Raw genomic sequence first — 452,987 nt, 5'->3', positions numbered from 1 at the left:
CGGGCGACGGTCGTGTCTCGGTGACATGGTTCGTTCTGAATATCAGCGACGAGACTCTTAAGCGAACCGTCTAACTATGTTTCGACGCGAGGAGATTGCGGATTGTTCAGTCGGTCCGGGGCCGTCCCGCGCCGCCGCGACGGACGGGGAGTGCCGACCGTCGGCGCTCACTCGTCGTCGAAGAACGCGGTGAGCACTTTCTGCTGGGCCTTCCGGAGGTGGTTGTGGAGCGTGGGCGAGGAGACGCCGATGGAGTCGGCGAGCTCCTCGGCGGTGCTGCCGCGGGGCCACTCGAAGTAGCCCGCGAGGTACGCCGCCCGCAGGACCGACTGCTGTTTCGCGGTGAGGTCGTCTTCGAGCGACTGGCGGAAGCCGTCGGTCGTCTGGACCGGTCGCTCGACCTCCTGTTTCGAGAGGAGCGCCGACTCCCGGAACGACGACTGGAACCCGTTGAACACCGCGCGGACGTCGGTCTCGGTAGTGAACTCGGCGGTGACGCGCTGGGCGCCCTCGTCGACGGCGAACTCGGTGACGTGGCCGCCGAGTTCGGTGAGCGTCGTCGCCGGTTCCTCGCCGCCGACGACGAACTCGACGAGGTAGCTCTCGTCGTAGTCGCGGATCAGCCGGGCGTTCTCGATGCTGTCGACATCTGCGGCGAAGTCGACGACCCGCTCGGGCGAGGTCCCGCGCATGGTCACGAAGTACAGCAGCGACTGCCCCTCGCCGGGGACGATCCCCTGGAGTTCGAACGAGGCTCCGAGGCGGTCGCTGGCCGCGACGAAGAACGCGCGGTCGCTCTCCACCCGGAACCGGAGTTCGATGACGCTGTCGGCGAGGAGGAGGTTCCGGCGCTTGATGTCGGTCATCGCCTGCCCGACCTGCCAGCCGAGCGTCGCGAGCAGGCGCCGCTCGTCGCGTTCGAACGCGCTGTCGGCCGTCGTCCCGAGCGCGAGGAGTCCGTGAGTCGTCTCGCCGTAGGTTATCGGGACGATGGCGACCGACGCCGCCGACAGATCGGCGTCGGGTCCGTCGGCAGACGTCGGGAGGCGTAACTCGCGCCCGTCGTCGGGGAGCACGCGGATGGCCTCGGTGCGGCCGCTCTCCGCGTCGCGCAGGGACTCGTCGCCCGTCGTCGCCTCGGCCAGCCCCTCGGCGGTCGGCTCCTCGATCCCCGCCCACGCCGTCGAGACGACGCCGCGGTCGCCGGTCGTCGTCCCGACCCACGCGAACGAGTACCCCTCGGTCCCGGCCAGGCGGTCGCAGAGCCGCGAGGCGACCTCGGTCCGTTTCGAGGCCGTCCCCAGCACCTCGGTGGCCGCGCCGAGCGCCTCGATCACGCCCGTTACCCGCTCAGACCCGGGTCCGCGAACGGGGGAGGCGTCCGCGGGAGTGGGGTCGTCCGCGGCGAGTCCACCGTCGATCGGGACGAACGCAGCGACGCGACCTGTCGCGTCGGAGCCCCCGCCGACCGGCGCGACGACGCGGACGACCGCTCTGGGCGGTCCGTCGCGCCGGTCGAGTGCGACCTCGCTCGCGCCCACGGCCTCGCGGTGACCGTCGGCGTCGCGCCCGGCGTAGAGCGCGTCGACCGGATCGCCGACGAGGTCCTGGCTCGGGTATCCGGTCAGCGCCGCGACGCCGTCGTTGGCGTACGCGACGGCGCCGTCGGCGTCGGTGACGACCACGCCGAGATCGGACGCAGCGAGCGCGCGGCCGACCTCCGGCGGCCCCCAGGCGGCGCTCGGGCCGGTGAGGGCCGTCCGTTCGAGCGCGTCGACGACCGCGTCCACGTCCACGGGGTCGAGCTGCTGTGCGAGGCTGTCGAGGCCGTTCCAGGGACCGATGGCGAGGACGACCCGGGGGTCGACGCCTTCCTCGTGGACGAGCCGGCGCGCGTAGTACCGACAGAGGTCCCGCGAGGAGACCTCGCGGAGGGCGTCGTCCCCGGCGGTCGCCGCCGCCCGGTCGGCGACCTCGGATATCATCATCTGGACCCGCCGCGGGGTCACGTCGACGACCCGTTCGTCACCTCCGACGCCCTCCTCGTTGACGTACCGCCGGACCGCCGACCTGACGGCCGCGGGGACGTACGCCTCGCGCGCCGACTCCCCGTCGCCGGCGTCGACCGCGAGGAAGTGATGGGTCCCGTTGCGCGTGGTCCGCGTCCGGAAGTCCCCGGGCGTGATACGCGCGATCTCCGGCGGGCGAAGCCCCGCCTCGGCGCAGAGCCGGACGACCAGGTCCTCCCGGTAGGTCTCCGTCGCCTGGCGCAGTCGATCGTACCCTTCCTCCGTCAGTTCGTCCGTCCGGGCACCCACCCCAGTTCGTTCCATCTGCGTCTCGTTTCGTCTGTTTCACTCCTGCGAAATAAATCGTTCGGCGGTCCCCCTCGATCGGCAGTGGCGGAGAGTACTCACTCCCGATTTCCGCCGCTTCGGCAGTTTCCGCCGCAGGTCTGTCGCGCGCGAGAATCACGGGTGACTGTCTCTCACACGGGACTGATATCTCGGCACCTCCGTCCTGGGGTTCCAGACACGTACACGACCTTCGTTTCGGCCAAGGACAAATTCCGAAACGAGGGCGGCGCAGTCACCGCGGTCGATCGGCACGGGCGCCCGCCGAGCCCGTCGGGCTCACTCCCGTTCGAGCGCGGACTCGATCTCGCCGACGATCTCCGGGTTGCGGAGGGCGCTGGTGTCGCCGAACTCGCCGTCGTCGGCGATGTCCTTGAGGAGGCGCCGCATCAGCTTTCCAGAGCGGGTCTTCGGGAGCTCCGGGGTGAAGACGAACCGCTCGGGGACGGCGAACGGGCCGATGGCCCGCTCGACGCTGCCGGTGATGCGGTCGCGCAGTCGCTGTTCGCTCTCGTGGCGGTCGTCGGTGCTGACGAACGCGTAGATGGCGTTGTCGGCGCTGCCGTTGCAGACGTCGACGATGGCCGCCTCGGCGACGCCCTCCACGTCCGCGATCGCGCTCTCTAGCTCCATGGTCCCCAGCCGGTGGTTGCCGACGGTCACCGTGTCGTCCAAGCGACCGAGCACGGTGACGTACCCGTCGTCGTCGATCCGGGCGACGTCCTCGGTGACGTAGCGCCATTCGTCGCCGTCGTCGGTCTCCAGGTCGAGGGGCATCCCCGGCCACGGCCTCGTGACCGCGAGCCGTCCCCCCTCCTCGGCTGTGGTCGGTTCGCCGTCCGGCCCGACGACGGTCACCTCGATACCCGGCAACGGCGGGCCGGCGCTCCCCGGCTTCATCGCGTCGACGCCGGGCAGCGTCGACAGCAGGATGCTGCCCGTCTCGGTCTGCCACCACGTGTCGACGACGGGGCACTCTCCGTTCCCGACGTGGTCGTAGTACCACGACCAGGCGCTGGGGTTGAGCGGTTCGCCGACCGACCCCAGGAGGCGGAGGCTGGAGAGGTCGTGCGACTCCGGGTGCTCGGTGCCCCACTTCATGAACGCGCGAATGGCGGTCGGCGCCGTGTAGAAGACGTCGACGGCGTTGCGTTCGATGAGTTCCCACACCCGGTCCTTCTCGGGGTGGTCGGGCGTCCCCTCGTAGAGGAGCGTCGTCGTTCCCAGCGAGAGCGGGCCGTACACCAGGTACGTGTGGCCGGTGATCCAGCCGATGTCCGCAGAACACCAGTAGGTGTCCGCTGGTTCGAGGTCGAGGACGGCGTGGCTGGTCCACGCGGCGTGGGCGAGGTACCCGCCGGTCGTGTGCCTGACCTCGGTCGGTTCGCCGGTCGTTCCGGACGTGTAGATCAGGAACAGGGGGTCGTTGGCGTCCCGGGAGACGGGGTCGACTTCCGCGCCCCGGTGGCCGGCGATCAGGTCGTCGTAGGCGTGGTCGCCGTCGCCGAGGCGGACGCTCTCGTCGTCCAGTCGCTCGACGACGACGGTGTCGGTCACCTCGTGGGACACCGAGAGGCAGGCGTTGTCGGCCTTGTTCTTCTGGTGGATGGCGTTGCCCCGGCGGTAGTAGCCGTCGCAGGTCACGAGGAACGCCGAGTCGGCCCGCTCCATCCGCTCGGCGAGCGCCGCAGCGGAGAAGCCGGCGAACACCACGTTGTGCGGCGCGCCGATGCGGGCGCAGGCCAGCATCGCTATCGGAAGTTCCGGGATCGCCGGCATGTAGAGCGTGACCACGTCGCCCTCGCCGATACCGAGCGAGCGCAGGCCCGCCGCGAACTCGTTGACCTCGCGGTAGAGGTCGAGGTACGTGTACGTCCGGCGCTCGCCCCGCTTGCCGATCCACTTGATCGCCGCCTGGGTCTTGCGCTCGTCGAGGTGGCGGTCCACGCAGTTGATCGCGGCGTTGACTCGGCCGCCCGGGAACCAGCGGCCGTTCTCCCCCTCCCGGTCGAACACGCGGTCGTACGGACGCTCCCAGTCTATCATCTCGGCCGCTCGCTCCCAGCAGTCGGGCCACGCCTCCGAGAACGCGGCCGCGTCCGCCTCGGTGACGTTCGCCTGCTCGACGAACGCCTCCGGGGGGTCGACCGTCGCTCGGTCGCTCGGGTTCGTCTCGACCCCGTACTGGTCGTCCATCTGTAGGTTATCGCGGTGGAACCGACATAAATGATCCGCGGGCCGCGACGACGGAACCGGTGCTCGACGCCGGAACAGCCCCTCCGCGACCGCAGCGGACCGACCGAAGACCCGGCCCGTCGCCCATCACACCGACTACAGGCACCCGGCCCGGACGGTATCGATCGGCGAAGCGCCAGTGATGAACCGATCACTCGCGCGCTGATCGGCCGCATGCGACGGTGTCTCCGGCGCCACGACGGCGATACCGGACCGTCCGCGAGAAGGTAATTATCTTTCACGATAATATCGGCCGTGAGTTTATGTAGGAATTCGGTGTTTGCCCGCATAGCATGACACGGACCGGACCGGAATCGATACTCCGGCGACTCAGGGAGCGAGTCGGGAGCGACGGGGAGGGACGGCCGGCCGAAACGGACGGCGGTGCGATACTCGACCGCGCCGGCGGCGAATCGCTGGCACACCGGTACGATCCGGATCACAGCGCGCTCGAAGACGTATACGGCGACGCCGGCGCCGCCGCGGTGGGGGACCGGCACGTCCGCGATCTGTTCGACCTCGACGGCGACGACGTGGCCGACCTGGTCGGCGAGTACCGCGCGGCGGGGATGACCGCACCGACGTTCGCCGCGTCGCAGCGGATCGTCTCCGACGCGCTCGTCGACGCCGCGTTCGACCGACTGGAGACGGAACTCGACGCCGACGCGGACGGGGCGCTCGCGGAGGCCAGAGCCGACCTCCGGGAGGGGTTGCGGACGGCGAACGACGTGTTCACGGCCGGCGCCGCGGCGTACGAGCGAGCTGATCGCGAGGAGTCGCCAGACGAGGCGAGCGGTCCCGGCACGGCCGGTCGAGATATCGGCGATGGCGGCCTCGATTACCACGACGTCCTCCACCACATCGGGACCCCGCTGTTCGTCCTGGACCCCCAGGGCGAGATTCTCACGTGGAACGCCCAACTCGAACGGCTGACCGGCGTCTCCGAGGCCGAAGCCATGGAGATGGAGATGGCGAGCATGGCCTTCTACCCCGACGGTCGTCGCGGCAAGACGCTGGCCGACAAGGTGATCGACGCCCCCGAGCGGACCGACGAGGAGTACGACGTACCGAGAGTCGAAGACGCCTCGTTCACCCTCTACCGCGACACGAGCGTGATGCAGGACCAGCACGGCGAGGACGTCCACATCTCCTTCTCGGCCGCGCCGATCTACGACGACAGCGGCGAGTTGCTCGGCGTCGTCGAGATGGTTCAGGACCGGACGACGGACGTGCTCCGACACGAGCACACCGCGAACCTCGTCACGGAACTCGAAGACACGATGCGGGCGATCCAGTCGGGCGACCTCGACGCCCGCGCGTCGTTCGACAACGAGGACGGTCACGTCGACGAGTCGCTGTTGAACGTCGTCGGCGAGCTCAACGAGATGGCGAGCACGCTCGAAGGGCTCATCGAGCGGGTGGACGGGAACGCGGCGGACCTTGCGGCGGCGACCGACGAGTCCGCCGACGCCGCCGCGGGGATCGAGGACGCGGTCGCCGAGCAAAACGAGATCCTGGGGCGAGCCGCCGAGGACATCCAGGACGTCAGCGCGACCATGGAGGAGATCGCGGCCACCTCGAACCAGGTCTCCGCGGCGGCCGACCGGGCCACCGAAGCCGTCGAAGCGGGCGCCAGCGCGGGCGAGGCGGCCCAGGCCGTCACGGACGAACTCACCGACACGAGCGAGGAACTCGTCGACAGCGTCACCGGGCTCGAAGACCGGATGGACGAGGTCGGCGAGGTCATCGAGATCATCGCCGACGTGGCCGAGCAGACCAACATGCTCGCGCTGAACGCGAACATCGAGGCGGCGCGGGCCGGCGAGTCCGGCGAGGGCTTCGCCGTCGTCGCCGACGAGGTCAAGACCCTCGCCACCGAGACCAGCGAGTACGCCGACCGCATCGCCCGGTCGGTCACCGAGATCCAGGACCAGGCGACCGACACCGTCGACACCGTCGAGGCGTCCAACCGCCAGATCCAGCGCGCCGAGGAGGAGATCTCGGAGGCCCTCGACGCGCTCGACGACATCGCCGACGCCGTCGCGGAGACCGCCTCCGGCATCGAGGAAGTCGCCGACGCCAACGACAGCCAGGCCGACGCGATCGAGGGCGTCACGACGACCATCGAAGACGCCCGCAGCCACGCCGAGGACGCCGAGGCCGCCGCCCGCCGGATCGTCGAGACGACCGACTCGCAGACGCGGTCGGTCCGAGCGCTGGTCGACAGCGTGGAACAGCTCAACGGCGACGCGTCCGACCAGTAGCTCGCCCCTACCGTCTTCTGGAGCCGCGATAGAACACCGAGAGACTCCGCTATTCGGCCACGTCAGTGGTCCTGCCGGCCGATCTATGGTCCTCTCAGCATTTGCTGTGAGGCAAGATACACTGACCAGCGAACGGCGGTGTGCCGAGAAAACGAAGGGACGGCCTCTCAGCGGGTCAGCCGTCGCCGTACAGTTCGGCGACGCGTTCGGCCAGCGAGGCGGGGCTCGTCCGGCCGGTCACGACGTCGAGGCGGTCGCCGTCGTCGAAGAAGACGACCGCCGGCGCGGCGTTGACCTCGTGGGTTCGGCAGAAGTCCGGACACTGCTCGCCGTCGAGGCCGCCGACGGCGGCGCCGTCGGGGAGCGCTGCAAGGATCTCATCGAGTTCGGCTTTCATCTCCTCGCAGGGGTCGCAGCCGCGTTTCCACACCGTCACGACCGCGCGGTCGTGGTCGGCGAGGAAGTCGGCGTAGCTGTCGTCGTCGAGTTCGGTCACCCCGTCGGGGACCGGCGAGTCGGGGCCGACCTCGACGACGATCCCGGCCATCTCCGCGAGTTCGCCGGTGTCGTAACCCTCGAGGCGCGCGTACAGCGCCATGTACGTCGCGAACTCCTCGCGGCTGACGTCGAGGCGGTCGATCCGGTCGGCGGCGGCCTCCGTCGAGGGGAGGTCGAACGCGTCGGCGACCGACCGGTGGAACTCCTCCTCGTCGACGTCGAGGTACGTGTCGTAGTAGACGTGGCGGTCCCGCTCGAAGTCGTCGGTGGTCCACACCTCGTCGGTCGCCTCGTCGTGGTCGAGGACGCCCTCGTCGACGAGGGCGTCGACGTGTGCGTCGATCCGTCGTTCGTCCGTAGTTCGTGACATGGATGGATTTAGACGCCGAGGTATCGCTCGCGCGTCTCGTCGTCGGCTCGCAGTTCCTCGGCCGATCCCTCGAAGACGACGCTCCCCTGGTCGACGACGTAACACCGGTCGGCGATCTTCATCGCCGCGACGGCGTTCTGTTCGACCAGCAGGACCGTCGTCCCCTGCTCGCGGATCCGCGCGACGGCGTCTTCCACCGTCTGGATGATCTGCGGCGCGAGCCCCTCGTAGGGCTCGTCGAGCATCAGCAGGTCGGTGCTCTGTTTGAGCGCGCGGGCGATTGCGAGCATCTGCTGTTCGCCGCCCGAGAGCGTCCCGGCGAGCTGGTTCTGCCGCTCGGCGAGCCGGGGGAAGTCCTCGAGGATCTGCTCGATCGACTGGCCCTCGTGTTCGAACTCCAGGTCGCGGCCCCAGGTGTTCGAGCGGTTTTGCACCACGTCCGCGAGGTGGAGGTTCTCCTCGACGGTGAGGTTCCCGAACACCCGGCGCTCCTCGGGCACGTGCGAGATGCCGAGCACCGAGATGTCCTCGGTGTCCATGTCCGTGATGTCGCGGTCCTTGTAGGTGATCCGGCCCGCCCTGACCTCCGGTGGGCGCGCGCCGGCGATGCTGCGCAGCGTCGTCGTCTTGCCGGCGCCGTTGCGGCCGAGCAGGGCGCATATCTCGCCCTCCTCGACGCGCATCGACACGTCGCGGAGGATGTGGCTCTGGTCGTAGTAGCTGTCGACGCCGTCGAGTTCGAGCAGGCTCACAGCTCGACACCTCCCAGGTAGGCTTCCTGGACGCTCGGGTCGCCCTGAACCATACTCGGGGTTCCCTCGGCGATGATGCTACCGCGGTTGAGGACGGCGATGCGGTCGGAGACGCTGAAGACGATCTCCATGTCGTGTTCGACCAGCAGGATGGTCAGGTTCATCTCCTCCTGCAGGTCCTCGATGAGGTCGACGGTCGCCTGGGTCTCCTCCGGCGACATGCCGGCGGTCGGTTCGTCCATCAGGAGCAGCGCCGGTTCGCTCGCCAGCGCGATCCCGATCTCCAGGCGGCGCTTGTCGCCGTAGGGCAGGTCGGCCGCCCGCGCGTCCTTCTGGTCGAGCAGGCCGACGGCTTCGAGCGTGTCGAGCGTCCGCCGTTCGACCTCCGGGTAGCTGTTCCGGTGTTTCAGGAAGTTGAACCGGAACGACCCGTGCTCGGCGCCGAGCGAGGCGATGTTGGCGTTCTCCTCGACGGTGAGTTCCGGGAAGATCGAGGCGGTCTGGAACGACTTCCCGATGCCCCGCTGGACCACCTCGTGGGGTTCGAGGTCGGTGATCGACTCGCCCTCGAAGCGGATGTCGCCCTCGGTCTCCTCCAGCATCCGGGTGATCAGGTTGATCAGCGTCGACTTGCCGGCGCCGTTGGGACCGATGAGCGAGAGGAGTTCGCCCTCCTCGATGGTCAGGTTCACGTGGTCGGTGGCGACGAGGCCGCCGAACTCCTTGACGAGGTCGTCGGTCTCCAGCAGCGCGCTCATCGCCGCTCACCTCCGAACGCGTCGCTGATCAGCCCGCGGAGCACCTCGACGGCGCCCCAGATGCCGCGGGGCATCAGGACGATCACGGCGATGAACACCAGCCCGAGGATCAGGTGCCAGAAGTCGCCGACGACGGGCATCCCGCTGACGACGTTCGCGACGTACATGTAGAGCCCGGCGCCGAATATCGGGCCGAACAGCGACCCGACGCCGCCGAGGACCGTCATGATGACGATCTCGCCGCTGACCTGCCAGTTGAGGGTGTTCTCGATGGGGACGAACGAGCGCTGGATCACGTACAGGCTGCCGGCGACGCCGGCGAAGGCGCCGGAGATGACGAACGCCATCAGCTTGTAGCGCCAGACGTTCAGGCCGACGAACTCGGCTCGCTGTTCGTTCTCCCGGATCGCCCGGAGGACGACGCCGTACGGCGAGTTGAGGATGCGGTTCCCGACGACGATCGCCAGGACGGTCGCGACCCCGACGAGGACGTATAGCCACGTCTTGACCAGCACGTCCGGGACGACGGCGACCTCGGCCCCGAGGGGGAGAAAGCCGAGCAGCGGGTCGACCTGGACCTCGTTGAACCCGTTCTCGCCCCCGGTCAGCCAGCCGAGCGGCGACTGGGCGATGTAGTAGATCATCTGGCCGAACGCGAGCGTCAGGATGGCGAAGTAGATGCCGCCCCGGCGCAGGGAGATCCAGCCGATCACCCAAGCGAGGACGACGGCGGCGGTGGTCCCGACGAAGATCATCGCGAGCGGGCTCCCCGTCACGTTCGCGCTGAAGATGCCCGCAGTGTAGGCCGCGGTGCCCCAGAACATCGCGTGGCCGAACGACAGCAGCCCGGTGAACCCGAGCAGCAGGTCGTACCCGATCGCGAAGATGCCCCAGATCAGGGTGAGGATGACGAGGTTGCGCCACCCGACGTACATGTCCGGGACGCCGAGCTGGTCGGGGACGAAGACGAGGACGAACGGGGCGAGAAAGACCCCGAGGAACGCGAGGACCGCGACGGTCAGTTCGTTCTCGCGGACGGCGAGCCACCGGTCGTACAGCGAGGGCGAGCGGTCGACCTCGCCGGCCTCTGCCTGGCCGACCTCGTCGCTCATGTGCTCACCTCCTCGGAGCCGAGCAGCCCCTGCGGCCGCGTGAGCAGGACGATCACGGCGAGGACGTAAATCCCCACCTGCGACCAGGGAGAGAGGTTCAGCTGGAACCCGCCGATCGGGATGGTCCCGGCGGAGATCAGCGCCACCTGCACCATCCCGATGAGCGTCCCGCCGAGGACGGCGCCGCGGATGGACCCGACGCCGCCGATGACGACCGTCAGGAACGCCGGCACCAGGATCGTCATCCCGATGTCGGGGTTGACGTTCTGGAGCGGCCCGCCGACGACGCCGGCGAGGCCGGCGAGCGCGGCGCCGATGCCGAACATCACGAGGTACGGGCGCGTGATGCGGATGCCGAGCAGCCGCACCATCTCCGGGTCGCGCGTGCCGGCCTTGACGACGAGACCGAAGTCGGTGTACTCGACGACGGCGTAGACGGCGATCACGAGCGCCGCGGTGATCGCGATGACCCAGACCCGCCAGACGTTGATCGTCACCGCCGAGAGCGGGACGGCGACCGGCCCGGATAGCGGCAGGAGTCCGAACGCCTCGCTCGGGATCTCGTAGCTGTACGTCCGGGGGCCAATCAGCGCGTGGATCAGCTCCTGGACGACGATGGCGAGCCCGAACGTGACGAGGATCTGGTCGGTGTCCGGGCGGTCGTAGAACGGCCTCGCGACGAACCGCTCCATGGCGAGGCCGACTACGAAGACGAACAGCGGGACGACCACGAGCGCGGCGAAAAAGCCCCACTCGAGCCCGAGCGTGGGGAAGCCCCACTCGGCGAGCTTCCCGTTCGATATCGTGATCTGCTGGGTGACCAGCAGCCCGACGTACGCGCCGACGACGTACAGCGCGCCGTGGGCGAAGTTGACGAACTTGAGCGTCCCGAGGATGATCGACAGCCCGATCGCCAGCAGGACGTAGATGGCCCCGGTCTGGAGGCCGTTGACCAGCAGGACGATCAGGTCGCCGACGATGCTCACGCCGGGCTCACCCCGGTTGCCGCCCCCCGGCCGCCGTGGCGGTCCGCCGATCGGTTGTGAATGTCACTCATGCTGTTGTGAGAGTCCGTAAATCATGTATATAACTGTGGGACCTAGTCGGGAGCCCGCGGTCACTCGTCGCCGTACTCGCCGAGTTCACACTTGGCGGCCGGCCCCTCGTCGCAGGCGTAGCCGACGTCCTCTCGCGACGTGAGGTCGACGATCTCGAAGTAGTTCCCGTCCTCCTGTTCGGACTCGGGGAGGCCCTTCACGACCGGGATGGCCCGCTGGGCCTGGTGGTCGCACTTGCGCATCTTCTCCTGACCCATTCCGATGTTGTCGTACTCGTAGCCCTCCAGTTCGCGGATGACCTCCGGCGGGTAGAACGTCCCGGCGCGCTCGACGGCCGCGGCGTACTGGAGCGTCCCGGCGTAGGCGAGCTGCGCCGGGCCGGACGGGACCCGCCCGTCGTACTCCTCGCCGAAGACCTTGGTGAACGTGTTCGAGGGGCCGTTGTCCATCTGTGAGTCCCAGGCGATGGTCCCGTAGATGCCCTCGATGGCGCTGCTCGCGCTCTCGGCCATCGGTCGGTTGTAGAGGGGCATGATTATCTGCATGTCCTCGTCGATACCCGCCTCGACGGCCTGACTGAGCGAGTTCGCGCCGTCGAGGCCGTAGTGGTTGAGGAACAGGGCGTCGGCCCCCGAGCTCTGGGCCTCCGAGAGGTACGACGAGAAGTCGCTCGTGTCGAGTGGGGTCGCCACGCTGTCGACCTCGGACCAGCCGGCTTCGCCGAAGAACTTCCGCATCGACTCCTCGACGGTCTTCCCCCAGGAGTAGTCCGCGTACAGCTGGTAGAACGACAGGTCGTCGCCGTACTCCTCGGTGACGACTGGGACCAGCGCCTGGCCGGTCATGTACGCGTTGAACATCTCCCGGAAGCTGTACCGGGCGCAGTCTTTCCCCGTGGTGTCGTTGGAGTGGGTCAGACAGCAGGTGAACATCACCTTCTCGCGCTGGGCGACGCCCTGCTGGGCGATGGCGACCGCGCTCGAAGAGCCACCGGCGAACATGATGACGTCGTCGCGCTGGATCATCCGCGACGCCGACTGCTCGGCCGTCGAGGCGTCCGTCGCCGTGTCGCCCTCCACGAAGTCTACCTCGTAGCCGAGGACGCCGTCGCCCGAGAGGTCGTCCCAGTTGTCGACCCACCCGCCCCCGTTGTTGAGGTGTTTGACGGCGAGCTTGTACGCTCGCAGTTCGTCTTCGCCCTCCGAGGAGTAGGGGCCGGACTTCGGGACGTTGAACCCGAACATCGCCGTGTCCCCCTCGATGGGGTAGTTCCCGAGCGAGGGGTAGTCGGTCCCACCGCCACCGCCGCCGCCGTCACCGCCACCGTCACCGCCGTCACCGCCGCCACCTCCGCCGCCGCCACCGTCGCCGCTCTCTTCCGTACACCCCGCGAGTCCTACCAGGCCGACGGCGCCCGCTGCGCCCGAGTGTTTTAGTAGTTGACGCCGCGACACCGTGTTGTCATCCCGTGACATACAGTCACAGGAGATAGATACCATCATAATAGTTGTGGATAATTATAAAAAGTGATACCCAGACGGCGTGCGGATCGCCGCTCCTCGGCCCGCTCCAGGTGCCGCCGAAACCGCCGGCGTCAGGCCGGCGCCGCGTCGACCCGTCCGTGAAAAACGGCCGACACGTTTATCACGGCCCCGCCGGAGCCTCCGATCAGGCGCGGCCGAGCGCCCGTCAAGCCCTCCAGACCATGCCAGCGATCGAAATTTCGAACCTCACGAAACGGTTTCGCGACGTGACGGCGCTCGACGACATGTCGTTCTCGGTGCCCGAAGGCGAGATATTCGGCTTCCTCGGTCCGAACGGCGCGGGGAAGTCGACCACGATAAACATCCTGCTCGGGTTCACCCAGCCGACCGCCGGGTCGGCCCGCGTGTTCGGCAGCGACGTCCGGACCGAGAGCAAACAGGTCCGCCAGCGGACGGGCGCGCTGCTCGAAGGCTACGGCGTCTACGAGCGGATCACCGCCCGCGAGCACGTCGAACGGGCGATCCGCGCGAAGGACGCCGACGACGACCCGATGGCGATCCTCGAACGGGTCGGCATCCCGGAGGCCGCCGACCGCAAGGCGGGCGGCTTCTCGAAGGGGATGCGCCAGCGCATGGCCATCGGCATGGCGCTGGTCGGCAACCCCGACCTGCTCGTGCTCGACGAGCCCTCGACGGGCCTGGACCCCAACGGCACCCGCGAACTGCGCGAGGTGATCCGCGAGGAGAACCGGCGCGGCGCGACCGTCTTCTTCTCCTCGCACCTCATCGACCAGGTCGAGGCCGTCTGCGACCGGGTCGGCATCCTCAAGAACGGTGAGATGGTCACCGAGGGGAGCGTCACGGACCTCCGGGCGCAACTCGACGCCGCGACGGTCACCGTCACCGTCGAGCGCGCCGCCCCCTCCTCGCTGCTGGCCGATCTACGGGGGATCGACGGCGTCGAGGGAGTCGAGGCGACCGACAACCAGGTTCTCGTCCGCGCACGCGGGGGCGACGCCAAGCTCCGGGCCCTCAACGCGATCGAGCGAGCGGGCGTCGGCTTCGCCGACTTCACGACGGAGGACCCGTCACTGGAGGAGATCTTCGAGGTGGCGACGCTCGGGACGCGGAGCGGCCGCGAGCGCGACGGTCACGCCGAGGCGGCCCCGGAGGGCGAGGCGTGACCTGGAAGACGGTAATGGACGACGACCTGCTGGGCGTGCGGCGGTCGCGCCTCGGGCAGGGCGTCGCCGCGACGACGTTCGTGTTCACCGCGGGGATCGCGATCCTGGTCGCGCTCGCCCACTACTCGAACCCCGGGAGCGAGGCGCCGACGTTCGACTCGATCATGCTCCTGATCGGGGGCATCCTCTCGGTCATCCTCCCCTTCATCGCGATGCTCGGGAGCTACGGCGCGATAATCCAGGAGCGCGAGACGGGGTCGGTCCGCTTCCTGCTCGGGTTTCCCAACTCGCGCCTGGAGGCCTACGTCGGCAAGTACCTCAGTCGGTCGGTGCTGTTCGCCGCCTCGATGGCGCTCGGGCTCGTCGTGGTCGCGGGGGTCGGCTTCGGCGTCCTGCGCCAGCCCGACGTCGTGAGCTTCCTCGCGTTCGTCGTCGCGACGCTCGCGTTCGGCATCGTCTTCGTCGGTATCGGTCTCGCGGCGTCGGCGGTACTGGACTCCGAGACGCAGGCGACCACCGGTATCATCAGCGCCTACGTCCTCTTCCGGGGGGTCTGGCCCGTCATGCAGTGGGGCGGCCTGTGGCTGACGCGGCCGGACGGCGAACTCGGCGCCCGGCCGTACCCCGAGTGGTACTTCTACCTCGGCCGCTTCAACCCCATGAACGCGTACGTCAAGCTAGTGAACGTCATCTTCAACGACGACAGCTTCCTCCCACTGCTGCTGACGAACGCGCAGGGTCCGGAGGCCGGCTTCTTCGCCGTCTCCGAGTGGTACGCGATCGGCTCGCTGCTCGTCTGGCTCGTCGTCGTCCCGGTCCTCGGCTATCTCGTCTTCAAAAACAAGGACGTCCTGTAACGGCCCGGGTCAGTCGGCCGTCCCGATCTGCTCCCGGTAGGTGCCGTAGCGCGCCTCGAACAGGGCCATGATCTCGCCCATCGTCGCGTAGGCCTTGACCGCGTCGACGACGTAGGGCATCACGTTCTCGTCGGCGTCGATGGCCTCCTCCAGCGCGGCGAGCGCCGCTTCGACGGCCTCGTCGTCGCGCTCGGCTTTCACCTCGTCCAGCCGCGACAGCTGGGTCTCCTGGACTTCCTCGTCGACCCTGAGGAGGTCCGGTTCGGTGTCTTCCTCGACGGTGTAGGCGTTGACGCCGACGACCACCTCGTCGCCGTCCTCGACGCGCTGCTGGTACTCGTAGGCCGCGTCCTGGATCTCCCGGTGGAAGTAGCCCTCGTCGATGCCAGTCAGGACGCCCTCGGTCATCGAGCCGTCGCCCATCTCCCGGATGGTCTCGATGTACGCCATCGCCTCGGCCTCGACCTCGTCGGTGAGCGCCTCGACGGCGAAACTGCCGCCCAGCGGGTCGACGATGTCCGCTGCGCCCGACTCCTCGGCGATGATCTGCTGGGTCCGCAGCGCGACCCGTACCGCTTCCTCGCTCGGGAGCGCGAGCGCCTCGTCGAAGCTGTTGGTGTGGAGGCTCTGGGTGCCACCGAGCACGCCCGCGAGGGCCTGGATGGTCACCCGGACGACGTTGTTCAGCGGCTGCTGGGCGGTCAGCGACTGGCCGGCGGTCTGGGTGTGGAACTTCATCGCCCGGGCCTCGTCGCCGGCGTCGTACCACTCGTCCATGAGCCGCGCCCAGACGCGCCGCCCGGCCCGGAACTTCGCGACCTCCTCGAAGATGGAGTTGTGGGAGTTGAAGAAAAAGGAGAGCTGCGGCCCGAACTCGTCGACGTCGAGGCCGCGCTCCTCGCAGGCCTCGACGTAGGCCAGCCCGTCGGCGAGGGTGAACGCGAGTTCCTGGACGGCGGTCGAGCCGGCCTCGCGGATGTGGTACCCCGAGATGGAGATGGGCTTGAACTTGGGCGTCTGGTCGACGGCGAACTCGACGGTGTCGACGACGAGGTCCAGCGACGGCCGGGGCGGGACGACCCACTCCTTCTGCGCGATGAACTCCTTCAGCATGTCGTTCTGGAGGGTGCCCCGTATCTCCTCGCGGGGGACGCCCTGCTGGTCGGCGATGGCGACGTACATCGCGTATATCACCGGCGCACTCGGGTTGATGGTGAACGAGGTGGAGACCTCGCTCACGTCGATGCCGTCGAAGATGATCTCCATGTCTCGCAGGGTGTCGACCGCCACGCCCTCGCGGCCCACCTCGCCGTCGCTCATCGGGTCGTCGGAGTCAAGCCCCATCAGCGACGGCATGTCAAAGGCCGTCGAGAGGCCGGTCTGGCCCTCGTCGATGAGGTAGTGGAACCGCTCGTTGGTCTCCCGCGGCGTCCCGAAGCCCGCGAACTGCCGCATCGTCCACGTGCGCCCGCGGTACATCGTCGGGTACACCCCCCGAGTGTACGGCGGCTCGCCGGGAAATCCCAGGTCCTCCTCGTAGTCGACGTCGGCCACGTCCTCCGGGGTGTAGAGCCGGTCGACCTCGTGGTTCGAGACCGTCGCGAAGCGGTCGTTACGCTCGCCGTACCCGTCGAGGACGGGGCCGAGCGTTTCGGAATCCCACTCCTCGCGGGACTCGCGTATCGCGGCGAGGTCCTCGTCGTCGAACATGCACGCAAATATTGCCGGAGCGCGCATAAGGGTTCGGGCGAGGGCGATCGGCCTGGTCGGTTCGATCTGTGGCACCACACGAGACCGAGTATCCCGGGAGTCGAGAGTCTGACGTGGCTGTCTGTGTCTCAGTAAGCGGCGGCGTTCGCGAGAGACGCCGTCAGGACTCGCGCCACTTGTGGCCGCACTCGACGCAGGTGAACAGCCGAACCTCGTAGGAGCCGCCCGGCTTCGGCATCATCTCGTAGTAGGCCTGGTCGCTGTCGCAGTCGTCCGCCGGACAGGGCTCCTGCATCGTCTCGCCGGAGTCCTGGGTCGCGTCGGCCACGGCGGGTGCCCCGTCGTCCCGCTGTCCGTCCTGGGTCGTCATCGCCGCTTCCGCTCGCGAGTCCCGCGGCGCCCCGTTCTCACAGGAGCGACACACCCACTCGTCGCCCTCCGTGTGCATCATCGAACCGCACTCGTCACAGAATCGCATCGTGAGTCGGAATACACGACCGTCGGATATATGCGTTGACTTCAAATCCGTCGTAGATTTCGGGCGACTGTTCGTGCTGCATACGGCCCTCTACTGAACAGACGGGATCTCCCGGAGAACGGAGGGCCGCGGAGCGTCGCTACTTCAGCCCCTCGGTGGCGAGGTGGTACTCGAAGACGGTCTCCATGCCGTCGACGAGGGCCGCCAGGTCGACGCTGTCGGCCGTCGCGTGGCGCGCGCGGACGTCCTCGTAGATGCGCTGCCAGCGCCGACGGAAGCGGCCTTCCATGCCGCTCGCGCGGATCGCTTCGACGACCGCGTCGGCGTCGTCGGTCGCCGCGACCTCGGTGGGGGAGACGACGCCCTCCTCGATGGCGGCGACGACGATACCCGCGGAGTAGTCGCCCTCGCCGACCTCGCGTTCCCAGGTCGTGAGCCAGTTGCCGATGCGGGCCAACTCCTGGAGGTCCCAGAGGGTGTTCCGGAGCGCACCCAGGTCCGCCGGATCGAACGCCGGGGAGTACATCAGGTCGACGTCCGCGTAGGGGAACATTACCATGTTGTGCGAGTCGTACTGGGTCGCGCCGGTCAGGTTCGCCATGGCGGGGTTGTCGCTGAGCAGCGCGCTGTACTCCATCGCGTCGGCTGTCTGGCTGAAGTCGTAGGCGAAGATGTCCGCGAACTCTTCGCGGCGGGGCGCGTCGGCGAGTCCGTCGGCGAACTCCGTCCAGAGGCGCTCGACGAACGCGAACGTCTCGGCGTCGACGGCGGCCCGCTCGGGGTCGGCGTCGACGACGTCACAGGACAGACGACACGCCTCCCGGAAGGTCCGGCGGTCGCCGCGGTGTTCGATCAGGTCGTCGAGCACCGTGACGTACATCGTGAGGATCGTCTTCTGCTCGCGGACGTGCGCGGCGTGCTCCTCGGCGACCGACGAGAGCGTGAAGGAGGGGAACAGCGAGTAGATCCACCGCCAGAGAAACCGGTCGCGCTCCTCGAAGTGGTCGTCGTACGCGTCGGCCAACCGCTCCACGCGCTCGGGCAGCGTCACCTGCCGGATCCGCCGGAGGTGATCGACTGGTTCGGGCTCCGACTGGACGCTCTGGGTCGACATCCTCACTGGCCCCCCTTGGCGCGCTCGTCGTCGGTAGCGCCCCTGTAGCGGCGTCGCCCCCCACGATCGAACGGACGCGGCGAGGAATCGTTCGGGGCGGACAGCGTCGGTACGGTCGCTGGCTCGCTGGCCGTGGAACGCCCGTGCAAATCGGTCCGGGTCCGGGCGGTAGTCTGTATCATATCCGGGTAAGACAGAGATACGCTCAAAGGAGTTCCTGCGGGTCTATCGACCGGCGCGTGCGATTCCGTGCCGGTTACTCACGGATGGGTGTTCACCGGACGCCGGACGTCCGACCGGATTCGAAGCAGATGCGTCCGCGTCTCCGCGGGAGGCAACCCCTCGTAGCCTGTGATTACCGGCCGTGCGGTCACCGAACGGGCTACCCGCGGCAGCGACCGTCAGTAGTGGCCCATCAGCCCCTGCTGGCGAGCGCGCGTCCCCATCCACTGGAACGCCCCGTACCCGAGTCCGAAGTAGACGACCGCGGTGCCGACGAGCAGGGCGACCTCGCTCGGCGGCAACTCCCAGAGGTGTCGGCCCCGCTGCATGGACACCGCGAGCAGGTAGCTCCCCTGGGAGATGGGGAGCAGGCGGACCCAGAACACGTCCAATGAGGGCGAGGCGATCAGCCCGAGGAAGACGAACTGCAGGACGTTGAAGACGTTCTCGACGCGCTTGTACAAAAGCGCCAGTCCGCCGAAGAAAAATCCCATCCCGATCGCGGGCGCGATGGCCAGGACGGTGACGATCACGATGGTCTCGACGGGGAAGTGGAGCGACTCGCCCGTCAGCGCGAGCATGAACGCGAGGGTGGCGGCGCCCCACCCGAAGCTCTCGACGACGCGGACCGCGATGTGCCCGAGCATCACCCGGCCGTAGCCGAAGGGGGACATGTACAGCTGTTCGAGGGTGCCCCACTGGGACTCGCGGGTGACGCTCCACGCCAGGCCCGAGAAGGCGGTCAGCGCCATGCTCCAGAGGAAGTAGCCGACGATGATGCCGCCGAGGCTGTCGGTGAGCGCCCGACTGGAGAGCGCCCGGCCCCCGAAGAAGACCATGCCGAAAATCAGGAACGTCACCGCGAGGCTCGACAGCGTGTTCAGCGGGTAGCGGTACATCAGCAGCGCCCGCTTCTTGGCGAGCGCCCACAGCAGCGTCCCGTAGCCCCCGGTGGCGCGCTCCCACTCTCGACCGCCTGTCGCGCCGCGCTCCGAGGGTGCCGCCTCGGCGCTCACTGCCGGTCACCTCCGTTCGCCCGATCTGCGGGGGTAGCCCCGTCGCCGTTGGTCAGTTCGAGGAAGACGTCTTCGAGGTCGGGATCGATCGACTCGACCTCGTGGACCGTGAGATCCGCGTCCCGCAGGTCGTCCATGAGGTCGTAGAACCGCTCCGGGTCGCCCAGCGCCACGTCGAACGCCGTCCGCTCGCCGCGGGACTCGAAGGTATCGACGTCGTACGCGTCGCGGAGTCGCTCGCGCGTCTCGTCGTCGACCGCGGTCTCGCTCCCGTCGGCGTCGGTACCGACGACCAGGCGGTACGCGGAGGTGCGGAACACGTCGATCAGGTCGGCGACGGCGTCGTCCGCGATGACTTCGCCGCCGTTCATGATGACGACGCGGTCGCAGACGTCCTGGACCACGTCCATGTCGTGGCTGGAGAGGACGATGGTCATGTCCTCCTGATCGGCCAGCCGACGGATCTCCCGCCGGAGTTCGACCGAGGACTCGACGTCGAGGCCGAGCGTCGGTTCGTCGAGGAACGCGACCTCCACGTCGCGGGCGAGCGCGCAGGCCAGCGACACCTTCTGCTTCTGGCCCCGCGAGAGGTCGTTGACCGGCTCGTCGGCCTTCTCGGCGAGCGAGAGCTGTTCGAGGAGGGCGTCGTGGCGCTCGCGGAGCGCGCCGGGGGACTCGCCGCCGACCGCCGCGAAGAACTCCAGGTTCTCGCGGACGGTGAGTTTCCAGTAGACGTTGCGAGCCCCCTCCAGCATCGCACCGACGCGGGCGTAGGCCGCCCGCGGGTCGTCGTACACGTCGACGCCCGCGACGCGCACGTCCCCCTCGTCGGCGATCACCAGTCCGAGGACCGACTTGATGAGCGTCGTCTTGCCGGCGCCGTTCGGACCGAGCACGCCCACCACCGTCCCGGGCCGGACGTCGAGACTCACATCGTCGACCGCCCGGACCGTCTCCTCGCCATCGCCGAAGGTCTTTGTCAGGTCCCGCACCGAGAGGGCCGCCTCGTCGCCGCTCGCCGCTGGTTTAGCCCGCTCGCCGACCGTCGCCACCTCGTCGGGGACCTGTTCGGGTGCCGTGGTCATCGTGGGACATCGTTGCCGGTGTCAACCCATAACGATTTCCTGCACGGCCGTTCAGTTTGGGGACTGACACGACACAACAGTTTTTCCGGCGGCTGGGCAACGGATCGCATGGTCGAACGCGGTGAATCCCGTGGGGTGGGCAATGGCGACGGTAGTAGCGGTGACAGCGGCCCAGACGACGATCGGGGCGGGCGGACGGCGACCGGTCGCGCCGATCCGACGGCGGTGTTCGAGCTGCTCGCCGACGAGACGCGGTTGGCGATCGTTCGCGAACTCGCCGCGGAGCGCCAGTCGAACTGGCAGTGGGCGGGCGCGACGTTCGCCGAGTTGCGCCGCGCCGTGGGCGTCGAAGACGCCGGCAACTTCAGCTACCACCTCGAGAAGCTCTGCGGGCCGCTGGTCGTCAAGGACGGCGACGAGTATCACCTGCGCAATCGCGGCGTGCAACTTGTCGGTGCGGTCGAGTCGGGGCGGTACACCGGTCCGGGAGACCCGTTTCGCGAGGAGGTCGCGTACGACTGTCCGCACTCCCGCTGTGACCGCTCGCTCGTCGGCGTCTACGACGACCAGTACTTCCGGATCCGCTGCCCGGACCACGACGTCTTCAACGGGACCGCGCTCCCGCCCGTCGCGGCCGACCATCACACCACGGCGGAACTGGTTGAGATAACGATGCTCGACCTGCGCCAGCAGGTCCAGCGAGCCAAGGCGGGCGTCTGTCCGAACTGCTGGGGACCGATCGAGGGGCGACTGCCCGCGACGGACACGTCGCTGTCGTCGCAGATAGACGCCGACATCCCCGAAGACGCTCTGCTCGCCGCGTTCGACTGCCAGCAGTGCGGGATCTCGTTCGACCTCCCGCCGGGCGCGTGCGTCGTCGAACACACCGCCGTCATGGCGTTCTACCAGCACCACGACGAGCCGATCCGGGGCCGCCCCTACGTCGACCTGCCGTTCTGTCACCTCGGTCGTGGCGTCCTCGAGTCCGACGACCCCGTCCGCGTTCGCGTCGACGTCGAACTCGACGGCGACGTGCTCCGGCTGTGGCTCGACGGGGAGACGAACGTCGTCGAGTACGAGCGCGAGTGACGGAGTCGCCGTCCTCAGTCCCGCAGCCGGTGGGTCTTCTGGACCAGCGGGTGGTGGGCGTAGTCGACGACGTCGATGTCGTCGATCGAACTGAGGTTCTCCTTCTCGGCCGTCTTGGCCATCCCGAGGTCGACGGGCTGGGAGAGGACGATGACGTAGGCGTCCATCGACTCGATGTCGAGGCGTGCGGCGGCCTTGACGCGGTGGTGGCCGTCGGCGAGCAACAGGTCGCCGTCGTTGTCGATGACGACGAGCGGTTCCGCCAGACGACGTTCGAGTTCGTAGCGCCGCCCCTCCAGTTCGTCGGCGTAGACCTTCGCCTGCGTCGGCGTCAGGTCCGCGAGCGGCACCTCGCGGCGCTCCTGAGAGACGGCGACGCCGTGGATGTTCTCGAGTGTCTGCATCAGGTTGTCGACCTTTCCGGGCGTCGCGCGTTCGATCTGCGAGCGGATCACGTCGGCGTTGCTGATGATGCCCACGAGGTTGCCGGCGTCGTCGACGACGGGGAGCTTCTGGATGCCCGAGCGCAGGATGACGCGCGCGGCGTCGTCGATGTTCATGTCGGGGTGGGCGACCAGCAGGTCGTCGCTCATCACCTTGAAGATTGGCTCGGCGTCGGGTTCCTGGAGCAGGTCGCGAGCGCTGACGAACCCCTCGACGTGGCGCCCGTCGCACACCGGGAAGCCGCTGTGCTCGGTGCTTCCGGCAATCTTTGCGGCGACGTCGCCGACCGTGTCGTCGGGCGAGACGGTGTCGACCTCGCGGGTCATGTAGTCTTTCACTGACAGCGCGCCCTCCTCGACCATTAGCGGTCAGAGTCGGCGCGCCGCCAAAAACACACCGCCTGAAGCCGACGACCGCCGGGAGGTCGGCGACCGGTCACCGGTCGGGCTCGTCGTCGGACTCTCCGTCGATGTCGCGGTCGTCCCCGAATGGGTCGCCGTCGGGCGTCTCCCCATCATCGGTTCTAAGCCCGCTGGCGGCGATGTCCTCCAGGGACCGCGGCCCTCCGGCGAGCCCGGAGCCGTGGTAGTCATCGGCGTGGAGCCCGGCCATGACGCGGTGGGACCGCGATCCCATCGCGTCGAGGAAGCGATCGGAGACGATGGCGCGGACGACCTCGTTGAGCGACTCGTCGTCGGCGTCGATGGCGTCCAGCAGACCCAGCGAGATCTGCGCTCCGGCCATGTCCGCGTGGCCGCCGGCGCTCCCGATCTGGCCGAACGCGTCCCGGAGCGTCTCGCCCAGGTCGAGGTCCGTGCCGCGGGCGCGCGCCGAGACGTAGATGGTCCCGTCGCTGATGCCGTAGACGAGCGTCGTCGTCACGTCCTCCAGGTCGAGCAGCCGGTCCGCGGCCTGGGCGAGCGCGTCGCGGTCCGTCAGCTCACCGACGCAGCTCAACAGCCCCGACCCGTGGCGCTCGCGGTTGCGGATCGCCCGCGCGATGGTGTCCAGCGTCTCCGCGCTCATGCTCGGCGACTCTATCCGGTCGAGGGTCCCCGCGTCGGCGTGCGGGGCGAGAAAGGCCGACGCTTCGAAGTCCTGCGGATTGACCTCGCGGGTGTACTCGTCGGTGTCGACGCGGATCCCGAACAGCAGGCCCGTCGCGACCTCCCGCGTGGGCGTGATGCCGAGCGTCCGGAAGTAATCGACCAGGAGCGTGCTGGTCGCGCCCACCTCGCTCCGGAGGTCGACGAACCGCGCCTCGACCGGGTACCGCGGCGGGTGGTGGTCGATGACGACGTCGACCGGCGTGTCGTCGGGGAGCCCGTCGTTGACCCCCGGCCGGGAGTGGTCGACCAGCGCCACGCCGTCGTAGTCCGACAGGTCCGCGTCCGGTTCGAGGTTGACGAGGTCGAACTCCAGGACGTTCACGAACGCCCGGTTCTCCTGGTGGGTGATGTCCCCGAAGTAGCAGATGTTGGACTGACAGCCCGCCGCGTCTGCGATCCGGGCGAGCGCGACCGCGCTCCCGATGGCGTCCGGGTCCGGGTTGTCGTGGGTGACGATCGCCAGCCGGCCGTCGACGTCGCGCAGGACGCTCATCAGCTTCCGCGTCCGCAGGCCGTCGTCGCCGACTTTCTCCAGCAACCGCTCGGCTGTCACCGCCCGCGGGTCGACGACTTCGTCGGCCACGACCTCGATGGCCGCTACCTCGTCGTCGGTGGGCCGCTCGCCGACGTAGGCGAGGACGAACGCGCCCGGGAACACCTGCCGGACGGCCCGCGCCGCAGCCACGTTGGTCCCCGGGTCCGTCGTCGCGACGGCGACGGTGTCGGGCCGATCGCGCTCACGTAGTGTCGCCTCTTCCGTGGGGTCGCCGACCTCCGCCGCGACTCCCTCCTCTCTGAGCGTCCGGACCGCGTTCTCGTCGGCGGAGACGACCGAGAGGCGCCCCTCCCGGCCGCTGAGTTCACCGACGAGTGCGCCCGCGAGCGACCCGGTCCCCAGAACGAGGCGGGACGTCATACCCTGTGGTCAGGGAACGGCAGGTAAAAAACCATCACACTCGTTTCGCCCTGCGAATCGACCGGTTCGCGGCCCCTGTCCGCGCCGGTCCGTCACTTCAGTCGTTCCTGGAGGAAGGAAGGGTGAGCGGCGCTGATGCCCGCGACGTCTTTTATCCGGGACTCGATGACGTCGCCGACCGCGTCCCCGTCGGGCGCCCGGACTTCGGCCATCAACATGTGGTCGCCGCTAGAGGTGTAGAGAGACTCGATCTCCTCGATACCCTTGAGTTCGCGGATCGCTTCGACGTAGCGTTCGCTCTCGACGTCCATCCCGACGAGGGCGATCGACTGCCCCGGGAGTTTCTTCGGGTCGACGTCGGCGGAGTAGCCGACGATGACCTCCTCGTCTTCGAGGCGCTGGATGTACTTGCGGACCGTCGGCTTCGATACCTCGACCCGGTCCGCTATCTCGGCGTAGGAGGCCTGGGCGTCCTCCTCCAGGACGGAGAGGATTCGTTCCTCCGTCGATTCGGCGCTCATACACCTTAATTTACCTCGCGACGAAAAATATCTTCCGAAACCACAAACGCCGTTCCGGCGGGTCGATCCGGGTCGGCAGCGTCGCCCGCCGCGGACGGCGGATCGGCGCGAGACGGACAGCGCCGTCTATCGCCGGTCGGTAGGGTTTACGTGTGTTTCTCGATGAGCTGCTCGGCGCAGCGCTCCCACTCGGCGTCCTCGTCGAAGTAGCGCTCGGCCAGCGGCTCCTCGGGCATCTCGCCCGTCGCGCGCTTCTCCTCGCCGTAGGACGGGCGGTCGGGCGCCTTGTAGAAGCGACCGGTCAGCACCTCGCCCTCGTAGAGCTTGGACTCGACCTCGTACATCATCTTGCCGGCCTCCTCCCGGTTCGTGACGTCGAAGTCGTACTCGTCGGACTCCTGCACGTCGGTGTAGGGGACGTACTGGCGGGCGTCCTTGTTCCACGTCGGGCACTGCGTGAGGAAGTCGACGTGGGCGAAGCCGTCGTGCTCGACGGCTTCGGCGATGATGTCGGCCGCCTGGTTCGGGTTGACCGCCGCCGTGCGGGCGATGTAGGAGGCCCCCGAGGCCAGCGACAGCGACAGCGGGCGAACCGGCTGTTTCGCGCTCCCGCTGGGCTGGGTCTTGGACTTGTGGCCCTTCGGGCTCGTCGGCGAGGTCTGGCCCTTGGTGAGGCCGAAGATCTCGTTGTTGAAGACGATGGACACCAGGTCGTGGTTCTCACGAGCCGAGTGCATGAAGTGGTTCCCGCCGATGCCGTAGTTGTCGCCGTCGCCGCCGGCGGCGATGACCTCGACGCCCGGGTTGGCGAGCTTGGCCGCGCGTGCGACCGGGAGCTCGCGCCCGTGGATGGTGTGGAACCCGTAGCTCTCGAAGTAGCTGTTCAGCTTGCCCGAACAGCCGATGCCCGTACAGACCAGCACCTCGTCGGGGTTCTTCCCGAGGCGGGTCATGGCCTTCTTCAGGGCGTTGTTCACCGCGAAGTCGCCACAGCCCGGACACCACGTCGGCTGGGGCTCGATCCCGGGTGTGAACTCGTCCTCCTCAGCCTCTCGCTGTTCGCCGATGGCGCTGAATGCACTCATTGTTAGTCACCTGCCGCTGGTACGTACTTCATATTGCTCACGGCGAGTTCCTCGCCCTCGATGCTGGACTCGAAGCCCTCGACGATCTCCGCCGGTTCGAACGGGTTGCCGTTGTACTTCAGCAGGCTGGAGAGCTTCGGCCCGAAGCGACCGAGTTCCTTCTGGGTGAGCCCGCGGAACTGCGCGGTCGCGTTCATCTCGACGACGAGGCACTCCTCGACGGATTCGAGGAACGCCGAGACCTCCTCCTCGGGGTAGGGCATCAGGTCGCTGACGCCGATGGCCTTGACGGAGTGGCCGGCGTCGTTGAGGCGGTCGACCGCCTCGAAGACGGTGCCCTGGTGGCTGCCCCAGCACATGATCCCGTACTCCGCGTCCTCGGGACCGTGGTGGGTCTGGTTGCCCTTCTCGTCGAGCTCCTCGCGGATGGAGTCGAGCTTGCCGAGTCGACGGTTCATCTGGAGGACGCGGTTGTCGGGGTCCTCGCTGATGTGGCCGGCCTCGTTGTGCTCGTTCCCGGTCGAGAGGAAGCGACCGCCCTTCTGGCCGGGCACCGAGCGGGGGCTGACGCCCTCCTTGCCGCCCTCGGCGTCGTACTGGAAGCGCTTGAACTTGCCCGCGTGGTGCTCGGCGGCCTCGGCGATCTCCTCCTCGGTGATGACCGATCCCGGGTCCGGGTCGGGCTCGCGGTCGAAGAAGCTCGCGTCGACGTTGCGCAGTTCGCCCTGGAGCTTCTGGTCGTACACCAGGATCGTCGGGATCTGGTAGTCGTAGGCGATCTCGAAGGCCGTCCGGATCTGCTCGTAACACTCCTTCTGGTCACCGGGTGCGAGCACGACGCGCGTGGAGTCGCCCTGGCTCGTGTAGAGGACGTGTTCGAGGTCGCCCTGCTCGGGCTTGGTCGGCATCCCCGTCGAGGGCCCTGCGCGCATGGCCTCGATGAGGACGACCGGCGTCTCGGACATCTCCGCGAGTCCGAGCGGTTCGCTCATCAGGGCGAACCCGCCGCCGGAGGAACCGGACATGGCCTTGACGCCGGTGTGGCTGGCACCGAGCGCGAGACACGCCGCGGCGATCTCGTCCTCGACCTGCTCGGAGATCCCGCCGAACTTCGGCAGGTTCTGGGACATGATCGTGAACACGTCGGTCCACGGGGTCATGGGGTAGCCGGCGATGAACCGACAGCCCGCGTCGAGCGCGCCGTAGGCGATGGCGTCGCTGCCGGAGACGAGCGCCTGGGGCTCCTCGGGCTCGTCGTGGTCGGGGATGGAGATGTCGTGGTCCTGGTCGAACTCCTGGGCCCGCTCGTAGCCGTCCTGGATGACGGCGAGGTTGGCTTCCAGGATGTCGTCGTTCCACATCTCCTCCATGATCCCCTCGTACTCGGTCGTGTCCATGTCGAGGAGCGCGGCCGTGACGCCGATCCCGGCGTTGTTGCGCATGATCTCGCGGCCGTGTTCCTTCGCGATGCCGCGCAGGTCGACCGGGTAGACGTGCCAGTCGTTCTCCTCGGCGCGTTCCTCGAGGTTGATCTCCGCGACCTGCTCCTCGTCGATGAGCCCCGAGTCGTAGACGATGATGCCTCCCTCGCGGAGGTCGTCCAAGTTCTCCGTGAGGGGTTTCAGTTCCTCGTTGCCGTAGTAGGCGTCTTCCTGGGGGTTCCGAGCGAAACTGTCACCGAGCGCGAGCAGGAAGTTGTAGCCGTCCCCGCGCGAGCGCGCCTCGTCGGGGGTGGCCCGTACTTCCACGTAGGTGTGACCGCCCCGAATCCGGGACGGGTAGTGTCGGTGTGTGAATACGTCGAGACCCGAGCGCATGAGGGCCTTGGCGAAGTACCGACTGTTGCTGTCGATACCGTCGCCGGAACCACCCGCAATCCGCCATATTAGTTCCTGATCTGTCATGGATACATCGATCGGCCCCGATTCGGGTGCCGTGAACGAAACGAGGACTGGACCCGACTAAAGCGTTTTCACTCTGTCACCGGCTAATAATCGTGAAGGATGGGTACGGAGTCTCTCGCGCCTGAACTCGGGCGAGGGTGACAACTGCACGCACATACGATCGCTGTCGTATATCTCGGTATCCGTTCTCTATTTCAGGAAACCGTTTCCTACAACCGTCACTGAAACGATCGATCGCTCTACGTGGCGGCCTCAATCCCTCTGCGACGGAATATCGTCCGATCGAACAGCCGGCAGTTCCCGGTCGAATCGGCGTCGCGATCGACGGCCGGGTCGCTAGAGGAGCGGTAGTGTCAGGAAAATGCAGGTGCGGCGGTTCGGACGGCCGCCGAAAGCAGTCGTTACTTCGGCGCCTGGTTGTAGATGAGGTTGCGCTGGATGTCGTTCGCGCCCTCGTAGATCACCGGGACGCGCACGTCGCGGTAGACGCGGGCGATCCGGCGGTCGTGGAGGACCGAGCGGCCGCCGTGCAGTTGCATGGCCTTCTGGGCGCAGTCGTTGGCCGTCTCCGTCGACTTGAGCTTCGCCATCGCCGCCCAGAAGCCGGCGTCGTCGTTGCTGGTGACGTGGTCGGCGGCGCGCCAGTTCAGCGCGCGGGCGGCCTCGAACTCCGTCCGCATGTCCGCGAGCTTGTGCTGGACCGCCTGGAACTCGTCGACCGAGCGGCCGAACGCCTCCCGGTCGTGGACGAAGTCCCAGGCCTCCTCGATGGCCGCGGCCGCCATGCCGATGCCGTGACCGCCGACGACGACGCGGCCGTGGTTGAAGAACTCGGCGAGCATGTAGAACCCGGCGCCCTCCACGCCGATCAGGTGGTCTTCGGGGACCCGGCAGTCGTCGAAGGTGATGTGGGCCTGCTTCGACGCGCGGAAGGCCATCTTCTCGGGGATGTGCTCGGCCTCGTAGCCGTCGATGTCCGTGGGGACGACGAACAGCGAGTAGTTGCCGTACCGGTTGTTCTCGTCGTCGCCGGTCTTCGCGTAGACAGTCACCCAGTCGGCCTCGACGCCGTTGCCGATCCAGTACTTCTCGCCGTTCAGGACGTACTCGTCGCCGTCTTGCTCCGCGGTCGTGGTCATCCCGGCCAGGTCGCTCCCGGTGTCGGGCTCGGAGACCGCGAGGCCGGTGATCTGCTCGTTCGTCGCGACTGGCCGGAGGTACTCCTCTTGCAGTTCGTCGTCGCCGTGCTCTTCGAGAATCTCGGCGCCGAAACTCGCCAGTTGCAGCGTGAGCGCGATGCCGGCGTCCGCCCGGTAGAACTCCTCGGCGATGGCGAGCACCTGATGGAGGGAGAAGCCCTTCCCGCCGTACTCCTCGCCGATGTCCTGGGCGACCAGCCCGGCGTCCATCCCCGCGTCGAGGACCTCGTAGGGATACTCGCCCGTCTCGAAGTACTCCTCGGCGTTCGGTGCGATGTGTTCGGCCGCGAACTCGCGGGCCTGCTGTTTGACCTCGCGGGCCTCCTCGGGGACGGGTCGCTCGTCCAGTAGTTCCATGTCCCCCGTAAGGAGCGGGAGGCCCAAATAAACGCTGACACGCCAACAAACGGGTCACTAGTTGATCGTTCACTTCTCGACCGCCGGGACGGACGCCCTGTCCGGTAACCGATCCGACGGTCGAAGCGGCGAGAGCCAGTCAGGCCCCCGGTGCGGCGTCGTCGGGCACGCGCCCTTCGACGAGCGACTCGTCGCCGTACTCCTCGCGCAGCGCCTGTTTGTTGAACTTTCCAGTCGCGGTCTTGGGGACCTCGTCGATGAAGACGACGTTGTCCGGCACCCACCACTCGGGGTACGATTCGAGGACGTGGTCGCGCAGGCTCGCTTCGAGCGCGTCGCGGTCGACCCCCTCGTTCGGGACCACGAGCGCGAGCGGCCGTTCCTGCCAGCGCTCGTGCGGGACGCCGATGACGGCCGCCTCGGCCACGTCGTCGTGGGCCATCAGTTCGTTCTCCAGTTCCTGCGAGGAGATCCACTCCCCGCCGCTCTTGATGACGTCTTTCGCGCGGTCGACGATCTTGATGTAGCCGTCCTCGTCGACCGAGACCACGTCGCCGGTCTTCAGGTAGCCGTCCTCGAACTCCAGGTCGTTGGCCTCCGGGCGCTCGAAGTACTCGGTGGTGACCCACGGCCCCTTGACCCACAGTTCGCCGAAGTCCTCGCCGTTCCACGGGACCTCCTCGCCGTCGTCGTCGACAACTCTGAACTCCAGCCCCGGCGTGATGAGCCCCTGTTTCGACCGCTTTTCGAGTTGCGTCTCGTAGTCGGCGTCGGCGAGGCTACCCTTGAGGTGGGCGGCCGAGCCGACCGGCGACGTCTCCGTCATGCCCCACGCGTGGAGCAGTTCGACGTCGTGATCGTCGAAAAAGCGGATCATCGCCTCGGGCGCCGCACTGCCGCCCACGACCAGTCGGTCGAGCGCCGACAGGTCCACGTCGTTCTCTCTCACGTGCTCCATCAGCCCGAGCCAGACCGTCGGAACCCCCGCGGTGACGGTCACGCCCTCCTCCTCGATCAGGTTCGCGAGGTCTCCGGGTCCGGGCTTGGGGCCGGGGTAGACGTGTTTCGCGCCGCCGGCCGTCGTCGAGAACGGCAGCCCCCACGCGTTGACGTGGAACATCGGGACGACGGGCATCACCACGTCGTCGTCGTCCACCGGGATGCCCTGGGGCTGCTGGAGCGCCATGGTGTGACTCCAGAGCATCCCCTGGGTGTACTCGACCCCTTTCGGCCGGCCGGTCGTCCCGGAGGTGTAACAGAGCCCGGCGGGCCGGTCCTGGTCGTTGTCGGGCCAGTCGTAGCTCGTCGGCTGGTCCCCGACGAACGACTCGTAGGCCACTGCGTCGAGGTCCGTGTCTGGGACCGACTCGCCCATCACGACGTAGCGCTCGACCGATTCGAACGCCGACGGGTCGTCCGCGGCCGCGCCCTCCAGTTTCGGGAGCAGCGAGCGGTCGACGAATATCGTCTCGTCGCGAGCGTTCTCGACGATGTACTGGACGTGCTCGTCGGGCAGCAGCGGGTTGATCGTGTGCAGTTGGGCGCCGATACCCGGCACGCCGAAGTACGTCTCGTAGTGCCGGTGGTGGTTCCAGCAGAACGTGCCGAGTCGCTCGCCGTCGCCGTAGCCGGCCTCCTCGAGCGCGTTGGCGAGCTGGGCCGTCCGGTCGCCGTACTCGTCGTAGTCGTACCTGAAGACCCCGTCGTGCGTCCGCGAGACGATCTCCGTGTCGGGGTACAGCTGTTCGGCGCGCCACGCGAACGGTCGCAGCGTCTGGTCGGATCCACCTGGCATGTGCTAACACACGTATCGACGACGTAAGAACGTTACATAAACTGGAATATGATTTCGGCGGCTTGACGATCGCGTCGACTGGACGGGTCGACAAAACGGGTCGACAAGTGACCGGATTCGCGGCCGTCGCGGTGTCGCTCAGACTTCGATCTGCTGCATCAGCTCGACGAGTTCGTCGAGCTCCGGGAAGGTGTACACCTTCACGTCGACGTTGGAGTCCGGCGCCTGGACGTGCGAGTCGAACATGAGCGCCATGTCGCTCTCGCGGTCGCCGACGAGTTCGTCGACCATGCCGCTCCCGGGGCCGAAGATGAACGAGGGCGGGCCGATGTCGATGGTTGTGTCGAGGACGTTCGCCCAGCCGTCGATGAACCCGCTGGTCATGATGTTGCCGATCTCCTGGATGGCCGACCGCTCCATGTCGGTGAAGCCGTCGGCGGACGGGTCCGTCTCGCCCATGTCGCCGATCATCCCGTGGGAGAGCTCCTTCGCGCTCCCGGCTTCGAGGAGAAAGAGGATGTGGCCGTGCGGGGGCTCGACCATCTCGATGCTGATGCCGATCTGCTCGGCGTGGCCCACGTGCGTCTTGATATCGGGGATGTCGATGAAGTTGATCTTGGTGATCTCCATCTCCGTCTCCATCCCTGTCATCTGGCTCAGATGGCCGGCGACGGTGTTGCCGCCCTCCTTCGCCATCTTGTTGAACAACCCGAGTTTGCGGATATCTATCTTCAGACTCATTGGCGACCCTGCGGGATGGCGACGGGTTTCGACCCGACCCACATAAGCGGTCCCCCCTGATTTTCGCAATCGAGACTGACGACCGCGATAGGTCGGACAGGAGACGCGGACGGCGCCGGTCACGACGGGTCGGCCCGCAGGTCGCCGGTCCTGACGAGCCACGTGGACGGCCACCTGACCCCGTAGGCGTCGGCGCCCGGATCGGGCGCGTCCCAGTCGTCGGTGGTGACGAACGACTGGTCCTCCCGTTCGGTGACGCCGAGCATCGGCAGGTCGTGGGCGTTGTGCCACGCCAGGTCCCGGACGAGTTCCTCCGCCTCGTCGGCGTCGGTCGTCCGTTTCAGTACCTCCAGACGCTCGCGCGGGTCGATGGTCGTCGTCCCGGAACCGGACCGCGCGGGAACGGTCCGGTCCCCCGTCGGGAAGCCGTGGCCGCCGTCGACGACGGGCAGTTCGACCTGGAACCGGGCGGTGTTGTAGGGGAACGCGGCGCCGCTCCCGCCCGGCGTCCAGTAGAACGCGCCCATCGTGAAGTCGCCCTCGGCGTACCGGTCGAACAGGTCGTTCCCGGGAACCACCGCGATCGAGACGTCGAACCCGAACTCGTCGAGCCGGCGGACGATCGCTTGGCTCGCTGGGGTCCAGTCGCTCCAACCGGAAGGCGACAGGAAGTCGGCCGAGATCGGTTCGCCCGACTCGTCCTCCCACGTCCCGTCCGATCGACTGTATCCGGCCGATTCGAGCAGGTCCGCCGCCGCGTCGGTCTGGGAGGCGCCGACGCCGTAGTCCGGATAGGCGGACCGTCCGTCGCCGAGCCACCGCTGCTGGTCGCCGATCGTGATACCACAGGGGATCGGCACACCGGTATTGGTGTTCGGGGCGGCGGCCTCGGCGACCTGCTCGCGGTCGATCACGTGCGCGACGGCCTGGCGGACTTCCCGGGTGCCGAAGTGCTCGTCCGCGTGGTCGAAGACCACGCCGTACCCCCACTTCGCGGGCGTCCGGACTTCCCGCACGTGGTCGGGGAAGTTCTCGACGACCGGCTGCGGCGCGAACACGCCGCTCGCCACGTCGACCTCGTCCGTGATGAGCGCCTGCTGGATCTGCGCGCTCCCGTTCAGGTCCCTGAGTTCGTACCCCGAGAACGTCACCCGGTGAGCGAGGGGGTGGTCGGCGAACCGTTCGAGCTCGAACCGCTGTGCGTCCGCACGCACGAACCGGAACGGCCCGTTGCCGATCGGTTTCCGCTCCTCGAACTGGGCGAGCGACTGCCCGTCTCCCCCCTCGAACTGCGCGTACCTGTCGGGATGGGCGTGTACCCGGTCGGTCAGCAGCGCGTGTTCGAGGACCTTCGGGTGGGTCTCCTCGGCCAGCGCCAGCGCCACCGTCCGCTCGCCGCGAGCGGTCACGCCCGTGACGTGCTCCCAGATCTCGTGTTCCAGCTGCCGTCCGAGGCGGAGCTGGAGCGCGAGGTCGTCCGCCGTCACCGCGCGGCCGTCGTGCCAGACCAGGTCCTCCCGCAGCGTCACCGTCATCTCCGTTGGCGTGACGGACCACTCCGTCGCCGCGTACGGGACGAACTCGCCGCGTTCGTAGTGGTACTTCGCCAGCGGCTCGTAGATCAGTTGCGATGCCGTCTCGGCCACGTGCGAACTCCCGAAGCGGTTGAAGTGCAGGTCCGACGGCGGTCCGGACCGCGCCAGACCGACCAGCGTCACGTCGTGGAGTTCGTGGGCCGGCGTCTCCGTCTCCCCCGGCGTCTCGGTTTCCGTCTCCGTCGGCGTGTCGGTCGGCGTCTCCGTCTCGGTCGACCACGGCGTCGGCGTCGGTGCCTCGGTCGGCGTCGGACTCGGCGTGTCGGTCGCCGTGGGCGTCGGCGAGGGCGTCCCCGTCGGCGTCCCGTCGCTCCCCATCAGTCCGGTACATCCACCCAGTATCGCCGCGATACCCGTTCCACTCCACGTCAGGACCCGGCGTCGGCTCGCCTCCTCCTCAGCCATGGCCGACGTGACAGCCGGCGAATAATAAAACCCACCCGTCTCGATTCAGTGCTCGCGGTGACTCACGGCGACGCCCTCGCCCAGCGGCAGCAGCGTCGTCTCGAAGGCCTCGTCCCCGCGCACAGCTTCGAGGTACTCCGCGATTCCGCGCGACATCCCGTCGAGCGTTCCGCTGTCCCCATCGCCGGCGAAGTAGTCGCGCAGCGCTTCGGCGTCGATGGATCCCCCCGCGACGGCGTTGTCGGCCGCGACGATGCCGCCCGGCGCCACCTTGTCGCGGACGGCCTCGAACGCCTCGGCGTAACGCTCCTTCTGGCAGTCGATCAGCACCACGTCGAACGGGCCGTCGTAGTCCTCGACGGTCTCGATGGCGTCGCCGTGTTCGAACGCCGCGCGCCCGGCGAGGTCGCCGCGGTCGAGGTACTCGCGGGCCTGCTCCAGTTCGCCCTCGTCGATCTCGGTGAGGACGACCTCGCCGTCCTCGGGGAGCTCGCGCGCGAACCAGTACGCCGAGTAGCCGAACCCCGACCCGAACTCGAAGATCCGCTCGGCGTCGGCGAACCGGGCGCACATCGCGAGCCACCCGCCCACCGCTGGCCCGACGTACGGGAAGCCCTCGCGGCGGGCCTGTGCCCCCATCTCCTCGATGATCTCGTCAGACTCGGGGCCGATGACCGTCGCGTACGATTCGAGCAGGTCCGGGAGTTCGTCCGCTGCCATAGAACGGTTGTTCGCTCCCCGTCCGGAAAAAGGGGCCGCGCCCCGGTAGTCCGTGCCGGGATCAGGAGTGAGCGTCGACGTGATCGAGCAACCTGGCTCGGGAGAGTACGATCTGGCGACCGCGAACAGCGTGAAAGCCCCGACCGCCTTCAGTCGCGCGGCTCGCTGCGCGCGCTCACTCCGTTCGCGTGCTTACGTCGCCGTGCTTCCCGAAGGCGACCGCCCCTTTCATTCCCACCCTCACAGCTTGTTCGTCAGTCTATGCGGGTGGGGATGAAAGGGGCCGGGCGCTTTCACGCTGCTCGTGGCAGTTCTCCTCGAAGTGGCTGGTACCACACCGATCCATCTACCACGAACAACAGCCACTCCTAGCCGTCGAGGGATTCAAACCGGTACGGCCGTAACCCCGGACATGTCAGAGACGCCGCCGGGGCCGAAGGGCGAGCCGCTGTTCGGGAGCAGTCGACGCTACGCCCGCGACCCGTTCTCGTTCATCGCGGCGCTGGAGGAGACCTACGACGGCGTGGCGCTGTTCGACATGGGGCCGATGGACACCTACATGGTGACGGACCCCGCCGACGTCGAGCGCGTGCTCGTCTCCGAGGCCGGCGCCTACCGGAAGCCCGACTTCCAGAACGACGCGCTCGGCGACCTGCTGGGCGACGGACTCCTCCTCAGCGAAGGGGAGACCTGGGAGCGCCAGCGCGACCTCGCCAATCCGGCCTTCCGGATGGCCCGTCTCTCGGGGATGGCCGACCGGATCACCGGCCACGCCGAGTCGATGGTCGACGGGTGGTCACCGGGCCAGACCGTCGACGTCGAGAGCGAGATGGCCCGCGTCACCCTGAACGTCATCCTCGACCTGATGATGGGCGTCGAACTCTCCGACGAGCGCGTGAGGACCGTCGAGGAGCAACTGGAACCGCTGGGGCGGCGCTTCGAGCCCGACCCGATCCGGTTCGCGATGCCGGAGTGGGTGCCGATGCCCGGCGACGAGGAGTTCGAGTCCGCCGTCGACACGCTCGACTCGGTGCTGGACGAGATCGTCGAGACGCGCCGCGGGACGGAAGGCGTCGAGGGCGTCGAACGCGTTTCGGCCGACGACGAGGCCGCCAGTGGCGAGCCGCCGATGGACTTCCTCTCGGTCCTGCTTCGGGCCCAGAACCGCGGGGAGCAGTCCCCGGAGCAGCTCCGCGACGAGATGATGACGATGCTGCTGGCGGGTCACGACACGACCGCGCTGACGTTGACCTACACGTGGTTCCTCCTCTCGGAGCACCCGGAGGCCGAGCGCCGCGTCCAGCGGGAAGTCGACGACGTGCTCGCGGGCGACCGGCCGGGGATGGAACACGTCCGCGAGTTCGAGTACCTCGACCGGGTCGTCAACGAGGCGATGCGCCTGTACCCGCCGGTGTTCACCGTCTTCCGCGAGTCGACCGGACCAGTCGAACTCGGCGGGTATCGCGTGCCCACGGGTTCGATCGTCATGCTCCCGCAGTGGGGCGTCCACCGGTCGGAGCGATACTGGGACGAACCCGACTCGTTCGACCCTGACCGATTCAGCCCCGAGCGTCGCGCCGACCGACCGCGCTTCGCCTTCTTCCCGTTCGGCGGCGGCCCCCGCCACTGCATCGGGAAGCACCTCTCCCTGCTGGAGGCGAAGCTCATCCTCGCCACCGTCGTCTCCGAGTACGAACTGGACTTCCAGGGAACGACGCCGCTGGAGTTCATGCCCTCACTGACGATGCATCCCCGCCAGACGATGGAGATGCGCGTCGAGGAGCGGTGACTGACCGCCGCCGGACGCGCTCGCTTCCGCCTATCCGTCGCGGTCCAGCGCGGCCCCTCCCTCGTCGACCCACCACTGCAGATCCTTGTACGCCTCGGGCCAACTGGTCAACAGTCGGTCCTCGGTCGCGGCAAGTTCACCGGGCGTCCAGAAGCGGGCTTCGGCCACCTCGTCGTCCGCCTCGGGCGTCCCCCGCACGTCCGCGGCGTCGACGGCGTAACAGAGACAGGTCTTGTGGGTCGCCTCGAACTTGACGAACGTCCGCGCGTCGAACAGCACCAGATCGGCCGGGTCGACCACCAGCGTCGTCTCCTCTTCGAGTTCGCGGGCGCCGGCGACGTCGGGGTCCTCGCCGGCTTCGACCATCCCGCCGGGCGTCCCCCACAGGTCCCGGTCCGGGATGTCGACTTTCACCAGGAGCACCGCGTCGCCGTCGTGCGGCTTCGCCGCACTGCCCGGGGGACTCCGTCCCCCGCTGTCGAGGACGGCCACGCGCGCCGTCGGAATGGGATTGAAGAACTCGTACTCGCCGCAGTCGGCACAGCGCTGGACGGCCGGCGGGTCGACGGGTTCGAGCCGACCGCCGCAGTCCGGGCAGTAGTCGGGCGGCGTGTTTGGCATTGGCACACTGTCGACGCCGAGTGATAATAAGCGTCTCTGACACGATCGACAGTCCGGATTCGGTCTCCCCTCACGCCCGCCGTATTTTCCCGTCAGTGGGGATACCTTTTTCCGGGGGCCGACTGAAGCGTCGGGGGTACGAATGGACGGGACCGACGGGAGAGACGCCAGCCTCGGTGGAGAGATAGAACACGTCCTCGTGACGAACGACGACGGCATCGACGCACACGGACTCCGGGCGGTCGCGGACAGGCTCTCGAAGGCGGCGGACGTGACGGTCGTTGCGCCGGAGGGAAACGTCAGCGGGATCGGGCGCACGCGCCAGCGGCGGATCTCCTACGAGGAGACCGACACGGGATACGCGGTCGAGGGCATGCCAGCAGACTGCACCGCCTTCGGCCTCCGAGGGCTGGACAGTACCCCCGACGCGGTCGTCTCCGGCTGTAACCACGGCCCGAACGTGGGGTCGTACGTCCTCGGCCAGTCGGGCACCGTCGGCGCCGCCGTCGAGGCGGCGTGGCTCGACGTCCCCGCCATCGCCCTCTCGGCGTACGACCCCGGATCGCTGTTGCCGCGACCGGAAGACGAGTTCTGCTACGCGGGCGCGGCCGACGTCGCCGCCTCGCTACTCCCGGCGCTCGTCGAGAGCCACCGCCGCGAGGGCGGCGCGGATCTGCTGAACGTGAACGTCCCGGTGGGACGGGACGGGGCAGTGACCGACGACGCGCCGATGCGCGCGACCGAACCGCACGACTTCTACGACACCACCGCCAGGGACGACGACGGCGCGGTCCTGTTCGAGAACTACTACGGGCCGCAGAACCGCCTCGCTGAGGGGTCACCTGCGCCGGGCGAACTACCGCCGTCGTCGCTCCCCGCGGACGCCGAACAGGGCGCCCTCCGGGACGGCGCGATCGCGGTCTCGCCGCTCTCGGTCCCGGTCGCACCGGTCGACTGTCCGGTGATCGACAGCGCGGTCGAGGCGCGCAACGAGCGTCGCGAACGATCGGTAGCGTGAGCCGCGTACTGCGATCGTGATTTACCGATTGCGGCTCACCGGGAACTTCACCTGGTCGGGGTTGTCGTTGAACTCGGCGAGGATCCGCTCGTAGATCCGGTTTTTCGTCCGCTGGCCGCGCCGCGGGTGGACGATGTAGCGAACTCGGAGTTTCACCCACGAAGCCTCCTGCGTCACGTTGACGGTCGGACGGGACTGCACTTCGAGTTCGACCGGCGTCTCGGCCAGCCGCTCGCGATAGCGCTCGATGTTGCGCTCCATCTCGTCGCCGACCACCTCGTCAGCGACCCGGATCATCGTCTCCCGGGCGAAGTCCAGGTCGGTCTCGTAGGCCACCTCGACGGCGACCTCGTTCCAGACGTACGGGAACTCCTCCTGGGTGAAGTTCTTCACGTGCGAGGAGAGGACGACGGAGTTCGGGAGCGTGATGATCCGCCCCGAGGGCTGGTTCGAGGAGACGAGTTCGCCGTTGATCTCCCAGAGCGTCGTCACGAGGAAGTTCACCTCCACGACGTCGCCCTTCGACTCCTCGATGGCGACCCGGTCGCCGACCTGGTACGGCCGGTTGACCATGATGTACACCCAGCCGATGAGCGAGAACAGCGGCTGCTGGAGCGCGAACGTCACCGCGAAGCCCACGACCCCGAGCGAGAACAGCACCCCGAGCCACTGCTCGGTGACGACGCCGAGCAGCCCGATCAGGCCGACGAGCCCGAAGGCCAGCCGGAGGACGTTCCGCAGGTCGTGGCGCCGGCGTTTCGAGGCGGCCCGCTCGGTGAGCCACCCGCCGACGACGCGATAGGTGCCGTACGTCGCCAGTACCACAGCCGTCGCGACCAGCGCGGTGACCGCCATCCGTTCGGCCGACAGCCCCCACAGGGTTCGCGGCTCGACGACCTGAGTGACGAGCCGACTCGCGACCGCGGCGACGCCGGCGCCGATCAGTGAGAGGTACCCGACCCGTCGCATCTGCCAGTCCGCTGGGAGCGCCCCCACAAAGTTCTCCCGGCCGAGCGGTCCACCGCCGGCGCGATCGGGTCCCGAGTCGGCAGCCGACCGCGTCGAGAAACGCGTTCGGTAGGAGATTTATTCGGAGGGCGTTCCAACAGACCGGTGATGGTTTCCACAGGCGACTCCGCACCCACGTTCACCGCGACGCTCGGTACCAGCGACCACGAGGACTTCGACCTCGCCGACCGCATCGGCGACGGGCCCGTCGTCCTCGCCTTCTTCCCCGGCGCGTTCACCCCGCCGTGCACGAACGAGATGGTCGCGTTCCAGGACCGCATCGGCGAGTTCGAGGACGCGGGCGCAACGATCCTCGGCGTCAGCGCCGACTCGCCGTTCTCGCAGGGCGCCTTCCGCGAGGAACACGGCATCGAGTTCGACCTCGTCAGCGACATGGACGGCGACGCCATCCGCGAGTACGGTCTGGAGATGGACATCCCCGATCTGGGCCTGTACGGTAACGCGAACCGCGCGGTCTTCGTCATCGACGAGGAGGGCACCGTCGTCTACGACTGGGTCGCCGACGACCCCACCAACGAACCCGACTACGACGAACTGCTCGACGCCGTCGAATCGGCCTGACGAGCGGCTGTCCAAATCCTTATCAGGTAACTTCGACAAGCTTCCAGGGTGTCTCGCAGATTCTCACGCCGAGCGGTACTCCGGAGCGGTGCGCTGTTGACCGGCGCCGCCGTGGCCGGGTGCGCCACCGCACCGGGGAACGACTCGCTGTTCGCCGACGGATTCGAAGAGAGCGACGAACGCTGGTCCCGACAGAGCCACATTGGCCCCGAGGAGCCCAATTCGGAATTCGAGTGGGACATCGCGCTCAGCCAGGAGCAGGCGGCTGGGGGCGACTGGAGCCTCGAAGTCTTCACCGAGGGCGACCACGACGACGGGACGGCCTGGGTGACGGCCGAGATCCCGACCCCCGAGGACCCGTCGACCTTCTCGGTCTCCTTCCAGGCCTGGAGCGAGTCCGAGAGCTTCAACGTCCTCCGCAACGTCGTCGCCTACCTTGGTCCCGAACGACCGAGCGAGGAGGGTGACTTCCCCGACCCCGGCGCGAACTCGACGGCCGTCCCGGACGCCCCGCACGGCGGCCTCCGCGAACCGCTGCACCTCGCCGATGGCTGGCACGAGTACTCGTTCGACTGGGACCCAGACGAGGTCCCGAAGTCGCTGTTCCTGTCGCTCGGCGTCGCCGTCGTCTGGGAATCCGACGCGACGCACTACTTCGACGAGATCGAAGTGACCGCCGAGTAAGTCGCGGTCCGTCTACTCCGTTCACGTCCGCTCGCGAGCGAGCGGTCCGGCGATCGGGAACTCGAAAGCCATCCCGTTGTACGCCGTGAGCATCGCGACGACCCAGACGGCGATCGCGGCCGAGAAATACAGTTCTCCGACGAACCCCGCGACCGGGAAGAGCAGTAGCAGTCCGACGCCCAGGAAGACGCTCTGGAGCGCGTGGAACTCGTCGCGCTCGCCCGGGTCGGTGGCGTACCGGACGACGAGCCCACTCACTGGCATCAGCAGATACGACAGCGCGGCCAGCCGCCGTCTCTGCGCCCGCTCGTCTTCGTCACCCACGATGCATCATTCCTGTCACTGTGAAGTACAGTCTCGCCGGTGTCGGAAAAACTGTCTGGTGTCGTCCGTGGCGACGCCCGTCGTAGCTCGCGCTCACTGTCTCCAACTCAAACCGAAAACCGAAAGCAGCGAAAAGCGTCGGCCGCCGCTCAGCCGAACAGCACGGACGCGGCGTCGAAGGCGCTCGGCGAGAGCAGGCCGAAGGCGGGCAGGAGCGCGAACGTCACGAACGCAGCGATGACGACCGCGGCGTACAGCGAACTCGGGTACGAGTCGACCTCGAAGTCGCCGCTCGGTTCCTCGATCCACATCGCCTTGACGACCCGGCTGTAGTAGAACAGCGACAGGGCGCTGTTGACGATGAGCGAGGCGCCGAGCAGCCACGCGCCGGCCTTGGCGGTCGCGGCCAGCAGGTACAGCTTCGAGATGAACCCGCCGCCGATGGGCAGGCCCGCGAGGCTGAAGAGGAAGACGGTCATGGCGGCGCAGGCCAGCGGCGCCTGCTCCGAGAGACCGTTGAAGTCCTGGAAGGTACGGCCGATGCCCCAGTGTTCGGTGAGGGCGATGAACAGGAACGCGCCCGTGTTCATGAACCCGTAGACGAGCAGGTGCATCATGCTCGCGCCGAGGACGAAGCCCTGGTCGGGCGCGTTCAGCGCGGCGAGCCCGATGAGGACGTAGCCGGCGTGACCGACCGACGAGTAGGCGAGCATTCGCTTGACCTTCTCCTGGGTGGCGGCGGCGAAGTTACCGACGGTCATCGTGACGACCGCCAGCACGGTCACGGCCGTGATCCAGTCGACCATCGGGTCGCCGCCGGTGAGGCCGCCGACCTCGGGGAAGGCCGTCAGGAACACGCGGAACGCGACCACGAACCCTGCGGCCTTCGACGCCGACGACAGGAACGCCGAGATGGGCGCGGGCGCGCCCTCGTAGGCCTCGGGCGCCCAGAAGTGGAACGGGACGCTCGCGGTCTTGTACGCGAACCCGAGTAGGATCATGATGACGCCGATACCGAGGACCCCGGTCGGGACGCCCGACTCGGTGAGCGCCTCGGCGACGGCCCCGAGCTGTAGGCTCCCGGTCGCGGCGTAGACGAGGCTGATCCCGTAGGCGAGCACCGACGACGACAGCGCGCCGATGAGGAAGTACTTCAGGCCGCCCTCCACGCTGCCGCGGTTGGTCTTCAGGAACGCGACCAGCGCGAACGAGGGGAGGCTGGCGAGTTCGAGGCTGACGAAGACCGTCGCGAGGCCGTTGGCCGAGGCCATCAGCGACATCCCCGTCGCCGCGAGCAGGACGAGCGTGTAGTACTCGGCCTGGTAGGACTCGCCCTCCAGGTAGTCGTAGCTCGCCAGCGTGACGAGCGCTGTCACGCTGCCGATGATGACCACGAAGAACAGGCTCATCCCGTCGACGACGAGCTGGCCGTTGAACAGCTCGATGGCGCCGGTCCCGCGCGGTTGGCCGACCCCGAGGACGAGGAAGTACCCCGCGACGAGGAAGGCGGCCAGCGACGCCAGCGTCGAGATGCCGGCGAGGACGGCGTTGGAACTCGTGCCCGGCTGCGGGTCGATGCTGTCGACGACCAACAGCAGGAGCCCCGAGAGGGCGAGCACGAGCGTCGGGACGAGCGCGACCCAGTCGGCGACCGTGACGCCCGCGATCTCGACTACCATAGGCCGACACCTCCGAACATCAGCGGTTCAACAAGTGGGTTCACAGCGTCCTGGATCATCTGGTAGACCAGTCCCGGCCGCACGCCCAGCGCGATGACGAGCGCGAGCAGCACGACCAGCGGGGCCACGTCGTGGACGGGCGCCCGCGAGACATCGTAGTCGGTCGCGAGGCTGTACTCGCCGAACAGCGTCCGTTGCATCGCCCACAGCAGGTAGCCCGCGACGATGACGATGCCGAACATCCCGATCGCGGTCACCAGCGGCGCCGCCGGGATGACCGTCGACGAGAAGGCGCCCTGGAAGATCAGGTACTCCGCGGCGAAGCCGGCCATCAGCGGCAGGCCCATGTACCCGAACGCGGCGGCGACGAAGATGCCGACGGTCCAGGGCATCCGGTCGGCGATACCGGAGATGTCGCCGACCATCCGCGTGTGCGTCTCGTTGTAGATGACGCCGACCGTCATGAACATCAGCCCCGAGATGAGCCCGTGGGCGACCATCTGGAAGGTCGCGCCGCCGAAGCCGTGGGGCGTGAAGGCGATCAGCCCGACGATGACGTACCCCATCGACGAGATGGACGAGTAGGCGACGATGCGCTTGAGGTCCTGCTGGGCCAGCGCGAGCATCGCCCCGTAGATGATGCTCAGGACGCCGAAGGCGACGATGATTCCCGCGTTTGCCTGCGCGACCTCACGGAGCATCGTGAAGTTGAACCGCAGCAGCGCGTAGGTCCCCATCTTCAGGAGGACGCCCGCCAGCATGACCGACACCGGCGTGGGCGCCTCGACGTGGGCGTCGGGCAGCCACGTGTGGACCGGGAAGACGGGCACCTTCACCGCGAACCCGGCGAACATGAGGGTGAAGGCGATCAGCGTGAGGCTCCGGGGTTGGATGCCGGCGACGGCCGAGAGGTTGCCTCCCTCCCGGAGCGCCTGGGTGATCTCGGGCATCCCGAACGTCGAGATGGAGTCGCCGAGCCCGAACACGAGCGCCATGAAGCCCACGAACATGACCAGCGTCGCCACGTTCGTGTAGACGAAGAACTTGATGGCGGCGTACTTCCGGCGCGGGCCGCCCCAGACGCCGATGAGGAAGTACATCGGGATGAGCACGGCCTCCCAGAACACCAGCCACAGGAAGAAATCGAGCGCGGTGAACACGCCGATGAGGCTGGCCTCCATCAGGAGCATCAGCCCGTAGAACTGCGACTCGCGCTCGTCGATGGGCGTCCACGAACTGACCAGCGCGAGCGTCGTCAGCACGGTCGCCAGCAGGAGCAGCGGCATGCTGATCCCGTCGAGACCGACCTGCCACGCGATGTCGTAGCGGCCGAGGCTGACCCAGCCGAGGTTCGACTCGAACGCGAGCGTGCCTCCGAGCAGCGCGTTGCCCGCGCCGTCGAAGACCGAGTACATCCAGAGGGTGATCGCGACGGGCACGAGGCTCACCGCGGTGGCGAGCTTGCCCGCCCACTCGTCCGGCGCGAGGAAGACGAGGAAGGCGCCGACGAGCGTCACGCCGAGCAGCGCCTCGATGGGGCCTGCGATCGCCATCAGGCGACACCTCCCAGCACGACGAAGACGACGAGCAGCAACACGAGCGAGAGCGTCATCAGCGCCGCGTAGTTCGAGACGACGCCCGACTGGATGCGCCGGAAGCGCGAGCCGGTGAACAGGCTCACGCTACTGACGCCGTTGACGACGCCGTCGACGACGCCCTGGTCGAACTTGTCCGCCGCTCGCGCGAGCGGTACCGTCACGCCCTGTGCCAGCCAGACCTGATACTCGTCCTGGTAGTAGTTGTGCATGAGCAGCGTCTTCGCACCTCCCAGCTTGTCCGTGTGCTCGACCGGGTCGCGGACGTTGTACAGCGACCACGCGAGCCCGAGCCCGGCGAGCGCCAGCAGCAGCGAGATCGCACCGGGGATGAGCGGCGACAGGTGCGCCGCCTCGACGTGTGCGACGTGGTGGAGCAGCCCCTCCGAGCCGGTGTAGTGGTGGACCGACGTCGCGCCGATGTTGCCGTCGAGCCACTGGTGGAGGAACTCGATCTCCAGGTGGAACGTCTCCGCGACCGGCGTCATGTTGATGAACCCGACCGTCGCGGCGCCGATACCGAGCACCGCGAGCGGGAGCTTCACGTTCCAGCGCACGCCGTGGGGGTCACGGGCCGTCTCGGTCCGTGCGTCCCCGTGGAACGTCAGGAAGACCATCCGGAACGTGTAGAACGCCGTGAAGAACACGGCCAGCAGGCCCATCGCGTAGGCCAGCAGGTAGAGGTTCCCGAGGATGCCCTCGGTGCCGAGGCCGTGGACGATGGCCTCGAACAGGACCTCGTCCTTGGACCAGAAGCCGGCGAACGGGAAGATGCCCGCGAGCGCGAGCGACCCCGAGACGAACGTCCAGTAGGTGACGGGCATCCGCTCTTTGAGCCCGCCCATGTCCCACATGTTCTCGTTGTGGTGCATCGCGATGATGACCGACCCGGCGCCGAGGAACAGCAGCGCCTTGAAGATCGCGTGGGTGGTCAGGTGGAACACGGCGGCCGTGTACCCGCCCACGCCCAGCGCGAGCATCATGTAGCCGTACTGGCTGATGGTCGAGTACGCGAGCACCTGCTTGAGTTCCTGTTTGACGACCCCCATCGTCGCCGCGAACAGGGCGGTGAACCCACCGACCAGGGCGATGACCGCGAGCGCCGTCGGGCTGAGCAGGTAGAAGCCGTACATCCTGGCGACGAGGTAGACGCCCGCCGCGACCATCGTCGCCGCGTGGATGAGCGCCGAGACCGGCGTCGGGCCTTCCATCGCGTCGGGCAGCCACGTGTGCAGCGGGAACTGCGCCGACTTGCCGACGACGCCGCCCAGCACGAGCAGCCCGAGGACGGTGAACCACGTCCCCGCGCCGTAGCCGAAGTAGCTCTCGCCCTCTTCGAGGGCGTGCTCGGCCATCTGCGGGAAGCTCTCGGCGACCACCGAGCCGCCCTCGGTGATCGGGGCGAACAGGCCCGTGCCGAAGGTGGCGAAGATGCCGACCACGCCGATGAGGAAGAAGTAGTCACCGAAGCGGGTGACCAGGAACGCCTTCTTCGCGGCCGACGGCGGGCCGTCCTCGCGGAACCAGAAGCCGATGAGCAGGAACGAGCAGAGCCCGACCAGCTCGAAGAACATGAACGCCATCAGGATGTTGTTCGAGAAGACGAACGCGAGCATGCTCGCCGTGAACAGGCCGAGACCGGCGTAGTACCGGGGCAGGCCCGTCTCGCCCTCGTCGTTCATGTACCCCAGCGAGAAGATGTGGACGAGCAGGGCGATGAGCGAGACGATGATAAGCATGAGCGCCGTCAGCGGGTCGACGAGCACGCCCAGACGGAGCGTGACGGCGTTGTCGGCCACGCCGGCGACCCACGTGTAGAGGTTCTCGTTGTAGGTCGTCGCCGAACCCGTGATCCCGGCGACGGTCAGCGCCGTCCAGATCGACAGGACCAGGGAGCCTGCGGTCGCGACGATGCCGGCCTCGGCACCGCGCTTCGGCAAGTACTGCCCGGCGAACAGAGCGATTATGAACGCCAGGAACGGGAGCGCTGCGATCGCGGGAACGAAGTCGAATGCACCTGCCATCTTACCACCTCATCGTAGCCGCTTTCGTGACGTCGACGTCCTCGAAGTTGCGATACAGGACGAGGATGATGCCGATGCCGACCGCCACCTCGGCGGCGGCCAGCGCCATCGTGAACAGCGAGAACACCTGCCCCGTCAGGTTCCCGTGGTAGAACGAGAACGCGACGAGGTTGATGTTCGCCGCGTTGAGCATCAGCTCCACGGACATCAGGAACAGCAGCGCGTTGCGCCGCGTGAGGATGCCGTAGACGCCGATGCAGAAGATCGCCGCCGACAGCAGGAGGTAGTACTCCGGCAGCACCGCCATCAGTGGTCACCCCCGTCCGCGGCGTCGGTCGACTCGGTCGTGCGGTCGCGGTCGCCGCCGCGGCCCGCGATCCGGCGGCCCCCGTCGGCGAGCGCCGAGACGACGCTCTCGTCGTCCTCGCGACGAGCGAGCATGACCGCGCCGACTAGCGCGGCGACGAGCACGATGTCGATGATCTCGAAGGCGACCAGGAAGCTCTCGGCCTCGAAGGCTCCCTGGTCGAGCATGTCGAACATCGCGTAGCCGATGCTGGCGGTGATGCTGCCCTCGCCGAACCCGACCGGCCGCCCGAGCTGGCTCGTCATGAAGACGTAGGCGAAGACGGCGAACAGGGCCAGCGCGGCCAGTCCGTTGACGTAGTTGACGTCGGTCGCCAGCCGCGGACGCGAGGTCATGTTGCCACCTCGTCGGGCTGGGAATCTGTCTCGGTGAGCATGACGGCGAACGTGATGAGGACGAGCACCCCACCGACGTACACCAGTATTTGCATCGCGGCGATGAACTCGGCCTGAAGCATGACGTAGTGCACTGCGACCGACAGCAGTGCGACGCCGAGCATCAGCGCCGAGTGCCAGACGTCGCGCACCAGCACGACGCCCAGGCTGCTCCCCACTGTCACGAGGGCGAACAGCGCAAACGCGATTGACTCGAGCAATGCCATCGTTGTCTCGAATCTCCTACCGGACGCCCTTTGAAGATTTCTGTATCGTCCCGCGCGTGGCCGCTCACGCGCCCGAAACCGTTAGCGATTCGACGCAATCGCCCCCTTGGCCCCCCACGACCCCCCGGGCGACACCTGACGTGTTCGGCCGCAGGTCCCTCTCGGGGCTCTCCCGGCGCCCGGAACCCCCTCGCGCGCCTCGCGCGCGCTCGACTACCCCGAGCCGAGATGGTCCGGCCCGGGTCGAAATGGTCGGGCTCGACCGCTGGCGCTCACCAGCTTCTCGACACTGACACTCGACGACCGGGTCGCCCCTGCGATGGGGCCCTATTCGACCCGGTCGTCGTCGAACTGCGAGACGTACCGGACAGCAAGCAAGAGGACGCCCAACACGACGCCGACCGTGACGACGCCGAACGTCGCCATCCCGAGCGGCGTCGGCGGGAGGTCGACGAGGAAGAACAGCTCCGGGTCCATGCCCTCCGGGTTGACGTAGCCGAGCAGCGCGCCCATCGCGCCGGCGACGCCCAGCACCGCGAGGTACACCGTGATCACGACGCGCGGTCCCGCGACCCGCTCGGCCAGCGGCGGGCTGTCGGTGTTCGCTGTCACAGTCGGAGTTCGACCCACAGGTGGTTAGCCTTTTCACATCACGCCCGTTAGCTCGGGTATGAGCGACTTCGACGACGACTCCGGCTTCTCGGAGAAAGAACTACTCCTGTTCGTCCTCACCGCCATCGCTGTCCTCATGGCGGTCTCCGCCTTCGTGCTCGTCATCGGGGGGTAACCGCTCGCTTCCGGTCGCTCTCGCAGAACCGCGAGCGGCCGCTCGGCCAGTTTTCGTCGCCGGTCACCGGACAGCGGCGACACCGGAGAGTAGACGTGTGGGTACAGCGAGAAACGCGTCGGAATCGGGCCGGGGTCGTCAGTCGTCCGAGCGCTCGGTGGCGTCGGCGTCGTCGACGACTTCGCCGCCGTCCGCGAGCGCGGTCTCGGTGCGGCGCTCGTGCCACTGGAACTCGCGGCCGTGCTGGCCGGTGTCCTTGAGGTCCCACGGGTCGGGGTCCTCGACCTTCGGGGCGTCGAGCCACGAGGTGACGAGGTTCCAGACCAGGATGACCTGGCCGACCAGCAGGAGGATGGCGCCGAGCGAGGCCGCCTGGTGGGTGAGCGTCACCATGTCCAGCGGGGCGATGGCCTCGTTGAAATCGTAGGTCGCGTAGCGGCGGGGCATGCCCAGGTAGCCCAGGAACAGCATCGCGAAGAAGGTGATGTTGGTCCCGACCATCGACAGCCAGAAGTGCGCCTTCCCCAGCGTGCGCTGGTACATCCGGCCCGTGAAGATGGGGAACCAGTAGTAGAGGCCGGCGAAGACGGCGAAGCCGATGGCGCCCATCACGATGTAGTGGAAGTGGCCGACGACGTAGTAGGTGTCGTGGAGGACCTGGTCGACGGGGACCGAGGCGAGGAAGACGCCGGTCACGCCGCCGATGATGAAGTTCGAGATGAAGCCGATACAGAACAGCATCGGCGTCGTCAGGCGCAGGCGCCCGTTCCACATCGTCGTGATCCAGTTGAACGTCTTGACGGCCGAGGGTATCGCGATCGCCAGCGAGACCGCCATGAACGAGGCGCGCAGCCGCGGGTCGATGCCGGTCGTGAACATGTGATGGGCCCAGACGCCGAAGCTCAGGACGCCGATCGCCAGCGTCGAGTAGACGACGAACTTGAACCCGAACAGCTTCCGGCCGGCGAACCGCGGCAGGATGTAGCTCACCAGTCCCATCGGCGGGAGCACGAGGATGTACACTTCGGGGTGGCCGAAGAACCAGAACAGGTGCTGCCAGAGGATGGGGCCGCCGCCCTCGGTGACGAAGAACGTCGTGCCGAGGTTGCGGTCGAGCAGGAGCATGACGAGCGCGCTACCCAGCAGCGGGAACGCGAAGAGGATGAGCGCCGACTGGGTGAGGATGGTCCACGAGAAGATGTCGAGGTTCGCCCAGGTCACGTCGTCGTCACGCTCGGTGAAGATGGTCGCGATGAAGTTGATCGCACCCATCGTCGCGGAGACGCCGGTCAGGTGCAGACCGAGCAGCATGAGGTCGACGCCGCCGTTGGTCTGTTCGGCCGACAGCGGCGTGTACATCGTCCAGGCGGTCTGGGCGCCTTCCAGGCCCGGAACGAAGAACCCGGCCCAGATGAGCAGGGCGCCCGGCGGGAGCAGCCAGAACGCGATGGCGTTGATCCGCGGGAACGCCATGTCGTCGGCGCCGATCAGCAGCGGGATGAAGTAGTTCGAGAACGCCGCGATGATGGGCGTCCCGAACAGGAACAGCATCGTGATCCCGTGGCTGGTCATGATGGCGTTGTAGAAGCTGTTGCCGACGATGGCGCCGGTCGGCACGACGAGTTGCATCCGGATGAGGAAGGCCATGATGCCGCCGACGGCGAACGCGATGACGCCGAAGGTGCCGTAGAGGATGCCGATGTCCTTGTGGTCGACCGTCGTCAACCAGCGGATGATACCTGCCGGTTTCTCGCGGTGGACGTGGCCGCCGGCCTCGCCGTAGCCGCCGCCACCGCTCGCCAGCGGTGTGTACGTGCGCCAGTCTTCGACACGAGAGAGGAAAGCGGCGATGCCGACGAGGAAGACCCCCATCAACACCGTTAGCACGAGCTGCCCTGATGCCATACTCGAACCTCGGGACTGGGACCATATGAATGGTTAGGAAACCCTTCCGCCGAATCCGTTCGCGTCACCGTGTCAAGGGGAGAAGATCGTGAGGATCAAACGCACGATTTCGCCGCCGCTGGCGCGAGTCCCGAGCGGTAAGCACTGAGCGTCTCGGACGGGTGTCACTGGAGTGTCGAACAGGTAGCGCTGGGGCGTTCCAGTCAGTTAGCGCGGAGATCAGACGGCGGGGACGGAGAGTGGAGATGAGCGGACTGAGAAACCGGCTGGAATCGGCGAAGACGAGACGTCGTCGGTCAGGGCTATTCGGCGTCGTGACCGTGGTCGGCTTCCATCTCCATCTCGGCGGTCGAGATCGCCTTGCCGGCGTAGTAGGTCAGGATGATGAGCAGGACGGCGGTGCCGCCGACGATGGTGAACTGGAGGCTCGAAATGAGCGGATCGACGCCCCACGGGGCGAACAGGGCGAACGCGCCGATGAAGAAGATCAGGATTCCGAGCGGGATGAAGTTGACCGTCAGGTCGAGCAGGGTCTCGCGGTCGAAGACCTTCTCTGTCATACGTAAGGGGTTCGGCGACGCGGATAAATAGATTGGTGATTCGCGCCGGCGAGCGCCGACCTCGCGGGCGGATCTCGGCGGGGCGGGTCTCGCGCGCGGTCAGATACCGTGGTTTCGTCCGACCGCCTGGCTGACGCCGCCCGCGACGACCAGCATGACTCCCGCGACGGCGACCGCCATGCCCCGACCGGTGATGCCGGTCGGGTCGGCGATGATGCCCAGGATGTCGACCGACGAGGGCGACACCTGCGTCGCGACGACGACCGCTCCCAGGGCGGTGAAGGCGAGTCCGAGCGCGGCGAGCGTGCGCCAGGGCCGCCGCGCGTAGCCCGACTCCGCGAGGATGCCGGCGACGCTGGCACCGAGCAGGAGGACTCCGCCGACCGCGACGGGGAACACGCCGAGGAAGACGCCCACCTCCGAGAGGGCGAACCCAACGGCCACGAGGAGCGGCCACGGACTGGCCGTCCGATACTGGTCAGACAGTCCCGGTTGCTCTTCCATGCCCCGGCGTTGGGCCCGACGGGTGAAATGCACACCGGACTCGTCGTGGGCGTCGGGCAGTCGTCGGGTCCCTCTCGCTCGCCGGCCGTGGGCGCAAAGTATTTGGTTCGCATGGGGCTTGTCGTAGACAATGACCACGCGCGCTGTGGAGCAGTTCGACGAGTGGGAGTCGTCGCCGTTCCGGGACGGGTATCGCGGCCTGCACGACCTCGCCGAGGGGGAGTTCTCGGGGATCGTCGAGGCCGGCGGTGCGAAACTCTGTATGCTCAACGGAACGGTCGTCGGGATCCTCGACGGCGATATCGACTCGTTCGAGGACGCGACCGGCACCGCCTACGAGGCCCCGTCGCCGGCGCTCCCGCTGTTGGCGCTCATGCAGGAACGCAACGACGAGGTCCGCGCAAAGTACTACTCGGAAGACACGCCGCTCACGGAGGTCGACGACACGCTCGCCGACGGGGGGTTCACCGGCTTCGTCGAGCTGTCCGAGAACGTACTCAGCGGCGACTACTACGTCGTCTACCACCGCGGCCGCTCGATGGCCGTCGCGTGGGTCGGCAACTCCAGCCAACTGCTCACCGACGACGAGGCGTTCGACCGCGCCGACGACGAGGTGGGCATCTTCGAGGTCCGACCCGCGGAGATCGAACCCGTCGAGATCCCGGAGGTCGAGTCCGAGGACGCGGTCGAACCGGACGCGACCGCCGGGGACGCGACCGCCGGGGGCGCGGCCGCGAGCGGTGCGACGGAACCCGCGACGGACGAGAGCGACGACGCGGACGCGACGGCAAGCGCCGAGGGGGGCGCCGCGACGGCGGACGACGCGGCCGGCGCGGACCCGGCGGGAACCGCGGACGCGGACGGGTCCAGTGCGGCTGACGGCGAGGCCGAGACGCAGTCGACCGGCGCGAGCGCGTCCGCGGAGATGGCCGAGAGCGCGTCGTCGGAGGCCGGATCGTCGAGCGCGGCGTCGTCGGTGACGGATTCGGCCGGAGAGTCAGCGGATACGACGGCGGGGAGCACCGCGGACGAAGAACCGACGGAGGCGAGCGCGCGTGGCGTCGACGATGCGACCGACCGAGACACCGGTCGCGATCCCGCTCGTACCGACGACCGCGGCGCGGCCGACGACGCGCCGGCCGGCCCGACGGAGAGCGGTTCGGACGCGCGCGAGGGAGAGCCGGCCGAACCGTCGACCGGCCGCCAGGACGAGCCCGCCGGGTCGGGCCGGCGGCGCGACCACGAGGAGCCGAGTGGACCCGAGACGGCCCGCGACGAGCGCCCTCGGAGCGAGGAGCGAGCGAGTCGAACGCGCGAGTCGGAGCTGTCCAGCCGATCCGGGGACGGGGCGTCGAGCGAGCGGACCGACCGAACGGCGGAACCGAGCCGTACCGAGCGGACGACCGAAGCGGACGGCACCGACCGGACGGCGGAATCCGAGCGGCCCCGCTCCGACCGAAGCGAGTCCCGCAGCGCGTCGCGGTCGACGGAGTCGCACCGAGAGGCGGGCAGGGAACGGACCGACTCGTCCGGCGGGTCGTCGAGCCGGACGCCGGCGTCGACCGGGCGGGCCGACGAGTCGACCGCGTCGGCCCCGAGCCCAGACACCAGCGCCTCGGGAACGGGGTCCGCCGGAACGCCGGAGCAACTGGCCACGCACTCGATCCCGTCGCTCGATCCGGCCCGGACGACCTCGCGCGGGTCCGAATCGGAGTCGTCGCCCTCGCCCGCGCCGACGGCCGAAGAGCCGCCCGCGACCGACGCTTCGACCGCCACGACGGCGTCGGCGGAGGAGCGACCCGCCGGCTCCGCGAACGGACCGACCGAGCCCGCGACCGGGCGGCAGAACGGCCGGTCCACCCGTCGCGACCAGCCCGCGGGCGCCGAACGGACGGACGCTCGCCAGGAGCGGGCGGCCGAAGAGCCGCAACCGGCAGATGCCGGAACCCAGCCGTCCAGCGACCGGGTAGCCGACCTGGAGGCGGAACTGGAGGAGCGCGAAGCGGAGATAGAACGGCTCGAAGCGGACCTGGCGGCCGCCGAGACCGAGCGCGACGACCTCCGGGCCGAACTCGAATCGGTGCGGAGCGAGCGCGACGACCTCCGGTCGCGGCTCGACCCGCTCGAATCCGAGCGCGACCAGCTAGAGGCCGAACGCGACGACCTCGCCGGGGAGGTCGACGAACTCGAAGCGGAGGTCGAGCGACTCGAATCGCAGCTGCAGGAGATCGAGGCCGAGTTCGGCGACGCGGTGGACGCCGAGCGCCGGATGAGCCCGGGCGAGGCGCTCGACCAGACGAACCTGTTCGTCCGCTACGAGTCGAAGGGGAAGGCGACCCTGGAGACGGCCCACGCGGGCGACGCGAGCCGGGAGAAGGTAGGGGAGAACCTGGGTCTGGAGTACCACACGCAGTTCGACCGCGACAACGTCTCCGTGGGCGGGCTCCCCTTCGACGAGTTCCTCCGCGAGACCATCCAGTTCCAGTTCGTCACCTGGGTCATCAACGACCTGCTCTACGAGATCCGCGACACCGGGAAGGTCGCCGAGCTACAGGCGCTGTACGACGCCATCCCGAAGATCGACCGCGCGGAGCTCAACGGGACCGTCTCCACGGAGTACACCGAGGACGGCCAGGAGCGCCGCAGCCAGGAGTCGTTCGACGTGGTGATGCGCGACCGGATGGGCAACCCGCTGCTGACCGCGAACATGAACGACTCCCGGCAGGCCGCGAGCGAGAGCATGATGTCCGCGCTGGTCACCGCCTCCTCGCACGTCGGCGAGTCGACGGAGACGCTCGGGGCGTCGTTCCTCGTGACGTCGAGCTTCTTCGAGCCGGAAGCGCTGGAGACGGCCGCGGAGGCGACCAGCGGCGGACTGCTCAGCCGCGACAAGCGCGAGAGCTTCGTGAAGCTCTCCCGGAAACAGGGGTATCACCTCTGTCTCGTCGAGGCGCGCGAAGACAAGTTCCACCTGGCCGTCCCGGAACTGTGAGGCCAGAAGCGTAAATCGCCGGTCGCAGAATCAGTTCTCGACTTCGGCCGCTTCCTCGATCTTCATCCCTTCGAGCTTCTCGATGATGTGGTCGATCTTGCCGTCGAGGTCCTCGACGAACTCCCCCGTCTGCTCCGTCGTGATGGCCCCCTGGCTGGACGGCTCGATCAGGTTCTCCTCTTCGAGGACGCGCAGCGAGTAGCGCACCTTGTGGTGCGGGTAGCCCGTCTCGTTGGACATCTTCACGATCCCGATCGGCTCGTTCTGTATCACCATCCGCAACACCTGCAGATGGCGCTCCAGCATGTCTACTTCCTTCTCAAGTCTGTCTATCATGGCAATTGTTAACTTGTGTTTGAGGGTTTTAAAGGTTGCTGTCGAAAGGGGGATCGACGGACGACAAACCGCCGCCGTCAAGCGGTATTCCGTTCGGACCGCGGCCGGATCGATGACGATCCGGACGTTCTCCGTGGTAGCAGTTAACGATTCCGATGACGCGTGCGCGTGATTGCGCGGACGAGTGCGGGGTGAATCAGGTATCGGGAGGCGGGCGGTGGCCGGCGGACGACGGGCGGTCGGGCGATGGACCGTAATCGGTTTACCCCGGTGGGCGAAATCTCGGGTGTATGACCGTCACCATCGTCGGTTCGCAGCTCGGCGACGAGGGGAAGGGTGGCATCGTCGACGTCTTCGGCGACGACGCCGACGTCGTCGTTCGCTACCAGGGCGGCGACAACGCCGGCCACACCGTCGTCCACGAGGGCGAGGAGTACAAGCTCTCGCTCGTCCCGAGCGGCGCGATCCGCGGCAAGGTCAACGTCCTCGGCAACGGCTGCGTCGTCAACCCGCGAACGCTCTTCGAGGAGCTCGACACCCTCCGCGAGCGCGGCCTCGACCCCGACGTGCGCGTCGCCGAACGCGCCCACGTCATCCTGCCGTACCACCGCCTGCTCGACGGCATCGAGGAGGAAGTCAAGAGCGAAGACGACGACGAGATCGGGACCACCGGCCGCGGCATCGGCCCGACCTACGAGGACAAGGCCGGCCGCCGCGGCGTCCGCGTCGGCGACCTGCTCGACCCCGACGTCCTCCGCGAGCGCCTGGAGTACGCCGTCCCGCAGAAGCGCGCCCTCGTCGAGGACGTCTTCGGCCTCGACGTCGCCGACCTGGACGACCCCGACGCACTCGACGTCGACGCCCTCTACGACGAGTTCTCGGAGTACGGCGAGCGACTCGCCGAAGAAGGCATGACAGTCAACGCCGGCAGCTTCCTCGCCGACAGGATGGCCGACGGCGCCAACGTCATGCTGGAGGGCGCCCAGGGGACCATCCTCGACATCGACCACGGCAACTACCCCTACGTCACCTCCTCGAACCCGACGGCGGGCGGCGCCTGCACCGGGACCGGCCTCGCGCCGGGCGTCGTCGGCGACGGCGAAGTGATCGGCATCGTCAAGGCCTACCTCTCGCGGGTCGGTAGCGGCCCGATGCCGACTGAACTCGGCGGCGTCCCCGGTGACACCCCGGGCTACGACGGCGACCCCGAGAACCCCCGGACCGAACGCGAAGAACTGGCCGTGTACATCCGCGACGAAGGCCACGAGTACGGCACCGTCACCGGTCGCCCCCGCCGCGTCGGCTGGCTCGACGTGCCGATGCTCCGGCATGCCGCGCGCGCCAACGGGTTCACCGGGCTGGCGGTCAACCACGTCGACACCCTGGCCGGGCTGGACGAAGTGAAGGTCGGCCACACCTACACGCTCGACGGCGAGGAACTGCGCACGATGCCCGCCACGACCGAGCAGTGGGGCGAGTGCGAGGCGAACCTGCGGACCTTCGACGGCTGGGAAGACGCCGACTGGGCCGCGGTCGCCGAGGAGGGCTACGAGGCCCTGCCCGAGAACGCCCGCACCTACCTCGAATACCTCGAAGACGAACTCGGCGCCCCGGTCTACGCCGTCGGCGTCGGCCCCGGCCGCTCGGAGACCGTCGTCCGCGAGAACCCCTTCTGATCCGTCGATCCGAGCGCTCGTCGGCGCTCGCAAATATCTCGCTCCGCGAAACACTCTTAGTGGTCTCGCCGCGTATGCGAATGTGTGACAATGGCGCGATAGAGCGTCTCGGTCCGGTGCACCGGCAGTGCGAGGAGTCCGTAACACAGCGAGGTCACAGTGTCAGCACACGACTCAGAGCCGATACGGCGGAGCATCGAGGTCGAATACTGGGTGATCGACGGCGACGGGCGGCTGGTCGAGCCCGGGTCGCTCGTCGAGGCGTCCGCGGGCGCCGAGCGCGAGTTCGTCGAGCCGCTGCTGGAGATCAAGACCACGCCGTGCGAGTCGACAGCGGCGCTCAGGCGGGAGCTATACCGGCGGATCGAATCGGTGCTAGACCGTGCCGATGAGGTCGGAAAGGGACTCGTTCCGCTGGCGACGCCAACGCCGGTGAGATCGCCGAACTACCGACCGAGCGGACGCGGGTGCAGAACAGGGTCGTCGGCGAGGACTTCGAGTACGTGCGCCGCTGCGCGGGGACACACGTCCACGTCGAGCAACAGCCCGGGCTGGCGGTCGACCAGCTGAACGCGTTCGTCGCGCTCGACCCCGCGCTCGCGCTGGTCAACTCCTCGCCGTACTTTCGCGGTGGGCGCCTCGCCGCGGGCGCGCGCTCGAAGCTCTACCGCTGGATGGCCTACGACGACGTCCCCCACCAGGGGCGGCTGTGGTCGTACATCGACGACGCCGAGGAGTGGACGCGGCGGATAGAACGCCGGTACGAGGCGTTCGAGACGGCCGCGATGGAAGCCGGCGTGAATCGGCGGCTCGTCGCGTCGAACTTCGACCCCGAGAGCGCCGTGTGGACTCCCGTCCAGTTCCGGGAGACCTTCTCGACCGTCGAGTGGCGCTCGCCCGACACCGCCCTCCCGAGCGAGGTGGTGCGGCTCGCGGACCGACTCGCCGCCCTCGTCGCCCACCTCGAGGACGCCGAGGTCCGCATCGAGGGCGAGGAGGGACGGATCACCGACGAGGAGGTCGTGCTCCCGGAGTTCGACGCGGTCATCGAGTACGTCAACGAGGCGATCCGCGACGGGCTCTCCTCCGGGCGGGTCCGCTCGTACCTCGACCGGATGGGCTTCGACGTCGAGGCGTACGACCCGGTCTCCCACGAGATCGACGGCGCGGCACCGGTCTCTCGGGACCGGGCGCGCGAGATCCGGCTGGACCACGCCGCGCGGCTCGAGGCGGACGTCCGCCGCTCGAAGGCGGTCGCCGACGATTGAGACGGCGTCGCGTCCGGGGAGACGGTCGTTCGCGTCAGAACTGGCCCGCGTCGGACCGTCGGCCGTCCGTCCGGCACGCTTTTTTGCCACCGTTCCGGAGTGAGAGCCATGAAGGAGGACCTGATGGACATCATCTGCTGCCCGCTCGACAAGCACGACCTCGAACTCGACGTGACCGAGCGCGACGACGAGGAGATCATCGAGGGGACGCTCACCTGCACCGAGTGCGGCGAGGTGTACCCCATCGAGGACGGCATCCCGAACCTGCTGCCGCCGGACATGCGCGAGGAAGCGCCCGCCTGAAGCGGTTCCGGCCCCGTCGCCGAACAGCCGTCCCGCCGGCGCCGCGCGTCCCAGTCGTCGGCGAAGCGCCGGCGTCGCGCCGCCGAGCGGTCGATCGGCCTGAACCTTTTTCTACCGTCCACGACGACTGACTGACGTGCCCGAGGAACCGTTGCCCGTCCACGTCAACCGGGAGCAGCTCCACGCCGTGGAGGTGCCCGACCGGTTCGAGACGGACGGGTCGTTCGACATCGCCGTGATCAACCACGGTCAGTCGGTCCACGTCCATCTCCACCTCGACGACGGCCTCTCGGAGATAGCCACCATCGAGGCCAGCAACCACTTCGTCGACGGCGAGAGCCAGCGGGCCGTCCGGGTCACCGTCGACGGCGAGGGCGAGGCCACCGGAACCCTCAAGATCGCCGCCGCCTACGGTGCGGAGACGCGCTACGTCACCGTCCGGATCACCGAACCCGAGGAGACCCAGCAGACCGTCGAGGTCGACGAGTCGCTCTCCAAGCCCCAGCCCAGAGAGCCGGAGTCCGGGGGCGAGGGGTCGGGGCTCGCCTCGGTCGTCGAGCGTCCGGAGTTCGTGGTCCTCGTCCTCGGCGTGGTCGCGCTCGCGGCCGCGACGGGGGTCGCACTGCTCGTCGACGACGTGGTGGTCGTCGGCGGCGCGCTGGCCGTGCTCGTCGGCGTCCTCGTCGCCGTCTACATCGTCCTCACGGGCTGAGAAACAGGCGCTGGCCGTCGGCCCGCCGTCAGTCGCTGGCTTCCTCGGTCGCCTCGTCCTCGTCGGCCGTCGACTCCGCGTCCCCGGCGTCTGCGCCCTCGGCGTTCGACGCGTCCGGGTCGGTCGGCACCCCGGAGAGGTTCCCCGCCTCGTCGAAGCGTTTGGCGCGGAGGAAGCGCGCTCGGTAGCGGTTCGCGCCGTCGTAGACGTCCGCCTCCCGGATCTCCTCCGTGCGGCCGTCGGCGACGGCGTCGATGATCTCCTCGACCTGCTCTTTCTCGCTCGGCGTGAGTTCGAACTCGTACGTCCGGGACTGCTCGCCTTCGAGTTTCGTCCAGCGCCGCGCGGCGGAGACGACGACCGAGCAGGGCTCGCGGCAGGGGAACTCGCCGTCGCCGCCGTCGACGTCGAGGTCGGTCTCCTCGTCGTACTGCCACTCGCGGCGCTTGAGACACTGCGAGTCGACGCAGCAGGACTCGGCCACCCAGTTCACGTGTTCGTGGCCCTCGCCGCGGTCCCAGGTCTCGATGACGCCGTAGATTCCGCTCTGGCGCTCCATGGTCTCACGCCAGTGGGAGACGTCGAGGGCCCCCTCGCGCTCGCGGTGCCAGTTGGCGACCGTCGCCGGGTAGAAGCTGTCTATCGTGCGGACGGCCTCCGCGGGGTCCAGATCGGGGAAGCGCCAGCCCGTCCGGAGCGTCGGCGCGGTCTTCAGCGGCCGGAACCGCTCGCGGTCGTCGAGTTTCGCGATCTGGCGGGCGTCCAGCGGGTCCTCGTGGTCGTCCAGCGCGTCGGCGGCGGCGTCGGCGTCGTCCACGTGGCGGATCGCGTACCGGCGCGACCCGGTGTCGTCGACCGTGACCGTCACGTGGAGCTGGCCCCACTCGCGGGTGAGGCCGGCGTCGAGCGCCTCGTACCGCTCGCCGACGCGCCGGTCGTCGGCGCCTTCGAGCCAGCGGAGGAAGCTCCACCGGTCCTCGGCCTGGGGCGCCTCCGCGTGCCAGAAGTACCAGTTCGTGACGTAGGGGGCGTACTCCGCGGCGGCGTCGTCGAGGTTCTCGGCGTGGACCACTCGCTTGGACCCCTCCTCCGTGGCGAGGACGTACCCCTCGCCCTCGGTCTCGGCCGCGAACCCGTCGAACTCGATGCCGTCCGCGGCGGCCTCCGCGAGCGCTTCCACCTGTGCCCGGTCCACCTGCGCGGCGTTCATACCCGGAGCGACGGACTGTATCCGAATAAGTCGTCCGTCTGCGGCAGGCGACTGCGGGACCGCTCGTCGCCGACAGCGGCGTCCTCGTCGTCGCGGAGAACGAACCGGTCTGTCACTACCGCGAGAGAGGCGTCTGACGGCCGAGCGAACCAGCGCAGTCAGTCGTCGGCCGGTTCCGCGCCCCCGGTCTCGGCGCGGACGCGCTCGACGGCCGCCTCCACGTCGGCGCCGGCGTCGGCCGTCCGCTCTAGGACCACGTCGGCCATCAGCGGTTCGGTCCCGACCGCGCCGGAGTACCAGACCCGGTGGCCGTCGACCTCGGCGGGGGTGTCCCAGCCCTCGCGGTAGTCGTCGGTCAGGCCCATGTCCTCGGGGATGTCCTCCTGGGTGTGGTAGCCGTCGGCGATGAACAGGGGGACGACCACGATGTCGTCGCTCTCGAAGAAGTCGGTCACGTCGTCGACCTCGGGGTCCTCGTCCATGAACAGCGCCTTCACCTCATCGAAGCGGCCGGTCTCGCCGATGCGGTCGGCGTGGTACTCGATGGCCTTCGCCGAGTTCTCGTTGCGCTCGGTGCCGTGGCCGACCACGGCGAGGCCGAAGCCCTCGCCCACGTCGGGGTCGCCGGTCACCGACTCGGCGCGCTGGACGATCACGTCGCTCATCGCCTCGTGGGTGCCCACGGGGCCGCAGTAGTGGACCGTCTTGTTCACGTCGGTCGCCCGCAGCGTCGCGTGGGTGGCGCTGGTGCCGTCGGAGTCCCAGGCCTCGGGGTCCCAGTCGTCGAGGCGCAACTCGCGGGGGATGACCTCCTCGGTGAAGTAGCCCTCGGAGATGAACAGGGGGACGACGTACACCTCGTCGCTCTCGACCGTCCGGAGCACCTCGCGGAAGGAGGGCTCCTCCTTCCAGAACGACTCCCGGACCTCGTCGAAGGCGCCGGTCGCGCGGATGGTGTCGGCGTGGTCGAACGTCGGCGCACTCGCGCCGGCGCTGAGATGCGACCCGTGGGCGACGATGACGAGCGCTTCCATACCCTCGGGTAGGGAAAACTCCCCCATAGGGGTGTCGTTGGCCTTCTGCAACCGGCGGCCGCCGTCGGCGATGTCCGCGGCGATCGTCCGGCCGCCGTCTCCCCCGTCCCCTCCGGGAGATTTTTCGCGGCCGGCGTCCATCCGCAGGGTATGACGCTCGCCGCTGACACCCGCGAGGCCGTGCGCCGCCACCCGTTCCTCTTCGACGCGCTCCGGGCCGGCGTGGTCAACTACAGCGCCGCCGCCCGCTTCCTCAACGTCGACGGCGAGACCGACGCGGTGGTCGCCGCCCTCCGCCGCTTCGCCGAGGACCTGCCCGAGTACGAGCGACCGGGCTCGGCCCCGCCGGTGAACATGCAAAGCGGGCTCGGCGAGGGCGACCCCGCCGACGCGCTGCTCGCGGTGGGCGACCTCGCGCTCGTCCCGGACTCCGGGTCGCTGACCGCCATCACGGCGGGCGGGGACGCCGACGCCGCGGCGCTCAGACAGGTGCTCGGCCGGCTCGAAACCGCCGAGGTGCCGGTCGAGGCCGCGGCGTTCGGCGGGGGCTCGCTCGTGGTCGTCGTCGGGCGGCGGAGCGGCCCCGACGCGCTCAGAGCGGTCGAGGACGCGCTCGCGGGGTGACCCTGTCACGCCGCGACGGGTATCCGACGCATTGAAGCGCCGGGCGGCGTAGGTTCCGGTAATGACGCTTCAGGTGACGAACACGCTCACGGGCGAGCGCGAGGCGTTCGAGCCGGTCAACAACGGTGAAGTTCTCCTCTACCTCTGCGGTCTCACCACCTCGGATCCCGCCCACGTCGGCCACGCCCGCACGTGGACGCACACCGACGTGATCCACCGGTGGCTGGAGTACCTCGGCTACGACGTGCGCCACGTCGAGAACTTCACCGACGTGAACGAGAAGATCGTCGCCCGCGTCGGCGAAGTCGGCGACGACGAGGAGGACGTCGCCCGCCACTACACGGAGTCGTTCATCGAGGACATGCGCGCGCTCAACCTCAAGCGCGCCGACGTGTATCCGCGCGTCTCCGAGCACATCGACGACATCGTCGCGATGGTCGAGACGCTGATCAAGGAGGGCTACGCCTACGAGTCCAACGGGTCGGTCTACTTCGACGTGACCGCCGACCCCGACTACGGGAAGCTCTCGAACCAGGAGGTCGACGACTCGGAGGCCCAGGGCGACGAGAGCGAGCGCGCTGAGAAGCGCAACCCCGCCGACTTCGCGCTCTGGAAGGCCGGCGGCGTCGCCCCGGAAGACATCGCGGAGCACCGCCACGACGAGGCCGCGCCCGCCGATCAGGCCGCCGAACAGGCCCAGACCTGGGAGTCGCCGTGGGGCGAGGGCCGGCCCGGCTGGCACATCGAGTGCTCCGCGATGTCGACGACCCACCTCGGCGAAACCTTCGACGTCCACGTCGCCGGCTCGGACCTCGTCTTCCCGCACAACGAGAACGAGATCGCACAGAGCGAGTGCGCCACCGGCCAGCAGTTCGCCAACTACTGGCTCCACACGGGGATGGTTCAGGTGGCCGACGAGAAGATGAGTTCGAGCCTCCAGAACTTCACCACCGCGCGGGCGGCCATCGAGGAGTTCGGCGTCGACGTCCTCCGGACCTTCTTCGTCTCGACGGTCTACTCGGCCGACCCGACGTTCTCCGAGGAGACGCTCGCCGAGGCCGAGGAGCGCTGGGAGCGCCTCGAACGGGGGTACGAGCGCGCGGTCGAGGCCGCCGACAGCGTCGACGCCTACGCGAAGGCGACCGACGAGGAACTCCGCGACGCGGTCGACGCGGCGCGGGCCGACTTCGAGGCGGCCATGAACGACGACTTCAACACCCGTGAGGCGATGGCCGCGCTCCTCGAACTGGCCTCGGCGGTCCACGCCCACGTCGACGAGCGCGACCGGTACGACTTCCCCGCGCTCAAGCGGGCGATCGACGCGTTCGAAGAACTGGGCGGCGACGTCTTCGGGCTCTCGTTCGGCCGCGAGGACGGCGGCGACGTCCGCGTCGCCGAGGACCTGGTCGAACTCGTCCTCGACCTGCGCGAACGGGAGCGAGAGGCCGGCAACTACGAGCGCGCCGACGAGTTGCGCGACGGCCTCGACGAGGCGGGCGTCGAAGTCGAGGACGGCGACGACGGCCCGACCTATCGCTTCGAGTAGCGGGCCGAGAGCGGGAGCGCCGCCGGGTACCGCTTCCGAAGCGGACCGGCGGGCGCTCTCTGCGTTCGGTCCCGTTGCCGGCGGGTTTATCTGCCGGCCCGACCACTCCTCGATATGTCACGACCGCGCGGTCTGGCGATCGCACTCGCCATCGTCCTCGCGCTCGCGGGCGGGGGCTGCGTGGGCTTTCTGACCGGGAGCCAGCCCTACGAGTTCGCCGCGAACGCGACCGAAGTCGACCAGTCGACACTCGAATCGACGGAGTACCGGCTCGCGAGTAGCGAGTCGCCCAACCGCACGCTGAACGTCACCGTCGGCGGGCAGACCCGCCAGGTGAGTCTCTCCAGCGAGGTCCGGAAGTACAACCGCACCGTGACCCTCGCGCCCGGCGTCGAGGGCGAGTTCGCGCGCTTCTCGGTCTACTCGACGCCGGCCGCCACGGTCGCCGGTCAGTCGGTCAACCCCGTCGGCGACTGGTCGACCGACCGGATCGTCCGGCGCCTGGTCAGTTCGACGTCCGGGCTCTCGAACGTGCAGTTCGAATCCAACCGGTCCGTGCAGTTCCTGGGCGCCGAGCGGACGGTCTCGGCGTACGGCGCCAGCCAGTCGATGGGCGGCGTCGAGACGAACGTCACGATCCACCTCTCGATGGTCGAGCACGACGGCGACAACGTGATCGCCGTCGCCGTCCATCCCGAGCGCGTCGACGAGCGGTCCCGCGTGAACGACCTCCTCGCGGGGCTCCGACACCCGCCCGCGGAGAAGTCGCCCTCGTAGCGACGACGGCGAGGACGGCCGAGAGTCCGCTGAGAACCGCTATCCGCCGCCACCGGCGACGCCGGTGCCGATCGCGGCGCCGCAGTCGTCGCAGGCCGCGACGTAGAATCGCTTCGCCGACTTGAACAGCCCGGCCATCTTCGACTCCATGTCGACGAACTCCACGTCGGAGCTGTCGGCGATCTCCGCCTCGCATTCTGGGCAGTGCACCATGGCTGACAGGTCCGGCGGCTGCGGTAAGTGTCTTGTCCCGGGCCAGCGGCGTTCAGGCTCGGCGGAACGGGCGGGGGAGCGTCGCCTACGCTTTTACCCCTCCGGTCCATCCAGCGGGACATGAACGCGCAACTCGCCCTCGGCCTCGGGTTGACCGCGCTCGGTCTCCTCGGCTACGTGGTCGGGATCGAGACGGCCTATCCGGGCCGGTCCTTCGCCGTGACCGCCGTCATGGTCGGGGTCACGATGGCCGCCATCGGCCGGTCGAACGGCCCGGAGGACCAATCGTGACCTCGGCGCTCGTCTACCGGTCCGACGAGGTCACCGAGTACGACGACCTCGCCGAGGCCAGAGCGGCACGGGGGACGACCTGGGTACACGCCGCAGACGCCGACCGTGCGGAGATGGAGCGGATCGCCGAGTGCTTCGACCTGCACCCGCTCGCGATCGAGGACATCTGGAACGACGTCCGCCCGAAGACCGAGGAGTACGACAAGTACACCTTCGTCCTCCTCAAGCGGGCGGTGCTCCGGCGCGGCGAGACAACCTTCGACGAGGAGATCGCCGACTCCCCGATCGGGGTGTTCATCGGCGACGACTGGGTCGTCTCGATGACGCCCGACTCCGCCGAACCGGTCGAGCGCGTCCGCCGCGCCGTCGACACCGGCGACGAACGACTCCTCCACCGCGGCCCCGACTTCACCGCCTACCGCGTCATCGACGTCGTCGTCGACGAGTACTTCGTGCTGCTGGACACCATCGAGGACGACATCGAAGCGGTCGAGGACGACGTGACCACCTCGACCGAGATCGACACGCTCGAAGAGATCAACAGCGTCCGGCGGGAGCTGCTGTCCTTTCGCAAGCTGGCCTGGCCGACCCGCGAGGCCGTCGGCGTCCTCGCGCGCGGCGACCCCAAGCAGATCCAGGAAGACACCGAGAAGTACTACCGCGACGTCTACGACCACCTCGTCCAGCTCGTCGACCTGACCGAGACGTACCGCGACCTGGCCTCCGGCGCCCGCGACATCTACCTCAACACCCTCGCCCAGTCGACCAACGAGGTGATGAAGGTGCTCACCGTCGTCGCGACGATCTTCATCCCGCTCACCTTCGTCGTCGGCGTCTACGGCATGAACTTCGCCGACAGCCCGTTCAACATGCCCGAACTCGGCTGGACGTACGGCTACCCCGCCGTCATGGTCGGGATGCTCGCCGTCGCCCTGATCATGCTCGGGTACTTCCGCCGACAGGGGTACATCTGATGGCGGTCGGCCACCGACGATCGGAGGGGGTTAGAGCACTCAGCTGCAACCCATGGTGTATCAGGTGACCCTGTGACCGACGAGGACCCCGACGGCGTCTCCGGCCACGACATCGTAGACCAGGCACCGGTAGGTATCACGCGGTTCGACGCCTCGCGGGAGGGGTCGCCGGTCGTCTACGCGAACGACCGGTTCCTGGAGATGACGGGCTACGCGGCCGCGGAGGTCGTCGGTCGCGACTGGCTCGCGCTCCGGGGGGAGGAGACGGCCGCGGAGTCCGTCGCGGCGCTCCGCGACGCGGTCGCGGCGAGCGAGCGAGCCACCGTCGAACTCCGGAACTACCGCGCCGACGGGACCCCGTTCTGGAACCGGGTCCGGGTCGCGCCGCTGCGCGACGGCGCCGACGAGGTGACGGAGTTCGTCGCCTTCCACGAGGACGTGACGGCGGAGAAGCGCCACGAGGCGACCCTGGAAGCCCTCCACGCGGTCGCGACGCGGCTCCAGACCGAGGAGACGGTCGACGCCGTCTGCGAGCGGACGGTCGACGCCGCGGCGACGGTCCTCGATTTCGACATGTGCACGATCCTCATCAGGGACGGCGACTGGCTCGTGCCGCGGGCGACCTCCGCGGGCGCGCCGTCGGACGGCAGCCGCCGCATGGGCCTCGACCAGGGGCTCGCCGGGAAGACCTACCGGACCCAGGAACCGCAGGTCGTCGACGACGTCGCGGACGACGAGGACAGCGACCCCGCCAAGGACATCTACCGGTCGGGGATCAGCGTCCCGTTCGGGGAGGGCGGCGTCTTCCAGGCCGTCCAGACGGAGACGGGCGCCTTCGACGAGCGGGACGTCGAACTCACGGAACTGCTGGTGACCCACACCGCCTCGGCGATCGGTCGGATCGAGCGCGAGCAGGAGCTCCAGCGGCAGAACGAGCGCCTCGAAGCGTTCGCGGACGTCGTGAGCCACGACCTCCGCAACCCCCTGACGGTGCTCGGCGGATCGCTCCAGATGGCCGAAGAGACCGGCGAGCGCGAGCACTTCGAGCGGGGGCGGCGAGCGCTCGAACGCATGGAACAGCTGATCGACGACCTGCTGTCGCTGGCCCGAACCGGCGACGCCCAGGCCGAGACGGCGGTCGATCTCGCGACCGCCGCCGCGGAGTCCTGGGACGGCGTCGAGACGGGCGAGGCGCTCGTCAGCATCGAGACGGCCGCGACGATCCGGTGTCGGGAGGGGCGGCTGCGGCAGTTGCTGGAGAACCTGTTTCGGAACGCGGCGGAGCACACGACCGGTGCGGTGACCGTCACCGTCGGCGACCTGCCGGACGGAGCCGGGTTCTTCGTCGAAGACGACGGCCCGGGAATCCCGGCCGAGGACCGGGAGCGAGTGTTCGACAGCGGCTACTCGACGGCCGCTGACGGGACCGGGCTGGGACTGTCGATCGTCAGGGAGATCGCGGAGGCCCACGGCTGGGACGTGGTGCTCACCGAGAGCGAGCGCGGCGGGGCGCGCTTCGAGCTGACCGGCGTCGAGACGCTCACCTGACGGCCGGAGTCCGCGGCGCTGGGACCGTTCAGAAGACGCCGAGGGTGAACCCGAGCAGGCCGAGGACGTAGATCGTCCCGACGACGATGATCCCGATGACGACGAGCCGCCAGGCCATCGACAGCAGGAAGCGACCGATCAGGATGATCGCCGCCAACAGGACGAGGACGCCGAGGATACCGACTGGCTGTGTGAGGATCTCCAGTCCGGACTGGAGGGCCACTGCGCTGAGCATACCGGATACTGGCCGCTCTGTCACCATAAGCTTCCGGGCCAGTTCGACGGGCGTCTGACGGCGAGATCGGCCGCTCCCGCCGCGCCGGTTCTTCGTCGCCCCTCAGTCCTCGTCAGCGGGTCGCGGTGAGAGGTCGCCGGACTCGACCATCGATTCGAGCGGGTTGTCGTCGACGGTGAGCGGGAGGTCGACGCGGCCGCGCTTGCGCGAGGACTCCCAGGCCGCGAATATCACCTCGGTCACCGCGAGCGCCCGGCGGGCGGAGAACTCCGGTTCGACGCCGTCGCGCAGGCAGTCGACGACGTGGTCGATGGCCGGCGGCACGGCCGCCGCAGCGGCGTCGGCGACCAGCGTCTCCCAGTCGCCGCCGTCCCGGCGGACGCGCGCCTGCTCGTCAGCCCAGGGCGTGATCTCGATGACGCCGTCGGTGCCGTGGAGGCGGTGGCGGATGCCCTCGCCGACGCCGTCTTCCCCGTACCCGGTGGTCGCGATGCCCTGAACCCCGTTGCCGTAGGCCCACTGGACGAGGCCCTGGTTCTCGTTGTGGGCACCGTACTTGACGTACTCCTCGCGGTAGTCGATCTGGCCGATGACCCACTCGACCGGCGACTCGCCGGCGTACATGTGTGCGAGGTCGATGTGGTGCGTGCCGTTGTCCAGCAGCGTGCTCGTCGACACCTCCACCCGCCGGAGGTCGCCGATCGCGCCGCTGTCCAGCGCGAGCTTCGGCTCGCGCCACACCGGCGAGAACCTGCGCTGGTGGTTGAAGGTCAGCTGGACGTCCCGGCGGCTCGCCTCCTGGGCCATCAGTCGCGCGTCGCCCCACGTCGTCGCCATCGGCTTCTCGCAGTGGACGGCGTCGGGGACGCCGCTGTGGACGCAGTCCAGTACGATGTCGGCGTGGGTCGGGACGGGCGTGGAGATCGAGACGATGTCCGGCTCGACGACCTCCAGCATCCGCTCGTAGTCCTCGAAGACCCCGTCCTCGGGGATCTGGAACTCGTCGGCGAACGCGGCGACGTTCTCGCGGACGATGTCTGCCGCCGCGACGACGTCGCAGTCGTCGCGGTCGCGGTACCCCTCGGCGTGGCGGTAGGCCATCGCCGCGCTCTCTCCCCACACCGGGTTGTCGGGCTCCGGCCCGGTTCCGATAAACGCGATATCGTATGCCATACACTCGTCTTACGGCGATAGCACAAAAGTCTCGGCCTCCCGGACGGGTGCGCCGGGATCCCAGGCCTCCGGCGGGGTGTCGGGCTCTCGATAGCCCCGGAGAGTCGCGCCCGGATCCGTGGACTAAAAGTCCGCCCGTATGACGTGACGAGTATGGTACGCACTGCCATCAACCTCTACTCGGTCCGGAATCTCGACCTCCCGATGGCCGAGATCCTCGAACGTTGCGCAGACGCAGGCTACGACGGCGTCCAGTTCTCCGGCGAGTTCGGCGGGCTCTCCCCGGACGAGTTAGCGACGAAACTCGACGACCTCGGGCTGGACGTGACGGCCGCTCACGTCGACCTCGACGCGATGGAAACCGACGCCGCCAGCGTCGTCGAGACCCACGAGACCATCGGCTCGGACGGCGCGGTCGTCCCGTGGCTCGGCGCCGAGCACTTCGAGTCCCGCGAGGCCGCCGAGGAGACCGCGACGCGCCTGGAGAACGTCGCCGCGAACCTCGCCGACCACGACTTCTCGCTGCACTACCACAACCACGACCACGAGTTCGTCCCCGTCGACGACACCACCGGTTACGAGGTGTTCGCCGAGGTCTGTAGCCTCCTGCTGGAACCCGACGTGGGCTGGATCGAGACGGCCGGTCACGACCCCGTCGAGTTGCTCGAACGGTACGGCGACCGGATCGAGATCGTCCACATGAAGGACATGGCCGACGGGGACTTCTGCGAGATCGGCGACGGCGACGTGGACATGCAGGCCTGCGCCGACACCGCCCGCGATATCGGCGCGGAGTGGCTCGTCTACGAGCACGACCAGCCCGAGGACCCCGCCGCGTCGATCGACCACGGCGCGCAGTTCCTCGACGGGCTGTAGCCCGCCAGGCCGGATTCGCGGGCCGGACGTTCTCCTGCGGCGAACCGACCGGCGAAGGTGCTGATACTCGGCGCAGAACGATTAAGGGGGGCCGTTTCCCAGTCCGTGGTATGACACGGGCAGGCGGTCGTCGAGTCGTCGTCGCAGCGATCGCGCTCTTCATTCTCGTCGGCACGGTCGCGGGGACCGGCATCGCCGACACCGGAGCCGCGACGCTTTCACCGGCCGATCCCGGCGTTTCGGCCGTCGGATCGGCGGACAACGGCTCGGTCGCCGAACCTCCGCGCTTCGCCTCGGACACGACCGGGCCGGGCGCGCCGCCACAGCGGGTCAGGAAGTCGGTCACCGAGTCGGGCGGATCGGCTTCAGCGGTCGGGACCGACGACGTGTTCGACGCCGCGGCGGCGAACGTCACGGCCACGCAGGAGTTCCGGCTGACGCCGGAGAAGCGCGGCGAGGTCACCGTGGTCCAGCGCTACCAGGTGCCCGACCGCGTGGCGGCGCTGAAGCCCCGGCTCCCCGAGGACGTGACCGTCACCGCGACGAAGGGCTTCTCGCACGCCGAGGGGACCACCTACGAGTGGGACGGCAACACCTCGGCGCCGCAGATCACGTTCACGTTACGGGTCAACGAGACGCGCGACCTCGCCGGTCCCGAGGGCGCACGGGGGCGCTACCTCTTCGTCGACGCCGGCGAGTGGGCCCTGTTCCGGAAGCCGTCGATCCCGACCAGCTGGTCCTGGCGCGGGGCCGAACCGATCGGGATCACCCGCGAGTCGACCACCGCGGGACCGGGCCACGTCGGCGAGTGGATGGCCTACATGGGCACCGTCCAGACCTACGAGCGGCGAGCGCACGGCCAGCGGTTCCAGCTGGTGGTCCCCGACCGCGCGGCGCTGGCGGAGTCGCCCGACTCGATCCTCGACACGTTCGCCGCCTCCGCGGACCAGCTACGAGTCGGCGACCGCGACGACGAGGTGGTCGCGTTCGCGGCGCCGACGACGACCGTCCAGTGGGGCGTGCGCGGGCTGCAGTACGGCGACAGCGACATGTGGATCCGCGACGCAGAGCCGCTCGCGACCGCGGAGAACACCTGGATCCACGAGTACGTCCACACCCGCCAGGACTTCGAGACGGCGTCCTCGGCGAAGTGGACGACCGAGGCGTTCGCCACCTACTACGCCGCCCTGCTGGCGATGGAACAGGGCCACGCGGACTACGACGCGGTCCGCGACGTGTTCCGGCAGGGCACCCGCCAGCCACAGAGCGACGCGGTCCTCACCGACCCGTCGACGTGGACCAACGCCGCCAACTACCTGAAGGGGAGCCTCGTCGCCGCCGACACCGACCGACGGATCCGCCTGGCGACCGACCAGTCGCGGTCGCTCCAGGCCGTCTTCTCGACGCTGAACGCCCACCCGGGACCGGTCGACCAGCGGGCGGTCTTCGAGTCGGTCGGGACCGTCGCCGGCCCGGAGGTCCGCCGTGCGGCCGTCACCTACGCGAGCACGGCCCGGACGCCGGACCTGTGGTCCAGGGCGGCCCACGGCGAGGCGTTCGGTTCGACGCCCGCGCGAGTCGGGATCGGACTCGCCGACGCGCCCGACGCCCTCGCCGTCGGCGGCCCCTATCGAAACGCCAGCCTCGACGGCCCCGACGTCGCGCTGTTCGCCGGCGAGACGCTGACGGTCACCGGTGCGGTCACGAACACGGGCGACGCGGCCGCCGAGTACGAGGCGCGGTTCGTCGTCGACGACCGGGTCGTCGCCACCGAGGCCGGGACGATCCGGCCGGGCGAGCGGGTGACCCACGCCTTCGAGCGGACCTTCACCGAACCCGGCGAGCACACCCTCGCCGTGGGGAGCGACGAGGTGACCGTCGAGGTGCACGACCCCGCGTCGGCGACGGTGACCGACTTCTCGGCGAACCGGACCGCTCTCTCGGCGCCCGGCGCGGTGACGTTCACGGCCACGGTCAGCAACACGCACGACGTCCCCGCACGCGGCAACGTCACTATCCGCGGCCCCAACGGACCGATCATCGACCGGGACGTCGCACTCGGGCCGGGCGAGTCGCGGACGGTCTCGGGCGTCGCTCGCCTGGGTCGCGGCGAGTACGAGTTCACCGTCGGCGACGCCGACGCCCTCACCGTGACCGTCGGACAGACCGTCGGCGACGGAGGGGGCGGAGGCGGCAGTGGCCAGGACGGAGACGGCGGCAGCACCGGCTTCGGTCCCGGATTCGGGCCGGTGACCGCGCTCGTGGCCGTCCTCGCGGCGCTCGCGCTCCTCGGCCGGCGGCGAGCGTGAAAACGACTGCGGGACGGCCGAGCTACTCCTCGCCGGATTCGACGGCTTCGAGCAGCGTCAGCGTCCGGTCGACCAGTGCGTCGGGTTCGCGGGCGAGCACGAAGACGAGGGGCTCGTCGCCGTACGCGCCCCGATCGACGAGCGCCGACGGCGTCCCCTCCACGGAGTCGAAGGCGGCTTCGACGCCGGACTCGACGGTGAATCCCCCGCTGTTCCGGGACGCTTCTCCGGTGTCGTACTCCGCCGCGGGGCCGTCGAGGTCGTCCAGCGCGGCGGCGACCTCGTCGTCGTAGCGGCAGTTCGCGGCGAAGCGGAGCGCGGGGTCGCGTTCCCTGGCCGCGAGCAGCAGGCGGGCGACGTGAGTCGACGCGCCGAAGCGGACCCCGCGGTTGGGCTGGGCGCCCGACAGCGTCCGGGTGATCCGCCCTTCGACGGCCGCGGTCTCGTCCGGCCGTTCGGCGTACGGCGTGGCACCGGCGACGTTGATGCCGACCTCGGGCACCAGCGGCCCGACGTTCCGGTCGACGAACGACTGGACGACGCTCTCGACGGCCTCCGCGGTCGCGTCGCGAGCGGCCCGGTCGCGCAGTTCGACGGCGTGGTGGACGGCGCCGGGGCCCTCGCCCACGTCGAGGTTGTAGCGGACGGCGCGGCCGAGCAGGTCGATGCCCGCCCCCGCGGCGTCCACGAGGTCGTCGCCGTGCGCGAGGCGAGCGGCGATCGCCGAGGAGAGCGTACAGCCCGACCCGTGGGTGGCGTCGGTGTCGACCCGCGGGTGGCGGAACGTCTCGACGCGCTCGCCCGTGACGAGCACGTCCACCACGTCGTCGCCCGGCACGTGCCCGCCCTTGACCAGCGCCGCGTCGGCGCCCGCGTCGACGAGGCGCTCGCCGGCCTCGCGGGCCTCCGCCTCGCTCTCGGGGTTCACACCGGTGAGGACGGCCGCCTCGTCGGCGTTGGGGGTGACCAGCGTCGCCTCCGCGATCAGGCGCTCGTATGCGGATTCCGCTTCGCTGGCGAGCAGGCGGTCGCCCGACGCGGCGACCATCACCGGGTCGATCACGGCCGGCGCGTTGAGGTCGCGGACCTGTTCGGTGACGAGTTCGACCACCTCCGCGGTGGCGAGCATGCCCGTCTTGACGGCGGCCACGTCGAGATCGGTGCAGACCGCCTCGCACTGGGCGTCGATCTCCTCGGTGGGGAGGACGTGCGTGCTCTCGACGCCGGTCGTGTTCTGCGCGGTGACGCTCGTGATCGCCGTCGCGCCGAACGCGCCGCCGGCCTCGATCGTCTTCAGGTCGGCCTGGACGCCGGCGCCGCCGCCCGAGTCGCTCCCGGCGATCGCGAGGACGACTGGCGGCGTGACCGGCGCTTCCTGTCGTGTCATGTGCGGGTGTTTCCGCGCCGACACCAAAGCGGTGGCGAGAGGCGCCGGCCCAGTACGTTCCACGCAGACACGTGGTAACTACACACAAACGCCTGCCGCCCCTGCGTTCGGACATGGAACTGGAACTTGCCGAGGTCGAGGAGTACCTCCACGAGTTCGACTACCCGATCGACCGCGACGAACTGGCCGCCGCCTGCGAGGACGTGACGATACAACTGGCCGAGGGCGAGCGAAACCTCGGGGACCTGATCGCGGAGTCGACCGCCGACGGCTTCGGGTCCGCGGACGACGCCTACACCGCCGTCCAGAACGACCTCCCGCGGGAAGCGGTCGGCGAACCGTACCAGTCGGAAGGCGAGGGATAGCGATCCTGCGGGACGAGGAGTCCTACCGGAAGCGGCGAGTCACGGGAGCGAATGCACCACCGAGACGAGCGTCAGTGGCGCGGCGAAGACCAGAACGTACCACAGCGCCCCTCCGAGGAGGAGCGCATACATCGAGGCGCCGTAGCCGGTCGGGTCCCAGTCGACCCCGGCCCGCGGGAGCGCGACCGCGGCGACGAGCGGGACCGCGACGACCGTAACGCCGCCCTCACCGGCGAGCGCGACCCGTTCCCGCGCCGCCGATCCGCCTTATACTATATAGTGTATGGGGGTGGTACCCACGGTAAAGCTTAACTCACTCAACGACAGCAACTAGAGCGAACTCTACGATGTCCGAGACGCAGCGGCGACCGGAACGCGCGGCGGATCGATGCGGGACCTTCGAGACCATCGACGGCGACCTGGTGCTGTACGACCGGGACAACGCCAACGCCTGGATCCAGGCCAGTTACGCCATCGACTTCGAGGACGTACGCGCGTACGGCCCGACAGAGTAATCGCCGTGGACGCCGGTTCGGCGTCGAGGCGGCTGTCATTTTCCGCCGACGGAAGTCGGCGTCGCGTTTCTCACCCGACAGTGATCAGCGTCACGCCGGCGATGGCGAACGCCGCGGCGACGAGCCGCACGCGGAAGGCGTCCTCGCCGAGGATCACGCCGCCGAGCAGGACGGCGATGACGGCCTGCGTGTTGATGATCGGCGAGGCGAGGCTGGCCGACAGCGTCGAGAACGCCAGCATCACGAAGTGCTCGCCCACCGCGATCAGGAGCCCGACGCCCGCGAACAGGTGCAGGTCGCCCCGGACGCCGTCGGGCAGGCGCCGGGCTGCCAGCGGCGCGAGCGCGAGCGGCACGGCCACGAAGAGTACGAGGTTGAACGTCTCCGGTGGCACCTGCAGTTCCTGCATCAGCACGCGCTTGCCTACGTCGACCACGCCGAAGACGGCCGCGCTGGCGAGGGCGAGCTGGGCCGGTCGGGAGTGGGCGGCCCGAACGAACGGCTCGACGAGTTTCCCCGGTTCGTAGTTGGCGACGTACACCGCGGCCGTCGCGACGAGGACGCCGAAGATCTGGACGGACGAGAGGTGCTCGTGGAGGAAGACCAGTTCGATGGGGAGGACGAAGACGGCGACGAGCTTGCTGATCGGCGCGACGTAGGAGACGTCGCCGACGGCGATCGCCCGGAAGGAGGCGAGGAAGGCCAGGATCGAGCCGCCGACCGTGAGGACGAACATCCCGACGCCGAGGGCACCGAACCCGTCGGGGAGGAACGGGCCGTCGCTCGCCACGGCGGCGATCGGCAGGTACCACACGAACGACGCGGCGAACGTCAGCGTGACGTACACCGTCGACGGGTAGTCGCTGAAGTAGCGCTTGATGCAGAACAGGTAGACGCCGAGGACCAGCGACGCCAGGCCGGCGTAGACCAGTCCGGGTTCCGGGCCGAACACGGCGGACGATTCCCCTGAGCGACCAAGAGCGTTCCCTTCTGCGTCAGATCACGACAGTCAGTCGATACCGGGTCGGCCTACACCCAGGGGACGCCGACCGCCGAGAACACGCCGAGTCCCAGGGGGCCGAGGACGGTGAAGACGACGGCGAGCGTGAGCCAGGCGACGACCGCGATGCCGAGCGCCTCGACCCAGCCGCCCGAGTAGGTCACGTTCAGCACGGCGAGGTACGCGACGAACGTCAGCAGCGGTCCGAGCAGCGGGATCCAGCCGAAGAACGCGCCGACGACCGCCCACACCACCGAGCCGATGATCGCCGCGGTGACGGCCTTCTCGAAGCTCCCGCCGTCCGCGATCAGTTCGGCGCCGACGTAGATGCCGAACCCACCGACCAGTACCCCGACGACGAACGTGACGAAGGCCGTAACGAGTCCCATGGTCGAGGTCAGAACTCGACACCTCAAAAAGGTAAGCGATCGGCACGTAACCGGGCCCGCCCCGGCGGCTCAGAGCCAGGGGATACCGCCGTAGCGCAGGTAGACCATGTCGAGGATCAGGAGGAGCTGGAAGAAGCCCTGGACGCCGCCGAGCATCGCGTTTTGCTTTCCGATGGCGGCGATGATCGACGGGTCGGGTTCGGCGGAGATCATCTCCAGGTACATCCGCACCTCGCCGGGCATCAGGAAACCGAAGCCCTGCACCGAGAGGATAGTGACGATGGCCAGTGCGATGACGACAGCAGGCTCGGTCATCTGGAACTCGCCGATCGTGAGCGCGACCCACGCGAGCGAGCCGACGGTGACGACGGCGAAGGCGGCCTGCCATCGCCGGTCACCGTAGCAGTTCAGCCGCCGGCCGATCAACAGCGAGACGGGGATCAGGTTCGCGGCCGTGAACAGGGCCAGCCACGGCTCGGCGTGGGAGAACATCCCGACCTTCTGGGCGAGCGTGAGCCCGCTCGCGATCGTCACCGTCGCGAGCGAGGGCAGGAGGAAGGCGGTCTTGGGCGTCAGGCGCTGGAAGACAGCGGCGCTCTGCTCGTCGTCGAGGCCGCCCACGACCGGACCGAGGACGGCGCCCATGAAGATGTCGATGCCCGTCCAGAGGACCCCCGCCATGACGTGGACGTAGGTGTGTTCCTGGAGGGATGCGACCGTCAGCGCGTACCCGAGCGCGGCGAGCGGGACGAGGACCACCGCGACCGCGAACGCCGGATTGGCCCGCCGCCCCAGCCCGCCGACCGTACCCCTGATCGTTGTCGTCGACATACGTGTCAAGATGCCGAATACCCGTGATAAAAGTACTCCTCGCGGAAGTTTCGGCGCGCCGGGGCCGTCGTCCGTCGCGCCCCTTTTCCGCGTTCGGTCGCTAGCGCCGCGCATGAGTGACGCCGAGACCGCCGAGAGCATCGGGATCTACTCCGACTACGTCTGTCCGTTCTGCTACCTGGGCCGCGAGTCGCTCTCGCAGTATCAGGACGACCGCGAGGAGCCGCTGGAGATCGACTGGCACCCCTTCGACCTCCGCGCGGGCAAGCGCAACCCCGACGGCTCGATCGACCACTCCGTCGACGACGGCAAAGACGAGGACTACTACGAACAGGCGAAAGAGAACGTCGAGCGCCTGCAGGAGGAGTACGGCGTCGAGATGAGCCTCGACCTGTCGCGAGACGTGGACTCGCTGCCGGCGCAGGTCGCCTCCCTCTACGTCAAGGAGCACTACCCCTACGAGCAGTGGCTCGCGTTCGACGTGGCGATATTCGAGGCGCTCTGGCAGGACGAGCGCGACATCGGCGACGCGGACGTGCTCGCCGACCTGGCCGCGGAGGCCGACCTCGACCCCGAGGAGATCCGCGCCGCTGTGGACGACGAGGAGTGGCGCAGCGAGGTCGAGCGACGGTTCGACGCGGCCCGCCAGCAGGGCGTCACCGGCGTGCCGACGTTCATCTACGGCGAGCACGCGGCCCGCGGCGCCGTCCCGCCGGAGCACATCGAGCGGCTCGTCGAAGGGACCTGAGCGACGGCGGGCGCCGACCCACACTACTTACCGTCGGGGGCCCCCACGACAGGGTAATGACCGTCAGGAAACACGCGTCGAAACACGACCGCATCGCCGAGCTACCGCTGGTGACGGAGTCGGCGACGGTCGTCGCGACCGAGGACCTCGACCGCGACCGGACCGAGGAAGTCCGGGAAGCGGTCGACCACTGGTTCGAAGAGGCGGGCCTGGCCGATCGCTACGAGACCGTCTCCGACTACGACGACTGGGAGACGCTCGTCCGCGAACTCCGCGCAGACGGCTATCACGGTTTCGCCCGCCGCTGCGGGGCGCTCATGGAGCGGTACGAGCGGCCCTACCCGATGCTCACGCGGATCGAGTTCGAGCCAGACAAGCCCTTCGAGTACCTCGCCGGCCAGTACGTCGGCCTGCGCTACTGCGGCAACTCCCGCGCGTACTCGCTGGCGAGTTCGCCCACCCGCGACACGGTCGAGATCTGCGTCCGCCGCGTCCCCGGCGGCGACCTGTCGCCGCAGCTCTGCGCGGACCTCTCGGTCGGCGACAGGGTGACGATGCGCGGTCCGCGCGGCGAACTCGTCCTGGACGACCCGTCGAAGCGGGACCTGGTCTTCCTCGCGACCGGGACCGGCGTCGCGCCGTTCAAGGGCATGGCCGACTACGTCTTCGAGACGGGGATCGACGAGTTTCGGGGCGAGCAGCGGGACGTGTGGGTCTTCCTCGGCGCCGCCTGGGAAGACGACCTGCCCTACCGCGAGGCGTTCCGCGAGTACGCCAGCGAGCGAGACAACTTCCACTTCGTCCCGTGTCTGAGCCGCGAGTCCTATCTCTCGAAGTGGACCGGCGAGACCGACTACGTGCAGCACGCGTTCGTGAAACACGTCGACGAATCGACCGTGACGGCGCCGCTCGGCCGCGAACTGGAGCGGTGGCTCGGCGAGTCGCCCGACTCCGGCATCGACGCGCGCATCGACCCGGGGAACGCCGAGGTGTACGCCTGCGGGCTGAACGCGATGGTCCACAGCCTCGTCGACGCCGCCGAGTCCGTCGGCGTCCCCGACGACCGCATCGACGCCGAGGGGTTCGGGTAGGCCACCGGGACGGCGAGCCTGCAACGGACGGACGAATCGACCGAAAGAATTCTGTGAACGAGGCGAGAGGTTTCGATATGGCGCCCGCCCTCTCCCGCGCGCCGACCGAGCGGATCCGACGCGTCGACGTCTTCGCGTACGTCCTCGGTCTCATGGGACCCCTGTACATCGGCGACTTCTTGGTGGCGGCGTTCGCGGGTACCGCGACGACGTTCGGGGCCGGGCTAGCTGTGATCGGCGGATTCGCGCTCTTCGTCGCCGCCCACATGTACCGGAATCCGGACGCGATCAACGACGGCACCGAGCCGGCGCCCGCCTATCTGTACGTCCTGCCCGTCGTCTCCACCGGAGCCTTCCTCGTGCTGGCCGTCGGCTGGGTCACCGGCCTCGCGTAGTCTCCCGAGACACGGTTTCCGAGTCGGAAACCGTGTGGACCCTTTTATAGGCCCGCCGGGAATACCGGCGAGTGATGAGCGCGGGCCAGGATCCCGAGGAGTCGGAGGTGATCTCGTTGCTAGACGACGAGTACGCCCGCGCGATCCTGGTCGAGTCGAGCCGGGAGCCGCTGTCGGCCTCGGCGCTCGCCGAACGGTGCGACGCGTCGCCGCCGACCATCTACCGGCGCATCGAACAGCTTCAGGAACACGACCTCATCGTCGAACAGCAGCAACTGGACCCCGACGGCCACCACTACAAGACCTACCAGACCCGCGTCGAGCGCGTCACCGTCGAGATCGAGGACGGCGAGTACTCGATCGACGTGTCGCGCCGCGAGGTCGACGCCGCCGACCGGTTCACGCGCCTGTTCGAGGGACTGACCGAACCATGACACAGATCGCGACCACCCTCGCCCCGATGCCGGCGCAAGTCACGGCCACCGGCGGGTCCCCCGTCGTCGCCGCCCTGGCCCTCCTGGGTCTCGCGACGGCCGCCGGGCTCTCCGTGCTGATCGCGTACGAGGCGCTGAAGGGGTACCGGGGAACCCGCGACCGCGCGATGCTGTTCCTCGCCGTCGGCATCGTCCTCCTGACCGGCGGCCCCATCGCGCTCCGCATCATGCTCCCGACGTTCACGGAGACGCCCGAGTCCCTCCGCCTCCTCTCGACGACCGTCAGCGAACTGCTCGGCCTCGGCTGCATCCTCTACGCCATCTACGGACAACCATGACCGACCACACGCGAGCCGACGACGCGACCGAGCCGACCGCCGCCCGCCGGGAGGCGATCCGATGAGCGGCGAGTCGCTGACCATCGGTCTCGGACTGGCGCTCGCCCAGACGACGGGGCCGCTCCAGACCGTCGTCGGCGTCACGCCGGCGACACTCGCGGGAGCGCTGACGGCCGTCGTCGGGCTGTTCGTCGCCTACCAGGCGTTCCGCGGCTACCGCCGCAACGACAGCCGCCCGATGCTGTTCCTCGGTCTCGGCATCTTCCTCGTGACCGCGCTCCCGTTCGTCGTCACGACGGCGCTCGCCGGGCCGCTCGGCGCGAGCGACGCCGTGGCCGTCCTCGCCTGGACGGTCCTGGAGATCCTCGGTCTCGGCTCGATCCTCTACGCGCTGACCGGCGCGTGAGGCGGCAGGCACCGACTCCGGGCCGGTCCGCCGAGCCGTCCGACGCCTTGCCTGCACTATCACCCATCGTTTTACTACACCTGCGAGCGAGGAGCCGACAATGAGCCAACGGGTTTCGGTCCCACGGGCCCCCGGCGGCGCGCGCGCCGTCCTCTGGCGGTTCTTCCGCGTCCCGCTCCGCCTCCAGACGTACGCGAACCTGCTGTACCTCTCGGCGCTGTTCCCGCTCGGCCTGATCTACTTCGTCGGCTTCACGGTCGGCTTCGCGCTCGGGTTCGGGCTCTCGGTGATACTCATCGGGCTACCGCTGATCGTCGTGCTGGTGTACCTGACACGCGAGCTGACCGCGCTCGAACGGTTCGTCGCCGACCGCGTCCTCGTCGTCGACGTGCCCGCAGGCGCCCTCGACGCCGACGAACCGCCGCTGTCCGACCCCCTCGCCCACTTCAAGTACGTCTCCACCAGCCTCTCGACCGTGAAGGGACTCGTCTACCTGATGACCAAGCTGGCGCTGGGGGTCGGCGCGTTCACCCTCCTCGTCGCGCTGGGCTCTATCTCACTGTCGCTGGTGTTCGTACCGCTGTACTATCGGGACGTCAACGTCGGCGTCCACCCGGTCTCGGGCGAGATGAGCGTCGAACCCTCGATCGAGTTCGCGCTCCAGACCTGGCAGATCGGCCTGACGATCCCCTTCCGGGTGACGACGTGGTACGTCACGACGCTCCCGGAGGCGCTGGCGGTGTCGGCGGTCGGCGTGCTGGCGGCGATCTGCTCGCTCCACGTCTGTAACCTCGCCGCGCGCGTCGCCGGCTGGTACGCGTCGCTGCTGCTCGGCGGCACCGACAGGTCGACGGTCCGCCGATTGCTCGACGTGTAGCGCGTCGGCCAGCAATCGCGATCCAGCGTTCGCGACTCAGTCCTCGCCGGTGACGAACGCCTGTACGTCCTCGACGCTCAGGACGCCCTCCTCGCGCGTCCCGGCGAGTTCTCCGTCGACGAACAGCAGGAGCTTCGGGACGCTGCGCACGTCGTACTCCTCGACGAGGACGGGGTCGTCGCGGGGGTTCATCGTCCCGACCACCGCGTCCGTGGTCCGGGCGACGCCGCTCAAGACCGGTTCCATCGCCTTGCACTTCCCGCAGCCCTCGGTGTGGAACTCGACGAGGACGCGCTCGTGGCCCGCGACGAGGTCCTCGAGGTCGGCGCGGTCGGACAGCGAGACCGGGCGGTCGTGGGTCGCGGCCATACCGGAGCAACGTTCCCGAGGCTGGTAAGGGGCGCGCTCGCCGGCCGGCTCCCGAAGTCCGGAATCGCGCCGCGGGCAGGAGACGCGGGAGCGGACCCGATGGATATAACCCGGGCGGTCCGCTGTCTCACACCCATGGACGCGGCACTGGGAGCGCCGGCGAAGATGGCCGACCGGGAGGACGACCTGACGCCGATGATGGCCCAGTACTTCGAGCTCTGCCGGGAGTACGACGACTCGCTCGTGCTGTTCCAGGTGGGCGACTTCTACGAGGCCTTCTGCGAAGCGGCCGAGCGGGTCGCCCGGCTCTGCGAGATCACGCTCACCAAGCGCGAGGACTCGACCGGCGAGTACGCGATGGCGGGCATCCCCATCGACAACGCCGAGTCGTACATCGAGCGCCTGCTAGAGGCCGGCTATCGGGTTGCCGTCGCAGACCAGGTGCAGGACCCCGACGAGGTGACCGGCGTCGTCGACCGCGCCGTCACGCGCGTCGTCACGCCCGGAACCCTGACCGAGGACGAACTCCTCCGCAGCGCCGACAACAACTACGTCGCCTGCCTGACGGCGAGCGGGTCCGACGGTGACGCCTCGGCGGACGAAAGCGGCCGAGCCGGCGGGAGCGCCGCCCCGAGAGCGGACGAGAGCGGTCCCTACGGCCTGGCGCTGCTCGACGTGTCGACCGGCGACTGCTACGCCACGAGCGCGGACCGACTCGATTCTGTCGCGGACGAACTCGGCCGGTTCGCCCCCGCGGAGGCCATCGTCGGCCCCGACGCGCCGGTCGACGTCTTCGACGGCGACTGCATGGTCTCGCCGTACGAGCGGACGGCGTTCGAGACGGATCGCGCGCGCGAGCGCGTGGAGGCCTACTTCGGCGACCTCGCCCTCGCCGACGAGGCGGAGGTCCGCGCCTGCGGCGCGCTGCTGGCCTACGCCGAGTATACCCGCGGCGGCAACCCCGACGCGGGCGACATCGGCGACGACTCGACGGCGGCGGTCGCCGACCCGGACGGGACGACCGCCGAGGGCGACGCGACCGCCGCGCTCGACTACATCAACCACCTCACGCGGTACGACCCGCGGGAGTACATGCTGCTGGACCGGGTCGCCCTGGAGAGCCTGGAGCTGTTCGACCGCCGGGCGGTCCACGGTCACCAGGGGCTGACGCTCGTCGACGCGCTCGACGAGACGGCCTGCGCGCTCGGCCGCCGGAAGCTGAACGACTGGCTTCGCCGCCCCCTGCTCGACGAGGACCGCATCGCCGCCCGTCACGACGCCGTCGCCGAACTCACCGGCGACGTGACGCTGCGCGAGCGCCTGCACGAACTGCTCGACGACGTGTACGACATCGAGCGGCTCGTCTCCCGCGTCGCCCGCGGCCGGGCGAACGCCCGCGACCTCCGGTCGCTCCACGACACGCTCGCCGTCGTCCCCGACGTGGAGGCGGCGCTGGCCGATGCGGAATCGAAGACGCTCGTCGAACTGCGCGAGAACCTCGACTCGCTCGCGGACGTGCGCGACCTCATCGACCGCGCCATCCGGGAGGACCCCGCCGCGGAACTCACCGAGGGCGGCGTCGTCAAGCCGGCGTTCGACGACGAACTCGGGGCGCTCCGCGAGACCGAACGCGAGGGGAAGGCGTGGATCGACGACCTCGAAGCCGGCGAGCGCGAGCGCACGGGCATCGACTCGCTGAAGGTCGGTCACAACTCCGTCCACGGCTACTACATCGAGGTGACCGACCCGAACCTCGACAGCGTGCCCGAGGACTACACCCGCCGACAGACCCTGAAGAACGCCGAACGGTTCGTCACGCCCGAACTCAAGGAGCGCGAGGACGAGATCATCCGCGCCGAGGGCCGCGCCGACGACCTCGAGTACGAGCTGTTCTGCGAGGTCCGCCGCGACGTCGCCGAGGAGTCCGAGCGCGTCCAGGCCCTCGCCGAGCGCCTCGCCCGCCTCGACGTGTTCGTCTCGTTCGCGAGCGTCGCGGCGAAGTTCGACTACAGCCGGCCGGAGGTCGGCGCCGACGGCTTCGAGGTCGAGGCCGGGCGTCACCCGGTCGTCGAGCGAACGGAGGAGCGGTTCGTCCCGAACGACGCGCACTTCGACGACCAGGACTTCTTCGCCGTCATCACCGGCCCGAACATGAGCGGGAAGTCGACGTACATGCGCCAGGTGGCGCTCATCGCCGTCCTCGCGCAGGCGGGGAGTTTCGTCCCCGCCGCGTCGGCGCGACTGCCCGTGGTCGACCGGGTGTTCACACGCGTCGGCGCCAGCGACGACATCGCGGGCGGCCGCTCGACGTTCATGGTCGAGATGACCGAACTCGCGGACATCCTGCAGAACGCGACGGAGGACTCGCTCGTCCTCCTCGACGAGGTGGGGCGGGGCACCAGCACCGCCGACGGCCTCGCCATCGCCCGCGCGGTCACCGAACACGTCCACGACGAGGTGGGTGCGACGACGCTGTTCGCCACCCATCACCACGAGTTGACCGCCATCGGCGACGAACTGTCCGGCGTGTTCAACCTCCACTTCGAGACCGAACGGGAGGGCGACGACGTGGCGTTCGAACACGAGGTCGCACCGGGCGCCGCGGTCGCCTCCTACGGCATCGAAGTCGCCAAGATGGCGGGCGTCCCCGCCGACGTCGTCCAGCGCTCCCGGGAGTTACTGGCGGAGAGCGACGCCGACGCCGCCAGCGAACCCGCAGTGGAGACGAACGGCCACGACGCGTCCGAGCGCGTCCGGGTCAGTAACACGGCCGACGACGCCGACGGCGACGACCGGTCCGCCGACTCGGCGGCGGACTCGCGGCTCGCCACGGAACTCGAAGCCCTGGACGTGGCGACGATGACGCCGCTGGAAGCGATGAACGCCCTCGCCGAACTGAAAGAGTCGCTGGACGAGTGAGGGCGGGGGCGCCGACCGCACCTCGGCCGGTCGCGAGTCCGTCGCCGGCCTCCACATTCTGCCGATCAGTCCGCGGACTCCGGGGTCCCGGTCGGCGTCAGCGGCACGAACTCCAGGCCGCGCTCGGCGAGCAGCCGGCTCGCCCGGTCGGTCACCGACGGCGCGACGAGGATCCCGCGCATCTCCGTCTCCGCGTGCAGGTCCCGCTCCATCGCGTCGACGTAGCGACCCAATTGGCCGACGGCGTCCGGTCCGACGCGCCGGCGTTTGAGTTCGACCGCCACCGCCCGACCCTCGCTGTCTTCCCCGTAGATGTCGACCGCGCCGGCGGGCGTCTCGCGCTCGGTCGCGAGCGGGATGAACCCCTCTTCGATCAGGTACGGCTCGTCGAGGATGCGCTGGCGCAGGTCCTCCTCGGTCCCCTCCAGCGAGAGGTCGCGCTCGTCGGTCAGGCCGTAGGCCGACACTTCGAGCACGGACTCGAAGCTGACCGCGAGGTGCTCCTCGGGCGTCTCGCGGTGGCTCTCGATCAGTAGGAGGCCGTCGCCGTCGAGCGTCGCCTCGTGCTCGCAGTCCGGCGGTTGCCAGTTGACCGGCTGCTGGCCCTCGTCGGTGTGGACCAGGGCGGCGCCGTCGGGCTTGAGCATCACCAGCCGCTCGCCGGGGCCGAGCGTGCTCGACGCGCGGCCCTCGTAGTCGACGGTGCAGCGACCGACGGCGGTCACCAGCGCGCCCGCGTCGATGGCCGCGGCCACGAGGTCACGGGCGGTCTCGTGATCGGGGCGCTCGCGCGTCTCCAGCCGGAGTCCGTCTTCGACGGCAGTCACGCCTCTCCCTTGGCCGTCCGCGGGTAAAAACCGCGCGACACGGGGCGGACACCGAGGGCGGACAGCGGGGGTTACCCCACGGTCGCACCCCCCAGCGGAAGCCAGATGATCTCGCTGCGAACGTCGGGATGGCGGGTCAGTCGAACGGCGAGGTAAGCAGTCGCCAGCCAGGCGGACAGGAGGCCGGCGTCGACCGCGTCGCCGAGTATCTCCTTCGCGGTACGCGAAAACCGTCGGATGCGCGCGGCGGCCGCCGCGTCGGTCCACGGCACGAGCACGGCGGCGTCACGGACAAACGACGCCGCCGCGTCGTCTCGGGTCCCTGCCGTCGCGGCGCCAGTCCCGGTCGGTCGGCCGGTCTCGATGCCCGGCCGACAGACCAGGTACGCCTCGACCGCTCCGTCGACCGCGACCGCGACCAGCGCCTCGTAGCCTCGCGAGTCGATCCGGGCGAGGACGCGGTCGGCGGGAACGGCCGTGTGAACGGGCTCGGGGTCGACGAGGTCGGGGGGCACCCCGTCGTCCCACGCCCACGCGACCAGCCGGTCGAGGTGCTCGCCACCCCACTGGGAGTGGTAGCAGTCGTACCGGCCGTCCGGCCGCGCCACGGCGACCATCGCGCGCGCTCCCACGGCGAGTCGGGTTGGTCCCGGTCTGGTTGATAAAGGCTCGGACGGGCGGGGCGTCGACCGGCGCTACCCGCTGTCGAGTTCGACGAGGCTCTTGAGCGGGACGAGCCGGTGCTGGACCTCGGGCTTCGTGTAGCCCGACGACTCCTCGGTGACCCCCGCGGTGTAGACGGTCACTCGCTGCTGGAGCACGTGCGGCTCGCCCTGCGTGTTCTTGATGACGTCGACCGACCGCCAGGCCTGGTCTTCCATACCACGCCCCATGGTCGTCCGACGATATATCGCTTTGGCGGCCGAGACGGGCCGACGGCCGCTCGGTTCCCGCCACCGACCGCGGCGGGTTCGACGGTCTACTGGTCGCCGGCCGTGAGCGTGATCGACCGCGTCTCGCGGCCGGCCTCGTAGTAGGCGCGAACGAGCGAGTCCTCGTCGGAGAAGGCGTCCCCGTCGACGCGGCGCAGTGGCACGGAGACGTCGAGCGGCGACTCGTCGAACGGATACGGGTCGACGCGGTACTCGTCGGTGCCGACGGGAGTTATCGAGAGCGCAGCGCCGTCACGCGCACCGGTCGTCGGGACCCCCTCGATCTCGTCGTAGCCGGGCGGGTCGGCGGTGACGCAGAACGCCAGTGAGAGCTCGTCCCACGCCTGGAGGCGCCGGTAGTCCGCCCAGAGGCGCCCGTCGTAGCCGTCGGGGACCCCCTCCGACCCGTGGAGCGAGTCGAGCAGGTCGCGGTCGGCGTCAGTCAGGAGCGGACGGGCGTCGTCCGCGCGGAGGCGCTCGGCGAGTCGGTCCTGGCGGCGCTCCTCTCGGGCGACGAACTCCCGGAACTCGTCGGGTGTCTCCGGCCAGCCCGGAGAGAGCCCGTAGCGTCGCTTTCGCAGCCCGGCGCCGTGCATCGAGACGAGCAGGCCCGCGTAGTCGTCCGCCTCGACGACCGCGTCGATACCGTCGTCGTAGAGGTCGATCCACGGGCCGGCCGGCATCTCCCGGAAGTCGATGGGGTCGCCGTCGTCGCCGAGTCGGGGGTGCCGGTCGAAGTCTCGCCAGCCGGTGTCGTGGGCGTAGGCGGCCAGCGCGAGCGGTGCGAACGGCTCCGGCCGGTCGAATCGGGTCGCGCCCGGGCCGGCATCGCCGGTCCCCCAGTGGTCAGCGAACTGGCCGGCCAGGGCCGCGTGGTCGGGCTGGGTGACGAACTGGTAGCCCCCCTCCGTCTCGGCGACGATCATGGCCGACGCTTCGGGCGTGAACGGGAAAGAATCGTCGGCGCGACGAAAAATGCGGCGTGAGAGCGGCCGTTACAGCAGGTCTTCGACGTTGTCGACGACTTCCTCGGGGGTGTCGCCGACGGGGACGCCCGCGGATTCGAGGGCGTCGATCTTCGACTGGGCGGTGCCGGTACCGGAACCGGAGACGATGGCGCCGGCGTGGCCCATCCGCTTGCCCGGCGGTGCGCTGCGACCGGCGATGAAGCCGGCCACCGGCGTGGTCATGTACTCGTCGATGTACTCGGCGGCCTCCTCCTCGTCCTCGCCGCCGATCTCGCCGCACATGACGACCGCGTCGGTCTTGTCGTCCTGCTCGAACAGCGCGAGCGCCTCGACGAACGAGGTGCCGATGATCGGGTCGCCGCCGATACCGATGGCGGTCGACTGGCCGATACCGCGCTGGGTGAGGCTGTCGACGACCTGGTAGGTCAGGGTGCCCGAGCGGGAGACGAGGCCGACGCGACCGGCCTCGAAGATGTTGCCCGGGAGGATGCCGAGTTTGGCCTCGCCCGGCGTGATGACGCCGGGGCAATTCGGGCCGATCAGGTAGGCGTCGGTCTCCTGCAGGCGGCGGTAGACGCGGGAGACGTCCTGGGTCGGGATGCCCTCGGTGATGGTGACGACGAGGTCGAGGGCGTCGAGGGCGTCGACGCCTAGCGCCTCGAAGCACGCGTCGCCGGCGAACGCCGGCGGGACGAAGACGACAGACGTGTCGGCGTCCTCTTCCTCGGCGGCTTCCTCGACGGTATCGTAGACGGGGACGCCAGCGACTTCCTGGCCTCCCTTGCCGGGGACGGCGCCGGCGACGACGTTCGTCCCGTACTCGATCATCTGTTCGGTGTGGAACTTGCCCTCACCGCCGGTGATACCCTGCACGATGACGCGGCTGTCTTCGTCGACTAGAACACTCATGCTTCCACCTCCTCGGCGTACTCGACCGCACGCTGGACGGCGTCCTCCAGCGTCTTCTCGACCGTGACGAGGTCCTCGTTGAGGATCTCCATGCCTTCCTCCCAGTTCGTCCCGGCCAGGCGGACGACGACGGGCTTGGGGATCTCGTCGAACTGTTCGAGCGCCTGGTTGATCCCCTTGGCGACCTCGTCGCCGCGGGTGATCCCGCCGAAGATGTTGAACACGACCGAGTCGACGTTGTCGTCGGAGAACACCATGTCGAGCGCGTTGGCGATGCGGTCGGCCTTCGCGCCGCCGCCCACGTCGAGGAAGTTGGCGGGCGAACCGCCGTAGTGGTCGACGAGGTCGAGCGTCGTCATGACCAGCCCGGCGCCGTTGCCGATGATGCCGACGTTGCCCGACAGGCGGACGTAGTCGAAGCCGTACTCGTCGGCCTTCCGCTCGAGTTCGCTCTCGGCGAACTCGCCTTCCTCCTCCATCTCGGCGAGTTCGGGCTGGCGGAAGAGGGCGTCCTCGTCGACGTTGAAGACGGCGTCGGCGGCGATGACCTCGTCGTCGCCGGTGACCATCAGCGGGTTGATCTCCGCGTCGGAGCCGTCGCGGTCGTCCCAGAGCTGGTAGAGCGTGCGCAGGATCGAGGCGACATCGTTCGCGATGGCACGGTCGACGCCGGCGTCGTAGACGACCTTCCGGGCCTGGTAGGGGTGCATGCCGAACGCGGGGTCGATGTGCTCGCGCGCGATGGCGTCGGGGTCCTCCTCGGCGACCTCCTCGATGTTGACGCCGCCGCGGGTCGAGACCATGGCGACGGGCTCGCCCTCGCCGCGGTCCATCGTGACGCCCACGTAGAGTTCGTTGACGAAGTCGACCGCCTCCTCGACGAGGACGCGCTCGACGGTGTAGCCCTTGAGGTCCATCCCGAGGATGTCCTCGGCGGCCTCGCGGGCCTCTTCCTTGTCTTCGACGAGCTTGATCCCGCCGGCTTTCCCGCGCCCGCCGACGTGTACCTGTGCCTTCACGGCGACCGGATAGCCGATCTCCTCGGCCGCGGCGACCGTCTCGTCGACGGTCCCGGCCAACTCCGAGGCCGGCGTCGGGATACCGGCGTCGGAGAAGACCTGCTTGGCCTGATATTCGTGCAATCGCATGTCACTCGAAAGGCGGTCCGGCGACCGCTTAAATCCCGTTCATCCGGTCCGAAACCGGTGAGTGCCGGTGACGATTATCAGTAGAGATAATATGGGCGCAACGTTTTTAATCACCCATCGGCTTTACGCGAGTGTAGGCACCGTTTGGTGCCGATATCTCCATCTCACCCACCCACCACCCACCCACCACCCACCCCCTTTCACCTACCACCCATCACCCCCTCTCTTTCCGTACTTCTCGCAGTCACGGGCGACGTGTGAGATGGATATTCGGCTGTCAGTGGACCGAACCGCCGGATATCAGCGGGCTGTACGACCGATAGCGAAGCGACGGGATCGGCTGTGACGCGTCGCGTGAATCGACGGTGTCCGATATCAGTCACGAAAACGGAGCGCTACGACGCCGAAACGACGATGGTCGCTCACGCTCGTTCGTTCGGGGTCCTTTTCCGGACTTCGCCCGTGTAGCCGCTCATGGAGTCGAATGGATCGACGGTGGCCGCGCTCGCGAGCGAGATAGCGGCGGCCGAGCGTGTGGTAGCGTTCACGGGAGCCGGCGTGAGCGTCCCCTCCGGGATCCCGCCGTTCCGGGGGGAGTCGACGGACGACGACGCGCCGGATCCGGTCTGGGAGACCTACGACCCGGCCGACTTCCACCGGCGTCGGTTCGACGCTGACCCCGCCGGGTTCTGGAGCGACCGCCTCGCACTCCGGGAGACGATGTACGGCGACGGCGTCGAACCGAACGTCGCCCACGAGGCGCTCGCGACGCTGGAATCGAGGGGCCACCTCGACACGCTCGTCACGCAGAACGTCGACGGTCTGCACGCGGCCGCGGGATCGGAATCGGTGATCGAACTCCACGGGACGAGTGCGCGGGTCGCCTGCGATCGCTGCGGTGCGACGCAGTCGGCCGATCCGGTCTGGGAGCGGGTCCGCGAGGGGGAACGGCCGCCGACCTGTGACTGCGGGGGCGTCCTCAAGCCCGACGTGGTCCTGTTCGGGGAGGGACTCCCGGACGACGCGTTCGACCGGGCACAAGTCGCGGCGCGTCGCTGTGACGTGTTCCTGGCGATCGGGTCGTCGCTGACCGTCCGACCGGCCTCGATCCTCCCGGAGATCGCGGCGGACGCCGGCGCGACGCTGGCGGTGATCAACCTCGGATCGACGGCCCGGTCAGGCGAGGCCGACTACGACCTGCGCGCGGACGTGACGGAGGCGCTCCCGGCGCTCGTCGAGGCGGTCGAAACGGCCGGTGACGCGTAAACGGGGCGGCCCGCCGCACCCGAACCCGGCGGGAGAACGTGGGAGTCTGAGAACTTACAGTTCGACGCCGCTCGGGATCAGGCTGTGCTGGCGGAGGAGGCTGCCTTCGCCGTCGTAGACCAGCAGGGTCCGCTTCTCGTAGGACGCGACCTCCTCGCCCTCGCGGCGGATAACGACCCGGTAGCAACCGTCGGCGTCGTCGGGGTCGTCGTCGCGGCGGGCGGCGTCGACGAGCGTCCGGACCGACGCGGCGTCCGCGTTGACTTCGACGATGAACTCCCCCGTCATCCGGTTGGCGAGGCTGAAGACGCCGCTCGCGTCGTCGCCCCCGGACTGACGGCGGAACGCGACGTCGATCCGCTCTCGGTCGAGCGGGTCGCCCGAGGGGTCTGTGAGGCGCTCCTCGAGGAGGTCGGTCGGCCCGTCGTACGACAGCACGGCCGTCGGCAGGTGGTCGCCGTCCTGGTCGGCCTGGCGGATGTCCAGCGTGACGTAATCGCGCCTCATTCGACACCTCACCCTAAGACGCGGGGAGCCATGAACGTAACGCCGCAAGGGATTTCCGTCGCCGGACGCGCCGTCCCGGACGTTCGAGGCGTCGCGGCCGACCGGAGCCGGTAGCTTTTACCACCCCCGGTCCGCGCTCATCAGGTAATGGCCTGGGTCGACTCCGAGTACGCGGGTGAACTGGCGGTCGTCTCTGCGTGGCTCTCGGCGCTGCTGCCGTGGTCGCTGACCGTCCTCAGTCCCTCCCAGAGCAGCGAGTCGTTCACCTTCGTCATCATCCGATACACCTACTTCCAGTTCCAGTTCCTGCTCGGTTCGAATCTCGCCGTCGAGTCGTTCCTCTGGATCGCCGACCTGCCGGGATTCGTCACTCCGCAGGTCCGTTCGGCCGCCTGGGCCGCCGTCGCGGCCGCCGCCCTGTTCGCCCTGCCGCTCGGGTTCAGCATCGCGTACTACCTCGCCGAGGAACGCGTGGAGGGGCTCCCGGTCGACCCAGTCAGGGTCATGGGCGGACTCCTCGCCGCGACCGCGGTGGTCTACGGGGTCGCCACCGCGCTCCTCTGGCAGCACAAGGCCGGCCTGACCCTCCCCGTGAGCCCGCTCTTTCTCGCTGTGTTCGGCGTCACCCTCCTCCGAATCGAACGGACCTGACCCCCTCTTATATCTACCGGCCGACGGTCATATCACGGCGATCTGTCTAAATCCCGATTCCCGCCCGTCAGGGCGTGACGTAGCCAGTACCGAGCGATCTGCGATCAATTGTCACACTTCGATGTTCGAAAGCTTTAAGTATTTTTCGTACTTACGTGGTGTTAGGAACAGCGAGACCGGAATATATGGTTTTCGCCACCGGTGACTCGCTCCCGAACCCATCATGAGTGACACGTCAATTCGAACCAGCGCGGAGGAGCAGACCCCAGAACGACTGCAGGAGGAGACCGAGTCCGAGCAGACGAGCGAGCGAGAGTGCCCCGAGTGCGGCGGCCGCCTCGACGCCGACACCGAGCACGGCGAGACCGTGTGTTCGGAGTGCGGTCTCGTGGTCGAGGAAGACGAGATCGACCACGGCCCCGAGTGGCGGGCGTTCAATCCCTCGGAGAAAGACGAGAAGTCCCGCGTCGGCGCACCGACGACGAACATGATGCACGACAAGGGCCTCTCGACGAACATCGGCTGGCAGAACAAGGACGCCTACGGCAACTCCCTGTCGTCCAACCAGCGCCAGAAGATGCAGCGCCTGCGCACGTGGAACGAGCGCTTCCGCACCCGCGACTCGAAAGAGCGCAACCTCAAGCAGGCCCTCGGCGAGATCGACCGCATGGCCTCGGCGCTCGGGCTTCCGAAAACGGTCCGCGAGACCGCGTCGGTCATCTACCGCCGCGCGCTGGAGGAGAACCTTCTCCCCGGCCGCTCGATCGAGGGCGTCGCCACGTCCGCGCTGTACGCCGCCGCGCGGCAGGCCAACACCCCGCGTAGCCTCGACGAGATGACGGCCGTCTCCCGCGTCGAGAAGATGGAGCTCACCCGGACGTACCGCTACGTCGTCCGCGAGCTCAACCTCGAGATCAAGCCGGCCGACCCCGAGAGCTACCTACCGCGGTTCGTCTCGGACCTGGGCCTCTCGGACGACACCGAGCGCCGCGCCCGCGAACTCATCGAGAGCGCGCGCGACCAGGGCATCCTGAGCGGCAAGAGCCCGGTCGGCCTCGCGGCCGCCGCAGTGTACGCCGCCGCGCTGCTGACCAACGAGAAGGTCACCCAGAGCGAGGTCAGCGGGGTCGCCAACATCTCCGAGGTCACCATCCGCAACCGCTACAAGGAGCTCCTCGAAGCCGTCGACGCCCCCGCCTGAGGCGGGTCGAGGACGCGACCTAGCGGGTCGCGGCCGCACTGATGGCTTCTCGACGACGTGTCGCTCGCGGCGACCGGGTCGCCGCACCGGTCTTTTTATTTTGCGGGCGTGCGTGTGGGTATCACGCATGGAGGAAGCGTACGTCAGATTGCTCTGTCCGGAATGTACCAAAGACTGGGAATCGACGCCGACGGATCTGCCGGAGCACACCGACGTCTATCACTGTCCGAACTGTCACGCGAGCAGGCGGCTCGCGGAGTTCACGCGGACCGACCGCGACCTACAGACGCTGAAAACGCTCAGTTAGGGCGAGCACCCCGTTAGCCGCTCGTCGCGGACCGCGCGCCGCAGGCCTCACACCGCAGGAGGAGCGCTCCTCCTTCGCGCTCGAAGTGCGTGTCCGGGAGGCCACACTCCGGGCAGAGGACGAACTCGTCGGCGTACTCGTCGATCGCGTTGCTGACTCGGCGGACGCTGAACTCCCCGGTGAGGCGCGCGCGCCCGCTCTCGTCGATGTGACCGCTCGTCCCGATCTCGTTCTGCAGGAACTGCATGACGTGGTCGTCGTCGCGCCCGAGCGTGTCACACGTGTCCTGGAAGTTCTCGTAGACGGTGACGTTCCCCTCCTGACGCAGGTCGGGGTCGGGCACCTCGAACCGGTCGGAGCTCCCCTCGATGTCCGGTGTCTCGTCGAGCGCCCGGTCGAGCATGTCGTCGTAGTCCATACCGATGAGAAGCCCGTCCCCGGGTAAAAGTCTTTCAACCCGGCCCGACTGGCCGGAATCCGGCCGCCCCGACGCGGTTGTGGAACCGGCCGAGTCGATATCGGGGGGCTTTTGTACACGGTTTATGAGAAGGCGCATGTTAACGCGACTCAGGATACTACTATTACCCTCCAGCGGCTAGGACCGGTTGACTATGAAAAAGCAGGAGCTCATTCACCTTCACGGCCTGCTTGCTCAGGTGGAGAATCACTACGAGATGGAGACAGGCGACGAGGTGGAACACGACAAGTACACCGAACTCGGCGTAAAGCCGACGTCCATCCACAAATCGAAAACCGACCACAAAAACGCTGTTTTTGCGCTGGCGAAGGGTATCACGTCCGAGATGGAGACCGAGTCGCGCGAGCGCGTCCCGGCCTCCGCTGACTGAACGAGCAGTCCCGTTCTGTCGGACCCACTACTATCGACTGACTGCTGTCTCTCCCGTTTTCGGCTCGTTCCGACGGCCGTTCTCTCGTCTGACTCGTGGGACGCCCGTCCGTTCAGCCAGTGAACCGCTCGTCCGTTCAGCCGTCGCTCGGAAGCGATCCGACCCGAGAAAGTGAACTGCAGGTTCGCGTCCCCGACGCCTCACGACTCGTCGATGAGTTCCTCGAACTCCGGCAGAACCTCGTCGTCCTCCCGGTCGTCGGAGGCATCGCCCGATTCGTCGGCCGTCTCGTCTGACGGCTCGTCCGACCCCTCGTCGCTCGTCGAGTCGTCCGCGTCGCCAGCCGAATCGGCCTCGTCGTCCGATTCGTCGTCTTCGTCCTCGTCGTCGATGACCTCGATCTCGAGGACTTCCAGCGGGATGTTCTCGAGGCGCTGGCCGATCTCCTTGCGTGCGATGCGGGCCGCGTGCTCCTCGCGCTCGACGTTGAAGACGGTGATCTCCAGTTCGAGCGCGACGAGGCTCTCGTCTGCGGCGATGAACGCGGGCTCCAGCCCCTCGCCGCAGTGGGGACACGACCGCTCGCCCATGTTGATCTCGACGTAGTTGAGGTCCGGGTTGAGCATCTCGCCGGTCTTCGAGATGGCGATCCGGACCGCCTCGTCCTCCGTCTCGACGTCGTAGACGGGGACTGCGGCCTCGACGACGACTCTGCAGTTCATAGATCCGTATTTGTCTCGCAGCGACATGAAGGTTAGCCTCGATAGCACCTCACATACCTGCGAGTCGCTCACGGCATGCGCCGGCCCCGTGGTCGACTCGTCTCGAAAGGGAAATGCCGACCCCGCGCCTTGTCCGGGTATGAGTACGGAGCGCGGCGCCCTCGCTCTCTCGGAGTTTCCCGGTCCGTTCGACCTCCAGTCGACAGTCGAGAGCGGCCAGTCGTACCTCTGGGACCGCCACGACGGCCTGATGTACGACGAGAGCGCCGTCTACGGCGGCGACCACTGGTACGAGACGGTCGTCCGCGTCGACCACAGCGGCGCCCGCGCGACCCCCGCAGAGCGGTGGGCCGAGGGCGAACCCGTCGTCGTCCGCGTCCGACAGGTCGACGACCGCCTGGAGTGGGAGTCGTCGATCGATCCCGTCCCCGTCCTCCGCGAGCGCCTCCGCCTCGACGACGACCTCCCCGCCATCCGCGCGGCGACGCCCGACGACGACCTGATCGAGCGCGCCTTCGACGCCTACTGGGGGATGCGCCTCGTCGACGACCCCGCCGTCCCCTGCCTGGTCTCGTTCATCTGCTCGGCCCAGATGCGCGTCGGGCGCATCCACGGGATGCAGCGCGAACTGGAGCGCGCCTTCGGGACGACCGTCGAGTTCGACGGCCGGACCTACCACGCGTATCCGACGGCCGAGCAACTGGCCGCGGCGACCGAGGCCGAACTGCGGGACCTCGGACTCGGCTATCGCGCCCCCTACGTCCTCGACACCGCGCGCATGGTCGCCGACGGCGAGGCCCACCCCGAAGAGGCGGTCGGCCTGGACTACGAGGACGCCCGCGAGTCGCTGACGCGGTTCGTCGGCGTCGGCGACAAGGTGGCCGACTGCGTCGCCCTGTTCTCGCTCGACTACCTCGAAGCCGTGCCGCTGGACACGTGGATCCGCTCCACCATCGAGGAGTACTACCCCGAGTGTGACCGGGGCAACTACGCCGACACTTCGCGGGCCATCCGCGAGGCCTTCGGCGGCGAGTTCGCCGGCTACACGCAGACGTACGTGTTTCACTACCTGCGGTAGCGCAGAAACGCCGAGAAGCGGATGAGGAAGCTCGACTCTAGCGCTCGTCGACGGGCGTCCACGAGCGGTCGTGGTCACCGACGTAAGCCGACAGCGGGCGGATGAGGCGGTTGTCGTCGAGCTGTTCGAGCGCGTGGGCCGTCCAGCCACCGACCCGAGAGACCGCGAAGGTGGTCGTGAACAGTTCCTTCGGGACGCCGACGCCGTCGAGCAGCGCCGCCGTGTAGAACTCGACGTTCGTGTCGAGGCGCCGCCCCGGCTTGTGCTCGGCGAGCAGGTCGACCGCCACGTCCTCGAAGTCCCTGATGGTCTCGAAGAAGTCCGCGTCGCCGGCTTCCCCGTAGAACTCGGCGGCGGCCGCCTCCAGGACTGCCGCACGCGGGTCCCGGACGCGGTAGACGCGGTGGCCGAAGCCCATCAGGCGCTCGCCGGCCTCCAGTTTCTCGCGCACGTAGGCCTCCGGGTCGCCGCGCTCGTGGACCGTCCGGAGCATGTCGAGGACGGGGCCGGGTGCGCCGCCGTGGAGCGGCCCCTTGAGCGTGCCGACCGCCGCCGTCGCCGCCGAGACCACGTCTGACTCCGTCGAGACGACCGTCCGCGCGGTGAACGTCGAGGCGTTCAGCCCGTGGTCGATCACCGTGTTGAGGTACGTCTCCAGCCCGCGGACGGCGGGCTCGTCCGGTTCCTCGCCGGTGAGCATGTAGAGGTAGTTCGCCGCGTGACGCAGGTCCTCGCGGGGTTCGACGGGTTCGCTGCCCTCGCGGTAACGCCAGTACGTCGCCACGATGGTCGGGAAGACGGCGATCACCCGCCGGGCGTCGGCCTCGGGGTCTTCCGCGCCCGTTCCCAGGTTGGCCGCCGCCGCGCCCATCCGCAACGCGTCCATCGCGGGTTTCTCCTCCGCGGCGGCCCGTCGCAGCACCGCGCGGACCTCGTCGCCGACCTCGCGCCGGCCGGCCAGGTCCGCTCTGAACTCGTCGAGTTCCTCGGCCGACGGGAGCCTGTCGTGGAAGAGCAGGAAGACGCTCTCCTCGTAGGTCGCCGCCCGCGCGAGTTCGTCCACGGGGAAGCCGCCGATGGTGAGTTCGCCCTCCTCGCCGTCGATATCACTCAGCCGGGTCTCCGCGACCCTGATCCCCTCGAGTCCGCGGTTCAGGTTGCCATCGCCCATGCCAACCTCTCTGCGAGAGACTACCATAGCTCTGTTGGAATACTTTCGTCGATCGCGGCACACTCCTCCAACCCCTAGCAACGATCGGGCGATTTCACCTCCATTTGTTCAATTGTCGACGCAGGTATCGACAGCCGTGCTACAACCCGAGACAGGTGCCGGCGGAGCGTCCGGTCGCGTTCGGCGCCGAATCGGTCGTCGGTCGCGAGGCCAACCGACGCGGCGTTTTTTCAGCCCCGAGGCGCTACCGACCGACGATGACAGACCGCATGCGCGCTCACGTCTGCGTCTCGGGGAAGGTACAGGGCGTCTACTACCGGGCGACGACACGCGACGAGGCCCGCGAGCGCGGCGTCGACGGCTGGGTGAAGAACCTCGACGACGGCCGCGTCGAAGCGGTCTTCGAGGGGCCCGAGGACGCCGTGGAATCCATGGTCGAGTGGTGTCACGAGGGGAGTTCCCGCGCCCGAGTCGACGACGTGGAAGCCGAGTACGGCGAACCGGAGGGGATCGACGGATTCGAGATCCGGCGGTGACTGGCCGCGGCGGCCGGGTCGCGGGCTCCCGTCCGAGTCGGTCACTCCAATGCGTCGGCGATGGCCCGGTCGAGGTCGGCCCGCAGGTCCGCGGCGTTCTCGATGCCGACGCTGACGCGGACGAGACCGTCCCGCAGGCCGGCCGCCTCGCGCTCCTCGGCCGGGATGGCGGCGTGGGTCATCGTCGCAGGCTGTTCGATCAGGCTCTCGACGCCGCCGAGGCTCTCGGCCAGCGTGAACACGTCCGTGGTCGAGACCACCTCGGCGGTCTCCTCTAAGGTGGCGTCGAGTTCGAACGAGAGCATCCCGCCGAAGTCGTCCATCTGCGCGGCCGCGAGGTCGTGCTGCGGATGGGATTCGAGCCCGGGGTAGTACACCCGCGAGACGTCGGCGTGGTCGTCGAGCCACGCCGCGAGGTCGCGGGCGTTCTCGCAGTGGCGGTCCATCCTGACCGGCAGAGTCTTCGCGCCCCTGAGTGCGAGGAAGCAGTCGAACGGACTCGGCGTCGCGCCGACGCTGTTCTGGTAGAAGCCGAACTGCTCGTCCAGCGCGGCGTCGTCGGTGACGAGCGCGCCCGCGACCACGTCCGAGTGGCCGCCGACGTACTTCGTCAGCGAGTGGGCGACGATGTCGGCGCCACGTTCGAGCGGTCGCTGGAGGTACGGTGTCGCGAACGTGTTGTCGACCGCGCAGAGCGCCCCGTGCTCGTGGGCGATGTCGGCCAGCGCCCCGATGTCGTTGATGCGCATGAGCGGGTTCGTCGGCGTCTCGACCCACAGCAGTTCCGTGTCGTCCGTGACGACCTCCCTGACGCGCTCGTGGTCGGTGGTGTCCACGAACGTAAAGGAGAGGTCGTAGTCCTCGTAGACCTCGCGGAAGATCCGGTGGGTCCCGCCGTAGACGTCGTCGCCGGTGACGACGTGATCGCCCGCGTCGAAGCAGTTGAGGACCGTGTTGATGGCGGCCATGCCGCTGGCGAACGCGCGGCCGAAGGCGCCGCCCTCCAGGTCGGCGAGGTTCTCCTCCAGGTCGGTGCGCGTCGGGTTGCCCGTCCGGGAGTACTCGTAGCCGCGGTGTTCGCCGGGGGCGTCCTGTTCGTACGTGGAGGTTGCGTAGATGGGCGTCATCACCGCGCCCGTCTCCTCGTCGGGTTCCTGGCCGGCGTGGACGGCGCGGGTCTCGAATCGTTCCGCCGGCGGCGTGCCGGACGCCGCGTCACGCTCGCTGTTCGCCACGTCGTCCGTATCGGTCACCTCGTCCGCGTCGGTCCCGTCGTCGGGGTCGCTCTCTCCTGTCACGTGTGCTCACTCCAGTCCTCGAAGCTGCCGTAGATGTCCTTCGAGAGGTACCGCTCGCTCGAATCGGGGAACACCGTCGCCACCGAGTCCGCGGGCGCGTCGATCTCTCCCCCGTCGATAGCCTCGGCCACGCGGCGCGCGGCGACGCTCGCGGCGCCCGCGCTCGACCCGACGAGGTGACCCTCCTCGGTGGCGAGGCGCTTCAGCTCCGCGTGGGCCGCCCGGTCGCTGACCTGGCGGACCTCGTCGACCAGGTCGGGGTCGAACAGCTCGTTTCTCTCGGGGTCGTGCGTGCCGATGCCCTCGATCAGGTAGTCCCGGTCGTCCGAGTCCCCTCCGAGCAGCGTCGCGAACTCGGAGCCCTCCGGTTCGACCGCGACGACGTGGATCGCCGGGTCCTGCTCGCGAGCGTACCGGGCGAGGCCCATCAGCGTCCCCGCGGTGCCGACGCCGGCGACGACTGCACCGACCGCGCCGTCGAGGGCGTCGAAAACCTCTGGCGCGGTCGTCTCGTAGTGGGCTTCGACGTTGAGGGGGTTCGAGAACTGCTCGGGGACGACCGCGTTCTCGCGCTCGGCGGCGATGTCGTAGGCGCGGTCGATCGCGCCGGGGATCCCGTCGTCGGTCGGGGTGGTGACGATTTCCGCGCCGAGGGCGGCCATCAGGCGCTGCTTCTCGACGCTGAACTTCTCGGGGACGACGAACACCGCCTCCAGGTCGAGCTGGCCCGCGGCGATCGCCATCCCGATGCCGGTGTTCCCGGCCGTCGGTTCGACGACGGTGCCGCCCGGGGCGAGGTCCCCGCGGTCGAGCATGGCTTCGAGCATGTAGCGACCGATTCGGTCCTTGACGCTCGCGCCGGGGTTGAACGACTCTACCTTCGCGTAGACGGGGACGGCGTCCGGGGCCGCGTGTACCCGGACGAGCGGCGTCTCGCCGACGGTCGCCAGCACCGAGTCGAGCGGTTCGCTGTGTGCTGTCATGCTGAGCGAGCGCGGGCGCCGGGGGCGATACACGTGCCCGCGAGACAGGGATCGTTGCCGCGGGACGCGTAAATACCTCGGGCCGGCGACTGCCGCCGATCCACTCGCCGTCACGTACTGTCGAGGCCCCCACCCTTTTCAGCGGGGCGAGCGAACGCTCGCGTATGATTACTGGCAGCGAGATGGCTGTCATCGACGAGAACGCCGCGGCCATGGGGGTCCCGCGCAAGCAGTTGATGGAGTCGAGCGGGCACGCGGTCGCGCGAGCGGTCCGCGAGGTGGCCGACGCTGACGCGAGCGTGCGGGTCGTCGCCGGCCGGGGGAACAACGGCGGCGACGCGTTCGTCGCGGTCCGCTTTCTCGACGGGTTCGACGTGACGACGAGCCTACTCGGCCGACCTGACACCATCACGACCGAGATCGCCCGGGAGAACTGGGCGGCGTTGGCCGACGGCGAGTACCGTACCGACGCCGTCCGCGACTCGGCGGCGTTCGACCTCGGCGACCCCGATATCGTGGTCGACGCGATGCTCGGGACCGGGATCCGCGGCGACCTCCGCGAGCCCGAACGGACCGCCGCGGCGGCCATCAATGACAGCGACGCGACGGTCGTCTCCGTCGACGTCCCCTCCGGTCTGAACGCCGAGACCGGCGAACTGGCCGAGACCGCGGTCGAGGCCGACCGCGTGGTCACCTTCCACGACACCAAACCCGGCCTCGACGCGCTCGACGCCGACGTCACCGTGGCGGACATCGGGATCCCGGCCGCCGCCGAACGCTTCGTCGAGCGGGGCGATCTCATGCGCCTGGACGACCGCGACCCCGGGAGCCACAAGGGACAGAACGGCGAGGTGCTCGTCATCGGCGGCGGCCCCTACGCCGGCGCGCCGGCTCTCTCGGCGAAAGCCGCGCTCCGTGCCGGCGCCGACCTCGTCCGCGTGGCCTGTCCGATGGTCGTCGGCCGGGAGTTACAGGGGTTCGGCGAGGACCTCATCGTCCGCCCCTACCAGGGCAAACAGCTCGAACCGCGGCAGGTCGGCTTCCTCCTCCAGATGGCCCGCCACCACGACGCGGTCGTCATCGGCCCCGGGCTCGGCGACGCGGAGGAGACGCTCGAAGCCGTGGAGGGCATCCTGTCGGGGTACTCCGGGACGGCGGTCGTCGACGCCGACGCCCTCGCGCGCGTCCCGCAGGTCGACACCGACGCGGACCTGATCTGTACGCCCCACCAGGGCGAGTTCGCGAAGATGGGCGGGCGAGTGAGCGACGACTGGGAGGAGCGGGCGAACTTCGTCGAGCGCTTCGCCGCCGACCTCGGCCAGGTCGTCCTCGTCAAGGGCGCCTACGACGTGGTCTCCGACGGCGAGACCACCCGGGTCAACCGGACCGGCAACGCCGGGATGACCGTCGGCGGCACCGGCGACGTGCTCGCCGGGATCACCGGCGCGCTCGCGGCGACCCAGGACCCGCTCGACGCGGCCGCGATGGCCGCCTACGCCAATGGCCGCGCCGGCGACCGCGCCTTCGAGGAGCGCAACAACGGCCTCGTCGCCACGGACCTCCACGACGAGATCCCCGAGGTCCTCTGGACCGACCGAGGTGGCGAGGCGTGAGCGGGGACGACTCTGAGGACGGTCCGCCGGCTACTGACGCCGACCTCACTCACACAGACGAGTCGGGCGAGGCCCAGATGGTCGACGTCGGCGACAAGCCCGACACGGCCCGCCGCGCGGTCGCCCGCGGGACGATCCGGTTGCGCCCAGAGACGGTCGCGGCCGTCCGGAACAACGAGGTCGAGAAGGGCGACGTGCTCGCGACGGCTCGCGTCGGCGCCATTCAGGCGGTCAAGCACACCTGGGAGACGATCCCGATGTGCCACCAGATCCCGATCACAAACGTCGACACCGAGTTCGAGTTCGCCGAGGACGTGATCGAACTGTCCGTCGCGGTCGAGACGACCGGGAAGACGGGCTGCGAGATGGAAGCCCTGGAGGGCGTCACGACCGGCCTCAACGTCGTCTGGGACATGGTGAAATCGGCGGAGAAAGACGGTGACGGGAACTACCCCGACACCGGCATCGAGTCGGTCGAAGTCGTCGAGAAGACGAAGCGTGAACTGTAGGCCGAGTCTCAGGCGGCCGCGATCCGGGCGCCGCAGTCGGTAGACCGACAAGTGTCCCGTCCCAGTGACGATCCATGCCGACAGTCAGCGAGACGTACCTGGAGAACCGATGGCGCGTCCAGCCCAACCACGCGAACAACTACGGGACCGTCCACGGGGGCAACGTCATGAAGTGGATGGACGAGCTCGGCGCGATGGCGGCCATGCGCTTCGCGGGCGAACCCTGCGTCACCGCCTCGATCGACCAGATGGACTTCCACCGACCGGTTCCGACCGGCGACACCGCCGTCATCGAGGCGTTCGCCTTCGACGCCGGACGCACGAGCGTGAAGGTCCACCTGCGGGCCGCCGGGGAGAACCCGCGGACCGGCGACCAGGAAACGACCACCGAGTCGCAGTTCGTCTTCGTCGCCATCGACGAAGACGGCAAGCCGGTTCCGGTCCCCGACCTCGCCGCCGACGACGAGCGGTCACAGGAACTGCGAGAGCGAGCGCTCGCCTGGCGGGACGAACATCACCGCGACGGATAACGAGTCGTCCCCTCAGGCAGAGGCCTCGACCAGTTCGCCGGCCTTCGCCCGTGACCGCTCGACGACGGCCGGGCGGGCCTCGAACTCGACGACGACCTGGTCGCCGTAATCGACCGAGTCGACCTGCGCGTGGTCGTGGATCCACGAGACGACGGACATCGTCTCGTCGGTCATCGGCAGGACGAGCCGCTCGCGCTCGTAGTCGGGGAGCTCAGCGTGGATACGCTCGCGCAGGTCGTCGACCCGTTCCCCAGTCCGAGCGCTCACCGATACCGGATTGGGCGCGAGCGCGGACAGCGCCTCGCGCTTGCGCTCGATCTCCTCGTCGTCGACTTTGTCGATCTTGTTCAGGACGGTCACGATGGGCGCCTCGTTGCGCTCGTAGAGGGTGTCGTGACACGTGACCAGTTTCTCGCGTATCTCCTCGACGGACTCGCTCACGTCGACGACCAGGAGGACGAGGTCGGCCCGGTACACAGAGTCGAGCGTCGACTTGAACGACTCGACCAGCCAGTGGGGCAGGTCGGAGATGAACCCGACCGTGTCGGTCACGAGCACGTCGCGCTGGTCCATGTCGGCCCGGCGGGTGGTCGTCCCGAGCGTCGTGAACAGGCGGTCCTCGGACTCGGCGGTCGCGTCCAGGTCCGGGTGCAGGTCCTCGTTCTCGTCGACCTCGACGTCCTCGGCCAGCCGGCGGAGCAGCGTCGACTTCCCGGCGTTCGTGTAGCCGGCGAGAGCGACGAGGTCGAAGCCGGACTCGCGCCGTTGCTCGCGGCGGTGTTCCTCCGTCTCCTCGATCTGTTCGAGTTCCTCGCGGATCCGGGATATCTGCGCCTTGATGTCGCGTTCGCGGCTCTCGTCGTACTCGCCGAGCCCCATGAACCCCGGTCGCTCGTCGCGCCGGGCGAGGCTGGCCTTCGCCTCCGCCCGGGGGAGTTCGTACCGCAGCTCGGCGAGTTCGACCTGCAGTTGCGCCTTGCGCGTCTGGGCGCGTTGCCCGAAGATCTCCAGAATGAGCCGGAAGCGGTCGATCAGGCGGACTCCCTCGGGCAACTCGTTCCCGACGTTGTACGTCTGGTAGGGGCCGAGCTGGTTGTCGAAGATGACCACCGTCGCCTCTGTCTCGACCACCCTGCGCGCGAGCGTGGCGACTTTGCCCTCTCCCAGGTGCGTCGCCGGGTCCTCCGTTCGGGTCTGGGTCACCTCACCCACCACGTCGTACCCGGCCGCCCGCGCGAGGTCGCGGATCTCCGTCGTGTCCGGCCGTCCGCTGTCGACGCGCTTCGCGACGACAGCACGCCGTTCGGTCTGTGGCTCCGTCACTCGCGCGGGAGTACGTCGCCCGCGTATTTAAACTCTGGTCGACGCGGAGTCCAGTCGCAGTAGCTGGCCGAGAATCGGCGCCTCGGCCGGTACAACGCGGATCCCGTTCGGCGCGCTCGGCCGATAGGACGAGATTACCCGGCGGTAGGCGCGGGCACAAGAACCTTATTCCGTGCCCGATACCGGGCAGGATATGGTAGACATCGGTCTGCAACAGATCGGGCTGGAACTAGGTTCGGGCGCCGTCATCGGGGGGCTGATCGGCTTCACCGCGAAGAAGGTCGCGAAGATCGTCGCGTTCCTCATCGGTCTCGAACTGGCGCTGTTCAAGTTCCTCGAATCCCAGAGCATCCTCACCGTCGACTGGAACCGCCTCTCGGCGGGCCTGGTCAACGCGAGCACCGCGGCAAGCGACGCCGCGACGGCCAACCAGCCGCCATCCGTCGTGATGAGTTTCCTCTCTATCATCCCGGTCAGCGCGGGCTTCACCGGCGGCTTCTTCCTCGGTTTCAGAAAAGGATAATACCGCGCGAACGGCGGCCGCGAACGATTCTCCGGACGAGTCGAATCCGCTGGGTAGCCGTCGTTACGGTACGGCGGTCGGCGTCTCCGTCAGCGGGCCGCCGGGCTCGCCGCCGTCGCCACCGGCACCACCGTCGGCACCGCCGCTGTCACCGCCACCGAAGCCGCCGTTACCCATTCCCCCACCGGCCTCGGGGACGCCCTCCTCTTTGTCGCCGGAGACGAGGAACTCGAGGAGGTTGCTGATGAACCGTTCGTTGTCCATGTCGTAGCGCTCCGAGGTCTTGAGGAACGACGTGTCCGCCACGAGGACGAAGTTGCCGTTCTGGGCGGCGACGGGGTGTTGGCCCGCCTGCCGCCGGTCGAGCGTCTTGCTACCGGGCAGCGCGCGGAGGCGGACCTGCGCGCCGTTGCCGGTCTGCACGACGGTCCCCGCCGAGTCGAACGTGACGTTGTCCACGCCCTGGGTCAGCGGCGAGTCGCCGTCGGGGCTCGCGACGACGCTCTCGTAGTTGTTGTCGTTGCGGTCGTCTTGCATGTTGTAGACGCCCTGCGAGCCGAGCCGGAGCCCGAACTCCTCGGCGAGGTCCTGCGCACCGAAGCGGACTTCCGATACCTGGGCAACCAGACCGCTGCTCACCTGCAGTTGCGGGGGTTCGCCCAGCGCGACGATGCGACCGCCGGCGTCGGCGTACGCCTTCAGCCCCGCGATCTGTGCGTCCGAGTACGACGAGGTCGGCTGGACGATCAGGACGGCGTCGTACTGCTGGAGCGTCGCGTTGTAGCTGCTGGACCCGAACCCGCCGTTGCTCCCGCCGCCGGCGGCGAAGTCGACCTCGTGGCCGGCTTTGGACAGCGCCTGGGCGAGCGGTTCGATCTCCGACTGGGAGTACTGGTTGCCGTGACTGCTGTCGACGAGGATGCGTTTGTCCTCGCCGCCGGATTCCACCGAGATATCGCCGTCCTCCGGAGCGCTCGTCGCGATGGCGTTCTCGGGCTTGAACTGCTCGGGCGCCTGGCCCTGGATGTCTTCGCCGTCGGACGGTGCCGCCGAGTCGGAGCCGCTGAGCGTCGAGACGACGGCCGTCCCGGCGAGGATCACCGCGATCACGAGCACGAAGACGCCGAGCGGTTTCAGAACTTCAGTCGCTTTCATTGGTGTTCACCTCCTGAGCGTCCTCCGTGACGGGGACGCCCCAGACCGCGTAGTACGTGACCGGTCGCTTGAACTCCGTCCCGTCTTCGCCGGACTTGTCGACGTAGACGACGTTCCCGTCGACCTTCTCCGCGCCCTGCGACAGCAGGATGGTCCCGCCGGAGGGCGTGATCGGCTCGTTGTACCGGACGTTGTACTGGCCGTTTTCGATCCCGTCCGCCTGCGAGGCCGCGTGTTCGATGGCCGAGTGGAGGTCGCCCGTTTCGTCGGCGAACCCGTTCTGGACCGCCGTCGGGCCGATGTACGCGTCCCCGTGGGCGACTTCAGCGCGCGAGAGCGACAGGTTCGCTCCGCGGTGTTTCATGATCGTGTCGACGAAGGCGTTGTGGAGCGTCTCCATCTCCTCCCGGAACTGGTCTTTCTCGTAGGTCGCCTTGTCCGGACCGGTCCGGAGATACGTCTTGCTCTGGGCCGAGGCCTGTTCGAGCGAGCTCAGCGGCGCGCTGACGATCACGCCGATAGAGCCGACTGTCGAACTCGGCTTGACGTAGATGTGGTCGGCGGGCGAGATCCCGAAGTACCCGCCGGAGGCGGCCGTCCCCTCGACGTAGGCCATGACCGGCATCTGTCGAGCGGTCCGGTTGACCGCCAGGTAGAGTTCTTCGCTCGATGCGACGGGCCCGCCGGAGCTGTCGATCCGCAGGACGACCGCCTCGACGGAGTCGTTAGTTCTCGCTTCCCGGAGGTCTTCCTTGACGTCGTTCACCGGGCCGGCACTCGTGCCGGCGCGCAGCGTGATGACCGACACCGTCGGCTCCCCCGAATCGCCCGAAGAGGACTGCGTCGCACTCCAGACGACAGGCGCGAGTACGGTTGCAATCAGGACGGCGACGACCACGACGATCACGTACAGCACCGTAGTCGTCCCGGCCGAGTCGCTTCTGTCCACCATACACCCGTCCGGACGGACGACCCCCTCATGAAGGTTGTTCAATCTAAAAATCTGTTTGACGTATTCCGCCCATCGCCCGCAGAATGAACGGAGAGCGGCCGATTCGTCCTTTCATCTGAGTAAGGTCATCCTACAGGTGCATACTTCACTCGTCGCAGGCGCCGACCGACGGCAGTGTGAACGTTAACTCGTTTCCGACTCAGCGGGTGTTTATTAGCTATCGGCGCGTGGCTACGTCTATGCCCGAAATTCAGGTGTCGGACAGTCTGTACAGCCAACTGGAGGAGGTCTCCGACGGCCGCGACCTCGACGCGGCGATGTGGGAGATGGTCTACCTCTTCCAGCGCGGGAACAACCCCTCCGAGTAAGTCCCTCGGCCCCCGTTTTCCGTCACGTTTTCCGGAGAGCGGCTGACGTTTCGCCGGTCAAACCTCCGTCTATCGGATCCAGTCCGCCGGTCACGCCCGTTCTATCAGTTCCGTCGCCCGATCGCGGTCGGCCGGCGTGTTGACGTTGACCCGCTGTCCGTCGAAGGCGACCGTCTCGACGCGCCGTCCGGCCCGGAGGAACAGGTCTATCGCGGCCGTCAGCTCGTACTCGCCGCGGTCCGAGGGTTGGACGAGGTGACAGGCGTGGAATATCTCCGGGTCGAACCCGAACAGCCCGGTCAGCACCTTGGTGGAGGGAGGGTCGTCAGGTTTCTCGACGACCGCGTCGAGTCGCCCGTCGTCGTCCGTGACGAACACGCCCGTCTCCGCGGCCTCGTCCCGCGAGACTTCGTCGACCGCGAGCGTCGCGTCCACCTCCTCGATTTGCTGGCGCTCGACGACCGCGCTCAGGTCTCCGGTCATCACGTTGTCGCCGTTGAACACCAGGAAGTCGTCGTCGACCTCGGTCTCCGCCCGGAGGACGGCGTCGGCAAGCCCCTTCGCCTCGCGCTGGTGGACGTAGGTTATCGGGACCCCCGCGAACTCGTCGCCGAAGTGGTCGATGATCGCTTCCTTCCGGTAGCCGACCACGAGGACGAACTCGGAGACGTCCAGGTCGGCCAGCCGATCGAGGCCGTGCGCGAGCAGCGGCCGCCCGGCGACGTCGACGAGCGCCTTCGGCCGGTCGTCGGTCAGCGGCCGGAGCCGCGTCCCGCGCCCCGCCGCGGGGATGACTGCCTTCATTGGATTCGCGTGGACCAACGACTGGCGCGTACAAAACGTTGATGCGGTCGAGAATTGACGCCCGTTAGAACGTGTCCTTGAGCCCGTCGAGCCGCGCGACGAGGTCGTCGATGCCCTCGTTCATCTCCGCGAGACGCTCCTCGATCCCGTCCGCCGGGATCGCGCCGTCCGGCGTGGGTTCGACCAGCCCGTCGTTTTCCAGCATCCGCAGCGAGTAGCGAACCTTGTGTTCGGGAACGCCCGTCTCCTCGGCGAGCCGGACGATCCCGATCGGTCCGGACTCGATGACGGCCTTCAGGATACGCAGGTCCCGTTCCTCCTTTTCGACCTGGTTGGTCAGTCGATCCACCATGAAGTCCACCGGGTCTTTCCTCCGGGGGGTAATAAAGTCACAGGTGCCGTCGAATCGCGAACGCCGGCCTATTCGTCGCCGACTGGTTTCCGGCGCAATTCGTCGAGCTGGTCGCGCAGACGACCGAGTTCGCTCTCCAGGTTCTCCTGGCGGTCGATGAGCGCGCTGAGTTCCTCGGTGTTGACCGAGTAGTCGTGGTCGAGCGCGCTGTCGAGCGAATCGGTCGTCGCCTGCACGAGGTACGAGGCGAACTGCAGTACCTCCTCGGGCGAGCCCTGGCCGGAGAACAGCTCCACCGAGCCCGACTTCGGCGCGTAGCTGACGACCGGTACCTCCGCCTCGGAGTGGTAGGTCGTCGTCGCTTCGAGCTCCGTGATCGGGTTGCGCCGCTCGCGGGTCTGTTCGGTCCGGACCACGCCGAACGGCTCGGCCAGCGCCGGGTACGTCTCGCCCAGGTCACGGAGCACGTCGGCCGCCTCGACGCCCAGCTGGGCCTCCACGTCGCCGTAGAACTGCTTCGATCCCGACAGCGAGAGCGCGATGGCGTAGAAGACGTGCTGGTTGTTCTCGGCGAGGTCGCGGATTCGTTCGCGGACCGACTCGTGGTCGCCCTCCAGCGTCGCCCGCTCGAGGTCGTCCAGGAGCGCGCGCGTCCCCTCCTCGCGTTCGAGGAACTCCTCGACGAGGGCGCGCGGCATCTCCTGGCTGTCGATTTCGTCCATACCGACCAATTCACACGCAGCCATTTACGCTTTTGCTGGCGCGCTCGGTCACCATCCCTCGACGGCGCGCGACGATAGGACGTGTGCGGCGACGAGCACCGCCACGCCGAGGAAGACCCCGCTCGCGAGCCCGGTGCGGATCGCCGCCGGGATCCCGATGAACTCGTCCACCGCCCAGACTGCGACGGCGAACGCGACGATCGCCGCTGCCCGACCGAGCGGGCCGATGGCAGTGAACCACTCGCCCAGATCGGCGCCCATAGCCGACTGCGCCACCGGACCGGTGACGAGAACTGTCGCGACGAACCCCGCGGCGACCCATCCCCACGCGATCTGCGAGGCCGTCGTCAGATTCTTCGCGAACAGCGCAACCGAGAGTAGGCCGACACCCACGTCGATCCACGTCGGCAGCCTGTCCGGCAGCCACGCCGATCCGCCGGTTTCGGACTCCATGGTCTGGCCGAGATGCGCCTGCGTATTAGTATCTCTGTTGACACTGACGTTTCGCTGCTCACGAGGGCGAGCACACGCTGCGTGGTGTTCGCCGAGTTGTTCGCGTCAGAAAGCGCCCGAGGCGGGACCGAGCGAACGCGGAGCGCTCGCGAGGGTCGAGAGACGCCGAAGGCGTCTCTCGGGATTTGAACCACGCCCGAGAACCTGCGCCTGCGGCGCAGAACCTCGGTCTACTTCAAATCCCACGACGACGCACACTGAATCCAGAACGCGGCGCGATGAAACGCGCCGCTTGCCAGTCGGATTCAGAGAAGCGCCCGAGGCGGGATTTGAACCCGCGTCACGACCGTGACAGGGTCGTATGATGGGCCACTACACCACCCGGGCTTACTCACACCTGCGGGGAACACACGGAAAAGGCTTTCCAGTCGCGACGACCGTGCCGTCTGCCGATCCGGCACAACCCTGTGAGGGACTAGCACACCCCAACACTAATCAAGGTAGTTTGCGTATCCTGCTCCACGAAGGGACATTGCCGCGGTCCACGGCGTCTGTTCGCGGTCCGAGTAGCTATGCTCGGCTGACTTGGTAAGCGTTTTATGGCTCGCGGTTATAGGCGCCTGTAGTATCTCGTGACAGCAACTTCTCACTCCCAACAGGCCCACACATGGTAGACGTAAGCCAACACGAACTCGTCCCCGACCACACGCTCCTCGACGGCGACGACATCGAGGGCGTGCTCGAAGAGTACAACATCAAGAAAACGGACCTGCCGAAGATCAAGCGATCCGACCCCGCGCTGCGCGATCTCGACGCCGACGTCGAGGCTGGCGACGTCGTCAAGGTGACACGGGACTCGCGAACGACCGACCGGGCAGTCGTATACCGACTCGTGGTGGAATAATATGAACATTCAGGACAGACGCGAAATATCACGGGAGTACTTCTCGAGGGAACGACTCGCAGAACACCACTTCCGCTCGTTCAACGCGTTCCTCGACCGGGGGATGCAGCGAGTGGTCGACGAGAAAGAGACGATCGAGACGGACATCGGCGACAAGGAGGGCGAGGAGCCCGTCTACGTCGAACTCGGGGACGTTCGGGTGGTCACGCCCCGCGTCCGGGAGGCCGACGGCTCCGAGGAACTGCTCTACCCGCAGGAAGCGCGCCTGCGGAACATCACCTACGCCGCGCCCGTCTTCATGGAGATGGCGATCATCAAGGGCGGCGAGGAAGAGGAAGAGCGCGTCGTCGACCAGACCGAGACCAAGATCGGCCGCATGCCGATCATGGTCGGCTCGAACAAGTGTAACATCGCCGGGTTCACGAAGGAAGAGCTGATCGACATCGGCGAGGACCCCGCCGACCCCGGCGGCTACTTCATCGTCAACGGTTCCGAGCGCGTGCTGATGACGAGCGAGGACCTCGCGCCGAACAAGATCCTCGCCGAGACCGACACGAAGTACGGCGACACTATCGAGGTCGCCAAGACCTTCTCCCAGCGCCGCGGGTACCGCGCGCTCGTGCTCGTCGAGCGCACCCGCGACGGCCTGCTCGAAGTGTCGTTCCCGTCGGTGTCGGGGAGCATCAACTTCGTGACACTCATCCGGGCGCTCGGCCTCGAATCCGACGAGGAGATCGTCCACCGCGTCTCCGAGGACCCCGAGATCGTGAAGTTCATGCTCGAGAACCTGGAGGCCGCGGAGGTCCAGACGACCGAGGGCGCCATCGAGGAACTCGGCAAGCGCGTCGCCTCGGGCCAGGGCAAGAACTACCAGCTCAAGCGCGCCAACTACGTCATCGACCGCTACCTGCTCCCGCACCTCCACGAGGACGGGGTCGAGGAGGAGGACGTGCGCATCAACAAGGCGTACTACCTCTGCCGGATGGCCGAGGCGTGTTTCGAGCTCGCGCTCGAACGCCGCGACGCCGACGACAAGGACCACTACGCCAACAAGCGCCTCAAGGTCAGCGGCGACCTGATGAAGGACCTGTTCCGGACGGCGCTGAACAAGCTCGCACGCGACGTGAAGTACCAGCTCGAACGCGCGAACATGCGAAACCGACAGCTGTCCGTGTCGACAGTCGTGCGGTCCGACGTCCTCACGGAGCGGCTCGAGCACCCGATCGCGACGGGTAACTGGGTGGGCGGCCGCTCGGGCGTGAGCCAGCTGGTCGACCGCACGAACTACATGGGCGTGCTGTCACACCTGCGGCGCCTGCGGTCGCCGCTCTCGCGCTCGCAGCCCCACTTTGAGGCGCGTGACCTGCACGCGACCCAGTGGGGTCGCATCGGTCCCTCCGAGACGCCGGAGGGGCCCAACTGTGGCCTGGTGAAGAACTTCGCGCAGGCCATGGAACTGTCGCAGAACGTCGAGGACGAACAGGAGCTGAAACAGGAACTGGCGGCGATGGGCGTCTCGGGCATCCCGGGCATCGAGTCCATCGACCAGCAGCAGCCGGCGGACGACTAACATGAGCCAGCAAACACGAGAAGCGAAAGTATACGTCAACGGGAGCCTGGTCGGGACCCACCCCGACCCGCATCAGCTCGCAGACCAGATCCGACAGGCGCGACGGCGCGGCGACGTCAGCGAGATGGTCAACGTCTCGGTGAAAGACCGCACGCGCGAGGTCATCGTCAACGCCGACGCGGGCCGCGCCCGTCGCCCCCTGCTCGTCGTCGAGAACGGCGAACCGCTCGCCTCCGACGAGGAGGTCGAGGCGCTCAAGGACGGCGACCTGGAGTTCGACGAGCTCGTCGAGCGCGGTCACATCGAGTTCATCGACGCCGAGGAGGAAGAGGACATCCTCGTCGCCGTCGACGAGGAGGAACTCACCGAGGACCACACTCACCTCGAAGTCGACCCGCAGCTCATCTTCGGTATCGGTGCGGGCATGGTCCCCTACCCCGAGCACAACGCCTCGCCCCGGATTACGATGGGGTCGGGGATGATCAAGCAGTCGCTCGGGCTGCCGAGCGCGAACTACCGGATCCGGCCGGACACGCGCCAGCACCTCCTGCACTACCCGCAGCTCTCGCTGGTCAAGACCCAGACGACCGAGCAGATCGGCTACGACGACCGGCCGGCGGCACAGAACTTCGTCGTCGCCGTGATGAGCTACGAGGGGTTCAACATCGAGGACGCGCTGGTCATGAACCAGGGGTCGGTCGACCGCGCGCTCGCCCGCTCGCACTTCTTCCGCACCTACGAGGGCGAGGAGCGGCGCTACCCCGGCGGCCAGGAAGACCACTTCGAGATCCCCGACGACGAGGTGCGGGGCGCTCGCGGCGAGGAAGCGTACACCCACCTCGACGAGGACGGCCTCGTCAACCCCGAGACGCCCGTCGGAGAGAACGACGTGCTGCTCGGGAAGACCAGCCCGCCCCGGTTCCTCGAAGAGCCGGACGACATGGGCGGCCTCTCCCCGCAGAAGCGCCGCGAGACGTCCGTGACGATGCGCTCCGGTGAGTCCGGCGTCGTCGACACGGTCACGCTGATGGAGGGCGAGGACGGCTCCAAGCTCTCGAAGGTCTCCGTGCGCGACGAGCGGATCCCCGAACTCGGGGACAAGTTCGCGTCGCGGCACGGCCAGAAGGGTGTCGTGGGCCACATCGCACCCCAGGAAGACATGCCGTTCACCGAGCAGGGCGTCGTGCCGGACCTCATCCTGAACCCGCACGCGCTGCCGTCGCGGATGACCGTCGGGCACATCCTCGAGATGATCGGCGGGAAGGTCGGCTCGCTGGAAGGTCGGCGCGTCGACGGCACCGCCTTCACGGGCGAGGACGAGGACGAACTCCGCGGGTCGCTGGAGGAGCGCGGCTTCAAGTCCAGCGGCAAGGAGATCATGTATTCGGGCATCTCCGGCGAGAAGATCGAGGCGGAGATCTTCGTCGGGACCATCTTCTACCAGAAGCTCTACCACATGGTCTCGAACAAGATCCACGCTCGCTCGCGCGGGCCGGTGCAGGTGCTGACCCGTCAGCCGACCGAGGGGCGCGCCCGCGAGGGCGGCCTGCGCGTCGGCGAGATGGAGCGCGACGTGCTCATCGGCCACGGCGCCGCGATGGCGCTGAAGGAGCGACTGCTCGACGAGTCCGACCGCGAGTTCATCAACGTCTGTGCGAACTGCGGCATGGCCGCCGTCGAGAACGTCGAGCAACGGCGCGTCTACTGCCCGAACTGCGACGAGGAAACGGACATCCACGAGATCGAGATGAGCTACGCCTTCAAGCTCCTGCTGGACGAGATGAAGGCGCTCGGCATCGCGCCGCGAATCGAACTGGAGGACGCCGTATAAATGAGCGCACAAGGAACACCCCAGGAGATCGGTCAGATCAGCTTCGGGCTGATGGACCCCGAGGAGTACCGCGAGATGTCGGCCACGAAGGTCATCACGGCCGACACCTACGACGACGACGGCTTCCCCATCGACATGGGGCTGATGGACCCCCGGCTGGGCGTCATCGACCCCGGGCTGGAGTGCAAGACCTGCGGCAAGCACTCCGGGTCGTGTAACGGCCACTTCGGCCACATCGAGCTCGCCGCGCCCGTCATCCACGTCGGGTTCGCGAAGCTCATCCGGCGTCTGCTGCGCGGGACCTGCCGCGAGTGCTCGCGGCTGACCCCCGTCGACGGCCGCCGCGTCGCCGACGCCGAGGAGAAGGCCGAGCAGCGCAAGGACGCCTACCGCGAGCAGCTCCGCCGCGCGAAGGAGCTCAACAAGGATCCGAGCGACGTGCTCAAGTCCGCCATCCGCGAGTGCCGCAAGGTCGACTACTGTCCGTACTGCGGCGCCAAGCAGTTCGACATCAAACACGAGAAGCCGACCACCTACTACGAGATCATCGAGGTGCCCCACGGCGAGCTCTCCAAGCGCCTCGAACGCGCGATGGACCCGCCGGAGGGCGAGGCCGTCCGCCCGAGCGACGTCGCCGACGAGCTCGACGAGGGCGACTTCACCGCCGAGCGCATCCGCGAGCTGCTGTCGGGCACCTACCGCCCCGACCGCAACGACATCGACCGGCTGAAGAACCTCGGCCGAGCGCTCGGTCGGCTCAACGACCTCGACGAACTCGAGGTGGACATCAGCTCCTCGGCGGAGTACCTCGTCGAGGAGGACATGGACAAGCTGATGCCCTCGGACATCCGCGACTGGTTCGAGGAGATCCCCGACGAGGACATCGAGGCGCTGGGGATCAACCCCGAGCGCTCCCGACCGGAGTGGATGATCCTCACCGTCCTCCCGGTCCCGCCGGTGACGGCGCGACCCTCGATCACGCTGGACAACGGCCAGCGCTCCGAGGACGACCTGACCCACAAGCTGGTGGACATCATCCGCATCAACCAGCGGTTCATGGAGAACCGCGAGGCCGGCGCGCCCTAGCTGATCATCGAGGACCTCTGGGAACTGCTCCAGTACCACGTCACCACCTTCATGGACAACGAGATCTCGGGCACGCCGCCGGCCCGACACCGCTCCGGCCGGCCGCTGAAGACGCTCTCCCAGCGTCTCAAGGGCAAAGAGGGTCGCTTCCGCGGCTCGCTGTCCGGGAAACGCGTCAACTTCTCGGCGCGGACCGTCATCTCCCCCGACCCGACGCTGTCGCTCAACGAGGTCGGCGTCCCCGACCGCGTGGCGACGGAGATGACCCAGACGATGAACGTCAACGAGCGGAACCTCGAAGAGGCCCAGCGCTACGTCGCGAACGGGCCCGAGACGCACCCGGGCGCCAACTACGTCCGCCGGCACGACGGTCGTCGCCTCAAGGTCACCGAGAAGAACTGCGAGGAGCTCGCCGAGAAGGTCGAGCCGGGCTGGGAGGTCTCCCGGCACCTCATCGACGGCGACATCGTGATCTTCAACCGGCAGCCGTCGCTGCACCGGATGTCCATCATGGCCCACGAGGTGGTCGTGATGCCGTACAAGACGTTCCGGCTGAACACGACGGTCTGTCCGCCGTACAACGCGGACTTCGACGGCGACGAGATGAACATGCACGCCCTCCAGAACGAGGAGGCACGTGCGGAGGCGCGCGTCCTGATGCGCGTCCAGGAGCAGATGCTCAGCCCGAAGATGGGCGAGAACATCATCGGCGCCATCCAGGACCACATCACCGGGACGTACCTGCTGACCCACACGAACCCGAACTTCAACGAGACGCAGGCGCTCGACCTGCTGCGGGCCACGCGGATCGACGAGTTGCCCGAACCTGACGGTCAGGAAGACGGAGAGGCGTACTGGACCGGTCGGACGCTGTTCTCCGAGCTGCTGCCCGACGACCTGGATCTGGAGTTCACGTCCTCGGCCGGTGACACGGTCACCATCGAGAACGGCCAGATGACCTCGGGGACCATCGACGAGGACGCGGTCGGCGCGTTCGGCGGCGAGGTCGTCGACACCATCGCCAAGGTCTACTCGAAGACCCGCGCGCGTATCTTCATCAACGAGGTGTCTGCGCTCGCGATGCGGTCGATCATGCACTTCGGGTTCTCGATCAGCATCGACGACGAGTCCATCCCGCCGGCGGCCGAGGAGCAGATCGACGAGGCCATCGGCGACGCCTACGACCGCGTCGAGAAGCTCATCGAGACCTACGAGGCGGGCGAACTGGAGTCGCTGCCGGGGCGCTCCGTCGACGAGACCCTGGAGATGAAGATCATGTCCACGCTCTCGAAGGCCCGCGACACCGCGGGCGACATCGCCGAGGACCACTTCGGCGACACGAACCCCGCGGTCATCATGGCCGACTCCGGGGCGCGTGGCTCGATGCTGAACCTCACGCAGATGGCTGGCTGCGTCGGCCAGCAGGCGGTCCGCGGCGAGCGGATCAACCGCGGCTACGAGGACCGCACCCTCAGCCACTTCAAGCCGGACGACCTCTCCGCGGAGGCCCACGGCTTCGTCGAGCACTCCTACCGCGGCGGCCTGGAGCCCAAGGAGTTCTTCTTCCACGCGATGGGCGGCCGCGAGGGGCTGGTCGACACGGCGGTCCGCACCTCGAAGTCCGGATACCTCCAGCGCCGGCTCATCAACGCGCTCTCCGAACTGGAGACGCAGTACGACGGCACCGTCCGGGACACCTCTGACAACATCGTCCAGTTCGAGTTCGGCGAGGACGGCACCTCGCCGGTCGAGGTCTCCTCGAGCCAGGACGAGGCCGCCGTCGACGTCGAGTCGATTGCGGACCAGGTCATCGACGCCGAGTTCGAGGACGCGACCGCCAAAGAGCAGTTCCTCGGGCGCGAGCCCGAGCCGACGAACCTCTCGGAGCACGCCGACGACTGGTGGATGGAAGCGGCCGGAGGTGACTGACGATGGTCCAGGTAACCGAAGACATGCGGGCGCTCGTCGAGGACACCGAGCTCCCGCGCCGACTGAAGGAGGAAGTGTACAGCACGCTCGAAGACCGCGACTCGGTCACCCTCGAACAGGTCGACGAGATCGCCCGCGCGGTCGAGAGCAAGTACGTCGACACGCGGGTCGATCCGCTCGACCCGGTCGGGACCGTCAGCGCCCAGTCCATCGGGGAGCCGGGGACGCAGATGACGATGAACACCTTCCACTACGCGGGGGTCGCGGAGATCGACGTGACCCAGGGGCTGCCCCGGCTCATCGAGCTGGTGGACGCCCGGAAGGAGCCGGACACCCCGATGATGACCATCCACCTCGAGGACGAGTACGCCGAGGAGCGCGAACGCGCCCACGAGGTCGTCTGGCAGATCGAGTCGACGAAGATCCTCCAGCTCGGGGACGTGTCGACGAACGTCGCCGACATGCTGGTGCAGGTCGACCTCAACGAGGACACTCTCGAGGAGCGGTGGCCGACCGCCGACAGCCTCGAATCGGTCGTCCAGGACATCGCAGGGACGATCCAGGACAAGCTCGGCGTCGAAGTCCAGACGCCGGCGCCGACCGTCGTCCAGTTCGGCCCCGAGGAGCCCAGTTATCGCGACCTGCTGCAGCTCGTCGAGGAGCTGCGCGACATCGTCTTCAAGGGCATCGAGGAGATTACCCGCGTCGTCATCCGGAAAGAGGAGACCGAGCGCGGCGAGGAGTTCGTCCTCTACACCGAGGGGTCGGCCCTCGGCGACGTACTCGGCCTCGAAGGCGTGGACGCGTCGCGGACGACGTGTAACAACATCCACGAGATCCACCGCCAGCTGGGCATCGAGGCCGCCCGCGAGGCGATCATCAACGAGACGATGGACACGCTCGCCGAGCAGGGGCTCGACGAAGTGAACATCCGCCACCTGATGCTCGTCGCAGACATCATGACCAACCGCGGCACCATCGAGTCCATCGGCCGCCACGGCATCTCCGGCAACAAGGACTCCGTGCTCGCCCGCGCGGCGTTCGAGGTGACGGTCAACCACCTGCTCGACGCCGCCATCCACGGCGAGGTCGACGACCTCAACGGCGTGACGGAGAACGTCATCGTCGGCAAGCCGATCAAGCTCGGTACCGGCGACGTGGACCTGCGGATGACCGCCCGCGGCGAGGGCGGCGCTGAAGAGGCCGACTAGATGACGGTCACGCTCTCGGACGAGGCGCGCCAGTACATCGCGCTGTTCGAGGACGAGACCGGCGCCACGGCCAGGGACTGCGTCGTCGACGACGAGTACGACCGCCTGATCTTCCTCGTCACCGCGGGGGAGATGGGCGAGGCGATCGGTCCGGGCGGCCAGCACGTCCAGCGCGTCGAGGAGCAGCTCGACCGCGAGATCAAGCTCGTCGAGGACGCGCCGACGGCGGAGGACTTCGTCGCCAGCGCGCTCGCGCCCGCCGCCGTCTACAACGTGACGATCAGCGAGAACGACGACCGCGTCGCCTACGCCGAGGTCGCCGAGGAAGACCGCGGCGCCGCCATCGGCACCGACGGCCGCAACATCGACGCCGCCCGCGACCTCGCCGCGCGTCACTTCGACGTCGACGAGATCGAACTCACCTGAGCGGGCGGGGGTCGTCGCCGACTTCCGCTCCGACGAGGTCCGTTTTTCCACTGTGTTCCGTCCGCTAGCTCGGACTGTTCGGCGAGCGTCGGGAGTCCGGAGTAGCCGGCGTTTCGCGCCGTGGTGTGCGAACCCGTCACAGACGGTTTGCGTCGGGATTTCGGCGGATGCGGCGGTCGCCTCGGCGGGTGAAAAGGGTGGGCTTAAGTGACTCCGTCGGGTACGCACGGCTACTATGGCGAACGGCAAATACGCCGCACGCAAACTGAAGAAGGACCGTCAGCAGCACCGATGGTCCGACTCCGACTACGCGCGCCGCGAGCGGGGACTCGGCCAGAAGTCCGACCCGCTGGAGGGTGCGCCCCAGGGACGAGGCATCGTCCTGGAAAAGGTCGGTATCGAAGCGAAACAGCCCAACTCCGCGATCCGGAAGTGCGTCCGGGTCCAGCTCATCAAGAACGGGAAGCAGGTCACCGCGTTCTGCCCCGGCGACGGCGCCATCTCGTTCATCGACGAGCACGACGAGGTCACCATCGCCGGCATCGGCGGCGCGAAGGGTCGCGCGATGGGTGACCTCTCGGGCGTGAACTACAAGGTCGAGAAGGTCAACGGCGTCTCCATGATCGAGCTCGTCCGCGGCAACGCGGAGAAACCGGTCCGATAACAATGAGTGCAGACGACGAATCCCCCGAGACAGACGAGCCGGCCCCGTCCGAGGAAGAGAGCGCGCCCGCGAAGCTCTTCGGCGAGTGGGAGGTCACCAACATCGACTACGCCGACCCCTCGACCGAGCGCTACATCACGGTCACGCCCATCGCCCACACGATGGGCCGCCACGCTGGCAAGCAGTTCCAGAAGTCGGAGATCAGCATCGTCGAGCGACTGATCAACCGCCTCATGCAGACCGAGGAGAACACCGGCGACAAGCAGAAGGTCATGCGCATCACCCGGGACGCCTTCGAGATCGTCCACGAGCGCACCGACGAGAACCCGGTACAGGTCCTCGTCACTGCAGTCGAGAACTCCGCGCCGCGCGAGGAGACCGTTCGCCTGAAGTACGGTGGCATCTCCGTCCCGAAGGCCGTCGACGTCGCGCCCCAGCGCCGCGTCGACCAGGCCCTGAAGTTCATCGCCGACGGCGTCTACGCCGACTCGTTCAAGACGCCGACCGACGCCGAGGACGCGCTGGCCAACCAGCTGGTCTCGGCCGCCAACGACGACGTCTCCGCCTACGCCGTCAACCAGAAAGAAGAGAAAGAGCGCGTCGCCGCCGCCGCTCGCTAAGCGGTTTCTTCTCCCCTTCTCTCCACTTTCGTTCTCGCAGTCGACTCGGGAGCCGCGCGTTTTGGGCGTATCCGCTCGTGGAAAAGGACAACTGACTGGCTCGTGAAGGGACCGGTATGGTCCCCCTGCAGGCCGGCGGTACTCCGGAACTGCTGGTCATCCTGTTTTTCTGGACAGTCCTCACAGTTCCCCTCGTCATCGGTGCGATCGCGTTCGCGAATCGCGTCAGGGGTCGCGACCGAGCCGACGAACTGGAAGAGTTGCGCGAGCGCGTCGACGAACTGGAGTCCGAGCGCGACTGATTCGGTGGTAGTGTGACGATGTCGGAGTCCTTCGCTCGCGGAGCTCGCTGAAAAATCCCACCCAGAAGACACTTGTCGGTCTCGGAGGTGGGATTCGTATGGCGAGGCGCCACTGGATCGTTCTGGGGGCTGTGTTACTGGTTGCCGCGCCGCTCGTCGGCCTCGCAATCGTCGACTTTCACGAGAGCCCGAACGGCAGCTGGCTCCACGTGGACGAGCCAGTGGACGACGTTCCTGCAAACGAGACGATCACCTTCCAGTCGCTTTCTCCCGACCAGCGACGCGTGTTCGAGCGAGCGGTCCGGTCGGATCGGGGGTACACTTCGATTCCGAAAGCCGTGAACGAGACCGTCTGGATCGATGCACGGGCAGTCAGGTACGAGAACGAGACGTACCCGGTCGGTGTCGCAGTGTCGTGATCGGCTCTCTGTCGGCGGCCAGGTAACTCTACGGTCGCTCCTTCACCGTCAGCGAGAGCGGTGACGGGTCTTCGCTCGCGAGTTCCCCCCCGCGATAGCGCGTCTCCCGTTCGATTGCTCGGTCAGCATATTAGTCGCTCAGATCCCCATCTCGTTGCGGAGGAACAGCTTCGCGGATTTCGCGTAGGAGGGGCGGGCGATGGCCTCGCGCTCGGCCGCGGTGAGTTCGAACTCGAGCGCTTCGAGGTTCTGGCGGAGGTGGTCGCGGCTCGTCGACTTGGGGACCGTCGAGACGTTTTCGAGGCCGGTCACCCACCGGAGGGCGACCTGCGCGGCCGTCTTGTCGTAGCGGCGGCCGATTTCGGTGAGCACTCTGTCGTCCATGATCCCGCCGTGGGCCAGCGGGCTGTAGGCGGTCACCATGCTGTCCGACTCGACGGCGTCCTCGCGGAGTGCCTGCTGTGTGTAGAAGGGGTGGAGGCGAACCTGGTCGGCGAGCAGCGGGATGGGCGATTTCTCGCGGGCGCGCCGGAGGCGCCACCGGCGGAAGTTGCTGACGCCGGCGTGGCGGATCAGGCCGTCGTCGCGCAGTTCGGCCATGCCGCGGGCGGTGTCCCGGAAGGAGACCAGCGGGTTCGGCCAGTGGAGCAAGAGGAGGTCGACGTAGCCCGTGCCGAGGCGGTCGAGACTCTCCCGAGTGCTCTGGACCACGTCGTCGGCGCGGGCGTTGCCCGGCGTGACCTTCGTGGTGATCCAGACGTCGTCGCGGTCGACGTCGGAGTCGGCGATAGCTCGACCGACCTCCGTCTCGTTCTCGTACAACTGTGCGGTGTCGACGTGCCGGTATCCCAGTTCGAGCGCCGTCGAGACAGCTTCGTAACACTCCTCGCCGGTGAGTTGCCACGTCCCGAGCCCGAGGGCGGGGACCTCGGCGTCCTGGACGGAGACGTACTCCATAGACCGCCTGCGGACGCCCGGGTGGTAAATCCACGTGTCCGGGCTCGCGAGGGTCGTCCCGCCGGGTGTGGTAAACCAGAGTTTATATGGCGGTTGACGGAAGACTGGCGGGTATGGCACAGGAGTACGAGTCGGTCGACCTCGTCGCGGACGACACCGTGCGAAATCTCGCGGGCGCCGCGGTCCTGGCGGCGTTGACGGCCGCGCTCGCCCAGCTGTCGATCCCGATCCCGAGCACGAGCATCCCGTTCTCGTTGCAGCCGTTCGGGTCCTTTTTCGCGGGTCTGCTGCTCGGGCCGCTCTGGGGCGGGTTCGCGATGGCGCTGTACCTCGCCGCCGGCGCCGCGGGCGCGCCCGTGTTCGCGAACGGCGCGGCGGGTATCGGTCACTTCGGCGGGAACTCGGGGGGCTTCCTCGTGGGGTTCGTCCTCGGCGCGGTCGTCACCGGCGCGATAACGCACCGCCGGGTGAGGCCGCGCCCGGTGTCGGCGATCTCCGTCCCCGTCCAGCTACTGGGAGTGTTCGCCGGGCTGGTCGTCGTCTACGCGGTCGGCGTCCCGTGGATGGCCGAAGTGCTGGGCGTCTCGGTCCGGACCGCCGCCGTCGCGATGGCGCCGTACCTCCCGCCGGATATCCTGAAGGCGCTGATCGCCGTCGGCGTCGTCGAGGGCGGCCACCTCGCGATCCGGGAATGATCGAGACCGAGTCGCTCGTCCACCGCTACGGCGAGGCCGCGGCGGTCGACGGGGTGTCACTGACTATCGACGACGGCGAGGCGGTCGCGGTCGTCGGCGCGAACGGGAGCGGCAAGACCACCCTGGTCAGGCACTTCAACGCCCTGCTCGAACCCGACGAGGGGAGCGTGGCGGTCGACGGCCGCGACGTGACCGAGCACACGGTGTACGCCCGGACGAGCGTCGGGATGGTCTTCCAGCACCCCCGCGACCAGTTCGTCTCGGCGACCGTCGGCGCTGACGTGGCCTTCGGTCCGGAGAATCTCGGCCTCGACCGCGAGGCGATCGACCGGCGCGTCGCGGACGCGCTCGCCGCAGTCGACATGGCCGGCCGCGGCGACGAACGGATCGACCGCCTCTCCGGCGGGGAGCAAGCCAGAGTCGCGATCGCCGGCGTCCTCGCGATGGACCCGGACCACCTCGTCATGGACGAACCGCTCGTCGGCCTCGACAGCGCCGCCCGCGAGTCGGTGCTGGCGCAACTCGACTCGCTCGCGACGGACGGCACCGGACTCGTCGTCGTGACGCACGACCTGCGAGACCTGGCCGAACGCGTCGACAGGATCGTCGGCCTCGCCGACGGCCGCGTCGTCCTGGACGACGACCCCGCGAGCGCGCTCGACCGACTCGACAGCGTCGGCGTCCGCGATCCGCGATGCTGACGTACGAACCGGGCGACTCGCTCGCCCACGGGCTCGATCCGCGGGCGAAGCTAGCGGTCCAGTTCGGGATCGCGATAGCGGTGTTCTCCCACCCGACGGCGCGCGGGTTCGCCGTCGGCGGGGCCGTCGCGCTCGCCGCGCTCGCGGCGGGGCGGCTCTCGCCGGTCCGGGTGCTCCGGGCGTACCGGGTGGTGTTTCTCTTCCTCGCGGTCGGGCCGGTACTGGGCGGGCTGGCACTCGGTGATCCGTGGTTCCGCGTCGGTCCGGCGCTGGAGTCGGCTCGGGCCGTCGCCCGCGTCGTCCCGGTCGTCTTCGTCAGCGCCGTCTACGTGCGGACCACGCCGGTCCGGGAGACGCGGGCGGCGATCCAGCGACTCCTCCCCGGTCGGATCGGCCGGCTCTTCGGCGTCGGCGTCGGGCTCGTCTTCCGGTTTTTTCCGGTCGTACTCGGCGACCTGCGGACCGTCCGGGCAGCGGTGCGAGCCCGTGCGGGCGAACGGCGGCCGCTCAGAGACCGAGTCAGTCGCGTCCTCGCGCGCGGTCTCCAGCGGTCGCAGTTGCGAGCCGACCGGTTGACTCTGGCGCTCCGGGCTCGCTGTTTCGCCTGGAACCCGACGCTCCCGGCGCTGCGGTTCCGGACGCGCGATTACCTGGTTGCGGCGCTCGGACTCGCTCTGGCCTGTGCTCCGCTTTTCACTCTCGTTCCCGGAAGATTCATTCCGATCGGGTAGTAGGAATTGGATATGCAACAGGACTCGACGGACCGCGACGCGACCGCTCCCCTCCGGTCACGTCGCCGGTTCCTCGCGGCGACCGCCGCCGGCGTCGCCGGTCTGGCCGGCTGTTCGACCGAGACCGCGACGCCCGGCGGCAACGGTGACGGGACGGCCGGTGACGGCGGAACGAGCGACGGGCCGACGGGCGACGGAACGACGAGCGACGGAACGGCGACGGCTGCATCGGTCGTCGGCCGTCCCATCAAGGAGTGGTCGGACTACGACCCCGAGTGGGAGGCGCCGACGAGTTCGCCGCTCGACGCCTCGCTCGGGGCCGAGGTCCTCGTCGAGAACCTCGAAGTCCCCTGGGACATCGCTTTCAGCCCCGACGGCGACATGTTCCTCACCGAGCGGGTCGGTCGCGTCCTCCGCCTCGACGGCGACGAGGTCCGGACCGTCGCCGAACCGACCGACGCCATCGACGCCGGCTCGATCGAGCCCGGGTCGGACGAACGACCCTGGTGGGTCAAGGGCGGCGAGGGCGGGACCCTCGGGATCGCGGTCCACCCGACGTACCCCGACCCCCCGCGGATCTACGTCTACTACACCTACACGAACGACGACGACGAGAAGTACAACAAGGTGAGCGTCTTCGACGTGGACTCCGAGGAGCCGGGGACGCCCGTCGACACCATCGTCGACGAGATCCCGGCCGACAACTACCACAACGGGGGCCGGATCACCTTCGGCCCGCGCAACTACCTCTGGATCACCTGCGGCGACGGCGGCCAGCCCGGCATCGTCCAGGACACCGGCACCCTCGCGGGCAAGATCCTCCGCGTGACTCCGCGGGGAGAGCCCGCGCCGGACAACCCCGACCTCGGCGACGGGGCCGACCCGCGGGTGTTCACCTACGGCCATCGGAATCCCCAGGGGATCGTCTGGCTCCCCGACGGCACGCCGGTCGCCTCTGAGCACGGCCCGACCGGCCGCGACGAGATCAACAGGCTGGAAGCCGGCGCGAACTACGGCTGGGCCGAGAAGGGCGAGCGCGTCCGCAACCGCGAGCAGTACCTCGACAGCGACGTCCACAAGCCGCTTTTCAACACGGGCGCCAACAGCTTCGCCCCGACGGGGTCGCTGTTCTACACCGGCGAGAAGGTTCCGGCGCTCCAGAACCGGATGATCACGGGCGGGCTCATCAGTCAGCAACTCGTCATCACGACGCTGACGCCACAGGGGGGCGAACTCCCGCCGGCCGACGACGCCGTCGCGCAGGCGACGGCCGACTGGTCGGACGACGCCTACGTCGCGACGGTCCACACGACGATGCAGGACGAACTCGGTCGCATCCGCCACGTCGAGCAGTCGCCCGACGGAGACGTCTACGTCATCACCTCAAACCGGGACGGCCGCGCGAGCGGCAAGTTCCCGACCGAGCGCGACGACGTACTCGTCCGCCTCACGCAGAAATAGCGCGCCGTTCGTTCTCCCCGGTCAGTCCGCGGCCTGCTCGCCGCCGGTCGCGTAGGCCCTGGTCACGTCCACGAGCGCCTTCCGGTACTCGCTGTCGTCCGGGTCCCGCGCGAGCGTCCGGAAGCGCCGGGTGAACTCCGCCATCTCCACCTCGGGCGCGTCGTGTGCGGCCGCGTGTGCGAGGTCGTATATCCGGTGGCCGTCGTCGACGAGGTCGTGGCGCTCGACGAGTCCGAGCGCGAACGCGGCGTTGACGGCCGTGATCTCGGGGTCGGCGGCCGGCGTGAGCCGCGCGGCGGGATCCTTCGGCCCGCCGTAGCGCGGCGACGCCGCAGCGGTACTGCCCCAGACCGGCGGCGCCCGCGGCCTGTCGGCCACCGCGGCCGCGAGGCTGGATTCGAGGAAGGCAACGAGCTTGTCCGCCGGCGCGACCTCCAGCCAGACGTCGTCCGCGTAGATGTCCTTCATGTGATTCGCGATCTGGTAGCAGTGGGTGAGTTTGCGGCGCTCGACGGAGCGCCCGGCCAGCGCGAGGAAGATGACTTCCTCCATCGACTGCGTGTGAGAGGGGTGGTCGCGCTCGTAGTGGTGCATGTGAGCGAACTCGTGGAGCGCGAGTTCGCGCGCCATCGCGCTCGTCGCCGCCTGCCGCGAGATGATAAAGAGGTGGCTCTCGTCGTCGTGGCTCACACGCGTCCGCTCGTCCGGGTCCTCCCGGATCTCGACCGTGACCGGTCGCTTCAGCGTTCGTTCGGTCTCGAAGAGATCGCGCGCCCCGAGAATCGGTTCTTCCGGGCCGGGACCGCGCACTCGCACGTCCATACGCTTATTTTGCAAGGGATACGGGAGTATTACTCTTGCGGGGGTAGCTACCACGAACGGAGTGAGCCGGGCCCGGCGTCGACCGTATCGACGGAGCGCCACCGGGGTAGCCCACTCCGTCGCGTTCCGGTGAAAACACCGTCATTTCGTTCGCTTGCGACAACCTTCGGATTGCATGCTCCGCCCTGTCGTACCCGGCTGGAAACAGCACCCTTTTGACGCCCCCATTGATAGGAGGCCGTATAATGGGCCGACGCAAAAAGATCGTACAGGAATGTGAGACACTGATGGACGAGCCGGAGCACATCCGGAACATCGCCATCGCGGCTCACGTCGACCACGGCAAGACCACGCTGACTGACAACCTGCTCGCCGGTGCGGGCATGATCTCCGACGAGACCGCGGGCGAACAGCTCGCGATGGACACCGAGGAGGACGAGCAGGAACGCGGTATCACCATCGACGCCGCGAACGTCTCGATGACCCACGAGTACGAGGGGCAGAACCACCTCATCAACCTCATCGACACGCCGGGCCACGTCGACTTCGGTGGGGACGTGACCCGCGCGATGCGCGCCGTCGACGGCGCGCTCGTGGTCGTCGACGCCGTCGAGGGCGCGATGCCCCAGACCGAGACCGTCCTGCGCCAGGCGCTCCGCGAGGGCGTCAAGCCGACCCTGTTCATCAACAAGGTCGACCGCCTCATCTCCGAGCTCCAGGAGGGCCCCGAGGAGATGCAGGAGCGACTCCTCGCCGTCATCCGCGACGTGAACGAGCTCATCCGCGCGATGACCGAGGAGATGGACGACATCGACGAGGACTGGACGGTCTCCGTCGAGGAAGGCACCGTCGGCTTCGGTTCCGCGCTGTACAAGTGGGGCGTCTCGATGCCCTCGATGCAGCGCACCGGCATGGACTTCGGCGAGATCATCGACCTCGAGCGAGCCGACAAGCGACAGGAGCTCCACGAGCGGACGCCCCTGTCGGACGTCGTCCTCGACATGGTCTGTGAGCACTTCCCGAACCCCATCGACGCCCAGCCCCGTCGTATCCCGCGCATCTGGCGCGGCGACTCCGAGTCCGACGTCGCCGAGACGATGCAGCTCGTCGACGAAGATGGCGAAGTCGTCCTGATGGTCACCGACATCGGGATCGACCCCCACGCCGGCGAGATCGCCGCGGGCCGCGTCTTCTCGGGGACCATCGAGAAGGGCCAGGAGCTGTACGTCTCTGGGACCGCCGGGAAGAACCGCGTCCAGTCGGTCGGCATCTACATGGGCGGCGAGCGCGAGGAGGTCGAGCGCGTCCCCGCCGGGAACATCGCGGCCGTCACCGGCCTCAAGGACGCCATCGCCGGTTCGACCGTCTCCAGCGTCGAGATGACGCCGTTCGAGTCCATCGAGCACATCTCCGAGCCGGTCATCACGAAGTCCGTCGAGGCCCAGAACATGGACGACCTGCCGAAGCTGATCGAGACGCTCCAGCAGGTCGCCAAGGAGGACCCGACCATCCAGATCGAGATCAACGAGGACACCGGCGAGCACCTCATCTCCGGCCAGGGTGAGCTCCACTTGGAGGTCATCGGCCAGCGCATCGAGCGCAACCAGGGCATCCCGATCAACACCGGCGAACCGATCGTCGTCTTCCGCGAGGCGCCCCAGACCGACTCCCGGGAGGTCGAGGGTATCTCCCCGAACCGTCACAACCGCTTCTACATCACCGTGACGCCGCTCGACGAGGAGATCGTCGACGCCATCCAGCACGGCGAGGCCTCCATGGACATGCCCGAGCTGGAACGCCGCGAGGCGCTCCAGGAAGCCGGCATGGACAAGGACACCTCCCAGAACGTCGAGCACATCCACAACACGAACATCATCATCGACGACACGAAGGGTATCCAGCACCTCAACGAGACGATGGAGCTCGTCCTCGAAGGGATGGAGGAGGCCCTCAACGACGGCCCGCTCGCCGCGGAACCCGTCCAGGGTTCGCTCATCCGTCTCCACGACGCGCGCCTCCACGAGGACGCCATCCACCGCGGCCCGGCGCAGGTCATCCCGGCCACCCGCCAGGCCATCCACAACGCCCTCATCGACGCCGAGGTCCGTCTGCTGGAGCCGATTCAGGAAGTCCGCATCGACGTGCCGAACGACCACATGGGCGCCGCGTCCGGCGAGATCCAGGGTCGCCGCGGCCGCGTCGACGACATGTACCAGGAAGGCGACCTCATGGTCGTCGAGGGCGTCGCGCCCGTCGACGAGATGATCGGCTTCTCCTCGGACATCCGTAGCGCCACCGAGGGCCGCGCCTCCTGGAACACCGAGAACGCCGGCTTCCAGGTCATGGCCGACAACCTCCAGCGCGAGACCATCATGGAGATCCGCGAGCGCAAGGGCATGAAGCAGGAGCTGCACGAAGCGATCGACTACTTCTAACCGCCCGGTTTTCCGTCTTTTTCGCGGGGAGACCTCGTCCGCCTGCGGACGGTTCGGACCGCGCGGTCGAGCCGGAGTATTCCCGCCGCTGTCGACGTGCCGCGATCACCGTGAGGGCCGCTGATAACGGTCCGTCAGCGGAAGGAACGCCTGTCCTACGAGTCCCTGTTCGACGACCACTGCCACGCTTGCGAGTCGACGACGCCGAGCGTCCTCCGGCGGCGGTCCGACTCGTCTCCGAGCGCGTCCGCGAACTCCTCGTCGGGGACCGTCGGCACCCCCGCCTCGCGGAGCCGGGTCAGATCCGGCGCCGGCGGCGGCTGGTCGGCGGGCTCGATCGGGAGCGTGTACACTGACTTCAGGTAGTCTTCGACGCTCGAACGGCCCCTCTCGACGAGGGGTTCGCTCGGGCGGTCCTCCGGCGTGACGCCGAACCGGAAGAGGCTCATCGCGTCGTCGAAGACAGCGACCGCTATCGGTAGGGCGTATCGCCGCTCGGCGCTCCGGTAGTAGTGGAGGATCGGATAGGCGTTGTGCTGCGAGGCGATCCTGCTCAGTTGCGACGCCAGGGTCTCCAGCGAGAGATTGTGTTCGTCGAAGTCGTCCCCGTTCCAGCCGGTGACGACGAACGATTCGCTCCGGGTCCCGACGCCGTGGACGCTGCTCGCGAACGACCGCTTCTGGACGACGGCCCGGAGGACGTTGATGAGGTACGTGACGCTGAGTGTCACCAACACCATCCCGCTCCCAGTCGTCAGCGACGTCGCGATGCGCCAGACGCCGCCGGTCGGCGAGAAGTCGCCGTTCCCCATCGTGAACATGGTGTAGGCGACGAAGTACATCCGTCCGACCCAGTTGACCGGCTCTGGACCGAGGGTGTAGTCGAGTGCGTTCGCACCAGCACTGAAGACGAGGACCCACCCGCTCCAGAGCAAGCCGACCCACGTCAGCAGCGTCAGCGAGAGCACCAGCGGCCCGGAGAGACTGAGGAGACGCGAGTGTTGCTTCCCGACGCTCTTGAGCGCCGACCACGTCGCCGCCATCAGCGACGACGTCAGCGGTCCCGCGCCGCCGTCGACCCACAGCGTCGTCCAGAGGAGGTCGGTCACGGCGAGTGTCAGGAGAACGACCCCGAGTCCGAGGTACGCGACGTTCACGGCGCCCACCAGTCGCTGTGAGCGGTGGCCGATTTCCGCGGCCTGTTCTGGCGAACACGGCCCGTTCGTCCGCCCCAACGGGCCCACTCGGGCGGACCGAGGGCCGCGAGACGATTTCGTCGCGATACCACCGGGATCGACCGTGAGCGCGAGTGGTTCCGGATCATCGGACGGATATCGATCGTCGTATTCCGCGGGGTGCGTGCTGGCGGCGAACGGCGAAGGGGCGACGGTCTCTCCCGAGAAGCAGTCCGCCAGCCGCTCCAGAATCGACGCCGCGGCGACGGCTGGCCGGCGTTACTTCTTCTCGTCCACTTTCGACGACGCGGCGTCGATCCCCTTCTTCACGTCGCTCTCGTCGACTTTGTTCGTTCGCTTGCTGACCTCCTCGGCGATCCGGTCGTCGTGTTTCTGCGCGAGACCGAGCAGTCGCTTGAGTTTCGAGAGCGTCCCCCTGTCTCGGAAACGGGGATTCTGACGAATAAGGGTTGTGCGGGCGTATTAGTGCCCCGGAGCCGTCACGCCACCAGTTCTCGATACAGCTCCCGGTGGTCGTCCCGCTCGTCGACGCGCTCGTCGAACGCGACCTGGCCATCGGCGAGGACGGTGAGTCGGTCGAGCGACGGGCCGAACGCGTCGAGGTGGTGCGTCGAGACCAGCACCGTGCGGTCGCCCTCGCAGTAGTCAGCGACGAAGCCGATCACTCGCTCGCGGGCCGCGTCGTCGAGTTCGTCGAGCGGCTCGTCGAGCAGCACGAACCGCGGGCGCCGGACGAACGCCAGCGCGACGTCGAGCAGTCGCTGGTAGCCGCCGGAGAGGTCGCCGGCGACGCGGTCGCGGACGGGGTCGAGCCCGAGGGCCGAGCGGACCGTCGCGAGCCACTCGTCGCCGGCGTCGCCCATCGCGGCGAATATCCCGAGGTTCTCGTCGACGCTCAGGCCGGGATAGACGCTCGGCGTCTGGAAGCCGCAGCCGATCCGCCCGTCCGGACGGTGGATACGTCCCGCGGTCGGCCGGTCGAGCCCGAGCACGAGCGCGAACAGCGTCGACTTGCCGGACCCGTTGGGGCCGGCGAGCGCGTGGAGGTCGCCGGCGCGGATCCGGATGTTGATTCCGTCTAGCGCCGTGACGCCGTCGTAGCGTCTGGTCACGCCGTCGAGGCGTATCTCCGGGCCGGAATCACCCATTTCGACCCCTCCGCTCGAAGACGACGACGCTGGCCGCGAGCCAGCACAGCGACGCCGCGGCGACGCCGCCGACCAGGAGCAACCGGTCGGTGAACAGCCCCGGCGAGAGGTCCTTCAGCGCGAACGCGCGGACCGCGACGGTCGCGTGGTAGACGGGCACCCAGCCCGCGAGCGCGCGCCTCGTCGCCGAGAAGAAGCCGGTCGGATACACCGGGTTGGCGAAGGCGACGAGGCCGCCCAGGAGCGCGACGTTGACGAACCGACCGGCCACCGAGAACCGGGTGAGAAAGGAGACCCCGAGGCTCACCGCCACGAGCGAGGCGCCGGTGACTGCGAGGACGCCGAGCGCCGCGGGGTCGGTGACGGCCACCCGGTAGCCGAGCGCCGCGCCGACCAGACCCATGCACCCGATAGCGACCGCGCCGAGAACGCCGAACAGCGCGGCCTTCGCGGCGAGCATGGCCCACAGCGACGATTCGACGCGGACGCGGTCGAACACCCGCCGTTCGCGGGCGAGGTGGTACGGGACGTAGGTGAACGCGTAGATCGCGAGCAGGTAGACCAGCCCGGTGGCGAAGAGGAACTCCGGGAGCGTGCGCTCGGGACCGACGAATCGCCGCTCGACGGTCACGGTCGACGGGAACACCGACGCCCTGTCGTCCAGCGTGGCCGCGACCGCGCGGGACGGCTGAACGTACGTTACCATCCCGCCGTCGATCGCGAACGAGAGCGTCACGTTCGCACCGGGTTCGTAGAGGCCGTGACCGACCGTGACGACGCCGTAGACCGCTTCTCGACGGAGCGCCGTCCGCGCCGCGGCCGGCGAGTCGAACTGACGCGGGGCGGCCACCGACCGCGTGAGGCCGGCGACCGCCTGGAGCTCGTCGCCGGTGACTGCGTCGCTCGCCGGGGCGACGGCGACCGGCACGTCGCGGGGGACCGTGCGGTCGAACGAGGCGGTCGCGAGTCCGAACGAAGCGGGGACGAGTAGAAAGACCAGCGCGACCGCTCGCCAGTTCCGTCGCACCCAGTGCAGTTCCTTCTCGGCGAGCGGTCCGACTGCCATACAAAAGGACGTGAGACGGGAGTCCTTATACGGTGGGTTGTGCGGCCGCGCTACCGGTCTGGCCGCCGGTGAGGATCGACCCGTACCAGCGGATGAGCTTGGCCGCCGTGTCGACGGGCGTCTCGCGCGACACCGTCACGGTCGTCCCGTCCTGGGTCACGTTCGTCGACCGCAGCTGCGTCTCCAGCGTCTCGTTCTGGATGGCTCCGGCCTGGATCGAGATGAATCCCTGCGTGATGTCCGCGACGTCGCGGGCGGTCTCGGTCGAGTTCGTCAGAATTCGCGACTCGAAGCCGAGCTTGTCCTCGGAGATGTAGTACGAACCGGCGGTGACGTGCAGGTCGTTGTACGCCTGCGCGTACGCGGTGACGTTCAGCCCGGTCTGCTGACCCATCGTCTGGTTGATCCGCGTGACGTTGACGTTCTGGGAGCGCTGGGCGTACCGGATGTAGCCGTTGCGCGTCTCGTCGTAGGCGGTCCGGAGGTCGCCGTCCACCGGGTTAGCGTCGCCGGCGTAGACCTCGATGGTGTCGTTGACGGCCTGCTGGGTCCCGAAGGCGTACTGGCCGTCGTCGAGCACGGCGATCCACTCCTCGGGCTCGGGCGGCCCGAAGCTGACCTCGTCCTCTTCGGTCTGGTTCTGGACGGGCTTGTAGACCGTCACGCCGTCGATGGTCGTGTTCACGTACTCCGTGTCGCTGCTGTTGGACGCGGCCGCCACGACGGCGCTCTCCGTCCAGTCGGCGTGGACGATGGCGCCCGCGTAGCGGGGTTGCGTGTAGTTCTCACGCTGCTTGTTGAAGAAGGCAACCTCTTCGGCCGCGCGCGGGTCGAGGCCCGTCTCGTTCTCGGTCTTGTCGAGAGCGGCCGACAGGTTGGCCGGAATCATCTCGGCCGGCGAGGTCGCCGTCCGCGGCTCCTCGTCGAACCCGTCGGTCTCGTCCTCGTCTTCCGAGGGCGTCGCAGTCTCGGTCGTCGGGGTCGTCTCGGTCGTCTCGGACGCGCTCCCGCCGACGGTCGCACCGACGGTCGCGTTGTACGCCGTCGCGTAGAGCCGCGCGCTCACGTCGTCTTCGAGGACGCTCGCGTCGAGCGTGGCCACGCTGTCGACACCGTCGGGAACCTGGTCGATCGCGGCGGTGTCGTCCTGACCGACGACGCCGTTGAGGACGCCCATCTGTGCCGCGGCGACGCCGCCGATCGCGAGAAACGCGACGGCGACGGCCACCTTGGCCGCTGTACTACCCAAGACTCCTGTCGATATGGAGGGCATTCCGTCTACAGCTACAGAAACATGTCAGTAATAGGTATCGGTTTCTCGCCATGGGAGTAGCGTCGGCGGGTTCGGGCAGGGTCGACGCTCGGAATGGCCGGATTGATATAGCCGCCCCCTGTGAGTCATCCGTAATGAGCGCACGCGAGCGCACCAGGGAGGTGATCGGGCGATGAGTGACTCGACCGACGAGGTACGCGCGTACACAGTCAGACTCGAACTCGTCGACGAACCGGGCGAACTCCTCCGGGCGCTCCACCCGATCGCCGACAACGGCGGCAATCTGCTGTCTATCTTCCACGAGCGGGGGAACCTCACACCGCGCGGACACATCCCCGTCGAGGTCGACCTCGAAGCGACCCCCGAGCGCTTCGAAGAGATCGTCGACGCGCTGCGCGACGCCGGCATCAACGTCATCCAGGCCGGGACTCAACATTACAGCGAGTCGCTGACGATCGTCGTCTCGGGCCACATCGTCGACACCGACCTCTCGGACACCCTCTCGCGCATCCAGCAGTCGACCGATGCGACCGTCACCGACCTCTCGCTGTCGGCGCCGGAAGGCACGGACGACGTGTCGAGCGCGCGACTGCGGCTGGCCACCGAGGAGGGCGAGACCGACTCGACGCTCGCGACGCTGCGGGACATCGCCGACCGGAAGGGGCTTCGCCTGATCGAACCGCTCACGGCAGGTGATGCCGCGTGAGACTCGCGATCCTTGGCGCCGGCGCCGTGGGCACCTCGGTCGCTGAACTCGCCGCGGACTACGGTCACACCGTGACCGCGCTCGCCGACTCCTCCTCGGCCGCCGTCGACGCCGGGGGCATCGACGTCGCGGGCGCGCTGGAGTCGAAGCGGACCGATGGCGTCGTCGGAAGCGCGTCGCCCGGTGACGCCCTCGACGGGGAGTACGACGTCCTCGTCGAGGCGACCCCGACCACGCTGGGCGACGCCCAGCCCGGCTTCGGCCACGTCCGGACCGCGCTCGAACGCGACCGCCACGTCGTGCTGGCGAACAAGGGACCGGTCGCCGAGCGCTACGGCGACGTGCGCGAACTCGAACGCGAGAGCGACGGGCGCGTCCTCTTCGAGGCGACCGTCGGCGGGGCGATACCGGTCCTCTCGACGATCGCCGACTTCGACGCGAGCCACATCACCACCGTCCGAGGCGTCCTCAACGGGACGGCCAACTTCATCCTCACGCGGATGGCCGCCGAGGGACTCGACTACGAGCACGTCCTCGCGGAGGCCCAGGACCTGGGCGTCGCCGAAGCGGACCCGACCTTCGACGTCGACGGCACCGACGCCGCGCTGAAGTTCGTCATCCTGGCGAACGTCCTCCACGGGAACGGCCGCGAGTACACGCTGGACGACGCCGACGTCGAGGGGATCGAGGACATCCCCGGCAGCGCGCTCGACCTCGCGACCGAGGACGGCCGGACGGTGCGCCTGATCGGTGAAGTCACGGCGACGGGCGAGGTACGCGTCGGCCCGCGCCTCGTCCCTGCGAACGGCACCCTCGCCGTCACGGGTACGAACAACATCGTCCAGTTCGAGACCGAACACGCCGGCCGCCTCAACGTCTCTGGCCGCGGTGCGGGCGGACCCGAGACCGCGTCCGCGGTGCTGGCCGACGTCGGCCGGCTCGACGGCGACTGAACTGCGTTTCTGCGGAGTGATCTTCCGCTTCCCGCCGCTCGCTTCCCAGTCGCTCGTTTCCAGTTCACCAGCCTGTGATCGGTTGCAGTGAGTCGGTCCCGGTCGCCACCCACCGGCCGCCGGCCGACCGCCCGGCGATCCGTGAGAGCGGTTGGCAAATCGCAAGACGGCGGCGGGATGGCGTGGAGTCGCTATCGAAATGGTTTTAACACCAACCGCCAAAAGATTCCCACATAGCGCCTCTGCGCGTGAGATACAACAATGAGCGAAGACAAACCGCACCAGAACTTGGCCATCATCGGCCACGTTGACCACGGGAAGAGCACACTCGTCGGGCGACTGCTCTACGAGACGGGCAGCGTCCCCGAACACGTGATCGAACAGCACAAAGAAGAGGCCGAGGAGAAGGGCAAGGGCGGCTTCGAGTTCGCCTACGTCATGGACAACCTCGCCGAGGAGCGCGAACGCGGTGTCACCATCGACATCGCCCACCAGGAGTTCGACACCGACGAGTACTTCTTCACCATCGTCGACTGTCCGGGCCACCGCGACTTCGTCAAGAACATGATCACGGGCGCGTCCCAGGCGGACAACGCCGTGCTCGTGGTCGCCGCCGACGACGGCGTCCAGCCGCAGACCCAGGAGCACGTCTTCCTGGCCCGCACGCTGGGCATCGGCGAGATGATCGTCGCCATCAACAAGATGGACCTCGTCGACTACGAGGAAGGCCGCTACCAGGAAGCCGTCGAGGAAGTCACCGACCTGCTCAACCAGGTCCGCTTCGACACGGAGAACGCGAAGTTCATCCCCGTCTCGGCCTTCGAGGGCGACAACATCGCCGAGGAGTCCGAGAACACGGGCTGGTACGACGGCGAGATCCTGCTCGAAGCGCTCAACGCGCTGCCCGAGCCGGAGCCGCCGACGGACGCGCCGCTCCGACTCCCGATCCAGGACGTCTACACCATCTCCGGCATCGGTACCGTCCCCGTCGGACGCGTCGAGACCGGGATGCTCAACACGGGCGACAACGTGAGCTTCCAGCCGTCTGACGTCGGTGGCGAGGTCAAGACCATCGAGATGCACCACGAAGAGGTGCCCCAGGCCGGCCCCGGTGACAACGTCGGGTTCAACGTCCGCGGCATCGGTCAGGACGACATCCGCCGCGGTGACGTCTGTGGCCCCGCCGACGACCCGCCGTCGGTCGCCGAGACCTTCCAGGCCCGCATCGTCGTGATGCAGCACCCGTCGGTCATCACGGCTGGTTACACGCCGGTCTTCCACGCCCACACGGCGCAGGTCGCGTGTACCATCGAGTCCATCGACCAGAAGATCGACCCCGCCACGGGCGAGGCCGAAGAGGAGAACCCGGACTTCATCCAGAACGGCGACGCAGCGGTCGTCACCATCCGCCCGCAGAAGCCGCTCAGCATCGAGTCCGCTAACGAGATCCCCGAGCTGGGGAGCTTCGCCATCCGCGACATGGGCCAGACCATCGCAGCGGGTCAGGTCATGTCCGTCAACGAGCGCGACTAACTCATGCAGCAAGCACGCGTCAGGCTGGCCGGCACCAGTCCCGAAGACCTCGACTCGATCTGCGGCGAGGTCAACGACATCGCCAACAAGACCGGCGTCGAGCTGTCGGGGCCCATCCCGCTCCCGACCAAGACGCTCGAGGTCCCCACTCGCAAGTCCCCCGACGGTGAGGGGACCGCGACGTGGGAGCACTGGGAGATGCGCGTCCACAAGCGTCTCATCGACATCGACGCCGACGAACGCGCGCTGCGCCAGCTGATGCGCATCCAGGTCCCGAACGACGTCTCCATCGAGATCGTCCTCGAGGACTAGAGAGGGGTCGGCGACGCGCGTCGCCACAGTCGCTCGGTCGCCCGACGGCGACAGCGTGTGACTGATTCCCAAAGCCGCTCTCACGCGCAGGACTTATCCCCTCTGCGCTGCGAGTGATATACGCGGGCTCGTAGATCAGCGGTAGATCGCTTCCTTCGCAAGGAAGAGGCCCGGGGTTCAAATCCCCGCGAGTCCACTACACCGTTTCTTTCCCGCGAACTATCCGGTTAGTCGCCGGTATTGCGGTTCTCTCGGGAACTTTCTCGCGCACGGGTAGCGAAAATTTCGCCGTCTCAAATCGAATTGATTCGGCGGAGGAATCCACCCGGTCACGTCCTGCGATTTTCGCGAAGGAAGCGCGAGGTGGTCGCGCGTGAGCCAGCCGGCAAGCGCGGACCGGCGTGCCGATATCGAGACGGCCGTGCGGAACCGGTCGCAGTACGCCGACACCCTGCATCGGCCTGACCCGGAGACGGGCGAGCCCCAGCCGGCGTGCGTCGAAGCGGAGTACCGAGACGACGCCGAGTTCACGGACGTTCCCGTCGCGGCGTACCCCCACTACAGCCTGTGCGGGAATCCGGAGTGTTTCGGGAGTGAGTGGTGGTGAGGTACCAGTCGTCCCTCTTCGAGTACGAGGAGGACCTGTCGGCGCTGTCGGACGCTCAGCGGGAAGTGTACGAAGCGGTCGAACAGGACGGCTACGGGATGCGGGAGTACGCCCGCAAGACCGGCCGGTCGGCAGGTACCGTGGGCAATCTACTCCGCCGGGCTCGCCGCCGTCTCGACGGAGGTGAGAGCGCGTGACCGACGGTCGAGATCGGGCGCGTACCTCGCATGAGTTCTGGGCTGGAGCGGCCAGCGGGTCGTCGCGGAAGATGCTGGCCCGCGCCCAGCGATGGCTGGAGGGCCCGCGGCCGTCGCGGATCATGGTTAACTATCAGACCATGCTGAACGGGCGGGACTCGCGGTGGCGCGACTACGACCTGTTCATCGACCCCGGCGCCTACTCGATGTTCGCTCCGCCCGAGAACGGCGGCCAGGGGCTGGCGGAGTACCCCGAATCAACCGAGTCATACCTGTACGACATCGGGCAGATACAGCCTGCGCGCTACGCGTGGCGTGATTACGTCTGCGAGGATGACGTACGAGAGTTCCATGACTGGAGCGTCGAAGACCAGCAACAGCGAACGCTGGAGCGTCATATCGAGTGTGCGAACCTCCACGACGACCTGGGAATCACCGCCGAGCCGGTCGCCGTCGTTCAGGGCTGGGAGCCGGCAGACTACCGGCGACACGCCCAGCAACTCCGCGACCACGGGCTGGCGACGGAGAGACTCGGTATCGGGACGATGTGCGGGCGCGACGATACAGAAGCCTGTGAGGAGATCGTCGCTGCCGTCCGCGAGGTTCTCCCCGACGTAGAACTGCACGCATTCGGGCTGGACAAGCGGTGTTACGACAGCGAGTTCATCATCGAGGAGATAGCTTCGACGGACTCGCTGGCGTACTGTTACCGCTACCAGCGCCCTGCGGGGTGGTCCCGCTGGGAGTACATCTTCAAGCTCTACCTGGACCACCGCGCCGCCTGGGACGACGCGGTTGGTGGTGCGGAGTTCCGGTCGCGGGAGAATCGTGATCGCAGTCAGTCCTCGCTGGAGGGGTTCGCGTGACCGAGTTCGTCCGCGCCTCGCGACTGTACGACGTGGAGGCGGGCGAGCGCGTCCGCTGGGACTGGAGCGGTCAGCAACCGGTCGCAGAAAGCGAGGCGCGGGTCCAGCGCGCCGTCGCTGAGTCCCACTACGAGGGGTGAGGGAAGTGCAAACAATCCGACTCGCCCCACACGAGTTCAACGCAAACCTGTTGTTTAATGATAACGGCCTCGCGCCGTTCTTCGGGCTCGATAGCGTCGTCAAACAGGCCGGTGGCTCCCGTCGAGAGGAGTTCCACGCCGACGGTGAACAGTGGGTCGCCCGGCTGTCCTACCAAGAGAGCAACATCGTTCACCCCGGCAGTCAGACCCCACAGGGGACGGGCTTCCGCATCGAGACGATCCGCGAGTACCGTATCAAGGTGATGCGCCATCCGTCCGAAGATTCAGTCGGCGAGCAGGATTTCACGGCCCACGTCGCACCCCGCTGGCCGGGGATGAAAGGCGAGAAGGGCGACGGAACGCGCGTCGAGATTCCCGTCCCCGACGGATTCGGCGAGGGGATCAACGTCCGGGTGAAAGGGTCGAACATCGCGTTCGAGCGCTACCCGAAGCTACTCCGGCGAGCGGCCGGCGTGCTCGGTATCGCAACGCGGTACTTCGAGGACCCACACCCCTACTCGAATATTCAGGACGCCGAGCGATATGCGCGCGTCCACAGCGACGCCAGCGGTCCCGTGCACGCCCGCGACGGCCCGCTGGCGGCGATGGGTCACCTCTTGGAGAGCGACCGTTCAGGCTACCGCAAGGTCGTCCAGAACGACGACGACGAACATGGCCGGAACCTACCCGGATACTATCACACCGCGACGCTCGATGCCGGCCGCGTGCGAGAGGCGTTTCCCGACCACGCCCTGCCGAAAGAGGTGAAACACTACTACGCCCGCGAGGCGGTATCCGTCCCAGACGACCACCCGCTCGCGCATCCGAAGATCGGCGCGTCCCTCCAGGTGTCGCTACTCGACCGCGACGAAAGCGTCCGCTGGCGCGACCTCGATAGGCTCCGGCGAGAGTTAGACCAGACCGTGCTGTCGGTGCTGGCCGACGCCGGCCTCGACATCGCGCCGAGCGATGGGCATGGGCCGTTCGTCGCCGATGCCTACTTCGAACCGGCTGTCGACCAGAGCGGGCCCGACCCCATCGGACTTGACCTAACGCGGGTCGAACAGTCCCAGGAGAGCGTGGTCGTGCGCCACCTCGCAGACGGCCTCTCGCCCGTGCAATGGGAAGCGATGGAGACGCTGGTGACAGACGGCGGGCAGATAGCTCCGGTGGATATCGCGGACACTCACGGCCGGCACGTTGAATCTGTCCGGCGGGCGCTCCGGGAGATGGACGATCTCGTAGAGCGAGAGTATGCGTCGGTATCGTTGCGTTCGGAATACGTCGCCGAGATGGTTCACGCCGCTGTCGACGAGGCGCGCGACAGTCTAGAACGCGCGGTGGACGCGACGGCGAAGGCGATGGAAGCCGCTGAGCGTGGGCTGAACGAGACGATGAGCGCGTTCATCGCGTGGGCTGCTCGCCACGGTGTCGACGTAGACGACGCTCGCGAGGCCAGGATGACGCTCCGGTTCAAGGGGACGGTCGCGAGCAACGTGGGCGAGTCGATTCGAGAGGGGTTCCGCGTCTGGAAGGACGCGGGGATGCCCGAGCAGCGATACCGCGAGGCGCAAGTTCGGTTCGGTGACGGCTCGATCAGCGACGCCTGGCGGTTCCTGAACACCGGGTAGCAGCCCGCCTGAGTAGAGGCATCACTGTCGTTCGTCCCTGTTTTCCGGGTACTATCCAACTGAACTTGTGTCCCACAGCGGTGATTCCGCAACCTCGATTGTCCTCGTCGAGGCCGGCAAGCGCCAACTGGGCGTCGCCGCCGCGACGGAATCCAACCCGGGGGGTTTGGTTCCGTCTTAGGGGTGTGGCTAAGGCCACATCATCAAAATACACCGCGTTAATTCTGACGGCTATTCTTCAACCCTGATCGTATAGTCCGCTATATCGATTTGCCATTGACTGCATTATGAGGTCTTCAGATGCCCCTATGTCTCTAAGGAGAATTGTTTCCATCACCAGTCTGAGTCGTCTCATTAGTATAGATACTTCTGAGTTATCCACTGATTCTATCCCATGAGCGATCTTGTTCCGATGGTTCCTTGCCTTAGAGACCGTGGCTTCAGTTTCGAAAAACAGGTTAAATATGTCTTCTTCAGACTCAATTAGCGCTTCTAACTTCCCCTTTAGAGAAGGTTCGTTGACAACATTCTCTAATAATCCATACATTTGATTTTGCAAGGGAGAACCATCCGGAACTAAATCAAGAATATCTGATTTTAATTCACTAAACTCTTCATCAGAAACAAAAGATGCATCCTCAAAGTGGGCGTCATAGTAGGATTCAAGCGCGATTACGATAGTCATGAACTTCAACCGAGGGGTGAGTTCTGGCCCATGCAGTAAGAGATCATGTTGTTCATGAAACACAGGAGCATCAGCCCGGTGATCCAACCATTCATTTAGGCTTTCGTCAAAACCAATTTCACTAGGACTGAAGATATTGAAGCGAGACAGCTCAGGACTGCTCCCATAGTTTGGAATTGTCCAGTAAGCCCTGATTGGATTTGCTCTCTCCTCATCGTCATAAAGAGAAATTTTTTCGGGATATACACCTCTCCCAACCCCAAATGACACATATCTTAGGACATCCATTGCCATGTCGTAGAGATCATGAAAGCCTTCATCTCTACTGGGGTGTATATTAATACCGCCAACCGATTCTAGTTCTACAGAATATGGGGTTCCAGAAATTGAGGTTCCAGTTGATAACTCAATCTCCGCCCCGGGCAGGTCTGCTGTATACGATTTTTTCGGAGTCACAAAATATGCAGTGTCAACCTCTTCGTGAACCTCATCAGAATCCTCCAAAAACTCCGTATCAATAACTGGTCGAACCGTTGACTCGCCAATCCATTTGTGTAGATCTTCGATACCCAACCACATTCGACTGAATTCTTTGTCCTCTCCGAAGTGTTCACCGACAAATACACCAGCAGCAATATATCCTTCTGCTACAGGCCCTTGTCCGAATTGAGCAGAAACCTGTAAACCGTTCAAAATGGTAACTTTATCACCGTCTGCGAGATATCCATGAAGAACCGGTACTCGATTCTCAACTTCTTCCTCAAATGGATGCGTAACTTCTGGTTCATCAGATGCGAGGCGGCCATTTAGTGATAGTTCAACGCCTTCCGTAGGCGAATACTCAATTTCACCACTCACTGTCTCACTAGGATCATCAGGAAGCCACCAGTCACCAAGGTCAGAGAATTGCTCCATGAATCTCTCTTATTTTGTAATAAATTATACTTTGTGGGGACAGTTGGTAGGACTCTTTACAGAATGGGCACAGAATCTCCGTTTATAGAGCGCCAAAGCGCTCTTCTTCAAAGGGGCATAAGCGTCAAAAAATATTACTAATCTTGACTTTCGCCTGTCTGCTATCGCGATGTTTTCCGCCGCCGTGCCAATGTAGTTGTGGGAGTCGAGAAGAGTGACGCATCTTCCACTTCAACACTTCTACCCCCCGACCACGGACTCGATACGGCGCAAAGACGTACCACCCATTCGCCTCTCGTAATTGCTCGTGATACTCCTCGTAGATCTTGAAGTTCCCTGGCTGGCCATCTGCGTGCCGCCGCTTTGCTGCTTTGTACGTGTTTAGCCCCAATGAATTTCGCCACTGTCTCGTAGCAGGCGACCAACCGGGGGTATATGAACCCTCAGCAAGGGCTAATTGAACTTCTCCAGGGATGGTCTCCGCTCGGAGACCATCCCGGTGACCCTGCTGAGGGACCGCTGAGGTGGTCATAGTGGATCGAGATGACCTCAGCAAAGACGAACTTCTCTCGCGGTTTCTCCAGATGGAAGAACGAATCAACGATCTTGAGGAGAAGCTTCAGGAGAAAGACGAACGGATCGAAGAACTCGAAACACGGCTTCGCAAATACGAGAATCCACATACACCACCGAGTAAGCGACGGTCGGGGACTGACGAGTCCCCGACCTCGCAAGATGACGAAGACGACGATGTCAGAACTGACGGCGGCACTCCCGGACGAAAAGACGGTCACGAGCCAGAGTGGCGCTCTACCGCTGATCTGGACGAAGAAGTTGAGGTCACCCGTGACTGCTGTCCAGAGTGTGGCCAACACTTCGACGAGTCGGTGGGCGTCAGCCCCCGACTCGTCGAGAAGATACCAGATCCACAACCACCAGAACTCACGCAGTACAACCGCCACTGCTACCGATGCGACTCCTGTGGAACCGAGACAGTCGCTACACACCCCGACTGCCCCGATGAGGGGCAGTTCGGGGTGAACGTTATCGCCCAATCAGCACTATCGCGGTACGATTACCGCCTTCCCTATCGGAAGATTGCAGACCGTTTCGAGCAGCTACACGGACTGGAGTTGTCAGGTGCGACTGCGTGGCACGCGACCGAGCGCGCTGCGCGCGCCGGTCGCTGTGAATACGAACAGATCCGTCGCCAGATCCAGCAAGCCGACGTTGTCCACATCGATGAAACAGGCATCAAGCGAGATGGTGAGCAAGCATGGATCTGGACGTTCACCACCGAGAACCACACGCTCTACGCGGTTAGAGAGAGTCGTGGAAGCGATGTTCCCGCGGAAGTCCTCGGCGAGGACTTCGCGGGAACGGTCATTTGTGATGGGTGGACAGCCTATCCAGCCTTCAGCGACAATCTCCAGCGGTGTTGGGCTCATATTTTGCGAGAGGCTGAAGATGCCGCTGAGAAGCAACCGGAAGGCGAACCGATCTACGACTCTCTCAAACAGTTGTACGTCGCTCTCCAGACCCGGCTGGAGAGCGACTTGACCATTCGTGAGCGAGCAGAGCTCCAGCGTGTGGCGCGGAGAGAGCTTGAATCACTGATTGAACGGTCAGTTCCCGACGGACCAGTGGCAACACTACTCGGAAAGATCGAAGGTGGCCTCGACCACTGGCTCACCTTCGTCGGTGAGCCAGCGGTCTCTCCGACGAACAATGCCGCCGAAAACGCGCTTCGTGAGCCGGTGGTTCTCCGGAAACTGATCGGAACGCTCCGCAATGACCGCGGGATGTTCGTTCATGAGACGGTGCTGTCCCTGCTGGCGACATGGCGCCAGCAGGGACGCAATCCATACGACGAGCTCAAGCGAGTCTCCCGGAACAACGAGATGATTTCACGAGATCAGGCTGTGCCGGCCGTTGAGTCCTCGGGGTAAACACGTACGCTGCTTTGATTTCGACAGGCGTTCCGTCCGGCCGGAGTGCATCGTGCCAACTACTCCGTTCGAGCTCTAGACGGTACCGTTCGACGGCCTGTCTCTCGACGAGCGTCCCGTAGTGGTTCGCGCGGTGAGACGGCATCTCTCACGCGCTCTGCGCGCTCGTCGCGCATCTTATATATAAACCGGCCCGCCCCCATCCTGCGTCCGGCCCATCGGTCGCTCTCGCTCCTGAAGGGACGAGAGCCTGCTGTGGGCCAATACTATAGGGGGGACGGTTGCGCTTTACACGTTCACATCCCGGCGCAGTCATGCGATTACAGCCTCCACCTGCGAAACCCAATCTGCCTTCTCGCCGCCTTTCTGGTAGTCTTCGAACCAGTTTTTACAGGTAGTATGGCTGTACGGTACGAATTTGGCGGTTTCGCGCGGACTCATATCTCGGTTTTCCATGCACTCGCGGATGGTCCACATCGAGATTTGCTTTACCCGGTCTTCGTCCATCTCGGCGCCACCGTCGCCGCTCGGGCGGTTCCACGACCATTCGCTCGCTTCCTTGTCGTTGTATCGCCAGTCCGTCGGCGGGACGCCCTCAATCTCGTACTGAATATCGGCGAGTTGCCCGCCCTTGATACTATCCGCGACGACTGCCTTTTTCTTCGAGACCTTCTTGATGATGGTCCCGACGCGCCAGAGAAGCGGGTGAATCGACTTCTCGCCGTGCGCGATGTAGATGAGCGCCCCGCCGTATTTGCGGATGAGATAGACTAACGGCGCCATTTTCTGCTGTACCTCGAAGCCCTGTTCGCCCTGGCCGCCGGCGGAGACGGAAAACTCGTCACCGAGAAACGTCTTCGGGCTCTGTTCATTCTGGAGTGGGTCGCCCTCGTGCGTGACCCACTCTTTCAGCGTCGGATAGTTGGGAATATAGCCGTCTCGTGCCTCTCCATACTCGTCGATCCACGGGTCCTTTTCTTGGAGACTGCGGATGTTCGTCCCGACGAGATGGTTCCCGTCGACGAGATCGTCGCGGCGCTGCGCGAGCAGGTTGGCGAAGTTCGTCTTCCCCGCGCCCATCTCACCGAGCACGATGATGACGGGCGCGTCGCCGGTGACGAGGTCGTCAATCTTCCCCATCGCCTTCAGGCCGGAGATATCGGCCTGCTGGCCCTGGTCGCCGGTCTGGTGCTTGAGCGTCTGCATGTCGCCGTTCTGGAGCGCTTTGCGACCGGCGTCGGTGGCCTCGACGCCGGTGATATCGCGCCACTCCTGGAGGTCGCGCGCCTGGCCGGGCATCTCGCCGGGCCGCTCGGCCTCCTGGGGGTCGTAGTGCATCCGCGTAACCGACAGGTACCGCGAGAGCTTCGGATCGCGGACGAGTCCAGTGTGCGGGTCGGCCACCGGGTCTCTGTGCCCATGCCCATGCAGGTGCTCGCTGTACTGTGCTGGCGTGTAAACGTCGTTGTCATCAGTCATCGGCGTTCACCCTCTCTCTGTCGCGTTTCGCTTTCTCTACCTTCTCGTCCAGCCCCTCCTCGGTCCGGGCGCCGGCGCCGGTGTAGTCGTCGATGCTCGGCATCTCGTCGGCATCGAGACTCGGGATATCTTCGTCGTCGCCGGACACCTCCTCGAAGACGTCGCGGCCGCTCGTCCGGTCGAGAGTGACGCCGCGCTCGCGCGCCTCGGCGAAGTCGTTCACGGTTTTCTTTTCGTACTGCACGACGCCGCGAGACCACTTCGCGCGGGTGTCTGCGAGCTTTTCAATCTGGTCGAGCATCCACCCGTGCATATCCACCATCATGGATTTCGAGGTGTACAGTTGGGTGTCCTCTAATCCCGACAGCCAGACGCCCTTTACCCGCAGTTCGTCGATATCCTCCATGTATTCGTACTCTTGAACCGCCCAAGCGGTTCCCCCGTTGATGGGGTACGGGTCCGGCCCGTCGACGGTCTTCTCGCGCCAGGTCTGCGGCGGGACGTAGTGCTTCTGGATATCGTCGCCGTCGGTCCCGCGGGCGTCGACGTGATGCACCTCCTCCCAGTTGCGCCGGCGCAACCAGCGGGCGATCGCGACGCCGCCGAGGTAGCACGGGATGCCGAGCACGAGCCAGGCGACGATCGTCGCGCCCACCCACACCGGCGGCGTCGGAATCGAGGGCTGGTAGTAGAGGAACAGCGCGATACTGCCGAGTATCAACCCCGTCACGAGGTATTTGAACTCGGCGACGAGGTAGACGATGTGGTCCCATCGCGAGTTGAACGTCGGCGCGGGTCCGTCGGCCATCAGGCCACCTCCGGACGACCGCGCTCGCCGCGCAGTTCGTTCCACCCGGCGATGACTACCCACACGAACGCGACGATGACGCCGATGAGAAGCGCCTGGAGCGGTTCAAGCTCTCGGATGATATCGAGGCCGCCGCCGCCTTCCTTGACGATGACGCCGTACAGCGGCGTGTTCTCCGTCCCGATGACGACGGCCGCGCGGCCGTTCACCTCAGTCACCGGTATCTGGACGGTAGAGGTCTCGCCGGCGCCGAACGACTCGGTGCGAGTCTCGCCTTTGCCGCCGCCAGTCGAGAGGAACCCGCCGTCGGAGAACACGATGTTCTGCACGATCTCCGAGCGGATGGTGACGCGGGCGACGCCCTTCTTCGGGACGTACTCGCTGGCGACGATCGCCGTCGCCGAGTCGATCCGCGTCGCGTTGCCATCTGACTCCGGCGCCGGCGGTTCTGTGGGCATGGGCGTCGCGGTCGCGGTGCCGTTCCCGCCGAGAGAGATGTTCGGGAGCGAGATGTTCCCGCCGCCGGTCGCGTTCGCGAGCCACCGGCGGGCCCGGTCGGCCTGCTCGCCGCCGCGCTCGCTGCCCTCCGAGCGGACCCACTCGGCGACCGTCCGGACGTCGTCGACGGTCGCGTTCTCCGGGTCGACGTCGTCGAGGACGTCGTCGGCGCTCGGCCGGGGCGTCCCGGTCGGTGTCGGCGCCGCGGTCGGCGTCGGCGTCGCCGTCGACGAGCTCGTCGCCGGCGCCGGCGTCGCGGTCGTCGTCGAGGCCGCCGACGTCGTCGTCGTCGCGGTGGCGGTGGCGTTCGTCGTCTCGGTACTGTTCACCGTGGGCTGTGGGCTCGCCGCGACGCCGCCGGTCGCGACGGTCGCGAGAGCGAGCACTGTCAGCGCTGTGAGTACGGAAAAACGCATTCGTCGGCTACCTCCGGCCGCCGTTGTTGCTCGCGACGATGATGACGACGGCCACGCCAGCGACTGCGACGAGGGCGAGGCCCCCGCTACCGCCGCCGAGGAGGCCGCCGCCGCCGGTCCCGCCGTTCATGTTGTCCTCGCGGGCTTCGATTTCCTCACGGAGGAGCGTCAACTGTTCGTTCAATTTCTTGATATCGTCGGCAGACGTGGTTTCATACGACTTCTCGACGATTGTGAAGTTCGTCCGCGTCTTGCCGTGAACCGTCTGGATTCCGTGGAGCGTGAAGTTCTGTTTCAACTCCCGCACCTCCGAATCCGTCGTGATCCACTGGGTCCCGTTGATGTTCGCCGGGTTGTAGGTCGTGTTGACGGCGAACTCCCCGCTCGGTGGGTTCTCCGCCGACTGGATGATGCCCTGGAGATTCGTGCCGTCCTCCAGGGTGACGTTCATGTAGCCAGTCTGGTCCAGGTCGGTCGGCTGGTTCGTCCCGAGCATCGCCAGGGTCGAGGCCGCCCACCCCTGATAGTTCGAACCGGGGGAGAACTCGTTTTGCAGAGTGAAGGGGTCAACGAGGTCGGAATTGTTGATTTCGCCCGCCTGATACTGGTCGTAGGTCTGATTCACGACCGTCTCCATCTGACCGAGGGTGCTGGTCGTCTGCGTGTCGATTTCGGTCAGTTGGTCTGCGTAGCGGTCGAAATTCGCGTAGGGGAGATAATCGTGATTCTTCGTCGGCGGCAGGAACTCGATGCCGTGCATAGTGAGTTTATCGCCAGTCCCGCTAGAGTCGGGGTCGTAGGTGTACGAGCCGGTAGAGGCGCTGAACGTGTGCGTCTTCGACGCTGACCACGAATTGTCTGAGTTTTCTACGTGGTACCTGATGTCAACCGTGGAGACTTCGACGCTAGAGCCGTTCTGAAGCTGGTACGAGGTAGAACCGAACCCCGTGATTTCCAGCGTGGTCGTGTAGCCGTACTCGAACGAGTAGTTGAACCCGATCACATCGTCCGCCGTGACGCCCGTGGTCGAGTTTGCGAGTTGCTTCAGATGCCACAGATGAGACACCTTAGCGTTCCACTCGGCGATGTGGTTGCGCTCAATCTTCGAGTAGTACTCCGAGATGTTCTGCTTCGCTTCGGCCTCCGCAGTGGTTTGCGACCCGAGAGCGTTCAGCGAGCGGATGTACGCCGCTTTCCCCTTGATGAGCGCGACCGTCTTCGTGTCCTGAAGACGGTTCTCCATCATCGTCAGGTGGTTCTCTCCAGCATCGGCCTGTGCAGCCGCTGACTGGTAGATTTCCAGTTTCGTCTCGTTGGCGTCGAGATTGGTCGTATTGACCGAGGTCGATTCGGGGAGCGCGTTGCAGTCCGTGATCACAATCGCCGGGTTCACCGTCTGTGCCATCCGCTCAACGGTGTCACAGTTAAAATCTCGGTCCCCGCTTGACGACGTGAACACGTCTTTGTTCCGCCAGTCGACGCGCTGGAACGCTTCGCCCGTGCCGATTGTCACGTCCGAGGGGACGCCAGTTCCCTCGATTTCGATCGTCACGTTGTTGTACGCCTTCGAGTTGCGGTAGGCCGGAAGGTCTGTCCCCAGGCCTGCGGCGGTGTGGGTGTCCTCGTAGACCAACCGCTGTCCTCCACCGGGGCCGGGGTCCACCCTAATCCGGACGGTGAACTCGCCAGTCACGTTGCTCAGGTCCATCGCGACGTACTCCGCGCTCGACGCGTCGACCGTCTTCGAGACGTTCCCTGCGGCGGCGAGTCCCGGAAGCACGGCGAGTCCGATTGTACTACTGAAGACGATGAGGACGGCCAAACTGAGGGCCTGGAGTTGTTTCTTGGACATTTTGAACCTGTCGAGGTTCATGGCGTGGTCACCCAGACGAACGCGACGGTCGCCGCGACGGTCAGCAGCGCCGACGCCAGGAGGACTCGGTTCACCGCGCGCGTCTCTCGCTTCTCAGCGGGCGACGGGTAGCTCATGCGTCCATCTCCTCCCGCATCCCGAGCGGGTCGTCGTCCTGGTCGTCCTCGACGCCAGCTGCGTCGCGGTCGGCGCGACGCTCGCGGAGGTGGTGGCCGGCGATGACCGCGCCGGCGGCGATGGCCGGCACGACCACGGGGAAGGGGTCGCCGACGATGGCGGAGGCGATGGTACTCCCGGAGATGCCGATCGTGCCGGTGAGCCCATAGCCCATGAGTCGATCCATCCTGATCACCCCAGGTAGCTGATGACGTAGTAGCCGGCCGCCTGGACCGCCAGGGAGACGAGACCGATGATGGGTTCGGCCTGGATGGCCGCGCGCAATCCGAGGATGTCCAGGCCGGTCCCGACGACGAGGATGATGGTCCCGATCATGACGTAGCTCTCAACGGTCGCCTGGCCCTTCGCGAGCGCCACGATGTCGGTGTCCACGTCGAAGTTCTTGCTCTGGCTGTCCATCCGGTTCGTCCCGTAGGCGCCGAGCAGCGACAGCAACGAGAGCACGAACGCGATGGTGATCTCGGTGCCGTCGAGCGTCCAGACGCTCGCCGAGAGCGCGTGTCCCATGATACTGATAGTCGCGATGCCAGCCGTCACTGCGGCCGACAGCGCGAAAACGGTGCCTGCAATCGCATCTTCCATGTCGATTTGTCCGAACATGAATCATCTAGCCGTCTCTATGACGACTACTCGACAAGCTCGTGGGGTTCAGTAAAAGTGAGGTAGTGGGCTTATTCGAAGTCTTTTAACTTGGACTGAGAATTCACTGGTTGCTTTAATTCCTTATAGAGTTGTTCTAAGAATAGAATCGGGATTAAATTTCCAACTCCGAAAAGGCCCATCATAATCAACTCAAGAAGTATTAGTTCTGGATGAGATAACATGAGAGAGAATACATTTGCGAAACTATTCAGGGCAGAGAAACCGTAGATACCGTCCAGAACACCGTAGAGTCGGTTCCAAACTGTAAGGAGGGCCACGTTATAGAGAACTATACCAAAATGATACAACAGAGATTTTGGGAAGATAGAATCTCTGGAATGAGATATCGCTGAATACTCGTCTACCTCGAAGAGCGGAAGCAATAGCCAGATGGGCACTGTCTAGTTGAGTCAGTTTGAGAAGTGAGCAGGTCGTTGAGTTAGTTGGTCAAGATGCTCGCAGACCTGCTCAGCGAGAGCTATGAACCGGATTTAGAAGAAACTTGGGAGAATGAGCGGACGGCGACGCCCGTCAGGGCGTTCGCCGTCCGCCTCCACCAAACCGGTTGTTCGCTCAGAGAAACAACAACGATTTTAGCTGAATTAGGCGTTCAACGCTCGCATGGCGCGGTCTGGAATTGGGTACATCGGCTAGCTGACAGCGGCTGCGACCCGCCGACGGCGCAGCCGTCAAGGGTCGCCGTCGACGAGACCGCTGTCAAAATTAACGGTGAGTGGTCTTGGCTGTATGCTGCAATAGACATCGAAACAAAGTTGATCCTTGATGTCGCGTTGTTTGGGCGGCATGGCACCGATCCAGCGGCTGCGTTTCTGCAGAAACTCCAAGAGAAACATGATCTCTCGGAGGCTGAGTTTCTCGTCGATCAATTCGGGTACCGGACTGCCCTTGCTCGATTAGGATTAAGCGGTCGGGTCAACTATACCGACCGAAACCGCATCGAGAAGTGGTTTCATACGCTCAAAATGCGGGTCGGCCGCTTCCATAACTCGTGGGTGGGCAGTCGGTCGAGCGTCCGCGAGTGGCTTGAACAGTTTATGCATTACTACAACCGCCACAGACCGCATCAAGCTCTCGATGGAAAGACGCCGATTGAGGAGCTTCAGAACTAGACAGTGCCGGGTAACGAAACCTGGATCCTGGCTCTCACAATCCGAACTATACCGTACCCTACGACCTGATGCATTTCCTTTGCTGAGTATATGTGTTCTGACTAATCGGTGAGAGTTTTCCGGACGCGATTCCAGATCGGTTACCGACTGCTAGAATTATACGATACGCTACTATTCTGAGTGACCCTGTTCCGGTGGCCGAGTAGGAGGAATCGCCTGCATCAGCGAGGCGCTGATTCGACTGCGTCGGTCAATCGAATCAGATTCCACACGTGTTGGAATCGAGCGACGAATTCAATCCTAGGTGCTGGATTAGCCGCGCGCCACATGCGAAGTGGATACACGATGGGCCGCCAATCAAACAAACGCCACAGCGCCGCAACCACACACCGATGTCGTCTGGCAACCCCACTGGAGTAGTCCCCAGGGCGGTCACTCTCTCTTGCCCATCGCTCGCTTGCCCGGTGGTTTTTCTCGGGGCACGAAGGGGTGCCCCCGATGACGAGAGACGACACGGAACGCGACAGAATCAACGCGTCCACGACGGACAGTACGAGGACGATCGAACTGTCAGCCGGCGGCTTCACGCCGGACACGGAAGTCATCACCGCGACCGGACCAACGCGAGTCTCGGAGCTCTCCGCTGGCGACTACGTCTACACCCTCGATCCGGTGACGCGACTGGCCAGGCTGAAACCAGTCACGGGCGTCCAGCGAGTCACCTACGACGGCGACCTCGTCGCAGTCGAGACGAACCGTTGTAATATACACGTCCATCCCGACCACCGAATGGTCTGCCGGACGATCGGTCAAGACGAACTGGCGATACGGACGGCCGAGACGATTGACGATTACGAACACTACAAGCTCGCCAACGAGTGGCGAACGATTTCCGGTGACCGACTTGCGGAAGTCGACATCACCGACCTTCTGGACGACTACGAGATGTGCGTCGAGGCCGACGTCCATGGGCACACCTTCCGACGGCGGCTCCCGGATGGGTGTGACCCAGTCCGACGGAACGGGACAGTCGGGTACTGCTTCGACCCCGAGACGTTCAAAACTCACCAGGACGCGATCGAGTCACTCCCAGCCGACGTGTCCATCCACGCCGGACTGAACCACCACCGTCGCCCGTACCGATTCGACGGCGACGACTTCGTCGAGTTCCTCGGCTGGTTCATCGCTGAAGGAAGCACGACCTGGCCGGATAGTAGCGACACTGTGCAAGTGCAGATCGCACAGCAAGACGAGACTCATCGCCAAGTGATAGCGGATCTGAGGGTGTCATAGAAAGCCTCACACACGAGGACGCAGGGTGTTGGAACTGTGTCTACGAGCGCCAGCACCCTGCAAGAAGAGGGTTCTATCGACGAGTTCTTCAATGTCGTGGCTACCGAGACGCTCGCGTTGTTCGAGCATCTTGAGTTCGACTTTTTCAGCGAGTTCGACGTGTTCGCCCCCGCTCGCCGGGGGCGAACACGAGACCACCACCCACCAGAACTCTTCCGAGCGTTCCTCCACTGCTACTACAAGGACATCTACGGCATTCGCCCGGTCACACGAGAACTCCAGAACACGGTCGTCTGGCTCAGCTGTGGCTTCGATCGACCGCCCTCAAGAGACGCGGTCGATCGCTTCCTCACCGACCTCGAACACGTCGTCGACGAAGTCTTCGACCACCTCGTCGAGCAGGCCGCCGCCCGCGGCCTGCTCGACATGACCTACCGAATCGATTCGACGGACGTGCGAGCGATGCCATCCGACCCAGATGCGTCGAAGAACTACGACCCAACCGCTGAGGAGTACTATTACGGCTACGGCTGTACGATCGTCTCAACCGGCGCAAAGATCCCGATTGCAGCCGAGTTCACCGAGAGCAAACAAGCCGCAGAAGAGACGGCGATGCGCGTCACCCGTGACGCGCTCGCCGTCGCCCAGCCGATCTGGATGCTCGGTGACAGCGCCTACGACACGCTCGACTGGCACGACCTCCTGCTGACCGCAGGAGTCGTGCCAATCGCCCCGTACAACCCGCGAAACACCGACGATCCGCTCAATATCAAGTACAGAGTCGAAGACCGCATCGAGAAACACAGTGACGAGATTCAGCTCAAACAGTCGATCCTAGACGAGACGTACAACCGCCGGAGTCAGGTCGAGCGAACGAACGATGCGGTCAAGGACTGCGGCCTCGGGACGCTACGCGCCCGAGGCCGCGTCCACGCCCGAGCGCAGGTGTTCCTTGCGCTCTGCGTTCGACTCGTCGTCGCCGTCACCAACTACGAACGAGGTGACAATCCGGGAAGCACCGTCATCACGGTATGAGATGGATTCTATGACACCCTCGATAGCGGGCTATCATCGCCACGAAGAAAAAGTGGAAGAGTACACTCCATACCTCCCGGCGTTTTCGGCTGCTGTCCTCATTATCATGGGCGTTGGGTTCATCATCGGAGTATTCTAACCCAATTACTGTCTCTGCAGGCTCGTTGTCTCACCGTGTTCAGGCGTACTGCCCTCTTAGACTACTTGGCGTCTCTACTCGAAAGGAGGACAGCATTGAGACGGCAGTATCCTGTACGAAAACGGTAGACCTGTTCGGTTTCGTCGTTTCCCTGTTGAGTTATGAAGGCCGCAGTCACCGGGTCGTCATCATGGTCTCCGCGTTCTGCATACGCGAGCGTGTAGTACCCCCGGTCAGCGACCTCGGTGGGGTCAGTTGTTATAACCGTCTCGCTGTCCTCCATGAACAGCCGGCGACCGTACATCACCTCGTAACGAGCCTCGACGAGTCCTTCATGGGTTGTCGGCGCGTCGGTCACTTTGAACAGGATCATCCGGTCCAGGCCAGTTGGGGCCGCACCACCATCGGCCTCGTGTAACGCGAGCCCCGCCCGGCTACGATATCGACGCCGAGCGTCGACGTGATTGCGGTCCCCGATGATACACCCGGCACCGTCTCAACCTCGACATCCGGGTTGAGCGCAGCGAGTGTCCGGCGGGGTGGCCAAACGCCGGGTAGCTCCTCGGTGCTACTAACAGTCTCCTATTATCGCCACCGCACGCGTTCAGAGGGACTTCTGTGAAAACGGTGTTCCACATTCCAGAACTACTAGTAGGCACTGAGACAGCGGAATCTTCCGGACTATCGCAGGTTGGGGCCGAGAATTCTAATATTGGGCGTGCCGACTATCATCTCCGGATTCGCGTTCTCTTAACCGAGGTGTTGAACGCAATAGCTGCTCAGTAGATGTGCGTATCGAACAGTGTATCCGATTAGCAGCAGCTATCCTGGTCGGGCATCCACTCACACGCATTGCCTGTCGTGAGGTCGTTTTCGTCGATGTAGGCCGAGAGACAAGCATAGTTACAGAAGTATGCAGGCGACCCACAGTTATCCTCACAGTCACGGACACAGATGGGGTCGTGGTCGAAAATTAACGAATCACAGTACACGCACGTCTCCTCCGCGTCGGGAGTGGCGATGGTCGTGGACATACTCGATATATGTGATGGACGACGGAAAGCGTTTCCTGAGGTAGCCGGTAGGTTCCTTCTCTGTACTGAGCAAACTAAACCCTACCAGTACGATAGAAATTCTACTAATAGGAGATCAGTGTGGTAAACGAATAGCCGTACAGGGACGTTGCAGGAAACGGTGTTCCATTCTCAGAATCTACTAGTAACTGTGTGTTTAGACCCGCTAGCCTGAACCAGACTGGCTGTTCGGAGTTCAGACATATCCTGTGATTCTGCGAGTCTGCTGAATACAGGTCGCGTATCGGTCATTGGGATTCGAGCATCAATTGGCGAGTCAAATTACTCAGTGGGGGCAGTCACTTGTTGGCGACGGAGAGCGCAAAGACGCGCAGAACCAGATCAATATCCATGATTCGCGTCCGGGCGCGTCACCCGCTCACCCAACGAGCCCGGATTTGTAGTCGTCGCAGTCATCGGACAGTTCATCTAACCGGGATTGCGGGGGGCGCAGCGTGAATTCCGTGCTACCGGCTGATTTCCCGTCTATTTTCGAGAGGTGGCCTTCAAGCAGTTCGTCCTTGACGACTTTCGTTGTCCCGACGAAATCCGACCTGGTGTAGTGAGACCGCTATCTTCGACCGTTCGGGGAGTGTCGAAAAAAGGTCGCGTGAGAGTTATCACGGCTTCGCTTCGAAGACCAGACTGGTCGGGGTCTCGGCCGCCCGGCGGAAGCGTGTGAGTCCGCCTTCGGTGACGACTTCCCGGGTTCGTTCCTCTCCCGCTTGGGCGCCGAGCCCGTAGCCGACCGCTTGACTGAGCGAATTCGGCGTACAGGCTACGGTCGAGATAGCGTATGCGAGGCGGCCAAACGGGGTGAAATTGTCTTCCACTAGATCCGCTGCGTAGGGTTCGACAAGCATCCACGTTCCGTCGTCGGTGAGCGTCTCTCGGACGTGAGCCGCGACACCGATGGGATCTCCCATGTCGTGGAAGCAATTGAACATCGTCACGAGGTCGTAGTCGGGTCCACTGTACTCTGATGCAGTCGCTACTTCGAAGCTGACGCGGTCCGCAACCCCTGCGGATTCTGCCCGTTCGCGTGCCACCGCGATAGAGGCTTCGTGATAGTCGATGCCGACGACGGTCGAGTTTGGATACGCTTCAGCCATGCGGAGCGTCGGCGCGCCGTGGCCACACCCGACGTCGGCGATCCGGCCGCCAGACTTCAGTGTCTCCTCTACGCCGTCGAGCGCAGCGATCCAGTCCAGGAGATAGGCCCCGTAGGACGGACCGAAGAACCGTTCAGTGCCGTGAAACACGTCCTCGTCGTGTTCGTGCCAGCCGATTCCGTCGCCGGTTCGGAACGCCTCGCGGAGTTCGGGTTCGATCTTGGCCGCGGACGCGACCAGCTGAAACGCCCCCGGCATGAACACCGGACTGTCCTTCGTGGCCAAGACGTACGCCTGCTCGGGCGAGAGATCGTATCGGTCGGTCTCGGGGTCGTACGTCACGTACCCACCGGCGGCCTGCGAGCGCAGCCACTCACGGACGTAGCGTTCTGCGGTAGCTGTGTTTCCGGCCAGCTCGGCGGACGTGACCGGCCCGTCCTCGTCCAGTGCCGTGTAGAGCCCGAGTTCGTCGCCGATGACGACCAGCGCGGCGTGGATCGTCGCACCGAGGTCGGTGAGCGATGTTTCGACGAGCTCGGACAGCTTCTGGTCGTCCATCGCGCCCACCTCCGTTCGGGTTTCTGTTGTCATGGTCTTCCCTACACCACTTGCAGGTGTTCACGTCGGAGTTCTTCCTCGGTGAAGTCCTTCCCGTGGCCCTCCTTCATGTGATTCTTGGCTAATTCGATCGCCTCCTGTTCGTTCTCCGATTGGATAATAAACCGGCAATCGTTCTCTGCGGCTTCACAATCGAGTTTGTGTGCAGTACTCATGGTTTTCACCCGGCGATTGACGTGGGGTGAACGAGTGTAAACACTCAATATTGTTCCTTGCTACCAACCACCACTAGTAGTTATATTGAAACGGCTATAGCGCTATGTACCGAAAGAACCCGGTTTGCCCTCCTGTGATAGAACAATACTCGACGATATGTGGGGGGATTCAGTGACAAGCGGGTATGCATCGTCGACCTTGTCGAGATCAGGGTAGAGTTCTAGACCGCTTCGAACCTCATTAGCAGACTAACGTACGAGGTCAGTCAAACATCTCCTCAGTAGTATAGCCGTTCACACCACTACTGTAGACCGCTTCGAGTGCCGGGTCGGCGTCCAGATTCCTGTCGGCTGCCTCGCCGATATTTAGCACGTGGCCGATCTCGTGGACCGCGGTCTAGCGCGCAACTGCTTGCCGAGCTTCAGTCCGACTGATCCCGAGTCGCTGTCCGGGCACTGGTCCAGTATCGAGCCCGTTCGTAAGAGCCGTTGGCGTACAGTGTGTCGTCGCGGTCAGACCACCAGCGTCGATACCCGCTTAGAGCGGATTGATGCAGTCGTATATGTGCTGGCTCTATACAGATGTTGAGTCCGGACCACTCAATGCATATGGTTTGCCGACACGTTGAGTCGCGTATTAGATATCTCCCACCCGATAGGTATTGCCACTGCGATTGGTGATCGTGAGTAAGTGACTTTGGTCACCCCGGCCCCCAGGACAGCCAAGACAATTTCGATCTCGTGGATCGAGAACGGACACCCGAGGGAAGAATGTAGGTTGGTAGTTAGCTGCACAGACCATAATAACAATACTGATAACAATATATGATTTTGATATTTCGGGCATCGATTAGAATCGTAGAGTCGTCCACAACTGGGTGCAGAAAGGCGATCTACACCTCGGCGATAGCGAATCGTGAACCAGGTTGCGGTTGACGAGAGTGAGATTCGGATCGGCGACCAGAATTATTGGCTGTACACTGCGATTGGATCGGCAAGAACCGATTTCCGCACGTTCGGCTCTTCTTGACACTTACCACGGCACTCACAGAAACCTTTCTCAGGAAACTCGGCAAATATGACGATGAACATGATGCCGAATTTCTCTATCCCCGAGTATTTTCGTCGTTCTCGGGATCTTCCGGCGGACATCGATCTGCTTTCTGTAACGATGGTCGAGACAATCCTTGAATCCTCGCTGGTGGGTGAATCGTTGCCATGGACGTCTTCTGCGATCGAGTGACGATAGCTGCCCAACGACGGCTTGTGACCGAGCGATATCCGTTTCCGTGAAGCAGGCGGTCTCGGTTTGTACATCCAATCCCTCTCGATTGATCCCTGATACGTATGGCAACCCCAGTATTGATACTAGAATTATGATGTGATTGTATAGACCTCGGATTTCCGAGATCGATCGTCTGCCATCGTCCCATCATGTATTCACTATCAACGTGCCACTTCTCGCCTTCTCGCTCGTTGTGATGAACGAGGGTTCGTGACTGTGGGGCTCGTGGAACTTGGTTCGGTCCGGAGGAACGCGCTCGTCAATCACCGGAAGCTGGGTATGGGTCTGATCGTAATTACACTAGTATATGTGTAATCAGGGGTTGGAACCGCGGGGAAGGCTACCTGGCCGAGTACGTGTCTACCTTCTACTTCGCGTGTTCGCACTTCTCAGGCCCACAATATTCACTATTGTTGAACCTCGGGTGGTCGTACCGACCAATAGGTTGGATTGCCTACTACCGACAGCGATGTATTGACGATCCGCTTCGGGTCAAACACCTGGTCGGCGTGTCTGTCAGCCTCAATCCTCTGTCTCTAGCTGTTTCACGGCGGACTATCGATTTTCATCTCACCGATGTGAGGGGCGGTTCATCAGTAGTTAACTGAAATCCTCTGTCGAGTCCTCCAGTTCGAATAGGCGAACCAGACCTGAAGCGGCCGTTGTCGAGGGACAGTGCCGTCCCTACAGATCAGATTTTCAGAGGGTCTGCAGGTCCCGTCTCCAGATGCTATCTCGTCTGTTACCTAGCGAGTCTTCCGCTGGCCAGCAAATGACTGCAGTCGAAAACGCTCGGCTGAATCCTTGGTTAAATTATTTTGAACTGATTTCACCTGAACTCATGAGTTTCGAGGATTCACGCGTCTCGTACTTCACTTCCCCAAAATAGTTTAATAGTAACACCCGTTTGGTGCACATCAATGGTCGAATCGAACTGGGGAGACTGGTTTGTCTCCCAAGAGATCGAGGCAGTAACGCCTGAATCGCTTTCTGTCTGGTACATGGGCTGTAACAGTTTTGTCGTCCGATCGAGCGAGACGACACTCTACATCGACCCGTATTTCGGCAACGGCGATCCACCGTGGACGATCCGGATGAACCCGGTCGCGATGGACCCCGATGACGCGACGATCTGTGATGGAGTTCTCGTCACCCACGAGCACTTGGATCACATGCATCCACCATCCTACCGTCCGATACTGGAGAATACAGGTGCGCATTTGTACACTCCACGTTCGGGATACCGAGACCCGGACTACGAGGGAGAGATACGCGGACCTGATGACCGGCGCCACGTCGTCGAACACGGTTCCTCGATCGAGTTCGGTGATCTCACAGTACACGTTCGGCGGACGAACGACCCCGACGCGATCGAGTCAGTCGGGTACGTCATCGAACACGAATCGGGGACCTTCTTCAATGCGGGCGACGCTCGGCCGGGCGAGGAGTTCGAAGCGATCGGAGAAGAGTTCGATATCGACGACGGAACGCTCGCGTTTGGCACCCGAGGGCACCTCTACGTGCCCGAAGACGATTGCTCCCGGCGAGTCGACTGGTATCAAGACGAAGACCAGGTCGTCGAGTCGGCAAATCAACTTCAGCTAGATCGGCTGCTCCCGTGTCACTACGACATGTGGAAAAACGTCGAAGCCGATCCGAAAGGACTGCACGATCACATCGCGTCGCATCCGTATCCGCGGACAATGGACGTGATTCGCGTCGGAGACCGAATTAACGTCGGCGAAAGCGGGATCGTACCCCTTCGCAGTATCTAACCCATACAGTCATGGAACCCGATACGACAGACGAGAGGAGTATCGACGTCCACCTTACGTTCTACGGCGACGATCTCACCGGATCGACCGACGTGATGGAGTCGCTCGCGTTGAACGGGATGCAGACAGTGTTATTCTTCGAGCCTCCGACCGAGGAGGACCTCGAAGCGTTCGAGAACGTGGACGCGATCGGGGTCGCCGGAACGAGTCGAAGCATGACGCCAGCGGAGATGGACGAGGCGCTCCCCCCCGTATTCGAGCAGTTGCGACAGTTCGATTCCGAACTGTTCCACTACAAAGTGTGCTCGACGTTCGACTCCGCGCCCGACGTGGGAAGCATCGGACACGCGATCGATCTGGGCACGAACGTATTCGCTTCGTCGACGGTTCCGATCGTCGTCGCGGCGCCCGACCTCCATCCACGTGGACGGTACGTCGCGTTCGGTAACCTGTTCGCGACAGTCGACGGAGAAACGTATCGTCTCGACCGCCATCCGACGATGAAAGACCATCCGGTAACGCCCATGGAGGAAGCCGACCTCCGGGAACATCTCGCCGAGCAGACGGCGAAAGACATCGGGCTCGTCGACCTCCTGGACATAGAGGGGGCGGAGTCAGGTTCTCCTCGGGATGCGTTTACGACGATACGGGACGACGCCGATGTCGTGTTCTTCGATACCGTGGCCGAGGAACATCAATCGACCGTCGGCGAACTCGTCTGGGAGTACTGCGTCAGCCGACCGGAAACGGTCTTCACCGTCGGCTCCTCCGGCCTCGAGTACGCGATTACCGACTACCTGCAAGCGACGGGCGACCTCGCCGAAACCCGTTCGACTGAGACGCTTCCGCAGGAGATCCCGACAGTGATCGTGTCGGGCAGCGCTTCGCCAGTCACGGCCGAACAGATCGACTGGGCGCTAGAGCACGGATTCGACGGGCACCGACTCGATTCGACCCGCCTGATCGATGACGCTGTCGCCGGAGACGAAAGACAGGCGGCCGTTCAGGCAGCCATCGAGAGTATCGACGCCGGTCGGAGCGTGATCCTCTATTCCGCTCGGGGGCCGAACGACGAGCGTATCGCCGAGACAGAAAAGAGAGCCGCGGAGTTGCAGCTAGACGAGACGGCAATCGGTTCACGCCTCGGCCGCGAACAGGGGGCGATCCTCCGCGAGGTCCTCGAACGGACCACCGTCGATCGAGTGTGTGTCGCCGGCGGGGACACGAGCGGGTACGCCGCCCCAGCGCTCGACGTCTACGCGCTCGAACTGCTGACGCCGTTGGCTCCCGGCGGTCCGCTCTGTCGAGCGTCTTCCGAGGACGACCGATTCGACGGGCTCGAAATCGCGCTCAAAGGCGGACAGGTCGGCCAGGCGGACTACTTCGGTCTCGTTCGAGACGGAGGCGAACTGGCCGGAGCGGAATAACCGCGGCTGGGATCGACCTCTAGCCGCGAGCAGTGAGTGGAGGCGATGCGCCCGAACACAATTATTATATTGGTCAACTCTCGTTCTCAAATAGAGTATGCCTGAGTCAGTCACAGTCATGGGTGCAGGCGGGAAGATGGGCTGTCGGATCGTCGACCAGATACGGGACGATCCCGCCTACGACGTGCGTTGTGTCGAACCGAGCGAGGAGGGACAGGAACGTCTGGCCGAACGGGGCGTCGACGCTTCCTCTCCAGACGAAGCGCTTGCGGGAACGGATGTCGTGATCATGGCCGTCCCCGACGAGCTGATCGGGGCGATTTCCGAGGACGTAGTCCCGAAGCTCGACTCCGGGGCCGTGGTAATCTTGCTGGACCCGGCGGCCGCGTACGCAGATGTCCTCCACGGCCGCGAAGACGTCACGTATTTCTTGACGCATCCGTGCCATCCGTCCTTCTTCACGGCCGATACAGACATGGACGACGATTCCCCCGATTGGTTCGGCGGGCAAGGTCGTGACGTTCAGGACATCGTCTGTGCACTCCATCAGGGCCCCGAAGACGACTACGCGAAAGGTGAGACGATCGCCAGGGACATCTACGCGCCCGTCCGGGACGCCCACCGCGTGACGACCGAACAGATGGCGATCCTCGAACCCGCCCTCGTCGAGACGCTCCTGGGCACGTGCCTCACCGTCCTACGAGAGGGCTACGAACACGTCGTCGAGATGGGCGTCCCCGAGGACGCCGCCCGGGAGATGCTGTTCGGCCACCTGCGTATCGAGTTCGGAATCATCTTCGGCTTCACGGACTTCCCGTTCTCCGACGGGGCGCAGCAGGCGATCAGGGAGGCGAAGTCGGAAATCTTCCGGTCCGACTGGGAAGACCGGGTCTTCGACGTCGAAAACGTCCAGGAGAGTACCGAGCGGATCGTGAGCAGCGATTGAGCGGCGGTTCCTCCGATTCGATCGGCGTGGCCAGTCACCTGTCGACTGCCGCGGATCGATCATCTCTCCCGTGTAGCGGCGCCCTGCTCCGCATGAGTGTGCCACTCGGTCACGGAACGGGACGACCGAGAGGCCGTCGGCTGGCTCTGCGCTGACCGGAGTTCACGGATTCGACCGTCCGTTTGCTAGTCGGCAGCGGATCGTGGAATGGAAATAGTTATTTAATACTCTGCGGCCTTTCTTCATTGAAGCTAGCATGAGTGGCACTTTAGGCGATGCTGTCGTCGTCGCACTGGATCACGGGCTACACTGGGGGGTCTTCGACGGGTTCGAAGACCGCCGCGCGACGCTCGAACGCGTCCTCGAAGGCGAACCGGACGGAGTCCTCGCCAGCGTTCCGTTCCTCGAGCAGTACGAAGACGTGTTCGCGGAGTACCCCGACGTCTACAAGATCGGCACGCTGGATATCATCCACGACTCGACGCTCCCGGGTCATCAGGGCGCGAACGAGATCCACCGACAGGCGTTCAGCCTCGAACAGGCCGACCGGGCCGGGGCAGACGCGGTCAAGGTGTGTGTTATTTACGGGCGCGAAAACCCGGACGTCCTCGGGGACAACCTCGAATTCGCCGCCCGGGTCGCGGCCGAGGGGCGGAACCACGACCTCTCGGTCGTCCTCGAACCGACCCTCTGGGGGCCCCGCATCACGGACGACCTCGACGCGTCGTTCATCGAGCAAGCGGGTCGGATAGGCTCCGAACTCGGTCCGGACATGCTGAAGCTCTACTACCCCGGTAGCTCGGAGGCGTTCGAGCCGGTCGTCGCTAATTCCCCGTGCCCGGTCTACGTCGCCGGCGGCCCGAAGGCCGAGCGCGACCACGACGTCCTCGAGATGACTGAGGGAGCCGTGGCGGCCGGATCGGCCGGCCCTATCTACGGCCGGAACGTCTGGCAACACGACGATCCTGCCGGCATGGTCTCGGCGCTGAAAGCGATCGTTCACGACGGTGCGACCGCTGAGGAAGCGCTCGGTCGCCTTGAGTAGACCATGGGTTTCGACGAGCCGTTCTTCCAGATCAACTACAAGCTCTACCCCGAGACCGGGGGCGAGGACGGACTGCGGTTCGCGGAGACGGCCGAACGGGTCGCCGACGAGTTCGGCGTCACCTTTGTTCTCTCCCCGCAGACGCCGGACATCAGACTCGTCGCCGAGGCCGTCGACCTCCCGATCCTCGCCCAGGGGATGTCGCCGCACTCGCCGGGACCGGGACTGGGGCACGTCTTGGCGGAGACGATCCACGAGGCCGGTGCTGACGGCGTCATGATGAACCATCCCGAGTTCAGAGAACAGACGGACGAACTGTACGAGAAGATAGGACGATGTCGCGAAGTGGGACTCGCGTCCGTCGTCTGCGTCGACGGCGTCGAGTTCGGCAAAGCCATTCTCGAATGGGAGCCGGACTGGGTCGTCTTCGAGCACCCAGAGCTACTCGGAACGACGACGTCACTCACGGAGACCGACCCGCGATCGGTCACGGAGTTTCGAGAACTCGTCGCCGAGCGAAGCCCGCAGACCGGGGTATTCCTCGGAGGTGGGATCTCCTCCGTGTCGGACGTCGAACGGGCGCTCGAACTCGCCGACGCGACCGGCTCTGCGTCCTGGATCTCGAAACGCGTCGATACCGAAGAGAGAGAAGCGACACTGCGGGAGATCGCTGCGGTTCTCCAGCGATTCTCGAAACCCTGAACCTATCCAGCCGAAATCAACGAAGCGGCGTAATACGGCGTGCAAGGGTGGTATCAGACGTGAACCGCCTCCGGTCGTGATAGTAGTTCAGACGCGAGGGAGAACTTCAGATTCCATCATCTCGATAAAGGCGGACTGGTCGGGACTGCCCGAGTGGATCTCGACCTCGTCGAACCCGGCGTCGCGTGCTGCTTCCAGTTCGGCTCGAATCTCCTCGGGGTCGCTCGTCACGACCCAGGTATCTGTCATCCCTTCGAGCGGTAGCTCGCGGCCCTCTTCCTCGATGATCCGCGGGTCCGGGATCTCGGCGTCGAATCCGACGGCGGGGATCCCGCGCCAGAAGCCGATACTCTCGAGCGCCTGCTGGTAGTCCTCGTCGTACGAGACGAGGAGCTGTCTGATCCGCGTTATCTCGTCCGGGTCTCTCCCGACCTCCGCCGCGCCGTCTTCGAGGGCCGGAACGAGCACCTCCTCGTACCGTTCGTTGTCCACCAGCGTCAACAGTCCGTCAGCGTACCGGCCGGCGACCCGGGTCGTCTTCGGCCCGTTCGCGGACACGAACAGCGGGACGCGTTCGTCCGGTCGCGTGTAGAGGTTGAACGTGTCGACGCTCCAGTAGTGCCCGTCGTACGTCGTGAAGCCCCCGTCCCAGAGTCGGGTGATGATCTCGCAGGCGTCGATCAGGCGCTTGCGCCGCTCGGGGTACGCCGGCCACTCGTAGTCGAGGGGCACCTCGTTCATCGACTCGCCCGTCCCGAGGGCGACGTGGACCCGTCCCGGATACATCGCTCCCAGCGTCGCGAACACCTGTGCGATCGTTCCCGGATGATACCGAGCGATCGGCGGCGTGACGCCCGTCCCGATACGGACGGAATCAGTCGACTCGAGCGCTGCGCCGAGCCACGGCCACGCCGCGCCACACTGCGCGTCCGTGTGCCACCAGGGATGGACGTGGTCGCTCGTCCAGACCGTATCGAAGCCCGCCTCCTCGACCAGTGACGCGTGCCTGAGAAGCGTCGTCGGGTCGTACTGCTCGTGGGCAGTGAAGTAGCCGATTTCCATGCTCGGATGGTCTCGATTCGTCCAACGCCAATTTATATCTTCGCTCCTGCCAAGGACGTCGTTGTCGAGTTGCAGGCTCGCGATTTTACCGAGTAGACGGGATGGTACTCGTTGCTTCCAATTCGCGCTTTCAGTAGTGTGGACGGCAGTCCGGGGATCACAGGAAGGCCCGGACTACGATAGGAACAACTTGCTCCCCGAGAGCATAGATTTATTGTGATGGTTGGTGTTCTCACTCGCTGTGAGCAGTACTAGCGATCCGTCCAGCGACCGGATAACCGTCTCCAGAGAGAACCCGTGGTATTTCGAGTATCAGGGAGAGCCGGTAATTCTCATCGGTGGGTTCGAGGACGACAACCCGTTTCAGTGGACCGGCGACGAACTGACCGACGCACTCGACCTCTTGGAATCGTGCGGCGGGAACTTTCTTCGGAACGTCCTCACCTATCGCGACGAGGGGAACGTCCCTCCCTTCGCGGAAGTCGACGATGGGACGTACGATCTCGACGAACTGAACGAGGAATTCGAGGACCGACTCGTTACATTCCTGGAGGAGACACAGGAGCGTGACATGGTCGTCCAGATCACGCTTTGGGATCGGTTCGACCACGGTCGGTGGTCGGACATTCCCTGGAATCCGGATAACAACGTGAACTATTCGGAGGACGAGTTCGGTCTCCCCGCAGATGACGATGTCGACATCGGAGACGCGTCGAACTTCTACAATTCCGTCGCGGAGGGCAACGACCTCCTGCTGGGCTACCAGGAGCAATTTGTCGAAGCCATCCTCGATCGCACGCTCCCGTTCGGTCACGTGATTTACAACATCAACAACGAATCCAAGTCACCTCCCTCGTGGGAACGTCACTGGTTAGAGTTCGTCCAATCGTACGCTGCGGAGCAGCTGGCCTCGGGAGAAGACCAAAGCCACGAGCACCGAGGCGACCGAGCGACAGCGGTGCACGACTGGCCCGTCAACGTCACGGCGATGCGGTTGAATCCCGGTGAGACGGTTTCACGGATGCTCGGGAACCCCGATCTCTATTCGCACGTCGAGATCTCCCAGAACAATCAGAACGCCGAAGGAGCGACTGGACAAGACCACTGGGACAACATACAGACTTGGCGAGAAGAACTCTACTCACACGACGCGGTTCGCCCGTTGAGTAACGAGAAAATTTACGGCTGCGTCGAAAGTGAGCAGGGGGACCGGCAGACGTGGGCCGCGGGAACGGCAGACGAGGCGATTTCACACTTCTGGCGGAATTTACTCGGCGGCTGCGCCAGCGCCAGATTCCACCGGGGCGAAAGCGGATGGGGACTCGGGCTTCGAGAGTTAGTCCAGCGACAACTGGAGTCTGCGCGGATGGTGATCGACGAAACCGATTTCGTCGAAGCCGCCCCGTCAAACAGTCTCCTTCGTGAGAGAGATACGGACCACCACTTCGAATTCGCCCGAGAGGACGACGAAGCGTACTGTGCCGGCAACAGGTCTGCTGGCGAATACATCGTGTACTTCCGGTCTGGCGGTCGCGTGCCGTTCGATGCAGCCGACACGTCCGGATCGTTCACTGTACGATGGCTCAAAGTCGACGACTCCGAATGGGTCGACGAGTCGAGTATCGATGCCGAAGACGACGAACTCGAACTGGAACCGCCGTCAGACGACAGGTGGATCGCTGTCCTCCGCGAGGAGTAATCGATTCCCGCGATCGAAACGTCGGTGTCCCGCTCTGTCGGAGAATTTGAAACGGTTTTCACATCGGCTGGGGCGTCCCATGTCAAGTGGCGATCTCCGTCAAATTCTATTGAAGCATCAGGTCGAGTTGCTGCCGTCGTTCGGCTGCTCGGTCGCGCTCGCGTTCCAGCGCCGTGACGAGCCGGTCAGACATCGCCTCGAATCCGACGTCGACGTCGTCCGGGAAATCGTCGAAGAACTCCTGATTCACGTCGGTACAGGTCGCTTTCCAGGACTCGTCGAGTTCGCTCGCCCCGTGAACAGCCCCGACGACGTAGCCGACGAGCGCGCCGATCGTGTCGCTGTCTCGACCGAAGCTGGCCGCCTCGACGAGCGCGCGATCCGCCGTGGTCCCGCACAGCGACAGCAGACCCACTGCCGCGGGAAGCGATTCGATGCTGCTCGCGCTGAACACCTGGCCGTCGTAGTACTGTGCTCGCCCCCACTTGACCGCAGGCCATCGCCAGTCGAGGAGTTCGTCGTAGAATCGCTCCCGGAACGACGAGACGTCGTTACTTTCGACTGCCAGACCGAGCGAGAGGTCGATCGCGCGGTGGAGGATGTCCGGTGAATACTCGACGATCGTCTCGACGACGTCGTCGACGCTACTCTCCGGTTCGATAGCGGTAGCGATTCCCGCAGCTACCGTCGCCGCGGCGTCCTGTTCGATCCCGTCCTGGTTGATCGCCGCGAGGTTGTACCCGTCTTGGTACGCTTGGCGCGGATTCCCGGCGTTGATGACCCCGATGGGTGCGATCGACATCATCGCTGTGCCCGCCGAGACAGTCCCGCGCCCCGTTCGCCAGGGGTTCATTCCCGCCGCGAGTTTCTTGGCCATCAGTTCTTCCGGAACCCAGACGCGGTCCGTGTCGAGAAACCGCTCGAGCGTGTCCGCGTACTCCCGGGGAGTGATACGGCCGCCGTTCTCGACGATCGACAGGCAGAGGTAGTGACACATGACCGTGTCGTCGGTGATCGAACCCGGCTCCCCTTCGGCGTGGGGGTTATCGTACGCGCCGAACTCGTCGACCGCCCCGTACTCCGCAGCGATGTTTTCGTGCGACCACCCCTCGACCGTGGCACCGAGCGCGTCGCCGATCGCACCACCGACCAGGCAACCGTACACGCTGTCGTGGATATCGTCAGTCATTCATTCCCCTCCGTCGAGCTTGTTTCGCGCCGTCTTCGCGAATCGCTTCACGATATTCGCGTCAGTCTTCGCGAATCGCTGTGCTTTCGTCCCCGAATACGGGTCTTCGAGCGGTTCTTCGGAACTGATCACGCCGAGTGACCCGAGCAGCCTTTCGCCCCCGGTATCCCAGATAGGAGCCGCGATACCGCGTATCGACGGTTCGAACTCGGCCTCGTCGTACGCGAAATCGTTCTCTCGGATCTGTTCGAGCTCTCGCCGCAACTCCGCTTCGGACGTGTTCGAACACTGGGAGTCCGAATCGAATTCGACGTCCGCCAGGAGCGCTTCCCGACGGTTCTCGTCGACGTTCGCCAGGATCACCTTCCCGAACGCGGTGCAGTGAGGCTCTCTCGCCTTCCCGACGAGGTTCCGTTCTCCCGCCGAATCACCGGCCTCGCTCTGGTAGACGTAATAGATCTCGTCGTTCTGTTCGACGGCGAGCAGCGCCAGCTTGTCCGTTTCAGCAGCCAGGTCATCGACGACAGTGCGCAGGGGATGTACCAGCTCCGTCTGTTCGATCGCCGCCCTCCCGTACGTGGCGAGACCGAGTCCGGCGAAATACTCGCGCTCTCTCTGGACGATCAGTCCACACTTCCGGAGTGTTTTCATGTAGTAGTGGGTCTTCGCCTTCGACCAGTCGAGCTCCTCTCTGACCTCCGTCTGTGTCATGCCGCCGTTCGAGATCACCAGTTCGATGATCGACATTCCGTTTTCGATGGAGGTGATCGTCTTGTCTGACATCCCTCGGTCTTGTCCGTTACAACACGGCGCATCACTTTATGTTTTCCACATTATTGAACTGCGGATCAGTTCCGACCTACGGGGCAGATTCCTCCGGGGGGTCGATGACGTCGGCACCGAACGGCCACGAGAGATGCGAAGGCGAGCGTCGGTTCGCCGCTGGCCGCAACCCCAATGAGCCGCTGGACAGACGCCGCGAGTCAATCGCGAGCTACTCCGTCGCGTTCAGCTGCATCGAGATGGTTCTCGAGGAGCACGACGTCGCTGTCGGTGTGTTCGAGGAACGCGCCGGCCGATCTGTCGGCGACGCACCCCCGCACGACGGCGTCGGCGCCGTCAAGGCGCACGACCGGCCGGTCGGGATCGGGATCGGGGTCTTCGACGTTGGTCAACTCCACCTCGCTGGCGCGCTCGACGTCGAACGCCGGTGTCTCCTCGGCGTCGACGCTCACGTCCCGGAGGTCGAACCCGTCGACGTTGGCGGCCCGGACGCCGCGGTCCGCGCCGCGGACCCTCACGTTCGAGAGGCTGACGTCCTCGACGGGCATTTCCGGCAACCCCCTGATCGTCGTGACGTCGGTAGTCCCGTCGATGGTGATGTCCGAGTAGTGCATCTCCCGCAGCCGCGGCGTCTCCTCGGTCACCGGCCGAGGTTCGTCCGCACCGCGACCCTGGTAGAACATCGTGGCGATGAACGCCGACCGTTTCAGGTCGCGCATCACCAGGTTGGTCGCCCGAATGTTCTCGACGACGCTCCCCCGACCGCGCTCGGTCTTGACACGCAGGCCGTTGTCCGTGCCGTCGAACACGCAGTTCGAGACGGTGACGTTGCGCACGCCGCCGGCCATCTCCGAGCCGATGACGACCCCGCCGTGACCGTGGTACATCGTGCAGTTGGTGACGACGACGTTCTCGCAGGGTTCACCCACCCGGCGGCCGTCTTCGTCGTATCCCGACTTGATGGTGATGCAGTCGTCCCCCGCGTCGATATCGCAGTTCGAGATGCGGACGTTCCGGCACGAGTCGGGGTTGATGCCGTCCGTGTTCGTGGAGTGTTCGGGATTCCGGATCGTGACGTTGTCGATGGTGACGTTCTCGCAGTAGACCGGGTGGACGGTCCACGACGGCGAGTTCCTGATTTCGATGTCCCGTATGAGGACGTTTTGACTATCGTAGATGTTGATCATCCGTGGACGAGGGCAGTCGAGTCGCCCGGGGTACTCGAGATCCCGGCCGACGGCGTCCGGGTACGCATCGCGGTCATCGTGGAAGGCCTCCCACCACACCTCGCCGCGCCCGTGGAGCGTCCCGCTGCCGGTAATGGCGACGTCCTCAAGGTCGTGACCGGTCAACAGCGACGCGTACACGTCCCGCTCGACGCCCTCCCAGCGCCCCTCGACGGCGGGGTACTCGTCGATGTCCTCGCTCCCAAGTAGGATCGCCCCTCCCTCGATCCGGATCTCCACGTGTGACCGGAGGAGCAGCGGGCGCGTCACGTATTCGCCCGCTGGCACAACGACCGTTCCGCCGCCGTCCTCGGCGGCTGCGTCGATCGCTGCCTGGATGGCCGCGGTGTCGTCCGTCTCCCCGTCACCGACCGCACCATACTCTATTGCGTCGTGTCGAGCCATGCTGTATCGCGCTAAAGGCGGAAAGTTAACTGTTCGTCTTCGAAGGCGTCGTGTTCTACTACGTCCCGCGAGCGAACACGAGCGCCGGAGGTATCGACCTCGCCGTCGGTTTTGAGGAACGCATGTCAGTCATCCAGTTGGAAGGGTCACTCGACGCGTCGCGCTCGGACGGCCATGTAGTCGTCGCCGGGAAGTTCGACCTCGTCCCCGCCCGAGTGCGTCCCCCCGAGTGGTCTGATCGTCATCTCCCACGGGTCGACGACCTCCAGTTCGAATTCGCCGTCGTCGGGCAGGTCGAACGACCACAGCGAGGGCTGGTAGAACCGGAAGTAGAACAGGTAGTAGTCCTCGTTCGCGTGGGCGCCCCACGGCGGCCGATCTGTCTTCATCGAGATGGGTTCGAGCGGTCCCGGCGCCTCCTCGACCAGGTCGCGCAGAAATTTGATCCGGTCGGGACTCGAGCCGTGTAGATCGCCGCCGTGGGACCACCACAGGATGTCCTCCGGGTGGCGGTAGGTCTCGCCGTGGCCGACGTAGCCGCCACCGGTCACCCCGAGCCAGAACTGGTTCATCATGTAGTGACCGGAGATACTGCCGAACGACTTCTCGATGTCGCCCTCGTAGCCGCACTCCTCGTTGACGACCGGCTTCTCGTACTCGTCCACCCACTGGGCCATGTCCTGGTGTTCACGCTCCTGGATGCTGCAGTGGGTGACCCACGGCTTCTCGAAGTCGTACCACTCCGAGAGGTGATGCACCGACCGGAGGTGGTCGTAGGGGTCCTCTTCCTGAACCACCTGGAAGTAGTGGTCGAAGTCGCTCTCGTCCTTGTCGTCGAAACGGTCCCACTCGTTGGCCAGCGACCACCAGACGTTGCGGTAGGGGGCTAGTCGCGCGATCACGTACTCGAGGTACCGGTCGTCCGCCTCGTCTCCCATGTCCGAGTAGCCCCACTTGTCGTAGGGATGGAAGAGGATCACGTCCGCCTGGATACCCAGGTCCCGGAGTTGTGCGACCTGGTCCTCGAGGTGCTGGAAGAACTCCGGGTCGGGTCGGTCGAAGTCGGGATCCCCGGACGCGCCGCCCTCGAAGGGGTGGCGGACCGGTTCCCGGCGGTTGTAGGTAAACCACTTCGGGAAGACGCACATCCGGAGCTTGTTGAACGGTGCCTCGGCGAGCGTCTCGAGCGTTCGCTCCTGAACCGCCGGGTCCTGGTGCGTCCACGCGTAGCAGGTGGTCCCGAACGAGGAGTGTCGAGTGCCGTCGGCGTGCTCGAAGTGGTGCGTATCCGCGACGCGGACAGGCCCGCGGTTGCCGTCGCTGGCCTCGGTGCAGACGAACGACCCCTCGATCCCGTCGAGGGCGGGCTCCGAACTCTCGGTTCGATACGTCCACTCCCCGGGCGTGTCGGGCATACAGCGGACCGCGTACTGTCCGTCGCCGTCGTAGAATCCTCGGGCGGTAACCGCCTGGTCGCCGTCGCTGAACTCGGCTTTCAGTGTGACATCGGTGTAGGGGTTTCCATCGGACGGGCCTGTAAGATCGAGCTGGAATATGTCCCAGCGCTCCACCTCTTGGGATGCACTCATCGTGACTGTTCTGAAGTGCGCCGACCCCACTACTTAAATACTTTGTAATATATTAGTAATTTTCGGAGCTAGTCGATCAGAGACGGACGCCGCCACGTACCTACCGAGACGGACAGTCGTTCGAGCGTGAGCACCCGGTTACCACCAGTCGGCGTCGTGAACTCGCGCCGGCCTCCGTCGACCCGCTCCCGGTCGAGCCACACTCCGCTCGCTGGATCGTACCACCGAACGTCGAACTCGTCTGCGGGGAGGTCGGGGTGTAGTCGACTGAGGGTCGTCTCGCACGTCAGTGGTTTCGGGGTTGTCGGTGGCCGGATTGGCGAAGTACGCCACGTACAAGCGGTCGTCGTGAGAGCAGACCACGCGTTCGGGTTCGTCGACGTCGGGCTCGGCATCGGCGTCCTCGCCGCCTTCGGTGCCGACACGGGCTCGATCTCCGGCCAGAAGTGGTACGTCTCCGCGATCCGGATGGGGCTGGCCGGCCTCGTCGTCGCGCTGATCAGCCTCTTTCTGCCCGGCTAGGACCGCTGGTCGCCGGATCCGCGCTCTCTCTCTCGAGCCGGCCGACGAGCACGAGCGTCGCCGGCGTCCGCATCGCCGGTGGACGGCGAGAACCAGCGACCGCAGTGACGCCTGCGCGTACTCCGTCCTCGGTCCGGATCACAGATCGTTGCGCCCGAGCGTTTGGTTATGATTTCTTATGTTTTCGGAAAACTATGCATATAATTATATTAGCATCCACATTTCACCTCTACCTGAGTAGTACCATTCTGTCTGTGTCGGACCTGGGTATCATTCTACAGTCGGGCGCATATTCTCGGATGAACTTGGAAATACGTCCACATTTATGAAATACTTTGGGCGCTGTGGCAAGGATTCGAAATAAATTGAGCCGAGATCTGTGTGGTCCTGTATTTCCACACGAGACAATTCAAATCGTCGGATTCCGGAGTCAGATGTCGTAGCAGTCGATCGATTGTTCGCCACTCAGACATCGGTTTCCAATTGATATCAGGATCTAGTACTGAATGGAGATCTGCCATACCTGTGGGACTCTACCGTTACACTTCCGCTTCCAGCGGCTCGACGGTCGCAGGTTCGTACCGACGATGCGTCCGCGTCGTGACCGTGAATCCCGGTACGGACCGGTAGATTGTTTGACGAGTTCCGCTACTGCGAACGGCCCCATCGGTAGTTCCGCGGCGCGCCCTCAGACAGTGCCGGTTGACGACGGCGCCCCGACAGCGAACTGCCCTCAACGATCCGGTCGCCATCTCCCGGTTCCGTCGTCGAACGCGCGGGGTAACCAGACCGACATATCTACACACAGATATCCCGATCCCCTCATCACCTCACTACCGCTGCGTTTCTGCAGACGGCTATGTCCCCGTGTGTGCCAGTCGATACGGCGTAGATTACCCGATATCGCCGAATTCACCGGGGTTTACGGTCTCCTCGACTTAGACTTCCTGTGGCTGAAACTTCCCGTTCCCTTGTGGGGAACTGAACTGTGATGTTCGATAGCGCCTGCCACTATCATCGTGTAGCCGCTATCTGACGGCTTCTGTCCGCCAGCAGCGTTCAAGACGTCCGACGGCGGGGTTTAGTAACTACCAATAGAGACGCAATTAATCCGGATTACAGACTTACTAATGTAATCTCCGACACGGGCTCCGAGACGGATCGGGCCACCGTCCGGCGACAGTTTCGCAAGACGGGGACTGTTTTGATACGGGCGTGCAAAGAGTTCCCCAGAGAGGAACAAAACCATTGATATCGGACTATTTCTTGCCGTGAGGGGCCATATCGTTCCGGATACTGCCTCTCGGTAGTTCACTTCGGCCCAGTATGTGGTCTGAGACCGGTTCTAAGCAGTGATTCGGCACACGGGAATCAGAGCCGATAGCGAAAATGTAGCTGCGGACTTCGCCCTGTGCGACCAGCGGTCCGGTTGCAGCGACGCCGCAGTGTCCCGTCGACGGCCACGGAGGGGGTCCTGCTGGCCGGCGGACTACCCCGCGAGCGGGTCAGGAAGGTGCGTTTCGATATCTCGGTCGGCGGCGAGCGCGGATAACTCGTCGGCGACGGCCGTCTCGATGGAGATTCCCTCCTCGCGACGCTGCTGACGGGCGCGATACTCGGGTTCGCCGGGGAGGAGCACCTCCCCGTCGTCTTCGATGGGTTCCGCCGACCGGAGATGCGCGGCCAGCCGGGCGGCGCGCTCGATGAGGTCGTCGCGCGTCGTGAACACGGTCGGGTCGATGGCGATGAAGGCAGCGCCGTTACCGTTCCAGTCCTGGCGCTCCTCGGAGGAGACCGGACCGTCGCCGACGATCGAGGCGAAGAGCTCGGCCATGGTCGCGAGACCGAACCCCTTGTATCCGGTCGCCCGCCCGCCGAGCGGCAGGAGCGCTCCCTGGCCGTCCTCGAAGTCGGCCGCGTGCGCGACCGGCTCGCCGGACTCGGAGATCGTCCACGCGTCGGGGAGCCGTTGCCCGGACCCGTCGCGTTCGATGATCTTCCCGTGGGCGACCTGGCTCGTCGCGCCGTCGTAGATCAGGTCGAACGGGAGCGCGTCGAACGTCGGGACGCCGAACGTCGTCGGATTCGTCCCGAGTCGCCTGTCGGCCGTCCCCGGTGGCGCGATCCGCTGGGAGCCGCCCTGGAGGTTGACCCACGACGAGAACAGCAGGCCCTCCCCGGTGACCCGCTCGGCCCACTCGCCGATGCGACCGAGGTGTCCCGAGTCGCGGATCCCGACGACCCCGACGCCGAGCTCGCCGGCCGTCTCGACGAGCAGGTCGACCGCTCGCTGTCCCGTGAGCTGCCCCATGGCCGCGCCGCCGACGACCTGGTGGAACGACCCGGCCGACTCGACGGTCGGCTCGGCCGTCGGGTCGATCGTCTCGGAGACGAAGTCGTCGGCGTAGTAGGGGATCCGGACGACGCCGTGGGAGGAGTGGCCGACCAGCTCCGCGTCGACGAGCGACGACGCGACGATCTCGGCCGTCCCCGGTGGCGTCCCGTACGATTCGAGGGCGCGTCGCGAGAACGATTCGAGGCGCTCCGCTTCGACGACTGGCATGGGTCGACCAACGCGCGGCCCCACGGTAAATGTGAGGGTCCGCTCCCCTCAGACCGCGAACCGCTCCAGCACGTCCTCGTCGACCTCGATCCCGAGGCCGGGTTCGTCGCGGATCTGTACCGAGTCGCCGTCGTTGGTGATCGGGTCGGCGGCGAGGTCCTCGCGGATCGGGTTCGGCGTCCGATCGAACTCCAGCATGGGGTCGCCCGGCGTCGCGGCGATGACCTGGAGGCTGGCCGCGAGCGCGACCGCGCTCCCGAACACGTGGGGGACGCACTGGACGTTCGCGCTGTCGGCCAGCGTGGCGACGCGCCGGGCCGAGGTGATCCCGCCGGCGCTGGTCACGTCGGGCTGGAGGTACTCGACGCCCGTCTCGCGGGTCACGCGCTCGAACTCGTGCCGGAACGCCCAGCACTCGCCGCCGGCGAGCGCCACGTCGACGCCCTCCGCGAGGTCGGCGTAGTAGTCGACCGCCGGGCGGACCGGTTCCTCGAAGAAGCGAACGTCGTACGTGTCGAGTCCGCGCGCGACGCGGCGCGCGTCGGCCAGGTCGTACGCGTGGTTGGCGTCGACCATCAGCGCCACGTCGTCGCCGACGGCCTCGCGGACGGCCGCGACCAGTTCGAGGTCCTCGTCGGGCCCCCACGGGAAGTGTCGCGCGAGGCCGATCTTCTGTTTGAGCGCCGTGAACCCGGCGTCGACGTGGTCCCGTGCCTCCGCGGCGACGATCCGCTTCAGTTCCGCCAGGTCGTCGACGTCGCGGAAGAAGTGTCCCGTCGCGTAGGCGCGGACCTCGTCGCGCCGCCGGCCTCCCAGCAGCCGGGAGACCGACCGTCCGACCGACTTCCCGTAGGCGTCCCAGAGCGCGATGTCGACGCCGCTGACGACGCTGGCCGGGACGTACGAGTGGTACGACGACCGGAGTTCGAACACCAGGTCGTCGTGGACCTGTTCGACGTCGTCGACGCGCCGACCGACCAGCCGCGGCGCGACGTACTCGTCGATCATCTCCCGGTTGCCGGCCGCCGGCCCCCAGCACTCCCCCCAGCCGACGACCCCATCGGTCGTCTCGACCCTGACGAGGCAGTACTCCCGGCTGTCGATCCACTTCTGGGCGTTGGCGAAGCGCTCGTCGAGGTCGCGACGGAGGACTCTCGTCTCGATGTCCGTGATCTCCATGTGTCCGGATCTGACTCCGGGGGCAATAAACGCTGGTGCGACGGCGCATCTCAGCCCCGGTCGCACGGTGGGGGCGCCCCGGGACGACGGGGGACCGGTGAGGCAGGGGCGATCTCTGGGGCCGAGGTCGCGAGGCGGCGCCGGCGAGGAGTAGTTATTTGCCGGTGTCGGTGTAACCCAGAGCCGATAGATGACTCCGACAGTCGATGGACCACCGGCCCGTCCCGCCAGCGTCCAGCTCTACGACGCGCTGGTCGACGCGGGCGTCGACCTCCTGGTCGGCCTGCCCGGGACGCAGACGCTCCCGCTCGACCGCACCGTCGCGGCCCGAGACGAGATCCGGTACGTGATGGCTCGCCACGAGACCGCGATCCCCCACGTCGCGTGGGGGCACTACGAGGCCGGCGGCGGCGTCGCCGCGACGCTGACCGTCCCCGGCCCGGGCGACACGAACGCGATGCACGGACTGAAGAACGCCCTCGACGACCGCGTGCCGCTGATCCACGTCGCAGCGACCCCCGATCCCGACGACCGCGGCAAGGCGCCGATCCACGAGATCGAACCGGACACCTACGACTACGTCGTCAAGGAGAACGTCTCGGTGGATCGGCCGACCGAGTTTCACCGGAAGGTCCACTCGGCGATCGAGTCGGCGCTGGCGCCCCCGCGGGGACCGGTCCGGCTCGGCGTCGCCCGCCCGCTCCTCGACGCCGAGTTCCGCTCGCCGGGGATCGTCGATACGCCGTCGACGAGCGTGTTCGACGGCGACGCCGAGTACCGCACCGCGGCCGCGGCGCTCGCCGGCGCGGACCGGCCGGTCGTTTATCTCGGACTCGGCGCCAGGCGGTCGGGAGGCCCGTCGGCGATCCGGGCGCTCGTCGAGCGACTGGACGCGCCCGTGGTCACCTCCTACAAGGCGAAGGGCCTCTTCCCCGAGGACGACCCCCGCTGGCTCGGCGTCACCGGGAGCCACCTCCCGGCCGGCGGGAAGCGGGCGCTCGCGGCCGCCGACGTCGTCCTCGCGCTCGGGACGCGCTTCGACGGCGTCACGACCGCCGACTGGTCACTCCCTATGGGCGAGACGCTGATCCACGTGACCCGGGACACGAGCCGGATCGACGTCGCCTACGACGCCGACGTCGCGATCGCGGCGAGCGTCGCCGAGGCGGTCGACGCGATCGGCGACGAACTCGGCGACGCGGCGCGGCCCGACTCGGCGTGGGACGGGGCGGCCGTCGCCGACCGCGTCCGCGCCGAGTACGAGGCGCGGCTCGACGAGCGCAGGTTGTTCGACGATGATCCACCGGTCGCGACGGCGGGCGTGTTGCGGACCCTCCGGGAGGCGCTGCCGCGAGAGGCGGTCGTCGCCACTGACATCGGCGGGTTCAGGCTCTGGGCCAAGCAGGTCTTCGAGAGCTACGAACCGGGGACCTACGTCACGGCCGGGTCGTGGGCCGGCATGGGCGTCGGCCTGCCGGCCGCGCTCGGCGCGAAACTGGCCACGCCGGACCGGCCCGTCGTCGCGCTGACCGGCGACGGGAGCCTCATGATGTGCCTGCAGGAACTCCACACGGCGGCGGCGAACGACCTGAACGTCGTCACGGTCGTCCTGAACAACGCCGACTACGGCGTCATCAGCAAGTCGCCGGACATCGACCGCTACGCGGACGGACACCGGTTCGGCTGGGCGTCGCCCGACTTCGGGGCCATCGCGGAGGGGTTCGACTGCCGCGGGACGACCGTTCGGACGCTCGGCGACCTCAGTACCGCGGTCTCGGACGCGCTGGGACGGGACGACGGGCCGGAACTGATCGACGTCCGCGTCGACCCGGACGAACCGACCGCGGCGGCGGCCGCCGACTACGACTCCGAACTGGAGTTCTGACCGCCCGGTTCAGATCCGAACGCGCGCCGTCACCAGCCGCCCGGTGACACCTCCGTTCACTGCGACACCTCGCGTGACGACGAGCGACGACTCGCCGGGAGAAACGTTATCATTCGTCGTCTGCAACCCTCTGAACGTGATCTATCAGTCCGGCGGCGATCCGTTTCTGGGAGCGAGCAGTGCGGCCGACGACGGTCGTTCGACAGCTGGGAGCCGGAGCGCGAACACGGCGGCCGAAACGCCCCGGCGCGACGACGAGCGGCTGTCGACCGTGGAGTCGTACGTCGACCGAGTGCTGGAGACCGGGCGCGACCGGTGGAGCGGCGAGTCGACGCCGCTGTTCGTCGACGGCGTTCACGTCGAGACGGACGACCCCGTGACCTGGCGATACGACGGCGAGGAGTTCGTCGTCTCCAACCTGGCCAGCCAGCAGAACCTGTTCCGGGTCCTGGCCGGGCTGAGCGGCGTTACGGGAGATCGCCGGTACGTGGACGCGGCGAGGGAGTCGGTCGCCTACCACTTCGACGAACTCGTCGACGAGCGGGGCCTGCTCAGGTGGGGCGGCCACCAGTTCGTCGATCTGCGGACGCTCGACCCCGTCGGGCACTTCGACGCCGACGTCCACGAGTTCAAGACCCACTTCCCGTTCTACGAACTGCTGTGGGACGTCGACGCCGAGGCGACGACTCGCCTCCTCAGGGCGGTCTGGGACGCGCACGTCCTCGACTGGGAAACGCTAGACATGAACCGTCACGGCGAGTACGGCCGAGAACTGGGCGATCTCTGGGACCACGAGTTCGCCGACCCGGACCCCTTTTTCGAGGGCGACGGGCTCTCGTTCGTCAACGTCGGTACGGACCTGATCCTCGCGGCCGGCGCGCTGTCCGCGCTCGCCGGCGACGGCGACGCGTGGACCTGGGGAGAGCGCCTCGCGGAGATGTACGTGAAGGCGCGCCACCCCGAGACGGGGCTGGGCGCCTACCAGTACACGAAGCCGCGGCGACGCAACGAACCGCCGGCCGACGGCCCGTTGCCGACGACCTCGGACTACGGCGACCGCGCGGAGAACCAGTTCGGCGACGAGTTCGCGGAGGTCGCGCGCGAGGGGTGGGTCGTCTGGGGGAGTCGGGTCCGGACGCTGTACGCCCGCAGCGGGTTCGTCCAGCTCGCCCTCGCGGAGTCGCTCGGTCGGGACGGCGAGCAGTTACGCCGGTGGACGGTCGACGGCCTCGCGGTGCTCGCCGAGCACGGGTACGCGCCGGAGCGGAACGCGTTCCTGCCGATGTGGGCCGACGGGACAGATCTGACCGGGAAGTCGTTCCCGCGCACCGGCTATTACGGCGAGAAGGGGCGGACGTGGGAGCCGCTCGACGCCGACATGCAGTTCCTCCGGACGTACGTGCGTGCGTACCGCCTCTCCGGACGGGACGTGCTGTGGGAGACGGCCAGGCGGATCGCAGACGGACTCGGCGTGGGCGACATCGGTGCCAACCCGGGCGAGGGCGTGGCGCTGGACCCGGAAGTGGCGGGTGCGAACCCGATGGAGATATTCGCGCTGCTGGAGCTCCAGCGGACCGCGAGCCACCCGGACTACCTGGACCGCGCTCGCCGCGTGGCGGACCGCATGATCGAACGGCGCTACCACCACGGCTTCTTCCTCGCGAGCGCGGACCGCGCCTACGCGCGGTTCGACGCCGCCGAGCCGCTGGCGATCCTCGCGCTCGACGCGGCGCTCCGCGGTAAACCCGGTCTGGTCCCGGAGTATCTGGGCGGACACGGCTACGTCCACGGTACCTTCGACGGACACGGCCGGACCCGCGACACGAAGCTCATCTGGCCTGCCGAGCGAGGCGAAGAACCCGGGAGCCGGTGAGTCGGCGGCCGGGTCGTCGAGTCACGTCCGCGGTGTGCGTCCCGACGCGCTCGACCGCCGTGCGCTCCCAGTCGCCCGGCGAGACGGGGCGCCGGGCGTTCCGGATCAGTCGTCCGCGGCTATCGCGGATTCCTCGTGGTCCAGCACGGACGACGAGAGGTCCCAGCCGTCGAGGTAGTCGCGTTCCGCGTCGACGAGGCGGGAGAACAGTTCGCGGGCCTCCTCGGTGCCGACGTCCACGAGCGGGTCGGTCAGGAACGCGCGGTACGCGCGGTCGAGGTCGCCGTCGAAGCCGGCCGCGACGAGCGTCTCCTGGTTCTTCACGTGCGTCAGGACGATATCGTGCAGTTGGTCAGGGAGTTCGCCCGCGGTCAGCGGCGTGACGCCGTCGCCGTCGACCAGCACGTTCGTCTCGACGACCGCGCCGTCCGGCAGGTCGGGGCACTGCCCGCGGTTGGGGTAGTTGGCGTGGGTCTTCAGCGGCTCCATCCCCAGGAGCGCGCGCATCCAGTCGACCGCCTCCTCGCCCGACTCGGTGAACTCGAAGGGCTCGTCGCCCTCCAGCAGCTCGCGGCGCTCGTCCTCGCCCTCGGGCCAGTGGTCGACCCGGTACTCGCTCGGCGTCTGGCGGATCCCCCACTGTTGGACCTCCTCGCCGGACTCGACGTCGAGGTACCAGGGGACGAACTCGACGAGGTGGCGGTCGCCCGCGGCGGGCAGGATTCCGAACTGCTCGTAGAGGTCCTGCGTCACGTCGCGATGGTTGACGAAGTACGACTCGTCGTCCAGGTCGCCGGGGTCGAAGCGCGGCACCGACTCGCGGTCGGCCACCCACCGGTCGACGAGGTCGTACACGTTCCGGTCGCCCCAGTGGGCGTCGTCGACCCAGGTGAAGTGGTTGATTCCCTTCACGTTCACGCTGATCTCCTCGCGGGCCACGTCGTCGGCGTCGAGGTACTCCTCGGCGAGGTCGGCGAACAGCTCCTGGACCTTGAACACCTCGTGGCAGAGCCCGACGGCGTTGATGTCTGGGTACTCCTCGTAGAGGGTCCGCGTGCAGACGGTCATCGGGTTCGTGTAGTTGATGACCCAGGCGTCGGGACACTGCTCGCGGACCGCGGCGGCGATCTCCCGGTACTGCGGGACCGACCGCATCGCCCTGAGCGTCCCGCCGGGGCCGACGGTGTCGCCCACGGTCTGGTAGATGCCGTACTCCGCGGGGAGTTCGAGGTCGTTCACCATCGTCTCGCCCGGCGGGTCCTGGGTCGACAGGATGACGAAGTCGGCGTCGGCGAGCGCGTCCGAGAGCGTCTCGGCGACCGTGTACTTCCAGTCGCCGACCGCCTCGTCGTGGCGCTGGATCCACTCGCCTAGTTCGGCGTTCGTCCGGGCGCTCTCCCGGTCGACGTCGTAGAGGGCGACTTCGCCCGCGAGGTCCGTCGTCTGCGCGAGGTCGTTCATCAGCGTCGTCGCCCACGACCGGCTCCCGCCGCCGACGTAGCCGATCTTCACCTGTACGCTCGACTGGTCGTCGCGTCGTAACTGGTGCATCTACAGGCGCTTGCGAGACGACGGCTAATAGCTTTTGGCTGGCGGAGAGGAATTCCTCGACGCAGAGTGTCAGTCCGCGCCGGCCGAGCGCGGATCGCGCTCGCTCCCGCCCCCGCTCTCGCCTTCGAGGCCCGGGAGCGGGTCGCTGTTCCAGTACTCCCGGTCGTCGCGCGCGTAGTAACAGGCCGCCTCGTGTCGCGGCGTCTCGCCCACCGGCGTCAACTCGGGGCTCTCCTCCGTGCAGGCCTCGCGCGCTTCCGGACAGCGCGTGTGGAACCGACAGCCCGAGGGCGGGTCCTCGGGATCCGGCACGTCGATCTCGCGGAGCGGCGGGCTCTCGATGGGCTCGTCGATCTCCGAGAGCCCGGAGGTCGCCCAGATGAGGCTCTTGGTGTAGGGGTGCTGGGGGTTGTTGATGATCTCGTCGGGCGGACCGATCTCGACGATCCGACCGAGGTACATCACCGCGATCCGGCCGTCCGCCTTACCGGCCAGGTAGCGCGCGTTGGACATGTTGTGCGAGATGAACACGAACGACGTGCTGAACATGTCCTGCAGGTCCAGGAGGAGGTTCATCATGTTCACGCGCAGCGAGACGTCGAGCGCGCTGACGGCTTCGTCGGCGAGGATCAGGTCCGGTTCCAGCAACATCGCCCGGACGACGACGGTCCGCTGTGCCTCGCCGCCCGAGAGCTGGTGGGGGTACCGCGAGGCGTAGTCGCTGGCCGGCGTCAGCCCGACGGTCTCGAGCATCGTCTGGACGAGCTCGCGCCGTTCGACCAGGTTGAGCTCCGGCCGCCACTTCTTCAGCGCCGGGCTCAGGTTCTCGAAGACCGTCCGGTTGGGGTCGAGCGAGTTCCCGGCGTCCTGGTGGATCATCTGGAGGGAGCGGCGGATCTTTGAGTAGGGGATCTCGCTCTCCCCGGTCCTGGCTTCCCAGATGTCCTGTCCGCGATAGCGGACGGACCCGTTCGTCGGTTCCTGCAGCCCGATCATCGCCTTCCCGAGCGTCGTCTTCCCGCAGCCGGACTCGCCGACGAGCGCGACGACGTCGTCTTCCCCGATCTCCAGGGAGACGTCGTCCACCGCGCGGACGACCGAGTCGTCGCCGAAGAAGCGGCCGAGCAGTCCCTGTTCCGTACCGAAGTGGACGTCGAGGTCCTCGACTTCGAGGAGTGGTTCGGAGTTCATTGTTGTTTCTTGAGGGGGATCGCTTCTCGCGACTCTTCCCAGTAGAAGCAGGCGGCCCTGTGCTCGTCGGCGACGCGTTCCAGCGGCGGGTTCTCGAGCGTGCACTCGTCTTTGGCTATCTCACAGCGGGGGTGGTACGAACACCCCTCCGGGACGTTCAGCGGGTCGGGGCTCGTCCCGACGATCGACTCCATGCTCTCGAGGGGGGCGTGCACGTCCGGGATCGAGTTGAGGAGTCCGCGCGTGTACGGGTGTGCCGGGTCGTCGACGATGTCCTCGGTCGGGCCGATCTCGAGGACGTCGAAGGCGTACATGACCGCCAGCCGGTCCGCGATGCGGGCGACGTGGCTCAGGTCGTGGGTGACCATCATGATCGTCAGGTTGTACTTCTCCTTGAGGTCGGACAGGAGTTTCAGGATCGACTGCTGCATCAGCAGGTCGAGCGCGGCCGTCGGCTCGTCCATGATGAGCACTTCCGGGTCGAGGACGAGCGAGAGGGCGATGAGCGCCCGCTGTTTCATCCCGCCCGACAGCTCGTGCGGGTAGGAGTTTAGGATCCGCTCGGGGTCCAGGTGGACGTCCTCGAGCAGGCTCCGCGCCCGCACCATGCCCTCGTCGACGTCGTGGTCGTGGGCCTCCAGCGTCTCCTCGAAGTGGCTCTGTAGCGAGAGCGTCGGGTTGAACGAGTCCATCGCTCCCTGGACGACCATCGAGATGTGCTCCCACCGGAACCGCCGCATCTCCTCTTCGTCCAGTTCGTTCGTGACGATGGGTTCGCCGCCGTCCGGCGGGTAGTAGGTGATCTCACCGGTCAGCTGCCCCGGCGGGTCGATCGCGTCGAGGACGGAGTCGGCGAGCATCGACTTGCCCGACCCCGACTCGCCGACGATCCCGATCACCTCGCCGCGGTGGACGTCGATCGAGACGTCGTCGAGCACCTTCGAGGTCCCTCGCCCCATCGCGAACCCGACGCTCGCGTTCCGGATCTCGAGGACGTTCTCGTGGGCCCCGGTCGCGCCCACGCCGGACCGGTCAGCGTTTTGCGATGCCATTGTCCCTCGCGGAGTCGCCGTCTCCTGGCCGCTCGGCGCTCGCAGTGCCGACCACTTCCGACAGTGATACTCCGACGCACATGTATGGTAGAGATGACCTCACCCACGTACTTAACAGTTATCCGTGATCGACACTCCCGCCCCGGGGCACCCGCAGATATAAGGGGGATCCGGAAGCATGCAACAACATGGCACAGGCGAACACAGTCACGCGTTCGATACGGCGACACTGGCCCATTCTCGGGGGCGCGGTGTCCTCGACGCTCCTCGTGGTCGGGCTGGTAATCGTCGCCGTGGGGGCAGCGCTGAACACCGGAGTCTGGGCCGGCATCCTCGGTATCGTCGGGATCCTGCTCGTCCTCGTCGCGCTCGTCTCCCGCGGGCTAATCCTGTTGTACCGGAAACTGTAACCCCGGCCCCGGCGGTGACGCCGGGCCGCGCCGCCGTTTCTCCGTCCTCGTCCGTCCGAGCGGTCGATCCGATTCGCGGCGTCCGTCCCCGCGCGTCACGGTCAGAAGGCCACCGTAAATACGTAATAGACGCCCATCAGGAGGAGGACGATCGTGATCAGTCCGATCAGATACCGGGCCGTGCTGCCTTCTTTTTCTACTTGCATCGGTCCATCACGAACGTTCGACACATGCTGTGTTAACAGTTATCATAATATTTCTGTCGAGAAGCGGAGCCGTCGGGACCGCGTCGCGGGAGAAGTCGTCCGCCGACCGGACGGCAGCGGCGGTGGCCGTCAGTCGTCGGCCGGGGTAGCGGGCGGCGCGCCCTCGTCAGATTCCAGTTCCTCGCTGGAGACCGTCTTCGCGTGACGGGCCCGCAGGCGGGGGTTGAACAGGCGGTCGGTGCCCTGTGCGAACAGCTGGAGCCCGTAGGTCATCGTCGCGATGAACAGCATGGGCGCGAGGATCCAGTGGAACCGGTCGGCGCCTGCCAGCGCGCCGCCGTTGCGCGCGACGTTGAGGATGACGCCCCAGTTCTGGTTCGTGAACGGCAACACGCCGATGAAGTACAGCCCGACGGACTCCATCAACACGTTGCGCATCGCGCCGGCCGACCCCATCATCAACAGCGGCATGAGCCGCGACATGATGTTCTTCGAGAGGATGCTCCGGGTCGGGATCCCGAGGACGCGCGAGGCCTCGACGTGGGACTCACCCCGGATCGTCAGCACCTGCGACCGGAGCTGACGGGCCAACCGCGGCCAGTTGTCGATGGCGAGGATGGCGCCGACGAACACCGGGCTCTTCGGTTCGATGATCACCGCCAGCACGATCACCAGCGCGAGCCCGGGGATGTTCATCATGATGTCCGTGACCGTCATCGCGATCTTGTCGAAGAGGCCGCCGAGGTACCCGCCCCCGACGCCGAGGAGGATCGCGAGCCCGAGCGTCACCAGCGCGCCCGTCCCCATCATGATGAGCATCGGTCGGGTCGCGTAGATGTTCATCGCCAGCAGGTCGCGACCGATGTCGTCGGTCCCGAGCGGGTAGCGCATGTTCTCCCACATGCCGAGTATCGGCTCCGCCTGCATCGGCCTCGGTTCCGGGACGACGTAGGGACCGAAGATCCCCAGGAACGCGAATATCGCGAGGATGATACCCCCGACGCGGGCGCGGGGCGACGTCCAGAGGATCCGGAACGGCGTCAGCACGCTCTTGTCGAACCGCTCGCGAGTGTGCTGCTTCCAGGAGTACTCCGTGTCGGAGACCTCGAAGTTCAGCGCGGAGTCGTCCGTCCGCGGGCGGTTGCGGTCGAGGCGGTTCTCGATGGCCGCGTCGCCGGTCCGGGCGTCGTCGTCCGAGCGCAGGTTGCGGACGAACTGCCGCAGCGACTCCCGGAACGACCGCGAGTAGGACCTGCGATCAGTGTGGCCGGCGCGCGGGTCGATGAACCCGTAGGTCAGGTCCGCGATGAGCAGTCCGAGGACCGTGACGACGGTGAAGAGGATGACCGCCGCCATGACCGTGACGTAGTCGCGCGACATCGTCGCCTCGTAGAAGTAAAAGCCCATCCCGCGGTAGCGGAAGATCTGTTCCATGATGATCGACCCGCCGAAGATGGTGGCGAGCCCGGCCATCAGCCCGGTGTACATCGGGAGCGTGGAGTTCCAGCCGATGTACCGGAGCTGTATCCGCGACTTCGGGAGCCCTCTGAGTTCCGCCACGTCGACGTAATCCTCGCCGATGATGCGGGTGCAGTGAGCGCGGAACTCGAGACCGCCCCAGGCCGTGACCGCGAACGACATGATCGGGAGCGCGGCGTGTCTGAGCACGCTGGCCATGAACGCGGCGTTGAACCCGGGCGTCAGGTCGTGGTTGTACCGTCCCCCGCTCGGGAAGAAGTCCGTCCCGAACCCGAACACGAACAGCAGGATCAGCGCGACGATGTAGTACGGGACGGAGTCGGTGAAGATCACGAAGTAACTCCCGGCGACGTCCCACTTGTCGCCCTCGTGGACGGCGAGGAACCCCCCGATGAGGAACACCATCATCGTGCCGATCACGAGGGAGAACAGCGAGATGAACATCGTCCAGGGGATCGCCGGTCCGAGCACGTCCCAGACCGGCTCCGCGTAGAAGATCGACCGGCCGAAGTCGCCCTGGAGGATAGAGGTCATGTAGTCGATGTAGGCCTTCCACATCGGCTCGTCGGGGTTGACGTTCGTGTACAGCTCGACCATCCGATTGAGCTGCGCGTAGGACACCTGGCCCCCCGACCGCTGTCGTATCTGCGACGCGATGTAGTCGGCCGGCCCACCCGGTATCAACCGTATCACGACGAACGAGAAGGTGATCGCTGCCCAGACGGTGATGACCGACTGCGTCATCCGTCGGAGATAATAATTCTTCTCCGGCATACGGAGAGAATGCTAGCACATACACTTAACGGTTGTGGACGTAACGATCGTTGATTATAGAAACGCGATGCTGGTGGGTTCAGCGCGTGCGGAGAAACGGGAGTGAGACGATTGTCGACGGGACTGCCGGGCGTTCAGTTCGCGATGCTGCGGCTCAGCCCTGGGGCCACTGGTCGGCCTCGCTCTCGGGGACGGGGCCGAACCACTCGTTGCCCATCTTCCCCATGTAGTGGGCGTAGGAGTACTGGCCGATCTCGATGATCTCGTAGCGGTAGGCTGGGTTCTCCTGCCCCTGGGGCGGGTAGGTACGCCAGCGGGACTTGTTGACCCAGTAGCCGCCCGCCCCGCCCTCTTCGTTGACGGTGAACCACGGGACCGTCTGGTTGAAGATCCAGGCGAGTTCGTTGACCCGCTCCTGGCGCTTCTCGTCGGACATCTGCCGCCGGAGCTGTCGTCGCTTCTCGTTGATGTTGACAGTCTGCAGGTCGCCCTCCGGGTCGCCGACCGGGTACGGGACCTCGACTTCCGGTTCGAGCGCCCAGGCGTCCGCGTTGGGGACGTCCTCGCCGGCGAGCGTCTTCGTCATCGGGAACGTGGTGTTCCAGTCGAGCGTCGGCGGAGCGCTCTTTGCCCCGCCCCACGCGTCGAACATGATATCCCAGTCGCCCGAGTCGAGGGTCTCCCCGGAGCGGATCGTCGACTCCTGTGCGGTGACCTCCGTGTTGAGGCCGAAGCTGTCCAGGTACTCCTTGGCGATCTGGGAGTAGCGCAACGCCATGGGCTCCTCGTCGGAGGTCGCCGTGTACAGCCGGAGCGTGACGTTGTTCCCGTCGGGGTCCTTCCAGCGACCGCCGCTCTTCGAGAACCCGGCGTCCTGGAGCAGCTGGGTCGCGCGGTCGCTGTCGACGTCGGACTCCGAGGCCGCGTAGTGTTCGAACGACTGGAGCGTGTCGTTGGGCCAGTTCTCCTGGCCGCCGAACCACGGGACCTCCTTGTCCTGGCCGAGACCGGTGATGTAGCGGTCGTGGATCCAGTAGTTCCCGTAGTCGGTGTGCCACGACATCATCTGCTGGCGCGGCACGACGTGCATGATCGCTTTCCGGACCCGACGGTCGCCGGTGATCGAGTCCGACTGGCAGTTGAAGAACAGCCCGTTCCCGCCCGCGCGCATCGTCGGGACGATCTGGTCCTCGGTGAGGTTGTCGGCCGGCCGCCAGCCGAGTTCGCGGATCTCCTCGCGGGCGGACTCGGAGTTCGGCGGGTAACTGACGTCGATGATCTGCTCTTTCATCGCCTGGGTGCGCTGTTGTTGGTTGGGGTACCGGCGCCACCGCAGGTCGTAGTCGATCATGTCGCCCGTGATCTCGCCGTCGGCCCACTCGTGGCCGCTGAACGGGCTCCGGTAGTCGTCGAAGGCCTCCATGAGTGCCCTGTTGGAGTCGCCCTCGGTCATCTCCCAGATGGAGTTGCCGGGGACCTGGCTGTTGTCCCACGGCGGCCGCTTGACGGTCTCCTGGAGGTCGGTCCGGACCTCGTCGCGCTCGCTACTGCTGGAAGCATCCGTGAACCGCTCGGCGAACTCGCCCCAGTTGTCGCGGTGGGCCCAGACCCAGCCGCGGCGCTTGAGGTGACCGAACTCGAAGATCTCCCGGCTGATGTCGGGATTCTTCAGGTCGAACTGGAGCTCGTAGTCGCCGGTCTGCTGGACGTTCTCGTACAGCGGCTGCGCGCCGTACCCCTTGTTGACCGTCTGCATCAACTGCCCCAGTTTGAGCTGGGTGACCGCGTCCTCGGCGGTCAGATCCGACCCGTCGTGCCACGTGTACGAGTCGCGGATGTTGAAGATGGTCGTCCCGTCGTCCTGGTACTCCCAGTCCTTCAGGATCATCCCCTTCGTCGCGTTGTCGTACTTGTCGTGGACGGCCCACTGGTCGAACATGGCCCAGTACCAGCGGAACGACCAGTTCGCGGAACTCCCGTACGGATTGAAACGGGCGTTGTCCGGTGCGATCCCGATGATGTGGTCTAACGTGCCGTCGACGTACTGGCCACCGGCCGTATCGGTCGCCTCGTTGCCGCCGTCACCGCCGTCGCCTCCGCCGCCGTCACCGCCGTCGCCGCCGTCACCGCCGTCGCCCTCGTTGCCCAGCGGCGTGACCGAGCCTTCCCCGTCTTCGCCGTCGCCTTGACAGCCGGCGATGCCTGCGAGCCCGGCGGCCGCGACCCCACCCAGTGACTGCTTGAGCAACCGCCGCCGCGTTGTCTCCGGCAGATCTGCCCACTCGCCGTCGCTTACCCACTCCTCGGATTCCTCGCTACTCTCTGATTCCATCATAGTGAATCCATTTCCCTAATTTTCACTTCTGACATATATAACTATTGTAAATGTGGTTATCTATCTGCCCGCTGTGGCGACTCGCGACGCCCGGGAGTGGCGGACATTCATCACGCGGCGCGAGCGAGCGGTCGGCGCCCTCCGGCGGAGTGACACGGATCGGCGGGCCCGAAAGCGGGACCGGTCCGAGTCCGCACGGACGGTTCCTACCGGCGTGAGCGAATGCGCTCGTCCCGACCACCGGAACCGGTGACCCGGGCCGCGGCGACGGGAGAACGTGTCGGCAGGCCCGTTACCGCCGGTGTCCCGAACCATTATTGACCCGCGGGCGCTTTTCCGAGCAATGGCAGAAGACACGACGAGATCAGCGTTTATGGACTGGATCTGTCGCCGACAACTCCTCTGGATAAGCCTGCTGGCACTTACGCTGGTCCACCTCGTCATCGCCGTGATGGCTGCGACCGCTATCGAGCCGGGGTCAGCCAACTACTACGTCCTCCTCATGGACTTCGGGCTCATCGCCGTCCTCCTGGTGGTCATCGGTCTCGTCTTCTGGCGCTGCGGCTACCTCGGCGACACGCCGATGCACTGACCGACTTCCCTCTGACGCCCGCGCCCGAGAGCGGCGAGTGCCCGTCACGTTGGGAGCAGAAGTAAACTTAATAGTGTCGGTGTAATTGCACCAGATATGCAGCCACAGCGACTTCGCCGGAATTTCGAGTCCGTCGCGTTCACGACCGCTGTCCCGTTCACCGACGACAGGTCCGAAGTCGACACCGCCGCGCTCGCGGACAACGTCGAACGGCTCTACGACCGCGGTGCGCGCCTGTTCATCCCCTGCGGGAACACGGGGGAGTACTACGCGCTCACCGACGAGGAGCGGGCCGCGGTCGTCGAGACACACGTCGAAGCGACCGGGCCGGAAGCGACCGTCGCCGGCGGTGTAGTCGGCAATGTTCCCGAGGTTTCCCGCCTGGCGTCGACGTACGCGGACGCGGGGGCCGACGCGATCATGGTGATGCACCCCGACCACACGTACGTCCACGAAGAGGGGCTGAAAACCTACTACCACCGCATCTGTGACGAGACCGACCTCGGGGTCGTCCTCTACAAGCGCGGCCGCGACCTCCCTCGAGGGGTGATCGTGGACCTCAGCGAGCGCGAAGAGGTGGTGGCGGTGAAGTTCGGAGTCGCCGACGTGAAGGAGTTCGCCCAGACCGTCCAGGACGCCGACGGCGAGCTCACGTGGGTCAACGGGATCGCGGAGCGGTACGCGCTCGCGTTCGCCGTCGAGGGCGCGTCAGGGTACACGACCGGGCTCGGCAACTTCCTGCCCCGGACGACCCTCGCCCTGTACGAGGCTATCGAGAACGGGCACTGGGAGCGCGCCCGGACGATCCAGCGGTCGCTCCGGCCGCTCGAAGACCTCCGCGACAGCCCGGGCGAGGGAAGCACCGTGGCCGGGGGGAACAACGTCCCGGTCGTCAAGTACGGGATGGACCTGGCCGGGTTCAGGGGCGGCCCCGTTCGCGAACCACTGGTCGATCTGGATTCGCGCGGCCGCGAACGCGTCGAACGGCATTACGACCGGATCGAGGGCACGTTCGGGAACCCAGCGTGAAGGGCCGAAACCGAGGCCCTGGCGACTCGGAGGTCCCCGCCCCCGTTCGACCCTTCGAACCTAGCCGGCGAACGGGGCTCGTCGAACCGAAAGCAACGCCGAATTCGCGCCCGTAACGGACTTTCTGCGCGGAATCGGCCGAACCTGGTCGATCGCCATCGCTCGCGAGACTCGGTTCGCTACATCGGTGGCAGGGCGGAACCGCCCTTCGCGGGCCCGTCCGAAGAGTCGGTCGCGGGACACCACCTGAAGATGCGGCACGGCCGCCCTCCGAGCGAGCGCTCTGCCGATCTTCTCCCAATTCCCGACTCGCCGCACCGGTCCCGCTGGTATTGTCCCCTATTGCGAACTGAATTTCGAGTACTCCTCCCGGCGTTCGCGACGAGATCTCCGGCTTCATCGGTTCACGCGACCGATATCTCTCCGTTCCTCTCTCGCGACAGTGGGAGAAGCGTTCACCGCGAATCTAGATTACGTTCGTATGGATGTAATTCGTTCCCCCTCCCGATCTCCGCGATTCTGTGAATGTTGTTAACCATTCACAAGGGTCGGGAATAGTGAACGTATGCGAAATGACACCCCGATATCCGTCCGTAATTTCATAGCGATTGTTGCCTCAGTTGTTCCGCTCTAGCGAACTGAACGGTTCCTGTTCCCGAGAGCGGAATCCGGTACGTGTTTCGGCCGGTTCCCGCCGGTCACCGGGCAGCCGGCGTGCGGTCCAGACTCCCTCACCCCTATTCCAAGGGGGAAAATCATTAAGGTCTGGTAGTGAGGCATTGACTAACATGGCGAAGGCGTCAGAGGACGGGAGGGGTCGAACCGTACGGTCGGTCGGGATCGCGTTCGAGATCCTGGACGTCCTGCAGGAGCGCGGGAAGTCGAACGTGACTGAACTAGACGAGGCGCTCGAGTACTCTCGGAGCACGATCCACAGCCATCTGCGAACGCTCGAGGAACAGCGGATGGTCGCCCGGGACGGCTACGATTACCGACTCAGCCTCCGCATCCTCGACATGTCGAGGGGGGTCAGAGATCTCGTCGGGAACTACGACGTCATCCGGAACGAGGTCGACGCCCTGGCAGAGAAGAGCGGTGAGACCGCGCAGTTCGGGATCGAAGAGCACGGACAGGTGTCGTATCTGTACAAGACCACCGGCGAGAATGGCATCAAGAGCGCGTCGAAGGTCGGGACCAAGCAACCGATACACTCGACCGCGCTGGGGAAATCAATCCTCGCGTTTCTCCCGGACGACCGAGTCGAGGAGATCCTTCACTCGTGCGAGTACGAACGCCGAGCGCCGAACACGATCTCCGGCCCCGACGAACTCCTCGAGGAAGTGGAGCGGACTCGGGAACGGGGCTACGGGATCGACGACGAGGAGAACGTAGAGGGGATCCGCTGTGTCGCGGCGCCGGTCAAAAGCGACGATCAGGTCCTCGGTGCGGTGAGTCTCACCGGCCCGTCGATCAGGTTCACTACCGACCGGATCCACGGCGAGCTCTCCGACCTCGTCCAGTACACCGCGAACATCATCGAGATCAACACCAAGTTCTCCTGATCGGTCTCTCCGTCGTTTCCGACGGTTCCACCCGGTACGCTCCGCTGTGCGTGAATCGAACTCTTTCACCGCAGTTGTACCACCCCGGTCGGAGTCTCACGGGCGAACGAGTGGGCCTCCGTTCCGATAATGACTCCGTCGGAGCGCTGTCGGGACGGTCTCTCGAAAAGAGAATGCGCGTCACGTCGCTCACGTGACTGGGCCGCCGTGGCCGACAGGCACGTGTCGAGTCGCACTCTCGCTACTTCCGAGTCATGGAACTCCTGATTAAATTATCTGGTATGTTCGAAGTAGTATTGGAAGACTTAGATATATGCGGTTTTCGATATTTCGCGTTCGACAGTAATGGGGTGTTAATTCATACTCCTTCAGTGTCGTGGTCAAACATTCACAACTCCAACCTATACGGGGGTAAATGAACATCTTAAGCGCGAAGATGTGATCGAATACAAAGAATCTGAATGGGGGAAGAATTGCTACCGTCTCTTGGTCGATGGGTCGACCTTGATCCTTTATTCAGGCCAGTTCGGGCCCATTTTAAGCCACTACTAGACTTCCACGATATGCGAAGTCCGACTCCAGTCTTCGAACACTGCCACTCCGAGCGAAATAGTATAAAGGATAGATAATAGTATGGAATTTGTAATAATCGTGCGGGCGCAGCGGACGAAGTTCGAAGACGAGGTTTCGAGCGCCGGGCCAGCGGCTACGCTGTCGAGTATCGCAACGATAGCGTCGGGGTTCCGTCAGCTGCGGTGTACCGGTGCGGCGAACCAGCGTCGAGGAGCTACCGGGATCCGACCCCGTGTCGCGGGTTCCGGGATCAGCAGGCGGGTCCCGGGGCACGCGCCGCTTTTGTGTCCAGAGACGCTACCGGAGAGCAACTGACACCATGGAATCAGAATCCACGCCGAAACTCCACAAGGCGCCGCGCAGCGACGTGACCCAGGACCAGGGCAAGTTCCGGATTCGCTTCAACTTCCCCGGCCGGAACCACCCGGACCACGACGACCACGGCTACGGGCCGCTCTCGACCGTCGTCGAGTCGTTCATGGACCCGGACACGCTCATCTCGATGCACCCCCACCAGAACGAGGAGATCATCTCGTGGGTGCCCGCGGGCGTCATGCGTCACGACGACCGCGAGGGGAACGAACTCGTCACCGACTCAGAGCACCTGCTGGTGATGAACGCGGGCAGCGGCTTCTGGCACGAGGAGCGCACGCTCGCCGACGACCCGCCGCTGCGGATGCTCCAGATATTCGTCCGACCGCACAGTCTGGACCTCGACCCGGGCATCCAGCACGGACCGATCGAAGGCCCGATCGACAACGAGTGGCGCCACGTCTTCGGGCCCGAGGGATCGGAGGCGCCGTTCACCGTGCGCAACGACGTCCACTGCTACGACGTGCGACTCAACGCGGGGGAGAGCGTCGACCTCCCCACGACCGCGGGGCGGGACACGTACTTCTACGTCTTCGAGGGCGCCGTCGAGGCCGCGGACACGCACTTCGACGAGACCGAGAGCGGGCTGCTCGTCGACGCCGACGACCTGCCGGTCACCGCGCGGGAGGACTCGGTGCTCGTGGCCTTCCGTATCGACCCCGACGCACCGGTCACGCGGCGGGGGACGATCGGCCGCTAACCGTTCGCGTCTCGACCGTCGAGCGCGCTACTCGTCGCGCCACGACTCCTGGCAGTCCTCGCTGCAGAAGGGGTAAAACTCCGGCTCTCCGTCCGATCCCCGTCGCTGCAGCACCGGGTACCACTCGCTCGTATCGATCTCCGCCCCGCAGTACTCACAGGATCTGTGTCGGGCCGCGGACTGGCTGCTGTCCCCTGCGGGATCGTCGCCGCCGTCTTCCTCACCCATCGGCCGCTCCGCCGGGTACTGGCGGTCTAGTCGTTCGTCGGCGATAGAACGACCCTCTCTGCTTGGGGCCCCGCGCCCGGGAGCGCCGCCACCCGGTTCTCACGGCGCGACTCCCGGGTCTCGTCTCACGCCTCGCCAGATTCATCAGTCGTCGGCGCGGCGTCGGTCGTCGGCGGGGGAGCGACGGCGACGTCGCCGTCGGCGCGAACGGTGACTCGACAGCCCGCCATCGTGAACCGGATCTCCAGCGACGGGCCCCGAGATTCGGCCGACGATCGGACGAGACGATCCAGTGCGTCCGGGTCGACGACGGCGTACAGCGGTTCCAGTTGGAGCGGATCGGTCCCCGTCGCCGTCGCGACGGCGTCGATGACCGTCTCACTGACGTGGCCGTTGGGACAGACGTTCGTGACCGCACGCGGGTTCTGGTCGATGGTCGCTTCCATACTTCAGCGGACGGGGGGACACGGGATAGCCGCTGTTTCAACACTGATAGTGCGCTCGGCGAGCGCCGCTACGTACGTAGGTCGATCACTCGGGCGAGGACGGGGCGCCGTCGAACAGCAGCGCGCAGAGCTTCCGCTCCGCGGAGCGGAGGTGGGCGTTGAGCGTCGGCTGGCTGATATCCAGCGTCTCGGCGACTTCTTCGCCGGTGCGTTCGCGCGGCCACTCGAAGTAGCCGCTCAGGTACGCGGTCTGGAGCGCTTCTAACTGCCGGTCGGTCAGTTCCTCCCGGAGGAGGCCGTCGAAGCCCCGCTGTGACCTGTCGGTCCGCTCGGTGTCGCGCCGCGCGATCAGCTCCGTCCCCGGATACGTGTTCTCCAACCTGTTGAGGAACGTCCGGACGTCGACCGCGTCCGGGAGCTCCACGGTCGCCACGACCTCGGACTCGGAGAGTTCGATCGACTGCGCGACGGCCCCGCACTCCACGAGCGAGGACGGGATCGTCGGCTCCGAAACCGTCATCTCGAATCGGCTGGTGCCGTCGCTGTCGGCGCTCGGATCGCTGATGCGGCGGAGCTGCCGGATGCCGGGTATGCCGTCGGCGACGGTCTCGATCGAACCGGCGGATTCGCCGCGTGCAGTGAAAAAGAGCCGGATGGTTCCGTCAGACTGGGGGACGACGCCGCCGTACTCGAGCTGGCAGTCGGTCTCGCGAGCGAGGCGGCTCAGCGGGTCGTCCGGCTCTCGTATCGCCAGCTTGACCTCCACCACCGTCTCGGCGAGGAGTGCCTGCCTCGTCTCGACGGAGTTGATCGCGTTGGCGATCGTCTCGCCCAGTTCGCGGGCGACGTCGTTCGAAACCGTGCCGAGCACGCCGGGTTCGTCGGCGAACGCCGTCAACACCCCGTAGGACAGGTCGTTGTACGTGAGCGGGATGGCGATCGCCGAGTGAAAGTCCTCGGTGAGCGCCGTCTTGCGCCACGGCTCCTGTCGCAAGTCGTCCACGACGTTCGGGACGACGACGACCGAATCGGTCGTCGCGGCCGTCACCGAAGGCGGCCCGTTCGCGGCGTCCACCGACGGCGAGATGGTGTCGAGATACCCCTGATTCGCGCCGGCCCAGGCCCTCGGTTCGAGGGTGCCGTCCGCGGCGAGTTCGCCGATCCACGCGAAGACGAACTGGTCGTCTTCGGCGACTCGGTCGCAGACCGCCTGTTCGATCGCCGCGCGCGTCGTCGCCTGGACGAGTATCTGGTCGATCTCACGGATGAGCGCGTTCATCCGGTCGAGCCGCTCCAGTTGGCGGTTCCGTCGCGCCAGCTCCTGTTCGCTCTCGCGCAGGGCGGCCTCGCGCTCGACGCGGTCGAGGGCGGCTTCTGCGGTGGCCGCCAGGTGGTCGGCTAACTGCTGGGTCTGTTGGCCGGGCTGACCGACGGCTTCGGAGACGATCGCCAACACGCCGTGATCGCCCAGCGGGACCCAGATCCCGCTTCGGACGGGCGTGTCCTGGCGAGCGGTGTACTCGGATTCGAGCACGTCGTCGAGGGTAATCGTCTCACCGGTGACGAACGCTTGCCACGTGATCGCGGTATCGTCGGCGCTGAACGACGGCAACTCCCCGAACAGCTCCTCGATGTAGTCGGTGTACGCGACTGGCCGGAGGACGTTGGTCGAGCCGTCGAACAGGTACACGCCGACGCCCTGCTGATCGAGCACGTCGACAGCCGTTTCGACGACGAGGTCGCCCACTTCGCGGCCCGATTCGGCGTGGATCACGTCCCGACTCGCGTCGTGCAGTGCCGCCCGCGTTCGCTCGAACTTCTTCCGCTCGATCGCGTGGCGGAGCGCCCGTCCCAACAGCGGCGGCGTGAGTTCGTCCTTGACGAGATACTCCTGGGCGCCCTGCTGGACCGCTCGGGCGCCGGTCGCCTCGTCGGAGAGACCGGTCAAGACCACGATCGCCACCGCTCGCGAGCGGTCGCGGACGGCCTCCAGGGTGTCGATCCCCGTGCTGTCGGGCAGTCCGAGGTCGAGCAGGACGACGTCGGTCGTCTCGTCGAGCGCCCGTAGTCCCTCGTCGAGGGTGTCCGCGTGGCGCAACTCGCCGATCCGTAGGCCGCTCTCGTCTGTCGCCGTCCGAGAGCCGTCGGTCGCTCCGTCGAGCAACTCCTCGACCAGTCGGACGTCGCCGGGGTTGTCTTCGATCAAGAGGACGCCGACGCCGTCCGTCATGGCGACTCATCGGCTGAAGGCCGTCGCGAGAACCGGGATGCGGTCCCCGGTCGTGCGCCGTCGAGAATCGCCCTTCGATCACTCGACCCGTCTCGCCGTCGCTTCGGATCGGTATCAACGGGTGGACGGACTGTGCTGGCCGTTCGCAAGTACGAGCGAGCGTTCAACCACTCGTCACGTGTCGCGTCTTGACCGACGCCTACGCTCACCATGCGTAGTAGGGGGGTCAACGGCACTAACCGGTTGGTACTAGTCAATTAGGTACCGTTCGCGGGCCGTACACCGCGCGACCCGGTCGACATGATCGAACGTCCATCGAGCAGGTGTCGAGAGAGACGAACGTCACTGGCTTGCCGACGGGGGCGTGCGATCGTGTTCGAACGAATGGCTATTGGTGCGGGCGGACGACGACCGTGTGATGGCCCGTCTCGAACGACTCAGGGTGTTCCCGGTGAAGGGGCTGGACGGTATCGACCTCGAATCGACGGCGATCCTGGAGGGCGGGACGCTCCGCCACGATCGGGAGTTCGCACTGTTCGACGCCGAGGGGGAGGTCCTCAACGGCAAGCGGACCGACCGGGTCCACGATCTCGCGACCGATTTCGACCCGGAGTCCGGTCAACTGGAAGTCGAGACGCCCGGGGGCGAGACCCGGCGGTTCGACCTCGACGCCGAGCGCGGGCGCGCCGCCGAGTGGTTCGGCGACTTCTTCGACGCGGACCTGGAACTGCGCCGCGACGACTCGCTGGGCTACGTCGACCGGCGCGAGATGGGACCGTCGGTCGTCAGCACGGCGACGCTGGAGACGGTCGCCTCGTGGTTCGACGAGATGACCGTCGCGGGGGCGCGCCGCCGCCTTCGCGCGAACGTCGAGATATCCGGCGTGCCGGCGTTCTGGGAGGACCGGTTCGTCGGCGACGACGCGCCGGCGTTCGAAGTCGACGGCGTCCGCTTCGAGGGCGTCACGCCCTGCGGCCGGTGTGTCGTCCCGCAGCGCGACCCCGACACCGGCGAGCCCATCCCCGAGTTCCGCGAACGGTTCGTCGAGAAGCGCGAGGAGACGGTTCCGGAGTGGGCCGACTGGGAGGCGTTCGACCACTACTACACGCTGATGGTCATCACCCGGGTCCCCGAGACCGACCGCGGCACGACCGTCGCCGTCGGGGACGAAGTCGACGTGGTCGAGTGACCGGCGGTCGCGAGAGGGGTCTCTCGATTCGTCCCGTGACCTGTCGTCACTCTTCCCAGAGCGTCTCGATCCTCCGTTCGACCTCGTCGAGAACGAGCGTCAACACGTCGCGGTGGTCGTCCGGCCACGAGGCGTCCTCACCCGGCGTGGGCGCAGTCGGCGGGGGATGGTAGTGGTCACGCGCGTTGTGCGGGTTCGGGTGCCGGTCCCAGCGACACTGCCAGGTGGTCTCCGGATGTACCTCCCGGTAGTGGATCTTGAAGTCGTCGTTCGTGTACCACCGCACCGTGAGGGTGGCCTCCGTCACAGTCGCCGGGTAGTATGACGGAGTGAGGGTGACGCGGAGTTCGAGGTGGCCGTCGGCGTCTGTGATTCCCGCGTTTGCGACTTGCTCCGTCGCTCCGAGGTGCGTCCGGAAAAACTCGAGGAGGGGACGGTCGATAGGCGCCGGACTGCCCCCGTCGTCGGTGGGCGGAACCATCGATTCTCCTACCCGGGGACCGGTTCGCCCTCGGTGCCGGCCAGTTGCTGCCGGGCGCGTTCGTGGCGTTCGCGTTCCGTTCGCGCGGTCTCCCAGTCGGCGAGGTCGCTGTAGACGTCGTCGATCGTCCGATCGTCGCTCGACTCCGCCGCGGCGACGGCGTCGACATCTGCGGGCGACGCGGCGTCGTACACCTCTTCGTACTTAGCTATCCGCGCCGCCAGTTCGCTGACGCGGCTTCGGAGTTCGTCGATCGAGTGGTCCGCGGCGAGCCGGTCGATGCGTCGCCACTCGAAGTACGCGTCGTTGCGCTCGTAGGTGGTCGGTCGGCCCTCGTGGCGCGTGGCGATGCCGAGGTCGGCGAACCACTCGAGGTATTTCCGCGCCGTCTTCGGGTCGCAATCGACGCGGTCTGCGATCGCGCTCGCCGCCGTCGGCTCCCGTGTCTGGAGCAGCGTTCCGTAGACGCGCTGCTCGACGTCGCCACCGCTGAACACGTCGTCGAAGGCGGGTGGACCGTTCGGTGACGGTTCGTCAGCCATACGTCTAGTTGTACTGGGGCGGACATATTTCTTTCTTCGGGGAAATATAATCTCTCGGCGCGAGCCAGCGGGGCGTCAGCGTATCCGTACGGGGTCGTTGCCGGCCACTGGTCGAAGCCACACCGAACGTTAAGAATCTGGGACGAGTGGCTTCGCGTATGATAGACGGCGTCCAGACGCGGGAGCTACAGGTCAACGCCGACGAGCGCGGGCACCTCGTGGAGGTCTTCCGGGAGGACTGGGAGGAGTACGACCCCGAGCCGGCGATGAGCTACTACTCGCTTTCCTACCCGGGCGTCGTCCGCGCCTGGCACCGCCACACCCGCGGGCAGGTCGACCACTTCGTCTGTCCCAGCGGGCGCATCAAGGTCGGTATCTACGACGACCGCGAGGACTCGCCGACGCGGGGGGAACTCGACACGTTCGTCGTCGGCGAGCACGACCAGCGGCTGATCCGCATCCCGGGGGCGTGCTGGCACGGGTTCAAGGTCGTCGGCGACGAGCGGGCCACGCTGATCAACTTCCCGACGAACCTCTACGACTACGACGACCCCGACGAACAGCGACTGCCTCCGGACACCGACGAGATCCCGCTGGACTGGGACGAGATGCCCCACTGAGCGATAAGCGGCGACTAACTGAGTGACCGCGGCCCGACCGCCGGCCCATGAAGGGACTCATCCTCGCGGGCGGGACGGGCTCGCGGCTCCGCCCGATCACCCACACCGGGCCCAAGCAGCTCATCCCGGTCGCGAACAAGCCGGTCCTGGAGTACGCGGTCGAAGACCTGCGCGCGGCCGGCATCACCGACATCGGCGTCGTCCTCGGGCACAAGGGCCGCGAGGGAATCCAGTCGTTCCTCGGCGACGGCTCCGAGTACGGCGTGGATATCACGTACGTCGTCCAGGGGAATCCGCTGGGGTTGGCCCACGCCGCGGGCTGTGCCCGCGAGTTCGTCGGCGACGACGACTTCGTGATGTACCTCGGCGACAACCTCCTCAACCAGGGCGTCGGGCGGCTGGTCGAGAACTTCGAGTCGGGCGACTACGCCGCGGCCATCGCTCTCCAGCACGTCGACGACCCGGGGGCGTTCGGTATCGCCGAGGTGGACGCGGCGGGCGAGGTGCGCCGGCTGGTCGAGAAGCCCGACGACCCGCCGAGCGACCTGGCGCTCATCGGCGTCTACGTGTTCTCGCCGGCGGTCTTCGACGCCGTCGCGGACCTCGAACCGTCGTGGCGCGGGGAACTGGAGATCACCGACGCCCTCCAGTCGCTGCTCGACGACGGGCTGGCGATCAGCTCTCACGTCGTCGACGGCTGGTGGAAAGACACCGGGAAACCGGGCGACATCCTCGAAGCCAACCGGCTCGTCCTCGCGGATCTCGACCCGGCGGACGACGGCACCGTCGAAGAGGGCGCGGAGACGAAGGGCCGGATCGACCTCCGCGAGGGGGCGACCGTCGAGTCCGACGCGGTCGTCAGAGGGCCGGTCTCGCTCGGGGAGGGCGTCACCGTGCGCGATGGCGCGTACGTCGGCCCGTACACCTCGGTGGGCGCGGACTCGACGGTCGCGAACGCGCACGTCGAGAACACCGTGATCATCGGCGGCGCGGAGATCGACGCCTCGGGTCGGATCGTCGACAGCCTCATCGGGAGCGACGTATCGATAACCAGCGCGGACGGGCTGCTCCCCGAGGGACAGCGCCTCGTCGTCGGCGAGAACTCCGACATCAAACTCTGACCATGCGCATCGCGACGCTCACCTGCTCGGACTGCGGGACGATCGTCTCGGCGAACGAACTCGAATCGAACCGCGTGATGAAGTGCCCCGGGCTGGACTGCGAGGCGGTCCTCCGGTTCGCGGACCTCCCCGAGGGCGACCGTCAGCACGTCCTGGACAACCGGGACCAGTATCGGCTGTAGCCGGGGAAGACCGACCCGCGCTCGGCGGCCCGTCCACCCCGGAGTCCTCATCAGCCGTGCTGTCACTGCAGAACAACTTCGAGCCGCCGCCCAACAGGCTTAATTAACAGTAGTTCATTGTACGAACTGACGCTTCGTCTTGGAGGGCCGAAGCGTCAGCGGGGACCAATTCAGAGCGACACACGGCCGCTTTTCGGCCGTGGTCCGCTCTGTTCGCTAACTGAACGCGGAGTCCCAAGTGTCGATCAATATCCGTAGCGTCGCGCCCGTCCAGAATTGCGTCTCTCCAGCGTCGCTCGCGCCCTTTTAGGCCACCGTGTAGTCAGCGTCGGCCAGCGCGTCGTACACGATCGCCTCGTGGGCCTCGTCGATCTCGGGCGACTGCAGGCCCGCGTCGTCGGGGTCGTCCCTGAACACGTACGTCACCGCCTCGAACTCCCCGTCCGGTGTCTCCCCGTGGAGTTCGACGATCACGTCCCGTCGGTAGTCGAACACCCTGGCGTTCTCGACGTCGAGAGGCCGCGTGGTCCGGTCGAGGCTCATACTAGCCGAGCGTATGGGATTAGGAGGCATACGCACCTTCCCAAAACAGAAAAGGTCAGGCCGACGGCACCGGACTGCTCCGACCGCGCCGTGGGCTCCACACGCGAGCGGCGACCCGTCTCGGATCCGGTGACCCGTCTCGGACCCGGCGACCCGTCTCGGACCTGTGGACCCTGTTGCCTGCCTATGCCGTCTGGTCACTCTTTCCCGCGGAGACCGAACCCACGTACCGTCATGATGGAGCAGTTACCGTTCCCCGAGTCGGGGAACACGGAGTCAGGCGCATCGGTAGCGGGCACGTCCGGCGTGAACAGGGAAGACCTCCCGTGGCTGATCGGCGCGCTCGTCGTCCGGAACGTCGTGAAGGCCCTCCTGTCCGGTGACAGCGGGTCGTCCGGAGGCGACAGTCACGGCCAGCGCGAGCAATCCCAGCAGTCCCAGCAGTCCTCGGGCGGGCGGAGCACGCTCACCTGGCTGATCGGTGGGATAGCCCTCATCGCCGCGGGGTACCTGATCCGGGACCGACTCGGGCCGGCGCGCCAGCAGGCCGGACAGCGAGTCGGCGAGGGGTCGAAACAGGTCGCCGACCAGACCGAACAGGTGACCCAGAAGGCCGCCGACCGCGTCCGCGAAGGCGGACAGACGGTGGCCGAGCGCGCGGAGGAGACGGCCCACGAGGCCGCCGAACAGGTCGAATCGACGAGCGAGGAGGTCGGCGACCGGATCGAACAGGAGAGCGAGGAGATCGGCGACCAGCTCGAAGAGCGCGGCCAGGAGGCGAGCGAGACCATCGAGGAAGAAGGCGAGAAGGCGAGCGAGTCCGGAGACACGCCCCAGCAGGAGGACTGAACGCGGTCGAGTAGAGCGCGGCTCGAACGCGACCGGCGGCGAGCGGTCGCCGGCAGGCCGCCGGACCGGCGTTTGCGCGCAGCGGTATTAACCGGTCCTGGCCCGATTCCTCCGCTATGCCATCGAACGGAGTCGACCGAGCGCACTGCCGCCTCGACGAGAGGGGCCGCCAGTGAGTCTCCTCGATCGCGTCTTCTTCAGGATAGAGTCGTGGATCAACGCGCTCCTCGACCGAACGGCGGACCCGGCCGCCGAACTCGACTACTCCTACGAGCGACTGCGCGACCAGTTGCAGGAGATAAACCGGGGGATCGCGAGCGTCACCACCCAGAAGAAGCGCCTGGAGATGCACCGCGAGCGCCTCCAGTCGTCCGTCGAGAAGTACGACGAACAGGTCCGGGAAGCGGTCCGGCAGGACCGCGACGACCTCGCGCGGCGGGCGCTGGAGAAGAAACACGCGACGCTCGACCAGGTGACCGACCTCGAAGACCAGATCGAGCGGTTGCAGGCGACCCAGGACGCCCTTACCCAGCGACAGATCGCGCTCCGCGGTCAGATCGAGGGGTTCCGCACCCGCAAGGAGACGCTCAAGGCCCGTCACGAGGCGGCGGCGGCGTCGGCGCGCGTCGCGGAGGCGTTCACCGGCGTCGGCGGCGAGATGGAGGACGTGAGCCGCGCCATCGAGCGCGCGTCCGAGCGGACCGAGCGGATGGAGGCGCGGGCGGCGGCCCTCGAAGAACTGGAAGCCAGCGGCGCGCTCGACGACGTGCTCGCCGAGGGCGACGAGATCGACCGCGAACTGCGCCGCCGCTCGACCGAGGAGCGCGTCGACCGGGAGCTCGAAGAGCTGAAGACGCGCGTCGGCCGGGAGACCGACGCGACTGATCTGGAACTCGAACGGGAGCCCGCCGGGAGCGGGGCCTCCTGACTGGTCGGTCCGCGGTCAGCGCGTTATCGCGAGCGAGTAACCGACGAGACCGACGCCGACGACGACGAACGCGGCGGCGCCCCAGCCGTCGAACCCGGCCGGCCAGTCGCCGCGCAGCGAGTGGACGCCGACGGAGACGAGGCCGGCGACGACGAGCAACGCCCCCGTGTTGAGCGCCGACCAGAACGTCTCGACGGTCGGATCCGTCTCCGTCCGGTCCTGGCCGGAACCGGACGTAGCGCCTTGCTGTTCGGTCACGTGCCCGTTTGGGCGCGCCGACCGAAGCGGACACTGCGTGATGACTGAAGGCGTTTATAAAACGGTGCGGGCGACGCAGCGTTCGCCGTCTGCGCCGATCCGGCCCACGGGCGCCTCGGTCCGGCGTCGTCGCTCGCCTACTCGCCGGTCTCACGCTCGTCCAGCGCGAGCGCGTCGTCGATGGCGGCGAGGTCCTCGTCGGCCGTCGGCTGAGGGCACCCGAGCGCCCTCTCGACCCTCGACACGTCGAGACAGGTGTCCCGCGGGCGCGTCGCCTCGCGCTCGATGTCGTCCATCGACCCCTCCTCGACGAGCGTCGGGTCGGCGTCCAGTCGGTCGGCGAGCAGGCGACCGAACTCGTACGGGGTCAGACAGGACCGGCTGGCGACGTGGACGGTTCCCCACTCCCCGGCGTCGGCGAGGTCGAGGACGGTCGCCGCCGCCTGCCCGGCGCGGCTCGGCGTGACGTGCTGGTCGGTGAACAGCGGGACGGACTCGCCCGCGGCGAGCTTGCCGCGGACCCAGGCGGGGAAGCCGGTCAGTTCGCCCGTGAACCCGTGGGTACCGTAGACGAACGAGAGGCGGACGACCAGCGAGTCGCCCCCGGCGTCGGCGACCGCCCGTTCGCCGGCCAGTTTCGACTCCCCGTACGCCTGGAGCGGGTTCGGGTCGGCCGACTCGTCGTACGGGCTCCCGTCTCGGCCGTCGAACACGTAGTCGGTCGAGACGTGGACGAAGGGGATCCCGCGGTCGGCACAGGCCGCGGCGAGTGCGCCCGGCGCCTCGCCGTTGACCGCGCGGGCCCGGTCGGGGTCGCGTTCGCACCCGTCGACGTCGGTCATCGCGGCGCAGTTGACAACGAGGTCGGGCGCGCGCTCGTCGAGCAGCGCGGCCGCGCGGTCGGCGTCGCGGATATCCAGTCGGGACAACGCCACGGGTGCCCGGTCGGGCGGCGACCGGACGGTCCCGTGGACCTCCCACCCCCTGTCGAGCGCGGCGGTGACGACGTTGCTCCCGAGTCGCCCGTCGGCGCCGAGGACCAGCGTACGCATGGCCAACCCCACGTAGCGGAAACACAAATATGCCGTCGACTCGTTGGCTCGACCGTGCGCACGCTCGTCACCGGCGGCGCGGGATTCATCGGCTCGAACTACGTCCACCACCTCCTCGACCGCACGGACGACGAGGTGGTCACGTTCGACGCGCTGACCTACGCGGGGTCGAGGGACAACCTCGCGGGCGCGCTCGCGGACGAGCGCCACGAGTTCGTGGAGGGCGACGTCCGCGACGAAGATCTGGTGGCCGACCTCGTCGCGGACGTCGACGCGGTGGTCCACTTCGCCGCGGAGTCACACGTCGACCGGTCGATCGACGGCGCGGCGCCGTTCGTCTCGACGAACGTCGACGGGACGCGGGCGCTGCTGGACGCCGCTCGCGAGACCGACCTGGAGCGGTTCCTGCAGGTCTCGACTGACGAGGTGTACGGCCAGACCGTCGACGGGGCGTTCGCCGAGACCGACCCGCTGGACCCGCGCAACCCCTACGCGGCGACCAAGGCCGGCGCGGACCACCTCGCGCTGAGCTACGAGCGGACCTACGGCGTGCCCGTGGTCGTCACCCGGTCGTCGAACAACTTCGGCCCGCGCCAGCACCCCGAGAAGCTGATCCCGAAGTTCATCACGCGCGCCGCAGCGGGGCAGTCCCTGCCGCTCTACGGCGACGGCTCGAACGTCCGCGAGTGGACCTACGTCGCCGACAACTGCCGGGCCGTCGACCTGGTGCTCCGGGAGGGCGTCGCGGGCGAGGTGTACAACGTCGGCAGCGGCGAGGAGCGGACGAACCTCGAGGTGACCGAGGCGATCCTCGACGCGGTGGGCGCGTCGCGGGACCTGGTCGAGTTCGTCGAGGACCGACCGGGCCACGACCAGCGCTACGCCCTGGAGACGGAGAAGATCCGGGAGCTGGGCTGGGCGCCCGAGTACACCTTCGAAGACGGGCTCGAACGGACGGTCGAGCACTACAGCGGGACCAGGTGACACTCCGGCGAGTGATCGGTGCCCCGGTACGCTCCGGCCGGTAATCCACGCTTACCGACGCGACGGCGGGTATATCGGCGTCATGACTTTCCGGGGCACCTCCGAACGGGGGAGCATGCGCCCAGTGGCCGGCGGGCTGATCGGACGGGCGAGGCGCTGCCTCCGCGACGACTTCGAGTCGGACCCGTACCTCCCGTACGTCCTCGGGCTGGCGACGCTGCTCGCGGGCTTCTGGTTCTGGCACCGCGTCCCGAACTTCGCGACGCGGGACGAGCGGTGGCGGATCGTCGACCCGATGTCGTTCGTCGGGACGGTCGCCGCGGACCCCGGCATCGACTCGGTGCTCGCGGGGATGCAGCAGGGGCGGGCGTTCGGCGCGACGTTCTACCTCTTCGGGCTGGCGCTCCTGCCGGTCTTCGTCGTCGCCTTCCTCACCGGGCAACTCGATGCCTTCGTCCAGTTGCCCGAGCACGCCTCGGTCGACCTGTGGGCCCACTGGCAGCGCACGCCGGCGTGGATCTGGACGTGGAGCGTCGTCCTGGGTCGGCTCGTCGTCGTCGCGCTGGCGGTCGGGTGCGTCTACGTCACCTACCGGATCGGGACGGTGATGCGCGACCGGGCGACCGGCCGGCTGGCCGCGCTGTTGCTGTCGTTCACGTGGGGATTTCTCGTCCTGGCCCACGAGGTGGGCGAGGACGTGCCGGCGCTGTTTTTCTTCCTCCTGGTGGTGTATTTCTGCATCCGCTACACCGAGACGGGCGAACCGGCCCTCTTCCTCGCCGCCTGTCTCGCCGGGGGCATCGCCATCGCGGTCAAGCTGACGACCGTCGTCTGCGTGATCCTGATAGCGGGCGCGTTCGTCCTCCGGGTCGGCAACGCCGGCGACGACTGGCGAGCGGCGCTGGTTCGCCCGCGGATGCTCGCGGTCGGCGCCGCGCTCGGTGCCGGGGCGATCTACCTGGGGTTCCCGACCGTGGTCGCCGGCGGGCTGGAACCGCTGGTCGCCCGCATCGGCCGGGGGACGACCGGCAAGACCGACCCGCACGGCTGGCGGATCGAGCCAACGTGGTGGTGGTTTCTCCGGGGGTACCTCAACGGCATGGGGCTGCCCCTGTTCGTCGCGTCGGTCGCGGGCCTCCTCGCGAGCGTGCCGCGGATGATCCGACGATCGACCGAGGCCGACGGTATCGCGCTGGTGCTGATCGCCCTCGCGGCGTACGTCCGCCTCTACGCGAACTGGGCGTACATCCGCACCCACCACCTCCTCCCGACCATCGCGCTGCTGGTCGTCGTGCTCGCCGTCGCGCTGCGGCGGCTGGCGGACGCCCGCCCGAAGATCGGCCGGCCGCTCGTCGCCCTCCTGTTGCTGACCAGCGGGCTGTACGCCGGCGTCGGCGACCTCGGCTACGCCGCGCAGTCCCGGGACCGGGCGACCGGCTGGCTCGATTCGAACGCGGCGCCGAACGCGACCGTCGAGACGTACCCGAACGACCCGCAGGAGGCCGCCGTCCCCCACTGGATGACCGTCTACCGGCTGAGCAACAGGAACGCGACGCCCGGCGGCGCGAAGGAGTCGGGGATGGCGTGGCTGCGCGCCATCGAGGAGCGCTGTCCCGACTACGTCCAACTGCACTACTACGAGAGCGTCCTCGTGCTCGCGCCCGACGACTGGAGCGAGCGGGCGAGCCGACTCTCCAGCGACCCCCGGGAGCGGTTCGTCCGGGACCTGCTCGCGGAGGACACCTACCCCTACCGCGTCGCGGCGACGTTCGGTCGCCGCCCGGCCTTCCTGGACAACCGGACCCGGTCGGCGGGGCTGCCGGAACTCGTCGAGGTCGGACTCGTCCCGCGGGCGATCCAGTACGGCGACCCCCAGGACGTCGGCGTCGACCAGTACACCGTCGTCCTCGAACGGACCGGGCAGTGCAACGCGTCGGGGTGAACGGCCGCGTCGAGCGGCGCTCACTCGACAGTGGTCGTCGGTCTCCGGCCCGTCCAACCGAGCCCGAAACGCCGCGTTACTCCCTCTCAGCCGGCGTCTCGCCGCGGCTTGAGAGTGCAACATGATTCGTTAACCTCCTTTCGACCTATCGTCAGGACAGGAGGACCGACGATGTCACCGCCTGTCCGCCCCTGGGGACGATCCGGACCGATGCCGACCGCCCCGGCCGGACACCACCCCGGCCGGACCGCCAGTTCACCGGTCGCAGTCGCTCTCGGGCGGCTCGACGGCGCGTACGGGCGGGGCGCGACGAGCGGACGGACGGCCGACCGACCGGTCAGAGGGCCGGACGGGCAGTCGGCGAGCGAGGGCGTCGAGCCGGGGTGGTCCGGGTGACGAGCGGGCGGTCCCGTCCGACGTTCTCGCTCGTCTTCCTGACGTGGGACCCCGGCGAGGCGATCGTCGGTGCGATAGACTCCGTGCGACGCCAGGCGTTCGACGACTACGAGGTCGTCGTCGTCGACAACGACAGCGACGACGGCACGCCCGAGCGCGTGCGCGAGGCCTACCCCGAGGACGCGCCCGTCCGCGTCTTCGAGAACGACGAGAACCGCGGGTTCAGCCGCGGGATCAACCGCGGCATCCGCGAGAGCCGCGGCGAGTACATCTGCTGTTACAACCACGACACGCTGTTCCCGCGGGGGTACCTGCGGACGCTCGCCGACCGCGTCACGCCGGACGCCGTGTGGACGACCGCGCGGCGCAACTACCGCGTCGACCCCGACTGGACCTACGTGCGACTGCTCTCGCCGTACCGCTTCACGATCCCCTACGTCGTCGACCCGCTGTCGGGCACGGCGGAGGTGAACTACATCCCCGGCGACGGGGCGATCGTCCCGCGGGCGATCTACCGGGACGAACTCGACGGGGAGGTGTTCGACCCCTCGATGCCGATCCGCGGCGAGGACGTCGACCTCTCGCTCCGGCTGGCCGACCGCGACGTTCCCATGCGCGCGGTGCTGGACACCCACTCGGTCCACCCCGACAAGGGCGAGATCTACGCCCCGTCGATGGAGAACTTCAAGACGCTGCTCCGGACGATCGCGGCCCGGATCGCCGCCCACAGCAACAACTCGGCCCCGGCCGCGGCCGTCGCGCTCTCGGCCGCGAGCCTGGTGACCCAGCCGCTCCGGGTCTACTGCGGGCCCTACCCGCGCTCGGAGGAGGCGTTCCTCGAAGCGACGACCGTCCGCCAGCACGAGGCGCCCCGCTCGCAGACCGAGTCGCCGCCGCCGGAGGTGCACTGACGTGGCCGCGATAGACGGCCCGCGGTACCTCGACGTGGCCGCGATAGACGGCCCGCGATCCGCTGGCGACGGCGGGATCGGCGGCCCGCGGCCGACCATTTTTCCAGCCGGCACTCCACTGGTCTGCCATGGGGGGTAGTAACTTGTTTCACCGTTCTCTCCGGCGCAGCGGCGCGCTCGATCTGATCCACGCGGGCATCGACCGCTTCAACGAGGCGACCGGGTCCGAGCGCTACGAGCCGCCGACGGACCTGCCCGAGTTCCGGGCCGTCCAGCGCCGCGCCCGGCGGTACACCGACACCAGCGACCACCTCGAACGGCTGTTCGTCGAGGCGCTCCAAGCCGACCCCGAGACGGTGGTCGAACTCGGCGTCAGGGGCGGCGAGTCGACGTTCGTCTTCGAGCGGGTCGCCCGCCTCGCCGACGCCGACCTGGTCAGCGTCGACGTCGACCCGACGACCTACGACGGCGACTACGACCGCTGGCGGTTCGTCCAGTCCGACGACGTGGCGTTCGCGGAGCGGTTCGCGGACTGGAGCGCCGAGCACGGCGTCGACCCGGCTATCGACGTGCTGTTCGTCGATACCAGCCACGAGTACGAACACACCGTCGCCGAGATCGAGGCCTGGTTCCCCCACCTCGCCGAGGACGCCGTCGTGCTGTTCCACGACACGAACATGCGACGGGTCTACCGGCGAGCGGACGGGACTGTGGGCCTCTCGCGGCGCGCCGACCGGGGCGTCATCCGGGCGCTGGAGACGTACTTCTCCTGCGCGTTCGACGAGACGGAGTCGTTCGTCACCGTCAGGGACGGCTTCGTCTTCGAGCAGCGACCGTACTGCAGCGGCCTCGCCGTGCTCCGGAAACTGCCCGGCGACGTCGCCGAGAACTACCCCGACCTGTGAGACGCGAACGCACTGGCACCGTCGCGGGAGTGACAGCCGGACCGACGACCGGCGGGAGGCGCGCGTGAGCGACGCGAACCGGCGGGCGCAGGCGGTCCGTGCGATCCAGTACCTCGTCGGCGCGCTCGCGCTCGCGTGGGTCGTCCGCCAGGTCGAGTGGGGGCGGGCGCTGGCGCTGCTGGCCGACGTCTCGCCGGGGACCGCCGCGGCGCTGGTCGCGGTGAGCGTCGTCGGGCTGGCCGGCTCCCTGTACATGTGGCACGTCCTGCTCGACAGCGCCGCCCCGACGCGGTTCCGCGACGCCGTCCAGACCGGGCTGGTCGTGCTGTTCGTCAACCAGCTGCTCCCCTCGCGGCTGTCGGGCCGGGCGGTCGCGCCGTTCGTCGCCCACGACCGCACCGGGATGCCCTACGCCGACGCGATCGCGGTCTCGGGCGTCCACACCGGCCTCTACGCCGTCCTCTACGGCGCGACTGCCCTCGTCGGCGTCGCGCTCGGACTGGGGCGGCTCCCCTCGGCGCTCGTCCTCGTGCTCCTGCTGTCGACGGGGCTGTACGTCGCCGCCGGGACCGTGGTGTTGCTCGCCGGCGCGCACATGCGGGCCGTCGATCGCGTCGCCGTCGCGGTCGAGGCCCTCGCCCGCCGGGTGCCCGTGGTCGGCGGCCGCCTCGGCGGGCTGACCGGAACGATCCCGGAGTTCACGGCGGAGTCGGCGGCCGCGTTCCGCCGGTTACTCACCGACCCGTCGGCCGTCGCGCCGTACGTCGCGGGCTACGCGCTGACGGTGCTGGTGGTGCCCGGACTGCGCGTCTGGCTGCTGTTCGAGAGCCTCGGCGTCGCGTTCGAGCCGCTGGTCGCGCTGCCGCTGTACCTCGTCGCGGCCTACAGCGTGACGCTGCTGCCGCTCACGCCGGGAAGCGTCGGCGTCTCGGAAGCGAGCGCGACCGCGGTGTTCGTAGCGCTGGGGCTGCCGGTCGCGGCGGTCGTCCCGGTGGTGTTCGTCGACCGCCTGCTCGGCTCGTACCTCCCGGCGCTCGCCGGCTGGTACCCGTCGCTGCGGATCGACTTCTCGGCGCTCGCGTCGAACGCGTCAGCGAGCGAGTGAGTCCGGGGGTGTCCGGGCCCTGTCCGGCGAGCGGGCTCGCCCGCATCCAAACGCTCTTTGCGCTCACAGCGGTCGGTACGACCGATGAGCGAGCCGTCCGCGTCCGAGTCCGCCCGCGTCACCGAGCGGGTCCGTTCCGTCGACCCCCAGGGGATCCGCGAGATGTTCGAACTCGCCGCCGAACAGGGGGGCGAGCTGGTCCACCTGGAGTTCGGCGAACCGGACTTCGACACGCCCGAGCACGTCGTCGCGGCCGCGCACGAGGCCGCGACCGACGGCCGGACGAAGTACACGTCCAACGCCGGCATCTCCGAACTCCGCGAGGCGGTCGCGGACTATCTCGGTCGCGACGGCGGGCCGGTACCCGACCCCGCTTCCGAGGTGGCGATCACGACCGGCGGCGTCGAGGCGATCCACTTGGCGATCCACTCGGTCGCCGACCCCGGCGCGGAGGTCGTCGTCCCCACGCCGGCGTGGCCGAACCCCATCTCGCAGGCGAAGCTGGCCGACGCGGTCCCGGTCGAGGTGCCCATGCCAGCCGCGGAGGGGTTCGCGCCTGACGCCGGGCGGATCGTCGACGCCATCGGGCCGGACACCGCGGCCGTCCTGCTGACTTCGCCGTCGAATCCCACCGGGCAGGTGTTCCCGGTCGAGGCCGTCGAGCGAGTCGTCGACGCCGCGGCGGACCACGAGGCGTTCGTCCTCGCCGACGAGGTGTACCGGGAGCTGACCTACGGCGAGCGGCCGCCGCGGACCGCCGCGGTGGCCGACCGGCTCGACCGCGAGGAGTGGGTGCTGTCGGTCGGGTCGGTCTCGAAGGCCTACGCGATGACCGGCTGGCGCGTCGGCTGGCTCGCCGGCCCGTCGGACGTCCTCTCCCAGGTGACGAAGATCCGCGAGAGCACGACCTCCTGCGTCAACACGCCCGCCCAGTACGCGGCTATCGCGGCGCTCACCGGGCCGCAGGAGCCCGTCGACGAGATGAAGGCCGCCTTCCGCGAGCGGCGGGACTACGTGATGGGCCGCATCGAGGATATCCCCCGGATCTCGGTCGCTCGCCCGGACGGCGCCTTCTACGCGTTCGTCGACGTGAGCGCGCTCGACGGCTCCAGCGGAGCGGTCGCCGAGCGCCTCCTCACCGAGCACGGGGTGGTGACCGCCCCCGGGTCGGCGTTCGGCGCCGGCGGCGAGGGCCACCTCCGCCTGAGCTTCGCCAACGGGCTGGACCGCCTCGAACTCGGCCTCGACCGCCTCGAAGCGATGGTCGCGGCCGACGTGGACGGATAGCGCTTCGCCGCTGGCTTCCGGCCGGACTTACAACTCGCCGAGCCGGTCGGCGAGCCGGTGGGCGATCTCGGTCATGCCGTGGTCCATCGGGTGGAGCAGGTCGGTCGAGAGCCCGCCCGGATCCTGGAGCAGGTCGGGGCCCTCGATCAGGTGGAGGTTGTCGCGGTCGGCGGCCGCGACGGCGTCGCGCAGCTCCTGGCGGTACTCGCTCGGCGTGGCGGGCCACTCGTCCCCGTCGCTGATATCGGGACACAGGTCGGCGAAAAACGGGTACAGCGTCACCGCGGCGACGGGTTTGTCGGAGTGGGCGCCCGCGACGGTGTCGACCAGGTAGCGGACGCGCTCGCCGAACTCGTCGGCGTCGAAGCCGGCGGCGATCATGTTGACCGAGACGGCGAGGACGGCCCGGTCCCAGTCGTCTCGCCCGGCGACGTAGTCCGCGAGGGCGTTCTCGCAGAAGGCGGACCCGCCGGAGCCGAGGTTCACGTGGTCGTCGCCGAGCAGCCGCGCGGTCTGGTGCCCGTAGGTCATCGGGTACCGACTCGCGCAGGCGCCCTGCGTTATCGACGTGCCGTAGGTCAGTAGCGTCTGGTCGGGGCGCTCGGCCGGTTCCGGCGGTCGGACGTCGCCCGAGACGTCGTGGAGGACGACCGGGTTGCCGAACAGCACGAGGCGGCCGACCGTCGGGTCGAAGTAGCGGTCGTCGAGGCGGTCCCGGTCGACGGCGGCGACCCGCTCCGGCAGCGACAGCTCGACGGTCGTCGGCTCCGCGTCCAGAGTGACGTGTTCCCCGGGCTGTTCCTGGAAGGGGCCCCAGAACGGCGTCGCCTCACAGGACCCCTCGGGGCAGGACAGCGTGATCTCCGCGGACTCGCCGACGAAGCGGATCTCGACGCCGTCGGGGCGCCTGTACTCTTCCTGCGAACGGTCGTTGAACGGTTCCGTGACTCCGGGCGGCAGTCGCTCCAGTCGGACGCCGTCGTCCGCAGGGAGGGGCTCCGCGACGTTGTGCAGCGCGACGTTGTCACGTGACATACCGCCGCAATCGGCGACCGCCGATATAGGCGTGGCCCTCGCGTCACGTGCTTCCGGGAGGACGCCGACAGCGGGCGAGTTTTCCCGCTCGCGGACGCACGTTCGACCATGAGCGACGACGGCGACGACCGCGACGGCAGGGCGCTCGCGCTGCGCCTCGCCGCCGCGGTCGAGGCGGGCGAGCGCGAAACCGACGACCTCGCGGTCGTCGACGAGGCGTCGGCGGTCGAGCCGACCGCGGACGGCGCGTTCGCGTACGCGATCGGCCGCGGGGAGACGCGACTCGCTGAGGCGTTCGTCCACCCCGACCGGATCCACGTCGAGTTCGCCGGCGAACCGGACCGGGCGGCCAGCGCCGCGGCGCGCGCGGGACTGCGCGTCCGCCCGAAGGCGGTCCGACCGCCGCGGACGCTCGTGTTCGTCGAGGGTCCGGACGAGGTCGAGGCGGCGCTGGACGTGCTCGCCGCCGTGGGCGGGACGCCGGAGTGAGCCCGCCGGGGCTGGGGTACCGGAGTGGCCCGACGGTGCAGCCCTTCGCTCACTCGCTCTCGGCGGCTGCGCCCTCCGCGCGTTCCTCTGCGTGTTCGAGACAGAGGATCTCGCCGCGCTCGGTGTCGAAGGCGAAGGGGTCGCCCGGGCGGATCCGTCGGCCGTCGACGCCGCAGCCGTCGGCGTGCTTGAGGAAGTACCGGCCCTCTTTCCGGCCGGTTTCGAGGCGGCCGGCCTGAACCGCGAACCGGACCAGTCCCTCGCCGATCTGCGTCCGCTCCGGGGAGTCGGCTTCGAGTCGAATGACCGGCATCGTGACCGCCGGACCTACCGGCGCCACGGAGATAAATCGGCGCCCGGCCGCTGCAGGGGCCCACCGCCGTCGCCGCTCCCGGCGCAACCGTCCATTTAGGACCGTCCCGCCCGAACGTCGGTCATGGGCGTCCGAGACGTCACCGACGTACACGAGGAGTTCGACGGCGAGCGCCTGCCGCCGGGCCAGCGGAAGACCGAGCGGTTCCCCGTCCTCTCGCTGAAGGACACCCCCGACTTCGACCGCGACGACTGGGAGTTCACCGTCCGCGGCGCCGTCGAGGAGGAGTTGACGTTCTCGTGGGACGAGTTCCAGGAGCTACCGACCGAGACTCAACGGCAGGACTTCCACTGCGTCACCGGCTGGAGCCGCTTCGACAACGAGTTCCGCGGCGTCACCTTCCCCGAGATCGCCGAGCGCGCGGGCGTGGAGGACGACGCCGTCCACGTCATGTTCGGCGCGATGGACGGCTACTCGACCAACCTGCCGCTGGAGGAGTGCATGCGCCGGGAGGTGCTGTTCGTCCTCGACTTCGACGGCGACCCGCTCCCCTCGGACCACGGCGGGCCGCTCCGGGTGGTCACGCCCCACAAGTACGCCTACAAGGGCGCGAAGTGGGTCGACGGCGTCACCTTCCTCACCGAGGCCGAGCGGGGTTACTGGGAGAAGCGCGGCTACTCCAACACCGCGAATCCGTGGAACGAGGAGCGTTACACGACGCTCTGAGCGGAGTCGAGCCGGCCTTCACGTTCATGCACAACAGGGTTGCTGGCCGTGACCGAAGGGACGGTGGTGAAGACCCGAATGGCCACGGATCCCGAGCGTCGGCGGTACTACCCCGAGGCGGAGAACGTTCCCCTCAGCGAGGCCGTCCGCGAGGCGATCGCGGCCCACGACGACGCGTCGCTGTCCTCGACGGACGTGCAGCTCTACGATCACATCGACCCCGATGCCCTCGACGACCTGTTCAGGACCGACGCGGACGTCGACGTCTCGGTCCAGATCCGCCTCGAAAACGTGACCGTCAGCGTCTGGAGCGACGGCGGCGTCGACATCCGCGTCACCGACAAGATCGAGTAACGGCGTCCCCGACCCGTCGGTGTGAATATTAGGTGTATCAGGCCTGCCGAACGCCCCTAGTAGGTATGCAGACAACCTCTTTCAGGGGTCGCTCGCGCGGTAGACGTGTGAACGAACGACGCCACGCGAACGATACGGACCGGCAGGGGGCGATACCCCGTGAGTGACGCGGCCCGACACCCGCGGATACTCGACCTCCCGCGGGACGAGTACGGACTCGCGACGACGCGTGTCGCGCTCCGGCGGCTGCAGGAGCTCCTGCCCGAGTTCCTCGTCGACATCGTCGACAACGCCGACGCGGACGGGCTGGTCGTCCCGCTGGACGGCGGCGTCGACGCGGCGACGGCAGCCGCGCTGGCAGTCGACGCGGTCGGCGAGGAGAACGTCCTCGGACTGATCACGCCCGCGGGGCTGACCGACGAGGCGACGGCGAGCACCGCCGAGGCGGTCGCGGAGATGCTCGGGATCGAGCATCGCCGACTCCAGTTGCAGCCGGTTCTCGCGGCCTTCCAGGAAGTCGTCGGCGAGGCCGGCGGTCCCGCCGACGACCTCGTCGCCACGGACAACGCGGTCGAGCGGTTCCGGACGGCGACGGCATACTACTTCGCCAACCGGCGCGACGCGCTCGTCGTCGGCCCGGTCGACCGGACCGACCGCCTGCTCGGCGCGGCGACGAAGTACGGCGAGACGGGCGTTGATTGCTTCCTGTTCGGAGACCTCTACCGGACGGAGGTCCGCGCGCTCGCCGAGGCGATGGACCTCCCGGTCGAGATGCTCGACGGGGCGCCGCGGAGCGCGCCGCACGATCCCGCGCCGGCCGCGACGCTCGACGTCGGCGCCGAGACGATCGACCGGGCGCTCGGGCTGTCCGTCGACGAGGGCCGGGGCGCGACGGAGACCGCCGACCGGCTCGGGATCGACCGCTCGGTCGTCGTCCGCCTCGCGGACTGGTGCGCGGCGACTCGGCACAAGCGCCACCAGCCGCCCAAGCCGTCGACGAACCGCTGAGCCGGAGTGCACCGTCGAGCGAGCGACATTCGACGGGGTCCGGGCGGTAGCCATAAGGCTCGGACTTCCTAAATACGGGTGTGGATCCGTCACGCGTGAGTCCGCGGACGGTCGCGCTCGCCCTCCTCTGCGTCGCGGTGATCGCCTTCGCGGCGGCGACGCTGGACTCGACGACGAACCCGAACCCGGACGTCGGGATGGGGCACGCCGGGGCGGACGAGGACCTGGGCGGCCAGCGGACGCCGACCGACGAGCCCTCCGGCGACAGCGAGGAGGGGCGCGACTCCCCCCTGAGCCTCGACACCGACCCGGGCACGCCGTTCCAGTTCTGCGTGCAGTGGCTCACGCAGCCGCTGGTGCAGGCGCTGCTCGTGTTCGGGCTCGTCGGCGTCTTCGCGGTCGGGCGCTGGCTCGACGACGCGGCGTCGGGCCTCGCTGGCGTGTTCATCGTGGGCTACCCCGGATTCTTCCTCTACCTGCTGCTCACCTCCTGTCAGACGGCCCAGCGGGGATTCCTGGGACTCTCCGACCCGGGACGCCCCTCCACGGAGGGCGGCGGCCTGATGGGCGGACAGACGACGGTGGCGCCCCCCACCCTCACGACGAAGCTCCTGCTCCTGCTCGTCGTCGGGACGCTCGTCGCCGTCGCCGCGCTGGTGCTGACCGGCAACCACGACCAGCGCGACGAGCGGGTGACGGGCGACGAGGAGGACGAGGAGCCCGAGCCCGAACCGGCGACCGACGTCGGGGCCATCGGGGCGGCCGCTGGCCGGGCGGCCGACCGCATCGAGGGGAGCGACGAGTTCGAGAACGAGGTCTATCGCGCGTGGGCGGCGATGACCGACCACCTCGCGGTCGACCGGCCGGCGTCGAGCACGCCGGCGGAGTTCGCGACGGCGGCGACCGCGGCCGGGATGGACCCCGACGACGTGGCGCGGCTCACCGAACTGTTCGAGGACGTCCGGTACGGCGGCGAGGAGCCGACGGCCGACCGCGAGGAGGCGGCCGTCGAGACGCTGCGGCGGATCGAATCGACCTACGCCGACGACGGCGAGGGGGCGAGCCAGCTGTGAGCGGCCGTATCACTGCGACGTTGGGAGCGATCCTCGGCGTCGTCGGGCTGGTCGCCATCGCCGTCCCGCAGATCACGACGCCGCTGCCCGCCGGCGACGGCATCGTCGTCGCGGTCGGTGCGGTGCTCGTGCTGGGCGCGGCCGGCCAGATCCAGCGACGCCGGGCCACCGAACCGGAGTACGCGGAGACGCCGGACGCCGAACTCGCGGTCGACCTGCCGACGCCGGGCGACGACCTCGACCGGCGACTGAACCGGCTGGCGCTGACGCGGTTCAGCGAGGCCGAGCGCCACCGGTTGCGCAAGGAGGTGGGCGAGATCGCGGTGGCGACGCTCCAGCGCCGCGAGCGCTGTTCGGCCGACGAGGCCGAGCAGGCGCTCGCCGAGGGGACGTGGACCGACGACCCGTTCGCGGCGGCGTTTTTCACCGGCCGAGCCCCGGAGGCGAGCGCGACCGACCGGGTGCGCGAGCTGCTCCACCGGGAGTCGCCGTTCAAGCGCCGCGGGATCCGCGCCATCGCCGAGATCGAGCGACTGCTGGGGGACGAGGATGACTGACGGCGATCCCGGGCGGGCGGACGGTGGATCAGAGCGGATGCACGACGAGCCAGAGCGGCCGGACGGCGGGACGGCCGTCGACCCGTCGGTCCCGGTCGACGAGGGGAGCTCTCGCGACCGAGGAGCGGCGGACGGCGTCACCGAGGCGGACCGCTCGACGGCCGGCGATAGTCGGGACGCAGATCGAACCGACGACGAGGACTCGGCGGCGGCCGACGCGCGACCGGCAGCCGCCGCGGCGGGCCCGACCGCGGCGACGGTCCGGTCGTCGACGCTGCGGTCGACGAACCACTGGGTCGGGTTCGCGGCGCTGTCGTTTCTGTCGGCGGGGCTGGGCGTCGCGCTCCGCTCGCGCCCGCTCCTGCTCGCGGCTGTCGTGGGCGTCGGCTACCTCGCCTACGCGAGCGCGACCGAGGCGCCGGAACCGGAGTTGGCCGTCGAGCGCCGGCTCTCGACGGAGCGGCCGGAGCCGGGCGACAGCGTGGAGGTGACGGTCGTCGTCGAGAACGTCGGCGACGCGGTCCTGCCGGACCTGCGGGTCGTCGAGCAGGTGCCCGAGGCGCTGGCGGTCACCGACGGGCCGGCGCGGGCGGCGACCGCCCTCCGGCCGGGCGCGCGGGTGACCTTTTCGTACGCGGTGCTCGCGCGCCGCGGCGCCTATCGCTTCGACGGGCTGACCGTTCTCGCGCGCAACGCCAGCGGGAGCCGCGAGCGAGAACTCGACCTCGAAACCGAGCGGGCGTCGGTCACGTGCATGGCGCCGGTCGACGCGACGGAGGCGGTCCCGCTGCGGGGACTCACGTCGCCGTACACCGGCCGCGTCTCGACGGACAGTTCCGGGGAGGGCGTCGAGTTCGCCGCCCTGCGGGAGTACGAACACGGCGACTCGCTGAGCCGCATCGACTGGAACACCTACGCTCGCGACGGGACCCTCGCCACGATGGAGTTCCGCGAGGAGCGCATGGCGACGGTCGTGGTCGTCCTCGACCTGCGGCGGTCGGCGTACCTCCAGGCCGGCGACGACGGACTGCACGCCGTCGACCGCGGCATCGACGCGACCCGCCGGATCTTCAACTCGCTGCTGGACACGGGCGACCGCGTCGGCCTGGCGGCGTTCGCGAGCGACACCGTCTGGCTGGCGCCCGGCGCGGGGACGACCCACCAGGCCCGCGCCCGCGAGTTGCTCTCGACGCATCCGGCGCTGTCGCCGACGCCGCCCGAGGATCGGGTGTACGTCCGGTGGCAGCTGCGTCGGCTGCACCAGCGCCTCGACGACGACGCGCAGGTGGTGTTCGTCTCGCCGATGCCCGACGGGACGAGCGCGCGCATCGCCCGCTCGCTGCAGGTGCGGGGGCACCCGGTGACCGTCGTCAGCCCGGACCCGACGCTGCGGGACACGCCCGGGCGGACGCTCGCGGCGATCGAGCGGTCGAACCGGCTGAACGACCTGCGCGGGAGCGGCGTCCGCGTCGTCGACTGGGACGCCGACGAGCGACTGGCCGAGGCGCTCGAACGCGCTCGCAGGCGGTGGTCGGCGTGAGCGGCACCGAGATCACCCGTCGACCGGGGAACCACTCGCTGCTCGTCTCCGGCGTGGCGGGCGCCACGGCGGCAGCGGCGGGGCTGGCCGGCGGCGTGACCGGCGCGGTCGTGACGGCGCTGGGCACAGTGGTCCTGCTCGCGGGAGTGCGCCGGGCGACCCACCGCGCCGTCGACGTCGGCGGGCTGGTGGCGTTCGTCGGCGTCGTCCTCGCCGCGCTCGGCGACGCGCCCGCGCCGGCCGTCCTCGTCGGGACGGCGGCGTCGGTGGTCGCCTGGGACGCCGCCGGGAACGCCGTCTCGATCGGCCGACAACTCGGCGCGGAGGCCGACACCGCCCGCGCCGAGACGCTCCACGCCGCTACCGGCGCGCTGGTCGGGCTCGTCTCGGCGGGACTCGGGCTCGTGCTCTTCGAGGTCGGGCCGACACGCCAGCCCGTCACGACGCTGTTCGTCCTCCTCGTCGCCGCGGCGCTGCTCGTCGTCGCGCTGAACCGGTGAGGTGCAGATCCGAACCGGCCGCTCGGCTATCGACCGGGAGACACAGACGGCTTACCGCGCGAAATCGGACCCGTCGGCGGCGAACGGGCGGAACGGGCGGTCGCCGCTCGCGCGCGGGCATCGCGAGGCAGCGACGACTCACCCAGCGGTAAGGTCTGTGTTCGATTCTCCGACGCGCCGAGCGGGGGAACTCGGTGACGGAACGGAGGGGCAAACGAACCCGGCGACGCGGTACGCTCCGACTGCGGTTCCGTCACCGCGGGACCGCCGAAATCGCAGCGGTCTGTTACCGTTCGTTTGTGGCCCGGTTACTACGGTTCGTCCGAGGGTGGATCCACCTATGACAGCAGGTCGCAGGTCGGGCAAGCCCGCCGTCGTGGTACCGGCGACGACCGTCCCGAGTACCGTCGCCACGCTCCGCTCGCTCGGGAGGCTCGGTATCAAGACGGTCGTCGTCTCGGAGATGGACACCTCCCAGGCGTTCGCCTCGAAGTACTGCGACGAAGTGGTCTCGACGGCCGACCCGCACGAGGACCTCCTCGCGTACAGGGACGACCTCCTCGACGTGGCCGCCCGGGACGACGTCCGGACTATCGTCCCCGTCCGGGAGGTCGACGCGTACGTCCTCTCGCGGTACCGGTCGTCGTTCGAACCGGACGTCTCGCTACCGGTGCCGGACATGGACTCGCTAGAACGGGTCCACGACAGGCTGTTGCTGGCCGAGGCGGCCGAGGCGGCGGGGGTCCCCGTGCCGGAGACCCAGCGACCGGACGACGTCGAGGACTGGTCGCGGGACCTGCTCGCCAAGTCCCGGTACAACCTGCTCACGGCCACCTACGACGACTCGCTGGCTCCCGGTGAGTGCGAGACCTCGGACCTGATCGAGCACCTCGAACCCGGATCGGTGATGGCCCCCGACTCGCTCCGGGACCGTCATCGGGTAGAGCCGATCGTCCAGGAGTTCGTGTCGGCGGACGACGAGTTCATGGTCGCCGCGCTGTACGACTCGGGCGACCCGCTGGCCGTGTTCCAGCACCGGCAGGTGCGGGGCACTCGCTACACCGGCTCGGGCGGCGCCTACCGCGAGTCGGTCTCGATCCCGGAACTCGAAGCGGTCGCGACGGACCTGCTCGACCACCTCGAGTGGCACGGCCTGGCGTGCCTGGAGTATCTCAGGGACGAGGACACCGGCGAGTTCGTCCTCGCGGAGATCAACCCGCGCATGTGGCAGTCGCTGTCCTCGACTGTCGCGATGGGGGCCGACTTCCCGCGGTACTACTGGCAGCAGGCGACCGACCGCGCCGACGAGATCGACCCCTCCTACGACGTCGGGGTCGGCTGTCACTGGCTGAAAGGCGAGCTCCTGCACGCGCTGAGCCTGTTCCGGTTCGACTCCCCGCACGTCGAGCGACCGGGGTCCGCCGAGACGCTGCGCGACATCGCCGTCTCGACCTATCGGCACCCGCGGTTCGACTACCTCTCGCTCGACGACCCCGGCCCCTTCCTCCAGGACTGCTCGACGCTCCTCGCCGAACTGCCCGCCGTGCCCGACCTGCAGGTCTGGCGGAACCGCCCTCCGTGGGCCCGCGCGGTCCCGCGGCTCCCATTCCGGCGTCGCTGAGCGGTCCGCCGCCGCGGCTGGTCGCCGTCGGCGTCGCGTTCCTGTGGGACGGCAGGCGGTTCGAGTACCCGCGCCGGACGGATCGGCCGCCCCGCTGGCCGGATGGCACCGACGACATCGCGACCGACGTGATCTCCGACGCCGTCGGCGCAGTGGTCGTCGCGCTCCGGGGACCGACTACGGGGACGGTCTCGCCTCGGTCCTCCGCGGACGCCTCGAATCCGGCGAGGGCGTTTAGCCCGCGACCCGGCGGGCTCACACGCCGGGGATGGGGACGAACCGGAAGGTGAGGTAGGCGCCGATCGTGGCGATCGCCGGGACGACGTTCTGCATCAGGACGACCCGTGCAGTGGTCGCGGGATTGAACAGGTCGCCCGCGGCGGGGATGTCCTCGGGGTCTTCCTCGCCGATGGGGGGCAACTCCTCGCCCGCTTCGTCGGCGGCCAGCGCGTCCACGCCGATCGGCGGGGCGTCCTCGCTGGAGACCGCCTCGGACGCGGTCAGCGGCCGCGTCGCTCGACCCCAGCCGAGGCCGACGATGCTCATCGTCGCGATGATGACGAAGCTCGCGGGGATCCCGAGCGCGGAGAGGAAGACGACCAGTGTGGAACTGACCGTGGCGACGACGATCGCGGCCGTCAGCGGCAGTTCCGTGATGTCGCTACCCATCGTCTCCAGCGTCCGCCGGGCGATGGTGAACGCGCCGATGGTGACGGCGATGCCGCCGAGGATGATGGCCGGGTTCATCTTCAGTTCGTCGCTGCCGACCAGCGGCGCGACGGCGTTGGCGATGTTCGAGGTCCCGGAGCTGAAGGCCATCAGACAGCCGATCGCGACGACGGTGACCGTTCCGGCGAGCTCCCTGCGATTGGTCGTCCGGTGGACGCTCGGGATCGGCAACAGGCCCGAGCGGTCGACGTCTAACAGCGGGCCGGTACTGCGCTCCATGGCGACCAGGCGGTTGAGCCGCGCGTAGAAGTACCGGCCGACGATCAGCGACACCCAGAAGCCGATGATCGGCGAGACGACCCACCAGGTGACGATCTCGCCCATGACGGCCAGGTCCAGCACGCCGCCGGCGAGGCCGAGGCCCGCGATGGCGCCGACGGCGGTCATCGAGGTCGAGGCCGGGACGCCGAAGACGTTCCCGAGCAGGAGCGCGACGCCGATGAAAAAGAGGACGACGATGGACGATTCGAGCGTGAACACGCCGCTGTCGACCACCAGCTCCGACCCGAGCTTCGTCACGACGTTGCGTCCGATGGTCCAAGCGCCGAGGAAGAAGAACACCCCCATCAGCGCCGCGGCAAGCGTCTTCGAGATGGCGTCGGCGCCGACGGCCGGCCCGAACGCCGGACCCGTCGTCGACCCGCCGATGTTGTAGGCGACGAACATCGCGACGAGGATGCCGACGACCAGCAGGAGTTCGACCATCAGTCGTCCCCGTCCGTCGCTTTGGGGCTCTCGGCGTCGTCCTCCGCGGTCTCTAACTGTTTTTCCAGCGTCTCCTCGACCGTCTCCTCCACGGTCTCTTCGACCGTTTCCTCGACGGTTTCGCCGACCGTTTCTTCGACCGTATCGGTGACTTTCTCTTCGACGGTCTCTTCGACGGTTTCGCCGACGGTCTCTTCGACGGTCTCCTCGACCGTGTCGGTGACTTTCTCTTCGACCGTCTCTTCCACCGTCTCGCCGACGGTTTCCTCCACGGTCTCTTCGACGGTTTCGCCGACGGTCTCCTCGACTTTCTCCTCGACCGCGTCACCGACCGATTCCTGGACGGTGGCTTCGACGGTCTCGCTGACCGTCTCGTCGACGGTTTCGCCGACCGTTTCTTCGACCGTTTCCTCGACGGTCTCGCCGACGGTCTCCTCGACCGTCTCGCCGACTTTCTGCTCGACCGTCTCGTCGACTGTCTCCTCGACCGTCTCCTTGACCGCGGTGGTCATCCAGTCGGGGTCGAACCGGGCCATCTTCCAGACGACGTGGATGAGATACGAGAGCAGGACGCCGAACCCGAACGCCAGCCCGACGACGCTGTCGACGACCACGATCAGCCCCACCGAGAGCGCGATCAGCAATCCGTAGACGAGGTCGACGATCGAGTCGACCCGACTCGGGTTCACCGTCCACCGACACTGTCTTCGACCTGCGCGACCACGAGAGCGGCTCGCTGCCCACCAACTGTAAGAGAATACACGTGTATGTATCTAGAGTGGTTGTCCGCTGATATACCTTGGCAAAGGCGGCCGGTATCTGACGACCGGTGGAACTCCCGGATACCGGCGCTGGCTGTCGGCGTTCACCCGTCGGTGATGAACGAGTTTCGCAGCGGCGGGTAGCTCATCAGCGTCGAGAGGCGGAGCATGTAGGAGACGAGGAACGACAGCGGCGTGAAGGCGACGGCGCCGATCAGGCTGAACGTCGCCAGCAGGTCCATCGACGGCGCGCCGTCCATCAGCGGCGTGGCGTACACCAGCATGCCCAGCGACGAGACGAGGACCGCGAAGAAGCCCGCGTAGAGCAGCAGCCGGGAGAGCGTCGCGATCTCCTTCTGCGCGTAGAGGGTCTTCGTGTACTGTCGCGTGATGTTGAACAGCCGCAGCGTCTCCTGTAATCTGTCGAACGGCTCGTCGGGGACCGCCTCGCCGCAGTCGTGCTCCAGGTACTGCGTCGTCTCGATCAGCCACGCGCTGTTCACCTCGAGCATCGCCGACAGCAGCCAGTAAGACCCGAAGTCGGAACTGTCGAGCGCGCGTGCCACTCGGTCGGTGCCCTCGTCGATCTCCGCCCGCAGGCGAGCGGCGCGGTGTTGCAAGTCCTCGTCTCCGGTCGCCGCGGCGGCCTCGTCGACCGCCTCGGCGCACTCCTCGAGCGTCTCGATCAGCGTTCGCAGGAACGCCGCGGGCTCGGGCGGAATGAGCGCGACGTCGGCGACCGACTTGAGGTCCCTCCGGAGTTCTCGTACGCCCTGGTCGCGGGTTCGGTGCTCGTGTGGCTTCCCGAACTCCCGCGAGAGGACGAGCTGGTTGATCGTGATGGTGACCGGGACGAGCGTGAGGTTCCCGGCGATGAGGACGCTCAACAGCAGCGTCACCGGGTCCTCCGCACCGACTCCGATGATGTCGACCCAGCCGAGGAGGACGAACGTCGCGAACACCCCTGCGGAGAGCGCTCCGGCGACTATCCAGCGGTTCCCGTCCAGCAACAGCCAGCGGTTCGCCGACGAGTGGACGACGCCGGTCGGGATCGGACTGCTCGTCGACACCTCGACCTCGTGGTCGGAGTAGCTCACTCGTCACTAGCGGGCCCCAAACGCCGAAAGGGACGGCCCTGATACTGCCACCGATACGGACTGCCTCGATAGGACCACCCCACGACGCCACGGCGGTCCCACTTAGTCCGGCCGCGACGTCTTCGCTCGGCCGACCGAACTTTCCCGCTGGCGTGCCATGTTCTCGCATGCCTATCGACGTCCTCGACGGGGAGCCCCGCGCGGTGGACACGCACGCACACCAGCCGACGTCGGTCTTCCTCGAAGACGCGGGCGGCCAGTTGATGCGCGACGCGGCGGCGAAGTTCGGGACCGACCTGGAGACCTGGAGCTACGAGGAGATGGTCGGCGAGTACCGCGAGGCGGGGGTCGGACGGGCCGTCCTGCTGGGGTGGGACGCGGAGACGAACACCGGGAACCCGCCGGTCCCGAACGAGCACGTCGCGGAGGTGTGCGACGAGTACCCCGAGTTCTTCGTCGGCTTCGGGAGCGTCGATCCGCACAAGGACGACTGCGCCGCACAAGCGCGCCGCTGCGTCGAGGATCTGGGCCTCTCGGGGTTCAAGTTCCAGCAGATCGCCCAGGGGTTCGACCCGAGCGACCCCGCCCACGAGGAGCTGTGGGCGACCATCGAGGACCTGGGCGTGCCGGTCGTCTTCCACGGCGGCAACTCGACCCTGGGCGCCGGAGCGCCGGGCGGACGGGGACTGCGTATCAAGTACGGGGATCCGATGCTGATCGACGACGTGGCCGCGGACCACCCGGACCTGGACATTCTCATCGCGCATCCGGCGTTCCCGTGGGAGAAGGAGCAACTGGCGATCTGCCAGCAGAAGGGGAACGTGTACATGGACCTGTCGGGGTGGCTGCCGAAGTACATCGACGACCAGGTCCTGCACTACGCGAAGACGGTGCTGCGGGACAAAGTGATGTTCGGGACCGACTACCCGATGATTCGCCCGGGAGAGTGGCTCGACCAGTTCGAAGCCCACTGCGAGTTCCCCGCGGAGGTCCAGCGGAAACTGCTCTGGGAGAACGCCGAGCGGTTCCTCGGCCTGTGAGGGCGCGCGGTGGACGCGCGTCCACGCCGCGGCGGCGACGGGCCACGCTTATCGGCGCGCCCGCCCACTGTCGATTATGAACGCGAACGACGCGGCTGCCCGGGGGGCGCTGCTCGGCGTCGACGTCGGCGGGACGTTCACCGACGTCGCGCTGCTGGTCGACGGCGACCTCACGACGGCGAAGGTCCCCTCCACCGAGGACCAGAGCCGAGGGGTCGTCCGCGGGATCGACGTCGCCTGCGAGGCGGCCGGCGTCGACCCGTCGGCGATCGAGGGGTTCCGCCACGCGACGACGGCCGCGGTCAACGCCGTCCTCGAAGGCGAGGGCGCGCTGACGGCGCTCGTCACGACCGAGGGGTTCGGGGACGCGCTCGAAATCGGCCGCCAGGACCGCCCCTCCCTCTACGACCTCTCGGCGACGAAACCCGAGCCGCTGGTCCCGCGCGAGCGACGCTTCGAACTCGCCGAGCGGGCGACGACCGAGGGGATCGAGACGCCCGTCGACCCCGATTCGGTCCGCGAACTCGCCGGGCGGTTGGACGGCGACTGCGAGAGCGTCGCGGTCTCGCTGTTGCACGCCTACGCCCACCCCGAGAACGAACGCCGGGTCGCCGAACTGCTCCGCGAGGAACTCGACGTCCCGGTCTCGGCGAGCCACGAGGTGCTCGCCGAGTTCCGCGAGTACGAGCGGACGGCGACGACAGCCGCGGACGCGTACGTGACGCCCGTCGTCGACGAGTACCTCGCCAGGTTGGCCGAGCGGGCGGAGGAGCGGGACGTGCCCGCGCCGCGAGTGATGCAGTCGAACGGCGGCATTGCGGACGCGCCGACGGTCCGCGAGCGGGCGGTCACGACGCTCCTGTCGGGGCCGGCCGCGGGCGTCGTCGGCGCGGCCCGGTTCGAGCGCGCCGACCGCGACGGCCTCGTCACCTTCGACATGGGCGGGACCTCCTCGGACGTGAGCCTCGTCCGCGAGGGGAGCGTCGAGCGAACGACCGACGGGGCGGTCGGCGGCCATCCCGTCGGCGTCCCGATGGTCGACGTGCACACGGTCGGCGCGGGCGGCGGTTCAATCGCCTGGGTCGACGAGGGCGGCGCGCTCCGCGTCGGGCCGAAATCCGCCGGTGCCGACCCCGGTCCCGCCTGCTACGGGAAGGGCGGCGAGGCGCCGACCGTCACCGACGCGGCGGCCGTGCTGGGGTATCTCGGCCCGGACACGACCCTCGGCGAGGACCTGCAGATCGATCCCGACAGGGCCGAGGCCGTCATGGAGGACCTCGCCGACGAGGCGGGACTCGACACCGTCATCGACGCCGCACAGGGCGTCTACCGCGTGGCGAACGCGACGATGGCCCGGGCCATCCGCGGGGTGACCGTCGAGCGGGGTCACGACCCGCGCGCCTTCGCGCTCGCGGCGTTCGGCGGTGCGGGACCGATGCACGCGGCGGCGCTCGCGGACGAACTGGGGATCGAGACGGTGGTCGTCCCGCCCGGCAACGGCGTCCTCTCGGCGCTGGGCCTGCTCGCCGCCGACGAGCGCCACGACGCGACCCGCACGCACCGCGGTCCGCTCGCCGACCTCGACACCGCGGCCGTCGAGGCAGTGTTCGACGAGTTGGCCGCGGAGGTGCTCGCGGACGCGAGCGACCCCGACGCGGCGACCATCGAGCGCCGGGTCGAGTGTCGCTACGAGGGCCAGAGCTTCGAACTCCCCGTCGACGCGCCCGACCCGTTCGACCCCGAGATCGCGCGCGAGCGGTTCCACGCCGAACACGAGCGCGCCCGGGGCTACCGCATGGACGAACCGGTCGACCTGATCACCTGCCGCGTGACCGCGACCGTACCGGGTGACCCACCCGAAATCGCCTACGACCCCCAGGGCGACCCGCTGCTGGGCAAGCGCGACGTGTTCTTCCCGTCGGGGTTCTACCGCGCGCCGGTGTACGACCGCGCCCGGGTACCCGTCGACGTGAACGTGGACGGCCCGGCCGTCTTCGCCGGCGGCGAGAGCACCGTCGTCCTCCCCCCGGACTGGTCGGCCCGCGCGGACGCCGACGGGACGCTCGTGCTGGAGGCGAGCGAGGAATGAGTGTGAACGGGCGGACTAACTGGCCGGCGCGCGCTGGAGCGCGCTTTCATGCGCGCGACGTAGTCGTGCGAGGGATGAGTAGCGCAGCGCAGCGAGCAACGCAGTCGGTTGGGGAGGCGTGTGGCTGCTGGCGGTGCCGTTCGCGGGGCGGGACTGAAAGGGGCCGACTGCTGCGGGAACCCGGGCGAAGCAAGCACCGCAGGGAAGGAGCGACGCGACTGACCGAGGAGCGCAGCGAACCCCGGGACCGCAGCAGTCGGGGGCTTTCAACGCTCGTCGGCGTCGCTGTCGCTGCTCACCACGGCAATCGGTCCAGCGCCACGACTCACGGAGGAATGAACACATGAGCACCCAGAACCACGATCTCGATCCGGTCGAACTGGAGATTCTCAGAAACCAACTGGAGAGCGTCGCCGAGGAGATGGGGCAGGTGCTCGTCCGCGGCGCGTACTCTCCGAACATCACGGAGCGGCGCGACTGCTCGACGGCGCTGTTCGACGCCGAGGGACGCATGGTCGCCCAGGCTGAACACATCCCGGTCCACCTGGGGGCGATGCCCGAGGCGGTCGACGCGGTCCTCGACCGCGACCCCGAACCCGGCGACGTGTTCGTCCTCAACGACCCGTTCGCCGGCGGGACGCACCTGCCAGATATCACACTCGTCTCGCCGATCGCGCCGGGAACCGAGACAGATGCGGCCGACACCGACGGTGAGATCGACGATCCCGATTCCGCCGAAGACGCCGTCGTCGGCTACGCGGTCTCGCGCGCTCACCACGCCGACGTGGGCGGGATGGCGCCGGGGAGCATGCCCGCGGGCGCCCGCGACGTCCACCAGGAAGGGCTCCGCATCCCACCGACGAAACTCGTCGCCGACGGCGAGATCGACGACGAGGTCGAGGCGCTGCTCCTGGCGAACGTCCGGAATCCGGACGAGCGGCGGGCGGACCTCCGCGCGCAGATCGCGGCGAACGAGCGCGCCGAGGAACGGATCGCGGACCTCCTCGCGGACCACGGCGACAGCCTACTCGAAGCGTTCGAAGCGGTGATCGACTACTCCCGCGAGCGCGTCGAGGCGGAACTCCGAGACCTCCCGGACGGCACCTACCGCGCCGGCGACGCCATGGAGGGCGACGGCGTCACGGACGAGGACATCCCGATCGAAGTCGCCGTCACCGTCGACGGCGCGACGGTCGACGTGGACTTCTCGGGGACCGCGGATCAGGTCGCCGGCAACGTGAACGCCCCCCTGACCGTCGCCAAGAGTGCCGTATACTTCGTGATCCGATGTATTACTGACCCGGAGATACCGCCGAATCACGGCTGCTACGAGCCCGTCAGCGTCAGCGCGCCCGAGGGATCGCTGCTGAATCCCGACCCGCCGGCCGCGGTCGTCGGCGGGAACGTCGAGACGAGTCAGCGCGTGACCGACGTCGTCTTCGCGGCGCTGGCAGACGCGGCGCCCGAGCGCGTCCCCGCGGGCGGGCAGGGGACGATGAACAACGTCGTCGTCGGCGACGCCGACTTCGCCTACTACGAGACGGTCGGCGGCGGGGCGGGCGCGACCCCCGACGGCGACGGCCTCTCGGGCGTGCAGGTCGGGATGACGAACACGCTGAACACGCCGGTCGAAGCCCTCGAAGCGGCCTACCCGCTCCGCGTCGAGCGCTACGCGCTTCGCGGGGACAGCGGGGGCGACGGCGCTCACCGCGGCGGCGACGGGCTGGTCCGTTCGATCCGCGTGGAGACGGACGCGACGGTCTCGCTGCTCACCGAGCGCCGTCGGCACGCGCCGCGAGGGATCGCCGGCGGCGGGGACGGGGCGGTCGGGATCAACCGGATCGACGGCGAGCGCGTCCCGTCGAAGGTCACCCGAGCGGTCGAGGCCGGGACGACCGTCACCGTCGAGACGCCGGGCGGCGGCGGGCACGGCGACCCCACCGCGGATCGATCCTCCTCGGTCGGCGACGGCGCGGACGGGCGAATCGACGGGTCCGACGACAACAACGATTAAGTTATCGCTGACTGACTGTTCAGTTCATGGTAGACAGAGCGCTGGCGGCGGTGGCGGTGGTCCTCTGCGTGGTCGCGCTCGCGCTGGCGGCCTCGACGCTCGCGGCCACGAACGGCGTCGAGCGCGGGCCGGGCGAGGGGTCGGGTCCGGGGTCCAGCGACCGGCCGCAGAGTCAGCCGCCGCCGTCCAACGAGACCGGTAGCGAATCGCTCGGGTTGAGCGGTTTCTGGGTCGAACTCCTGATCGCGGCGTTCGTCGTCCTCGCGCTCCCGGCGGTGGTGCTCCTCGGCCGCTCGCGAGTGCTGGGGGCGCTCCTCGGTATCGGCTTCTTCGTCGTGCTACTGGCAATCATCTACTTCGTGACCGGCGTGGACGCCCTACAGCCCATCCAGAGCGCGGCGCAGAACACCACCGACGGGCTCCAGGGCGGCGGCGAGATGGGCAGCGCCGACGAGACCTCCCAGGAGCAGAGCCGGGACATGCCGCCCGTGTTCACGTTCGGCGTCATCGGCCTCGCGCTCGCGATGGCGGTCGGGCTGGTCTACTACGCGAGCGCCAGCGTCGACGCGTCGGTCGACCCCGAACCGCCCTCCGAGCCCGAACCGGAGGAGACGTCCGCCGTCGCCGAGGCGGCGGGCCGGGCGGCCGACCGGATCGACGACCACGAGGGCGACTCGTCGAACGCCGTCTACGCGGCCTGGGAGGAGATGACGACCGCCCTCCAGGTCCCCGACCCGGCGACGAGCACGCCCGGCGAGTTCGCCGACGCCGCCGTCACGGCCGGCATGGACGAGGGGCGGGTCGACGACCTGACCGACCTCTTCGAGCGCGTCCGGTACGGCGACGAACCCGTCAGCGAGGCCCACGAGCGCCGAGCGGCCGAGACGCTCCGCGCCATCGAAGCCGACTACGAGGGCGTCGACGCGACGGCCGCGAGCGAGACCGCCGGGGCCGCCGTAGCCACCGACTCCGAAGACGCGACGGGCAACGACTCCGGGGACGCGGCGGGCAGCGACCCCGGCGACGACGAGTACGGTGCCGAGGAGACCCCCGACGGGGGTGAGGACGCGTGAGTCCCGACGACGTGGACCCGGACCCGGGGACTGCGACGGACCAGCGACTCCAGCGCGGCGACGCGACCGGCGCAGCGATGGACGCCGTCGACGCGGCGGTCGCCGGCGACGTCGAACTGCAGGCGCCGTCGATCCGCGACCACCCGATCCGGGCGGCGCTCGGCCTGGTCATCGTGGTGCTCGGGATCGCGGCGGTCGTCGGCGTCGACGCCGTCCCCGAACTCCCGTTCGACGCGACGCTCGTGACGTTCGTCGCCGGCCTGTCGCTCGCGCTCGGCGCGCTCATCATGGTGCGGCGCGCGTTCGCCGCGGTGTCGACCGCCGAGACCGCGGACGTGGAGTACCGCGAGTCGGTGTCGGTCCCCGGCACCGAGTTCGACTCGCTGCTTCACGGCGCCGTCCACGGGATGGGCGGGCGCCGGCTCTCCGCCCGCCAGACCGTCGTCGAGCGCCTGCGCGAGGCCGCCGTCTCCATCTACGCCCAGGCCGAGCGGATCCCCGAGGCCGAGGCCCGCGAGCGCGTCGACGACGGGACCTGGACCGACGACGCCGTCGCCGCCCAGTTCCTCACCGGCGAGTCGCGGGTCTCCTCCACCAGCGACCAGGTCCGCACGCTCGTCGGCCGCGGGTCGAAGCTCGCCGCCCACGCCGACCGCGTGATCGCCGAACTCACCGAACTGGCGCCCGGCCTCTCCGCGGGCGACGTGGCGGCCGGCGCGACCGCCGACCCGAGCGCGGGTCGAGGTGACGAGAGTGGTAGCGACGAGGACGACGGCGACCGCCCGGAGATACGACGAACGGGCGCGCCGACGCGCCGGCAGGTCGACCGGCGCACCGACCGCTGGACGGGCCTGACCGGGCTGGGCCTGCTCTGCATCGGCGTCGGCCTCTGGGCCAGCCACGCCAACGTCCCGCCGGGGCTCGTCGTCGCGACCGCGGTCGTCGCCGGCGCCGCCGGCTACGTCTACCTGTCCTCGCCGCCGCCGGTCTCGCTGTCCGTCGAGCGCGAGTTCGCGCCGGCCGAGCCCGCGCCCGGTGACGAGGTGACGGTCACGGTCTCGGTCACCAACACGAGCGACTCGCTCGCGCCCGACCTCCGGGTGGTCGACGGCGTCCCGCCGGCGGTCCGCGTCGTCGACGGCTCGCCCCGCTTCGCGACCGCGCTCCGTCCGGAGGAGACTGTCTCCTTCTCGTACACCGTCGAGGCGGTCCGCGGCGAGCACGCCTTCGACCCCGTCCACGTCGTCGTCCGGGACTTCAGCGGCGCGCTCGAACGCGAGCGCCACGTCGCCGCGGAGTCGGGCGCCGTCCTCGCGGCCGACCTCGAACTCGCCGCCGACGAGTCGATCCCGGTCCACCCCCACACCGCCCAGCGGGTCGGCCGCGTGGTGACCGACACGGGCGGCAGCGGCGTCGAACTCCACTCCGTCCGCGAGTACCAGCGCGGCGACCCGATGAGCCGCATCGACTGGAACCGCGTCGCCGCCACCGGCGAGTTCGCGACCCTCCTCTTCCGCGAGGAGCACGCCGCGACGGTCGTCCTCCTGATCGACGCCCGCGAGGAGGCCTACGTCGCCCCGCGGGTCGACGCTCGCTCGGCCGTCGAGCACTCCGTCGCCGCCGCGGACGTGGTCATCTCGTCGCTGGTCGGCGCCGGTGACTCCGTGGGGCTGGCCGCGCTCTCGCCCGAGTGGTGCTGGCTCGAACCCCGCGGCGGCGCGGCACAGAGCGCTCGCGCCCGCCGGTTGCTGGAGACCCACGCGGCCTTCGACGGCCGACCGCCCGACGGCGACTTCTACGGCGAGATCGAGGAGCGCCGCCTCAGGCGCGAACTGCCCGCGGACGCGCAGCTCCTGCTGTGCTCGCCGCTGTGCGACGACGGCGCGGTCGCGATCGTGCGCCAGCTCCACGCCCGCGGGTTCCCCGTGACCGTCGTCAGCCCGGACGTGACCGCCCGCGCGACCACGGGCCAGCGCCTCGCCGCCGTCGAGCGCGCCATGCGGATCTCTCGTCTGCGCCGCTCGGGCGTGCGCGTCGTCGACTGGGACACCGACCGGCCGCTGGAGACCGCGCTCGACGCCGCCCACCGGAGGTGGTCGGCGTGAGCGTCGTCCGTCGCCCCGCCCGTGACTCCGTCTGGATCGCCGTCGCTCCCGGCGTGGTCGCCGTGCTCGGGCTGACGGTCAACCTCGTGGCGGCCGCCGCGGCGCTCGCGGGCCTCGCGCTCGTCGGCGTCGCGACCGACCGGGCCTCCCGACGGGGCGTCACGCTCGGCAGCGGCCTCGTGTTCGGCGCGCTCCTGTTCGCCGGCGTGCAGGGCGCCCCGCCGCCGATCCTGCTGCTCGTCACCGCCGCGACCGTCGTCATGTGGACGACCGCCCAGCACGTCGTCGGCCTCGCCGACCACCTCGGCCGCGACGCGCCGGTCCGCCGCTCGGTGCTCGTCCACGCGGGCGGCGCGACGATCACGACGCTCTCGGCCGGCACGCTCGCGCTCGCGGTCTACCTGTTCGCCTCGGCCTCGCTGCCGACGAGCGTCCTCGTCTTCCTGCTGGTCGGGAGCGCACTGCTGCTCTACGCGCTGGAGCCCTGACGACCGTCGCCCGCGAAAACGGCTGCCACGCCCGGCTACCGCGACCGGTGATCTATCTCTCGAACGACTCCCACTCGTCCATCCGCACCGTCTCGCGGCCGTTCGCCGTCTCGATTTCCGCCTTCAGCTGCAGCGTCTCCTCGACGTCGTGGTAGTTGTACGGCGCTCGCGACTGGCCGCACATCCACACGGCGCGGATCGGCGAGTCGCGTTCCTCGGTGCCGACGGACCGCGGCGCGACCGGGCGGAACTGGTTGCTGTCGGTCCCGCGCTCGACCACGCGGTCCCGTTCGAACGTCTCGTAGTCGTCGCCGACGCGCCACCGCTCGACGTCGAGCCCGTTCTGCTTGTCCTCCCGCGACTTCGGCCCCCGCGAGAGGTACAGCACGTCGTCGCCCTGGAGGTGCCCGAGGGAGACGCCCGGCGCGTACTCCTGTTCGGTCACCCCGTCCTCGGTGTACGTCGCGTAGACGTGGTCGGTCTCGACGACTTCGCTGACCGTCCACGACGAGTCGGCGAACTTCGCGTAGTAGTAGCGCTGGTCGGCCTCGTCGCCGTCGGTGAACGACGAGAAGACGATTGCGGGCTCCGCGCCGTCGGTCATCACGTCCCAGATCCAGCCGCGCTCGCCGCGGTCCTCCGCGTCGAACAGCTTCGTCATCTCCTCCTCGCGGATCGGCGTCTCGATCGGGTTTCCGTGACTGTCCCTGAACTGGTCGTCGGCGCCGTCGTAGTAGAAGTGGCGCACGTCGCACTTCCCGAGCGGGGCCGGACGCGGGTGACGGGAGTAACAGATGTCCAGCCGCTCGTCGCTCGCGGCGACCTTGACGTACCCGGAGTAGTCGTCGCCCTCGATCTGGAACAGGCGCTCGCGCTCGGACCACGTCTCGCCGTCGTCTCGCGACCGGTAGAAGTAGAACGTGCTCGGACTGCCGTCGTCGGGCCCGTCCCGGTAGAAGTAAAAGAGGGTCTCCGGGTCCGCCAGCCGGAACGGCATCGGGTACGTCGACTGGTTGTGGTCGGGGATCGACCGCTCCTCGCCGAAGCTGTCGATGCTGTCGGGCTCCTCGGAGACGCGGTAGCGGTTGCCGTCGGGCTTGTTGTGCGCCGTGTAGTACACGACGATCCGCCCGTCGCGCCGGACGTACACCGCCGGTGAGTTGTGGTCGTCGGGCGCCAGCGCGGGCGTGGTCCCGACCTCGCGGTTGACCTCGAAGGTCATGTCCTCGTGGTCGAACCGGGCGACGCCCACCGTTCCCTGGTCGTCGAACTCGGTCCAGCCGACGAACGTCGCCGTCTGCGTCGCCACGACTCTCGGTTCCTGAAACCAGCACCACGCGCCTGTGAGATCCGGTCGACTCAGAGCCATCGGTTGTCCCAGATTTCCGGCGGCCCAGCAATACAGTTTTGGTCGCGGAACCGGCGGAGCGCCGGGACGCTACTGAAAGCCGACCGCCTTTGCGCCTGGCTACCGAATCCCGGATAGATGAGTACACCCGAGGAAAACCTCGAGATCGCGCTCGACGACGCCCGGGAGTCGGAATCCCGGGAGCAGGCGATCGACGGGCTCCAGACCGCCAACGAGTGCGACATGCTTGCAGAGATCGTCCGCGCGGACGGCGTCGAGAGCCGGTACCGCGAGCTCGCGATGACGAAGCTCGGCCACCCGCAGTGTAAAGCGACGCTGGAGACGCTCCACGAGAGCGGCGAGATCCCCGACTCGCTCCGGGATCAGGCCGAGGAACTCCTGGGGAACACGCCCGACGACTCCGGCGCCGGACCGTAACCGACCGCGAGTCGCCGACGCCCGACGCCTGCCGGTCGCTCCTCCCCGCGAACTGTCGTTCCGCCGTCGCCGACGAGCCCCGAGCGGGCGGCTCAGCCCTCGTCCTCGGCCCGGGAAATGCAAGGTCAAGGAAGTTGCACCGGCCGGCCCCAGCACTGTCATGAGCGAGGACGAGAACGACCACGAGATGGGCGTCGAGTTCGGGTCTATCGAGTCGGTGTTCGACGAGGTCTCGTATCCGGTCTCGGCCGGCGAACTCGTCGAGCGATACGGCGACAGGGAGATCGAACGCACCAGCGCCGACCCGATCTCGATCCGCGACCTCTTCGAGGGGACGGGCGACCAGACCTTCGAGTCCGACGAGGAACTCAGGCAGGGGATGCTCAACATGATGCCCGCCGAGTCGGTCGGCCGCCAGCGCTACTCCGATCGCGGCGGGTCCGATCAGGACGACATCGACCACGAGGAGATGCAGGAGGACAACGAACAGCAGGTCGAGGACCGCGGCTCCGAGTGACGGTTCTCAGACGGTCGGGACGGGGACTTCGTCGAGGACGGCCTCGACGACGGTCGACTTCTGGACCTCGTCGACGCGGGCGTCCGGCGTGAGGACGACGCGGTGGGCCAACACCGGCTGGGCGACCCGCTTCACGTCGTCGGGGGTGACGTACTCGCGGCCGACCATCGCGGCGCGGGCGCGAGTCGCTTCCAGCAGTCGCTGGGTCCCGCGCGGGGAGACGCCGACGGCGACGCGCCGGTCCTGGCGGGTCGCGCGAGCGATTGCCGCGACGTACGTCACGAGGTCGTCGTCGACGCGGACGCTCTCGGGCGAGGCGCGCAGGCTCGTGACCAGGTCCTGGTCGAGGACCGGCGAGACCGAGGGGCTCTGCTCGTCACGCGCGAGGCGGCGGTGGAGCAGTTCCTCCTCGCCGGCCTCGTCGGGGTAGCCGATGGAGGTCTTGACGAGGAAGCGGTCGACCTGCGCCTCGGGGAGTTCGAAGGTCCCCTCCATCTCGACGGGGTTCTGCGTCGCGAGGACGAAGAAGGGCGAGGGCAGGTCGTAGGTGTCGCCGTCGACGGTGACCTGCTCTTCCTCCATCGCTTCCAGCAGGGCGGACTGAGTCTTCGGCGGCGCGCGGTTGATCTCGTCGGCGAGCACGACGTTGGCGAACAGCGGTCCCTCGTTGAACTCGAACTCGCGCTCGCGCTCGTTGAAGACGTGCGTGCCGGTGATGTCGGCGGGCAACAGGTCGGGCGTGAACTGTACCCGTGAGAAATCGAGGCCGAGGGCGGTCGCCATGCTGCGGGCGGTGAGCGTCTTGCCGGTCCCGGGAACGTCCTCCATGAGGACGTGGCCCCGGCCGACGAAGCCCAGCAACACGGTTTCGAGGAACTCGCGGTCGGCGATGACGGCCGAGCCGATCTCGTCGAGGACCCGCTCGCACTCCGCGCTCGCTTCGGTGACGTCCATGGATTCCGGTGAGTCTGCCGACACTTTAGGTGTTTGGTTGCCGGGACGAGCGGCGCCGCGCGGTCGCGGCTCGGCCTCGCTCGCCCCGATCGGTCGCCCCCCGACACTCGTCCCCACGCCCTCCCGCAAACCGTAACCGATAAAGTCGGCTTCCGTCTACTGGTAGACGAGCCGAGGTAGCCTAGCCTGGCCAAGGCGCCTGCTTCGAGAGCAGGTCTCCGCAAGGACTCAGGAGTTCAAATCTCCTCCTCGGCGTTCTCGTCGTTTCATCTCCGCGAGAGTGTTCTATCGCTCTCGCATCGAAACGACGTGCTCGCCGCGTGTGATTTGAAGTAGACGAGCCGCAGCGCGAGCGAAGCGAGCGACCGTCTCGGCGTAGTTCAAATCTCCTCCTCGGCGTTCTCACTGACTCGAAGCGAGTCAGTGTGACCACCGTCGAGATTCGAGCCCTGGAAGTCGCAGCGCAAGCGGGCGAGGCCGACTCGGCCGCTGCCCGATCAGTCCTGGTTGCCGGCGTCGGCGTTCTGGACGACCGCGGCGACGACGGCGGCGGTCTGGCCGAGGCCGACGACGGCGATGCCCACGCCGGCATCGACGGGCGAGCCGGCCAGGGCGTGCGTGGCGGCGCCGGCCAGCGAGAGCACGCACCCGGTGAGGTAGACGGTGCCGTAAGGAGACTCGACCGACTCGGCCGTCGCCACGAGCGCGAGCGCCGGGAGGACCGCCCAGCCGTAGAGCGTGACCGCGAGCGTCGGGTCGTCGGCGGGCGTGACCGCCAGGTCGGCGGTGCCGACGAGCGTGATCACGAAGCCAAGCACGAGCACCCAGCGCCACAGCCCGAGCACTGGACCGACCAGCTCGTCACGGGTACCGACGACGAACGCGCCGAGCAGGGCGGTCATCGCGGCGAGGGCGACAAGAGCGCGTCGCGAGTAGCGAGCCCGACGACGGCGGCCAGGACGACCGCCCACGCGGCGGGGACGAGCAGCGCCGGACCGACGGCGGTCAGCGTGCGCTTCACGCGCTGGGAGACGGCCGGTCGCCTGTTGGTCGTTTCGGTGAGACCGCCCGCGGGCGAGCCGTCAGAAGTTCGCGACGAGGAAGATGAGCGCGGAGACGGCGAGGGCGGCGGTGATGATGGCGCCGGCGAGGGGGGCACCCATGGAGACGGCGGCGTTGGCGGTCGAGGCGAGCATCTCGGTTCGGTCGTTGCCGAAGACGGTCACCTCGGCGGTCTCGCTCTCCATGCCCGCCTCGACCGGTTCGAGGTCCGCCTTCGCGCGGTCGACGAGGTCGGCGATGAGCGCCACCAGGTCGGCCTCGGGGATGGCGTCGCCGACCTGGTTCTCGGCCTCCATCGTGTTGACGACGTGGGTGTCGGTGGTGAGCACCTCCAGCCGGTCGACGGCGTCGATCCGGGAGACGATCCGCTCGCGTAGCCCCGGGACCATGTTGTTGCCGTCGACGAAGACGTAGGCGGTCTGCTGGCCGTCGGTCTCGAACACGGCGACGCGGACGCCCAGCGGGCCGATACCGTCCTCGGGCTCCCAGGGCGTCTCGTCCCAGGCGACGCCGAGTTCGAACGGCCCCCGGGAGGCGGCCGCGAGCCGCTGGCCGACCTCGCTGGCGCCGTGGATCATGTCGAACGAGCGCTTGCTCCCGGGGACGACGTGGCCCAGGTCCTCGCCGTCGAGGCCGTTGTTGCAGTTGTGGGCGTCGGCGAGCATCACGTCGGTGAGGTCGTCGGTGCGGGCCTCCGAGACGGCCGAGAGGCCGACCGCGTACTCGACGTCGTCGGCGAACTGCGGGGAGAACGTCGAGGCGAGGAACGCGCTGTCGCCGAAGGCCTGCCCGGTCAGGGTCGCCTCGCCCTCGGTGACGCGGACGGACTTCGTGGCGGTGGCGTCGTACTCGATGCGCTGGTAGGCGGTCTCGGCGGTGTCGATGACGGTGTCGACCTCGCGCTCGGTGACGAGGTTGAAGTCGTGGCCGGCGGTGGCGTGGGGCGGGAAGGCGAGGCCGTCGGCCTGCTCGGCGATGCGCCGCGGGAGGTTGCCGCCGCCGATCTCGCCCATCGGGCCGGGGTGGAGCATCGGGAGGACGAACCGCGCCTTCTCCCCGCCCTCGGGGCGGCGGAACGAGAGGACGCTCACCGGGACGAGGGCGTCCTCGCCGATGTCCTCGAAGAACGTCTCCAGTTCGTGGCTGCCCTCGGCGACGTGGCCGATGAACCCGCGGACGAAGTCGAGGACGCTGACGCCGAGGCTGCGCTGCCACGGCTGGTCGATGACCGTCAGGAACAGCCAGACGGCGCCGGCGTAGATCACGCACAGCGCCGCGAGGATGGCGAACTTCCCGGGGTCGATGTACTGCATCTCCGCGATGCGCTCGGGCGCCTCGTCGGCCCGGAAGAGGAACGCGCGGGCGACCGGCCCGCCCCACTCCAGGTAGCGCATCGTCCCGCTGTAGACGAACAGCAAGAGCGCGGCCGAGACGGTCTGGATGCTCGCGGCGGCCGAGGCGACGGCGAGTCGCTGGCGCGAGACGGCCATGATGACGAACAGCCGCAGGGCGAAGATCGACGCCAGCGCGACGAGCAGGGCGTCGACGACGAACGCCTGGCTCAGCGGCGTGAGCACGGCGACGACGGCGGCCACGGTCAGCACCGCTATCGTGGCGAGTTCACACGCGAGCGCGAGCAGCGAGGCCTGGTTGCGCGTGAGCTGACCGCCGAGCTTCCGGTCGACGTACGGTGTGAACACGCTCGCCGCGACCGTGGGCAGGCCGATGTAGAACAGGCCCTCCCAGGCGTCCTCGAAGACGAACCGGGAGTCGAACGCGGCGACGCCGATCACCGCTGCGATGAGCAGCGCGAACCCGACGCTCGAGTACCAGCTGGGCGCCCGGAACACGAACCGCGAGAGGCCCGCGAGATTGCCCTGGTTGGTCGTCATGACTATCGTTGTACACCCATGACTGTACGATCACTTTAAACGTTGGAGTTGCGTCAGACGCCCGTCAGCGGGCCGTTCGACTGCTCACGATCGCGTTTTCGGTCGACGTCGGTGGCAGAATCGGCCCCGTCGACCGGCACCGCCGACCGCGCGTTCTCCCGGTCGGGCGATCACTCGCAGATGGCGAGGAAGTTCTCGAAGACCTCTTCGCCGCGCTCGGTGTGGGCGACCTCGGGGTGCCACTGGACGCCGTAGAGGTCGCGGTCGGTGTCGCTCATCGCCTCGACGCCGCAGATGTCGCTCTCGGCCGTGCGCTCGAAGCCCTCGGGGACGCGCTCGACCTCGTCGGCGTGGCTGGCCCAGACGCGGGTCTCCGGGGCGAGCGAGCCGATCAGCGGGTCCTCGTCGTCGAGGACGTCGACGGTCACGTCGGCGTAGCCGCCGTAGTCGCCCTCGCCGACCTCGCCGCCGAGTTCGCGGGCGATGACCTGGTGGCCGAGGCAGATACCGAGGACGGGCACGTCCAGGTCGAGGAAGTCGGGGCAGTTGCCGATGCGGTCCATCGAGGGGCCGCCCGAGAGGACGAGGCCGTCGGCGTCGATCTCCTCGGGGGGCGTGTCGTTGTCGACGAGCTCCACGTCCACGCCCATGTCCCGGAGCGCGCGCTGCTCCAGGTGCGTGAACTGGCCGTGGTTGTCGACGACGTCGATACGGGTCATTACCGCTCCGTAACTCGCCGGACGGTAAAAGGAGTCCGGAACGGACAGCTCCCGGCGCGACAGCGCGACCGCCAGCGCGTGGGGGAATGCCAGCGCGTTTATAGGTCCCGCCCGCGTCCCGTCGGTAGATGCGACGGATACTCCGCGTCGTGCTCGGGTTCGGGCTGGCGCTGCTGGCGGTCGGGGGGTTCCTCTGGTTCGTGGGACCGGCGAGCGTCCTCCGGGAACTCTCGCGGGCCGAACCGGCCGTCCTCGCCGTCGGCTTCCTCGCCGTCGTCGGCGCCTTCTACTGCTGGAGCGAGGCGCTGCGGCGCCTGCTGGTGAGCATCGGGTGCGACGTGCGCGGGCCGCGGTACCGCGCGGCGTTCATGAGCGGCGAGTTCCTCAAGCAGATCGTCCCGATGGGCCACTCCGGCGGCCCCGTGTTCGTCTCCTACGCGGTCAGTCGCGAGACCGACGCCCCCTACGAGGAGGCGCTCGCGGCGGCGACGGTCGTCGAGTTCGTCAACATCGGCGCGTCGGTCGCGCTCGCCGCGGCCGGGCTCGGCGTGCTGCTCGCGACGGGGACGGCCACCGACGGCCCCGTCTTCGTCGCGCTGGTCACCGGGCTCGCGATCGCAGTGGCGTTCCTGCTGTCGGTCGCGGTCCTGGTCTACTACCGCCGCGCGCTCGTCGAGCGGTTCGTGCTCTGGCTCGCGGCCGGCGGCCGGGCGACCGTCGGCCGCGCCTCGGCGCGGGCGCACTCGGCGCTCGCGGCCGACCGCGTGCGGGCGACGTTCGAGACGTACTACGTGGCGTTCGACCGGGCGCTCGCCGACCGCTGGCAGGTGTGGCGCGCGGCCGCCTTCTCGCTGGTCGGGTGGGCGCTGTTCCTCCTCCCGATGTACACGAGCTTCCACGCCATCGACCAGCCGGTCCCCTACGCGCTCGTCATCCTCGTCGTTCCCGTGTTGAGCCTGGTCAACATCGTCCCGCTGCCGGGCGGGCTCGGCGGGTTCGAGGTCGCCCTGGCGGGCGTGGTCGTCGCGCTCGTCGGGATCGGCCTCCCGGCGGCGACGGCCGGCGTCTTCCTCTACCGGCTGTCGAACTACTGGTTCGTCGTCATGCTGGGCGGGCTCGCCTCGCTCGCGGTCTCCGTCCGGCTGGCCGACCCGCCGAGCCCGCTCGGTCCGACCGACGGGGAGCCCGCGGAAGCGGAGTGAGCCCGCTCGGTCCGCGTCGCAAAATGGCTCTCTCGGCCCGTCGCCGAACAGCTCTCTGCGCAATCGCTGGACTGTCTCCGCTCGCGTCGCCGCCGGACGATTTTTACCGGCCGGGGTTCTCTGTTCACGAGTATGTCACGTCGTCTCCGGCTGGTCGGCGGGTTCGCGCTGGCACTGTTGGCCGTGAGCGGGTTCCTGCTGGCGGTCGGGCCGGAGGCGGTGTTCTCGGAACTGGCGACGGCGGACCCGGTCGTCCTCTCGGTCGGGTTCCTGTCGGTACTCGTCGCGCTGGCCTGCTGGAGCGAGGCGGTGCGCCGCCTGATCGGGAGCACCGGTCACGCCGTTGGCGGCCTGCGCTATCGCGCGGCCTACCTCAGCGGCGAGTTCCTCAAGCAGGTGATCCCGATGGGCCAGAGCGGCGGGCCGGTCCTGCTGTCGTACACCGTCAGCGCCGAGACCGACGCGCCCCACGACTCCGCGCTCGCGGCGGCGACGGTCTTCGCCTTCCTGAACGTCGTCGCCTCGCTCGTCATCGCCGTCGTCGGCCTCGCGGTGCTGATACTCACGCGCCGCGGCCCCACGGGCGCGCTCCTCCAGACCGTTCTGGTGACGATGGTCGCCATCTCCGTCGGCATCCTGGGGCTGTCGCTGCTGGCGGTCTACCGGCGGGCCACCCTCGAACGCGCGCTGCTGGCGACGGCCGGCGCGCTCCGACGGACCGTCGGACGGCTCTCCGACCGAGCCCGAGCGGCGCTGGCGCCCGACCGCGTCCGGGACGCGCTCGAACGGTACACCGCAGTGGTCGGGCAACTGGCCGGCGACCGCCGCGGCATCGCCGCCGCAGTCGCGCTGTCGATCACGGGCTGGGTGTTCTTCCTGCTCCCGCTGTACACGAGTTTCCTCGCCATCGAATCGCACGTCCCGTTCATGCTCGTCGTCTTCGCCATCCCCGTCGTGACGCTGCTGAACGTCGTCCCGCTACCGGGCGGACTCGGCGGGTTCGAGGTGGCCCTGGCGGCCGTCGTCGCGGCGATGGCCCTGGTCGACCTCCCGACGGCGACCGCCGCGGTGTTCCTCTTCCGGCTGTCGAACTACTGGTTCGTCGTCCTGGTCGGCGGGATCGCCGCGGGCGCGCTCTCGTTCGGCGTCCGCGACGCGCCGCTCCTTCCCGGGGAAGAAGACGAGACCGTCTGAACGGCGCGGCGTCTCGACTACCCGGTCGAGCGCCTCACGCCAGTTCCGTCGGGTCGAACCGCTCGTTGCGGCCGCGCCACGCCGTCTCTGCCCGTGACTCGCGGGTGTCGAGGTACACCTCGATCCCGTTGCCGTCGGGGTCGGCGAAGTACAGCGCCTTGCTGATGCCGTGGTCGACCGGACTGACCTGCACCTCGCGGTCGCGCAGGCGCTCGAAGACGGCCGCGAGCGCGCTCGGCGCCTCCACCTCGAAGGCGACGTGGTAGAGGCCGACGCCGGGGCCCGGCCCGTCGGCGCCCGCGCCGACCTCCTGCAGGGCCACGTCGTGGTGGCGCTCGCCCCACGAGAGGAAGACGTAGCGCCCCTCGCGCTCGGTCACGTCGAGACCGAGGACGCTCCGGTAGAACGCCAGCGCCCGCTCCAGGTCCCGCACTTTCAGGTGGACGTGGCCGACCGCGTGGGGGTGCGTCGGCCCCGCCCCGTCCGTGGCGCTCTCGTCGGTCATACCACGCTAGTTCGACCGTCGCGCGCAAAAGTCTACGCGTCGAAGCCGCCGCCAGCGTCGAAGCCGTCTCCGGCGTCGCCGCCCTCGTCGGTGCCCTCGTCGTCGCCCTCGCCCCCGAATCGCTCGGCCGCCGACTGGAACCCCAGTTCCGCCTGCTCGCGCGAACGCCGTCCCTCGCGCTCTGCGATGGCCTCGGGATCGGGGTTCACGTCGTCTTCGACGCTGGCCCACGACTTGTGGACCTTGGCGTGACACCACCGGCAGAGGAAGACGGTGATCTCGTGGCTCGGGTCGCCGTCCCCCTCGCGAGACCCCGATCGATAGGAGAGGTGATGTTCCTCCAGCAGCGGCCGCTCGTCGTCGTGGGCCATCCGGTGCTCTTCGAGGCCGCAGCGCTCGCACTCCCGGTCGCGGTTGCGAGCGCGGAAGTGGGGGCAGTCGGCCCACTCCCACGGACCGGTGAGCCCCTCCTCGTCCAGGTCGCCCACGACGGGACACCGGAAGTCGTCGCGGCTCCGCGCGTTCGCGAACTCGGGGTCGCGCTCGCCCTGTTCCACGGCGAACCGGCAGCGCCCGTCGTCGGTGCAGTGGTCGCACCGGTCGACGTGGGCGTAGGGGTCCTCGACCCCCACCGACGTCCCCGAGGGCGTCTTCTCCATGCCCGGTGCGTCGCGCTCGAACGATTTCAATTGTCGGTTCGCCGGCGGTGTCCGCAGCCGCCTCACCGACCGCGCTCGCGGAACAGCGCGGACATCGCGGTCGACTCGGCCTTCCGGAGGTGTTCGGCGGCGGTCGCGGTCGCGCAGTCGAGTTCGTCGGCGACCGCTTCGATGGTCGCCTCGCGCGGCACGTCGTAGTACCCGATGGCGAGCGCGGCCGCGACCGCTTCGCGTTGCCGGGCGGAGAGTTCGTCGGCGACGCTCTCGGAGGCGACCCGTCCGCCGCCGACCTCCTCGACGGTCACGTTCGCGCCCGCGGGGACGCCGTCGACCGCGGCCTGCACGTCGGCGTCCCGCCCGACGAGCGTGAAGGTGCTGCTCCCGTCGGCGTGGCACTCGACCGGCGGGACCGTCAGGAGGCTATCCCGCGTGAAGTTCTCGAACAGCGCGCGGGCGGCGGGTCCCACCTCGCCGGCGAGGAAGCAGTAACACGCGCCGTCGCCGATCGGCAGGGTCTCCCGCTCGAAGTCGGGGAACTCGTCCGCGCGTTCGTCCAGTTCGGCCGCGAACCGCTCGCAGTCGCCGCCGAGTCGGAGGAGGAAGGCGGCCGGCGGCGTCGCGACGTTCCAGTTGACGATGTGGACCTCGTGGAGGTAGCTCGCGCCGCGGGTGAGCAGTTCGTACACCGGCGGCATGGCGACCTCTGGCGGGTCGAGCGTGATCCGCACGCGCTTCATGCTCACCGGCGCGGCCCCCGTTCCCAAAAGTGGTCGGGGAGGCTCGCGGTCCGGCCGACGACCGCGCTCTTAAACCAGCCGGAAATCTGCGGCAGTAGCGCCAGACGGTGCGCGGTCGACGGTCGACGTATGGGCGATACCTACGACCGCGGGACCGATACCTACGACCGCGGGACCGATACCTACGACCGCGGGACCGTCGAATCGTTCGACCGCTGGACCGAGTTCTCCGCCGGGATGTGGGCCTGGCTCCTCCACAAGTTCAGCGGGTGGGTCCTGATCGGATACCTGTTCATGCACATCCCGGTGCTGAGTACGGTGATCCCCTCGGCGAACGGCGGGACCGTCGCCTACACGGAGACGATTCAGGGCCTGGAGAGCCTGCTCTTCGTCCGCTTCCTGGAAGTCGGACTGCTCGCCGTCGCGGTCTTCCACATCCTCAACGGCGTCCGGTTGCTGTTCGTCGACCTCGGCTTCGGGCTCGAGGCCCAGGACCGGAGCTTCTACGTCTCGCTCGTCGTCACGGGCGCCATCGTGGTGGGGAGCATCCCGACGTTCCTCGGCGGGCACATCTGAGGACTCGCCGTGGGATCGACGCTCGCGAGCGCGGCGCCGCAACCGTTTTCCCGTCCGACGCGGATCGCAAGCCATGCGCCTCGTCCACGAGTCGGCCGACGGCGACGCCCGGGTGCTCGCCACTGACGTCGAGACGGCCGACTCGCTGTTCGCGAAGGTCAAGGGGCTGATGGGGAAGTCCTCGCTGCCCGACGGCTACGCGCTCGTGTTCGACTTCGACCGGACGAGCTACCGCGACGTCCACATGCTGTTCGTGCGGACGCCGCTGGACGTGGTCTGGCTGCTCGACGACGAGGTGGTGCAGGTGAAGACGCTCGCGCCGTGGCGCGGCGCCGGCGTCGCGAAGGCCGACCGCTTCGTCGAACTCCCGGGCGGCGCAGCCGACTGCGTCGAGCCCGGCGACCGGGTCGTCCTCGACGGCGAGGAGTGAGCGACCGCCGCGGCGAGCGTGCCGCTTTCCCGCTGTTTATCCCTCGTAGTCCACGAGTTCCGATATGGACCTCTCTGTCGTCGACCTCTCTCCGGTCCCGGACGACGGGACCGCGACCGACGCCTACGCGAACACCGTCGAGGCCGCACAGCAGGCCGAGCGGCTCGGCTACGAGCGGTTCTGGGTCGCCGAACACCACGCCATGGCGAGCAAGATCGCGGGGACGACCCCCGAAGTGTTGCTCGGCCACCTCGCCGCCGAGACCGACTCGATCCGGCTGGGTTCGGGCGCGGTGTTGCTCAACCACTACAGCCCGTTCAAGGTCGCCGAAGCGTTCGGTGCGCTGGACGCGCTCGCGCCCGGCCGCGTCGACGCGGGGCTGGGTCGGGCGAACGGATCGCCCGCGGCCGACCGCGCGCTCGGGACCGAGCGGCGCGTCGCGAACCCGGACGAGGACCACAGCGAGAAGATCGAGGCCGTCGCGAACCACCTCTACGACGACTACCCGGACGACCACCCCTACGCCGACCTGGAGATCGCCCGCTCGGGCGAGGACCCGCCGGTGCCGTGGGTGCTCGGATCGAGCGCGTCCAGCGCGGCGATCGCGGGCGAACTCGGGATGCGCTTCTGTTTCGCGGCGTTCATCCGGCCGCAGTTCGCCGAGCCGGCCTTCGAGGAGTACCGCGAACAGTTCGAGCCGTCGGAACTGGCCGGCGGGATCGACGAGCCGGAAGGGATGGTCGCGGTGAACGCGGTCTGCGCAGAGACCGACGAGCAGGCGGCGCGGCTGCGAGCGATGGCCGAGGCGTCGTACCAGCGGATGGCGCGCGGGGAGATCGGGACTACGCCGTCGGTGGAGGAGGCCATCGACGAACTCGGGTCGGTCCCGGAGCCGACGCCGGCCACGCTCGATGCCGACGAGTGGCCGCGGGCCATCTCCGGGAGCCCCGAGACGCTCGACGGGTTGCTGAGCCAGCTCGCCGACCGCGTCGGCGTCGACGAGGTGATGATCCAGCACGTCGTCGCCGACCACGAGGACGCGCTGCGCTCGCACGAACTGCTGGCGGACGGCGTCGGCCTGACGCCCCGCTGAGGGGTCCGCCGCCCCGCCGTCACACCGCCGCACGACCACCGCGGCGCCGAACCCGACGGTTTAATTAGGACCGCTCGCTTCACGGTAGCATACGATGTCGGACTACACCGACACGGAGGATAGAGGAAGTCGCCTCACGGCGGCTGGCCGCGAAATTCTCCGTCATGAGTGACGGTTCCGGTGAGCGCGAAGGGACGACCCTCTTCGGGGACCATCCCGAGACGACTCACCTCTCTGACGTAGGAGACGTACAGTTTCTCGACACGACGCTGCGCGACGGCGAGCAAGCGCCAGGTGTCTCGCTCACGCCCGACGAGAAAGCCAGGATCGCCAGCGCGCTCGACCGCGCGAACGTCGGCTTCATCGAGGCCGGCAGCGCCTGTACCGGTCCCGGCGAGCGCGAGACCATCTCGCGCGTCGCCGAACTCGACCTGGCGGCGACGGTCACGAGCTTCTGTCGCGGCATCCAGCGCGACATCGACCTCGCGCTGGACTGTGACGTCGACGGGATCAACCTCGTCGTGCCCGCGAGCGACCGCCACATCACCGAGAAGGTCGGGACGACCCACGAGGAGAACGTCCGGAACACCGTCGAACTCGTCGAGTACGCCAAGGACCACGGCCTGTGGGTCGAGGTCATCGGCGAGGACGGCTCCCGTGCCGACCTGGACTACCTCGAAGAACTCCTCGGGGCCTCGCTCGAGGCGGGTGCCGACCGCATCTGCTGGGCCGACACCGTCGGCCACGCGACGCCCGACGGCGCGCTCGAAGCGGTCTCCCGCCTCTCCGAACTGGGGCCGGTGAGCGCACACACGCACGACGACCTCGGCCTCGCCGTGATGAACGCACTGACCTCGATAGCCGCGGGCGCCGACGTCGTCCACGGCACGGTCAACGGCATCGGCGAGCGCGCCGGCAACGTCGCCATCGAGGAGGTCGCGATCGCCCTCTCGCACGGCTGGGGCGTCGAGACGCTCGAACTCACCGAGGTGTACGACCTCGCGGAGCTCGTCGCCAACGCGACGGGCATCCCGCTGCCGCCGAACAAGGCGGTCGTCGGTCAGAACACCTTCACCCACGAGTCGGGCATCCACACCGACGGCACGCTGAAAGACGACGCGATGTACGAGCCCTACCCGCCCGAGAAGGTGGGTCGGGAACGCCGGCTCGCGCTCGGCAAACACGCCGGCCGCGCCGGCGTGAAGGCCGCGCTCGACGAGCACGACTTCGAGGTGACCGACGAGGAACTCGCCGAGATCGTCACCCGCGTCAAGGAGATCGGCGACCGCGGCAAGCGCGTCACCGACGCGGATCTCCTCACCATCGCCGAGGACGTGACCGACAGCGAGCACGACCGCCGCGTCGAGATCACCGAACTGACCACCGTCGCCGGCGGCAACACGCCGACGGCGACCGTCTCACTGCTCGTCGACGGCGAGGAGCGAACCGAGGCCGAGATCGGTTCCGGTCCCGTGGACGCCGCGATCAACGCCGTCCAGTCGGCGCTGGGTCGCTCGTTCGACACCCATCTGGAGTCCTACCACGTCGACGCCATCACCGGCGGGACCGACGCCATCGTCACCGTGGAGGTTGAGATGTCCCGCGGCGACGACTACGTGACCGTCACCGCCAGCGACTCAGACATCACCCGCGCCTCGGTCGAGGCGATGGTCGACGCCATCGACCGCCTCGTCGCGACCAGCGACGACCGCGTCATCGCCGACGACTAGAACCCACTTTTTACAGACGAGGGTGTCCTCGCTCGGCCTCCGGCCTCGCTGCGGGCACCACCGTCTGCAAAAACCTGGAGAAAAATACCGGACGACTCGGTCACTTCGTTCCCTCGCGTCCGGTGAACCGGCGCTTCGTGCCGGATGCTTCACCGGACTACGATCCGTGCCGCTCACGCCGAGAGCCGGGCGTCGGTCTGCACGGCACCGAACGGGACAGCGATCGCGAGGTAGTACTTCGCGAGCACTACCCAGGTCTCCTGGTCGAGGTCGACGAGGCCGTCGGATCCCATGGGATCGTTTCGGCCGACGGCCGCAAAACCCCTCACCCGCCGCGGCGTCTCGGTGGCGAAGCACTCAAGTACAGTTCGAGTGACATTCCGAACGAGATGGTCCCCGTTCGCAGCCCCTCCCTCCGACAGCCATCGTCGCCGCATCCCGTGAGGTGGAACGCGTGATCGACCCGACTCGCTGGTTCGAACTGCCCGTCGTCCCGCGATTGACCCGGAGGTTCGACGGCCGTGTCGGTGAGTGGATCCGCCGGCTCACCGACGAGGCGACCTTCGCCGCGGTCGTCACCGCGGTCGTCGCCTTCGGCTACCTGCGGGGCTCGGTCAGCGTGTCGATCGACCCGCCGTTGCTCGCCGTCGGCGCGATCGTCGTCATCGAGGCGGCCGTCTCGATGGTGAGCTTCTCCGGGTTCGTCGCCCTGTCCGGCCTCGTGATGGTCGCGGAACTCGCCGGCTTCGGCGAGCGCGACGTCGAGGTGACCGACGGCCCGCGCGTCGCCGCTGTCGTCCCGGTCTATCGCGACGCCCCGGCGCTCGACAGGAGCGTCGAGAGCCTGCTCGACTCGCGGTACGCGAACCTCCAGGTGACCGTCGTCGCCGAACCCGACGACGACGCCAGCCTCGCCCGCGCGGCGGAGCTGGCCGACGAGCACGCCCGCGTCGACCGGCTCGTCAACACCCGCTATCCGGGGTCGAAGGCCGGCGCGGTCAACTACGCCGCCGAGGTGACCGAGGCGCCCGTCGTCGCCGTGTTCGACGCGGACGAGCGGGTCGACCCCGGGTTCGTCGGCGGCGCCGTCGCGCGCCTGACCGAGGGCGCCGACGCGGTCCAGGGCCGGACGGTCCCGGAACCCGACGGTCTCGTCGAGACGCTGGCCTACTACGAGTCGGTCCTGCTGAACGAGCTCAGCCACCGACTGCTCGGCCTGCTCACCGGGTTCAGGATGGTGTCGAGCCGCGCCGTCGTGCTGCGGCGGTCGGCCTTCGAGCGCGTCGGCGGCTACGACACGGCGATGCTCACCGAGGACTTCGACTTCGCCTTCCGGTGTTTCGAGGCCGACCTCGCCGTCGAGGAACTGTTCTCCCGGCCCTCGACCATCGAGGCGGCCCACTGCGGTCGCGACTGGTGGGGCCAGCGCAAGCGCTGGATGACCGGCTACGCGCAGGTCCTCCATCGCCGTCTCGCGGGGCTGCGACCGCTGGAGTGGCGGAGCGTCGTCGCGCTCGCGACCTGTGCCGGCGCGGTGTTCGGGAACCTGCTGTTGCTCTCGATGGTCTCGAAGGTCGCCGTGCTCGCCGCGACCGGGCGGGAGGCCCTGATCGCGGTACTGCTGGCGGCCGTCCTCGGCGTGAGTCTGCTCGTCCGCACCGTCGACGCCGTCGGCGGCCACGTCGACGGCGTGGGCGTCGGGTGGCTGCTCGCCCCGGTCGTCTTCCCGCTGTACGGGCTCGCTGGCGTCAAAGGCGCCGTCGAGTACGCGATCACGTGGGACGGCGAGTGGTTCCACGCGAGCAAAGAAGGCTGAGGCGGTCGGCGGGTCGATAGATCAGAACGGGTCGTCGCCGAAGGGCGAGTCGTCCTCGTCGTCGCCGAAGTCGAATCCCTCGTCCTCGTCGCCGAGGTCGCGCTGGCGGCGCGCCTCTTCCTCGTCCACGAAGCCGAGTTCGTCGGGGTCGCGACCGGCCTGGTCGACGACCTCGTCGGAGACGATGATCGGGCAGTCGACGCGGAGGGCGAGGGCGATGCCGTCGCTCGGTCGGGCGTCGAAGACCATCTCTTTGCGCTCGTCGTCGGCGTACTGCTCGGTGTCGATCTTCGCGTAGAAGGTGCCGTCGGCGAGGTCGTCGATGCGGACGCGGTCGATGGCCGCTCCGAACTCCGCGACCATGTCGACGAACAGGTCGTGGGTGAGCGGCCGCTCGAAGGGCGTCCCGTCGAGGGCGTGTTGCATCGACTGGGCCTGGTCGGCGCTGACGAAGATGGGGATCAGTTCCTCGCGCACCCGGAGGAGAACGACCGGGTGCCCCGGGCCGTCGTCGCCGACGCCGACGCCGACCCCCTCCACTGTGGCCTCGTGCGTTGCCATACCACGTGGTTAGTGCGCGAGCGTGAAAAAGACCGTGCGGGGCCGCGTCGCGGTGCCGCCGCGGCCGGCGACTCGACTGCGCCGCGCCGAATCCGGCCGCCGATCCGCGCGCGGAGCGTCCGTTCCCCGGCCCGAGGGGGTTCGACCGCGATCGGCCGCGAAAACCGGTTGAAGCCGGCTTAACGGTCGATTTAATCCGGCTAAATCGACTGAAACCGGGCCAACTGGGCGCCAGCGCTTACCCCCTTCAAGGGGTCTGCCGGCCACCGAGCGAGTGGAGGCACACACCATGAAACTGAAACTCGTCGCAGTGTTCGCGAGCGTTCTCCTGCTCGCGACCGGCGCCGCGATGGCGATGCCGGGCAACGCGCCCGACCACGCACAGGACGGAAACGCAACGGCCGACGACCACGCGCGAGACGGGCACGACGAGTCGGACGCGACCGACTCGGAGACTGACGAGGCCGCGAACGACTCGGACGCTCGACGCGGGCCGCCCGCCGACGTGCCCGGCGCCGACGCGGCCGACGCCGCGAACGGCAGCCAGGGGCCGCCCGTCGACCTGCCCGCGCAGGTCCCCGACTTCGTGAGCGACGTCCACGAGGCCATCGGGAACCACGTCGGCGGCGCCGTCGACGGCGCGCAGTCGCTCGGCGAGAAGATCAGCGCGCTGACGCCCGACGACGCGGACGCGAACGAGACCGCGCCCGACGCGGCCGACGCGACGGCCACCGCCGCGCCGTAACGGCTGACAGAACCGCTGTCGACGCTCCCGTTCCCCTATCGATCGGCCCCACGCTATCCACCTGACGCGTTCGGGCTTCCACCCGCGCGGCGCGTCACGTTCCCCACCCCACTTCCTTTTCGCGGCCGGTCCCCCTGACCGGCCCTCCGGCTGTCCGTCGGGAGCATACCACGCGACGGCACCCCGTCAGAAGAACGTGCCGAGGACGGCCATGTAGAGGACGACCGTCGCGGCGTAGATGACGCCGAGCGCGACGACGGCCTTGGCGTGGAAGAGCCAGAGGTCGTCGCGCTCGCGTTCGAGCGCCGCCTCGTAGCGCTCGCGCTCGCCGTCGCTCGGCTCGTGGCGCTCGCCGACGTGCAGGTCGCGGGCGTGTTCCGACCGGAACGGGCACTCGCAGTGCGGGCAGGTCGCCGCGGGCGTCTCGCCGTCGGGAACGGCGGTGTCTCGGGCCGGGCGGAAGGTAGGTGCGTAGTCGGTCATTGTGGTGGACGGGTTCGACGTCACACGTACGGCGGCGGCGCGTACGGCTGCGTGATCACCCATAGGCTGCTCATCGTGTAAAAGATCATCACCATCACGGAGGGGTACTGGCTCCGGATGGCCGCAAGCACGCCCGGGAAGAGCTCGAACGCCAGCGAGTGGGCGACCCAGATGGCGAGCACGTGCCCGCCGAGCACGCAGAGGAGTTTCACCGTCCCGAACCAGCCGGGGAGGACGAGCGCCAGCGTCGTCGGCGGTGCGAACGGGCTGAGCGCGACGGTCCCGAGCGCGGGCGCCAACCCGAGGAAGTACCCGAGGAAGTGCGCGAGGTGGTAGCCGGCGGCGATGGGGAGCAACGCGGGCGCGAACCACCGCTCGATGGCCCGCGCGGTGACGTAGGTGTCCGCGGTGTCCCGGACTTTCCGCGCGGCCAGCCGATACACGCCCAGGAACGCCCCGAAGCCCGCCAGGAGGACGACCGCGTAGACCGCCAGCGCGGGAACGCCGAGACCGACGAGCGGGTCGACGGCCGCCGCCCACGTCGGGGTCGCGACGAGGCCGTCGTAGGTGGTCACCCACAGCAGCGCGACGACGAAGGCGACCTCGCCCGGCCGGTCGGAGACGGGGTCCTCGGTGAGTGCAGTGCCGGGGAGTCGAACCGTGACGCGCCCGTCTCCGTCCGCGTTCTCGCCGCGCTGGAGCGGTGCTACACGCCCGTAGGCGGCGAAGACGCGGCTCACGGGGTCGACGCGCTCGAACCACGCGTCGCCGTAGCGGACGGCGCCGGCGACGGTCACCAGCGAGTACCCGAGGACGACCGTCGCGAGCAGGCGCGGGTCCCGTCCGACCGGGCTGACGACTTCTAGAAAGACGAGCGCGAGCAGGCCCGCGACCGCCGGCCAGACGCCCCAGTGTCGGGGGAGCGCACGCTCGTCCGAGTCGCCGAACAGCCGGTCGCGCAGCCGCCGAGCCGCCGCGACGGGGAGCGTCCAGGGGTTGACCGCCGGCCAGGTGTTCCCGACGAGGTACGTCGTCGTCGTGTAGCCGGCCCACCAGCCGACCCAGACGAGAAGCAGCGCGAAGTTCCGCGTCGGCGTCCGCGGGCCGACGAACCCGGTCGCGAGGACGAGGAGCAGGACGCCGACGGACGCGACGCGGAGGACGGAGACCGCGAGTCGCCGGAGTCGCGCGGGCGTCGGGACGGCGAGGCGCCACCAGTTCACCCCGCGCATCGCGTCGTGGTCTGTCAAAAGCGACGTGAACAGGAAGGACCCGCCCACGACGATGCCACCGGTGAGGATCACGAGCCACGTCGGGACCGTCGCCGAGGCCACCGACCCGCCCAGTGATCCCGAGTGCGCGGCGACCCGCCCGGTCAGCGCGGCGACGGCGACGGCGAACGCGGCGGCGGCCCCCGCGATACGTCGAACGTCCCGCCGGCCCGCGTTCCGCGGATCCGTGCCCATGTTTGCCACCCTTTCGACGCCAGTGGGATAACTGCTAGCCGTCTCCGACGGATCGGCAGGTCGACCCCGCGGGCGACGCCGGACGGCGTCACAGACTGTCTCCCACGGTACGGCGTGATTTTATGCCGATCGGTCGGGTACGACGGGCCATGGCCGATTCTACGCCGGACTTCGAGGCGGGGGCGCTCACCTCGTATCTCTCGGAGGCGCTCGGCGAAACCGTCACCGATACCGAGGAAATCCACGACGGACTGAACCTCTCGGTCGCGATATCGACCGAGGCGGCGGACCCGGCGTACGTCCTGCGGCGGCCGAACGAGATGCGCCAGGCCGACTCGTTCAACGACGTGACCCGGGAGTACGCCGTGATGGAGCGGCTACGGGGGAGTCCGGTCCCCGTCCCGGAACCGGTGCTCTGCTGCGAGGACGAGTCGGTGATCGGCGACCCGTTCCTGGTGATGGAACACCTCGACGGTGAACCGGTCCCGCTGGGCTCGGACCTGCCCGAACGCTTCCGGAATCCGCGGGCGCGCGGCGACGTGGCGAGGCTGTTGATCGACGCGCTCGCGGACCTGCACTCGCTCGACTCGGGCGAGTTCGCCGACGTCTGCGAGCGACGCCCGCTCGGCGAACAGCTCGACGACGTCGTCGCCCAGCTGGAGGAGGCGACGAGCGTGACCGGCCGCGAATCTCCCGTGCTCTGGGAGGTCGCGGACTGGCTTCGCTCGAACGTCCCGTCCGATTCGGAGACGGCCGTGGTCCACGGGGACTTCAGGCCGGGCAACGTCCTCTTCGCGGGCGCCGAGCGACCGGCGATCGCCGGCGTCCTCGACTGGGAGACGGCGTTCCTCGGCGACCCGCTGACGGAACTGGGATACGTCCTCCTCCGGTGGCGCGACGACGGCGACCCGATGCCGTCGCTCGACGACCTGGCGGCGCGGTACGGGGACGGCGACGCCATCGAGGAACTGCGGGAGACCAACGAACGCGGGCTGGCTCCGTTCACGAACAGGCCCGGGAGCCCGAGCAGGCGCGAACTCGTCGACCGGTACGAGGCGGCGACGGGGATCGCCTACGAGCACGACCGCTTCTACCGCGCGTTCGCGGCGTTCATGCTCGCGACGGTCTGGGAGGACATCCACCGCCACCGGGTCGAAGCCGGCGAGGAGTACAACCGGGAGTCCCACATCGACCACATGGCGCTGATCGCCCGGAGCATCGCCGACGAGGAGTTCCCGCTATAGTACCGTCTCTCGGTCTGTCGGTCGCGGTCCTCGGGGGTCGCGGTCCCCGGGAGTCGCCGTGCCCGGGAGCGCGTCGCTTTTTGCCGAGGGTGCCCAAGGCGAGGTATGGCCGACACTGACGAGGGCGGCTACAGCCGAAAGTGGGCGGCACTGGCAGTGTTACCCTTCCTCTCGCTCGGACTGTTCGACCTGGTACTCCTGCTCGGGTGGGGGCTGGACCCGCTGTGGGGCTTCATGATCCTCCCGCCCATCCTCTTCATGAGCGCGCTCGCCTGGATCGGCTTCCGCTCGGGCTTCATCGGCCACCGGACGATCGGCGAGGATCGGGTCGACGAGCCCGCAGTCACCGAGGTCGACCACGACTGACCCGCCCGCTGGCCGTGACTACCGTCTATCGCGACGAGGAGCGACGGCGCGACCGCTGCCCGAATTTTCGTGTCGAAGGTGAACGAGACGTCGACGCGGCGATTGCCGCAGTCGGCACTCGGAGACGAGCGACGCCGACCGAGATATCGGTCGGTTACGCCCCGAAGAGGTCGTCGACGGCGCCGCGCGCGGCGAGGGCGGCGTCGTCGGCGACGCGGTCGGGATCGCCCGACGCGTCGGGCGCGTTGAGGTAGATGTCCACTTCGAGGATACCGTCCTCGAAGGAGACGGTGATGTCGACGTCCTCGACCGACGAGCGGTCGAGTCGGGAGAAGACGACGTTCTCGGCGGCTTCGGCCGCGGTCTGGACGACGGTCTCGTCCGACGGGTCGCCGTTCGAACCCGCGTCGGCGTCCGCGTCAGTCCCCGCCGAGTCGTCTGCCGGCATTTACGCGCCGCCGGCGCCCGGACCGCCCATGCCGCCCGCGCCGCCGCCCTGCAGCATGTTCTGCAGTTCGGTCTGGAGCTCCTCGAACTGCTCCTGGACGCGCTCTTCCTGCTTCTCCAGCGTGTCGACGCGGACCTCCAGGCTGTCGACCTTCTCTTCGAGGTCGTCCTGGGCGTCGGCGTAGTCGGTCTGGACGAGCAGTTCGCCGACGCGGCGGTACATGCCGGTGTCCTCGTCGATGTCCTCGAGCTCGTTGAGGGCCGTCTCGGCCTCCTGGAGCTGGGTCTCGGCCTGCTGTTTCTGCGCGGCGACCTGCTGGGCCTTCTCCTGTAGGTCCTGCAGTTCCTCGAGTTTCTCCTGTGCTTCAGGCGGCAGATTACCCTGCATATCTCTCCGTGCGTGACCCGTGGTGAAAAACCCCCGCTTTCCGGTCGCGGCGCCGACCGACCCACCGATCGGGACCCGGCGCGGCGGATCCCGACGGCCGGGCGCCCGCGACCGCGAGCTATCGGCCGCTAGGCGCAGCGGCCGTCGACTTCCGTCACGTGTTCCAGCCACTTCTCGACGGTGGGCTGACCCCAGTAGCGGACCGTGTCGGAGCGGTCGTCGTAGTCGACGACGCCCGCGGCGTCGAGGCGCGGCAGGTGCGTCTCGGTCAGCTCGGTCGCGAACTCCTCGTGGGTGCGGCCGTCGGTCTCCCCGAGCCCCGCCGGCTCACACGCCGCGAGCAGCATCGCCAGTTCGTCCACCGTCGCGGTGCTCACGTCCGTCTCGCGGAAGAACTGGCAGACTTCCCGTCGCCGCCAGTCCGCGAGCGCGTCGAACACCGTATCGATGTACGGCCGATCCCCCTCTGTCTCGTCGTCGTAGGCCGGTGTACCACCACGGTCTCCGTCCTTCGACCCTGTCCGTTCACTCATACCCGTGTACCCTACCGTTGCCTGCTCTCCACCAAGAATATCGGCCCTAGAAGCCTAGGGGTCATGTTACCGCGTTCACCTGTTCGGCCGCGATCATGTCCCTCTCGACGCGGCCCGCTCGCTCGGTCCGCGAGCGTGAGAACCGGTTCAGGACTCGAACATCGCTTCGAGGATCCGGCGGTGGCCCTTGCGGAGGTGCTGGAGGAGCGTCGTCGAGGCGATGTCGAGCGAGTCGGCGAGGTCCTCGGAGTCGGCCTCGCGGGGCCACTCGTAGTAGCCGTTGTAGTAGGCGGTCTTGAGGACGGCCCGCTGGCGGTCGGTCAGCCGGGCGCCGATGTCCCCGTGGCTGTGCCACCAGGGGGCCTCCGTCCGGCGCTTCTCGCGCTTGGCGACCAGGTCCACGTTGGGGAACCGCGCGCTCATCGCGTCGGTGATCTTCCGGACGTCGGCGTCGGCCGGCGCCTCCACGTGCATGTGGCCGACGCCGTCTTCGACGATACCGCGCTCGCCGCGGGCGCCCACGTCGGCGAGGTACTGGAAGACGGAGTCGGTCAGCGTCATCTCGTAGTGGGGGCCGTCCTCGCCGTCGAGGCGCCGGAGCCGTTCGAGGTTGGAGAGCGACTGGGCGGCCGAATCGCCGACGGCGGGGTCGGCGCCCTCGACAGTCAGGTAGTTGACGACCCGGTCGTCGCCGGTCCGGACGGCGTGTTCGATCTCGAAGCGGCAGTCGTGTTCGGTGCTGGCCTCCAGGAACGGCGTCTCGCCGCGCACTTCGAACTCGAGTTCGAGGACGCTGTCTGCCTCGACGAGCCGGCGGTACTGGGCGGCCGAGAGCGCGAAGCCGACGACCTCGCCGAGCGTCTCGAAGCCGGCGACCTCCCGCTGGCTGAAGGCGTTCGGCCGGTCGGCGTACACGCCCAGCAGCCCGTGGGTCGTCGACCCGTGGGTCAGCGGGACGGCGGCGACCGACTCGAAGCCGTTCTCGATGGCGGCCTCGCGCCAGGGCTCGAAGTCCGGGTCGGACCGAACGTCGTGGACGACCTGGATCTCGCCCGTGCGGTAGGCCTTGCTCGCCGGCCCGTTCCCCCGCTCGCCCGCGTCGACGTTCACGGTGACCGAGTCGAGGTAGTCGCCGCCGTCGCCCGCCGAGTACACCGGTTGCAGCTCTCGCTCTCCGGGTTGGCGCTGCCCGATCCACGCGAACTCGTAGAACTCCGACTCGGCGAGTCGGTCGCAGACGGTCTCCTGGATCGCCTCGCTGGTGGTCGCGCCCGTCAGCGCGCGCATGCTCTCCTGGACGAGTTCCTGGATCTCGGTCAGCGTCTCCAGCTCGTCGCGCTGGCGTTCGAGTTCCGTGATGTCCCGCGCGATGCTGACGGTCCCCTGCACCTCGCAGTCCGGCCCGTGATACGGCGCGAGCGTCAGCTGGATCACCACTTCCTCGTCGCCAGCCGCGAGCGTCTCCTCGACGACGCGCGCTCGCTCGGTCTCCAGGACGGCGCGGCGGTGGGCCTCGACGCGCTGGCCGAACGCGTCCGGAAACAGGTCCTCGTGTCGGGACCCGATCACGCGCTCCCGATCGGTCTCCATCGCCGCGAGCATCGCCTCGTTGACGACCTGGAAGCGCCCGTCGAGGTCCTGCATCGCGATCGGGTCCGCGCTGCTGTCGATGACCGCCCGGAGTTCCTGCTCCCGGGTATGCAGCGCCGCTTCGCGCCGCGTCCGGTCGGTGACGTCCATCGCGACCGCGATCGCGCCGCCCTGCGCGTCCGCTGACTCGGCGACCCCGGACGCGGACGCGGACTCGCCAACCGCTCCGTTTCTGGCCCCCGATACCGGTTCGATACAGACCGTGTACGTCCGGTCGTTGACCGTCTCTGTCGCGGAGGCGGTCTCCCCGTCGAGCGCTCGGCGGAACCCCGCGACGACGTCGGGACAGACGGACTCGAACCCCTCGATCGGTTCGTCGAGCAGGTCGGTGCGCTCGCAGTCGAACGCGTCGAAGTCCATCCCCTGGCAGTGGTCGATCCGTCCGTCTTCGTCGACGGCGATCAGCAACACCGGCAGGTCGTCGAGGACCGTCGCCAGGCGCTCGCGGTTGGTCGCCAGCGCCTCCCGGCGCCGCTCGCGCTCGGTCACGTCGCGAACGGCGTTGACGACGCCGACGACCTCCCCGTCGCGCTCGATCGGTCGCATGCGGTTCTCGACGACGCCCGGGCCGTCCTCCAGCGCCACGTCGGCGGTGACGCACTCGTCGTCGGACTCGCCGGCGAACAGCGCGCGGAGCGCGCGGATCCCCGCGTGGAAGGCCTCCTCGTCGACGATACCGAGTTCCCGCAGGCAGGCCACGTCTCGGCCCTCGACCGCGTCGGTCGGGACCCCGGTGAAGCGCGTGAACCCCTCGCTCGCGACGCGGATCCTGTAGGACGGGTCGACGACGTAGACGCTGTCGGCGGCGGCGTCGACGCTGGCCTCGTAGAGCGCGCGGTCGTCCTCGAAGGGGTCGGTCGGCTCCGAGACCGTCGCGACGACGGCGCTGACGCTCCCGTCGCGTTCGACCGGGCGGACCGCGACGGTCACCTCCCGCCCGGTCGACGCGAGGGGTCCCCTGCCGATGGTCTCCTCGCCGGTCTCGACCGCGCGCGCGCCAGCGGGTCGCTCGCGCAGTCGACGAGGTCGGCGAACGACGCCTCGCCGGGCTCCTCGAGGCCGTCGACGCGCTCGGCGAAGGCGCCGTTCCAGTCTAGCACGCGCCCCGTCGTGTCGCAGACGGCGGCCGGCTCGTCGACGGCGGCGAGCACCGCCGAGACCAGCGGGTCGGCGGCGCCCTCCCGCGACTCGATCCGCTCGCTCACGCTCTCCCCACCGTGACGGTTTCAGGACCCATAGCTACTGGGAGTACGATACTGTGCGGAGGTCCATAACTTGTTGGCCTGGATCCGACCCCGAACGGCCGAATCCGGCGTCCGAGTCGGTCAGCCGTCGGTGCGCGGCGTCGCGTCGGCGCAGGTTTCGGCGACGGAGACGAGCGACAGCCAGGTGTTACAGCCGGCCCGGAGCGCGACGAGGTCGCTCGCGGCGACGGTTACCGTCAGCGTCGCGCCGTCGCGGTCCAGACTCGCGGTCGTGCGGTCGCCGTCGATGTCGCCGACCTCGACGCCGACGCTGCGATAGACGCGGCGGGCGCTCTCGGGGTCGGGGTAGTCGAACTCGAAAACGGCTTCGTGGTCCACGGCCGGTCGCTACTGCACGTCGACTTCTTTGATGTCGCGGCTCCGCTCTTTCAGGAGCACGCGGTGGCCGCAGTACGGACAGCGGACGCCGCCGTACTCGTCCAGTTCGACGTCGCGCTTACAGCGGGAACACTTGTAGCTCATTCGTCGTCGTCTGCGAGCGCCGCGCGGATGGACCGGGTGACCGTCCGGCCGCCGGGGGTCGTGGGGCTGTACGCGCCGCCGGTGAAGGTGTGGCCGCAGTAGCCGCACTCCCAGATACCGGTGCCCTGGCGCTCGACGCGGTCCTCGCCGCAGTCCGGACACTTGTGTTCCTCGTTCATCTCGCCCTCGATCTCGGCGACGCGGCGGCGGGCGACGCGGCCGTACCGCGCGCCGAACCGCCCTGCGCTCCCGGTTCGTCCCTGCTGTTCAGCCATAGTATCGTACCGTCCGGCAGTGGGCCGTATAAACCCTGCGAGTCGTCCCCGGCCGACGGGTGAGCGGCGCCCGCCTTCCGGAGCCGACGCCCGGCGGTCGGCCGACCGAGTTCAACAGCCGTCGAGCAGCCGTTCGAGCGCGGCGCACGGTCGCTCCGAGCGGTCGCACTCGCAGGCGCAGGCGTCGCCGCCGCGGGCCGCGACGACCGACAGGGCGTCCGCGCCCGCGACGGGCAGGACGAGGAGGTTCGACCCGTCGGCGCCCGCGAGCAGTTCGGTCGGGCCGGACTCGGTCTCCGACGCCGCGTTCAGCTGTTCGACCACGCTCCCGTCGCAGGCCTCGCGCCGCCGGAGGAGCGCGGTCAGCTCCTCGCGCTCCAGCCGACCGACGAGTTCGGAGACCAGCAGCTCGCAGACGTCGATCCGGGACTCGCTCGGTTCCGTCGGCGCGGGGGACTCCTCCGGCGGGGGCGAGGCGGCGGGGCGCTCGACGACGGTGCCGGACTTCCCGACCGCCACGTCGGGGCCGTCCAGCGCGAGGCTCAGTAGGTCGTTCCCGGTCGGCGTCGACTCCTTCCGCCAGCGGTCCCTGCCGTCGAGGGGACGGCGGTAGACGACGTTGCCGACGGCCAGCACGGCGACGTGTCCGTCGTGCACGTCGACGGCGCGGAGCCCCGACGCCGGCACCTCGACGGCCGTCCAGGTCGCGCCGTCGCGGCGATAGAGGACGCCGTCGGCGCTGGCGACGTAGAGGCGGCCGTCCGGACCGACGGTGACGTCGCGCAGCGTGGACGCGGCCTGCTCGATGCCGACGGCTTCCCACCCGCCGGCGCCCGCCTCGTAGACAGTCCCGGTCGTGTCGACGGCGTAGCCGACGCCGTCGGCGGCGTGGGCGAGCGCGGTGATCTCCGCCCCGGAGCCCGGCGTCACGGGACCGCCGTATCGCGGGGAGAGCCCGTCGACGTCGAACGGGAGGATCGTCCCCGAGCCGTTGGCCACCAGGACCGACTCCTCGCCGGCGGGGCCGCTGACGTCGACGGCCGACCACGAGGCCGAGATGTCCTTCGAGTAGGAGTAGTCGTACGTCCGCTGGCGGTCGAGGTCGTACATCCCGATCGCGCCCGACGCGCCGGCGAACCACACCCGGGTCCCGTCGTCGGTGACGTCCGCGCTCCGCAGCGTCCTGTTTTTCGCGCCGGGGCCGTCTTCGAGGACGGTCTCCCAGCCATCGGTCCGCTCGGCGACGACGGTGCCGCTCCCGCCGGCGGCGACCGGTCCCTCGGCGCTCTGGGCCACCGCGAAGAGGTCGACGGCGAACGGCGTCGCGACTGACTTCCACGACTGCTCGGAGGGGGTCTCGTGTGTCATGCTGCACCCCGCCTCGCTCGCCCCGGGAGAAAAGCGGCCGAGACCGTCCCAGTGGCCGACCCTTCGCCGGCGGGATCCGGTGCGGGAAACGATCCGACGCCCGGGAGGGAATCCGGCGTTTATGCCCGACTCGCGCCTACCGAACCCATGTGGGAGTTCTCCACCGACGGTAGCGGCGCGCGCTGGCGGGCGGTCGAATCGCCGGTCGACGGGACGTATCACGACGCCGCTGTGACTGCGAACGGTCCCTGTGCGGTCGCCGCGGGCGGGTCGGTCGTCGCTCGCGCGGCCGACGGGACGTGGGGCGTCATCGTCGAGAACGGACCGAGCGCGCGCGGCGAGACGCTCTCGGCCGTCGACGCGACCGACGACGGCCAGCGGATCTGGTTCGCCGGCGCGAACGGCGCGCTGGGCTGTTACGAGGTCGCCGCGGGCAGGCGACTGGATCGCTCGGACCCGCAGGGCGTGACCGACGCGTTCGGCGCGCTGGCGGTGGCCGGACCGCGCGGCGCCGAGAAACTGCTGCTCGCCGACGGGAGCGGACGCGTCTTCCCCGCGGCGGTCTCGGGGAGTCGCCTCGACTGGGGGCCGACCTCGAACCCCTCGGGCGACACGGCCGTCTCCGCCCTCGACGCCACGCCCGCCGGCGTCGGCTACGCGGTCGACAGCAACGCCAACGTCTACCGGACGACCGAGACGGAGGGGTGGAAGCGGGTCGGCGTCGAAAGCGCCCAGAACAGCCTCTACGCGGTCAGTGCCGGCGCGGACCGCGTTCTCGTCGGTGGCGGGAACGGCCGCGTCTTCGAGGGCGACCGCGGCGGGTCGGCGTGGACGCCGTACTCGCTCGGCGACGTGACCGTCCGCACCCTGGCGGCCGCCGATGGTGCCGTGCTCGCCGCCGGGGCCGGTGGCGCGCTCTACTCGCGGCAGGGCGACGACTGGCGGCGCGAGCGCTGGGACGGGTCGAAGTCGATCAACGGAGTGGTCGCCGGCGAGGTCCCCGTCGCCGTCGGCGCCGACGGCCTCCTGCTCGAACGGGCGCCAGCGGACGGATCCACCGGTTCGAGCGCCGAGGCGTCCGGGCAGACCGATACGTAGTCGGTCGATCGGCCGGTCGGTGGCGGTCGGCAACGGCACGCTCGCCGGAGCGACCGCTCGTCGACGCCACGGTCGAACGGCGGCCGACCAGCCGCCGCGTTACTGCGAGGAAGTGTCGCCGGCCGAACCGCTCGAGGTATTCCCAGTCGAACCGCCGCTGGTGCCGGTCGATCCGCCGGATCCGGACTCACCGGGCGCGTTGCCGTCCGGGTCGAAGTACTCGCCGCGGTCGTCGTACTGGTCGCCGTCGGGGCTCTCGCCGGCGTGGCGTGGCTCGCCGCGGGGCCGCTGGAGGATGGTCCCGGACTTGCCGACGATGATGTCCGGATCGCCGAGCGCCACGTCGAAGAGCGTCCCGTCGACCGGCGAGGTGAGTTGCTCCCACCGGTCGGACCCGGTCCGCTCGTAGATGGCGCCGCCGTGGCCGATCACGACCATCTGGTCGCCGTGGACGTCGAACGCGCGGAGGGACTTCTCGGCGACGCCGATCGGCGTCCAGGAGCGATAGGAGTCGTCGTAGCGGTAGATGCGGCCGTCGCCGGCAGCGACGTAGACCCGGCCCTGTCGGCCGGCGAAGATGTCGTAGAACTTGACCTGCGCGTTGACGATGCCGATGTCCTCCCAGCCGTCGGTGGCCGTCGTCCGGAAGGCGTTGCCGCTCGTGTCGACGGCGTAGCCGACGCCGTCGGGCGCGGCGGCCAGCGCCGCGACGTTCGACCCCTTCGAGGCCGGCTTGCTGACCGGCCCCCAGTCCTCGTCGAACCCGTCGATCGTGAACGGGAGGACCTCGCCGGACCCGTTGGCGACGAGCACCTTCTCGGCGCCGGCGGGGCCTGCGACGGCGATGCCCTCCCACGTGCTCGTCATCTGGTTGGGGCCCGAGTAGTCGTACTTGCGCCGCGTGGTGACGTCGTAGCAGCCGAGCGCTCCGCTCGACCCGGCGAACCACACCCGGTTGCCGTCGTCGGTCACGTCTAGCCCGCGGAGCTGGTTGTCGCGCGTCCGCGGCCCGTCGTCGAGGACGATCTCCCAGCCGCCGCCCCGGTCGGCGAGGAGCGTCCCGCCGTCGCCGATGGCGTAGGGGCCCTCCGACGTGTTGACCACCGAGAAGATGGTCTTCTGGAACGGGCTCTCGACTGTTCGCCACTCCGGTTTGTCAGCGTCGGGACCGAGTTCCCACATTGCACCCCGGGTACCGCGGGGTCACGGAAGAAGTGCCGAGATAGTCTCACTACGTTGTCTATCCAGCGGGACCGTCGCCGCGCTCACTCCTGGAGGTCCGCCTCGCGCAGGGCCTGGTTGAGATCCTCGCGGACGACCTCGCCGAGTTCGCGCTCGCGGGCCGTCGTGACGATTCGGTTCTCCTGGACGGAGGAGCCGTCGCGGATGAGCAGGCGGACGTTGCCGTTCTCGCCGGCGCGGGTGGCCTTCGCGCGGACGCCCGAGCGCGACCCCGACCCGCCGGCGTCGATGGGGCCGGGGATGATCTTCTTGACGTGGGGGTGGCCCGCGACCGTCTGGATGGCGCGCTGGCCCGCGCGGCCGCCCACCAGCGTCGAGTGCGACCCGCCGATCTTCTCGCGGGGCGCGGTCTCGACCACTTCCAGGGGCGCCTCGCCGCGGCGCGACAGGACGGCCTCGATCGGGTCGTCGGCGTCGCCGATGCGGTAGAACTCGTGGTGAAGTTGGCGCCGCACCGCTCGCAACACGTCGCGGTCGCCGGTGGCGTACACCTCTTCGGGGCGCTTGCGCCGGACCTCGTCGGCGATCAGGCCGGCGAAGTTGCGCAGTTCGATCACGCCGGTCTCGTCGCCGTCCTCGGGCGTCGTCGTCACCTCGCGGACCCCGGCGACCTCCTCGTCGACGAGCGTGGTGACGCGGGCCCGCTCGCGGTCGAGTTCGAGGACGACCGCGTCGGCGTTCTCCGAGCGACAGACCAGGCAGTAATCGCCCGGTCGGTCCAGCGACGACCCGCACCGCCGACACTCCATGTCCGATGGGTTTCCGGTCGAACGGCAAAAGGGGCGCGGAACGGCGAGTCCGTGCCGTGTGATCACAGATCGTCGGGGTCGCTCTTGAGGTACTCCCGCAGGACGACCGTCGCGTAGCTCCCCTTCGGGAGCGCGAACTCGAAGGCGAGGGCGTCCGCGTCGCCGTCGCCGTCCGCCGGGTCCCCGCTCTCGTCGCGGCGCTCGACGGACAGGTCGGTCCGCAGGAGTATCGCCCGCCGGGTCCCCGTCGACTCGAACGCCTCGGGGAGGTCGAAGTCCTCGGGAGCGAGGTCCAGTTCCTCCAGCACGTCGCGTTCGATCTCGCCGGGCTCGCCGTCGGCCAGTTCCGTCTCGGTTCCGATCAGCGGCGCGGTGACGAACGCCCGGCCGCGCTCGCAGTGGCGCCGGACGGTCCGCAGGCGGTCCTCGGTCACTCGTTGCGTCCGATCGGTGTCTGGGAGGGCGAACTCCTCGGGCGCGTCGGAATCGGCGAAACAGACCACGTCGCCGGTGACCGGTTCGTGGAAGGACAGGCCTCGCTCCAGTCGCTCGGAGAGGATCCGGTTGAACGCGAACGACTGGGCGGCGTTGACGAACAGCCGCTGGAGGTTCGACGGGACGGCTTCGAGGGCGGCGCGGTAGTCCTCGTCGTCGAGCGCGCCGTCGCCGGCCTCCTGTCGCTCCACGAGGCGGTGGCACATCGACCGCTCGAAGCCGAGCCGCCGCGGCAGACGGTCGAGCGCGCCTTCCCAGTCCTCGGTCTGCTGCACGTATTCGCGAGCCTCTTGCGTCGACTCGGGTTCGCGTTCGGCCGGGTTGCCGACGTACGCCAGCACCGCGCCCTTCCAGTTCCCGCGGACGATCTCCAGGCCGACCTCGTGGGTGACCGGGCGCTTGCTGCCGAAGCGCTGCTGGCCGAAGTAGTTGGGGACGCCGACTGTCGGCCCCTCGTCGGGGTCCGCCGCTCCGTCGGCCCCCTCGTCGCCAGTGGCGAACGCCCGCAGGTCCGCCGTCGTCGCGTCGACGTGTTCCGGTTCGTCGGGGTCGCGCACGACGATCTCGAAGGCGTTGCCCGCCAGGTCGCCGAAGAGGACGGGTCGGCCGGTCCGCCCGAGGAGGTCGATCTCGGCGTCGCGGATCTCCACGTCGCGCAGGTCGTCGGGGTCGGCCTTCGCGACGGAGAACAGCTGCGTGGTGACGGCGTGTTTGTCCTTCGTCCCCGCCCAGGAGACCCGCTCGCGAGAGATGCCCAGGCGGTCGGACAGCTCGGAGGCGAAGTCGTTGGTGTCCCAGCCGCGCAGGACGACGCGGGCGAGCAGGTGCGGGTAGCCGCCGGGGTCGGCGTCCAGCGGTTCGGGGTCGAACGCCTCGACCTCGCGCACGCGGAAATCCTCGGGCGCCTCCCGGAGGTGGCCGCCGACGCCGGGCGCGTCGCTGACGTAGTACTCCATGCCGACCGCCCGCTCGACGGGGTGTGCCTCGCGCATCGGATCGTCGTCCGTCGTCGCGACACCTGTATCTGCCTGTCTCCGCCGGCGAGCGGCGGCCCGGTCGGTAGACCGTCCGTGAGACCCGAAACCGACACGTGTCGGGCGCTCGAAGGGGGTACCCATGGAGGCCACGCGAGTGGGCGTCGAGGTGGCGACGCGGGCGCCGACCGGCGAGACCGGCGCGTACGTGCTGGGCGCCGATCCGGCCCTGCTCGTCGACCCGGCGGCCGAGTCCGACGAACTCGACGCGCTCGCCGCGGACCGCGACGTCGGCCACGTCGCGGTGACGCACCACCACCCGGACCACGTCGGCGCAGTCGCACACTACGCCGAGCGCCACGACGCGGCGGTGTGGACACGCACCGGACGCGCGGACGCCTTCCAGCGAGCCACTGGAATCGAACCCGACCGGACGTTCGCCGAGGGAACGTCGATCGAGACCGGCGACGGCGCGGTCCGGGTCGTCGACGCGCCGGGCCACGCGCCGGAACACGTCGCCTTCGCGACGGGCGAAGACGGGGGCGACACCGACCTCGTCTGCGGCGACCTCGCCGTGGCGAAAGGGAGCGTCGTCGTCGGCGCGCCGGAGGGCGACATGCGCGCGTACCTGAGTTCGCTCCGGCGGGTTCACTCGATGGCGCCGGACCGGCTCCGACCGGGCCACGGCCCCGCGGTCGAGGGGCCGGCCGTCCGCGCGACGGCGACGCGGCTGATCGCGCACCGACTCGACCGCGAACGGCGCGTCCGCAGTGCGGTCGAGCGCGGTGCCGAGACCGTCTCCGGGATCTGCGACGCCGCCTACGAGAAAGACCTGACGGGAGTCCGGGACCTCGCCGAGGCGACGGTGCGCGCCCACCTCGAAAAGCTCGCCGTCGAAGGCGCAGTCGACTGGGACGGCGAGCGGGCGCGACCTGCGGAGTGACGACCGGACAGCACCGCCGCTCGCTCGCGACGTGCTTTTCCCCCTCGGTCCGATAGCTCGCGTATGGAGAGTCTCGAAGCCGAACGCGAGCGGGCGACCGACCTCGACGTGGCGGAGCTGGCGGACGCCATCGAGGCCATCGGCTTCGAGTGCACGCGCTGTGGCGCCTGCTGCAAGGCGGTCGAGGGCTGCGAGAGCGAGAACGGGGGAGACGAGGACGCCGGCGGCGACGACGAGGCGGCCGACGGTCACGACCACACGGCGACCGTCTTCCCCGACGAGGTGCGACAGCTCCAGGAGACCGGCGACTACGACTGGCGGGACGTCGCCAGGCCGATGCCGTACGGGCTGGTCGAGGGCGAGGACGGACCGCAGGGCGAGACCTTCGAGTGGGCGCTCCAGACCGACGACTGCGGCGACTGCCGATTCTACGCCGAGGACGACGGCGTCGGCGCCTGTACCGTCCACGAGGACCGCCCGCTGGTATGCAGGACGTACCCGTTCAGCGTCGCCCTCGGCGGGACGAGCCAGCCGATGGGCGAGGCCGTCGACGAGGAGGGCATGGTCCGCGCCCACGAGTGCGAGGGGTTAGGCAGGGACATCTCTCGCGCGGAGGCCGAGGAACTGGCCGAGGCGCTCAAGGAACGAGCGATCCGGGAGATAGACGAAGCCATCGCGGTCCGGGACGGGTACGAACCGATCGAACGGGAGCCCGGCGAGGTCGTCGTCCACGACTCCGAGGGCGCCAAGCGACCCGACGGGACGAATATCGAGTAGGTGTAGTTGCGGTGCGGTGTCAGTAGCGGAGGCGGTGTAGTAGCGGGGGTGGTGCGGTGGCGGAGGCGGTGTAGTAGCGGGGGCGGTGCAGTAGCTGAGCAATACATACGGCGCCTTCGGCGCCGTTTCACCGCACCGAGCGAAGCGAGGTGCGGCCTTTTTCGCCCACGTTTTTGCTGGCCGGGTTCCCGCAGCGAGCGAAGCGAGCGAGGAAACCCGGTCAGGAAAAAGGTGGTCGCTGAAATTTATAAAAGAGGCCTACTATGTCCCGAGCGGAGGTCTACATAGTGGAAATCTCAGATAAACTGCTGTGTCTGTTCAGTGCGGACGTATCGGACGACGGCGACCGATACGTCGTAGAGGTGCCGCGGCGGGAGATCGAGACGGGCTCTATCGAACCGGGGGAGACCTATCGCGTGGCGCTCATCTCTTCGGACGTGGAGGCGGCGACGGAGACGGACGAAGACAACGTCCCGTCGGAGCCCCAGCCGCCGGTCGAGGCCGGGGAGATCCGCTACGTCGAGATCGAGGACATCGGCAAACAGGGCGACGGCATCGCGCGCGTCGAGCGCGGGTACGTCATCATCGTCCCCGGCGCCGACGTGGGCGAGCGCGTCAAGGTGGAAGTGACCGAGGTCAAGTCCAACTTCGCCGTGGGCGAGATCATCGAAGAGGACCTGTAGTTCTCTCCGACCCGTCTCTCGGAACACCCAGTCGCCCAGTCGCGACTGCGCGCGGAGGCGCCGGCCGGACCGCGGTCGTCCCGGCGGCTGGTACGGCCGGTTAACCAACGGCACCAACCGGGGACCGCGAACCGGGCGTAGGGCCTCGTTATCGAGTCGGGCGACTCGGAAAACCGCAAGACGGCAGCGGGTTTTACCGATCGTACCAAACCCGCTTTAGGGGGACAGTACCTCGGTGGTAGTATGAGCGCGACCACTGCGAGCGCGACTGGCGACCAACACACCCTGACCGAGAAGCAGCAGCGGATCCTCCAGTACCTCCGCGAGAACGCGGACACCCAGACGTACTTCAAGTCGAGGCTCATCGGCGACGAACTCGATCTGTCGGCCAAGGAAGTCGGATCGAACATGACGGCCATCAAGAACAGCGACGCGGCCCTCGACGTGGAGAAGTGGGGCTACTCCTCGTCGACGACCTGGAAAGTCACCGCCTGATCGGGGGGCACGCGGTTTTCGCGCTTTTTCTCACGCTCGCCAGCGACCGCTGCCCGGCGACTTCGCCGGTGGCGTACACTGACAGTCGCCCGTCGGGAGCGGCGTCCCGGTCAGGGGTCGTAGGAGACGATGTCGTCGGCGTCGGCCGCCAGCGCGGCGGCCTCGGGACCGAAGGAGTCGGCGTGCTGGACGAGCAAGAGGAGGAGCGTCTCGGGCCGTTCGAGGTCGTAGCCGTCCTCCCTGGAGAGCAGTCCGGCGTCTTCCAGCTGGCTCGCGTACTTGCTGACGGTCGGCGCGGAGACGCCGAGTTCGTCGGCGAGTGCGGTGCCGGATGCGTCGGGGTCGCGGAGGAGCGCGACGACCATGCCCCGCGGCGTGTCCCGCCGGAGGTAGCCCAGGGCCACCTGCTCGAACCCGGAGAACCGATCCGCGGGGAAGTATCGGCGGTACTCGCCGTCCTCGCGGCTCTCCACCGCGCCCTCGCGCTCCAGCCGGCGGAGGTGGTGCTGGGTCTCGCCCGTCCCGAGTTGCAGGTCGTCGCGGATCTTCGAGAAGTGCGCGCCCGGGGTCGCGGCGACGTACCCGAGGAGGGCGTCGGGGGCGTCGCTCTCGCTCTCCTTGGCGAGACCGACGAGCGGGCTGGTCGCACCCAGTGCCGCGAAGCGCCTGAGCGTCGCCCGCTTGCTCTCGTCGACGTCCCCCTCGCGACTCATTAAGAGCCTTTTGGCGGTGGGGTGGTAAAACGCCTTCGCTCACTCACACGACCGGTCGGAAAAATCCGAAACGATACAGCGCGCCCGAGTCCGCACCGAATGCGGCTACTCCGTCTCGGTTTCGGGTTCGCGTTCGCCGTCGGTGCTGGCGCCGCCGGAGCCGTCGCCGCCGGGGCCGCCGACCGGGCTCCCCGAGGGGTCCATCTCGGAGTCCATCTCCTCGATGACCTCGTCGGGATCGCGGATGTTCGTCGCGTCCTTGCCCTCCTTGATCGCCTGTGCTTCCTCCTCCATCGCGTCGACGTCGACCTGTGCCTCCTCGTCGATCTGGCCGAGTATCTCCTCGATGTTGTCGAGGCCGATGAGTTCGCGCGTCTCGGCGTCGAAGTTCAGGCTGTCGAGTTCGCCCTGGCCGTTGGCCTTCGCCATGTCGCTCACGTCGCTGCCGGTGAGGTGCTTGCCGTAGCGACCGAGCAGCGAGGACATCTCCTGGGGAAGGATGAACGTGGAGGACTCGCCCTGACCGATATTTTCGAGGGTCTCCATCCCCTTGTCGATGATGGCGCGTTCGCCCATCGACTCGGCGGACTTCGCCCGCAGCACCGTCGAGATGGCGTCGCCCTGCGCTTCGAGGATCTGCGACTGCTTTTTCCCCTGGGCGCGGACGATGTCGGACTGCTTCTCACCCTGGGCCTGCTCGATGGCCGAACGGCGTTCGCCCTGCGCTTCGAGGATCATCGCGCGGCGTTTGCGCTCCGCGGAGGTCTGCTGCTCCATCGCCTGCTGGACGTCCTTCGAGGGGTTGACCTCGCGGACCTCGACGCTCTCGACGCGGATGCCCCACTCGTCGGTCGGCTCGTCGAGTTCCTTGCGGATCTTCGCGTTGATCTCCTGGCGCTTGTTGAGCGTGTCGTCCAGTTCCATGTCGCCCAGCACCGCGCGCAGCGTCGTCTGGGCGAGGTTCGAGACGGCCTTCTTGTAGTTGTCCACTTCGAGGAACGCCTTCTTGGCGTCCATCACCTTGATGTAGACCACGGCGTCGGCAGTCACCGGCGAGTTGTCACGGGTGATCGCTTCCTGCCGGGGCACGTCGAGCGTCTGCGTCCGCATGTCGAAGGCGTACGTCTTCGAGACGAACGGCGGCACGAAGTTGATGCCCGGTTCGAGGAGCTTGCGGTACTCCCCGAAGACCGTCAGCGCGCGCTTCTCGTACGCGTTGACGATCTCCACCATCTGGTAGACCATCACGACTGCGAGCAGCAGCAGGATGACTGCCACGATCGGGAGCGCCCCACCGAGCCCTTGCAACACTGTTGCGGGGATCATACGATCGAAATTAGCCCCACCCGAAGAAAAGTGTTGGGTGAGCGACCACAGATGAAGCGACGCGGCGTGCGGTCGGTACAGGCCCGGTCCGGCGCGAGCGCGGCTGCCGCTCGCCCGCTCAGGCGGGGTCGGTCTCGAACTCCCGGTCGGGGTCCTCGTCGCGGTCGGCGCCGCCGGGCCCCTCGGGTTCGCCGTTGCGTTCGCGCTCGCGAGCGAGCGCCCGGTCGATCTCGTCGACGCCACCCGAGAGCGGTTCGACGGTGACGACGTTGCCGCCGCCGGGGTCGACGACCATCACCTCGGTGCCCTCCTCGATCTCGCCGTCGACGCTCTTGGCGCGGTAGTAGGGGTTGAACCCGCCTTCGTCGAGTTTGACTTCTCCCTCGGTGGCGGTGATCCGCTCGGTGACCCGGCCCATCGCGCCGCGCAGCGAGTCCGAGTCGCTGGTCTGCTCCTCGCCCTTGCCCCCGTAGAAGTCGAACTGCCGGTAGACGTAGAAGGTGCCCGCGCCCGCCGCGATGACCAGCCCAGCGAGGATGATCGGCGCGAGGACGCCCAGACTCGGCGGAAGCAACAGGCCGACCAGGCCGGCGACCAGCAGGGCGACTCCGAGGACCATGAAGTGCGCGCCGGGGGCGAACGCCTCCGCGATGGTCAGCGCCGCGCCCGCGAGCAGGAGGAACAGCGGGAGGTTCGACCCGATCCACGACAGGACCGAAGTCTGCCCGATCCACTCGATCATACCGGAGATTCGGTCGCCTGCCCGAAAACACTTCTGCTCGCCGCGATCGCCGCGATATCCGTCGCCTACGTACCGATCTGCTTGGGCGTCGTCCGGGCGGCGGTCAGAACCGGACGTATATCGCGTAGACCGCGCCGGTCACGGCGGCGACCGCCAGGGTGATGGCGCCGATCGTCTGCGGCGTCAGCGGCGTGACGATGCTCGCGAACACCAGCAGGATGAGCAGGGCGCCGGCCGCGACGAAGACCGCGCTCTCTAGCTCAGGCGTGTCGGACTCGACCGGGATGTCGGGCGTCACCGTCCCCGCGACGTTGCCGTTGGTCTCGGCGTTCCCGTTCGACTCCCCCCGGGGTTCGCCGTCGCCGAACGCCACCGTGGGGCCGTCGTCGTCCTCGTCGCCGACCGTCACGCCCCAGCTCTCGCCATCGTCGCGCTCGTCCGCGTCGCCGGTGTCGTCGCCGACCTCGTCGACCGAGAAGCGCCACTCCTCGTCGTCGCCGTCTGCCCCGGCGTCGTCTGCCATGCACGCTCGTAGCGGGCGGGCACCAAAAGGGCTTGCCGTCCGCACTCCGATTGCGAACGGGGCGGGGAGAGCGGACGCTTAAGCCGGGACCGGGCGTACGCCCTGTCGAATGAGCAAGGCCACGTTCGAGGTCTTCCGGGACAGCGCGGGCGAGTGGCGGTGGCGACTCGTCGCTGCGAACGGGAACATCATCGCGGACAGCGGCGAGGGGTACCAGTCGAAACAGGGCGTCGAACGAGGGATCCGGAGCGTGAAGCGGTCCGCGCCGAGCGCGGACGTGGAGTTCTCGGACGAGTGAGTCGCGTCGGCCCCGGGGGAGTGAGCCGCATCGGCCCCCGGAGGAATGAGCCGCATCGGCCCCCGGAGGAATGAGCCGCATCGCCCCCCGGGCGAGCGCGCGGTCGTGCCGATCGCCGGCTGAAGACAGATCGTCCCTCGTTCTCTCGTCTGTGCCCGATAGAAGCGGTGATGCGGTCGATCTCTGGAACTGGCGGTAGATCGGGGAATCAGCGGGTAGAGTGCTCGAAACGGAGCTTCCCGGCCGTCTGCGGGATATCTTGTGGATTATGAGGGAGGCCGTGGTGTCTCACCACGATTCATGGCTTCTCGACTGCGCCATCCGCTGTTCGCCGTCGCGGCTACGCTGGTCGTGACGCTTCCCTGGGTCGGCACGTTTGTCTCGTACGGCGGGTACGGGACCGTCCACCCGGGCGACAACATCGCACCTGCCCTGGCCGTCCTGATCGGCGGGCTCGCCATCCTCGGTGCCTCGTTCCTGCTCGCGTGGGCGGCGGAGACCGCGGAGAAGGACGTGCCGCGCGCGTTCGCTATCGCGGTGCTCGCGGTGCTGGCCGTCGCGCCCGAGTACGCCGTCGACGCGCTCTACGCCTGGCAGGCCGGCGCGGGGTCCGACCAGGCCGCGAACCTCGCGGTCGCCAACATGACCGGCGCGAACCGGATCCTCATCGGCCTCGGCTGGTCGGGCATCGCCCTGTTCAGCATCTACCGCGCGATGCGCGCGTCCGACCCGGCGGTCGAGGACCGCTCCGGCCCCCTCGCGAACGTCGTCACGCTCGACCGCGATATCTCCCTGGAGATCACCTTCCTCCTCGCGGCGACCGCCTTCGCCTTCTTCGTCCCGTTGAACGGCGGAATCGGCCCGTTCGACACGCTCGTGCTGGTCGGGATGTACCTGGTCTACCTCCTCGTCATCGTCCGCGGCGACGTCGACGAAGCCGAGGAGCACGTCGGCGTCCCGGCGTACTTCCAGCAGTTGTCGAGGGCCGGACGAGTTGCGGCCGTCCTCGTCGGGTTCGCCTTCTCCGGGGCGATCATCTTCACCGCCGTCCACCCCTTCGCCGAGGGGCTCGAACAGCTGGGCATCCAGTACGGCGTCCCCGAGTTCTTCATGATCCAGTGGCTGGCGCCGCTGGCCTCCGAGAGCCCGGAGCTCATCGTCGTGGCGTACCTCGTGAACAAGGCGCGGACGACTGCCGGGTTCAACGCGCTCATCTCCTCGAAGCTCAACCAGTGGACGCTGCTCGTCGGGACGCTCGCGGTCGTCTACTCGATCTCCGCCGGCGCGGTCGGGACCCTCCCGTTCGACTCGAAGCAGGCCGCGGAGATCTGGATCACCGCCGCCCAGAGCCTCTTCGCGATAGCGGTCCTCTCGAACTTCGAGATCAGCGCCCGCGAGGCGCTCTCGATACTCGGACTGTTCGCGACGCAGGTGCTCGTCGAGTTCTACGTCATCCAGACATACGCCGAGGCGACGGCGACGGAACTCAGCATGCTCGTCCTCTACGGCTACACTGCCGTGTACCTCTTCCTCGCGATCGCGCTGTTCGTCCGGCGACGCGACAGCGTCGTGGACCTCCTGAACCGGACCGTCTCGACCACGCACGCGGCGGTGAACGGTGGGGAGGCCACCCGACCGGAACACTCGGACTGAGTGACCGACCGGGCGACTGACCGACTTCCAGAAGACGGGCGGCGTGGGTTACCGGATCTTCGTGCCGGGCTCGGCGTCGCCGTGGGTGGTCAGCAGGTCGGCTTCCTCGCCGGCGGCCAGGACCATGCCGTTGGACTCGACGCCGAACAGCTCGGCCTTCTCCATGTTCGCCAGCAGGACGACCTTCGTCCCCGGCAGTTCGTCCAGGTCGTGCAGTTGCTTGATGCCGGCGACGACCTGCCGCGCCTCGACGCCGATGTCGACCTCCAGGCGAGCGAGCTTGTCCGAGTCCTCGATGGGCTCGGCCGACTCGATGCGGCCGACGCGGATGTCCAGCTCCTCGAAGTCGTCGAAGCCGATGCGATTCTCGGCGAGCGCTTCCACGTCCATACTCCCGTCGTCGGCCTCGCCGGCCTCGTCGGTTTCGGTTGCGTCGTCACCGTCGGCGTCGCTCCCGTCGTCGGCCTCGGCGACTGCCTGGACGCGGTCTTCGAGCTTCCGGTTGAGTTCCTCGACGCGCTCGTCCTCGATCTTCTCGAACAGCTCGGTCGGTTCGCCGAACTCGCTCGGCGGCGCTTCGAGGGCGTCGTCGAGGGCTGTGTCGGCGACCGATCCGTCCTCGCCGAGCTGTTCCCAGAGGCGCTCGGCGGTGTCGGGCGTGGCCGGGTAGACGAGGACGGCGACGGCCTTGGCGACCTGGACGCAGTCGCGGATGACCGGCGCGGCCTCGTCGTCGTCGAGGTTCCACGGCTCGTGGCGCTGGATGTACTCGTTGCCGAAGCCCGCCAGGTTCACCGCGGCCTGGGTGGCCTTCCGCACGGAGTAGTCGTTGATCGCGGCCTCGAACTCGTCGACGGCCTCCTCGATGCGCTCGCGGACCTCGCCGGACACGTCGGCGTCGGGCGTGCCGCCGAAGTTGCGCTCGGCGAACAGCAGCGAGCGGTAGGCGAAGTTCCCGACGTTGCCGACGAGTTCGCCGTTGACCCGCTCCTGAAAGCGGTCCCAGGAGAAGTCGATCTCGTCCTGGAAGCCGCCGACGGTGGTGAGGTAGTACCGCAGCGTGTCGGGGTGGAACCCCTCGTCGAGGAACTCACGCGCCCAGATGGCGCGGTTCCTGCTCGTCGAGAAGGCGTCGCCGTCGAGGTTCATGAACCCGCTGGCGACGACGGCGCGCGGCTCGTTGTAGTCGGCGACGTGGAGCATCGCCGGCCAGAAGATGGTGTGGTGCTGGATGATGTCCTGGCCGATGATGTGGACGATCTCCCCGGAGTCGGGGCCGCCGGCCTCGACGCCGACCTCGTCGGCCTTCCAGGCGGCTTCCCAGTCGTACTCCTCGGAACCGACGCGCTCGGTGTACTGCTTCGTCGAGGCGATGTACTCGATGGGCGCGTCGACCCAGACGTAGAGGACCAGATCCTCCTCGCCGGGGTAGTCGAAGCCCCAGTCCAGATCGCGGGTGATACACCAGTCCTGCAGGCCGTCCTCGATCCACTGGCGGGGCTGGTTGCGGGCGTTCGAGGTGCCCTCCAGGCGGTCGAGAAAGTCCGAGAGGTAGTCCGCGAGTTCGGAGACGCGGAAGAACTTGTGCGTGCGCTCGCGGTACTCGGCGGGGTTGCCGGAGATGGTCGAGACGGGGTCTTCGATCTCGCCGGGTTCGAGGTGGCGGCCGCAGCCCTCGTCGCACTCGTCGCCGCGGGCGTGCGCGCCGCAGTGGGGGCAGGTCCCCTCGACGTAGCGGTCGGGGAGGGGCTGGTCGTCTTCGGGGTCCCAGGCGACCTTGATTTCCTGCTCCTTGACGTAGCCCTCGTCTTCGAGGGCCTCGACGATCTCGTAGGTCAGCTCGCGGTTGGTCTCGTCGTGGGTGTGGCCGTAGTTGTCGAAGTCGACGTCGAACTTGGGGAACGTCTCCTCGTACTGCTCGTGCCACTCCAGGGCGAACTCGGCGGGGTCGACGCCCTCCTCGATGGCCTGGACGGCGATGGGGGTGCCGTGCATGTCCGACCCGCAGACGAAGGCGGTCTGCTGGCCGAGGGTTCGCAGGGCCCGCGAGAGCACGTCGCCGCCGACGTACGTCCGCAGGTGGCCGATGTGCAGGTCGCCGTTGGCGTACGGCAACCCGCAGGTCACGACCGCGGGGTTCTCCGTGGGAAAGTCGTCGTGGCTCATACTACTCGATACCTCCAGTCGGCTCTTTAACGCGGTGATTCGGTGTCATCGTTGGATCGACTGTCGCGACTGCTCGTCCGGGCGATGCGTGCGAGCGCCGGCGTTTCACCGGTCGCGTCGGACCGCGCGGGTCCGCTGTGGGGTATGAGCCCACCGACGACGACTGGGTCCACCCGGCGCTACCGAGAAGAGGGCATGCGCATACGGCCGGGCGGACCCGCGTGGAACACACCTGAAGATAGTCGTCCGCCGACAAAAAGCTTCGTCATCGGACGCGGCGGGGCGGCGGTCCTCGCCTCACTCCCAGGTGATCTTGACGAGGAAGGCGATCGCGACGAGTTCGAGGGCGTTCATGGCCATCGTCCCCCGCTGGGCGACGGGCGCGGAGTCGTACATCCAGCTGTGGAAGGTCGGGTCGAGGCTGTAGAGGTACAGCGCGAGCAGGTTCTGGGCGAGGAGGACGCAGGCGAACACGAGGAGGCCGAGGGTGTGCTTGGCGCCGTGAGAGCGGTAGTTGCGCGCCCAGACGGTCGCCAGTCCCGCCAGTAAGACGACGTTGAGGACGACCGCACCGCGGGCGGCCTCGAACCAGAGACTCATCCTCGACTCCCCCCTTTGCCACGGGCCGACAAATAGGCTGTCCAAATTGTCTCCGCACTCGGTCGGTCGGTTCTCGGCGGTCGGTCGGCTCTCGGCGGTCGGTCGGGTCGCTGTTTGATGGCCGGTCGGTGTGTCATGAGTCGTCCTCCAGGACGGTCGCGAGGACCTCCTCGACGGTGTCCCAGTTGGCTCGACACTGGTCGGTCGGGAGGTAGACGGCGCCGTACTCGTCGCCGCTGGCCTCGACGACGTTGTTGTCTTCGAGCACGTCGAGGTGGTGGCGCACGGTCGTGTAGTCCAGATCGAGATCCTCGGCCAGCTGGTTGGCGTTGCGCGGTCGCTCGTCGATCGCCCGCAGAATCCGCGCCCGGTTCTCGCCACCCCGGGTGCTGGCGAACACGTACCAGAGCACCCCTTCCATTACCCCGAAGGTGAGCCGGACCCCTTGTAAGCGCACCGACGACCGAACGCGCCGTCGAGACGGGTCAGCGCGGCGCTCACGCCGGCCGGGTTCCCCGGCGACGGTGACGCGGGCCGGCGCGGCCGGCAACTCACAGGCTGGACACGGCCACGCGGGCGAAGGTGATCCAGACGAGGAAGCGACCGATGCTGCCGACGAAGGTCGCCGCGGCGAACTTGGCGTAGTCGTCTTCGAGGACGGAGAAGGCGTAGACCGAGAGGGTGTCGGGGAAGGCGGGGACCGACAGCGCCAGCGCGAGGCCGGCGTAGCCGTACTTCTTGGAGAGCTGGACGACCTTCGACTGGGACCACTCGATCACGTCGAACCGCGAGCGGCGCAGCGCCCGGATTATCGGACCGGACTCCTTGGCCTCCTGGCCGATGTGGAAGGCGAAGACGCTCCCGGCGGCCTTGCCGACGCTGGCGACGAGGACGACCAGCGCCAGGTTCACCCACAGCGGCAGGCCAAGCCGCAACTGGTTGGCCAGCGGGAGGACGATCTCCGAGGGGAGCGGGAGGATGAACGTGATCAGGAACGAGTAGACGAAGACGATGAGCAGTCCGGCAGGTCCGGTCGCGGTGCAGACGGCTTCGACGAGCGTCCCGGAGGGGTCGTTACAGCCACCACCCAGCAGGAGCACGGGGACCTCGGCGGGGAACACGACCGGCGGTACCGCACCGGGTATCGTAAACTTTCATGTTCGCGCTACGCCGCTCAGTACCAGTCCAGATCGGCGACGAACGAGCGGAGCATCGAGCGGGTGACGTGGGGCATGCAGACGACTCGCATCTCCCCGGCGCCCGTCTTGGTGACGCGCCAGCCCCGCGAGCGTAGCTCCTCGGTCATCGGCACGGACAGGTCGGCGGCGACCAGCGGCAGGTCGGGGTCGACCACCTCGTGGCCGCGCGCGGCCAACTGGTCGGCCAGCCACTCGGCGTTGTCCATCGAGGCGCGGTACTGTTCGCGGTATCCCTCCGGCCAGAGCGCCTCCATCGCGGCGACGGCGCTGGCGACGCCCGCGCCGCTCCGGGTGCCAGTCAGCGTCACCTGCGAGGTCGATTCGAGGTACGGCGTCCGGATGGCGAGCTCGTCGAGCAACTCGCGCGAGCGGACGAGCAGGCCGCCGGCGGGGATGGCGGCCTGCCCCATCTTGTGGGGGTCGATAGTCATCGTGTCCACGTCGGCGTGGCCGAAGTGCCACTCGTGGTCGGTGAAGGGGAGGACGAACCCGCCCCAGGCGGCGTCGACGTGGCAGAGCGCGTCGACCTCGTGGGCCAGGTCCGCGAGTTCCGGGACGGGATCGACGTAGCCGTACTCCGTCGAGCCGGCGACGGCCACCACGCAGACGGTGTCCTCGTCGACGAGCCGTGCCATCGCTTCGGGGTCGGCGCGGTGGTCGGTCGTCGGTGCGGTCCGGTATTCCACGCCGAGGAGGTCCGCGGCCTTCGTGAACGAGAAGTGGGCGCTGGTCGGCGCGACGACGTTCGGGTCGTCGGTGTCGGCGCGGTTGCGGGCGATCCGGACGGCCTGGATGTTGGCCTCCGTGCCGCCGCTGGCGACGTAGCCCTCGGGGTCGGAGTGGCCGGTGACCTCGCCGAGGAGTTCGACGGCCCGTTCCTCCAGGGCGCTGACGCTCTCGTAGGTGCCGGGGTCGCCGGGATTGGTCGCCAGGAACCGCTCGGCCGCCTCCCGAGCCGCGGGGTGTGGTTCGGTGCACATCGACGACAGGACGCGCTCGAAATCCTGCGGCTCGGCAAGCTGCATACCCGATCACTGGGATGGGAGGCGTTTAGCAGTTGCGTTCGCCGACGCGCCGGATCGGGCCGTTGTCGGCCTCGATGGCGGCGCGCGCTCGGTTCGCCCGAGCGCCTATCCGACCTCGTCGAGATACGCCGTCAGGTCGTCCACGATCACCGGATCGTAGGTCACGACGCCCGTGTACTCGCCCGGCTCGACCTCCTCTGCGATCATCGCGCACTTCGCGTCGTCGTCGCCCGCGCCGTCGAACGCGACCACCCAGAAGTCGGTGACGTCGTCCGCGTCGTCGAGCCGGACCGTCAGGCGGTCCACTTCAGGCGGCTCCCAGTCCGGCGCGCCGAAGACCGTCGCGCGCAGGTCCGTCCGACCGACCAGCCGCTCGTAGACGGGTACCTGCGCCCGGAACGCCGACAGGGACTGAAACGCGGCGTAGAGGTGCCCGCGGCCGTGGCGGAACGCGCGGTCCTCGATCTCCCGGGCGGTCGCCAGCAGGTGACCCTTGTCGTCCATGACGAAGGCGGTGCCCGCGAGCAGCTCGACGAGGTCGCGATACGCGGACTCGCGCGTGGCCGCGTCCCAGGGGAGCCCGCTGTCGGGGTCGCGCAGTTCGCCGAACGCGGCCGCGGAGATCGAACCGACACTCCGGCCGTCGACGCTGACGGTGAGGTACCCCTCGGACTCGGGGAGCGGGAGGTACTCGTGGGCCAGCGTGACGTCGAACTGTTCGAGGACGGGCTCCAGGTCGGCGTAGGGGTCCGGACCGAACGTGGTGACGGTCTTGTCGGGCCCGCGAGCGCGCTCACAGAGGTCACGCAGCGGCCCGTCCGCCTCAGCCGTCATCGCCGTCCTCGGTGCCGCCGAACGGGTCCCACCGGTTCGCGTCGTCGTCGGGGCCGCACGTCGCCTCGCCGGGGGGACACGGTTCCGTCCGCCTCGCGGCGGCGGCCAGGACGCCCTCGACGTCGAGCCGGGCCTCCGTGGTGTCCGCCTCGAGCGCCGCGTCGAGTATCTCCTCGGTCGCTCCCGAGATGCCGAGGAGAGCGACCGTCCCGCCGTCCACGTCGTATCCGATCAACTCCGCCTGTTCGAGAGCCGGCAAGTGGACGTGGTGTAACTCGGTGCGGACGCCGTCGCGGTCGACCGGTTCGTCGGGGCCCGGCCCCGATTCGATCCAGCCGCTCACGAGGTCGACCAGCCCGTCGAGCGTCGCGGTCTCGTGGTCCCGGAGGTAGTAGAGGACGATCCGGCGATACCGATGTGCGAGCGCACTGAACAGGCGCGACGTGTCCTTCGTGCCACCGGTTGTCATACCTCCACCTCGTATCGCTGCAATGAAGAGTCTGTCGGCGCGGTCTCCCGCCAGCCGCCGAACAAGGACGTTCCGCGCCGGAATCGGGGTCCCGGACCGGTCCGGTGAGCCCGGTTCGCCTCGGCCGACGGCGAACACCCGCACCGAGTGCCGACGATTGGGCTCGCGATCCGGCGCAGCCGACAACCGATACTTATAGTCACGTCCGTCCTATCCCGTCGCATGTCCACCGAGCAGTCTCTGGATGGCGACGCAGCGATCGTCACTGGCGCGAGTTCCGGCATCGGCGAGGCGACGGCCCACGCCCTCGCCGAGGACGGCGCCGACGTGGCGCTGGCGGCCCGCCGCGAGGAGCGACTGGAATCGATCGCCGCCGACCTCGAAGACGCCTACGGCGTCGAGACGCTGGTCGTCCCGACGAACGTCCGGGACGAGGACGCCGTCGACGCGCTCGTCGAGGAGACGGTCGACGCGTTCGGCGGCCTGAACCTCCTCGTCAACAACGTCGGCGTCGTCGCCGGCGAGGGCGTCGACGACCTCGCGACCGACGACTACCGCACGATGATGGAGGTCAACGTCGACGGCTACTTCTTCGCGACGCGCGCGGCGCTGCCGCACCTCCGCGAGTCGTCGGGGACGCTCGTGTTCATCGGCAGCTTCGCCGGGCAGTACCCCCGGCCGTTCAACCCGGTCTACGCGGCGTCGAAGTGGTGGGTCCGCGGCTTCGCCAAGAGCGTCTCCGCCGACGTCGGCGAGGACGACGTGGCCGTCACCACCATCAACCCCGCCGAGGTCCGCAGCGAGTTCGCCAGCGAGAGCGGCGAGTCCTTCGAGGAGCGCTTCGAGCGCGGCGAGGCCTCCGAACCGACCGAGATCGCCGAGGCCGTCCGCTTCGCCGCGAAGCAGGACCCCTCGATGGTCTCCGAGTTGGACCTCTACCGGCGGGACAAGCTGACGTTCTTCTGACCGGGCGCGGAGGCGCGGTCCGACGCACGATTCGGTCTACGCCGCGTACCGACCGGTCTCGGTCGGGCCGTCAATGTCGTCGCCGAGCCCAGGGCGGTCCCGCCTGTCGCCCCGGAATCAGTATGTGGGTATTCTGGTACTATCTCGATTCTGATCGCCGACCCGAGCGTCTCAGCCGGATACGTTCCGGTCGCTCTCTGACGGAATACGTGGTTGTTGCCACATGTATGCGGCTTCTGTTGCAGGCGTCGTGATTCGGCACCGTCGGATCTGAACGGCCGGGAAACTGTGACATAGAACATACGTATTTTGATATCACTGCAGAACGACTAATTGCGGGCAGCCCGAAACGCGGGTATGAGTTCGACAGATCCAGACCGGACCGTCGACGACGATCACGACCGCTACGACGACGAGTACGACGACTACGGCGAGCGCGCGACGGGCGCTCGCGTCGACGAAGACGCCCGTTACGAGAACCGGGGGGACGACGATTCCGACGGCATCATGGGGCTGAGTTTCGGAGCGCTGCTGCTCATCGGCGGTATCCTCCTGTTCCTGTTCCCGGAACCCGCCACGTCGACCGTGGGTATCATCCTCGCCATCGTCGGCGGCGTGATGCTGATCGCCGGCGCGATGGACTAATCGCGGTTCCCGGCGGTCGGTGAGAAACCGGTAGACTCGGTCAGCGCACGTTGTCGAGCAGCAGCTTCTGCTCGACGCGCTTGACCTCGTGCTGGACGTCGCGGACGGCGTCGATGTTCGCGGAGATGGAGGTGACGCCCTCGTTGACGAGGTGCTGGACCATCTCGGGCTTCGAGGCGGCCTGGCCGCAGATGCTCGTCGAGACGCCCTCCTCGCGGCAGGTCTCGATGGTCTCGCTGATGAGCTTCAGCACCGACGGGTGCAGTTCGTCGAAGCGGTCGGCGACGCGCTCGTTGTTGCGGTCCACGGCGAGGGTGTACTGCGTGAGGTCGTTCGTGCCGAACGAGACGAAGTCGATGCCAGCGTCGGCCATCGCCTCGACGCCCAGCGCGGCGGCGGGCGTCTCGATCATCACGCCCCAGTCCTGCTTGTCGGGGTCGATGCCCGCCTCTTCCATGAGTCGGCGGGCCCGCAGTACGTCCTCGGCGTCGTTGACGAGCGGGAACATGATCTCGACGTTGTCGTACCCCAGGTCGAACAGCCGGCGGAACGCGGCGAGTTCGTACTCGAAGAGGTCGGGGCGGTCGAGGCTGCGGCGGATGCCGCGGTAGCCGAGCATCGGGTTGTGTTCGGCCGGTTCGCTCTCGCCGCCTTCCAGCTGGCGGAACTCGTCTGTCGGAGCGTCGAGCGTGCGGACGCGGACGGGCCGGGGGTAGAACTCCTCGGCGACGCCGCGGACGCCGTCGACGATCTCCGAGACGTACTCGTCCTCGCCGTGGTCGTCGATGTAGCGCTCTGGCGTCTTGTTCGTCGAGAGGATCATGTGCTCGATCCGCAGCAGGCCGACGCCGTCGGCGCCGGTCGCGGCCGCCCGCTCGGCGGCGTCGGGGATCGAGACGTTGACCTTCACCTCGGTGGCCGTCATGGGCTTGACGGGCGCCTGCGGGCGGACCTCCTCGACTGGTTCGCGCTCGTCGGCGCCGGTCGAGTCGCCCTGTTCGACGGTGCCCTTGTCGCCGTCGATGGTGACGACCTGGCCGTCGTGCAGCGTGTCGGAGCCCTGCTCGGTCCCGACGATGGCGGGGACGCCGAGCTCGCGGGAGACGATGGCGGCGTGGCTGGTCATGCCGCCCTCGTCGGTGATGATCCCCGAGGCCCGCTTCATCGCGGGGACCATGTCGGGCGTCGTCATCTCGGCGACGATGATGTCGCCCTCCTCGACCTTGTCGAGGTGGTCGAGCTTGCGGATCGTCCGCGCGGGGCCGGACACGCGGCCGGGGCTCGCGCCGATGCCGGAGAAGATGACGTTGCCCTCGTTCTGTCCGGAGCCGCTCGATCCGCCGCCCGACTGGGCTGCGCTCCCGCCGTCGGCGACGCCGGCGATGTCGTCGACGCCGTTCGAGGCGCCGGCGACGCCGCCGGCGTCCTCGTCGATGGTCGTGATGGGGCGGGACTGGAGGACGTAGAGGTCGCCGTCGGCGATGGCCCACTCGACGTCCTGCGGGTCGCCGTAGTAGGCCTCGATCTCGTCGCCCAGGCCGACCAGGCGGTCCAGTTCCTCCTCTGAGAGGACCTGCTGGTCGCGCCTGTCCTCCGGGACCGCCCGCTCGATGGTCTCGCCGGTCTCCTCGTCGCGGACGTGCATCACCTTCTTGGTGGCGACGGTCGCGTCGCGTAGTTCGCCGGTCTCACGGTCGAGGACGTACTTGTCGGGCGAGACGGCGCCGGAGACGACGGCTTCGCCCAGTCCCCAGGCGGACTCGACGATCGCCTGCGGCGCGCCCGTGGTCGGGTGGCTCGTGAACATGACGCCGCTCTTCTCGGCGTCGACCATCAGCTGGACGACGACTGCGATGTTGACCTTCTCGTGAGAGAAGCCCTGCTCCTGTCGATAGTAGATGGCGCGCTGGGTGAACAGGGAGGCCCAGCAGTCGCGGACCCGGTCGAGCAGCCCCGAGCGCGTGACGTTGAGGTAGGTCTCCTGCTGGCCGGCGAAGGAGGCGTCGGGCAGGTCCTCGGCGGTCGCCGACGAGCGGACCGCGACGGAGGCCTCGCCGTCCTCGACGTCGTCGTAGGCCGCGAGGATCTCCTCGCGGATGGACTGGGGCATCTCGGTCTCCGTGATGAGTTCCTGGGCGCGTTCGGCAGCGCGGGCGAGCGCCTGCGAGTCGTCGACCGAGACGTCGACCGCCTCGAACAGTTCCTCGTCGATCCCGGTCTCCTCGATGAACGACCGGTACGTCTCGGCCGTCACGACGAACCCGGGCGGAACCGGCAGCCCCGCCGATGTCAGCTCGCCCAGGGATGCGCCTTTGCCACCGACCGAGTCGAAGTCCTCGGCCGTAACGTCGTCCAGCCAGAGTAATGCCATAACCGTACCCGAACACTCGCCCAGGACGACCAAGAACTTTCCGGCCCCAGACCCAATAAATAGCTTGCGTTAGGGGGGTAACGGGGCCGTTTTCTGGAATATTGTTTCGCTTCCGAGTACCTGTGGCACCGTCCCATGGGCCGGGGACGCACGGCCGACCACGCGGGACGACGGTCGAGCCGCTGCCGAGTCGTTCCGCGGCGCGGAGGCCGCACGGCGCGACAACCGGACACTAAAGGTCAGGGGGCCGTAGTAGGGGGCTATGAACGGGCGGCTGGTGGGGGTCGCGCTCGTCTGTCTCGTCGCGGCGGCACTCGGCGTCGGCGCGCTCGCGGGCGACGCGTTCGGCGGGGACGGCCACCACGGCGGCGGCGCACCCGGAGGGGGCCCAGACCGCGCCTCCGGCGACGGGGGGAGCGCCGGCACGGACCGGCCGGAGGCCGCCCGCTCCGCGGCCGACCGGCCCGCCGCGGGCCGCCTGGTCCGGCCCCGCGATGCGGGCAGTTACCTCTGGCCGTACACCAGTCGGCGCCGGTCGGTCGACGGCCGGACACTCGCGCTGAACGTCGTCGTCCTCGGCGAACCTGACCGCGTCAGGCGTGCCCTCGAACGCCGCTCCGACGCCAACTGGTCGGGCGCCGAGAGCGACGCGGCCATCGGCGAGACGCCCTGGCGCCACGCGAGCGGGGCGACTCGCTACACCTACGTCACGGACGCGCCCGGGGCGGAGGGCCAGTGGGTCGAGGCGACCTACCAGCTCGCCGTCGGCTCGTATTTCACCGCTCGCGTTCACGCGCGGGCCTACCCGGCGCCGTCGGGCGACTGGACGGCGCTACAGGCACACACGGAGTACTGGGATTGGTTCCGGTTGCGCCACACCGTCACCGGGACCGGCCCCGGCGCGCGCTTCGTCGAGGAGGACCTGCGCGGGCTCCCGGCGACGACCGACCTTCGCCGGGAGTACCACGGCCTGGGCGGGAGCGGGAACAGCGGCTGGCTCTCCGTGATCGAGATCGCCTCGGCCTCGGCCGCGGGACTGCTCGTCGTCGCCTCCCGCCGGCGACTGCACGACCGAGCGCTCGATCTGGCGCTCCCCGGCGCGCTCGTGGCGATCGTCCTCGGCGTCCGCGCGGCGGGCGTCACCGTCGCCGACCTGTTCGTCGGGACGAACCCCCAGGTGCTCGCGGGGCTGTGCTATCCGGTCCTCGTGGCCGGGCCGCCGGTGGCGGCCGCTCGGCTGGCGCCCGACGACCCGAAGTACGCGGCGGGGCTGGCAGCGCTCGGCCTCGGTGCGGGCGTGGCGCTCGACCTCGCGCTCGTCGGGGTCGCCGCGGTGCCGGTCCGCCTCGCGCTCCACCGGGTCGCCCTGGTCGTCGCGCTGGCGGCCGTGGCGGCCGGAGCCAGCGCGCGCGACCGGCGGCTGACCGCGGCCGGTCTCCTCGCGTGGGCGGCGGTCCTCGCGCTTCCGCTCGCCGGCCTCGTGTGACGCCCACTGGGCCGCGATTACGCACTCGCCGGGGCGGTAACGCCGGCTTACCGAAACGGCACGGAACGATCGATCGGACTACCGGTTTTCCGTCCGGAGTAAGCGTCTACTGATGTCTATTGTGACCACAGGAGACTAATACCCCCTCGCCCAACGCTCACGAACGTACGATGACAGGAGGGGGAGAGGCCTCGCAGGCCATCGACCGGCGGTCCGTGCTGGCGACAGCGGCGGCGACCGTCGCCGGAGCGAGCGGGTGCGTCAAGCGGACGCGTAACGTGATGGCGCGCGATCCCGCGAGTCAGGTGTCGTTGCGGATCCTGACGATGCCGGTCGACGCCAACCCCTATCCGTCGCGGATCGCCCGCGAACTCGCCTCGAACCTCCGGGCCTGCGGCGTGGACGCGAGCGTCGAGCCGATGGGCCCGGAAGCGCTCTACCGGCGCGTCCTCCTGGACCACGACTTCGACCTCTACGTCGGGCAGTTCCCCCGGACTGACTGGCGCGACCCGGACCAGCTCTACGCGCTCTGTCACTCCGTCTACGGCGGCGAGCCCGGGTGGCAGAACCCCTTCGGCTACACGAACCTCGGGCTGGACGACCGGCTGGTGGCTCAGCGGACGACGAGCGGCACCGACCGGAGACGGGCCGTCGCCGACGTGCAGACCCACCTCGCCGAGAACCAGCCGTTCACGACGCTCGCCGTCCCCGACGCGCTGGGGACCCTCCGGACCGACCGGTTCCGCCGCTGGCGCGGGAGCCCGATTGACCCCCTCGTGCTCCTCGGGCTCGAACCGGCCGGTTCGGTGACGACGCTGTCGCTCGCGACGACGGACGGCCGGATCACGGGCAACCGCAACCCCATCGCCGCGGAGTTCCGGGCCCGGGGCACGTTCGTCGACCTGCTCTACGACCCGCTGGCGCGGCGGGTCGACGGCGTCCTCCGGCCCTGGCTGGCCAGCGAGTGGGAACTCGACGGGGACGGGGGCCGTCCGGTGGCCGAGGTCACCCTGCGCGAGGACCTGTCCTGGCACGACGGCGAGTCGCTGACCGCCGAGGACGTCGCGTTCACCTACGAGTTCCTCGCGGACACGTCGCTCGGCACGGCGGAGAGCCCGATCCCCGCCTCGCGCTACCGGGGGCGCACATCGCTCGTCGACGACGTGACCGCCGTCGACGACCGGACGGCGCGGATCCGCTTCACCGACGCCTCGACCGTCGTCGCCCGGCGGGCGTTCACGGTGCCGCTGCTCCCCGAGCACGTCTGGTCCGACCGGACCGAGACGGCGAAGGTCGCCGGCGTCGAGGCCAACCGGACGATGACGGAGGCGCTCGCGTGGAACAACCCCCGGCCCGTCGGCAGCGGCCCCTTCGCGTTCGAGCGCGCCGTCCCGAGCGAGTCGCTGCGCCTCTCCCGGTTCGCCGACCACTTCCTGCGGGACGAGCCGAGCGACCTCCCCGATAGGCTGGCCGGCGGGCCAGCCTACGAGGAGCTCCGCCTGACCGCCGTCGGGTCCGACGACTCGGCCGTCGAGATGGTCGCCTCGGGCGACGCCGACGCGACGGTCGCACCGCTCGGGGCGGCGGTCGTCCCGCGGATCGGCCGCGAGTCGGCGCTCGACCTCGTGAGCGCCCCCTCCCGCGCGTTCTACCACGTCGGCTACAACACCCGGACGACGCCGCTGTCGAACGTCCGGTTCCGCCGGGTCGTCGCCAGGCTGCTCGACCGGTCGGCCCTGGTCGAGTCGGTCTTCGACGGCTACGCGCGACCGGCCGCGAGCCCGCTCGCGGGGACGGGCTGGTACGACCCCGAGGAGATCCCCGACGACGCCGGGCCCGGCGACTCGTTCGTCGGCACCGGCGGGGAACTCGACGTCGAGGCGTCCAAAGCGGCCTTCGTCGAGGCCGGATACAGATACGACGAGGGTCGGTTGCTCATCGAATGACGCTCCTCCCGGTGCTCACCAGGGTCGTCGCCGTCAACCTCGTGTTCGTCGCGGCGAGCGCGCTCGCGCTCGTCGGCCCGACGCAGCTCCGGACCACGGCCGCCGAACTCCCGGACCGACTCCGGGAGGTCGCCGTCCCCGTCGGCCTCCTCGCGGGCGTCCTGTTGCTCAACAGCGTCGTCCGCGAGCCCGTCACGGAGGTCGCCTGGCTCGTCGGGATCAACATCACGCCGCTGATCTACGGGATCGAGGGCGACTTCGTCCCCTGGCTCCAGTCGATGGGCTCGCCCGCCCTCACGACGCTGTTCTCCTACGCGTACGTCTACGGCTACGTCTACGTCCTCGTGTTCCCGCTGATCGCCTACGCCGCGCTGGAGGACACTCGGCCGCTGCGCCAGCTCGCCATCGCCTACAGCGTCAACTACTGCCTCGGGCTCGTGTGCTACGTCCTCTTCGTCGCCTACGGCCCGCGCAACCTGCTGGGCGGGTCCGTCGAGTCGCTGCTGTACACCCACCACCCGGAGTTCCAGTTCCTCACCAGCCAGGTCAACTCGAACACGAACGTCTTCCCGTCGCTGCACACGTCGCTGTCGGCCACGGTCATCGGCGTCGCCTACGACACCCGTCGGAGGTACCCGGGCTGGTTCGCCATCGCGACGGCCCTCGGGCTCACGATCATCGGCGCCACGATGTACCTCGGCATCCACTGGGCGACCGACGTGGTCGCCGGCCTCGTCCTCGCGGCCATCGCCGTCGCCACCGGGCGACGGTTCGCCGACTGAGTTCGGCCGTGCAGTCGAGGAGAACGGACCGGCCCGTCAGGCTTCGATGATGTCGTCCTCGTCGCTCTCTGGGACCGTGAGGTCGCCGTCCAGCGTCGTCACGGCGCGGCCGCCGACGCGCGGTGCGGTCTCGCCCTCCTCGCCCTCGCGGGTGTCGACCAGCACGCGGCCCGGTCGGTCGAGGAAGTGGCCCTGCTCGAACACCAGCGGGTCCGCCTCGTCGAGCGCGCCCTGGTAGCGCAGGTACGACCCCACCGCGCCGCTGGCGGTCCCGGTCACGGGGTCTTCGTCGATGCCCGCCAGCGGGACGAACGCCCGTCCGTGGAGCGTCGCCTCGCCCTCAAGGGTGTCGAACGTGAACGCGTAGAGCCCCTCGGTGTCGGTCGCCTCGCAGAGCTCCTCGATGGCCGCCAGGTCGGGGTCGACGGCCGAGAGCTGTTCGAAGTAGCCCACGGGGACGACGAGGAACGGCAGCCCGGTCGACGCCCTCGCGATGGGGAGGTCCTCGCCGACCTCCGACAGCGCCGCCACGTCGAGGCCGAGCGCGTCGGCCGCCTCCTCCAGCGACACGTCGACCTCGCGGACCTCCGGCGGCGACTGGGTGAGCCAGACCGTGCCGTCGGGTTCGATCGCCACGTCGAGGGTGCCGACGTTCGTCTCCACGGTGTAATCGCCGCTCTCGACGACCGCCCGGTCGTACAGCGAGGCGAACGCCGCGACCGTGGCGTGCCCGCAGAGGTCGACCTCGCGCTCGGGCGTGAAGTAGCGCAGTCGACGGTCGGCCTCGTCGCCGGACAGGACGAACGCCGTCTCGCTCGCGCCGAGTTCCGAGGCGATGGCCCCCAACTGGTCCTCGGCGAGGTCGGCGGCCTCCGGCACGACGCCGGCGGGGTTGCCGGCCATCGGCTCGTCCGTGAACGCGTCGACGATCTGGACGCGACGTGATTCGGTCATACCAACTTCGTTGCCCACCGTCACAATAAGTCGCCCGCTAGGAGCGGGTGGCTTCGACTGGGGGAGTGTCGGTGGAGTCAGGTCTGACCGCACTACCGCTGGCACCGCGGACAGCGTGAAAGGGGCCGGACGCTCCGGTCCCGGGGCTCGCTGCGCGCTTCGCTCACTGCGTTCGCTCCAGTGCTTGCGTCGCCCGGGTTCCCGGAGCGTCCGGCCCCTTTCATTCCCACCCGTATCGGCTGCTGATCAGTCCGTGCGGGTGGGACTGAAAGGGGCTGTGCGCTCGTCCGGTTACTGACTCGCTGCGCTCCTCGCTCCGCTGCGGTGCTTGCGTCGTCAGTAACCGGACGAGCGCGCAGGGGCTTTCACGCTATTCGCGGTCGCAAGTTCACGTCCGCGGTCGACGGTCGCGGAATCCGCTAGCGTGCTGTTCGCCCGCCCTCGCATAACGACACCACCGACTCCCGATCAGATCGGGTCGAGTTCGCCGGCGTCGTCGGTGATGAGGTCGTTGATCTCGTCCTCGCGGGTGTCGGCCTGCTGCTGGATGTTGGACTTGGCGTCGACGGCCTGGTCCTGCAGGGCGTCGATGCGGTCGACGCGGGTGACGTTCGAGAGGAGCACGGCGACCGAGAGCCTGTCGGCGCCCTCGCGGGGGTCGTCGCCGGCCAGCACTTCGACGCTGTCGGTCTCGCGTTCGAGCCACTCGCGGGCGCGGCGCAGACCCTTCTGGGAGAACTCCGAGGGCGGGCCGGAGACGACGATCAGCGAGCGCTCGGCGGAGTCGATCTCTGCGGGGACGGTCAGCCGCGAGGTGACGGCCTTGCGGACGAGGCCGTGGATCTTCATCGTCAGGTCGTTCTCGTCGGGACCCGACTCCTCGTGGCCGTTGGTGAAGCGGTTGATGAGGCCCCGCTGCTCGCGGGTGCGCGACTCGACCTCGGAGGAGGCGAAGGCGATGGAGCTGACGCCGCCGGTGGCGAGCGTGCGTTTGACGTCCGAGGAGTCCATCGCGGCCTCGGAGATCTGCGAGCCGTCGAGCTCGCCGGCGGCGAGCAGGGTGACGACGCGGCGGGCGATCTCCTCGTTGGTGCGCTCGTAGCCCATCTCGACGGAGTCGCCGTGCTGGCGCCAGGTGTCGTTGTCGAAGCAGATGAGGTTCTCCGTCGCCTCGGTGAAGGAGGTGAGCGAGCGGGCGGCGTTGAACGCGGCGCGGCCTCCCTCGTCGGCGCTCGGGAGGATGCCGAGGCCGTAGACCGGTTCGGCGTAGCGGTCGTGGAGCGTCTCGGCGATGACAGGCGCGCCGCCGCTGCCGGTGCCGCCGCCGAGGCCGGCGACGACGAGGAACCCGTCGATGTCGTGGATCGGGACGCCGTCCATGGCGCGCTCGATCTCCTGGTGGTCCCGGCGGGCGATGTCCGCGCCGACCTCGGGGTCGGCGCCGGCGCCGCGGCCCTTGACGCGCTGGTCGGTCTGCCCGATGAGGATCCGGTTGTCCCGCGGCACGTGGTCGAGCTTGGCGAGGTCGATCTCCGCGGAGTTGACGGCGAGCGCGAACCGCCACAGCGACCGCCCCGTGTCCTCCTCGAAGGCGAGCAGTTTGTCCACGACCTTCCCCCCCGCGTTGCCGAATCCGATGACGGCCAGATTCATGCGTTTCTGTCAGTCGTGGGTTACGTTAACTATACGCTGCTTTCGTCGCTCCGCGCTCGCGCAGACGGCGCTTACCCGCCCGCCGGAATCGCGCGGTGTCGCAGGGGGCGACGCCGTAACGGCAACCAACTCGCAACCAATCTCGGCGCGTTCAGTGGCCGCGACCGGCCTCTGGTCCGACGACCCCACCGCCGGGGTGTGTTCATCGTCGAGTGGTCGACCCCGTCGGCGGCCACGCCGCTGCGGTTCCCCGTCGAGTTCGGTGACTCCACCTCCGTCGGCGTCGGATTCGTCGAAGCGACGCGTCGCTCGCTCCGCCGGAGAAAAGTGGTTCTGCTGCCAGGGTTCAGCGGCGCCGTCGCCGCCGCGCGCGCCCGTCGTCGTGGACGTACTGGAGCGCCCCGTAGTACGTCTCCGCGTCGAACTCCCCGTCGCGCTCCCGGAGGCGCTCGCGGATCTTGGCTGGCGTCATGTTCATTGATACCATACACCACTGCCCGCGATAAGCGTTTCGCCGCGCTCTGCGGTTCAGCGGCGACGACGAAACGGGCGACTGCGAACCGGGACTCGACCGATCAGTCGTCGGCCGCACCGCTCTCGGGGATGGGGACGGCCTGCCGTCGATAGTACTCGATACGGTCGCGCGCCCAGTCCAGGACTTCTTCGTCGTCGGACTCCAGGAGCGCCCGGGGATCCCCGTCCTCGTCGACGCCGACCTGGACGAACTCGTCGTCGAACACGCCGACGAAGTAGGGGACGGAATCGCCGTCGTACCGCGCGAACGTCGGCTCCGGGCGGTCCTGCAGATCGCGGAACAGCGGCTGGTAGTTCTCGTCGGTCCGGAGCGTCGCCGCCGCGCCGGCGTCGACGACGAAGCGGTGGTCGGCGCCGTCCCCGGTGACGCGCTCGTGGACCGTCTCGACGGCGTGCAGGCCGACGAGCGGGAGGACCCCCCGGACGCGGTCGGCGGTCTCCAGCGCCCGGACGTGCCGGTTGACCATCGCCCACGGGTCGCCCGGTTCGGGCGTCCATATCTCGGCGTCGGCGAGCGCCCGGGGGTCGAGGTCGAACTCCGCGGGCGCCGTCCACCGGAAGAACGGCTCCAGTTCGACGACCCGTTCCGCCCGGTCGGCGAAGGCGTCGAACTCGGAGACGAGGAACTCCCCCACGGCCGTCAGGGCGTACGCGCCGTCGGCGTACGCGACCAGGTCGGCCGCCTCCAGTTCGCGGATCGCCCGGTCGAGCGTCGACCGGGGGAGGTCGTGGTCCGCGACGAGGTCCCGCTTCTCCCGTGGCCGCTCCTGCAGCGAGGCGAGCAGTTCTGAGCGGCGCCGCAACAGATCGACGAGGTCTGATATCGTGTCGTCCATAGCAACCCATCCGCTGGCGCGAAACGGTGCCCGTGGATGGTGCGTTCGCTTTCAAAAAGCTACTGGCCCGAGTGAGCCCGTGGCGACCTCGATCTCCGCTCGACCGGCCCGTGATATTTGCCCAAACAGATTGTTATTTACCCCTCTACCGCTGCGTGGGCCAGTTCCCGGACGATAACGTAACCAGTGCGAACGGCCGAATATCGGGCAGACACGGAGCGAGGAGCTCCCGTCGGGGCCTCTGCCCCTCGAACGACCGACCGTCCGGGTGGAGCCGCTCGCGGCTCGTGGTGGCGCCCGGCGCGTTCGCCTCACGGAGTGGTCGAGTGCTGGTCGTCGGGTCGCGGGCCGAGCACTTCGAGGGTGTGCCTCTGACATGGACAGGAGGAACCGTCGGGTTCCCGCGTCCGTGTCTTTTCGTCGAGAACGGCCCGCCGAGAGCGGCGTCTCGCGGTCGAGATCCGACGACGTCAGTCTGCGATGGCCTCTTCGGACCCGGTCGCGGCGTTGGGATCCTGGACCCACAGGTCGCCGAACATGTCGTCCTGGTTGAGGCGGACGTGGCCGCGGTGGGCTAGAAAGAGCAGGCCGAGGAAGGTGAGGACGCGGGAACCGCCGGTCTCGGCGATCTCGCGGTAGAGCACCTCGTCGCGGCCCTTGTCGTACTGCTCGCGCAGCGCGTCGTGAACGTCGTCGATGATCTCGTCGACGTGCTCCTCGTGGGCGGTGCCGGTCACGTCGGAGGCGCTGGGCTCATCGTCCATCCGCATGTCGTCGGCGGTGCGGTAGTCCAGTTCCTGGGTGCCCCGCTGGAACCCCGCCGGCGAATCGCTGGTGTCGTACTCGCGTGACTCCTTCCACCAGTTGTCCCGCTCGGCGTCCCGCAGGTCGCGGACGAGTTCGTCCAGCGTCTGGGGCATCCCGCGGGCGCGCCGGCGCTCCAGCCGGCGGTCCATCTCCGACTCCAGCGCGGCGAAGGGGTCGGGGCCCTCGAAGCCGTCCTCGGCCATCTCGCCGCCCTGCTCCCAGGGCTCCTCCCACGGTTCCGCTTCCTCCTCGTCGTCGCCGTCGTCGAGCATCGCGTCGCTTTTCATCCGCAGCAGGACGCTCGCGTAGAACAGGGCCCGCCCCGAGGTGCGCAGGTCGCCCTCGTCGAGGCGGTCGAGGAACTTGTCGGTCACCGCGACGATGTCGATGTCCCACGGGTCGATCTCGCCGTCCTCCGCGAGGTTGACGAGGACTTCGACCGGCTCGACTGCTTCGTCATCGTCGTCCGACTCACCGGAGGCGGTTTCGGCGTCCCCGTCTACCGTCGGATCCGGCTGGCCGTCGACCGACGGTTCGCCGGTAACGAGGTCGTCGGATTCGTCGCCATCGGCTGACGCCTCGCTCGCGGCGTCGTCTTCTCCGAACAGCCCATCGGCGTCCTCGCCCGGCGGGTCGCGGTCCTCGTGACCGGCGATGTTGAGCGGGATCTCCTCCTCGCCATTTTCGTCAGTCATCAGCCGGCACCCCCTCGGAACTGAGGTCGATGCCGGTCACCGCGCTGACGTTGTCGCCCTGCATCGTCACGCCGATGGCCCGCTCGGAGCGTTCGAGCATGGCCGAGCGGTGGGAGACGACGACGAACTGGGCCTTCCCCGCGAGTTCGTCGACCATCTCGCCGACGAGGTCCGCGTTCTTCGCGTCGAGGAAGGCGTCGACCTCGTCCAGCGCGTAGAACGGCGCGGGGTTGTGGCGCTGGATGGCGAAGATGAACGCCAGCGCCGTCAGCGACTTCTCGCCGCCGGACATCGCGTTGAGCCGCTGGACTGGCTTGTCGGCCGGCTGGGCCTTCATCGTCAGGCCGCCCTCGAAGGGGTCCTCCTCGTCTTCGAGGTGGAGTTCGCCCGTCCCGTTCGACAGGCGCTCGAAGATGTCCTGGAACTGCTCGTCGATGGCGTCGTAGGACTCCATGAACGTCGCCTTCTTGTTCTCCTCGTAGCGGTCGATCCGGTCGCGGATGCCCTCCGCTTCCTCGACGAGCGTCGCCTTCTTCTTCTGGATGTCGTCGAGTTCGTCCTGCACGCGGTCGTACTCCTCGATGGCGAGCATGTTCACCGGCTCCAGCGCCTCCATCTCGCCTTCGAGCCGCTGGATCTCCGACTCGACCTCGTCGTGGTCGGGGATCTCCTCGGGGTCGTAGTCGCCGACCGCGGCTTCGAGTTCGTCGACCTCCCACTCCAGCCGGTCGCGCTCGTCGCGCAACTCGTCGAGGTCGCTCTCGACCGCGCCGACCTCGTCTTTCATCTCGTCGCGCTCGGCGCGGGCCTCCTTGAGCTCGTCTTTGAGCTCCTCGCGTTCTTCCTTGAGGTCCGTGAGTTCGGCCTCCAGTTCGGCCACCGCCTCCTCTTTCTCTTCGAGGACCTCCTCTTTCTCGGCGATCTCGTCCTCGAAGCCCTCGATGCGCTCCTGGTGTTTCGCCTTGCGGTTCTGCGCGCTCTCGATCTTCTCCTGGAGGTCGTCGATGGCGTCCTCGGCGTACTCCTTCTCCAGTTCGAGCTCGTTCAACTCGCCGTCCAGGTCGTCGATCTGGTCTTCCAGGTCGTCGATGGCGGCGTTGATCTCGTCGGCACGGCTCGTGAGGTCGGGGAGTTCGGAGTCCTCGACCTCGGATTCGAGCTCGTCGATCTCGGCCTGCAGCTCGTCGATCTCGGCCGTCTTCGCCTCGATGTCGGCCTCGATGTCGTCCATGTCCTCGGAGACCTCGTCACGCTCGGCCTCGATCTCCTCGAGCCGCTCGGTGAGGTCCTCGATCTTCGCCTCGACCTCCTCGCGCTCGCTCTCGCGGCGCTCGATGTCGGTCTCGATGTCGCGGACCTGCTCGGCCGCGTCCGATTCCTTGTCGCGGGCGTCGTCGAGGCGGTCCTCGACGTCGCGCAGGTCCTCGCGGACGGACTGCCGTTCGTCTTCGAGGTCGTTGATCGCCGCGGCGATGCGTTCGAGCTGGCCCTCGCCGCCGGAGAAGGAGTAGCGGGTCCCCTTCGAGGAACCGCCGGTCATGGCGCCCGACTTCTCGACGAGGTCGCCGTCGAGCGTGACCATGCGGAAGTCGCCCATGAACTCGCGGGCGGTGTCCATGTCGTCGACGACGAGCGTGTCGCCGAGGACGTACGAGAAGATACCCGCGTACTGGCTGTCGTAGTCGACGAGGTTCGCCGCGAAGTCGACGACGCCGTCGTGGCTCGGCAGCGAGGGGAGCGAGCGGTTCTGCATCTGCGTGATCGGCAGGAACGTCGCTCGCCCCGCGCCGCGCGACTTCAGGTAGTCGATGCAGCGCTGGCCGATGCTGTCGTCGTCGACGACGACGTGGGCCAGTCGCCCTCCGGCCGCCGTCTCACAGGCCACCGCGTACTCGGGGTCGACACCGCCGAGCTGGCCGACCGTCCCGTGGACGCCGTCGATGCCGGCGTTCAGGATGGTCGTCACCGCGCGGCCGTACGAGGAGTCGCCGTCCTGGCCGGCCTTCGCTTCGAGCTCGGCGTACTCCTGCTGTTTCGCCGTGAGCTCGTCCTCGATGTCGTCGAGGTCGCTCTGTAGCTCCCGCCGTTCGTCCTTCAGGTCCGAGACGACCTCGGAGATGGTCGACTGGTTCTTCCGGGCCTTGTCGAGTTCGGCCTCCAGGTCGTCGATCTCCGCTTCGATCTCGGGGATGCGCTCTTCGAGTTCCTCGATCTCGCCCTCGGTCTCGCGCTGCTCGTTCGAGCGCCGGCGGGCCTCGTCGAGGAGGCGGTCCTGCTCGCGCTGGAGGTCGTTCTTCTCGGACTTGAGTTCCTCGAGGCGGCCGCGCTTCTCCTCGAGTTCCTCCTTGACCTCCTCGAACTCCTCGCCGACCTCGTCGATGCGCGCCTGGACCTCTTCGAGTTCGCTCTCCTTCTCCTGGACGTCGGCCTTCAGCGAGGATTTGCTCACCTTCGCCTCGCGGATGTCCGACTCCAGGTCGTCGATGGTCTCCTGCTTGCGGTCGATCTCGACGAACGCCTGGCGGCGCTCGTTCTCGGCGTCCTCGATGGTCTCCTCGGCGGACTCGATCTTGTCCTCCAGCCGGGAGATGTCGCCTTTCACTTCCTCCATCTCGCGCTTGATGGCGAGCTGCTCGTCCTCGCCCTTGCGCTCGATCTCGGCGTTCAGCTCCTCGAGTTCGCCGTCGAGGCGCACGACCTTGCCCTGCCGTTCGTCGAGTTCGACCTGGAGTTCTTCGAGTTCGTCCTCCAGCTCGTCGATCTCGTCGGTGACGGCTTCGAGGTCGTTGCGCTTGTCTTCGAGTTCCGCGGCCTTGCGGTAGCTCTCGTACTCCTGTTTCTCGTCGCGGAGATCCTGGTACTCCAGGGCGGTCTCCCGCTCGTCGGAGAGCTGGTCGAGGCGGGTCTCCTTCTCCTCGATGCGGAGCTCGGCCTCCTCGATTCGCTCCTCGACGACGTCGAGCTCCTCGAAGGCCGACTCCTTCTTCTGGTCGAACTCGGCGACGCCGGCGATCTCGTCGATGATCTCCCGACGAGCGCCGGCGGTCATGTTGATGATCTCGGTCACGTCGCCCTGCATGACGACGTTGTAGCCTTCGGGCGTCACGCCCGCCTGGGCGAGCAGATCCTGGATGTCCGAGAGGTTGACCGAGCGGCCGTTGATGTAGTAGTAGGAGTAGTAGTTGTCGTCGGTCTCCTTGACGCGCCGTTTGATGGATATCTCGTCGACGTCGCCGACGTTCTCGGTGCCGGCGGCGGTGACGACCTGCGACCGGGAGAGCGTGCCGTCGGCGTTGTCGAGGATCACCTCGACGCTGGCCTCGCGCTCCTCGCCGGTCTCGACGTCGTCGTCGTGGTGGCCGGGATTGTAGATGAGGTCCGTCAGCTTCTCGGCGCGGATGCCGGAGGTCCGCGCCAGCCCGAGCGCGAAGAGGACGGCGTCGATTATGTTGGACTTACCGGAGCCGTTGGGGCCGCTGACGGTGGTGAAATCTTCGTAGAAGGGGATGCGAGTCTTCCGGCCGAAACTCTTGAAGTTGTCAAGGACGAGCTCTTTGATGTGCATGGTCGCTCGCGGTAGAGTCGTGGCCTACGCGACGATGATGTCGCCGGGACCAGTCTCCGTGCTATCCTCCTCGTCGGTATCCTCGGTTTTAGTCCTATCGGCCTCGGCTTCGTCTGGAGATTCCGACGTGTTCAGCGCCTCGTCCTGGGAGAAGCCGGTGTCCTCGTCCACCGCGTTCTCGAGCTCGCGCAGGCGGACCTTGCACTCGACGAGTTCGTCCGTCAGTCCCTCGACGGACGCCTCGAGTTCCTTGACGCGTGATTCGAGTTCCTCGACTCGGTTACCGCACATATCACTACGACCGGACTCCCGTATGATAAACCTACGTCAGACATTCCCCCCGAACCTGATAGGTACCGCCTACCCGCGTCGCCGTACGGCGGTGTCGAACCCCCGTTCGCACCCGATCGGACACGAAATCGACGTTTCAGTTCCGCTACGCTTATTTGACACCGGTCTGAGCGACGGGGTATGGACAGTAGGCTGATCACACTGGCGGTCGTCGCGCTCGTCGTCGTCTCCGGGTGCGCCGCGATCGGGGGCGACGGGTCGACCGCGACGCCGAGTGACGTGTCGGGAACGGACAGCACCGAGACGCCGACGGAGACGGCCACCGAGGCCCCGACGGCGACGCCGTGGGACACCGCGACGCAGACGGACACCGCGACAGCGACGCCGACCGCAACGACGGAATCGACGCCAGTGGGCGACCTCGAACCGGTCTCCGCGCTGTCGTCGCTCCCGCCGGGCGTCGAGGGCGGGTCGGTGACGAACGTGAGCGCCCTCTCGGCCGCGAACCAGCGACTGCTCACCGCGGGCGGGGTCGACGTGCGGATGACCGTCGAGAACTCCACGAAGGACGGCACCGGCCGGTTCCGCATCGCCAACGACACGACCGCTTCCCTCCTGCGCCTCACCGAGAGCCAGGGATCGATCGGCGCGTCGACAGACATGGCGGTGTACGTCGACGCCGACGAGTCGGGCATCTACAACCGGACGTCCGGCCAAGTCACCTACGGGTACGGGCCGACGAGCACCCGGACCGGCGCACAGCTCATCACCGGTCTGGTCTACTACGTCCCGCAGGCGTACGTCTCCGCGCCCGACTGGCAGACGGGGGGCTCGTACACAACCGACAGCGGGGAAGAGCGGCTCGTCTTGCACGCGGACGGGCTCCGCGCCCCGAGCGAGCGGGGGGCGAACGCCGGCGGCGTCTCCGGCGGGAACGAACAGGTGCGCTCGGTCGACGCTCGCATGGAGGTCACGCCCGACGGACTCGTCCGGGCGCTGAACGTCACGCTCGGGCTGAAATCGACGAGCGGCGAGTCGTACACGCAGACCGTCTCGTACACCGCTGTCGACCTCGAACCGGGTTCGCTCGCCCAGCCGAAGTGGTTCTCGAAGGCGCCGCACCTGTCGGCCTCGACGGAGGCCGAGAACGAACTGCTCGTCGTCGAGCACACCGGCGGCCCGACGATCGAAGCCGGGACGAACCTGACGGTCGGCGGCGGGTTCTCCTCGCTGGGGAACGTCTCCGCCGACCAGCCGATCGCCGAGGGCGACACGCTCTACGTCTACGCGACCGGCGAGGGCCTCGATCGGACGCCACACCTCTCGGTGAACGAACGGCCGACGCTGCCGGAGAACGCGACGGCCTTCTCGGGGCGGATCGGGATCCGGGGTTCACAGGGCGACGCCACGTTCCAGGCCGGCGTCGAGACGGGCGCGGAGTAACGACCCGTCGGACGCACCGCATCGCAGGTGCGCGGTGACAGCGTTCCGTTCGGATATAAAATGTTTTCAATCGGTAATGTGTTCTCCCGCTATGGGTAGACGACTTGCCGCCCTCGCAGTCGTTGGACTGGTCCTCCTCGCGGGTTGCAACGCCTTCGGTGGGTCGCAGACGGCGACTCCGGAGACGGACGACGGAGCAACTGACGCACCGACAGAGGCGAACAATCAGCCAGACGGCGGAAGCAACTCGCCGACCGCGACGCCGACGGCGGTGCCGACCACCGCCGCCGCCGACACTGAGGGGTCGACGCAGACGGCGACCCCCTCTCCGACACCGTCGTCGGGGTCGACTGACGCGCCGACGACTCCGACAGCGTCGCCGACGGCGACCCCGTCGCCGACACCGGTGGCGACTCCGACGCCGTCGCCCACGCCGACCGCGACGCCGACCGCAACCCCGACACCGACGCCGACTGCAACCCCGACACCGACGCCGACTGCAACCCCGACACCGACGCCGACCGACGAACCGGTGGTGGACGACGACACGCCGACACCGACGCCGACGCCGACGCCGGCCCCGGGGCTCGAACCGCTCTCGTCGATGTCGCTGCCACCGGGTGTGTGGTCGGACCGTGTCGACACCCAAACGCTGACGGACGCATTCAAGGGCCGTCTCTCGGATATTTCGTACCGGATCGACCTGACCGTGGAGAACTCGACGGGGACGATATCGGCGGATCACACGGAGAACGATAGCGACGCCTCGTTCACGACGGTGGACGCGGGGACCCCGGATGAAACGACCGTCTGGATCGGGCCGACCGAAGCGGGGGTCTTGTACGACGGGAAGACGTGGTACCTCAACGGCCGGGCGCGGTTGCGGGACGCTGCGAAGTACTTCGCGGAATCCCCCAGACAGTCCATATCGAACCACGTCTGGGACGTCACGTGGGAGCCGATCGGCGTCAGGACGACCGACGAGGGAGAGCGCGTCGTCCTGAACGCGACCGGTCTCGATACCGACATCATCGCCGGTACCGAGGGTGACCCGGTCGACGTTCGCGGAACTATCGACGTGACCAGCGAGGGCCGCATCGTCAACGGGACGATCGCGTACACCGTCGACTACGGGGACAGGACCGACACGCGGACGGTGACGATTCGGACGGAGAGAGCGAGCGGCGACTTCGTCTCGAAACCGAGTTGGGTGTCGGACCCGCCCCAGGTGACCGGCGACACCACGGACGGCGACAAACTCATCGAACTGTCGGTGACCGACGGCCCCGCCATCGAGGCCGGCACGCGGTTGTCTATCAACGAGACTTTCTGGCCCACGTGGATGGGGAACGTCACACTCGACGAACGAGCCGATCCCGGAGAGACCGTTTACATCTACCGGACCGAAGAGAACGGGGCTGCGACGTTCCACGCCAGCGTCGGCGAGCGCCCGACGCTCCCGCAGAACGCCACGGCGTTCACGAAGGGCTTGTCCGTCCGCGGCCGAGTGGACAACCTCATCTTCGAGGCCGGTGTCGAGATCGAATAGCCCCCGGGCCGCTCCGACGCTCCGCGTGGCCTTCCGCGGGTCGTTAGCCTTTAGCCCCGCGGTACCGAATCGCGGGTAATGACTGCACAAGCCGTCGAGACGGAGGATCTGGCGACCGTCATCGGGCTGGAGGTCCACGTCCAGCTCGAGACGGACACGAAGATCTTCTGCGACTGCTCGACCGACGTCGGCGACGACGAGCCCAACACCCACACGTGCCCGGTGTGTCTGGGCCTGCCCGGTGCGCTCCCGGTCCTCAACGAGGGCGCCGTCGAGGCCGCCGTCAAGGTCGGCAAGGCCATCGACGCCACGATCCCCGAGGAGACGACCTTCCACCGGAAGAACTACTACTACCCCGACCTGCCCAAGAACTTCCAGATAACCCAGTACGACGCCGCGATCTGCCAGGAGGGGGAGCTGGAGTTCTCCGTCGAGGGCGAGCGCCGGTCCGTGGAGATCCGCCGCGCCCACCTCGAAGAGGACCCCGGTAGCCTCCAGCACGTGGGCGGATCCATCGACACCGCGGACTACACGCTGGTCGACTACAACCGCGCGGGCACGCCGCTGATGGAGATCGTCACCAAACCGGACTTCCGCTCGCCGGACGAAGTTCGATCGTTCCTCGCGAAGCTCACCGAGGTTCTGGAGTACCTGGGCATCTTCGACGCGACCCGCGACGGCTCGCTCCGCGTGGACGCCAACCTCTCCATCGTCGACCTGAGCGAGGTGGACGCCGACGAGATAGACGCCTCGGTTCTGGACGAGAGCGATCCGAACCGCACCGAGGTCAAGAACATCTCCAGCCACAAGGGCGCCGAGAAGGCCCTCGCGTACGAGGAGACCCGCCAGAAGAACGCCATCCAGCGCGGCCGCGCGGTCGAGCAGGAGACCCGCCACTGGGACGAGTCCAAGGGCGTCACCCTCTCGATGCGCTCGAAGGAGGAGGAGAAGGACTACCGCTACTTCCGCGAGGCCGACCTGCCGCCGCTGCGCGTCAGCGACTGGAAGCAGGAGATCGACATCCCGGAACTCCCGGACGCCCGCCGCGAGCGCTTCCGCGAGGAGTACGGTCTCAACGAGGAGGCCGCGGACAAGCTGACGAGCACGAAGGAGGTCGCGGACTTCTTCGAGGACGTCGCCGAGCAGTTCGACCCCGACCTGGCCGCGACGTGGGTCGCCGACGAACTCCTGGGCGAGCTGAACTACCGCGACATGGAGATAACGGACGTCTCCCACCGCTTCGACGAGATCGAGCGCCTCGTCGAACTCGTGGCGACCGACGAGATCACGACCAAGAACGCCCGCGAGACCGTGCTCCGCGACATGCTCGACGACGGCGACGCCCCCGACGACATCGTCGAGCGCGAGGGGCTCGGCAAGACCACCGGCGACGAGATCCAGGACGCAGTGGTGGAGGCCATCGACGAGAACCCCGACGCCGTCGAGGACTATCACAACGGCGAGGGCGGCGCCATCAACTTCCTCGTCGGGCAAGTCATGCAGAAGACCGGCGGAAGCGCGGACCCTGGTGACGTAAACCAGTTGCTCCGTGACGAACTGGACGGGTAACCGTAACTGGCGGCGGCCACAGGTTCTCGGTGCGTTGCAGCCCGCTTCTACGAACGGACCGTGATTCGGCGTCCGCCGAGGGTTTCTACATCGAGTCCATCACTTCGTCGACGAACAGCTCCACCGTGCGGCGGTCGTTCGAGGGGACCATGAGCATGAACGTCTCCACGCCGGCCTCGCGGAATCGCTCCAGCCGGTGGGCGACTTCGTCGGGCGACCCGACGGCGCCGCGGCCCTCGTCGCGCGGCGTCGGCCCGGCCTCGGTCCGCTCCATCAGGTCTTCGTAGGTCTCGTGGGCGTCCTCGCTCGATTCGCGGATCACGGTCCGGTTCCCCACGGTCTTGGTGATGGCGTCGTAGTCGGTCCCGAGGTCCTCGCAGTGGGATTCGAGGACGTCGAGTTTGTGCTCGATGGTCTCGGGATCGCCGGAGGGGACGTTCCAGCGGTCGGCGTACTCGGCGGTCGCCCTGAGCGTCAGTTCCTCTCCCCCACCGCCGACGAGGACTGGGATCTGGTCGGCAGGTTCAGGCTCGCAGTAGAAGTCGTCTATCTCGTAGTGCTCGCCCTCGTAGGAGACGGGCGAGGGCTCGGTCCACATCGCTCGGCAGATGTCGATAGTCTCGCGCATCTGCCGATTCCGGGTGGCGATATCGGGGTATTCCAGGTCCATCGCGTCGTACTCGTCCTCGTACCAGCCGGCGCCGATGCCGAGCACGGCGCGCCCGTCCGAGACGTGGTCCAGCGTGGCGAGGGTGCGGCCGAGGTAGCCCGGATTCCGGTAGTGCGGACAGGTGACGAGGGCGCTGAGTTCCAGGCTGTCGGTGGCCTGTGCGACGGCGGGCAGGGCCGTGTAGCAGTCGAGGAAGGGCTCGTCGCGCTGGCCGACGAAGGGGAGCTGCCAGACGTGGTCCATCAGGGAGAACCAGTCAAACCCCTCGGATTCGAGCCACTGGGCGCGTTCGACCGTCGACTCGATGGCGGGGCTGTCCGGGCGGTCGACGTAGTCGAAACTCGCGTGGTGATAGCCGAAGTCCATGCCGGCGATGCGGGCGGAACGCACTACAAGATTGGCCCCTGATCGGTGGGGTCCGCGGGAATCGTACCGGGACTCGGCGGCCTGCGTTCGACGGCAGGAGAGCGACGCGGTTCGCCGGACGACGCCGTGCCCGCCTTCACCAGTTGTACCACCACGACCAGCGCTGCTGTCGGCGCCGGCGCTGGGACGGTCGTCGAGATCGCCCCGCCGTTCCCCCGGTCTGTACTGGAACCTCCGTCTCCCCCCGCTCCGACCCCGGCGTCTCTATCGGGACGTTCGTGGGGCTCTGTCCGGGTTCCGAAGGCTGCTCCCGCTGAACGGGCTGTTGGGCGCTCCGTTCGCGGTCCGGCGTCTGCGTCTGCGCCTGCGTAGCGGATTGTTCGCCGGCGGGTGCCGACGGCTGTGATCGCTGGAACGGCTGCTCTCCCGCTCCGTACGGTCGATCCGCCTGTCGCGGCTGGTGCTGAAGTTCCTGCTGCGGCGGGTGTTCCTGTGGCTGCTGTTGTGGCGGCTGCTGTTGCTGCGGGGGCTGTTGTGGCGGCTGTAGCTGTGATGACTGCTGCCCACTCGTTTGCTGTGGCGAACGCTGCTGACTCGCCTGCTGTGGTCGTTGCTGTCGGTCGGGTTGCTGTCGAGGTTGGGGCGACTGTCGGAACTGTTGCTGTTGGGGCTGTTCGATTGGTCGCTGCTGGGGCTGTTGCTGCGGCGGTCCCGACGACGGGGGTCGCTGAACTCCGCTGGTCGATTGCTGACCCATCTGCGCGGCTTGCTGCTGCGGGAACGATGGCTGCTGCTGTGGCGGCTGTTGCTGCGGCGGCTGCTGTGGCAGCTGTTGCTGCGGCAGCTGCTGCTGTGGCGACGGCTGTTGCTGCGGCGACGGCTGTTGCTGCGGCGACTGTTGCTGTGGCGACGGCTGCTGTTGCTGGTTCCCTGCGTCGACCTGCGTTCCCCGGTCACCGAGGTTCGGTGGTACGGGAAGTCCGACGGCGGCGAGCGAGGCGTTCTGTTCGTAGGCCTGCCGGACCTGTTCCGGATACTGCTGACCGAGCCGTTCCACGTAGGACTGCTCCTCGGCCGTGAGGAATCGCCCCGTGTCGGGATCCCGTCGGAACTCGGCGGGATCGAGACTCGACGGCGACCGGCTCCCGATTGGGTCGGCAGATCGGTTCTGTCCCTGCTGCTGTGACGGTTGCGGATACTGTGATGGATCGTAATTCACGAGAGATCACGTGGGCGGACGCCCACTCGACGGATACGACACTCACACGATGCGGGGAGTCGGAATAAACCTGTACCTCCGTTTACGGGCCGTTCACCGCCGTAAATCTGGCATTACGCGGCCACGCCGGCACCGGCCTGCAGTCCGTCGACGGGCTACTCATACCTGCGTCCGATCCTCGTGTCACTAACCGGAACTTACGCAGTGGTACAGAGCGTCTGGGCCAGCGTCAATCGGTCGTCAGTTCCTCGTCGGCGTCTACGCCATCACTACCGGCGCGCGGTCCACCGGGCACCTCCGCGTCGTCGATGACGGCGTCGCGCCAGCCGCCGCGGCGGAACCAGAGGACGCCGACGACGAACGAGGTGATCGCCGAGACGGCCATCGCCCACCAGAGGCCGTTCACGTCGACCGGCGTGATCTCGATCGGGTCGAGCGCGAGGGCGTAGGCCAGGGCGAAGGCCACGGGGACGCGGAAGATCCACCGCGAGAGCAGCGAGAGGACGAACGCCACTTTCGTCCGGCCGGCGCCGCGGAACCCGCCCTGGATCACCATCAGCCCGCCGAAGAAGGCCCAGAAGGGGGCGATGATCCGCAGCAGGGTGACGCCGGCGTCGACGACCGCCTGATCGCCGATGAACACGCCCATCGCGATGGCGGGGAAGGCGTAGACGAGTCCGCCGGCGGCGAAGAGGACAGCCATCGCGCCGCCAGTCGCCTTCCACGTCACGTCGGCGGCGCGGTCGGGCTGGTCGGCGCCGAGGTTCTGGCCGACGCCGGTCGCCGCGGCCTGCCCCACAGCCCCTGAGACGGTCCAGGAGACGGACATGAGGCGGAGGCCGATGCCGTAGGCGGCGGTGGCGACGGCGCCGAAGCGGGCGACGAGCGCGGCGAAGGTGACCGCCGCCAGCGAGCGCGTGAGCCCGTCGAACGTCGCGGGGTAGCCCACGTCGACGAGGTTGCGGAGGATGGCCCAGTCTGGCGTGAGGTCGCCGATCCGGAGGCGGATGCCCCACCCGCCGTCGACGAGGATGTACAGGCCGATGGCGGCGGCGACGCCCCGGGAGATGAAGGTGGCGACGGCCGCGCCCTGCGCGCCGAGGCCGAGGAACGGCCCCCAGTCGAGGATGAAAACGGGGTCGATGACGATGTTGAGGCCGGCACTGGCGGCGACCAGCCACATCGCGGTCCGGGTGTCACCGGCGGCCCGGAGCGACGAGCGGAAGACGAAAAAGAGGAAGGTAAAGGGGATGGCGAGGAAGACGAACTCGATGTAGGCGACCGCGGCATCGAAGACGGCGCCCTCCGCGCCGATGAGGGCGACCAGCGGCTTGCGAACGACGAAGCCGAACGCCGCGAGGACTGCGGCGACGGCGACGGCGAGCAGGACCGACTGGGCGACGGTCCGCTGGGCGCGGCGCTCGTTGCCGGCGCCGATGTGCTGGGAGACGATGGCGTTCGTGGCGGCGGTCAGCCCCATCGCGACCGAGATGAACAGGTAGGCGGTCGGGAACATCAGGGAGACGGCGGCGACGGCCTCGGCGCTGACCCGGCCCACCCAGAACATGTCCGCGAGGTTGTAGGCGGTCTGGAGGAGGTTGCCGGCGACGAGCGGCCAGGCGAGCTTGAACAGGCGCGGCGTCACCGCGCCCGTCGTCATGTCCACGCGGCTCTCCGATTCGCTCACTGTCCGCGTGGAGGGACCACCCGCCCGTAAACGTATTTGTCGCGGAAGCGCCGACGCGGGTCGGCCACCGTTGGCGCGTGAACCTCGGCTTTCGACTCGCGTATCAGAACGTCCTTGACCGTCCGGGCCCGACCGTCGACAATGACACTCGGACAGGCGCTCGGAGCGACCGCGCGCGGCCTCCCCGGCGCTATCGACGCCGTTGTCGCCCACAGCGGGACGACCCACGCCGGGACGCCCCACTGGCTGCTCGGCGCAGTCACGGTCCTCGGCGCCCTCGCCGTCGCCGGCGGCTGGAGGGAACTCCGCGACGAAGACGCGTCCGGCCGGCTCGGTGCCGGCCTCTTCTCGGCCGGCGTCGTGCTCGTCATCGCGGGGACCATCGGCCTCGTCGAGATCCAGATCACGCCCGGGGACACGCCCGACTGGACGCGCTGGTTCCCGATGATAAACGCCGTGACGGCGAGCCTGCTCGCCATCGGGAGCCTGGTCGTCGTCCGCTGGCAGTGGCCCGAGCGGCCCCGGTACGTCGGGCTCGGCCTCCTGCTCGCGGCGTGGATCGGCTACCCGGCGCTGATGCCCAACGAGGGACTGTATCACCCGCTCGGGTACCTGCTCGCCGCCGCGGTGCCGGCGGCGATCGCGTACGTCCTCTGGCGGGACGCCGGCGACGCGTTCCCGGGCGTCCTCCGGACGCGAATCCCGCTGGCCACGGCAGTGGTCTCGTTCGCCCTGTTCGCCGTCTTCTACGCGTTCTCGGCCGGCACGGTCTCGATGAACCCGGACGTGACCGCCGACATGGTCGGTCAGGGCTTCGTCACGCCGTACCAGGTCGCCTCGCCGCTGGTCTACTGGCCGGCGCTGGAGTTCTACTTCCCGGCGATCCCGCTGTCGGGGTACGTCTCGCTGGGATCGCTGCTGCTCGTCTGCGTGCTCGGCGGTCTCGTCGCGAGCAACGCCGCGCTCGCCGCACGGCAGTGGACGGCGGGCGGGGCCATCGAGTCTCCGCGGGCGATGATCGGGACGGTGACGACCGCCGGCGCGACCGCCTGCGGCTGCTGTGCGCCCGCCGTCTACGGTGCCGCCGGCGCCCTGTTCGGCGCGGCGGCCACGCCCGTCTACTGGGCGTTCATGGACCCCTCGTCGCCGGTCGGCGGCCTCTTCTTCGCAGCGAGCGTCCTCCTGCTGACCGGGAGCGCGCTGCGGGCGAGCCACGACCCCGCCTGTGCGATCCCGCGGGAACCGGAGTCGAGCGGCGTCTCCGAACAGGCCGCGTGAAGGTGAACAGGCCGCGTGAAGGAGTCCATCGCGCACGCCCACGCGGGGCGCGACCGCGCTCGCTCGCGGGCGCTCGATCGCACGTACACGCCCGCTGTCGGCAGATTTGGCCCGAAACCTTTAGGGCGGGGACACGCCTATCGACTCTCATGACCGACTCCCGCGGACCCGGAGGTGGCTCTCGGTGGAACTGATAATCACCGAGAAGAACAACGCCGCCAGACGGATCGCCGAGATCCTCAGCGACGGCGGCGCGAGTACGACCCAGCGCAACGGCGTCAACGTCTACGAGTGGGGCGCGACGCGCTGCGTCGGCCTGTCGGGCCACGTCGTCGGCGTCGACTTCCCCGAGGAGTACGCCGACTGGCGCGACGTCGAGCCCGTCGAGCTGATCGACGCCGACATCGTCAAGTCGCCGACCCAGCAGAACATCGTCACCACGCTCCGCCAGCTCGCCCGCGAGGCCGACGAGGCCGTCATCGCGACGGACTACGACCGCGAGGGCGAACTCATCGGCAAGGAGGCCTACGAGCTCATCCGCGAGGAGACCGACGTGCCCGTCAAGCGGGTCCGCTTCTCCTCGATCACCGAGCGGGAGGTCAAGAACGCCTTCGCCGAACCCGACGACATCGACTTCGACCTGGCCGCCGCCGGCGAGGCCCGCCAGATCATCGACCTCGTGTGGGGCGCCGCGCTCACCCGCTTCCTCTCGCTGTCGGCCCGGCAACTCGGCGAGGACTTCATCTCCGTCGGCCGGGTGCAGTCGCCGACGCTGAAGCTCATCGTCGACCGCGAGCGGGAGATCCAGGCGTTCGACCCCGAGGACTACTGGGAGCTGTTCGCCGACCTGACGAAAGACGGCGACACCTTCGAGGCGCAGTACTTCTACGACGACGACGGCAGCGAGGCCGAGCGCGTCTGGGACGAGGACGACGCGACCGAGGCCTACGAGCGCCTGCGCGAGGCTACCAGTGCGGAGATCACGACCGTCCGCCGGCGCACGCGCACGGACAACCCGCCGGCGCCGTTCAACACGACCGCCTTCATCTCCGCCGCGGGTTCGCTGGGCTACTCCGCCCAGCGCGCGATGTCCATCGCCGAGGAACTGTACACGACCGGTTACATCACCTACCCGCGGACGGACAACACGGTCTACCCCGACGACCTGGACCCAGAGGAGCTCCTCGACGAGTTCGTCGCGACCCGGGAGTTCGGCGAGGACGCCGAGTCGCTGCTCGACGTGGAGGAGATCGAGGCGACCGAGGGCGACGACGAGACGACCGACCACCCGCCGATCCACCCGACCGGCGAGGTGCCCGACCGGGGCGCGCTCGACGAGGACGAGTGGGAAGTCTACGAACTCGTCGTGCGTCGCTTCTTCGCGACGGTCGCCGAGCCGGCCACGTGGGAGCACCTCCGCGTCGTCGCGGAAGCGAAGGACTGCAAGCTCAAGGCCACTGGCAAGCGCCTGCTCGAAGCCGGCTACCACGCCGTCTATCCCTACTCGTCGGCCAGCGAGTCGTTCCTGCCGGCCGTCGAGGAGGGCGAACACCTCGACGTGACCGACGTCGAACTCGAAGCCAAGCAGACCCAGCCGCCCCGCCGCTACGGGCAGTCCCGGCTCATCCAGAAGATGGAGGACCTGGGACTGGGGACGAAGGCGACGCGGCACAACACCATCGAGAAGCTCTACGACCGCGGGTACATCGAGTCCGACCCGCCCCGGCCGACCGCCATCGCCGAGGCGGTCGTCGAGGCCGCCGAGGAGTTCGCCGACCGCGTCGTCAGCGACGACATGACGGCCCAGCTCGAAGCCGACATGTCCGCCATCGCCAGCGGCGAGGCGACGCTCGACGACGTGACCCAGGAGTCCCGCGAGATGCTCGAACGCGTCTTCGAGGAACTGCGGGAGTCCCGCGAGGACATCGGCGACCACCTCCAGGAGTCGCTGAAGGCCGACCGCCGGCTCGGGCCCTGTCCCCAGAGCGACCACGACCTGCTCATCCGCCAGAGCCGCCAGGGGTCGTACTTCGTCGGCTGCGACGGCTACCCCGACTGCCAGTACACGCTCCCGCTGCCGAGTTCGGGCGAGCCGCTCGTCCTCGAAGAGACATGCGAAGAGCACGGCCTGAACCACGTGAAGATGCTCGCCGGTCGGGACACGTTCGTCCACGGCTGTCCGCAGTGCAAGGCCGACGAGGCCGACGACACCGAGGACGAGGTCATCGGCGTCTGTCCCGACTGCGGCGAGGACCACGGCGGCGAACTCGCCATCAAGAAGCTGCGGTCGGGCTCGCGCCTCGTCGGCTGTACGCGCTACCCGGACTGCGACTACTCGCTGCCGCTCCCGCGCCGCGGCGACATCGAAGTCACCGACGAGTACTGCGACGAGCACGACCTGCCGGAACTCGTCGTCCACAGCGGCGACGATCCGTGGGAGCTCGGCTGTCCGATCTGCAACTTCAAGGAGTACCAGGCCCGCCAGGCCGTCGACGACCTCGAAGACCTCGACGGCGTCGGCCCCGCCACGGCCGAGCGCCTGGAGAACGCGGGCGTCGACGCGCCCCAGGACCTCCACGACGTCGACCCGGACGTCCTCGCGACGGAGATCCAGGGCGTGAGCGCCGGCCAGATCCGCGACTGGCAGTCGCAGGTGCCCGAGGTCGACACGGACTCGGACGACGACCCAGACGACGACGCGGAATCCGAGGGCGAGAGCGAGGACCTGATCGACGGAGCCAGCGCTGCCGACGAACGCGCAGAGAGCGACTGATCGCCCGTATCCGGGTCGTCTTTCTCAGTCCGTCCGTTCGTTGGACCCGCCGGTTCGATCGGTCCCGTCCGTCACTGGATCGGTCGCGGCGTCCGTCGCCGCCGCGGCCGCCGCACCGGCTTCCGTCTTCTCCGCCGCGTAGTCGCCCGCCTCGGTGATCGCTCGCCACATCGCCGCGAACGTCCCGAGGGTGTGGAAGCCGACGATCAGACAGCCGACGAACAGCACGACCGTCGCGTCGATGCCGTGTCTGAGCGCCCACAGCGGAACGAGGAACTCGCGGCCGGCGAGGGTGACCGTCGAGTGGCGCTGGAGCACCGCGGCGAGGATCGGCAGGTCGTAGCCGGCGGCGTCGAGCACTGTCGTCCCCGCCGTGCCGGCGACGACGCCGCCCGACCGGACGGCCTTCTCGTGGGCGGTCAGGACGTACCAGGCGACGACCAGGGTCTCGCCGAACGCCGAGAGCGCTTCCCAGACGCTGGCGGCGCTCTCGTCGCTCACGAACAGCGCGAGCAGCCGCCGCCCGACGACCCCGAGCGCGACGCGCAGGCAGAACACCGACAGGCTCAGCAGTCCGAACCCCCAGAGCGCGACCAGCGGCGTGCGCTGCCAGGCCAGCGGGAAGCGGCCGGAGGCGAGCACCGCAGTCCCGACCGTCAGTAGGTACAGCGCGCCGACCAGTCCGTACAGCCGGGTGTCGGCCCGCCAGGTCACGGCCGTCGCAACCGCTGCCCCCAGCAGGAGCGTGAGCGCGACCGGCACGACCGGCGCCAGCGCAGTGACGACGACCACTCCGGCGAGCGGTGCCGTGACGACGTTCGCGACTCGCATCTGTTGGACTGGCTACACCTGTCGGTCGCTTAAAACTCCGGGACCGGGCCCTCGGCGGGGGCCCGGCCTAAAACCCGATGTGCGACGTGGAACCCGGACCGCTGTCGCCGTCGTCGATCTTCCCCTCGTGATCGAACGTGTAATCGTCGTCGACGAGATACACTTCCCCGTCTTCCACGGCCACCTCCACGTCGGGAAGCGTCGTTCCCGCGGCCTCGCCGTTGTCGCAGTCGCCCGAACACGAGTCGAAGAAGGAGCCGTGTTTCGGGCAGATGATCTCGCCGTCGCGCATGGGGACGCCGCGGCCGGTGTCGAACCGCTGGGCTTCGTGGGTGCAGCGGTTGATCCACGCCGCGACGCCGCGGTCGCCCTCGCCCGCGGCCGGTTCGGTCTCCGCGGGGTCCTCGCAGGGGACGACGATGATCTCCTCGTCCATGTCGAACGGGTCCAGTGCGGTGAACGTGTACGACCCCTCCTCGTAGACATCCTCGACGGTCGTCAATCGCGCGCCGTCTGGCATTACCCGTACAAAGGCGGTTACCGAAATAGAACTGACGGCGGTGGGCCGGTCTCCGGGCGACAGCGGGGCGCGGCTTTTCCTCGCGTGCTGTCGTCTAGCGACCGCTCTCGACGCCCCGGCGTCTCCCGGCCGTAATCGCCAGTATCCGAAGCGGTTTTATCCGGGCGTTGGGTGTGTGGCAGTATGCAGAGGCCGTGGGACGACTGGGACCACATTCTGAAGGTCGACCCGGACAAGGATCTCGTCGACGGCGAGACGTTCGAAGACATCGCCGAGTGCGGGACGGACGCCATCGAAGTCGGCGGAACCACCGGCGTCACCGAGGAGAAGATGCGCTGGGTGATCGACGGCTGCGCCGAGTACGACATCCCGTTGTACATCGAGCCGTCGAACCTCACGAACGTCGTCCACGCTGACGGCGTCGACGGCTACCTCGTCCCCGAAGTCCTGAACGCTGGCGACGTGGCGTGGCTCACCGGAATGCAGAAAGAGTGGGTCCGCCTCGACGACGACATCGACTGGGAGCGGACGTACACAGAGGGGTACGTCGTCCTCAACCCCGAGTCCTCGGCCGCGATCTACACCGAGGCGAACTGCGACCTCGACGCCGACGACGTGGCCGCCTACGCCGAGGTCGGCGAGCAGATGCTCGGCCAGGAGATCATCTACACCGAGTACTCGGGGACCTTCGGCGACCCCGAGGTCGTCGCCGCGGCCGCCGACGCGCTAGAGGAGGCCGCCCTGTTCTACGGCGGCGGTATCCACGACTACGACTCGGCGAACACGATGGCCCAGTACGCCGACACCGTCATCGTCGGCGACCTCGTCCACGACGAGGGCGTCGACGCCGTCGCCGAGACCGTCGAAGGCGCCAAAGACGCCACGGCCGCGACGCTGACCGACTGAATCCCGGTTCTCGCGACGACTCCACCGCGGCCTCCGTCTCGACCGCACCCGACGCAAGGTTGAACTGCGTCTGGCCTCCCGTTCTAGATGGTGTGCTACTATGTGCCACGAATACACCTCCCGCGTCTGGGACCGTGACCGCGACGAGGCCGAGGCGGACTCGGAGGGGGACCTGCCGGCGTTCCTGAACGAGGACGGCAGCGACGACGTGGAAGTCCTCACGGACGGCGGCGACGAGTGAGCGAACCGCGGAATTTTTTTCGGAACCGCCCACGGGCGGTCCCGGGTTCAGAACACGGCGCGTTCGATGAGTCGGCCGAGCGGCCCCGGCCGTCGCGATCCCTGCGGTTGGACGGTGATCAGGCCGGTGTCGCCCTCGGACAGGCGGTCGCCGATGGCGGACTGCAACACCACGTCGCCGTCGTCCGCGGCGACGACGAGTTCGCTGTCGTGAGTCGCTTCGGCGAGCGCCGTCGGGGTGTCGCGGCCCTCGACGACGCGAGACTCGACCGGCGCCGAACACAGGTCCGCGAGCGCGTCGTGGTAGTCGACGACGGACTCGCGTCGTTCGGGCGGCGCGTCCGCGGCGATGCCGTGGACGAGCCGTAGCGTCCCGCCGCGTTCGCCGGCGAGGGCGTCGGCGATCGTGACCTTCACCGGGTCGAACGGCCCGCGGTCGGTGACCAGCGTGACGGTGTCGAGGTCGTCGACGTCCTCGGCCGCGACCGTGACGAGGTCGTAGTCGGCGCCGTCATCGAACAGGTCGCCGAGCAGGCGCGAGACAGCGTCGTCGGTCGTCGGCTCGGCGACGACAAGGTCGAAGTCGTGGGCGGTCGCGAAGTTGTTCGTCGCGCGCGCCGCGTCGTGGCTGACCACCTCGCCATACTCGACGGGCACGTCGAGGTCGGTCACCAGCCGGTCGGTGCGTTCCTCGAACCGCTGGTCGGCGTCGGAGACGACTCCCTCGGCGTAGTCCAGCGGCGTCTGGTCGGGCACCTGGTCGAACTGTACGACCGTGACGCTTCCGTCGTCCCGGCGCGCGAGGCTCGCGCCAACGGAGAGGAGCGTGCGCTCGCGCTCCTCGGTGGTGTCCTCGGTGACGGCGACGAGCACGTCGCCGTCGCCGCCGTCGCGGAACGTCGAGGAGGTCGCTTCGACGGCGCGGCGGTCGATCCGCCGACGGACGACGTCGGCGGCGGCGCCCTCGCGGTCGACGTTGCGGCGCGCGTAGCCGTAGTACCAGAGGGCCCCGGCGGCGGTGATGACGACGGCACCGGCCAGCGGGAGCCACCCCATCTGCGTGAGGAGGACGAGCCCGCCGACGACGCCGAACCCCTGCATCCAGGGGTACAGCGGCGCCTCGTAGCTGGGTTCGTACTCGGCGTCGCTCTTCCGGAACGCGACCACAGCGACGTTGACGAGGACGAACACCAGGATCTGGAACGCGCTCGCGAGCTTCGCGATCTCCATGATCGGGACGAACGCGATGAGCGCGAGCATGACGAGCCCGGTGAGCGAGATCGCCGCCGTCGGCGTGTTGAACCGGTCGCTGATCGTCGACAGCGATGGCGGCGCGAGCTGGTCCCGGCTCATCGCGAACGGGTACCGCGACGACGAGAGCAGGCCGGCGTTGGCCGTGCTGACCAGCGCCAGGATCGCGGCGGCGACGACCGCAACGACGCCCGTGGTCGGCATCGTCGCCTCGGCGACGTCGGCCACGGGCGTGTTCGAGCCGACGATCCCCTCGGGCGTGACGCCGACGATGACCGCGACGATCAGCACGTAGAGGAGCGTCGTGAACCCCAGCGAGTAGATCATCCCCTTCGGGATGACCCGGCCGGGGTCCTCGACCTCCTCGGCGACGCTGGCGATCTTCGTGACGCCGGCGTAGGAGACGAACACGAAGCCGGTCGCGGCGAGCAGTCCGCCGCCGCCGGCCTCGAAGAATCCGCCGAAGGCCTGTCGCTCGACGGAGCCGACGCTGCCGCCGACGAACCACACCATCGCGGCGAGCATCGCGGCGACGATGGCGACCTGCAGGCGGCCGGTCTGTTTGGCGCCGAAGAGGTTCACGACGATGAGGAGCGCGGCGAGCCCGAGCGCGACGGGCTTTATCGGCAGGTCGAACAGGACGACGAGGTAGGGGACCCCGCCGACGAGCGCGAGCGCGCCCTTGAACGAGAGGGCGAACCACGTCCCGATGCCGGCGACCGTCCCGAGCATCGGCCCCATGCCGCGCTCGATGTAGATGTACGTGCCGCCCGCTTCGGGCATCGCCGTCGCCATCTCCGCCTTGCTCAGCGCCGCGGGGAGCACGAGCAGTCCCGCGAGCAGGTACGCGAGGATGACGGCGGGGCCGGCCATCTTCAGCGCGAGGGCCGGGAGGATGAAGATCCCGCTCCCGACCATCGCGCCGATACTGATCGCGAGCACCGACGGGAGACCGAGGTCTCGTTCTAGTTCCTTCGGCATGTTACGAGTCGTCCAGCGACGATCGGATCGCCGGTTCCAGAACGTCGGTCGGGCAGATCGTCTCGGCGTCGAGCGCGGCGAACGCGCTCTCGCGGCTCGGATCGTTCACGCGCACGACGAGCCGGTCGACGTCACAACGCGTCCTGATGTGCTGTGCGGCGAGCATGTTGATCCTGTCGCGACCGGCGGCGACGACCGCGGCGTCGACCGACAGGTCGAGCATCGACAGGTCGCTCCCGTCGTCGAGCGCGGCGTACTCGGTGTCGAAGTCGGCCGTGCGGTCGCCGGTGAGAAGCTCCTCCTGGTCGCTGACGAACGTCACGTCGAAGTCCTCGGCGAGGCGGCAGGCGAGCGTCTGCGCCTCGCGGGACGTGCCGACGACCATCGTCTTCCGCGGTCGCGCCAGGACGTCGTTCATCCGCCTGCGCGCGTCTCCGAGGACCACGGAATCACCTCCGTTGTCCGGCGGAACGCACTCGATTTCGAGACCGCTCGATTCACCCGGTGCCAGTTCGGACAGCGATCGTCTCTCGTGTTCATGCGACGTCCGACGGTCGGGTCCGGATCGGCATAAACTAGCCGATCCATTTGACGAACCGGCAAATAAAATGACTGAAACGACCGGTACGTCAAAACAACGCGATCGCGGGAGGGACCGAGCGTCAGTCTTCGCCGTCGGCGAAGCCGCTGTAGGGGTGGACGTACTCGTTGCGGATGATGTCCTCGTCCTCGATCTCGAAGCCCAGTTCGTCGAGTTCCCGGCCGATTCGGGAGAGGTCGTCGCCGTCGCGGCCGACCACCTCGACGTGGACGTTCTCGTTTCCGGTCATCACCTCGCGGACGGCGACGACGCCCTCGATCCCCAGGGCTTCCCGGGCGAGCCGCTCGCGGTTGGGGACGGGCGCGGTGCAGACGATCAGCGTGTGCAGCTGGAAGCCCGCGGCCTCGTAGTCCACGTCGGCGTGGTAGCCGGTGATGATCCCGGCTTCCTCGAGGTTGCGGATGCGGGTGCGGACCGTGCTGGCCGCGACGTCCATCCGGTCGGCGATCGTGCTGGTCGACAGCTTCCGGGCGTCGTCCTGGAGCGCGTGGAGGATCGCCCGGTCGAGTTCGTCCAGTTCGCGGTTCGTCATGCGCGCTCGTTCTCTGGGCGCTGACAGAAACGTTGCGGTGGCAGCCAGTGCGTGGTACCCCTTCGCGTGGCGTGGGAACCGCTGACCCGGAAGGACTGTCCTTAAGTCGAGCCCCCCAGAAGCCACTCCCATGGACGACCGCACGTACACCGCAGACGCCGAGCCGGGCCAGACCGTCACGGTCGCCGGCTGGGTCCACGAGATCCGCGACCTCGGTGGCATCGCCTTCCTCATCCTCCGCGACACGACCGGCAAGATCCAGGTCAAGTTCGAGAAAGACGAGATGGACGACGACCTCGTCGAGACAGGGCTCGGCGTCCACCGCGAGTCCGTCGTCGCCGTCACCGGCGACGTCGAGGAGGAACCGCGCGCGCCGACCGGCGTCGAGATCACGCCGGACTCCCTCGACGTGGTCGCCGAGGCCGACCCCGAACTCCCCCTCGACCCTTCGGGGAAGGTCGACGCCGACCTCTCGACGCGGCTGGACAACCGCACGCTCGACCTCCGCAAGGACGAGACCAAGGCCATCTTCGAGATCCGCGCCGAGGTCCTCCGCTCGGTCCGCGAGGCGTTCCGCGACCTCGACGCCACGGAGATCAACACGCCGAAGATCGTCGCCACCGGCACCGAGGGCGGGACGGAGCTGTTCCCGATCACCTACTTCGGGCAGGAGGCGTTCATGAACCAGAGCCCGCAGCTGTTCAAGCAGCTGATGGTCGGCTCCGGCCTCGAACGCGTCTTCGAGATCGGCCCGATCTTCCGCGCCGAGGAGCACAACACGCCGCGGCACCTCAACGAGGCGACCTCCATCGACTTCGAGTCGGCCTTCTACGACCACACCGAGGCGATGGACGCCTGCGAGACCATCGTGAAAGCCGCCTACGAGGGCGTCGCAGAGAACTGCCAGGACCAGCTCGAAGCGCTGGACCTGCAAGACGAGTTCGAGGTGCCCGAGGGAGACTTCCCGCGGCTCACCTACGAGGAGGCCATCGAGCGGATCAACGCGACGGGCGAGCTCGACGAGCAGCTCGTCTGGGGCGACGACCTCCCGACCGAGGGCGAGCACGCGCTCGGCCAGGACGTCGGCGAACACTACTTCATCACCGACTGGCCCTCGGAGATCAAGCCGTTCTACATCAAGGACCACGACGACGACGAGCAGCTGTCGACGGGCTTCGACATGATGCACCCGACGATGGAACTCGTCTCGGGCGGGCAGCGCGAGCACCGCTACGACGAACTCGTCGAGGGCTTCGAACAGCAGGGACTGGACCCCAAACAGTTCGACTACTACACCAAGATGTTCAAGTACGGCATGCCGCCCCACGCCGGCTGGGGACTGGGCGGCGAGCGCCTCGTCATGACCATGCTCGGCCTCGGCAACATCCGCGAGGCCGTGCTGTTCCCGCGGGATCGCCAGCGACTCAGCCCCTAGCGAGGCCCGCCAGTGGAGTGGACGGCCTACAGTTTCGAGTGCGCGGACGCCGACGACCGCGAGTCGCTGGTCGCGTGGTTCGGCGAGCACCACCCGGTCGAAATCCCGACCGACGCGGACCACGTCCATGGCGACCTCGTCGACGGTGACGGCGAGCGGCGGGCGGCCGACCTGGCGTGGGTCGCCGAGTACGTCTACGCCCTGACGAACGACCCCGTTCCCGGCCTGCTCGTCGAGAGCGCGCCGCTGTGGGAGCGCGCGACCGTCGCCACCTTCGATTCCGAGACGGAGACCTGCACAGAGGCGGTGCTGTATCGCTCGGACGCCGACGACGCGCCCGAAGAGGTAGTCCGCTACGAGGGCGAGGACGGCCTCGCCGGCCAGGGCGTGCTCTACCGCTTCGCGATGGACCACCGGTTCCGCTTCCGCGCGTTCGCGCACGCGCCGCCGGCGCCAATGTTCACCGAGCCGTTCGGCGCGTTCGACGCCCCCGTCGGGATGGGCTGGGGGAGCGACCTGCTCGAAGAGTTCGAACAGGAGACCGGCGTCGCGCCGACGGCGCGGGGCGTGACGTTTCTAGAGGAGGACCCCGTGCTCGAAGAGGGCGAGTATTACTGCGTTAACGATCGAGAGCCAGAAGAGTAGTCGGCCATCACTGAACGTTTACTGCTGCGAATTCAACACGCTGGCGACCCGTCGTCAGTTCTGCCTGTCTACAGTCCGCTGAGACAGCCGAACTACGCAGTGAACCGCTGTCGCCCCCCATTCAGCGCTGCGAGTTCTTCGGGCGGAAGCAACAGCGACTCGGGGAGGAGGGTTCGCCTTTGTCGACGACGGATCGCGGGGCGATGCGGCATTCCGGCCACTCAGTGAGTCGACGAGAGTGATCTGCGAACTCGTCGGCCGGGTCGGGACGCGTTCGGAACATTCCCGTCCGTCAAACTGAGAATGAGGAGTCGCCTCCGCCCTGTCGATCGAGTGGTCTACCAGTGGGGTAGCGATCGGTGAGCGCAGCGTTCGCTGACGGCGTCGGCTTAGTATCTCGTGTCCGACGAGGTCGGTGTTCAGGCCGCTGACGGATTCTGCGAACTCCACAACTTCGGAAGTTCCACCATTCCGATAGATATAAATTAGGTTATGTATTCGGGTAGGAGTGTTTGTATAATATTAGTTAAATTAGTATGAATGGATGAATAGAAGAAACTTCATTCAAGCATCTGGGGCCGTTGTCGCAACTACCTGGGCTCTGACTGGGAATGCTCACGCCAAGGGCAAGAAAAAATACAAGCAGTTCAAAAAGAAATTCGAGAAAGAAGTCGAGAAGGAGGGAGAACCCAGCTATCATCGTCTAATGTGAAGGTAGACGGGGAAATGCATCAGAAAGACGATGGTGCGATGGAAAAGGTCCCCGACGCCGATGATTACGGGACGATGATAGTGGACGAGGTAACGTTCGGGGACGGACCGACCGAACTGGTGAAATACTACGACAAGACCGAAAATGGCATTCATGCAGAGTTCAAGGGAAAAAAGTACAACGTAGATTACGATCGGTCTGGAGTAAGAGATAAGATAGAAAAGAAAAAGAAAAAGTGGAAGAATGACAAAAAAGAGGGGGAAGGGAACAGAGGTCAAAAAGGTTCGAACAGAGATAGAAGGGCCGGAGTACGCGGATATACCCGGTCTGCGTCGAACTCGGCTGGAGTTCTGAAAAGCATCACGAGCACAGATGACCATAATGTAGATGGTGTTAACCTCACAGGTGGTGTCGCTCAGGGCGCCACAGACTACGGCGACCAGCAAACAGAGAGCGCCGTTCAGGTAGCGTACTTATCCGATGTCGAAACCGGCGTCGAGATCTGGAAAGACGTTTACTTAGACGACGAGAACGGACTGATCAAGATCTACGGATGGGGAGAATACGCGGGAACTGCAGCATCAGCCCTTGCCGGTGGACTCGTAGAAGGCGGGGTGTTATTCCGGCGAAACTGGGCGAACATGTACAACGAACGAAAATACGCGTCGGGGCTCTCCGTCGATTTAGGCCTGGCCGACGGGTGGGGAGGAAACTCCAACTGGGAGGCCGAGCTATACACGGACAATTACGAATCCGGTTGGTGGTCCATCGGCATCCGACTGAGAGTGAACGCTGCCGCAGCGGGTCCGGCGAGCGCTATCGTCGATCTTGCATCAAACGAAAACAACAACTGGGACTTCGACGGGTTCTTCGACTTCGATTACATAAACGTCATAGACGCCTAACTACCCGACAGGACATCGGGTTCTTCGGGCTGCTCCTTTAGAATCTCAGAACTCTACAGCTCTTTCGTTTTTCTCACGGCTGCGAGTTCACGGATGAGAACCGGCGAGCCAACACGGCTCTGATATTCAGTTTGTAGACAGCGACGAATCCGACGATGGCTCCGATGACAACTGAAACCGGAGTGACCAAACTGAACGGTACGGCCTCGATCCAATCCAGAACGAAAAAATTCAATACTACCATCGTGGCGAACATAACAATTATAAAATCTGAAAACCATCTAATGTTCATGGGGTCACACTATCTGGTTAGTTATATGGGAATAAAAATCTATGCCATCTGAATAGAGATCTCGGCTCCTCTGGCTGCGCCTGTGACTGAAACCTGGAACCACGACTCGACAGATTCTGGTCTAACGGAACAGGAAGCCCCGGGAATGTCGATGCATTTGGTATTGGCTCATAGAACCCGCTCAATATCACCCTGGTTTCCGTGTCGATACATTCGAACGCCGAATCTGGTTTCAATCCCGTACCAAAATGGCGGCCGCTCGTTGCGGTCGGATCCCGGCCGGGCTACTCCCCGACCGCACCGACCGCCTGCGACCGCATCTCACCCGTCAGTTGGATCCCGTTGGCGTCGATCCGGCGGATGATCCGGCGCGCCTGCGAGCGCGAGAGGTACTTGTCTTCGGTCGCGGCGCGCGCGACGACGCCGAAACTGCTCGTGACGGCGCCGCCGAGTCCCTCGGCGATGCGGCGGACGCGCCGGTCCTCGGAGACGACGGCGACGGCGTGGCGGTCGTCGGGGTCGGCGTGGGCGATGACGCCGGCGAGCATCGCCGCCTCGTGGGTGCCGTCCTCGATGCCGACGACCTCGGTCGCGCGCTCGTGAGCGGCGTCGGGGACGGCCGTCGAGACGCCGGCGTCGTCGGCGAACGCCTCGACCGCGCTCCGCGCGGGCTCGGTCGTCACCTGTTCCTTGACGACTTCGGGGACGACGAGGCGGCCGTCGAAGCTCTCCAGGAGGTCGAGCTCGCCCACCTGCCCGAGCGCGTACAGCGTCGTCGGGCCGACGTAGATGCGGCTCATCTACAGCTCCTGTGCGGTGTAGGCGTCGTCGCTCAGGTCCTCGGCGGCCAGTTGCGTGGTGAGGTTGCGCTCGTGGGCGATCTCCAGCCACTCGCCCAGCGAGACGCCCGCGACCCGAGCGGCCTCCGCGACGGAGGCCTCGCCGGTCTGGTAGCGCTCGACCGCGCGACGGATCCGCAGTTCCTTCAGTCCCTCACGCAGGGCCTTGCGGATCGTCGTACTCCGGTCCTCTTCGAGCAGTTCGGCGACGTCGTCCAGTTCCTCCTTCTCGTCCATCGGGAGGCGAGCGCTGACTGACGGCATTCTCGATACGTTGTCTGACACCGCATACAATAATTCTATGGGTCGTTTCCGCGGTCGATCCCCGCTTTTCGGGGGCGGCGCGCCCGTAGATACAAATGCGGGCCCGTCTTTGCTCCGAATATGGCATCGGAACGGGGCGATCACGGCGAGCACGACGAGCGGACCGACGACGAGGGACCGCTCGTCGGCGTGGCCGCGGGCGCGGTGACGTTCCTCACGCTCGGCGTCGCCTTCGGCCTCATGTTCCTCGGGATACCGTGGTTCTGGGTCGCATTCCCGGTCGGGTTCGGCGGCGGGATTCCCCTGGCCGTCTCGCTGGCGAAGTGGTACGAGTCCCGGGAGGCGAGCGAGCGGGCGCGCGTGAGCGGTCGGCGTCGCTCGACGGAGCGGAGCGACGACACCGACGAAGCGCTGGAGGCGCTGCGGGACCGCTACGCCCGCGGCGAGATCGACGACGAGGAGTTCGAGACCCGCGTCGAGCGCCTGCTGGAGACCGAATCGGTCGACGACGCCGAGACGTTCCTCCGCGGCGACCGCGAGGACGAAGCGCGTCGGCGCCCGCGAGCGGCCGACGACGGGGAGCGGGCGACCGACGACCGGGACGAAACAGAGCGGGCCTGACCGGCGGGTTCCCGGCCGGATGACGAAACTGATTACAGGCGTCGCGCCGACGGTGGGACAATGACAGCGGTGGCACGGGCGTTCGTCCCGGGGCACGTGACGGGTTTTTTCACCGTCGACAGGGACGACGACCCGACGAAGACCGGATCGCGCGGCGCCGGAGTCGCGCTCTCGGAAGGGGTGACCGTCACTGTGCGGCCGGCCGAGGAGCGCGAGACGGTGCTCAACGGCGAGTCCGCGGAGATCGAGGCCGTCGAGCGCGTCCTCGACGCCCTAGAAGCGACGGTTCGAGTCACTGGCGTCACGGACCTGCCCGTGGGCTCGGGCTTCGGGGTCTCGGGCGCCATGGCGCTGGGCGCGGCGCTGGCGACCAACGACGTGCTCGACCGGCGGCTCTCGACGTACGAACTGGCGACCATCGCCCACGGTGCGGAGGTCCAGGCCGGAACCGGGCTGGGCGACGTGGTCGCGCAGCTCCACGGCGGGGTGCCGATCCGGCTGGAGCCCGGCAGCCCGCAGCACAACAAGATGGACGCGGTCCCGGCCCGCTCGCGCGTCGAGTTCCAGACGTTCGGCGAGCGGTCGACGAGCGAGGTGATCGGCGGCGACACCGAGGCGCTCACGACGGCGGGCGAACAGGCCCTCTCGCGGCTCGTCCGCGAACCGACGCTGTCGACGTTCGTGGGGGCATCCAGGGAGTTCTCGCGGGAGGCGGATCTGCTCTCCGACCGGGTGTACGAGGTGATAACCGAGGTGGCCGAGGCCGACGGCGAGGCGCTGATGGGGATGCTCGGCGACACCGTCGTCGCGCTCGGGTCCGGGCTGACGGACGCGGGCTACGACCCGACCGTCTGTCGGATCGACCCGACGGGCGCGACGCTCCTGGACCCGCCGAGCGACCGCGCGCTCCCCGAGTAGGGGGTTCTTACCGGTCCGCCCTGGATGACCATACTATTCAGGTATTCGTTTTTCCCCGATGGATCCGTAATTCGGTGGTAGGTCGGCGGGACAGCACGGTGTCGCTCCGCCGTCTCCCGGCACTCTCAGGAACCCCAGACCCCACCCACCCCACCCTGCCGGGGAATCTCCCGGGTCTTTCAATGGAACGAACCATGCGAAAACGCGAATCACTGTACCTGCACGCGCTCCTGGCGCTCGTGCGGGAAGACTTCGAGCACAACCGCGACCTGGCGACGGGCGCGTTCGACGAGTACGAGGCCATGGACGTCCGTCCGACCGGCATCCACCGGTCGAAGGACGCCCACCAGCGGGCGGTGTTCGCGCTCGCTCCAGAACTGGGCGCGCTCGCCGACCGGGCCACCGACGACGTCGACCGTCAGCGCCTCGACGCCGGCCGCGGCACCGAACAGTATGCGGAGTGAGCGACGACACCGGCCGCGAAGCCGGTGGCGCCGTTCCGCGCCGACGCGAGAGACGTCTCCGACACGTCGCACCACCGAGTGATACGATGGTCCCGCCGGACGCACAACCGACCGAACTCGAATTCCGGGTGACCAGCTCCGAGTACCCGTTCGTCAGCGGGTCGGAGACCGGCTCGTGCCGGTGCGTCCTCCGCGAGCTGTTGCCGCGGTCGGGCGGGGAGTTCCTGTCGTTTTTCGAAGTGACGGGCGCCTCGCCGACGGTCGTGGAGACCATCTCGGAGACGGAACCGGTCGTCGAGCGACTCGTCGACCGGTACACGGACAACGGCGTCGTGGTCTTTCGCGTGGAGGACCCGTCGGACTGCATCGCGGCGACGCTCGCCGACGAGGAGGCGTTCATCAGGGACCTCTGGGCCGAGGGGGGCGACGGCCGCGTCGTCGCCGAGGTGATGCCGTCGCGGGACGCCGGGGCCGTCGTCGAGTCGATCCTCGACGACCATCCGTCGATGGACCTGGTCGCAAAGCGGGACCGCCCCCGGGAGGGGCCGCTCTTCCTCCGACAGCACGTCCAGGACGTGCTGGCCCAGCGGCTCACCGACCGCCAGCGGGAGGTGCTGGTGACGGCCTACCGGAGCGGTTACTTCGAACGGCCACGGGAGACGACGGGCGCCGAGGTCGCCGCGCGACTGGACATCTCGCCGTCGACATTCTCGCAACATCTCCGCGCCGCCCAGCGCAAGCTCCTCGCCGCCCTGTTCGAGGAGGACAGCCCCGCCGGCGGCCACCGCATCGACGTCGAGTCGCCGTAGCGTTCGCCGGCGTCCGGAAACGTCGGCTTTTCCTCGCTCGCCCGCGAGCGTCAGTGCATGACCGACGGCGAGATCCCGGAGAGCCACCCGCGCTACGAGTCGCTGTTGACCCGCCACCGCATCGAGGAGGGCGTCGACAAGGGGATCACCTCCCGACAGGGACTCATCGCCCAGGGCCGCGGCGAGGCCTTCGACTACCTGCTCGGCGAGCGGACGCTCCCCTCGGCCGACGACGCCGAGCGCGCCGCGGCGGCCCACCTCCTGCTCGCCGAGCGTCCGGTGATCTCCGTGAACGGCAACGTGGCCGCGCTCGTCCCGGGCGAGACGGTCGAACTCGGCGAGGCGACGAGCGCCGACATCGAAGTCAACCTGTTCAACCGCACCGACGAGCGGATGACCGCCATCGCCGACCATCTCTGCGAGCACGGCGCGGGGGAGGTGAAGGGCCTCACCGCCGACGGCCGCATCCCGGGTCTGGACCACGAGCGGGCGAAGGTCGACGCCGACGGCATCGGCGACGCGGACGTGGTCGTCGTCCCGCTGGAGGACGGCGACCGCGCCGAGGCGCTCGGCGCGATGGGCAAGACCGAGATCGTGATCGACCTCAATCCGCTCTCGCGCTCCGCACAGGCCGCGGACGTGCCGATCGTCGACAACGTGATCCGCGCGGTGCCGGCGATCACCGAGCACGCACGCGACCTGGCCGACGCCGACCGCGAGACGCTCGAATCCATCGTCGCCGCGTTCGACCCCGACGAGGCGCTCGCGGCCGCCGAACGGGCGATCCGCGAGGGCAGCGACGCGGACGCGGCCGAAGATTGACAACCGCCGCCGGCTAACCGCCGCGCGTGACGGTCCCCGCTCTCTCCGCGGTCCTCCCTTCGCCGGCCGCCTGGGCAACGCTCGACATCGGGCTCGCACCGACAGGTGTAGTCGGACACACGCCGACGATCTGGTACGGTGAGGCGGTCGTTCTCGCCGTGGCGGCGGTGCTGATCGGCCTGACGGCGCGGGACGTGTTAGACGGCCCGGACGCGGCGCCGTCGACGGGGGAGATCGGGCACCCCCGTGAGTGGCTGCGGCCGGAGCGACTCGTCGACCTGGTGCCGGTCGTCGCGACGCTGGCGCTGTCGGTGCTGGTGTGGACGGAGCCGCTGGACGTGTGGCTATGGGGCGTGGCGGTCCTGTTCGCCGGCACGCTCGCGCTCGCGCCGCTCGTCCACGGCCGGCGACTCGCCGCCCGCGTGCCCACCGAGCGGGAGCGACGGCGACTGGCGGCGGCGGGGATCGATCCGGACGGATCGATCCGCGTCGTCGAGACGGCGAGGCCGACCCACCGGAACGGCTACAGCATCGGCGGGCCGCTGTCCGGGGCGGTGGGCGTGAGCCGAGCGGCCGTCGAGACGCTCCCGCCGGCACAGCTCGGGGCCGTCGTGGCCCACGAGCGCGGCCACCTGGCGGAACGACACGCCCTCGTCCGCTCGCTCGTGAGCGCGGGCTGGCTGTTCGCCGGCGCGGCGGTCATCACGGCGGTCTTCTCTGTGACGACCCCGGCGGCCACCGCCGCGCTCGCCGCATGGCTGCTCGGCGAGCGGGCCGTCGCCGTCCTCGTGGGACGGGCCACCGAGTACCGGGCCGACGCCTACGCCGCCCGCCACACCTCGCCCGCGGCCGTCGCGGACCTCCTGCGGACGCTCGACGGCGGCGGCCACCACTCCGCGGCCGACCGGCTCCGCGGGCTGCTCTCGCCGCACCCGTCGTTCGACCGCCGGATCGACGCCGTCGAGTCGCTGTCGGCGTAGCGGTCGGAAAGATTCATACGCCTGTCCGTGACACTCGACTGTAATGACGCTCGCACGTGGCGGGGTGGCCTGAGTGGTTCCGGAACGGTTCGCCTTCGACCGCCGGCTACCCGACGAGGAGACCGTCCGCGAGGCCCTGGACGAACGGGCGATCACTCCCTTCGGACCGGGGGAGCGCCTCGACCGCCTCCACCGGGTGCTCTACCCGGCCTTCCGTATCGAGTTCGAGTACGAGGAGTCGGAGCTGCTGTCGTTCGGGTCGAGCGCGGATACGGCGACGACGCTCGTCGACGGGTTGGTCGAGGGCAACGACCGGTTCGTCCACGAGTACGTCGACGGCACCGACGACCCGGTGACGGTCGACCCCGAGGAGTTCGACCTGGGCGCCGAGCACCCGTCGCTGGGGACGACGGTGATGCTCGAGTTCCAGGCGACCAACGACCGCGCCGAGAGCGTGCTGGTCGAGCGGCTGATCGACTACCGCGAGCGCCGTGCCGCCGCCGGCGAGGAGGCCGCCGCCGTCTTCCTCAACAAGTTCAGGGACGCTCACGGCCTGCCGGACGACTTCGACCCCGACGGCGGCATCGACGTGACCGACGTGAGCCGCGTCTACCTCCCCTTCTGGCTCGCGGAGTTCCGCGCCGAGAGCGCCGAGCACGCCTACCTGGTCTCCTTCCGCGACGAGGAGGACGCCGACGTCGAGCACCCCGACGGCTGGGTGGCCGAGTGGGTCTCGGGCGACCCGACGGTCGTCGGCGAGTACGGCTACCAGGTCGACCTCGACCGCGTCCAGCGGGCCGCCGACGCGGCCGACGGCGAGGCCGGCACGACCGGCCCGACCAGCGGCGCCGAAACGAACCACGCGGGCGGTCCGGACCCGGTCGGGTCGGCCGGTGACCGGAGCGACCGGTCCGGCGCGACCGACAGCGGGGGCGAAATCGTCCAGCCCGACGGCGTCGAGATGGACGCCGAGTCGCTTGTCGACCCCTCGCCGGGCCACGGCTTCGGCGAGGTCGGCGGGATGGGCGAGTTGAAGGAGACGCTCCGGCACAAGGTCGTCCGGCCGGTCACCGACCCCGAGCGCTTCGCCGCCTACGGCCTGGGCGTCGTCAACGGCGTGCTCCTGTATGGCCCGCCCGGCTGCGGCAAGACCTACGTGACCCGGGCGCTCGCGGGCGAACTCGGCCACTCGTTCGTGGAGGTGTCGCCCGCCGACGTGACGAGCAAGTACATGGGCGAACCGGCCCAGAAGATCGCCGACGTGTTCGAGATCGCCCGCGCGAACGCGCCCTGTCTGCTCTTCGTCGACGAGATCGACGGCATCGCCGGCGACCGCGGCGGCGAGACCGACATGAACTCCAGCGAGCAACAGCTCGTCAACCAGCTGCTGACCGAACTCGAATCGCTGGACGAGGACGACGTGGTCGTGGTGGGCGCGACCAACCTCCTCGAAGACGTCGACCCCGCGATCCGGCGGTCCGGCCGCTTCGACGAGCGCGTCGAGGTGCCGCCGCCGGACGCCGAGGCCCGCCGCGCGATCCTGGATCTGCACCTCGCCGGTCGGCCGACGGTCGACGACCTCGACCTCGAACCCGTGGTCGAACGGACGGTCGGCTACGCGGCGAGCGACGTCGAACTGATCGCCGAGAACGCCGCCCGCGCGGCGCTGCGCGACGAGGAACCGATCGGCCAGTCCCACCTCGAAACCGGGGTGGAAGAGACCGAATCGAGCATCGGCGACTGGGTCGGCGTCTCCCACAAGGAGGGCACCCACGTCGTCCAGCCCGACGGCGTCGACCTGTCGGCCCACTCGCTGGTGTCGGTCGACGTGGACCAGTCGTTCGACGACGTGGGCGGGATGGCCGACCTGGAAGCCCGCCTGCGGGAGACGGTGGTCGACCCGCTGGAGAACCCCGAAGCTTACGAGCGCTACGACATCGACGTGCTCTCGGGCCTGCTGCTCTACGGCCCGCCGGGCTGCGGGAAGACCCACGTCACCCGGGCGCTGGCGGGCGAACTCGGCCACGCGTTCGTGGAGGTGTCGCCGGCGGACCTGACGAGCAAGTGGATGGGCAAGCCCGAGCAGAACGTCGCCGACATGTTCGAGATCGCCCGCGCGAACGCGCCCTGCCTGCTGTTTATAGACGAAATCGACGCCGTCGCCGGGTCCCGCGGCGACCTGCAGTCCGGCCAGCAGGGCATGGTCAACCAGCTGTTGACCGAACTCGAATCGCTGGACGAGGACGACGTGGTCGTGGTGGGCGCGACGAACCTCCTCGAAGACGTGGACCAGGCGATCCGGCGGTCCGGTCGCTTCGACGAGCGCGTCGAGGTGCCGCCGCCGGACGCCGAGGCCCGCCGCGCGATCCTCGACCTGCATCTGGCCGACCGGCCGGTCGCAGAGGAGGTCGACTGGGACCGGATCGTCGAGGGGACCGAGGGGTACGCGGCCAGCGACATCGAACTCCTCGCCGAGAACGCGGCCCGCAACGCCCTGCAGGACGGCGAAGCGATCCGGACGGAACACCTCGACACGGCGCTGTTCGAGACCCAGTCGAGCCTGCGCAACTGGGCGGACGGCGACCGCTACGACGCCAGCGACGCCGGCTCGGACCTGCGATTCTCGGGGTGAGCCGGCGTCACCGTCGGTCCTCTCAGCGACTCACTCCAGCGGCTCGTCCAGCGCTTCGCTCACCCGCGATTCGAGGTCGCCCGAGGCGACGAGATCCGCGGCGGTCTCGATCTCGCCGGCGAGCGGACGGTCCCCCTCCAGCGGCGGCACCCGCTCGCGGACCGCCTCGAAGGCCGCGCCGGTGCCGCGGCCCGGCGTGAGGTCGTCCTCGACGAACTCGGCGGCCTGGGCGCCGCAGAGCAGTTCGACCCCGAGGACGCGCCCGACGCGTTCGGCCACGTCGCGGGCCTGGAACGCCGAGGTGGCGCTCATGCTGACGTGGTCCTCCTGGTTGCCGCTGACGGGCGTGTTGTCGGTGGCGGGGCGGCCCGTCCCGCGGCACTCGTTGACGAGCGCGGCGGCGGTGTACTGGGCGATCATGTAGCCCGAGCGGACGCCGGGGTCGGGCGTGAGGAAGGGCGGCAGGTGCGGTTCCTGCGTGTTCGGGTTGAGCATGCGGTCGACGCGGCGCTCGCTGACGGCGGCGAGGTCGGTCAGGGCGGCCGCGACGTAGTCGAGGCGGTGGGCGAGCGGCGCGCCGTGGAAGTTGCCGCCCGAGAGGACGGCCGCGCGGTCGGTGCCGCTGGCGCGCGTGGCCGCGGCCGCGGTGCCCTCGTCCTCCCCGGGACTGGCGACAGTCGATCTTGCGAACACCAGCGGGTTGTCGGTCGCGCTGTTGAGTTCGGTCTCGACGGCCTCGCGGAGGTGCGCGACGGCGTCGCGGACCGCGCCGTGGACCTGCGGGAGGCACCGCGTCGAGTAGGCGTCCTGCACGCGGTCGCAGTTGCGGTGGGACTCCACGATCTCCGAGTCGGCTGTCAGGCGGCGGACGTTCGCGGCGCTCTCGGTCTGGCCGTCGTGGGGCCGGGCCGCCTGGATCGCGGGGTGGCTCGGCACCGTGGAACTCATCGTCACCTCCGTCGTGAGCGCGCCGGCGACGTCCGCCGCCCGGACGAGGCGCTCGGCGTCCGCGACGAGGAGCGCGCCGAGTCCTACCGAGAGCTGCGTCCCGTTGATGAGCGCCAGCCCCTCCTTGGCGCGCAGGGTGAGCGGTTCGAGGTCGGCGCGGGCCAGCGCGTCCTCGCCGATGAGGACGATGGTCGCGTGGGCCAGCGGCGCGAGGTCGCCGCTCGCGCCGAGGCTCCCGGTCCGGGGGACGACCGGCGTGACGCCCTCGTTCAGCATCGTCACGAGGTGGTCGACCACGACCTCCCGGATGCCCGAGTAGCCCTTGACGAGCGCGTTGACGCGGGCGACGAGCATCGCGCGGACGGCCTCGGCGGGGAGTTCCTCGCCGGCGCCGGCGCTGTGGCTCCGCAGCAGGTTCGTCTGCAGCGTCTCGACCTCCTCGCGGGGGATGCGCTGGTCGACGAGTTCGCCGAAGCCCGTGTTGACGCCGTAGACCGCCTCGTCGCTCGCGAGGACGTCGTCGACGCGCTCGCGGGACGCGCGGACGGCCTCTCGTGCATCCTCGGCGACCGAGACGGTCGCGTCCTCGCGGGCGACCGCCACCACGTCCGCCGGCGTCAGCGACTCGCCGTCGAGGACGACCTCACTCATCGTTCTCGCCCTCCGACTCGTCATCTGGCTCGTCACGGGGGGAGTCGCCCGGCTCGCCGGTCCACTCCGGGCCGACGACCGGTCGACCCGCTTTCAGCACGGTCGCGACGCGGTTGATCCCGTAGCTGTAGGGGACGTGGACGTGCGACGGCGCGTCGAGGACGACCAGGTCCGCGGACGCGCCCTCGCGGATGGTCCCCAGGGCTTCGCGGTCGAGCGCGCGGGCGCCGTTGCGCGTCCCGGCGACGAGCGCCTCTGCGGGCGTGAGTCCCATCTCGACGCAGGCGAGCGCGGAGGCGAAGGCCATGCTCTGGGAGTGACAGTTCGGGTTGAAGTCCGTGGCGACGGCGACCGGCGCGCCGGCGTCGACCATCGCCCGCCCGTCGGCGTAGTCGGCACCGAGGCCGAAGGCCGTCCCCGGCAGGAGGACGGGCGTCACGTCCGTGTCGATCAGCGCCTGCACGTCTTCGTCGGTGGCGTGCAGCAGGTGGTCGGCGCTCGCCGCACCGACCTCCGCGGCGAGTTTCGTCCCGCCGCGGTGGGCGAGTTCCTCGGCGTGGACCTTCGGCGTGAGGCCGTGCTCCCTCCCGGCTTCGAGGACGCGCCGCGACTGCTCGACGGTGAACGCGCCCTCGTCGCAGAACACGTCGCAGAACTCCGCGATCCCCTGGTCGGCGACGGCGGGCAGTTGCTCCGAGGCGACCCGGTCGACGTAGTCGTCGGCGTCGACGGCGTCACCGTCCCCGTCGTAATCTCGGGGAACTGCGTGAGCCCCCATGAACGTCGGGACGACGTCGACGGGGTGGCGGTCGTCGGCGCGGTCGATCACGTCGAGCATCCGCAGTTCGGTCTCCGTGTCGAGGCCGTAGCCGGACTTCACCTCGACGGTGGTCGTCCCGTGGGCGACCATCACGTCGAGCTGGTCGAGCAGGTTGTCGAGCAGTTCCCCGTCGCTGGCGGCGCGGGTCGCGCGGACGGTCCGGTGGATCCCGCCTCCCGCGGCGAGCAACTCGCCGTAGGTCGTCCCCTGGAGTTTCGCCTCGAACTCGTCGGAGCGGTCGCCGGCGAAGCAGGCGTGGGTGTGCGAGTCGACGTAGCCCGGGATCACCGCTCGGCCGCGCGCTTCCACGGCGTGCGTCGCGTTCTCCGGCGGGTACTCGCGGGTCACCTCCTCGGTCGGACCGACGGCGGCGATACCGCCGTCGACGACCGCGACAGCGGCGTCTTCGACGACGCCGGCGGGGTCGTCACCCCGGAGGTCGCCGGTGGCGGTCGCGACCTCGGCGGCGTCGCGGACGACGGCGGTTAGGTCACCCATCGAGGGCCCCCCCGTCGGGAGTGGCGACCCTTCGGCGCGGCGAGGCTGGCGAGGAAGTGCGCGACGGCCCGCGCGGCGGCGTCGGTCGTCCGGCCGGTCTCGTCCAGCGGCGGCGCGCACTCGACGACCTCGAAGCCCGCGACCCGGCCGTGGGTCGCGACGTGTTCGAGCAACCGGTAGAGTTCCCGCGTCGTCAGCCCGCCCGGCGTCGGCGCGCTGACCCCCCGGCGCGGCGGCCGCGTCGAGGACGTCCATATCGACGCTGACGTAGATGGCGTCCACGTCGCCCAGCGAGGCGATGGCGTCGTCCATCACGTCGATGGGCGCCTCCGAAACGTCCGTCGGCGTGAATATGCGGCCGCCCTGCTCGTGGAAGTAGTCGTGGTAGGCGGTCGACGTCTCGAAGTTCCGGGCGCCAAGCACGACCATCTCGTCCAGTCCGGCCTCGTGGAGCTGCCGGTAGGGCGTGCCGCTCGTGGGACCGACGCCCTCGCGGACCTCGCGGCAGTCGAGGTGCGCGTCGAAACTGAGGACGCCGAGCGATCCCTGATCGAGCAGCGGCGCGGCGTTCGGGTAGGTCAGCGAGTTGTCGCCGCCGAGGAAGACCGGAACGACGCCCTCTCCGTAGAGTTCCTCGGTCACCGCGCGGACGCGCTCCTGGACGGCGTCGACCGACGGCTCGCGGTCCCTGTCGTCGACCGGCACGTCGCCGCCGTCGCTGCCGTCGCCGCCATCGCCGCTCGGTGACCTCTCGTCGGCTTCCGGCAGTACCACGTCGCCGAGGTCCGCGAGTCCGACGCCCGGTCCGACCGGGCCGTGGATCCGCTCGTGCGGGACGTTCTCGCCGTCCTCGTCGGCGGGGTCGCCCGCGACGGAGATCGGCCCCAGGTCGACGTGGTGGGTCTTCGTCGCGGCGAGCGACTCCCGGATCGCCGTCGGTCCCTCGGCCGCGCCGCGGCGGCCGATCACTGCGCCGTCGTACGGTTCGCCGACGATCACGGCGCCGTACTCGTCGAGGTCGTCCAGCGTCGCCGCTTCGACCACGTGGCCGAACTGCTCGTCGTTCGGGTCCGCGGAGGGGCCGACCCACTCGGGCGGCGGCGTCAGGCCGTCGCTCGCGGCGGCCCCGCGGGCGTCCTCACTCATCCGTTCGGTCCTCCATCGGGACCGGGACGGCCGACTCGCGGGCCTGCTGGAGCGCTTGCTCGTAGCCCGCGTCGGCGTGGCGGACGACGCCCGTCCCGGGATCGGTCGTGAACACTCGCCTGGCCTTCTCGGCCGCGAGGTCCGACCCGTCCAGGACGACGTGGTTGTTGGTGTGCAGCGCGTTGCCGATGCCGACGCCGCCGCCGTCGTGGACGGAGACGATGTCCGCGCCCGCAGCGCAGTTCAGGAGCGCGTTGAGGATCGGCCAGTCGGCGACGGCGTCCGAGCCGTCCCGCATGTCCTCGGTCTCGCGGAACGGGGAGGCGACGCTGCCGGCGTCGAGGTGGTCGCGCGTGACGACGACCGGCGCGGCGATCTCGCCGTCGGCGACGAGTTCGTTGATCCGGAGCGCGAAGCGGGCACGCTCGGTGACTCCCTGCTCGTCGGTCTCCGCGCCGAGCCAGCAGACCCGCGCAGGGAGGCCCTGGAAGGACACCTGCTCCCGGGCGAGGTCGATCCAGCGGTGGAGGGCGTCTTTGTCGGGGAACAGTTCTTTCACCGCGTCGTCGGTCCGGTGGATGTCCGCGGGGTCGCCCGAGAGCGCCACCCACCGGAAGGGCCCCTTGCCCTCGCAGAACAGCGGGCGGACGTAGGCGGGGACGAACCCCGGGAAATCGAAGGCGTCGCGCTCGCCGGTCGCGGCGCCAGAGAGCGGCCACGGCTGCTCGCCGTCCCCGCTCGCACCGCCGGCGCGCTCGGTCCGCCAGTCGGCCACCTGTCCGCGGATGTTGTTGCCGTACTCGACGGCGACCGCGCCGCGCTCCTGGAGTTCCAGGATGGCGTCGACGTGGCGTTCCATCGTCTCCAGGCTCTCCCGTTCGTAGCGGTCGGGGTCGGTCTCGCGGAGTTCGTCGGCCTCGGCGACCGTGTATCCCGACGGGTAGTACCCCTCCAGGGCGTCGTGGGCGGCGGTCTGGTCGGTGACGACGTCGGGGACGAACCCCCGGTCCAGCATCGCTTCGAGCGTGTCCGCGGCGTTGCCGTGGACGCCGACGGAGTAGCGCTCGCCCGCCTCCGCGGCCTCCTCGGCGCGCTCGATAGCCTCGTCCAGATCGTCGGTCTTCTCCTGGCAGTAGCCGGTCGCGATGCGGCGGTCGATGCGGGCCTCGTCGACCTCGGCGGCGATGCAGACCCCCTCGTTCATCGTGACCGCGAGCGGCTGGGCGCCTCCCATCCCCCCGAGCCCGCCGGTGACGACGATTCGCCCCTCCAGCGAGCCGTCGAAGTGCTGGCGAGCGGCCTCGGCGAGCGTCTCGTACGTGCCCTGGATGATCCCCTGCGTGCCGATGTAGGCCCACGACCCGGCGGTCATCTGACCGTACATGATGAGGCCCTTCGCCTCGAGTTCGTGGAAGTGCTCCCAGTTGTCCCACTTGCCGACGAGATTGGAGTTGGCGATGAGGACGCGGGGCGCTCGCTCGTGGGTCTCGAAGCGCCCGACGGGTTTGCCCGACTGGACGAGCAGCGTCTCGGTCTCCCCGAGGTCGCGCAGTTCCGCGAGGATGGCGTCGTAGGCGTCCCACGAGCGCGCGGCGCGGCCGGTGCCGCCGTAGACGACCAGATCCTCCGGGCGCTCCGCGACCTCCGGGTCGAGGTTGTTGTTGAGCATGCGGAGCGCGGCCTCCTGGCGCCACCCCTCGCACTCGATGTCGGTCCCCGTCGGCGCCCCCTGATACGAGCGCCACTGGTCGCTCGGCTCGCCGACCGCGGCGCTATCGGTCTCCTGCTGTGCCATGCGGTGACTTGGAGCGAGACGGACAAAAGCGGCGTGGCGCCCGCGGCCGGCGCCGCCCGACTCCCGCCGACGGTTACGGGACGGTGAGGGTGACGTCGCCGTCGGTACCGCTCGCGGTGGCGTTCGAGACGAACGTCTTCTGGCCCGCGAAGACGACGAGCGTCCGGTCCGAGGCGCGGACCTGCCGCACCGTCGTCGCGTTCCGGTCGCGTAGGACGGTCGCGAGGTCGGTCACCGCCGCCTCGAGTTCGTTGGCGTCCGCCGCGGAATCGGTCCGGATCGCCCACGCCACGCTGTCGGTGCCGTTGCGTTCGAACCGAACGAAGGTGTCGTTGCCCCACCCGCTCGCCGCGGTGTCGACCCGCTCGCCGTCGAGGCCGACCCGCAACCAGGTCCGGAGCGCGAGCTCTCCCTTCTGTTCCCGCCTCTCCGCCCGCCAGTCACCGCTCGACTCGACGGCGACCGAGAGGGTCGCGGGCGGTTCGGCGCCGGGTTCGAGCCCGTGGATCAGTTGCTCCGTCGTCCGCGGCGGAGAGCGGTACACCGTCGAGAAGTCGGCGGGCGAGTCGACTCGCTGCTGGTAGTACCGCGCCCCGAAGTAGTACTGGCCGATCCACTCGCGGTCGGCGTCGCCGACCCGCTCGTAGAGGCAGCGCCGGAGTTCGACGGGCGTCTTCCCGTCGTAACTGGCGCCGTAGCGCTCGCCGTAGGTCTGGGCCGCGTACACCGCCGCACCCTCGCCGAGCGCGTGCCCGAGCGTGTAGTCGGTCTGGTTGGACAGTTCGTCGTAGTCGCTGTCGTTGTACTGGAGGACGTGGACGAACTCGTGGACCAGGACGAGTTCGACCTCCCGGGGGGACCGGTCGCCGACGGTGACGCGGACCTCGTCGGCACCGGCGTTCGCCGGATAGATGTCGCCGCACTCCCCGATAGATCCCGGTCCCGCTCGAAACCCGAGCGCCCGGCGCTCTGAGCGGACCGACCCACCGCTGAGGTTCACGGCCGGTCGCTCCGTCACTTCGACCGTCGGCGCCGGCGCGTCCGCGCCCAGCAACCGCTCCACGCGGCGGTACACCGTCGTCGCGTTGACGGAGAGCGTCCCGTTGTTCACGACGACCCGCTCGCTCTCCCCGACGCCGGATCCCGCGCCGTCCGTCGGGGACTGGACCGGCGTTCGAGTCGCCGTCGGCGTGTCGGTCGCCGTCGGCGTTGACGTGGTGGCGTCCGCCGATGTTCGCGTGGCCGTGCTGGTCTCCGTCGCCGTCGACGAGGAGGGCTCTGTCGGCGTCGCGGCGTCGCCGGCGAGCGGACCGGAACAGCCGGCGAGCGCGACGAGCGCTACTGCGAGGACCGTCGCAACTGACGTGCGGAGGGCCATCTGGCGGCAGTTCGGCCACCGGTATCGAAAACCCGGCGGACGGTTCGACGGTCGTCTCAGTCTTCCGGTCGCGGCCCGGTCGGCGCGCTCTCGACCAGTTCGACGGCGAGCGCGGCCGCTTCGACCGCCGTCTCGCCGAAGACGTGACAGACGGGTTCGATGCCGAACGCTCCCCCGTGGTAGACGAGGCGAGGGACCGCGCCGCGCTCGCGGAACCGCTCGCGCAGGCGCTCGCCGCGGTCCTCGTAGGACGCGTCGAACTCCATGGGGTCGATGCCGCGCTCGCGCGCCGCGTCGAGCAGTTCAGCGGAGGTCGCCAGGTTCAGCGCCCCCCGCACGTCCGACTCGACGCTCATCGCCGCGATGATCGCGCCCGCGACCCGCTGGGAGGCGCCGAACTCCGGGTCGGCGGGGACCATGATCCGGCCGTTGACGGCCTGGAGTCTGCCTGGGACGGCGGCCACGTCCGTCGCGTCGGCGGCGCCGGGGACGGCCGTCCCGACGTTCGTGCCGACGTTCGGGACGTGCGCGGCCATCCCGGGCGCGTTCGAGATCCGCCTGGACGCCCGGCGGACCGCGGCCAGCGCCTCGCGCTCGGCGAGGACGGCGTCGTCCGTCCCGCGGACGCACAGGTCACAGCCCATCCCCTCCAGCGCGGGCATCTCCTCCTCGTGGACCGCGCAGATCGGCCCCCTGTCTTCGAAGGCTCGGACGAGGTCCAGTAACTCGGCGAGGGCCTCGTAGCCGTCCATCGAGCCGTCGGCGAACCCGTCGGCGATGGCGTCGACCGTGGCCTGCATCCGCTCGTCGTCGGCGAAGCGGTCCTCGACGGTCACGTCCCCGCGGAGGTACTTGCTGACGGCCGCCTGGGTGAGGCCCAGGCGGTCGGCGACTTCCTTCTGGGTGAACCCGCGGTCGTGTAACTCCGCGGCCAGCATCGTCCGCGCGGTGGGCAGGAACCGCTCTACCACGATCTCGCTCGGGAGCCGCAGCGACATGGACGCCGATTCCCGCGGCCGAGGTATAAGTCCGTTGTACAACCGCCGGGTTCGCTGTGCGCCGGCTCGACCGCTCTCCCCGGAGAAAACGCTATTGTACAACCGGATTATAGCGAAAGACGTTTTACCACCAGCTGTTAACACTCGGTAATATGAGCCAGGAAGGCTTCGACAAGTTCAGCGACGTCGGCGAAGCGGAAGTCACGCGAGCGATCGGGCAGGAGTGGACCGAGGAGTTCATGGACTTCTCGGACTCGGACGTCATCATCGTCGGTGGCGGCCCCTCGGGGCTGATGGCCGCGAAGGAGCTCGCCGAGCGCGGCGTGCAGGTGATGGTCGTAGAGAAGAACAACTACCTCGGCGGCGGCTTCTGGCTGGGCGGCTTCCTCATGAACAAGGTCACCGTCCGCGACCCGGCCCAGCAGGTCCTCGACGAGCTGGAAGTCGACCACAAGCAGTCACAGGACTCCGAGGGTCTCTACGTCGCGAACGGCCCCGAGGCCTGTTCGGGCCTCATCAAGGCCGCCTGCGACGCCGGCGCGAAGATGCAGAACATGACGGAGTTCACCGACATCGTGATCCGCGAGGATCACAGGGTGGGAGGCATCGTCATGAACTGGACGCCGGTCCACGCGCTCCCCCGCGAGATCACCTGCGTCGACCCCATCGCCGTCGAGGCGGACCTGGTCATCGACGCCACCGGCCACGACGCGATGGCGGTCAAGAAACTCGACGAGCGCGGCGTCCTCAACGCGCCGGGCCTCGAAGAGGAAGCCAGCGGCATGGACAAGACCGGCGACGACACCTACGGCGCCCCCGGCCACGACTCGCCCGGTCACGACTCGATGTGGGTCGGCGAGAGCGAGGACGCCGTCGTCGAACACACCGGCCTCGCCCACGACGGCCTCGTCGTCACCGGCATGGCCACCGCGACGACCTACGGCCTGCCTCGCATGGGGCCCACCTTCGGCGCCATGCTCGTCTCCGGCAAGCGCGCCGCCCAGGTCGCCCTCGACGAACTGGAGGTCGACGCCGACCCCGTCGACCTGACGAGCCGCGACGCCGCGGCGCCCGCCGACGACTAATTCCGAGCAGCAACTGATTTTGGCGCGCGCTGTCGAGGGCTTTCGACGCCTCTCGTTCCCTGCGGTAGCCGCTCCACCTAACGATCCGACCGATTACAGCACTCATGGACGAGCACCGGTCATCTCGTGTCGTTGTTGAGCCGTCGGACCAACTCCCGAAGGGAGAGCGAACCTGCCCGATCTCCGTGATACACCTGCAGGGCGAGTATCGCGCCGACGAACGACCCGGCGGCGACGACCACGAAGACGACGAGGGCGTAGAACGCCAGCGCGGCGAGTGCCATGGGAGCTGATAGGTGCCAGACACGATAGTGCTTGCGGCCCCCGAGGCTTTCTCGGTGGAACCCGAACAGCGACCAGTGACCGACGAGACGGTGTATTGCAGACTCTGCGGCCGACAACTCCAGAACGACCTCGCCGCCACGAACAGTCGGCAGTGCTGTCTCAACGCGACGCCCATCGCCGGAATCTGCCCGGAACACGGGCCGCTCGGGCCCCACCACGCGACGGACTCGCTGACCGACTCGGCGTGACGCGCCCGACGATTCGACGTGACCCGCCCGGCGACTCGACCTGACGGTCCCGACGGCTCGGGTGACCTGTCGGATCCAATGAGACGACACTATTATATCAATACTCGCTGGTGGTTTCGAGTATGGAACGGGAAGCCACGCGACGGCGGTTCCTTCGCGCAGGGGGTGCGGCGAGCGCGCTGGCGCTGGCCGGCTGTCTCGGGGGATCGAATCCGATAACCGGCGGCGGCGACGGCGGCACGAGCGGCACGAGCGGGTGGCCGCGGGTGCAGCGCGACGCTGCGGCGACCGGACAGGCGGACGCATCGGGCCCCACGTCGTCCGTCGAGGAGGTCTGGACGGCGCCGATGGACGACAGGTGGTCGGCGACGCCGGCGATCGTCGACGGGACGGTCTACGCCGAGACCCCGGGCGGCGTCAGCGCGCTCGACGCCGAAAGCGGCGAGGAAGAGTGGTCCAAGGGGTTCGAGAGCAGCGCGGCCTACCTCACCGTCTCGGACGGGAAGCTGTACTTCGAGGCGGGCGGGATGCGAGCGCTCGATGTCGCCGACGGGAGCGAGGAGTGGACCTACGACGAGATCCCCGAGAAGGGGTACCCGACCGTCGTCGACGGGCGGGCGTACGTCGGGAAGGCGACCGGGGGGCTCGTCGCGCTCGACGCCGCGAACGGCGAGGAGTCGTGGTCGTTCCCGACCGACCTGCCGATCCGAGCGCCGCCCGCCGTCGCGGACGGGACCGTGTACGTCACGACGCCGGCGCAGGAGGACAAGCAGGGAGTCCTGTACGCGATCGACGCGGAGAGCGGCGAGGAGATCTGGCGGATCGAGGGGGCCAGTGCGTACGCCCAGACGCCGACGGTCGCGGACGGGTCGGTGTACCTCCAGGAGACCTACGTCACCGCGCGCTCGGCGGACACCGGCGACGAGGAGTGGACGTACGAACACGACACGGCGATCGTCCCGCGGACCGTGGCGTACGCCGACGGGACCGTGTACTTCGGAAACAAGCGCTCGCAGTCGGTGCGAGGCACCGTCTTCGCGCTCGACGCGGCGTCGGGCGAGGAGGACTGGAACCAGTCGTTCGAGGGCGGCGCCGTGGACGGGCCGATCGTCTCCGACGGAACCCTGTACGTCGGGACGACGGCGGGCGTCGTCCGCGCGCTGGACACGGACTCCGGCGAGTCGCTGTGGGACCACTCGGTCGAGAACGGGATCAAGAGCGGTCTCGCGCTCGCCGACGGACGGTTGTACGCCGTCACCGACGACGAGACCCTGCACGTACTCGCCGAGGCGTAGCGCTCGCCACGGTCCGCTCAGGCCGGCTTGCCGAACGCGAACAGCGTCATCGGCGTCTGCCCGTCGGCGTGCGGCGACAGGTACTCCGCGACCTCGCCGTCGAAGAAGGTGAACCCGCGCCCGCCCAGCTCCAGGTGGGCGTACGTCGCGAGGTAGAGGCGGCCCAGCGCGATGCCCGCCTCCAGTTGCGCCAGCCGATAGCCGCGGTTCCCGAACTCCTCGACGACGGCGTCGACGTCCGCCACGAGGTACACGTTCGCGGCGGCGTCGCCGACGACCGACTGCCCGAGCGCGAGGTGCCCCGCGGTCTCGCGGTCGGTGTCGCCCACCCGCTCCAGTTCGTCGTCGGTGGGGTGGTACTCGTAGACGCCCCGATCGATGCCGTCGACCGCGTGGACGAGGCAGTAGCAGTCGAGGAGTCCGTTGAGGTCGCCGGCGAAGGCGTCGGCGGGCACGCCCCGGAGCGCCCGGTCGAGTACCGTGGCGAACTTCCGGTCGCTGATGGGCTCGTGGCTGTAGTCGCGACAGGAGCCCCGACGCTCTATCGTGTTCCCGACCGGTCGCGCCGAGGCGGTCTCCGCGTCGACGGGGCGGAGTTCGACGCGCTCGCCGTCGGCGTCGGGCCGCGCCCCGAGCGAGGCGTCGGCGACCTCGACCTGGACGGACTCGCGCCACGCGGCGGCGGCCTCGCCGTCGTCGAGCGCGCTCTGGCGCCAGGCGTCCGGGACGAGCGGGTAGTCGACCGGATCGTCCGAGAGCGGTCGCTCTTCGGGGTCGATGGGTTCGAGTTCGTCCGAGTTCGGAGAGTCGGTCGCGTCCGGCGACACGGTCGTGTTCGGCGACTCACGCCGGCCGGGGATCGGCGCGCTCGATCCGACGGGGACGAGTTCGAGCGGGGCCTCCTCGTCGGGGTCGAGGCCGAGCAACTTCACCACGGGGTCGTCGGCGAAGCCCGCGACGACCTCGGCGCGGTGGCCGCTCCCGTGAGCGACGGCGAGCAGGTTCGCGAGGATCGTCCCGGAGTCCCAGAAGGCGTGGCGGTAGGTGCGCTCGCGGTACTTCCAGGCGTTGCGCCACCACTGGGAGGTGGCGACGAACGTGACCGGCGCCTGCGTGACGCCCGCGTGGTCGCCGGAGGCGTCCGCGAGCACGGGCCGGAAGTCGCCCTCCCGGAGCACGTCGAACTCGCCCGAGTGCGGGTCGAAGTGATAGACGCCCGGGTCGAACTGTCCGCACTCGCCGGTGACCGCGTAGAGATCGACGTGGTAGAGCTTGCCCGTGCAGGCGGCGGCGCGGAACGGCATCGACTGCCCCTGGATCTCCAGTTCCTTCGTGATCCCGGCGGCGTAGTGACAGAGGGCCTGGACGTCGGGGTCCCCAGTCGGATCCGGAACCCCGTCGGGCGGTTCGGGGTCGTCTGTCGCGACGGCGGCGAGCGCGGGCGTTTCGGGTGGCTCGGGGTCGCCGTCGGGCGAAAAGCGGGGGAGGTCCTCGTAGACCTTGTAGGGGCGGGGCTGGTTCGACCGGTCGAGCCGGAAGGACTCCTCGCGCAACCGCTCGGGCGAGTGGTTCGTCCGCTCGTGGTACTCGCGGGCGTCGACCATGCCGTCCGTTCGACCGGTCGACCCTAACCGCTTGGGGTGGTCTGGGAGGGCGTGAGCACCAGCATCTCCGTCGCGCCGGGCTGGAACTCGTAGGGGACCTCGCGGAGTTCGACGGCGTGACCGTCTCCCCGGAGCGACTCGGCGACGGGGTCGACGTACGCCGAGCGGGTGCGGTCCAGCGAGTGCAGCGGGAAGACGCGCACCTCTTCGCGCGCCACGCGGGCCAGTTCTCGGAGCGCGGCCGCGTGGAACTCGCGGTCGAGCCGGTCGTCGTAGACGAACAGGAGGTTCGCGACCAGCGCGAGGTCGACGCTGTCGTCGCCGACGGGGAGTTCGGGGAGGCCCCCGGCGACGTAGCGGTCCGGTTGCGTCGCGTAGTCGGCGAGGAACCGCTCGGCGGCGGCGCAGAGGTACCGCCCCCTGGTCTCCACGTCCCCGTAGAAGTCCCAGACGAACAGATCCCGTTTCTCACGGAGCTGCGCGACGTTGTACTCGATCGCCGCGTCGAGTTCCGGCTCCAGTTCTTCGGGGGGAGGGCCGTAGAGCGGGTCGACAGCCACGGCGCGCTCGGCCAGTTCGGCTGCCGTGGCCGTGAACGCGCCCGCGCCCCCGCCGCAGTCGAGGATCTCGCGGTCCGCCAGGTCCTCGGCCCCGAGGTCGAACATCCGTCGGTACTCCGCGAACGTCCGTCCGATCGTCAGGAAGTCGTCCGCGACTTCGAATTTTTCCCTGCCCATGTTTGTTCTCTAACGCGCTAGTCTGTGCATTGACGTATAATATTTTCGGGCATTCGTCTCGACGGTATCCGGGACGTATCTGGGCAGTCGGAATTTTGCGGGGGCACGCGTAGGTCCGCACATGCCCGACACGGAGGCAACAGAGCGGGAGTACGTCGCGTGCCCGGCCACGGCGTGCAACCGGAAGGGGCGACGAAGCGTGATCAGCGACCACCTCGCCGAGATGGACGACCGGCGTCACGAGCACTTCGACGGCAGCGAGATATAGGGGCGGCGTCCGGGCCGGTGTCGCACGACCCGGACCGTAACCAGTTTCACCCGGTGGTACCACCGATTAGTATGGTCGAGGAGGTCACGCTCTATCGCGCGCCCACCACCGAAGCCGACGCCGACGCGGTCGCCGACTGGCTCCGCGAGCGCGTCGAGGCGGAGGTGTCCGTGCGCGACCGCTTCCTGTCGGTATACGACGGGGAGGGCCTGGCGGAGTCGTTCGCCGAGGCGCGGGTGCTCTCGCCGTACGAGCGCGAGACGGGCAACACGATGGTCGGCATCGTCCGCTACGAGGAGCGCGCGCTGGAGAACCCCGAACGCGCCGGCGGCGTCATCTACGACGGGTTGCAGGTCCAGGAAATCCTCTGCGACCTGCTCCCGGCCGGCGAACGCGGGCTGGACCACCTGCACGTTCCCCTGCTCGACCGCGTCGTGGGGACCTGGGGCGACCACGACGGTCGCTGGCACAAGCGCGTCAACGTGCTCGGCCAGCCCGGTATCGTCTCGGTCCCCGGCCTCTACGAGGCGCCCGCCAAGCCCGAGCAGTACTACAAGGAACAGCAGAGACACGCCTTGCTCTCGGGCGACTCGCCGCCGCGGGAAGTCCTGGAGAACGAGGTCGAGGGGGAGTTCCTCGTCGCCGACGACCCGCGGACGACCGACGCGCTGAAGGGCTACGTCTTGCAGGCGTACCACTACCTCGCGACCGGCGAGAGCTTCTGTGACGACGAGGACTGCCGGCTCCACAATCCGCATCGACAGCCCGGACTCGTTCGCGCGCAACTGCGAGCCCCCGAGTTCTGTCACGAACACGCCGACCGCTACGACGCGTGACGGTTCGGCCGGGCGACCGGATCGGCGTCTCACTCGTCGCGGATCGCTTCCCAGTCCGTCACGTCGCGGACGGTCCCGTTCGCGAGGTCGACGTGGACCGTGTACCGGAGTTCGCCGGTCGCCGGCCGCCGCACCCTGACGCTGGCCTCGTCCTCGACGTACGACGCGTCGCGGTCGAGGACGACCGACTCGCTCTCGCCGCGGACGGTGACGTTCTCGATCCGGAACTCCTGCGCGCCGTCGGAGTCGGTCGTCCCGGTCACGTTACCGCTCATCGACACTGCGGAACTGCCGTTCAACTTCCGGATCGGCTCGACGCCGAGTTCGTACGCGCCCATCGCCTCCAGCGCCCGTCTGACGGTCTCGTTGCCCAGGAGGATCGCTCTCGCCCGCTCGCGCTCGCGGTCCGTTATCGGCGGCTCCGCGCGGACCGCGAAGCGCCCGGCTCCCACTCGCTCGATCGCTATCGATTCGGCCCGGGAGACGTTCTCGACCAGGGTCCGCTCTCCGTGGCCGCTCGCGACCGAGACGTTGTCCTCGGAGACGACGAACGCGGTTCCCGGCGCGCCCGCGGCCGCCTGCCCGCCCGCGAGCGAGGTTCCGACGACCGCCAGCCCGGCGCCCAGGGCAGCCAGCGCCACCAGGGCGAGGAGTCGGGAGCGCAGTCCGGCTACCATACGCGTACGGACTCCGGAAGAGCCAATCAACCCTGCGATGGAAGGCGTTCGGAACGCGTTGGAAACGCGTTTCGCGGGCGTTTCAGGCCCGTTCGGGCGGGAAAAGCGATACGCCTTAGGACCGCCCGACTGATACCGCGCGGTATGGTCTTTCGAGCCCTCCACGGAAGGCACGTCCTCGCCGCGGCCGCCTTCGTCGCCGCGGTGCTCGTGCTCGCGGTCCAGCTGATCACGTCGTCGCCGGTCGTTGTGTCCGTCGGCGCCGACGGCGCCGAGACCGTTCGCATCGGCCGGTACTTCACGTACGGCGACGTCGCGGTCGTCGCCGTCGCGGCGGCGCTGCTCGGGTCGAGCGGCACGTATCTACTCCTCGGAGCGTCCGCCTCCGCCGGCCCGCGGGACGAGGCGCCCGGGGACGAGACGGCGACCCGCTCGAAGGGGGCGACTCCGGAGTCGGCTGCGGCCGCGACCGCCGCCGACGGAGCGGGAACGGCGACCGCCGATCCGCACGCCGCCGACCCCGAGGGCGACGCCCGCCGGGAGGACTGGGAGTCGGTCGCGGAGCGGCTGACCGACTCCGAGGAGACCGTCTACAGGCTCGTGCTCGACGCCGGGGGCGAGCTCCCCCAGCGGGAGATCGTCGAGGACACCGACCTGTCGAAGGCGACCGTCAGCCGGACGCTCGACACCCTCGAACACAGGGACCTGCTCGAACGCGAGCGCCACGGGATGGGGAACCTCGTCACGCTCCAGTAGCCCGAAACGTCGTTTTACACCGGTTTCACGCCGTTTTCGAACCTGTTTCCAATCAATGACTTTCAGGTCTTTCGTCGAAGGCTTGCACGAGGGCGGTCGGGTCGGACGGGCCGTCGCGCCGCCGGCCGCTCGGCGGTCGCGGCCGCGACGACCACCGACCGGCGGTCGCCCTCGCGAGACACATGAGACACGAACTACTGACGCTCGCGGTGGCGGCGACGCTCGCACTCGGTGCGGGCGGCGTCGTCGCCGCGGCGATGACCGATAGCCCGACGGAGGCGCCCGCTTCGGCGGGTCCGTCGGCGGTCGCACCGCCAGCGAACTACACTGTCGACACCGTCGACCCCGACGGGAACCTGTCCGAGACCGTCGTCGAAGACGCCTGGCGGACCGCCTGGTCGTCGGCCGAAGTCCGCGAGCACTTCGACGACGGCGAGCCGGTTCGATTCGACGTGTGGGCGCCGGTGAGCGACGACGACGAGGTCTCGGTCTGGGTCGCGCGCAACGAGACGGCGCCGACCCGCGTCGTCGCCGACGTGGACCCGTCGACCGGATCGGTGATCGACGTCGGCGAGCCGGAGGTCCGGACGGCGAACGAATCCGTGCACGTCGAGGTCACCGAGACCGCGATCGAATCGGCCGGAAACGGCACGTTCGAGGTCGAGGTCGGTACCGCGACCGACGCGGCCGAGAACGCGGCCTGACCGACCGGGGAGACCGCGTCGTCTCCGGCCCTCCGACCGGAACCACCCGGGTTCCCGCTGACCGGTCGCGCGCTGCCGGTCGTCGAATCGTCACACGACGCTGCCGACGGCGATACTCACGACCGCGAGTCCGGCGAGCGCGACGCTCGTCTTCCGGTCGCGTCCGTCGGCGGCTTCGAACTCGCCCCGACCGGTCAGGACGGCCACGCCGACCGCTATCGCGGCCAGACCGCCGACGAGCGCCAGCGTCGACCAGGGGGTGAGACCGCTCTGTACGACCTGTCGCGTCGCGACGCCAGCGAGGACGAGCCCGCTGATCAGCGGTGCGCCACCGCGCCGGGTTGCGGAAGCCATCGCCGTCGATCAGTTCGGGCCAGTGAAAAAATTGGCGACGGGCGAACGGGGTCGGTGGAGGACGATTCGCACCGACCGCCCTACCGCCGCGACAGAGAGCCCGCGACCCGCACGCTGGCGGCGCGAAACTGTCTCCGGGCCGGATCCGCCGGCTCGCGCACTCCGGGACGTCTGCGCTGTGACCGGCCGGCCCCGCTCCGCCGATATGCTATCACCGATGCGACACGCCCAAGTCCCTCACCGTCGCATCGCCGGTATGACCCACCGGAAGCGCGACGCGCTGGCGGTGTTCGGGACCGGAGCGCTTCTCGGGCTGATCGCGCTCGCCAACTACGCCGTCAACAGACCGGGTACCTTCGGGCTCAACTACCGCGTCTACCACGTCGCCGCCGAGGCCGCCCTCGCGGGCGAGCACTTCTACGCAGCCACCCCGCCGAACAGCGGCTTTCACTACCTCTACCCGCCCGCGACCGTGCTCGCCTTCCTCCCCTCCGCGCTCTTCGAGAGCTGGGTGCCCGGGTTCGTCGCGATGACGCTCGTCTCCGGGCTGGCGTCGGCCGTCGCGACCCGGTTCCTCGCGGGCTACGTCGAGTCGCTGGGCTATTCCGTCGGCCGCGCGGAGCGCGCGCTGCTGTTCGCCTTCCTGCTGGCGTCCGCGCACTCGGCGCCGTCGCTCGCCTACGGGCAGGTGAACCACGTCCTCGTCGCCGCGCTCGTGGCCGGGGTCGTCTGGCTGGCGCGCGACCGGGAGGCGCGCGCCGGCGCCGCGCTGGCGCTCCCGGCGTTCGTCAAGGTGTTCCCCGGTCTCGTCGGACTCTGGCTCCTCCGCAGACGCGCCTGGCGGGCGATCGGCGCGGCCGTCGGGACCGCCGCCGGGCTGACCGCCCTCGGCCTGCTCGCGTTCGGCGTCGACACGACGCGCACCTACGTCGTCGACGCCCTGATTCCCCGCCGGGAGACCGCGGCGTTCGTCGGCGGCCTCCCGGCCGACCGGAGCTTCGTCACCCTGCGCCGCCCGCTCTCGGTGCTGTTCCCGACCGTCGACCCGACGTGGTACGCGGTCGGCGCCGCGGCGCTGCTCGCGCCCGTCCTCGCTGCCCTCTACTGGCGCGTCGAGACGACCACCGACCGCCACGTCGCCGTCCACGGCACCCTCGTCGCGATGGTGCTCGCCGTCCCCTCGCTGTTGCTCTACTACGCTTACACGGCCGTCTCGCTGGTCGTCCTGCTGTACGACCTGCCCGCCGGCCGCGGCCGCCGGGTGTTCGTCGCCGGCGCGCTCGTCGCCAACCTCTCGATGTCGTTCCGCACGCTCCGGGAAGCCGTTAGGACGGCGCCGCTCGACCCCGGTACCGCGCAGACCATCCTGGACGCGCTCTTGCCGATATTCCGCTTCGGGACGCCCGTCCTCTACGGCAGCCTGCTGACCCTCGCCGGCTGTCTGATCTATCGCGTCGAGTCGGGGGCGCTGTCCGTGCCCGACTCGTTCGGAGCCTCCGTCTTCGAGCACGACTCCTGAGTGAGGCCTGTCGTGATAGCGGAGATCCGAGGAGATACACGGAAACCGAGAGTCAGCACCGCGAACAGGGTGAAAGCCCCGACGCGTTCGACCCGTCCCGGACGACGCAAGCACCGCAGGCCGAAGGCCGAGGAGCGCAGCGAGGCCCGGACGGTCGAACGCGTCGCCCCTTTCATACCCACCCGCACAGACTGGCCGAACAGCCGACACGGGTGGGAATGAAAGGGGCAGCCTGCTTCGGGAAGCACGGCGTCGCAAGCACTGCAGGGAGCGCAGCGACCGAAGCGCGCAGCAAGCCGCGCGACCGAAGCAGGCCGGGGCTTTCACGCTATTGGCGGTCAGCACATCTACGGCGGTAGCGGTCACAGACTTCGGGGCAGAACAGTGTACTCCCCGAACGACCGTTAGAACTCAGTCTCCTCGAACGCCCCAGGCGAGGCCGAGGTAGCCGAGGCCGAACTCCTCGAAGCCGTGCGCGGGGCAGTTCGAGTACACCGCGTCGCGCGCGGTGGCGACGCGCCGCTCCAGGCTCTCCGACGGCGACTCGCGGCCGTCGCCGGGCGCCGCCGCGCGGACGAACGCGCGGAAGCCGAGGTTCAGGGGCGCGGCCACGCGGCGGTCGGAGCGGCCGGCGTTCAACAGCGCGATCCGCCCGCCGGGCACGAGCATGTCGATCCAGCGCTCGACGGCGGGACGGGGGTCGGCGAACATCCCGACGACGAACGTCGCGAGGACTGCGTCGACCGGGCCGTCGACGGGGGGCCGTCGCGCGTCCGCGCGAGCGAGGTGGACGTTCCGCCAGCCGGCGCGGTCGATCCGTTCGCTCGCGCGGCGCAGCATGCCGCGGGTCAGGTCGACGCCCACGACCCGCCCGTCCGGACCGACGCGGTCGCGCAGGTACGAGAAGTTCGCGCCGGTGCCACAGCCCATCTCGACGACGGTGTCGCCGGAGTCGAGGCCCAGCGCGTCGGCGGCGCGCTCGCGCCAGGAGCCGACGCCGGGGGCGGTCGCGAGCCAGTCGTAGAACCGCGCCCAGCGACCGTAGAACGACTGCGTGGCGCCGACGTCGTCGGGCATTATAGCTCCCGGACGACCCGCGCTGCCGTCGGTCCGTCGGTCGCCAGCACGTAGACGATCGGTTCGACGCCGAACCCGCCGGTCTGATAGAGCACGTCGGCGTCGGGCGACTCCGCGAGCGCGTCGGCGATGGCCGGCTCCAGGTCGCCCTCGGCGTCGAACTCCACGGCGGTGTAGCCCGCGTCGGTCAACGCCTCGACGATCTCCGCGTCGTAGCGGACGTTCAGGGCCGCGCGGGCGTCGCTGCCGCCGGCGCGGGCAGCGAGCAGGACGCTCGCGACGTGCTCGCTGACGCCGAACTCGGGGTCGGCCGGGACGGCCGTCGTCCCTTCGAGGTCGAGGATGCGGCCGGGGACGGCGGCCACGTCCTCGATGCCGTCGGCGTCGGGCAGGCACTCGACGAGGTTCGACCCGACGGCGGGGATCAGGCCCGGGAAGTCGTCCGTGTTTTCGAGGATGCGGACGCCGCGGCGGAGCGAGGCGAGCACCTCCTCGGCGGCGCGGACGGTGCTCTCGGGGTCGTGGATGGCGAAGCGGTCGTCGCCGTACTCCGCGAGGCCGGGCATCTCCTCCTCGTGGAGTTGCGCGAGCAGCCCGTCGCGTTCGAGCCGGCGGACGAACACCTCGGCCTCGACGAGCGCCTGGACGCGGCTCATCTCGCCGCTGGCCAGTCCCTCGGCGAGGCGCTCGACCAGTTCGCGCAGCCGCCGGTCGCCGAGGAGGCGGTCGTTGCGCTCGACCTCGCCGTGGACGTACTTCGAGACGGCGCTCTGGCTGATGCCGAGGTGTTCGGCGACCTCGCTCTGGGTCAGCCCCCGCTCGCGCAGCGCCTCGGCGAGCATCGAGCGGAACGTCGGCAGGAACTCCTCGACGACGAGTTCCTCGATGAACTTCACGCCGACCACCTCGCTCGCCGGGGGGTCGTGTCGCCGGTCGCTCCCGCGCGGGTCGTCGCCGCAGTTCGGTCGTGGACCATCGCCCTACTGGTCGCCCCCGAACTCGCGGTCGCCCTGGATCTTCGAGGCCTGCGGCCCGGACTGGTCCTGGTACTTCGAGCCGCGCTCCTCGCCGTAGGGGCGGTCCGCGGGCGTCTTCAGCTCCGTGAACGTGAGCTGTGAGATGCGCATGCCGGGCGTGAGCGCAACCGGTGCGGTTCCGAGGTTCGACAGTTCGAGAGTGATGTGACCCTGGAATCCGGGGTCGCACAGACCGGCGGTGGCGTGGACGACGATGGCGAGCCGGCCCAGCGAGGAGCGCCCCTCGACGTGGGCGATGAGGTCGTCCGGGATGCGGACGCGCTCGTAGGTCGTGCCGAGGACGAAGTCGCCGGGGTGGAGGATGAACTCGTCGTCCCCCTCGACGACGGTCTCCTCGACGTACTCGTCGACTTCGTTCTCGCTGTTGGGGTGGATGCAGGGGATGTTGGCGTGCTGGAACTCCAGGAACTCCCGCCCGAGGCGCAGGTCGACGCTGGCGGGCTGGATCTGGATGTCCGGGTCGTCGAGCGGTTCGACCACCAGATCCCCTTCTTCCAGGCGCCGCAGGATGTCCGCGTCCGACAGTATCATACAGGTTTCTCTGCCCGCTCGGGGTAAAACATCACGGTTGTCAGCGGCTCCCCGAGCGGAGGTCGACCGCGTCCGAGTGGGGCGGATCGGCGGCTACGTTCGGGTGAGCGCTCGCGCCTTGCGCGGCCAGTCGGTCAGCGAGACGTAGTAGCCCGCGAACAGGCAGTAGACGACCACGGCCGGGCCGAGGAAGTTGCGCCAGCCGGCGACCCAGATGCCCATCGCCGTGACGACCACCGCGACCAGCGGCGTCCCCCACAGCACGAGCAGGTCCCACTGCTCGCGGGCCGCGGCCGCGCCGATCCCCAGCGCGGCGAGGACCAGCAGCGGCGTGAGCGTGAGGCCGGCCCGCAGCGCGTGCCCGGTGGACCACCCGGGCATGACCGGCGAGAAGAACCACAGGCCGCGCAGGACCGCGATGGCGACGACGTGTTCGGCGTTGGCGACGAAGAAGTCGACGACGCCGCTCGCGGAGGCGGGGGTGTAGTCGTAGACGAACCGGTCTGGCGTGATGATGATCCCCTTCCGCCAGTGGTAGAGCATCGATCCCTTCGCCCAGCCGAACTGCAGGCGGTAGGCGATGGCCGCGGCGAAGCCGGCGACGAGCGCGAAGTTCACCTTCGCGGGGAACCCCAGGTTCAGCCGGTGGTCGCTGGTCGACGGCAGGAGGTCGTACAGGAAGTACGCGGCGACGATCGGCAGGCCGTTGGGCCGGACGAGCGCGGCGAATCCGAGGGTTCCGAGGGCGAGCACGCGGTTTCGCGTCGTCGGCGTCGTGTGGTAGTGGGCGAGGCGCCACAGCGCCAGCGCGAGGGCGAACGTCAGCATGAACTCCGACTGCGGGCGGACGGCCCAGCGGTACACCTCCCACTGGACGGCGAGCGCGCCGCCGGCGACGATTCCCGCGGAGCGTCCGACGAGGTGACGAGCCGTCGCGTAGACGAGGACACAGGACAGCGCCGAGAGGCCGATCTGGACGCCGACCCAGCCGTGGACGTACTCGCCCGTGGCGCGCAGCCAGCCGCAGTAGGGGAGCCAGTAGCCGGAGTAGACCAGCGCGCGTGTGCCGAAGAGCGTCCCGAGCGAGAACTCGTTGCACCACGTCACGTAGCGGGTGGCGTCCCGGACGACCATGGTGCCCTTGTTCGACCAGACCCACGCCCGCAGGACGAGCGCGACGAGGAAGACGAGCGCGGCGTCCCGTTGCCAGGTTCTGTCGGGGAGCGCGTCGGAGAGAGCAGCCGCGACGCTGGAGCGGCGGAGGACCATGAGTAGCGTGGGCGACTCCCGCCTCCCATGAAAACCTTGTTTCTGCTATCGCATGGTCGGCGACTTCTCGGGGACGAACCGCCCGACTCGAACGGGGTTCAATCGCCGTCGGTGCGCGTTTCGCGCCGACCGAGGTGACCGGTGTGTTCGTCGAGCAGGATCGACGCGTGCGAGGGCTCGGCGACGGGGTCGACCGGTTCGTCGTTCTCGAAGAGCCCCCACTCGGCGTCGATGCGGCGGGCCGCCGCGACCGTCTCGGCCACGTCGAGGTCGCCCTCGCCGAACATGACGAACTCGCCGGAGTCGAAGTCCATGTCCTTGAGGTGGACGAGCGAGACGCGGTCGCCGATGTCGCCGAGCAGCGCCGCCGGGTCGACGCCGCCGACGCCCGCCCAGCCCGCGTCGACCTCGAACCGAACGGCGTCGGTCGCGTCGACGAGCGCCTCGTAGCCGGTCGTCTCGCCCAGGTCCGTGAACTCGTGGTCGTGGTTGTGGTAGTGGAGTCGGAGCCCGCGGTCGGCGAGGCGGTCCGCGGCGGCGTCGAGCCGTTCGGCGGTCGACTCGACGGCCTCGCGGGTCTCGAAGTGCTCGGGGTCGATCCACATGACGACCACGTTGTCCGTGTCGAAGCCCTCGCACGCCGCGACGTGGGCGTCGAGGTCGTCGTCGAGCGCGTCGAGCCCGGAGCCGACGCTCGACACGGCGAGGTCGCTGGCGTCGAGCGCCTCGTGGACCGCGTCGGTGTTCGCGTCGGGGCCGAGTTCGACCCCCTCGTAGCCGGCGCGGGCGATCCGGCCGAGTTTGGCGGGGAGCGGTTCGTCGATAGCGCTGATCGTGTAGGGCTGGATTCCGATCCGCATCGTCCCCACTGCCGCCGCGAGCGGCAAGGTCGTTACGGCTCTCGTGGTCCGTCAGGAGGTCGCGGAGGGCGGCGAGCATGGGACGGCCGGAGAGCCGTCACTGGAGCGACAAGTACTTCGCGGTTCGACCGTGGGAATCCACGCGAGCGATGAAAAGGCAGATACGCGCCCCCGCCGTCGGTCGAGCCATGAAGCAGGCCATCGTCGCCCGGGCGGACCTCGGGATGGGTGAGGGGAAACTCGCCGCGCAGGTCGCCCACGCCTCCCTCATGGCCGTCGAGGACGCCGACCGGCAGGCGAAGAACGAGTGGAAGGGCAGCGGCCAGAAGAAGGTCGTCCTGCAGGCCGACAGCGAGTCCCAGCTGTTCGAACTCGCCGACGAGGCCGAACGGGAGGGCCTCCCCCACGCCGTCGTCCGCGACGCCGGCCACACGCAACTGGAACCCGGCACCGCCAGCGCGCTCGCCGTCGGTCCCGCCCGCGACGACCTCGTCGACAAGGTGACCGGCGACCTCTCGCTCTACTGAGACCATCTTTTTCGCCGGGGGGTCGCCGCAGGCGACCCCCGACCAAAAACATGGGTGAAAAAAGCCGGACGCGGCGGTCGCTCCGCTCCCTTGCGTCCGGGGGACCGCGCCTCGCTTCGCTCGGCGCGGATGCAAAGACCGTAGAGTGGAACCGGACAACCGCGATACGAGCCACCCCGAAACCACAGAAAGGTTCTTATATCCGAGCCCCTAACTTGATGTTAGTCACGCTGACTCAGTGACGCACACTATGCAGGATCAGAATCAGCAGGCGTACGACCGCGGGATGACGATCTTCTCGCCGGACGGGCGCCTCTACCAGGTCGAGTACGCCCGGGAAGCGATCAAGCGCGGGACGGCGAGCGTCGGCGTTCGGACGACCGACGGCGTCGTGCTCGCGGCGGACCGGCAGGTTCGCTCCCCGCTCGTCGAGGAACAGAGCATCGAGAAACTCCACCGCATCGACGACCACATCGCGGTCGCGAGCGCCGGCCACGTCGCCGACGCGCGACAGCTGATCGACTTCGCCCGCGAGCAGGCGCAGGTCAACCGCCTGCGCTACGACGAACCGATCGGCGTCGAGGCGCTGGCCAAGGAAGTGACCGACTACATCCAGCGCCACACCCAGAGCGGCGGCGTCCGCCCGTTCGGGACGGCGCTGGCCATCGGCGGCGTCGACCCCGACGGCACGCCGAAGCTCTTCGAGACCGACCCCTCGGGGACGCCCTACGAGTGGCAGGCGACCACCATCGGCGGCAACCGCGAGACCCTCATGAGCTTCCTCGAAGACGAGTACCGCGGGGACCTGGATCTGGAGGGCGGGATCACGCTCGCGCTCGAGACGCTCGCCCAGAGCAACGAGGACATCGACCCCGAAGCGGTCGAAGTGAGCGTCGTCGACACGGAGACGCACCGCGTCCGCTCGCTTGAGGCCGAGGAGATCGACTCCCACCTCGCGGAGTTCGGAGGTGAGGGCGATGAGTAGATTCACCGACCCCCTGACCGGCGCCGACGCGATCGGCGACCCGACCGCGCCCGAACTCGACGCGGGACAGTTCGACGGCGCGGGCGGCGACGCGCAGGCGCGCGACGACGACTCGGTCAACAAGACCGGGACGACCACGGTCGGCATCTCGACCGAGGACGGCGTCGTCGTGGCGACGGACATGCGCGCCTCGCTGGGCGGTCGCTTCGTCTCGAACAAGTCCGTCCAGAAGGTCGAGCAGATCCACCCGACCGGCGTGCTGACGCTCGTTGGCTCCGTGGGCGGCGCACAGTCGTTCATCCGGACGCTCCGCTCGGAGGCCGACCTCTACGAGGTCCGGAAGGGCGAGCCCATCAGCATGCACGCGCTGGCGACGCTGGCGGGCAACTTCGCCCGCGGCGGCCCGTGGTTCGCCATCAACCCGATCCTCGGCGGCGTCGACGAGGACGGCTCGCACGTCTACTCCATCGACCCCGCGGGCGGCGTCATGAAGGACGACTACACGGTCACCGGCTCCGGGATGCAACTCGCTCACGGGGCTATCGAGGGCGTGTACGACCGCGAGATGAGCCTCGACGACGCCCGCGATCTGGCGGTTCGGGCGGTCGAGGCGGCCAGCGAGCGCGACACCGGCTCCGGCAACGGCGTCTACGTGGCGACTGTCACCGGCGACGGCGTCGAGATAGAGAACTTCGACGAGACCGAAGACGCGTACGCCCAGCGGTAGGGCGACGGGTCTCCGCGGTCGGTCGACCGACCGCGCTCAGTTGTTGAGGAAGTAGACCTGTTTTCGCGCGTCGTGGAAGCTGTGTCGCGACCCGACCAGCTCCTCGTCTTCGAGTCTGTTCAGCGCGTAGCGGACGGTCCGGTCCGGCAGCAGCGACTCCTCGGCTAGCTGTCCCTGCGACAGCGGCGCGTCGGTCTCCAGCACTTTCGCCACCAGCTTCGCGCTCGGGGGGAGTTCGCGCAGGCGCTCGCGGAACTCCGCCTCGCCCAGCCGCTCGTCCGCGTTCGGCTCGTCTATGGTCGTACTCATGCCTGAGCTTCTCTTGAGGGTACTGGTAAAAGTTGGCTATATGGATGACCAAATTGTCCAAAGCGTATAAGGTGCCCTTGTATTTTCGGACGTACTCCGAGTAGATCGTCGCACAGCGGCACGTTCGGCGGGCCGGCCCCAGACGGTCGGCCACCGACCGAGGCCTTTCGGCCCTGGGGGCCGTCGATCGGGTATGACGTCCATCCCGGAGTCGTACCACGACCTGTTCGAGAAACAGACGTTCGCGCACTTCGCGACGATGACGCCCGAAGGCTTCCCGCACGTCACGCCCGTCTGGATCGACTACGACCCGGAGGCCGACCGGGTGCTCGTCAACACGGCGCGGGGCCGGCGGAAAGAGCGCAACGTCGGCCGGAACCCGAAGGTCGGCGTGAGCATGGTCGATCCCGAGGACCCCTATCGCTACTGCTCGGTGACGGGCGAAGTGACGGCGCTGACCGAGGAGGGCGCCAGAGACCACATCGACGAACTCGCCGGCCGGTACATGGGCGTCGACGAGTACCCGAACTACGACGCCGACCCGGGCGCTCGCGTCATCGTCGAGATCCGGCCGGGGGAGGTCTACACGTCCTGACGGCCGTTCGGGCCCGCAACCGTACGGCGCGACCGCTTTCAGTACTCTTTTGGTCCCACACGGGGGAAATTCCCGTATCGTGAAGGGCAAGGAGTGGTACCAGCAGGAAACTGTCGTCGAGTCCTACGAGGACAAGCGCTTCTCCCGCGGTGGGGGCCGGCTCACCGACCAGCTGGAGAAGGAAGCGGTCGGGGAGGCGCTCGCGCCCGTCGGAGACAAGAAGATCCTCGAGATCGCCTGCGGCACCGGTCGGTTCTCGGTGATGCTGGCCCAGCAGGGCGCGGACGTCGTCGGACTCGACATCTCGGCGCCGATGCTCGGGGAGGGCCGCGCGAAGGCGCGAGAGGCCGGCGTCGACGACCACCTGGAGTTCATGCGCGGCGACGCCGCGCGGCTCCCGTTCCCCGACGACCACTTCGACGCCGTCTTCGCCATCCGATTCTTCCACCTCGCGGACACCCCCGAGGAGTACCTCCGCGAGATGGCTCGCGTCTCCAAGCGCCAGGTCGTCTTCGAGACCTACAATCGCTCTTCGGGACGGTCGCTGTACAACTGGGCGCTCCCGATGGGCTCGCGGCTCTACTCGCGCCGCGAGGTCGACGGCATGCTCGACGCCGCGAAGCTCCGCCTCGTCGACGAGACCCACGAGTTCGTCGTCCCCTTCGGCCTCTACCGCAAGCTCCCCGGCGGCGTCGCGAAGGCGTTCCGCCGGGTCGAAGAGGCGGTCGACCGCACGCCGCTGGGCGACCGCCTGGCCTCTATCTCCTACTGGAACGCGACCGTCGAGTGACGGCCGCTCGCGCGGTTGGCGGCTGACGGGCGTGTCAGCCACCCCGTTTGTCCCACGACTTTTATACGCGTCGAGTCTGCTACGGTCTGTATGCAGCTCTCGGTGGTGGTCCCGACGCTCGACGGCCGGGAGCAACTCGCCCGGACGCTCGACGCGCTGGCCGACCACGTGCCCGCGGCCGAGATCGTGGTCGTGAACGGCCCCTCGACCGACGGGACGACCGGGATGGTCCGCGAGCGCGACGACGTGGACGTGCTCGTCGAGGTCGCCGACCGGACCGTCACGGCCGCGCGCAACGCCGGCATCGAACAGACCACCGGCGACGTCGTCGCGCTCGTCGACCAGGGGCTGTCGGTCACCGACGAGTGGTACGACGCGCTCACGGACGAACTAGACGGGGCCGACGTCGTGTCCGGCCCGGTCCACGAGCAGCTCCGCGGCGGCATGACGACCGAGGAGGTCGAGTCCGACGCGCTCGCCGGGCGGGAGATCACCTACTTCAACGGCGGTAACGTGGCCTTCTCGCGCTCGGCGCTCGACGCGCTCGACGGCTTCGACGAGTACCTCGAGATCGGCAGCGCCCGCGACGGCGCCCATCGCCTCGCCGCGATGGACTTCTCGGTGACGTGGGCGCCGGGGATGGGCGTCGCCCGCGAGGTGGGCGCCGACGGCGGCGGCCCGGAGACCGACCCCGGCTGGAAGTACCGCTCGCTGGCCTACCGCCTCGTGAAGAACTACGGCGTCCGCCCGCGCGTGGCCGCGCGACTGGTCGCCTACGCCGGCCGCGACGCGCTCGGCTCGCTCCGGGACGTCGCGCGCGGCGACGCCACCCCGTCGGGCTGGCTCGGCACCGGCCGCGACGTGATCTCGGGACTCACTATCGGATCGAAAGACGGCGCCTGGGCGCGACTGCTCGACCGATCCACGCGGCGCAATCCCTACGGACGGTCGGCCCGCTCTGACCGGCCGGTCGCCGTCTACGACCGCCGATAACCGTTCTCCTGGCTCGTGCCTGCGACGACTCGCGCGACCAGCGACCGCTACGGGCCGCCCGCCGGCGAGAGCGCGTCGAAGACGCGCCCGGGGTTGTTCGAGAAGACCTTCCGCATCGCGTCTTCGGGCACGTCCAGCGTGAGGACCTCCATGACCGCGACGTTGGGGTGGGCGGCGGGCGACCCGCTGCCGAACAGCACGCGGTCGGGGTGCTCCCGGATCGCCCGTTCGAGGGGGTCGCGGTAGCGGACGAAACTCGTGTCGAGGTACAGCGACGTCGAGCGGTCGAGCAGGTCGATGCTCGTCGCCATCAGTTCGCGGTCGAGCGGGTGCCCGCCGAAGTGCGCGAGCACGACCGGGAAGTCGTACTGGAGGAGCGTCGCCTCGACGGCGTCCGGGCCGAACCCGCGGCCGCCGTGGACGATGACGGGCAGTCCCGCCTCGGCCAACTGTTCGAGGACCTCCTCGTCGGGGAGGCCGTCGCGCGCGGGGTGGAGTTTGAACCCGACGAAACGGTCGTCGTAGGCGTACTGCTCGACGTCTGCGGGGGAGGTGTGGTCGTCGGTGCGGTGGGCGGTGAGGTTACGTAGCGTCGCCACGGGCGTGTCCGCGGGGTCGCGGGCGCCGTTGATCCGGGCGACGGCCACGAACGGCCGGCCGACGCTCATCCGCGCGACGGCGTTGTTGGCGGCGAGGTAGTTGCCGTCGCGCCCGCTGGGAAAGACCAGCGACCGCACCACGCCCGCCTGGTGCATCTCCCGCTCCAGCCGTTCGGGGTCGCCCAGCCCCTCGCGCTGCCGCCGGTCCTCGTCCGGCTCGAGGCGCGCGTGCACGTCGACCACCCGGAACCCGTGCTCCAACTCCAGCATTCACCCTACCATGTGCGTAGCTGGTTAAAACGGTTGTCGGAGCGAGCGAGGTGACGGTCGGGACCGGCATCCGGATCCGGTGACGCCCACGAGTCCGCTCGCCGCTTTCTCGCGTCCGAATACGACGGCGACGCCCCGGCCACGCTCATCCTATATAAACGCTTCCCGCGCCTTCGAGTGGGGGCACCTGCCACACCGCTGGCGGTCGTTCCGGGTCCGGCTTGGAAAATTTTATATAGAACCGCTTACGATGAATTAGATGAAACTCAACCATGTCATCTGGCCAGCGACGCATGGGTGGACAGCCGATGTTCATCCTCAACGAGGACAGTGATCGCACGCAGGGCAAGGACGCCCAGAGCTCCAACATCACCGCCGGGAAGGCCGTCAGCGAGGCGGTACGGACCACACTCGGTCCCCGCGGGATGGACAAGATGCTCGTCTCGGACAGCGGCGACGTCGTCATCACGAACGACGGCGCCACCATCCTGGACGAGATGGACATCGAACACCCGGCCGCGCAGATGATCTCCGAGGTCGCCGAGACCCAGGAGAGCGAGGTCGGCGACGGCACCACCACCGCGGCGGTGCTCTCGGGCGAGCTCCTCTCGCAGGCCGAGGACCTCCTCGACGACGACGTCCACCCGACGACCATCGTCGAGGGGTACTACCAGGCGCTCTCGCTGGCCCACGAGGCCATCGACGAGGTCACGCTCGACGAGGAACTCGACGACGAGCTCCTCGAGACCGTCGCTCGCTCCAGCATGACGGGCAAGGGCACCGGCGACGTCTCCGCCGAGCGCCTCGCCGAGGTCGTCGTCGACGCCGTCCGCCGCGTCGACGACGACGACGGCGTCTCCCGCGACAACATCGCGGTCTACACGCAGACGGGCTCGTCCTCGTCGGCGACCCGACTCGTCGACGGCGTCCTCATCGACGAGGAGCCGGTCCACGACAACATGCCCCGGAACTTCCAGGACCCGCAGATCGCCTTCGTCGACGACGACATCGAGGTCCGTGAGGCCAACATCGACGCCGAGTACAACGTCTCCAGCGTCGACGACCTCAACACCGCCATCGAGGCCGAGGAGAACGAGCTGCGCGGCTACGCCGAGCACGTCATCGACCTGGGCGTCGACGTGCTGTTCGTCGACGGCGACGTCGCCGACCAGGTCGCCGCCATCCTCGCGAAGAACGACGTCGCCGCCTTCGAGGTCGGCGACGACGAGGGCGAGGAACTCGCCTACGCGACCGGCCTCTCCCGCGCCGCGGGCGTCCAGGAACTCGAAGCCGACGACCTGGGCTCGGCCGGTTCGATCTCCGTCGAGAAGTACGGCGACGAGTACGTCACCTTCGTCGAGGACGGCGACGCCGGCCAGTCCGTCACCGTCTTCGCCCGCGGTGGCACCGAGCACGTCACCGACGAGCTCGAACGCGTCCTCGGCGACGCGCTCGACGTCGTGACGGCCGCCCTCGACAAGGGCGGCGTCGTCCCCGGCGCCGGCGCCACCGAGATCGCGGTCGCCGACTACATCCGCAGCGAGGCCGCCAGCATCGAGGGCCGCAAGCAGCTCGCCGTCGAGGCGTTCGCCGACGCCGTCGACGTGCTGCCGCGCACGCTCGCGGAGAACACCGGCATGGACCCCATTGACGCGCTGGTCGACCTGCGCGCCGAACACGAGACCGAAGGCATCGCCGGCATCATCTCCGAGGGCCAGACCGGCGTCATCGACGACCCGATCGAGCTGGCCGTGCTCGACCCGGCCGCCGTCAAGCACGAGGCCGTCGAGAGCGCCGCCGAGGCCGCGACGATGATCGTCCGCATCGACGACGTCATCTCCGCGAGCTAAGCCCGCTCGGACCGCCGATCGCGCAGTACACGACCGCTTCTTTTTCCGCAGCGTTCCCGCGTCGACCCGCGGGTCTCGCGATGGGACGACGGACCGGCGGATCCGACGGGCGACCGAAGCGACGCTGAATCCGGTCTCGCGCTCGGTCACTGTCTTCCGTCCGCTGGGAGCGACCGAATCGGAGTCTCGCTCCCGGTAGTCGAGCCGGCGTCACCTTCAACCGGCGGAAACCCGAACGTCGACCCAATCGTGCCCGATGAGCAGCTCGGCCTGACCGAGAGCGTCTCGATCGCGCTCGGCGGGATGATCGGCGGCGGCATCTACGCCGTGCTGGGCGTGGTCACGGGGATCGCGGGCGCGGCTACCTGGGCGGCGTTCGCACTGGCCGGCGTCGTCGCGGCCTGCGCCGGCTACTCCTACAACGCGCTCAACGACGTCGACGACGAGAACCAGGGCGGGTCCGTCTCCTTCGTCCAGTCGTTCGTCGGCAACGCGACGCTGGCCGGAATGGTCGGCTGGACGCTGCTGTTCGGCTACGTCGGCTCGATGGCGATGTACGCCTTCGCGTTCGGCGAGTTCACCGTGGCGCTCGGGGCCGTCCCCGACTCGCTGGGATCGGTCCCGCTGCGCCCGGTCGTGTCCGTCGGCGCGGTCGCCGGGTTCGTCGGGCTCAACCTGCTGGGTGCGCAGGCGACCGGTACGGCCGAGAACGTCCTCGTCGCGCTGAAGGTGGGCGTCCTCGTGACGTTCGGCGTGGCCGGCGTGATCTACGTCGGCCTCGGGACCGACGCCGCGTCGCTCTCGCTGGGTCTGTCGCAGTTGACGACGTTCGACCCGATCGTCGCCGCCGCGGTGTCGTTCGTGGCGTTCCAGGGCTGGCAACTGCTGTTCTACGACCAGGAGAGCATCGCCGACCCCGTCGAGACGATCCGGACGGCGGTGTACGTCGCGATCCCGGTCGCCGTCGGCATCTACGCGCTGGTCGCGGTCGCGACGGTCGCCCTGGCGCCGCAGGCGCTGCGGGCACACCCACACACCGCGCTCGTCCAGGCGGCCGGCGCCGTCGCCGCGCCGGTCGGCCTCCGCCGGGCGGGCGCGTTCGCCATCTCGGCCTCGGCGCTGTTCTCGACCGGGTCCGCGATCAACGCGACGCTGTTCTCGACGGGCTACTTCGCGAAGGGGATGCTGTCGGCGGACCTGCTGCCCGACCGCGTCGGCGATTCCAGCGCCAGCGGGATCCCGACGCGGACGCTGGTCGGCCTCGGTGCGGTCACCGCCGTCTTCGCGGCCGTCGGGAGCCTCGGCGGGATCACCTCTTTCGCCTCGGTCGCGTTCATCGTCGTCTTCGGGGCGATGAGCGCCCTGGCGCTCCGGGAGCGCGACCGCGAGCGGATCGACCCGCGGCCGCCCGCAGTCGGTCTCGCCGGGACGACCGCGTTCCTGCCGCTGCTGTTCTGGCACCTGTACGCGAACGAGCGGAACACGTTCTACGTGGTGCTGGTCATCTCGGTCGTCGTCCTCGGCGTCGAGTTGCTGTACTTCGAACGAGAGGCCATCAGGGATGAGATCGAGGCGGTCGAACGGGACGTCCTGGGAGACTCCTCCCGGTAGGTCGCCGATCGCCGGTAGGCTGGGGCGGTCGTCAGTTCTCGGTGGTCAGTCGTCTTCGTCGGCTTCCCAGCGGCGGGAGACGTCGTCCTTCGCGACGGTCTGGAGGCGCTGGACGCCGCTGATCTCGTCGATAACGTCGACGACGACGTCGGGGACGCGGTCGTCCCAGGTGTCGCCGTCGAGCATCCGCTCGCGGATGTCGCTGCCTTCCAGCCGGTCGCGATCGAACATGGGCGAGTCGCGCACCTCGATGCCCCGCTCCTCGAACAACTGGACCACGAGGGGGTTGTTCGAGTAGGCCACGTCGAACGACGGCGCCATGCTCTCGATGTGGCTGACCCAGACGGCGTTGCGGTCGATGTCCTCGATGGGGACGACGTAGGTCGGCACGTCGACGTCCTCGACGGCCTTGGTCACCATCATCACGCGTTCGCCCGCAGTGAAGGGGTTGCGGACGGTGTGCGAGACGTCTGCGCTCCCGATACCGAGGACGAGTTCGTCGACCTCGTCGACGATGTGGTCGACCATCGCCCGGTGGCCGTTGTGAAACGGCTGGAATCGCCCGATGTAGAACCCGCGCGTCATACACTACCGTGGGCGTACCGGCTACATTAACCCCAGTGACTCGCGGTCCGGTCGCACCGCACTCCCGCGTCGACGGCGTCAGCCGATCGGCGGACGCCGGCAACTGCCCACGGCCGAACGCCGGGTTTGCGCGCGAGCGAGTGGACCTCGCCGGCCGCGTCGGCGGTGTGGCGGGCGGTCTCCGGCGCCCGTATACGTTCCCTGTTTTTATCCCAGCGGGGGGTAAGAGCGGTATACCCGCTACCGGCCGATACCCCTCACGTCGGGCGGTTTACGCCTGTTATCGACCCGGTCGAGGGGAGAAAGTATATCAATAAACAGCCCTTGGATTCAGTTGTCAGAATCGTTTATATGAGTGAGAATATCGACAACGACGAACCGTCCGCAGCGGACGCGGACGAGACCGAGGAGGTCGGTGTGACCGACGCCGAGTCTCCGGACTCCGAACGTGGCGAGCCGCCGGAGTCGGAGCCGGAGACGCCGGTCGACGTCGAGGGTGGCGACGAGCCCGCCGGTGATGGGCCGGCGACCGAGGACGGCGGGAACGCGGTCCCGGTCGACGGCGACGACAGTCTCGGCAGCGCTGTCGAGATCGACGCCGACGAGGCCGCCGTCGAGAACGCCGACGAGGACCTGCTCGGTGGACTCGATATCGAGACTACCGGGGACATCGAGGTCCCCGATCGCCTTGTCGACCAGGTCATCGGGCAGGACCACGCCCGAGACGTGGTCAAGAAGGCCGCCAAGCAGCGCCGCCACGTGATGATGATCGGCTCGCCGGGGACGGGCAAATCGATGCTCGCCAAGGCGATGAGCCAGTTGCTCCCCAAGGAGGAACTCCAGGACGTTCTCGTCTACCACAACCCCGACGACGGCAACGAGCCGAAGATCCGGACCGTGCCGGCGGGGAAGGGCGAACAGATCGTCGACGCCCACAAGGAGGAGGCGCGCAAGCGCAACCAGATGCGGTCGTTCCTGATGTGGATCATCATCGCGATCATCATCGGGTACGCCCTGCTCATCCAGGGGTCGGTCCTGCTGGGCATCCTCGCGGCCGGGGTCGTCTATCTGGCCTTCCGCTACGGCTCGCGGGGCAACGACGCGATGATCCCGAACCTGCTGGTCAACAACGCGAACCAGCAGGTCGCGCCGTTCGAGGACGCCACCGGCGCCCACGCCGGTGCGCTGCTGGGCGACGTCCGCCACGACCCGTTCCAGTCCGGCGGCATGGAGACGCCGAGCCACGACCGCGTCGAGGCCGGCGCCATCCACAAGGCCAACAAGGGCGTGCTGTTCGTCGACGAGATCAACACGCTCGACATCCGCAGCCAGCAGAAGCTGATGACGGCCATCCAGGAGGGCGAGTTCTCCATCACGGGCCAGTCCGAGCGCTCCTCGGGCGCGATGGTCCAGACCGAGCCCGTCCCGACGGACTTCATCATGGTCGCGGCCGGGAACCTCGACGCCATGGAGAACATGCACCCCGCCCTGCGCTCGCGTATCAAGGGCTACGGGTACGAGGTGTACATGGACGACACCATCGAGGACGACGCCGAGATGCGCCGCAAGTACGCCCGCTTCGTCGCCCAGGAAGTCGAGAAGGACGGCCGTCTGCCCCACTTCACCGAGACCGCCGTCGAGGAAGTCATCCTCGAAGCGCGGCGGCGTTCGGGCCGGAAGGGCCACCTCTCGCTGAAGCTCCGTGACCTCGGTGGGCTGGTCCGCGTCGCGGGCGACATCGCCCGCGCCGAGGACAAGGAGTTCACCGAGCGCGGCGACGTGCTCCAGGCCAAGCGACGCTCCCGCTCGATCGAGCAGCAGCTCGCGGACAACTACATCGAGCGCCGCAAGGACTACGAGCTCACCGTCAACGAGGGCGACGTGATCGGTCGCGTCAACGGCCTCGCGGTCATGGGCGAGGACTCCGGTATCGTCCTGCCCGTCATGGCCGAGGTCACGCCCTCGCAGGGGCCCGGCCAGGTCATCGCGACCGGCCAGCTCCAGGAGATGGCCGAGGAAGCAGTGCAGAACGTCTCGGCGATCATCAAGAAGTTCAGCGACGAGGACATCTCCGAGAAGGACGTCCACATCCAGTTCGTCCAGGCCGGCGAGGGCGGCGTCGACGGCGACTCCGCCTCTATCACCGTGGCGACCGCGGTCATCTCCGCGCTGGAAGACGTCCCGGTCGAGCAGAACCTCGCGATGACCGGCTCGCTGTCGGTCCGGGGCGACGTGCTCCCGGTCGGCGGCGTCACCCACAAGATCGAGGCCGCGGCGAAGTCGGGCCTCGACACGGTCATCATCCCGAAGGCCAACGAGCAGGACGTGATGATCGAGGACGAGTACAAAGACCAGATCGAGATCATCCCGGTCTCGCACATCTCGGAAGTGCTGGAGGTCGCCCTCGCGGGCGAACCCGAGAAGGACGGCCTCGTCGACCGCCTCAAGTCCATCACGGGCAAGGCGCTCGAACAGCGCGAGGTCGGCCAGACCGGCGGCAGCCCGAGCCCGCAGTAACGGCTCCGGTCCTCTCGTTCTCTCTCGCCGCTGGAACGCGATTTTCGCCTCGCTCGCTCCGAAACGACTTTCGACCGGCCAGTCCCAACTCGAACTGTGACAGCCCGGCCCCTCGCTTCGCCTCCGCTCGTCACTCCCCCGGAGACGGACCTGGCCGCGTTCGCCTGGCTCGTCGCCTTCGTCCTCGCCGGATTCCTCATCCTCGCGCGACTCTCGCAGGGCGTCGTCGACGAGAGCGACGACGGGGACGGCGAGGAGAGCGGTGCTGGAGGCGACGCGGGCGACGGCGTCCGCCCGAACGCGTCGAGACGGCCGGCGTTCGATTTCGATACCACACGCGATTCTGCGGACGAGAGCGCCCGCGACGCCGACGAGTCGGACGCGGACGAACCGGCCACCCGGGAGTCGTCCTCGGTCGCACATCCGCTGGCGCCCGACGGGGCGGTCGGGCGGGAGACATCCGGTGACGACCGTCCGGCACGGAACCCGGAGGACCGGCCGACGTTCGACCGCGACGACCGGCCGGTCGACCCGGCGCCGCTCCAGCGCGCCGCGGAGCCGCCCGCCATGTCCCCCGGCCTGTTGCTCCTGAACGTCGCGCTCACGCAGGGGCTGTTCGGGGCGATCCTCGCCGGCGGGGCGTGGTACTTCGGCGTGCCGCTCCCGACGCTGGGGATCAGCGGCGACCCGCTCTCGACCGGGCTCCCGGCGCTCGCGGTCGGGATCGGCTTCGGCGTCGCTCTCTGGGTCGGGAACGAACTCGCTTCCGGACTGGCGGCCTCGTCGGGGGCCGACTACGACGAGGGACTGCGCGAGTTGCTCGCGCCGGACGGGCGGAGGGCGTGGGTACTCCTGCTCGGGGCGACGCTGCCGGTCATCGCCGTCGTCGAGGAGTTCATCTTTCGGGCGGCGGTCGTCGGTGCGACGGCGGAGGCGCTGAGCGCGTCGCCGTGGCTGCTCGCGATCGTCTCCTCGATCGCCTTCGCGCTGGGCCACGGCGCACAGGGGCGGGTCGGCGTCGCGGTCACGGGCGCGCTGGGATTCGTCCTCGCGGCCGGGTTCGTCCTGACGAACAGCCTCCTCGTGGTGGTCGTCGCCCACTACCTCGTCAACGCGCTGGAGTTCCTCGTCCACGAGGGGCTCGGGTTGCCGGACCCCGTCTGGTCGTGAGCGGGTGAGCGGCGCGGCAGTCAGAGCCCCTCGACCGAGCGCAGTCGCTGTTCGACCTCCGCGGGCGCGGCGCTGGGACCGTCGCGGACGCGGTGGTCCGGGATGAGCAGCGGCGCGGGGTTGTCGGCGAGCGCGGTCCGGGCGGTCCGCACGTCCTCGTCGTCGTCCGGGTCCATGTCGGGGGTCATCCGGAGGAGTTGCGCGACGCCGACCTGCTCGCCGTAGGGGATCTCTCGGACGGCCTCCAGGACGCCGCGCTGGTCGGTCGGGACCGTCAGCGCGACGGTCACGTCCGCGAAGTCGTCCTCGACGCCGGAGAGGTAGTCCTCGATCCGGTCCAACAGCTCGTGGTCGGACGCGGCCTCGTCGTCGGGCGACGCCGGGAACGTCACCGAGAGCACGCGCCCCTGCGCGGCGCCGAACTGGACGTAGCGGTCGAGAAACTCCGACTCGCTCGCGAAGATGCCTGCCTCGTCGTTCATACTCCCTGTCCGGGCGGTCGACTCTTGAAGATTGTCTCCACTCGGCCGACCGCGATCGGATGAACGTGCGTGTCGGCTGTTCCTCGACTAGAAGTCCCCGCTGATGATGTCTGCTACCCGCTGGCGGTCGAACAGTTGCTCGTCCTCGGGAATCTCCGGATACGGCTCATCGGCGGAGTACCCGGGCCATTCTCCGAACCGCTCCGGATAGAACTGCTTGGCGGCCATCTCCAGCTGGAAGAGGTTCATCAGCGGGCCCTGCCGTGGGTTACCAGACGCATAGAGACGGTCGTTCTGAACGGCGGTCAATTCGGATCCCACACTGTGATCACGGATGGACTGTTTCGCGTCAGGGACGTCGTAGTACGCCGAGATCCCGTGGTTCATGATGATGACGTCCGGGTCTGCCTCGATCATCGCCTCGTAATCGATGAGTTTGCCACCGTACTCGCCCGTCTCGATGTCCGCGAAGACGTCGACGGCGTCCAGTGGGCGAGTGTGTGCGAAGAAATACCCCGGCTGGTTGAGTCTGTGGACGTAGAACGCGTCTTCCGACAGCCGGGGATACACCATGCCGACTGTGGGCCGGTCGTTCGGTGCCGGGAGATTCGATTGGATGTAGCTCAGAAGCCTCTCTTTGACTCCGTTTAACTGTTCGAATCGCTCTCGTTCCTGCAACACCTCGGCGTACTTCTCGGTTAGCTCCCAGAGCGTGTAGTACTGATAGGAGTCACGCCAGGATTCGGGCGGTTCACGGTGCTTCCGACTGTACATATTCCCGAAAAACGGTCCGACGTTCCCCTTGACCTCCTCGATGTCGGATCTACTCCACCCGTCAAGCGAATTGACGTACGCCGGGTCGAGGAAGTGAACGTCGCTGTCCAGTTCGTACAGTGTCTCTTTGCTGAAATTACCCGCGTCCTGGAACTCAATCCAGTCATTCGAGGTGTCAAGCCTGGAGTAATAGAACTCCAGCGAGGGAATTGACGACGACGGACGTGACGTCGATTTTACTGCAGTGCCGTGACCGAGCGCCGCCGCGATATCGATGTTGGCCGTTGAACTGGCCAACACGTTCTGCGGAACGCTGTCGAACGTGACCGTGCCCATCGGAGCCATCGTCACCGAATACGATCTGTCCCCGACTGTGTTGGTCCCCATCGTCGTCTCCGTGTCGGTCGTCCTCTTCGTGTCGGTCGTCGTCTCCGTTCCGGTCGTCTCCGCCGTCTCACCGTCGGTCGAAACCGGGGTCGATCCGCTCCGGCCACTCGAACAGCCTGCGATCAGGCCGCCGCCTATGACCGCGGTCCCGTATTTCATGTATTCGCGCCGCGTCGGTGCGTCGTGACCGCTGCCATCGTCTCCCATGAGGTTTTAGGCTAGCCTAAAGAATGATAATAGCTTTGATTCTCAGTCCGGGCTAAAATGCACGTCGTGTGCACGGATCTCGTCCCAGATCAGCAGGGAGACAGGTCTGAACGCTCTCAGCTCAGCCCGGGAGGTCGGCGTCTGCGTCGACCGCGTGGTCCGGCTCCGGCGGGAGCTCCCAGTCGGTGGTCAACTCCAGGAGCTGGACGAGCATGTTCGCGGTGGCGCCCCAGACGGTGTAGCCGTCGACGTGGAAGAAGTGCAGGCGGATCTCGCCGTAGTGGGGGTGGTCGCGGCGCTCGCTCTCGTAGTTGTCCAGATCGGTGAGCCCGTCGACCGGGAGGACGGCCACCTCGGCGACTTCCTCGTCGGCGGGTCGGTACTCGCGGTCGGCGACGCGGGCGACGAACGGGCGGACCACGTAGTCCGTGATCGTCCGGATGTCGTCGAGTCGGCCCACGACGTCGACCTCCTCGGGCCCGAGGCCGATCTCCTCGTCGGCCTCGCGGAGCGCGGTCGCGAGCAGGTCGTCGTCGACCGGTTCGCGGCCGCCCCCGGGGAAACTCATCTGTCCGGGGTGGTCGGTGAGGTGGTCCGCGCGCTTCGTGAACAGCACGTGGTCCTCGCCGTCGCGGGCGACGATCGGCGCGATGACCGCGGCCTCGCGCTCCTCGCCGGTGAGCCGGTCGCTTCCCGCGGCCCGCGACCCGTCCCCGGCGAGTTCGACGGGGTCGCGTTCGCGCACCCGCGACAGGTCCATACGCCAACGAATGGGACGGGTGGTCTTAACTGACGGGATACCCTCGTAGGCACCTCAGACGGCGTCGAGGCGCGCGCGGAGGCCGGAGGTGTCGACGGCGGCCCACGTCTCGAGGTCGTAACAGACGTCGACGAGCGCGTCGGCGCGGTCGCTGTTCGCCCCCGCCGCGACGGCCTCGGTCTCTACTTCGAGCCGCTCGCGCACCGCGGCGGCGACCGCCTCGCGCTCGACCGTCCGTTCCTCGACGTCCAGGATGTGCGGGAGGTCCTCGGCGTGTTCGGGGAGCGTCGGGAACGCGACCGGCCCGGCGACCAGTAGCGTCTCGCCTTCGTGGTCGACGGGGACGATGTGATAGCTCTCGACCGTCTCCTCGATCGCGGCCGCGACGGCGTCGCTGTCGGGCTCCTCGCCGCGCTTGAACGCCAGCTCTTCGAGCGCGTGGTGGAGCTCCTCGCGGGTCAACCCCCCGAACAGGTCGACCACGCCGGCGAGTTCGTCGGCCAACAGGCTCATACCGGTGGCCACGACGCCGCCCCTTTTGAGCGTTCGGCTCGGCGGCGGCCCCGCCCGCGGGCCCGAATCGACTGCCGTCACCGGCCCGTGACGCAAACCTTATGTACAACTCTGTCCGTTAGTGGACAGTAATGAGTACTGGTGACGAGATCGCACCGAAGGTGCGGTCGATACTGGACGCGGCCCGCGAGCGCTCGGGCGGCGGCGAGCGCGTGACGGTCGACGCCCGCTCGCTCCCGGCGGCCGTCGAGCGCGCGGAGGCCGACGGTCGCGTCCCGGTGATCGCGGAGGTCAAGCCGACGAGTCCGACGACCGAGGGCGAGCGCGACGACGACCCGGTCGAACTCGCGGAGTCGATGGTCGCCGGCGGGGCGACGGCCCTCTCGGTGCTGACCGAGCCCGAGCACTTCGGCGGGTCGACAGACGCGCTGGAACGAGTCCGCGCGGCCGTGGACGTGCCGGTCCTGCGCAAGGACTTCGTCGTCCGCGAGGCGCAACTCGACGCCGTGGAGGCGGACGTCGTCCTCCTGATCGTCCGGTTCCTCGACGAGGAGGGGACGGACGACCTGGCGACCCTGCTGGAGGCGGCGCGCGACCGCGGGTTCCAAGTACTCGTCGAGACCCACACCGCCGCGGAAGTCGAGCGCGCGCTCGACGCGGGCGCCGAGATCGTCGGCGTGAACAACCGCGACCTCGCCGAGCTGGAGGTCGACCTGGAGACGTTCGAGGACGTGGCCCCCGAAGTACCGGAAAACGTCACCCTCATTGCGGAGAGCGGCATAACGACGAGGAACGACGCGGTGCGCATGCGCGGGGCGGGCGCCGACGCGCTCCTGATCGGTTCGGCGATCATGGACGCCGCTGGCGGCGGTGACGTGGAATCGAACACCCGCCGTTTCGCGACGGCGGGCGCGGACGCGGAGGTGGCCGACCACCCGACGGACGAGCCGACGGGAGACGCAGTCACACGGGAAGACGACGAATGACGGAGACACACCAATGAGTACGGACGACGCGAAGTTCGGCGAGTACGGCGGACAGTTCGTGCCGGAGTCGCTGATGCCGGCCATCGAGGAGCTCAGCGACGCCTACGAGCGCTACGTCCTCGACAACGAGGACGGCTTCATGGACGAGTTCGAGCGGCGGCTGGCCGATTTCGGCGGTCGGCCGCTCCCGCTCCAGCACGCGGAGTCGCTCTCGGCGCGCTACGACACCGAGGTCTACCTCAAACGGGAGGACCTGCTCCACGGCGGCGCGCACAAACTCAACAACGCGCTCGGGCAGGTCCTGCTGGCGAAGTACATGGGCAAAGAGCGGATCGTCGCCGAGACGGGCGCCGGCCAGCACGGCACCGCGACGGCGATGGCCGCGGCCCATCTCGACATGCCCTGCGAGATCTACATGGGCGAGACCGACATCCGCCGCCAGCGCCCGAACGTCTTCCGGATGAAGATCAACGGGGCGGAGGTCAACCCCGTCACCACGGGCCGCGGGACGCTCAAGGAGGCCATCTCCGAGACGATGCGCGACTGGGCGACCACGGTCGAGAACACCCACTACGTCATCGGGTCGGTCGTCGGCCCCGCCCCCTTCCCGCGGATGGTCCGGGACTTCCAGGCCGTCATCAGCGAGGAGGCCCGCGAGCAGGTTCAGGAGAAGGCAGGACGGTTGCCCGACGCGGTGGTGGCCTGCGCGGGCGGCGGGTCGAACACCATGGGCGCGTTCCACCACTTCGTCGACGACGAGGACGTGGCCCTCTACGCCGTCGAGGCGGGCGGGTCTTCGCTGGAGGTCGACGAGGAGGAGGGCGTCGCGCCCAACTCCGCCTCGCTGTCGACCGGCGAGGAGGGCGTCCTCCACGGCGCGCGGACGAAGCTCCTGCAGGACTCCCACGGCCAGATCATGGAGTCCCACTCGGTGTCGGCGGGACTGGACTACGCGGGCGTCGGTCCCGAACTCGCGCACCTCGTCGACGAGGGCCGCGTCGAGGCGGTCAACGTCGACGACGACAGCGCGCTCGAAGCCTTCCACCGGCTCTCGCAGGACGAGGGAATCATCCCGGCGCTGGAGTCCTCCCACGCGCTGGGCTACCTCGAAGAACACCACGACGAACTCGGCGACCTCGTCGTCGTGAACGTCTCCGGCCGCGGCGACAAGGACCTGGAGACGGTGCTGGAGGAGACGGAGAAACGCGACCTCGACCTGGCGCCGGACATGTCGGTCCTGCGCGAGGCCGCGGGGAACGGGGGTGACATCTGATGGCTCTCGAACGGGTCTTCGCCGACGAGCCCGCATTCATCCCGTACGTCGCCGCGGGCGACCCGACCTACGAGGAGTCCCTGGAGTACGTCGAGGCCCTCGAACGGGGCGGCGCCGACGTGATCGAACTCGGGCTGCCGTTCTCGGAACCCATCGCGGAGGGGTCGACGATCCAGGAGGCGGTCGTCCGATCGCTCGAAGCGGGGATGACCCCCGAGCGGTACTTCGAGTTCGTCGAGGACCTGGACGTTGACGTGCCGCTGGTCTGTATGACCTACTACAACCTCGTCGCCCAGTACACCCACCCCGAGACCGGCGAACGCGGGCCGCGGGCGTTCGCCGAGCGGGCCGCGGAGGTCGGCATCGAGGGGTTCGTCGTCGTCGACCTGCCCGCCGAGGAGGCCGGGCCGCTGCGGGAGGCCTGCGACGAGTTCGGTCTCGACCTGGTGTTCATCATCGCGCCGACGACGAGGGGCGAGCGCCTCGACCAGATGCGCGAGCACGTCTCGGGGTACGTCTACGTGCAGGCCCGCCTGGGCGTGACCGGCGCCCGGGAAGACGTCTCCGACCAGACCGAGGAGTCGCTGGCACGCGTCGACGACTGGGACGTGCCCAAGGCCGTCGGGTTCGGCATCAAGACCGGCGAGCACGCCGAGCGCATCGTCTCGGCGGGCGCCGACGGGATCATCGTCGGCTCCGCGCTGGTGGACATCATCGCCGATGGCGCCGACCCCGACGTCGACCAGCCGTTCGCCGAGACGGCCCAGCGCCTGGAGTCGAAGGCACGCGAACTGAAGGAGGGCGCGCTGGCCGGCGCCGAGGCGCGAGCGGCCGAGCAGTCCGACTGAGCGGCCCGAACTCTTTTCCGTCGTTTCAGGACGAGCGCGCCGCCCCGTCGAGCGGCTGTTCCCGATCGCCCCGTTCCCGCCGCTTGCGCTGTCGGAGCGCGCCGTACAGCGGGATCCCGGCGACGGCGCTCAGCCCGGTCGCGATCGCGAAGAAGACCTCCCCCGCGCCGCGGAGCGCCGCGAACGCGTCACCGTCGACACTGTGCCCCGTCGTCTCCCCGGGACCGAGCCCGGCGAGAAATCCGGCGCCGAGCGGGTGCGCGTCGGAACCGTACTGGTCGGCGACGGGAGCCGAGCCGTTCACGTGGCGGTCGGGCCAGTCGTCGGGTTCGCCTGTCACCTCGGCGACGGTCTGGGCGAAGACGGCGTAGGTGACGACGCCGTCGTGCCGGTTGAGTCGGCGGAAGACGTCCTCCAGCGAGCGGTGGCCGTAGGTCCGCTCCCGGATCCGCCGGTCGAGGACGGCGAGCGCACGCCCGCCCTTCCGCTGCGGGACCGCGTCGCTGCCCCAGCTATCGGGATCAGTGAGCGTCGCCGTCGACGGCGCGCCGTCGAGGTGTCGCTCCATCGCCGCCCGGTCGATCAGCCCCTGCTCGCGGGCGAGCGCGGCGGCGTAGTACTCGGCGCTGGCCTCGCGGAACCACGTCATGTCCGCGGCGAGGCGGAACGACTGGCGGGTGTGGACGTACTCGTGGAGCCAGACGGCTTCGGCGTCGTCGAGCCGGGAACCCGCGTTGACCCAGAGTTCGTCGCGGGCGGGGACGGACTCGCCGCCCCAGCGGACCGAGGACGGCGCCGCGAACGCGAGCACGTCGTCGCCGCGGTCGCCGACGTCGAGGTCACGGGACGCCCGCGCGAGCGAGTCGGCGACCCGGTCGGTCTGCGTCCCGTCCATCGCCCCGGACGGAACCACGAGGTCGATCCGCCCGTTCGGCGTCGTGCGGCGGGCCACCTCGTAGTCCCCGACGACGGCGTACCTGTCGCCGAGCAGGGCGGGCGCTCCCGCGTCGGGCGCGCGTCGCTCGGCCAGCGGCCACGAGCGCTCGACCGACCCGTCGTGCGTCCACTGGACCTCGACGAACGGGACCCTGCCGAACGTCCAGTCGTCCGCGACGGCCATTTCGTTCGCGGACGCCGCGCTCGCGCTGACCGCGACGGTCAACGCGGCCTCGCTTCCCGGCGGTTCCGTCGAGAGCAGTCGCACCGCGCCACTACCGGGCACCCGCTCGAATCCCGGCGAGGACACGGGGGTCCCCGGACCGCGGAGGACGACCCAGAGCCGACCCGACCCGGACCGACCACGCACGCGTATCTCGTACTCCACCGTGCCGTCGTCAGTCCGCCGCACCGTGACGTTCGTCGTCGGTCCGGCCGCCTCGGCGGTCCCTCCGCCGGATTCGTCGACGTGCGGAGCCGCGTCGGCTCGGAAACCTATCGACCCGTCGTCGGCCGCCGGGGGAGCCCCGGCCCCCGCGGTCGCGAGCGACCCGACCGCGGCCGCGACGCAGAGGAGTGATATCGAAACCGAGACGGCCGCCCTCATTATCTGCACTGATGGAGTTATCCGCTATATCTGTGCCTCTCGGAATATCAGGAACGAAAACAGGTTCGAGGGGGTCAGGCGCCGCGTCGCGGTCACCGCGGTCGGTCCGGCGGCCGGCGCAATCCGGGCCGCAACCGGAAGGCAAATAACCGTACTTGCCACACCCTCACACAACATGACTGCAGGGAAAGACGCGCGTCTCGCCCGCATCGGGACAGGGGGGCGCTACCTCGTCGTCCCGATGGACCACGGGATCACGCTCGGAGCGGTGAAAGGCCTCGTCGACCTCGAATCGACGGTCGACGCCATCACGCGCGGCGGCGCCGATGCCGTCCTCACGCAGCGCGGCGTCGCCGGTCGTGTCCACCCGAACAAGAACGACGCGGGCTACATCGTCCACCTCAACGGGTCGACCGCGATCGGCCCCGACGAGAGCGACAAGCGCACGACCGGGACGGTCGAGGACGCCATCCGCGCCGGCGCCGACGCCGTCTCCTTCCACATCAACGTCGGCAGCGAACACGAGCCCGACCAGATCACCGAACTCGGCGAGGTCACGAGCGAGGCCGAGCGCTACGGCCTGCCCACGCTCGCGATGGCCTACGCCCGCGGCCACGACGTGCGCGACGACGACCCCGAACTGTTCGCCGAGGACCTGAGCCACGCCGTCCGCCTCGCCGAGGAGCTCGGCGCCGACGTCGTCAAGACCGCCTACAGCGGCACCGCCGACACGTTCGAGCGCGTCGTCGAGGCCACGTCGCTTCCCGTCGTCATCGCCGGCGGCTCGAAGGGTACCGACCGCGAGACGCTCTCGATGGTCCGCGGCGCCGTCGACGCCGGCGCCGCCGGCGTCTCGATGGGCCGCTCCATCTTCCAGCACGACGACCCCGAGGCCATCACCCGGGCCGTCGCCGCCGTCCTCCACGACGACGCCTCCGCCGACGAGGCCGCCGAACTCGCCGGGCTCCCCGCCGAGGTCTGAGGCGAACTACCCGCCCTTTCTGCCGACCGCCGATCCGCTCGACCGCGAGCGGCCCCTGACTCAGAAGACCCGAGACAGTTCGGCCATCGAATCTAGCCGGTGAGTCGGCGCCGGATCGGGGTCCGCGACGACCTCCTGGTGGTCCCGGTCCGGGGGAACCCACGCCGACCGGAGGCCGGCCTCGTGCGCCCCGACCACGTCTGCGGCGTGCTGGTCGCCGACGTAGAGCGTCCGCTCGGGCGCCGCGTCGAGCTCGGCGAGCGCTCGCTCGAACGGCGCCGGATGGGGCTTCGGTTCGATCCCGTCGGCCGGGTCGCAGAACACGGTCGCGTCGAACGCGTCGGCGACGCCCAGCTGTTCGAGCTTGGCCGTCTGGGTGTCCTCGCCGCCGTTCGTGATCAGGCCCACGTCGTAGCGCTCGCGGGCGTGCGCCAGCGCCTCGCGGGCGCCCTCGCGGAAGGTGACGGCGGCTGGGTCGACGACGTCGAGGGTCGCCGCGGCGAGATCCGGCGCGTGCGCGGGGTCGCCGCCGACGGACTCGCAGACCTCCCGGTAGAGGTGTTCGTAGAACTCGCGGTCGGTCTCGGCCGTGGGTAACTCGGCGGAATCGACCGCGCGGACGTCGGCGGGCGAGAAGAACGGGTCGACGCCGCACCGCTCGAAGACCGCCTCGTGGATCTCGGCGTCGGACTGCTCGGAGACGCAGAGCGTGCTGTCGAGGTCGAAGCAGACCGCGTCGAACTCGCCCATGCCGACGGGGATCCGCCGGCGCTCGCTTAAACGTTCTCACGCCGCGGAGGCGAGCGTCGCGTCCGAGCGGCGCTCGCCCGCCTCACTCGTGGAACGACTCCAGGATCTCGAAGTCGCGCGCAGTCTTGGTGAACTCGGAGACCGGTCGCGCCCCGTCGCACTGTTCGCAGGTGAACGACCCCTGCGGTTCGGGCAGGTCGACGGGGTTGGCTTCCCACTGTTCGCCGCAGTCGGGACACCGGAGCTGGATCCAGGCCTCCTGCATACTCGGCCGTGCGGCCGCGTCCAGAAAGAGCTTTGTGGCGATTCCCGCGAGCCGGGGTCGGAACCGGTGGGCCGCCCGTGACCGGCGAACTCCCGCACGTCGACGGTGGCCGACAGGTCTGTTGCAATCGGCCGGTCCGCGGGGAACCGTCTCGCAGACTCCGTCCGACACGCCTAATCGGTTGGAATCAAAACAAGAATTCGTGACACGAGATCGAGCGGCAGTGTTCGGGAACGGCGGTGAGTCCCGACTCCGGGACGCGGGGCGCCTGACCGCGCTTCTCGGCCCGGGACTCGGCCTGGCGATCCTACTGCGGTTCCATCCCGCTGTCGGCGACGCCGCCTACGACACCCTCGCGCCGGTCGCGGAATCGTGGCTGACGCTCCACCTCCTGCTGTTGCTGTCGTTCGGCCTGCTGGGGCTCAGCCTGTCGCTCCTCCTGCAGGGCTGTTCCGGCCCCGTCGCGACGGTCGGCCGCGTCGGGGTCGGCGTCTATCTCGTCTTCTACATCGCGTTCGAGTCGATCGCAGGCGTCGCGACGGGCGTGCTAGTTCGCACGGGCGAGGGCCTCCCGGCCGAACAGGAGGCCGGAATCAGAGAGGCCGTCGCGGTCATCTACGCGGAACCGGTCGGCGGCTTCGCCGGTCTCTTCGCGGTCGTCGGTTTCGTCGGGTACGTGGTCGCGGTGGTCGCGATCGCCGTCGCGAAACGCCGAGACGGCGCGCCGGCCGCCCCCCTCGTTTTGCTCGTCGGGTCGAGCGTCGGCATCATCGCTCACGGGAGTTCCCCGGTGGATTCGCTCGGGATACTGCTCTTTCCGATCGCTGCCGGCTGGCTCGAAGCGGCGACCGCCTCGAACCGCGAGTCGGTGGCTTGATCCGCCCGTCTCGGGACTCGCCAACCCCCCGGTCACCGCCGCTTCACGACTGATCGGCGTCGGCTTCGCTCGCCGTCGTTCCGTTCGGTCCCGGTCCTCGAAGACGACCGGCCGCGCTCGTCGTCGCGAGCGGCGCGATAGAGGGCGTAGCCGGCCGCCGCCACGACGCTGGCGGCGCCGATGGTCTTCCCGTTGACGCCGCTCGTCGCGAGGCGGGTGTAGAGGCTTCGCTCGGCGACGTGGCCCTCGTGGTCGCCGCGCTCTTTCAGTTCGCCGCTCGGCTGGTCGAAGGCGTTCTCGGCGGGCGGACGCGGCGGGCGGTCGCGCTTCTGGAGGCCGACGAACAGTTTCTCCATGATCGTGTCCAGCAGGCCCGGCGCGTAGTACTCAAGCTGCGCCATGTGCTTCGCGGCGCCGCCGACGTAGACGTCGCGCTGGGGGGTCTCAGCGGCGTTGCAGATGGCCCGGGCGACGGTCTCGGGCGCGTAGACCGGCGGCGGGAGCGTCACCTGGCTGTCCGTGTAGTTCTTCGCGTGCTCGGGGTAGGGCGTGTCGATGGCCGCGGGCTTGACGAGCGTCACCGACACCGGCGCGCCCTCTTCTTCGAGTTCCATCCGGAGCGTGTCGGTGAACCCCTTGACGGCGTGTTTCGAGGCGGTGTAGGCGCCCTGCAGGATCATCGCCCGCTCGGAGACGACGCTGCCGACGTTGATGATCGCGCCGCCGCCCCGGTCTTTGAGGTGTTCCGCGGCGACGAGCGAGCCGTAGAGCAGCCCCCAGACGTTGACCTCGAAGAGCTCGCGCATGTCCGAGACCGGCGTCTCGTCGAGCCGCCCGTAGATGAACTTCCCGGCGTTGTTGACCCAGGTGTCGAACCCGCCGTAGGTGTCCTCGGCGACGGCGGCGATCTGCTCGACGTCGTTCCGGTCGCTCACGTCGGCGACGACGTAGACGGCGTCGCCGCCCTCCTCGGCTATCTCGTGGGTCAACTCGTCGAGCGCGTCCTCGCTCCGGGCCGCGAGGACGAGCGAGGCGCCGCGGTCCGCGGCCATCCGCGCGGTCGCCAGCCCGTTGCCCGACGTGGCTCCGGTGACGACCATCACCTGTTCGTCGAGCGGTTTCAGATCGGGCGTCACGGCGACCGCCCCGCGGTCGCGGTCGGTCGCGAGACGGTCGGCGGGCGGCCCTCGGCGCGATTCGGCGCGGTGGCGCGAGCGCGTGGTCGAGTCATCTGTGCCTCCGGATAACGGGCCAGCCCGGGTTGACGGCGGTGCCTGAATACGCGCGTCCGGGCCGACTCACTCGCGCTCGCGGACGAACGTCGCCAGCTCCTCCGGCGTGGCCGACTCGCCGGTGGCGATGTATCGCGAGGCGCAGGCGTTGCCGAGTCGGAGCGCGTCCTCCCAGCCCCAGCCGCGCGCGAGGGCGTGGGCGAGCCCGGCGTCGAACCGGTCGCCGCCGCCGGTGTGTCGAACGGGGTCGACGGCGACGTTCTCGACGCGGACCCGGCCGTCCGGCGTGGCCGCGACGGTCGCCTCGGCCTCGTGGACCACCGCGCCCGCGAGCGCTGCGGCCTCACGGAGGAACGCCGTCACGTCGGAGAGTTCCTCGGGGGCACTCTCGGCGGCGATCCCGTCGGCGAGCGCGCGGGCTTCGCCGGCGTTGACGGCCAGCACCACGTCGTAGGCGTCGCCCAGGTCGGTCAGGGCGTCGACGAGTCGGTCCATCGCCGCCGGCGAGCGGGCCGACAGGCTCCCGGGGTCGAAGACCAGGTAGTTCCCGTCGAGGTCGCTCCCCGCGAGTTCCGACAGCGCTTCGGGAGTGGCGTCGAACGTCGTCCAGTTCGTCCAGAAGACCGCGTCGGCCGACAGGAGCGCGTCGAAGCGGTCGCCGACGGCCGTTCTGAGGTCGGCGAGCGACCACTCGGCGACGCCCTCGGGCGGGTCCGCGAGCAACACGTCGCCGTCGTCGAAGCCGTAGACGCCGACGCTGGCGGGGTCGCCCATCGACAGCGTCTCGACGGGGAACTCCTCGAAGACGGGGTCGTCGAGGTGGCCGACCAGCGTCACGTCGTTCCCCAGCAGACCCGCCTGCTCGGCCATGTTGACCGCGTGACCGCCGGGTTCGACGGAGGTCCGGCGGACGCTGAACGCCGGCGAGTGGCCGGTCGTGATCGCCTCGCCGAACGCCTCGCGGCTTCGCACCCGCCGCTCGCCGTCGAACACCTCGTAGAAGCGGTCGACGCTCCCGTCCGGGAGCGCGGTCACCGTCGCGGTCTGGTCGCCGGATTCGAGTCGGTCCGGGAGCGAGCGGCTCATGTGTCACCATGGGGCGCGCGGCGGAAAAGCGGCCGGCGAGCGATTTCAGCGGCGGGCTTCCAGCTTGTGGATCCGTCGCACGCCGGAGACACGCTTTTCTCGCTGCCGTCGCTCTTCAGGCGCATGTCTGTCACCGTCGAGCGCTCACTCGGGCCATCGGCGACGCCAGAACTGATCGATCTCTACGAGACCTACGAGTGGTGGGCCGACCGCGAGGAGGAACCGCTGCGCCGCGCGCTCGCGGCCACCGACGAGGTGGTCGCGCTCAGAGACGAGGAGACCGACGACCTCATCGCCGCCGCGCGGGCGTTGACCGATTACACGTACTACGCGATGGTCTACGACGTGATCGTCCGTGAGGGCCGACGCGGTGAGGGCCTCGGCGATGAACTGATGGCCGCGCTGGTGACTCACCCGCCGCTCTCGGACGTGGACCTCGGCCTCGTCGCCCGCGAGGGACTCGTCCCGTTCTACGAGGCCTGCGGATTCGAGGAGATCGGCGCCGTCGACTACCCAGATGGCGAACCCGAGACGCTGCGGCCGCTGGTATTTCGCCGTGACGAGTGAGGCCGCGCTGCTCGAACGCAGTCCGCGACGCTCGCCGAAAACGATTTATCGACCGAGACGAATTACTCCGGTAATGACGCGGCACGTCGTGCCCGCGGCGACGATCATCATTGCCCCGTCAGGGGCATAGTACCAACTTTCTCGGGGCACGACGGTTCGTTCGAATCCGCCAGCGACGCCGGTCTCGTCCGACGCCGGCGGTCGCGTCCCCCGTGGACGCGCCCGAACTGGGCCCGCTCGTGCTGTGAGTCTCGATCCGTCAGCGGCGACTCAGCCTCCGTGACGCTCGGTCTGCCGAGTCGTCCCGCATTGCGCGCCGACCGACCACGACGAGACGTATCTGTACGATGCCAGAACGACTACCGGACCACTACGACCCGAACGCGGTCGAACAGCACGTCAAGAACCACTGGAGCGACCCCGACGCCTTCCCGGGCGTCGACGCGCCCGCGGAGACCAGCCGCGCCTACGAGTACGCCAAACGGCGGGCAGCGGAGCGATGCGCGGACGGCGACGGCGAGGAGTTCTACTTCCTCGACGGGCCGCCCTTCACCAGCGGTCGGATGCACGTCGGCAACGCCTGGGGGAAGATCCTCAAGGACGCGCTGCTGCGCTATCACCGGATGCAGGGGCGCGCAGTCCGCGCTCGTCCGGGGTACGACACGCACGGGCTGCCCGTCGAGGTGAATGTCGAGCAGGCCCACGAGTTCGAGACGAAGCAGGCCGTCGAAGAGTACGGCGTCGACCGCTTCGTCGCGGAGTGTCGCGAGTTCGTCGCGGAGCAGCGCGCGGTGATGGACGAGGAGTTCCGCGACCTGGCGGTGTGGATGGACTGGGACGACGTCTACCAGACCATGGATCCCGAGTACGTCGACGTCGTCTGGGACGCCTTCGCCGCGCTGTACGACCGCGGGCTCGTCGAGCGCGGCCACCAGGTCGTCAACACCTGCCCGCGCTGTGAGACGGCGGTCTCGGACTCGCGGTTGGAGTACGAGGACCGGACCGTGGAGGCGGTGTACGTCGGCTTCTCGCTCGCCGACGGACAGGGAACGCTCGTCGCCTGGACGACGACGCCGTGGACGCTCGTGGGCAACCAGTTCGTCGCCGTCGACGCCGAGGGGGAGTACGCGGCGGTCGAAGTCGACGCCGAATCGTCGGAAGCAGACGACCCGCTGTACGTCGCCGCCGAGCGCGTCCCCGCGGTGATGGACGCCCTGGGCGTCGCCGCGGACGACTACGCGGTCACCGAGACGCTTCCGGGAAGCGACCTCGTCGGCCTGTCCTACGACCACCCGCTCGCCGACCGGCTCCCTCACCACCCGACGCCCTGCGGGGTCGTCGCGCACGCCGACTACGTCGAGACCGACGGCGACGGAACTGGGCTCGTCCACAGCGCTCCGGGGTTCGGCCACGAGGACTTCGAGCGCGCCCGCGAACTACGGGCCGAGGACGACCTCGAACTGCCCACGTACTCCCCCGTGGACCTCGCCGGGCGGTTCACCGCGGAGGCCGGGCCGTTCGCCGGCCAGCGCGTCCACGGCGAGGGGCGCGAAGCCGTCACGGAGGCGTTCCGCGACGCCGACGCGCTCCTCGGGACTGAGCAGTTCACCCACGAGTACCCGCAGTGCCCCCGCTGTGACACCGACGTGGTCTTCCGCGCCGCCGAGCAGTGGCTCGTGGGCGTGACCGGGCTGAAAGACGACCTGCTCGACGCCGTCGGGGAGACGACGTGGTACCCGGCGGAGGCGCGGGACGGTCGCTTCCGCAACACCGTCGCGAACGCGCCGGACTGGAACGTCTCCCGCCAGCGCTACTGGGGGAGTCCGCTCCCCGTCTGGCACTGCGACGACTGCGGCCGCGACGCGGTCGTCTCCTCGCGCGCGGACCTGGCCGAGCGGGCCGGACTCGACGCGGTGCCCGAGGACCCCCACCGTCCGGTCGTCGACGAGGTGACGGTCCCCTGTCCCGACTGCGGCGGGGACGCGGTGCGCGTGGAGGACGTGCTCGACGTGTGGTTCGACTCGGCCGTGGCCTCGTGGGCGAGCCTGCGCGAGCGCCCGGGCGAGTGGCCCGCCGACCTCGTCGTCGAGGGCAACGACCAGACCCGCGGCTGGTTCCTGATGCAGCTCTACCTGGGCGTCGCCTTCGCGGACCGCGCGCCCTACGAGGAGGTGCTGATGCACGGCTGGGCGCTGCTGGACGGCGAACCCATGTCGAAGTCGCGCGGACACGTCCTGCGACCGCCGGAAGTCGCCGAGACTCACGGGCGAGACGCGTTGCGGGCGCACCTGCTCGGCCACGAACAGCAGGGCCAGGACGTGACGATGACCTCGGACATGGAGGGGGTCGAGACCACCCGCGAGCGCTTCGACGTGGTGTGGAACGTCGCCCGCTTCGCCGCGATGTTCATGGCCGAGGACGACTACCGGCCGACGGTCGCTCTGACGGCGGATTCCGACGACAGAACAGTCCTCGACGAGTGGGTGCTCGCCCGCCTGCGCGAGGTGACGGAGACGGCGACCGGTGCCTTCGAGGGTCGCGAGCCGAACGTCGCCCTCGACGCGACCCTCGACTTCCTCGTCGAGGACGTCTCGCGGTACTACGTCCAGACCGTCCGCGACCGCGTCTGGACGCCGAGTTCGACGGCGGACAAGCTGGCGGCGTACGACGCGCTGGGGACGGTCCTCGGCACCACCGTCCGACTGCTCGCGCCGTTCGCGCCCCATCTCGCCGAGCGGCTCTACCACGCGCTGGACGGGCCGAGGGACGCCGGCGAACCGACGGTCCACGCGACCGACTGGCCCGACGCGGACGCGCTGGGGCTCCCGGCCCGCCCGGACCTGGTCGACCACGTCGGCGCGCTCCGGGAGGTCGAAGGGGCCGTCGCGACCGCGCGACAGGAGATGGGGCGCAAGCACCGCTGGCCGGTCGCGGAGGTCGTCGTCGAGCCGACGGACGAGGCGGTCGCGGCGGCGGTCGAAAGTCACCGCGACCTGCTGGCCGAGCGGTGCAACGCCGAACGCGTCGCGCTCACCGACCGCTATCCCGCCCGGGAGCGCGTGGTCGTCCCCGAGATGGACGCGCTCGGCCCGCGGTTCCGTGCGGACGCGACGGCCGTCGCTGAGGCGGTCGAGGGGCGGTCGGCCGACGAGTTGCCGCTGACGGTCACCGTCGACGGTCGCGAGTACGAGGTCACCGCCGAACTCGTCTCCGTGGTCGAACGCGTCCCCGACGGCGTCTCCCGCGTGCCGTTCGACGGCGGGACGGTCTACGTCGACGAGTCGCTCCCCGAGGCGCTGCGCCGGACGGGGCTCGCGCGCGACGTGACCAGGCGCGCCCAGGAGATGCGCGCGGATCTCGACCTCGGGGTCGACGAACGGGTCCGGCTGTCCGTCGTCAGCCACGACGACGAACTCCGCGCCGCGGTCGCCGACCACGACGACGACCTGCGACGCGCCGTCCGCATCACCGGCCTCTCCGTCGCGGAACCGGAGGCCGAGGCGGACGAAGACTACCGATACACGCGCGACTGGACGGTCGCTGGATCGCGGGTGACTCTCGGAATGGATCCAGTTGCCGATCCGGCGTGAGTCGGTCCAGAAGGATAGGAGGACGGGATGTCCACAGCGAGGCGGGAACGGGAGCGTGTGACCGTGCCGCGCCCCGGCGTCTTCGAGTGATACGTCGTCGGTGATAAAGGGCCGTCAGACTTCGGGCTGACAACCGGCAGACGCGGCCCCGATCGCGGTCCGATCTCCGCCCGTTCCCCCGAATTCCCTTCCGCCGGCGCGACGCCGGAGCCGTTCGCCGGTCCCCTGCTGGCTGTCCGTAGCTCGTCGGCGGGTCGGTGAGTCGACCTGGTTTATGTGGTTATATACCTATTATTCTCTGGATCCCCTTCCTGTATAATAATTTTGCACCAAGAGCGTATTTTCCTGGACGAATCCGGTTTATTTTTATCAGAAGTCCACGACCGTCCACGTATGGGATCCGAGGTAAACCCGTTCGAGAGCCTACAGGAACAGATCGACGAAGCCGCCGAGTACCTCGACGTTGACGAGGGCATGCTGGAGCGGCTGAAAAACCCCGAGCGGATCCTGGAGACGAACCTCTCGGTCGAGATGGACGACGGTTCGATCGAGGTCTTCCGCGCGTTCCGCTCGCAGTTCAACGGCGACCGCGGCCCGTACAAGGGCGGCATCCGCTACCACCCGCAGGTCTCCCGCGACGAGGTCAAGGCCCTCTCCGGCTGGATGGTCTACAAGACCGCCACGGTCGGCATCCCGCTGGGTGGCGGGAAGGGTGGCATCATCATCGACCCCGACGACTACTCCGAGGACGAACTCGAGCGCATCACGCGCGCCTTCGCGAAGGAGCTGACGCCGATCATCGGTGAGGACCGCGACGTGCCCGCGCCGGACGTCAACACCGGCCAGCGGGAGATGAACTGGATCAAGGACACCTACGAGACCCTCGAGAACACGACCGAACCGGGCGTCATCACCGGCAAGGACATCTCCAGCGGCGGCAGCGAGGGCCGCGTCGAGGCGACCGGCCGCTCGACGGTCATCGCCGCCCGCGAAGCGTTCGACTACCTCGACAAGGACCTCGAGGGCGCCACCGTTGCCGTCCAGGGCTACGGCAACGCCGGCTGGATCTCCGCGGACCTCATCGACGAGATGGGCGCGAACGTCGTCGCCGTTTCCGACTCCAGCGGCGGCATCTACAACGAGGACGGTCTCGACCCCGTCGCCGCCAAGGACCACAAGCGCGAGACCGGCAGCGTCGTCGGGTTCGCCGACGCCGACGAGGAGATCACCAACGACGAGCTGCTCCAGCTCGACGTCGACCTGCTGATCCCTGCGGCCCTGGAGAACGCCATCGACGAGGAGATCGCCGAGGGCGTCCAGGCCGACGTCATCTCCGAGGCCGCCAACGGCCCGATCACGCCCAAGGGCGACGACATCCTCGAGGACAAGGACGTCATCATCGTCCCGGACATCCTCGCCAACGCCGGCGGCGTCACCGTCTCGTACTTCGAGTGGGTCCAGAATCGCCAGCGCTTCTACTGGGACGAGGAGACCGTCAACGAGCGCCTCGAAGACATCACCGTCGAGCAGTTCTGGAACCTCGTCGAGGCCTACGAGGAACACGACCTGCCGAGCCTCCGCGTCGGCGCTTACGTCGTCGCGATCCAGCGCGTCCTCGACGCCGCGGAGCAGGCCGGCACCTGGCCGTAACTCCCTGCCGACGTCCGCACGTTCGTCAACTTCGAACGGCCCCGTTCCGTTTTAATCTCCATTCCCGATCGTTCTTTTGGTTTTTTCGCCGCGAAGGTATCCTTATGTCGTCTCGGACAGTGGATTAGAACAACTACGATCAGGCCTCTGAACTGTATTGGTCGTTCGTGAGGTAATACGTGCCAAAGGCTGTTAATATACCTTAGTGTGGGTATAACGGTCATATAGTCTATCAGGCCAAGGGTTTTAGCCTGCGATTCGGAACCACGGGAACACCGATGACTACCTTCTCTCGTGACGACGGGGACCAGCGGTTGGCCGACCCGGCCGACGCGCGGTCCAACTGCGGCGTCGGGGTCGTGATGGACCTCGACGGCGACGGTGGGCACTGGGTCCTCTCCGACGGACTGGAACTGCTCGAGAACCTCGAACACCGCGGCACGACGGGCGCCGAGGAGTCGACCGGCGACGGCGCGGGCGTCATGATCCAGACGCCCCACGACTTCTTCTCCGACGAGGTCGACGCCGACCTCACGCTCGGCGAGTACGCCGTGGGCTCGCTCTTTCTCCCGAAGGACGACGGCGACGCGCGCGAGGAACTGAAAGCGATCGTCGAATCGCAGTTCGCCGACGAGGGCCTCGACGTGGTGGCCTGGCGGACCGTCCCGACCGACAACAGCGACCTCGGTCAGACGGCCCTGGACTCCGAACCCGCGGTCGTCCAGGTCTTCGTCGAGTCAGCCGAGGGCCTGACCGGCGACGAGTTCGACCGCCAACTCTACACGGCCCGTCGCGTCCTCGAGACCCACGTCGAGGAGACCGAACCGGAGGGCCACGAGCGCTTCTACGTCGTCTCGCTGGCGACCGACACCGTCGTCTACAAGGGCCTGCTCAAGGGCGAGCAGGTCGCCGACTACTACCCCGACCTGACGGACGAGCGCGTCGACACCACCTTCGCGATGGTCCACGCCCGCTTCTCGACGAACACGCTGGGCGCGTGGCACCTCGCCCACCCCTACCGCGGGATCATCCACAACGGCGAGTTCAACACCATCCAGGGCAACATCAACTGGATGCGCGCGCGGGAGACGGACTTGGACTCCGACGCGTTCTCCGATCTGGACAAACTCAAGCCGATCATCGACGACCCCGAGCAGTCGGACACGGCGAGCGTGGACAACGCCCTCGAACTCCTCATGCTCGAAGGGCGGGACCTGCCCCACGCGCTCCGGATGCTCATCCCCGAGGCCTGGCGCGGCGAGGCCAACGACGTGACCGGCGACCGCCGCGACTGGTACGACTACCACGCGTCGCTCGTCGAACCGTGGGACGGGCCCGCTCTCGTGGCCGCCACAGACGGCGACCGCGTCGGCGCCGTCCTCGACCGCAACGGCCTGCGGCCCTGCCGCTACGACGTGCTCACCGACAACACGCTCGTCATGGCCTCGGAGGCGGGCGCGCTCGACACCGATCCGGCCGAGATCGAGGAGCGCGGACGCCTCCAGCCCGGCCAGCTGTTCCTCGCCGACCCCGAGGAGGGCCGGGTCGTCCCCGACGACGAGGTGTTCGAGGACCTCACCGACGAGACGTACGGCGAGTGGGTCGCGGACAACCAGGTCGACCTCGCCGACATCAGCGCCGAGGACGACAACCTGCCCGCCCACGAGTTCGACGAGCTGCGAGCCTACCAGGCCCAGTACGGCTACACCTACGACGAGGTCGACCACCTCATCGAGCCGATGGCCGAGAAGGGCAAGGACCCGGTCGGCTCGATGGGCGACGACACGCCCCTCTCGGTCCTCTCGCAGTTCAACCGCCCCCTCTTTACCTACTTCAAGCAGCTGTTCGCACAGGTGACCAATCCGCCGCTGGACTACATCCGCGAGGAACTGGTCACCTCGCTGGAGTCGCGACTCGGCCACCAGCAGAACCTGCTCGGCGAGTCGCCCGAGCACGCCCGCCAACTGGTCGTCGACTCGCCGGTCCTCACCGACCAGCAGACCGAGGCCATCCGCGAGCTGGACGCCAACGGCATGTCCTCGGTCGTCGTCGACATCAGCTACGACCCCGACGAGTACGACCTCCGCGAGGCCGTCGAAGTCGCCCGCGAGGAAGCCTCTGACGCCGCGACCGAACACGATGTCATCGTCCTCTCGGACCGCGAGGCGGGCGCCGACCGCGTCGCCATCCCGAGCCTCCTCGCCGTGGGCGGTATCCACCACCACCTCGTCCGCAACGGGCTGCGCAACCACGTCGGCCTCGTCGTCGAGTCCGGCGACCCGCGGACCGTCCACCACATCGCCACGCTGGTCGGCTACGGCGCGGGCGCGGTCAACCCGTACCTCGCCTACCAGACCATCGAGGACCTGGTCGCCGGTCCCGACGGCGCCGAACTCTCGAAGGCCATCGACGCCTACGTCAACGCGCTGGAGGACGGCCTCCTGAAGACGATGGCGAAGATGGGCATCTCGACCGTCGAGAGCTACCAGGGCGCCCAGATCTTCGAGGCCGTCGGCCTCTCCAGCGACTTCGTTGCGGAGTACTTCGAGGGCACCGCCAACCGCACCGAGGGCATCGGCCTCGAAGAGATCGAGGAGGACCTCCTCGACCGCCACGAGGTCGCCTGGGGCGAGGACCCGGACCTGGAGCGACAGGGCGAGTTCGAGAACCGCTCGGGCGGCATCCACCACCAGTGGAACCCCTCGACGGTCGGGACGATCCAGCAGGCCGTCCGCACCGGCGACTACGAGCGCTACAAGGAGTTCGCCGCCGAGATCAACGAACAGAACGAGCAGCTCCAGACGCTACGGGGCCTGCTGGAGTTCGACTCCGACCGGGAGTCGATCCCGATCGAGGAGGTCGAACCCGTCGAGGACATCGTCACGCGCTTCGAGACGGCCGCGATGAGCCAAGGGAGCCTCTCCCCGGAGATGCACGAGAACAACGCCATCGCGATGAACCGGCTCGGCAGCAACGCCAACACCGGCGAGGGCGGCGAACCCCCGGAACGGTTCGGCACAGAGAAGGAGTGCGGCATCAAGCAGGTCGCCTCCGGCCGGTTCGGCGTCACCAGCGAGTACCTCTCCGAGGCCGACGAACTGCAGATCAAGATGGCCCAGGGCTCCAAGCCCGGCGAGGGCGGCCACCTCCCCGGCAAGAAGGTCAACGAGATGATCGCCCACGTCCGCTACGCGACGCCGGGGGTCGGGCTCATCTCGCCGCCGCCGCTGCACGACATCTACTCCATCGAGGACCTGAAACAGCTCATCCACGACCTGAAAGCCTCCAACCCCGACGCCGACATCAACGTCAAGCTCGTCGCCGAGGACGGCATCGGCACCATCGCGGCCGGCGTCGCGAAGGCCAACGCCGACAAGGTCCACATCTCGGGCCACGACGGCGGGACCGGCGCGTCACCGAAGACCTCCATCAAGAACGCGGGCCTGCCGTGGGAACTCGGTCTCGCCGAGGCCAACCAGATGCTGCGGGCGACGGGCCTGCGCTCGCGCATCGAGGTCACCACCGACGGCGGGATGAAGACCGGCCGCGACGTGGCCGTCGCCGCCCTGCTCGGCGCCGAGGGGTACGCCTTCGGGACCGCGTCGATGGTCACCTCGGGCTGCGTGATGGCCCGCCAGTGCCACGAGAACACCTGCCCCGTCGGCGTCGCGACCCAGAACGAGAAGCTCCGCGACCGCTTCCCCGGCGAGCCCCAGCACGTCGTCAACTACATGACCTTCGTCGCGCAGGAACTGCGGGAGATCATGGCCGAACTCGGCTTCCGGACCGTCGACGAGATGGTCGGGCGGCCGGACGTGCTCGCCCAGCGCACCGACGTGACCCAGCCCAAGGCGAAGAAGGTCGACCTGTCGGGCGTCATCGCCGAGCCCGCCGGCGACGACGACCGCTACAAGACCCGCGAGCAGACACACGACGTCGCGGACGCGCTCGACTGGGACCTCATCGAGGAGGCCGAGCCCGCCCTCGAATCAGGCGAACCGGTCGCCGTCTCGACCGAGGTCGATAACATCCACCGCGCCGTCGGCGCGACCCTCTCGAACGAGGTCTCCGCGCGCTTCGGCGGCGAGGGACTGCCGGACGACACCATCGACGTGCGCCTGGAGGGCACCGCGGGTCAGTCCTTCGGCGCGTTCCTCCAGCGGGGGATCACCATGGACCTCGTCGGGACCGCGAACGACTACGTCGGCAAGGGACTCTCCGGCGGGAAACTCCTCGTCAGGACCCCCGAGAACGCCAACTACGCGGCCGACGAGAACGTCGTCATCGGCAACGTCGCCCTGTACGGCGCGACCCAGGGCGAGGCCTACGTCAACGGCGTCGCCGGCGAGCGCTTCGCCGTCCGCAACTCCGGCGTGAAGGGCGTCGTCGAGGGCGTCGGCGACCACGGCTGCGAGTACATGACCGGCGGCACCATCGTCGTGCTGGGCGAGACGGGCAAGAACTTCGCGGCCGGGATGTCCGGCGGCGTCGCCTACGTCTACGACCCCGACGGCAAACTCGCCCGCAGGGCGAACACCGGAATGGTCTCGATCGAACCGACGCTCGACGAACTCGACCGCCAGATGGTCACCCGCCTCGTCGAGAACCACGCCGAGTACACCGACTCCGAGCGCGCGGCCGAACTGCTGGCCGACTGGGACGCCGAACTGGAGCAGTTCACGAAGGTGATGCCCGACGCCTACGCCGAGGTCATCGAGGAGCGCGAGGGCGACGACGTGCGCACGGAACTGCCCGACCCGGCCGCGCCGGCCTCCGACACCGGCGTCGCGAGCCACGGCCAGGCCGACGACTGACGCCACCGTCTCGACGTTTCCTAGCCCTTTTCCCTCGTCACAGTCACCTGTCACTCCACAGGCGCTCACCCGGTACCACCGAACTACTCACGAGTTGGTGGCGTCGAAGGGCGGTGAACGCCGCCGAGTCGTCTGCCGATTCTTCACCGGAACAGAAGGACTATTAGTCAGCGGAATGTGTTATCTCGATAATGAGTCGTGCGGATAGAGGACGTGATAAGCCGCGTGCCATGATACACCGTCGGATCCTCGACGTCGCGGCGTCGGACCCTGAGGCGTCGCTGGCCGCGATCGCCGACGAAGTCAGCGGGGCGTCTACAGACCTCGTCGAGCGCGTACTCGACGAGTACGGGGATCCCGGCCGCGAAGCGGACGCCGGCGACCAGGGGGACGAATCCGGGGACGAGACCGACGCCGGCTCGACGGAAAAAGATAACGGTTTGACATCAGACGATGCCGATTCGACACAGGGGGACAACGATCTGACATCCAACGACACCGGTTCGATGCAGGGGGACACTGATTCGACGCACGGGGGAACAGAATCGACACAGGGGGACACCGATTCGGTGCAGGGGAACGCCGAACTGGTGGCCGACGGCGCCGATTCGACGCCCGACAACACCGGTTCGACGCCGGACGGCACCGATCCGATGGGGGACGACGCGGGATCGGTACCGGGCGCCGCCGATCCGACGCCCGGCGGCTCCGAACTGGTCTCTTCCGACGCGAAACCGATACCGGACGACACGGGACCGACAGCGGACGACGCGGACCCGACGCCCGACGAGATCCCGGCGGCGTCGTCGCTCTCCGAGAAACAGCACCGGACCCTGCGAGCGCTCTACGAGCGGCCGGACGCCTCCCAGGGCGACCTCGCCGAGGACCTCGACGTAACGCGCGCGACGGTCTGTCGGCGACTCAACGCGATCCCGGGCTTCGAGTGGTCCGACCGCCACGCGTTCGCCGAAGCCGTCTTCGGCGACGACGCGGACTCCCCGTCCGACGGAGGCGGCGATACCACCGTGGGCGACGCCGGACTGTCGAGCCCCGGGGTCGAATCGTCGGGGGACGGCGCCGACGGATCGGGGGCGGATCGCGACGATCGGAGCGAATCGGAGGGCACTGTCGAAGGCGAACGACCGTCGGGGCTCGACGACGTGCGGTCGACCATCGCCACTCTCGACGAGCGAGTCGCGGTGCTGGAAACGCGCGTGGCCGACGACAGCGACGCGGCTCCCGGGGGGAGCGCAGAACGGACCGCGAGTGAGACCCGTGCCGGCGAGCCGGTCGGCTCGCTCCCGCCGGAACTCACACACAAGGTGATCCACGCGTGCATGGAGTCCGACCGCGTGACCGAGGACGAGGAACTGGACGTGCTCCGGGCGTTCATGCAGGGGTGAGGCGACCCGTCGGGCCAGCGGGCCGTCGTCCACAACCACTAAGTCGCTCGCTCTCCGTCTGTCGCACATGTTCCACGCCGGATCCTCCGTCGCAGTCGCCGCCGGGACCGGCGTGTTCGCCGATTCTCCGAAACGCAAACGGTCGTGAGCGGCTCCCGGCGAGCGTGGCGTCCTCGTCGCGGGCCGATTCCGACCGGTCGCGGAGCGCGTGCGGGCGCACTGCACGCACCGCGACCGTCCGCCGTACCGCCCGACGACCGATCCCGGGCAGCCTATCACCCACCGACGCGAACACCACCCAATGACAACGTTCCAGTTCCGCGGCGTGTACCCCGCGATGTGCACGCCGTTCGACGACGACGGCAGTATCGACTTCGAAACGCTCCGACGAGACGCCCAGCGGCTCGAAGCGGCGGGCGTCGACGGCCTCGTCCCCTGCGGGTCGACCGGCGAGTCCGCGACGATGACCCACGACGAACACATCGAGGTCGTCGAGGCGGTCATCGACGCCGTCGACGACGTGCCCGTCATCGCCGGGTCGGGCTCGAACAACACCCGCGAGGCGCTCTCGCTCTCCCGGCGCTCGGCCGAGGCCGGCGCCGACGCGCTCCTCCTGATCTCGCCGTACTACAACAAGCCCGAGCAGCGCGGGTTCGTCGAGCACTACGAGCGGATCGCCGACGAGGTCGACCTCCCGCAGATCGTCTACAACGTCCCGTCCCGAACCGGCCAGAACATCGAACCCGAGACCGTCGAAGAACTCGCCGAACACCCGAACGTCCAGGGCTACAAGGCGGCCAGCGGCGACATGGGCCAGATCAGCGAGATCATCGAGCGGACGCGGGACACCGACCTCGACGTCCTCTCGGGCGACGACGGGATGACGGTCCCGATGCTCTCGGTCGGCGCGACGGGCGCGATCAGCGTCGCCGCGAACGTCGAACCCGAGCGCACCTGCGCGATGGTCGGCGCGGCGCTCGCCGAGGACTTCGAGCGCGCCCGCGAGATCCACCACCGCCTCGGCCCGCTGTTCCGCGAACTCTTCGTCGAGACGAACCCCATCCCGGTCAAGGAAGCGATGCAGATCCGGGGCTACGGTCCGGCACGCATGCGCTCGCCGCTGACCCGTCTCTCGGAGGAGTACCGCGACGACCTCGAAGCGGTGCTCGACGACCTGGAAGCGGAGACCTTCGACTACGAGGACGAGTACGCGGAGATTGAGCGATGACGACGGCTATCGCGGTCAACGGCGCGGCCGGGCGCATGGGTCGGACGGTCATCGAGACGGCCGCCGAACGCGACGACGTGGAGGTCGTCGTCGGCTTCCACGCGAGCGACGCCGGCGAGATCGGCGGCGTCCCCGTCGTCGGTGCGGACGAGGTCCCCGAGGCGCTCGCCGAGCACGACCCCGACGTGGTCGTCGACTTCTCGCTCCCGGAGGCGGCGCTGGGCATCGTCGACGCCTGCGTCGAGGTGGACGTGGGACTCGTCGTCGGGACGACCGGCTTCGACGACGACGGGTTCGACGCGCTCGAAGCGGCCAGCGACGAGATCCCCGTCCTGAAGGCGACGAACTTCTCCCGGGGGATCCAGGTGCTCCTCCGCACGGTCACCGAGGCCGTCGGCGCGCTCGACGGCTACGACCTCGAACTGATGGAGACTCACCACAACGACAAGGTCGACGCGCCTTCCGGGACGGCGAACACCATCCTCGAAACCGTCCAGGACGAGCGCGACGTGGAACCCGTCTACGGGCGCGAGGGCCACGCGCCGCGCGAGGACGACGAGATCGGCGTGTTCGCCCGCCGCGCCGGCGATGTCCGCGGCGAGCACGAGCTCGTCCTCGCCGGGAACGACGAGGTCGTCTCGCTCTCCCATCGCGCGGAGGATCGCGCCGTCTTCGCCGCCGGCGCGCTCGACGCCGCGGTCTGGTTGGCCGACCGGGGCGACGGCTGGCACGAGTTCGACGAGGTCATCGACGCCGAGTGACGCGTCTGGCCGCGGCGGTCGACGGGGCCAGACCACGACCGCTATTACGCCGGAGCGAAAACGCCCGAGCAATGAGTCTGCAAGCCGACGTCGAGGACCTCTGGGCGAAGAAACAGGACGGCCTGACCGCCGCCGACGCGACCGACGACCACCTCGCGGTGCTGGAGGAGTTCCTCGCCGCGCTCGAAGCCGGCGAGGTCCGCGCCGCCGAGAAGTCCGGCGGCGAGTGGGAGGCCAACGAGTGGGTCAAGCAGGGCATCCTCCTGAACTTCGGCCTGCGCGAGACGGAAGCCCGCGAGTACGGCGACGTGACCTACCACGACGTGCTCCCGCTGCGCGAGACCGAGGACCTGGCCGAGCGCGGCACCCGAAACACGCCCGACGGCACGGTCATCCGCCGGGGCGCCTACGTCGGCAGCGACGCCATCCTCATGTCGCCGGCGTTCGTCAACATCGGCGCACACGTCGGGGACGGCACGCTCGTCGACTCCTGCGACACGGTCGGCTCCTGCGCACAGATCGGCGATAACGTGAAACTGGGCGCCAACACGCTCATCGGCGGCGTGCTCGAACCGGTCGAGGACGCGCCGGTCATCGTCGAGGACGGCGTCTCCCTGGGCGCGGGCTGTCGCGTCACCTCGGGGTTCGTCGTGGGCGAGAACTCCGTCGTCGGCGAGAACACGCTCCTGACGCCCCGGATTCCGGTCTACGACCTCGTCGAGGAGGAGGTCCTCTACGGCGAACTCCCGCCGGAGCGCCGCGCGTTCACCCGCTTCGTCGAGTCGTCGGTCTCGGACCACGACCTCATCGACGGCGGCGCGTACAAGCCGGCCGTCGTCGCCACGAGCGTCGAGGAGGAGACGCTGGAAGCAACCGAGCGCGAGGACGCGCTGCGGGAGTGAGCGGACAGCGGTGACTGTCGTCCTCTGCGGCGTCGGTGCCGACACCGGCAACGTCAGGCCCGTTCCGGCGGTCGATCCGGCGGGTCGGTTCGAGTACGTCCCGATCCCGGAGAAGGGCGCGACGAGCGAGACGGCAACCTACGGGACGCTCGACTGTCGGCACCGGGACGGCTCGCTCGCGGACCTGCTCGACGGCGTCAGACCGGCCAGCGACGGCGATTGGCTCACCGACCCGGAGGCGATCCGCGACCGGCCGGTCCACCGCGACCCGAACTTCGAGGCGCTCACCTACGGCGAGCACCGGCCCGGCTACGTCGCCAAGCTCCGCGACCTCGACCCGGGCGACGCGGTTGCCTTCTACGGCGGCTTCCCCGGCCCGGAGACGGACTACAAACACCGGTATCTCTTCGGGTACTTCACCGTCGCCGAGTCGCCGGTCGTCGTCGAGCCCGAGATGGACCCGGGGGAGAAAGCGGCACTGCTGGACGACCACCCCGAGAACGCCCACGCCAAGCGATTCGCCGAGCACGGCGACCTCTACCGCCACGACGCCGACTTCACCGAGCGACCGCGCCCGGTGGTGATCGTCCCCGGGCGCGAACCCGGCGGCCTGCTCGACCGGGCGATCCGGCTGAGCGACCGCCGGACGGGGCCGAACTACTACATGGACGAGGCGGTCGCGGAGGTTCTGGAACCCCGGTCGGGGAGCGAACGCGGCGCGCACCTGGGCGGGTTCAAGCCCGCCGTCCGGTGTGACGTGGACGCCGACGCGTTCGCGGCGTTCGTCGAACGCCGGTCGTAGCACGGGTCGACTGCGGCGCCTGGGCCGATCGACGGCTGGGTTCACCGGCCGGTGCCCACAGTTGCTGGGTCTGAAACTCGGCTCCGGGCCTTATTACCCCGCTACCACAGTAGGTGTACATGGAAGCTATCGAGGCGACCGAGGTATCGAAGCGCTACGGGACGGAGACCGCGCTGGACCGGGTCGATCTCACCGTTCGGGAGGGGGAGACGTTCGGCTTTCTCGGGCCGAACGGCGCCGGGAAGTCGACGTTCATCAACCTCCTGCTCGACTTCGTGAAGCCGACCGAGGGGTCGATCGAACTGTTCGGTCACGACTGCCAGCGCGGCGGCGTCGAGGCCCGCGAGCGTATCGGCGTCCTCCCCGAGGGGTACTCGGTGTTCGACCGGCTCACCGGCCGCCAGCACGTCGAGTACGCCATCCGCTCGAAGGAGGCCGACGCCGACCCGCTCGACATCCTCGACAGGGTCGGCATCCGCGAGGACGCCGACCGGCAGGCCAGCGACTACTCCAAGGGGATGGCCCAGCGGCTCGTGCTCGGGATGGCGCTCGTCGGCGAACCCGATCTGCTCGTGCTCGACGAGCCGAGCACCGGGCTCGACCCGAACGGGGCCGCCGAGATGCGCGAGATCCTCCGCGAGGAGAACGAACGCGGCGCGACCATCTTCTTCTCCTCGCACATCCTCGAACAGGTCGAGGCGGTCTGCGACCGGGTGGGCATCCTCCAGGACGGCGAACTCGTCGCCGTCGACACGATCGAGGGGCTCCGCGAGTCGCTCGGCGGCGGAACGAAACTCGTCCTCGCCCTCGACCCGCTCGACGAGGGGACGCTGACGACGATCCGCGGGGTCGAGGGGGTCGAGACGGCCGTCGCGCGCGACGACGACACCGTCGAGGTCACCTGCACGAACGACGCGAAGATGGACATCCTCGTCGCCCTCCACGGCGCCGGCGTCGACGTGGTGAACTTCCGCACCGAGGAGGCCTCGCTCGAGGACATGTTCATCGAGTACACGGGGACGAGCGCTCGATGAGCTGGCGGGTCGTCGCCGGGCGGGACGCGGACGTGACAGTCGAGGCCCGCTCGGTCAAACTCCTGCTCGGCATGCTCGTCACCGCCGTCGTCCTGGCGGGGTACGTCTATCCCATGATCGGGCGAGAGCCGTACACGACGGCTCGCTTCTCTGGGTTCGTCCACGGGCTCGTGACGACGCTGGTCCCGTTCGTCGGCATCCTCCTCGGCTACAACGCCGTCGTGAGCGATCGGGAGTCGGGGGCGATCCGGCTGACGCTCTCGCTGCCTCACAGCCGCCGCGACGTGGTCGCGGGGACCTACGCCAGCCGGACCGGGCTGTTGACCGCGGCGGTCGTCGGCGCGCTGGTCGCGGCCGGCGCGCTCGTCGTCTATCCCTTCGGCGACCTCGAACTCGTTCCGTTCCTCCTCTACGTCGCCCTGACGGTCGCGTTCGGCGCTGTCTGGAGCGGGCTTGGGATCGCCGTCTCGCTCGCGGTCGCCACCAGCCGGCGCGCGCTCGTGCTCGGGTTCGGACTCGTCTTCCTGTTCGTGGTCGTCTGGGACGCGGTCGAACGGGCGCTCACGCTCGGGCTGAGCGCGGCCGGCCTCGCCGACGACGGCCTCCCGTGGCCCGTCCGGTTCCTGATCGAACTGGAACCCGGTCACGTCTTCGGCCGGGTGACCGCCGGGTTCGTCGACCCGGCTCGCTCGGTCGGCGACGCTTGGTACCTCTCCGAGTGGCTCGCGCTCGGCCTGTTGGTCCTCTGGGTCGTCGGGCCGCTGGGACTCGCGTACGCCCGCTTCGCCGGGAGGGATCTGGCGTGAGCTGGCGCGTCATCGCGGGCAAGGACGTCCGCGACGCCGGTCGGTCGAAGGCGATCTGGCTGCTGTTCGGCCTGCTAGCCGCCGTCTCGTGGGGGTACGCGTACGGTCACGAGTTCCTGGGCGAGTCGACGTTCCCGTCGTTCCTCAACGGCCTCGCCGGGGTGGTCGCGGTCGTCCTCCCGGTGGTCGCGATCCTCCTCGGGTACAAGTCCGTCGTACACGAGCGAACCAGCGGGAGCCTGTTCCTCTCGCTGTCGTTCCCGCACTCGCGCCGGGACGTGGTCGTCGGGACGTTCGTGGGTCGCGCGGTCGTCCTGCTGGCGCCGACGCTGCTCGCCCTGGCGGTCGCGGGCGGTATCGGCGCCGTCCGCTACGGCACCGACGGCGCCGCGATGTACCCGTGGTTCCTCTTCGTGAGCGCGCTCTACGGGGTGGCGTTCGTCGGCCTCGCCGTCGGGCTCTCCACGGCGACGACGGTCGACAGGTGGATCACGCTGGGCGCGTTCGGCGGCTACCTGTTCGTGGTGACGTTCTGGAGCGGCGTCAACTCGCTGACGCTGCTGATCCTCCACCGGTTCGACGCCAGGGTGCTGGCCGACATCCCCGACTGGGCCCTGCTGTTGCGATTGGCCGGACCGAGCGAGTCGTACTATCGGCTCGTCCGCGCCGGATTCGACGTCCCGCGCGCGGCCCGGTACGTCGGCGAGGGGTTCCCCCTCTACGTGGACTGGTGGGCGGCCATCGCCCTGCTGGTCGCCTGGTCGCTCGTCCCGGTTGCGGTCGGCTATCACCGGTTCAGGGGAGCTGACCTGTAGGCCCGCGGCCGTCGACGGCGGCGACGGTCGCGTCGCGGCCGGTCGGCGGGTCGCCCGGCGTCTCACGCGACCGGCCGAATAGAGTGCTTACGGGCGCCGCGGAGCCGATATCGGAGTGGGTCCGGACGCGCGATTCGGGAGCCATCAGCCGACCGGGCCAGTCGCCGCGCTCGACGGGGCGACGAGTCAAAGCGCACGTTCTGGTTGGGGACCCCCGTCCGCAGGAGGACGTTACTCGGACTCACGGGCGATTAACAATTGGTGACTCGCGCGGCTTCCCACTATGGAACGCGTCGCCTCGCCGCGGCTCGCGATAGTCGTCCTCCTCGGCGTCGTCACGCTCGGCGGAGCAGCGGCCGCGACCGGCACGGGTCCGGCCGCCGGACTGAGCGACGGACTGACCGTCTCCGGCGGGGTCTCCCCGCCCGCGGACGGGCCCGCGTACACGGTCGACACGGACGCGGACGACGGTGACGGCGGAGACCAAGAGGACGAGGACGAAGCGGACGAGAAAGAGGACGAGGACGAAGCGGACGAGAAAGACGACGAGGACGAGAAAGACGAGGGGGAGAACGACGACGAGGGCGACGAAGATGAGGACGAGAAAGACGAGGGGGAGAACGACGACGAGGGCGACGAAGATGAGGACGAGAAAGACGACGGGGACGGCGAAGCGGACGGGAAAGACGACGAGGGCGACGAAGACGACGAAGACGGCGAGTGGTGGGACTGGGGGGACAGCGGGAACGAAGCCACGACAACCGGACACCCCGTATCGACGCCGACCGCCACGATAACTGCCGTCCCAACGGAGATCCAGACGGAGGTTCCTTCTCCGTCTCCGACCGCAACGCCGACGGCCACGCCGACCGCGACGACAGAACCGACGACCGCGACGGCCGCACCGACTGCGACGCGAACGACCGCACCGACTGCGACGGTCACGTCCACGGGAACACCGACGGCGACGCGGACGCCGACGGCGACACCGTCACCTACGTCGACAGAGACGCCTGAGCCGACGGCGACGCCTGAACCGACGGCGACCGATTCGCCCACGCCGACAGCGACGCCGGATCCCAGGTCGACGCCGGCGGTGACGGAAACTCCCACGGACACCCCGACGGCGACGCCGACCGCGACGCAGCGGGTCGGTGCCTCCACGGAGGGTGCGACAGTTACGCCGACACAGGCCGAGACGGCGGCGGAGTCGACCTTCGAGGTCGTCCAGACGAGGATCGCCGAGCGGACCGTGGCCGTCGGCGAGTCCGTGGTCGTCGAAGTGCGGCTGACGAACCGGGGAGACCAGAGCGACAGGGAGATCGTGGCGCTCCGCGTCGACGGCGAACCCGTGGCGACGAAGGGGCTCAGACTCGACGCGGGCGAGTCCGACGTGATCACGTTCGAGCGGTCGTTCGACGACCTCGGTGACCACGAACTCACCGTCGAGGACACGGAACTGCCGCCGGTGACGGTCGTCGAGTCCGAGACGACTACGGACTCGCCGACGGCCCGGAATCAGACGGCGATAGCGCCCCCGAGCGGCGAGCACGCACCGAGATCCGAGCGCGTCGACGTGGTCGACGCGAGCGGACTCGCCGACTGGGTGCGGACCGGCTACAACGCCTCGGTCGAGGCCACGCTGGTCAATCGCGGTGACCGGGCGGCGGTCCACACCCTGTCGGTCGCGGTCGACGGGAAGCCCGTCGCGAACGAGACGGTCCAGGTCCCGCCGGACGCCCGGACGAACGTCTCCGTCGAGTTCCCGGCGGTCGCCGGGGAGGTGACCGTCGACGGCGCCGAGGCGGGCACGCTGGTCGTCGGCGACTCCTGGGACGCGGCCGCCGACGCCGAACCCGAGCCGACGAGTTCTCGCGGCCCCGGCTTCGGGTTCGGTGCGGTCGCGGCGGCATTCGCCGTCTGCGCGCTCGCCGCTCGGGCGGTCCGCTCGACGGGGAGCGGCGACTAAGCCGGCTGTCGATTGAATCACGCTCGCGTCGATCGGCGAGCGGCGCGATGTCGTCCGGAGCCCGCTCCCGCTGAGACTGCGGACTGAATCGTTCCGTCCGTGTCGGCAGCGAAAACAGCTACTTCGAGATCAGGCGAAACGGACGCTGGCGCCTGGCTATCGGTTCCCGCGGATCGTTATCGGGGAGCGAATCGCCACCACGTGCCTTCGGCTCCACAGTTCCATGCCCGCCCAGGATAAGGCGAGTCCGAGTATCCCGACGGAGACGACGACGTCGAAGAAGGACATCCAGATCGGTTTGACGAACCCGACAGCACCGGTGATCTCCTGGGGGAGGACGCTCCTGACGGTCTGTGAGAGAGTCTTCGACTCGGACCGGGAGACGGACACCGACTGGAGGCCTAGGGACTTCGCGCTCTCGCCGCCGGTGCTCTCGTCGCCGGTTCCGAGGCGCTCCGCGTCGTACACCGACTTCGAGTCGATCTGCCAGACGACGTCTCCGGACTCGTTGACTTCGAGGACGCGCCCCCCGTTCGAATCGACGATGAGCGTGTTCCCGTTCGGTAGCCTGTCGGCGTCTCGCGGCCAGTCCACTGTCCCGTCGCTCCACTTCCACGTCCGCGTCCAGTTGCCGCCCTCGCGCTGGTACTCGACGACTCGATCGTTCTCGCTGTCGGCGACGAGGACCGCGGGGCCGCCGCGCTCGGCGGGGATGAAGTCGGGGTTGTGTTGCTCGTAGAGCACGTCGTGGTCGTCCTCGGCGCCGAGCGTCTGGTTCTCCAGTAGCCCGGTCCCCTGCTTCAGGAAGACGACCTGGTCCTGGTTGCGGAGGCTCACCATGAATCGGCCGTCGGGCAGGACCTCGATGTCGTTGACGTGCGTCCAGTCGTTGGGATACGGGCCGCCGCCGCTGAGCGGGAAGTCGGTCTGGGCCTCCCACTCCCACTCTATCTCCTTCGTCGTCGTGTTGAGGACGAACACTCGGTCGTAGGCGATGTCGGCGACGAGGAGTCTGTGCTCGTCGATGCGGTCGACGTCGTGGGTGTTGTCCCCGACACGCCGCGGCGCGACCGAGCGGTGCAGGCGGTCGGTCTCCCCCGTCGAGAGGTTCATCGTTTCGATGACGCTGACCGTACACTTCACGGTCGCGCCGCAGGTGTCGGCGTCGACGTGGTTCGCCGCGACGTACAGCACCGTGTGACTGGTGCCTTCGACCGGGTCGACGTCGTGGTACTCGTCGTAGGTGTCGTTGTAGCGCAGGAGTCTGCCGTCGGGCCGGAACGCCGTGATGGCGTCGCCCGGTTGATCCCCGAATCCCTGGCCCGCGACCACGGTGACGTTCTCGGTCGGCGGGGCGATGCTGTGGCGCTCGCTCGCCGACAGTCGGCTCTGATCTTGAGCAGTGGACGTGGTCGCTTCGCTAGCCGTGGCAAAACTCACACCGAGGAAGACGAGTCCGAGGACGATACCCGCGGCGAATCCGATGCGCACTGCCGAACGACGGGAGAGTTCTGCCATCAGTGTACTCGTCACTTGGTTACCGAAATAAGCTCTTCTATTCGATATCACGGTTGATATTGTAAGATTATCTCGAATACGGGAAAACGGTGGATCGACGCGTTCGCATCGAACTGTGAAAAGACAATCGACCGACGCGTTCGCCGCGCTGATTCCCGGCCTGCCGGATATAGAGACGCTTTACTGCGCCAGCCGTGGATTCAACCGATCAGGTCCGTTACTGCGTGCATGTCGACAGTTCGATCCGTCGTCGAGCTCGCGCGTGACAGAAATCTCACGTTCCTGGCGGCCGGGATCGCCTACTACGGGTTCGTGTCGATAATCCCGCTGGTGTTACTCGCCATCGTGATCGCCACGGCCGTGGGCGGGCAGGCGCTGGCCGAACGGGTGACGAGCATGCTCAGCCAGCAGCTCTCCTCGTCGGGGGCGGACGCCGTATCGCAGGCGTTGACCGCCTCTACCGGACGCGGGATCGCGTCCGTGGTCGGCCTGGTCACGCTGACGTGGAGCGCGCTGAAGCTCTTCCGCGGCCTCGACCAGGCGTTCGACGAGGTGTACACCGACGAGGTCGAGGCGTCCCTGCTCGAACAGGTGCGGGACGCGCTCGTCGTCGTCTTCGGGATCGCTCTCGCCGTCGGGTTCGTCATCGCCGTCGGAGTGGCGCTCTCGGTGCTGTCGCTGAACGTCCCGTTCGTCAACGTGCTCGGGACGGTGCTGCTGATCGCCGTCCTCGCGCTGGCGTTCCTGCCGATATACTACGTGCTCCCGCCGGTCGACGTGTCGGTCGAAGAGGTGCTCCCCGGGGCGGTGGTGGCCGCGGTCGGCTGGGTCCTGCTCCAGGTCGGGTTCCGGATCTACGCGTCCGGGGCCAGCCAGTACGCCGCCTACGGTGCGATCGGCGCCGTGCTGCTGTTCGTCACGTGGCTGTACTTCGCGAGTATCATCGTGCTACTCGGGGCGGCGGTGAACGCCGTCCGACGAGGGACGCGAACGGTGACGGCCTGACCTCCCGCGGAGAGGCCCATGACGTCTCTACCGGCTGGTGGGCCGCGGTCCCAAGGTGATCGAGCGCGCGGGGCCCTCGGTCGTCACCGAAACCCGGTCAGGGGCCGGATTAAGGTCCGGTGATCGGGGCGTAGACTGCCGTTGTCTGCGTGTATTCCCTCCCCTATCGTTCGTCGATTCCAGTAACCCGTTAACAACTATCACGGCCCTGCGCCATCTTGCGATCACGACATGGTTGTACTGTCAGAGAGAGCCGACCAGCGATGGCATTCCGACCGACTCCGACGAGACGTAGCATGACGCACGAGATCGCTCCCCCGGCGACAGAGACTTCGGTGATCGAGTGCGACGTGAGACCGCCCGATGGGCTCCGCCGGTTCTTCACCGGAGAGCGCTTCCGCGTCGAGTACGACGTCGACGTCTCCGACGTGCCACCGGCCATCTCGGTGATCCCGGTGCTCGCGCAGGTCTGTCCGGTGGCGTGGGCGAACGGTACCGATGTCTCGGTGCCGGTCGTGGACGCGCGATTTCTGCGCGCCCTCGAGGAAGTCCGGGACGCGTTGGTCGAGATGTACCCGTCGTTCATGGAGGGCGGAGAGATCCGCGCCGAGGAAGTCGTCGATACGCGCCGAGACCGCGATCCGGCGTCGTTCGAGGGCGAGGGACTGCTGTTCAGCGGCGGGGTGGACTCGGTGGCGAGTTACGTCCGCACGCGGGACGCGGATCCGACGCTCGTCAGCGTCCAGGGCTGGGTCATCGGCGACGATCAGGACGAGCGCTGGGAGAACGTGCGTGGGCAGATCGCTCGGTTCGCCGACGAGCACGGGGTCGAAGACCGATACGTCCGGTCGAACATGCTGTCGTTCCTGGACACGCGGATGCTACAGGCGCACTACCAGCGGTACGTCGACGGCGCGTGGTACAGTTCCGTCGGTCACGGGCTGGGACTCCTCGGCCTGACGGCGCCGCTCGCCTACAAACCCGGCCTGGGAACCGTCCACATGGCGGCGACCCACACGGAGGAGTTCGGAGAGCCGTGGGGGTCACACCCGGAGATCGACAACAGGGTCCGCTGGGGTCACACCGAGTGTCACCACGACGGCTACGAGTTGAGCCGACAGGAGAAGATCGACCTCATCGCGGACTACGTCCGTTCGGAGGGCGTGGACCTCACGCTCCGGACGTGCACGGAGTCGGAGGCCGGAGCGAACTGCAACGAGTGCGAAAAGTGCTACCGGACGATGTGCGGACTGCTCCTGGCGGGCCTCGACCCGAACGATTTCGGGTACGAGACGTCCCCGGAGACGTTCGACGAGATCCGAAACGGGTTCGAGCGCGGGGCGTTCACCATGGGAGCGGACGAGCGATTCATGTGGCGAGACGTGCAGGACCACATCGACCTCGACCGGGCGTTCCCCGTCCAGGGCGCGACGGCGTTCTTCCGCTGGCTATCGACGGCGGACATCGACTCGCTAGCCGCCGACTCGAACCCGCCGGCGCACCACGACGTCCTGCAGGCGCTCGCACGGAACGTCCCCTATCCCGTCTACGCCGCGCTCGCCCCCGTTTACGAGAGCGGCAAGTCGAAAGCGAGCGGTAACTGACTCCGGGCGTCGGCGAAACGGCCGGCGTCTCTAAAAGGGGCAGTCGGCGTCAGTACGTCTTCGCCCAGTACGCCGTCTCCTCGGCCGCCTCGCCGCAGATGGCGCACTCGTCGTGGACGGGCTCCTCGTCGCGGTCCAGGGGGACCATCGCGATCTCGGCGGCGATGGCCTCCTTGATGGGTTCTTCGCAGTCCTCGTCGCCGCACCAGCCGGACTTGACGTAGCCGCCGTGCTGGCCGATGGTGCCGAGGATCTCCTCGCGGGAGTCGGCCTCGCGGATCTCGCCCTCCAGCGTCTCCTCGGCGCTGGCGTAGAGTTTCGCGAAGACGGTGTCGAGGTGGTCCTCGACGGTGTCGACGAGCTGGTCGCGGCTCTCGACGACGTTCTCGCCGTCGGGGCGGTGGACGAGGGTGATCTCCTCGTCGTCGACCTCGTTGGGGCCGACCTCGATGCGGAGCGGGACGCCCTTGAGCTCCCACTCGTTGTACTTGAAGCCGGGGTTGCGGTTGTCGCGGTCGTCGAGGTGGACGCGGACGCCCGCTTCGTCGAGTTCCGCGGCCACGTCGGCGGCGTACTCGACGACGTCGTCCTTGTTGTCCTCCTGCCAGATGGGGACGATGACGACCTGCTCGGGGGCGAGCGCGGGAGGGAGCACGAGGCCCTGGTCGTCGGAGTGGGTCATGATGAGCGCGCCCATCGAGCGCCAGGAGAGCCCCCACGAGGTGGTGTGGGCGAGCTGTTCGTCCTCGTTCTCGTCGCTGTAGGTGATGTCGAACGCCTTCGCGAAGGAGGTACCGAGGTAGTGGGAGGTCCCGCCCTGGACGGACTTGCCGTCGGGCATCAGCGCCTCGACCGTGGTGGTCGTGTGGGCGCCGGGGAACTTGTCGTGTTCGGGCTTGCGGCCCTTCAGGACGGGCATCGCGAGCACGTCCTCGTAGAGCTTCTCGTACTGTTCGAGGCGGGTCATCGTCTCGTCCCAGGCGCCGTCCTCGTCGGCGTGGGCGGTGTGACCCTCCTGCCAGAGGAACTCCTTGGTGCGGAAGAACGGCTTGGTCTCGGTGGCCTCCCAGCGCACGACGGAGCACCACTGGTTGAGCCGCATGGGCAGGTCGCGGTGGCTGCGCACCCAGTCGGCGATGAAGGGGGTGATGATCGACTCGCTGGTGGGACGGACGGCGAGGCGCTCTTCGAGTTCGTCGTAGCCGCCGTGGGTCACCCACGCGACCTCGGGGTCGAACCCCTCGACGATGTCCTTCTCCCGTTCGAGGTAGCTCTCCGGGATGAAGAGGGGGAAGTAGGCGTTCTGGACGCCCGTGTCCTTGAACCAGCCGTCGAGGTGGTCCTGGATGCGCTCCCAGACGGCGTACCCGCGCGGGCGCGTGACGATGAATCCGCCCATGGGGGCGTAGTCGGCCATCTCCGCCTTCTGTACGACTTCGGCGTACCACTCGCCCGTCGAATGCTCCTTGCTCTCGGTTATCCCGAGTTCTTGCTCGCCGCTCATTACCAGGAGGTCGCCGAGCGCGTTCTTGAACCTGACGAAGCCCCGGTTGTCCGTCTCACACCGACTTTCGCGGCGACCCGGGGAACGCACGGACTACCGACGGCCGCACCGGTGACGGTCCGGGACACGTGACAGGGGAAAGTTATTTACTCCGAGTCGACACAGAGGGGGCATGATCGCCCTCGGTCGCAGGCGAGTCGCGCTGGTCGCGGTGCTCGGCCTCGCGCTCCTCTCTGGGTGTTCCGCGCCCCCGCCGGTGGAGGTCGTCTGCGAAGACTGCGTCGACGGCGTGTCCGCCGTCACCGAGGAGACGAATCGTTCGGTCGCCGTCTCCGAGAGCACGACGCACCTGTACCTCCGCGAGAGCGGCGGGGCGCGGGTCGAGGCCGAGGTGACGCTCGACGGGGCCGGAGTCGACGAGTTCCGTGCGAACGGCACGCTCCTCGATCTGGTCCGGGCGAAGCTCACCGAGGGGGCTCCGACGAGGGACGAAGATCGCGACGAGCGGCCGGCGTTCGACCGCCGAGACCTCCGCGTCGCGATGGACGGCGAGGACCTCGTCGTCACCTACCGCGTCGCCGAGATGGACGCCCGACGGATCGGCGGCACGGTGTTGTTCGACCGCTTCTACCGACAGAAAGGCGAGGGCCGTCTGGAGGCGAGCGACCCCGACGACCCGGCCCGGATCGAGACGGACCGGCTCGTCGTCCACGGCCCCGACGGGACCGAACCCCTCGCCGAACCGCCGGGGGCGACGATGCACGGCGACCGCCTCGTCTGGGAATCCGACCGGATCTCGACGCGGACGTACCTGCTGTTCGGGGCCCCGGGGACGCCCGACGCGGTCGCGACCGTCGCGACGACGGTCGACGTCCTGACGTGGGCGAGCCCGATCGCGGCTTTGGGGACGGCCGCCGCCTGGGCTCCGCTCGTCGTCGTACTCGCGGGCTGTCTCAGGTACACCGGGCGAGTCGACCCGTCGGACGACTGGTCGCCGCTGTCGGACAGGCGATTCCAGATGCTCGTCCTCGTCCCGGTCGGGACCGTGGTCACGTGGACCGCGCTAGCTTTCCTCGGGTACGCTCTCCCGAGTCTCGTCCTTCTCGCTGCGCTGGTCGTCGGTGTCGCCTACGTCTCGTGGGAGTCGTTCACGTCCTCCGGGGACGCGACAGGGGCGTCGACCGACGCCGGAGCGGCCCCGGCGGACGCTCGTCCCGAGGACGTCGACGTGACCGGCGAGTACCCGAAGATGTTCTACGAGGACACGGCGACGACGGTAAAGCGGGTCCTCCCCGACGTCTTCGCGACGCCGCGAGCCCGTCACCGCACTCGCGTCGCCGGGGCGACGGCCGGGGTCGCGATGCTGTTGACGCTTGCCCTGGCCGCGGACCATCGCGGGTCGTACGCCGAGACGGTGGCCTACCCCCTGGGACTGGTCCCGCTGGTCGCGTTCGCCGCTCTCGGGTTCGGCGTCGTCGACCGGGACAGGACGAGACTGCGGTGGGTCGCCGTCGGTGCGTCGCTCGTGAGCGCGTGGGTCGTCGCCTTCGGACGCGCGGTCGCCGTCGGCGCACACGGGAGCGGCGGAGCATGGATGGTGCTCTTCTGGGGACTCGCCGCCTCCTACGTCGGTGCCCTCCTCTTCTACGTCGCCCTCTGGACGGCGACTCGCTGACACCCGATCCGCTTCTCCGCCGCGCTCTGGGCGAGCACTCGCTGAGGCAGTCTCTGGCTACCGGCCGTCGCTATCGTCGCCCCTCTCGCGACTCCAGCAGTCGCGCTCGCGGCCCGCTCACCCGCCGTTGGTGGCCGAAAATGCGGACGTTCGTGCGGTGTGGTGCGGAATCCCACACAATTATTAAGTGTAAATGGCGCTTCGGTTCACGTATGTCTTCCGCCAGTGCTGCGCGGACGGCGTCTGCCCCGACCTCCGAGTGGTCCGATACGGTAGGCTCCCGGTTCCGCACACGACTGGCGGATTCTCTCGCCGTTCGACGCCCGACAGGCTGATCGCCGCCGTTCCGGGGCCCGCCTCGACGGCGCCCCGACCCCGACCCAAACGCATCGACCCTCGACAGACCGCGTTGCGTCGCGGGGACGCCCGCGGCGCGCCAGCGACTCGCGACTGCGGTATCCGAACGCACCCACCATGAGCACGATACGAGACACCGATCTGGTACGGACGAACGACTACGCGGAGGAGACCGGCGAAGTCCGCGTCCTCGACGAGGAGGGCAAACTCCTCCCGGACGCGACGGTGCCCGACCTCTCGGACGACGCGCTGGTGGCGATGTACGAGGCGATGCGGACGGCCCGGTGCTTCGACGAGCGAGCGGTGAGCTGGCAGCGGCAGGGCCGGCTCGCCACCTACGCGCCGATGAGCGGCCAGGAGGCCGGCCAGGTCGCCAGCACGCTCGCGCTCGCCGACGACGACTGGGTGTTCCCCACCTACCGCGAGCACGCGGTCCGCCTGGTCGCCGGCTTCGACCTCGCGGAGGTCCTGCGCGGGCTCATGGGCGACCGGTTGCCGTGCGGTTCGGCGGGCGGACCGACGATTGCGCCCGAGGCCATCCCGATCGCGACGCAACTCCCCCACGCGACCGGCGCGGCGATGGCCGCCCGCCACCGCGGCGACGAGTCGGTCGCCCTCTCTCACTTCGGTGACGGCGCTACGAGCGAGGGCGACTTCCACGAGGCGATGAACTTCGCGGGCGTCTTCGACGCGCCCGCCGTCTTCTGCTGTCACAACAACCAGTGGGCCATCTCCGTGCCGCGACACCGCCAGACGGCCAGCGCGACGCTCGCCCAGAAGGCCCGCGCCTACGGGTTCGAGGGCGTCCGCGTCGACGGGATGGACCCCCTCGCGGTCTACTCGGTCGTCAGGTACGCCCGCGAGAAGGCGCTCGACCCCGACCCGGAGGACCTCCGCCCGACGCTGATCGAGTCCGTCGAGTACCGCTACGGTGCCCACACGACCGCCGACGACCCTGACGTCTACCGCGACGACGACGAGGTCGCCTACTGGCGCCAGCGCGACCCGATCGACCGCCTGGAGACGTTCCTCCTCGACACCGGTCGGCTGGACGAGGAGGCCATCGAGACCGTCGGCGCGCGGGTCGACGAACGCGTCACCGATGCAATCGAGGAGGCCGAATCCCGGACCGCGCCCGCGGTCGACGACCTCTTCGAGGACGTCTACGACGAACTCCCGCCGCGAGTGGCCGACCAGCGCGAGCGACTGCGTCGGCTCCGCGAACGCCACGGCGACGCGCTCCTGCGGGAGTAAGCTGCCGGCGGGCGCGCCGCGAGCCGCGATCGGGGCAAGACTCTTGTTGAACGGCGAACCAGTCGGCCCGTATGTCGTCCCGTCGGAGGCTCGCTGCCGCCTTGCTGCTCGTCGCCGGTCTCGCGCTGCTGGCGGGGTGCAGCGGACCGATGTCTACGCAGGAAGTCATCTGTCACGGCTGCGTCGACGCCGTCGAGGACGTCACCGACGGGCCCGGCGCGACCGAAGTCGAGGAGAGCGCGACGCACGTTCACCTGCGCGAGAGCGGCGACGCGCGGTTCGTCGCCCGGATGACGCTCGGCAACCGCGACGGGATCAACGGAACGACCGCCGAGCGAGTCGTCGAGCGACTGCGAGCGATCGAACGCGACAGCGACCGTTCCGGGGCGGCGTTCGAGCGGCTGGATCTGGACGCCCGGGTCGACGGCGACGAGGTCGTCGTCACGTACCGGGTCGAACCGATGACGGAGCGACGCTTCAGCGTGCTGGTCGCAGACCGATTCTTCCGAGAGGACGGCGAGGCGCGGTCGGACGAGATCGACCGAGCGCCGCTCCGGATCGGAACCGACCGTCTCGTCGTCCACGGTCCCAATGGAACGGTGCCGCTCGTCGACGTTCCGGGCGCGGCGGTCCGGGGTGATCGCGTCGTCTGGACCGGCGACGAGGTGTCGACGCGCACGTACCTCGTGTTCGGTGACAGCGGCAGTCGGGTCCGCGGCCGGGCGGCCGTCGCCGCGACCGTTTTCGGCTGGGCGGGGCCGCAGGCCTTCAGTTCGTCGTTCGTTCCGGCCCTCGTTCTGGCGACCATTGCCGTCGCGTTCGCGTACGGGTACCCGCGAGGAGTCGAAGACGGCTGGCGTCCGGGCGACGACTGGCTGTTCAGAGGGTGTCATAGAAAGCCTCACACACGAGGACGCAGGGTGTTGGAACTGTGTCTACGAGCGCCAGCACCCTGCAAGAAGAGGGTTCTATCGACGAGTTCTTCAATGTAGTGGCTACCGAGACGCTCGCGTTGTTCGAGCATCTTGAGTTCGACTTTTTCAGCGAGTTCGACGTGTTCGCCCCCGCTCGCCGGGGGCGAACACGAGACCACCACCCACCAGAACTCTTCCGAGCGTTCCTCCACTGCTACTACAAGGACATCTACGGCATTCGCCCGGTCACACGAGAACTCCAGAACACGGTCGTCTGGCTCAGCTGTGGCTTCGATCGACCGCCCTCAAGAGACGCGGTCGATCGCTTCCTCACCGACCTCGAACACGTCGTCGACGAAGTCTTCGACCACCTCGTCGAGCAGGCCGCCGCCCGCGGCCTGCTCGACATGACCTACCGAATCGATTCGACGGACGTGCGAGCGATGCCATCCGACCCAGATGCGTCGAAGAACTACGACCCAACCGCTGAGGAGTACTATTACGGCTACGGCTGTACGATCGTCTCAACCGGCGCAAAGATCCCGATTGCAGCCGAGTTCACCGAGAGCAAACAAGCCGCAGAAGAGACGGCGATGCGCGTCACCCGTGACGCGCTCGCCGTCGCCCAGCCGATCTGGATGCTCGGTGACAGCGCCTACGACACGCTCGACTGGCACGACCTCCTGCTGACCGCAGGAGTCGTGCCAATCGCCCCGTACAACCCGCGAAACACCGACGATCCGCTCAATATCAAGTACAGAGTCGAAGACCGCATCGAGAAACACAGTGACGAGATTCAGCTCAAACAGTCGATCCTAGACGAGACGTACAACCGCCGGAGTCAGGTCGAGCGAACGAACGATGCGGTCAAGGACTGCGGCCTCGGGACGCTACGCGCCCGAGGCCGCGTCCACGCCCGAGCGCAGGTGTTCCTTGCGCTCTGCGTTCGACTCGTCGTCGCCGTCACCAACTACGAACGAGGTGACAATCCGGGAAGCACCGTCATCACGGTATGAGATGGATTCTATGACACCCTCGATAGCGGATCTGTTTGACCGGATGGGATTTGTCGGACACAGAGATTCCTGTTCGTTCACATTCGCCTCGAAAGTCTTCGGACGGTTACTCGAATCGCTCTGTGGAACGGGAAGCCACGAGAAGCAGCTCCCGCCGCTCGTCTGGGGCCTCTGTGAGGACCAACAGCGACTCCTCTATGAAACCCTGCTCGCAGGCGACGGCAACGAGCGGGGCACCTACTACACTGCGAGTGACCGGCTTGCCGGGCAACTGTGTCGCCTCGTCGTCGAACTCGGACTGAAACCGAAGTGGTCGAAGCGACAGGGTTCCTGGCGAGTCTGCGGCCGCGACGTCAACGATGGATTCCTCACCTCGAGGAACGTTCGTCGCGCCGAGTCACCGGGGACGCTCTACAGGCTCACTGTCACGGATTTTCCGTCGGTGATGGCCGGTCGCGCGGGACGGTTCCAGTGGGTCGGCGTGAGTCGCGTTTCGTAGGCAGAGATGTCGACAGTTCGACGTTCCACTGCGGCCCTATTCCGGATTTGAGGTAAAGGGCTGATTCAGGCCACCAGTAATCTCTTCGACCTTCTCTTTGAGCGACGAGTCCGGTGACACCACCTCTTCAGGCTCATGCTCTTGAAGATACTCCTTGTATTTCGGCTTGAACTCAACGAGTAGTTGCCACATTTTGAGTATTACTTCATCCACCGCTTCTTCATCCACTCTAACATATATGTCCCTGAGAGATCTATTTCCACTATTTGCCCTCCAATAGCTCCTTTGTGGGTCATATCCGGCAAGCAGCGTCTCCGATCGTTCTACTAACTCGTCTGCAAGTTCGTGTTTCGCTTGGCGAACAGGATCGTCTTCAGCGGAATCAGGATAATTCTCGTAGTATCCCTGTCTGCCGGGTGGGTCGCTAACGATAACTGTTGCAGTCCCGTCGTCTCTGTAGTTCACCAAGACTGTTGAGGTCTCAACGTCGTATCCCAAGTGATCATAATTTATGGGGAACGTGTATACCTCGTCGATCTCCTCTCTAATTTGATGGCTGAGGTTCGGACTTGCAGGCATGGCGTGTCTCTTTAAATCTATAAACGGCATAGTCATTTTGGACATCCATCACGTCACTCCACGTTCGTCTTAGACTACTCGTCGATGATCTCGTCGCGGAGCTGTGCCACCGTGTAGATATCCGTCAAGCCAGGTTCGTCGATCTGCATGGACTGGGCGGGCGTCCCCTCCGAGTAGGTCTTCTCGACGCGTGGTTCACCGTCGAGCGGGTCGTTGAGCGCGGCGAGTACTTCGTGGGCGTCCTTGTGTGACATCACGACCCAGATCGCCTCGTCGGGATCGCAGGCGGCCATCTTGTCGTAGTCGTCGGGCACCGCCCGGCGGGTATCGTGGTTGATGCGTTCGACCTCGATCGTCAGGACGATCTCGCCGTCTTCGTCGAGGCCGACGAGGTCCAATCGGTGGTTCTCGAAGTCGTCTGCGGCGGCTTCGACGTCCTCGTCGTCGCCGAAGAAGGCGTCGGCGTCGAGCGACCCCTCTTTCAGATTGTAGTAGGGGCGGATGGTCACCACGTCGGAGTCGGGATTCTTGGCGAACTCGCGAGTCGCCCAGCGGTCGCTGACCTCGACGCCGAGGACGTGCTCGGCGGACTCGTCGAGGTCGCCCTTCCCGTGGCCAAACGCGACGCCGAGGCTGTGGGACTCCTGGATCACGTCCCGACCGTCGGGCGTGAGTGAGTAGAGGCGATAGGGGCGGTCGGTATCCTTGGTGACCAGCCCGTCGTCGATCAGTTGCTCGACGTCGTCGGTGTCGATGCCGGCGTACTCCTGGATCCGGATCATCGAGTCGCGGGCGATGTCGTACTCCGGGCGCTCGTAGTTGTTCTGCTGGGCGTTGTAGACCGCCTGCATGAAACACAGCTCTCTGGGGGAGTACTCCGACGCGACGATCTCCTCGGAGGACAGCGAGAGATTGAGATCGCAGATAGGGAAGTCGTCCAGGTCGACGGCGGCCATCGAGTGACAGCAGTCGATCGCCTGCATCATGCCCTGGGCGCTTGCGTTGTAACGGTTGTCACAGCCCTCACAGCGGATCGCATGTGCAGTCTCATCGTAGTCGACGCACTCGGGCAGCCGCTTCGTGTAGGGCAGCAGCGTGTCGACGCGGGGGAGCCCGTCGGTGCCCACGGCCTCGTCGTCACCCGAGCCGAACTCGTGGTCGACCGTACTCGGTTCGCCGACTTCGATGCCCGCTTGCTCGCGGGTCCGTTCCTGCAGTGACTCGACGGCATCCTCGAAGGCGCGTCGCTCCCGGCCGACGAGCGTGTCGTCGCTCGCGGGGTGGCCGGGTGGCGCCGGCAGCGACTCACCGAGGAACGGCCGGACCGACGGTTCACCGAAGCCCGCACCGGGACGGACGAGCCACTCACCCCGGCGCAGCGCGCCGAGACGGCGTTCGACCTCACTCGGGGGCATATCTCCCGTCGCGAGCACGTCCGGCAGGTGGCGGTCCACGGCGACGTTCCCGACGACGAACGTCGCGGTCTCGTTGAGCGCCTCGCGATACGTGTTGTTCGCCGGGTCCGGCGAGTCCAGTTGTTCGAGGAACTGCACCCCCAGCGTGACCGACAGGTCGAAGCTTCGGCCCTGGGCGAGCAGTGTATCTACCAGCTCGGTATCGGCGACGTCTTTCGCCTCTTCGAGGTAGAGGTTGACCTGCGGGGTGTCCGCGTCGCTCGGTGTCCGTTCTTCGCGGGCTTTGAGCGCCGTCCAGAGGTTCGACAGCAACACGAGCGTGAGCGTCCGCTTGATCCGCGTCTCCATCCCGCCGAAGTCGAAGATGACCACCGTCTCCTCGTCGACGACCTCGGTGAAGTCGAAGCGGGCGTCGTCGCCCTCGGGGACGTGATTGAACAGCGGCGCCAACCGGGCGTCAGTCGCGATGGTTTCGACGCGAGAGATGGCCCCGCCCAGCACCTTCGTGAAGACCTCGCGGTCGCGTTCGAGGAGCCCCGAGAAGTACGACTCGAAGGTCGGGTCGGACACGGACGGCGGTGTCTCGTTACCCTGTGTGCGCTGGAGGGTGTCGTAGAGCTTCGAGTGGGCGAAGGCATCGGATCCGTGGACGGGGTCGTACAGCGCCCGCAGGTGATTCCGGATGACCCGCGGCGATTCAGTCGCGTCGTCGTACTGGCCGGCTGGCATCGCACCGCGGAGGATTTCCTCGTAGTGGCCGGTCTTTCGAGAGCGGGCTTCTTCGCGGGGTAGCCCCGCGTCGAGCAGCGGGCCGATGTCGAAAAAGGAGAATGCTGGGAGGACGCTGGTGAGGTCGAAATACAGCACGTCGTCGAGGTCGCCCTGCGTTCGGTAGTGTGACTGTAGGTACTCCTGGGCAGTGCCCCCGCCCTTGTAGTCGAAGAGGATATCCGGGCCGTCGGTGGCGTCGAGATTTGAGAGCATCGCGCCGATCGTAAGGACGGACTTCCCCGACCCGGTGTCACCGACGATCACCTGGTGGCGGGGTTGGTTCGCCGGTGGAAGCACCAGCGGGTCGTCGACGGGCTGGCGGTCGCTCGTCAGCGGGCGGACGAGCGCCATGCCCGGTGGTTCGTAGCGCTGGAGTTTGCCCGGTGGTGGCAGTGCGATGCCGGTCCGTTCGCTGTGGCGAATCCCGACGGCGCGCTGGCCGGTCGGGGTGAGCGCGCCCCCGTCGAGCAGGCACAAGCCCGGGAGTTCGTCTGGAGCGACGACCAGCCCCGGGCTGGTGAAGGTACGGCGGAGTCGGTTCCACGTGCGCCCTTAGGCAACGGGGTCGTGAACGCGGTCGCACAGCGCCGCGAAGCACTCCGTGCCCGGGCCGTTGCCGGCGCCGTCGTCCGTCTCGATCGTTCCCTCGACGCGGTGGAACGGACCGTCGATCGGGCTGAGTGCCGAGGCGAGGCCCTCGGCAATGCCGGTAGAAGGGCGGCCCGTCTCGTCGGGAAAGACGACGGCGCGAGCGGTCACCTGGAACGTCCGGTGGGTGTCGCGCTCGGCGAGGCCGTCGAGCCGTTCCCGGTCGCTGGCCGGTGGCTCGTAGGCGCGGTCTTCTTCGACCGGCCGCGGGAACAGTGCTTCCCGGAGTTTTCCTCCAAGTGATGCCGTCCCGGTTTCGAGCGCGAGTTCGTACTCTTCGACGTCCGGCGAGATGTCGCGATACGGTCGACAGAGCACCTGGTAGACGACCGGCGCGTCGGCGTCGCGCATCGTCTCGACGAGTGTCGCCAGCGGCAAGCGGTGGGTGTCGTCGGTGGGTGCGTAACTGTCGTTCGTGAGTTCGCTGAGCGGCGTCAGTGGCGTCTGCCAGTCGGGCGGTCGTTCGGCGCGGCCGTGATAGTCGACGCCGACGAGGGGCGGCCTATCAGCCTCAGTCGCCGGCGTGTACTCCGTGTCCGTCGTGTAGAGATCGGTCAGGTCCGTGGTCGACGCGAGACTCGTGATTTCGTTGGGATGCCACGCGACCGTCTGGAGTTCGTAGGTGTTGGGAAGTGCCGTCCGGAGGATCCGTTCGAGTTCGTCGTGTCGCTCCTCGTCGGTGATCCCGACGAGATAGCGGATGGCCGTGTCCTCGTTGCCGTCGGCGACCAAGAGCCACTCGACGCTCGGACGGGCTGTGTTGCCTCGGAGCTTGTCGCGGAGGCGTGTCTGCGTCGCCCTGTCGAGTGTCGAGTAGAGTTGCTCCATCGCTTGCCCGACGGCCCGTGGTGAGAGCGGCGTGTCCGTCGGCCGGATTTCGACGTACTTGCGGGGTTCGGATGACGCCGTGTCCTCGGCCGGGCTAGGCTCTGTCTCTTCTACGGGGACCGGGAGCGGTCGTGATGCCTGCGTCGGTCCTTCGGGTTCGGACGATGCTGTCGACGCTGTGGAGTCTCGTTCACTCGCCATCGTTCGGGAGGGCAGCAATTGTCCGTGGTTTCCAACGACGGTGACGTCTACATGTAATCTGGGTAGTGTTTGTCTGTTGAATGTTTCGAATCGTGAGAATACAGTCTCGTCCGATTTCGTGCACTCGTACCGCCGTGTCTCGCTGCCATCACCACTCTCGTCAGCCGCTGCAGGGGCCCTTCTGAGAGCGACTCTATCAGTCTTCACGTTATTGCGTCCGGCTTCCCCGTTCGTGAGGGGGTCTCAGTGTATAGTCATACCCGAAGGCAAGTCACCACTCGCACATCGGGGCAGCAGGACCTGATCCCATCACAGGGGTATTCTCTCTCACAGTTGCGGCGCTATGGCTGTTTATTCCGGATTTGGTTGGTTGTCCTGATTCGGGTCGTATCCAGCGGGGACATTTCGCCCTTTGCCGTGGCTATTGACTGTCTCCATTTTCGCATCAGCGATAATCCCGTCAGGACGATCTACGGTCATCGCCGCTCTAATCGGTGCGCTGTTGTAGATAACAAGTTTCCGACCATATACTGAAATTGGACCCTCGATCTCCAGTTCTGCCTCTGGTGGGGAGAGCGCAGTATTTTCGACAGTCGCCAAATCGAACTCGGATAGCCACACAGGGAGGTCATCCCGATCGCGCTCTGCCAGCGATTCAGCGAGTGTTTCGAGGGGAGCCGATACTTCGAACGGAGGAAAGGGGATCGGGCCTTCATATTCTGCACTCTTCGCATCCAATTCCTCTCGTACGGAATCGATATAGTCGTCAAGGAGGTGGCGTGTAATCGAGACGGCAATCAACTGGAGTTTGTCCATGACCAGAGACTACTGCAGATCTTCTATATAACCGTATCTGGGACTTGGGAGAGGAGTAGCAGAATGCAGTTGGTAGGGACTCAGACGACTAGTACTCAAGCGGTTGATCGCTCGTGGCTGTTTGAGGCGTCTATTACCGACCCGAGATGGCGCGCTTACAAGCGTGAACCGTTGTCCGTTCTATTCGGGATGGACGACGGTCCCACAGTCGGGACACTCGGCGAAGCACTTCGTGCCGTCGTCGGTTTTGTATTCGACCAGTACGTGGACATCGAACAGCGCGGTCCCACATTCACGACAACGTCCGAGTCGGTCGAGACTCTGTTGCATTTGGATCACCCGAAGGGGAACGAGCGCGTGTGACGCTCGTGAGGACTGGATCCTCTACCAGACCGATCGGTCGGTTTGCACTTAATGGTCCGCTGAGCGGGGTGAAAGTAGAACTCCCGGACGGGACTAATTGTAGCACCCTAAGCTGTGTTCAACTCTGTAGCAACTGACGAGGTCACGTACTGGATACTGTGATTGTATTTAGACACTTGGCATAGCGGTGTCAACCTACGACGACTACTTGGGGGCATCTCAACACGCGTCGGACCACCGTAGCAATGAAGTGGTGGCCCAGTGGGACTATAAAAGAGTGGCCGGATAGCGACGGTATGATTCCCGGATTCGTGCAACTCGGCATCCTGGTGATCTTCTTCCAGGTGCTGGGTATCGCCGGTTTCTATGCATACCTTCGGTGGCAGCGTCCTGCGGCGGGCGCTGGCTCGGTGACGCGTGCTGAGTGGATTCTAGCTAGTGGTGTCGGTTTGCTCACGCTTGGACAACTTGCTGGATTGGGGGCTATCGGATCCTTGCGGACTGCCCCGTTACTCTCGTTGCGGCAAGCGATGGTCGTTCAGAATGTCAGCCTTCTCGCGGCGCTTGCTGGGTACGGTATCGTCGTCGTTGGATTTGTCCTGTATAGTCGGGATAGTGTCTGATTCTCTATAGTGCGACTGTGCTGTCCAGCGAGATCCGCTCCGATAGCGCTGCGAGTCAGGTTTCAGCTCGCTTGAGGAGATCAGCATACCGGTAGGTGTGCCCACAGTCGTTGCAGTACACCATCGGCCCGGCTTGATCGACGAGGTCGTCGTGCTGTTCTGGGCAGAGACGCTTGTTCAACTGACTGTCTGTCGTGACTTCCGCCTGGTCACTACTCGGCATGCTCGATCTTCCGGCAGTAGTCGGCAGCTGCTGCGGCGGCAGTCGGCCCTTCTCCTTCGATGTCGACGCCACCCTGCGTGACAATCCACTCGTCGTCTCGCTCTTCGAGGAGGAGCGTCGTCATGTGTCTGCGCGTGTGGTCGGCAGCAGCCGTCTCATCGAGTGTCGAACTCATACGCTAACGAACGGTGAGGCAGATAATAGACGCCAGCCATCACCGGAGCGAAACTGGATCCACTTTCACTGTCGGTGGTTTCACTGGTGCCCATCTTGGATCTGTCTGGTATTGTCTCTGGTCGAATCCTCTGGGATTTCATCTTTCAGGCCTTTTCTGGGAAGAATTCCGGGATGTTGGTTACTTATAATCAATTGAACTGGAGCGCTGTTCGGCTATGTATACGCCAAGTGTACCTATTTGAGGTAAGTAGAAGCAGGTCGAGATCCGGACAGAATGCTCGGACGCGACCGTGGGTCAGTGAGTGCGGGACTCGTCGGCTATACCGTCGGTCGGAAAGGCGGTCGTCCCGTGCTAAACGGTCGATTCTCCGGCGCCGGATCGACCGGGCCGAAGCGTACGTCGACGAACACGGGTTCGCAACGCTGCTCTTTGGCGCGTTCGCGCCCATCCCGCGAGGGTACGAACTCCTCTCGATAGCAGGCAGTGCGTTCGGTCTCGATCGTCGGACGTATCTCGTCGCGTCGGTGGCCGGACGCGGCGGAAAGTACTTCTTGGCGGCCGTACTCGCGCTCGGAGAGGCGGCGCGTTCCCTCTCTGAGCCAGAGCTTTACGGACTCATCGGCGTCGTGTCGCTCGTCGCCGTCGCCGCGTATCTGCTCAGGGCCCGCTGACTCCCGGAACGCTGGCGAACGTTCACCAGGTGAGCGGCGACGCCGTCCGGCCTATCCGACGAGAAACGCGGCGAGTTCCTCACGATAGGCCTCCGGCCGGTCCTCCATCACCCAGTGAGTCGCGTCGTCCAATCCCGTCAGCGATGCATTGTCGATGTCGTCCTGCAATCGCTGGGCGGACTCGATCGGTTGGAACTCGTCGTCGGCACCCCACAACAGGAGCGTCTCGGCCGTGATGTCGGCGGGGTCGATCTCCGTCGTGTGATTGGTGTTGGTCGCGATGGCCGCCCGGACCAGCGACGTCAGTCCCTCCTCGGAGTTCCAGGGTGTCTTCATCCCTTCGAGGAACGCCTCGTCGGGGTCGGCGGTGAGCGTCTGGCGGAACATGCCGTCCAGCATCTCCTGGACCTCGCCGACGCTCTGGTCCTCGACCGTCTCCGGCAGTCCAAGCTCCGTGATCGTCTGAACCGGCCACGAGTCGTACGCGACCGCGTTCGAGAGGACGAGCCGCTCGACCGCGTCGGGGTTGTGCACAGCGTACCGGAGTGCGACGCCACCGCCGAGGTCGTGACCGACTAGCGACACCGTCCCGAGGTCGAGAGCCGCGATTAAGGCCGCGAGCATCTCCTCCTGGGCGCGGATTGACCGGTCGAACTCGTCGCGCATGGACGAATTCCCGTAGCCGAGCATGTCGGGGACGATCACCCGTCGCTCCTCGGCGATCGAGCCGATCACGTTCCGCCATAGGTAGGAGTTCGTCGGGATCCCGTGGAGGAAGATCACCGGGTCCCCCTCGCCGTCGTCGTAATAGGCGACCTCGAGGTCGTGTCCGTCCACGGTGACTGCGGCGCTGTCCTGCCGGTCTGACCACTCGGAGTACGATAGCACGTGTGAGTCCCTCGCCCGTCCCGAGGGTCGGCAGGGACATAGAAATGTCGCGTACTTGTCGTATGCGTACGGAGTGGTAGCGAGTTGGTATCACTCGACCGCGACACCGCACGTGGTGTCAGAGGCAGGCCCGAGACACTGCAAGCCGCACCTATACCGTGATTTCACCGGTACGTTACCACATGGAACTCACCGAACGAGAGGTCGATCTCTACGAGTGCGCTTCGTGTGGCGCCCTCAAAGAACACGAAGCGGCGTCATGTTGTGACGGCCAGATGGAGGCGGTCGACGCGACCGCCGTATTCGCCTCCCCCGACGTCGAGACGGTCGCCAGGGAGGTATTCGACATCTCCGAGATGGAGCTCACGGTATGCAAGCGGCTCATGCGGGACGGTGAGGCGACAGTACAGGACCTCGCCAGCCAACTCAACCGGGATCCCAGCAATATCAACCGCCGCCTCAATCACCTCGTCGAACTCGGGATGGTGGAGAAACGGTCGCGGGGGTTGCCAACCGGCGGTCGGGTCCACGTGTACTCCCACGCGCCGATAGAGGAGGTCCAGCGGCGGTTCCGGATCGGACTCTACGGCTGGCTCACGGAGACCACCGAACTCCTCGAGACGTTCAACCAGGAGAAGTTTGAGGCGGCCATCGAAGGGGGATCGGGCCCGGACGGGCGACGGGAGGCGTCTATAGACGACGGCACGCATGCAGAGTCTTCGCCGGGAGACGAGTCCAAGTCCGCAAGTGACCGCGAGCGGTGGCGGTCATTGCTCGTTCGCATAGTCAACCGGTCACCACTCCGGTGATCCGATCCCGAACCGGCTCGGCAGCCGCGCTTAGTCGACAACGACCAGGAGAGTCGGCAGCAATCCATACCCGCCGGACGGAGGCGGCACCGTGACGGCTGATACGCACCCGCCCGAGGCGGACCAGCAGCCCTTCCGGAAGCCGATAGACTGGGTGCTGTATAGAGGGGACAGACTGGTCGTCTCAGCGCTCCTCGCTTCGCTCATCTTGACCATACTGCTGGTACTGGAGTGGGCGGATCTGACGGCGCTGGCGAGCCCGACGGCGCTGTTCTACCTATTCAGCGCGTTCATCGGCGGGAACCTGACGCTCATCACTGTCGTTCTCTCGATCAACCAGCTCGTCCTGTCGAGACAGCTCCAGGCACCGGGCCCGCTGCGGAAACAAATCCGACAGACAGAGGTATTCCGGGCGGACGTCGCGGCGGTGACCGATCAGCCGGTGACCCCGGTACTCCCGCCGCAGTTCCTCGAACGTCTCGTCCGCAGCACGAACGGCGAGGCGAGAGCGCTCGCTCAGTCGGCAGGGGACCTCGATGACGAACGCGTCCGGCGAGACATCGACGCGCTCGTTGACCCGCTGGTCGCAGATCTTGATCGGGTGGCCGACTCGCTGGAACGGTCCGGGACTAGCCCGTTTCACGCGCTGTCGGCGATCCTCAACACCGACCTCGCGACGCGAATCCAGACCGCTCGCCACGTCGAAGCGGTCCACGGCGACGCGCTCCCCGACCGGGTCGTGTCTCGAGTCGAACGTCTCGACAACAAACTTGAACTGCTGGACATCAGTCGTGAGTACTTCAAGACGCTCTTCATGCAGAAGGAACTCTCCTATCTCTCGCGAATGTTGCTCTACGTCGGACTCCCAGCCGAGGTGAGCGCGACAGTTGTGCTCCTGGTAGTTTCGTCCCGGACAGGGATGCCGCCACTCCTCGCAGCCCCGGGTGTTGTCCCGTTCGCGGTCGTCCTGAGCTTCCTCCCGCTGGCTGTGTTATTCTCGTTCGTGCTCCGCGTCGCCACTGTCACGGAACGATCGGTCGCTATCGCGCCGTTCACGACACCAGAGACGATTCCGTAGCGCAATTCACTGTGCCCCAGTCGGTACTTTTCTGGGAGAACAGGCCCTCTCCATCCGCCTCACGCCATTCACTCACCAAAGCTTCTGCACTGCGCGACCCCGTTAGCCCCGTCCTCTGGCGGCCGACAGTCGTCGATTGCCACTGCCGTGCTCGCGGACGTAGTCAGTCGGCCAGGGAGTCGAGTTTGGCGCAGATCTTCGCGTACATGTCCGTCGAGCAGTACCATCTTTTCCTCGACCATCGCGTCGATCACGTCTCGCGCCTCGTCGGCGGTGATCACGTCCTGACGAACAAGTGATGGGACGAAATATACGGTCCCTCGCGTTGGTATCTCCTCGACAGATGCGGCGGTTCGGCCCGCAGTCTCGTCCATGACGGCAACTCCGTCTCGGCGTGCAGCACAGGCTAGAACCGCGGCATCGGCATCGCTGAGGGTTGGATTCGCCTCCAGTCGGCTTCGAAGTGCGTTTCCTCGACGTCGACATCACACTGCGTGACGATCCATTCGTCGCTCTACTCTTTGACCAAGAATGTCGTCACGTGTCTGCGCGTGTGGTCCGAATCGGTCGTCACATCGAGATTCGAACTTATACGAACTCAAACGGTGTAATCGATAATAGATACCAGCTATCACCCGAGCGAAACTGGCTCCATGTTCGCTGTCGGTAGTTTCAATTGCGCCGCTGTTGGGCAATTGTCTAGTACTGAATCTAATCAACTGGGGATCTACGTAAGTGTCATTACTCAGGGCAAGTGGAAGCAGGTCGAGATCCGGACAGAACGCCCGGACGCGACCGAACGTTGATCGTTCCCACGTATGGCATGCGTGGGGCCCACCGGGAACCAGTCGGAACACTGGACCCTGTCGGCAACGATGCTCGCCCTCGGCCGGATGGCTTCATCGGGCGACGCTACTCAATGTCGTTAGACAGTCCCCTGACTGGGGACGGACAGTATGGAATATAATTCATGAGGAAGTTGCTTAGTTGTTTGGGTTTCGTGTGATCGATTCTGTGTTGGAATCGACGAAACTAGACGAAGAGTTGCTAATCGAGTGAACACTCCGGTATTCATCGCCGCAGTGTGCAGTTGCCCTCGGGGATTGCACGACGGTATTTCTGGTTAGTTGCGGTGTCCTCTAGATTTGTGATCGAACAGATCTGGGGCTTCTCACGATTAACGACGCAGGCGAAACCTATTTAGTGTGGTTAGAGATAGTAGGCTGTACTGAGGACTCCGTCCGGTCCGTTCTTCGTTCGCCCATCGGTTCGCCACCGTTGCGAGGCGTCCTTCGATGGCACTGCTCTGAGATGCGCCGTGCCGGATGCGCCCTTTCATGGCGGGCCCTGGGTCTCACCGACGGGACCGGCCACAGATATACCCATGAGAGAAACAGACCTCCCCTGTTCAGAGTGTGGCGCGGATCTCGTCGAACGTATCGCTTTCACAGCAGATCTCCCTATCGAAATCGGCGGCCAGCGTAGTGTCCGCATCGCAGAATGTCCGTCCTGTAGTGCCCACTATTATCCCCATCAGACGATACGGCAACTGGCAGGACGCTCAACTGATCCCAGACAGTCGCAGGATAGCTGACCGATGTCCGAGAAGTCCAGTTCTACGTCCGAAAAACCGCTGAAACATATCGATTCACTACCACAAGGAGTCACGACAGGATCGACTATCCTCGTCGCCTCTTCGGGCGATCCCTCGCGAAACGCGTTCGGGTTTCAGACCCTCTCTCGGTTTGGAGACTCCAACGATAGGGCACTCGTCGTCACAACGACCGAAAGCGCAGACGAGACGGTCGCAACTGCCGAGCAGGTCTATGCGGCTGGCGACCAACCGTCACTCGGCCTCGTTGATACGGTATCGAAACAACAGTCGCTCGTTGCCCCCACCGGAACTGTACCTATCGTTTTCACGCCATCTTCGAGCGACCTCGAGCGATTAGTGCTAGCCCTCACTGAGCTATCTACAGATGGTACCCCGGTTGACGGAGCACGTCATCTTCTCGTCCGATCTCTTACACCGATTCTCGACTCAATCTCGACTGAACAGGTTTGTTCTATGCTCCAGCAGATCTCGGGACTTCGGACGGAGTCCGGCATCACGCTCTTTGGAATTGATTACACCGCCCACGACGAGCCGACAATCGAATCGCTGGTCGAACAGGTTGACGGAGTTCTTTGGATAGCACCGAGTCCCAACGGGACCGTGGATATCGAATACCGACCGGCAACGGGCCGCTTCACCGACAACTCCAGTCTAGACCGTTGACGCCGTTCGGGAGCTCTCCCTTTCTAACGAGGTGGGGAACCAGCAGCGACCACGTTTATTGCCGAGCGAAAGCGGGCGGAAACTCGGCCATGGCACTACTGGGAATCAATCGAGTCGGGAGAGTTGCGGTTCAGCGGTTTCGTCGCCGCCATCGTAGGTGACTTCGAACGATTCGTCAGTGGCGTTCAACTCGAAGGTTGTCCGCTTTATCCCATCAGCCGTCGTATAGCGGACGGAAAGGGAAGACGGATGGTCGAAGACCTGCGCGATCGTATCGATTGCTTCCTGCAAGCGTGCAGCTTGGTCAGCGGAGACTGAGTGATCGTCCGTCATTACTCGTTTGTTACTCAAGCAACACCCTTGTTTTTCCGGTTCTGTATCTCTCAATAATCGGCCGAGGCCTTCACTTGCGGTCACACTTATTGGCAGGGCCGCTTGTTGTCGTTCCCATCACATCTGGCTTGTTCACCATCCAACTGGACTTTGGGCACTGGATGCTGCCTATGGTATCCACTGCCAATGTCTTTTGAACCACCCTGATTTGACCTGATAGCATCCATCTAAGAATCTGGTTTCGATTCTTTTTAGGAGGGGAAACAGGGATCGATCGCATATGGGTTTTGGGAGCTACGATGAGTCCGAGCAACAGGACCAGAACGTGGACACAGACGAGAGCGAAGGCGTCAACATCCACGAAAACGACCACGAAGGCGAAATCACGTTCGAGACCGAGGCTTCGACGGACGACCTCGTGGATCGGCTCGAAGATATCAAAGACTCCTCGAACGAAGCCTGAAATGGCCCGCTGGTTCCTGCTTCGTTCCTAACAGCCGTCGATCATTAATCCTCGTTAGCTTCGCATGTTTCTACAGAAAGCCGTTTCAGTGGTCGTAGTCGTTGCAATACCGTTCTGCGTTGCTCTCTCCACTACAGTGAGTGGCGACACGCAATCTTCCACTCACTGTTCGGGTCTCCGCCTGTTCCCGTAGAAGCGCTCTTACCCGAGCGCAGATTCGAGTGCAGTTCGGACGGCTTCGAGTGGTCGATCCTGATCGTACTCACCATCCGTGAGAAATACGAAGCCAACCGATTCGTCGTCCGGAACCCAGACCTGAACAAATCCATGCGAGCCGTCGATCGCCGGTTCCTGCGAGACTGGTTTCTGCCAGAGTGCAGCGTCTTCACCGGTATACGTTGGATGGATCCCATCGGGCAAGGGCTTCGTCGTCTGATAGCGGAAATCCGTGTCTTCTTCGAGTAGTGTCTGAACGTCACCGTCGATCAGGTGATCTTCCGCGATCGCTTCGAGTTCGTCATAAAATTCGGTGATGACGTTCCGAGCGAAGGCTTCGAGATCCCTCGCGGGAACGAGGCGGTCTACGTGTCCCAGGATTTCACGTTCGTGGGAGAGCGGCGTCGCGTTCAGTCCGACATCGATCTGTTCGCCCACCGGATTCTGGTAGAAGACCACATTCGCCCGTGGTTCCGAACCAGGTAAGTAGGCGTCAGGGACCGTGAGGAACGCAAGATGCTCAACCGGTTCGAGAACATCATACTGCTTCGCAAGATACGCCCTGAGCAGTTTCATCTCTTTCTCGCTAGGCGACATCGATAGCAGACGGCGGATGGTTTCTTCATCAGGTTCGGGATCTTGGTAGAAGAATTCGTGTTGTGAGTAGCCGTCCAGCGCAATCCACGTGAGGTGATCGATCGGGCCGTCGTCGACGAAGATCGCTTCTTCGACGGTGTGTCGAGTGGCATCTGGATATTTGTCGACAAAGATCTCGGCAAGTCGGTCGACATCCGTCCCTGGATCTATCTCATACTCTTCGGGGATATTCTCCAGCATACGGGTGACAGTCTGGGATGGACCACAAATAATGGGTATGGAAGCGGAGCTAGGCGATTCATATAATTTGTTTTATATTATCGCAACCGACTTCTGTAGCGAGACGAAATCTCCGATCGTGCCCTTGAACAGTGAGATCCGCGACCGGGTCGTCCTCGTCGGCGGCAAAGTATCTGGTGTGGACTGCCCCGATTGCCAGTTTGATGGAGGTGAATTTGACACGTATTCGACTGAGTCGATCGTTTGTCCGGAATGTGGGACAACGATCCTGACGGCAGACCAGAAGTCACAGCTTCGCCAATCTGGGAAACTCTAGCCACTGTGTAGGCCGATGCGCTAGTTGTTTGTAATTTCGTGAGCAACCAGCTATTGAATTGCAAACCGAAGCTGTCGACATAGAGGGGGACCCATCAGACCGAGGACGCGGTGGTAAGCGTGGCGAGAGTGCGCCGAGTCGAGGTATGTCGGACAATATAGAGATGTGATGGACGTAAATCGGGACGACACTATCTGGCTCGCCGAACTCGGGAGGTACATATGCTCCAGTACCTACCGGTACCAGTTGAAGAGTAATCGCGTCGGCAACGTGTTCTCACACGAGCGGAATGATAGTTAGATCGCTGTCTCTGTTTTGACACCACTTTCCGGACGCCGTATCGGTAGGTTAGTGAACTGATGTGAGATGGCTCGCTACGGGCGGTAATCGGGTGATTGCGATTCGACGGTATTCGAGACGTTATCGAGTTGTTCCCCGATCGTTGCAACGAGGTCGTCAAGCGTCGCAATCCCCGTCACTGCGTCGTTCTCGTCGACGATGGGGATCCGGCGAACGTTGTGCTCCCCGATCGTTCGGGAGAGTTCCATCGCTGGTTCATCTTCCCGGATGGTGACCGGATCCTCAGTCATCACATCTTCGACGGACTGCGATTCGAGGTTGGCCGTCCCGGGAACTTCGAGAGCGATGTCTCTGTCCGTTACGACGCCGATCGGGGAGTCATCTTCTGTGACGACGACGGAGCCGACGTTCTCGGAATCGAGTTTCTCGACAACGTCGCTGACCGTCGCGTCGGGGGATACGGTGACCACGTCGTCAGGACCAAGATTGCCAACTGGCATGACGGCAGGGACTAATCCTCGGAGTTCGTCAGTAATTCGGCTTTCCTTCGCAAGGGGCTACTCTTCGCTCGTCGAAGGCGACGTACTGGCCGCTATGTCGTTTGGGCTTGACTCGTCGCTGAGCTCGTCCATTGCCTCTCGGACGGCATCGCGAGATCCGATGAGCGTGACGTGATCTCCGTGTTCGACCGTCTCGTCGCGGTCGGGCAAGTGCGCGTCAACCTCGTCACCGACCATCAAGAGCAGGACCTGCTCGGAGAGGCGTTCGTCCAGTTCTGCGATAGTCAACCCGACGTAGTCTGGATTCGCGATCGCAACTTCTTGGATATCGCCGCGGTCTCCAATAGTCTCCATCCACCGGGTCATCGCCGGAGATTCGAGATGTGAGTCGAGCATTTTCGCTGTCGCATCTGACCGCGAAACGGTCGTGATACCGAGTTCCTCGAATGGGTCCGCATTTTCCCGTCTGTTGACCCGAGTGATGACGGACTCGGGTTCGAATCTGCTCCTTACTAACTGTGCGGCGAGGAGGTTCGAGTCGTCGCTCCCCGTCGCGACGACGACGATATCCGCATCGACGATGCCGGCACCGTCGAGTGTGGAGATATCTGTCCCGTCGCCGTGATGGACTCGGTATCCTCGCTTCTCAAGTAGTTGTGCACGTTCTTCATCGTGTTCGATGATCTGGACGGAATCGCCGCGAATTTCGAGGCGATCAGCGAGTCGTCGTCCAACTGTTCCGCCGCCGATGAGATGTATCGTGTTACTCATGAGGGTCTTTCACCGCTGTAGAGAAACCGCCTGCTGGACCAAATCCGTCGCGAGGAACGTACCGAACAGTAATCTTTGGTGGTAGTAAACGATTGGGTTTCGGTGCCTAGGACTTCGACTAAGAGACTTGATTTTCGCTGGATGATCTGCTGGTCTCACACTGAGAAATTCTGGACTGAAATTCGGGAGACTTCAAAGTCATCAGTTATCGACGTGTACGTCCTGTCTCAGTCCGGATGGAAACGTGGGGACGCTCTCCGGATCCGGAACCCGTTTTTACACCGACCGATCAGCGGGACGTGTGATGGATCTCTCGCACGACGAGTTGCAGTTCTCCTCGCTCTATCTGGCACGGTTTGCGTCCAGTTTCGGCTTCATGACCGTCCTCACACTATTACCGGACTACATCGACGCTCTCGGTGCGACGGGAGTAACGATCGGGCTGTTCGTGACCGCATTGGAGGTTGCCAGGACAGTCGGTATCGTCCCGCTCGGCTGGGCTGCCGACCGTTACAGCAAGCGATCGATCCTACTCGGCGCGCTCGTACTGAGCGCGGTCGCCTATCTCGCGTTCACGGCTGTGACATCAGTCGACAGCTTTCTCGTCGCCCGGACGCTCCAGGGTCTCGGGATGACCGGCACCGGTCTCGTCGGGCTAGCGCTCATGGGGGACCTGGCGCCGAACGACAGTCGGGCAAACTACATCGGGAAGTACAACGCAGTCCGGATGGCTGCCGGTATCGCAGGCACAATCGGCGTGGGCGTGCTCTATGCACTCACGGGGTTCGGCGTCGTTTTCGGCCTCATTGCTGTTCTGTTCATCGTCGCGACTGTCGGAATCTGGCTGTTCGTCGACGACGACCAGACGAGCATCGAAGGGTTCGCGTTCACTGACCTCGCACTGAATCGCCGAATCCTGACGATGACCAGCTTTCGGGCGCAGTACGCTGTTGCTGTCTCACTCGTTCGCAAGTGGGTACCGATCTTTGTCGGCGTCTCGGCAGCCCAGGGCGGGCTCGCGTACGGATCCGCAATCGTCGGAGCAGTCCTCGCGGCAGAGAAATTCACGAACATGCTCGTTCAACCGTTCACCGGCCGGCTCTCGGATCGGCACGGACGTGCGATGTTCGTCTTCCTCGGTGGCGGAGCCTACGGACTGGTTGCGATGGCATTTCCGTTCGTCTCGACGACCGAAGGACTGCTTTCGATATCAGTGCCAGTCGCGGGGACGATCACCGGAGCAGTCGTGGTGGCGGTCTGCCTGAACGGACTCCTGGGGATCGCCGATGCGTTTCGCGAACCGGCGAGTATGGCGCTGTTCGCCGACGAGGGAAAAGGAGAGGGAATTACGAGCAGCTTCGGCGTCCGCTCGCTCGTCTGGAAGCCCGGTAGCATTCTTGCTCCGCTCGTCGGCGGCTGGTTGATGGGGACAGCGGGGATCGAGTGGGTATTCTTTGCCGGTGGATTCGCCGCGCTCTCAGGAGTCGTTACCTTTTTCGGCATTCTCTCGTGGAATCACGGTCGGCGAGCACTCCATCAGTGGTGACACTCTTAGAGTGTACTTCGAGAGGCCATCATTTCTGATCTGGTATGCGACGATGAAACCACATTGTCGCACTATTGGCCGAGATACCGGAGATCTCGATAGAATTATCCGACTGGATGTTGTATCAAGTACTAGTTCAATGTACGACTTGACCGGGTTCCAACGCGACTTGCTGTACGCGATCGCTGGCCAGGACGAACCACACGGCCTTGCAATCAAAGAGGAACTCGAAGAGTACTACGAGAAAGAGATCCACCACGGCCGACTGTACCCGAACCTCGACACCCTCGTCGACAAGGGCCTCGTCGAGAAAGGCGAACGTGACCGGCGAACCAACTTCTACAGTCTGACTCGGCGCGGGCGCCGAGAAATCGAAGCGCGTCGCGACTGGGAAGCCCAGTACGTCGACGCGGACGGCAAGCCGGCGTAAGATATCGTCTCGGTATCGGCACCACAGGTGCAATGCCGCGGCCCGCATATCGTGATGGATCTTGAGCGACTGGCGCGTACCGTCGTCGCAGTCACATCCCCTCTGTCTCGACGTTACAGATCTCGAAGCGTGCACAACCTGCGTCGCTGTCAGTGAGGCGAAGCTCCCAGCCGTGAACGTCGGCGATCTCCCGGACGATCGAGAGCCCGAATCCGGTCCCATCCTGACTTGTCGAATATCCGTAGTCGAAGACGGCATCCTTGTCCGCATCTGCAATTCCGGGGCCATCATCCGCGATATAGATCCCGTCTTTGAGGTCGCCGACGGTGACAGTTACTGCATCGCCTCCGTGTTCGACTGCGTTACTGAAGAGATTCTCCAATAGCTCCTGGAGGCGACTCTCGTCGGCACGGATCACCTGCTGGGTGTCGGTGACGAGCGTCGCTGTACCTGTCTCGACGTGTTCCCAGGAAGCCTGACAGAGGGTGGTGAGATCGACGGATTTGAGATCGAGTGTCGCCGTTCCGGCCTGCGCGAACGCGTGGAGGTCGTCGAGCAACGTCTCCGTTCGCGTCAGTGCCTGGTCCACATCCGCGAGATATGGACAATCACACGTGTCCTGTGCGAGTTCTAAACGGCCGATCGCGACGGTGAGCGGGTTTCGCAAGTCGTGGCTCACGATATCGGTGAACGTCGCGAGCCGGTCGTTCTGTCGAGTGAGTTCCTGCTCGCGTTCGACGCGTTCGAGCGCCGCCGTCGCATGCGCAGCGACGGTTTTCGCGAGCGAGACGTCCGTCTCGTCGAACGCGGCGGGTTCGGGCGAGCCGATTAGGTGGACACCGCGACCGTCCAGCGGGAGGGCCAACTGGCTCCGGATCGGTGTGTCCGGGTTATATCGGTCGTCGTTGGTCGAGATATCGTCGTGCACTTGCGGTTCGCCCATCGCAAATGCTGTCCAAGCGATCCCCTCACCAGATTCGAAGACCGGTGGCTCACCGACGAGTTCCTCGGTCCGGTCGGTCCACGTGACCGGGACCAGTCTGTCGTCCGTTTCGTCGTAGCGGTGGAACCCGTTTGCGGGCATCTCGAGGATATCACGGACGGCCGCAACAGCTATCTCTGCGACTTCCTCGGCGGTCTCGGCCTGAATAAATGCGCGGGCGGTACTGTGCAGTTCCTCGATCGCCTGTTTCTGTCTCCGCTGCTCGGTCGTATCGAGCACCGTACAGACGAGTTCACCGTGGTCGGTCGTCGCGAGGCGGTGGTCCTCGACGAATGTGGTTCCATCTGCACGGAGGCCAGTCGTTTCGCCCCGCCAGAACCCGTTCGTTCGCACGGCCGGCAGTATCGTCTCCCGAATAGCCTGGGTATCTTCGTCGGGGTAGATGAGGCTCCAGTGCGCACCGAGCATCTCCTCCAGGTCGTATCCATAGAGATCGGCATACGCCTCATTGACGTAGATGAACTCGCCCGCGGCGTTGAGGATGCTGATGCCCTCGTGGGCGGTTTCGATCGCGCGGAGCTGCCGTTGCTCGGCCTGTTCTGCACGCGCTCGCTCGACGGCGTTGATGACGCGGTTGGCGAGGATGGTGTACTGCTCGATGCCCCTCTCCTTCTGGAGATAATCGGTGACACCGGCCGAGATCGCATCGCTCGCGATCTCCTCACTCCCTTTGCCCGTGAACAGAATGAAGGGAAAATCCGGTCGATCCGTCCGCACGGCTTCGAGGAACTCGAGTCCATTCTGGCCGGGCATCTCGTAATCGGAGATGACACAGTCGATATCCATTTCGTCGAGACGAGCGAGCGCGTCAGCGACGGTCGATGCTGTCTCGACCGTGAGTCGCTCGTCTTTGCGTTCGAGATAGGTCGCCACGAGATCCGCGAGATCCGGTTCGTCGTCGACATGGAGGACTCGAATCGAACCCGATATCGATGTCGACGGTTCCATTCTATACGCTCAGTCGAACGCTCGAATAAGGATTGGGGTGTGGCTATCAACGGTGAATCCGTGATCGGTGGTCAGTTTCCACGAGGTGTGGTCAGCCGGCTACCGCGGTTCCCGTGGAATCTCGGATGTTACCCGTCACTGAGATTGTCACTCAGAAGCCCCAGCGCAGTCCGGACATGGTGGCGACGATAGCGATCATGAGGAGGTGTTCGACCATGCTCAACCTCCCGTATTTCTTGTTCAGGGAGGCGAGTCGTTCGTGGTCAGTGCCGGCGGCGGCGATCTCATCGAACATCCCGGCGGTGAACTTATGCAGTGGGCCGAACCCGAGGACGAGCAGCGCAATGGCGAGAGCGAATGCCGCCCACAGCGACGGCGTCGCCGACGCCCATAGGCCCATCTTGTCGGCGAGGCCGATCCCAGATCCGACGACGCCGACCGAGACAGGCTCCATGAGTAGGTTCATCTTCGGGACGAAGCCCTCGGCGTTCGCTTCTTCGGAAGGGCTCCCCATGACGGGGCCGAGGACGACCGCTCCGAGTACCGCGGTCCCGAACCAGAACGCACCGAGGAACAGGTGGACGGTGAACATGACCCGGACATCGCCCGAGAGATAGCCCACGGCAGGAAGCAACAGGGACACGAGAATTCCCCCGATCGCGAACGGCGGGGATGCGGCAGTCGGCATAAAGCGATACCGCTCGCGTCGATTCGCTGGTCGTTGTACCTCGGTCAGTGACATCGCATCACTCTGTCCATGGAAAGGTAATTCCAAATACCGAACATAGGTGACGAGGATTGGCAGAGCATCGTATACAAATATGCGCTTCGATGCGGCCAGGCCGGCCACAGCCGTGGAATATGTGTCCCCGACGGAATGGATCACAATGGTGTCACATCGGCTCCACAGTCGCGGCGGTGGTGCCTTTGTCCCCAAGAAGGGGAGAAATACCAGAAAAATAACTCCTCTTCCAGCTCTAGTGCGCGCTGCCCTGTAACTGAGCCCGGCGCAGGCGCTCTCTCAAACGTCACCGCGGTCATCGTCGTCGCAGTTTTCTTCTTCCGCAGTAGCTGGCAAGAGAACGGTCTCAGTGATGGTTCGACCGAGGATCCAGTTACAAATTCAGCGTTGGCTGAAATGCGTTGAAACAGACCATTGGTAACTCCGGATCGATTTGACTCCGGCATGAACATGCTCAAGAGGTTCAGGAACTGTCGTCTCGAATATGCCGACTCTCCTCCGTGGGGCTGAAGACGAGCGGCCGCCCGTTCTCGGAGCGGTTATCGTCAGTACGTTCTTTATCGGCTTCGGCGGCGGCGTGATATTCCCAATCTTACCGAACCTCGGGGCTGTTCTCGGAATCTCCCCGTTTCTCGTCGGGCTCATCCTGAGCGCGAATCGGTTTTCACGGCTGTTCGCGAACGCACCGGCCGGAAGCATCGTGGATCGCTTCGGGACGAGAAAACCATTCGTCGTCGGGATGTTCATTCAGGGAATCTCCACGTCTGGCTACGTTATCGCGATGATCGCACCGCTTCCCGAAGCGTGGTTCATGGGTGCTCGGCTCCTCTGGGGTGTCGGGAGCGCGCTCGTCTTCGCAACTGCGTACACGATTGCGGATGACATCAGCGACGGCGGATCGCGGGGTTCGAATATGGGGCTCATCAGAGGCGGCGTCCTCTTCGGGTTCCCGACAGGGGTGGTACTCGGTGGGCTTGTGAGCGAATTCTCCGGAAACGTCATTGCGTTTACCGTGGCGACAGTCTTTGCTTTCGGTGCCAGTGCCATCGCATACCTGACCGTGCCCGAGACACACGTCGAAGGTGGAGCGAATCAGTCGGTGAAACCGTGGGACATCAATACGAGTCTCCCTGCGGTCACGGTCGGCCTGGTGAACTTCGCGGTACTGTTCGTCTATATCGGCGCACTGTTCGCAACACTCGTCGTGTTTCTCGATCAGAACCAACTCAGCGTCTTCGGATTCGATTCCCAGGGCTCCTCGGGTCTGTTCATGGGCCTCACCGTCGTCGCTGCGGGGCTGTCGATGTATCTCGGAGGGTACGTCAGCGATCGAAATCAGTCACGAGTCCCTATTTTACTCCTGTTCCTAGGCGTTACGTCGGCCGGTTTCGTTCTGCTCGCACTCGCGGATTCGATATCGACGTTGGCTCTTGCGTGCCTGTGTATCGGTCTCGGTCAGGGGGGAACGAGTGGCCCATTGATGGCGCTGTTAGGTGATCTCGTTGCCGATGGCGAGATGGGTCGCGCCGTGGGGACAAATAACGTCTTCGGAGATATCGGCGGTGGATTCGGCCCCATCGTCACACTCCCGATCGTCGAGATCGTTGGCTTTTGGCCAGTTTATCTCTGTTGTGCAGCCATGCCGCTTATCGCGGCCTCGATTCTCTTGGGCGGTGTCAGACGAGAGACCGGCAAGTTTCTCCCGAGCGTCGGGTCCTAACGTGGGTCTGCTGATTTCATCTGGTTGTGGACGAGAAATCCATTTCCACAGTCAAAGCAATCAACCCAGACTTTTCCGTCTGTCTCTGCGTCTTGGGAGACGATCACGGTCTTCCTCAGCACAATTGCGTGAGCATCTGAATCACATTGCAAGCAGGTAACTAATTTCCCAATTGGTTTGTCGATCTTATCCGCCGTAATTTCACTGGCGGTAGATTCTCTCCCTCTCTGTGTGGATTCTACCATCGTACCTCTCACCAGATGACTGCAGTAAGGCCTTTACAGAGGATATGAGGACTCCAGCGCCTGTGAGTCCAGAAGAAACACCACCAATGAAACCACGGAGACTGTTGCTAGATAACGTCGGTACCCGCCTTGGAGAGAGATAACATGGAGCCATTGATGAACAACAGCAATGGAACGGTGGGACAGCCCGATATTCCGCTGTATTCCGCCTCGTTCAGGGGGTATGTCCCGTTCTAGACCTCGCCACGTTTCTTGCGGCGGCGGCGAATGCCTGCTCGCACGACGTGACAGTTTAGACTCGTCCAGTTCTCGAGAAGGGGAAACGAGCCATCTCGAGTTAAGCGGTAGAATGTCAGTAGGAAACGCGTCCGTTCACAGCCAGCCAGTTCCCGATTCGAGTACGGCGACCGAGCGAACGACAGTCGTGGTCGAGTCCGTCAGGCCCGATCGCGCGCAGCAGCCTCTTCAAGGAACGTCTCGGGGAGCGACCCGAGTTCACCGACCTGTACGCGCCAGAGATTTGCGTACAATCCATTCGTGGACAGTAATTCCTCGTGTGGTCCTCGTTCGACGATCTCGCCATCCTCGAGGACGAGAATCCGGTCAGCCTCGCGGACCGTCGAGAGGCGGTGGGCGATGCTAAACGTCGTCCGGTCTGCGGTCAGTTCGTTCAACGACTGCTGGATCAGGACCTCGGTCTCGTTGTCGACGTGGCTAGTCGCTTCGTCGAGGATGAGGATCTCCGGATCCCGTAGCAGCACTCGTGCGATCGCGATGCGCTGGCGCTGCCCGCCCGACAGTCGGTCGCCACGTTGTCCGACTTCGGTGTCGTAGCCGTCTTCGAGATCGGTGATGAACCCGTGGGCGTTCGCTCGCTCGGTCGCCGATTGGATTTCGTCGTCGGTCACGTTGAGTCCATAGGCGATGTTTTCACGGATCGTCCCGGTAAAGAGGAACGGTTCTTGGGAAACGTAGCCGATCGACGCGCGGAGACTCCGTAAGGTGACATCCCGAACGTCAATCCCGTCGACAGCTACCTCTCCCTCCGACACGTCGTAGAACCGGAGCAGCAGTTTCATCAGTGTCGACTTCCCGGACCCCGTCGGGCCAACGAGGCCGACCGTCTCGCCGGCGTCGACAGTGAACGAGACGTCGGTCAGTGCTTCCTCGCCATCGGGGTAGCTAAACGACACATCGTCGAATTCGACGGTCCCGTCGACGTCGGTGAGTTCGTTCGCGTCAGGATCTTCCGGAATGCTGACGGGGTAGTCGAAGAGGACGAACACGCGTTCTGCGGACGCTTTCACGCGCTCGAAGTTGTTGAGAAGCTGGCCAGCCTGGGTCATCGGTCCCTGAATCTGGCGGGTGTACTGCAGGAACATCACGACTGTCCCGACGGTGACCGTCCCAGAGAACATTTCGAGCGGCGGACCGAAGAGTACCCACCAGCCACCCACCAGGAACACGAGCGCGAATCCGAGTCCGTTGATGAGTGTGAGAAGCGGGCCGAAGCGGATTCCCCATCGGCGGGCACCCCACCGCGCGTCCATGTGCTTCTGGGACGCCCCTTCGACGCGAGTGGATTCGAACGGCTCGTTCGTGAACGACTTCACGACCTGGATCCCACTGAGGTTGTTCTCCAGTCGGGATGCGAGATCGCCGAAGGTTCCGCGCGCCTCGCGGTACATCGGTCGGACCTTCTTGACGAAGAAGTAGCTGACGAGCGTCAGCAGCGGCGCCGGCAGGAGCGCCACGAGCGCGAGTTGCCAGTTCGTCCCGAGCATGATCGCGCTAATGCCGACCACCTGCACCAGGATGTTGAGCAGTTGGCCGAGCCAGCCATTGAGAAATCCTTCGAGCCGGTTGACGTCGCTCGACAGGACGCTCATGAGTTCGCCCGTCTGTCTGTCGGAGTAAAACTCCATGCCGAGGCCCTGCATCTTGTCGTAGACGTCAGTCCGTAGATCGTGCTGGACGTTCTCCGCGAAGACCGCCCACCCCCAGCTGCCGAGCCAGGTGAGAATCGTCGTGAGCAGATAGACGCTCACGAACAGGCCGACGGTGAGGAGCATCTTCCCCGGCGTCGTCTCCGGGAGCATCTCGACGGGGACGAGCGGGAGTCGATAGGGCGTGCTCTCTGTAAAGAGGCCGTCGATAGCCAGCGCGAGTAGCCACGCCGGCGCCAGCCCGAGCAGTGGCGACACCATGTTCGCCGCCAGCGCGATACAGACGGGCTTGGGGTACCGGCGGGCGTACTTCCCCAGCAACCGGCTCATCGGCTTCTCGATGTCTTCTCGTTCGTCCGAGAAGATGTCGTCTTCCTCGTCTGGCATCGAGGATTAGCTCCCCTGCGCTACTACGTTTGGCCAGAGTGTCGGAGTCTGCTGGGGGGTACGACGCTGCGGGGAGCACTGTCGAGAAAAGCCCGTCTCGGGTCGCCCTGGAGAGAGGAGGACTTGCATGTAACAGAGGGTGTCATAGAATCCATCTCATACCGTGATGACGGTGCTTCCCGGATTGTCACCTCGTTCGTAGTTGGTGACGGCGACGACGAGTCGAACGCAGAGCGCAAGGAACACCTGCGCTCGGGCGTGGACGCGGCCTCGGGCGCGTAGCGTCCCGAGGCCGCAGTCCTTGACCGCATCGTTCGTTCGCTCGACCTGACTCCGGCGGTTGTACGTCTCGTCTAGGATCGACTGTTTGAGCTGAATCTCGTCACTGTGTTTCTCGATGCGGTCTTCGACTCTGTACTTGATATTGAGCGGATCGTCGGTGTTTCGCGGGTTGTACGGGGCGATTGGCACGACTCCTGCGGTCAGCAGGAGGTCGTGCCAGTCGAGCGTGTCGTAGGCGCTGTCACCGAGCATCCAGATCGGCTGGGCGACGGCGAGCGCGTCACGGGTGACGCGCATCGCCGTCTCTTCTGCGGCTTGTTTGCTCTCGGTGAACTCGGCTGCAATCGGGATCTTTGCGCCGGTTGAGACGATCGTACAGCCGTAGCCGTAATAGTACTCCTCAGCGGTTGGGTCGTAGTTCTTCGCGCATCTGGGTCGGATGGCATCGCTCGCACGTCCGTCGAATCGATTCGGTAGGTCATGTCGAGCAGGCCGCGGGCGGCGGCCTGCTCGACGAGGTGGTCGAAGACTTCGTCGACGACGTGTTCGAGGTCGGTGAGGAAGCGATCGACCGCGTCTCTTGAGGGCGGTCGATCGAAGCCACAGCTGAGCCAGACGACCGTGTTCTGGAGTTCTCGTGTGACCGGGCGAATGCCGTAGATGTCCTTGTAGTAGCAGTGGAGGAACGCTCGGAAGAGTTCTGGTGGGTGGTGGTCTCGTGTTCGCCCCCGGCGAGCGGGGGCGAACACGTCGAACTCGCTGAAAAAGTCGAACTCAAGATGCTCGAACAACGCGAGCGTCTCGGTAGCCACGACATTGAAGAACTCGTCGATAGAACCCTCTTCTTGCAGGGTGCTGGCGCTCGTAGACACAGTTCCAACACCCTGCGTCCTCGTGTGTGAGGCTTTCTATGACACCCTCTGTAACAAGAAGGTATGTAGTACAGATATATAGTCAGCGAACCCGGAGAGAACGGACCCTTCTTCGATTCTCTCCACGATCACACAATGGGTGATGGCCACGTCGGATCGCTCGGTCTACGCAGTCATCGGAGGCTGGTTTGGTTCTACTAACCTGGTCTCGAAAGGACAACCACCCCCGTCGTATCGGAAGGGCCTTACCGCAAGACTGCGAACGGATCACTACCCGCTCACGCGGGTGCGAAGCCATCCACTTCGCCTCGAGAGATCCACCCGTCTCTCGTTCACACCCACCCCACCTACTGTTTCTCACAAGCACACCGGCCTCGCTCCAGACACGGGCGATCTCAATCCTGCGAACTCAACACCAGCATTTATGCGGAATAGTTCCTCTCGTCAACAGGCTTGCACCCCGACCCGGCGATCGACTTCGGAATGTGGGCTACTCGGACCGACCTGGATTGACGTGTCCATACTTCCTCCCCACTCTAATTTCACACTGAGACAGCACGGAAGTCCAACGGCTGAAGCCGTTAGTAACTGACCCGAGATACGATATCTGTAATGCGAATCGATTCAGAAGAAACGGTCTATTCAACAGCGAGCGGCTGAACCGCGATATATCCGTAACTCTTGACCGTGATTTGACAGTCGAGGTACGTGAATTCCACAACACAATCGCCTTCCTGTGAATCAAGCGGGTGCCTCGTACAGATCCTATCTAGCGCTTGTGGATCGATGGCCGAGTATAACGGTTCGAAATCAGTCGGCTGCGTATCACAAACCTCACTCACCACTTTGACGACGGCGTGGCTCGGTGGGAGCTCCGCGCTATCGAAGCCAGCCTGGAATGTGTTTGTCTCGTCGTCGTATTCTACTGGTTCTAACCCCTCTACTGGGCAGTCATTCACTTCGATCCCCTTCCACGACGTGTTCGCCGAAATAGTTGAACGGCTGGATGACCGTGTTCTTGATAATCTTCGTATTGACGACTCGTACCCCGAGTTCACTCAGTTCGTCCGTGATCCGGGCAACGTCGTCGGAGTCGGTGCCGACTGCGTCGATCTGCATATTATCTTCTCCGTTAAGGACTTCACGTATCGAGATGATCCCACCGATATCGCGAGCCTGACCTGCAAGTTGCTCCCGCTGTGGATTTGGGGCGGAACAGATAATCTCAACGTAGAGCTGGAGCCCCGCCTTGTCGTAATCGATGTCGGGATAGTATCCACGGATAATGCCGTACTCTTCCATCTGCTTGATGCGATTGCGGACAGTACTCGCTGACACCCCGACCTGGTCTGCCATTTCCTGCGTCGTAATTTCTCGGGCATCGCGCTGCAAGAGGTATAATATGCCCTTGTCCACCTCATCCAAGTCCATCTGATAGCTGATAGGGCTAACCCCATATTGGCTTTTCGCAAATACGCTGGCCAAATACTATGATTTCCGTAATATATCTAACCCAATTGCTGATTTAGCAAAACTATGTCTGTCTGAGGCGGCGAAACTCGCTGGGATCTGCGGAATTCATATCGCTGTCAGTAAACTACAGTGTAGAACCGTGATGGATAACTGTCTGGGGATCGTATGACAGTGGGGGATTCGTATCTCTACTGATGGACCGGATGGATCCGTCACTGCGACGCTAGCCGCATTAGCTGACGGTACGCGGCGGGAGATCCTTCGCTATCTATTCGAGGAGACAGACGGGGTTGCATCATATGAGGAGCTTGCCCGCCAACTGCAATCACAGGACCCTGACGAAGATCTGGAATGGTTTGTCGCACGCCTCCACCATCAACACCTACCCAAACTAGCTGACGCCGATCTCGTCGAATACGATTCCCGTAGTAGCACTGTTCGATATCTCGGTAGCCCCCTTACCGAAACTATCCTTGAGACAGTCGAAACCGAGTAACAATTCCTCGCCTGTGGCGCTCCTGTAGCGGTGATCTTGGACGAGAGGTGGACGGTATTCTTCGTTAAATGTTTCGTGACCCCTAGAGAAGTGCTGATCTCGGTCTATGACACTACCATCGAGGTAATTTCAGGGCGAAGACGGTTCCAAGTCGCTTGACGGAAATGAAGATCGCGTAGGGACTCGCTATCCAATGCATAAACTCGAAGGACACCGAGCGAACACCCTCATATCGTACCGAGATGTCGAAGGAATCGGGATATACAACCGTGAAGTCGAGGGAATATCCAGAGTGTATGCGACGTAGAATTTCTGCTAGTGCTACCCGTTAGATTCCGTGAATCCCGAACGCTCGAAAATCGCATTCATTCGCGCTCTCTGTTTCGGATCTCGCGGTCGAAGAGTCATGCATGGTCGAAGACTTCGCCTTCGTTGATATCGAGTTTGTCTTCGAGCTCTTCGAGCAGTGACCTGCCTTCGGCGTGTAACTCTTGGGCACGTTCGAGCGACACTTCTCCGTCTTCGAGTTGGGCGATGATCGTTTCGAGGCGGTCGGTCTTCGCTGCGATCGACTCGTCTTTCTGGGTAGGTGTGTCGTCGGTCATAGGTTGAGCAGGAGCAGCGCGAGGGTGAGCAGGAACAGGGCGAGCAGGATGGCGATGAGCGCTCGTTGGCGCGTCGTCGTGTGCTGGTACGACTCGACGGCGGCGGCTTTCTCCTGCTCGTGTTCTTTCTGCTGTTCGAGCGTCTCGTAGGCGTGGTCGAGCCGGCTGGACAGGTCGGCGAGTTCGTCGGTGACGTGCCGATCGTAGGCGCTGTCCAACTGGGTTCGTAGGTCGTCGAGGCGGTCCTGCACCGCCCGCGCGTAGGCTTGGTCGAGTTCCGCGGATAGTTCTTCGAGGTCGCTCTGCAGATTGTCTTTCCGCGGGGCGATCTGGCCGACTTCCGTCGGCGTCATCACGTGCTGGTCGGCCACCTCGTCGACGAGCGTGCGGTCCTTCTCGTGGCCGATGGCGCTGACGGTCGGCGTGGTCGTTCGGTGGACGACCCGACAGAGCGGCGTCTCGTTGAACACGCGCAGATGCTTATCTGCGCCGCCACCGCGCGTGACGACGATCACGTCGACCTGCGGGTCGTCGTCCAGAGCGCTGACGGCGTTCATCAGCGACATCAGGGCGTCGTCTCCCTGGACGGTCGTGTCGTGGACGACGACGTCGACGTCGGGATGGCGGTCGTGGATGCTCGTCACAGCGTCCTCGCGGGCGTCGCTGTCGGCGCTCGTGGCGATGCCGATCCGCGTCGGAAACTCGGGGAGCGATTGTTTGGTCGCGTCGTCGAGCAGACCGTCCTGTTCGAGCGCCCGTTTGTTCTGTTCGTAGACTTGTTGGTAGATGCCATCGCCCACGGGGACGACCTGCCGGACGAAGAGCGAAACTTGCCCTTCGCTCTCGTAGTAGGAGATGTCGCCCTTCACGGCGGCTTGCGTGCCGTCCTCGATATCGGCTCCGACGCGGTCGAGTCGTGACGCGAAGACGACGCAATGGATGGTGGCCTCGTCGTGAACCAAGTCGAAGTGACCGTGGCCGTTTGCGGAGACGCCGTAGTCCGAGACGTCGCCGCAGATGTAGTCGTAGTCGAGGTGGTCGCTCGTCTCGACGAGATCGGCGATCTCGTCGTTGAGGTCGTCGACGAAGGTGATGTTCTCCGTCTCGAGTTCCGTGGCCAGGGTCGCGAGATCGGTTTCGGGCCCTGGCTCGGTTTCCATGCGTCTCTGGTGTGTCGGTCTTCGATATAAGGACTGGGTTCAAACAGGAACGGAGCATGCGGCAAACAGGGTGAAAGCCCCCGAGCAGTGCAGTCCCGCGACTCGCTGTCCTCCAAGGAGTATTCGTTCCGGGAGGGCATACTCTCCCGACATACGCCTCCCTTCGTTCGACTCATCGTTGTCGGCGTCGATGACTGCTGCACCACTTCCAGTCCCACCCGCTGAAATATTTCCTCGGTTTTCGATCGTGAGTGCTGCGATCGCGGACGTCGTCAGTCGGCTAGGGAATCGAGTTTCGAGCAAATCTTTGCGTACATGTCTGTCGAGCAGTACCACCCTTCCTCGACCATCGCGTCGATCACGTCTCGCGCCTCGTCGGCGGTGATCACGCCGTGCCGAACGAGCGACAGGACGAGATATACTGTCCCTCGCGTTGGTATCTCCTCGACAGACGCGGCGGTTCGGCCTGCAGTTTCGTCCATGACGGCAATCCCGCCTCGGCGTGCAGCACAGGCTAGAACCGCGCTATCGGCGTCGCTGAGGTTTGGATTCCCCTCCAGCCGGCTCCGAAGTGGCGTTTCATCGACGGAGACGACGTCGAAGGTATCGGCGTCGATGGCCGCCTCGATGCGGCGTGCATCCGGATATCCCGCTTCGACACCGGCTTCGACGACCTCCTCGTATACGGGTGCTGGAACCAGACAGCGCTCCTCATGTTGGTCGGCGAGGTCGAGTGCGTCGACCTTCGCGAGGTAGATGAGGGGCGTCGCGTCGAAAACCCACATCTATAGCGCGTCGAGGTCGCCGTCGAGGTGGTCGCTATCGACCCACGTAATGTCACGCTCTTTGGCGAGTTGGGTGAACTCCCAGACGGACAGCCCCGCCTGCTCGGCCGCAGCACTGATCGTGATGTGACCGGCCTCAAGTTGATCGAGTGCTCGTTCGCGGCGCCACTCGTCGAGGCCTTCGGTGAGCAGTTTCCGGACGGCCGTACTTCGGTCAAGGTTCTCCTCGTCGAGATAGGCTTCCAGTTCTGCCTCTAATTCGTCGGGCACCCGTGCCGAGATCGTCCCCATGGTGTATGCTTTGCATGCAATGCAAACAGTCTTTCGGGCACTTCGCTCTGGGCTCGTAGAAACTGGGCACGAGCGCGCTCTGAATCCAATCTCACCGGATGTCTGGACCATCGGGTAACGAACTGTATATGTATATATGATCACCTATAGGTATTACATAATTTGATGACGATTGCCACCGGGTGAATGAGTGTGGTTCGAACGAAACTCTTGACAGCGGTCATGGTCGTAGCGCTCGTCGCAACCGCAACGACGGGATCGGTCGGGGCACTCACGAGCCCGACAGCCGGTGTGACGCAATCGATCAGCGATTCGACGACGGTGACGGTGACGAACGTCGTCGACGGTGATACAGTCGACATCGAATATCAGAACGGGTCGACCGATACCGTTCGACTACTGGGCGTCGACACGCCGGAGACGTATGGATCGGTCTCGCCCGGTGAATTCGAGGGCGTCCCGGACACGCAGGCGGGCCGGGAGTGCCTGCAAGCCGCGGGCGAGAATGCGAGTGCGTACGCGACCGATCGGCTCGCTGGGCAGACGGTCACCCTGCAGTTCGACAGCCAGGCAGACCGACGCGGTGACTACGGCCGCCTGCTCGCGTACGTCCAGGTCGACGGGTCGAACTTCAATTACGGTCTCGTAGAGCGGGGCCACGCCCGCGTGTACGACAGTACCTTCTCTAAGAGTGACTCGTTCTACAGCGCGGAATCGGCGGCGCAGTCTGCCGAGCGGAACGTCTGGGACTGTCGGACGCCGAACGACGACGGCTCCGGTGACGACGGCTCGTCCGGGGGCGACGCGAGTGCGCTCACCATCGACTGGGTGAACGCCGAAGCAGATTCGCTCAATGATGAGCGGGTGAAGATCACCAACACCGGTAGTAGTTCGATCGACCTATCGGGATACACGCTCAGCGACGCGGCCGGTCACACGCACATCTTCGACGACGGGTTCACGCTCGGGGCCGGCGATTCGGTGTACGTCCACACCGGCAGCGGCTCGGACGACGCCGACGACCGCTACATGGGCTACGGGCACGAGATCTGGAACGACGGCGGTGACACGGCGACGGTCCAGACGGCGAGTGGAACGACTGTCGACCAACTGTCATACTAGCGGCGTGGCGGTTCTATCTCTGGAAACAACTGGCGCGATCCTGACGCTCCATGCGTCACGTGTAGCCGCTACATTTGGAAGGCGTCGACAGCGGTGTCACCCGGTGTCGTCTCGACACTCGTCGACGAACTTTCTCGTCTGATTCACCGCATCCTTCGTCCCATTCACAACGTCTCCGGTATCGATACCGTCACCGCCTAACAGTCCACCATCGTCGCTACTACCACTCTCGGCGGTGTCGGTCTGCTGGGTCGCATTCACTGCCTTCGTCCCGCACTGTATGACGTCTTCCGAAACTGATTGGACCGTCCCATTCTGTAACGTTACGTTCGAATTCGCTAGTAACCGGTTCGTGCTGAGATTCTGCGCTGCGGCTACCGCTTCTACGTCGTTCCGTGTTAGATTGATCCCCATCTCGGCACTTCTTCTGAGTACGCTCGAGGTCGTCGTCAGCATCCCGCTGCGGAGTCCGACGTGAACCTCGCTCATCCCCAGTGCCCAGCACCGGTTTCCGCAGACATATCGTAGCCGGTAGAGTCCGAGCTGGCTGGCCTTGTTCGTGACGAATCGCGTCCCGGCGAATGCCGGTTTGTAGAACGCTCCGGTCGAAACGAGCATCGCGTCCACCCCGAACATGAGCGTCGCGACCTTGTACTCGGCGATAGTCGCGTTCGTCCGTTGCTGAGCGGCAGCACATGCCGTGTCTACCATCCGATTGTAGCTGCCGATGAGCGGAGCATATTTGGTAACATCGCCTGTGACGGCTCGAGTGTCACCGAAAATCTTGACCGGTGCCTCGCCGTCGAATTCGTGGACGATCTGAGCGGCGAAGTGCGCCCGGCGGACGGCGTGTTTCGTGGTCGTTCCGCCTTCTTTTAGCATCGACGGCTTGAGCTTCGACGTGTAGTTTGCGTCGAATCGGCAGACTCGTTCGGAACTGTTGAGTATCGTCTGTCGGCGGTCAGATTCGTTGTCGACGCTGTCGTAGAATCCGGTGATGAACGCTTGGACTCGTTGCTGCTCGGTCCGGTTGAGCCCGGCCGATCCGGGGCCGAGCTGGTCACTGTACTGGGACAGATTGAGTCCTTGCGCTGGACTGTCGCCGACTCGTTCGATCGCTGGTTGCTGGGTTGTGGGGGTTGGAGTCGATGTCTCCGGCTGGGAAGTTACTGGTTGATGGTCAGTACGTTCAACTGTCGTCGTATTCGAACACCCCGCGAGGACGATCATCGTCGCGACGGCGATCGCTATCAGGTGTGTTCTGGTTAGTTTCGTGTTGAACACGGTTGCTTCTGGATGCAGACGATCTGCTCGCTAAGTACGTCTACATCCGATAAATATCTGTCCTCGAATTTGACACTCTCGCCCCGATACAGTTGTCGCCCGTCGACCGAAGGTGACCGTGGGCGGCCTCGAATGTTGAAAGCCCTCGGCACGCTCGCGGTCGCTGTCTCCGAAAATCGGAGATTTTCGGGATAACGAGAGAGCTTCGCTCTCTCGAACCACGCGGGATATCCGCGCTCGGCCACCGATACCGCACTCGCGCGGATAGTAGCCCGCGCAGACGACTGAACTGAACGCGAGCCCCCCTCGCCCTTTCAGTCCGCCAGGGTGGTGGTAGAGTCCGTAGTTTTCGTCGTCGGTTGGTCGGTGGTTTGGAACGGCCCGCACCGCTCGCCGCGTGCCGCCCGTCGCTTGCTCACGGCTCACTGCGTTCGCCATTCGCGTCGAGGCGCTCCCTGCGGTCGCGCCTCGCTTCGCTCGCGACCGACCATTCCGGGCGTGCGGGCGCTCTCCGCACCGCCCGCGCCCGTTCCGGGCTAAAATGGATGTGCCCTCGCGCCAGCGCTTCACCCGTTCGGGTCCTGCGGACCTCGGCTTCGCCGACCGCGACGGACACGGTTGCGTCGCGGCGAACGGGGAATGCGCTGGCCGCTCGCTCCGGGCGGGTCGGCGCGCGGTGCTGGATGGTTTCGTGGCGTTCCGCCGCGGCGCCGCGGCCGAGACAGCACTGCCGCCGCGGCGCCGCGGCGGTGGTGCGCCACGATGGAGCCACAGCCACTCAGCGAACAGACAGTCGCACAGTTGGTGACCGCCCTGCGCCCGTCAGCCCGCGAGCGGGTTCGGATCGCCGAGCTCCGGGCGATGGCTCGCGCTCACGACGAAGACCAGGACGAGGCCGTCAGAATCTACTGCGAACGACGGCTCGAACGGCAGTACTTCGACACCGAACAGTTCCTGCCGCCCGCGGCCGACCCGGCGTTCTACTGACGGCCAATCAGGTGTTCGACTGACGCGACTCAGTGAGTGACTTCGTGTCCCACGATGCGAGACCGCTGAAGGCGGCTTTAAGCCCCGCGACAGTCGCCTCGAGGGCTCGCTACGCTCCGTGATTATGTCGCCCGCCGTCGGCGACTGCCGCGCCCGTTTCAGTCCTACCCGTGGGCTGGCTGTCTGCGACGCTGTTGGCTGATCGGTTGCAGTGGTGGTGGAGTGTTGGGTTCATCGCATCGGTTCGCCACGCGCGGTGCGTGCCGCCCTGCGCTTGCTCACGGCTCACTGCGTTCGCCGTTCGCATCGAGGCGCTCCCTGCGGTCGCGCCTCGCTTCGCTCGCGACCGACCATTCCGGGCGTGCGGGCGCTCTCCGCACTGCCCGCGCCCGTTCCGGGCTAAAGTGAATCTGGTCTCGGCGCCAGCGGGTATCCCCGTCGGTTGCGCCCCTCACGGGCTTTCGCGTTCCAGCGCTTGGTGCCGCCTGCGCTGTCGCGCGCCTCTGCGCGGCGCGCGTGCTCGGCGACAGTCGCGCTGGACACGGACCCGCAGTCCGGGCCGGACACGAGCGGGCATACTCTGCTGGCCGCTCGCTCCGGGCGGGTCACCGCGCGTGGCTCGTTTGTCGCCGCCCCGACAGCGCGTCTCGCTCGCGCCCGTGGGGCGCTCGCGAAGGCGCGAGCGAGACGCGCAGACGAGTCTGTCGGTCGTGGTCGTCGGAAAACCGCGATGCTTGGGACATCGCGGTAGCGGGCGCGTGAGCGCCTTCAGTGGTACTTGGTGATACCAATGAACAGTAGAACTCGATTCAGTAATGAAGTTTCGGTCGAAACGCATCTTGAATACGACACCGACGACGAAGCGGTGGTCGACGAACAACCGGAGCTGCGGCGGTCGGTCGACCAGGAGATCCAAGGGAAGGTCGATACGAACCACCCCGAGGCCCGACCAGAAGGCATGACCCTCGAAGGCGAGGAGCGCTTTCAGGCTCGGGAAGCCGAGATTCGACGCACCCGGCAGCGGTGGGACCGGCGACAGTCCTCGGACCGTGAACAGCGGACGCGTGACGTGGTGACTGCGCAGACGCGATACGCCCAGGGAGAACCCCCCGAAGACCCGCGGGCGAAGTTGAGTCAGGAGCAACTCGCTGAAGTGAATAATCGCGCGGCGCAGATAGCTGAAGACCTAGACGGACGCTCCAGGGCGGGGGCGGCGTATCGGCTCGCCAAGAAGGTCGCTGAAGGCGTGGACATGCTGAACGCGGCGTTGCTGGTCAAAGAGGAGTTGCACGCCTCGCCGGGTGTCCCGGTTCCCATCGACATCCTCGAAGACGTGCCACGCTCGACGGTGACCATCGAGGGGACAGTGACCCAACTGTGGGATGCTGCGAGCCCGGCCGTGTGTCAGGTCGGTCTCATCGAGGACGACTCCGGACGAACGAAGTTCACCAGCTGGGTGCGGTCAGACCCGAAGATTGTCCAGGAAGGCGATCACGTCCAGTTGCACCAGGTCGAGAAGAACTGGTACGAAGGACGCGTCTCGGTGGCTGTGACAGGCTGGTCTCGCATCGAGTTCCCGGATCGCGGCCGGTGGTGGACCGAATAGCGGGCTGACGCTCCCTCTTTTTCTTCTGGGCCGGACCAGCCCGGCCCCGCCTCCCCACCCACCGCTCCGTGCTCGCTACGCTGCGCGCGCAGCCACGACCTCATCTGATACGTTCCGCTCTCTCTGCGGAACCGATGAGATCGATTTGCGACGCGTGTGCGTTTATTGCGCCCACGAGGGGTGCGGGCGCGAGCGCCCGAGATGACTGCATGAAAGCAAATCGAGAGTCACTTTCCGTTCTCCGGGTGGGACGGTCACCAACCGGGGATTCCGACTAGGTGAGCCAGGAGCACCTTCGGTCACCTGCAGGTCCATTCGCAGTTACAACACCGAACACCATGATCGTAAACTCAAATCCAGAAACCTATTTATACGAATCGGGATTAAGATATACACAGATGCTCACCAAGGCCGGCCTCGCTGTCATCGATGTCCTGAGTACCGGTCGAGAAGCGACGGCGGCCGAGCTCGCGACAGACACGGACTACTCACAGACACACCTCTACGACGTACTCGATGGACTGCTCGAAGCGGGGTTGCTCACCGAACGCCGTGGACCGAACAACCAGCGCCGAGTCCGTCTCGCTGACCATCCGGTGGTCGAGACGTACCGAACCCTGCACTCGGAACTCGACCACGTCGAGTGGGTTAACCTCCTCTCGCCGGCCACACTTCAGGTCTGCTGGTATCTCGACGAGCCCCGTCGAGTGTCTACGATCGCAGACCGGCTCGACATCACTCGACAGGGTGTCCACAACGCGCTGGCACCGCTCAAGCATCGAGCGATGCTGGCCCCGTCCGGCCCGGAGTACGCGTTGCACGAAGATCTCGCTCCACTGCTGGCGTTCGCGCGCGCTGTCGTGCGCCACGAGCATCGGTCGCGAGTTCGCGCGCTCGCCCCGAGTGCGACTGTCGACTGGTGTGACCCGAAGCGGGCGCTCGTCCGCGTGCAGACAGCCGAGGATACGGACGCACTAGTGGATGATCCCGACTGGCAACTGACCGGCCTCGCGCGGTTCGAGGAGTACGGCCTGCAGTTCTTCCTCGGGGGCGAACCCGCATTCTGGTACGCACCCGACGACGAGCTTCCACCTGCCGACGTGGTGTGCCACACGCTCGTCCGCGATAGCGGGTCTCGCCGCGTCAGCTACGCAATGTTGCTGATCGAGAAGCTGGATATCGACCAGGAGACGCTGACGGAGACTGCGCAGTGGTACGGGGTCGCACCCGAAGTGACCGCGATGTCTCGTTGGCTTCACGGAGAATACGAGACTTTGGACGCCAGCCCAGTGGTCCTCCCGAGTGACGCAGAATTCACGACACTCAAAGAACAGTACGGGGTCGCATGACTGTCTTTTCCGGACGTGAAGCAGTTGCGGAATTCCTCGCAGCGTTCGACGGGTGGCTGTCCGAGTCGGTGACAGTGTCACTGCTCGGTGGGTCGGCGATGACGGTCCAGGGGCTGAAAGACCAGACTGAAGACATTGACTTGGCGCTGCATGTCGCGTCTGAGTTCGAACACGTGTATCGCGTCCTCCGGTCACAGGGGTTCTTGGTCGTCGACGAACCGACGGCGTCGTTTGAGGATGTCGGCACAACAGTCGAACTCCAGCACGACGAGCGTGGCATCCAGATCGATCTCTTCGAACGGCAAGTCGTCGGGAAGGTCTGGATCACCGACCGGATGTACGACCGGGCGACGGAGTTCTGGACCGGAGATCACACGACAGCAGTCGTTCCCGCCGACGAGGATATGTTCTTGCTCAAGGCGGTCTCTGGCGGTGACCTCGCGAGTGGCCGTCGACGCGATATCGACGACATGCGGACCTATGCACAGCGTGGCTTAGACTACGAGGCGATTCTGACCGAGATCGACGAACAGCGCCCGTTCAACACCGGTCCGACTGAAGCACGACAGATCCGTGATCGGTCGCATCCACTATTCGCCATCGAAATGGCCGTGAGTTCACTGTCTGGGCTTCCAGACGCGTTCACGTCCCGCATCGCGGACTTCGCGACGGAGTTCGAGATCGAGTACACCGTTCTGGGTGCTGTCGACGAGGGAATCACCGACGTCGAACTGATCCGTGAGCGCGTCCGCTCGACTGTACGAGCACTTTCGGATGCCCAGAACGACGCTGTCGACGACGCGATCGACCGTCTGGTCGCAAAGCAGATTCTCGACCGTGACGGTGAGATGGTCACACGTCAGTGAGCGGGGACGGTGCAGGTTTCCGTGACCGACACAGAGCGAGGTCCACGTTTCGGGGGCCGTTACTGGCTGTTCCCAGGTCGAATTCCCGGATCACGGTCGGTGGTGGGACGAGTAGCGGGCTAATTCTCTCTTTTTTCTTCGGTGCCGGACCAGCCCGACCCCACCTCCCCGCCCACCGCTCCGTGCTCGTTCCTGCGCGCGCAGCCACGACCGTTTTCGGCTGGTTCCCTGTCACAGAGGATGTCATAGAAGTATTCGTAAGGGATTGTTTTCATCGTAGAACCATCTGAATGCGCTGATAAGTAGACTTGTGAACTGACCGTTGGTATGTTTATCACTCACTGCAGGTGCCTTGGCTGAACCGTGTCGAACGTTCCGTGTATTTCCCAACGCACAACGCCGGAGATGAGGCGGCCGGGTAGCAGTTACGACAATTAGCGCGAAGCCGGTGAGCGCCTGCTTTCCAGGCAGTTTTCGGGGTGACCGATCAGAGTAGTTGGATACCGAGCAGAGCCAAGATACCCGTTAGGACGACGTACACGACATAGACTCCGAGTATGGCAAGAAGTACAAGGAGAATCCACTGCAGAATTGAAAAGCTGGAGTCTGTGGAATCCTCTCCCTCACCGCCAATCTTTGTTTCGTCGTCGATATATCCCATCGACTGAAGCGTCCCGCTTGCAGAATCGTCATCCGAACTCTCCATTCCGATCCCGAACCGGCCAGTTGTCCCTCCGCTTCCATCACCGGTCATACCCCCCATTTCGCTCCCATCCGCATCTCCACCTCCGTCCATGTGCTGTCTGTTTTCTCGACTGTCATAAGCCTTCTCTGGGCTCTGGCTTCTCCATCTCGAATTGCCGTTACATACGCTCGAATTCCCGATGCTGTCCCTGGGATCGCTTCTCGATACGTATCGAATGACCCGATGGACTGGTCGATTTATGAGTTACCTCTACTGAGCGTTACGTCAACTCCCTGTATTGACCGATTTAGAGGTGTTGCAATGAGGGAATAGGAACCGTTCTATGACACCTTGTATCACAAGCTACCGGATTCACTACTGGGCTCCTCACACGATGGGTTGTCGCGCCTGAGGGGCATGAGGACCCACGATCCGCCCTCGGGAGTAACTGATCTCCATGAGTTCATACACCGACTCCACCGACGTATCGAGCGACTCGATTCCCATCGATATTGAGGGCACTGACTCGGAGCCAGTCACTGGGGAAATCTAAATGCCATCGACGCACGTACGCACAGCTATGTCCGAGCCGGACGCGTCGACCCCGCTCTCTGGCGATACTGCGCACGCCGATGCTGCCGAGGCATTCGTCGAGCGTGCGCGTTCTCGGTTCGGTGAGCGGATCGAGGAGTTGTATCTGTTCGGCTCGACAGGACGGGGAGACGCTCACGGCCTCGCCAGCGACGTTGATGTGCTGGTTGTCCTCGATGACTCCGATCGGGAATCAACTGCTGACGGACTTCGCGAACTGGCCTACGACGTGATGCTGGAGTACGGCCCTGTCGTCGAACTGCACATCCTCTCGGCGGAGACCTTCGAGCGCTATCAGCGAGAGGGGAATCCATTTATCGAGAACGTTGTCTCCGAGGGGCGCTCGTATGCCTGAGGACGACGGGCCACCGGAATCCAGCCCATCGGTCCAGCGAGAACTGCAGCAGGCGGCCCAGGCACTCACGGACGCAAAGACCGGTCAGGCAGCTGGCCTCTCGGACGCTGCGGTCGTCAACCGCCTTTACTACGCGGCCTTTCACGCTGCCCAGGCAGTTCTCTACGACCGCGGCCACAATCCCACCTCCCACGGTGGAGTCATCTCCCTGTTCGGCTCGGAAATCGTCGTCGATGGGGAGGTCTCCCGTGAGCAGGGTCGATTTCTGAATCGTCTGTCCGAACTTCGAAAGCAGGCCGATTACGGATACGAAGCGATCGCCGAAGACATCGAGGAGCTCCTGGAGCGAACCGAGCAGTTCGTCACGGAGATGGAGACGCTTTGTACCGATCAAGACGAGCCGTGAATTCGTGAGGATCGCGTTATCGAATGGGACACAACGAAACTTGGGTCGCAATATGGTGAGCGAGGTCAGAACACGCCTGGATGGCGTTCCCGAACATCGGCTCAACGGCGCACTACTCGGTAGTGCTCTGGAGGAACTCGTTCACGGCCAACGTCTCCTGTTTTGCATTTAATTCGCCGTGGTACTGCTCGATCTGTTCGAGCGTGACAGCGACGACGCGCTCGTCAGTCACGCAGTCCGTCCTCCACGATCCGATCGATTATGTCGCGCTGCCGTCGACGAAGCGTCCCACGCTCTTCGGCAAACGCCGCTCCGACCTCGGCCTTGAACTGCTCGAACGCGTACTCGTCGCAGACAAACCGCCTGCCTACAGCATCGTTTGCGACGGCGAGCGGTAGCGATTCGATATCGGAGAGGTCGACGAAGGGGTATCTTCCCGCTGGAGATCGCCAATCCTACTTTTTAGATGACGCCGCCAGCGACCAGCAGGCCGATGATGACCAGTACTGTCGCGACCACACTGGCCCCGACCAGCGGCTTGTTCTCCATGGCCTTCTCGTGAAATGGCATCGCCTCGTACTCTTCGCGGAATGCGTCGCGGTTGTCCTCGTCGTAGAAGTACTTCGTTTTCAGTGCGAACCGTTCGGTGACTGCACAGCCCGTACACACGGGTTCACCCTCTAGCCGCTCGGTTTTGATATGGCTGTGGCAGGCGATGGCCCCACAGTTGTGACAGTAGGTGTACGTCTCGTTGCCGCCGTTGGTATTGCAGTGGACGCATCGATGGATCCCGTCCTCGGCGGTCACCCGAGAGGGGCCTGCCGCGTAGTATTCGTAGGGGTAGGTGTACCCCTGTAGATCGATCGTCTGGCGAATCTCGGGGAGATACACGGGCACGATCGACTGCACGGAGATGTCCGAACGGTTCGGTTCGCACGTCTTGTTGTAGGTGACGTTGTTGTCGCCGGTGTAGGTAACCGTCGTCGTGTGGTGGTCCTGCAGGCGGTCGACGGCCCAGTCCTTGTATTCGGTCTGGGTCTGACCAAACCGGCGCTCGTCGACGTCGTCGAAGACCTTCTTGAACCGATCTGCGTCGAGTTCGACCGTCGCATGATGGTTCTCGGTCACCAGTCTCGCGATGTCGCCGTCGGCTGTCCGCGGGCGCCCGCGTTCCGCGTGGATGACGAGCTGATTCTGTTCGTCGACCCGGTGGATGACGCCCACAGAGGTCTCGAAGACCGCATTCGTGTCGGCGGTCACCGTCACTGTCGGGCGAAACGTCACCTGTGCGTGGGGAGTTGGCACGTCGGAAGTCTCGATGTTCTCGACATCGCGAAACGCTTCCCGGACGGGCGTCTCGACGCTCGCTGCTGGATCGTACGGGCGTAGCGTCTCTTCACAGAGGATCTCGATGCGACCGTTGTAGAGGTCGAGGCCGATCTCATCGGCGATCGTCCGGAGATCCGTGCCGTCGATCAGTTCGATGGGATAGGGGTCATCGTTCTGCTGGAGTCGGTCGGCGTATTCCTCCGCAGGATTCGTGAACCGACCAGTCGTGACGACCAGTCCACGCTTGGGACCGTCGAATTCGAACGTCGCGATGGCCGAGTGGAGTTTCTGGACGACTGGTCGTCCGACAGAGGCCGTATGCTTACATTCGACGACGATAGCCCGTCGAGTTCCGTCGACGACTTCTTCCATCAGGATGTCACGCCCTTCGTCACCCGTTTTTTCGGCCTGCCGGACGTTTTCGTACCCGAGATTCCGAAACACGTCTTCCATCAGATCCTCGAATTCGAACCCCGAGAGGTCATCCAGAACAGCCATACAGATGTATCTGGACACTACTGCGCAACACCAAATGCGTTACCTTGCTGCTCGCTATACAGCATTGTCAGTCAAACCGATCGCGGCCTTCGATTTGAACTTTCCTTGGAACGGTCTCGAGTGGATTCACCGGTCGTCTGTTGCTCCATCCCCCAGCGTCGGTCTCCCGATTAGATGGCCACACGGGAGCACACGACACTCGTTCGGGCCGTAGATCTCGGTACCAACCAGCTCACAGCCACAGGTCGGACACTGAGTCGGATACCTGTGGGTCTCCGTCGAACGCTCTACCCCTCGATCGCTGGTCGGTTCGTCTACCATGGAACGTGCCGTCGATGGGCTCCTGTGGCCGGCTGATTGCGGACTCGATCGTTTGCCGTGGACTCTCCAATGGTCGCCTCTCCGACTGGCGAACTACCGGCACCACATGATTTAATGATACGTCAGTATAAGATTTCTCATTAAATCATGTGGGTAATCGCATGAATTTATTATTGGAACTTGATAAGACCCCGCCTGCCGATGTAGTGGCAACGTGGTCGAACGTCGCAATCCGCCGGAGTGGATGCAGTTGCCGATAGACGATCGAATCCTCGAGTGTCTCTCGTCGTCTGGCTTGATTCTCTCTCCCTCGGTCATCGCCATCAACATCGACAAATCTCGGGACGAAGTGAATCGACGACTCTCGATCCTAACTGACGAGGAATATGTAGAACGTGTGAAACGAGGCTACTACCAGATCTCGAACACAGGGGAGCAGTACTTGCAAGGCGAGCGTCACGCCGAGTCCGGATAGTGGTTGGAACCGGTCAAGAGACACCCGGTGTTCGGACCAGTACGTTCGTCACCCGGAGTACGCTGCGAGCGTCGCGTCGGTGGAGTCGGCGAACCACTGACGAATGTCGGTCCGATCCCAGCCCAGCGGCAAGAGCACGCTCTCGACGCACAGATGAGTTGTCTCTCGTAGTAAGACGCGTCGTAGGTGTCGATTGCCCCATTGTGCTGGCATTGATGAGGGTGTCATAGAATCCATCTCATACCGTGATGACGGTGCTTCCCGGATTGTCACCTCGTTCGTAGTTGGTGACGGCGACGACGAGTCGAACGCAGAGCGCAAGGAACACCTGCGCTCGGGCGTGGACGCGGCCTCGGGCGCGTAGCGTCCCGAGGCCGCAGTCCTTGACCGCATCGTTCGTTCGCTCGACCTGACTCCGGCGGTTGTACGTCTCGTCTAGGATCGACTGTTTGAGCTGAATCTCGTCACTGTGTTTCTCGATGCGGTCTTCGACTCTGTACTTGATATTGAGCGGATCGTCGGTGTTTCGCGGGTTGTACGGGGCGATTGGCACGACTCCTGCGGTCAGCAGGAGGTCGTGCCAGTCGAGCGTGTCGTAGGCGCTGTCACCGAGCATCCAGATCGGCTGGGCGACGGCGAGCGCGTCACGGGTGACGCGCATCGCCGTCTCTTCTGCGGCTTGTTTGCTCTCGGTGAACTCGGCTGCAATCGGGATCTTTGCGCCGGTTGAGACGATCGTACAGCCGTAGCCGTAATAGTACTCCTCAGCGGTTGGGTCGTAGTTCTTCGACGCATCTGGGTCGGATGGCATCGCTCGCACGTCCGTCGAATCGATTCGGTAGGTCATGTCGAGCAGGCCGCGGGCGGCGGCCTGCTCGACGAGGTGGTCGAAGACTTCGTCGACGACGTGTTCGAGGTCGGTGAGGAAGCGATCGACCGCGTCTCTTGAGGGCGGTCGATCGAAGCCACAGCTGAGCCAGACGACCGTGTTCTGGAGTTCTCGTGTGACCGGGCGAATGCCGTAGATGTCCTTGTAGTAGCAGTGGAGGAACGCTCGGAAGAGTTCTGGTGGGTGGTGGTCTCGTGTTCGCCCCCGGCGAGCGGGGGCGAACACGTCGAACTCGCTGAAAAAGTCGAACTCAAGATGCTCGAACAACGCGAGCGTCTCGGTAGCCACGACATTGAAGAACTCGTCGATAGAACCCTCTTCTTGCAGGGTGCTGGCGCTCGTAGACACAGTTCCAACACCCTGCGTCCTCGTGTGTGAGGCTTTCTATGACACCCTCATTGATGGCAAACGAGATAGCGTTGATCCAACTTGCCGTGCTCAATACTGGAGGATGTAGAGAGGGTTTGTTTCCTGAGAGTCGGTTTGGGCGCTAGTTGCCGATAGCCATTCCTTTGGTCCTGTTTGGCCACATCACTCTGGTGAGTAACCCTCGGTACAGCGGAAGGTTGACACCGATTGACAACTAGTGTCACACGTGAGCTCCGCAAACCCGCAGGGGATTCAAGCGTTTCCGGACGCGCTCACGGATCCCGACGCGTGGCTCGAACCGTTCGACTGGTATCGAGAGATGCGGACCGACGCCCCCGTTCGATACGATCCCTCGCGCAATGCCTGGGATGTCTTCCGCTATGAGGACGTCAAGCGCGTCATCAGCGACAACGAGACGTTCTCGGTCAATCCGCGCATCGCCGCGGATTTCGAACCGGCCGACGAGGCAGGCCAGGACATGATCCTCGATACGATGCTGTTTCAGGATCCACCGCGTCACGACGAACTCCGCGATGTCGTCGACGAGGCGTTTCGCGCCCGAGCCGTGGCCGAGCGTGAACCGCGCCTTCGCGAACTTGTGGACACACTTCTGGACGAGGCTATCGCGGCGAACGACGGTGAGTTTGACCTGGTCGACGAACTCGCGTACCCGTTCCCGGTGATCGTCATCGCTGACATCCTCGGTGTGCCAGCGGACGACCGCGCACAGTTTAGAGAGTGGTCGGACTCGCTCGTCGCGGCGACGAGTGGCGAGTCGGGCGATGCGATCGCCGAGCAACAGCAGGAGAGCCTGCAGGAGATGGGGATGTACTTCCTCTCGCTCATTCAGGACCGCCGGGAAGACCCGCAGGACGACCTCATCTCGCGGATCGCCACGGCGGAACTTTCGGACGGGACTCCCCTCCCGCAACAGGAGGCGCTGGGGATGTGTATGCTCTTGCTGATCGCCGGCAACATCACGACGACGAACCTCATCACGAACGCCGTCCGCTGTTTCGAAAACAACGATCTGTTCGACGAGCTCGCGGGCGACGAGGACGCCATCGGGACGGCGATTGAGGAAGTCCTGCGATACCGCGCGCCCGTGCAAGCGATGACGCGCATCGCACGAACGGATGTCACCCTTGGAGAGGAGAGTATCGATGAGGGTGACCGCCTCGTGGCGTGGCTCGGCTCTGCCAACCGGGACGAACAGAAGTTCGACGAATCTGACCAGTTCATCGTTGATCGCGAACCGACCGAACACCTCGGATTCGGTCACGGGACGCACTACTGTCTCGGTGCGCCGCTGGCTCGCCTCGAAGCGCGCGTCGCGCTGTCGGCGCTACTCTCGCGGTTCGACGGGCTGGCCGTCGCGGAGACGGACCTCTCGCCGACGCGGAGTTCGTTCGTCTACGGTGTAGAGTCGCTACCGCTCCAGTACTCTGGGACGAACGATTTGACGTGACGGCCAGGCCTACTGCTAAGTCCACTGCGCTGGGGTAAACGCTCACGCGGCGTTTTTTCTGCGCCCGAGGGGTGGGGCGCGTCCTGCCGGAGGCGCTCCGACGAACGGAGTCGCTACACATGGAGTCGACTGACTCGTCGGTCTCGTTCGACGAGGCCGACACACGGGACGCCGAGATGCACAGTGCCATCGACGAGTG

General features: G+C 67.4%; 432 protein-coding genes, 3 tRNA genes and 4 pseudogenes (1 of these 439 running past the window's edge). 220 read left to right on the top strand and 219 right to left on the bottom strand.

Annotated elements, in window-relative coordinates; all coding sequences use genetic code 11:
- Positions 1-167 precede the first annotated feature (167 nt).
- Complete coding sequence (locus tag PSC72_RS03610; protein ID WP_274324525.1) at positions 168-2,333, bottom strand: bacterio-opsin activator domain-containing protein; 2,166 nt, start codon at positions 2,331-2,333, stop codon at positions 168-170.
- Positions 2,334-2,633: 300 nt separating this feature from the next.
- The gene (locus PSC72_RS03605; protein ID WP_274324524.1) at positions 2,634-4,550 is read right to left on the bottom strand and encodes an acetate--CoA ligase; all 1,917 of its coding nucleotides are present in this window, start codon (positions 4,548-4,550) and stop codon (positions 2,634-2,636) included.
- 332 nt (positions 4,551-4,882) lie between these two features.
- On the opposite strand from PSC72_RS03605, the gene PSC72_RS03600 reads away from it, so the two are divergent.
- Positions 4,883-6,853: a methyl-accepting chemotaxis protein gene (locus PSC72_RS03600; protein ID WP_274324523.1), complete on the top strand. Its 1,971-nt coding sequence runs from the start codon at positions 4,883-4,885 to the stop codon at positions 6,851-6,853.
- 175 nt (positions 6,854-7,028) lie between these two features.
- On the opposite strand, the gene PSC72_RS03595 is transcribed toward PSC72_RS03600, so the two are convergent.
- The 6 genes from PSC72_RS03595 to PSC72_RS03570 all read right to left on the bottom strand — a co-directional run bounded on the left by PSC72_RS03595 (position 7,029) and on the right by PSC72_RS03570 (position 12,876).
- On the bottom strand, positions 7,029-7,721 hold the full coding sequence (locus tag PSC72_RS03595; protein WP_274324522.1) for a thioredoxin family protein: 693 nt from the start codon (positions 7,719-7,721) through the stop codon (positions 7,029-7,031).
- 8 nt (positions 7,722-7,729) lie between these two features.
- Entirely contained in the window at positions 7,730-8,473 is a 744-nt protein-coding gene (locus PSC72_RS03590) for an ABC transporter ATP-binding protein (protein ID WP_274324521.1), read from the bottom strand.
- Positions 8,470-9,231, bottom strand: coding sequence for an ABC transporter ATP-binding protein (locus tag PSC72_RS03585; protein ID WP_274324520.1), 762 nt, complete (start codon positions 9,229-9,231; stop codon positions 8,470-8,472). The genes PSC72_RS03590 and PSC72_RS03585 overlap by 4 nt, the downstream gene beginning before the upstream one ends.
- Positions 9,228-10,343, bottom strand: coding sequence for a branched-chain amino acid ABC transporter permease (locus PSC72_RS03580; protein ID WP_274324519.1), 1,116 nt, complete (start codon positions 10,341-10,343; stop codon positions 9,228-9,230). The genes PSC72_RS03585 and PSC72_RS03580 overlap by 4 nt, the downstream gene beginning before the upstream one ends.
- On the bottom strand, positions 10,340-11,329 hold the full coding sequence (locus PSC72_RS03575) for a branched-chain amino acid ABC transporter permease (RefSeq protein WP_274324518.1): 990 nt from the start codon (positions 11,327-11,329) through the stop codon (positions 10,340-10,342). The genes PSC72_RS03580 and PSC72_RS03575 overlap by 4 nt, the downstream gene beginning before the upstream one ends.
- A gap of 131 nt (positions 11,330-11,460) precedes the next feature.
- Entirely contained in the window at positions 11,461-12,876 is a 1,416-nt protein-coding gene (locus PSC72_RS03570; protein WP_274324517.1) for an ABC transporter substrate-binding protein, read from the bottom strand.
- A 230-nt stretch (positions 12,877-13,106) separates the two neighbouring features.
- Here PSC72_RS03570 and PSC72_RS03565 point away from each other — a divergent pair, with 230 nt between their 5' ends.
- Together PSC72_RS03565 and PSC72_RS03560 are read left to right on the top strand one after the other, a co-directional pair.
- Positions 13,107-14,069 carry an ABC transporter ATP-binding protein gene (locus tag PSC72_RS03565; RefSeq protein WP_274324516.1) on the top strand — a complete coding sequence of 321 codons (963 nt, stop codon included), beginning with the start codon at positions 13,107-13,109 and terminating at the stop codon, positions 14,067-14,069.
- Entirely contained in the window at positions 14,066-14,926 is an 861-nt protein-coding gene (locus tag PSC72_RS03560; RefSeq protein ID WP_274324515.1) for an ABC transporter permease subunit, read from the top strand. Before PSC72_RS03565 ends, PSC72_RS03560 begins: the two co-directional genes overlap by 4 nt.
- Positions 14,927-14,935: 9 nt before the next feature.
- Here PSC72_RS03560 and PSC72_RS03555 read toward each other — a convergent pair whose 3' ends face one another.
- From PSC72_RS03555 to PSC72_RS03535, 5 genes are all read right to left on the bottom strand, one after another.
- Complete coding sequence (locus PSC72_RS03555; RefSeq protein WP_274324514.1) at positions 14,936-16,636, bottom strand: acyl-CoA mutase large subunit family protein; 1,701 nt, start codon at positions 16,634-16,636, stop codon at positions 14,936-14,938.
- A gap of 160 nt (positions 16,637-16,796) precedes the next feature.
- Entirely contained in the window at positions 16,797-17,114 is a 318-nt protein-coding gene (locus PSC72_RS03550; protein WP_274324513.1) for an RPA12/RPB9/RPC11 RNA polymerase family protein, read from the bottom strand.
- A gap of 139 nt (positions 17,115-17,253) precedes the next feature.
- Entirely contained in the window at positions 17,254-18,228 is a 975-nt protein-coding gene (locus PSC72_RS03545) for a hypothetical protein (protein WP_274324512.1), read from the bottom strand.
- A 401-nt stretch (positions 18,229-18,629) separates the two neighbouring features.
- On the bottom strand, positions 18,630-19,466 hold the full coding sequence (locus tag PSC72_RS03540) for an ABC transporter permease (protein WP_274324511.1): 837 nt from the start codon (positions 19,464-19,466) through the stop codon (positions 18,630-18,632).
- Positions 19,463-20,551: an ABC transporter ATP-binding protein gene (locus PSC72_RS03535; RefSeq protein ID WP_274324510.1), complete on the bottom strand. Its 1,089-nt coding sequence runs from the start codon at positions 20,549-20,551 to the stop codon at positions 19,463-19,465. The genes PSC72_RS03540 and PSC72_RS03535 overlap by 4 nt, the downstream gene beginning before the upstream one ends.
- Before the next feature lie 108 nt (positions 20,552-20,659).
- Between PSC72_RS03535 and PSC72_RS03530 the strand changes: the two genes are divergently transcribed.
- On the top strand, positions 20,660-21,640 hold the full coding sequence (locus tag PSC72_RS03530) for a winged helix-turn-helix domain-containing protein (RefSeq protein WP_274324509.1): 981 nt from the start codon (positions 20,660-20,662) through the stop codon (positions 21,638-21,640).
- Between the two features lie 14 nt (positions 21,641-21,654).
- Here PSC72_RS03530 and PSC72_RS03525 read toward each other — a convergent pair whose 3' ends face one another.
- The 10 genes from PSC72_RS03525 to PSC72_RS03480 form a co-directional block, all read right to left on the bottom strand.
- Positions 21,655-22,446 carry a CBS domain-containing protein gene (locus tag PSC72_RS03525; protein ID WP_274324508.1) on the bottom strand — a complete coding sequence of 264 codons (792 nt, stop codon included), beginning with the start codon at positions 22,444-22,446 and terminating at the stop codon, positions 21,655-21,657.
- A gap of 73 nt (positions 22,447-22,519) precedes the next feature.
- Positions 22,520-24,109 (bottom strand): DHH family phosphoesterase, encoded by a 1,590-nt coding sequence (locus PSC72_RS03520; protein WP_274324507.1) that lies wholly within the window; start codon positions 24,107-24,109, stop codon positions 22,520-22,522.
- A 92-nt stretch (positions 24,110-24,201) separates the two neighbouring features.
- Positions 24,202-24,630, bottom strand: a complete 429-nt coding sequence (gene lrpA1 / locus PSC72_RS03515; protein ID WP_274324506.1) for an HTH-type transcriptional regulator LrpA1 — start codon at positions 24,628-24,630, stop codon at positions 24,202-24,204.
- A 146-nt stretch (positions 24,631-24,776) separates the two neighbouring features.
- Positions 24,777-25,715, bottom strand: coding sequence for a thiamine pyrophosphate-dependent enzyme (locus tag PSC72_RS03510; protein ID WP_274324505.1), 939 nt, complete (start codon positions 25,713-25,715; stop codon positions 24,777-24,779).
- A 2-nt stretch (positions 25,716-25,717) separates the two neighbouring features.
- Positions 25,718-27,619, bottom strand: coding sequence for a 2-oxoacid:acceptor oxidoreductase subunit alpha (locus PSC72_RS03505; RefSeq protein WP_274324504.1), 1,902 nt, complete (start codon positions 27,617-27,619; stop codon positions 25,718-25,720).
- 401 nt (positions 27,620-28,020) lie between these two features.
- Positions 28,021-29,175, bottom strand: coding sequence for an acyl-CoA dehydrogenase family protein (locus PSC72_RS03500; protein ID WP_274324503.1), 1,155 nt, complete (start codon positions 29,173-29,175; stop codon positions 28,021-28,023).
- Between the two features lie 139 nt (positions 29,176-29,314).
- Positions 29,315-30,970, bottom strand: coding sequence for a long-chain fatty acid--CoA ligase (locus PSC72_RS03495; protein WP_274324502.1), 1,656 nt, complete (start codon positions 30,968-30,970; stop codon positions 29,315-29,317).
- A gap of 138 nt (positions 30,971-31,108) precedes the next feature.
- Positions 31,109-31,711, bottom strand: coding sequence for a chemotaxis protein CheC (locus PSC72_RS03490; protein ID WP_274324501.1), 603 nt, complete (start codon positions 31,709-31,711; stop codon positions 31,109-31,111).
- A 119-nt stretch (positions 31,712-31,830) separates the two neighbouring features.
- Positions 31,831-33,711, bottom strand: coding sequence for an ABC transporter substrate-binding protein (locus PSC72_RS03485; protein WP_274324500.1), 1,881 nt, complete (start codon positions 33,709-33,711; stop codon positions 31,831-31,833).
- Between the two features lie 45 nt (positions 33,712-33,756).
- On the bottom strand, positions 33,757-34,431 hold the full coding sequence (locus tag PSC72_RS03480; protein WP_274324499.1) for an O-methyltransferase: 675 nt from the start codon (positions 34,429-34,431) through the stop codon (positions 33,757-33,759).
- 412 nt (positions 34,432-34,843) lie between these two features.
- Here PSC72_RS03480 and PSC72_RS03475 point away from each other — a divergent pair, with 412 nt between their 5' ends.
- Positions 34,844-36,220, top strand: a complete 1,377-nt coding sequence (locus PSC72_RS03475; protein WP_274324498.1) for a cytochrome P450 — start codon at positions 34,844-34,846, stop codon at positions 36,218-36,220.
- Between the two features lie 30 nt (positions 36,221-36,250).
- Here the strand turns inward: PSC72_RS03475 and PSC72_RS03470 are convergent, their stop codons facing one another.
- Positions 36,251-36,841 (bottom strand): NUDIX hydrolase, encoded by a 591-nt coding sequence (locus tag PSC72_RS03470; protein WP_274324497.1) that lies wholly within the window; start codon positions 36,839-36,841, stop codon positions 36,251-36,253.
- 142 nt (positions 36,842-36,983) lie between these two features.
- Between PSC72_RS03470 and surE the strand changes: the two genes are divergently transcribed.
- Entirely contained in the window at positions 36,984-37,859 is an 876-nt protein-coding gene (gene surE / locus PSC72_RS03465; protein ID WP_274324496.1) for a 5'/3'-nucleotidase SurE, read from the top strand.
- A gap of 21 nt (positions 37,860-37,880) precedes the next feature.
- Here the strand turns inward: surE and PSC72_RS03460 are convergent, their stop codons facing one another.
- The gene (locus PSC72_RS03460; protein WP_274324495.1) at positions 37,881-38,828 is read right to left on the bottom strand and encodes a mechanosensitive ion channel family protein; all 948 of its coding nucleotides are present in this window, start codon (positions 38,826-38,828) and stop codon (positions 37,881-37,883) included.
- Between the two features lie 147 nt (positions 38,829-38,975).
- Between PSC72_RS03460 and PSC72_RS03455 the strand changes: the two genes are divergently transcribed.
- The gene (locus PSC72_RS03455; protein WP_274324494.1) at positions 38,976-39,449 is read left to right on the top strand and encodes a redoxin domain-containing protein; all 474 of its coding nucleotides are present in this window, start codon (positions 38,976-38,978) and stop codon (positions 39,447-39,449) included.
- 48 nt (positions 39,450-39,497) lie between these two features.
- Positions 39,498-40,133 carry a hypothetical protein gene (locus tag PSC72_RS03450; protein ID WP_274324493.1) on the top strand — a complete coding sequence of 212 codons (636 nt, stop codon included), beginning with the start codon at positions 39,498-39,500 and terminating at the stop codon, positions 40,131-40,133.
- A 21-nt stretch (positions 40,134-40,154) separates the two neighbouring features.
- On the opposite strand, the gene PSC72_RS03445 is transcribed toward PSC72_RS03450, so the two are convergent.
- The 11 genes from PSC72_RS03445 to PSC72_RS03395 form a co-directional block, all read right to left on the bottom strand.
- Positions 40,155-40,457 carry a hypothetical protein gene (locus tag PSC72_RS03445; protein WP_274324492.1) on the bottom strand — a complete coding sequence of 101 codons (303 nt, stop codon included), beginning with the start codon at positions 40,455-40,457 and terminating at the stop codon, positions 40,155-40,157.
- 149 nt (positions 40,458-40,606) lie between these two features.
- Complete coding sequence (locus PSC72_RS03440) at positions 40,607-42,136, bottom strand: NADH-quinone oxidoreductase subunit N (protein WP_274324491.1); 1,530 nt, start codon at positions 42,134-42,136, stop codon at positions 40,607-40,609.
- Entirely contained in the window at positions 42,130-43,689 is a 1,560-nt protein-coding gene (locus PSC72_RS03435) for a complex I subunit 4 family protein (protein WP_274324490.1), read from the bottom strand. Before PSC72_RS03435 ends, PSC72_RS03440 begins: the two co-directional genes overlap by 7 nt.
- A complete protein-coding gene (gene nuoL, locus PSC72_RS03430; protein WP_274324489.1) occupies positions 43,689-45,755 on the bottom strand; it encodes an NADH-quinone oxidoreductase subunit L in 2,067 nt (688 codons plus the stop codon). The genes PSC72_RS03435 and nuoL overlap by 1 nt, the downstream gene beginning before the upstream one ends.
- A 1-nt stretch (position 45,756) precedes the next feature.
- Positions 45,757-46,062 (bottom strand): NADH-quinone oxidoreductase subunit NuoK, encoded by a 306-nt coding sequence (nuoK, locus tag PSC72_RS03425; RefSeq protein WP_382261151.1) that lies wholly within the window; start codon positions 46,060-46,062, stop codon positions 45,757-45,759.
- A complete protein-coding gene (locus tag PSC72_RS03420) occupies positions 46,062-46,457 on the bottom strand; it encodes a hypothetical protein (protein WP_274324488.1) in 396 nt (131 codons plus the stop codon). Before PSC72_RS03420 ends, nuoK begins: the two co-directional genes overlap by 1 nt.
- Positions 46,454-46,723: an NADH-quinone oxidoreductase subunit J gene (locus tag PSC72_RS03415; protein ID WP_274324487.1), complete on the bottom strand. Its 270-nt coding sequence runs from the start codon at positions 46,721-46,723 to the stop codon at positions 46,454-46,456. The genes PSC72_RS03420 and PSC72_RS03415 overlap by 4 nt, the downstream gene beginning before the upstream one ends.
- A gap of 327 nt (positions 46,724-47,050) precedes the next feature.
- A complete protein-coding gene (locus tag PSC72_RS03410) occupies positions 47,051-47,335 on the bottom strand; it encodes a DUF7520 family protein (RefSeq protein ID WP_274324486.1) in 285 nt (94 codons plus the stop codon).
- A 313-nt stretch (positions 47,336-47,648) separates the two neighbouring features.
- Entirely contained in the window at positions 47,649-49,415 is a 1,767-nt protein-coding gene (ctaD, locus tag PSC72_RS03405) for a cytochrome c oxidase subunit I (protein WP_274324485.1), read from the bottom strand.
- A gap of 302 nt (positions 49,416-49,717) precedes the next feature.
- On the bottom strand, positions 49,718-49,975 hold the full coding sequence (locus PSC72_RS03400; RefSeq protein WP_274324484.1) for a DUF6684 family protein: 258 nt from the start codon (positions 49,973-49,975) through the stop codon (positions 49,718-49,720).
- A 99-nt stretch (positions 49,976-50,074) separates the two neighbouring features.
- Positions 50,075-50,479: a DUF7541 family protein gene (locus PSC72_RS03395; RefSeq protein WP_274324483.1), complete on the bottom strand. Its 405-nt coding sequence runs from the start codon at positions 50,477-50,479 to the stop codon at positions 50,075-50,077.
- A 130-nt stretch (positions 50,480-50,609) separates the two neighbouring features.
- On the opposite strand from PSC72_RS03395, the gene PSC72_RS03390 reads away from it, so the two are divergent.
- Positions 50,610-53,471, top strand: coding sequence for a DUF7527 domain-containing protein (locus PSC72_RS03390; protein ID WP_274324482.1), 2,862 nt, complete (start codon positions 50,610-50,612; stop codon positions 53,469-53,471).
- Positions 53,472-53,501: 30 nt separating this feature from the next.
- On the opposite strand, the gene PSC72_RS03385 is transcribed toward PSC72_RS03390, so the two are convergent.
- Entirely contained in the window at positions 53,502-53,807 is a 306-nt protein-coding gene (locus tag PSC72_RS03385; RefSeq protein ID WP_123533187.1) for a hypothetical protein, read from the bottom strand.
- A 290-nt stretch (positions 53,808-54,097) separates the two neighbouring features.
- On the opposite strand from PSC72_RS03385, the gene PSC72_RS03380 reads away from it, so the two are divergent.
- The 4 genes and pseudogenes from PSC72_RS03380 (at position 54,098) to PSC72_RS03360 (ending at position 57,766) form a co-directional block, all read left to right on the top strand.
- Positions 54,098-55,483 (top strand): adenylosuccinate synthase, encoded by a 1,386-nt coding sequence (locus PSC72_RS03380; RefSeq protein ID WP_274324481.1) that lies wholly within the window; start codon positions 54,098-54,100, stop codon positions 55,481-55,483.
- Between the two features lie 159 nt (positions 55,484-55,642).
- Positions 55,643-56,751, top strand: a pseudogene (locus PSC72_RS03370) (glutamate-cysteine ligase family protein).
- 108 nt (positions 56,752-56,859) lie between these two features.
- Positions 56,860-57,054 (top strand): methytransferase partner Trm112, encoded by a 195-nt coding sequence (locus PSC72_RS03365; RefSeq protein WP_274324478.1) that lies wholly within the window; start codon positions 56,860-56,862, stop codon positions 57,052-57,054.
- Positions 57,055-57,190: 136 nt separating this feature from the next.
- Positions 57,191-57,766, top strand: coding sequence for a DUF7524 family protein (locus tag PSC72_RS03360; protein ID WP_274324477.1), 576 nt, complete (start codon positions 57,191-57,193; stop codon positions 57,764-57,766).
- Between the two features lie 28 nt (positions 57,767-57,794).
- On the opposite strand, the gene PSC72_RS03355 is transcribed toward PSC72_RS03360, so the two are convergent.
- Both PSC72_RS03355 and PSC72_RS03350 read right to left on the bottom strand, forming a co-directional pair.
- A complete protein-coding gene (locus tag PSC72_RS03355) occupies positions 57,795-58,976 on the bottom strand; it encodes a DR2241 family protein (protein WP_382261146.1) in 1,182 nt (393 codons plus the stop codon).
- Between the two features lie 158 nt (positions 58,977-59,134).
- Positions 59,135-60,010, bottom strand: a complete 876-nt coding sequence (locus tag PSC72_RS03350) for a CbiX/SirB N-terminal domain-containing protein (RefSeq protein WP_274324476.1) — start codon at positions 60,008-60,010, stop codon at positions 59,135-59,137.
- A gap of 150 nt (positions 60,011-60,160) precedes the next feature.
- Between PSC72_RS03350 and PSC72_RS03345 the strand changes: the two genes are divergently transcribed.
- The 3 genes from PSC72_RS03345 to PSC72_RS03335 all read left to right on the top strand — a co-directional run bounded on the left by PSC72_RS03345 (position 60,161) and on the right by PSC72_RS03335 (position 62,957).
- Complete coding sequence (locus PSC72_RS03345; RefSeq protein ID WP_274324475.1) at positions 60,161-60,634, top strand: DUF7523 family protein; 474 nt, start codon at positions 60,161-60,163, stop codon at positions 60,632-60,634.
- A 61-nt stretch (positions 60,635-60,695) separates the two neighbouring features.
- A complete protein-coding gene (gene cysS / locus PSC72_RS03340) occupies positions 60,696-62,180 on the top strand; it encodes a cysteine--tRNA ligase (RefSeq protein WP_274324474.1) in 1,485 nt (494 codons plus the stop codon).
- Positions 62,181-62,294: 114 nt separating this feature from the next.
- Positions 62,295-62,957 carry a DUF6517 family protein gene (locus PSC72_RS03335; RefSeq protein WP_274324473.1) on the top strand — a complete coding sequence of 221 codons (663 nt, stop codon included), beginning with the start codon at positions 62,295-62,297 and terminating at the stop codon, positions 62,955-62,957.
- A gap of 39 nt (positions 62,958-62,996) precedes the next feature.
- Here PSC72_RS03335 and PSC72_RS03330 read toward each other — a convergent pair whose 3' ends face one another.
- On the bottom strand, positions 62,997-63,170 hold the full coding sequence (locus PSC72_RS03330; protein ID WP_274324472.1) for a hypothetical protein: 174 nt from the start codon (positions 63,168-63,170) through the stop codon (positions 62,997-62,999).
- 120 nt (positions 63,171-63,290) lie between these two features.
- Here PSC72_RS03330 and PSC72_RS03325 point away from each other — a divergent pair, with 120 nt between their 5' ends.
- The 3 genes from PSC72_RS03325 (at position 63,291) to PSC72_RS03315 (ending at position 65,983) form a co-directional block, all read left to right on the top strand.
- On the top strand, positions 63,291-63,461 hold the full coding sequence (locus PSC72_RS03325) for a hypothetical protein (RefSeq protein WP_274324471.1): 171 nt from the start codon (positions 63,291-63,293) through the stop codon (positions 63,459-63,461).
- Positions 63,458-64,435, top strand: a complete 978-nt coding sequence (corA, locus tag PSC72_RS03320; RefSeq protein WP_274324470.1) for a magnesium/cobalt transporter CorA — start codon at positions 63,458-63,460, stop codon at positions 64,433-64,435. Before PSC72_RS03325 ends, corA begins: the two co-directional genes overlap by 4 nt.
- Positions 64,436-64,507: 72 nt before the next feature.
- Positions 64,508-65,983, top strand: coding sequence for a sensor histidine kinase (locus tag PSC72_RS03315; RefSeq protein ID WP_274324469.1), 1,476 nt, complete (start codon positions 64,508-64,510; stop codon positions 65,981-65,983).
- A gap of 28 nt (positions 65,984-66,011) precedes the next feature.
- On the opposite strand, the gene PSC72_RS03310 is transcribed toward PSC72_RS03315, so the two are convergent.
- Together PSC72_RS03310 and PSC72_RS03305 are read right to left on the bottom strand one after the other, a co-directional pair.
- On the bottom strand, positions 66,012-66,218 hold the full coding sequence (locus tag PSC72_RS03310; protein WP_274324468.1) for a hypothetical protein: 207 nt from the start codon (positions 66,216-66,218) through the stop codon (positions 66,012-66,014).
- A gap of 102 nt (positions 66,219-66,320) precedes the next feature.
- Entirely contained in the window at positions 66,321-67,391 is a 1,071-nt protein-coding gene (locus PSC72_RS03305; protein WP_274324467.1) for a Gfo/Idh/MocA family protein, read from the bottom strand.
- A 153-nt stretch (positions 67,392-67,544) separates the two neighbouring features.
- Here PSC72_RS03305 and PSC72_RS03300 point away from each other — a divergent pair, with 153 nt between their 5' ends.
- Together PSC72_RS03300 and PSC72_RS03295 are read left to right on the top strand one after the other, a co-directional pair.
- A complete protein-coding gene (locus tag PSC72_RS03300; RefSeq protein WP_274324466.1) occupies positions 67,545-68,267 on the top strand; it encodes a sugar phosphate isomerase/epimerase family protein in 723 nt (240 codons plus the stop codon).
- A 110-nt stretch (positions 68,268-68,377) separates the two neighbouring features.
- Positions 68,378-70,576 carry a CARDB domain-containing protein gene (locus tag PSC72_RS03295; RefSeq protein WP_274324465.1) on the top strand — a complete coding sequence of 733 codons (2,199 nt, stop codon included), beginning with the start codon at positions 68,378-68,380 and terminating at the stop codon, positions 70,574-70,576.
- A 22-nt stretch (positions 70,577-70,598) separates the two neighbouring features.
- On the opposite strand, the gene thiD is transcribed toward PSC72_RS03295, so the two are convergent.
- Positions 70,599-71,963 carry a bifunctional hydroxymethylpyrimidine kinase/phosphomethylpyrimidine kinase gene (gene thiD / locus PSC72_RS03290; protein ID WP_274324464.1) on the bottom strand — a complete coding sequence of 455 codons (1,365 nt, stop codon included), beginning with the start codon at positions 71,961-71,963 and terminating at the stop codon, positions 70,599-70,601.
- Positions 71,964-72,076: 113 nt separating this feature from the next.
- Here thiD and PSC72_RS03285 point away from each other — a divergent pair, with 113 nt between their 5' ends.
- On the top strand, positions 72,077-72,328 hold the full coding sequence (locus PSC72_RS03285; protein WP_274324463.1) for a DUF5789 family protein: 252 nt from the start codon (positions 72,077-72,079) through the stop codon (positions 72,326-72,328).
- Between the two features lie 347 nt (positions 72,329-72,675).
- Positions 72,676-72,843, top strand: coding sequence for a DUF7331 family protein (locus PSC72_RS03280; RefSeq protein WP_274324462.1), 168 nt, complete (start codon positions 72,676-72,678; stop codon positions 72,841-72,843).
- A gap of 70 nt (positions 72,844-72,913) precedes the next feature.
- On the opposite strand, the gene PSC72_RS03275 is transcribed toward PSC72_RS03280, so the two are convergent.
- From PSC72_RS03275 to PSC72_RS03265, 3 genes are all read right to left on the bottom strand, one after another.
- Positions 72,914-73,795, bottom strand: coding sequence for a DMT family transporter (locus PSC72_RS03275; protein WP_274324461.1), 882 nt, complete (start codon positions 73,793-73,795; stop codon positions 72,914-72,916).
- 77 nt (positions 73,796-73,872) lie between these two features.
- The gene (locus tag PSC72_RS03270; protein ID WP_274324460.1) at positions 73,873-74,232 is read right to left on the bottom strand and encodes a hypothetical protein; all 360 of its coding nucleotides are present in this window, start codon (positions 74,230-74,232) and stop codon (positions 73,873-73,875) included.
- A 69-nt stretch (positions 74,233-74,301) separates the two neighbouring features.
- Positions 74,302-75,027, bottom strand: coding sequence for a hypothetical protein (locus PSC72_RS03265; protein ID WP_382261840.1), 726 nt, complete (start codon positions 75,025-75,027; stop codon positions 74,302-74,304).
- Between the two features lie 148 nt (positions 75,028-75,175).
- Between PSC72_RS03265 and PSC72_RS03260 the strand changes: the two genes are divergently transcribed.
- From PSC72_RS03260 to PSC72_RS03230, 7 genes are all read left to right on the top strand, one after another.
- Positions 75,176-75,811: a DsbA family oxidoreductase gene (locus PSC72_RS03260; protein WP_274324458.1), complete on the top strand. Its 636-nt coding sequence runs from the start codon at positions 75,176-75,178 to the stop codon at positions 75,809-75,811.
- A 56-nt stretch (positions 75,812-75,867) separates the two neighbouring features.
- Positions 75,868-76,902: a ferredoxin--NADP reductase gene (locus PSC72_RS03255; RefSeq protein WP_274324457.1), complete on the top strand. Its 1,035-nt coding sequence runs from the start codon at positions 75,868-75,870 to the stop codon at positions 76,900-76,902.
- Between the two features lie 77 nt (positions 76,903-76,979).
- Positions 76,980-77,297, top strand: coding sequence for a hypothetical protein (locus PSC72_RS03250; protein ID WP_274324456.1), 318 nt, complete (start codon positions 76,980-76,982; stop codon positions 77,295-77,297).
- Positions 77,298-77,371: 74 nt separating this feature from the next.
- Positions 77,372-77,731 (top strand): winged helix-turn-helix domain-containing protein, encoded by a 360-nt coding sequence (locus tag PSC72_RS03245; protein ID WP_274324455.1) that lies wholly within the window; start codon positions 77,372-77,374, stop codon positions 77,729-77,731.
- Positions 77,728-78,069, top strand: coding sequence for a DUF7521 family protein (locus PSC72_RS03240; RefSeq protein ID WP_274324454.1), 342 nt, complete (start codon positions 77,728-77,730; stop codon positions 78,067-78,069). Before PSC72_RS03245 ends, PSC72_RS03240 begins: the two co-directional genes overlap by 4 nt.
- Positions 78,070-78,130: 61 nt before the next feature.
- Positions 78,131-78,475, top strand: a complete 345-nt coding sequence (locus PSC72_RS03235) for a DUF7521 family protein (protein WP_274324453.1) — start codon at positions 78,131-78,133, stop codon at positions 78,473-78,475.
- A gap of 100 nt (positions 78,476-78,575) precedes the next feature.
- A complete protein-coding gene (locus PSC72_RS03230; protein ID WP_274324452.1) occupies positions 78,576-79,352 on the top strand; it encodes a sensor domain-containing protein in 777 nt (258 codons plus the stop codon).
- Between the two features lie 36 nt (positions 79,353-79,388).
- Here the strand turns inward: PSC72_RS03230 and PSC72_RS03225 are convergent, their stop codons facing one another.
- A complete protein-coding gene (locus tag PSC72_RS03225) occupies positions 79,389-79,721 on the bottom strand; it encodes a thioredoxin family protein (RefSeq protein ID WP_274324451.1) in 333 nt (110 codons plus the stop codon).
- A 135-nt stretch (positions 79,722-79,856) separates the two neighbouring features.
- Here PSC72_RS03225 and mutS point away from each other — a divergent pair, with 135 nt between their 5' ends.
- Positions 79,857-82,640, top strand: a complete 2,784-nt coding sequence (mutS, locus tag PSC72_RS03220) for a DNA mismatch repair protein MutS (protein WP_274324450.1) — start codon at positions 79,857-79,859, stop codon at positions 82,638-82,640.
- Between the two features lie 65 nt (positions 82,641-82,705).
- On the opposite strand, the gene nucS is transcribed toward mutS, so the two are convergent.
- From nucS to sucC, 6 genes are all read right to left on the bottom strand, one after another.
- Positions 82,706-83,467: an endonuclease NucS gene (gene nucS / locus PSC72_RS03215; protein ID WP_382261137.1), complete on the bottom strand. Its 762-nt coding sequence runs from the start codon at positions 83,465-83,467 to the stop codon at positions 82,706-82,708.
- Between the two features lie 71 nt (positions 83,468-83,538).
- The gene (locus PSC72_RS03210; RefSeq protein ID WP_274324449.1) at positions 83,539-84,099 is read right to left on the bottom strand and encodes a DUF6735 family protein; all 561 of its coding nucleotides are present in this window, start codon (positions 84,097-84,099) and stop codon (positions 83,539-83,541) included.
- 63 nt (positions 84,100-84,162) lie between these two features.
- Positions 84,163-84,348, bottom strand: coding sequence for a hypothetical protein (locus PSC72_RS03205; protein ID WP_274324448.1), 186 nt, complete (start codon positions 84,346-84,348; stop codon positions 84,163-84,165).
- A 98-nt stretch (positions 84,349-84,446) separates the two neighbouring features.
- Positions 84,447-85,325: a DUF3891 family protein gene (locus PSC72_RS03200; RefSeq protein ID WP_274324447.1), complete on the bottom strand. Its 879-nt coding sequence runs from the start codon at positions 85,323-85,325 to the stop codon at positions 84,447-84,449.
- 69 nt (positions 85,326-85,394) lie between these two features.
- The gene (sucD, locus tag PSC72_RS03195) at positions 85,395-86,276 is read right to left on the bottom strand and encodes a succinate--CoA ligase subunit alpha (protein ID WP_274324446.1); all 882 of its coding nucleotides are present in this window, start codon (positions 86,274-86,276) and stop codon (positions 85,395-85,397) included.
- The gene (sucC, locus tag PSC72_RS03190; protein WP_274324445.1) at positions 86,273-87,424 is read right to left on the bottom strand and encodes an ADP-forming succinate--CoA ligase subunit beta; all 1,152 of its coding nucleotides are present in this window, start codon (positions 87,422-87,424) and stop codon (positions 86,273-86,275) included. Before sucC ends, sucD begins: the two co-directional genes overlap by 4 nt.
- A 474-nt stretch (positions 87,425-87,898) precedes the next feature.
- On the opposite strand from sucC, the gene PSC72_RS03185 reads away from it, so the two are divergent.
- Positions 87,899-88,690 carry a Sir2 family NAD-dependent protein deacetylase gene (locus tag PSC72_RS03185; RefSeq protein WP_274324444.1) on the top strand — a complete coding sequence of 264 codons (792 nt, stop codon included), beginning with the start codon at positions 87,899-87,901 and terminating at the stop codon, positions 88,688-88,690.
- Positions 88,691-88,744: 54 nt separating this feature from the next.
- Here PSC72_RS03185 and PSC72_RS03180 read toward each other — a convergent pair whose 3' ends face one another.
- The gene (locus tag PSC72_RS03180; protein ID WP_274324443.1) at positions 88,745-89,197 is read right to left on the bottom strand and encodes a DUF5793 family protein; all 453 of its coding nucleotides are present in this window, start codon (positions 89,195-89,197) and stop codon (positions 88,745-88,747) included.
- A gap of 147 nt (positions 89,198-89,344) precedes the next feature.
- On the opposite strand from PSC72_RS03180, the gene PSC72_RS03175 reads away from it, so the two are divergent.
- From PSC72_RS03175 to PSC72_RS03165, 3 genes are all read left to right on the top strand, one after another.
- Positions 89,345-89,848 carry a DUF7549 family protein gene (locus PSC72_RS03175; RefSeq protein ID WP_274324442.1) on the top strand — a complete coding sequence of 168 codons (504 nt, stop codon included), beginning with the start codon at positions 89,345-89,347 and terminating at the stop codon, positions 89,846-89,848.
- A gap of 223 nt (positions 89,849-90,071) precedes the next feature.
- A complete protein-coding gene (locus PSC72_RS03170) occupies positions 90,072-91,049 on the top strand; it encodes a transcription initiation factor IIB (RefSeq protein WP_274324441.1) in 978 nt (325 codons plus the stop codon).
- Between the two features lie 127 nt (positions 91,050-91,176).
- Positions 91,177-91,356, top strand: coding sequence for a DUF7836 family putative zinc-binding protein (locus PSC72_RS03165; RefSeq protein WP_274324440.1), 180 nt, complete (start codon positions 91,177-91,179; stop codon positions 91,354-91,356).
- A gap of 13 nt (positions 91,357-91,369) precedes the next feature.
- Here the strand turns inward: PSC72_RS03165 and PSC72_RS03160 are convergent, their stop codons facing one another.
- Positions 91,370-91,774, bottom strand: a complete 405-nt coding sequence (locus PSC72_RS03160) for a translation initiation factor IF-2 subunit beta (RefSeq protein ID WP_274324439.1) — start codon at positions 91,772-91,774, stop codon at positions 91,370-91,372.
- Between the two features lie 193 nt (positions 91,775-91,967).
- On the opposite strand from PSC72_RS03160, the gene PSC72_RS03155 reads away from it, so the two are divergent.
- On the top strand, positions 91,968-92,204 hold the full coding sequence (locus PSC72_RS03155; RefSeq protein WP_274324438.1) for a UPF0058 family protein: 237 nt from the start codon (positions 91,968-91,970) through the stop codon (positions 92,202-92,204).
- A gap of 200 nt (positions 92,205-92,404) precedes the next feature.
- Here PSC72_RS03155 and PSC72_RS03150 read toward each other — a convergent pair whose 3' ends face one another.
- The gene (locus tag PSC72_RS03150) at positions 92,405-92,926 is read right to left on the bottom strand and encodes a DUF555 domain-containing protein (protein ID WP_274324437.1); all 522 of its coding nucleotides are present in this window, start codon (positions 92,924-92,926) and stop codon (positions 92,405-92,407) included.
- 139 nt (positions 92,927-93,065) lie between these two features.
- On the opposite strand from PSC72_RS03150, the gene PSC72_RS03145 reads away from it, so the two are divergent.
- On the top strand, positions 93,066-94,004 hold the full coding sequence (locus PSC72_RS03145; RefSeq protein ID WP_274324436.1) for a DNA-3-methyladenine glycosylase family protein: 939 nt from the start codon (positions 93,066-93,068) through the stop codon (positions 94,002-94,004).
- A 37-nt stretch (positions 94,005-94,041) separates the two neighbouring features.
- On the opposite strand, the gene PSC72_RS03140 is transcribed toward PSC72_RS03145, so the two are convergent.
- Positions 94,042-95,175 (bottom strand): citrate synthase, encoded by a 1,134-nt coding sequence (locus PSC72_RS03140; protein ID WP_274324435.1) that lies wholly within the window; start codon positions 95,173-95,175, stop codon positions 94,042-94,044.
- 257 nt (positions 95,176-95,432) lie between these two features.
- Here PSC72_RS03140 and PSC72_RS03135 point away from each other — a divergent pair, with 257 nt between their 5' ends.
- Positions 95,433-95,711 carry an acylphosphatase gene (locus tag PSC72_RS03135; protein ID WP_274324434.1) on the top strand — a complete coding sequence of 93 codons (279 nt, stop codon included), beginning with the start codon at positions 95,433-95,435 and terminating at the stop codon, positions 95,709-95,711.
- 41 nt (positions 95,712-95,752) lie between these two features.
- On the opposite strand, the gene PSC72_RS03130 is transcribed toward PSC72_RS03135, so the two are convergent.
- Both PSC72_RS03130 and PSC72_RS03125 read right to left on the bottom strand, forming a co-directional pair.
- Positions 95,753-96,946 (bottom strand): cystathionine gamma-synthase, encoded by a 1,194-nt coding sequence (locus PSC72_RS03130; RefSeq protein ID WP_274326237.1) that lies wholly within the window; start codon positions 96,944-96,946, stop codon positions 95,753-95,755.
- 59 nt (positions 96,947-97,005) lie between these two features.
- Positions 97,006-97,992 carry a PLP-dependent cysteine synthase family protein gene (locus PSC72_RS03125; protein ID WP_274324433.1) on the bottom strand — a complete coding sequence of 329 codons (987 nt, stop codon included), beginning with the start codon at positions 97,990-97,992 and terminating at the stop codon, positions 97,006-97,008.
- A 164-nt stretch (positions 97,993-98,156) separates the two neighbouring features.
- Here PSC72_RS03125 and PSC72_RS03120 point away from each other — a divergent pair, with 164 nt between their 5' ends.
- The 3 genes from PSC72_RS03120 to PSC72_RS03110 all read left to right on the top strand — a co-directional run bounded on the left by PSC72_RS03120 (position 98,157) and on the right by PSC72_RS03110 (position 100,644).
- Entirely contained in the window at positions 98,157-99,605 is a 1,449-nt protein-coding gene (locus PSC72_RS03120) for an NAD(P)H-hydrate dehydratase (RefSeq protein ID WP_274324432.1), read from the top strand.
- 77 nt (positions 99,606-99,682) lie between these two features.
- Entirely contained in the window at positions 99,683-100,114 is a 432-nt protein-coding gene (gene moaC, locus PSC72_RS03115; protein ID WP_274326236.1) for a cyclic pyranopterin monophosphate synthase MoaC, read from the top strand.
- A 74-nt stretch (positions 100,115-100,188) separates the two neighbouring features.
- The gene (locus PSC72_RS03110) at positions 100,189-100,644 is read left to right on the top strand and encodes an acyl-CoA thioesterase (RefSeq protein ID WP_274324431.1); all 456 of its coding nucleotides are present in this window, start codon (positions 100,189-100,191) and stop codon (positions 100,642-100,644) included.
- Positions 100,645-100,656: 12 nt separating this feature from the next.
- Here PSC72_RS03110 and hflX read toward each other — a convergent pair whose 3' ends face one another.
- A complete protein-coding gene (gene hflX / locus PSC72_RS03105) occupies positions 100,657-101,967 on the bottom strand; it encodes a GTPase HflX (protein ID WP_274324430.1) in 1,311 nt (436 codons plus the stop codon).
- A 193-nt stretch (positions 101,968-102,160) separates the two neighbouring features.
- Here hflX and PSC72_RS03100 point away from each other — a divergent pair, with 193 nt between their 5' ends.
- Complete coding sequence (locus PSC72_RS03100; RefSeq protein ID WP_274324429.1) at positions 102,161-102,490, top strand: FUN14 domain-containing protein; 330 nt, start codon at positions 102,161-102,163, stop codon at positions 102,488-102,490.
- A 63-nt stretch (positions 102,491-102,553) separates the two neighbouring features.
- Here the strand turns inward: PSC72_RS03100 and PSC72_RS03095 are convergent, their stop codons facing one another.
- Positions 102,554-103,645, bottom strand: coding sequence for a DUF4350 domain-containing protein (locus PSC72_RS03095; RefSeq protein ID WP_274324428.1), 1,092 nt, complete (start codon positions 103,643-103,645; stop codon positions 102,554-102,556).
- The gene (locus PSC72_RS03090) at positions 103,632-104,597 is read right to left on the bottom strand and encodes a S49 family peptidase (RefSeq protein ID WP_274324427.1); all 966 of its coding nucleotides are present in this window, start codon (positions 104,595-104,597) and stop codon (positions 103,632-103,634) included. Before PSC72_RS03090 ends, PSC72_RS03095 begins: the two co-directional genes overlap by 14 nt.
- A gap of 239 nt (positions 104,598-104,836) precedes the next feature.
- Between PSC72_RS03090 and PSC72_RS03085 the strand changes: the two genes are divergently transcribed.
- Entirely contained in the window at positions 104,837-104,965 is a 129-nt protein-coding gene (locus PSC72_RS03085; protein WP_274324426.1) for a phosphohydrolase, read from the top strand.
- 90 nt (positions 104,966-105,055) lie between these two features.
- Here the strand turns inward: PSC72_RS03085 and PSC72_RS03080 are convergent, their stop codons facing one another.
- The 5 genes from PSC72_RS03080 to PSC72_RS03060 all read right to left on the bottom strand — a co-directional run bounded on the left by PSC72_RS03080 (position 105,056) and on the right by PSC72_RS03060 (position 107,683).
- Complete coding sequence (locus PSC72_RS03080; protein WP_274324425.1) at positions 105,056-105,769, bottom strand: sugar phosphate nucleotidyltransferase; 714 nt, start codon at positions 105,767-105,769, stop codon at positions 105,056-105,058.
- A 64-nt stretch (positions 105,770-105,833) separates the two neighbouring features.
- Positions 105,834-106,121, bottom strand: a complete 288-nt coding sequence (locus tag PSC72_RS03075; RefSeq protein WP_274324424.1) for a winged helix-turn-helix transcriptional regulator — start codon at positions 106,119-106,121, stop codon at positions 105,834-105,836.
- Between the two features lie 68 nt (positions 106,122-106,189).
- Positions 106,190-106,843 carry a hypothetical protein gene (locus tag PSC72_RS03070; protein ID WP_274324423.1) on the bottom strand — a complete coding sequence of 218 codons (654 nt, stop codon included), beginning with the start codon at positions 106,841-106,843 and terminating at the stop codon, positions 106,190-106,192.
- A 48-nt stretch (positions 106,844-106,891) separates the two neighbouring features.
- Positions 106,892-107,296 (bottom strand): hypothetical protein, encoded by a 405-nt coding sequence (locus tag PSC72_RS03065; protein ID WP_274324422.1) that lies wholly within the window; start codon positions 107,294-107,296, stop codon positions 106,892-106,894.
- 314 nt (positions 107,297-107,610) lie between these two features.
- Positions 107,611-107,683 (bottom strand) — tRNA-Asp (locus PSC72_RS03060).
- A gap of 280 nt (positions 107,684-107,963) precedes the next feature.
- On the opposite strand from PSC72_RS03060, the gene PSC72_RS03055 reads away from it, so the two are divergent.
- The 10 genes and pseudogenes from PSC72_RS03055 to PSC72_RS03010 all read left to right on the top strand — a co-directional run bounded on the left by PSC72_RS03055 (position 107,964) and on the right by PSC72_RS03010 (position 118,258).
- On the top strand, positions 107,964-108,200 hold the full coding sequence (locus tag PSC72_RS03055) for a DNA-directed RNA polymerase subunit H (protein ID WP_274324421.1): 237 nt from the start codon (positions 107,964-107,966) through the stop codon (positions 108,198-108,200).
- A gap of 1 nt (position 108,201) precedes the next feature.
- Positions 108,202-109,770 carry a DNA-directed RNA polymerase subunit B'' gene (locus PSC72_RS03050; protein WP_274324420.1) on the top strand — a complete coding sequence of 523 codons (1,569 nt, stop codon included), beginning with the start codon at positions 108,202-108,204 and terminating at the stop codon, positions 109,768-109,770.
- 1 nt (position 109,771) lies between these two features.
- Positions 109,772-111,601, top strand: a complete 1,830-nt coding sequence (rpoB, locus tag PSC72_RS03045) for a DNA-directed RNA polymerase subunit B (RefSeq protein ID WP_274324419.1) — start codon at positions 109,772-109,774, stop codon at positions 111,599-111,601.
- Positions 111,602-114,616, top strand: a pseudogene (locus PSC72_RS03040) (DNA-directed RNA polymerase subunit A').
- Between the two features lie 2 nt (positions 114,617-114,618).
- Positions 114,619-115,827: a DNA-directed RNA polymerase subunit A'' gene (gene rpoA2 / locus PSC72_RS03035; protein ID WP_382261123.1), complete on the top strand. Its 1,209-nt coding sequence runs from the start codon at positions 114,619-114,621 to the stop codon at positions 115,825-115,827.
- Positions 115,828-116,253 (top strand): NusA-like transcription termination signal-binding factor, encoded by a 426-nt coding sequence (locus PSC72_RS03030; protein WP_274324418.1) that lies wholly within the window; start codon positions 115,828-115,830, stop codon positions 116,251-116,253.
- A 235-nt stretch (positions 116,254-116,488) separates the two neighbouring features.
- Complete coding sequence (locus PSC72_RS03025; RefSeq protein WP_006885266.1) at positions 116,489-116,917, top strand: 30S ribosomal protein S12; 429 nt, start codon at positions 116,489-116,491, stop codon at positions 116,915-116,917.
- Positions 116,918-116,919: 2 nt separating this feature from the next.
- A complete protein-coding gene (locus tag PSC72_RS03020; RefSeq protein ID WP_274324417.1) occupies positions 116,920-117,537 on the top strand; it encodes a 30S ribosomal protein S7 in 618 nt (205 codons plus the stop codon).
- 116 nt (positions 117,538-117,653) lie between these two features.
- Positions 117,654-117,839, top strand: coding sequence for a hypothetical protein (locus PSC72_RS03015; RefSeq protein ID WP_274324416.1), 186 nt, complete (start codon positions 117,654-117,656; stop codon positions 117,837-117,839).
- 98 nt (positions 117,840-117,937) lie between these two features.
- Positions 117,938-118,258 (top strand): hypothetical protein, encoded by a 321-nt coding sequence (locus PSC72_RS03010; protein ID WP_274324415.1) that lies wholly within the window; start codon positions 117,938-117,940, stop codon positions 118,256-118,258.
- A gap of 138 nt (positions 118,259-118,396) precedes the next feature.
- On the opposite strand, the gene PSC72_RS03005 is transcribed toward PSC72_RS03010, so the two are convergent.
- Positions 118,397-119,215: an aldo/keto reductase gene (locus PSC72_RS03005; RefSeq protein WP_274324414.1), complete on the bottom strand. Its 819-nt coding sequence runs from the start codon at positions 119,213-119,215 to the stop codon at positions 118,397-118,399.
- A gap of 113 nt (positions 119,216-119,328) precedes the next feature.
- Between PSC72_RS03005 and PSC72_RS03000 the strand changes: the two genes are divergently transcribed.
- The 4 genes from PSC72_RS03000 to PSC72_RS02985 are packed head-to-tail and all read left to right on the top strand — an operon-like array spanning position 119,329 to position 122,803.
- Positions 119,329-119,910, top strand: a complete 582-nt coding sequence (locus PSC72_RS03000) for a biotin transporter BioY (RefSeq protein WP_274324413.1) — start codon at positions 119,329-119,331, stop codon at positions 119,908-119,910.
- Entirely contained in the window at positions 119,907-120,611 is a 705-nt protein-coding gene (locus PSC72_RS02995; RefSeq protein WP_274324412.1) for an energy-coupling factor ABC transporter ATP-binding protein, read from the top strand. Before PSC72_RS03000 ends, PSC72_RS02995 begins: the two co-directional genes overlap by 4 nt.
- Positions 120,605-121,342 carry an energy-coupling factor transporter transmembrane component T family protein gene (locus PSC72_RS02990; RefSeq protein ID WP_274324411.1) on the top strand — a complete coding sequence of 246 codons (738 nt, stop codon included), beginning with the start codon at positions 120,605-120,607 and terminating at the stop codon, positions 121,340-121,342. The genes PSC72_RS02995 and PSC72_RS02990 overlap by 7 nt, the downstream gene beginning before the upstream one ends.
- 12 nt (positions 121,343-121,354) lie before the next feature.
- Positions 121,355-122,803, top strand: a complete 1,449-nt coding sequence (locus PSC72_RS02985) for a PQQ-dependent sugar dehydrogenase (RefSeq protein ID WP_274324410.1) — start codon at positions 121,355-121,357, stop codon at positions 122,801-122,803.
- A gap of 21 nt (positions 122,804-122,824) precedes the next feature.
- On the opposite strand, the gene PSC72_RS02980 is transcribed toward PSC72_RS02985, so the two are convergent.
- A complete protein-coding gene (locus tag PSC72_RS02980; protein ID WP_274324409.1) occupies positions 122,825-123,625 on the bottom strand; it encodes a DUF5781 family protein in 801 nt (266 codons plus the stop codon).
- Positions 123,626-123,870: 245 nt separating this feature from the next.
- On the opposite strand from PSC72_RS02980, the gene PSC72_RS02975 reads away from it, so the two are divergent.
- Complete coding sequence (locus tag PSC72_RS02975; protein ID WP_274324408.1) at positions 123,871-126,060, top strand: elongation factor EF-2; 2,190 nt, start codon at positions 123,871-123,873, stop codon at positions 126,058-126,060.
- A gap of 155 nt (positions 126,061-126,215) precedes the next feature.
- Here the strand turns inward: PSC72_RS02975 and PSC72_RS02970 are convergent, their stop codons facing one another.
- The 4 genes from PSC72_RS02970 to PSC72_RS02955 all read right to left on the bottom strand — a co-directional run bounded on the left by PSC72_RS02970 (position 126,216) and on the right by PSC72_RS02955 (position 130,743).
- On the bottom strand, positions 126,216-127,295 hold the full coding sequence (locus PSC72_RS02970) for a potassium channel family protein (protein ID WP_274324407.1): 1,080 nt from the start codon (positions 127,293-127,295) through the stop codon (positions 126,216-126,218).
- Between the two features lie 440 nt (positions 127,296-127,735).
- A complete protein-coding gene (locus tag PSC72_RS02965) occupies positions 127,736-128,404 on the bottom strand; it encodes an ATP-binding cassette domain-containing protein (RefSeq protein WP_274324406.1) in 669 nt (222 codons plus the stop codon).
- Positions 128,397-129,470 (bottom strand): ABC transporter permease, encoded by a 1,074-nt coding sequence (locus tag PSC72_RS02960; protein ID WP_274324405.1) that lies wholly within the window; start codon positions 129,468-129,470, stop codon positions 128,397-128,399. Before PSC72_RS02960 ends, PSC72_RS02965 begins: the two co-directional genes overlap by 8 nt.
- Positions 129,471-129,495: 25 nt before the next feature.
- Positions 129,496-130,743 (bottom strand): hypothetical protein, encoded by a 1,248-nt coding sequence (locus tag PSC72_RS02955; RefSeq protein WP_274324404.1) that lies wholly within the window; start codon positions 130,741-130,743, stop codon positions 129,496-129,498.
- Between the two features lie 172 nt (positions 130,744-130,915).
- Here PSC72_RS02955 and PSC72_RS02950 point away from each other — a divergent pair, with 172 nt between their 5' ends.
- The 10 genes from PSC72_RS02950 to PSC72_RS02905 all read left to right on the top strand — a co-directional run bounded on the left by PSC72_RS02950 (position 130,916) and on the right by PSC72_RS02905 (position 137,688).
- Positions 130,916-131,449: an amino acid-binding protein gene (locus PSC72_RS02950; RefSeq protein ID WP_274324403.1), complete on the top strand. Its 534-nt coding sequence runs from the start codon at positions 130,916-130,918 to the stop codon at positions 131,447-131,449.
- Positions 131,446-132,402 (top strand): homoserine dehydrogenase, encoded by a 957-nt coding sequence (locus PSC72_RS02945; RefSeq protein ID WP_274324402.1) that lies wholly within the window; start codon positions 131,446-131,448, stop codon positions 132,400-132,402. The genes PSC72_RS02950 and PSC72_RS02945 overlap by 4 nt, the downstream gene beginning before the upstream one ends.
- 261 nt (positions 132,403-132,663) lie before the next feature.
- Positions 132,664-133,935, top strand: a complete 1,272-nt coding sequence (gene tuf, locus PSC72_RS02940) for a translation elongation factor EF-1 subunit alpha (RefSeq protein WP_274324401.1) — start codon at positions 132,664-132,666, stop codon at positions 133,933-133,935.
- 3 nt (positions 133,936-133,938) lie between these two features.
- Positions 133,939-134,247, top strand: coding sequence for a 30S ribosomal protein S10 (gene rpsJ, locus PSC72_RS02935; RefSeq protein WP_006885248.1), 309 nt, complete (start codon positions 133,939-133,941; stop codon positions 134,245-134,247).
- Positions 134,248-134,371: 124 nt separating this feature from the next.
- A tRNA-Ala gene (locus tag PSC72_RS02930) sits at positions 134,372-134,443 on the top strand.
- Positions 134,444-134,620: 177 nt separating this feature from the next.
- Positions 134,621-134,854, top strand: a complete 234-nt coding sequence (locus PSC72_RS02925; protein WP_274324400.1) for a hypothetical protein — start codon at positions 134,621-134,623, stop codon at positions 134,852-134,854.
- Positions 134,851-135,051 carry a sigma factor-like helix-turn-helix DNA-binding protein gene (locus PSC72_RS02920; RefSeq protein ID WP_274324084.1) on the top strand — a complete coding sequence of 67 codons (201 nt, stop codon included), beginning with the start codon at positions 134,851-134,853 and terminating at the stop codon, positions 135,049-135,051. The genes PSC72_RS02925 and PSC72_RS02920 overlap by 4 nt, the downstream gene beginning before the upstream one ends.
- The gene (locus tag PSC72_RS02915) at positions 135,048-135,917 is read left to right on the top strand and encodes a deazapurine DNA modification protein DpdA family protein (RefSeq protein ID WP_274324399.1); all 870 of its coding nucleotides are present in this window, start codon (positions 135,048-135,050) and stop codon (positions 135,915-135,917) included. Before PSC72_RS02920 ends, PSC72_RS02915 begins: the two co-directional genes overlap by 4 nt.
- Positions 135,914-136,057: a hypothetical protein gene (locus PSC72_RS02910; protein ID WP_274324398.1), complete on the top strand. Its 144-nt coding sequence runs from the start codon at positions 135,914-135,916 to the stop codon at positions 136,055-136,057. The genes PSC72_RS02915 and PSC72_RS02910 overlap by 4 nt, the downstream gene beginning before the upstream one ends.
- A gap of 5 nt (positions 136,058-136,062) precedes the next feature.
- Positions 136,063-137,688: a DUF7845 domain-containing protein gene (locus tag PSC72_RS02905; protein ID WP_274324397.1), complete on the top strand. Its 1,626-nt coding sequence runs from the start codon at positions 136,063-136,065 to the stop codon at positions 137,686-137,688.
- A 238-nt stretch (positions 137,689-137,926) separates the two neighbouring features.
- Here the strand turns inward: PSC72_RS02905 and PSC72_RS02900 are convergent, their stop codons facing one another.
- Entirely contained in the window at positions 137,927-139,288 is a 1,362-nt protein-coding gene (locus PSC72_RS02900) for an ApeA N-terminal domain 1-containing protein (RefSeq protein WP_274324396.1), read from the bottom strand.
- 584 nt (positions 139,289-139,872) lie between these two features.
- On the opposite strand from PSC72_RS02900, the gene tnpC reads away from it, so the two are divergent.
- Positions 139,873-141,237, top strand: a complete 1,365-nt coding sequence (gene tnpC / locus PSC72_RS02895; RefSeq protein ID WP_382261839.1) for an IS66 family transposase — start codon at positions 139,873-139,875, stop codon at positions 141,235-141,237.
- A gap of 312 nt (positions 141,238-141,549) precedes the next feature.
- Here tnpC and PSC72_RS02890 read toward each other — a convergent pair whose 3' ends face one another.
- The 6 genes from PSC72_RS02890 to PSC72_RS02865 all read right to left on the bottom strand — a co-directional run bounded on the left by PSC72_RS02890 (position 141,550) and on the right by PSC72_RS02865 (position 147,088).
- Complete coding sequence (locus tag PSC72_RS02890; RefSeq protein ID WP_274324395.1) at positions 141,550-142,716, bottom strand: hypothetical protein; 1,167 nt, start codon at positions 142,714-142,716, stop codon at positions 141,550-141,552.
- Positions 142,709-143,524: a DUF2062 domain-containing protein gene (locus PSC72_RS02885; protein ID WP_274324394.1), complete on the bottom strand. Its 816-nt coding sequence runs from the start codon at positions 143,522-143,524 to the stop codon at positions 142,709-142,711. Before PSC72_RS02885 ends, PSC72_RS02890 begins: the two co-directional genes overlap by 8 nt.
- Entirely contained in the window at positions 143,524-144,438 is a 915-nt protein-coding gene (locus tag PSC72_RS02880; RefSeq protein ID WP_274324393.1) for a hypothetical protein, read from the bottom strand. The genes PSC72_RS02885 and PSC72_RS02880 overlap by 1 nt, the downstream gene beginning before the upstream one ends.
- A gap of 7 nt (positions 144,439-144,445) precedes the next feature.
- Complete coding sequence (locus tag PSC72_RS02875) at positions 144,446-146,311, bottom strand: hypothetical protein (protein WP_274324392.1); 1,866 nt, start codon at positions 146,309-146,311, stop codon at positions 144,446-144,448.
- 112 nt (positions 146,312-146,423) lie between these two features.
- Positions 146,424-146,654 (bottom strand): hypothetical protein, encoded by a 231-nt coding sequence (locus PSC72_RS02870; RefSeq protein ID WP_274324391.1) that lies wholly within the window; start codon positions 146,652-146,654, stop codon positions 146,424-146,426.
- Positions 146,655-146,659: 5 nt separating this feature from the next.
- Entirely contained in the window at positions 146,660-147,088 is a 429-nt protein-coding gene (locus PSC72_RS02865) for a hypothetical protein (RefSeq protein ID WP_274324390.1), read from the bottom strand.
- Positions 147,089-147,582: 494 nt separating this feature from the next.
- On the opposite strand from PSC72_RS02865, the gene PSC72_RS02860 reads away from it, so the two are divergent.
- The 3 genes from PSC72_RS02860 (at position 147,583) to PSC72_RS02850 (ending at position 150,588) form a co-directional block, all read left to right on the top strand.
- A complete protein-coding gene (locus tag PSC72_RS02860) occupies positions 147,583-148,260 on the top strand; it encodes an IS6 family transposase (protein WP_274322797.1) in 678 nt (225 codons plus the stop codon).
- 498 nt (positions 148,261-148,758) lie between these two features.
- A complete protein-coding gene (locus tag PSC72_RS02855) occupies positions 148,759-149,553 on the top strand; it encodes a Hint domain-containing protein (RefSeq protein ID WP_274324389.1) in 795 nt (264 codons plus the stop codon).
- A 36-nt stretch (positions 149,554-149,589) separates the two neighbouring features.
- A complete protein-coding gene (locus tag PSC72_RS02850; RefSeq protein WP_274321708.1) occupies positions 149,590-150,588 on the top strand; it encodes a transposase in 999 nt (332 codons plus the stop codon).
- A 200-nt stretch (positions 150,589-150,788) separates the two neighbouring features.
- On the opposite strand, the gene PSC72_RS25565 is transcribed toward PSC72_RS02850, so the two are convergent.
- The 4 genes from PSC72_RS25565 to PSC72_RS25560 all read right to left on the bottom strand — a co-directional run bounded on the left by PSC72_RS25565 (position 150,789) and on the right by PSC72_RS25560 (position 153,685).
- On the bottom strand, positions 150,789-151,100 hold the full coding sequence (locus PSC72_RS25565) for an SAM-dependent methyltransferase (RefSeq protein WP_382261110.1): 312 nt from the start codon (positions 151,098-151,100) through the stop codon (positions 150,789-150,791).
- 439 nt (positions 151,101-151,539) lie between these two features.
- Positions 151,540-151,761: a hypothetical protein gene (locus tag PSC72_RS02840; RefSeq protein ID WP_274324388.1), complete on the bottom strand. Its 222-nt coding sequence runs from the start codon at positions 151,759-151,761 to the stop codon at positions 151,540-151,542.
- A gap of 659 nt (positions 151,762-152,420) precedes the next feature.
- Positions 152,421-153,503 carry a class I SAM-dependent methyltransferase gene (locus tag PSC72_RS02835; RefSeq protein WP_274324387.1) on the bottom strand — a complete coding sequence of 361 codons (1,083 nt, stop codon included), beginning with the start codon at positions 153,501-153,503 and terminating at the stop codon, positions 152,421-152,423.
- 8 nt (positions 153,504-153,511) lie between these two features.
- Positions 153,512-153,685 carry a DUF1059 domain-containing protein gene (locus PSC72_RS25560; RefSeq protein WP_382261108.1) on the bottom strand — a complete coding sequence of 58 codons (174 nt, stop codon included), beginning with the start codon at positions 153,683-153,685 and terminating at the stop codon, positions 153,512-153,514.
- A 2,205-nt stretch (positions 153,686-155,890) separates the two neighbouring features.
- Here PSC72_RS25560 and PSC72_RS02830 point away from each other — a divergent pair.
- The 5 genes from PSC72_RS02830 to PSC72_RS02810 all read left to right on the top strand — a co-directional run bounded on the left by PSC72_RS02830 (position 155,891) and on the right by PSC72_RS02810 (position 160,865).
- A complete protein-coding gene (locus tag PSC72_RS02830) occupies positions 155,891-156,745 on the top strand; it encodes an MBL fold metallo-hydrolase (RefSeq protein WP_274324386.1) in 855 nt (284 codons plus the stop codon).
- Positions 156,746-156,756: 11 nt separating this feature from the next.
- Positions 156,757-158,172: a four-carbon acid sugar kinase family protein gene (locus PSC72_RS02825; protein ID WP_274324385.1), complete on the top strand. Its 1,416-nt coding sequence runs from the start codon at positions 156,757-156,759 to the stop codon at positions 158,170-158,172.
- Positions 158,173-158,269: 97 nt separating this feature from the next.
- Positions 158,270-159,118, top strand: a complete 849-nt coding sequence (locus PSC72_RS02820) for a phosphogluconate dehydrogenase C-terminal domain-containing protein (protein WP_274324384.1) — start codon at positions 158,270-158,272, stop codon at positions 159,116-159,118.
- A gap of 256 nt (positions 159,119-159,374) precedes the next feature.
- The gene (locus PSC72_RS02815; RefSeq protein WP_274324383.1) at positions 159,375-160,163 is read left to right on the top strand and encodes a class I fructose-bisphosphate aldolase; all 789 of its coding nucleotides are present in this window, start codon (positions 159,375-159,377) and stop codon (positions 160,161-160,163) included.
- 3 nt (positions 160,164-160,166) lie between these two features.
- Positions 160,167-160,865: a triose-phosphate isomerase gene (locus PSC72_RS02810; RefSeq protein WP_274324382.1), complete on the top strand. Its 699-nt coding sequence runs from the start codon at positions 160,167-160,169 to the stop codon at positions 160,863-160,865.
- A gap of 87 nt (positions 160,866-160,952) precedes the next feature.
- Here the strand turns inward: PSC72_RS02810 and PSC72_RS02805 are convergent, their stop codons facing one another.
- Positions 160,953-161,927, bottom strand: a complete 975-nt coding sequence (locus PSC72_RS02805; RefSeq protein ID WP_274324381.1) for a TIGR03557 family F420-dependent LLM class oxidoreductase — start codon at positions 161,925-161,927, stop codon at positions 160,953-160,955.
- Positions 161,928-162,168: 241 nt separating this feature from the next.
- Here PSC72_RS02805 and PSC72_RS02800 point away from each other — a divergent pair, with 241 nt between their 5' ends.
- A complete protein-coding gene (locus PSC72_RS02800) occupies positions 162,169-163,626 on the top strand; it encodes a DUF6298 domain-containing protein (protein ID WP_274324380.1) in 1,458 nt (485 codons plus the stop codon).
- Between the two features lie 106 nt (positions 163,627-163,732).
- Here PSC72_RS02800 and PSC72_RS02795 read toward each other — a convergent pair whose 3' ends face one another.
- The 4 genes from PSC72_RS02795 to PSC72_RS02780 form a co-directional block, all read right to left on the bottom strand.
- Positions 163,733-164,815: an ADP-ribosylglycohydrolase family protein gene (locus PSC72_RS02795; RefSeq protein ID WP_274324379.1), complete on the bottom strand. Its 1,083-nt coding sequence runs from the start codon at positions 164,813-164,815 to the stop codon at positions 163,733-163,735.
- Positions 164,816-165,598 carry an IclR family transcriptional regulator gene (locus PSC72_RS02790; RefSeq protein ID WP_274324378.1) on the bottom strand — a complete coding sequence of 261 codons (783 nt, stop codon included), beginning with the start codon at positions 165,596-165,598 and terminating at the stop codon, positions 164,816-164,818.
- 200 nt (positions 165,599-165,798) lie between these two features.
- Positions 165,799-167,229, bottom strand: a complete 1,431-nt coding sequence (locus tag PSC72_RS02785; RefSeq protein ID WP_274324377.1) for a glycoside hydrolase family 28 protein — start codon at positions 167,227-167,229, stop codon at positions 165,799-165,801.
- A 146-nt stretch (positions 167,230-167,375) separates the two neighbouring features.
- Entirely contained in the window at positions 167,376-168,818 is a 1,443-nt protein-coding gene (locus PSC72_RS02780; protein ID WP_274324376.1) for a DUF5060 domain-containing protein, read from the bottom strand.
- A gap of 348 nt (positions 168,819-169,166) precedes the next feature.
- On the opposite strand from PSC72_RS02780, the gene PSC72_RS02775 reads away from it, so the two are divergent.
- Positions 169,167-169,340: a hypothetical protein gene (locus PSC72_RS02775; RefSeq protein ID WP_274324375.1), complete on the top strand. Its 174-nt coding sequence runs from the start codon at positions 169,167-169,169 to the stop codon at positions 169,338-169,340.
- 1,489 nt (positions 169,341-170,829) lie between these two features.
- Here the strand turns inward: PSC72_RS02775 and PSC72_RS02770 are convergent.
- Together PSC72_RS02770 and PSC72_RS02765 are read right to left on the bottom strand one after the other, a co-directional pair.
- Positions 170,830-171,903 (bottom strand): Ldh family oxidoreductase, encoded by a 1,074-nt coding sequence (locus PSC72_RS02770; RefSeq protein WP_274324374.1) that lies wholly within the window; start codon positions 171,901-171,903, stop codon positions 170,830-170,832.
- 48 nt (positions 171,904-171,951) lie between these two features.
- A complete protein-coding gene (locus PSC72_RS02765; RefSeq protein WP_274324373.1) occupies positions 171,952-173,082 on the bottom strand; it encodes a mandelate racemase/muconate lactonizing enzyme family protein in 1,131 nt (376 codons plus the stop codon).
- A 190-nt stretch (positions 173,083-173,272) separates the two neighbouring features.
- Here PSC72_RS02765 and PSC72_RS02760 point away from each other — a divergent pair, with 190 nt between their 5' ends.
- Both PSC72_RS02760 and PSC72_RS02755 read left to right on the top strand, forming a co-directional pair.
- On the top strand, positions 173,273-174,967 hold the full coding sequence (locus tag PSC72_RS02760; RefSeq protein ID WP_274324372.1) for a thiamine pyrophosphate-binding protein: 1,695 nt from the start codon (positions 173,273-173,275) through the stop codon (positions 174,965-174,967).
- A gap of 136 nt (positions 174,968-175,103) precedes the next feature.
- A complete protein-coding gene (locus tag PSC72_RS02755; protein WP_274324371.1) occupies positions 175,104-176,840 on the top strand; it encodes a hypothetical protein in 1,737 nt (578 codons plus the stop codon).
- Positions 176,841-176,945: 105 nt separating this feature from the next.
- Here PSC72_RS02755 and PSC72_RS02750 read toward each other — a convergent pair whose 3' ends face one another.
- The 3 genes from PSC72_RS02750 to PSC72_RS02740 all read right to left on the bottom strand — a co-directional run bounded on the left by PSC72_RS02750 (position 176,946) and on the right by PSC72_RS02740 (position 180,634).
- Positions 176,946-178,391 (bottom strand): family 4 glycosyl hydrolase, encoded by a 1,446-nt coding sequence (locus tag PSC72_RS02750; RefSeq protein ID WP_274324370.1) that lies wholly within the window; start codon positions 178,389-178,391, stop codon positions 176,946-176,948.
- 69 nt (positions 178,392-178,460) lie between these two features.
- Positions 178,461-179,582 carry an ABC transporter ATP-binding protein gene (locus tag PSC72_RS02745; RefSeq protein ID WP_274324369.1) on the bottom strand — a complete coding sequence of 374 codons (1,122 nt, stop codon included), beginning with the start codon at positions 179,580-179,582 and terminating at the stop codon, positions 178,461-178,463.
- Entirely contained in the window at positions 179,579-180,634 is a 1,056-nt protein-coding gene (locus PSC72_RS02740) for an ABC transporter ATP-binding protein (RefSeq protein ID WP_274324368.1), read from the bottom strand. The genes PSC72_RS02745 and PSC72_RS02740 overlap by 4 nt, the downstream gene beginning before the upstream one ends.
- A 188-nt stretch (positions 180,635-180,822) precedes the next feature.
- Here PSC72_RS02740 and PSC72_RS02735 point away from each other — a divergent pair, with 188 nt between their 5' ends.
- Positions 180,823-181,044 carry a hypothetical protein gene (locus PSC72_RS02735; RefSeq protein WP_274324367.1) on the top strand — a complete coding sequence of 74 codons (222 nt, stop codon included), beginning with the start codon at positions 180,823-180,825 and terminating at the stop codon, positions 181,042-181,044.
- 335 nt (positions 181,045-181,379) lie between these two features.
- On the opposite strand, the gene PSC72_RS02730 is transcribed toward PSC72_RS02735, so the two are convergent.
- Together PSC72_RS02730 and PSC72_RS02725 are read right to left on the bottom strand one after the other, a co-directional pair.
- Positions 181,380-183,503, bottom strand: a complete 2,124-nt coding sequence (locus PSC72_RS02730) for an ABC transporter permease subunit (protein WP_274324366.1) — start codon at positions 183,501-183,503, stop codon at positions 181,380-181,382.
- A gap of 154 nt (positions 183,504-183,657) precedes the next feature.
- A complete protein-coding gene (locus tag PSC72_RS02725; RefSeq protein ID WP_274324365.1) occupies positions 183,658-185,835 on the bottom strand; it encodes an ABC transporter substrate-binding protein in 2,178 nt (725 codons plus the stop codon).
- A gap of 346 nt (positions 185,836-186,181) precedes the next feature.
- Between PSC72_RS02725 and PSC72_RS02720 the strand changes: the two genes are divergently transcribed.
- The 4 genes from PSC72_RS02720 (at position 186,182) to PSC72_RS02705 (ending at position 190,666) form a co-directional block, all read left to right on the top strand.
- Positions 186,182-186,430, top strand: a complete 249-nt coding sequence (locus PSC72_RS02720) for a hypothetical protein (protein ID WP_274324364.1) — start codon at positions 186,182-186,184, stop codon at positions 186,428-186,430.
- A gap of 96 nt (positions 186,431-186,526) precedes the next feature.
- Positions 186,527-187,459, top strand: a complete 933-nt coding sequence (locus PSC72_RS02715; RefSeq protein ID WP_274324363.1) for a dihydrodipicolinate synthase family protein — start codon at positions 186,527-186,529, stop codon at positions 187,457-187,459.
- Positions 187,460-188,247: 788 nt separating this feature from the next.
- Positions 188,248-189,021, top strand: coding sequence for an IclR family transcriptional regulator (locus tag PSC72_RS02710; RefSeq protein ID WP_274324362.1), 774 nt, complete (start codon positions 188,248-188,250; stop codon positions 189,019-189,021).
- Between the two features lie 892 nt (positions 189,022-189,913).
- Positions 189,914-190,666, top strand: a complete 753-nt coding sequence (locus tag PSC72_RS02705; protein ID WP_274324361.1) for a pirin family protein — start codon at positions 189,914-189,916, stop codon at positions 190,664-190,666.
- A gap of 27 nt (positions 190,667-190,693) precedes the next feature.
- Here the strand turns inward: PSC72_RS02705 and PSC72_RS02700 are convergent, their stop codons facing one another.
- The 3 genes from PSC72_RS02700 to PSC72_RS02690 form a co-directional block, all read right to left on the bottom strand.
- A complete protein-coding gene (locus PSC72_RS02700) occupies positions 190,694-190,894 on the bottom strand; it encodes a DUF7576 family protein (protein ID WP_274324360.1) in 201 nt (66 codons plus the stop codon).
- Between the two features lie 125 nt (positions 190,895-191,019).
- Positions 191,020-191,340 carry a HalOD1 output domain-containing protein gene (locus PSC72_RS02695; protein WP_274324359.1) on the bottom strand — a complete coding sequence of 107 codons (321 nt, stop codon included), beginning with the start codon at positions 191,338-191,340 and terminating at the stop codon, positions 191,020-191,022.
- 85 nt (positions 191,341-191,425) lie between these two features.
- Positions 191,426-193,570: a bacterio-opsin activator domain-containing protein gene (locus PSC72_RS02690; protein ID WP_274324358.1), complete on the bottom strand. Its 2,145-nt coding sequence runs from the start codon at positions 193,568-193,570 to the stop codon at positions 191,426-191,428.
- A 418-nt stretch (positions 193,571-193,988) separates the two neighbouring features.
- Here PSC72_RS02690 and PSC72_RS02685 point away from each other — a divergent pair, with 418 nt between their 5' ends.
- Positions 193,989-194,759: an MOSC domain-containing protein gene (locus PSC72_RS02685; RefSeq protein ID WP_274324357.1), complete on the top strand. Its 771-nt coding sequence runs from the start codon at positions 193,989-193,991 to the stop codon at positions 194,757-194,759.
- A 46-nt stretch (positions 194,760-194,805) separates the two neighbouring features.
- Here the strand turns inward: PSC72_RS02685 and PSC72_RS02680 are convergent, their stop codons facing one another.
- A complete protein-coding gene (locus tag PSC72_RS02680) occupies positions 194,806-195,240 on the bottom strand; it encodes a hypothetical protein (RefSeq protein ID WP_274324356.1) in 435 nt (144 codons plus the stop codon).
- Positions 195,241-195,248: 8 nt separating this feature from the next.
- Positions 195,249-195,782, bottom strand: a complete 534-nt coding sequence (locus PSC72_RS02675; protein ID WP_274324355.1) for a DUF7342 family protein — start codon at positions 195,780-195,782, stop codon at positions 195,249-195,251.
- Between the two features lie 158 nt (positions 195,783-195,940).
- On the opposite strand from PSC72_RS02675, the gene PSC72_RS02670 reads away from it, so the two are divergent.
- Genes PSC72_RS02670 through PSC72_RS02660 form a run of 3 tightly spaced genes read left to right on the top strand, consistent with a single transcriptional unit; the run spans position 195,941 to position 197,705 of the window.
- Entirely contained in the window at positions 195,941-196,402 is a 462-nt protein-coding gene (locus PSC72_RS02670; RefSeq protein WP_274324354.1) for a dTDP-4-dehydrorhamnose 3,5-epimerase family protein, read from the top strand.
- Positions 196,403-196,449: 47 nt separating this feature from the next.
- On the top strand, positions 196,450-197,523 hold the full coding sequence (locus PSC72_RS02665; RefSeq protein WP_274324353.1) for a glucose-1-phosphate thymidylyltransferase: 1,074 nt from the start codon (positions 196,450-196,452) through the stop codon (positions 197,521-197,523).
- Positions 197,524-197,525: 2 nt separating this feature from the next.
- Entirely contained in the window at positions 197,526-197,705 is a 180-nt protein-coding gene (locus PSC72_RS02660; RefSeq protein ID WP_274324352.1) for a hypothetical protein, read from the top strand.
- A 306-nt stretch (positions 197,706-198,011) separates the two neighbouring features.
- Here PSC72_RS02660 and PSC72_RS02655 read toward each other — a convergent pair whose 3' ends face one another.
- Entirely contained in the window at positions 198,012-198,248 is a 237-nt protein-coding gene (locus PSC72_RS02655) for a hypothetical protein (RefSeq protein ID WP_274324351.1), read from the bottom strand.
- Between the two features lie 237 nt (positions 198,249-198,485).
- Here PSC72_RS02655 and PSC72_RS02650 point away from each other — a divergent pair, with 237 nt between their 5' ends.
- Both PSC72_RS02650 and PSC72_RS02645 read left to right on the top strand, forming a co-directional pair.
- Positions 198,486-199,097, top strand: coding sequence for a hypothetical protein (locus PSC72_RS02650; RefSeq protein ID WP_274324350.1), 612 nt, complete (start codon positions 198,486-198,488; stop codon positions 199,095-199,097).
- Positions 199,098-199,269: 172 nt separating this feature from the next.
- Positions 199,270-200,025, top strand: coding sequence for a PspA/IM30 family protein (locus PSC72_RS02645; protein WP_274324349.1), 756 nt, complete (start codon positions 199,270-199,272; stop codon positions 200,023-200,025).
- A 15-nt stretch (positions 200,026-200,040) separates the two neighbouring features.
- Here the strand turns inward: PSC72_RS02645 and PSC72_RS02640 are convergent, their stop codons facing one another.
- Entirely contained in the window at positions 200,041-200,283 is a 243-nt protein-coding gene (locus PSC72_RS02640) for a hypothetical protein (protein ID WP_274324348.1), read from the bottom strand.
- A gap of 137 nt (positions 200,284-200,420) precedes the next feature.
- On the bottom strand, positions 200,421-201,335 hold the full coding sequence (gene rfbD, locus PSC72_RS02635) for a dTDP-4-dehydrorhamnose reductase (protein ID WP_274324347.1): 915 nt from the start codon (positions 201,333-201,335) through the stop codon (positions 200,421-200,423).
- Between the two features lie 54 nt (positions 201,336-201,389).
- On the opposite strand from rfbD, the gene rfbB reads away from it, so the two are divergent.
- The 7 genes from rfbB (at position 201,390) to PSC72_RS02600 (ending at position 208,865) form a co-directional block, all read left to right on the top strand.
- A complete protein-coding gene (gene rfbB, locus PSC72_RS02630) occupies positions 201,390-202,319 on the top strand; it encodes a dTDP-glucose 4,6-dehydratase (RefSeq protein WP_274324346.1) in 930 nt (309 codons plus the stop codon).
- A gap of 115 nt (positions 202,320-202,434) precedes the next feature.
- Positions 202,435-204,261, top strand: coding sequence for an ArnT family glycosyltransferase (locus tag PSC72_RS02625; RefSeq protein ID WP_274324345.1), 1,827 nt, complete (start codon positions 202,435-202,437; stop codon positions 204,259-204,261).
- 210 nt (positions 204,262-204,471) lie between these two features.
- Positions 204,472-204,657 (top strand): hypothetical protein, encoded by a 186-nt coding sequence (locus PSC72_RS02620; protein ID WP_274324344.1) that lies wholly within the window; start codon positions 204,472-204,474, stop codon positions 204,655-204,657.
- Positions 204,654-205,568: a glycosyltransferase family 2 protein gene (locus PSC72_RS02615; protein ID WP_274324343.1), complete on the top strand. Its 915-nt coding sequence runs from the start codon at positions 204,654-204,656 to the stop codon at positions 205,566-205,568. The genes PSC72_RS02620 and PSC72_RS02615 overlap by 4 nt, the downstream gene beginning before the upstream one ends.
- 128 nt (positions 205,569-205,696) lie before the next feature.
- On the top strand, positions 205,697-206,473 hold the full coding sequence (locus PSC72_RS02610; protein WP_274324342.1) for a class I SAM-dependent methyltransferase: 777 nt from the start codon (positions 205,697-205,699) through the stop codon (positions 206,471-206,473).
- Between the two features lie 64 nt (positions 206,474-206,537).
- The gene (locus PSC72_RS02605) at positions 206,538-207,578 is read left to right on the top strand and encodes a lysylphosphatidylglycerol synthase transmembrane domain-containing protein (RefSeq protein WP_274324341.1); all 1,041 of its coding nucleotides are present in this window, start codon (positions 206,538-206,540) and stop codon (positions 207,576-207,578) included.
- An 84-nt stretch (positions 207,579-207,662) separates the two neighbouring features.
- On the top strand, positions 207,663-208,865 hold the full coding sequence (locus tag PSC72_RS02600; RefSeq protein WP_274324340.1) for a pyridoxal phosphate-dependent aminotransferase: 1,203 nt from the start codon (positions 207,663-207,665) through the stop codon (positions 208,863-208,865).
- A gap of 27 nt (positions 208,866-208,892) precedes the next feature.
- Here PSC72_RS02600 and PSC72_RS02595 read toward each other — a convergent pair whose 3' ends face one another.
- Positions 208,893-209,900 carry an SGNH/GDSL hydrolase family protein gene (locus PSC72_RS02595; RefSeq protein ID WP_274324339.1) on the bottom strand — a complete coding sequence of 336 codons (1,008 nt, stop codon included), beginning with the start codon at positions 209,898-209,900 and terminating at the stop codon, positions 208,893-208,895.
- A 108-nt stretch (positions 209,901-210,008) separates the two neighbouring features.
- Here PSC72_RS02595 and PSC72_RS02590 point away from each other — a divergent pair, with 108 nt between their 5' ends.
- Positions 210,009-210,389, top strand: a complete 381-nt coding sequence (locus tag PSC72_RS02590) for a hypothetical protein (RefSeq protein WP_274324338.1) — start codon at positions 210,009-210,011, stop codon at positions 210,387-210,389.
- A gap of 49 nt (positions 210,390-210,438) precedes the next feature.
- Here PSC72_RS02590 and PSC72_RS02585 read toward each other — a convergent pair whose 3' ends face one another.
- The gene (locus tag PSC72_RS02585; protein ID WP_274324337.1) at positions 210,439-210,702 is read right to left on the bottom strand and encodes a hypothetical protein; all 264 of its coding nucleotides are present in this window, start codon (positions 210,700-210,702) and stop codon (positions 210,439-210,441) included.
- Positions 210,703-210,825: 123 nt separating this feature from the next.
- Here PSC72_RS02585 and PSC72_RS02580 point away from each other — a divergent pair, with 123 nt between their 5' ends.
- From PSC72_RS02580 to PSC72_RS02545, 8 genes are all read left to right on the top strand, one after another.
- Positions 210,826-211,428, top strand: coding sequence for a sulfite oxidase-like oxidoreductase (locus PSC72_RS02580; RefSeq protein ID WP_274324336.1), 603 nt, complete (start codon positions 210,826-210,828; stop codon positions 211,426-211,428).
- 78 nt (positions 211,429-211,506) lie between these two features.
- Positions 211,507-211,782, top strand: coding sequence for a HalOD1 output domain-containing protein (locus PSC72_RS02575; protein ID WP_274324335.1), 276 nt, complete (start codon positions 211,507-211,509; stop codon positions 211,780-211,782).
- Positions 211,783-211,941: 159 nt separating this feature from the next.
- Positions 211,942-212,790: an NAD(+) synthase gene (gene nadE, locus PSC72_RS02570; protein WP_274324334.1), complete on the top strand. Its 849-nt coding sequence runs from the start codon at positions 211,942-211,944 to the stop codon at positions 212,788-212,790.
- Positions 212,791-212,870: 80 nt separating this feature from the next.
- A complete protein-coding gene (locus tag PSC72_RS02565) occupies positions 212,871-213,863 on the top strand; it encodes a DUF4129 domain-containing protein (protein WP_274324333.1) in 993 nt (330 codons plus the stop codon).
- Positions 213,860-214,420, top strand: coding sequence for a DUF7269 family protein (locus tag PSC72_RS02560; RefSeq protein ID WP_274324332.1), 561 nt, complete (start codon positions 213,860-213,862; stop codon positions 214,418-214,420). The genes PSC72_RS02565 and PSC72_RS02560 overlap by 4 nt, the downstream gene beginning before the upstream one ends.
- Before the next feature lie 37 nt (positions 214,421-214,457).
- Positions 214,458-215,960, top strand: coding sequence for a DUF58 domain-containing protein (locus tag PSC72_RS02555; protein WP_274324331.1), 1,503 nt, complete (start codon positions 214,458-214,460; stop codon positions 215,958-215,960).
- Complete coding sequence (locus PSC72_RS02550) at positions 215,957-216,460, top strand: DUF7519 family protein (protein ID WP_274324330.1); 504 nt, start codon at positions 215,957-215,959, stop codon at positions 216,458-216,460. The genes PSC72_RS02555 and PSC72_RS02550 overlap by 4 nt, the downstream gene beginning before the upstream one ends.
- A gap of 340 nt (positions 216,461-216,800) precedes the next feature.
- On the top strand, positions 216,801-218,081 hold the full coding sequence (locus PSC72_RS02545; RefSeq protein ID WP_274324329.1) for a carboxylate--amine ligase: 1,281 nt from the start codon (positions 216,801-216,803) through the stop codon (positions 218,079-218,081).
- Between the two features lie 255 nt (positions 218,082-218,336).
- Here PSC72_RS02545 and PSC72_RS02540 read toward each other — a convergent pair whose 3' ends face one another.
- From PSC72_RS02540 to PSC72_RS02530, 3 genes are all read right to left on the bottom strand, one after another.
- A complete protein-coding gene (locus PSC72_RS02540; protein WP_274324328.1) occupies positions 218,337-219,515 on the bottom strand; it encodes an inorganic phosphate transporter in 1,179 nt (392 codons plus the stop codon).
- On the bottom strand, positions 219,515-220,204 hold the full coding sequence (locus PSC72_RS02535) for a hypothetical protein (RefSeq protein ID WP_274324327.1): 690 nt from the start codon (positions 220,202-220,204) through the stop codon (positions 219,515-219,517). Before PSC72_RS02535 ends, PSC72_RS02540 begins: the two co-directional genes overlap by 1 nt.
- Before the next feature lie 176 nt (positions 220,205-220,380).
- Complete coding sequence (locus PSC72_RS02530; RefSeq protein ID WP_274324326.1) at positions 220,381-221,373, bottom strand: hypothetical protein; 993 nt, start codon at positions 221,371-221,373, stop codon at positions 220,381-220,383.
- A 173-nt stretch (positions 221,374-221,546) separates the two neighbouring features.
- Here PSC72_RS02530 and PSC72_RS02525 point away from each other — a divergent pair, with 173 nt between their 5' ends.
- The 6 genes from PSC72_RS02525 (at position 221,547) to PSC72_RS02500 (ending at position 230,182) form a co-directional block, all read left to right on the top strand.
- Positions 221,547-222,413, top strand: a complete 867-nt coding sequence (locus tag PSC72_RS02525; protein ID WP_382261838.1) for an amidohydrolase family protein — start codon at positions 221,547-221,549, stop codon at positions 222,411-222,413.
- A gap of 76 nt (positions 222,414-222,489) precedes the next feature.
- Entirely contained in the window at positions 222,490-224,502 is a 2,013-nt protein-coding gene (locus PSC72_RS02520; protein ID WP_274324324.1) for a hydantoinase/oxoprolinase family protein, read from the top strand.
- Between the two features lie 343 nt (positions 224,503-224,845).
- Positions 224,846-226,516 (top strand): hydantoinase B/oxoprolinase family protein, encoded by a 1,671-nt coding sequence (locus tag PSC72_RS02515; protein ID WP_274324323.1) that lies wholly within the window; start codon positions 224,846-224,848, stop codon positions 226,514-226,516.
- A 26-nt stretch (positions 226,517-226,542) separates the two neighbouring features.
- A complete protein-coding gene (locus PSC72_RS02510; RefSeq protein WP_274324322.1) occupies positions 226,543-227,589 on the top strand; it encodes a DUF4129 domain-containing protein in 1,047 nt (348 codons plus the stop codon).
- Positions 227,586-229,694, top strand: coding sequence for a DUF58 domain-containing protein (locus PSC72_RS02505; protein ID WP_274324321.1), 2,109 nt, complete (start codon positions 227,586-227,588; stop codon positions 229,692-229,694). Before PSC72_RS02510 ends, PSC72_RS02505 begins: the two co-directional genes overlap by 4 nt.
- On the top strand, positions 229,691-230,182 hold the full coding sequence (locus PSC72_RS02500; RefSeq protein ID WP_274324320.1) for a DUF7519 family protein: 492 nt from the start codon (positions 229,691-229,693) through the stop codon (positions 230,180-230,182). Before PSC72_RS02505 ends, PSC72_RS02500 begins: the two co-directional genes overlap by 4 nt.
- Positions 230,183-230,234: 52 nt before the next feature.
- On the opposite strand, the gene PSC72_RS02495 is transcribed toward PSC72_RS02500, so the two are convergent.
- Entirely contained in the window at positions 230,235-231,551 is a 1,317-nt protein-coding gene (locus PSC72_RS02495; protein WP_274324319.1) for a BNR-4 repeat-containing protein, read from the bottom strand.
- A 117-nt stretch (positions 231,552-231,668) separates the two neighbouring features.
- On the opposite strand from PSC72_RS02495, the gene PSC72_RS02490 reads away from it, so the two are divergent.
- Both PSC72_RS02490 and PSC72_RS02485 read left to right on the top strand, forming a co-directional pair.
- Complete coding sequence (locus PSC72_RS02490) at positions 231,669-231,968, top strand: hypothetical protein (RefSeq protein ID WP_274324318.1); 300 nt, start codon at positions 231,669-231,671, stop codon at positions 231,966-231,968.
- 160 nt (positions 231,969-232,128) lie between these two features.
- Positions 232,129-232,485 carry a DUF5789 family protein gene (locus PSC72_RS02485; RefSeq protein WP_274324317.1) on the top strand — a complete coding sequence of 119 codons (357 nt, stop codon included), beginning with the start codon at positions 232,129-232,131 and terminating at the stop codon, positions 232,483-232,485.
- 6 nt (positions 232,486-232,491) lie between these two features.
- Here PSC72_RS02485 and PSC72_RS02480 read toward each other — a convergent pair whose 3' ends face one another.
- Positions 232,492-233,439 carry an AAA family ATPase gene (locus PSC72_RS02480; protein ID WP_274324316.1) on the bottom strand — a complete coding sequence of 316 codons (948 nt, stop codon included), beginning with the start codon at positions 233,437-233,439 and terminating at the stop codon, positions 232,492-232,494.
- 170 nt (positions 233,440-233,609) lie between these two features.
- On the opposite strand from PSC72_RS02480, the gene PSC72_RS02475 reads away from it, so the two are divergent.
- Positions 233,610-233,694, top strand: a tRNA-Ser gene (locus PSC72_RS02475).
- Positions 233,695-233,936: 242 nt separating this feature from the next.
- On the opposite strand, the gene PSC72_RS02470 is transcribed toward PSC72_RS02475, so the two are convergent.
- The 4 genes from PSC72_RS02470 to PSC72_RS02455 form a co-directional block, all read right to left on the bottom strand.
- Entirely contained in the window at positions 233,937-234,341 is a 405-nt protein-coding gene (locus PSC72_RS02470) for a hypothetical protein (RefSeq protein WP_274324315.1), read from the bottom strand.
- On the bottom strand, positions 234,338-234,460 hold the full coding sequence (locus tag PSC72_RS02465) for a hypothetical protein (RefSeq protein WP_274324314.1): 123 nt from the start codon (positions 234,458-234,460) through the stop codon (positions 234,338-234,340). The genes PSC72_RS02470 and PSC72_RS02465 overlap by 4 nt, the downstream gene beginning before the upstream one ends.
- A 61-nt stretch (positions 234,461-234,521) precedes the next feature.
- Positions 234,522-236,393, bottom strand: coding sequence for a DUF2070 family protein (locus PSC72_RS02460; RefSeq protein ID WP_274324313.1), 1,872 nt, complete (start codon positions 236,391-236,393; stop codon positions 234,522-234,524).
- Between the two features lie 170 nt (positions 236,394-236,563).
- Positions 236,564-237,112, bottom strand: a complete 549-nt coding sequence (locus PSC72_RS02455) for a GMP synthase subunit A (RefSeq protein ID WP_274324312.1) — start codon at positions 237,110-237,112, stop codon at positions 236,564-236,566.
- Between the two features lie 128 nt (positions 237,113-237,240).
- Here PSC72_RS02455 and PSC72_RS02450 point away from each other — a divergent pair, with 128 nt between their 5' ends.
- Both PSC72_RS02450 and PSC72_RS02445 read left to right on the top strand, forming a co-directional pair.
- A complete protein-coding gene (locus tag PSC72_RS02450) occupies positions 237,241-238,314 on the top strand; it encodes a lysylphosphatidylglycerol synthase transmembrane domain-containing protein (RefSeq protein ID WP_274324311.1) in 1,074 nt (357 codons plus the stop codon).
- Positions 238,315-238,446: 132 nt separating this feature from the next.
- Complete coding sequence (locus tag PSC72_RS02445; RefSeq protein WP_274324310.1) at positions 238,447-239,508, top strand: lysylphosphatidylglycerol synthase transmembrane domain-containing protein; 1,062 nt, start codon at positions 238,447-238,449, stop codon at positions 239,506-239,508.
- Between the two features lie 34 nt (positions 239,509-239,542).
- Here PSC72_RS02445 and PSC72_RS02440 read toward each other — a convergent pair whose 3' ends face one another.
- From PSC72_RS02440 to PSC72_RS02430, 3 genes are all read right to left on the bottom strand, one after another.
- Entirely contained in the window at positions 239,543-240,013 is a 471-nt protein-coding gene (locus PSC72_RS02440) for a VOC family protein (protein ID WP_274324309.1), read from the bottom strand.
- Positions 240,014-240,045: 32 nt separating this feature from the next.
- A complete protein-coding gene (locus tag PSC72_RS02435) occupies positions 240,046-240,672 on the bottom strand; it encodes a DUF7097 family protein (protein WP_274324308.1) in 627 nt (208 codons plus the stop codon).
- A 62-nt stretch (positions 240,673-240,734) separates the two neighbouring features.
- Positions 240,735-241,409 carry a helix-turn-helix domain-containing protein gene (locus PSC72_RS02430; protein WP_274324307.1) on the bottom strand — a complete coding sequence of 225 codons (675 nt, stop codon included), beginning with the start codon at positions 241,407-241,409 and terminating at the stop codon, positions 240,735-240,737.
- A gap of 129 nt (positions 241,410-241,538) precedes the next feature.
- Here PSC72_RS02430 and sdhC point away from each other — a divergent pair, with 129 nt between their 5' ends.
- The 5 genes from sdhC (at position 241,539) to PSC72_RS02405 (ending at position 247,054) form a co-directional block, all read left to right on the top strand.
- A complete protein-coding gene (gene sdhC / locus PSC72_RS02425; protein WP_274324306.1) occupies positions 241,539-241,985 on the top strand; it encodes a succinate dehydrogenase, cytochrome b556 subunit in 447 nt (148 codons plus the stop codon).
- 73 nt (positions 241,986-242,058) lie between these two features.
- Positions 242,059-242,415, top strand: coding sequence for a DUF192 domain-containing protein (locus PSC72_RS02420; RefSeq protein ID WP_274324305.1), 357 nt, complete (start codon positions 242,059-242,061; stop codon positions 242,413-242,415).
- A 64-nt stretch (positions 242,416-242,479) separates the two neighbouring features.
- Positions 242,480-243,508 (top strand): LLM class flavin-dependent oxidoreductase, encoded by a 1,029-nt coding sequence (locus PSC72_RS02415; protein WP_274324304.1) that lies wholly within the window; start codon positions 242,480-242,482, stop codon positions 243,506-243,508.
- Between the two features lie 164 nt (positions 243,509-243,672).
- Positions 243,673-245,238 (top strand): (R)-citramalate synthase, encoded by a 1,566-nt coding sequence (locus PSC72_RS02410; RefSeq protein ID WP_274324303.1) that lies wholly within the window; start codon positions 243,673-243,675, stop codon positions 245,236-245,238.
- Positions 245,239-245,692: 454 nt separating this feature from the next.
- Positions 245,693-247,054, top strand: coding sequence for a glycosyltransferase (locus tag PSC72_RS02405; protein ID WP_274324302.1), 1,362 nt, complete (start codon positions 245,693-245,695; stop codon positions 247,052-247,054).
- A 21-nt stretch (positions 247,055-247,075) separates the two neighbouring features.
- Here the strand turns inward: PSC72_RS02405 and PSC72_RS02400 are convergent, their stop codons facing one another.
- Positions 247,076-247,615, bottom strand: a complete 540-nt coding sequence (locus PSC72_RS02400; RefSeq protein ID WP_274324301.1) for a bifunctional nuclease family protein — start codon at positions 247,613-247,615, stop codon at positions 247,076-247,078.
- A gap of 289 nt (positions 247,616-247,904) precedes the next feature.
- Here PSC72_RS02400 and PSC72_RS02395 point away from each other — a divergent pair, with 289 nt between their 5' ends.
- Positions 247,905-248,360, top strand: coding sequence for a hypothetical protein (locus PSC72_RS02395; RefSeq protein WP_274324300.1), 456 nt, complete (start codon positions 247,905-247,907; stop codon positions 248,358-248,360).
- 186 nt (positions 248,361-248,546) lie between these two features.
- Here PSC72_RS02395 and PSC72_RS02390 read toward each other — a convergent pair whose 3' ends face one another.
- Positions 248,547-248,843, bottom strand: coding sequence for a DUF7410 domain-containing protein (locus tag PSC72_RS02390; RefSeq protein ID WP_274324299.1), 297 nt, complete (start codon positions 248,841-248,843; stop codon positions 248,547-248,549).
- Positions 248,844-248,863: 20 nt separating this feature from the next.
- Positions 248,864-250,309 (bottom strand): hypothetical protein, encoded by a 1,446-nt coding sequence (locus PSC72_RS02385; RefSeq protein ID WP_274324298.1) that lies wholly within the window; start codon positions 250,307-250,309, stop codon positions 248,864-248,866.
- 149 nt (positions 250,310-250,458) lie between these two features.
- Here PSC72_RS02385 and PSC72_RS02380 point away from each other — a divergent pair, with 149 nt between their 5' ends.
- The gene (locus PSC72_RS02380; RefSeq protein ID WP_274324297.1) at positions 250,459-251,553 is read left to right on the top strand and encodes a phosphotransferase family protein; all 1,095 of its coding nucleotides are present in this window, start codon (positions 250,459-250,461) and stop codon (positions 251,551-251,553) included.
- Positions 251,554-251,658: 105 nt separating this feature from the next.
- A complete protein-coding gene (locus PSC72_RS02375) occupies positions 251,659-251,919 on the top strand; it encodes a hypothetical protein (protein ID WP_274324296.1) in 261 nt (86 codons plus the stop codon).
- 154 nt (positions 251,920-252,073) lie between these two features.
- On the opposite strand, the gene PSC72_RS02370 is transcribed toward PSC72_RS02375, so the two are convergent.
- The 9 genes from PSC72_RS02370 to PSC72_RS02330 all read right to left on the bottom strand — a co-directional run bounded on the left by PSC72_RS02370 (position 252,074) and on the right by PSC72_RS02330 (position 258,307).
- Positions 252,074-252,367, bottom strand: coding sequence for a DUF3194 domain-containing protein (locus tag PSC72_RS02370; RefSeq protein ID WP_274324295.1), 294 nt, complete (start codon positions 252,365-252,367; stop codon positions 252,074-252,076).
- Positions 252,368-252,754 (bottom strand): prefoldin subunit beta, encoded by a 387-nt coding sequence (locus PSC72_RS02365; protein WP_274324294.1) that lies wholly within the window; start codon positions 252,752-252,754, stop codon positions 252,368-252,370. It lies immediately after the preceding gene.
- A 128-nt stretch (positions 252,755-252,882) separates the two neighbouring features.
- Entirely contained in the window at positions 252,883-253,287 is a 405-nt protein-coding gene (locus PSC72_RS02360) for a DUF7344 domain-containing protein (protein WP_274324293.1), read from the bottom strand.
- Between the two features lie 147 nt (positions 253,288-253,434).
- Positions 253,435-255,867 carry a bacterio-opsin activator domain-containing protein gene (locus tag PSC72_RS02355; protein ID WP_274324292.1) on the bottom strand — a complete coding sequence of 811 codons (2,433 nt, stop codon included), beginning with the start codon at positions 255,865-255,867 and terminating at the stop codon, positions 253,435-253,437.
- Positions 255,864-256,142: a hypothetical protein gene (locus tag PSC72_RS02350; protein WP_274324291.1), complete on the bottom strand. Its 279-nt coding sequence runs from the start codon at positions 256,140-256,142 to the stop codon at positions 255,864-255,866. Before PSC72_RS02350 ends, PSC72_RS02355 begins: the two co-directional genes overlap by 4 nt.
- A gap of 120 nt (positions 256,143-256,262) precedes the next feature.
- Positions 256,263-256,520 carry a KEOPS complex subunit Pcc1 gene (locus PSC72_RS02345; RefSeq protein WP_274324290.1) on the bottom strand — a complete coding sequence of 86 codons (258 nt, stop codon included), beginning with the start codon at positions 256,518-256,520 and terminating at the stop codon, positions 256,263-256,265.
- Between the two features lie 9 nt (positions 256,521-256,529).
- Complete coding sequence (locus tag PSC72_RS02340; RefSeq protein ID WP_015408900.1) at positions 256,530-256,664, bottom strand: DNA-directed RNA polymerase subunit P; 135 nt, start codon at positions 256,662-256,664, stop codon at positions 256,530-256,532.
- A complete protein-coding gene (locus tag PSC72_RS02335) occupies positions 256,661-256,939 on the bottom strand; it encodes a 50S ribosomal protein L37ae (RefSeq protein WP_274324289.1) in 279 nt (92 codons plus the stop codon). The genes PSC72_RS02340 and PSC72_RS02335 overlap by 4 nt, the downstream gene beginning before the upstream one ends.
- Before the next feature lie 111 nt (positions 256,940-257,050).
- Complete coding sequence (locus tag PSC72_RS02330; RefSeq protein WP_274324288.1) at positions 257,051-258,307, bottom strand: WD40/YVTN/BNR-like repeat-containing protein; 1,257 nt, start codon at positions 258,305-258,307, stop codon at positions 257,051-257,053.
- A 147-nt stretch (positions 258,308-258,454) separates the two neighbouring features.
- Between PSC72_RS02330 and PSC72_RS02325 the strand changes: the two genes are divergently transcribed.
- Positions 258,455-259,405 (top strand): hypothetical protein, encoded by a 951-nt coding sequence (locus PSC72_RS02325; RefSeq protein ID WP_274324287.1) that lies wholly within the window; start codon positions 258,455-258,457, stop codon positions 259,403-259,405.
- Between the two features lie 99 nt (positions 259,406-259,504).
- On the opposite strand, the gene PSC72_RS02320 is transcribed toward PSC72_RS02325, so the two are convergent.
- The 3 genes from PSC72_RS02320 to truD all read right to left on the bottom strand — a co-directional run bounded on the left by PSC72_RS02320 (position 259,505) and on the right by truD (position 262,883).
- Entirely contained in the window at positions 259,505-260,587 is a 1,083-nt protein-coding gene (locus PSC72_RS02320) for a hypothetical protein (RefSeq protein WP_274324286.1), read from the bottom strand.
- 83 nt (positions 260,588-260,670) lie between these two features.
- Positions 260,671-261,396, bottom strand: coding sequence for a DUF2103 domain-containing protein (locus tag PSC72_RS02315; RefSeq protein WP_274324285.1), 726 nt, complete (start codon positions 261,394-261,396; stop codon positions 260,671-260,673).
- Positions 261,397-261,458: 62 nt separating this feature from the next.
- Positions 261,459-262,883 (bottom strand): tRNA pseudouridine(13) synthase TruD, encoded by a 1,425-nt coding sequence (gene truD / locus PSC72_RS02310; protein WP_274324284.1) that lies wholly within the window; start codon positions 262,881-262,883, stop codon positions 261,459-261,461.
- A 124-nt stretch (positions 262,884-263,007) separates the two neighbouring features.
- Here truD and PSC72_RS02305 point away from each other — a divergent pair, with 124 nt between their 5' ends.
- The 4 genes from PSC72_RS02305 (at position 263,008) to PSC72_RS02290 (ending at position 265,763) form a co-directional block, all read left to right on the top strand.
- Positions 263,008-263,808, top strand: a complete 801-nt coding sequence (locus tag PSC72_RS02305; protein WP_274324283.1) for an MBL fold metallo-hydrolase — start codon at positions 263,008-263,010, stop codon at positions 263,806-263,808.
- A 63-nt stretch (positions 263,809-263,871) separates the two neighbouring features.
- Positions 263,872-264,585 (top strand): YkgJ family cysteine cluster protein, encoded by a 714-nt coding sequence (locus tag PSC72_RS02300; protein WP_274324282.1) that lies wholly within the window; start codon positions 263,872-263,874, stop codon positions 264,583-264,585.
- Positions 264,586-264,872: 287 nt separating this feature from the next.
- Positions 264,873-265,268 (top strand): TRAM domain-containing protein, encoded by a 396-nt coding sequence (locus PSC72_RS02295; protein ID WP_274324281.1) that lies wholly within the window; start codon positions 264,873-264,875, stop codon positions 265,266-265,268.
- A gap of 243 nt (positions 265,269-265,511) precedes the next feature.
- Complete coding sequence (locus PSC72_RS02290) at positions 265,512-265,763, top strand: DUF7123 family protein (protein ID WP_274324280.1); 252 nt, start codon at positions 265,512-265,514, stop codon at positions 265,761-265,763.
- Positions 265,764-265,873: 110 nt separating this feature from the next.
- Here PSC72_RS02290 and PSC72_RS02285 read toward each other — a convergent pair whose 3' ends face one another.
- The 4 genes from PSC72_RS02285 to PSC72_RS02270 all read right to left on the bottom strand — a co-directional run bounded on the left by PSC72_RS02285 (position 265,874) and on the right by PSC72_RS02270 (position 269,067).
- The gene (locus PSC72_RS02285; RefSeq protein WP_274324279.1) at positions 265,874-266,476 is read right to left on the bottom strand and encodes a winged helix-turn-helix transcriptional regulator; all 603 of its coding nucleotides are present in this window, start codon (positions 266,474-266,476) and stop codon (positions 265,874-265,876) included.
- A 105-nt stretch (positions 266,477-266,581) separates the two neighbouring features.
- Positions 266,582-267,802 (bottom strand): SPFH domain-containing protein, encoded by a 1,221-nt coding sequence (locus PSC72_RS02280; protein ID WP_274324278.1) that lies wholly within the window; start codon positions 267,800-267,802, stop codon positions 266,582-266,584.
- A gap of 118 nt (positions 267,803-267,920) precedes the next feature.
- Positions 267,921-268,544, bottom strand: a complete 624-nt coding sequence (locus tag PSC72_RS02275) for an NfeD family protein (protein ID WP_274324277.1) — start codon at positions 268,542-268,544, stop codon at positions 267,921-267,923.
- Positions 268,545-268,647: 103 nt separating this feature from the next.
- Positions 268,648-269,067: a DUF7312 domain-containing protein gene (locus PSC72_RS02270; RefSeq protein ID WP_274324276.1), complete on the bottom strand. Its 420-nt coding sequence runs from the start codon at positions 269,065-269,067 to the stop codon at positions 268,648-268,650.
- A 109-nt stretch (positions 269,068-269,176) separates the two neighbouring features.
- Between PSC72_RS02270 and PSC72_RS02265 the strand changes: the two genes are divergently transcribed.
- Together PSC72_RS02265 and PSC72_RS02260 are read left to right on the top strand one after the other, a co-directional pair.
- Positions 269,177-269,365 (top strand): HVO_2922 family protein, encoded by a 189-nt coding sequence (locus PSC72_RS02265; RefSeq protein WP_274324275.1) that lies wholly within the window; start codon positions 269,177-269,179, stop codon positions 269,363-269,365.
- A gap of 300 nt (positions 269,366-269,665) precedes the next feature.
- Positions 269,666-271,018 carry a sodium:calcium antiporter gene (locus tag PSC72_RS02260; protein WP_274324274.1) on the top strand — a complete coding sequence of 451 codons (1,353 nt, stop codon included), beginning with the start codon at positions 269,666-269,668 and terminating at the stop codon, positions 271,016-271,018.
- Between the two features lie 48 nt (positions 271,019-271,066).
- Here PSC72_RS02260 and metG read toward each other — a convergent pair whose 3' ends face one another.
- From metG to PSC72_RS02225, 7 genes are all read right to left on the bottom strand, one after another.
- Positions 271,067-273,184 carry a methionine--tRNA ligase gene (metG, locus tag PSC72_RS02255; protein WP_274324273.1) on the bottom strand — a complete coding sequence of 706 codons (2,118 nt, stop codon included), beginning with the start codon at positions 273,182-273,184 and terminating at the stop codon, positions 271,067-271,069.
- Positions 273,185-273,481: 297 nt separating this feature from the next.
- Positions 273,482-273,784, bottom strand: coding sequence for a hypothetical protein (locus PSC72_RS02250; protein WP_274324272.1), 303 nt, complete (start codon positions 273,782-273,784; stop codon positions 273,482-273,484).
- Positions 273,785-273,917: 133 nt separating this feature from the next.
- Positions 273,918-274,205: a winged helix-turn-helix domain-containing protein gene (locus PSC72_RS02245; protein ID WP_274324271.1), complete on the bottom strand. Its 288-nt coding sequence runs from the start codon at positions 274,203-274,205 to the stop codon at positions 273,918-273,920.
- A 130-nt stretch (positions 274,206-274,335) separates the two neighbouring features.
- The gene (locus PSC72_RS02240) at positions 274,336-274,905 is read right to left on the bottom strand and encodes a YqaA family protein (RefSeq protein ID WP_382261070.1); all 570 of its coding nucleotides are present in this window, start codon (positions 274,903-274,905) and stop codon (positions 274,336-274,338) included.
- Between the two features lie 53 nt (positions 274,906-274,958).
- Positions 274,959-276,008 carry a tyrosine decarboxylase MfnA gene (gene mfnA, locus PSC72_RS02235; protein WP_274324270.1) on the bottom strand — a complete coding sequence of 350 codons (1,050 nt, stop codon included), beginning with the start codon at positions 276,006-276,008 and terminating at the stop codon, positions 274,959-274,961.
- A gap of 105 nt (positions 276,009-276,113) precedes the next feature.
- Positions 276,114-276,842 carry a DICT sensory domain-containing protein gene (locus PSC72_RS02230; RefSeq protein WP_274324269.1) on the bottom strand — a complete coding sequence of 243 codons (729 nt, stop codon included), beginning with the start codon at positions 276,840-276,842 and terminating at the stop codon, positions 276,114-276,116.
- Complete coding sequence (locus tag PSC72_RS02225; protein WP_274324268.1) at positions 276,832-277,311, bottom strand: DUF7344 domain-containing protein; 480 nt, start codon at positions 277,309-277,311, stop codon at positions 276,832-276,834. Before PSC72_RS02225 ends, PSC72_RS02230 begins: the two co-directional genes overlap by 11 nt.
- A 222-nt stretch (positions 277,312-277,533) precedes the next feature.
- Here PSC72_RS02225 and PSC72_RS02220 point away from each other — a divergent pair, with 222 nt between their 5' ends.
- The gene (locus PSC72_RS02220; RefSeq protein ID WP_274324267.1) at positions 277,534-278,277 is read left to right on the top strand and encodes an SDR family oxidoreductase; all 744 of its coding nucleotides are present in this window, start codon (positions 277,534-277,536) and stop codon (positions 278,275-278,277) included.
- Between the two features lie 357 nt (positions 278,278-278,634).
- Entirely contained in the window at positions 278,635-278,922 is a 288-nt protein-coding gene (locus tag PSC72_RS02215; protein WP_274324266.1) for a hypothetical protein, read from the top strand.
- Positions 278,923-278,962: 40 nt separating this feature from the next.
- Here the strand turns inward: PSC72_RS02215 and ppsA are convergent, their stop codons facing one another.
- Positions 278,963-281,293, bottom strand: a complete 2,331-nt coding sequence (ppsA, locus tag PSC72_RS02210) for a phosphoenolpyruvate synthase (protein ID WP_274324265.1) — start codon at positions 281,291-281,293, stop codon at positions 278,963-278,965.
- Positions 281,294-281,555: 262 nt separating this feature from the next.
- On the opposite strand from ppsA, the gene PSC72_RS02205 reads away from it, so the two are divergent.
- From PSC72_RS02205 to PSC72_RS02195, 3 genes are all read left to right on the top strand, one after another.
- On the top strand, positions 281,556-282,779 hold the full coding sequence (locus tag PSC72_RS02205; protein ID WP_274324264.1) for a hypothetical protein: 1,224 nt from the start codon (positions 281,556-281,558) through the stop codon (positions 282,777-282,779).
- A gap of 170 nt (positions 282,780-282,949) precedes the next feature.
- The gene (locus PSC72_RS02200; RefSeq protein WP_274324263.1) at positions 282,950-284,725 is read left to right on the top strand and encodes an ABC transporter substrate-binding protein; all 1,776 of its coding nucleotides are present in this window, start codon (positions 282,950-282,952) and stop codon (positions 284,723-284,725) included.
- Positions 284,722-285,507: a phosphatase PAP2 family protein gene (locus tag PSC72_RS02195; RefSeq protein ID WP_274324262.1), complete on the top strand. Its 786-nt coding sequence runs from the start codon at positions 284,722-284,724 to the stop codon at positions 285,505-285,507. The genes PSC72_RS02200 and PSC72_RS02195 overlap by 4 nt, the downstream gene beginning before the upstream one ends.
- A gap of 36 nt (positions 285,508-285,543) precedes the next feature.
- Here the strand turns inward: PSC72_RS02195 and PSC72_RS02190 are convergent, their stop codons facing one another.
- The 7 genes from PSC72_RS02190 to PSC72_RS02160 all read right to left on the bottom strand — a co-directional run bounded on the left by PSC72_RS02190 (position 285,544) and on the right by PSC72_RS02160 (position 294,842).
- Positions 285,544-286,461 carry a PhzF family phenazine biosynthesis protein gene (locus PSC72_RS02190; RefSeq protein ID WP_274324261.1) on the bottom strand — a complete coding sequence of 306 codons (918 nt, stop codon included), beginning with the start codon at positions 286,459-286,461 and terminating at the stop codon, positions 285,544-285,546.
- Between the two features lie 468 nt (positions 286,462-286,929).
- Positions 286,930-288,114 carry a tubulin/FtsZ family protein gene (locus PSC72_RS02185; protein ID WP_274324260.1) on the bottom strand — a complete coding sequence of 395 codons (1,185 nt, stop codon included), beginning with the start codon at positions 288,112-288,114 and terminating at the stop codon, positions 286,930-286,932.
- Positions 288,115-288,460: 346 nt separating this feature from the next.
- A complete protein-coding gene (locus tag PSC72_RS02180; protein ID WP_274326243.1) occupies positions 288,461-288,592 on the bottom strand; it encodes a hypothetical protein in 132 nt (43 codons plus the stop codon).
- Between the two features lie 97 nt (positions 288,593-288,689).
- Positions 288,690-289,484, bottom strand: a complete 795-nt coding sequence (locus PSC72_RS02175) for a helix-turn-helix transcriptional regulator (RefSeq protein ID WP_274324259.1) — start codon at positions 289,482-289,484, stop codon at positions 288,690-288,692.
- 470 nt (positions 289,485-289,954) lie between these two features.
- Positions 289,955-290,986 (bottom strand): segregation/condensation protein A, encoded by a 1,032-nt coding sequence (locus tag PSC72_RS02170; protein WP_274324258.1) that lies wholly within the window; start codon positions 290,984-290,986, stop codon positions 289,955-289,957.
- Complete coding sequence (gene smc / locus PSC72_RS02165; RefSeq protein ID WP_274324257.1) at positions 290,979-294,551, bottom strand: chromosome segregation protein SMC; 3,573 nt, start codon at positions 294,549-294,551, stop codon at positions 290,979-290,981. The genes PSC72_RS02170 and smc overlap by 8 nt, the downstream gene beginning before the upstream one ends.
- Before the next feature lie 24 nt (positions 294,552-294,575).
- The gene (locus PSC72_RS02160) at positions 294,576-294,842 is read right to left on the bottom strand and encodes a DUF7518 family protein (protein WP_274324256.1); all 267 of its coding nucleotides are present in this window, start codon (positions 294,840-294,842) and stop codon (positions 294,576-294,578) included.
- Positions 294,843-295,022: 180 nt separating this feature from the next.
- Between PSC72_RS02160 and PSC72_RS02155 the strand changes: the two genes are divergently transcribed.
- On the top strand, positions 295,023-296,285 hold the full coding sequence (locus PSC72_RS02155; protein ID WP_274324255.1) for a hypothetical protein: 1,263 nt from the start codon (positions 295,023-295,025) through the stop codon (positions 296,283-296,285).
- Between the two features lie 225 nt (positions 296,286-296,510).
- Here the strand turns inward: PSC72_RS02155 and PSC72_RS02150 are convergent, their stop codons facing one another.
- Complete coding sequence (locus PSC72_RS02150) at positions 296,511-296,954, bottom strand: hypothetical protein (RefSeq protein ID WP_274324254.1); 444 nt, start codon at positions 296,952-296,954, stop codon at positions 296,511-296,513.
- A 40-nt stretch (positions 296,955-296,994) separates the two neighbouring features.
- Between PSC72_RS02150 and PSC72_RS02145 the strand changes: the two genes are divergently transcribed.
- Together PSC72_RS02145 and gatB are read left to right on the top strand one after the other, a co-directional pair.
- A complete protein-coding gene (locus PSC72_RS02145; protein WP_274324253.1) occupies positions 296,995-297,834 on the top strand; it encodes a hypothetical protein in 840 nt (279 codons plus the stop codon).
- 78 nt (positions 297,835-297,912) lie between these two features.
- On the top strand, positions 297,913-299,403 hold the full coding sequence (gene gatB, locus PSC72_RS02140) for an Asp-tRNA(Asn)/Glu-tRNA(Gln) amidotransferase subunit GatB (protein ID WP_274324252.1): 1,491 nt from the start codon (positions 297,913-297,915) through the stop codon (positions 299,401-299,403).
- An 85-nt stretch (positions 299,404-299,488) separates the two neighbouring features.
- Here the strand turns inward: gatB and PSC72_RS02135 are convergent, their stop codons facing one another.
- Positions 299,489-300,439: a TIGR03560 family F420-dependent LLM class oxidoreductase gene (locus PSC72_RS02135; RefSeq protein WP_274324251.1), complete on the bottom strand. Its 951-nt coding sequence runs from the start codon at positions 300,437-300,439 to the stop codon at positions 299,489-299,491.
- 571 nt (positions 300,440-301,010) lie between these two features.
- Here PSC72_RS02135 and PSC72_RS02130 point away from each other — a divergent pair.
- Entirely contained in the window at positions 301,011-301,625 is a 615-nt protein-coding gene (locus PSC72_RS02130) for a hypothetical protein (protein ID WP_274324250.1), read from the top strand.
- Between the two features lie 262 nt (positions 301,626-301,887).
- Here PSC72_RS02130 and PSC72_RS02125 read toward each other — a convergent pair whose 3' ends face one another.
- Positions 301,888-303,318, bottom strand: coding sequence for an MATE family efflux transporter (locus PSC72_RS02125; RefSeq protein ID WP_382261837.1), 1,431 nt, complete (start codon positions 303,316-303,318; stop codon positions 301,888-301,890).
- Between the two features lie 168 nt (positions 303,319-303,486).
- Here PSC72_RS02125 and PSC72_RS02120 point away from each other — a divergent pair, with 168 nt between their 5' ends.
- A complete protein-coding gene (locus PSC72_RS02120) occupies positions 303,487-304,623 on the top strand; it encodes a hypothetical protein (RefSeq protein WP_274324248.1) in 1,137 nt (378 codons plus the stop codon).
- A gap of 184 nt (positions 304,624-304,807) precedes the next feature.
- Positions 304,808-307,396 carry a DNA topoisomerase I gene (locus tag PSC72_RS02115; protein ID WP_274324247.1) on the top strand — a complete coding sequence of 863 codons (2,589 nt, stop codon included), beginning with the start codon at positions 304,808-304,810 and terminating at the stop codon, positions 307,394-307,396.
- A 24-nt stretch (positions 307,397-307,420) separates the two neighbouring features.
- On the opposite strand, the gene PSC72_RS02110 is transcribed toward PSC72_RS02115, so the two are convergent.
- On the bottom strand, positions 307,421-308,227 hold the full coding sequence (locus PSC72_RS02110) for a hypothetical protein (protein WP_274324246.1): 807 nt from the start codon (positions 308,225-308,227) through the stop codon (positions 307,421-307,423).
- A gap of 67 nt (positions 308,228-308,294) precedes the next feature.
- Entirely contained in the window at positions 308,295-308,747 is a 453-nt protein-coding gene (locus PSC72_RS02105) for a Rieske (2Fe-2S) protein (protein WP_274324245.1), read from the bottom strand.
- A 183-nt stretch (positions 308,748-308,930) separates the two neighbouring features.
- Between PSC72_RS02105 and PSC72_RS02100 the strand changes: the two genes are divergently transcribed.
- Both PSC72_RS02100 and PSC72_RS02095 read left to right on the top strand, forming a co-directional pair.
- Positions 308,931-309,653 (top strand): phosphoglycerol geranylgeranyltransferase, encoded by a 723-nt coding sequence (locus PSC72_RS02100; protein ID WP_274324244.1) that lies wholly within the window; start codon positions 308,931-308,933, stop codon positions 309,651-309,653.
- A 100-nt stretch (positions 309,654-309,753) separates the two neighbouring features.
- A complete protein-coding gene (locus PSC72_RS02095; protein ID WP_274324243.1) occupies positions 309,754-309,894 on the top strand; it encodes a hypothetical protein in 141 nt (46 codons plus the stop codon).
- A gap of 47 nt (positions 309,895-309,941) precedes the next feature.
- Here the strand turns inward: PSC72_RS02095 and PSC72_RS02090 are convergent, their stop codons facing one another.
- From PSC72_RS02090 to PSC72_RS02080, 3 genes are all read right to left on the bottom strand, one after another.
- Positions 309,942-312,125: an amino acid permease gene (locus PSC72_RS02090; RefSeq protein WP_274324242.1), complete on the bottom strand. Its 2,184-nt coding sequence runs from the start codon at positions 312,123-312,125 to the stop codon at positions 309,942-309,944.
- Position 312,126: 1 nt separating this feature from the next.
- Complete coding sequence (locus PSC72_RS02085; RefSeq protein ID WP_274324241.1) at positions 312,127-312,570, bottom strand: NAD-binding protein; 444 nt, start codon at positions 312,568-312,570, stop codon at positions 312,127-312,129.
- 217 nt (positions 312,571-312,787) lie between these two features.
- Positions 312,788-313,258 carry an Lrp/AsnC family transcriptional regulator gene (locus tag PSC72_RS02080; RefSeq protein ID WP_274324240.1) on the bottom strand — a complete coding sequence of 157 codons (471 nt, stop codon included), beginning with the start codon at positions 313,256-313,258 and terminating at the stop codon, positions 312,788-312,790.
- Positions 313,259-313,388: 130 nt separating this feature from the next.
- On the opposite strand from PSC72_RS02080, the gene aspS reads away from it, so the two are divergent.
- The 3 genes from aspS to PSC72_RS02065 all read left to right on the top strand — a co-directional run bounded on the left by aspS (position 313,389) and on the right by PSC72_RS02065 (position 316,955).
- The gene (gene aspS / locus PSC72_RS02075) at positions 313,389-314,693 is read left to right on the top strand and encodes an aspartate--tRNA(Asn) ligase (protein WP_274324239.1); all 1,305 of its coding nucleotides are present in this window, start codon (positions 313,389-313,391) and stop codon (positions 314,691-314,693) included.
- Between the two features lie 12 nt (positions 314,694-314,705).
- Positions 314,706-315,338: a hypothetical protein gene (locus PSC72_RS02070; protein WP_274324238.1), complete on the top strand. Its 633-nt coding sequence runs from the start codon at positions 314,706-314,708 to the stop codon at positions 315,336-315,338.
- A gap of 726 nt (positions 315,339-316,064) precedes the next feature.
- Entirely contained in the window at positions 316,065-316,955 is an 891-nt protein-coding gene (locus PSC72_RS02065) for a hypothetical protein (RefSeq protein WP_274324237.1), read from the top strand.
- Positions 316,956-317,531: 576 nt separating this feature from the next.
- Here the strand turns inward: PSC72_RS02065 and PSC72_RS02060 are convergent.
- Together PSC72_RS02060 and PSC72_RS02055 are read right to left on the bottom strand one after the other, a co-directional pair.
- Complete coding sequence (locus tag PSC72_RS02060; RefSeq protein WP_274324236.1) at positions 317,532-318,047, bottom strand: hypothetical protein; 516 nt, start codon at positions 318,045-318,047, stop codon at positions 317,532-317,534.
- On the bottom strand, positions 318,048-318,350 hold the full coding sequence (locus tag PSC72_RS02055; RefSeq protein ID WP_274324235.1) for a UPF0175 family protein: 303 nt from the start codon (positions 318,348-318,350) through the stop codon (positions 318,048-318,050).
- Between the two features lie 120 nt (positions 318,351-318,470).
- Between PSC72_RS02055 and PSC72_RS02050 the strand changes: the two genes are divergently transcribed.
- From PSC72_RS02050 to PSC72_RS02020, 7 genes are all read left to right on the top strand, one after another.
- Entirely contained in the window at positions 318,471-318,971 is a 501-nt protein-coding gene (locus PSC72_RS02050; protein WP_274324234.1) for an SHOCT domain-containing protein, read from the top strand.
- Between the two features lie 60 nt (positions 318,972-319,031).
- On the top strand, positions 319,032-319,889 hold the full coding sequence (locus PSC72_RS02045; RefSeq protein WP_274324233.1) for a pantoate kinase: 858 nt from the start codon (positions 319,032-319,034) through the stop codon (positions 319,887-319,889).
- Positions 319,890-320,071: 182 nt separating this feature from the next.
- Positions 320,072-320,353: a UPF0058 family protein gene (locus PSC72_RS02040; RefSeq protein ID WP_274324232.1), complete on the top strand. Its 282-nt coding sequence runs from the start codon at positions 320,072-320,074 to the stop codon at positions 320,351-320,353.
- A gap of 86 nt (positions 320,354-320,439) precedes the next feature.
- Positions 320,440-321,162, top strand: a complete 723-nt coding sequence (locus tag PSC72_RS02035) for a helix-turn-helix domain-containing protein (RefSeq protein ID WP_274324231.1) — start codon at positions 320,440-320,442, stop codon at positions 321,160-321,162.
- A 57-nt stretch (positions 321,163-321,219) separates the two neighbouring features.
- A complete protein-coding gene (locus tag PSC72_RS02030; RefSeq protein WP_274324230.1) occupies positions 321,220-321,984 on the top strand; it encodes a 4-phosphopantoate--beta-alanine ligase in 765 nt (254 codons plus the stop codon).
- Positions 321,985-322,010: 26 nt separating this feature from the next.
- On the top strand, positions 322,011-322,964 hold the full coding sequence (locus PSC72_RS02025; protein WP_274324229.1) for a M48 family metallopeptidase: 954 nt from the start codon (positions 322,011-322,013) through the stop codon (positions 322,962-322,964).
- Positions 322,965-323,037: 73 nt separating this feature from the next.
- Complete coding sequence (locus PSC72_RS02020) at positions 323,038-325,596, top strand: AAA family ATPase (RefSeq protein ID WP_274324228.1); 2,559 nt, start codon at positions 323,038-323,040, stop codon at positions 325,594-325,596.
- Positions 325,597-325,626: 30 nt separating this feature from the next.
- On the opposite strand, the gene hutH is transcribed toward PSC72_RS02020, so the two are convergent.
- The 6 genes and pseudogenes from hutH to PSC72_RS01990 form a co-directional block, all read right to left on the bottom strand.
- Positions 325,627-327,195 (bottom strand): histidine ammonia-lyase, encoded by a 1,569-nt coding sequence (gene hutH / locus PSC72_RS02015; protein ID WP_274324227.1) that lies wholly within the window; start codon positions 327,193-327,195, stop codon positions 325,627-325,629.
- Entirely contained in the window at positions 327,188-328,513 is a 1,326-nt protein-coding gene (gene hutI / locus PSC72_RS02010) for an imidazolonepropionase (RefSeq protein WP_274324226.1), read from the bottom strand. The genes hutH and hutI overlap by 8 nt, the downstream gene beginning before the upstream one ends.
- Positions 328,501-329,659 (bottom strand): annotated as a pseudogene (locus PSC72_RS02005) (agmatinase family protein). Before PSC72_RS02005 ends, hutI begins: the two are co-directional and overlap by 13 nt.
- Positions 329,652-331,454: a urocanate hydratase gene (gene hutU, locus PSC72_RS02000; RefSeq protein ID WP_274324225.1), complete on the bottom strand. Its 1,803-nt coding sequence runs from the start codon at positions 331,452-331,454 to the stop codon at positions 329,652-329,654. Before hutU ends, PSC72_RS02005 begins: the two are co-directional and overlap by 8 nt.
- A 73-nt stretch (positions 331,455-331,527) precedes the next feature.
- Positions 331,528-332,832, bottom strand: a complete 1,305-nt coding sequence (locus PSC72_RS01995; RefSeq protein WP_274324224.1) for a hypothetical protein — start codon at positions 332,830-332,832, stop codon at positions 331,528-331,530.
- Positions 332,833-332,888: 56 nt separating this feature from the next.
- Positions 332,889-333,830, bottom strand: coding sequence for a thiamine-phosphate synthase family protein (locus PSC72_RS01990; protein ID WP_274324223.1), 942 nt, complete (start codon positions 333,828-333,830; stop codon positions 332,889-332,891).
- A 152-nt stretch (positions 333,831-333,982) separates the two neighbouring features.
- Between PSC72_RS01990 and PSC72_RS01985 the strand changes: the two genes are divergently transcribed.
- Positions 333,983-334,915, top strand: coding sequence for a sulfide-dependent adenosine diphosphate thiazole synthase (locus PSC72_RS01985; RefSeq protein WP_274324222.1), 933 nt, complete (start codon positions 333,983-333,985; stop codon positions 334,913-334,915).
- A gap of 119 nt (positions 334,916-335,034) precedes the next feature.
- On the opposite strand, the gene PSC72_RS01980 is transcribed toward PSC72_RS01985, so the two are convergent.
- On the bottom strand, positions 335,035-335,199 hold the full coding sequence (locus tag PSC72_RS01980; RefSeq protein WP_274324221.1) for a hypothetical protein: 165 nt from the start codon (positions 335,197-335,199) through the stop codon (positions 335,035-335,037).
- 12 nt (positions 335,200-335,211) lie between these two features.
- Between PSC72_RS01980 and PSC72_RS01975 the strand changes: the two genes are divergently transcribed.
- Both PSC72_RS01975 and PSC72_RS01970 read left to right on the top strand, forming a co-directional pair.
- Entirely contained in the window at positions 335,212-335,448 is a 237-nt protein-coding gene (locus tag PSC72_RS01975) for a hypothetical protein (protein WP_274324220.1), read from the top strand.
- A 122-nt stretch (positions 335,449-335,570) separates the two neighbouring features.
- On the top strand, positions 335,571-336,743 hold the full coding sequence (locus PSC72_RS01970) for a PQQ-binding-like beta-propeller repeat protein (RefSeq protein ID WP_274324219.1): 1,173 nt from the start codon (positions 335,571-335,573) through the stop codon (positions 336,741-336,743).
- A gap of 17 nt (positions 336,744-336,760) precedes the next feature.
- Here PSC72_RS01970 and PSC72_RS01965 read toward each other — a convergent pair whose 3' ends face one another.
- Both PSC72_RS01965 and PSC72_RS01960 read right to left on the bottom strand, forming a co-directional pair.
- Positions 336,761-338,347 (bottom strand): SagB/ThcOx family dehydrogenase, encoded by a 1,587-nt coding sequence (locus PSC72_RS01965; RefSeq protein ID WP_274324218.1) that lies wholly within the window; start codon positions 338,345-338,347, stop codon positions 336,761-336,763.
- Between the two features lie 23 nt (positions 338,348-338,370).
- Entirely contained in the window at positions 338,371-339,084 is a 714-nt protein-coding gene (locus PSC72_RS01960; RefSeq protein WP_274324217.1) for a class I SAM-dependent methyltransferase, read from the bottom strand.
- Between the two features lie 121 nt (positions 339,085-339,205).
- On the opposite strand from PSC72_RS01960, the gene PSC72_RS01955 reads away from it, so the two are divergent.
- Together PSC72_RS01955 and PSC72_RS01950 are read left to right on the top strand one after the other, a co-directional pair.
- Positions 339,206-339,352, top strand: coding sequence for a hypothetical protein (locus PSC72_RS01955; RefSeq protein ID WP_274324216.1), 147 nt, complete (start codon positions 339,206-339,208; stop codon positions 339,350-339,352).
- Positions 339,353-339,423: 71 nt separating this feature from the next.
- Positions 339,424-340,188: a DUF7001 family protein gene (locus tag PSC72_RS01950; protein ID WP_274324215.1), complete on the top strand. Its 765-nt coding sequence runs from the start codon at positions 339,424-339,426 to the stop codon at positions 340,186-340,188.
- 29 nt (positions 340,189-340,217) lie between these two features.
- Here the strand turns inward: PSC72_RS01950 and PSC72_RS01945 are convergent, their stop codons facing one another.
- Positions 340,218-340,865, bottom strand: a complete 648-nt coding sequence (locus PSC72_RS01945; protein WP_274324214.1) for a hypothetical protein — start codon at positions 340,863-340,865, stop codon at positions 340,218-340,220.
- 144 nt (positions 340,866-341,009) lie between these two features.
- Here PSC72_RS01945 and PSC72_RS01940 point away from each other — a divergent pair, with 144 nt between their 5' ends.
- Positions 341,010-341,621, top strand: coding sequence for a helix-turn-helix transcriptional regulator (locus tag PSC72_RS01940; RefSeq protein ID WP_274324213.1), 612 nt, complete (start codon positions 341,010-341,012; stop codon positions 341,619-341,621).
- Positions 341,622-341,803: 182 nt separating this feature from the next.
- A complete protein-coding gene (locus tag PSC72_RS01935; protein ID WP_274324212.1) occupies positions 341,804-342,325 on the top strand; it encodes a hypothetical protein in 522 nt (173 codons plus the stop codon).
- A 90-nt stretch (positions 342,326-342,415) separates the two neighbouring features.
- Here the strand turns inward: PSC72_RS01935 and PSC72_RS01930 are convergent, their stop codons facing one another.
- Positions 342,416-342,679, bottom strand: coding sequence for a hypothetical protein (locus PSC72_RS01930; RefSeq protein ID WP_274324211.1), 264 nt, complete (start codon positions 342,677-342,679; stop codon positions 342,416-342,418).
- A 256-nt stretch (positions 342,680-342,935) separates the two neighbouring features.
- On the opposite strand from PSC72_RS01930, the gene PSC72_RS01925 reads away from it, so the two are divergent.
- Positions 342,936-344,198, top strand: a complete 1,263-nt coding sequence (locus PSC72_RS01925) for a glycosyltransferase family 87 protein (RefSeq protein ID WP_274324210.1) — start codon at positions 342,936-342,938, stop codon at positions 344,196-344,198.
- A gap of 411 nt (positions 344,199-344,609) precedes the next feature.
- Here the strand turns inward: PSC72_RS01925 and PSC72_RS01920 are convergent, their stop codons facing one another.
- The 5 genes from PSC72_RS01920 to PSC72_RS01900 all read right to left on the bottom strand — a co-directional run bounded on the left by PSC72_RS01920 (position 344,610) and on the right by PSC72_RS01900 (position 348,972).
- Positions 344,610-345,275, bottom strand: a complete 666-nt coding sequence (locus tag PSC72_RS01920) for a class I SAM-dependent methyltransferase (protein WP_274324209.1) — start codon at positions 345,273-345,275, stop codon at positions 344,610-344,612.
- Positions 345,275-346,171, bottom strand: a complete 897-nt coding sequence (locus PSC72_RS01915) for a thiamine-phosphate synthase family protein (protein WP_274324208.1) — start codon at positions 346,169-346,171, stop codon at positions 345,275-345,277. Before PSC72_RS01915 ends, PSC72_RS01920 begins: the two co-directional genes overlap by 1 nt.
- 84 nt (positions 346,172-346,255) lie before the next feature.
- A complete protein-coding gene (gene dcd, locus PSC72_RS01910; RefSeq protein WP_274324207.1) occupies positions 346,256-346,843 on the bottom strand; it encodes a dCTP deaminase in 588 nt (195 codons plus the stop codon).
- 93 nt (positions 346,844-346,936) lie between these two features.
- Positions 346,937-348,112, bottom strand: coding sequence for a glycosyltransferase family 39 protein (locus PSC72_RS01905; protein ID WP_274324206.1), 1,176 nt, complete (start codon positions 348,110-348,112; stop codon positions 346,937-346,939).
- A gap of 98 nt (positions 348,113-348,210) precedes the next feature.
- The gene (locus tag PSC72_RS01900; protein ID WP_274324205.1) at positions 348,211-348,972 is read right to left on the bottom strand and encodes a sugar phosphate isomerase/epimerase family protein; all 762 of its coding nucleotides are present in this window, start codon (positions 348,970-348,972) and stop codon (positions 348,211-348,213) included.
- 188 nt (positions 348,973-349,160) lie between these two features.
- Here PSC72_RS01900 and pth2 point away from each other — a divergent pair, with 188 nt between their 5' ends.
- From pth2 to psmB, 3 genes are all read left to right on the top strand, one after another.
- Positions 349,161-349,499, top strand: coding sequence for a peptidyl-tRNA hydrolase Pth2 (gene pth2 / locus PSC72_RS01895; protein ID WP_274324204.1), 339 nt, complete (start codon positions 349,161-349,163; stop codon positions 349,497-349,499).
- A gap of 250 nt (positions 349,500-349,749) precedes the next feature.
- Entirely contained in the window at positions 349,750-350,484 is a 735-nt protein-coding gene (gene psmA, locus PSC72_RS01890; protein ID WP_274324203.1) for an archaeal proteasome endopeptidase complex subunit alpha, read from the top strand.
- Positions 350,477-351,211: an archaeal proteasome endopeptidase complex subunit beta gene (gene psmB, locus PSC72_RS01885; protein ID WP_274324202.1), complete on the top strand. Its 735-nt coding sequence runs from the start codon at positions 350,477-350,479 to the stop codon at positions 351,209-351,211. Before psmA ends, psmB begins: the two co-directional genes overlap by 8 nt.
- 36 nt (positions 351,212-351,247) lie before the next feature.
- Here psmB and PSC72_RS01880 read toward each other — a convergent pair whose 3' ends face one another.
- Entirely contained in the window at positions 351,248-351,520 is a 273-nt protein-coding gene (locus tag PSC72_RS01880; RefSeq protein ID WP_274324201.1) for a MarR family transcriptional regulator, read from the bottom strand.
- Positions 351,521-351,713: 193 nt separating this feature from the next.
- Here PSC72_RS01880 and PSC72_RS01875 point away from each other — a divergent pair, with 193 nt between their 5' ends.
- The 3 genes from PSC72_RS01875 to PSC72_RS01865 all read left to right on the top strand — a co-directional run bounded on the left by PSC72_RS01875 (position 351,714) and on the right by PSC72_RS01865 (position 353,898).
- Positions 351,714-352,115, top strand: a complete 402-nt coding sequence (locus PSC72_RS01875) for a PPOX class F420-dependent oxidoreductase (protein WP_274324200.1) — start codon at positions 351,714-351,716, stop codon at positions 352,113-352,115.
- Between the two features lie 79 nt (positions 352,116-352,194).
- On the top strand, positions 352,195-352,905 hold the full coding sequence (locus PSC72_RS01870; protein WP_274324199.1) for a class I SAM-dependent methyltransferase: 711 nt from the start codon (positions 352,195-352,197) through the stop codon (positions 352,903-352,905).
- 90 nt (positions 352,906-352,995) lie between these two features.
- A complete protein-coding gene (locus PSC72_RS01865) occupies positions 352,996-353,898 on the top strand; it encodes a glycosyltransferase family 2 protein (RefSeq protein ID WP_274324198.1) in 903 nt (300 codons plus the stop codon).
- A gap of 47 nt (positions 353,899-353,945) precedes the next feature.
- On the opposite strand, the gene PSC72_RS01860 is transcribed toward PSC72_RS01865, so the two are convergent.
- Positions 353,946-354,767, bottom strand: a complete 822-nt coding sequence (locus PSC72_RS01860) for an amidohydrolase family protein (RefSeq protein WP_274324197.1) — start codon at positions 354,765-354,767, stop codon at positions 353,946-353,948.
- Positions 354,768-355,060: 293 nt separating this feature from the next.
- On the opposite strand from PSC72_RS01860, the gene thsA reads away from it, so the two are divergent.
- On the top strand, positions 355,061-356,617 hold the full coding sequence (gene thsA, locus PSC72_RS01855) for a thermosome subunit alpha (protein WP_274326233.1): 1,557 nt from the start codon (positions 355,061-355,063) through the stop codon (positions 356,615-356,617).
- Between the two features lie 249 nt (positions 356,618-356,866).
- Complete coding sequence (locus PSC72_RS01850; RefSeq protein WP_274324196.1) at positions 356,867-358,228, top strand: APC family permease; 1,362 nt, start codon at positions 356,867-356,869, stop codon at positions 358,226-358,228.
- A 45-nt stretch (positions 358,229-358,273) separates the two neighbouring features.
- On the opposite strand, the gene PSC72_RS01845 is transcribed toward PSC72_RS01850, so the two are convergent.
- The gene (locus tag PSC72_RS01845; protein WP_274324195.1) at positions 358,274-358,813 is read right to left on the bottom strand and encodes a nicotinamide-nucleotide adenylyltransferase; all 540 of its coding nucleotides are present in this window, start codon (positions 358,811-358,813) and stop codon (positions 358,274-358,276) included.
- A 351-nt stretch (positions 358,814-359,164) separates the two neighbouring features.
- On the opposite strand from PSC72_RS01845, the gene lonB reads away from it, so the two are divergent.
- On the top strand, positions 359,165-361,330 hold the full coding sequence (gene lonB / locus PSC72_RS01840; protein ID WP_274324194.1) for an ATP-dependent protease LonB: 2,166 nt from the start codon (positions 359,165-359,167) through the stop codon (positions 361,328-361,330).
- Between the two features lie 96 nt (positions 361,331-361,426).
- A complete protein-coding gene (locus PSC72_RS01835; RefSeq protein WP_274324193.1) occupies positions 361,427-362,500 on the top strand; it encodes a CPBP family intramembrane glutamic endopeptidase in 1,074 nt (357 codons plus the stop codon).
- Between the two features lie 20 nt (positions 362,501-362,520).
- Here PSC72_RS01835 and PSC72_RS01830 read toward each other — a convergent pair whose 3' ends face one another.
- The 4 genes from PSC72_RS01830 to PSC72_RS01815 all read right to left on the bottom strand — a co-directional run bounded on the left by PSC72_RS01830 (position 362,521) and on the right by PSC72_RS01815 (position 365,623).
- Positions 362,521-362,982: an MGMT family protein gene (locus PSC72_RS01830; protein WP_274324192.1), complete on the bottom strand. Its 462-nt coding sequence runs from the start codon at positions 362,980-362,982 to the stop codon at positions 362,521-362,523.
- A gap of 87 nt (positions 362,983-363,069) precedes the next feature.
- Complete coding sequence (locus tag PSC72_RS01825; protein ID WP_274324191.1) at positions 363,070-364,350, bottom strand: ABC transporter substrate-binding protein; 1,281 nt, start codon at positions 364,348-364,350, stop codon at positions 363,070-363,072.
- A gap of 121 nt (positions 364,351-364,471) precedes the next feature.
- Positions 364,472-365,110, bottom strand: coding sequence for an NUDIX hydrolase (locus PSC72_RS01820; protein ID WP_274324190.1), 639 nt, complete (start codon positions 365,108-365,110; stop codon positions 364,472-364,474).
- A gap of 54 nt (positions 365,111-365,164) precedes the next feature.
- Positions 365,165-365,623 (bottom strand): DUF7109 family protein, encoded by a 459-nt coding sequence (locus PSC72_RS01815; RefSeq protein WP_274324189.1) that lies wholly within the window; start codon positions 365,621-365,623, stop codon positions 365,165-365,167.
- A gap of 131 nt (positions 365,624-365,754) precedes the next feature.
- On the opposite strand from PSC72_RS01815, the gene trpC reads away from it, so the two are divergent.
- From trpC to trpA, 3 genes are read left to right on the top strand one after another with little or no spacing between them, the layout of a single operon-like run.
- Positions 365,755-366,609, top strand: a complete 855-nt coding sequence (gene trpC / locus PSC72_RS01810; RefSeq protein ID WP_274324188.1) for an indole-3-glycerol phosphate synthase — start codon at positions 365,755-365,757, stop codon at positions 366,607-366,609.
- Between the two features lie 13 nt (positions 366,610-366,622).
- Complete coding sequence (trpB, locus tag PSC72_RS01805) at positions 366,623-367,882, top strand: tryptophan synthase subunit beta (RefSeq protein ID WP_274324187.1); 1,260 nt, start codon at positions 366,623-366,625, stop codon at positions 367,880-367,882.
- Positions 367,882-368,730: a tryptophan synthase subunit alpha gene (gene trpA / locus PSC72_RS01800; RefSeq protein WP_274324186.1), complete on the top strand. Its 849-nt coding sequence runs from the start codon at positions 367,882-367,884 to the stop codon at positions 368,728-368,730. Before trpB ends, trpA begins: the two co-directional genes overlap by 1 nt.
- 25 nt (positions 368,731-368,755) lie before the next feature.
- Here trpA and PSC72_RS01795 read toward each other — a convergent pair whose 3' ends face one another.
- Positions 368,756-370,273 carry a hypothetical protein gene (locus PSC72_RS01795; protein WP_274324185.1) on the bottom strand — a complete coding sequence of 506 codons (1,518 nt, stop codon included), beginning with the start codon at positions 370,271-370,273 and terminating at the stop codon, positions 368,756-368,758.
- A 175-nt stretch (positions 370,274-370,448) separates the two neighbouring features.
- Between PSC72_RS01795 and PSC72_RS01790 the strand changes: the two genes are divergently transcribed.
- Complete coding sequence (locus PSC72_RS01790; RefSeq protein WP_274324184.1) at positions 370,449-371,255, top strand: 2-amino-3,7-dideoxy-D-threo-hept-6-ulosonate synthase; 807 nt, start codon at positions 370,449-370,451, stop codon at positions 371,253-371,255.
- Positions 371,256-371,315: 60 nt separating this feature from the next.
- On the opposite strand, the gene PSC72_RS01785 is transcribed toward PSC72_RS01790, so the two are convergent.
- Both PSC72_RS01785 and PSC72_RS01780 read right to left on the bottom strand, forming a co-directional pair.
- Complete coding sequence (locus tag PSC72_RS01785; protein WP_274324183.1) at positions 371,316-372,005, bottom strand: HAD family hydrolase; 690 nt, start codon at positions 372,003-372,005, stop codon at positions 371,316-371,318.
- Positions 372,006-372,087: 82 nt separating this feature from the next.
- Complete coding sequence (locus PSC72_RS01780) at positions 372,088-372,270, bottom strand: DUF7836 family putative zinc-binding protein (protein ID WP_274324182.1); 183 nt, start codon at positions 372,268-372,270, stop codon at positions 372,088-372,090.
- A gap of 202 nt (positions 372,271-372,472) precedes the next feature.
- Here PSC72_RS01780 and PSC72_RS01775 point away from each other — a divergent pair, with 202 nt between their 5' ends.
- On the top strand, positions 372,473-373,147 hold the full coding sequence (locus PSC72_RS01775; protein WP_274324181.1) for a hypothetical protein: 675 nt from the start codon (positions 372,473-372,475) through the stop codon (positions 373,145-373,147).
- Positions 373,148-373,179: 32 nt separating this feature from the next.
- Here the strand turns inward: PSC72_RS01775 and PSC72_RS01770 are convergent, their stop codons facing one another.
- Together PSC72_RS01770 and PSC72_RS01765 are read right to left on the bottom strand one after the other, a co-directional pair.
- Positions 373,180-374,283: an SDR family oxidoreductase gene (locus tag PSC72_RS01770; RefSeq protein ID WP_274324180.1), complete on the bottom strand. Its 1,104-nt coding sequence runs from the start codon at positions 374,281-374,283 to the stop codon at positions 373,180-373,182.
- Positions 374,284-374,445: 162 nt separating this feature from the next.
- Positions 374,446-375,465, bottom strand: a complete 1,020-nt coding sequence (locus PSC72_RS01765) for a carbohydrate kinase family protein (RefSeq protein WP_274324179.1) — start codon at positions 375,463-375,465, stop codon at positions 374,446-374,448.
- A gap of 123 nt (positions 375,466-375,588) precedes the next feature.
- Here PSC72_RS01765 and PSC72_RS01760 point away from each other — a divergent pair, with 123 nt between their 5' ends.
- The 13 genes from PSC72_RS01760 to PSC72_RS01700 all read left to right on the top strand — a co-directional run bounded on the left by PSC72_RS01760 (position 375,589) and on the right by PSC72_RS01700 (position 395,806).
- Positions 375,589-376,032, top strand: a complete 444-nt coding sequence (locus tag PSC72_RS01760) for a GNAT family N-acetyltransferase (RefSeq protein WP_274324178.1) — start codon at positions 375,589-375,591, stop codon at positions 376,030-376,032.
- A gap of 347 nt (positions 376,033-376,379) precedes the next feature.
- Positions 376,380-379,622: an isoleucine--tRNA ligase gene (gene ileS, locus PSC72_RS01755; RefSeq protein ID WP_274324177.1), complete on the top strand. Its 3,243-nt coding sequence runs from the start codon at positions 376,380-376,382 to the stop codon at positions 379,620-379,622.
- A gap of 393 nt (positions 379,623-380,015) precedes the next feature.
- Positions 380,016-381,272, top strand: coding sequence for a Glu/Leu/Phe/Val family dehydrogenase (locus PSC72_RS01750; protein ID WP_274324176.1), 1,257 nt, complete (start codon positions 380,016-380,018; stop codon positions 381,270-381,272).
- A gap of 278 nt (positions 381,273-381,550) precedes the next feature.
- Positions 381,551-386,086: a glutamate synthase large subunit gene (gltB, locus tag PSC72_RS01745; protein WP_274324175.1), complete on the top strand. Its 4,536-nt coding sequence runs from the start codon at positions 381,551-381,553 to the stop codon at positions 386,084-386,086.
- Positions 386,087-386,316: 230 nt separating this feature from the next.
- On the top strand, positions 386,317-387,489 hold the full coding sequence (locus PSC72_RS01740) for a hypothetical protein (RefSeq protein ID WP_274324174.1): 1,173 nt from the start codon (positions 386,317-386,319) through the stop codon (positions 387,487-387,489).
- 301 nt (positions 387,490-387,790) lie between these two features.
- On the top strand, positions 387,791-388,717 hold the full coding sequence (gene dapA, locus PSC72_RS01735; protein ID WP_274324173.1) for a 4-hydroxy-tetrahydrodipicolinate synthase: 927 nt from the start codon (positions 387,791-387,793) through the stop codon (positions 388,715-388,717).
- On the top strand, positions 388,714-389,478 hold the full coding sequence (gene dapB, locus PSC72_RS01730; protein WP_274324172.1) for a 4-hydroxy-tetrahydrodipicolinate reductase: 765 nt from the start codon (positions 388,714-388,716) through the stop codon (positions 389,476-389,478). Before dapA ends, dapB begins: the two co-directional genes overlap by 4 nt.
- A gap of 71 nt (positions 389,479-389,549) precedes the next feature.
- The gene (locus tag PSC72_RS01725) at positions 389,550-390,380 is read left to right on the top strand and encodes a 2,3,4,5-tetrahydropyridine-2,6-dicarboxylate N-succinyltransferase (protein ID WP_274324171.1); all 831 of its coding nucleotides are present in this window, start codon (positions 389,550-389,552) and stop codon (positions 390,378-390,380) included.
- 10 nt (positions 390,381-390,390) lie between these two features.
- Positions 390,391-391,182 (top strand): Nmad3 family putative nucleotide modification protein, encoded by a 792-nt coding sequence (locus PSC72_RS01720; RefSeq protein ID WP_274324170.1) that lies wholly within the window; start codon positions 390,391-390,393, stop codon positions 391,180-391,182.
- Positions 391,183-391,301: 119 nt separating this feature from the next.
- On the top strand, positions 391,302-392,216 hold the full coding sequence (locus PSC72_RS01715; RefSeq protein ID WP_274324169.1) for an ABC transporter ATP-binding protein: 915 nt from the start codon (positions 391,302-391,304) through the stop codon (positions 392,214-392,216).
- Positions 392,213-393,022 (top strand): ABC transporter permease, encoded by an 810-nt coding sequence (locus PSC72_RS01710; RefSeq protein ID WP_274324168.1) that lies wholly within the window; start codon positions 392,213-392,215, stop codon positions 393,020-393,022. The genes PSC72_RS01715 and PSC72_RS01710 overlap by 4 nt, the downstream gene beginning before the upstream one ends.
- On the top strand, positions 393,019-393,837 hold the full coding sequence (locus tag PSC72_RS01705) for an ABC transporter permease (RefSeq protein WP_274324167.1): 819 nt from the start codon (positions 393,019-393,021) through the stop codon (positions 393,835-393,837). The genes PSC72_RS01710 and PSC72_RS01705 overlap by 4 nt, the downstream gene beginning before the upstream one ends.
- A gap of 283 nt (positions 393,838-394,120) precedes the next feature.
- Complete coding sequence (locus PSC72_RS01700) at positions 394,121-395,806, top strand: hypothetical protein (RefSeq protein WP_274324166.1); 1,686 nt, start codon at positions 394,121-394,123, stop codon at positions 395,804-395,806.
- 156 nt (positions 395,807-395,962) lie between these two features.
- On the opposite strand, the gene PSC72_RS01695 is transcribed toward PSC72_RS01700, so the two are convergent.
- Positions 395,963-397,324, bottom strand: coding sequence for an aryl-sulfate sulfotransferase (locus tag PSC72_RS01695; RefSeq protein WP_274324165.1), 1,362 nt, complete (start codon positions 397,322-397,324; stop codon positions 395,963-395,965).
- A 228-nt stretch (positions 397,325-397,552) separates the two neighbouring features.
- Between PSC72_RS01695 and PSC72_RS01690 the strand changes: the two genes are divergently transcribed.
- Both PSC72_RS01690 and PSC72_RS01685 read left to right on the top strand, forming a co-directional pair.
- The gene (locus PSC72_RS01690; protein ID WP_274324164.1) at positions 397,553-398,329 is read left to right on the top strand and encodes a YihY/virulence factor BrkB family protein; all 777 of its coding nucleotides are present in this window, start codon (positions 397,553-397,555) and stop codon (positions 398,327-398,329) included.
- 296 nt (positions 398,330-398,625) lie between these two features.
- Positions 398,626-399,933, top strand: coding sequence for a hypothetical protein (locus PSC72_RS01685; RefSeq protein WP_274324163.1), 1,308 nt, complete (start codon positions 398,626-398,628; stop codon positions 399,931-399,933).
- Between the two features lie 49 nt (positions 399,934-399,982).
- Here PSC72_RS01685 and proS read toward each other — a convergent pair whose 3' ends face one another.
- Entirely contained in the window at positions 399,983-401,437 is a 1,455-nt protein-coding gene (proS, locus tag PSC72_RS01680; protein WP_274324162.1) for a proline--tRNA ligase, read from the bottom strand.
- Positions 401,438-401,609: 172 nt separating this feature from the next.
- Here proS and PSC72_RS01675 point away from each other — a divergent pair, with 172 nt between their 5' ends.
- The 5 genes from PSC72_RS01675 (at position 401,610) to PSC72_RS01655 (ending at position 407,152) form a co-directional block, all read left to right on the top strand.
- The gene (locus PSC72_RS01675) at positions 401,610-403,112 is read left to right on the top strand and encodes a hypothetical protein (protein ID WP_274324161.1); all 1,503 of its coding nucleotides are present in this window, start codon (positions 401,610-401,612) and stop codon (positions 403,110-403,112) included.
- 474 nt (positions 403,113-403,586) lie between these two features.
- Positions 403,587-404,723 carry a pyruvate dehydrogenase (acetyl-transferring) E1 component subunit alpha gene (pdhA, locus tag PSC72_RS01670; RefSeq protein ID WP_274324160.1) on the top strand — a complete coding sequence of 379 codons (1,137 nt, stop codon included), beginning with the start codon at positions 403,587-403,589 and terminating at the stop codon, positions 404,721-404,723.
- A gap of 71 nt (positions 404,724-404,794) precedes the next feature.
- Entirely contained in the window at positions 404,795-405,715 is a 921-nt protein-coding gene (locus tag PSC72_RS01665; protein WP_274324159.1) for a hypothetical protein, read from the top strand.
- Positions 405,655-406,653, top strand: a complete 999-nt coding sequence (locus PSC72_RS01660; protein WP_274321708.1) for a transposase — start codon at positions 405,655-405,657, stop codon at positions 406,651-406,653. The genes PSC72_RS01665 and PSC72_RS01660 overlap by 61 nt, the downstream gene beginning before the upstream one ends.
- A 10-nt stretch (positions 406,654-406,663) precedes the next feature.
- Positions 406,664-407,152, top strand: coding sequence for a hypothetical protein (locus tag PSC72_RS01655; protein WP_274324158.1), 489 nt, complete (start codon positions 406,664-406,666; stop codon positions 407,150-407,152).
- A 36-nt stretch (positions 407,153-407,188) separates the two neighbouring features.
- Here PSC72_RS01655 and PSC72_RS01650 read toward each other — a convergent pair whose 3' ends face one another.
- The 5 genes from PSC72_RS01650 to PSC72_RS25705 all read right to left on the bottom strand — a co-directional run bounded on the left by PSC72_RS01650 (position 407,189) and on the right by PSC72_RS25705 (position 412,740).
- Positions 407,189-407,776 (bottom strand): hypothetical protein, encoded by a 588-nt coding sequence (locus PSC72_RS01650; RefSeq protein WP_274324157.1) that lies wholly within the window; start codon positions 407,774-407,776, stop codon positions 407,189-407,191.
- Between the two features lie 29 nt (positions 407,777-407,805).
- A complete protein-coding gene (locus PSC72_RS01645; RefSeq protein ID WP_274324156.1) occupies positions 407,806-410,394 on the bottom strand; it encodes an ATP-binding protein in 2,589 nt (862 codons plus the stop codon).
- Between the two features lie 75 nt (positions 410,395-410,469).
- Entirely contained in the window at positions 410,470-411,393 is a 924-nt protein-coding gene (locus tag PSC72_RS01640) for a hypothetical protein (protein ID WP_274324155.1), read from the bottom strand.
- A 552-nt stretch (positions 411,394-411,945) separates the two neighbouring features.
- A complete protein-coding gene (locus tag PSC72_RS01635; RefSeq protein WP_274324154.1) occupies positions 411,946-412,410 on the bottom strand; it encodes a hypothetical protein in 465 nt (154 codons plus the stop codon).
- A 180-nt stretch (positions 412,411-412,590) separates the two neighbouring features.
- Complete coding sequence (locus PSC72_RS25705) at positions 412,591-412,740, bottom strand: DUF7837 family putative zinc-binding protein (RefSeq protein WP_456071265.1); 150 nt, start codon at positions 412,738-412,740, stop codon at positions 412,591-412,593.
- 329 nt (positions 412,741-413,069) lie between these two features.
- On the opposite strand from PSC72_RS25705, the gene PSC72_RS01625 reads away from it, so the two are divergent.
- Positions 413,070-413,396: a hypothetical protein gene (locus tag PSC72_RS01625; protein ID WP_274324153.1), complete on the top strand. Its 327-nt coding sequence runs from the start codon at positions 413,070-413,072 to the stop codon at positions 413,394-413,396.
- A gap of 212 nt (positions 413,397-413,608) precedes the next feature.
- On the opposite strand, the gene PSC72_RS01620 is transcribed toward PSC72_RS01625, so the two are convergent.
- Positions 413,609-413,794 (bottom strand): hypothetical protein, encoded by a 186-nt coding sequence (locus tag PSC72_RS01620; protein ID WP_274324152.1) that lies wholly within the window; start codon positions 413,792-413,794, stop codon positions 413,609-413,611.
- Between the two features lie 230 nt (positions 413,795-414,024).
- On the opposite strand from PSC72_RS01620, the gene PSC72_RS01615 reads away from it, so the two are divergent.
- On the top strand, positions 414,025-414,468 hold the full coding sequence (locus tag PSC72_RS01615) for a hypothetical protein (RefSeq protein ID WP_274324151.1): 444 nt from the start codon (positions 414,025-414,027) through the stop codon (positions 414,466-414,468).
- A 51-nt stretch (positions 414,469-414,519) separates the two neighbouring features.
- Here the strand turns inward: PSC72_RS01615 and PSC72_RS01610 are convergent, their stop codons facing one another.
- Positions 414,520-415,356, bottom strand: a complete 837-nt coding sequence (locus PSC72_RS01610; RefSeq protein WP_274324150.1) for an alpha/beta fold hydrolase — start codon at positions 415,354-415,356, stop codon at positions 414,520-414,522.
- A 182-nt stretch (positions 415,357-415,538) separates the two neighbouring features.
- Between PSC72_RS01610 and PSC72_RS01605 the strand changes: the two genes are divergently transcribed.
- Positions 415,539-416,165: a helix-turn-helix domain-containing protein gene (locus PSC72_RS01605; RefSeq protein ID WP_274324149.1), complete on the top strand. Its 627-nt coding sequence runs from the start codon at positions 415,539-415,541 to the stop codon at positions 416,163-416,165.
- A gap of 91 nt (positions 416,166-416,256) precedes the next feature.
- A complete protein-coding gene (locus PSC72_RS01600; protein ID WP_274324148.1) occupies positions 416,257-417,243 on the top strand; it encodes a hypothetical protein in 987 nt (328 codons plus the stop codon).
- A gap of 68 nt (positions 417,244-417,311) precedes the next feature.
- Here the strand turns inward: PSC72_RS01600 and PSC72_RS01595 are convergent, their stop codons facing one another.
- Entirely contained in the window at positions 417,312-417,617 is a 306-nt protein-coding gene (locus PSC72_RS01595; protein WP_274324147.1) for a hypothetical protein, read from the bottom strand.
- 1,223 nt (positions 417,618-418,840) lie between these two features.
- Between PSC72_RS01595 and PSC72_RS01590 the strand changes: the two genes are divergently transcribed.
- On the top strand, positions 418,841-419,521 hold the full coding sequence (locus PSC72_RS01590) for a DUF7504 family protein (protein WP_274324146.1): 681 nt from the start codon (positions 418,841-418,843) through the stop codon (positions 419,519-419,521).
- 105 nt (positions 419,522-419,626) lie between these two features.
- Here PSC72_RS01590 and PSC72_RS01585 read toward each other — a convergent pair whose 3' ends face one another.
- On the bottom strand, positions 419,627-419,854 hold the full coding sequence (locus PSC72_RS01585) for a hypothetical protein (protein ID WP_274324145.1): 228 nt from the start codon (positions 419,852-419,854) through the stop codon (positions 419,627-419,629).
- 280 nt (positions 419,855-420,134) lie between these two features.
- Between PSC72_RS01585 and PSC72_RS01580 the strand changes: the two genes are divergently transcribed.
- The gene (locus tag PSC72_RS01580; RefSeq protein ID WP_274324144.1) at positions 420,135-420,317 is read left to right on the top strand and encodes a DUF5786 family protein; all 183 of its coding nucleotides are present in this window, start codon (positions 420,135-420,137) and stop codon (positions 420,315-420,317) included.
- A gap of 201 nt (positions 420,318-420,518) precedes the next feature.
- Here the strand turns inward: PSC72_RS01580 and PSC72_RS01575 are convergent, their stop codons facing one another.
- The 3 genes from PSC72_RS01575 to PSC72_RS01565 all read right to left on the bottom strand — a co-directional run bounded on the left by PSC72_RS01575 (position 420,519) and on the right by PSC72_RS01565 (position 423,257).
- On the bottom strand, positions 420,519-421,370 hold the full coding sequence (locus PSC72_RS01575) for a hypothetical protein (protein ID WP_274324143.1): 852 nt from the start codon (positions 421,368-421,370) through the stop codon (positions 420,519-420,521).
- Between the two features lie 690 nt (positions 421,371-422,060).
- Complete coding sequence (locus tag PSC72_RS01570) at positions 422,061-422,486, bottom strand: CBS domain-containing protein (RefSeq protein ID WP_382261027.1); 426 nt, start codon at positions 422,484-422,486, stop codon at positions 422,061-422,063.
- A 57-nt stretch (positions 422,487-422,543) separates the two neighbouring features.
- The gene (locus PSC72_RS01565; RefSeq protein WP_274324141.1) at positions 422,544-423,257 is read right to left on the bottom strand and encodes a potassium channel family protein; all 714 of its coding nucleotides are present in this window, start codon (positions 423,255-423,257) and stop codon (positions 422,544-422,546) included.
- A 304-nt stretch (positions 423,258-423,561) separates the two neighbouring features.
- On the opposite strand from PSC72_RS01565, the gene PSC72_RS01560 reads away from it, so the two are divergent.
- Positions 423,562-424,803 (top strand): MFS transporter, encoded by a 1,242-nt coding sequence (locus PSC72_RS01560; protein WP_274324140.1) that lies wholly within the window; start codon positions 423,562-423,564, stop codon positions 424,801-424,803.
- A gap of 139 nt (positions 424,804-424,942) precedes the next feature.
- Complete coding sequence (locus tag PSC72_RS01555) at positions 424,943-425,233, top strand: PadR family transcriptional regulator (protein ID WP_274324139.1); 291 nt, start codon at positions 424,943-424,945, stop codon at positions 425,231-425,233.
- A gap of 91 nt (positions 425,234-425,324) precedes the next feature.
- On the opposite strand, the gene PSC72_RS01550 is transcribed toward PSC72_RS01555, so the two are convergent.
- Both PSC72_RS01550 and PSC72_RS01545 read right to left on the bottom strand, forming a co-directional pair.
- Positions 425,325-427,184, bottom strand: coding sequence for a hybrid sensor histidine kinase/response regulator (locus PSC72_RS01550; RefSeq protein ID WP_274324138.1), 1,860 nt, complete (start codon positions 427,182-427,184; stop codon positions 425,325-425,327).
- Between the two features lie 151 nt (positions 427,185-427,335).
- Complete coding sequence (locus tag PSC72_RS01545) at positions 427,336-427,926, bottom strand: hypothetical protein (protein ID WP_274324137.1); 591 nt, start codon at positions 427,924-427,926, stop codon at positions 427,336-427,338.
- Positions 427,927-428,410: 484 nt separating this feature from the next.
- Here PSC72_RS01545 and PSC72_RS01540 point away from each other — a divergent pair, with 484 nt between their 5' ends.
- Positions 428,411-429,646: an MFS transporter gene (locus tag PSC72_RS01540; RefSeq protein WP_274324136.1), complete on the top strand. Its 1,236-nt coding sequence runs from the start codon at positions 428,411-428,413 to the stop codon at positions 429,644-429,646.
- Here PSC72_RS01540 and PSC72_RS01535 read toward each other — a convergent pair.
- The 5 genes and pseudogenes from PSC72_RS01535 to PSC72_RS01520 form a co-directional block, all read right to left on the bottom strand.
- Positions 429,643-429,891: a hypothetical protein gene (locus PSC72_RS01535; RefSeq protein WP_274324135.1), complete on the bottom strand. Its 249-nt coding sequence runs from the start codon at positions 429,889-429,891 to the stop codon at positions 429,643-429,645. The genes PSC72_RS01540 and PSC72_RS01535 overlap by 4 nt on opposite strands.
- 437 nt (positions 429,892-430,328) lie before the next feature.
- Positions 430,329-432,224: an ABC transporter ATP-binding protein gene (locus tag PSC72_RS01530; RefSeq protein ID WP_274324134.1), complete on the bottom strand. Its 1,896-nt coding sequence runs from the start codon at positions 432,222-432,224 to the stop codon at positions 430,329-430,331.
- 156 nt (positions 432,225-432,380) lie between these two features.
- A pseudogene (locus PSC72_RS01525) lies at positions 432,381-433,378 on the bottom strand (transposase).
- A 638-nt stretch (positions 433,379-434,016) separates the two neighbouring features.
- Positions 434,017-434,220 (bottom strand): HalOD1 output domain-containing protein, encoded by a 204-nt coding sequence (locus tag PSC72_RS25555; protein WP_407653018.1) that lies wholly within the window; start codon positions 434,218-434,220, stop codon positions 434,017-434,019.
- 109 nt (positions 434,221-434,329) lie between these two features.
- Positions 434,330-434,809, bottom strand: coding sequence for an Lrp/AsnC family transcriptional regulator (locus tag PSC72_RS01520; RefSeq protein ID WP_274324133.1), 480 nt, complete (start codon positions 434,807-434,809; stop codon positions 434,330-434,332).
- A gap of 220 nt (positions 434,810-435,029) precedes the next feature.
- Between PSC72_RS01520 and PSC72_RS25700 the strand changes: the two genes are divergently transcribed.
- Positions 435,030-435,347: a winged helix-turn-helix domain-containing protein gene (locus tag PSC72_RS25700; RefSeq protein ID WP_456071272.1), complete on the top strand. Its 318-nt coding sequence runs from the start codon at positions 435,030-435,032 to the stop codon at positions 435,345-435,347.
- A gap of 404 nt (positions 435,348-435,751) precedes the next feature.
- Here PSC72_RS25700 and xseB read toward each other — a convergent pair whose 3' ends face one another.
- The 4 genes from xseB to PSC72_RS01500 form a co-directional block, all read right to left on the bottom strand.
- On the bottom strand, positions 435,752-435,952 hold the full coding sequence (gene xseB, locus PSC72_RS01515; RefSeq protein WP_274324132.1) for an exodeoxyribonuclease VII small subunit: 201 nt from the start codon (positions 435,950-435,952) through the stop codon (positions 435,752-435,754).
- Positions 435,949-437,112 (bottom strand): exodeoxyribonuclease VII large subunit, encoded by a 1,164-nt coding sequence (xseA, locus tag PSC72_RS01510; protein ID WP_274324131.1) that lies wholly within the window; start codon positions 437,110-437,112, stop codon positions 435,949-435,951. The genes xseB and xseA overlap by 4 nt, the downstream gene beginning before the upstream one ends.
- A 272-nt stretch (positions 437,113-437,384) precedes the next feature.
- Positions 437,385-437,897 (bottom strand): DUF3368 domain-containing protein, encoded by a 513-nt coding sequence (locus PSC72_RS01505; protein WP_274324130.1) that lies wholly within the window; start codon positions 437,895-437,897, stop codon positions 437,385-437,387.
- Positions 437,898-438,188, bottom strand: a complete 291-nt coding sequence (locus tag PSC72_RS01500; RefSeq protein WP_274324129.1) for a UPF0175 family protein — start codon at positions 438,186-438,188, stop codon at positions 437,898-437,900.
- A gap of 291 nt (positions 438,189-438,479) precedes the next feature.
- Here PSC72_RS01500 and PSC72_RS01495 point away from each other — a divergent pair, with 291 nt between their 5' ends.
- Positions 438,480-439,310, top strand: a complete 831-nt coding sequence (locus PSC72_RS01495; protein ID WP_274324128.1) for a lamin tail domain-containing protein — start codon at positions 438,480-438,482, stop codon at positions 439,308-439,310.
- Positions 439,311-439,406: 96 nt separating this feature from the next.
- Here PSC72_RS01495 and PSC72_RS01490 read toward each other — a convergent pair whose 3' ends face one another.
- Positions 439,407-440,594 carry a hypothetical protein gene (locus PSC72_RS01490; protein WP_274324127.1) on the bottom strand — a complete coding sequence of 396 codons (1,188 nt, stop codon included), beginning with the start codon at positions 440,592-440,594 and terminating at the stop codon, positions 439,407-439,409.
- Positions 440,595-441,356: 762 nt separating this feature from the next.
- On the opposite strand from PSC72_RS01490, the gene PSC72_RS01485 reads away from it, so the two are divergent.
- The 4 genes from PSC72_RS01485 to PSC72_RS01470 all read left to right on the top strand — a co-directional run bounded on the left by PSC72_RS01485 (position 441,357) and on the right by PSC72_RS01470 (position 445,402).
- The gene (locus tag PSC72_RS01485; protein ID WP_274324126.1) at positions 441,357-441,581 is read left to right on the top strand and encodes a hypothetical protein; all 225 of its coding nucleotides are present in this window, start codon (positions 441,357-441,359) and stop codon (positions 441,579-441,581) included.
- A 790-nt stretch (positions 441,582-442,371) separates the two neighbouring features.
- On the top strand, positions 442,372-443,187 hold the full coding sequence (locus tag PSC72_RS01480) for a DNA-binding protein (protein ID WP_382261017.1): 816 nt from the start codon (positions 442,372-442,374) through the stop codon (positions 443,185-443,187).
- A 398-nt stretch (positions 443,188-443,585) separates the two neighbouring features.
- Positions 443,586-444,536 (top strand): helix-turn-helix domain-containing protein, encoded by a 951-nt coding sequence (locus PSC72_RS01475; RefSeq protein WP_274326232.1) that lies wholly within the window; start codon positions 443,586-443,588, stop codon positions 444,534-444,536.
- On the top strand, positions 444,533-445,402 hold the full coding sequence (locus tag PSC72_RS01470) for a hypothetical protein (protein ID WP_274324124.1): 870 nt from the start codon (positions 444,533-444,535) through the stop codon (positions 445,400-445,402). The genes PSC72_RS01475 and PSC72_RS01470 overlap by 4 nt, the downstream gene beginning before the upstream one ends.
- A gap of 487 nt (positions 445,403-445,889) precedes the next feature.
- Here the strand turns inward: PSC72_RS01470 and PSC72_RS01465 are convergent, their stop codons facing one another.
- A complete protein-coding gene (locus PSC72_RS01465; RefSeq protein ID WP_274324123.1) occupies positions 445,890-446,198 on the bottom strand; it encodes a hypothetical protein in 309 nt (102 codons plus the stop codon).
- Between the two features lie 469 nt (positions 446,199-446,667).
- Between PSC72_RS01465 and PSC72_RS01460 the strand changes: the two genes are divergently transcribed.
- The gene (locus PSC72_RS01460) at positions 446,668-447,033 is read left to right on the top strand and encodes a nucleotidyltransferase domain-containing protein (RefSeq protein ID WP_274324122.1); all 366 of its coding nucleotides are present in this window, start codon (positions 446,668-446,670) and stop codon (positions 447,031-447,033) included.
- Positions 447,026-447,439: a HEPN domain-containing protein gene (locus PSC72_RS01455; RefSeq protein WP_274324121.1), complete on the top strand. Its 414-nt coding sequence runs from the start codon at positions 447,026-447,028 to the stop codon at positions 447,437-447,439. Before PSC72_RS01460 ends, PSC72_RS01455 begins: the two co-directional genes overlap by 8 nt.
- A 462-nt stretch (positions 447,440-447,901) precedes the next feature.
- On the opposite strand, the gene PSC72_RS01450 is transcribed toward PSC72_RS01455, so the two are convergent.
- Positions 447,902-449,266 (bottom strand): restriction endonuclease, encoded by a 1,365-nt coding sequence (locus tag PSC72_RS01450; RefSeq protein WP_274324120.1) that lies wholly within the window; start codon positions 449,264-449,266, stop codon positions 447,902-447,904.
- A gap of 565 nt (positions 449,267-449,831) precedes the next feature.
- On the opposite strand from PSC72_RS01450, the gene PSC72_RS25550 reads away from it, so the two are divergent.
- Positions 449,832-450,062, top strand: coding sequence for a transcriptional regulator (locus tag PSC72_RS25550; protein ID WP_382261836.1), 231 nt, complete (start codon positions 449,832-449,834; stop codon positions 450,060-450,062).
- A 238-nt stretch (positions 450,063-450,300) separates the two neighbouring features.
- On the opposite strand, the gene PSC72_RS01445 is transcribed toward PSC72_RS25550, so the two are convergent.
- The gene (locus tag PSC72_RS01445) at positions 450,301-451,299 is read right to left on the bottom strand and encodes a transposase (protein WP_274321708.1); all 999 of its coding nucleotides are present in this window, start codon (positions 451,297-451,299) and stop codon (positions 450,301-450,303) included.
- A gap of 247 nt (positions 451,300-451,546) precedes the next feature.
- Between PSC72_RS01445 and PSC72_RS01440 the strand changes: the two genes are divergently transcribed.
- Positions 451,547-452,788: a cytochrome P450 gene (locus PSC72_RS01440; protein WP_274324119.1), complete on the top strand. Its 1,242-nt coding sequence runs from the start codon at positions 451,547-451,549 to the stop codon at positions 452,786-452,788.
- Positions 452,789-452,907: 119 nt separating this feature from the next.
- Positions 452,908-452,987, top strand: partial view of an ImmA/IrrE family metallo-endopeptidase gene (locus PSC72_RS01435; protein WP_274324118.1) — the 5' end (the start) only. 844 nt of this gene lie beyond the right edge of the window; the window shows 80 of its 924 coding nt (coding positions 1-80); it begins with the start codon at positions 452,908-452,910; its stop codon lies beyond the right edge, outside the window.

Origin of the sequence: Halosimplex aquaticum (assembly GCF_028747785.1) — an archaeon.
GTDB lineage: Archaea > Halobacteriota > Halobacteria > Halobacteriales > Haloarculaceae > Halosimplex > Halosimplex aquaticum.
This window is presented reverse-complemented; position numbering and strand designations above follow the sequence as displayed.

Excerpts from the sequence above, each read along its gene's own strand:
- PSC72_RS03245 (WP_274324455.1), top strand. The coding sequence starts at position 77,372 with ATGAGCGCGGGCCAGGATCCCGAGGAGTCGGAGGTGATCTCGTTGCTA.
- PSC72_RS02375 (WP_274324296.1), top strand. The coding sequence starts at position 251,659 with ATGGCCGACACTGACGAGGGCGGCTACAGCCGAAAGTGGGCGGCACTG.
- PSC72_RS01710 (WP_274324168.1), top strand. The coding sequence starts at position 392,213 with ATGAGCTGGCGGGTCGTCGCCGGGCGGGACGCGGACGTGACAGTCGAG.
- PSC72_RS02750 (WP_274324370.1), bottom strand. The coding sequence starts at position 178,391 with ATGCACCAGTTACGACGCGACGACCAGTCGAGCGTACAGGTGAAGATC.
- PSC72_RS02705 (WP_274324361.1), top strand. The coding sequence starts at position 189,914 with ATGGAATCAGAATCCACGCCGAAACTCCACAAGGCGCCGCGCAGCGAC.
- ppsA (WP_274324265.1), bottom strand. The coding sequence starts at position 281,293 with ATGGCATTACTCTGGCTGGACGACGTTACGGCCGAGGACTTCGACTCG.
- PSC72_RS02200 (WP_274324263.1), top strand. The coding sequence starts at position 282,950 with ATGACAGGAGGGGGAGAGGCCTCGCAGGCCATCGACCGGCGGTCCGTG.
- PSC72_RS03480 (WP_274324499.1), bottom strand. The coding sequence starts at position 34,431 with ATGGCAGCGGACGAACTCCCGGACCTGCTCGAATCGTACGCGACGGTC.
- PSC72_RS02395 (WP_274324300.1), top strand. The coding sequence starts at position 247,905 with ATGAAACTGAAACTCGTCGCAGTGTTCGCGAGCGTTCTCCTGCTCGCG.
- PSC72_RS03395 (WP_274324483.1), bottom strand. The coding sequence starts at position 50,479 with ATGGAAGAGCAACCGGGACTGTCTGACCAGTATCGGACGGCCAGTCCG.
- PSC72_RS03495 (WP_274324502.1), bottom strand. The coding sequence starts at position 30,970 with ATGCCAGGTGGATCCGACCAGACGCTGCGACCGTTCGCGTGGCGCGCC.
- PSC72_RS02575 (WP_274324335.1), top strand. The coding sequence starts at position 211,507 with ATGGCCACGGATCCCGAGCGTCGGCGGTACTACCCCGAGGCGGAGAAC.
- PSC72_RS03570 (WP_274324517.1), bottom strand. The coding sequence starts at position 12,876 with ATGTCACGGGATGACAACACGGTGTCGCGGCGTCAACTACTAAAACAC.
- PSC72_RS01760 (WP_274324178.1), top strand. The coding sequence starts at position 375,589 with ATGTCTGTCACCGTCGAGCGCTCACTCGGGCCATCGGCGACGCCAGAA.
- PSC72_RS02985 (WP_274324410.1), top strand. The coding sequence starts at position 121,355 with ATGCAACAGGACTCGACGGACCGCGACGCGACCGCTCCCCTCCGGTCA.
- PSC72_RS03400 (WP_274324484.1), bottom strand. The coding sequence starts at position 49,975 with ATGACAGAGAAGGTCTTCGACCGCGAGACCCTGCTCGACCTGACGGTC.
- PSC72_RS01570 (WP_382261027.1), bottom strand. The coding sequence starts at position 422,486 with ATGCCAGTTGGCAATCTTGGTCCTGACGACGTGGTCACCGTATCCCCC.
- PSC72_RS02215 (WP_274324266.1), top strand. The coding sequence starts at position 278,635 with ATGAGTTCGACAGATCCAGACCGGACCGTCGACGACGATCACGACCGC.
- PSC72_RS03255 (WP_274324457.1), top strand. The coding sequence starts at position 75,868 with ATGACCGTCAGGAAACACGCGTCGAAACACGACCGCATCGCCGAGCTA.
- PSC72_RS02990 (WP_274324411.1), top strand. The coding sequence starts at position 120,605 with ATGCTGACGTACGAACCGGGCGACTCGCTCGCCCACGGGCTCGATCCG.
- PSC72_RS01665 (WP_274324159.1), top strand. The coding sequence starts at position 404,795 with ATGTCGTCCCGTCGGAGGCTCGCTGCCGCCTTGCTGCTCGTCGCCGGT.
- PSC72_RS02545 (WP_274324329.1), top strand. The coding sequence starts at position 216,801 with ATGACAGCAGGTCGCAGGTCGGGCAAGCCCGCCGTCGTGGTACCGGCG.
- PSC72_RS01585 (WP_274324145.1), bottom strand. The coding sequence starts at position 419,854 with ATGACGGACGATCACTCAGTCTCCGCTGACCAAGCTGCACGCTTGCAG.
- PSC72_RS02790 (WP_274324378.1), bottom strand. The coding sequence starts at position 165,598 with ATGTCAGACAAGACGATCACCTCCATCGAAAACGGAATGTCGATCATC.
- PSC72_RS01635 (WP_274324154.1), bottom strand. The coding sequence starts at position 412,410 with ATGGACAAACTCCAGTTGATTGCCGTCTCGATTACACGCCACCTCCTT.
- PSC72_RS03600 (WP_274324523.1), top strand. The coding sequence starts at position 4,883 with ATGACACGGACCGGACCGGAATCGATACTCCGGCGACTCAGGGAGCGA.
- PSC72_RS02185 (WP_274324260.1), bottom strand. The coding sequence starts at position 288,114 with ATGAATCTGGCCGTCATCGGATTCGGCAACGCGGGGGGGAAGGTCGTG.
- PSC72_RS03390 (WP_274324482.1), top strand. The coding sequence starts at position 50,610 with ATGACCACGCGCGCTGTGGAGCAGTTCGACGAGTGGGAGTCGTCGCCG.
- PSC72_RS03025 (WP_006885266.1), top strand. The coding sequence starts at position 116,489 with ATGGCGAACGGCAAATACGCCGCACGCAAACTGAAGAAGGACCGTCAG.
- PSC72_RS02230 (WP_274324269.1), bottom strand. The coding sequence starts at position 276,842 with ATGACGGCTGAGGCGGACGGGCCGCTGCGTGACCTCTGTGAGCGCGCT.
- hutI (WP_274324226.1), bottom strand. The coding sequence starts at position 328,513 with ATGGGTGACCTAACCGCCGTCGTCCGCGACGCCGCCGAGGTCGCGACC.
- truD (WP_274324284.1), bottom strand. The coding sequence starts at position 262,883 with ATGCGCGAGGCACACCCCGTCGAGCGGGCGGTCGGCATGGAGTACTAC.
- PSC72_RS03585 (WP_274324520.1), bottom strand. The coding sequence starts at position 9,231 with ATGAGCGCGCTGCTGGAGACCGACGACCTCGTCAAGGAGTTCGGCGGC.
- PSC72_RS02685 (WP_274324357.1), top strand. The coding sequence starts at position 193,989 with ATGGCCCGTCTCGAACGACTCAGGGTGTTCCCGGTGAAGGGGCTGGAC.
- PSC72_RS03225 (WP_274324451.1), bottom strand. The coding sequence starts at position 79,721 with ATGGCCGCGACCCACGACCGCCCGGTCTCGCTGTCCGACCGCGCCGAC.
- PSC72_RS01845 (WP_274324195.1), bottom strand. The coding sequence starts at position 358,813 with ATGACGCGCGGGTTCTACATCGGGCGATTCCAGCCGTTTCACAACGGC.
- PSC72_RS02430 (WP_274324307.1), bottom strand. The coding sequence starts at position 241,409 with ATGAAGCGCGTGCGGATCACGCTCGACCCGCCAGAGGTCGCCATGCCG.
- PSC72_RS02245 (WP_274324271.1), bottom strand. The coding sequence starts at position 274,205 with ATGGAAGGGGTGCTCTGGTACGTGTTCGCCAGCACCCGGGGTGGCGAG.
- PSC72_RS02385 (WP_274324298.1), bottom strand. The coding sequence starts at position 250,309 with ATGGGCACGGATCCGCGGAACGCGGGCCGGCGGGACGTTCGACGTATC.
- PSC72_RS02480 (WP_274324316.1), bottom strand. The coding sequence starts at position 233,439 with ATGGACGTCACCGAAGCGAGCGCGGAGTGCGAGCGGGTCCTCGACGAG.
- PSC72_RS03030 (WP_274324418.1), top strand. The coding sequence starts at position 115,828 with ATGACGGTCACGCTCTCGGACGAGGCGCGCCAGTACATCGCGCTGTTC.
- nuoL (WP_274324489.1), bottom strand. The coding sequence starts at position 45,755 with ATGGCAGGTGCATTCGACTTCGTTCCCGCGATCGCAGCGCTCCCGTTC.
- PSC72_RS02710 (WP_274324362.1), top strand. The coding sequence starts at position 188,248 with ATGGCGAAGGCGTCAGAGGACGGGAGGGGTCGAACCGTACGGTCGGTC.
- PSC72_RS01740 (WP_274324174.1), top strand. The coding sequence starts at position 386,317 with ATGATACACCGTCGGATCCTCGACGTCGCGGCGTCGGACCCTGAGGCG.
- xseA (WP_274324131.1), bottom strand. The coding sequence starts at position 437,112 with ATGGAAACCGAGCCAGGGCCCGAAACCGATCTCGCGACCCTGGCCACG.
- PSC72_RS02600 (WP_274324340.1), top strand. The coding sequence starts at position 207,663 with ATGAGCGAGCCGTCCGCGTCCGAGTCCGCCCGCGTCACCGAGCGGGTC.
- PSC72_RS02870 (WP_274324391.1), bottom strand. The coding sequence starts at position 146,654 with ATGGATCGACTCATGGGCTATGGGCTCACCGGCACGATCGGCATCTCC.
- PSC72_RS02950 (WP_274324403.1), top strand. The coding sequence starts at position 130,916 with ATGAGTGACTCGACCGACGAGGTACGCGCGTACACAGTCAGACTCGAA.
- PSC72_RS02960 (WP_274324405.1), bottom strand. The coding sequence starts at position 129,470 with ATGGCAGTCGGACCGCTCGCCGAGAAGGAACTGCACTGGGTGCGACGG.
- PSC72_RS01545 (WP_274324137.1), bottom strand. The coding sequence starts at position 427,926 with ATGTCACTGACCGAGGTACAACGACCAGCGAATCGACGCGAGCGGTAT.
- PSC72_RS02890 (WP_274324395.1), bottom strand. The coding sequence starts at position 142,716 with ATGACTGATGACAACGACGTTTACACGCCAGCACAGTACAGCGAGCAC.
- PSC72_RS01825 (WP_274324191.1), bottom strand. The coding sequence starts at position 364,350 with ATGGGAGACGATGGCAGCGGTCACGACGCACCGACGCGGCGCGAATAC.
- PSC72_RS03095 (WP_274324428.1), bottom strand. The coding sequence starts at position 103,645 with ATGAAAGCGACTGAAGTTCTGAAACCGCTCGGCGTCTTCGTGCTCGTG.
- PSC72_RS03470 (WP_274324497.1), bottom strand. The coding sequence starts at position 36,841 with ATGCCAAACACGCCGCCCGACTACTGCCCGGACTGCGGCGGTCGGCTC.
- PSC72_RS03415 (WP_274324487.1), bottom strand. The coding sequence starts at position 46,723 with ATGGCATTGCTCGAGTCAATCGCGTTTGCGCTGTTCGCCCTCGTGACA.
- rpoA2 (WP_382261123.1), top strand. The coding sequence starts at position 114,619 with ATGGTCCAGGTAACCGAAGACATGCGGGCGCTCGTCGAGGACACCGAG.
- PSC72_RS02485 (WP_274324317.1), top strand. The coding sequence starts at position 232,129 with ATGAGCGAGGACGAGAACGACCACGAGATGGGCGTCGAGTTCGGGTCT.
- PSC72_RS02190 (WP_274324261.1), bottom strand. The coding sequence starts at position 286,461 with ATGACCGAATCACGTCGCGTCCAGATCGTCGACGCGTTCACGGACGAG.
- PSC72_RS03435 (WP_274324490.1), bottom strand. The coding sequence starts at position 43,689 with ATGGCGATCGCAGGCCCCATCGAGGCGCTGCTCGGCGTGACGCTCGTC.
- trpC (WP_274324188.1), top strand. The coding sequence starts at position 365,755 with ATGAGTACTGGTGACGAGATCGCACCGAAGGTGCGGTCGATACTGGAC.
- PSC72_RS01620 (WP_274324152.1), bottom strand. The coding sequence starts at position 413,794 with ATGAGTTCGACACTCGATGAGACGGCTGCTGCCGACCACACGCGCAGA.
- PSC72_RS02740 (WP_274324368.1), bottom strand. The coding sequence starts at position 180,634 with ATGGCATCGCAAAACGCTGACCGGTCCGGCGTGGGCGCGACCGGGGCC.
- PSC72_RS02885 (WP_274324394.1), bottom strand. The coding sequence starts at position 143,524 with ATGGCCGACGGACCCGCGCCGACGTTCAACTCGCGATGGGACCACATC.
- PSC72_RS03310 (WP_274324468.1), bottom strand. The coding sequence starts at position 66,218 with ATGCTCAGCGCAGTGGCCCTCCAGTCCGGACTGGAGATCCTCACACAG.
- PSC72_RS01520 (WP_274324133.1), bottom strand. The coding sequence starts at position 434,809 with ATGGACTTGGATGAGGTGGACAAGGGCATATTATACCTCTTGCAGCGC.
- PSC72_RS03250 (WP_274324456.1), top strand. The coding sequence starts at position 76,980 with ATGGCGCCCGCCCTCTCCCGCGCGCCGACCGAGCGGATCCGACGCGTC.
- PSC72_RS03455 (WP_274324494.1), top strand. The coding sequence starts at position 38,976 with ATGGTTTCCACAGGCGACTCCGCACCCACGTTCACCGCGACGCTCGGT.
- PSC72_RS02260 (WP_274324274.1), top strand. The coding sequence starts at position 269,666 with ATGGCTTCTCGACTGCGCCATCCGCTGTTCGCCGTCGCGGCTACGCTG.
- PSC72_RS03505 (WP_274324504.1), bottom strand. The coding sequence starts at position 27,619 with ATGACAGATCAGGAACTAATATGGCGGATTGCGGGTGGTTCCGGCGAC.
- PSC72_RS02670 (WP_274324354.1), top strand. The coding sequence starts at position 195,941 with ATGATAGACGGCGTCCAGACGCGGGAGCTACAGGTCAACGCCGACGAG.
- PSC72_RS03000 (WP_274324413.1), top strand. The coding sequence starts at position 119,329 with ATGGCACAGGAGTACGAGTCGGTCGACCTCGTCGCGGACGACACCGTG.
- PSC72_RS03160 (WP_274324439.1), bottom strand. The coding sequence starts at position 91,774 with ATGGACTACGACGACATGCTCGACCGGGCGCTCGACGAGACACCGGAC.
- rfbD (WP_274324347.1), bottom strand. The coding sequence starts at position 201,335 with ATGCGTACGCTGGTCCTCGGCGCCGACGGGCGACTCGGGAGCAACGTC.
- PSC72_RS01995 (WP_274324224.1), bottom strand. The coding sequence starts at position 332,832 with ATGGCCCTCCGCACGTCAGTTGCGACGGTCCTCGCAGTAGCGCTCGTC.
- PSC72_RS02420 (WP_274324305.1), top strand. The coding sequence starts at position 242,059 with ATGCGCCTCGTCCACGAGTCGGCCGACGGCGACGCCCGGGTGCTCGCC.
- aspS (WP_274324239.1), top strand. The coding sequence starts at position 313,389 with ATGGACGACCGCACGTACACCGCAGACGCCGAGCCGGGCCAGACCGTC.
- PSC72_RS02715 (WP_274324363.1), top strand. The coding sequence starts at position 186,527 with ATGCAGCCACAGCGACTTCGCCGGAATTTCGAGTCCGTCGCGTTCACG.
- PSC72_RS03185 (WP_274324444.1), top strand. The coding sequence starts at position 87,899 with ATGGAGTCGAATGGATCGACGGTGGCCGCGCTCGCGAGCGAGATAGCG.
- psmA (WP_274324203.1), top strand. The coding sequence starts at position 349,750 with ATGCAGGATCAGAATCAGCAGGCGTACGACCGCGGGATGACGATCTTC.
- PSC72_RS02805 (WP_274324381.1), bottom strand. The coding sequence starts at position 161,927 with ATGGAAATCGGCTACTTCACTGCCCACGAGCAGTACGACCCGACGACG.
- PSC72_RS02900 (WP_274324396.1), bottom strand. The coding sequence starts at position 139,288 with ATGGAGCAATTCTCTGACCTTGGTGACTGGTGGCTTCCTGATGATCCT.
- PSC72_RS03080 (WP_274324425.1), bottom strand. The coding sequence starts at position 105,769 with ATGAAGGCAGTCATCCCCGCGGCGGGGCGCGGGACGCGGCTCCGGCCG.
- PSC72_RS01535 (WP_274324135.1), bottom strand. The coding sequence starts at position 429,891 with ATGGTAGAATCCACACAGAGAGGGAGAGAATCTACCGCCAGTGAAATT.
- PSC72_RS03280 (WP_274324462.1), top strand. The coding sequence starts at position 72,676 with ATGTCCGAGACGCAGCGGCGACCGGAACGCGCGGCGGATCGATGCGGG.
- PSC72_RS03170 (WP_274324441.1), top strand. The coding sequence starts at position 90,072 with ATGAGTGACACGTCAATTCGAACCAGCGCGGAGGAGCAGACCCCAGAA.
- PSC72_RS03240 (WP_274324454.1), top strand. The coding sequence starts at position 77,728 with ATGACACAGATCGCGACCACCCTCGCCCCGATGCCGGCGCAAGTCACG.
- PSC72_RS02120 (WP_274324248.1), top strand. The coding sequence starts at position 303,487 with ATGACACTCGGACAGGCGCTCGGAGCGACCGCGCGCGGCCTCCCCGGC.
- PSC72_RS03200 (WP_274324447.1), bottom strand. The coding sequence starts at position 85,325 with ATGATCGTCGCCGAGACGGAGGGGGGCTACCAGTTCGTCACCCAGCCC.
- smc (WP_274324257.1), bottom strand. The coding sequence starts at position 294,551 with ATGCACATCAAAGAGCTCGTCCTTGACAACTTCAAGAGTTTCGGCCGG.
- psmB (WP_274324202.1), top strand. The coding sequence starts at position 350,477 with ATGAGTAGATTCACCGACCCCCTGACCGGCGCCGACGCGATCGGCGAC.
- PSC72_RS02390 (WP_274324299.1), bottom strand. The coding sequence starts at position 248,843 with ATGACCGACTACGCACCTACCTTCCGCCCGGCCCGAGACACCGCCGTT.
- PSC72_RS03460 (WP_274324495.1), bottom strand. The coding sequence starts at position 38,828 with ATGCGACGGGTCGGGTACCTCTCACTGATCGGCGCCGGCGTCGCCGCG.
- PSC72_RS02285 (WP_274324279.1), bottom strand. The coding sequence starts at position 266,476 with ATGAGTCGCGAGGGGGACGTCGACGAGAGCAAGCGGGCGACGCTCAGG.
- PSC72_RS03535 (WP_274324510.1), bottom strand. The coding sequence starts at position 20,551 with ATGACCACGGCACCCGAACAGGTCCCCGACGAGGTGGCGACGGTCGGC.
- PSC72_RS03555 (WP_274324514.1), bottom strand. The coding sequence starts at position 16,636 with ATGTTCGACGACGAGGACCTCGCCGCGATACGCGAGTCCCGCGAGGAG.
- PSC72_RS01475 (WP_274326232.1), top strand. The coding sequence starts at position 443,586 with ATGCTCACCAAGGCCGGCCTCGCTGTCATCGATGTCCTGAGTACCGGT.
- PSC72_RS03605 (WP_274324524.1), bottom strand. The coding sequence starts at position 4,550 with ATGGACGACCAGTACGGGGTCGAGACGAACCCGAGCGACCGAGCGACG.
- PSC72_RS02625 (WP_274324345.1), top strand. The coding sequence starts at position 202,435 with ATGCGCCCAGTGGCCGGCGGGCTGATCGGACGGGCGAGGCGCTGCCTC.
- PSC72_RS02675 (WP_274324355.1), bottom strand. The coding sequence starts at position 195,782 with ATGGCTGACGAACCGTCACCGAACGGTCCACCCGCCTTCGACGACGTG.
- PSC72_RS03545 (WP_274324512.1), bottom strand. The coding sequence starts at position 18,228 with ATGTCGACCCAGAGCGTCCAGTCGGAGCCCGAACCAGTCGATCACCTC.
- PSC72_RS02330 (WP_274324288.1), bottom strand. The coding sequence starts at position 258,307 with ATGACACACGAGACCCCCTCCGAGCAGTCGTGGAAGTCAGTCGCGACG.
- PSC72_RS02340 (WP_015408900.1), bottom strand. The coding sequence starts at position 256,664 with ATGAGCTACAAGTGTTCCCGCTGTAAGCGCGACGTCGAACTGGACGAG.
- PSC72_RS03165 (WP_274324440.1), top strand. The coding sequence starts at position 91,177 with ATGGAGGAAGCGTACGTCAGATTGCTCTGTCCGGAATGTACCAAAGAC.
- PSC72_RS01830 (WP_274324192.1), bottom strand. The coding sequence starts at position 362,982 with ATGAACGACGAGGCAGGCATCTTCGCGAGCGAGTCGGAGTTTCTCGAC.
- PSC72_RS02980 (WP_274324409.1), bottom strand. The coding sequence starts at position 123,625 with ATGGACGTGCGAGTGCGCGGTCCCGGCCCGGAAGAACCGATTCTCGGG.
- PSC72_RS02445 (WP_274324310.1), top strand. The coding sequence starts at position 238,447 with ATGTCACGTCGTCTCCGGCTGGTCGGCGGGTTCGCGCTGGCACTGTTG.
- PSC72_RS03485 (WP_274324500.1), bottom strand. The coding sequence starts at position 33,711 with ATGGCTGAGGAGGAGGCGAGCCGACGCCGGGTCCTGACGTGGAGTGGA.
- PSC72_RS01655 (WP_274324158.1), top strand. The coding sequence starts at position 406,664 with ATGACACCCTCGATAGCGGATCTGTTTGACCGGATGGGATTTGTCGGA.
- PSC72_RS02100 (WP_274324244.1), top strand. The coding sequence starts at position 308,931 with ATGCAGAGGCCGTGGGACGACTGGGACCACATTCTGAAGGTCGACCCG.
- PSC72_RS02040 (WP_274324232.1), top strand. The coding sequence starts at position 320,072 with ATGGAACGAACCATGCGAAAACGCGAATCACTGTACCTGCACGCGCTC.
- PSC72_RS02270 (WP_274324276.1), bottom strand. The coding sequence starts at position 269,067 with ATGGCAGACGACGCCGGGGCAGACGGCGACGACGAGGAGTGGCGCTTC.
- PSC72_RS02590 (WP_274324338.1), top strand. The coding sequence starts at position 210,009 with ATGAGCGACGACGGCGACGACCGCGACGGCAGGGCGCTCGCGCTGCGC.
- PSC72_RS03145 (WP_274324436.1), top strand. The coding sequence starts at position 93,066 with ATGAGTACGGAGCGCGGCGCCCTCGCTCTCTCGGAGTTTCCCGGTCCG.
- PSC72_RS02840 (WP_274324388.1), bottom strand. The coding sequence starts at position 151,761 with ATGTCCACGACCATCGCCACTCCCGACGCGGAGGAGACGTGCGTGTAC.
- PSC72_RS03350 (WP_274324476.1), bottom strand. The coding sequence starts at position 60,010 with ATGGAAGCGCTCGTCATCGTCGCCCACGGGTCGCATCTCAGCGCCGGC.
- PSC72_RS02035 (WP_274324231.1), top strand. The coding sequence starts at position 320,440 with ATGGTCCCGCCGGACGCACAACCGACCGAACTCGAATTCCGGGTGACC.
- dapB (WP_274324172.1), top strand. The coding sequence starts at position 388,714 with ATGACGACGGCTATCGCGGTCAACGGCGCGGCCGGGCGCATGGGTCGG.
- hutU (WP_274324225.1), bottom strand. The coding sequence starts at position 331,454 with ATGGCACAGCAGGAGACCGATAGCGCCGCGGTCGGCGAGCCGAGCGAC.
- PSC72_RS02835 (WP_274324387.1), bottom strand. The coding sequence starts at position 153,503 with ATGACAACAGAAACCCGAACGGAGGTGGGCGCGATGGACGACCAGAAG.
- PSC72_RS01940 (WP_274324213.1), top strand. The coding sequence starts at position 341,010 with ATGGTCTTTCGAGCCCTCCACGGAAGGCACGTCCTCGCCGCGGCCGCC.
- PSC72_RS02055 (WP_274324235.1), bottom strand. The coding sequence starts at position 318,350 with ATGCCGTCAGTCAGCGCTCGCCTCCCGATGGACGAGAAGGAGGAACTG.
- PSC72_RS02720 (WP_274324364.1), top strand. The coding sequence starts at position 186,182 with ATGGCAGAAGACACGACGAGATCAGCGTTTATGGACTGGATCTGTCGC.
- PSC72_RS01945 (WP_274324214.1), bottom strand. The coding sequence starts at position 340,865 with ATGGTAGCCGGACTGCGCTCCCGACTCCTCGCCCTGGTGGCGCTGGCT.
- PSC72_RS01875 (WP_274324200.1), top strand. The coding sequence starts at position 351,714 with ATGACGTCCATCCCGGAGTCGTACCACGACCTGTTCGAGAAACAGACG.
- PSC72_RS02730 (WP_274324366.1), bottom strand. The coding sequence starts at position 183,503 with ATGCCGGAGAAGAATTATTATCTCCGACGGATGACGCAGTCGGTCATC.
- PSC72_RS01575 (WP_274324143.1), bottom strand. The coding sequence starts at position 421,370 with ATGCTGGAGAATATCCCCGAAGAGTATGAGATAGATCCAGGGACGGAT.
- PSC72_RS02170 (WP_274324258.1), bottom strand. The coding sequence starts at position 290,986 with ATGACTGACGAAAATGGCGAGGAGGAGATCCCGCTCAACATCGCCGGT.
- PSC72_RS02300 (WP_274324282.1), top strand. The coding sequence starts at position 263,872 with ATGGAGAGTCTCGAAGCCGAACGCGAGCGGGCGACCGACCTCGACGTG.
- PSC72_RS01550 (WP_274324138.1), bottom strand. The coding sequence starts at position 427,184 with ATGGAACCGTCGACATCGATATCGGGTTCGATTCGAGTCCTCCATGTC.
- PSC72_RS02780 (WP_274324376.1), bottom strand. The coding sequence starts at position 168,818 with ATGAGTGCATCCCAAGAGGTGGAGCGCTGGGACATATTCCAGCTCGAT.
- PSC72_RS02315 (WP_274324285.1), bottom strand. The coding sequence starts at position 261,396 with ATGGAGTGTCGGCGGTGCGGGTCGTCGCTGGACCGACCGGGCGATTAC.
- PSC72_RS02360 (WP_274324293.1), bottom strand. The coding sequence starts at position 253,287 with ATGAGTGAACGGACAGGGTCGAAGGACGGAGACCGTGGTGGTACACCG.
- PSC72_RS03055 (WP_274324421.1), top strand. The coding sequence starts at position 107,964 with ATGGTAGACGTAAGCCAACACGAACTCGTCCCCGACCACACGCTCCTC.
- PSC72_RS02470 (WP_274324315.1), bottom strand. The coding sequence starts at position 234,341 with ATGACCGCCCTGCTCGGCGCGTTCGTCGTCGGTACCCGTGACGAGCTG.
- PSC72_RS02220 (WP_274324267.1), top strand. The coding sequence starts at position 277,534 with ATGTCCACCGAGCAGTCTCTGGATGGCGACGCAGCGATCGTCACTGGC.
- sucD (WP_274324446.1), bottom strand. The coding sequence starts at position 86,276 with ATGAGTGTTCTAGTCGACGAAGACAGCCGCGTCATCGTGCAGGGTATC.
- PSC72_RS02965 (WP_274324406.1), bottom strand. The coding sequence starts at position 128,404 with ATGGGTGATTCCGGCCCGGAGATACGCCTCGACGGCGTGACCAGACGC.
- PSC72_RS01460 (WP_274324122.1), top strand. The coding sequence starts at position 446,668 with ATGTCCGAGCCGGACGCGTCGACCCCGCTCTCTGGCGATACTGCGCAC.
- PSC72_RS01820 (WP_274324190.1), bottom strand. The coding sequence starts at position 365,110 with ATGGACCTGTCGCGGGTGCGCGAACGCGACCCCGTCGAACTCGCCGGG.
- PSC72_RS01590 (WP_274324146.1), top strand. The coding sequence starts at position 418,841 with ATGTCCGAGAAGTCCAGTTCTACGTCCGAAAAACCGCTGAAACATATC.
- PSC72_RS03300 (WP_274324466.1), top strand. The coding sequence starts at position 67,545 with ATGGTACGCACTGCCATCAACCTCTACTCGGTCCGGAATCTCGACCTC.
- PSC72_RS01765 (WP_274324179.1), bottom strand. The coding sequence starts at position 375,465 with ATGAGCCGCTCGCTCCCGGACCGACTCGAATCCGGCGACCAGACCGCG.
- rpoB (WP_274324419.1), top strand. The coding sequence starts at position 109,772 with ATGAGCCAGCAAACACGAGAAGCGAAAGTATACGTCAACGGGAGCCTG.
- PSC72_RS01970 (WP_274324219.1), top strand. The coding sequence starts at position 335,571 with ATGGAACGGGAAGCCACGCGACGGCGGTTCCTTCGCGCAGGGGGTGCG.
- PSC72_RS02955 (WP_274324404.1), bottom strand. The coding sequence starts at position 130,743 with ATGCCCTCCATATCGACAGGAGTCTTGGGTAGTACAGCGGCCAAGGTG.
- PSC72_RS03140 (WP_274324435.1), bottom strand. The coding sequence starts at position 95,175 with ATGGGCGATGGCAACCTGAACCGCGGACTCGAGGGGATCAGGGTCGCG.
- proS (WP_274324162.1), bottom strand. The coding sequence starts at position 401,437 with ATGAGCGGCGAGCAAGAACTCGGGATAACCGAGAGCAAGGAGCATTCG.
- PSC72_RS03305 (WP_274324467.1), bottom strand. The coding sequence starts at position 67,391 with ATGGCATACGATATCGCGTTTATCGGAACCGGGCCGGAGCCCGACAAC.
- PSC72_RS03070 (WP_274324423.1), bottom strand. The coding sequence starts at position 106,843 with ATGGACGAAATCGACAGCCAGGAGATGCCGCGCGCCCTCGTCGAGGAG.
- PSC72_RS02855 (WP_274324389.1), top strand. The coding sequence starts at position 148,759 with ATGACGAGAGACGACACGGAACGCGACAGAATCAACGCGTCCACGACG.
- PSC72_RS03270 (WP_274324460.1), bottom strand. The coding sequence starts at position 74,232 with ATGGGACTCGTTACGGCCTTCGTCACGTTCGTCGTCGGGGTACTGGTC.
- PSC72_RS02810 (WP_274324382.1), top strand. The coding sequence starts at position 160,167 with ATGGGTTTCGACGAGCCGTTCTTCCAGATCAACTACAAGCTCTACCCC.
- PSC72_RS02975 (WP_274324408.1), top strand. The coding sequence starts at position 123,871 with ATGGGCCGACGCAAAAAGATCGTACAGGAATGTGAGACACTGATGGAC.
- PSC72_RS03125 (WP_274324433.1), bottom strand. The coding sequence starts at position 97,992 with ATGACAGCACACAGCGAACCGCTCGACTCGGTGCTGGCGACCGTCGGC.
- PSC72_RS03090 (WP_274324427.1), bottom strand. The coding sequence starts at position 104,597 with ATGGTGGACAGAAGCGACTCGGCCGGGACGACTACGGTGCTGTACGTG.
- PSC72_RS02090 (WP_274324242.1), bottom strand. The coding sequence starts at position 312,125 with ATGCCGAAGGAACTAGAACGAGACCTCGGTCTCCCGTCGGTGCTCGCG.
- PSC72_RS25560 (WP_382261108.1), bottom strand. The coding sequence starts at position 153,685 with ATGAGTACTGCACACAAACTCGATTGTGAAGCCGCAGAGAACGATTGC.
- PSC72_RS01860 (WP_274324197.1), bottom strand. The coding sequence starts at position 354,767 with ATGCTGGAGTTGGAGCACGGGTTCCGGGTGGTCGACGTGCACGCGCGC.
- PSC72_RS03230 (WP_274324452.1), top strand. The coding sequence starts at position 78,576 with ATGAGCCAACGGGTTTCGGTCCCACGGGCCCCCGGCGGCGCGCGCGCC.
- gltB (WP_274324175.1), top strand. The coding sequence starts at position 381,551 with ATGACTACCTTCTCTCGTGACGACGGGGACCAGCGGTTGGCCGACCCG.
- PSC72_RS02665 (WP_274324353.1), top strand. The coding sequence starts at position 196,450 with ATGAAGGGACTCATCCTCGCGGGCGGGACGGGCTCGCGGCTCCGCCCG.
- PSC72_RS03325 (WP_274324471.1), top strand. The coding sequence starts at position 63,291 with ATGAACGCGCAACTCGCCCTCGGCCTCGGGTTGACCGCGCTCGGTCTC.
- PSC72_RS01750 (WP_274324176.1), top strand. The coding sequence starts at position 380,016 with ATGGGATCCGAGGTAAACCCGTTCGAGAGCCTACAGGAACAGATCGAC.
- PSC72_RS02725 (WP_274324365.1), bottom strand. The coding sequence starts at position 185,835 with ATGGAATCAGAGAGTAGCGAGGAATCCGAGGAGTGGGTAAGCGACGGC.
- PSC72_RS02160 (WP_274324256.1), bottom strand. The coding sequence starts at position 294,842 with ATGTGCGGTAACCGAGTCGAGGAACTCGAATCACGCGTCAAGGAACTC.
- PSC72_RS02175 (WP_274324259.1), bottom strand. The coding sequence starts at position 289,484 with ATGGACGACACGATATCAGACCTCGTCGATCTGTTGCGGCGCCGCTCA.
- PSC72_RS02365 (WP_274324294.1), bottom strand. The coding sequence starts at position 252,754 with ATGCAGGGTAATCTGCCGCCTGAAGCACAGGAGAAACTCGAGGAACTG.
- PSC72_RS01695 (WP_274324165.1), bottom strand. The coding sequence starts at position 397,324 with ATGGCAGAACTCTCCCGTCGTTCGGCAGTGCGCATCGGATTCGCCGCG.
- PSC72_RS01780 (WP_274324182.1), bottom strand. The coding sequence starts at position 372,270 with ATGCAGGAGGCCTGGATCCAGCTCCGGTGTCCCGACTGCGGCGAACAG.
- PSC72_RS03355 (WP_382261146.1), bottom strand. The coding sequence starts at position 58,976 with ATGAACGCCGCGCAGGTGGACCGGGCACAGGTGGAAGCGCTCGCGGAG.
- PSC72_RS02495 (WP_274324319.1), bottom strand. The coding sequence starts at position 231,551 with ATGGCTCTGAGTCGACCGGATCTCACAGGCGCGTGGTGCTGGTTTCAG.
- PSC72_RS01485 (WP_274324126.1), top strand. The coding sequence starts at position 441,357 with ATGGAGCCACAGCCACTCAGCGAACAGACAGTCGCACAGTTGGTGACC.
- PSC72_RS02155 (WP_274324255.1), top strand. The coding sequence starts at position 295,023 with ATGGACAGTAGGCTGATCACACTGGCGGTCGTCGCGCTCGTCGTCGTC.
- PSC72_RS01580 (WP_274324144.1), top strand. The coding sequence starts at position 420,135 with ATGGGTTTTGGGAGCTACGATGAGTCCGAGCAACAGGACCAGAACGTG.
- PSC72_RS03260 (WP_274324458.1), top strand. The coding sequence starts at position 75,176 with ATGAGTGACGCCGAGACCGCCGAGAGCATCGGGATCTACTCCGACTAC.
- PSC72_RS01480 (WP_382261017.1), top strand. The coding sequence starts at position 442,372 with ATGAACAGTAGAACTCGATTCAGTAATGAAGTTTCGGTCGAAACGCAT.
- hutH (WP_274324227.1), bottom strand. The coding sequence starts at position 327,195 with ATGAGTGAGGTCGTCCTCGACGGCGAGTCGCTGACGCCGGCGGACGTG.
- PSC72_RS02760 (WP_274324372.1), top strand. The coding sequence starts at position 173,273 with ATGACTCCGACAGTCGATGGACCACCGGCCCGTCCCGCCAGCGTCCAG.
- dcd (WP_274324207.1), bottom strand. The coding sequence starts at position 346,843 with ATGATACTGTCGGACGCGGACATCCTGCGGCGCCTGGAAGAAGGGGAT.
- tuf (WP_274324401.1), top strand. The coding sequence starts at position 132,664 with ATGAGCGAAGACAAACCGCACCAGAACTTGGCCATCATCGGCCACGTT.
- PSC72_RS02455 (WP_274324312.1), bottom strand. The coding sequence starts at position 237,112 with ATGACCCGTATCGACGTCGTCGACAACCACGGCCAGTTCACGCACCTG.
- PSC72_RS02275 (WP_274324277.1), bottom strand. The coding sequence starts at position 268,544 with ATGATCGAGTGGATCGGGCAGACTTCGGTCCTGTCGTGGATCGGGTCG.
- PSC72_RS02735 (WP_274324367.1), top strand. The coding sequence starts at position 180,823 with ATGGCACAGGCGAACACAGTCACGCGTTCGATACGGCGACACTGGCCC.
- PSC72_RS01815 (WP_274324189.1), bottom strand. The coding sequence starts at position 365,623 with ATGAGCCTGTTGGCCGACGAACTCGCCGGCGTGGTCGACCTGTTCGGG.
- rpsJ (WP_006885248.1), top strand. The coding sequence starts at position 133,939 with ATGCAGCAAGCACGCGTCAGGCTGGCCGGCACCAGTCCCGAAGACCTC.
- gatB (WP_274324252.1), top strand. The coding sequence starts at position 297,913 with ATGACTGCACAAGCCGTCGAGACGGAGGATCTGGCGACCGTCATCGGG.
- PSC72_RS01505 (WP_274324130.1), bottom strand. The coding sequence starts at position 437,897 with ATGTGGGTTTTCGACGCGACGCCCCTCATCTACCTCGCGAAGGTCGAC.
- PSC72_RS03085 (WP_274324426.1), top strand. The coding sequence starts at position 104,837 with ATGCCCGAAATTCAGGTGTCGGACAGTCTGTACAGCCAACTGGAGGAG.
- PSC72_RS02660 (WP_274324352.1), top strand. The coding sequence starts at position 197,526 with ATGCGCATCGCGACGCTCACCTGCTCGGACTGCGGGACGATCGTCTCG.
- PSC72_RS02435 (WP_274324308.1), bottom strand. The coding sequence starts at position 240,672 with ATGGAGAAGACGCCCTCGGGGACGTCGGTGGGGGTCGAGGACCCCTAC.
- sdhC (WP_274324306.1), top strand. The coding sequence starts at position 241,539 with ATGGGCGATACCTACGACCGCGGGACCGATACCTACGACCGCGGGACC.
- mfnA (WP_274324270.1), bottom strand. The coding sequence starts at position 276,008 with ATGCAGCTTGCCGAGCCGCAGGATTTCGAGCGCGTCCTGTCGTCGATG.
- nuoK (WP_382261151.1), bottom strand. The coding sequence starts at position 46,062 with ATGGCGGTGCTGCCGGAGTACTACCTCCTGCTGTCGGCGGCGATCTTC.
- PSC72_RS03530 (WP_274324509.1), top strand. The coding sequence starts at position 20,660 with ATGGTCGAACGCGGTGAATCCCGTGGGGTGGGCAATGGCGACGGTAGT.
- PSC72_RS02765 (WP_274324373.1), bottom strand. The coding sequence starts at position 173,082 with ATGGAGATCACGGACATCGAGACGAGAGTCCTCCGTCGCGACCTCGAC.
- PSC72_RS01715 (WP_274324169.1), top strand. The coding sequence starts at position 391,302 with ATGGAAGCTATCGAGGCGACCGAGGTATCGAAGCGCTACGGGACGGAG.
- dapA (WP_274324173.1), top strand. The coding sequence starts at position 387,791 with ATGACAACGTTCCAGTTCCGCGGCGTGTACCCCGCGATGTGCACGCCG.
- PSC72_RS01900 (WP_274324205.1), bottom strand. The coding sequence starts at position 348,972 with ATGCGGATCGGAATCCAGCCCTACACGATCAGCGCTATCGACGAACCG.
- PSC72_RS02280 (WP_274324278.1), bottom strand. The coding sequence starts at position 267,802 with ATGATCCCCGCAACAGTGTTGCAAGGGCTCGGTGGGGCGCTCCCGATC.
- PSC72_RS03420 (WP_274324488.1), bottom strand. The coding sequence starts at position 46,457 with ATGACCTCGCGTCCGCGGCTGGCGACCGACGTCAACTACGTCAACGGA.
- PSC72_RS02440 (WP_274324309.1), bottom strand. The coding sequence starts at position 240,013 with ATGACCGACGAGAGCGCCACGGACGGGGCGGGGCCGACGCACCCCCAC.
- PSC72_RS01540 (WP_274324136.1), top strand. The coding sequence starts at position 428,411 with ATGCCGACTCTCCTCCGTGGGGCTGAAGACGAGCGGCCGCCCGTTCTC.
- PSC72_RS02095 (WP_274324243.1), top strand. The coding sequence starts at position 309,754 with ATGTGCCACGAATACACCTCCCGCGTCTGGGACCGTGACCGCGACGAG.
- PSC72_RS02265 (WP_274324275.1), top strand. The coding sequence starts at position 269,177 with ATGAGCAAGGCCACGTTCGAGGTCTTCCGGGACAGCGCGGGCGAGTGG.
- PSC72_RS02205 (WP_274324264.1), top strand. The coding sequence starts at position 281,556 with ATGAACGGGCGGCTGGTGGGGGTCGCGCTCGTCTGTCTCGTCGCGGCG.
- PSC72_RS02045 (WP_274324233.1), top strand. The coding sequence starts at position 319,032 with ATGACAGCGGTGGCACGGGCGTTCGTCCCGGGGCACGTGACGGGTTTT.
- PSC72_RS02105 (WP_274324245.1), bottom strand. The coding sequence starts at position 308,747 with ATGCCAGACGGCGCGCGATTGACGACCGTCGAGGATGTCTACGAGGAG.
- PSC72_RS03110 (WP_274324431.1), top strand. The coding sequence starts at position 100,189 with ATGCCGACAGTCAGCGAGACGTACCTGGAGAACCGATGGCGCGTCCAG.
- PSC72_RS01790 (WP_274324184.1), top strand. The coding sequence starts at position 370,449 with ATGACTGCAGGGAAAGACGCGCGTCTCGCCCGCATCGGGACAGGGGGG.
- PSC72_RS03065 (WP_274324422.1), bottom strand. The coding sequence starts at position 107,296 with ATGGAGTCCGAAACCGGCGGATCGGCGTGGCTGCCGGACAGGCTGCCG.
- PSC72_RS01700 (WP_274324166.1), top strand. The coding sequence starts at position 394,121 with ATGGAACGCGTCGCCTCGCCGCGGCTCGCGATAGTCGTCCTCCTCGGC.
- PSC72_RS03510 (WP_274324505.1), bottom strand. The coding sequence starts at position 25,715 with ATGAGTGCATTCAGCGCCATCGGCGAACAGCGAGAGGCTGAGGAGGAC.
- PSC72_RS03490 (WP_274324501.1), bottom strand. The coding sequence starts at position 31,711 with ATGAGTCTGAAGATAGATATCCGCAAACTCGGGTTGTTCAACAAGATG.
- PSC72_RS02450 (WP_274324311.1), top strand. The coding sequence starts at position 237,241 with ATGCGACGGATACTCCGCGTCGTGCTCGGGTTCGGGCTGGCGCTGCTG.
- metG (WP_274324273.1), bottom strand. The coding sequence starts at position 273,184 with ATGAGCCACGACGACTTTCCCACGGAGAACCCCGCGGTCGTGACCTGC.
- PSC72_RS02580 (WP_274324336.1), top strand. The coding sequence starts at position 210,826 with ATGGGCGTCCGAGACGTCACCGACGTACACGAGGAGTTCGACGGCGAG.
- PSC72_RS03520 (WP_274324507.1), bottom strand. The coding sequence starts at position 24,109 with ATGACGTCCCGCCTCGTTCTGGGGACCGGGTCGCTCGCGGGCGCACTC.
- PSC72_RS02680 (WP_274324356.1), bottom strand. The coding sequence starts at position 195,240 with ATGGTTCCGCCCACCGACGACGGGGGCAGTCCGGCGCCTATCGACCGT.
- PSC72_RS03565 (WP_274324516.1), top strand. The coding sequence starts at position 13,107 with ATGCCAGCGATCGAAATTTCGAACCTCACGAAACGGTTTCGCGACGTG.
- PSC72_RS02060 (WP_274324236.1), bottom strand. The coding sequence starts at position 318,047 with ATGAGCCGCATCTACGTCGGCCCGACGACGCTGTACGCGCTCGGGCAG.
- PSC72_RS02410 (WP_274324303.1), top strand. The coding sequence starts at position 243,673 with ATGAGTGACGGTTCCGGTGAGCGCGAAGGGACGACCCTCTTCGGGGAC.
- PSC72_RS02195 (WP_274324262.1), top strand. The coding sequence starts at position 284,722 with ATGACGCTCCTCCCGGTGCTCACCAGGGTCGTCGCCGTCAACCTCGTG.
- PSC72_RS03235 (WP_274324453.1), top strand. The coding sequence starts at position 78,131 with ATGAGCGGCGAGTCGCTGACCATCGGTCTCGGACTGGCGCTCGCCCAG.
- PSC72_RS03380 (WP_274324481.1), top strand. The coding sequence starts at position 54,098 with ATGACCGTCACCATCGTCGGTTCGCAGCTCGGCGACGAGGGGAAGGGT.
- PSC72_RS02555 (WP_274324331.1), top strand. The coding sequence starts at position 214,458 with ATGCACGACGAGCCAGAGCGGCCGGACGGCGGGACGGCCGTCGACCCG.
- PSC72_RS03335 (WP_274324473.1), top strand. The coding sequence starts at position 62,295 with ATGTCACGACCGCGCGGTCTGGCGATCGCACTCGCCATCGTCCTCGCG.
- PSC72_RS02335 (WP_274324289.1), bottom strand. The coding sequence starts at position 256,939 with ATGGCTGAACAGCAGGGACGAACCGGGAGCGCAGGGCGGTTCGGCGCG.
- PSC72_RS25550 (WP_382261836.1), top strand. The coding sequence starts at position 449,832 with ATGCAGTTGCCGATAGACGATCGAATCCTCGAGTGTCTCTCGTCGTCT.
- PSC72_RS02655 (WP_274324351.1), bottom strand. The coding sequence starts at position 198,248 with ATGAGCCTCGACCGGACCACGCGGCCTCTCGACGTCGAGAACGCCAGG.
- PSC72_RS03100 (WP_274324429.1), top strand. The coding sequence starts at position 102,161 with ATGGTAGACATCGGTCTGCAACAGATCGGGCTGGAACTAGGTTCGGGC.
- PSC72_RS03550 (WP_274324513.1), bottom strand. The coding sequence starts at position 17,114 with ATGCGATTCTGTGACGAGTGCGGTTCGATGATGCACACGGAGGGCGAC.
- PSC72_RS02795 (WP_274324379.1), bottom strand. The coding sequence starts at position 164,815 with ATGACTGACGATATCCACGACAGCGTGTACGGTTGCCTGGTCGGTGGT.
- PSC72_RS02510 (WP_274324322.1), top strand. The coding sequence starts at position 226,543 with ATGGTAGACAGAGCGCTGGCGGCGGTGGCGGTGGTCCTCTGCGTGGTC.
- PSC72_RS02400 (WP_274324301.1), bottom strand. The coding sequence starts at position 247,615 with ATGGCAACGCACGAGGCCACAGTGGAGGGGGTCGGCGTCGGCGTCGGC.
- PSC72_RS02460 (WP_274324313.1), bottom strand. The coding sequence starts at position 236,393 with ATGACGACCAACCAGGGCAATCTCGCGGGCCTCTCGCGGTTCGTGTTC.
- PSC72_RS02860 (WP_274322797.1), top strand. The coding sequence starts at position 147,583 with ATGCTCGCAGACCTGCTCAGCGAGAGCTATGAACCGGATTTAGAAGAA.
- PSC72_RS02515 (WP_274324323.1), top strand. The coding sequence starts at position 224,846 with ATGAGCACCCAGAACCACGATCTCGATCCGGTCGAACTGGAGATTCTC.
- PSC72_RS02030 (WP_274324230.1), top strand. The coding sequence starts at position 321,220 with ATGACCGACGGCGAGATCCCGGAGAGCCACCCGCGCTACGAGTCGCTG.
- PSC72_RS02585 (WP_274324337.1), bottom strand. The coding sequence starts at position 210,702 with ATGCCGGTCATTCGACTCGAAGCCGACTCCCCGGAGCGGACGCAGATC.
- PSC72_RS02865 (WP_274324390.1), bottom strand. The coding sequence starts at position 147,088 with ATGTTCGGACAAATCGACATGGAAGATGCGATTGCAGGCACCGTTTTC.
- PSC72_RS01560 (WP_274324140.1), top strand. The coding sequence starts at position 423,562 with ATGGATCTCTCGCACGACGAGTTGCAGTTCTCCTCGCTCTATCTGGCA.
- PSC72_RS01785 (WP_274324183.1), bottom strand. The coding sequence starts at position 372,005 with ATGGGCGAGTTCGACGCGGTCTGCTTCGACCTCGACAGCACGCTCTGC.
- PSC72_RS02490 (WP_274324318.1), top strand. The coding sequence starts at position 231,669 with ATGAGTACACCCGAGGAAAACCTCGAGATCGCGCTCGACGACGCCCGG.
- PSC72_RS01640 (WP_274324155.1), bottom strand. The coding sequence starts at position 411,393 with ATGGAGCAACTCTACTCGACACTCGACAGGGCGACGCAGACACGCCTC.
- PSC72_RS01650 (WP_274324157.1), bottom strand. The coding sequence starts at position 407,776 with ATGTCCAAAATGACTATGCCGTTTATAGATTTAAAGAGACACGCCATG.
- PSC72_RS02695 (WP_274324359.1), bottom strand. The coding sequence starts at position 191,340 with ATGGAAGCGACCATCGACCAGAACCCGCGTGCGGTCACGAACGTCTGT.
- PSC72_RS03015 (WP_274324416.1), top strand. The coding sequence starts at position 117,654 with ATGGTCCCCCTGCAGGCCGGCGGTACTCCGGAACTGCTGGTCATCCTG.
- PSC72_RS01985 (WP_274324222.1), top strand. The coding sequence starts at position 333,983 with ATGAGCCAGGAAGGCTTCGACAAGTTCAGCGACGTCGGCGAAGCGGAA.
- PSC72_RS03205 (WP_274324448.1), bottom strand. The coding sequence starts at position 84,348 with ATGGAAGACCAGGCCTGGCGGTCGGTCGACGTCATCAAGAACACGCAG.
- PSC72_RS01690 (WP_274324164.1), top strand. The coding sequence starts at position 397,553 with ATGTCGACAGTTCGATCCGTCGTCGAGCTCGCGCGTGACAGAAATCTC.
- PSC72_RS01500 (WP_274324129.1), bottom strand. The coding sequence starts at position 438,188 with ATGGGGACGATCTCGGCACGGGTGCCCGACGAATTAGAGGCAGAACTG.
- PSC72_RS03175 (WP_274324442.1), top strand. The coding sequence starts at position 89,345 with ATGGCCTGGGTCGACTCCGAGTACGCGGGTGAACTGGCGGTCGTCTCT.
- PSC72_RS02180 (WP_274326243.1), bottom strand. The coding sequence starts at position 288,592 with ATGAACATGACGCCAGCCAAGATCCGCGAGCGCCTCCGGGAGCGCGAC.
- PSC72_RS02325 (WP_274324287.1), top strand. The coding sequence starts at position 258,455 with ATGTGGGAGTTCTCCACCGACGGTAGCGGCGCGCGCTGGCGGGCGGTC.
- PSC72_RS02825 (WP_274324385.1), top strand. The coding sequence starts at position 156,757 with ATGGAACCCGATACGACAGACGAGAGGAGTATCGACGTCCACCTTACG.
- lrpA1 (WP_274324506.1), bottom strand. The coding sequence starts at position 24,630 with ATGAGCGCCGAATCGACGGAGGAACGAATCCTCTCCGTCCTGGAGGAG.
- PSC72_RS03440 (WP_274324491.1), bottom strand. The coding sequence starts at position 42,136 with ATGGTAGTCGAGATCGCGGGCGTCACGGTCGCCGACTGGGTCGCGCTC.
- surE (WP_274324496.1), top strand. The coding sequence starts at position 36,984 with ATGGACGGGACCGACGGGAGAGACGCCAGCCTCGGTGGAGAGATAGAA.
- PSC72_RS01455 (WP_274324121.1), top strand. The coding sequence starts at position 447,026 with ATGCCTGAGGACGACGGGCCACCGGAATCCAGCCCATCGGTCCAGCGA.
- PSC72_RS02305 (WP_274324283.1), top strand. The coding sequence starts at position 263,008 with ATGGAGGCCACGCGAGTGGGCGTCGAGGTGGCGACGCGGGCGCCGACC.
- PSC72_RS01675 (WP_274324161.1), top strand. The coding sequence starts at position 401,610 with ATGATCGCCCTCGGTCGCAGGCGAGTCGCGCTGGTCGCGGTGCTCGGC.
- PSC72_RS01960 (WP_274324217.1), bottom strand. The coding sequence starts at position 339,084 with ATGGGCAGGGAAAAATTCGAAGTCGCGGACGACTTCCTGACGATCGGA.
- PSC72_RS02050 (WP_274324234.1), top strand. The coding sequence starts at position 318,471 with ATGGCATCGGAACGGGGCGATCACGGCGAGCACGACGAGCGGACCGAC.
- PSC72_RS01565 (WP_274324141.1), bottom strand. The coding sequence starts at position 423,257 with ATGAGTAACACGATACATCTCATCGGCGGCGGAACAGTTGGACGACGA.
- cysS (WP_274324474.1), top strand. The coding sequence starts at position 60,696 with ATGACGCTTCAGGTGACGAACACGCTCACGGGCGAGCGCGAGGCGTTC.
- PSC72_RS03005 (WP_274324414.1), bottom strand. The coding sequence starts at position 119,215 with ATGGAGTACGTCTCCGTCCAGGACGCCGAGGTCCCCGCCCTCGGGCTC.
- PSC72_RS02540 (WP_274324328.1), bottom strand. The coding sequence starts at position 219,515 with ATGGTCGAACTCCTGCTGGTCGTCGGCATCCTCGTCGCGATGTTCGTC.
- PSC72_RS01555 (WP_274324139.1), top strand. The coding sequence starts at position 424,943 with ATGTACGACTTGACCGGGTTCCAACGCGACTTGCTGTACGCGATCGCT.
- PSC72_RS03180 (WP_274324443.1), bottom strand. The coding sequence starts at position 89,197 with ATGAGGCGCGATTACGTCACGCTGGACATCCGCCAGGCCGACCAGGAC.
- PSC72_RS02745 (WP_274324369.1), bottom strand. The coding sequence starts at position 179,582 with ATGAACTCCGAACCACTCCTCGAAGTCGAGGACCTCGACGTCCACTTC.
- PSC72_RS02700 (WP_274324360.1), bottom strand. The coding sequence starts at position 190,894 with ATGGGTGAGGAAGACGGCGGCGACGATCCCGCAGGGGACAGCAGCCAG.
- xseB (WP_274324132.1), bottom strand. The coding sequence starts at position 435,952 with ATGACCGACGACACACCTACCCAGAAAGACGAGTCGATCGCAGCGAAG.
- PSC72_RS01470 (WP_274324124.1), top strand. The coding sequence starts at position 444,533 with ATGACTGTCTTTTCCGGACGTGAAGCAGTTGCGGAATTCCTCGCAGCG.
- PSC72_RS03385 (WP_123533187.1), bottom strand. The coding sequence starts at position 53,807 with ATGATAGACAGACTTGAGAAGGAAGTAGACATGCTGGAGCGCCATCTG.
- PSC72_RS03075 (WP_274324424.1), bottom strand. The coding sequence starts at position 106,121 with ATGGTGGATCGACTGACCAACCAGGTCGAAAAGGAGGAACGGGACCTG.
- PSC72_RS01990 (WP_274324223.1), bottom strand. The coding sequence starts at position 333,830 with ATGTCGCTGCGGCTCCCGAGCGAGATCGTGGTAGAGCGGTTCCTGCCC.
- ileS (WP_274324177.1), top strand. The coding sequence starts at position 376,380 with ATGCCAGAACGACTACCGGACCACTACGACCCGAACGCGGTCGAACAG.
- PSC72_RS01795 (WP_274324185.1), bottom strand. The coding sequence starts at position 370,273 with ATGAGGGCGGCCGTCTCGGTTTCGATATCACTCCTCTGCGTCGCGGCC.
- PSC72_RS03580 (WP_274324519.1), bottom strand. The coding sequence starts at position 10,343 with ATGAGCGACGAGGTCGGCCAGGCAGAGGCCGGCGAGGTCGACCGCTCG.
- PSC72_RS01950 (WP_274324215.1), top strand. The coding sequence starts at position 339,424 with ATGGTCGAGGAGGTCACGCTCTATCGCGCGCCCACCACCGAAGCCGAC.
- PSC72_RS03365 (WP_274324478.1), top strand. The coding sequence starts at position 56,860 with ATGAAGGAGGACCTGATGGACATCATCTGCTGCCCGCTCGACAAGCAC.
- PSC72_RS01685 (WP_274324163.1), top strand. The coding sequence starts at position 398,626 with ATGACGCACGAGATCGCTCCCCCGGCGACAGAGACTTCGGTGATCGAG.
- PSC72_RS03120 (WP_274324432.1), top strand. The coding sequence starts at position 98,157 with ATGATTACTGGCAGCGAGATGGCTGTCATCGACGAGAACGCCGCGGCC.
- PSC72_RS01980 (WP_274324221.1), bottom strand. The coding sequence starts at position 335,199 with ATGGCACTCGCCGCGCTGGCGTTCTACGCCCTCGTCGTCTTCGTGGTC.
- PSC72_RS02875 (WP_274324392.1), bottom strand. The coding sequence starts at position 146,311 with ATGAACCTCGACAGGTTCAAAATGTCCAAGAAACAACTCCAGGCCCTC.
- PSC72_RS02815 (WP_274324383.1), top strand. The coding sequence starts at position 159,375 with ATGAGTGGCACTTTAGGCGATGCTGTCGTCGTCGCACTGGATCACGGG.
- PSC72_RS25565 (WP_382261110.1), bottom strand. The coding sequence starts at position 151,100 with ATGATCCTGTTCAAAGTGACCGACGCGCCGACAACCCATGAAGGACTC.
- PSC72_RS01465 (WP_274324123.1), bottom strand. The coding sequence starts at position 446,198 with ATGGACGGAGGTGGAGATGCGGATGGGAGCGAAATGGGGGGTATGACC.
- PSC72_RS02620 (WP_274324344.1), top strand. The coding sequence starts at position 204,472 with ATGCCGACCGCCCCGGCCGGACACCACCCCGGCCGGACCGCCAGTTCA.
- PSC72_RS02880 (WP_274324393.1), bottom strand. The coding sequence starts at position 144,438 with ATGCGTTTTTCCGTACTCACAGCGCTGACAGTGCTCGCTCTCGCGACC.
- PSC72_RS02415 (WP_274324304.1), top strand. The coding sequence starts at position 242,480 with ATGGACCTCTCTGTCGTCGACCTCTCTCCGGTCCCGGACGACGGGACC.
- PSC72_RS02595 (WP_274324339.1), bottom strand. The coding sequence starts at position 209,900 with ATGTCACGTGACAACGTCGCGCTGCACAACGTCGCGGAGCCCCTCCCT.
- PSC72_RS03595 (WP_274324522.1), bottom strand. The coding sequence starts at position 7,721 with ATGTCACGAACTACGGACGAACGACGGATCGACGCACACGTCGACGCC.
- PSC72_RS02820 (WP_274324384.1), top strand. The coding sequence starts at position 158,270 with ATGCCTGAGTCAGTCACAGTCATGGGTGCAGGCGGGAAGATGGGCTGT.
- PSC72_RS03155 (WP_274324438.1), top strand. The coding sequence starts at position 91,968 with ATGAAAAAGCAGGAGCTCATTCACCTTCACGGCCTGCTTGCTCAGGTG.
- sucC (WP_274324445.1), bottom strand. The coding sequence starts at position 87,424 with ATGCGATTGCACGAATATCAGGCCAAGCAGGTCTTCTCCGACGCCGGT.
- thsA (WP_274326233.1), top strand. The coding sequence starts at position 355,061 with ATGGGTGGACAGCCGATGTTCATCCTCAACGAGGACAGTGATCGCACG.
- PSC72_RS02785 (WP_274324377.1), bottom strand. The coding sequence starts at position 167,229 with ATGGCTCGACACGACGCAATAGAGTATGGTGCGGTCGGTGACGGGGAG.
- PSC72_RS03150 (WP_274324437.1), bottom strand. The coding sequence starts at position 92,926 with ATGAACTGCAGAGTCGTCGTCGAGGCCGCAGTCCCCGTCTACGACGTC.
- PSC72_RS01530 (WP_274324134.1), bottom strand. The coding sequence starts at position 432,224 with ATGCCAGACGAGGAAGACGACATCTTCTCGGACGAACGAGAAGACATC.
- PSC72_RS03020 (WP_274324417.1), top strand. The coding sequence starts at position 116,920 with ATGAGTGCAGACGACGAATCCCCCGAGACAGACGAGCCGGCCCCGTCC.
- PSC72_RS01925 (WP_274324210.1), top strand. The coding sequence starts at position 342,936 with ATGACCCACCGGAAGCGCGACGCGCTGGCGGTGTTCGGGACCGGAGCG.
- PSC72_RS02320 (WP_274324286.1), bottom strand. The coding sequence starts at position 260,587 with ATGTGGGAACTCGGTCCCGACGCTGACAAACCGGAGTGGCGAACAGTC.
- PSC72_RS01595 (WP_274324147.1), bottom strand. The coding sequence starts at position 417,617 with ATGGACGAGACTGCGGGCCGAACCGCCGCATCTGTCGAGGAGATACCA.
- PSC72_RS03010 (WP_274324415.1), top strand. The coding sequence starts at position 117,938 with ATGGCGAGGCGCCACTGGATCGTTCTGGGGGCTGTGTTACTGGTTGCC.
- PSC72_RS01920 (WP_274324209.1), bottom strand. The coding sequence starts at position 345,275 with ATGCCCGACGACGTCGGCGCCACGCAGTCGTTCTACGGTCGCTGGGCG.
- PSC72_RS01965 (WP_274324218.1), bottom strand. The coding sequence starts at position 338,347 with ATGGTCGACGCCCGCGAGTACCACGAGCGGACGAACCACTCGCCCGAG.
- PSC72_RS25705 (WP_456071265.1), bottom strand. The coding sequence starts at position 412,740 with ATGCAACAGAGTCTCGACCGACTCGGACGTTGTCGTGAATGTGGGACC.
- PSC72_RS03525 (WP_274324508.1), bottom strand. The coding sequence starts at position 22,446 with ATGGTCGAGGAGGGCGCGCTGTCAGTGAAAGACTACATGACCCGCGAG.
- PSC72_RS02380 (WP_274324297.1), top strand. The coding sequence starts at position 250,459 with ATGGCCGATTCTACGCCGGACTTCGAGGCGGGGGCGCTCACCTCGTAT.
- ctaD (WP_274324485.1), bottom strand. The coding sequence starts at position 49,415 with ATGGCATCAGGGCAGCTCGTGCTAACGGTGTTGATGGGGGTCTTCCTC.
- PSC72_RS02135 (WP_274324251.1), bottom strand. The coding sequence starts at position 300,439 with ATGGACTTCGGCTATCACCACGCGAGTTTCGACTACGTCGACCGCCCG.
- PSC72_RS03135 (WP_274324434.1), top strand. The coding sequence starts at position 95,433 with ATGACAGACCGCATGCGCGCTCACGTCTGCGTCTCGGGGAAGGTACAG.
- PSC72_RS02065 (WP_274324237.1), top strand. The coding sequence starts at position 316,065 with ATGCATCAGAAAGACGATGGTGCGATGGAAAAGGTCCCCGACGCCGAT.
- PSC72_RS03295 (WP_274324465.1), top strand. The coding sequence starts at position 68,378 with ATGACACGGGCAGGCGGTCGTCGAGTCGTCGTCGCAGCGATCGCGCTC.
- PSC72_RS02520 (WP_274324324.1), top strand. The coding sequence starts at position 222,490 with ATGAACGCGAACGACGCGGCTGCCCGGGGGGCGCTGCTCGGCGTCGAC.
- PSC72_RS02770 (WP_274324374.1), bottom strand. The coding sequence starts at position 171,903 with ATGCCAGTCGTCGAAGCGGAGCGCCTCGAATCGTTCTCGCGACGCGCC.
- trpA (WP_274324186.1), top strand. The coding sequence starts at position 367,882 with ATGGCTCTCGAACGGGTCTTCGCCGACGAGCCCGCATTCATCCCGTAC.
- PSC72_RS01865 (WP_274324198.1), top strand. The coding sequence starts at position 352,996 with ATGCAGCTCTCGGTGGTGGTCCCGACGCTCGACGGCCGGGAGCAACTC.
- pth2 (WP_274324204.1), top strand. The coding sequence starts at position 349,161 with ATGAAGCAGGCCATCGTCGCCCGGGCGGACCTCGGGATGGGTGAGGGG.
- PSC72_RS02370 (WP_274324295.1), bottom strand. The coding sequence starts at position 252,367 with ATGCCGGCAGACGACTCGGCGGGGACTGACGCGGACGCCGACGCGGGT.
- PSC72_RS03285 (WP_274324463.1), top strand. The coding sequence starts at position 72,077 with ATGGAACTGGAACTTGCCGAGGTCGAGGAGTACCTCCACGAGTTCGAC.
- PSC72_RS02995 (WP_274324412.1), top strand. The coding sequence starts at position 119,907 with ATGATCGAGACCGAGTCGCTCGTCCACCGCTACGGCGAGGCCGCGGCG.
- PSC72_RS01930 (WP_274324211.1), bottom strand. The coding sequence starts at position 342,679 with ATGGCTTCCGCAACCCGGCGCGGTGGCGCACCGCTGATCAGCGGGCTC.
- PSC72_RS02650 (WP_274324350.1), top strand. The coding sequence starts at position 198,486 with ATGGAGCAGTTACCGTTCCCCGAGTCGGGGAACACGGAGTCAGGCGCA.
- PSC72_RS01605 (WP_274324149.1), top strand. The coding sequence starts at position 415,539 with ATGGAACTCACCGAACGAGAGGTCGATCTCTACGAGTGCGCTTCGTGT.
- PSC72_RS01725 (WP_274324171.1), top strand. The coding sequence starts at position 389,550 with ATGAGTCTGCAAGCCGACGTCGAGGACCTCTGGGCGAAGAAACAGGAC.
- PSC72_RS01450 (WP_274324120.1), bottom strand. The coding sequence starts at position 449,266 with ATGGCTGTTCTGGATGACCTCTCGGGGTTCGAATTCGAGGATCTGATG.
- PSC72_RS02830 (WP_274324386.1), top strand. The coding sequence starts at position 155,891 with ATGGTCGAATCGAACTGGGGAGACTGGTTTGTCTCCCAAGAGATCGAG.
- PSC72_RS03610 (WP_274324525.1), bottom strand. The coding sequence starts at position 2,333 with ATGGAACGAACTGGGGTGGGTGCCCGGACGGACGAACTGACGGAGGAA.
- PSC72_RS03475 (WP_274324498.1), top strand. The coding sequence starts at position 34,844 with ATGTCAGAGACGCCGCCGGGGCCGAAGGGCGAGCCGCTGTTCGGGAGC.
- PSC72_RS01905 (WP_274324206.1), bottom strand. The coding sequence starts at position 348,112 with ATGGTCCTCCGCCGCTCCAGCGTCGCGGCTGCTCTCTCCGACGCGCTC.
- PSC72_RS02225 (WP_274324268.1), bottom strand. The coding sequence starts at position 277,311 with ATGACAACCGGTGGCACGAAGGACACGTCGCGCCTGTTCAGTGCGCTC.
- PSC72_RS02110 (WP_274324246.1), bottom strand. The coding sequence starts at position 308,227 with ATGCGAGTCGCGAACGTCGTCACGGCACCGCTCGCCGGAGTGGTCGTC.
- PSC72_RS03050 (WP_274324420.1), top strand. The coding sequence starts at position 108,202 with ATGAACATTCAGGACAGACGCGAAATATCACGGGAGTACTTCTCGAGG.
- moaC (WP_274326236.1), top strand. The coding sequence starts at position 99,683 with ATGGTCGACGTCGGCGACAAGCCCGACACGGCCCGCCGCGCGGTCGCC.
- PSC72_RS02610 (WP_274324342.1), top strand. The coding sequence starts at position 205,697 with ATGGGGGGTAGTAACTTGTTTCACCGTTCTCTCCGGCGCAGCGGCGCG.
- PSC72_RS01935 (WP_274324212.1), top strand. The coding sequence starts at position 341,804 with ATGAGACACGAACTACTGACGCTCGCGGTGGCGGCGACGCTCGCACTC.
- trpB (WP_274324187.1), top strand. The coding sequence starts at position 366,623 with ATGAGTACGGACGACGCGAAGTTCGGCGAGTACGGCGGACAGTTCGTG.
- PSC72_RS02250 (WP_274324272.1), bottom strand. The coding sequence starts at position 273,784 with ATGAGTCTCTGGTTCGAGGCCGCCCGCGGTGCGGTCGTCCTCAACGTC.
- PSC72_RS03500 (WP_274324503.1), bottom strand. The coding sequence starts at position 29,175 with ATGGAACTACTGGACGAGCGACCCGTCCCCGAGGAGGCCCGCGAGGTC.
- PSC72_RS01955 (WP_274324216.1), top strand. The coding sequence starts at position 339,206 with ATGCCCGACACGGAGGCAACAGAGCGGGAGTACGTCGCGTGCCCGGCC.
- PSC72_RS01880 (WP_274324201.1), bottom strand. The coding sequence starts at position 351,520 with ATGAGTACGACCATAGACGAGCCGAACGCGGACGAGCGGCTGGGCGAG.
- pdhA (WP_274324160.1), top strand. The coding sequence starts at position 403,587 with ATGAGCACGATACGAGACACCGATCTGGTACGGACGAACGACTACGCG.
- tnpC (WP_382261839.1), top strand. The coding sequence starts at position 139,873 with ATGGAAGAACGAATCAACGATCTTGAGGAGAAGCTTCAGGAGAAAGAC.
- PSC72_RS03345 (WP_274324475.1), top strand. The coding sequence starts at position 60,161 with ATGACGCTCGCCGCTGACACCCGCGAGGCCGTGCGCCGCCACCCGTTC.
- mutS (WP_274324450.1), top strand. The coding sequence starts at position 79,857 with ATGGACGCGGCACTGGGAGCGCCGGCGAAGATGGCCGACCGGGAGGAC.
- PSC72_RS02125 (WP_382261837.1), bottom strand. The coding sequence starts at position 303,318 with ATGACGACGGGCGCGGTGACGCCGCGCCTGTTCAAGCTCGCCTGGCCG.
- lonB (WP_274324194.1), top strand. The coding sequence starts at position 359,165 with ATGAGTGAGAATATCGACAACGACGAACCGTCCGCAGCGGACGCGGAC.
- PSC72_RS03330 (WP_274324472.1), bottom strand. The coding sequence starts at position 63,170 with ATGGTGCACTGCCCAGAATGCGAGGCGGAGATCGCCGACAGCTCCGAC.
- PSC72_RS01625 (WP_274324153.1), top strand. The coding sequence starts at position 413,070 with ATGATTCCCGGATTCGTGCAACTCGGCATCCTGGTGATCTTCTTCCAG.
- thiD (WP_274324464.1), bottom strand. The coding sequence starts at position 71,963 with ATGACACGACAGGAAGCGCCGGTCACGCCGCCAGTCGTCCTCGCGATC.
- PSC72_RS02080 (WP_274324240.1), bottom strand. The coding sequence starts at position 313,258 with ATGACGAACCGCGAACTGGACGAACTCGACCGGGCGATCCTCCACGCG.
- PSC72_RS02290 (WP_274324280.1), top strand. The coding sequence starts at position 265,512 with ATGAGCGCGACCACTGCGAGCGCGACTGGCGACCAACACACCCTGACC.
- PSC72_RS02690 (WP_274324358.1), bottom strand. The coding sequence starts at position 193,570 with ATGACGGACGGCGTCGGCGTCCTCTTGATCGAAGACAACCCCGGCGAC.